Below are 461,373 nucleotides of genomic sequence, written 5' to 3'. Positions count from 1 at the left end.
TGCATCAGGAGATACCATCAAAGTGCTCAGCCTCCTGTCTGCGGATGCTTCCCTTTTAACAGACGGCGGCGGAAAAGTAAAAGCAGCCATCTTCCCGATCCTTGGCGCGGAACGCATCACCCGTTTTTACATGGGCATTCTATCAAAACTCCCGCAGGACATGACCTATTCCATCACTTCCGTAAACGGGGAGCCAGGCCTCATTCTATACGCCGGGAAGCAAGTATATGCGGTCCTCTCCCTACACATCGAGGACAACAAAATCCAAACGATTTACTCCGTCATGAACCCGGAGAAGCTCACTCATATCACTTAATAAAAGAGCAGTCACTTGGCTGCTCTCCATTGTTTTATAGCGTTAGCGAACTGGGGGGCCTGGCACTTATTTTTCTGATTCAATTTCATCGACTCCCGTTCTTTTTGTTCAAGTTAATTATCTAATGACTTCATAGACTGTTCGATTACTTTTCTTAAGTTTGCTTCATTAAAATTCTTAATATTGATCCACCCTCTTTTATCTACTGAATAAGAGTGGACATCTGAAAAATACTTTCCACATACATAACCATTTCCAGTTTCAGTAGAAAATTGAGTGATGACAGTTTTCTGACGTTTTTTTGCATTTGGATGTTTATATGAGATCCTGATGTTATCTTTGTGTTTTCTTTCAATTAGTGATGAATAACTTTTAAAGATTGATAGTTTTTCTGAGACTGAAAGCATAAAAAACTCCTTTCATTTCTGATTAATACAAACCTCTTTTTTAATAATAACTGGAAATTACTTAAGAAAGTTGATTTTAAATAAATTTAAACCGTCCAAAAGTGAGGACGGTTGAACCTTAAATACTATTTTAAAACCTTACTATCCTTCCTCTCAAAATACCCATGCAAACGATACTCACAAATTTCCTTTGTCCATTTATACAATTGCAATGCCTCATTTTCATTCACTGAAAGATTAAAAGAGAATTCACCTTCATTAATCATAACCAGCCCATTTGAACTCCCGCTCCATTTAGTCATCGGCATATCTCTTATGAGTTTGGCTACTTTATTCAAATCTCCGTTTCACATTTCCATAGCTGCTTTTCCTGAAAAATCAATGTTTATTCTATACTCTTTTTCGGTCAGATAGTTAAAGAAAAATGGCGCCACCTCTTCCGGTGTAACTGGCTTCAGCCAGTTCTCAGGACCTTTGTTGAGCATATAGAGAAGCACGATCATTTAATAGCTCTGATTTACCAGTCTCATTAATTACTACTTTTAATTTTATATATTGTAAATTATATTAGGCTCCCAAAATTCATTTATTCCATTGTATATAGAAAAATCGTATAAGGTTATCAACTTATGATTATCGTAATTAAAAAAATAATTGTTAAGGTCATCTCTTTGAATATTATCCATAATTTCGCTATTTCTCTCTAATATATTACCTAAATATTTATTGATAGCTAATTTGTTGTTTTTTCGAACATTACATTTTGGGCATGATAAGACTAAATTCCACAGATTATCTGTTTGTATGAAACTCCATGGTATGAAATGATCAATATGTACATTAGATCTTTTAATAAGATTTTGATTGCAGTAGAAACAAACCTTTGCGTCATGTTTGATTAAAATATTATAGTATTCACTTAAAGATGTTCTTTTAGAAATATTTTCAACCCTATTTATTAAGTAATTTATATGTGGAACGTTATTAAATTTCTCAAGAAATTTTGCGAGATGATAGTTTATTAAATAAGTTAGTGTTCTTTGATGTCTTTGAAGGAAATTGTAGACTTGTGGATTAAATCTTAAATATTCAGATCTTAAATTAAATTCATAAAATATTCCATTTGTGTCTCCGTAAAACGCTCCAATAACATATCTCTTTCCCTTCTTTTTAACTTCTTTGACAATTTCTAATTGAAGTGAGGGATTTATTTTGTCAAATTTCAAATCACATGGAATAGCAAATTGGTTGGAGTATTTATATAAAATTTTATGTATGCTTGAACTTTGATTTTTATTGTTCGATTGTAACAATCCATGATGAATTGTTAGGTTCCAATATATTTTGGTGAAAGAAGTAAATATATATTGATAGCTTAATTCTAGATTTTCATTTACGTTATAAAGATTCTCTATTAATGATTTAAAGAAACCATATTTATATGTCATTGTTACCCTAGAACTATAAAAAAATTTATTTAAAGCTATCCAAATTTCCGAGTCAGTTACATATTCTTGCTGCAACTCACCAATCTTCAAATCCCATCCCATCATCCATCACCTTCGTTTAATTTCTTAAGTTTAAAAGCATTAAGTAAATAGAAATATTTCCCTTGTAAAGATATTGTAACATTATTAGTTTTTTATGGTAATATTTTAGAAGACTCTATATACTAAAAAGTTACTAATAAAAGGTGATTAAATGAAAGAAATTAAAAGAAGAGAATTAGAACTTTTAGCAAAATTATGTAAACAAGATAATCTCCCATTAAAATTAGCAATGGAACTAATCCGTTCTGCTGAGAAGCATGCTTATGAGAATAATAGTCAAGGGGCAAGAATGGATGAATATCATAAACTAATAAAACACTATACAAAAGACATATCACAAGGTGATAAATAATGTTACTAAAAAAATTAGTATTTGATAATTATAAAACTTACTATGGGTATCAAGAAATTGATTTGTATATACCTAAAGAAGTAAGAGAAGAAAAAGGAAAAAATATAATCCTTCTCGGTGGCTTAAATGGGGCCGGAAAAACAACTATTCTAAAATCAATACTCTATGTTTTATTTGGTAAAAGAGGAATGATTGATTCAGAATATAAACGCTTATTTGCAAACATTATAAATAATACCTTTTTTGATGAGGGTGGAAGAGAGTGCTCTGTTTCTCTATCTATTGAGACCGACTCTGGGGAAGAATGGAATCTTAAAGTAAAATGGTATTTTGATCAATTAAAAAGAATGACTCACGAAGAAAGAGATCTTACTGTAAAAAAACCAGGATCTAGCATAGTGAAAAATGCCAGAATAGAAAATATTGAGGTTTTTAACAAATTTATTGATAAAATCATTCCATATCACGCTGCTCCATTTTTTATATTTGATGGAGAAGAAATAAAAGATATCATATTGAGACAAAACAGTCATGAGATGAAAGAAGCTATACATAAAATTGCTGGAATGGAAACATATAAACAATTATTATGTGACCTTCGCGCTTTAAAGATCTCTCTTGAAAATAAACTAGCTAAATCTGTAAGTCAAATTAAGTTATCTAATATTCAATCTGACCTTTCTGAAGTAGAAGGAACCATTAAGACTCTTGAAATTAAAAAAAATAACTTCAATAATGAAAAGCTGAAATATGAAACATTAATAAATGAAACTAAGCAAAAGCGCAATTTAAAAATGGCTCAAAACTCAAAATCCAGAGAAATTATTGTTAAACAACAAACAAGAGTAGCAACAGAACTTGATTTAACAACAAATGATCTGAACTTGTTCCTTGAACAAAATATGATTAGCATCATATTAAAAGAGAAAATACAAACTTTAAAAAAGAGTCTTAAAATGGAAAATGATATTATTCAAAAGAAGTTATTGCAAAATGCTTCATTGACACCTTATAGAAATTTTATGAATCAATTATTAGATAAAACAATATCTCCCCCACTCACTTCCGAACAATTAAGACAAATTAAGTTGCTTGGCGAAGAAGTTTGGATTAAAGAAAATGATATTAATAATACGATCCCAGATGATTTTAAAGAATTACATGATATTTCAAACAGAGATTATAACTCCTTAATTAACTACTCTATTAATGACAAAATAAGAGTCACTGAGTATATAAATAAGATTGAAAAACTGCAGCAAGAATTAAACAAATTAGAGTCCGAAATAAGAAATGCTCCAGAATCAGTTAATATTGATGATGAAAATAAATCTATTGATATGTTAGTTAGAACTGTTGGTGAGATTGATTTAAAACTAAAAGTTTTAAATAAAAAGCTTAGAACTGCTATAGAAGAAAAAGCTAATCTTATTAATAAATTGACAAGATTTTCAGGACAAGGTGAAAATTTAGAATCCTTACAAACCCAAAATAATCAAGTCGGAATGACTATTAAGGTTATTGAAAAGTATGTTTCAGAAATAACTACTATGAAAGCGACATATATCAAAGAAGAGTTTTCAAAGATGCTTAAGAAATTATTTAGAAAAGAAAATGAATTCGGTAAAATTGAGTTTGATATTAACAGTTTCTCCATACGTTTATTTAATGACCGTATGCAAGAAATGAGTATTCAAGATCGTTCAGCCGGCGAAATGCAAATGATTTCTTCTGCTTTGATATGGGCATTAACAAAAGTCTCTGATTTGGCATTGCCAATGGTAATAGACACTCCCCTAGGAAGACTTGATAGCTACCATAGAAACCATTTAATTAATTTTTATTATAAAGAACTAAGCGAACAAGTAATTATTCTTTCAACTGATACTGAAATTACAAAAGAATATGTCAACCTAATGAAGGGGAATTCTTACAAACAATATATGTTAGACTATAATGAAAGAAAAAAATATACAATAATAAGAGATGGGTACTTTGAATTTATCAAAGGGTGATTTAAAATGTCTAATCGAAGAATGTTATTATCTGAAGAAGGTAAACAAATTTTAGATAATGTCGTAAATATATTAGAAGTAGAGAGACCGATGGGAGTTAAATTAGCTCTCGCAAAAGGCTTATCAATATCTAATGGTCCAGTGGATATAGATTTTTCAGGTAAAAATAAGTGGACGATTCCAGATAATATTATTAAAGATAGAGAATTCCTCTTATTTAAGCATTTAATAGTAAATGAAGTAAATTCCTCATTAAATGATGAAGAATTGCATCAATATATGATAGCATATATTGAGATTGGAGTAAGGGAGCTCGAACAGAATTTGAATGGTAAAAGCTCCATGGAAGATTTCAGACTTTGCATTCTATAGAAAATCCCACCGAATAATTAATTCGGTGGGATTTTTTTAAATTCTTTCTGATAAAGGAATAATATTAACGATGGTTACTGTTGGATTAGACAATTCTTCGTTTTCTTTCTTTATAGGTCCGTGAACAATACATTGTCCCTTTCTCAATGAACCTAATTTGCTTTCCCAATATTTTTTCTCTTGAGAATCCTTTGTCAAGCTTGCAGCAATATTCGATAACTCTTGCTCTGGAGGGGAAAAATAAACCTTTTGAGAAGAGTTTTGCAATCTTGCTAATTCATCTGTATCTAATTGAGATTTAAGGAATTGAGTTGCATACCATGCCGACCATCCAAATTTTCTACCTTCAGTCAGAATTCTTGCAGAAGGGGATTTCTCTGTATGATCTAAATTCTGTGCTTCATCCATTATAACTGGCATTGGTTTATTTTTATTTCCAAACCTTACTGAATAATTCCATAAATCCCATAATATAAACTCAGTAATTATTAGCTGAACATCCCTTGGAAAACCAGTAAGTTGAATAATATATACTTCCCCATTACTCTCCACAACTTCTTTCCAGTCAAAAGAATTATTATTACTAAATGGGTTTCGATCTATTAGTGGCCTGATTTGGGATAATGCTGTCTTAGCATAGCTTGAACCATCTTCTTCAAGCATCTCTTTTAACCAAAGTAAATTCATTTGGTCTTCATGACGTTCTAAACCATTTAAGACTGCTTCATAAATTGCATTCTGCTGTTGAATACCTAATGATTTATAAACAGCTGCAAACACACTTTTTATTCGTTCCGCTACGTCTGTATTAGATTCAGGTAATTGTATGCCACCAATATCACGTACATTTTTAAGAAATGGATTAATTGGAAGTTTATCACTAAATACTATTTTTTGCTTCAATTTCCCACCTAAAAACTCGACAAATTCAGGTTCAAGCTGATTAGGTAAAAATCCTTCTGTATAATCAATAACTATACTTGGAATTCCGAGCTTCGATTTTTCTAACAATAGACACTGCATAAAATAGGTTTTTCCTTGTCCTGACTTACCAGAAATCAATAAATGCCTGTTAGCAAGCCCTTTATTACCATACTCCCAAAATATTTCTCGATTCGAATTTTCAGCTACCCCTATTTTTATTCTTAATTCCTCTAAAGGCAATTTTTGAAAAGATTCTGTTGGCTCTATTTCAGGTTTAGGATGAAATATGGGTTTAATTAATGAAGGTTCCGAAATATTCTTTTCATTTATAAAAGTATCACTTTTATCATTCTTTACATCCTCTGAATCTAATACACTATCTTCCTTAGTATTTGTGACGGATTCAGTAAGATCATCAATATTTTTATTACTATATTCCTCTTTCTCTTCACCAGTTACTAGGGTTTCAATAGGATAATCTATTTTATCTCCTTTATACTGATAAGAAAGCATCTTTTCTTTTATAAAATCATTCGGTTCTTCTTGAATCCAATGTCTCATCTCTTCAATTGGAATTACCAGACCTTGATACCCATCTTTCTCTGTAAGATTTATTAATAAAACGTCACTTTCTAAATCTGCACTACGATAGAAAGCATCTTTTTGAAAAGACAAAATAGCTCCTTGACCAATATAAGGATTTAATTGATTTGAAATTACATAATCATCTTTTAAAAGCTTCTCAATTATTATATCGTTTAGATGATAGTCTTTATCCTTCCAAAAATTACTTTCTGATAGTTTTTTTGCATTTGAGATGATTAACTGAGCAAAAAAGTTGCGATAAAATTTACCTGTAAATGTTTTACCAACTTCACCTGTTAAAGCATCGTAAATAAGTTCTTTTGTTTTCTGAACTTGTCTTCTCGCTTTATCTATTACTTCATTTTTATTTATACCAATTTTCACTTCTATAGGATAGAAATGAAGGAATACTTTCTCTTCCCTACCTTCTAGGCCTATTAATAATAAATCATCACTATGGCTTCCTTTTACACCAAGATTCTTTGCAGTAAAAACACCATCTGTTTTATTTAAACTCACTGCCCCTGCAACCCGTAATATTTCTTCAAGAGAAATAGGAATCCATAATATGTCCTTATGATCTAAATAGGACACAGAATATTTTATAGCAGATATAATACTTAGTTTTTCTCTATCATAGTGTCCCTTGCTTCCAATAATTCGAAGCAGCCATTCTCCATTGAACGTATTGAAAGCTTTAATTGTATTAATAACATTTTCTTCTTTTCCTGCTACATCTTTCCGTTCAAGAAATTCTTTAATAACTGAATAATATTGTTGTGATTTATCTGTTACCGTTATCGCGTCAAAACGACTTGATGAAGAATATTGGTCACTATAATGAATCACAACTAAGTTTCCATTATATTTATTGAAAAATTCTAAATCTATCGAAGGATCTACAAATGTTACCCAATAAGAAGAGTTAAATACTTTTTCTAAAACAACCTCATCTGCTGTTGTAGTTCTTGATAGTATAGCTTCTCCTTTTCTATAGCTATCGTTTCCACTATTACGCAAATTAGCTGCTAATTCATTCACGTAATAAGCTGTACTTGTTAAATAATTTCTATCTTCTATTGTGTAAGACTTAATACCAAACCCAGTCTTATAATTTTCTTCATCCTTCATTGATGGCACGCTAGAGTTTAGGCCATCAATAGAAATTCCCGAAGTCATATCTCTCACAGGTTGAACAGCATGGTGCTCTTGGGCATGCATTTTATAGAAAGAAATATGAGCATATCTAAACTCTTCAGTTGTATCTTGTTTATAAAAGAAAAGCTTTCCTCTAATTGTTCTCAAGGTATCTTCGGCGTCCGTATCCTTTAATTTAAGTTTCAAATCAAAGAGATCCTCAAATTGCGAAACTGATTCAGTAGTTGCATATTGATCAAAACAGCTTTCGGAATTTTCTTCCTTGTATAGAGTGACCTCAACAGGCTTTAAATTTTCTATACTTGATTTTTCGATTTCTTTTAGCATCCATAGTAATATTCCACGAATAACCTCTTTGTCATTAGCAATATTGATAACATTTATTTGTAAAGGAGCTTGAGACTTTTGAATAAATAAATAAGCAAAATGTTCTTTGAATTGGGATATTTTATCACTTACAACCTTAGCTAAATACTGGTTAGCATCTGAGACTGATACTTTATTAACCGGTTTAAATATGAGCCATTCCATAGCTGCTTGTTGATGGTCTGGCTTAAATAAAATCTGTTTATCGTTATATAAATAAGGGATAAGAGCATCAGGGTTTAATCTATTTAGAATGCTATTTTCGATTTCCTCTGATTGTAACTGTTCATATAATTTTAGTTTAAAAGCAACCATGATAGGATGGAAAGGAGTAAAATAAACTTCACCATTAGAATGAATTGTTCCTAATTTAAATAAATCTATTCCTTTTCTACCTGCAGGTGATCCATTATTGAATTTCTTTATCTCATTTTGATATTCTTTTACATATTCAATCGATCGCTCTTTTAAATCATCTGACACTGCACACAAACTTGGAATTGAATTCCTAATTTTAAAATAAGTGATAAAACGGCTATACGCTTCTTTTAAGTCATCACTAATCTTTAATTCTTCCTTTATTAGTTGATCTGAAACATGCTTAGCACACTTTATCCCATCTTCAATCCATTTATTTTCCCATTCAAAAAACTCTCTATATTCAGAGTGAAAATAGAACTCTCTATTTTCTAAAATTAATCGATTATTCTCTTTGATCCATTGTATATCTTTACCGGTTTCTCTTATTAGTTTCCAAATACGCTGACCTGAAATTGGCATAGATTCAGGTAGCTCATTCTTTAATAGAACAGGAATTGTAACTTGATCAAATTGAATCTTAATTTTCAATTCATCATTATCATTAAATGCTTCTGATAATGTGGTAATCTCTAATTTTTCATCCTGATTAACTGATACAATCTGATTTTCCTCTTTTATTTCTATTTTCTTTAGATCTATACCTGTGCCAAATTTCAGAATATCTCCTTCAGGCCGAAGCTCAACTAATTCATTTAAGGGATCCACCGAATATTTAGATTTATAACCATCCAAATACAATGGGTCAATGGGTAGAACTGCTATAAAGAATTCTGCCCCCAATGTAGCTTTATTATCGTGTTTATATGAGAAACGTAAAAAGGTTGCTTGTTTTTTCTTCGTCTTTATTTTTGCTATTAAATTGGTAGATTTCACTTTAACATCCACATCTTTTGTAAAAGAGTTTGGAATTTTAATGTATTGAGCGTTAAGATTTTTTACGTTATTACTCAATGTGAAATTCACCTGTAACTCAACTATTTCATTTTCATCCGAATTAAAAATCACTAAATATCTTTTCCTTTGTCCAGCAGGAGATTCTTTATGCGGTTTATCCCAAAATTTGATTTTATCCGCCACTATTAAAGAGTTTAAATCAACTTTTTTCTTTTTATTAGAATCAATGATTTCCTTATGATAATTATAAACTTTAGGAAAGAGAACATCTTTCCACTCTTCACTTTTTAATTCTTTTGCTCCCATAGGAGAAAACTTTTTTTGTAGTTCTTCTTCATCTAAACCAAAATCATGTACTTTTCTAACATAATCAAACAATTCTCTGTTTTCCTTTAAACGCTCTTTTAAATCTTTACCGTTAAAAGTGGGTAGATCTGGGTCTTTAAAAAGTCCAAATTTATGATATTCATTATCCTCAATCAATCCTTTTTTTAACGTTGTAAAAATGTCTTCAAATTCAAAAAAAGTTATTTGTTGATATGTTTGTTCTTTTAATAAATTTTCCAGGTTGTCCAACAATATAATCTGATCGACTTTTTCTAGTTCACTATTCTCTATTTGGTATTTCAAATTGGCAAATAGCGATGTAGGATGTAAGGGTAAGCCTTCTTTTTGTAAATCACTGCTTCCCCCTTGAATGGAATCTAACTGTTCGTGAACAATACTTAAAAGAGCAGTTTCCCTCCAAACCTCTTTTTGTTCTCCTACCAAGTTTCTTAATGTTACAAGAAAATCAGGTTTTACTTGATGTGAAGTATTTGCCACCACTAAATTAATGGAACCAAAGGGAATTGAAAAAGTTTTATACTCTTCTCCCAGTTCATGTTTATAATGAAAAGAGTGTGTATTCTCTGTATTCTTTAAAGCTTGAATCAAGTGCATTACATCTGATTGATTATCTAATTGTAAATAGAATCGATCTCCTTGTTTGATACCTACATGGTTAAAGTAATCTATTAATAATACAGATATATAATTATAAAATTGGTTTGACATAATGAGCATCACCACTATCACTTTTTTTATCTAAAATATTATGATTGTCGAGCAGAGAAATAACTTCCTTTTTAGAATACCTGTCGAAAGCAACTCCTCTTTTTTCGAACTCAACAAATAAGTCATTTAGAGGTAAACGTTTATCCTTAACACAAACAGCCGTCAACAGAAGTAGGAAATCATGTTTAATATTAAGTATCTGGCCTAAATTTCCTCGATTTTTAATAAAATGACTCGATCCTAAATCTTCAATATTACCGCCGTATTTTTCACACACCCCAGTACTCATACCTTCTTTTAAACAATTAAAAAGCACTCTAAATGCTTCAGGTATATTGGTTGATTCATCATTAATTTCAATCTTTCTAATTAAACAATAATCTTTTATCCATTGTTTTATTTCATTTAGAAAGTCTTTTTCGAACACTTCACCTTTTTCTTGAATTAATTTATATAGTGAACTATAAGGGATAATTTGAACATAATCATTTTCTAAAAGTGAATCATTATTGAAAGAATTATGGCTTAATTGAGATATGGTATGAATATGTGGGAATAGATTTATTGCTTTCCCTTTTACATATCTAAAACCTTCTATTTCATCTGCTGCCTTTCTCCGCTTACTAATAGATTCCCATTCTAGAGCAAAATATAATGGCTGAACATGATCATAATCAGCTTCAGTGAATTGCTCAAACTTTAATAGAATTTGGCAAGCGTACATAAACACATAGTAATGCGTTAGTAGTGGAAATGATGTTAAGAAATAATCTTTATATCTACTTAAGTAAATAAGATCTTCTTGATAAAGATTCACAAAAGCGGTTAAAAGTGGTTGATATTGTTGATTATTATTAACACTAGCTTTTTGATCATTTTTATTAAGTAAATCCATTTTACTTAATATTAGTTCAGTGAGAATATCCTCAGAATCTTTATTATTAAACAAGTTATTTATTTCGAGGTTATCATTGACTAATACTTCATACATGAACTGTGCATATTTTCCTAATTCATTCTTGAAATTTTTATCTATTTTAATATAGTTAAATAAATAAGGATGAATGGGCTTAATATCTTCTTGATTAAATAAATATTGATTGAGAAACCTAATAAAATCATACTTGTCATCTTCATTTTGGAAATCAATTTCATTAGCTATATATTCACTTAATACGTTTTCTTCCGAACCTATATAGAAGTCTTTACTTTTAAGTGATTTCTCGTCTATTTTTACACCAGTTATATTTCTAATATATTCTCCAAGAGCCTTATTAAAATGCTCTCTTATAACCTTTGGCCTTTTTGATAAAAAAGGAAGTACATCCAAGGCCTTACCTGTATCATGCTTTCCTTTTTCTTTTAAAAGGTTACCTAAATACTCTCTTTTTAAAGTTTCGTTCATTTACTATTACTCCCTTTCAAAAACAAAAGCACCAAAATCGTCTCGTTTAATCATGTAAAATCTATTATCTCTAGGGAAACAAACGATTATTTCTTTCTTCTTCTCTCCAAATTTCATTAGCTTATCTATAAATTCCACAAAATTAATTGCGTCTTCTTCATCTTTTTTGTTCGGTCTATATCCCTCTTTAACTTTCATAAGTAACTTATATAGTGGAAAATCAATTTCTAGGTATATTTTATTGTTGGAATTTCCATCATGATATGCTAACACGATTGCTGATCTAAAAGTATTTAGAACATCAGCTTTAATTGGAGTAAGGTGTTCTATTGTAGGCCTAATATTTAATTTTTGAGCTAAACGATATTTTTCAATAGGTTTATTCAAAAATACATACTCTTTTTTAGGGCTACCTTTCCATTTAAAAATGGATGTCTTTACTTCTTCATAAAACAATTTGATTTTTGCATTATTCCCAGAATTAAAATAGTAAAGATTTTTTGTATATGATTCATAACTAACATCAGATATATTGGAAGCGAATTTTTTATTAGTTAAAAAAGTAATTCTTATAAAAGATTCAAAGAAAATATTAAATGACGAGTTTGTCAAATTACTTTTTGAAGCAAAAGGTTTCAGCCATTTTTCAGCTATTTCATCATTAATATAAACTTCAGTAACATTTTTCCAATCATTCAATGTATTTAACTCTACTATTAGTTGATCAATAAATACTGATCTTCGATGAATTGGATCTAGTTCGCTTAAAGCTTGCAAAATAATAGATCTTTCTTTTCTATTGAATAAAAGATTTGGCAAACAATACTCTAAAACGTCAAATTCATTTATATCATTTAGATTTTGTATATCATCAGGTATTAAGATGTCTGCTATGAAGTTTAAAAAAGCCCGAGCAGAAATAACTAATTTCTTTTTAACTACGGTTTGAATAATTAAATTCACAATTTGATCCTGTACAAACTTATTTTGCATAAATTTGTAATTCTTATGAATCATTGTTTCAAGATTTTTATTCTCATCTTCTTTCAAAGCAAGATAAAAAGGGTTATCATTTGAAGAATTAAAAATTTTCTCTAATAATGAGGAGTAAAATGAAGATTTTGGACCCGTTTCTGTAAGCTCAAATGAATGATAATCGCTAAAGCTTAGTAAATCGAACTTATCATTACCGAAGTAAGTCGTTATTTTCTGAGAAAACAAGTCACTATCTTCAATAAATTTTTTCAAATGATTGTAAGAATAGTTACTATGTCTCGTATTAATAAAATTATGCAATACTCCCAGATTAATGGCTAAAATCACTTTATCATTGGATAAGTTAATTTTTCCATCCGAAAAATTGTGTAACACTTCTTCAAGCGTTTCCATTGCATTCTTGTCAGGAGAGAAACTTTCTGTCGCATCGTTAAAAATTGTGTACTCACTAATAAGCTCTGGTTTATTTTCGGTTAAATAAGCTAGAAGATGAGATTTACCATCTCCTACACTACCACATAATAAAATTAAGTTACTTTCTTGACGGTCATGGTTTTTTATAAGTATTTCTTCTATATCTAATTGAATTTTACGATCAACATGCAAGTAGTTTTTAAATGCACTAAATTGACTTGCGTTCTCTATTGCCTCTTGAGAGGAATCTTTTAATCTTGATAATTCTCTTAAAAGATAACTTTCATCTTTTTTAAGGTCTTTATTTAAAACTGAAAACCGTTCTTCAACAATAGTAGTTTCTTTCTGAAAAGAAGTCATATTATCATCTTTAAAACCTTTATATATATCAAGTTCATTGAGTTTACTAGAGCCTAAAAATTCTAAAATTTGTTTTCTTACAATATCCTCAATGGCATCATTTCTTGGAGGTTTTGGGGGATCATACTGAGGGATTGACAATTGATCCAATGAGTAGACCTCATAGAACCAAACACCTACCTTATACATTTCTTTATGTAACTTAAATGCTTCTGTTATATCATTGAAGTTTCCATCATGTGCAGCTTTATTTCCGGACATTCTTATAATATCTAATGATTGCTGAATCTCTCTTTTTATATATCCTTCTTTTGACAGAAATGATATTTTCTCGAAGAGGGTAGACAAATAAGGTGATTCAATATTGTCTTGCTCTTGCTTAAATACTTCATTTAAAATTCCCTCTGCAAAAAGTCTAGCCTTGATAATAGCACTACTTGGGTCTTCAAAAATCAGATCTTCCATTTTCTGTGCATTAATTGCAGCTGTTGGATTTATTTTATTTAAGAAATGTAAAAAATGGTTAGCTTCATTACTCATTTCTGTTCAACTCCGAATGCATAATCTTTTTCTATATCATATCATAAAAGTTTTGTAAATTTTTTTATTGTCTACATAATATTTTACAATATTAATTAAGACAAATAAAAAACCGAATAAAAGTTCGGCAAATTCCTTGAACAATTCTTTTAAAAAGAATATAATAACCCCATAATATTACGTACGTAATTTGGAGGTTTGATCATGGATACTACATTTAGTTATAACTTCCCTGCTATTAGAGGAATACAGGCAGGCAAAGAATATTTTGTTGCCATGTGTCCACTTAGAATTATCCCTAAAATATTTCTATTTGATGAAGAAGAAATTCCACCTGAACATCGTTCTCAAAGAATCTTAAATAAATCTAGAATCCCTGAAATGACAAATTATATTATTGAAAATCAAAACGACTATGTATTCTCATCTATTACTGCTTCAATAGACGGTGAAATTAACTTTCTACCATTTTCTGATAACCCTTCATCAAATGATTTAGGTCAATTGAGAATATCCTTAGATGCGCGATTTTTAATTAACGATGGACAACATAGAAGAGCCGCAATTGAAGAGGCATTAAAGATATCTCCTGAACTAGGAAATGAAACTATATCTGTAGTTTTCTTCTATGATGAAGGGTTAACTAACTCACAACAAATCTTCTCAGATTTAAATAGACATGCAGTTAATACAACTTCTTCTATTGGTATTCTTTATGACCATAGAGATCGTTTGGCCATGATAACAAAGGAACTAATCTCTGCAATTCCAATACTAAGTAGGTATACAGATAAAGAAAGAGTTTCTCTTTCAAAGAATTCCCCCAAAATTTTAGCACTTAATCATATCTTTAATACAAATCTAAAGTTGCTTGGAAAAACTAAAGGGGATGAAATATCTTTATCTGAAGAGCAGTATTTAAAAGATTTTTGGGAAATATTAACAGATTCAATCCTTGAATGGAACGCAGTCTTTAAAAAAGAATTAACTCCACGAGAACTTAGAGCTAATTATATCGTTGGTCATGGCGTCTTAATTGAAGCCATGGGACTAGTTGGCAATTATCTTCTGAAGTATCATGAAAACGATTGGAAGAATTATATACAAAAGCTCTCAAAAATCGATTGGAGTAGAAGTAATACAGATGACTGGTTAGGAAGAGCTTTTAGTAATAACGGTCGAATCCAAAAGACATCATATACTATTCAGCTTACAGCAAATAAGATTAAGCAATTAATTGATTTACCACTAACAGAAAACGAACAGGCTTTAGAAGATAAATACTTTCAAGGAGTAGTTTAATATGGAAAACGGAATTATTAGCAACCTTTTATCTAAACAAATGCCTTATGTTGATGAAGCAAAAGAGCATATTAAACAAGCATATAAAGAAGATGAACATCCTTGGGTAGTTGGATACAGTGGTGGTAAAGATTCGACTGTTGTTGTCCAATTAGTGTTTGAAGCACTTAGTGAAATGCCAAAAGAAGAGTTACATAAAAAAGTATATGTGATTTCATCTGACACATTAGTTGAAACACCATTAATTATTAACTCTATCAATCAAACATTAAGAAGAATTCAAGATGAAGCTTTGAGAAGAGACCTACCGATTGAAACTCATAAAGTCAAACCACTCATTAAACAATCATTCTGGGTAAATATTATTGGTAAAGGCTATCCTTCTCCTAATCAACAGTTTAGATGGTGTACAGATCGATTAAAAATTGATCCTGCCAATCAATTTATTATGGACAAGGTGTCTTCTTTCGGGGAAGTAATTATGGTATTGGGTGTTCGTGAAGATGAAAGTGCAACACGTGGGAATGTTATTCGATCTCATACTGTTGAAGGGAAAACATTTATGAGACATTCTACTTTATCCAATGCATATGTCTATGCTCCAATTAGAAGCTTCTCACTAGATGATGTTTGGAATTACTTATTAAATCAACCTTCACCTTGGGGCGATGATAATCATGACTTACACAGATTATATCAAGATTCAAGTAGTGGCGAATGTCCCCTTGTTGTAGATAAAACAATAAAAGATACTGCAGGATCATGTGGAAACAGTCGCTTTGGATGTTGGGTTTGTACAGTAGTAAGCGAAGACAAAGCTCTGAGCGGATTTATTCAAAGTGGACATGACTGGATGAAACCGTTATTGGATTTTAGAAATTGGCTTTCACAAATAAGAGATGACAGAACTAGAAGAATGAAGTACAGAATGAATGGCCAAGTATATTTCAAAGATGTAAGAATAGAAGAGATAAATGGGGAAAAACATGTGTTGATCCCGAAAAAATCTGGTAGAGCAAAACAGTTAATTCCTTTTAACGAATATGCAATTACGACCAAACAAGATTTAAAATCTTATATAACCGAAAACAATATAGATCTAAGTGCACCGGAAGATCATCGATTGCTAGTGACATATGAAGAAGAAACTTTAGACGGAAAACTTATAACTAAATACGCTCAACTAGGATTAGGTCCATATACAATGGAATCCCGTAAAGAGATTCTTATTAAACTATTGAAGGTTCAGAAAGAACTGATTCATCCGGAGGATCCTCATTACGTATTAATTACTGATGAAGAAATTAAGGAAATCCGCAAAATATGGTTTAAAAATGGTGATTGGGAAGACGAAATTCCTGAAATTTTTGAAGGCATTATGGGTTATTCCTTAGATTGGGAAATAGATGATCGCCCATTATTCGATAAAGAACAAATATCTGATTTAGAATTACTTAGTGATCAATTTAAAGTTGATATTAAAGTAATTAAAAAATTGATTTCTATTGAGAAAGATTTTTCAGGATACAAAGTTAGAAGAGGATTAATGGATGAAATAAGCAAAGCGTTGAAGCAAGATTATCTACATTTATAATAGTAGAAAATGAGGTTCTATAATGATTATTAACGAAGTTCAATTGACTAATATTGGTGCTTATAAAGGAGTTAATTCTTTTGACTTTCGCCCCAGTGAGGAAAACAATGTGATATTGATTGGTGGCGAAAATGGAGCAGGTAAAACTACTTTATTAAATGCCATAAAACTTGGTTTATTTGGTTCTTACGGATTTGGTTTTAAAACAGAAAATGCAGAATACTATAAGAAAGTTCAGAGCATATTAAATCACGAAGCTAAAAGGACTAATGAAAATAATTATAAAATAAAAATGGATTTTGCATTAATAGATAATTTCGAAAAAACCAATTATGTATTATTGCGTACGTGGTTTTTTAAAAATAATAGTTTAAAAGAAGCCTTTGAGTTAATTGCAAATGGTAAGCATCTAACTGACTATGAAACTGAAATTTTTCAGTCTAAGTTAAAAGAAGTTATGCCTCCTCAATTACTTGACTTATGTCTGTTTGATGGAGAAGAAATAGCTAGAATTGTAAATGAAAATCTTCTTTCAGATTATTTAAAAAACCTTTCAAGAGTTGTTTTTAATCTTGATTTATTTGAAACGCTAGAAGATGATCTAGAGAATTATTCAAATCAAACATTGGATATAAAAAAAATGGAGGGTTTCGAGCAAGAATTGTACGACTATAATCTAGAGGAAAAAGAGTTAAGATTAAAAATTGTATCTAATTTATCAAGAATTAATGAACTAACCAACAAAAAAAATGAGCTTAGCGATGAATATCAACGTTTGAAATATGATTTTGAAAAATACGGTGGTCTTGTTAAATCTGAAAGAGATGACATCCTTAAACAAATGAGTAACATTGAAATGTTACGGAAACAAAAGAGTGAAAAAATAAGAAGTTTTGTAACTAATTTACTTCCTTTTTATTTATCTCGGGAGTTACTTATAAATACTAGACTTCAAATTCAAAATGAAGAATCCTATCAATTATCTAAACAATTAGATGAAAGGCTTACAGAAGAAAAGCTCCTTAACATACTACAAATTACTCCAGGAGAATTCAGCTCTGACACTAGTAAGATATTAAAAGAACAAATAGTTAATTTAATGAAGCCTGAGAAAGAATTAAGACATATTCATGGAGCTTCTTTTTCTGAAAGTAGCTTAATTGAAAATATTTTCTTGATGATTTCAGTTCAATCTGAATCAGAATATTTAGAATTAATTAAAGATAATAGAATAAAACTTGAAGAACTTAGCGACCTGAGAAATAAATTAAGATCTAACGATGATGCTAATGAGTTTAGCGAAATGATTGAGAAAATGGAGAAAATACAACAATCGATTCTAAGCTTAAACGAAGAGATGAATTCAGTTAATACTCAATTAGAGGAAAATAAACATAAACTAGAGATTATAAACACTTCTATTGATAAGCTTCAAAACACCTTAAAGGACAATGATAAAACCAAAAGTTCATTTCTTGAATCACAAAAAATAATTGCTTTGAGTAGACGTTTTAGAGAAATTCAATTGAAGAAAAAACTACAACAAGTACAAATTGAATCTTCCTTTATGTTAAAAAGAATATTCCGAAAGCAAAATTATATTTCTTCAATTATCATTGATCATGAAACTTATGACGTTAAATTAATTGGTTCTCAAAAAGACCTTATAGAAAAATCCACATTATCAGCAGGAGAAAAAGAAATTCTTTTAATTTCTATCATATGGGCTATCTTTAAATGCTCCGGCAGAAAAGTACCATTTATTTTTGACACTCTTCTAGGCAGATTGGATAAAACCCATAAAGCAGCAGTTTTAAAAGAATTTATCCCTAATTGTGGTCGTCAAGCTATTATCCTGGCAACTGATACTGAAATTGATGAAATTCACTATAATATTTTAAAGCCAAATATTGCGAAAGAATACATGTTAGAGTTTAACGTAGAAAGTAAAGAAACGAGTATTATTAACCAATATTTCCCCTTTAAACAAATGGAGATGAGTTTATGAATTTCCGATTAAAAACTTCTAAAGAGACAGGTGAAAGATTAGTTACCATGCAAGCATCTACTGGATTAACTTGGAACATTATATCAAGGCTTGCACTTGCCCTTTCTTTAAAAATTCCAGAAATTCCACAACTAGTAGAAAATAAATCTGGAGTAGAAATCCATCGTAACGCTATGACTGGGGAAAATGATTATATTTATAAGGCGTTGATTCGCCAACATGCTCAAAGAAATATTAAAGACGAAGAGTATTTCCCAGACCTTTTTAATGCCCATTTAGAAAGAGGTATAATATTACTTGAAAATGAATATAAGCATGCAGGGAATTATGAAAAACTTCTTCAAAACCTATTAAGAATGGAAAACTAGGTGATAGAATGCTGTATTTAGATAATAGTGCAACAACACAAGTACATCCCGAAGTAAAAGATGCTATGCTGCCGTATTTACTTGAAGAATTCGGTAATCCTTCAAGTAAATACTATTCTAAAGCTGAAAATGCTAATAATGCGGTTAAAGATGCAAGACGATCTCTTGCATCTCTTATAGGTTGTAATGACTCTGAAATTATCTTTACTAGTGGCTCTACAGAAAGCAATAATATGCTCCTTAAAGGAGTAGCTGATTATTATAAGGATAAAGGTAACCATATTATCACTTCTAAAGTAGAGCATCCATCAGTTCTAGAGACTTGTAAACATCTAGAGCTGACAGGATTCGACGTTACTTATCTAGATGTAGATAAATATGGAAGAATTGATATAAATGCTCTTAAGAACCATATAAATGAAAAGACTATTCTAGTTAGTATTATATGGGGTAATAATGAATTAGGATCTTTAAATGACATGGGAGAAATTTCTAAAGTTTGCGAAGACCACGATGTTTTTCTCCACTCTGATGCTACTCAAATTGTAGGTAAAGTTAAGATAAACTTATCTGATTATCCTGGATTAACCTTTCTTTCTTGTTCCGCACATAAATTTCATGGCCCTAAGGGAATAGGAGCTGCTTATATTAGAAAAGATAGGTATGGTATTCTTACTAAGATTACCCCTCTTTTCCATGGTGGTGGACAGGAACAAGGATTGAGAAGCGGTACCCTCGCTGTTCACAATATAGTTGGTATGGGTAAAGCTGCTGAAATTGCTAATAAAAATATTGCATATAATATCAATAAATTACTTGAATTAGAAACATATCTTTCTAAAATATTAACAGACAAATTCCAGGAAAGTATTTGTTTTAATCATGATAAACACAATAAAATCCCGGGTATTTTGAGTGTTCTATTTAAAGGTGTTAATAATGAATTACTCGTTAAAAACTTAGCTCCAGTAATGGCAGTGTCGACAGGATCAGCTTGTAGTTCAAGTAAACCTTCCCATGTACTTACTGCAATAGGCCTATCAATTGAAGATGTTAGATCTACTCTTAGATTTTCTTTATCTAGTTTTATAGAAGTGGATGAATTGAATGTTTTCAAAAACTTGTAGGGAAAATCCTTACAAGTTTTTTTAAAGATTAACTACTTTTTACCAGCTACCTTTTTGATTATTAGTATTTAGTTTTTTGTTTCCTTTAAAATCCCTTAAACGATTTTCAATTATGATATTATTTATTTAATGTATAAATATTTACGAGGAGGATTCCACCTTGAAAAAATCACTAAAAGTCGTCGCAGCAATCATCGAAAACGATCAAAATGAAATCCTCTGCGCGTTAAGATCTCCAGAGATGGCCATTCCGAACATGTGGGAGTTTCCTGGCGGGAAGGTAGAGAAGGATGAAGATATCTATTCTGCTTTGATTCGCGAGATTGATGAGGAATTAGGATGTATGATTGAGACTGATTATTTATTTCACGAACATACTCATGAATATGAAACCTTTATCATTACTCTTTTATGCATTAAAGCTCGTATCACTGAAGGATCGCCTGAGCCGAGTGAGCATTCTAAATTGATTTGGTTGAAGCGTGAAAATCTTGCTTCATTGAATTGGGCACCAGCTGACATTCCAGCGGTTGAAGCTTTAATAAACGAAAAAATAGTCTTCTCACATTGAGAAGACTATACTATTACAACGAATTCTGTATAAAGAGATGCAGGAAGTTTGTGTTCTAATTGAATTTGAACGGTTATTGGTTTTTCTCCCTCGTATTCAAAAACATCTCCCTTCCCTATATAAATATAGGGTTCCACTTTTCCATCGATTTCTTTATATTTTCTCAAGAACAAGTGAAGGTTAATGCCCCTCGATGCGTTGAAGATGATATTCTTTCCACGTTCAGAGCTTTGGCTCGTACTGTTTGGGGTCTGCCATTGGAATGTGTTTTCGTTGATAAGTTTGTCCTGATAATTGATGCTTTCCTTGATATTCTCTTCTTTGTGCAAGTCGATAAAGAGAAAATAATCGTTTCCGTTTGTCAGTAGCCCTGAGCCCCTAAATGAGCTATGGATTTTTCGATAGTTGGATAGGAGGGCTGCATCAATCATTTGATATTGTTCATAGAGCTTAAAGTGCGGTACACCGTAATCCAAGTTTTTGAAGTCCTTTTCATAGCGGAAAATGCCATAATTCACGATATCCTCTATAAATCTTCTAAACTCAGGATTATTCAATACAGTTGAAAAACCTGCTGTTTTACGAAGAATTCCACTTTTCAAGTCGACCAGTTTCAATTTACTTTTCTTTTGAACGCTGTCAAAGTAGTCATGATTTAAGCATTCAAATGCGTGATAAATACTATCTTCATGAACTTCAGCTACATACTTCAATAACTCTTCCTTCGCAGAATCCACAGAAATCATTTCATTTTCCATTAAATATTTTATCATCACAAATTCGTAAATTCTTTTTAATGGAAGCAGATCCGATAGTTCTTTTAATGCACGTTCAAATGCTTCATTGCTCAGCATTCCCTTAATATAATCATCTTTCTCCACTTTGCTCAGGAACTTTAAATAGGTTTTTTCCTTCTGAATGAACTTAATAGGATCCGGTGCTCCATCAAACATTAAATAATCGAGTAATAAGTATGGAATATGACCTTGATTCATTTTTTTAAACTCGAAGTACTCTTCTTTCAGATATTTCATCGAATTAAAGTTCTCGTTATCGATCTGTTCTAAAATGCGTTCCTGTGAAATCCGGTCCATTTGAATATGAGTACATCCAGGAATATTCGCAAAATCTGTTGCAATGGCAACTTTTAAACTTTCTTTGTCATAGTACCGGCTTCCATTTAAGGCAAGAGCAATTAAAAAGGCTTTATTGTGGTTACCAATAAAATCGAGCACGGTTAGAAAGCTCTTGCTTTCGTGTTTACGAAGTCCCCTCCCCAGCTGCTGGATAAAAACAATTGGAGAGTTTGTAGGCCGTAGCATTAACACGGAATTAACAGATGGGATATCGACACCCTCGTTAAAAATATCCACGGTAAAAATAACCTCTAACTCATCTTCGTCGTTTTCTAATCGATTCATGAAATAGGAGCGTTGTTCCACGGAACTCTCTCCGGATAAAGCTACACTGCTATACCCTCTTTTCTTAAATTCGTCCGCCATGTAATGTGCATGATCTACACTTGCACAGAAGCCCAAACACTTTCTCTTTTTCCCATCGTGACCGTAGAAATTCATCTTTTCAATAATAAAGTCTACTCGTTCATTTACTTTTAAGCGCTTCGTCACCTCAGCAATATTGTCAATATCAACATCACTTAGATCGATTCCATCAATATCTGTTATGCCAAAGTAATGAAAGGGAATAATGAGCTCATCATCTAACGCCTCATGTAATCGCACTTCGATTGCTACATTATTATCAAATAATGCAAAAACATTATGATTGTCGCTCCGTTCAGGTGTAGCCGTCATTCCTAATGTAAACGCTGGTTCGAAATAATTTAGGACTGAACCATAGCTTGGACTTGTTGCATGATGGGCTTCATCAAAAATAATGTAATCGAATTCATCTTTACTAAATTCGTGATAGCATCTAGACAATGTCTGTATGGTTGTAAACACATAATCTGCATGCTTCTGTTTATGATTACCCGTTAACAAACCAAACGTTTTTGCTTCATTTACGATCAGTTTTTCAAACGTTTCCTTCGCTTTTTTCAAAATTTCTTCTCTATGTACGATAAAAAGGAGCCTGCGTGGTTTGAAATTTTTCACATCGAAAGCCGACATATAAGTTTTCCCTGTACCTGTTGCCGCAATAACTAAAGCTTTACTTTCTCCAAACGATCGTAACCGTTCGAGGTTTTCCATTGCTCGTTTCTGCATTCTATTTGGAATGATGTAGTCGGTATTTTCATAAATAAGATTCTGTTTCGTTGTAATAGCAGTCAGTTTGCTGAGAAATTCTTCATATCTTTTAAGAAAAGCTTCATCTGCCTCCGTACTTCTCTCCCAAAGCTGATTGTATTCACTTAACACCTCTTTAATAAAATGAGTATCCTCTTTGGTCATGATTTTTACATTCCACTCAATGTTACTTTTCAACGCGCTTTGCGTTAAGTTGGAAGAACCGATGAAAACCTTGTAGTGATCCAAATATTCAAAGATGTAAGCCTTCGTATGGAACCCGATTTCCTTGTCTGTTACAAAAACCTTTAAATCGATCTGTTCAAAGTCCTTTATTTTCCGAAGGGCCTTTGCTTCTGTAAAATTGAGATAGGTAGAGGTAATGATCTTCCCTTTAATGCCGCGCTTTTCTGCTTCTTTAAACGAATCTAGTAAAAGCTGCAGGCCGCTAAAATTGATAAATGCTACACTGAAATAAAATCGTTCACACTCTAGAATGGAACGTGATAGTTCATTTAATAAATTTCCTTTATCGGAATTTACGATCAGTTTTTCTTCAACGATCATATTAAGTCTCCTGACGAACTGATATAGTAGGTTGTAAGTAAAATTCTACTATATTAGGAAGAAAATAAATATAGACGCAACAATTTAAGTTCACTCACTTTATTTACTTCGTATTAGAGTGCAAAAAAGGGAGATGGTGAAGAGATGGGAAATGTTAAACAAAGCATTGTAGAGGCAATACAAAATTATAAAACCATCATCATCCACCGCCACATCCACCCCGATCTCGACGCCATCGGATCCCAGGCAGGCTTGCTGAGAACGCTTAAACATTCTTTCCCAGACAAAAATGTATACGCCGCCGGCAGCGATGAAAAAAGTCTTCTTTTCATCAATAAAATGGACGTTATCCCGGATGAAGCATACAAAGAAGCTCTAGTCATTGTCTGTGACACTGCAGATACCTCTCGTATTTGCGACCAGCGATTTACTAATGGAGCCATGCTGATAAAAATCGACCATCATCCTGATCATGAACCATACGGCGATCTCTCATGGGTCGACCCTTCGTACAGCTCAGCTAGTGAGATGCTGGTTGATTTGTTTTTGGAGTATCCCGAGGTTTTTCGGATGAATAAAGGTGCAGCCGGGGCTTTGTATGCCGGAATTATTGGGGATACTGGACGTATGCTGAACGGGACTGTTTCGCCGCGTACTTTGAGGGTTGTTAAGGCATTGCGGAAGTTTCCTTTTCAGCCTGAACGGATTCATAATGAGCTGAATAAGAAAAGCAGCGGTGTTGCTCGGTTACGCGAGGCGATTTTAAGGACGTTTAAGGTGACGGAGCAAGGAGTTGCCTATATTTATTTAACGGAGGAGAAACTGGCTGCTTACGGGGTGGACCATGCGGAGGCGGCAAATCTTGTGAATGTCCTGTCTTCGATGGCACGCGTTAGAATCTGGGTCTTCTTTATTGAATATCCGAATGAGATTCGCATTAGGATTCGTTCAAGGAATATTCCGATAGATGACATCGCCCGGAGGTTTGGCGGCGGAGGGCACGCTTTTGCGGCAGGCGCCTCGATTGGATCATGGAAAAAAGCAGATGAAGTGATTGAAGCTTTGAATCGTAAAACTTAAACCGAATATTGGAACTATTTTTGGTTTTCACATAGAAGCGGATGTTTGTGGTAGTGTAGTAATAATACGCTTAAAATAAACACGCTGCAATTCAGCGTTCAATTATAATGGAGTGATCGTATGGGTAAAGCTAAAGCAAAAACAAAGAGCAGTAAAGGCGGGACAGGCGGCGGAACAGGCAAAAAGGGCTGGAACCGCTGGCAGGCTGGTGCCAATAAAAAGAAGAGTTTTAAGCCTTATACAAGTAAGGGAACGAAACAGCAAAACGATGAAAAAAGCTCAAAAGAATAAAATGAATGATTGCGTATGGATCCTTTTTGGGTCTTTTTTTATTTTTCGCTAAAAAAAAGGACGTTATCTTAAACAATATTTAATCCGATTAATTATAACCTGAAAGCTTACTCATGAAGAGATATGAATAATAATAAAAGGCAGATCCATTAAAGATAATCTGCCTTTTCACCGGTAACTGCTCCCCTTCACAATCAAAACTAAAATCACTGCAAGCAATAACCCGCCAATGATAAACGGACCAAGACCCGAGCTGTAAACAAGGTAGACTTTCACATGTTTAATTGTATTGACTATTACATAAACGAAAAAAATCAGACTCAATCCTGCAATCAGCGGAACATAGGGATTTCGCTTCAAGTTGATCAGCCCTTTTCAGAAGCTTTTACTTATCCTTATGCTTGCGACAATTTGTATCATTCAATTAAGAAAAGCGGAATCGTCTGATTAGCTCTGAAAGACAGAAAAGCAAACCCTCTTTGAGTTACATCCCTCTTCCCTCATGATGTGCTTTTTTGGGGAATATGGTGTAGCTGAAGCTGATAAGAAAATCAAGTCCAAGGACAAGAGTCCAAAGCTGAAGCGTTTTAAACAGCTGTTCTGTTTGCTGTCCGTTGTTGATGTAGAGAATAATGGCCCCGAGAAAAGAAGCTCCAATGATCCAGGCAAGGAGATGGCGGAACCATCCTTCTCTTTCACGTCGTGCATGCTCGGTTCCATATTTGATTTTTTTCGGCGGTTTCATTCCACTTGCAAACCGATAGGCAAAATACTGATCTGCCCATTTGATCATTCCATGACCGAAAGCAATGCTTATCCCGATATAGATGGCTGCGATTCCATGTACCATTGTCGCTGTTGCCCCGTTTTTTAAATCGAGTACGGTTGCCGCAAGCAGCACTAAATCCACAACAGGTGTACAAATCAGCAGAAACGCTCCAAGTTTTTTCTTTTTGAATATATATCTTGCGACTAAACCTGCTAGAACAAAGACCCAAAATCCGATTTCACATCCTATAATTAACCAGCCAATCACTTCGGAAACCCCCTTATTTAATACAACTGTACTATTTCATACTAGCAAAATGTTTTAAATAATACAACTGTGTTATAATAAAAACATGCCAAAAGTTATTGATCATGAGAAACGTAAAATCCAGCTTGCTGAATCAACTTGGAAGATCATTGCCGAGGAAGGTATTGAGCAGGCAACTGTAAGGAAAATTGCCAGTGCTGCCGGGCTTTCGGTTGGAGCTTTAAGACACTACTTTTCCACACAGTCTGAGCTGCTTTCCTATTCCATGGAACTTGTGTCAGAACGGGTGAGGCAGCGTGCCTTAGCTAAAACTTATAAAGGGAACCCGCTTGATATTGTAAAAGAATCGATTTCTGAGCTGCTTCCTGGAGATGACGAGAGAAGAATTGAAATGGAGGTGTGGCTGGTTTTTTCCGTAAAAACGCTCGTCGATACTAAACTCCGGCCTTTAAGTGAAAATGTGTACCAAGAAATGCATGATGGTTTGGGACAGGTCCTGCAGCTGCTGGGCAAACTGGGGATGTTAAAGGATGAACTGGAGATGGAAGCTGAAATAAACCGTCTTCATTCACTAGTAGACGGACTAGCCCTGCATCATCTTCTTCATCCATCTGTCTTTACGTATGAGAAGATGATGAAAACCCTGGACTATCATTTGAGGTCAATTTGTCTTCCAGAAAGCAAAAACAAAGAACAGTGAGATATTCGCTGTTCTTTGTTTTCTATATTGTTATCAATCAGCTTAAAACCGCTTTCCCTCTCCTATTCGTAAAAAACAGAGGGCACACTTATAAGGCTGCACCTCTGTGTTCATTACTCCTTATACCCCAACATCCTCTGCAACATCTTTTTTCTTCTTCCGTCTTCTCCCCATTTTCGCAAGCAATTCATACATAACCGGTACAACTACAAGTGTAAGCGCAGTTGAAACAATTAAGCCCCCAATTACGACTACTGCTAAGCTTCTTGAGACCATGCTTGCGGCTTCTGTAGCGCTGAAAACCATTGGTGTTAAGGCTACGATGGTTGTTACGGCTGTCATGATAATCGGACGAAGGCGCGTGGATCCTGCTTCCAGCAGAGCTTCTCTAGCGTCGAGTCCTTTTTCACGGTTTTGCTGGACACGTTCGATTAGGACGATCGCGTTTGTAACGACGATTCCGATCAGCATTAAGGCTCCGAGCAAGGCATTGATGTCAACCGGAGTCTGCGAGATGACGAGTCCCAGTATGCCTCCCACTGCAGCAAGCGGCAGCGAGAAGAGAATCGCAAATGGCGCTCTTGCCTGGCCGAAGGTGATGACCATGATGAGGTAGACGACTAATACGGCGATGCCCATCATTTTAAAGAGGTCGGCGAAATCGTCCTGCATCGATTCAGTTGCGCCCGAGATGGAGACAGCTGCACCTTCCGGGAGATCGATTTCTTTTGTCATTTGATCGATTTTCATTCCTGCCGTTTTTAAGTCCTCAGCACTGATTTCACCTGAAATTTGAATCGTTTCTTTTCCATCCTGATGATAGACCTGAGTTTTGATGTCCCGTTCTTCAATCTTAGCCACTTGTTTTAGTTGGACAGGTCCCGCTACTGGAGACGTGACATAAGTATTCAGTACTTGTTTTGTTGTGGAGAAGTCGGCATCCTCGTATTCGATGACGGCTTGCAGCTGCTCTTCGCCGACTTTGATTTGGCCAAGCGGCGTTTTATTCAGCATGGCGCGGATCTGCTGGCCGATTTGTACGGGACTTAAGCCAAGTGCCCCCGCTTTTTCCTGATCCACATTGACAATCCATTCGTTTTTCAAGTCTTCGTAATTGCTTTTTACTTTTTCAATTCCTTCGATTTTCTCAAGTTCTTCTGCTGCAAGCTTTCCTGCTTCTGCAAGGTCTTCTTCATTTGAAGCAGTCACATTCAGCTGAATGCCATTTCCTCCGCCAAAGCTTCCAAATGAGAATTGAGACCCTTCAATTTTCCCAGGGGCATACTCTTCATTTTTTTCCTTGAGCATGTCGAGGAATGCTTCAACATCTTTTCCTTTATCAAAAATCACCGAGTAATTCGCTTGTTTTTCAGATAACACCTGCCCGTATTTCGCATCTTCTGCTGTAGAGCCCATCTGGTAAAACAAATCCTTGAGCTTATCTTCTTTTAATAATTCCTGCTCCAATTCCCCTGCTTTTTCCTTGGCATCTTCTAGATCATAATCTGCCGGAAACGTTAATGAGACGTTGACGAACGATTCAGACTGACTGTTTACACTTGCCTGCGGAATTGCATTGAAGGTGAATATGGAACCCACAAATATGAGCAGTGCGGCGACCAATACAATCCATTTATGATTGAGCGACCATTTCAAAATCGATAAATACTTGGCAGACGGCTGATGCTCCTTCTGCTTTACCTTCTTCAAAAGAACGAAGCTTAACAGCGGTACTACCGTTAATGCGACAAGCAAGGATGCAAGAATTGAATAGACAACTGATAAAATCAGCGGTGTCATGATTTCTCCAATCGAACCTCCTACAAGGCCAATTGGCAGGAAGACCGCGATTGTCGTGAGCGTTGAAGACGTAATCGCAGTGGACACCTCTTTCGTCCCGCTCAGAATGACTTCTTTTGACAAGCCTTCCGTCTGTATTCGGCGGTAAATATTTTCAATGACCACGATGCTGTCATCAACTAAACGTCCGACCGCAACCGCTAGACCTCCAAGGGTTAAAATATTTAACGTAATATTGGATTGATCAAGTAAAAACAAGGTCATTAAAATCGAAAGCGGTATACTGACTACCGCGATCAAGGTCGTTCGGATGTTCCTTAAAAACAGCAGAATGATGAGCGTTGCAGCGATTGCCCCAATGACCACTTCCTTTGCCATGCCAAGCACGGCGCCTTCAACATCCTCTGCTGTATTTTGAACCGTGCGGATCGAAAAGTCATCTTTATAAATAGCATGTAATTCTTCCGCTTTCCGGTCCACTTCTTTTCCAATTTCAACGGCATTTTTGCTTGCTTCTTTGAAAATAACTAAGACAAGTGCTTCTTTTCCATTTAATCTTGCATCTGCTTCATAAAACTGGCGAATGGAAACATCCGCAATGTCTTTTATTTTCGTATCCGGTGCGAGTATGGCATTTTCAATTTGCGTTTCGTCTGTTACTTCACCTAGCACCCGGATGGCATTTGCTTTTCCATCGACAGCAATTTCCCCTGCAGGGACAGATGCATTCTGAGATTGCAGAGCCATCATCAGCTGATCGGCGGACACTTTCTTTTCTTTCATTTTTTCGGGATCGATTTTCACAGACAGCTCTGAAATGGACTTTCCGTAAAACGTGACGCTTGATACACCATCTATGTCTTCAAATTTCGTTTTTATTTCTTCTTCAATCCGATCTTCATCGGCTTTTGAAAACCCATTTTCAGATTCAAGCGCCACCTGGGCAAGCGGAATCATGGAGAAGTTAAGCTGGGACACTACAGGCTTTCCTGTGTTTTGCGGCAGCTGCACTTGATTGATCAGCTTTTCAGCCTCAGAAGCAGCTTCTTTCATGTCAGCTTCTGATGTGTAATTCAGCGTAATCATGGAGATACCTTCACTTGTTGATGAAGTCATGCTGTCTAAATACGTACCATTTTTCAATTGACGTTCGAGTGGTTCCGTTATCTCTTCGGTTACCGTCTCGGCATCCATTCCTTCACCAAACGTGGTGACCGTGATCATAGGTGCATCCACGCTCGGAAGCAGCTCCATCGGCAAGCGTGAACCTGAGTATACGCCGAGTACTGTCACCAAAAACACCATAATGACAATGGCTGCCCGATTTTTCAGCGAGAACTTCGTTAAAATAGACATTTGCTTATCCCCCAGAGAAATGAAATAGACATACTCCATAAATATACAACAATATTTGGAAATTAGGTGTAAATTTTTGTTAACAATTGGTTAAAATTTCACACTCAATCCTGTTACTATCTGTCTATATCAGAAGAAAGAAATGCTTTCCAGAAAAATAAACCAAAATTATTTTTAAATTAGGGGTAGACGGTTTGATTAAACTTGTTATAATAGGTGAAAGTTAAAGATCATTATGAAAAAAAAGGCGGGACAAAATGAAAAATAATTCGTGCAGATATGTCATTAACGCGAGCGGAAAAGGCGGAGAAACGTACATGACCCACTGCCAGGATAAGCATGAATTAAATCAATGGATTGCTGAACGAAAAGACAAACTTTTGATGAATGAAATCAAAATAACCGACAAGAAAAACCCGTTTTTTAAGTGGTTTTCTTTTATGAAATAAACGCGATTCCTTGTGAATGGCGTTTTTATTTCCTTTATAAATGGAATGACGGACTGCCAAGTGTCCTTATCCTGCGCTGACTTGCAGTAAAGCAAGGTACGGCTATTATAATTTAGATTTTTCCACCAAAATCTCATATAATATAGGAAAGAGATAGAACAAAGGGGTGTGATTACATGAAAAGCAAAATGCACCAGTTGTTTGAGGACAAAAAGAGTGTTCATGTGCTGTATGCCTATAATGGCATGAAGAATTACATAGAACAGGCTGTGAGTTTTACCCAACATGGCATTGAGACGGGAGATTATGTGATTCTCATTGAAAATGAGCGTATTTACCGCATGATTCACAAAGAACTGTGCTCCCGTTTAACGAAAGATCAAATGAAGTTTGTTCACTTCGTAAACAATTTCGATTTCTATTATTCAAGCGGCAGTTATCATCCTCCGGCAATTTTTGATTATTTTAATAAAACGGTTACTCCATTCGTTGAAAATAAACTCCCTTTCAGGTCATGGGCTCATGTAGAGTGGGCCACTATGGAAGATCCTCTGCATTTGATAAAAGATCTTGAAAAAACAGTAGATGAAGCGGTAAACCTGCTGTCGTTTCCATTAATTTGTGCCTATGATGGAGAAAGAATGCCGGATCACCTTAGAACCATATTGCTCGAAACACATCCTTATATTTTAACGGAAGATGATTTCATCGTCTCGGAACAATACCCGTCATTGAATGATGTTATATAAATTGAAAAAATGAAAAACGGACGCCATTCACCGCATGTGAATGGCGTCCGTTTTTCTACTATTCCTCCTTTAGTTTCATAAAGTTATCCGGCTAGTTGTTGACTATCCCTATTCTGATCCATGCGTTCTAAAGCACGGCTCCATCCCGTAAGAATAACGGCGCCAAGGACCATGAATCCGCCGATCCAGGCAGTATGGATTAGACCGATTGAGTCTGTAATGATTCCTCCAAGGAATGCCCCGATTGCAATTCCTGCATTAAACGCAGCAATATTGATGGCAGATGCTACATCTACTGCACTTGGGACGAAGCGTTCAGCAAGCATCACGACGTATACCTGCAAACCAGGCACGTTCATGAATGCGAATAATCCCATCAATAAAATGGTGAGTAAACCTGCAATTTTGAATGGAGCGGTAAAGGTTAATACAAAAAGTACAATGGCCTGAACAATAAACATATAGAATAAGGCTTTGATCGGATTTTGGTTCGAAAGCTTTCCGCCAATCATATTTCCGATGGCGATGGCAATTCCGTAAACAAGTAAGATGATAGCTACTGTTCCTTCTTTAAAGCCCGTTACATTTTGAAGCAGCGGTGATAGATACGTAAAGACAACGAATGTTCCGCCGTAACCAAGTGCCGTAATCATAAAGACAAGCAGCAGACGGCCGTTTTTTACAAGCTTAAGCTGATCGCCAAACGTTGTACGGTTTCCTTTTTTCAAATCAGACGGTACAAGAATACTATTTGCAATAAGAGCAATCAGTCCAATAATAATAATGACAATAAAAGCTAGTCTCCAGCCAAATTGCTGGCCGATAAATGTTCCAAATGGAACTCCTGTTACCGTTGCGACAGTCAGACCGGTGAACATGATCGAAATCGCACTTGCACGGCGGTTCTCAGGCACAAGATCCGCAGCAATTGTTGAACCGATTGACATAAACACACCATGTGAAAGAGCTGCAATAATACGTCCGGCTAATAATACCCCAATGCTGGTAGCTCCTGCAGAAAGACTATTTCCGATAAGGAAAACAATCATAATCCAAAGCAATAACGTTTTGCGGGACATATTAGATGTGAGAGATGTCAAAATCGGCGCTCCGAACATGACCCCCACTGCATATAAAGAAACGGTTAATCCTGCAGTTGTAACTGGAATAGCTAAATCCTCAGCAATCATCGGCAGCAGGCCAACGCTGATAAATTCTGTTGTACCTATGGCAAAAGCACTGACTGCTAACGCGAGCAGCGCAAGTGTACTTCTTTTTTTATCTAAAGTCATCTTTTCTCCTCCTAAAAAATTGAATATTTATCAAAATAAATTGTATGGTAAAGATCAGCCGGCAAATGTTATTATGAAACATATCGGATATAATGAAAAGTACGTACTTTAAAGTGCTGTAGGCACTTTTTGGTGCCTATCAGTTAGGAGGACTTATATGGAGAAGAAATACAATATCCCTGTTGAAGCAACGCTTGAGATCATTGGCGGCAAGTGGAAATGCGTCATTCTCTGCCACTTGACTCACGGCAAAAAGCGCACAAACGAACTGAAGCGCCTGATGCCAAACATCACGCAAAAAATGCTCACTCAGCAATTGCGGGAGCTTGAAGATGATGGCGTGATTAACCGGATCGTCCATCAGCAGATTCCTCCCAAAGTTGAATACGAACTCAGTGAATACGGCTGGAGCCTGCAGACAATTTTAGATTCGCTCTGTGCCTGGGGAGAAGGACACATTACGAAGGTCTATGGGGATAAATCAGCGGTGCTTGAAGAGAGTATCCTGAATAAATAACTAAAAACATCGAAATGCAATCAATGGATTTCGATGTTTTTTATGTTCAAAAATAATGTTCAAAATGGGAATCTGAAGGTGATATACTTAATAAGTTGTCATCATATATACAATGAGAGAGGAGGAATTACACATGCAATGGTACCTACATGTATTAAAGAATTATGCTGTTTTTCAAGGACGTGCAAGACGGAAGGAATATTGGATGTTTTTTCTGTTCAACTTGATTATCAGCATTATTTTAACCGTGGTAGAATCAATGACTGATCTGTCTCAAATCTTAACCGGAATTTATTCTCTTATCGTTCTCATCCCTTCCCTTGCTGTTGGCGCCCGCAGACTCCATGATACCGGCAGAACTGGATGGTGGCTGTTACTTAACCTGATTCCGATTATCGGAGCAATTGTCATCCTTGTGTTCACTTGTCAGGACAGTGAGCCGGGAGCAAATAAATATGGACCGAACCCTAAAATGTAATAAGCAACACTCTAAAACGCCAATTTCCTTTGTAATTGGCGTTTTTTTATGGAAATGCAGCAATTGATGCATCCCCTCTCATGGACAGTTAAAATGAATAATAGCAACAGCGACTGCATAAAATGAGGTATCTATTATAAGGTGGATGAACACTTATGACTAAAGAAGAGTGGAAACGTGCTTTCTTAGAAGAAATTAGGATGGGAATAGAAGATCCTGATGGGTCCAGTATAAAAAAAATCGCCTATCCAACAACGAAAGACGTGATCCTGAAACTTATACCCGTTCCTAGCCTGTTAAAAAGACTGTGATGACTACATATCCTTCATTCAAAAAATAAAAGGAAACCGGTATTCCCTAACTGGTTCGATTGCGGGGTGCAAACTTATTATTGGCAATTTAAATAGCACTAAAAAAGTATACCAATTAGCATAGCTACTGGTATACTTTTTATTCCTTTGTTCCTCTAAAGTATGATCATTCACATAAAAAAAGTGCACAATTAAACTGAAGAATTGCGCCCGATTGCTAAAGATCCATTGGAGTATATACACTTCAATAATTTTCCAGAAAAGCCTCCTATAATGGAACATAGATTAATTATATTCAATGATATTTAGCCATTGACCATCGTGACCTATGGTTATGTGGGGAATCCTATTCAATTCAAATATTTTATAAATATCTTTGTTTTTCTTGTTTATCGTTTGTAAATGCTCAGATACATCTGCTTCGGAAAAAACGATGTAATCCATTGTCGTTGACCGTAAATAAAATTCATATAAAAATTGTTTTTGACTGTCCTTTATATAACCTAAATGTCCTGTATCCCAAGTGAAAATACGGGATAACGGAATGGATTTAACTGCAATGAATTTTGTAGAAAGTTCTTTCAGCAGCTCTTTTTCATATTCTGGAATAATCGCATATATGTAACATTCTTTCTGATAAATACGTGAAATTCGGTCAACAAATTCCTGTTCATCAATTTCTTCATCAAGCAATATCTCTGTTTTCTTCGAAAGACTATCCATCTCTTAACTCTCCTAATTTTGTAGGTTACATTATTTTTATCTTCCACAATCCTGACCAATTCCTCAATAAGAAAAGGCGATCACACTGTACAGCAATCTCCACCTTTAATGGAATAACTACAATATGGCCACAGTCCTAAAATTGCTCAAATCACAATTCATCTTTAACTAACGCACTCTATAGTTTAAGTACATTATTACACAACCTTTCTTAAGGAATAAAAAAAGGGACCTTCATCTTAAAAAGTGATCATAAAAAATTTAATGTTGAAGCCAGAAACTGACCTGTTAGCCAACCCTTCTGCACTTCATAGCACCACAGATAATGAAAGACTTTCGTTCTTTCATGGGAGTCGAAGAATTCACCATAACAATCGCTTTAGGAATTAATGTACTAAAAAAGGCTACTTAACGCAGCCTTTTTTAATACAATTATTTTCTATTTATTTTTGACTTTGAGGGCCTTAATTACTTCTTTTGTTGCCTCAGCAATAAGCTCATCTTTATAATCAGCATCTTTTTTATCACGACTTGAAAGTACAGCAAGAACAATAGGATCTCCTTTTGGTGGCCAAATGATCGCAATGTCATTTCTCGTACCATATGATCCTGCTCCAGTCTTATCAGCCACTTCCCAACCTTTCGGCACTCCAGCACGAATTAACGCATCTCCAGTAGTATTTCTTTTCATCCAATCTATTAAAAGTTCACGTTTCTCAGTTGGGAGTGCATCTCCCAATGTAAAAGCCTGAAGACTAGTAGAAAGTGCTCTTGGTGTACTCGTATCATGAGTTTCACCTGGATTAACTTCGTTTAACTCTGGCTCATATCGCTCAGGGTTGGTAACACTATCACCAATTTCCTCCAGTGCTTTCTTAAATCCAGTCGGTCCCCCCAGTTGCTTAAGTATGAGGTTCGCCGCAGTATTGTCACTGTATCTAATAGAAGCATCTGAAAGCTCCTTAAGAGTCATCCCCGTATCAACATGCTTTTCTGTAATCGGATTATAATTAACAAGATCCTCACGTGTATAGGTAATTCTTTGATTAAGGTCTTCTATTGATTTCTGTTGTAAAAGTGCTCCTACAGCTAGAGCCTTATGAGTAGATGCATAAGCAAAACGCTCATCTGGATGATAGGTTACTGTTTGGTTTGTACCAGTATCCAACGCAAAGACACCAAGTTTAGCATCAAATTTTTCTTCAAGCTTATCAAAATCATGATTATTGGCAGTTTCTTGTTTTTGGGGTTTAGTTAATTCAGCATGAACGTTATTGTTTGAACAACCTACAAGCGTTGCACATGAAAGAAATAGTACAGGCACAATTTTTCTGAATGTAGAAGTACTAAAAATGTTGCTCAATGATTTCATTAAAATTCAACCTCTTTCTAAAAAATATTTATTGTATTCTCCTGGGATAGCAGCCGGATCTTTAACTCTTGCACCCTATCTTTTGTTCATAATGTAGACCTCCTAATTATTTGATTAGACTCTTATGTACGAATTGAAAAAACAGCCTCATGCAAGAAATTTCGATGGATTACATTTGTAGTCTTACTACATCTGTAGTACAGTATTACATATGTAATCAAGTAAAGTCAATTCTTTATTTTTTTACCAACAAACCACTATAAATATGCTATCTACCTGTTTTTTTAAATTTTAAAATCAAGAGAGGTGGTTTTGAAGGACATGTTTTTAACTCATTTTATAATAGGTCTATTGGTGTCTTCATTTTCCGTTACTGTTATTCTCCTTATACGAAAATGGTTTGGAAGACAATTAACAGCAAAATGGTCCTATCATTTGTGGATGTTTCTTTTTATGGCTTTAGCACTTCCATTCATACCTACTGATTTATATAATTTTAATTCTCTCTTTAGCAGTGGGGATACATATCAGACTAATGCACCCAGCTCCAATATAGAAACAACTGGAACAGATATGATGCAGGGCCTGCACCTAGTACAAGACTTTTCTGTATCGGTCAATCGGCTGAACCTGTCCTTACTTAATATTGGAGTGATGGGTTTATGGATGTCAGGGATGCTTTTATTTACCTTTACTATGGTTCGTGGATTGATCACACTTAGAAGGATAAAGAATGATTCTTCTGCGTATTCCAATCAAGAAGTTCTCGTGCTTTTCGAAGAATGCAAGAAAAGACTACAGATTAAAAAATCAATAAAGATTGTTATTTCGAAAAGAGTCCAATCTCCAATGATATTCGGACTTTTTCAAACATATATCGTCTTACCTTCTCAGCATGAAAACTGGCTTAGCTTGAAAAATTACGAGTATATCTTTCTTCATGAACTGAACCACTATAAAAACAAGGATTTGCTGACAAATTACGTTATATTGTTCTATCAAATCATTTATTGGTTTAATCCCCTTGTCTGGCTTGCTTTTAGAGAAATGAGATTGGATCGGGAAATCGCATGTGATACATCTGTTTTACAGTTACTAGATGTTAATTCATTTAGTGAATATGGAAATACAATAATAAATTTTTTGGATCTTTCAAAACGGTCAAATATGCTACAGTTAGTGACACAATTAAAAGGTTCGAAGCTTCAAATCAAAAAAAGAATTGAACACATTTCTACCTATAAGCATTCCGTAAAAAAATCCATTAGAAAAAGCGTCTTTATTTATGTGTTGGCCAGTTTCATTTTGACAATCCAATTACCTTTCGTTTCCGCATTTGCGACGGAAAACGAACGATACAATTATAATAATGACGGAGTAGTTTATGAGGATTTACATCAATTCTTTAAAGGGTATGAAGGAAGCTTTGTTTTATATGATCATAACGCACAGCAATATCGCATTTATAATGAAGAGAAAAGTACGTTGCGGGTATCACCTGATTCCACATACAAAATCTATAGTGCCTTATTTGCACTAGAATCAAATGTGATATCACCCGAAGAATCCATCCTTTCATGGGATGGGAAGGAGCAACCCTATGAAGCTTGGAATATGGATCAGGATGTCTCATCTGCTTTACAAAAATCTGTAAACTGGTATTTCCAAGAATTAGATCGTAGAACAGGATTTGAAACAATACAATCCAATCTACAAGAGATAAACTATGGAAATTCCGATGTATCTGGGGAATTTGGTGAATTCTGGCTCGAATCCTCATTAAAAATTTCTCCAGTCGAGCAAGTCCAACTGCTGCAAGCCTTTTATTACAATCAATTTGGATATAAGGAAATGAATATCCAAGCTGTGAAGGAAGCACTACTCTTAGAAAAGAATGAAGAAGCTCGCCTATCAGGAAAAACAGGTACAGGAGCAGTGAATGGAAAAAACATCAATGGTTGGTTTATCGGGTATGTAGAGGCGAAGAACAATACTTATTTCTTTGCTACTAATTTACAAAATGAAGATGATGCATCTGGAAGCAAGGCAAGAGAAATTACTTTATCAATTTTAAAAGATTTAGGAATCTTTAAAGAAAATGGAGGGGAGAAATATGGAGAAAAACATTCCTAATATATCAGAATCAGAATGGGAAATCATGAACGTGCTTTGGGATAAAGCCCCTCAAACAGCGAATGACATCATATTTTCCTTACAGGAGAGTACCGATTGGAAACCGAAAACCATACGCACTCTTCTCGATCGATTGGTTCAAAAAGATGTAGTAGGTGTCAATAAAAATCTAAGAGTTTACACATTTTATCCACTCTATACACAGGAAGAGTGCCAGCGTGCCGAGACCGAATCATTTATCAACCGTATCTATGGAGGTACCCTGAAATCCATGCTTGTCCAATTCATTCAGGAAGATACCCTATCTGATGATGATATCAATGAACTACGCTTTATATTAAATAAGAAACCTAAAAAGTAATAATATTAAAAAAGTCGATTTGGACTTTTTCCAAATCGCTTTTTTCCGTTGAAATCGAAATAGGGACATATTTCTCATGTAATTATCCCTTTCTTGCTCAGATTAAAAAAGAGTCGCTTTCTTCTCTGTAAATACTACGCCCGTTAGTCATAAACTAAAAAACAAGTGTAGAGCTACACACGAAAGGAGCCATTAACTATGAAGGATGTATTTATTAAACTAAACTCCCTCTATAAAGAAAGGAATAACTCTGGATTTCTAGCTTTTTCTTAAGATTTCATCTAGATTTTTTTTAATTAGACATCAAAGCTATGGATTTAAGTTGAAAATAAGGATATTTTTGGAGTGTTAGAGAAAAAAAGTCCTTACCTGCCTAACCACTCCTATCCAAAAAGTGGTTACCTAGTAAAAGTATGGTCGCACTGGTGGATGTCCACATGTCTCATGGAGGTCAACCCTCCCATGTCTCACAGAGTCTACGCTCCAAAATTCCTTCGTCCAACCTTTCCATGAGGTGGATGTCAGTGATGCTGCCCGACAGGATCAAAGTCCGTACTTTAATTGTTTTACTGACTAATCCGTGCTTCAAATGTCTAAATAATAATCCTAAATAAAACCTATTGAATATTAACTAATGAACCCTAAGCTGCTTTCAGTAATGGTGCCATATGGGGAATATCTTTCAACATTCTATCTTCACTAAATTCACATTGTTTTGTACCAATCGTAAAAAGAATTCGTATCAGCTTATTACATATCGCTATAAGAGACTGCATTTTCTTTAGAGGATTCGTTTTACGTGTTGTAAAATACTCATGTAAAGCTTTAAAAGCAGTGTTCTTAGCTACCAAAGGCATTGCTACTCGGAAGAGGAGAGCCCTTAGTGTCTTCCTGCCTCTCTTTGTAATCTTCGTTTGTCCTTTGTGCTTTCCAGAGGTATTCTCCTTTAAACTCAACCCAGCTAACTTGATGATTTGTCGAGGATGAGAATAGTAACTTAAATTCCCTACTTCCGAAAAGAAGCCAGCTACAGTGTCCTTGCCGATTCCTGTGATGGCCAACATTTGTTGAACACCTGGTATCCGTTCAAGGAGTCCATCAATATCAGATTCTAGTTCTTCGAACTTTTCATTTATTAACTCATACTTGTCTAGTAAAGTGCGAAGCTCTAATTTAGCCATCCTTGAACCTTCACGAATACCGATAGAGTCTTTGGCTACTCGTTTAAGTTCTTGAATTTTACTGAGTCCAACCGCACGCTTTACAGCTTTTCTGAGGTGAATGAGGATCTCTTGTTCCGAGACTATCTCTAACTCATGTGGTAATACGTTTAATTTTAATAATTGTAATGCTGCTTTTCCTTCCCAATCCTTAAACACTGTAAGGAATTCAGGAAAATATCGATCTAACCAGTTATGAATTTGCCCCTGCACAGCTTGTAAGTCAACAAATAAGAGATCGCGTATTTTCCTTGCCACACGAAGTTCTGCATAAACTCCTTGTGGAATATTCGGTTCGGCATATCTTCCATCTTTGACTAGCTGTGCAATGACTTTAGCGTCCTTTACATCATTTTTGGTTGGAGAATTATCATCTAATTCTTTAGATTTCTTCACATGCATAGGATTTACAACGACAAACTTAATCTCCTCTTCTTTCAGAAAATGAGCGAGGTTGAGCCAATAATGACCTGTCGGCTCCATTCCAATAATCACCTTATCCATGCCGTGTTGTTCCATTAAATATTTTATCCAGCCTAAGAAAAGATCAAAATGTGATTTGGTATTTTCAAAGTGACAAGGTGCACCAAACTCTAGGCCTCTAAAGTCTTGAGCACGAGCTACATGCTTGTACTTCGCAATATCTACACCTACAATTAGTGTTTGAGAAGTAATTTGAGCAATCTTTTCATTTTGGTTATAATTCATATTGAAGGCCTCCTGGTATATATGTTTTGTCCTTTTCGCTGGCCAGCTTCAGGACACTCATATCATACCAAGAGGTTATTTTTTTGTTCAAACCTCATTTTTCTTCATTACAGGAATGCTGCCCAATTCCTCAATAAGAAAAGGCGATCACTTTGTTAAGCAATCGCCCCCGATTGTTGAATATCATTTATGTTGTCTTATCGAAGAATAGCGCCCTATTCTTGAAGAACTTCGCTTAAATCCTATTCAAGATAAGCACTAAGTAGTGCCATTAGATTTTATGTCCAGCCACATTTTTAGTAAATGCTTCGTATTGGTTATAGTTTGTGACTATTTGGATTATAAACCAGTCCTTTTCCCCTTTTCCATAGTTTCGGATCAGGTCGAAATCTCTAAAGATCGCGTACGTTCCAAACTATCTCGCCGCGCTCGTCTTCCCACGTGCTGTGGTGCCGCTTAAATCCTATCTTTTCTAGCACTCGGAAGGAAGCAACATTCCAAGCTCCTACAGTCGACCAAAGCCTGTGGCGCCCGGTAGCAATCGCAGCGTCCAGGATCACGGATGCTGCCTCAGTCGCATAGCCATTACCATGTACTCTTCGGCACAACTCGTATGCAATCTCCGGCTCTTCCAGCGAAGAACGACCAATAATTAATCCGCAGTATCCGATATAATCGCCTTCATCTCGACGACGAATGGTGAGTAAAGCGATACCGCTCTCCAATGCTCGATCACGTAAAATGATGACATCTTCACGGGCAGCACTGAGAGTTGGCATATCCCTGCCCCGTTCGGCAACCAGTTCCCTATACCAGGATGCATCTGATTCCCTCCACATACTCAGTGACAGTCGATCGGTTTCCATCTCAAACTCCATAGGTTCAAAATTAGCTGTCAACGCAAAAACACGCTCCTCGTCTCATCGTTTTTCAATTTCACTTTTCTAAGCTCCGTACATCATTCATGCCTCACATTTTGCATTTTATTTTATACCATTAGGAGTTACATAGTTAATTCATTACAACAATTTTTATTTTTCCTATTGAAACAAAGTAAAATCTCTTATTTAACAATCCTGCCCAATTGCTTAATACCAGTTATTTCAAAACTAAACATTTTACACAATACTTGATAACATTAAATAAGGCGCTATCCTTGTTTTGAATAAGCGCCCGTTTGTTTGTTATGAATTAGGCTAACAGTGAAAGTGTTGGAAATTCATGAATTAAGAAAACTTTTTACGGCAGCTAAGAAGGCTGGTAAACTAGCATCATGCACAAAGTGCCCGGCATCTTCTATCGTCACCAGTTCGCAATTCGGTATAAGCTCAGAAACTTCCTGCAATTTGTTTTGAGGAATATGGCTGGACCCACCGCCTATAATAAGAGTCGGCATGATAATGTCCGAAAGACGCTCCCACCATTCGGGATTGGGTTCATTAAGTTGCCGTAGAATCGAAGGCACAACCAGCCAATCAAACGGTAGGGGATCAGAAGGTTTGGTAGGAACTTCGAACGTCTTATCTGGAACAGGAGGAGGAGTGTCTTCAACAATTAACCTTTCTATTCTTGACGGATATGTTTCCGCGAAAAGATAGGATACTGTTCCTCCCATGGAATGACCAATCAGCGTAAACCGTTCCAAATTCATAGCATTCGCAAAATGAAGCAAGTCATCGGACATCAGTTCAAAAGTGTATTTACTAGTTCTCGCACTGCCACCGTGCCCCCGTTGATCTAAAGCTAAAACTCGGTATTTATCTCCTAATACAGCAGCAACTTGATCCCATGTTTCTGCACTTGTCCCCAGCGCGTGAAGTGCAACAAGTGGTGGGGCAGAAGGTTCTCCACTCTCGCGATATTGAAAAGTGAGTCCATTCAGTTCAATTTGATTCACCCGTGTTTCCATCTCCGATCATCTCCTAGGGTAGGTATCATTATATCAAACCCGATTTATTTAATGTCCGTACCTATATATTCAGCGAATGTGTGAATATTCCTTTTTATACTTTTCTTCCCTTTAGTTAAATATTGTCTGCTCATCTTCAACTATATGGCCCTAAATTAAACTAGACGCATTTCTTATTAGAGAAATGCGCCCGATTGCAGAAGATACACCATATTTATACTAATTCATTAATTTTTTTAGTTCCCTTAAAATAAAGTTTTCTCGGTGTATCCATACGTTCTGCTCAGATTGATTTATAATGGTTTGGTTTTGTTTAATTGCATCATCAAGCTTTACCCATTTAGGTGTATATTCTTGATCAGACTCGTAATCATCTAATTGTTGAGCAACTACCTCACCGGTTAATTCACAGAGATAATAATGTGAAGTCATTTGAAAGACAGCTCCCTTATCATAGTCATCTATATGTCTTTCAATGACAACGCCCATTTTGTCTCCAACTAAACTGTTCAGATAGCCTGTCTCTTCTGCTACCTCACGCATTAGGCCTTCTGCATGACTTTCATTATTTTCGACTCCACCACCGGGAAATTTAAAGTCTCCAATGTTTGAATGAACCATAAGAATTTTATTGTTTTGAATAATTATAGCCCTGACCGCTTCTCTGTAGTTTATCTTAATTTTGTTTTCATCAATATCCGAAATTCCTAACAATTCATTAAAAATTATAATCCCTCCATTCTGAGCTAATTACTTTCAACTACCACCTTTATCTCCTTAATTGATCTACAAATTTTTTTTATGTTTGTTTCCACAAATCCTTTGTTATTCCCTTAAAGAGACGTATTCCTTATTAGAGAAATGCGTTCGTTTGTTGAATATCTTACATTTTCATTTTCCAATCATTATAAACCTCAACATCCGGATCAAATACACTTTCAAACTGATGAGGATTATTTATATCGCCACGGACTTTTTTAACCAAATAATAAGCTGCAATGTGGTGGACAAGTTCACACTCATTCCAAGCCCAAGGGAACATAAAATCAGCAATACCCAAGTTCTTTTCTATTTTCACTTCAATACCAGTCTCTTCAAGAAATTCTCGTTTTAAAGCTGCTGTCAGACTTTCACCGTCTTCTAAACTTCCTCCTGGAAGATCATAACGATTTATGTAAGGTCCTCTCTTCTTATTGATTACTAGTATTTTATTGCCGTCGGTGTAAATGCCGTAAACTCCAAAAGCTCGGTGAATCTTTTTATCAGTAATCATTATTTTCTCCTCGCTATATTCTTAACGTCAAAGGGTGAAAACCGATATTACACAATAGCGCCCGAATGTTGAATAAGATTTTGTATTGTTGACACCTTAATATTAGAGGTGTATGGAATGAAAAAGGTTATTATTTCTTTGTTTATATTCATTTTGCTGAGTGCATGTTCACAAATTCCCAATCCTATAAAAGAATTAAGAAAAGATGACATTTTAAAATACGGGATTTCATATGAGACTGAAAGATTGATTCAATTAGGGATTGAAGGAATAATCATTGATAAAGAAGGAACAATTCACTTTTATGTTCAAAATATAACTCCCCATACCAAATCAGAAATTGAGAAAGGCTTAATTGACATCTTTGGTCAGACATAAACCTGATAAACTAAATTAAAAATTGTTCTGGTACATACTCATAGCTATTCTCCTTCTTGAAGAATAGCCCCCGATTGTGGAAGATTAAACTCTTTCAATCCCTTCTCCAGAAACAACAAAATGAGGGCTTTTTTCTTTTGGGTTAAAGAACCTCCAAAACTCACTATCCTCATCGTCTTCTGAACTGTCTGGAAAGGTTTCTAACTTATAACCATTTGATAAAATGGCCGCGAATCCCCCGAAATCATCTGCTTTAATTTCTTCTACTATTAATTGTTCATTATCGTTAAAAAAAGATTTTATCCGCTCATCAAATCGATTGTTACCTTGAATATCCCATTCAAAATCCTCATCAAGGTCGTCCCACTTCGAGTTTGGAGAATAGAAATCGAGAGAAGCTATAACAATTTTGTTTTCTAATGTAATCCTCCACGAACATTGTATATGTAATGCATATTCTGCTGTTTCTTCTGTTTGGCCACTTCTAATAATTTGAACCATTTCTCCAAATCCCAGCCAAAATAGGTTAGAGGCTCTTCCTGCATACTGTAATTTCAAACCTTTTATTTTACCTAATTCAATTTCAATTGCTGCTCTCATTACTAGTCTCCTTGTTCTAAAACAATGATTATTCCTTTTAAATTGCCCAATTCTTATCTAAAGGGTGTTCACTATCTGCTGCTATCGCCCCCGATTGTTTAATAGTAATACTTATTTGGCAAAGTATTATCTTATCTACGGTTCTTGAAAAAGTTTCCTCTGTTTCATATAATCAACAGCCTTTGTTTTATTCTTTTGTTTCAAAATATGTTCTTCTTCGTTTTTTTCTCTATAGTAGGCATAGAATTTATCTTTAGAAAGGACACCTTCCGATATAGCTTTTTTAACTGCACAATGTGGCTCTTTGGTATGAGTGCAATTAGTAAATTTACACATTCTAGATAAATCTATAATGTCTTCAAATACAAAATCCAATTCATTTTCATTCATTTTTTAAACCTCACTCTATCTAATTAAGTAATGTCTTCTCTTATTCCATAATTCTGCCCGTTTCTTGAATAAAAGCTGTATATCTCCAAATCTACCCGCCAGTTATTTTTTGGGTTTCGCCCAAATCAGATGGAAAACATCGAACCAATGGTGTTCTGCTTTCTGTATTTCAATAGGAGAAAGACTAATTAGTTCCATGATGTTTCGGTTTTGATGACACCCAATCATTCTCACAAACATAGGATCTAAGATCTTCTGTAACTTTGAGAATATAAAATGGGAGCTGATCCCATGCTCCAATAACAATATTTGTCCCGTTGGTTTACACCACTTACTTAGGTTCTCTAATGTTTTTAATGGTTGAGGATAACCACAAAAAGAAAGCGTCGACACAATGGTATCGAACTGATTCTCCGCAAACTCCAATTGATCAATGTCACTTTCAATTATTTCAACTGGAAGATGATACTGATGAGTCGAGCCCTTGCTTTCTCCAGCATTTTAGGACTAAAATCCACCGCTGTAATTTTCCCAATCTCCTCTGGGTTGTAATACGGAAAGTTTCCTCCAGCTCCGACTGCTACTTCAAGTACGGATCCTTTGGCCTCTTTAATTAATTTTTCTCTCCATTTCCTTTGGATTTCTTTTTCTCTTATTCGATCGTAAGTATTGGCTTGTTTATCAAACTTTTTAATCAGCTTATTATTGTTCATGCCTGGCTTCTACCTTCTTAACAATTAAATTTACAGTTTAAAACACAAGAAATCTGCCGTTTATTTTCCTTTTATATCCTTCCTGCGTTTTAAGGTTATTATAGATTCACTTTTATTATCTATAATCAAAAAAATCACACAAAAGATTACGATAACGCATCCCTTGTGTGATTTGATAAATTTACATTTGCGAATTGCCTCGCGGATTGATATGCGATTTCTAATGACATTTCTTCTTGTGCTCCTCTGAACCGAACCCGTTATTTAGCGCTGCCCGCCGTCAGGAACGCATGAATGTTTTTCAAAACCGGATCATTTTTAGAGACATGGACTTTGTTAATTTGAACATCCGACATGCTGCTGGTTTTAATGGTTTCTAAAAAGTGAGATTTATATGTTTCTTTTATAGATCGTTCAGAATCCTGACTGTTCTTTGAATTTTCTTCTGCAGAGCTGTAAATACGCATATGTGAATTTTGACTTTCCATTAAATTCACTCCCTTTCTTCTATTGTATAACCAAACCACTATTTAAGTAAACACTCAGGGGCGGCAGTTACGGGATCAGAAGGGTTGTATGACAAATGTTTTTTCCATATTCAAAAATGCTGGTAACGACTTCTTTATCGTAGTCTGTAAATGTGTGCTCTCTGCTTTCTATGAGCACAATAACCTTTTTCCCAAACTCTTCTCTGACGGCCATTAACATATTGGTGTCTCCAGATACCTTATTCTTTATCAAAATTTGTTTGTCAGACGCTGTTTCAAGAACCAGCCTCTCCATTAAATTTGTGTAATATGGATTTGAAAAGGGTGAAGTACCCGCTTGATATTCCCAAACTTGCGCCTGAATATTGATGACTAATTCACTTTGAAAAAATTCTTCGTATTTTGCTAAGATTTCTTGAATGGTCTTTTCATAAGGTACTGCGGGATAGGAGGACACTCTACCGATGAAGTAGGTATTCAGCTTCAGAACAGACGAAATAAAATGAAATTGGTTTAATTGTTTTTCTTGCTGTTTAGCAATTTCTGCAAACTCGACTTCAAATTGCATCACTTTAATTCTCTTTAAAGGGGTGGCAATGACGATCATAGCAACGAAAATCCCTAAAAGCACAACTACGATGAATCTCAGAATGGCTAATATGAACGGTGAGAAGATTCTGCCCATAAGATCGTTTCCATCTTTTACAGCCTGTAAAGATTGATGATGGAAATATCCTTTTACTCCGTATATAACTGCCAGTATAAAGAAAATCAAGATGATGCTGTAATAAATCTTGTCTTTATTTTCTTGCAGAAACTTTATTAGCTTTTTCCACATCCATCCGTTTCTCCTTCTTTTTCTCAAAATATGGTTAGATTTAGAGTTCTACAAAATGTAGATAACTCCTTTATTCAACTGCTCTCTTCCAATAAAAAAGGCTGTGTTCGCATAGATTGTTGGTTTCAATTATGAATGTTGTCCGTTCCTTGCAGCGAGAGGAACTTGCTTTCCGCGGGGAGCATGGGAGCCTCCTCGGCTTTGCCTGTGGGGTCTCCCATTTTGCTCTATTTCCCGCAGGAGTCAAGTTCCTTCCGCTGCAATCCACTTATAGCCGTTTAATATATCTAGTCTAATAACAACAAAGTTTACAAAAGAGCTAAAAAAACACACCATCTTTCATGGCATGCTGATTGAAACGTCTCTCTTCATTTTAAATCTTCTGCTCCCCATTCACACCATTAATCGAATACCCCACTGAAATTTCCGCGTTCAATGATTGTGAGACCGAACAATATTTGTCCTTCGAAAGCTGAATCGCTCTGATTACTTTGTCTTCCGGCAGCTCTCCTTCTAAAGCATAATGAATGTGGATCGCCGTGAAGCGTTTTGGATGATCTTCAGCTCGTGTTCCGCTTACTTCCATGTGAAAAGACGAAGGACTGAGCCTCATTTTTTGCAGGATGGATATGATATCAATGCCTGTGCAGCCGGCAATGGCATTTAAAAGCAGCTCCGTCGGTCTTGCGCCTGTATTTTCTCCGCCAAAGTCTTCTGCAGCATCTATTTTCACTTCATGGCCTGATGGCGTTGTGCCTGAGAAACTCATTTTTCCGTTCCATTTGATTGATGTGTTCACTATTCCCAGCCCCTTTTGACTTGATATGGTTAGCTATTCCCTGATTTGTCCATTTCCATATATAAAGTGTTTGCTTGAAGTGAGAGCAGGCAGCCCCATCGGTCCCCTTGCATGCAATTTTTGCGTGCTGATGCCGATCTCTGCTCCATATCCGAACTCAAAGCCATCTGTAAACCGGGTTGACGCATTATGATAAACAGCTGCTGCGTCTACCCTTGTTTGAAACTGAGCTGCGTTTGCAGCGTCTTTCGTAATGATGGCCTCAGAATGTTTCGTTCCGTATTGATTGATATGCTGAATGGCTTCTTCTACATTCTTTACTGCTTTGATGCTTACGCTAAGCGCCAAGTATTCCGTGCTCCAGTCTTCTTCAGCAGCTGGTTTTGCTATTGGAAAAATAGATCGTATTTGCTCATCTCCAAAAATTTCAACAGAGTGCTCATGAAGCTGCTTCAATAGATTTTCTCCATTGGTTTGAAGCCAGTTTTCATGGATTAAAATCGTTTCGATCGCATTGCACACAGATGGACGCTGTGTTTTGCCATTCAGAACAATTCGTTCAGCCATGAGCGGATCTGCTGATTCATCAATGTAAATATGACAGTTGCCAGCGCCTGTTTCAAGGACCGGAACCGTTGATTCTCTAACGACTGTATCGATTAATTTTTTTCCGCCGCGGGGGATTAATACATCCAGGTATTCATTAAGAGTGAAAAGCTCTTTCGCTGTTTCGCGGCTGGTGTCTTCGATTAACTGAACAGCATCCTGCGGAATGCCGGTTTGTTTGAGAGCGCGATGGATGACAGCTACCAGCGCTTTATTTGAATGGATGGAGGATGAACTCCCTCTTAAAATGACGGCATTTCCTGTTTTTAATGATAGAGTTGCGGCATCAATGGTGACGTTTGGCCTCGCTTCGTAAATCATGCCGATCACCCCAAGCGGAACACGCTTTTTCTGGATGTGAAGTCCGTTTTCCTTTTCGATTGTTTCAAGGATCTCTCCAATTGGGTCTTGGAGTTCGATCAAGAGACGGATGGCGTGTGCCATGTCTTCAATGCGCTTTTTATTCAGCAGCATGCGGTCCAGGATAGAGTCAGATACGCCATTTGCTTTTCCAAACTGGAGATCCTTTTGATTTTCGACGATGAGATAGTCTTGCTCGTTTTCTAATTGCTGGGCAATTTTTTCTAATGCGGTGTTTTTCTCTTCCGTCGTTTTTTCGATTAATTGATAGCTGACAGCTTTGGCTGCCTTGCCTTTTCTTAGTACTTCACTCATGTTTTTTCCCCCTCTGTTTCAGGCTTTGACCCAGCGGTCGCGGTGAATTACTTCTATAGAGATATTTTCGTCTGTTAATTCGTGGCTTCTTTTCCCCATTATTTGTTTCAGGCTTTCTGACGAAAATAGCACTTCTCCTTTTCCAAGCAGACCGTTTGTTCCGAAAACTTCTACGACGTCACCTGCTTCAAATGTTCCGGTAATGTCGTAAATGCCCGCAGGCAAAAGACTTCTGCCGTTTGCGGTCAATGCAATCTCGGCTCCTTGATCCACATAGATTGTTCCTCTGACGAGTGAGTGCAGAGCAATCCATTGCTTGCTGCTGTTTATGAAGGAACGGCTGTCTCCGCCTATGTAAGTTCCATCGCCTTTTCCTTCAAGAATGTCAATGAATTTTCCTGCTCCCATTCCTACTCCGATAAAAATGTTCACGCCTAAAGTCAGCGCCGTTTTTGAAGCAATCAGCTTTGATTTCATGCCGCCTGTTCCAACGAGTGATCCGGCACCTTCCGCTCCCTGCATCATTTCATCTGTGATTTCCTGAAGCTGATCGTATTTTTTGGCTTGGGGATTCTCACGAGGATTGGAGTCATATAATCCGTTAATGTCCGTTAAAATAATCAGCTGATCTGCTTGGACAAGACCGCTGACAAGAGCGGATAACATGTCATTGTCTCCAAACGTTAATTCTTCTACTGAGACAGTGTCGTTTTCATTGATGATCGGCAGAATGCCTCGGTCCAGAAGCTCGCGAATGGTGGCATAGGCATTTTTATAGCGGTCCTTTTTTGAAAAATCGTTGCGGGTGAGCAGAATTTGCGCAGGGATGATGCCATAACTGCCAAGCTGCTCCATGTATGATTGAATCAGGAGACTTTGTCCAACCGCAGCCGCTGCCTGCTTTCCTTTTAAGGTGACCGGTCTTGCCGGATAGCCCAGTTTTCTGAAGCCTGCAGCTACTGCTCCCGATGAGACGAGCAGCACTTCATGGTCTTCTTTTCTTAAGGCAGCGATTGCCGCAATATGATCGGTAAACTTCTCCTGATCAATTTCTCCTTTGCGGTTTGTTAAGGAGCTGCTGCCGATTTTGACGACAATACGTTTTTTCATGGAAAGGACCTCCTAATTTGACTTGCTTCCTGTATTTTCTTATTTGCAAAAACTCGCTTTTTTCCAGACGATTTTGAGGATAAAACAGCCATCCTTTAACCAAACCATTTAAACCGATAAACACAAAAAAGCCCTTCTCGTCCTTATAGAAAGGACGAAAAGGGCTTGGCTTTTCCGTGGTACCACCTTAGTTGGATGCACGCAGCATCCCGCTTTGCCTGATAACGCCAGGTTGATGGCGCCTATGTTTTTGGCATAGGACTCTGAGGGCAGGTTCTGCGGCTTTGCTGCGGCAGGGTCTTCCAGCTGATAAACCCCGCTCTCTGTCACATAAAGACCCGCATACTAGTCCCTCTTCAACGTTCATTGATTTTTATATATTATGCGGAGAAAATGTCTTTATGTCAAGAACTTCCTCTGTTATTTTTTCCACTCAAAACCGTGCGAAACGCAGCCGATGCTGAGAATTAAGACCAGAACATACAGCGTGTTGTTCAGCCATTTTGGCATGATGCATCATCCTTTATTTTATTTTTGCTTCTTCGTAATACTTTGCAAGCTCAATGATCATGGCACCCATTCTCTCAAGATCAGGTGCAAGCGGATTTTGTACGCCTTCTTCCGTTAAAGCTTCTGCCGTAATTTTTCCAACTGCAACGGGGAGTACATTAGTATTAAATGCATGAAGAATTTCCTGCAGACAATCATTTTTTTTCACATAGGTAAAAAATTCGCGCACCTGTATCGCCGCTGTAAAACAAACAGCATCTACTTGACGGCTCTGCATTTCATCACACAACAGACTGACTGCCTCCTCGTCAGGAGATATATGCTGATAAGGCAGAACCTGCAGAACAGAGGCTCCTTTATCTTCAAGAAAGCTGATCAATGCTGGTGCTGTTTCACCGTGCAGCTGAACCATTACCTTTTTTCCATGAAAGTCTTCGTTTGCCAGAGCACGCACGAGACCTCTAGTTGTCCCGTCATCATCTTTTGCAGTGGGTGCTAAATCAAGTTTTTTCAGAGAAGCAAACGTTTTGTAACCTCTGGATGCGATTTTCGCCTGATGAATTCTTTTCAAATAAGCTTCTTCTTCCCCAAGTTTCCGGGCAAGATTTAAAAGCGTTTCCGTTCCTATACCCGTTGTAAAGATAACCCAATCTGCACCCTCTTGAATAAATTTTCTGAGATCGGGTTCAACCTGTTCCTCTGCCAAGAAGACGGTTCCTTGCAGAGAACGCACTAACGGAATTCCGCCCTGCTTTTCAATTAACGTGCTGATTTCATCTGTTTTGCGGGAGCCTGCGATGACAATCCGTTTTCCTTCTAAACCTTTTCCCATGTTCTATCCCCATTTCCACTGACTATATTAAAGAAAAGCCCAATTCCGATTTTTCTTATAACTAAAGGTATCATTCTACAATCAATGTATCAATCTTATCTTATTAACCTCTCAATGTGTTTTTTTTCACAAAGTGTTCAAACTTTATGTAATCGCTTTCACAATCTTGTAGTATAATAGGAATATACTCACAGAAATCCAATTTTACAGACTAATTAACTTTAAATATAACAACATGTGAAAGGAGAAATCATCATGATCTTAAAAGCATTGAGACGAAACAAATTAGTAACGGTGAACTACTACATCGACGGTGCGATTCAAACATTAAAGGGCCGCGTCCATAACCTGGACCTGAGCGATCAGACGCTTTCTCTTGAAGACGAGAACAAGAATATTTTCTCGATCAGGCTTGCGGGGATTAAAGAGATTTATTGACACAGGAAAGAGCATCATGCGTAATGATGCTCTTTTTAATTTCCGTATAAACCGCCTAATTCTTTCAAAACAGTTTTTCTCTCAACTATTCTCTAAAACTCTGCAGAACCGTTCCCTTTCCATTCTCCACCGTCACTTCCGCGTAAGCCCCGTTAATCAACGTGATTTGCGGAGGCTGATGACCGCAATCGATGTCATAAATGACCGGAATGTTCAGTTCCTCAGTCAAATCTTTGTATACATCCAATACTGTATACTGATCGACTGGATGATTTGCCGCACTTCTTCCGAACAAAATGCCTGAGCAGTTTTCAAACCATCCTGAAAGTTTCATCTGGACAAGTGATCTGCGCAAATCGACTGTTGAAAGTTCGCAGTTCTCGAAGTACCAGAGAATGGGTTCGTTCGGGATATGCCGTTCTCTGAACGATTTGACATCTCCAAACGGTGTTCCGGCCAGTTGTTTGATCGCATCGATGCATCCTCCGAGCAGCCTGCCTTCGGCTTTTTCTGACCGGCCAGACACTGTCTTCCATTCTGTAACCTGAGTTAAATGAAAAATGTGCGGTGTCGGGTTGTTGTGCTGCCACTCTTTTTGGTAATGGCTTGAGGAGGACTGAAGAATGGATTCCCCGCAATTTGTCTTAAGAACGTTCTCCCACATGGCTGTAGTTGGATCAGATTTCTCGCCTCTTAAATCTACAAGATTCGTTCCATGAGCCGTCGCCATTCCTGTCTTTAATGTAAGTGCAAACAACAGCAGACTGATATCTGAGTATCCAAGCACCCATTTCTGTTTGATTGATTCATAGTCAATATGTTCAATCATTTCAATCAAAAGCTCGCCGCCCCATGGAGGGATGATTAGATCGATTTCATCGTCCTGCATCATTCGGTTAAATTCTTCAGCCCTTGTTTTGGCAGGAGCTGATTTAGCTTTTTCCTGCGTCCAGGCTGTTTCTCCGCAGATTACTTTATAGCCTTTCGATTCCATGCGGCTGCAGGCTTGGGTAAGAATATCGTGCAGTTCAGATGGTACTCCCGATGATGGTGCGGTTACTCCGATTGTTGCATCATTTTTTAAGATAGGATAGGTAATCATAGATTTCCTCCTGAACGTTTTAGGTGATTTTATCTGAGAAAAGAGAATCCTTCAAGATTTTTTTGATCATACTTTACAATTTCATAATTTACTGTCCGATCGATCTGATTTACTGTCCGATTCAGCAAAATTACTTTCTAAAATGAATCATTTACTAGCTATTTTCCATCCCGCTCCCAACCTCGCGGACCTGCTCTCTAAACTCCTTCGGTGAAATCCCTTCTATTTCACGAAACACACGCGCAAATTGTTTAGGGTTTTTGTAGCCGACCTTTTCGCTGATTTCAAATACTTTCAGATCTGATTCACGGAGCCATTTTTTGCTGTTATGAATGCGGACCTGTTTCAGGTAATCAACAAAGTTTTGACCTGTGCTTTCTTTAAAAATATGGCTGAAATAAGAGTAATTCAAAGAAATGTGATTGGATACGACAGCCAGGTTTAAATCTTTATAATAGTTTTCCTGTATAAACTGCATGGCCTGATCCAGGTGGTTTTGCTCAGAAGAGATGGATTTTGTTTGTTTCATATATTCGTGCAGCCTCATGAGCAAATTCTGCGTTTCGTGCAGGTAGTGATAAAAATCACGGAAGCTGTAAAGACAGCCTGTTTTTGACATGCGTTTAAACGTTTCCGCAGATTCCTCTCCAAATCTTGCAAAGAAACTGTCAAAAATCAGCCTGTTCATTTCTTTGTTGACCGCTTCAAGGTAGCTGATTGAAAAAGTGGTGATTTTTTCATAATCTAATATTTTCAATAGGAGAGATTTGATTTCCTGCTCCCGAACAGTGCCAAGCATGTTCTTTATTTTTTTGATTTCCTCAATCGGAGGCAGCACATTTTCTTCTCTGTATTGAATATCCTTATAATCAATCAGCTGGTTTCTTGGATAGAGAAATCCATATTTCACCGCTTCAGCCGCTTCCAGGTATGAGGCCTTTAAGTGCCTGAAGCCGGTTTTCCCCTCACTGAACCCGATTGACACCGAGCCTAGCTGTTCTTTTAAAAATGGGAAGATGTTTTTGTCTTCTGAAAGAATAACGGCCCGCTCTTTTTGATCCAAAAAGCAATAAGACTTCATACCGCTTTTTTCTAGATGTTTTTTAACGGATTCGATTCCATTTTTACTGTCAATCACTCCCGTATAGTAGCTTTCAGAAGAAAGATCGAGCTGGATTTTGCTGCATATGTCTTTTATTTGTTCTTCCGTAATCAGCGGATTCAGCAGGATGTATTGCAGCTGGCTGCTTTGCACCTCTTCCAGTTCACGCTGTGTAATCGTCTCTGTTTTCTTAAAATCATCGAGTGTGCTGCGGATCGTTTGATAAAGCTCCTCTCGATTTACAGGCTTCAGCAAATAATCTTTTACCCTGCATTTGATGGCAGCTTTCGTATATTCAAAATCATCATAACCGCTCAAAATGATGAGAACGGGGATCTGATCCTTTTCCTGAAGAGATTGAATCAGCTCCACGCCATTCATACGCGGCATTTTGATATCCGTTACTAAAATATCAATCTTTTCATTATTTAATCGTTCAGATGCTTCCAATCCGTCTCCTGCAAGCATAGTTTCAATTTCACCTGAAAACTCCCGCTCGATCATGGCCTGAATTCCGCGCCTGATATTGCTTTCATCGTCAGCGATTAAGAGCTTGTACAACTTGCTTCTCCTCCTTTGCAATGAAACTTGGCACGTGAAAGGCCACTTTCGTGTATTCGCCTTCTTTGCTTTGTACCTCAAGTCCGTATTCTTCTCCATAAAGGAGCTGCATTCTCTCGTTCACATTAACTAATCCGATTCCCATTCCTCTATTCGATTCGGCATCCAAACCTGCTCTGATTTTTTCATTGAGGTTTTTAACGTCTTCAGAGGACATGCCGGTGCCATTGTCGAAAATTTCAATCACAATATCCGTTTCATTCCGGTACGCATGAAGCCTGATCTCTCCCTGCTTTTCATAGAGAACAGGGGTCAGCCCATGCTTTACCGCATTTTCAACAATCGGCTGCAGCGACATTTTCAGCACTTCGGTCGCCATCAGCTCATCCGGAACATCAATCATAAGCGTCAAACGGCCATCAAGACGCAAATTCATAATATCCACATAGTTTTTTATATGCGATAGCTCTTCCTGCAAAAGAACAAAGTCATTTTTCCATCTTAGATTGTATCTCATCATCGAACCAAGGGAAGTGACAGCATCCGACGTTTCGTAATCTCCCTTGATTTCAGCCATCATTTTGATATTTTCAAGGGTGTTAAAAAGAAAATGAGAATCGATTTGCGTTTTTAAGGCTCTGAGCTCAGCTTCTTTTGTCACGGCGTTTTTGTTGACTGCATCTGCAATTAATCGGTTAATTTTAGACAGCATGCTTTTAAAATGATAGGCAAGCTGACCGATTTCACTGTAGCCGTTTACGTCAACTTTCACACCAAAATCTCCGCTTTCCGCCTCTTTCATCGTATTCATCAGCTTATACATTTCTTTCAGCAGATAAGAGATGATCCGATATGTGAGATAAGAAAGGATCAGCACAAGAAAAATAATGCCGCCAAGCACAAGGTTCCTCGTACTCTCAGTCTCAGCAAAAATCGTTTCCAGAGAAACAATGTTCAGCATATAAGAATCAATGCCTTCCAAATAGATCGCCCCGACTAAAATCGGGGTTTCATTGTTCATATACTGAAAGGAAAAAGTCCCTTTTTTCTTCTTGTTCTCAAATTGTTTGGTCAGGCTTTTCATATCAATCTGATTGTTTTTGAGAAAGCTGTTTTCCGGGTTGATGATGTAATTATTGTTTTTGTCGACAACCACCATTGAAGAATCAACCGAATCAACAGTACTGAACATTTTCGGGAAAAAGTTTTTCTGCAGCATGCTGATTTCAATGATGCCCAGGTGTTCATCCTTAGGATAATCAAGCTCCCTCAGCACGGAAATTTTAGCGTTTGCACGGTACGGATAGCGTCCCAAAATATCATAATCCTGCTGTTCAAACCACCAGAACTCCATGCCGTTTCGGGCAATCGTCTCCTGTTTCCATGGCTTGTCTTTGATCCTGTCCTCGCTGAAGAGAATGGGCCACATTTCATTCACGTAAGGATTATTCGTATAAAGATGAATGTTTTCGATCGTCGGGTTATTCACTTGAAGACGTGAGACATTTGAGAACGCATTCATTTTAAAATTCAGCAAATCATTCACATTCGTTTCATCTCTAGTTTTGACAAAATCGATAAACTCGTTGTCAGATACAACCATCTGTGCGGTTCGCCGCATGGATTCAATGTTATTTTCAATATGAACCTTCTCAATTTCAAGCAAGTATTCATTTTTATTGGTAATATCCTTGATGGCACTGTCATCGACTTGCCTTGTATAAATGAGCGTGAAGGTGATGACGGGAATCATAATTATGAAAATATATAAAGCTATGAATTTTTTTTGCAAAGAGAGTCTGAGGAAATACTCATATATAGAGGTTTTAATTTTATTATATGAAAACATGTACGCACCTGCTGTCTGTATGTAGTCATTTCAGTATAAACCATACATCTTTACTGTGGCAGGTCCAATATAGGGAAAAAGGCTGCCGGAAGCAGCCCTTTTCTTAATTATTATTCTCCAGCACTTAGCTTTTTCTTATTTTCTTTGTACATTTTCTCTTGGTATTTCTGCACTTTTTCATAGCCAAGGTCTTCGCGTTTTTCTAAGAATCCCTTCATAATCTTGTCAAATTCCTTATCGGATTTGGCAAGCAGGAGTTTAGGAAGCGTTTTTCCCCATTCCTGGCTGATTTTCGTGCTTGAAATCGCTTCAGAAGATGTGCCTGTTGGATTCAAGCCATCAAATTCTGCAAAGCTCTTTGTTTTTCCTTTTGTCCAATCTTCCATTTGCTTAAACGGTTCAGCCGTAGGCGGGTTCCATGGAAGACTCATGTTTGTATCCATCAGCATCCAGTGCTTGTATGATGCTCCGTATTGCTGATCAAAGGCTGTGCGGTCTGAGCTTAGAAGCTTTAACACTTCAGGTTTAAATTCAGGTTTTCCGTCTTTTTCTTCATACGTTACGCCTTTTTCTCCAAAGAAGAAATCTTTTTGTCCTTCTTCACTGATCAAGTAGCTTAAGAATGCAATCGCACGCTCTTTATCTTTTACATCTTTAGAAATCAATGTTACTGTCCATCCAGAAATACTGTCTCCTGCAAGTGTTGGCTGATCTCCAGCAGAGTTCGCAGGACCATCAACAGCAATGTATACGGAATTTGGATCTTTTGCAAAAAGAGCCTGCTGCTGTGCAGCCATGTCACTGCGCTGATACAGCATCGCGAAATAACGGCCCTGTGCAATTTTTTCTTCCATTTGCGGACGTTTGTCTACGAAAATATCTTTTGCCAGAAGTCCTTCTTCATTTGCTTCTCTGAACGTTTTAAGCCATTTTACGTATTCAGGATCTTCTGTACGGTCATACAGCTTTCCGTCTTTCTCCATTGGAATCGCAAGGAAGTTTTGAAGATATCCTTCAAGTGATCCGTTTCCAACGTCGGTAAACTCATTAAATCCGATTGGAATCAATGGAGCGCCATTTACTTCAGGGAATTTTTCCTGAGCTGCTTTAAGAGTGGAAACAAATCCTTCAGGCGTGCTCATATCCGGGCTTCCTAATGCTTCATACATATCTTTTCTTACTAAAAATGTTTGATTAGAAGGCTTTAAATCTTTGTATTTTTCAAAGTCTTTAGGTGAAGAGGAAGCATTTGGATAACCATACACATTTCCATTTTCCTGCTTATACCATTCAAGCTTTGCATTGTCCGCCACTTTAAAGAAGTATGGATCATATTCTTCTGCCAGCTCATTTAATGGAAGAACAAGCTCGCCTTCTTGCATTTTCTTTACAGCATCTTCCCACCAGCCAAGCGTGATAAAGTCAGGAAGCTTGCCTGATGCGATCATTGTATTCATTTTTTCTGCTTCATTTCCCGCTGGAGAAATGTAGTTGATTGAAACACCTGTTTTATCTGTTACATATTTAGATACAGCGTCTTCACCCCATTTAGAAGCGAACCACGAAAAGTTCATGTACCAGTCAAACGTGATTGGAGAAGTATCTGCTTTCCATGCAGGCTCATCTGCTGAAACAGGCTTCTTGTTTTCTTTCTCGTCTGAGGAAGCGGTTTCATTGTTGCATGCAGCGAGCATGGAAATAAGGAGGATCGAAATCAGGAAAATCGAAAAGCTTTTTAACTTTTTCATAGTAAACCCCTCTCTAGTACTTGATTATAATAGACTTTCTTTCTCTATGCATCAGCCTTTTACAGAACCGATTAACATACCTTTGACAAAATACTTTTGCAGGAATGGATAGACAAGCACAATTGGCAGCGTTGTAATAACCATTGTTGCGAGTTTGATAGACTGGGATGTGACGGTTTTCGTCGTAATGCTTCCCGGTGCGTTCATCATCATCTGATTGGAGCTGGATTCTGCGACTACTTTATAAAGATAAGTCTGAATCGGCTGCAGATCTGGATTGTTGACGAAAATAACCCCTGCAAAGTAGTCATTCCACTGATACACTCCCTGAAATAATGCGATTGTCGCAATAACAGGCATCGATAAAGGAACAATAATCTTAATGAAAATAGCGAAATCATTTGCTCCATCAATCTTTGCTGCCTCTTCAAGCGCTGGCGGCAGCTCCCGGAAAAAGGAGACAAAGATAATCAGATGGAAAAAGTTAAACATTGTTGGAATGATATACACAAGAAAGTTATCAAACAAGCCAAGGTCTCTGATTAAGAGGAAGTAAGGAATCAATCCTCCGCTGAAAAACATCGTCACGATTCCGATCATCATGTACAGCTTTCTGCCATATAAATCTCTGCGTGAAATCGCATAAGCGACCATTGCCGTGAAAAAGACATGAGTAATCGTTCCAATGACGGTTTTGGCAATCGTTACTCCAAAGGAAGTCAAAATACCTGAATTCGCGAATACCGCTTCATAGTTTTGCAGGGTAAACTCGCGCGGCCAGAAGTAGATTCCGCCATTCATGGCATCGGCACCTTCATTTAAGGAGTTGACGATCACATACCAAATGGGATAAAGCGTAATCGCACAGATGATAAACATGACGACAACATTGATATTGTCAAAAATGTATTCACTTTTCGTTCTGCGATTGAGTTTGAACAGTTTCAGCACGTTTCCTTCGCCTCCTTAAAATAAAGATGTTCCATCTAATTTTTTCGTGATTTTATTTGCAGTATACAGCAGGATAAAGGCAATAATCGCTTTTAACAAACCAACTGCAGTTGCATAAGAGTATCTAGCATTCTGCACACCCATTTGATAGACATAAATATCGATCACGTTGCTAGCGCTTTCATTTAAAGCATTACGCAGCACAAGAATTTGATCAAAGTTAGAATTCAGTACACCGCTGACTGCAAGAATGAATAAAATCGTGATCGTTGGACGAATGGAAGGCAGTGTTACGTGCCACATTTTCTGAAAGCGATTCGCTCCGTCAATCGTTGATGATTCGTAAAGTTCTGTTGATACTCCGGCAATCGCTGCGAGATAAATAATCGCGGACCAGCCGATTTCTTTCCAAATATCTGAAATAATCACAATTCCCCAGAAATACTGCGGTTCAGCAAGAAAGCTGATGCGTTTATCAATCACGCCAAGATTTAATAAAATTTCATTTATAATGCCAATATCTGAAAGCCATGTTGTCAGGATTCCTCCTAAAACAACCCAAGAAAGAAAATGAGGCAAATACGTAATCGTCTGCACCGTCTTTTTGAACTTCAGAGATGTCAGTTCATTCAGCAAAAGAGCAAAAATAATCGGCAGCGGAAACCCGATGATGAGCTTGATCAAGCTGATCCCAAGCGTATTTTTGAGAACCGTGATAAAATTCTCATCCTGCAGAAATTCCTTGAACTGCATCAAGCCGACCCAAGGCGCCTCCCTGATCGTGCTGATAATACTGAATTCCTTAAACGCAATAATCAGCCCGTACATCGGCACATAGTTAAAAATAAACATCCAAACCATACCAAGCAGCGCCATGATCTGCAAATACTTCTGAGAATTCATTCTTCTCAAATTGCGCTGCATTTTCTCTTTGCGTGTACTGGCCGCGATCACTTTCTCCTGCGCCTGTACAATCTTCGCTTCCATTTCTTCACCACCCCAATTTCATGATGTTCTCTATCTGTCTTCATTGTAAGAAAACATGACCCTGAAGATAAGTTAGGAAATTTCATTTATGGTATCAGAATTTTGGATTTGGATTGAGGAGGGGGATTTAATCTAATAAAGATCACTTATTTAGAGGGTCCAAAGATGAGAAGCAGCAAGTTAAGCGATGGAAGCATCGGGAATCAAATAAATAAGGGAAAACAGTCTCTCCTGACCGTTTTCCCTTATCAGAACTGATGTATTTGTGTTTCAGCCGGGGTAACGGAAGAAATTCTTGCGGTCTCCTTTTTATCGGCAGCCTCAATAATGAATTCAGTTGCCCAATGTTCGCTTGAAAAATGATCGGCAAAGACAGCAAACCATTTAAACTTCCCTTCACCATCCAGAAAACAATTCAACAGAAAATCGGCAGCTTCATCTGACCTATCACCTTTGAATATCGTCATATTCACATCAGCTTCCACTTTAAAAGCTCCTAATTCTTTCAACTCATTGATTACTTGCCTTTCATCATTCCAGCAATGAATTTCAATCAGCCTGGATTGTTTTAGATAATGTGCAGCTAATGGAGGCCAATAATTATAATCTTCCGGCATAGGAAAAGTTGGATCGCTTTCTATATTTGAAGCAGCGGGTATGTGAATGTGCAGGTTCATTTTTCTTCCTCCCTCTTATCTATTTTTTAAAAAAATTAAAGCACCTGTTAGCTAGGCACAGTTTATAACGGTAGGTTCATGGTATAATTATGATAGAAAACCGCTTACAAAAACAACAAACTTGAAGATTAAATCTCTTAAGGGGCAGATGAAAGTTGACAATTGATAGTAAAGAATTAACTATTTTCAATCACATTGGAAATAAGATCATAACAGAAGATAGAGAAATTAAGATAATTGCCAGATTAGAAGAACCGTTAATTGTCATTTTAGGAAATGTTTTGAGTGACGAAGAATGCGACGAACTGATCAGTTTGTCAAAAGACAAATTGCATCGTTCTAAAATTGGAGTTACGCACGAAATAAATCAGATAAGAACAAGCAGCAGCATGTTTTTTCAAGAAAATGAAAATGACACCATTTCCAAAATTGAAAAAAGACTATCAGCTATAATGAACATACCCATTGAACATGGGGATGGTATTCAAATTCTTAAATATAGCCCTGGTCAAGAGTATAAACCTCATTTTGATTTTTTCACATCTTCAAGTAAAGTCATAAAAAATAATAGAATCAGCACACTGGTCATGTACTTAAATGATGTAGAGGATGGAGGAGAAACGTTTTTTCCTAAATTGAATTTTTCTGTATCTCCACAAAAAGGGATGGCGGTGTATTTCGAATATTTCTATAACGATCAAAACGTAAATGAACTGACTTTACATGGCGGAGCACCTGTTACAGCCGGAGAAAAATGGGTTGCAACACAATGGATGAGAAGGCAAAAACAGTCTGAATTTTGACGGATGTTACATGTTAAAAACGATAGATTAGAAGATTTAATAATGTCATTAACCCTATTCGAGAATATTTCTTTCAACAAAAAACCACATCAGCCGTTAAATGATGTGGTTTTTCTATTAAACTTTTTTGCACCATGGAACCGTACCGCCTAACGAAAAAGCAGATTTTATCAAACTCCCGAATAAGCTGAAAATCCTCCATCCACTGGAATCACCGTTCCCGTCACAAACCTGGAAGCTTCATTGCTCACAAGCCAGAGCAGGGTGCCATTTAAATCCTCAGGATCTCCAAATCTCTCAAGCGGTGTCTGGTTAAGAATTTTTTTCGCCCGATCGGTGTAGCTGCCGTCACTGTTCGTTAGTAAGTTTCGATTTTGCTCTGTTAAGAAAAAGCCTGGTGCAATAGCATTTACTCTTATACCTGCTTTCGACATATGGACAGCCAGCCATTGAGTAAAGTTGCTGACCGCCGCTTTTGCCCCGCTGTATGCAGGGATTTTGGTAAGTGGGGTGTAAGCGTTCATTGAAGAGACATTAATGATGACGTCTCCTTCGCCCATCACTCTGCCAAAAACTTGAGTGGTCTGAAGGGTTCCGAGAAAGTTCAAATCAAAGACTGACCGCACTCCTTCTGAATCCAAATCAAAAAACGTATTGATTTCAGAGTTGTTCAAGTCCTCATTAAAGTAGTATTCTTTATCCGTATTCCCTTTTGGATGATTGCCGCCTGCTCCATTAATAAGAATACTGCATGGACCAAGTTTTTCATTCACTTCTGCTTTTGCCCTCTCAAGGCTTGTTTTATCAAGCACATCAGCAGATATGGCTATGGCCTTCCCGCCTTCTGCACGGATTTCTTCAGCCACTCGTTCTACAGATTCCTGCCGCCTGCTGATGACAGCGACTTTTGCTCCGCATGCAGCAAGTGCTTTGGCAAATTGGCTGCACAGAACACCGCTTCCGCCAGTAACGACAGCAACTTTTCCGTCTAAATTAATTTGAAAAGGAATCTTCATATTTATTCCCCTTTTCCGCTTGTCTGTCTTTTTCTTTTGTTGCCGCTTCCCACAAGCCATTTAGATAGGTAGCACCCAAAGCACGGTCATACAAACCATAACCTGGTTTCCCCGTTTCTCCCCAGATCATTCTGCCATGATCCGGTCTGGCCGGTCCTGAAAAATCCACTTCTCTTAAGGCGCGGACAATTTCGTACATATCCAATGATCCATCCGTTGAAAGATGGGCAGATTCCTGAAACGATTTATCCCCGGTCCATTTTATATTTCTTAAATGAACGAAATTGATTTTCTCTTTCCTGCCAAAATAACGGACAAATTCAGGGAAATCATGCTCGGGATTTGCCCCAAGCGAACCGCTGCATAAACAAAGTCCGTTGTATGGACTATCGTATAAATTAACGAATCTGTCTAAGTTCTCTTTACTGTTAATGATTCTCGGCAATCCGAAGATGGACCAAGGCGGATCGTCCGGATGAATGGCCATTTTAACTTCTTCTTCCTCTGCAACGGGGATGATTTCTTTAATGAAATAGGACAGGTTCGTCCACAGTTTTTCTTCAGATACAGTTTGATAGTGGTTCATCAGACTTTTTAATTGCTCAGGTTCATAGCTTGTATCCCAGCCCGGAAGCTTTAAATCTCCGTTTATAGGATTCATCTGCTTCACTTTCTCTTCCTCATAGATTAAGGCAGTCGAACCGTCCGGCAATTTATAATCAAGGGATGAACGTGTCCAGTCAAAGACAGGCATAAAGTTATAGCAAACAATTTTTATTCCGGCCCTGGATAAATTCCGAATCGTCGTTTTGTAGTTTTCTATATACCGATCTCTTGATGGAAGACCAAGCTTTATGTCCTCGTGTACTGGGACGCTCTCTATTACACTTAACTGTAATCCGCTCTCTTCAACCTTCTTTTTGAGCCCGATAATTTTATCGTAAGTCCAGGCTTCTCCGACCGGGATATCGTAAATAGCTGATACAATTCCAGTCATACCGGGAATCTGGCGAATATTTTGTAAGGTAACAGGATCATTGTCCCCATACCAGCGAAATGTCATTTGCATAAACGTTTTCCCTCCATTTGATTATCTAGTAATCTCAAAATAGTTTTTGGCATTGTTATAGCAGATATCCTGGACCATTTGTCCGAGTAATTCATAATCATCTGGTGCTTCCCCTTTGTGGACCCAGCCGCCGATTAAGTTACATAGAATGCGGCGGAAGTATTCATGTCTTGTATAGGAAAGAAAACTGCGGGAATCTGTCACCATGCCTACAAAATTGCTGATCAGTCCTATGCTTGCAAGGTCAGTCATTTGGCGGATCATCCCGTCTTTTTGATCGTTAAACCACCAGCCTGTTCCAAATTGAATTTTCCCTTTTGCTTCTTCATTTTGAAAGTTCCCTGCGGCTGAAGCAATGATCGGATTATGTGCAGGATTAAGGTTATAGAGAATCGTCTTTGGCAGCTCATTCTCTTTATCAAGGTGATTCAAAAACTGATTCAGCGGTTTTGCCAGTTCAAAATCGTTCATCGAATCAAATCCTGCATCAGGACCTATTTTCTTAAACATTTTCGTATTGTTATTGCGAGTCGCTCCAATGTGAAGCTGCATCACCCAGCCATGAGAATGATACAATTTCCCAAGATGAAGCAGCGTAAAGGTCTTATACTTGTTTTCTTCAGATAAAGTGATGGATTGACCGTGAATAGCCTTATAAAAAATCGCTGAAACTTCTGAGAGCGTTGCCTCTTCATAGAAAAGATGTTCGAAACCATGGTCTGAGACTCTGCACCCAGCTTCATGGAAGTAAGCAACACGATGTTCAAAAGTTGCTAATAAATCCTGATAGCTGGTTATTTCGATGTTTGCTGCTTTAGACAGAGTTTCTACATACTCCTTAAAACCATGCTGTGCAATTTCAATGGCTTTATCTGGACGGAAAGCAGGCAGCACAGCTGTCTCTATGCTTTCATTTGCTTGAATTTCCTTATGATAAGCGAGCGAATCTGCCGGATCATCTGTTGTACAAATCACATGAACATTCGATTTTTTTATAATCTCCCGGGCAGAAAAATCCTCCTGCTGAAGCAGCTGATTGCAGCGTTCCCAGATTTCGTCACCCGTTTTTTCACTCAGCGGCAAATCAATGTTGAAATAGCGCTTCAGCTCCAAGTGAGTCCAATGATAAAGAGGATTGCCGATACAGGAAGGCATTGTTTTTGCCCAGGCATCAAACTTCTCCTTATCACTTGCACGGCCTGTAATCAACTCTTCACTGATGCCGTTTGCACGCATAGCCCGCCATTTGTAGTGATCACCATTCAGCCAGATTTCCGTCAAGTTTCGAAACTGCTTATTTCCTGCAATTTCTTCAGGGCTCAAATGGCAGTGGTAATCATAAATCGGCATATCTTTTGCATACTCGTGGTACAGAATTTTAGAGCTTTCGTAATCTAATAGAAAATCGTCATCCATAAATTTTTTCACTTCAGATTTCCTCCTTTTTCAAATAGATTTGATCTCCGCTTTTATATTCTGCACCGTCTATAATCAGCTTTCTTTTTTCACCCTGCGGCAAAATAAATGCTGCTGTGTTATATGGAAGAGTGAAATTCCCCTCTATTTCAGCGTTTATATGAATCTCTGTTTCTGTTGTATTCATTTTGACTGCCACATAAGCGAAGTCTTCTTTGTATTGAGTGGTCACGCCGTCATCTTCATATAATCTGTACAGGGATTCACTGCTGCCCTTTTCAGGGAATAACAGAAATCCTCTTTCATCTTTATGTTTATCAGCAAAAGAAACGTCCGCCAGATTAACAGGAAGGATGCTTCCGCCTTTTACAAGCAGCGGAACATAATGAAGAGGTGCGGGAATGGCAACCGTCTGTCCGCCTTCAAACCATGTCCCTTCATGGAAGTCGTACCAGCCTCCGTGGTGCTGCGGCAAATAGACGTCCCGCTGTTGTTTCCCTTTTTCTACAACAGATGCGACTAACAGGTTCTCTCCGAGCATAAAATCATCGTTTTCTTCAAATGTCGTTTCATCATGCTCAAATTCATAAAAAGTTGGACGGATAATCGGCTTATAGTTGGCATGCGCTTCGTACAGCGCTGTGTATAGATATGGCGCAAGTTTTGTTCTGAATTTAATTAGGTCTCTGACTGCAGGCAGCACCTCGGGGTACATCCATGGTTCGTTGACCGTTTGATCGTCATTCCAAGAGTGAATCGTAAATCTCGGATGCATGATTCCATTTTGAATCCATCTTACGAACAGCTCAGGTTCTGGTGCAGGACCAGAAAATCCGCCGACATCGTGCCCAAAATTATAAAGGCCGGACAAGCTCATTCCAATTCCCATCTTGATGTTGAACTTCAGTGTTTTCCAGCTTGTCCGGTTGTCCCCTGTCCATGTTTGAACATAACGATGCATACCCGGACTGCCGGATCTGAAATTAAATAAGGACGAAGCTCTGGATTGTATTCCCGCTGTGCTTCATACGAAGCTTTCATCATGAGCAGAGGATGCAATGCACGAATCGCTTCAAAGCTGATTTTTTCTCCAAATCCATGACATTCCGCTTCTTTGCTCCATATCTCAAACTCGTTGTTGTCATTCCAGGTTGAATCAATCCCGTAATCAAGCAGCTTTTCTTTTACTTGTGATTTCCACCAGCTGTAGGTTTCCTTGTTTGTAAAATCCAGATAAGCCCCTGTCTCATCCCAGAACTGGGCCATCTCTGCATCCTTGGTTTCACGGTTTTCAATAAACATTTTTTTCTCTGCCAGTTCATGGAATAAGGGATGATCTTTTAACAGGCAAGGCTTGATATTTGCACACAGTTTAAGACCATCTTCATGGTAGTCGTTCACCAATTCCTTAGGATTTGGAAACTTGTCTTCATTCCAGGTGAAGACATATCGCTTATCGCCAATGGACGTATATCCGGATGAAAGCTGAAACGAGTCACACAATATATCGTGTTCGCGGCAAAGTTCCAGAAACTGCTTCAGCTGATTCTGCGCATCAGGTGCATCTGTATAGCTCATGGTCGAACCGGAATAGCCAAGGCTCCATTTTGGCGGAAGGATCGTTTTACCCGTCATCCATGCAAATGTTTCAGTTACATCCTGAACTTTTGGACCTGCTATCACGTAGTAATCAAGATCTCCGTCCTCCGCCTGAAAATAGCGGTACAAACCGTGATAGTTATCAAGCTCAGAGCCCATTTCAAAAACAGAGCTTGATAGATTGTCATAAAATAAGCCAAAGGATACACCCGTTTTTTTATTTCTTGTTATGTAAAACGGCATGTGCTTGTAAAGAGGATCCGTGTACTCTGCATCATAGCCCATGGCATCAATCGTCTGCATGCGGTACCGCTTTCCATGCTTATTAACTGCTCCGGTTTTTTCTCCAAAACCGAAATACTGCTCTTCTAAGTCACGCTGCAGATAATGGGCAGGTCCGCCGCCTGATGTATACTCAAATTGATAGGCCTGTGTCGTCCGGTCTTTCGCCATTTGGATCCAGCTATTTTCAATTCTTGTATACCAGGTCACTTTAAACCCGTTCAGCTGAATGTCCATCTTCAATGCATCTGTCTGGATGCATACTGTGTCTTCATCCTGCTTAATTTGATAGCCGGGCAATGAAAATCCCGCCGTCTCAAATCTGTTTCTTCCTTCAAAAGGAACGTCTTCCATTCCGGGAGCGATACTCCATGTTTGCTTTAGTTTCAGCGAATTTCCTTCCGAAAAAAGCACGCGTACAATGTTCGTTTCAAGAACGAACACATAAGCTTTTACCTTTCCGTTTTCAAGCTGAAATTCAACGATATTGTTTTCTTCTTTTATTAATGTGAATGAATATTTTTCTTTAATGCTCATGAATGAAACCCTTCTCTCTGCTGTATTTTATAAGCCAAACAGTTTTGGCAGGCTGAGGCTGATTTCCGGAATAAACGTAACCGCCAGAAGCACCACGATAATGGCTCCGTAAAATGGCAGCAGCGGTTTAATGACCTGCTCCATTTTCACTTTTCCAATGCTGCAGCCTACAAACAGAGCACTGCCGACAGGAGGTGTAATGTTCCCGATGCACAGGTTAAAGGCCATCATGATGCCGAAGTGAACCGGATCCATGCCAAACGCTGTAACAACCGGAAGAAAGATTGGTGTAAAGATTAATACGGCAGGTGTAATGTCCATAAATGTACCGATAATCAATAGAATCACGTTCATAAGCAGCAGGATGATAATTGGACTGTCCGTTAAACTGAGCAGACCGCTGCTGATTGCCTCAGGAATACCAGTGAAAGACATGACCAAAGATAAAATCGTGGAAGTGCCTATCAATAACATAATAACGGCTGTCATCTCCACCGTTTCCAGCAGCATTTTCGGCAGCTTCTTAAAGCTGAACGTTCGATAAATCATGGACAGAATCAGTGAGTAAGCAACGGCAATGGCTGCGCCTTCAGTTGCTGTAAAGACCCCTGCTATGATTCCGCCGAGGACAACCACAATCAGCAGAAGACTTGGAATGGCATCAAGGAATACCTTCAGTCCCTGGCTAAACGGAATCCGGGGTGCAATTGGATAGTTCTTCTTTTTAGCAATGAAGTAAGCAACAAGCATTGTAGCAAGCCCCCATAAAATGCCTGGAACATATCCGGCAATAAACAAGGCAGCGACAGACGTTCCCCCGCTGACAAGCGAGTAAATAATAAGCAGACCGCTTGGAGGAATCAGGAGACCTGTCGGTGCAGAAGCAATGTTGACTGCTGCTGAATAGGTCCGTTCATACCCTTCTTTATCCTGAAGCGGAGACATGACTCCTCCGATTGCCGCAGCAGAAGCGACAGAGGATCCTGAAATCGATCCGAAAAGCATATTTCCGAGCACGTTTGTGTGAGCTAAAGAACCCGGCATGCGGCCAGCCAGCAGTTTTGCAAGGTTAATCAATCGGATGGCAATTCCGCCGTTATTCATAATGATTCCTGACAGCACGAAAAATGGAACGGCCAGAAGAGCAAAGCTGTCGAGGCCTGTAACCATTTTCTGAGCAGAGGTAAATACCGCAACATCAAACGGAAACAAAATCAGCATGGTAGCGATGGATGCACCTGCAATACTGATGGCAATCGGCACTCCCACTATTAAAAGGACAAAAAACACACTCAGTAAGATGAGTCCTGCAGTTAAGGTCAATTTCAATCACTCCTTTGTTTTAGCCTTCAATCCTAGTTTTTGAGACGGCTTCCAAATCATCTGAATATAACTCTACTTTTCTCTTAACAACAGCTTCATAGATGCTCATCAGACTATATCCGATGATAAGAATGCCGCTTACCGGCAGGGATAAATAGATGTATCCCATCGGAACGCCAAGTGCCGCTGAAGACTGGGCCATCGTAATCGCTACCGTTCTGGATCCCCCAATCACCATAACGAGAACAGCAAATGAAAGAACAAGCACTTCAATGACGACGCTGACAGGAAGAGCTTTGTTTTTAGGCAGCTTTTCTGCAAGCAGTTCAATCGCAATATGCTTTTTCTGTCCAAATGCATAAGCTGCCCCAAGCATGGATACCCAAATCAGTGAATATCTTAAAATTTCTTCAGATACAGTGCTTGGCGAGTTCAGTACGTACCTTGTGAAAACCTGCCATACGGCCACAAGCACCATAAAGGCAAGCATCGTACATGTAATAAACGCTATGGTCTGATCGGCTGTTTTTCTTATTTTCTGCATCACAGTTCCTCCCCCTGTTTATTCCTTATCAGCAGCTTCACGGATCTCTTTGTAGTACTCAGCTGTAGACTCTTTTTCGGCAAATTCTTTATGGAGCGGCCGAACCGCCTTTTGAAATGGTTCCTTATCAGGTGTACTGAAAGTCACGCCTTTTTCCTTGGCATCTTTTATCGATTTTTCAATCGCTTCTTCCCAAACAACTTTATGAAAAGCAGACGATTCACGGGCAGCCTCATTGATGGCCTGTTTCTGTTCTGCATTCAATTCGTCCCACTTCGCCTGGTTCATAATCAGAATGTCCGGAACCATGGCATGCTCGCTGTAGGAATATTCCTTTGCCACCTCTCCATGGTTGTTATCCGTTAAAGCGGTTTCATTATTTTCAGAACCATCAATTACTCCCTGCTGCAGAGCGGTGTAGACTTCGCCGAAAGACATCGGAGTAGGAGAACCGCCCATCAGCTCAATCATCCTGATGGCTGTTGCACTTGGCTGTACCCGTATTTTCATCCCATTCAGATCGTCCGGATGCATGATCGGTTTATTTTTCGTATAAAAGTTCCTTGAACCCCCGTCATAGAACGTAAGCCCTCTAAACCCGATCTCTTCCGTAGATTCGTAGATGCCATTAACCGTGCTGCTGTTCATCACTTTGTAATAATGATCTCGTCCGTCAAACAAATATGGCAGACTGAAAAGAGAGTAGACTTCTGAAAAACTCTCCAGAGCACTTGCACTGACCTTTGATAGATCTACAGCTCCGGTCTGTGTCAGTTCAATGACTTCCCGCTCTGCCCCAAGCTGTCCATTCGGATAAAGCTGGATCTTTACTCCTCCGTTTGTCTTCTCATCTGTCAATCTCGCAAACTCCGTCAGCGATTTATGCACAGGGTGCGTTTCGCTTTGGTTATGTGCGAGCCTCATCGTAATCGTCCCATCACTTGATGCCTGTGTGCCGCATGCAGACAAAACGCCGGCTGCAAGCAGGCAGATCATCATAAATGCCATCCATTTTTTCAATTCCCATCCCTCCTGAAAGTATACTGCCCCTTTGATAACGGTTACATTTTTAATTAACAACGTTGTTATTTTCATTCGTAAAATAACAACGTTGTTATTTTTTATCAAAAAGCATGTTATTCTTCAGCTTTTTATACTATACTACAAGTAACAACGTTGTTATTTCTCAGTATAATATGTATTCCGAAAATTTTCAACATTTCCTTTTGGAGGATTTAAAATGAGTGTGACGATAAAAGATATCGCAAGGGAGTCAGGAGTCAGTTATTCAACCGTCTCAAAGGCGCTTAATAATAGCCCGCTTGTTAAGCCTGAAACGAAGAAAAAAGTCCTTGAAACAGCAAGCATGCTTGGATATACACCTAACTTTGCCGCTAAAAACCTTGTCTCTAAAAAAAGCAGAACGATTGGGCTTGTGTGGCCGGCAATTGACCGGATTGCCCTAACAGCCCTTGTTTCAAAGATAAATGAACTTGTAACAGCTGAAAATTATTTTATGATTCTCTCAGTGGATGAAGCAGACAAAGCCATTGGGATGTTCAAAGGATTCCAAGTGGACGGCGTCATGATATTTGAAGAAGGCAGAGAAACCATGCTCCATTCAGATGTCTTCTCTTCGATCCCGATCCTTTCATACGGAGTCTCTGGTGATCATGTTTACCCAATCATTGACGTAAATCATAAAAAAGCCATTCATCTGGCAGTCAGCCACTTGATAGAATTGGGACATACGAGCCTTTCCTATATCGGGGATGCCACTCCGGGAGATAAGCGGCAAACCGAGAAGCTGAATGGGTTCTATGAAGCTATGGAAAATGCCGGTCTGACTGTTCATGAAAATAGCATCGGCAATACTAAAGGACTGAGCTGGTATGATGGGTATCTTGCAGCAAAAGAATTGCTTAAAACAAGCAAGCCAACAGCCCTGATCAGCGGAAGCTATGATATCAGCGTCGGGGTGCTGCGTGCTGCAAAAGAACGGAAGATCAGAATTCCTGAAGATCTTTCCGTCATCTCCTATGACAATATTCCGCAGATGGCGAGCCTTGAAACAGAGCTTACAAGTGTTGGTGTCCCAATCGAACAACTAGCTGAGAAAATGGTCACATCCTTGCTTTCTCTAATTGAACATCCAGATTCCGTCAGTCTTACTCAGATGATGGAGCCAAAGCTCGCACTTAGGAAATCAGCAATATCTCTGCAAAAACACCTCTGATTAAATATTAAGGGGTTCCGTTTTTGGAAGGAAAACCTGAAAATACACGGTATTTAGCACCGTGAATAGCATTAGAATTAGCACGCTAATTCTCACCGCTTTTAGCGGTGCTTTTTTGCATAATAAAACTCATTTCTTTATTGATCTGAGTTAATAGGTTATTCCATTAAAGCTAACCGTTAGCTTAATAAAAATAGTTTAATCTTTATTTACTACGTAACCTTGTCTTTCTATAAAAGATAAATCTAATTTCCAATCTTCAATTCTACTTCTTCTAAAGTAGTCGTTTTTAGCACGTTCAATTTCCATTTCGACCTCAAAAAAGTCAATGCAGTCATTAACTTTCATAAATTGTTCTATTGCTTCCTGTTCTTTTCCTATCATTTGAGCTCGTCCGAAATGTATTGTGTTATGACATAGTTTACATACTCCTATAATTTCAACAAGTTTTTGGATATGATTTGTTTCGTCAAACTCCCAAATTTCATGAGCGTCAAGTACTTCACATTTTTCTCCACAAATATTACAATGCATATTTTCTTTAGCATAGACAGATTTTCTAATTTTGTCCCAATCTCTTAGTGGTTTTAGTTTAGTTCTTAAATTTTTACTCCAAGCAGACCTTGGTATCATTTCAATTTGAAGTTTCATAATGCCCCCTCTTCCCGAGCTAAACTGCTGCGTTAGTTGAATAAGAAAAAAAGCTGCCAAAGCAACTAGATAATCTTTAACTAAAGCCCCTTTACTTTAAGTACAGGACTTCACAATCTTTTTTTACACCTCATTAAACTCAATCCCTAAATGTGTTGTACATGCAAAAAGACGCCTTCTTATTTAAGAAAAGCGCCCGACTGTTGAACAATGAAATATGCGAAAGATCGCTCTGCAATAGTTCTAATTTATTTGACTAACACACCCGTTTAGCCATAAAATCAACCGCTTCACCAGAGAGAATGAAAAGGGCTTCACACCGTCAATACTGCTTCTAGCTGGGCGAGGAAGGTCGCTGAATTATGGTCTTTAGGACCAATCAACCCCACCCCAAGAGGATTGCAACTTTCGCAACAGAACAATTTGGCCGAGATGATATGAATCGTGCATCATGACATTGTTGAGTAAACGCTCAATAGAGTACCTGTTAGCTGCATACGGAGCTTTTAACTTTTCATCGTCCAGGTCTGCAATGACCGTTTTTAATTTATTCATGACTTCATTAAGGCGCTGGAATGTCTGGGTCCACCCAATTTCGTCTTCTGGATCCCCCGGTTTCCCAAAGGTTTCTTCATTGGTTTCTGGCTTATGAGGATTCTCTGTGCCCTTAATTCTATGGATCACGTCTTCATTCCAAAATATCAAGTGGTTGACAATCTGCCAAATTGAATTGCTGCCCGGACTTGTCCATGCTGCCTCAGCTGCGATGACTCCATGAAGCGCCTGATCCATGGATACAAACCACTCATTCTCATTGCAATGCATGTCGAGTTGTTCTAAAAACATTTTGGTTACAACTTGCATACTACCAATCTCCTCACTGTTTAGTGTAATCTTTCAAAGTTAAAAGACAAGAAAAAATCTGACTATAGTATAAATTAATCGGTCCTAAAAGGTAAAAACCAAATCCAAGTGGTCCCTTCCATATTGGACATACTTTTCTTTCCAGCTTCTAATCCTCTCCAACATGGCAGGGTAATCCGAAATTTCCGGGTGACGATAACAATAATCCTCAATCAATTTCAAAAAAGCCATTCATACGCATAAAATAACTTTCATTTTCGACTGTCGGCCATATAACGAAAAAATATTCTCAATGAAATTCTCCATTCTTTTATATTGAGAATACAACAAAACCTTGAATACTATGACTTATTCGGCTCATCCAGCTTTTATTCCTTCATCATGACAAATAAAGTACCCTATAGGGCAGACCTTTTTAAGTGTCTACTCTATCCGCTTACTCCGTTAAACTGCCCTTCAGTAGAATATCCATTATTTATAATTACATCATAAAAACCCCATATATTTGTGATGTTCAATAGTCCTACCGCAATAAAATCTGGAGCCTATTAGCACCATAATTCGCACTCTAATTTTATTATGGACAATAGCTATTGTCCTTGAGCTAAATAGGCTGTTAATTAGATAACTATTTCTGCTCAGAAATGGTTGTAAACCCTGTAATAACAACAAAAATAGCAGGTAAAATTCATATGCGAATTAGCCTGCTATTTAATGTGCTATTTACAGTTTTCCCTCTACAAACGGAACCCCTTAATCAAATCTCAGAGGTGTCATTTTTCATATTAAGCAACCTATACACATCAAAATCATGTTCACCAATCTTCTTCAAAGCATACTTCATTGAAAGCCTTAAGTCTTTGACCTCTGCATTCAACTCGCGGAGAGGCTCATCCTGATCGTCATCCCCATCTCCAAGTCCTTGTTTTGACAGCTTGTACAGCTGCTCTTCCACTTTATCAAGCCTCACGTCCACCTGTTTTTCAAGCGCGTCAAAACGTTTGTCAATGCTTGCCTTCAATTCCGTGATGGCAAGCAGGAGTTCCTTGTTTTCCATGACTATCCCCTCGCTAATGAATGATGGAATGCTAATCACCTTTATTATATTTCTATCGGCTGGAAGAAAGCCAGCAGCAGCCTTCCAGAAAAAAAGAAAAGGCTGTTTTTGATTACCCTCTATAAATTTGGCTATTGTGCAGCAAAGTGGAATCAAAGCACGCTATGATTCCACAAACTTGGTTAATGCGCAGAATAGTGGAATCAAATGCACGCTATGATTCCACAATTTAAGTTTTTGCACCGAATAGTGGAATCAACCACTTGCTATGATTCCACAATTTAAGTTTTTGCACCGAAAAGTGGAATCAACCTCATGCATGATTCCACAATTTAAGTTTTTGCACCGAAAAGTGGAATCAACCTCATGCTATGTTTCCACAATTTTAGTTTTCGCACCGAAAAGTGGAATCAACCTCATGCTATGTTTCCACGATTTAGGTTTTTGCACCGAAAAGCGGAATCAACCTCATGCTATGTTTCCACGATTTAGGTTTTTGCACCGAAAAGCGGAATCAACCTCATGCTTTGATTCCACAATTTTAGTTTTTGCACCGAAAAGTGGAATCAACCTCATGCTATGATTCCACAATTTTAGTTTTTGCACCGAATAGTGGAATCAACCTCATGCTATGATTCCACAATTTATGTTTTTGCACTGAAAAGTGGAATCAACCGCACGCTATGAGGACAAAATTCCAGAAAGGCAGCTGTATAATGGAAACAACCAATTCCCTCTATTCTCCAGAAGAAGTCAAGTTCCTTCTACTATGCCACTTATGGTATTAACTTCAAGCCTAAAAGCAACAATCCTTACGAAAAGAGCCAAAAGAAAAGACAAACGCTGACCGTTTGCCTTTTCTGTAAATCTATTAAAATTGATATTTTTTATAAATTTTACCTATCTTCTATTTCATTCCTATTTTCAATTATTATTAATTCTTCAATCGTCTTCCTTGCCTCCTCTAAAATCTCTTCCCATATATCTGTCAGCATGTCGCTATGACCTATATGAAAATCAATTTGATAAGGTTCCACACCTATTAGAAATCCCTTGATCGTTTTTCTTTGCTGATACAGCACTTCAAATAAATGAAGGTTGTGCGGAGAAATATCAAGGGTCCGGTGTTCATGTAATGCTGCCAGGGGATAGATTGATAATTGCCCGGCTTGTTTGCCCGAGGATACAGCATCGAGAATAATCACAAATGATGCTCCGTCAATCAGTTCGATACAATAATCAATATCTGATTCACCTATCCTATAATCGATGCTTGGATCATGATCAAGCTTCGCCAGTTCTTCTGTAAGATAGATTCCAGCTCCATCGTCCATCATTAATTGATTTCCAATTCCCAATACGATGATTTTTCCCATTAAAACACCTTAATAGTTTTAACTTGTTTTCCAGGAATGTATACATGTGTCGCACAAGACATACATGGATCAAAGGAACGAAGGATTCTTCCGATCTCAGCTGGATTATCAAGATTCTCAATTGGTGTGCCGATTAACGCTTCTTCTGCAACGCCTCTGTATCCGTTTTTATCTCTGGGAGAAAAATCCCATGTTGATGGGGTGATAACTTGATAGAATGATAATTTTCTATCAGCTATTTTAAGCCAATGCCCTAAAGCGCCTCTTGTTGTATCGACAAGCCCTCTTCCTGATGCAGTCTGCGGAAGCTCATATTTTTTTTGAACATCTACATCAGGGATAAGCTCTTTTAATAATGTTTTCATAATTTCCGTGATTTTTTTCGCTTCAAGTGCCCTGGCAATTGTCCGGTCCATGGCTGAAATTCCATTGCTGTAAGAACCGCTTAAAATTAATCTTGCCAGCGGGCCAACTTCAAAGGGAAGATTATTGTACCTTGGCGCTTTTACCCAGGAATATGCTTTCTCTTTATCCATGTCAGGTTCTGGCACCTCTGCATCAGGCCCGTATGTGCTTTCTTTTGCTGTGTAATAGGAGTAATCAATTTTTTCCGTGATTTTGTTCTCATTAAAAGCTTCTACATTGCCGTTAACAGATACCAGAGGATTGACATACAGCGTTCCCAGCTCTTTATAATCATTAAAGGCACCATAGGTCAAAAGATTGCCGTATCCTCTGCCTAATCGATAGTACTCCGGATAATACCTGGCAATCTCATATACATCAGGAAGCATTTTTTCATCTATAAATAAGATGATCTCTTCAAGAATGGAATCAAGATGAACGACTTTTTCTGCTGTTGCCTGCGCCGTAATCCCTCCAATAAATACGCCATGATTATGGGGAGCCTTCCCCCCTAATACCGCCAGCATTTGGTGTGCTGACCGGCTTATCGCGAGTGAATCGAAGTAATGCTTTGAAATCCTGTCATTTATTGCTTTGGGCAGTCTAAAATCGCCATGGTCTGATAGAAAAAGAGAATTTTGTTCAATTTTCACATAATCCGGAACCGTATATTGATAAAAATGGCGAATGTGATTCTGCAGAAACTCACAGCAATGAATGATATCTCTAAGATACCGTCCTTGTTCCATCGGTTCTATGTTTAATGCATCTTCTAATGCCAATGATGAGGCCATCGAATGGGCTGCTGAGCAAATTCCGCATATTCGCTGTGTGAAATAAACCGCATCAAACGGATTTCTCCCTACTAACATTTGCTCAAATCCCCGAAATAAATTCCCTTTTGTTTTGGCATCTGCCACCTGGTTATTTTCCACGAGAACATCAATTTCCATAAAACCGCTTATACGCGTCAAAGGATTAATCACAATTCTTTTACTCATCTTCCACCACCCTTGTCGTGTCAAAGCTTATGAATGGAGCCATGGCATCCGGAAACCCAAACTGTGCGCAGCCTATGCATGGCGTGTTATCACCGATCGGCCAGTTCACATGTCCGTTCCATTGTCTCGTTGGACAATCTACCCTTGTTACAGGACCTCTGCATCCGAGCTTAAAAAGACATGTTTTATCCCCTAATTTTTCTGCGAAAATACCGCGGTCAAAAAATGGCCGTCTTGGGCAGCGGTCATGGATAAGCGTGCTGTAAAACATCAGCGGACGACCTAGCTTATCTGTATCAGGTTCGCCGTATAAAAGGAGATGTGCTAATGTTCCCAAAAACCAGTCTGGATGAACGGGGCACCCCGGCAGTTTGATCATTTTTGCATCAGGAAGGACGTTTTGAAGACCGACAGATTCAGATGGATTTGGTTTAGCAGCAGAGACACCGCCGTGTGTGGCGCATGCGCCGACTGCTAAAATATGTGATGCCTTCGCTCCAAGCATGGTTGCTGCCTGAAGACCGGTGAGCGGTTTTCCCTGCCAGCTTCCGATGATATTGTATAAGCCATTGTTTTTTAAAGCGACAGCGCCTTCAACGGCAAGGATATAGTCTCCCTCATCCAGTGCCTTCATCAGTTTCTCAACAGCCCGCTCCCCTTCTGATGCCATTAAACTATTACTGTAGCGAAGGTTAACCATTGAATTTAAGGTATACTCAAAATCTGGATTTTGTCCGTTCAGCAGCGAAATGATATTTCCCGAACACCCATTCAGCTCTAAATAAACTAGATTTTTCTTCTTGATTAGCCCCTTATTGATGCTGTTCATTGCTGAATTGGTTAATCTTGCGGCTATGGCTTCGTTCGTTAATGGCTCCGGCGGCAATATGTGCTGATTCATGATGATAACCTCCCCACGGCTGGAAGCGTGCTTAATATTGCTTCTTGCCCGGCATGACAAGAGGCAAATTCTGCTGAATATTCCTTACCTGCAGTTAAAGCAAAGTGAGTGGCAGCTGCCCATGCCCTGTTGTTCGTGACATCATAAACGGTGCCATTAACGGCGACATAGGCAGGCTTGCCGTTTTTCCCATCATTGACTGCTAATTCTTCAATTGTAAAAGTACGCTGCCGTGATTTTGAGATGGATGGATGAAGGGAAGGTGACTGATTTGACATTAGAAAGCGATAATTCGTCATACATTGATTTGCCATCTGATTACTGTGGAAGGAAATCATTGAAAGTGTATGCCATAATCGCTGAAGATGTTGATGATTTGCTGTTGGATTCCGCAAGTTCGACATGGTATAGATGTCATAACGCGCCTGAGCAATAAGGTCATTCAGCTGCATTCTGAGCAGTTCGATGTTTTGCATGATGTTCTCTCCTTAAGGCACATTTTCATCCTCTCTAATGCATATGATTCAGCTTCCCTAACATATTCTAGGTAAAATCATGCCCGCGAGCCGGTGCAGGCGTCTTGTTGTGCCTATAGGGGTTTTCAGGAGTAATTTACCACCTTGATTCTGACAGGATGTGACCTGGCCAATCACATATGCATTTTGACCATTTTCATGGTTCTTTAAAATCGTCAGTACTTTTTGCTTCTGATTTTCATCAACTATTATCACGACTTTCCCCTCATTTGCTAGATATAGAGGATCAAAACCCAAAATATCACATGCACCTCTAACATCTTTGCGAATCGGAACTGCCATTTCATCTAACTCAACCGTAAAGTGAAAGTCTTCACACAGTTCTACTAGAGTTGTCGCCAATCCTCCGCGGGTAGGATCCCGCATGATCCGAATGCCGTCGATTTCCCTCATGAGTTCATGTATAAGCTGATTTAATGAGGTGCAATCACTTTTCACGTCTGTCAACAACCCAAGTTCTTGGCGTGCACTGAGGATAGAGATCCCGTGATCCCCAATGGTCCCATTGATGATCACACAATCTCCCTCACGGATCTTTTCAGATTTTAGCCGATGATCACGTACCTCCCCGATTCCAGCTGTATTTATGAATAAACCATCTGCACTTCCCTTTTCAACTACTTTCGTATCGCCTGCAACAATTTTCACTCCGGCTTTTAGAGCTTCTGTCGCCATACTCTTTACGATCTCTTTTAAGTCATTGAGAGGAAAGCCTTCTTCAATAATAAAACCCGCTGTCATAAAAAGAGGTATTGCCCCTGAAACAGCTAAGTCGTTCACTGTTCCTGTTACGGCTAACCTACCTATATTTCCTCCGGGAAAAAATAGAGGCTTTACTACAAAGCTATCCGTTGTGACTGCGATTGTTTGCGCGGGAAAGGCAAGGACTGCAGCATCAAGCTGTGTTTGCGCTGAATGGCCGAATGATTGAATAAATACATCTTGTATGAGGTGATGAGTCAGTTCCCCGCCTTCTCCATGAGCCAAACTGATTCGCTGAACCATGTCTATTCCTCCCTCATGTATTGGTAATGTGCAGCGCAGGTTCCTTCTGCAGATACCATGCAAGGTCCAATTGGATTGGATGGTGAGCAGCTTTTCCCAAAAAGCACGCACTCTTCCGGTGTGATTAATCCCCGAATGATTTCACCGCAGCGGCATTTTGTTTTTCTTGGTTCCCCTGTTGAAACCGCAAATTTCTTTTTCGCATCAAATTGGGCATATTTTTCTTTAAGCACTAATCCGCTTTTTGGTATCGCGCTCATCCCCCGCCATATTTCATCAAAGGGTTCCAAATACTTCTCCATTAATCGCTGAGCTGCAGGATTGCCCTGATCTTTTACCAAGTAGGTGTAATCATTCAGTATATCGGTCTTATTCTCAAGCAAAAGCTGCAGCAATTTATAGATGCCGCTGAGTAATTGAACAGGTTCAAATCCAGTAATCACGCCTGAAATATTATACTCTTCTGATAAATAACTGTAGTTCTGCTTTCCTAAAACGACGGAAACATGCCCAGGCAAAACAAACCCGTCCAATTTCACATCACCAGAATCAAGGAGCGCTCTCAATACAGGTTCAACTAGCTTGGTTGTCATCCACATGGAGTAATTCTTCAGCTTTTTCAGCTCTGCCTCGCGAATGGCAAGAGCGAGAATCGGAATCGTCGTTTCAAAACCTATTCCTAAAAAGATGACTTCTTTATCGGGATTTTCTTCCGCAATTTTCACACTATCAAGCGGAGAGTATACAACCCTGATATCCTTGCCTTCTGTTTTTGCTTTCATCAGGGTAAATTTAGACCCGGGCACGCGCATCATATCCCCAAAGGTGCATAGTATTCTCCCGGTTCCTTCAGATAGCTGAATCATGGCATCGATCGATTTTTGATCTGTCACACATACCGGACAGCCTGGACCGGCAATCAGCTTTACATAGTCTTTCAATCCGGTTTTGATTCCTGTCTTGGCGAATGCCATCGTATGTGATCCGCATACTTCCATAAAGACCGGCATTCTTCCTGTTTCTTCTTTAAACTTTCCTGCTAACTCTTTAACAGCTTCAAGCGAATGACGAGTCAAGAGCGGATCAGAAAAGATGTCCATGGTTTCCATCTAATACATTCCTCCATTCCTCAATACTTTCTTTGGCATACTTCTCATCAACAATTGTCATTGCCTGCCCTGCATGCAGCAGAACATAATCATCTTCCTTGACCTCGGGAACAAATAAGATTCCAACATGCATTCTGGACCCCATAACATCTACCAGCGCTGACTCATCTCTTATTTGGATGACTTTTGCAGGTACTCCTATACACATATGAATTCACCGCCTTTGATTTCTTTCAGCTGCTGAAGCGATTATCAATTGTCCTAAAGCTAAACCGCCATCGTGGCATGGAACTTTACGATGGGAATAAACATGAAAGCTTTCCTTTTGAAGACAACTGGTTATTTCTTTAACTAGAAACCTATTTTGAAATGAACCTCCCGAGAGAACCACACTTCTATTTAATTCCGGTCTCTTTTTTGCAAGTGTGAGAACCATTTGGACACAGCTATTAACAATCGTTTGATGAAAGATTTGGATGATTTTTTCAAGCGGGACAGCATTTTGCCGGTCTTGAATGATTTTTTTGATCATGGGTGATAAATCAAGCTGAAGCAGGTTTTCCTTGTTTGCCTCAAGATGAAAAGGATACGATTCGTCCGTCTTTTCCATTAGAGGTTCATTCATATAATCCGATAATTTAATGGCTGCTTCACCTTCATATGTGGATGTTAGACAGATGCCGAGGATGGCACTCACTGCATCAAAAATCCGGCCGCACGTTCCTGCCATTGGCGTATTGATTTGTCTTTTAATCATCTGTTCGATGATGGCAATTTCGTTTGACTTGCCCGGGAATAGATTCACTGCTAATTCTTTGCCTTCTTCCGGCCAGTAATAAAGCAGTATTCCTGCAGCATTTCTCCATGGTTCTTTAACAGCTTTTTCTCCTCCTGGCAGCGGGGTATAGTGCAAATGAGCCAGACGTTCAAAAGAATCTGCATTTCCATACAGGCACTCGAACCCCCAAATCTGACCATCTTCTCCGTAACCTGTTCCGTCCAAAATCAGGCCAAAGCATGGCGCAACAAGTTCGTTATCTTCCATACAGGACACATGATGAGCATGATGATGCTGGACAGGCACCAATTGACCTTTTAGTTTGTCAGCCATTCGATGAGCTGCATAATGAGGGTGTTTATCAACAGCTATATACCTCTCTTTTATGCCAAGCCAATCTTTAAAATGATCAAGCTGTGTTTCAAAGAAGTGAATCATTTCTTCATTATCTAAATCGCCTATATGCGGACTCAATAAAATATGATTTTGCTTTCCCTGAGCAAACGTATTTTTTTGATTTCCGCCGAGGGCAATGATTCCATCAACGTTCGAATTCGTTTTAAGGGGATCAGGAACAAATCCTCTGGCACGCCGTAAATACATCGGCTTTTCCCCATCACATTGAACAACAGAATCATCGATTGGAAGATAGATTTGTCTATTATGTGTTAATAAATAATCACACATCTCCTCTAAACAATTTAATGAACTTTCTCTATAAATTATGGGAAGACCTGATGGATTAGCACTTGTCATGACAAGACATTCCAGCCTGTTTTTTTCAAACAGCAGATGATGTATTGGCGTGTAAGGCAGCATGATTCCTAAAGTAGATAAACCAGGTGAAAGATTTTCGGGTAATATGCACGTTTTTTTCTTCTGCAGGACTACAATTGGCATTGCTGGATCTGTAAGCAATTCTGCTTCTCGGCTTGAGATATGACACAGATCTCTTGCTGCCTCGATAGACTTTACCATGATGGCAAGCGGACGCTGTGGCCTTTTTTTTCTAAGCCTAATTTGATTAATGGCCCCCTCTTGAGATGCATCACATGCTAAATGGTAGCCGCCAATTCCTTTTATACCAATGATCGATCCGCCTTTTAAAAGATCGATTGTTTGACTGACTGCGAGCTGGTTTTCAGCCAGAGTATCCCTCTGTTGATTTTGCAAAATAAGCGCAGGTCCACACTCTGAACAGCAAATCGGCTGTGCATGATGACGCCGATTTAAAGGATTTTCGTATTCTATCCGGCATTCCTCGCACATTTTAAATGTTCTCATCGTAGTTTTGGGACGGTCATAGGGCAAGTCCTTAATAATCGTGTATCGCGGCCCACATTGAGTACAATTGATAAAAGGATACTGAAACCGGCGATTAGACGGCTCTTTCATTTCTTCTAAACACTGTCTGCAAATACCCGCATCCGCTGCTATCCATGGGAGAGCAGAATGGCTGTTTATTTGACTTGCAGCTATCGTAAATTTTTTATACTCAGAATGGGGAACTTGTTGAATCGACATCTCTTTCACTCTAGATAATGGAGGCGGAGACATTTTCAAATCGTCTACCGCTTTTTTTAATGAAATTTCTTGTCCTTGAAAAATAATGATGACATGATCAACGTTGTTTTGGACGCTTCCTGTAAGCTGATACTTTTTAGATAGTGAATAGATGAAGGGGCGGAAGCCGACCCCTTGTACCCTCCCCTTAACAATGATCTTTATTGTTTGATGCATTGGAAATGAGCGTCCTTTATCCAATTTATCCAGTCATCCATACCTTCTCCAGACTTTGCGGAAACCGCTTTAAACAGCGCCTGGGGATTGATTGCTTCTAAATCCTGTCTTGCTTCTTCAAGGTTGAAAGATACATAGGGCAGGAGGTCCACTTTATTAATGATAGTGAGATCTGTCCGCCTGAACATCACTGGATACTTTGGGATTTTATCATTGCCTTCTGGAACACTCAGGACAACTACCTTATAATGCTGCCCTAAATCATAACCTGACGGGCAAACAAGGTTGCCGATATTTTCAATAAAGAGGAGATCAAACTGATCGAGCCCCTCTAATTCCGGCAGCGATTTAGCAATCATTCTTGCATCAAGGTGACACCCGCCCACAGTATTGATTTGAACCGTTTTGATTCCAAGCAGCCGCAAGCGCTCTGCATCCCGGTCTGTGGCTAAATCGCCTTCAATCACTGCAATAGAATAGTCATCTTTTAATGCTTTAACCGTTTCTTCAAGTAAAGTCGTTTTGCCGGCACCAGGGGAGCTCATTATGTTTATTACAAGCGTTTTGCTCTTTTCAAAGAGTTCCCTATTAAATTCAGCTGCTGTATGTTGATCTTTCAGCACATCTTCTCCAATCTTAATTTTCATGCTCCTCACTCCCTTCATAAGCATCAACCCTGAACGTTTCACCAGAAATGAGCAGACAATCTGGAATGCCGCACCTTTGGCATCGTGCTAATTGATAGTCTGGTTCAAACTCAAGATGACAGGTCTGACATTTTGACAGCGCAGGTTCTCGTATAATATGTAATTCGGTCTTTTCATTAATAGGAAAGCTGACAGGATCTTTCCTCAGATGAAAAAACGCAAGCTCAAGAGCGTCCGGAAGCACATTCGATAAATCTCCGACTATGACTTCTATTTGCGTCACTTGGCAGAACCCATGTAAAACAGCATCTTGGGAAACAATCTTTATAATTTCTGACATGAGCGACATCTCATGCATGGAAAACACCTGCCATTATTAAGCGTTAATAAAGTTTATGCTTGGATTTATTAATGAGACCTGATGAAAATTTATGAATCAAAGATTTGTCGTTGAAAATAGGTTATTCGATGATGATTGGAGTTTTGTTCCTATTTAAGTATTGTAAATATTTCTCATGATTCTATTTCAGACGTTCCAAAACTATCAGAAACGAACAAAAAAGAGTCTGGGCCGTAACGATCATCTCCTGAATGAAAGCCGAACATTGAATACTGCGAAAACCATTAAAAGAAAGGGCTATTTTCGCATAGATTGTTGTTTTTCATGATAAATAATGTCCGTTCCTTTCCGCTCCAGGAACTTGCTTTCCGCGGGGAGCATGGGAGCCTCCTCGGCGCTGCCTGTGGGGTCTCCCATTTTGCTCTATTTCCCGCAGGAGTCAAGTTCCTTCCGCTGCAATCCACTTAAGGTTTCTAACATTTAGTCCTGCAGCAACAATATTTATGAAAAGAGCCAAAGAAAAAATCCGAACTAAAACGAAATTCAAGTTGGAATTTCACATAATAGTTCGGATTATTCTTTGGCTGTAAACCTTTTGTCCCAACCTCTTTTTATTTGTAATAGTCATGTTACGATTTTTCTGATCGCTTTTATTTGAAGGGGATCGATAGGATTACTATAATTTGATTCATAACGGATTCCCGAACCAAAGTGAACTTCTCTCACGTTCACTTTTTCTAAGAATGCAGATAAGTTTTGAGGGGTTAACCCTGATCCTGCCATAATGGAAAGACCCGTTCCGGCTGATAGATCTGCTAGCTGACTCAGCTCTTCTATTGCTTCTGTAGCTTTATCTTTGCTGCCTGATGTAAGTACTCTAGTTATCTCAGGATACTTCTGAAGCACGCCTAAAGCAGTGACCTGATGATTAACCTCGTCAAACGCACGGTGAAAGGTAATATCTAACCCCTTCGAAGCGTGAATTAATTTAGTAAGCATTTCCTCATGTATTTCCTTCTCGATGGTAAGAGCACCAAATACAACTCCAGCTGCACCTAATTTCCTGCAGATCTCAATATCTTCTAACATAATATTCAAATCTTCATCCGAATAGCAAAAACTCCGGCTATGCGGGCGAATCATCACATTAACGGGAATCTTTACTCCGCTGCAGACACTTCTGATTAATCCATAGCTGGGCGTAAGCCCGCCTTCCAATAATCCAGTGACTAATTCTATCCGATCGGCACCAGCAGTTTGTGCGGTTATTGCATCCTCAAGTGAATCTGCGATGGCTTCGATAATCATGATTTGTCCTCCTAACTAAAATTAGCATCTAAGATAACCCTCATTTTACTCGTAAAATAAAAGACAAACCTGCCAGAAAAGAATCGTCAGCAGGTTGTCTCTTTTTCTTTTACAGCAGCTTTCATTCTAAGTAAAGCTTCCGTTAAGACCTCACGGGGACATGCAATATTTATTCGTTCAAACCCATACCCGCCTTTACCGAATTTCATTCCTTCATCAAGGCGGACTCTTGCATGTTTTAAAAAGAAATGATGCAACTCTTCGTGGGGAATGCCAAGATCACGGCAATCCAGCCAAATCAAATGGGTCGCTTCAGGTTTCACCACTTTAATGGACGGTATATTCCGTTCTAAAAAGGAACATACATACTGGAGATTACATTCTAAATAACTTCTTACATCTTGAAGCCATGGCAAACCTTTATAGTAAGCGGCAATCGTTCCTTCCACTGCAAAAGCATTTGGACGCATTAATCCGTATCCCATTAAAAGCTTTTCATATTTTTCTTTCACTGCTTTATTCGGAATAATGAAGATAGAGCTTTGCATTCCTGCAATATTAAATGTTTTGCTGGGAGCAGCACATGTAATCGAAAACTTTAAATGGCCGGGATGAACAGTTGCAAACGGTGTATGTTTATAACCAGAGTAAGTTAAATCTCCATGCATTTCATCTGAAATAACATAAACACCATGTTTCTCGCAAATTTCTCCAATCTTTCGCAATTCCTCCTTGGTCCAAACTCTTCCAACCGGATTGTGAGGACTGCACAATATAAATATTTTCGTATTGGGGCGGGATGCTTTTTCCTCAAAATCTTCAAAATTCATTGCATATGTACCATTAGAATAGATAAGAGAATTACTTAATAATGTACAACCTTGTGTTTCTATCGTTGAAAAGAAAGGATAGTATACTGGATCCTGCACGATCACAGCATCACCTGGCTGTGTTAAAGCTTGTAATAATAAATTTATTCCAGGAATAATACCCGGGCTAAAAGAAATCCACTCGCGTTTTAACTCCCAATCATACTGTGTTTTCCACCAATATTGAACAGCATCATAATATCGTTCACAAAATGTACTATACCCATATATTCCGTGCACTGCTTTTTGACTTATAGCATTGACTATTTCTTCTGAAACTTGAAAATCCATATCTGCAATGCATAATGGAATCATATCTTGATCCTCTATGTACCATTTAACAGAATGTGTTTTTCTTCGGTCAATCAATTTTTCTAACGGCATATCTTTTTCTCCTAACTTTCAACTCCTAATGATATTTCATCCATATTATACAAGAATTAAAGAGCTTTTATCCTTTTTAAAGTGTTGCAGTTTCAGTCGATCGATTTCATCCACTATAATTAATTGAATCTCTTCGCTGTACAAGTTATAAATTTAATATTTAATGTTATAGAGCATTTCTTTGAATGAGGAATGCTTTTCATTTTTGATTAAAACAAAAAACTACAATAAAAATATTATTCAAATGAATAAAAAATTTATTGTAAAACGATAAAATATATATTAAAATCAAAATCAGAATAAATAAGTGAGGTGCTTTTTATGGAAAAAGTAACAACGATGTTTTTAAAAATAGCTGTTATTCTTTTAGGAGTCCCAGTTCTTGCTCTGTGCACCTTTTTGGTGCCTGAGATGGCGAATCTTGCAGCAAAATTGCTTCCAGAGTTTGCTTTTATAAAATATCTCGTTTTCATCGCTTTTGATGCATCAGCGATACCTTTTTACTTTGCTTTGTATCAAGCTTTCAAACTCTTACGCTATATTGACAAAAATAAAGCTTTCTCCGATTTATCTGTAAAAGCTTTAAAGAAAATCAAATACTGTGCCATCACAATCAGTATTTTGCATGTGCTGGTTTGGCCGCTCTTCTATATCTTTGCGGAAGTAGACGACGCACCAGGAGTTATCTTTGTCGGATTGGTTGTTCCTTTTGCTTCGATGGTTATCGCAGTCTTTGCGGCTGTTCTCCAAAAACTTTTACAAGAAGCAATTAATATCAAATCAGAAAATGATTTAACGGTCTGAGGTGAATAACAATGGCAATTATAATCAATATTGATGTGATGTTAGCAAAAAGGAAAATGAGCGTAACAGAACTTTCGGAGAAGGTTGGAATAACAATGGCGAACCTTTCTATATTGAAAAATGGAAAAGCAAAAGCGATTCGATTATCCACTTTAGAGGCAATTTGTAAGGCTTTAGAATGTCAGCCTGGAGATATTTTAGAATACAAAAGTGACGAAGACAGTTAAACATATTGAGGAAACTTAATATAACAATTATTAGGGGAGGTATAACTATGGCCATTAACAATTTGATTATTGAAAATATTGCTAACCCTCATGAGCTGGAGAGAATGTATAGAAAAGACCCGAAAGCTTTTAAAAAGTCATTCTCACACGCATGGGAACAAAATCCTGATTCTCAGGTTCTTGGCGTTTGGTATGAAAGATTGCATTTCAAGGAGACGGCAAATACAGAAAAATCTTTCTTGCTTCAAAAAGGTTTCTTATTCATGGGTATTTTAGCCATTCTGGCCGGGATAAGCACCAGGATCATTTTCCATTTTGTCGAACAGGAAGCAATTGCTCCAATTAACCTGGCTTTTGGAATAATTCCCTTTATTGCTGCCTATTTTGTTTACAATAATACTCCGAAAAAAAGTGTTATTTATTCCCTTGCAGCGTTGTTCCTAATTTCCGGGTTTTATCTTAATATGCTGCCATTAAATGATAAAGACAGTATTATCCTTGCTTATTTACACCTTCCCATATTCTTATGGGTATTGGCAGGGCTTGCATTTACAGGAAATGAATATTCAAAAGGCAGTACAAGATTAGCCTATATTAAATTTAATTTGGAATATTGTATTCTCTATGCTAGCATGGCAGTTAGCGGAATGGTACTAGCAGCATTAACCATGCAGTTATTTAGCTTTGTTGGCTTGGATATAGAAGACTTCTATTTTAGTAATGTCGTTTTATTTGGTGCTGCCGCTCTCGCTATTGTGGCTGCATACCTGGTATCAATGAATCTTAAACTTGCTAAGAATATTACACCATATATAGCTAAAATTTTTAGTCCTCTTGTCCTGGTCACATTGTTGGTCTATCTAATAACGGTTATATGGGTGGGAAAAAATCCATTCTTGGACCGCAATTTCCTGATAGCCTTCAACGGAATACTCCTTGGTGTATTGGCCGTTACCATATTTTCCATTACCGAGAGCGACTCAGACGAGAAAAAGAACATTTCAGATTATATAAATTTTGCCTTAATTGTTCTTGCGCTTATCATAGACAGTGTGGCTTTGTCGGCCATCGTGTTCAGACTTTCTTCTTATGGGATTACGCCTAATAGACTTGCTGTTTTAGGAGTAAACATACTTATCTGGGCAAATCTAATTTGGATTATGCTCTCCTATATGCGTTTTCTACAAAACAAATCCGGACCTTCAACTATCCAAGATGCCGTTACTAAGTATTTGCCGGTCTACGGATTTTGGGCAGCATTCGTTACATTTACTTTTCCTATCATTTTTAATTAGAAAGGCTCTGTTAATGTAACGAAAAGCTAATATTCAATAACGTATAAAATCCTTAGAGCCGATATTATGCAGCTTTTTATACAGAGTTGCATAGTGTTGGCTTATTTTTCTGCCAGACCTATTTTTTTATATTCCTGGATCAATTTTCTCTTGCTTCCGTGCGTCCTGTACGTTGTCATATTAACCACAAATCGAAAAGTAACTTTCTAGATTCATCAGTTTTACATGCACCTTATTCATTCTGAGAAAATGTGTGAGTTATTTTTTCTTTTTAAGTGATATCCTCTTTTTAAAATAGAAGCTTTTAATTTTCGATGCCAATTTACCGCCAATTCCTCTGTTTTACTTCAAATTAAATATCCTGTTATAGACAAAAAACCTTGATAACACAAAGGTTACCAAGGTTTTGTTATAATGACCTGTGAGGGATTCGAACCCCCGACCCCTTCCCTGTCAAGGAAGTGCTCTCCCACTGAGCTAACAAGTCGCAGTATGTAGGTATTGCTGACAAACTCTATTATATGAGGCTGCTTGCGTAAAGTCAACAAAATTCTTCAGGCTCACGTTCATACAAAACCTAAGTCTCCCCTAACTCCATTTTTCAGTTGTTTTAAGAACTCACACTGGTTCTATGATTTCTCTTTTTCTAAAAAAACTATATGTTTATAAAATTAATAAAATGGGTAAACTACTTATACCCCCTTTATTTAAATAAATTATTTGCAAGTCCAAATCCTTCTTCAGAAGGATTTTTTTATTTTCACAAGATTTTACGATTTCACAATAGAATAGCGTTTTATAGTAGATGATTGCGATATTTCGATTCTAATGGAATTGAAGTTGGAGCCTAGTTAATTCCTGTATTAAATAGTTCATCAATTATTTATATAGTTCAGATTTAAAAGCAAAAAAGCTAAGAAATGTATGATCTTAGCTTTTTCGACCGTTATGTCAATTCCAGCGTAGGATGTGACACAATAAATCGTGCATCACCTTTCAAAGAAAAGGATTTAACTGAAGAAGGAACAATAAAGTGATCTCCTTTTTTAAATTGAGAAGCACTCTGTTTCATCCTCAATTCCCCTTCCCCATCCAGCACACTGACTAATTGATAGGAAGGATTCTCTACTATAGAAACAGATCCCGACAAATTCCAGTGGTAAACAGTAAAATAAGTCTCCTTAATCAGTTTTTTCATTCTCATATCTTCATTTACTGACAATACAGAATCGAAATCAGCATCAAGATGTGGAATCCTCGCGACTTCAATGGATTTTCCAAGATGAAGTTCACGTGTATTCCCATCTTCATCGCGGCGGCCGTAGTCATAAACGCGGTACGTAACATCTGAACTTTGCTGTGTTTCAAGAATTATCGTACCTGCACCTATCGCGTGAATTGTTCCGTTAGGTACATATAGGAAATCTCCTGGCTTGATCGGTACCTTACGAAGAAGTTCGTCCCACCGGTTTTCAGAAACCATCTGTTCGAACTGAAGCTTGGAGCCGGCCTGATGGCCGTAAACTAGTTCTGCTCCTCTCTCACAATCAATCACGTACCAGCATTCTGTTTTTCCGAAAGCTTCTCCTTCAACATCACGCGCATAGGAATCATCTGGATGAACCTGCACAGAGAGATTGGTCTTTGCATCTAGTATTTTTACTAGTAACGGAAAGTCATCACCTTCTTGGCCAGCAAACAGATCGCGGTACTTGTGCCATACTTGGTCCAGCGTCATTCCTTTTAACGGGCCGTTAATAACTTCATTTGGTCCGTGCGGATGAGCAGAGATTCCCCAGCACTCACCAGTTGTATCAGTTGGAATATCGTAGCCGAACTGGTCACGAAGATTTGTGCCTCCCCAGATTCGGTCTTTAAACACAGGTTTTAAGAAAATGGGTTCTTTATACACAACATTACAATCTCCCTTAGGGTATTTTTATTCACATTTTAAGAGTTTGTTTAATTGCTATCATTGAATGCACTTTTCTTCTTTTAAAAAATGAAACAATGCACCTATTAAGTTCGCATCATTGCCAAATTGACATGCTTCTACTTCAATGTCTAAGGTTGCTGTTTCATTTTTCAGCTGTTTTAATTCTTTATTAATGCCATCTATCACTTCTGGCCTCTTGCTAATTCCCCCACCTATTAAAATCTTAGAAGGATCAAGCGAGTATTTAAGATTAAAGATTCCTGCTGCTAATTTTTTATATAGATTTGTTATACATTCCTGTATTGTTAAATCTCCATCTTCGGCGAGTTGGAAAACTTTTTCTCCATTTAATGTGCCTGCCAATAAACCTTTCTTTTTTTCCACTTCTCTTACAAGTGCATTAGTGGACGATGTAAGGCTCCACGTCTTTTGAAGTGGATACTCAAGCGGGTTTCCGATGATCATGCAGCCAAATTCTCCTCCGTGAAGGGTTGCTCCTTTTAGAATAGATCGATTGAGAACAATGCTTCCCCCAATTCCAGTACCAACCACAACACAAATATAATAATCTGTATTTTTCGCTGCACCTAACCAGCCTTCTGCTAATGCTGCACAATTCGCATCATTTTCAATTGAAACCTTTAAACCTGTTCGCTGTTCAAGTAACTCAATCATGTTCATTCTGTGGATATAAGAAATGGCACTGGTCCCTCCGATAAACCCAGTTTCAGAGTTTACTGCACCAGGAGAACTGACAGCTATACCGGAAAAAGTATACATATTCTCATATTCCTTCACGACTGCATCTATTTTTTGTAATAATTCTTCAATGCCTTCGACAGGAGTAGGTATCCTGCCGCTCTCTAACATATTTGCTTTTTCATCCATTACAGCAAATTTCAAATAGGTTCCACCTAGATCAAACACCATGTACTTGTTCATTTTCATCATCCCCGTACTGCCGCATTAAATTGCTTGGTTAACAATGCAGCACCAATCACACCCGCTTTTGTTCCTAATGACGCACACTTAATCTTTACTTGATCACGAAGCTGAGGATATAAAAAATGATTAATTTTTTTATAAAGGATTGGCATGATGTATTCTTTTGACTGCATAACGCCTCCACCAAGTACAATCATATGCGGATCAACCGTATGAACAATGTTGGCAATGCCTTTTGCTAAATGATTCAGCATGTTGTCAACAATAACAATTGCTTCATTATGGCCATCCATGGCTAACAAAAATAATTCGCCTGCATGGCCTTCTAAGCCTAGCTTGTCTCTTCCAGCAGCTTTTAAGGCTGTTCCGCTAGCCAACGATTCCAAAGAGCCAATATTAAGCTTAGCGTGTACGGGTCCTTCGCGATCAATTATCATGTTGCCGATTTCTCCTGCACAAGAATGTGCACCTTGAATAATTTGTTTCTGATAAATATAACCGCCGCCGATTCCAGTGCTAACAGTCATATAAAAAATAGATTCCTCATCTTTTCCAATGCCTATCATCGCTTCTGCAAGGCCAGCTGCGTTAGCATCATTATCAAGTACTACTTTTTTGTTTAATAATTTTTCTAAAACCATGACTAATGGAATCTCATCCCAGCCAGGCAAATTTGGTGGACTTAAAATTAAACCTTGTTTTGAGTCCAAAGGGCCTGGAGCTCCAATTCCAATAGCTTCAATTTGGTTTAAATGCATGAAATTCTTACAAAGATTGGCCATGACCTGAATGATATGATACGGTCCTTTTTCTGTTTCCGTTGGAACAATATGTTCTTCTAGAATCTCACCGCCAGCTGTAACAAGTGCTACTCTTAGATTTGTTCCGCCTAAATCAATGCCAAGAAGATGTCTTCCCATGTCTCGCACCCTTTTCCTCTTTATTAAAAGCCGTTATTTTCAGATAACCCTTTGAACCATCGGCCCGATTTTTTGATGGTCCGCTGAAATTCTTGGTTAATTTCTACTTCAACAAGGCCATATCTATTTTTATAAGCGTTTGTCCATGACCAATTATCCATAAATGTCCATAGGTGATACCCTAAACAATTAGCTCCTTCTTCAAGGCCTTTATGCACCCACTTTAAGTGTTCTTGAATAAATTCAATGCGATAATTGTCTTCAATATATCCCTCATGGTTCCTGAACTTTTCTTCTCCCTCTACCCCCATGCCGTTTTCAGAAATAAAAAACGGAATGTTGCTGTAGTTGTCACGGATGTCGATCATAATGTCATAAATAACTTCTTCACAGATCTCCCATCCGCGGTGAGGGTTAATTTTTCGATCAGGCTTTATATAAGGATCGTATAGATGTTCAGGCATAAACGGTTTCCCGGGCAGGACTTTTTCTTCCTTCGCTTTGACCCTTCTTGGCTGATAGTAATTTACACCCAACAGATCAATGATGTTGGTACGGATGGCCTCCATATCGCCTTTTTGAATAGCCGGGATTACATCATGCTCTTTTAAAATTTCTATTAATTCTTTTGGATAGTGACCTTTTGTGACCGGATCTAAGAAGCTTCTGTTAAAAAACAGATCGGAAATATGGGCAGCTTTAACATCTCTTTCATCATCACTTCTTGGGTAAGAAGGTGTTAAATTTAAAATAATACCTATCTTTCCATCCAGTTTTAACTTCTTATATGCCTCTACAGCTTTCGAATGAGCCACAATCGTATTATGCGCCACTTGTGCACCGCGTTTAAAATCAATGATGTTCGGATAATGAAGGTTATATAAATAACCCGCTTCTACTGGTACGATCGGTTCGTTGAAAGTAAACCAGTATTTCACGCGGTCACCGAATAGTCTAAAACAAGTCTCGGCATAGCGAACGTACGCCTCGACCACTTCAATGGATTCCCATCCGCCCTTTTCTTGCATGCACATCGGCATATCAAAATGATATAAATTGATAAAGGGCTCAATACCATTTGCGAGTAATTCGTCAATTACCTCATTATAGAAGCGGACTGCCAACTCATTAGTGTCTCCATGTCCATCTGGAATAAGACGAGACCATTGAATGGAAGTACGAAAGGAATTGTGACCGGTCTTTTTCATAAGCTGGATATCTTCTTTAAACAGGTAGTAAAAGTTAGATGTATGCTCTGGACCTACTTGATTATGAAAAGAATGGGGCTGTTTGGAGTACCAGTAATCCCAAATACTTTGTTTTCTACCATCTTCTTGCGCAGCTCCTTCTGTTTGCGGCCCTGATGCAGCACTTCCCCACCAGAAGCCTGAAGGGAATTGGTATTTTTGTATAGTCTTTTTCATTTCATATCACCATCAATTAATAGATTTGTTGAATAGAAAAGTAACCAAGTCACAATGAACTTGGCTACTTTTTTCATTTATTGTTTCTTCTTCCACTCTTCATATTGTTTGTTCATTTCATCTAATGCTTTGTCCAATCCGGCTTCTTTCAATTTTTTGTTGAACTTTGGCAAGTATTCATCCGGATTAACAGAGCCTGTTAAAAGGGCTTGTGAAAATTCACTTGTAACGTTAGAGATAGCAGCAATCTCTGTTCGCACTGGTTTTGGATCAAAGTAGAAACCTAGTGTAGGAGCAGCTGAAGACTGGTTGTTAAACTCTTCAAACTTTTCCCACTTATCATCTGAATCTTCTTCATACAGATCTAAGATAAACTGATTGCCTAACGCAAAGCTTGGCATTGAATAATTTTTACGAGCTGGAAGGTCTTTAATGCGTCCATTATCAAGTTTCTCGTAATGCTCTCCTTCAATTCCCTTATCAATCAGGTTGCGCAAATATTCATCTGTATTTAATAGATTTAAGAACTCCATTGACTTTTCTGGATTTTTTGAAGTAGCCGAAATTGCCTGCATAGAACCTGTTACTGAGTTGTTAAAGGTGATTGGGGATTCATGCATTGGCTGTACCACCAATTCATACCCAGCATTACGGCTCCAGATGTTTTCTGCATATGGCTGATAAAGTTCTTTACGTACAAACCAGTTTTCAACATCAAGTGCCCAAGGCTCTTTTGATGTGGCTGCATCAGATTTGATGTATCCAGTCTTATAATATTTATGAAGTGTATCCAGTGTTTGTTCCATTTCTTTTGTTTCATAAACGTTAATGATTTTATTTTCGCCAGACAAAGGAACCGCAAATGGCATCTTATCATCGAGAATATAGTCAAATGGCACATAAGGTGTAAAGGTTGTCATTGGCTGAATGCCAGATTCTTTTTCTTTAATGGTTTGAAGCATTGGCTCCATATCTTCAAAACTCTTAATATTTTTTATATCAAACTTGTATTTATCTACTAAGCGTTTATTGAAAACGTATACACTTTGTTGTCCAACTTCTTTATTTGTTGGAATCGCATAAAGCTTTCCATCAATCTTTGCTCCTTCAAGGAAAGCAGGATCTAATGCACTCTTAAGTTCCTTTCCATGTTCGTCCATCAGCTGATCTAATTCCTTAAAAGCTCCTTTACGTGCATTTAATACGTAATTGTTTGCCCAGGAAGCAGTGAATGCAATGTCAAATGGTTCTCCTGAAGCGATTACGACTTGCATCTTTTTGTCATAATCTCCCCAATCAATCATTTTCAGATCAATGGTCGTGTTGATTTCTTTCTTCGTATACTTGTTTATTTGGTCAACTACTTTATTCAAATCCTTCTGTGGCGTTCCAACCATATACCACGTAAGTTTAACTGTCTCCCCATTCTTAGCGTCTGCATCGCTTTTGTTCGAACTGCAGCCGGCCAGTACACCGGCAGTTAAAAGCAAACAGGAAAACAATACAAGAAATACTTTTTTCATTTTATTTCCTCCTATTATTGTGGATTTGCTTATTCCTTTACTCCGCCGATCGTTAACCCTTGGATAAAATATTTTTGAAAGAATGGGTACGAAACAGCGATTGGTAAGGTTGCAATAACAACCATAGCCATCTTAGCTGCATCTTTTGGAACAGACTGCAGGATTCCTTTTACAGAACCTGTTAACAATGTGTTCTGGCGAATGAATTCAATGGTATTCTCAATCTTCATCAAAAGAGATTGAAGTGGTACGAGAGCTGGATTATCAATGAATAATAATGCGTTAAACCAGTCGTTCCAATAACCAAGTGTACTAAACAAAGCAATTGTAGCTAACCCGGGAAGGGATAACGGCAAAACAATTTTAAAGTAGATACGCAGTTCACTAGCTCCGTCAATACGAGCAGATTCTAATATGGATTCAGGTACTGAACGCTGAAAAAATGTTCTCATAATTAAGATGTAAAAAGCATTGACTGCCATCGGAAGAATGAGCGCCCAGATTGTATCGCGCAGATGCAAGACTTGAGTAGCCACGATATAAAAGGGAACAAGTCCTCCGTTAAATAACATTGTAAAGAAAGCAAAAAAGGTGAACTGTTTACGATATTTGAACTGCGGGCGTGAGATGGCGTACGCATAAAAAGAAATGGTGAACACACTAATGATGGTACCCAGCACTGTTACTAAAATCGTAATCATATAAGACTGAAGCAATTGACCTTTTATGGCCCATAAGAATTGATAAGCTTCAAAACTCCATGTCTCTGGAAGTAAGCTGAAGCCATTCTTATCTAAAACGCTTTCATCTGTCAGTGAAATAATAATGACATAAATAAAAGGAAACACACATGAGAATGCGAAAACGGCAAGAATCGTGTTTAAAATCACATTCGCTTTTTTTCCTAATTCATGAGGATTGTAGTTCTTTTTTTTCACTATTTTTGGTTCATTCTTCAATTGAGCCAGTGGCTTCGGCAAATCAGATTCTACTATGGATTTACTCATGCAAGAGTCGCTTTAGGTGCGACTTCCCCCCTTTCTAAGATTGAGTTTTAAGAGACGAGGGCTGTTTTTTAAAAAAGTGCATAATCATTATTGATTCTTTTTACAATGTAATTCGTTAAGATAACCAGGATAAAACCAACAACGGATTGATATAACCCTGCTGCTGTACTCATACTGACCTCACCCATCGTCATTAATCCACGATACACATACGTATCAATGACGTTTGTAACCGGATACAAAGATCCGCTGTCCAAGGGAACTTGATAGAACAATCCAAAGTCAGAGTTAAAGATCTTACCTATGTTTAAAATCGTTAAAATGACGATTAATGGAGTGATCATCGGAATGGTGATATGCCTGATTTGCTGCCACTTTGATGCACCGTCGATCATAGCAGCTTCATAAAAATTCCGGTCTATTCCTACAATAGCAGCTAAATAAACGATGCTGCCGTATCCAATCCCTTTCCACATGCTCATGAACACAAGGATGAATGGCCAATATTCCGGCTCACTGTACCAAGAAACTTTCTCAACGCCAAACCATTGCAGAATATTGTTCATCATTCCTCGATCTACGCTCAAAAAGGTAAAAACAAAATAACTGACAATGACCCAAGATAAAAAATGAGGAAACAGCATACCTGTCTGATACACTTTTGCCATTTTCTTATTTGTAATCTCGTTTAAAATAATTGCTGTTGCTACCGCTAGTATGAGTCCAAGGATGATGAATACCAAATTGTATAGTATGGTGTTTCTCGTAATAATGAATGCATCATTAGTACTAAAGAGAAACTCAAAGTTTTCAAACCACACCCATTCACTATTGATGACGCTTGCAAAAAATCCGTCGGGATGAAATTGAAAGTTTTTGAACGCGATTACGGTCCCAAACATTGGTAAATAAGAAAACAGCAAAAACCATATGACACCTGGAAGAACCATCAAGATCCATGTTTTATTTTTATAAACATCTTGAAAGAACCTCTTTACTCTAGTCATTTCTCTCCCCCCCTTGTTCTATAGTTGATTCTATATACTAATTTTACAAAAGGTAGATTCATTAGAGTAGTTAACAAAATTTAGTTTTACTGTACTATCTTTGTTTTATATACAAATTTAAGGTTCACCGGACGAATGTATATAAAAGGAACATGGGTTAATCCATGTTCCTTTACGACAAATGTAATCAAGGAGAAGAGTAGCCGTATACTTCAAATTCATAAATTCTTGCTGCCTGATCACTTCCTTGGGTCGGTTTATCGATCCATAATCGGACATATCGTGCATCGGTAAGCGGAATGGTATGTTCGGATACGGCTTCAGTATTGTCTGTTACTTGTACAGAATTAGACCAATTTACCCCATCAGTGCTTAGTTCAATTTTGAAGGCTTGCGTATTAAATGCTTGAGCCTCTCCTCCTGCTTGTGCATGATGTACAACAAACTTTGAAACAGAATGGTTTTCTCCCAAGTCAACTTTTAACCAATGAGGAGCCGTACCAAGTGCGCACCATTTGCTGTTATCTGTAACTTTACCGTCTAAGGCGTAGGATGGCCCTTCAGACGAAGCACACGCTCCGCTTGCCTCTGCCTTCTTCCCTAATGCTACATTCGTAATATTTTGGGCATCTTTAGAGATGGTGATCCAAGCTTCTTTTTTGAGCACATCTTCTCCTTCACTATTTCTTGCTGTTAACGTAACAGAATAAACGCCTTCATTTTCATAGCTAACAACAGGATTTAATTCTTTGCTTACAGATGGTGTGCCACCTTCAAACTGCCAGTTTACTTCTTCTGTAACTTCAGATGATGTATTTGTGAATTGAATTTCCTCTCCAGGCGCTGCTATCGTTTTATTTGCACTGAAGTTAGCCACAGGCTTAGGGTAAGGCGGCCATTCAAATTGAATGCTCGCTGGTTTGCTTCGTTTAAATTCATTGTTTACTGCCACAATGTCTAAAATTGTATGTTCTTCTTTATCATATCTCTTTAGTTCAGATAAGAAATAGACATGATTAGGCGTTGCTCCAACCCATTCTTTTTCACCATTTGGCAACGTTCGGTATATTTCATAATGACTAATGTTTGACTCAAACGGAATCCATGAGAGTGATGCATCAGCATAAATTCCATTATCAAATTCTACGTCACTTACCTCAGCTCCATTAGGACGAACCTTTTCAATATGTTTATCTTGTTTATTGAAAACCTTGATTTCACCTACATTTAGTTCATAGTTTGCGACTTCTTGTTGGCCCTCAACAAAAAGAGAAATGGCAGCTAGCTTTTTACCATTATATTTTTTTAACTTAAACGAACTTGTTGCCCATTTATTATCACTTTTCGCTTTAGTATCTAAGTAAATGAATTTTTCTGGATTGTCTGAGAAACTCAAGCCAACCTTTATTTTTGATTGCTTGGAATTGGCTTTATACGTCACGGACAATTCCGAATCCTTTTGTAATAAAAGATCTGTTTTATATAGTTTAAGATGAGCTGGATCTGACGGATTTAATGTGCCTGAAAGCTTTAAAGAACTGCCGCCTTCATATGCTTGTTCCCAATCAAAAGCAACTTCTAGGTTTTGCCCGCCTTCTTTGAGCCAGCGCCATGTCGGAAGAATGTCTTGAAGACTTCGGTTGTTCCAAGACTCCTTGCTTGCAACCTTCCCTTTCACAGAGAATGACTTTCCGCTGCCCGTGTTAAAGTGTGTCACAAATGGCAAATCACGAATAGGAGTTTTGGCGGTAAAGTAGTGAGCCATTCCTTTCCAGCTCCCATTACCATCAGTATTGGAAGGATCTCCGTTTTTACCAACCCAAAACTCTTGTTCCTTTTGATAGAACTCTTCCATGTTCTCTGAGGTTTTATATGCCCAGTCTGGCCGGTAGATGCCTAAAGAGGTATATGGAGTTTTCCCTGTTGGAAAGATGCCTTCCCATGGAATAGAAGTACTTGTCCCCCGCGCTTCCACATCAATACCTGTATATAAATCATATGCACTTCTATTAATCTGCTGCGCCTTTATAGAGGATGATTGTTGATCCCGCCACCAGAAGTTTAAAAACATGCTGTCTGATACACGTTCTTCACCATCTTGCAAAAACATACTGTTTTTATCCGTAAGAGCGTTTTGCCAGTTAATTCTTCCATCGTTTGTCATGGAATCATACCACATCACTTGAGAGCCTTCTGGCTTATGTTCCTGCAGGTAAATTAAAAACTGCTGCATTTTCTCAGCTGTTTGTGGATTTCCTCCTTCCGTTTCCTGATTGATAAACCATCCGTCAAATCCGTAATACTCCGATACTTCAAGCAGCTTGTCGGCTGCAGGAAAAGACCCGTCTTCCCGCTGCGCCAGCATTTGATCTACCCATTCTTTCTTTCCGCCGTAAACAGTTGGAGGGAAAAATACATTGCCTAAAATAGGTACACCATTTTTGTGAGAAGCATCAATAACATCAGCACTTGGCGGAACAATAATCCCTTCTCCAGACGAACCTGCCCAATACACCATTAAATCTGCATATTGCCAATAGCTGAATGTATTAGCAAAAAACTCTTTTCCGCCTTGAGATGGTACACCACTTGTATTTGGATTTAATGCAGACAAAGCAACGAGCTTTGCATCTGACTGTGAATTCTCATTCACTTTGTATAATACGTCTCGTTTTGCCAATGGAATATGACTGCGATTAAACTTTGCATTTGGGTCATTTTCTGGAGACCAATTTAATAGCTGTTCCGGAAACCAATGCGAAGACTGAGGCTGTTCTGCAAAACTGCTGTGAGGCCAAAACATTAATAATAACAAGCACATTCCTAGGAAACTACTGATTTCACATACTTTCTTTTTCAAGTGATTCAAATTCCATCCTCTCCTCTTTCAAATTTATAATGAAGCAATTAAGCAAGCTCCTTTTCTTAGTCTGTTACATGCACTATCAGCGAAAGCGCTGTCAAAAGTATAATTGATACAACACCATCTTCCTTTATGTAGTTATATCCTGGGCCCTGCAAACCGTCAATCCACTCTAATGAAGTGATAAGTTTTTTTCACTATAACTAAAATATGTCCATTAAAAAATCCCGTATCACGAATGTGTACGGGATGACGACTCATGAATTAGCACCTTGAGATAATGCTCTATACTCTGTAGGAGTCAAACCAATCTTCTTTTTAAACTGTTTATAAAAATAGGTAGAATCTGAATAACCCACTTGTTCTCCTATTTCACCAGCACGAAGATGAGTGGTTTGCAGAAGGTCTTTCGCTTTTAGAATGCGAAGTTCATTCACATAATCTGAAAAAACAACGTTCATTTCCTTTTGAAAAAGCTGACCTAGATAGACCGTGTTAATGTGGAACTGATGGCTTAAACTTTTTAAAGAAAGATCTTCATGAAGGTTTCTTTTTATATAATTCACCAAGCTTTTAATAATAGGGCTAATATGATTATTTCTCTCTTGCAGCCCTTCCATGACTTTTAAACAATATTGATAGAGTATTCGTTCTAATTCAAACATGTTCGCAGATTGTAAAATCTCCTGCATAATCCGGGCTGTCTCCAAATAGTTTACTTGAATTGAGATTGAGTTTTTTATAATAGAAATAGTATCAATGGCAAGTCCCCGCAGCACGATTACATGCTGCTGCTCTTCTAAGGAGCAGCCTTGCTGCAAGAAAGACTGTATCCATTTCTTAAGGCTTTCCTCGTCATATCTTAATATGATTTGCACAAGTTCTTGCCCATTTAGTGATGCAGGATGAGAAGGAACTCTAAATTTTCTGGCCAATTCTTCTGTAATCACATGTGTATCTTCTGTCAAAACAACTTTAAATTCAGCCAATTGTTTTACCTGTTTGAAATGTACAGAAATAGGATCCATCATTGAAGTTGATTCACTCTTTGTAATCCAAAAGTGTCTTATCCAATCTTCTTTCTTAAGCATGATTACTATGGTTTCTATTTCTCTCTCTACTATGTCAATCTCTTTATTCATCCAAAGTACGATGATTTCGCCTCCAGGCTCCATCACAAAAAGGGCATCCATTGAGTCTTCCAATTGCTTTTTTAGTGCTATTCGTTTTTTCAATGTATGTTCTTCAGTCGAATCTAGCTTTAAGTATGAAAGGTATAACTGTTGTTTTGAAAACGGAATATGATACATTTTAAGCCGTTGTTTTAGCTCTGCTTCTTCGATCTCTTCATTTAGCCAGCGCCAAATCACATTATCACGCAAGATTTGACTTTCTTCCACAGACTGCTCTTGCTGGTTTAATTTCTCAACTGCGTTACGGATCGTGGCATTGAGTTCTTCTTCATCTACGGGCTTTAACAAGTAGTTTTCAATGCCTAACTCAATTCCTTTTTTCACATAGTTAAACTCTTGATAACCTGTAAGCACCACACATTTAGTATGAGGATGAATAGCCTTTACTTCCTCAATTAATTGAAGACCTGTCATATTTGGCATCATAATATCTGTAATGAGTAAATCACACGGGCTTTCCCTTATTTGCAGAAGAGCTTTTTCTCCATCATTCGCCTCGCCGGTAACCTCCAGTCCATTACCTTCCCAATCAATCAAGTATTTTAACCCTTCAACAATAATAGGTTCATCATCTACGATAAAAACCTTATACATCTTCGTTTCCTCCTTTAAGAATAGGAAGAGTGAGAATCACACATGTTCCTTGTTTTAGAATGCTTTCAATATGCAGACCAAATTGTTTTCCGTATTTCATCTGAATCCGCTGATGGACATTATGAAGACCAATAGACTCCCCCATCGTTTCCTTTTTTAAATTCTCAAGGACTTCTTTTAACCGCTCTTTTTCAATGCCTTCGCCATTATCAATAATAGTAATGATGAATTTATTTTTTGATTTTTTTACGACCATTTTTAATAAATTGTTGTCATGTTGTTTCTTAAATCCATGAATCATGTAGTTTTCTACAAGCGGCTGTAAGGTAAATCGCATCATTGGCAGATCATAGCAATCCTCAGGAATGTCAAACTCGACTTTTAATCGATTTGCATATCTGATTTGAAACATGTTCAAATACTGTTTGATGTGATTTACTTCATCTTCAACGGTTACAATCTGTTTATGCTCAAGTGAATAGCGAAACAATTTACCTAAATAAACAATCATATCACTCGTTGTGCGTGAACCTTCACTTAGGGCTTTCATTCTGATCGTTTCAAGAGAATTATAAAGAAAGTGAGGGTTTATATTCGATTGAAGCGCTTTCACTTCTGCTTCTTTCTGCTTTATTTCACTTATATAGACCTGATTGATATACTCTTTTAATCTTTCTAACATTTGATTAAACGTAACCGTAATGGTTGAAAGCTCGTCTTTATGATTAGAAACAGGAACACGTACATCTAAATTTCCTTCTTGTACTTGTTTCATGGAATGTTCAATAGCATAAATACGTTTTGAATAAGAGCGCATAATGAAATAAGTAGCTGAGATCGCAATGAAAACCAGCATCACGGTGAATAAAATCATGGTCCATAAAACAATTGAAAGCTGCTGGAGTTCACTCTTTGGAAGATAACTGACAAACATTAGCTCTAGCTGATCATCTGCAAGAGTACTGACAATATAATCTTCCCCTTTTATGCTCTTCTCCTCTTGTATTGTCTTAAAAGCAGGCAGGGATAAATCATCGGGAAAAACTTTACGATTTGACGAATAAAATACGTCTCCGTCCTTATTCAATACATATAAATTGCCTTTATATCTTTCCTTGTTGGTAAGCAAAAATTGATTGAGAGAGTCAAAACTAAAATACAAATAGAAATTTCCAAGTTTTTCTAAAGATCGGGGGTCTTTTAGGTCACGTTTTATGGTATATGTATCTTTCAACTCTCTTTGATAGGAACGTTTTAATTCAGGAATCTTTTCATTCTGCGGCATCAGGTAATCATATTGCTTTAAAGAAGCAGGATCATTCTTAATAATTGATTGAGTCCAGCGAAAGTGATTAAAGATAAATAAATATTCATATTTCTCCTCTTCACTTGCAAAGCTAATGGCATTTATATCCTCTTCATCACTGAAATAGGTTTGTACGAAAGTTTCCATATTATTAGGCACGAAAGAAGGGCTTTCGCTATATTTATTCAGTTTATACGACAGATAACTAGAATAATTATTCTGTAAAGAATAGCTTATATCATAGATGATATCATCTTTTGTATACATCTCCCGTACCACTTGATTCACAAAGTCGTCCTTTTGATCAAAGTAAGAGGACACTTCATTTAAAATTCTCATATTTTCATCCTGTTCTCGCTGCACTACTACATCGGTATAATAATTCCAAAGGGCGCTTAAAAGCAGAAACATGACTAAAATCAAAATAATAGAGTACACCATTAGAATTTTATTAAACACTTTTTGTTTCATTTGATTAACTAACTTGTTGATAATCATGTCTATGCTCCTTGTACGAGTAAGTAAAGTACGTTTAATAGTTTAATAGACATTCTCCATGGCGTAAGAGAAAAGCGCACCACTCCAAAAAGTGCTGCGCTTTTTCTCATTATTGAAATTTAATAAAAACGGTTTTAATTTCATAGGGAGAAACATCAAGAGTAATGGCGCTGCTTTTCATTTTATCAGAAATTGGCTGTTCCATTAAGTCCATTTCACTCCAATATTCGATGTTATAATCTGAAAAAAGGGCAACTTTCCCTTTCCTTCCTTCAAATTCATGGAATCGCACGATAACTCCGTCTGCATCTTCTGATTTCTTTACGGCATCCACATGAATATTGAAATTATCCGACGAGAGAAGTGATTGGCCACTATTTGCAGCAACACCACTAAAAACCTGCACTGGTGCATTTAGGACCCACGCTTCCTGATGGGTTCCGGCATCACGCCAATCTCCGCAATGAGGATATAACGAATAAGTAAAATTGTGTTCACCTTGATCCGCTTCCGTATCCGGGTAAATAGAAGATTTTAATAATGAGAGACGAAGTACGTTCTCTTTTATATCATATCCATATTTACAGTCATTGAGCAGGCTGACTCCATAACCCGTTTCAGATAAATCCGCCCATTGGTGGCCTACTGTTTCGAATTTCGCCATTTCCCATGATGTATTCCAGTGCGTAGGACGTTTGACATTTCCATATTGGATGTCAAACGTGGCTTCTGTGGAACGAATGTCAACTGGAAATGCTGTTTTTAGAAGTTTCCTTCTCTCATGCCAGTCAACATGTGTTTCAAAATCAATGCGTTTCGTATTTGAAAAGAAAACTGCATGTTGTGTAATCGTTGACAAATGATATTTCCACTTCATTCTCACCGAAAACCTTACTGGGCCATTTTCTGTTACTTCTATGAGTTCAAGATGCTCTACTTCCTTAGATTTCTCTTGATAAAATAAGTCAATGTCCCATGCGTCATGAGCTAATGGCTTATCTTCAAAAATCTGAAGAATGTTTCCTTTAGATCCATCTGCTAAAACATTTCTGTTCATTTCTTTATCATACAAGTAAATGATCTGTCCGCTTTCATTCCATTTCACTTCATAAAAAGGGGTGGATAATGATTGGTTCTTATATAAAAAAGGTGTTTTGCCGATTTCATCCGATTGATCTTTTTTCGAAAATATAAGACTCGTGCCTGCAAAAGAAGGCAGTTTCTCAGGGAGTACCCACCAGCCGATTTTCCCTTTTTGTGCAGTTAGCGTATTTCCCTTTTCATCCTTAAAACAGCCATCTCCTTGATTTGCATCATCATAAGGAATCATCACAGCCTGCTTATGATTCCAAAGAGTCGGATTAAATAGCGTGTAAGTGCCTTTTTGTTTTTCCATTAATGCATCTTCGGATTTTTTCATATGGAATTGATAGAGGCTGTGAGCTTCTTCATATTCAACTTGGGCATCTTCATATACTTCCCGTATCGATGATCCTGGAATAATATCGTGGAACTGGTTGCGAAGCAGAATTTTCCATGCGTAAAGGAGCTCTTTTGCAGGATAACTGCTCCATCCATTTTTTAAAGACTCAAGAACGCTATAGAATTCCCATTGTCTAAAAGCAAGTTCCAGCTTGCGGTTATTTCGTTTCATGAATGCCTGACTTGTGTATGTGCCGCGGTGATACTCTAAATACAATTCACCGTCCCATAGGTGAACATATTGATCTGTATTCTCCACTGTATGAAGAAGCTCTTTAAAGTAATCCCCTGCTTTTCCCGGCTTTACGTGCGGAATGCCAGGCATTTCGTCTAAATGGCGGCGGAGCTCCAGCATTTCTCTGTTAACTCCGCCTCCTCCGTCCCCATAACCATACGACAGAAGAAGATTTTTGTTCACATTTTTATTTCGGTATCCTTTCCACGCACCATTTACTGTTTTAGCAGTCACATGCCCGTTATAGGTATAAAACCAGGAATCATCTTCGTTCCAAGTTTCTGGTGTGGTAATGAAGTGGGTAAGAATCTGGGTTCCATCAATACCTTTCCAATAAAACGTATCATGGGGCATCCGGTTGTATTGATTCCAGCTAATCTTCGTTGTCATAAAAGAATCAATACCTGATTTCTTTAATATTTGAGGCAATGCCCAGCTGTAGCCAAATACATCAGGCAGCCACAGGACCGAACAATCCACACCAAATTCATTCTTTAGAAATTGCTTTCCAATGAGAATCTGGCGCACTAGTGATTCACCGCTTGGAATATTGCAATCCGCCTCCAGCCACATACTGCCTTCCGCTTCCCAGCGTCCTTCGCTGATTCGGTCTTTCATCTTCTCATAAATATCAGGATAATCATTTTTGATATATTCATAGATCTGCGGCTGTGACTGCAGGAATAAATATTCTGGGTACTCTTCCATTAAACGAAGCACCGTTGAAAAAGAGCGAGCTGCTTTTTCTCTCGTATGCTTCAAACGCCACAGCCAAGCTACGTCAATATGGGTATGCCCTACACAATGAACCGTGACGGGATGATTTTTATCCAGTTTGCTTAGTTCCCCTTTGATGAAATCATTTGCTCGATAACAAGAATCGTAAAAGAAAGCGTCACCTGGAGCTGTCCAGTCCACCAGCAAAAATGTCTGGTTCAAAAGAGTAATCAGCATGGAACGAATAGGGTCTGCTTCAGGAAGTTCCATAACTGTTTGATACATGGCTAATGCGGTAAAGTACAGATCATCTAGTTTCTCATCAAGCCAGCTTAATTCTGCCCGATCCAAGCGGTAATGCTGAATTTGGGGAGGTCCCCCGCCTTCTAAACCAGTCCACATACGAAATGATAACGATACCTCTTCTCCAGCAAAGGACTCTTTGAAGATTACCTCTTCGTGATTCGAGTCCACACCTTGATAAGGCTCATTATTTACAAAGAGCAGGGATTCAAATCCGGAGTTATTGCCTCCCCCTGTTCTTCCAAACTGAAAGATCCCTGCGATCTTTTTTCCCGCCCAATCTTTAGGAATCAAAACCGTTGTTTGCAGCCACTTATAAACATCACGGCCTTCCCAGCGTTCCCCTGCTCCTATCTCCTGATGTTCATTCCCAATCTCAGGAGGATATAGACCAATTTCACCATTATCTTCTATCGTCAGAAAAGACGTTATAGGTTTGGTGTCACGGTATCTAAGAGGAGATAACTCCTGAATCCGCGCTTCTAATTTTCGTTCTGTTAAAAACATGCCTTTTTCACCAACTCGTAAATTTTAATAGTTTAATGGTTGTACAATTTTCTTTCTAGCTGTTCAAACCGTTTCAGGCAAACCTTCATCATCCAAAAAACCGGGAAGACAGCAGATACAAAAGGAATTAATCCGGGCAATTGGTAAATCAAGTAACCGATAAAAAAGATTCCTGCCCCGATCCACAATGCTGTTGATTGGCTTGATATGGCAAAAAGAAATGATTGTTTTATATATTCTGTGTTTGAAAACTCGTAATGCACATAGATGGCAAAAAAATAGGCAAGGGCCATAAGCAGTATAAAAGCAAGCACCCATAAAAGAGCCAACAGGAACATAGAGAGGATACCTGGCATGGACTCTACCACCCTAATATCCACATAAAGAAAAGCTGCTATTCCGTAAAAAATAAAACCTATCTGATTACTTCTTTTCCATTCTTTAATATACACACGCTTAAATGTTTTCCAAATCGGAATATCCTGCTCATTTTTCAACCATTTCCGAACGACTGTAAATAAAGCCACTGTTGAAGGAAAAAAACCAAAAAACCCCAGACCAAGAAGTGTGAAAATTATCCAGCATACATTCGCAAGTATAAGACGCCACAGCCAATCGCTTACTTCGACCATCCATTCCGTCCACTTCATGCCATCGCCTTCCTTTCTTACAAGTCAGCCAACCCTTTTAATTTCTGGATTTACCTGCAGCTTCATGCAACGGGCTTCCTTTTACTACTTTTCCTGTAAGACTTAGAACAAATTCACTGAACATGGAATTTGCCCAAGCAAACCAATCGCGCGTAAACTCTTCTGGTTGATCTGCATTGAATCCTTCATGCATATAATCTGTTCCGCCATCTGTCTGTAAGAAGGCCGTTAGGATTTGTTTCTTTTCTTCTTCGTTTTTTGTTGTCATGCCTTGAATAGCTAGTGCTATATGCCATATATAATGATCCGGTGTATGCGGACTGCCGATTCCGCTTGCATGTTTTCCTTCGTAATAATAAGGGTTATCACGGCTTAATAAGAATGAGCGAGTATTTAGATAGGTCGGATCATCCAATGAGACATAGCCTAAATATGGACTTGCGAGTAAACTCGGTACATTTGCATCGTCCATTAAATTGACTCTGCCTTCTCCGTCTGTTTCATATATATACATCTCTCCGTGGATTGGATGATCTAACTTTGCAAATTGCTCAATACCACCCTGGATCTCTTGGCGAAGGGAGAGGCATTCCTCTTTCAATGCAAAATTATTCAGCACATCACCGCATATTTCAGCAGCATAACCTAAGACCACAACAGCGAACATATTAGCTGGCACAAGATAACCATATGTGCATGCATCGTCACTGGGACGGAACGCACTCCAGGTCATACCAGTCGGAACGACACGGCCGCCCTTTCCGTCACGCATCAATGTATCAGATTGCCGGCAATCTGAGCGTTCAAACAGATAAGAAGAACGGTTTTCATGATCTTGTTCTGTTCGCCATACTTCAATAATCATTTCAATGACGTTTTGAAACGTTTCATCAAGGTGAGAAGTACGCCCCGTTGATTTCCAGAACAAATAAGCAAGTTGGATCGGATAACAAAGTGAATCAATCTCATATTTACGTTCCCAAATTCGGGGAGTCATTGTCGTGCGGTCCAGTTGATGCCCCCTTTGATTAGCCGTTTCATTAAATGCATTCGCATAAGGGTCATGCAAGATAAAGTCAAATTGTTGACGAACGACTCCTTCTAGCAGGTCAGCAATTTCTTCATCCTCTTCTGCAGCCAAAAGATAAGGCCTTACTTGTGCAGCAGAATCCCTCAACCACATCGCCGGAATATCTCCTGTAATGACAAATGTTTTCCCGTCTTTTTGTTTCTTCATTGTAGTTTCATAGGTGTTTACGAAACACTTTTCAAACATGCGCTGCAGCTTCTCATCATAAGGAAAGAACTCTTTTACATGTGTAATCAGTTTTTGTATGGAATCAGGAATAGATTGTGTCATTTGTTATTTTCTCCTCTTTGGCTCTATACCTAGTGTTATAATTTCATTGCTTTTCACTTCATGAGTAATTTTTGAGTCACGCGTTTTCTCTTCAAGGATGTTACTTCGATACGATGGATGTTCATCATGTATGGCAGCCGCCACACTTACATTCCTATCAGAGGGATTAAACCAGCGAATCATCACATCCTCATGCTGTTCCGCCACTTTCATAGAGGTCCACACTAGGCCCTCGTTCTTTGTCTTCACGAACTGGTGGGCAGGTGGAAGTGTTCCTCTGTGACGATCGGTTTGTATCGTTATTAGAGGCACTTTATATTGATAAGCTTCTATATAAGCTTTTGATTCAATTACATCTTTGCTGTGAGGAATGACAAACCACTCAGCGGTCTGCTCACCGATACATTGGGCTTCAGGTGTTGGGAAGTATCCCCAGTCTCCCAATTCTGCAACCGAGCGAAGAACTGTAACCGCGATGGTTGTGTCAGGCTCCACGATTTCATATTCCTGAAGCCCATCTGTCACAACTGTAAGCCCATTTTCTCCGTCTGATACGCTCGCGAAACGTTGCTGGTGTTGACAAAAGCTTGGATTATCCCACTCTCTTTCTGGAGTATTCGGACGAGTCACCACTTCAAAAATGCTATCAGCTTGATGAGTATCTGTATGTAAACCTGATGGGAACAGTACACGCAGTCTATGATCTTTTGCCTGATTGTTCATATACAGCTTAAACTGTGGACCTTTCATTCCTTTTTCAAGCGTAACAATGGTTCTGAGAGACATTGTCGTTGTGTAGTCCGATCTCCCAGCTTTGCGTTCTTTATGCCAAATGAGTCTGTGTCGTTCCTTCTCTAACTCATCATCAGCAGAGACCGGAATGGTCAACGAATGTTCAATTTCAACAACGGTGCAAAGGTCGTTTCTTTCCTTAACCGTAAACTGAGCTTTTGTTCCTTTAGTTGTAATCGTTTTATGTCCTTGAGCTTCTTTAAACATATATTCGTTCCCAATGTCCCCGGTGTCTTCGTATATACCTAACTGATAAAAGGTTTGGCCGGTTTTCTTTTCTGTAAGGTCATACGTGCCATCCCCATGGAAAATCAAATGTACATGTTCATTTTCTAATTCTATTGGGTTAACAGACGATACCGTTTGTTTTTCCTTGACTGGGTCTTCATGTTGCGGCACTAAATAGAAGGTTTTATAGCCAAAGGAATGAATGTTTTCTGCGAAGAAGGATATATTCACTTTTTTTGCAAAATAAGGCTGTCTGAATCGGTCATCCGGCAGATCATAGCCAAACTCAATTGATGGAGGTCCAATCAAACAAGGAAATCCTATGCCCTGTTCGTCTACAAGCTTGTAAGATATCGTGTCTTTTTCATTTAGATGTGCTGGAATGTCTTCAAAATGCATCTGTGAAAAATAGATTTTTTCTATATCCACCATTGTTTTTACAACTTCATTTTTAGTCATTCCAGTTGTGTTTATTACTACAAGAGGAATGGCACCGTCTGGCGTATGTGAAGTATTTATGGACTGAACAAGTGCTGATGCATGTTCTTTAACGAACACTTCTCCCATATGGTTAACTTTTTCAAACCGTGTCACCATTTCGCGATGTACTTCATCTACACTGCAGCCGCAGATGCTGTCATGAGGATGATTCTTCATGAGGGATTTCCACATAAAGCGTATATATTCGCGGGGGTAAGATCCATGTATGAGATACGTCATAGCTGCCATAGGTTCTGCAATCTTTTCTAAAAGTGTTTGACATCGATGATTCCATTGCTTCAGATAAATACGGGCAGAAGCCGTGTTTACCAAGGTGGACCAGCCATCTGTCCGCTGGTTTCTGAGCTCGCCTTGAATCGTTTGCAACTCTTTTGGAAGTGCCTCTTTTAAAGCTCGGATATATTCTTCAAAGCTTGAATGATTAAAGGCGTACTCCGGATAAAGTGCCGCTGCTGTTTCTATGGCCTGTGGTATGTCTTGTTGCAGTGGCTGATGGTCGCATCCGTTCATAAATAACAACTGACTTGTCGATGCGTACTTCTCAGCATCCTGAAGCTTTTGGTCCCAGAACGTTTGCGCACTCTCTTTATCAACCGGAATCTCGTTTCCATTTGAGTACCAGTTAGCAAACAGTACGCCCAGTACACTGGATCCATCAGGCGATTTCCAAATCATTTCTGAAAATGGAGATTCAAACTCAGCCGCGTCTGAAACAGTATTGTTAAATCCTGTTGGTTTCACACCCCGTCCGAATGCCGCTGTTTCAATGCCAGCTTGCCTTAATAGCTGGGGCGCTTGACCATATACACCAAACGTATCTGGAAAATAGCCGATTTTAGAAACATGGCCATAGTTCTTTGCATCATTCATGCCAATCAATAAATTGCGCACGTTCGCTTCTGAGCTTGTTAGAAACGCATCCTGCAATACATACCATGGACCGATATAAAGCTTTTGGTTCACAATCATTTCTTTTATTATCGGGCGGTTTTCAGGATGTATTTCCAGATAGTCTTCAAGCAGTACCGTCTGACCATCTAGATGAAAAGATTTAAACTGATTGCCTTCCTTTTGAAATTGTTCAATCAAAGTATTCATAAGCTTAACGAAATAGTAACGGTGCGTTTCAAAAGGCAAATACCATTCTCTGTCCCAATGGGAATGAGATATTATATGAGCAGTCTTTTTCACGAGTCATTCTCCCCTTTGTTTAAACTAAAAGAAAACGCTATCATTTGTGTATAAACGTATATTATCTAATGCTAACAATAAGAAATACCAATCCTGCCCGCAATAGAATTAAGAGAAGTCATAAAGTTATTTCAGTGTATCTAAGAATAGTCCAATGATTAAATGGTCCATATGTATTTATGACTTTATTAAACAAGTAATAATCATATGTGTAACGTTTAACGGAACAACAAAATATTTAGAAACGCTCTAACATAGTATAATTCTGCTCATATGAATACATTGATTGAGGAAATTCCCAGAGGAAGAAATGATCATAAGCGAGTATTCTTTTCGTTCGTTATGTCTACGTTAAACCGCCGCATAACAATTTAAACGTATGATAAGTCGGGGTTAGTCACCCCCTGCTACTTTTTTCTTTAAAGGAGATTGGAAGACATGGAATGCAGAAAATGCGATGAGAATCTTAGAGTAAGAGACCGATCTCAGTACAAGAAACGCAATGGACTATGCAAAAACTGACATATGGATCCAACAAGGGATGAAGTTCGCCATCCCTCTAAGAGAAAACCAAAATAAAAAAGCCACCTTAATTGATGACTTATTAAACGACTTGCTGTTTATCTCCTAAGATGATGTTAATGGAATAAACCTTGTATAAACTATGAGCTTATAGTGAGAAAAGCCAGTACTAATTTGTATGACAATTAATTTCATAAGTAGTGGTTTAGGAAGTCTTCCTCTTATGTTTACTAGGGCAATGCCTATTAATAAATGAATGACTAAAAGAAGAAAGTAATTCATTAGATTCAGCCCTTTCTATTCAATTCCTCAAGATGATTCTGGATAAATTCTATTAACTCTTCTTTAATCATTTCTGCAGATTCATCAAGAAGTTCACCAACTAACCTGCTTCCTGCAATCTTTGATGAAACCTGTAAACCCAGGAAACGGCAGCCGCATTCCCAAATCGGCACTGTATGTAAATTGACTATTTCTCCATTTTCATCAATGATTCCAACAGATATTGCAGAACGATAACCCGGTTTAAAAGGATGAGTACCCTCATGCTCAAAATCCCCGTCAATCTTAAGGGTATTTTTAAAAATAGGCTTATATTCTTTCATCAAGTCTTCTATGTGTTTTTTCAATTTCTGCTCAATAGAAGTAATCCTGTTTAATAGATTGTCGTTAAAGTCTTTTTGAGTATACTTCATTGGGTGTCCTCCAACCGAATGCCGCAGCTTCCGAAATACCTGAGAGTCTTAGCTTAGGCATCTTTTTCATATCCATATCCCTTCGCATCATTAATTTGCTTTTTTTCTGACATCCGCTTGTGACCCTTTTGGATTTATGGAATATCTTTCCACAAAACAATAACCATCCCATTCGACTCATTTCCCGGACAATAATCGACGATTTCAAAAGCACTATTTTTATTTTTACACGATTATATTAAGAAAGCATGAAAATCAATTGATTGATTTTCATGCTCTTTTTAATACATTATGCCTGCTGTGCTACATTTTGATCTTTATCTTTTTTCATAAATAGCTGGATTGCGAATAAGCCTGCAAAAAGAATTAAGCCGATCGTATCCGAAATTCCCTCTGGATAGATAAGCAGCAAGCCTGCTGCGATGGCTAGAAGCCGTTCAATCCAGTGCAGCTTTCTCATCCAGAAACCAATCATTCCCGCTCCGATAGCGATCATACCGGAAACTGCCGTGAAGACAACCCAGGCGATTTCGGGCAGCGTTGTATCGATTAACAGCATTTGAGGCTGCAGAACGAATATATACGGAATAATAAAGGCTGCAATGGCGAGCTTTGCAGAGATAACTCCTGTTTTGATTGGTTCTCCGCCAGACACCCCGGCCGCAGCAATCGCTGCAAGAGCAACAGGAGGTGTGATGTCGGCTATTATTCCAAAATAGAATACGAATAAATGAGCCGCCAAATCCGGATAGCCAAGGAAAATAATAGCGGGTGCAGCTATTGTTGAAGTAATAACATAGTTTGCTGTGGTCGGTGAACCCATCCCCAGTATGAGAGCGGCAATCATAGTAAGGAACAAGGTTGGTATAATTGCTCCTCCCGCCAAATCGATTAAACCATTTGCAAGAGTTAAACCGAGACCTGTTTTTGTGACAATCCCTACAATTATTCCAGCTGCAGCTGTTGCAGCTGCAACGGACAGTGCTGATCTCGCACCATCAACAAGTGCCAAAACAATCGCTTTTGGCCCCATGCGTGTTTCTTTATTAATAAAGCCTGCTCCTATGGCAATTAAAATAGAATACAGCGCTGCATGCATAACAGGTACTCCTGTCATCAACAACACTACGATTGCAACAATCGGAAGCAGCAGATAGATTTTCTTTAAAACTTCCTTGCGATTTGGCATTTCTTCTTCTTTTAGACCCCGAAGACCCAATCTCTTTGCTTCAAAGTGAGTCATGATCCAGATACCCGTAAAATACAGAACTGCCGGAATCGCTGCAGCTTTGGCAATATCCCAATATGTGATGCCGTTTCCGATAAATTCAACCATCAGGAATGCTGCGGCGCCCATGATTGGGGGCATCAGCTGTCCGCCTGTAGATGCTGCCGCTTCAACTGCGCCTGCAAATTCACGCTTATATCCTAATTTTTTCATCATCGGAATAGTAAAAGCACCTGACGTAACAACGTTGGCAACGGAACTTCCGCTGATTGTTCCTTGCAGGGCGCTTGAGAAGATCGCGACTTTAGCAGGTCCCCCTACTCGTTTTCCTGCAATCGCAGCAGAAAGATCGTTAAAGTATTGCCCAACTCCCGTTTGAATTAGAAACGATCCAAAAAGCAAGAACAAGAAGATAAACGTTGCAGATACCCCGAGAGGAGTTCCAAGAATTCCTTCAGTAGTAAAGAACATAGTTTGAACAAGGCGCTCTAAGCTCAGTCCCCCATGCTGCAAAAATCCCGGCATGGATTGTCCAAATAACCCATATAGCATGAAAACTACTGCAATAATGGTAATCGGCAGTCCCACTGCACGTCTTGTTGCTTCTAATACTAATAAAATCGCAATTAATCCGATAGCAAAATCAGTTGTTGTTAAAATACCGACCCTCATGGCGATATCTTCCATGAACAGCGGCCAGTAAGCTCCTACAGCTATACTGAGCAGGGCAAGGACGATATCCAGCGGGCTGACCTGCCATTTCCCGGTTTTCTTCTTATTTTTTGTTATCGGGAATAAGAGAAAAATGAGAGATAAAGCGAAACCTAAGTGAACAGAACGCTGAATTTGTGCAGTAAATACGGAGACGATGGCAGTGTATAGCTGAAAGAGTGAAAAAGCAAGCAAGCCAAAAAAGACAATCCAGGCGAAAACACCTGTCAGTTTCCTTGTTGCGGATTCAGGGTCATATTTTTCGAGAATGGCTTGCTGTTCTTCTGCTGATAACGTTTTGTTCTCTTCACTCATTGATTTTCACTCCTTTCAAAAGCTGAAAAAGATTCATGGTTTCATAGCTGACTCTGACCCATGTACCGGGTTTTATGTATTTTTTCAATTCATATTCTTTTCCTTTGTAAACGACTCTGTGATTGGCAACTACCTGTCCTGTGCTGAGGTCAAAAAAAGGAAATGTCCGATTCATATTTGAAATGATATAACGGCCATCCTTTCTTTCAAAAATCTCTTCCCCCTCAGGTCCAGAGGGCATGCCAACTGCAAACGTCTCATATGAAAGCTCAATTTGTTTGATCTGTTTGTTCGAAAGTTCATATGTTTCAATCACATCTGTCAGATGAATGGAATGAGTATACTTTATTTGAAAAGTATCCCTTTCTTGAACAGAAATGAAAGCCAATAGCCTGTTTGTGTCTTCAAAATGAAAAGCTGCGGTTTTTTTAAACGGGATAAAAAAAATGAGAATGACCAAGATGAAAAGCACGAGAACGTATAATAGCTTTTTCTTCATCCCTGTTTCCTCCAAAATCAAGCGATAGACCGCAGTTTCTCTGCGGCCTATCTCTCAAACCATTATTTCAGTACGCCTTTTTCTTTGAAGTATTTTTCTGCACCAGGATGCAGCTTCAAGTCACCGATTCCTTCTAGTGCCGTTTCTGCTTTGATTAGTTTTCCTTTTGCATGAGCAATTTTGTCTGTATTTTCAAAGATTGATTTTGTGATGTCGTATACGAAATCTTCATCAAGTTCATCCTGAACCACAAGCATCGCTTTAACAGCAACTGTGTTCACGTCTTCACCAATCTTATATGTGCCGCTTGGAACAACATCCTCAGAGTAGAAAGGATATTTTTCGATAAGCTCTTTCACTTTGTCAGCTTCAAGAGGAACGACTACTACTTTGTTTTGAGCTGAAAGAGTTTCAACTGCAGCTGTCGGAGTTCCTGCTGTAACGAATGCTGCATCAATGCTGCCGCCTTGAATTCCTTCAGTTGATTCATCAAAGGAAAGGTTTTGAGCCTGAATATCATCCACTGTTAAACCGTGTACTTCCAGAACCTGTGTAGCATTTAAGTAAGCTCCCGAACCGATTGCCCCAACGGAAACTTTCTTGCCTTTTAAATCTTCAACTGATTTAATGCCGCTCTTGTCAGTTGTGATTAGCTGAACCGTTTCGTTATATAACGTACCAAGGCCCAGTACATTATCAATCTTGTTATCTTTAAACATACTCTCTCCGCTTAATGCATAAGTCGCGATATCGGTTTGAGAAAAAGCAATCTCAGCATCTCCGCTTTTTAATGTCTGCATGTTTTCAACAGATGCACCTGAAGACTGTACAGTTGCCTTATAATCAGTGCTATCAGAAATGATATCGCCGAATGATCCGCCAAGAGGGTAATATGTACCACCCGTGCCGCCTGTTAGAATTCTAAGTGTTTTCGGCTTAGAATCTCCTGAACCGCCGGAACCCGATGTCTTTTCATTTCCGCCGCAGGCCGAAATGATCATCACAACAGCAAGAAGCATGACCATAAATAAACTTTTACGCATTTTCACTAGTAAATTTCCCCCTCTTTGTAATTTAATTGTAACAATACCACATTTTTATATTACCATATGTTTGAAGAAAATTGTCAATCTATTCTTTAAATTCAAATATTGATCATTTTCCCTCTAACATAAACTATCTTTCTATTAAGTTGTATTCTCATTGATTTGTTGGTTTGCTTCTATAACGAGGACCTGGAGAATTTCGTTTTATTAATCTTTTATAAATTTTCATTTTCTCTAACCTTATTGCTTCAAATTCAAAATTTAATTTAGTATAATTTTAAATTGATAATGATTATTTTATATTGAATTATCACAATCATTAGTATATTCATCTTTTTTCACAAAACAAGCAAATAGGAGGGGAATTGAAAATGAACGATAACAATAGCCAAGATCAAAAAAGCCATACAGCAGCTGGTGCAGGTCAGTGCCCTATAACTGGTGCAGGAGGAGGTCACAAAGACAGCGCCATCACGACTTCCAAAAAGCCTGGAGGCACAACAAACAAAGACTGGTGGCCGAACATGCTGAATCTTGGCATTCTGCGCCAGCATGATAAAAAATCAAATCCGTTTGGAGAAGACTTTCACTATAAAGAAGAGTTCTCAAAACTGGACTATGATGCATTGAAAAACGATCTTCGCAACCTGATGACAGACAGCCAAGACTGGTGGCCGGCAGATTACGGTCATTACGGTCCCTTCTTCATTCGCATGTCATGGCACGCAGCCGGTACATACCGTACAGCTGACGGACGCGGAGGAGGTGCCTTTGGCTCTCAGCGTTTCGCACCGCTGAACAGCTGGCCTGATAATGTAAACTTAGATAAAGCACGCCGTTTACTGTGGCCAATCAAGCAAAAATACGGAAACAAAATCTCCTGGGCAGACTTACTTGTTCTAACTGGTAATGTAGCGCTTGAGTCTATGGGTCTGAAAACATTCGGATTCGGTGCAGGACGTGAAGACATCTGGCACCCGGAAGAAGACGTCTACTGGGGAAATGAGAAAGAATGGCTGGCCGACAACCGTTATTCAGGAGACCGTGAACTTGAAAACCCTCTTGCAGCGGTTCAAATGGGGCTTATCTATGTTAACCCGGAAGGACCAAACGGCAAGCCGGACCCTCAGGGAAGCGCTCGTGACATCCGCGATACGTTCTACCGAATGGGAATGAATGATGAAGAAACCGTTGCTCTGATTGCCGGCGGACATACTTTTGGAAAAGCACACGGTGCAGGCGACCCGTCTCTTGTGGGTGATGATCCGGAAGCAGCAACACTGGAAACTCAAGGCTTTGGTTGGCTTAGCGAGCACGGAAAAGGAAAAGGCCGTGACACGATCTCAAGCGGAGTCGAAGGTGCCTGGACAGCAAACCCGACGAAATGGGACAACGGCTACTTCGAACAGTTATTAGGCTATGAGTGGGAACTGACAAAGAGCCCGGCCGGTGCATACCAGTGGCAGGCAGTTGACCTTCCGGAAGATCACATGGCGCCGGACGCTGAGGATGCATCCATCAAAGTGAAAACAATGATGACAACGGCAGATATGGCATTGCGCACTGACCCGGCGTACGAGAAAATCTCCCGCCGCTTCTTTGAAAACCCGGAAGAGTTTGAAGATGCGTTCGCGCGTGCATGGTTCAAACTTCTTCACCGCGACATGGGGCCGAAAGTGCGCTACTGGGGTCCGGAAGTGCCGCAGGAAGAACTGGTTTGGCAGGATCCAATTCCAGCAGTGGATTACACATTATCAGACGCTGAAGTCGCAGACTTAAAAGAAAAAATCCTAAACTCTGGTCTGACAGTAAGTGAGCTTGTTAAAACAGCCTGGGCATCTGCAAGCACATACCGCGGTTCTGATATGCGCGGCGGTGCAAACGGTGCACGAGTGCGTTTAGCTCCTCAAAAAGACTGGGAAGCAAATGAGCCTGCTGAACTTGCAAGAGCTCTGGATGCTTATGAAAGTATTCAAAGCCAGCTTGACAAAAAAGTCAGCCTTGCTGATTTGATCGTACTTGGAGGAAGTGCTGCAATTGAAAAAGCTGCGAAAGACGCAGGTTTTGAGGTAACCGTTCCATTCACACCGGGCCGCGGTGACGCAACAGCAGAACAGACAGATGTTGAGGGCTTTGAAGTATTAGAGCCGGTATCTGACGGATTCCGCAACTACCAAAAAGCTGAATACTCCATCAGCCCTGAAGAAATGCTCGTCGATAAAGCCCAGCTGCTGGGATTGACAGCTCCGGAGATGACGGTTCTTCTTGGCGGAATGCGTGTCCTTGGGACAAACCATGGCGGCACAAAACATGGTGTGTTCACAGACCGCGCCGGCCAATTGACGAATGATTTCTTCGTAAATCTTTTAGATATGGGCATTGAGTGGAAACCTGCTGGCTTCAACCACTACGAAGGCCGTGACCGAAAAACAGGTGAAGTGGTGCGCACTGCATCCCGCTTCGACTTAGTCTTCGGCTCCAACTCGATCCTTCGCGCACTTGCGGAAGTGTACGCACAAGATGACAACAAAGAAAAGTTTGTGCGTGATTTCGCGGCTGCATGGGTGAAAGTAATGGATGCTGACCGTTTTGATGTAAAACAATAAGTGAAGGGACTAAGCCGCTCTGTGTAAGGGCGGCTTTATTCATAGAGTAAGCTGATCCTGATTCATGCCACATTTCTTCTCCTCAAAATGCCGCCAATCTCCTCCTCCTCCAAAAGTCTCATTTTTCCATTTCCCCCATTATTTATAGTTCAAAAGGGTATAACAAAACTATCACATTTTAGGAGGCTGTAAAGATGAAAGCTGTGACGTTTCAAGGCACAAAGGAAATGGAAGTAAAAGAGGTCCCGGATGCGGTGCTTCAAAAAAAAGACGATATCATTGTCCGCATCACCTCAACCGCTATATGCGGCTCTGACCTTCACATCTACCAGGGAGCACTGCCTGCTGAGAAAGATTATGTGGTCGGTCATGAACCGATGGGAATTGTCGAGGAAGTCGGCCCAGAGGTAACAAAGGTAAAAAAAGGCGACAGAGTGGTTATCCCCTTCAACATTTCGTGCGGAAGCTGCTACTATTGTAAACACGACCTTGAAAGCCAGTGTGATAACTCAAATCCCAATCCTGAAATTGATACTGGCGGCTACTTTGGATTTACAGAACGGTACGGAAATCATCCGGGCGGACAGGCTGAATATTTAAGAGTGCCATTTGGAAACTTTATGCCGTTTGTGATTCCGGAATCCGTCGAGCTTGAAGATGAAGCCCTGCTGTTTATGTCAGATGTCCTGCCTACTGCGTATTGGAGCATTGAAAATGCCGGTGTGAAAAGTGATGATACCGTAGTAGTTCTTGGCTGCGGACCAGTTGGTCTTATGGCTCAGAAGTTCGCGTGGATGAAGGGCGCAAAACGGGTCATTGCCGTAGATAACCTGCCTTACAGATTAGAACGGGCAAAAAGAATGAACAACGTTGAAATCATTAATTTTGATGACTTTAAAGATACAGGCTCACACATTAAAGAACTGACTAGCGGCGGAGCAGATGCCGTCATCGATTGTGTTGGGATGGACGGGAAAAAGTCACCACTTGAAGAAATCGGGCAAAAACTGAAGCTGCAAGGCGGAACCCTCAGCCCGTTTGAAATTGCGATGAACTCTGTCAGAAAGTTTGGTACGATTCAGCTGACTGGTGTTTATGGATCAAAATACAACATGTTCCCGCTCGGAAATATTTTTGAACGAAACATCAACCTGAAAATGGGACAGGCTCCGGTCATTCATTATATGCCAATGCTGTTCGATATGATTACCTCAGGGAAGTTGGATCCAACAGAAATCGTCTCGCATAAAGTGCCTTTAAGCAAGGCAAGCGAAGCGTACAAAATCTTTAATGATCATGAAGATGAGTGTGTGAAGGTTGTATTAAAGCCATAAATTTATATAGAAAAAGCATGCGCTGTGCTGCCGCATGCTTTTTTGTATTTCCGCTATTATCTGATATCTCTGCGATCTCTATCTTTTCTTCTAAGCCCAAGCAGCCCTGCTAATCCTAATAAACCAATCCAGCCAATATCCATATCATCGTCATCATCAGCTGCTGCCGCAGTTTCGGTATTCACATTTCTTGTGCTGATGTTATCGTCTCTGTCATTGTAATTATTTTCTGCTTGAACGTTTACACCAGACATCATAACGGCAAGAACCATTGTACATAGGATCATCATTATATTCTTCTTCAAAAAAATCCCTCCATTTTTATGATTAGTACGTTAGTTATAATCCTCAAACAGCAATTTATTATTCGTTATGTTTTTTTAAAAAACAGTATCAATTAAATCTTCTGGTGCAAAATAGAATGTGTCTTTTAAAAATATGAAATGGAGTGATCAATTTGGGTATTCTCAGCGGAAATCCGACAGATGAACCAATGCATTATGGAGAGGTATTTGGAGTTTGGAGTGCATTATCAGTTGCTAAAGCATCTCACGCAGCTTATCAAGTTTATTACAATCACACTGGTGATGCCGATTTGAAAAAATTAATTGATCAAATCATTAAAAATAATATTTTGCCTTCTATTGAAGAACTTGAAGCGCTATTAAAAAAGAATGAGGTCGGCTTGCCGCCAACACCTCCTGAAAGACCAAATGCCCGACTAGAAGAAATTCCTGCGGGTGCCCGCATTTCAGATCCGGAAGTGGCCATGAGCATCTCTAAAGACCTTGCTCAAGGATTAGTGGCTGACAGCACGATGATCGGACAATGTATTCGAGAAGATATTGCGCTGCTGTTTACTCAGCATCATGCTAAAAAAGTGCAATACGGTGGTAAAATCCTTCAATTAAATAAAGAAAAAGGCTGGTTAGTTCCCCCTCCTCTGCATTTAGATAAATAAAAAACAGCCAGCAGTTCTATCTGCTGCAAATTAGGAGACTGATCATGTATTTTTACAAAGAAGATTTAATCAATATGATTGTTCCGGACAAGCCGGATCCTGCTGCTGCCAAAGTTTTGCAGGAAGCACTCGGCGGTCAGTTCGGTGAAATGCGCACGATGATGCAATACTCCTTTCAAAGTGCCAACTTCAGAGGAAAAGATAAACAATACCGCGATTTAATCAGAGGCGTTTTCCTTGAAGAAATCAGTCATGTAGAACTTGTTCAAACTACTATTAATCAGCTGTTAAATGGCTCAGGCGAAGTGAATGAAGCGGGGAATTCCGGACCAAGTCAAGCACCGCTTGAAGAGCCGGTCATGCACGGGAATCCTCACCACTACATTATTGGAGCTCAAGCTTCACTTCCTGTTGATGCAGGAGGAAATCCATGGAACGGCTCATGGGTATACAGCCACGGAAATCTAATCAGCGATTTGCTTAATAACGTAATCCTTGAATCAACAGGCGTTCTGCAAAAATCTAGAATTTATGAAATGAGCTCTAATAAAACGTTTAGAGAAACCATTGCGTTTTTAATTGTTAGGGACAATGCCCATCAAAATGCATTTGCCAAAGCACTTGAAACATTAGGAGTCAACTGGGGCAAGGTTTTCCCGATTCCAAATTATGATATTAACAAATATCCTGAATGCAGAAAGTATGTTGAAATGGGTTATGACAATGCCCAATTTAACTTCCGATTAGATTCAACTCGTATTGGTGAAATTTTCACAGGTGAATCCCCAAGCAGAAACAGCGGAGATTTACAGGTCACTGATCCGCCTAAAGGATTTCCGGTTCCAGATCTTCCCGAGATGCCGAATGAACACAGTCCCGGCTTAAATGATATGAATCAATAAATACGAAAACAGCCTTTAATAAAGGCTGTTTTTCTTTTCTCTCATTTTAAGCAGACTTTTGGAAACAATAAGAAGAACGATTTTTTATGAGGTGACTTATGACAAGGGCTATCGAATCCATTTCAGCTATTATTAAAAACTTTATTGATAAAGATCCTAAACCTCCGCTGCATGTGGGGGAAGTGATGGATTTATGGACAATTTTCACTGCATTTCATGAAGCACATTCCCTTTACCAAGTAGCACTGAACTCAACAATCGATCCCGATTTGCAGCATGTTGTTCAGAATGCCTTAGAAGGCAGTAAAAAAGATACTCAGGATATTGAAGATTTTTTGTTAAGGGAAGGCGTGCCTCTGCCGCTGGTCAATCCTAAAAAACCCCTTTCAAATGCAGCTGCAGTTCCAGAAGGTATTAAACTGTCTGATGATGAAATTGCGAATTTAATTGCTGTCAAAATAGCATCCTCCATCACGTTTTGCGCGCAGGCAATGTCCAAAACGGTTCGAACAGATGTAGGTATTCTGTTTTTTGAAATACAGGTTGAACTGATGAAATTTGCTGCTCCGCTTAAAAACCTGATGAAAGAAAGAGGGTGGCTTCGTGTGCCGCCAAAATACAGCCCGCCGGGTAGACCTGAGTAGGGTAAATCCAGCAGATTGGAGCAAACATACAGATGGGGAAAAAATTCGAAAAAAAGGTATTAAGATTCTTACTTTCATTTGGGATATTAGCACTTATCGTCTTGCTTAAAAAACCGCCTGTTAAAGACTGGCTGATCATTTTTCTAGTTAAAAGTTATTTTTCATCCTTAGTAGATAATTTCTTAGTTAAAATGGGGTATATTTCGTATCCTGCCAACTTATTTAAAAAATACTTTAATATAAGTGTTATATTTGATTATCTAATCTTCCCGATTACCTGTGTTTTTTATAATCAATTGACAGTCAATTCATCATTCAGAGGTATTTCTGCTAAAGTTCTTTTATTCAGTGTTCCAATGACACTAGTCGAGGATTGGCTTGAAAAAAACACACAATTAATTAAGTATCATAAAGGCTGGAATTCGAAAATCAGTTTTCTTTCAATCACTTTCACCTTTTTATTTGCTCGATTCTTTATTGGGTTCATACGGAAAATTTCAAATCAATCCGTTTTAGAAAAAGGGTCGCATTAACCGTTTTAGGTCTAAATCAATTTCAAACAAAAAAGACCTCTCCAGCGCGAGAGGTCTTTTTTGTTACTTCGATCAATTAGGGAGATTTTTCGATTGAGCGGGAGCATAAGAATTAACCATCTGCTGCATGTCACCTGCTGGCAGCTGCGGCACCTGATAATAATGATGCTTATTTTGATAGATCGAAATCTCATAAGCCATTTCAATGCAATTTGGAATCGTATCAGCCAAAACCCGTCTGACAACCGGGTTTGAAACTTCTGTGGTTGCCATACCCTTTAAAGAAGCATTTGATTTTACAGATCCAAGCATCAAGTCTGAAATAACCTGATCATTTATTTCCTCCGGCATCATCAATGGCTTCATCGGCGGCATTTGTTTCAGGCCGAACACAAAGTCATTTCCTTGCTTCATGTTATAAACTTCCGTTGATACCGAAGGCTTCATTCCGGTTTGGAAACACTCAACAATCGTATTGTATTCGGTTATCATAAATTGCTCCTGGCGGTTCATCATATCCAGAAGTTCAGGATCCTTAGCGTGCGGTTTTAAAATCGTGTATAAATTCAATGCATTGATAGCTCCAGATAAAATTTCGGATACATCAAACATTTCATGTCCGCCATGACTTAATTGGGGAGGCACAGCTCCAGTCTGCATATTTTCAGACCCTGCATTGTTCACTGATTGATCCACATTTACCATTCCTCTCTCATTCATTAAAGACATACATACCTATTCTGCATCATAGTGCGGAATCTATTCGTCTTATTCTCATTCCATAATCCCGGCCTGAATCAGATGAACATTAGCCTCTACCTCAAAATGAACAGATCCATACTGCTTTTTCCAATCTTTATAGCCTTCCTGTCTTAGCTCTTCCTTAATGCCAAGTGGATCGACATTTAATTTCTGCAGTTTTTCAAGCAAAGCTAAAGCTTCTTTTTCAAGCATTTCCTCTGTTTTCTTTTCTATTTTTTCGATATTCTTTTTTTGTGTAAGATCTAAACCTCCGCCTTCCATAACTCTTCCATCCATCTTTATGCTGACATTAAACTTATAGCCGTTTCCTGTTTTTTCAGGTTTGAACTTTGAGTTGGAAGAAAGATTTTGAATGCTGATTTGCTTGTCTTCTTTTAAATCGATTTCAATGATGCCTTTTCGGATTTTTTCATATAGAACTTTTAATATATATCCTTCTTTCAGATCGATGGTCTCGACTAAATGATTCCCCTTAAAAAGAGCTACACCTGAGACTTGAATGAGATCCCCCTTTTTCTCAATTAGAGGCAAAAATGGATCAAACCCCTGGGAGTGGGAATGAAACAAAAAATGATGCAGATTGATGCTTGGAATTGTCCTCTCCATATTTTGTGTGACGATATCAATGATAAATTGTGAAACCGATTCATGCTGTTCGGATTCTGCTGAAAGGATTTCATTTGATTTTCCTTTTGATACAACTAAACTGATGTCTCTCCCTATATTTGGGTCTCTTTGAAGATTGTCAACGAGATCATCGATTCCGTTTCTAGCCAGTTCCTCATCAAACAAAATTACTCCCACCCTGCCTATTTCAATTGGTCTTGGAGACTGCGCCTGAATTTCCTGCCTTATATGTTTACTTGTCCGGCCTACAGCGGTTAATGCTACATTTTGCGGTTTGGATTGAATGCCAGGCGGTGTATAAGTAGCACCGGCAGTCACTTGAAATTCTTGATCATTTACATAATCATAGCCAATTGCCTGAATCAGCTGAACATCTTCCAGTACTTTTGAAACAGGAATACAGCCGCCTAAGAAACACATGCATAGCAGGAGTGCAAAAATTTTATAAGCATTCATGTTTTATTCCTCACCTTCATGATGATAAGCTGCAGGATAAACAGCATAGGAATATAGCCATAAATCGTATAAAAACCTATCTCTGACATTTTTTGATTCAGCAGATCAATTTGTTCTCTGTCTTTCAAAAAGACAGCAGCGATAAAAATCATCAAGCATAGGATTCGCAGCGCATTTCTTTGAGTCATGGAAAAAAGACGGTGCATTCCCCTGCTTGAGCTCCATAGTCCAATACACATATTAGGCAATACCACAAAGAACCATAAAGAAATACCTACATATTCAAAGCGTTCAATAATGGTCAAATCTACAATTTTCCAGAGAGTGAGCGTTGCCCAAATGGTTGTTTTCAGCTGATTCTGATCAAAGTAAGCAAACGAAACCAATGCAGTCAGCAAATATAAAAACATACTGAATAACACAGCATAATGAGCCCACTTCTGAGACTTAGGCGGATCTTTTATAAACGGATAAAACATAAACAGAACTTCAAATCCCAGGTAATTCAGCGTCATTCCTTTTGAAGCCGACAAGAGCTCCTTAAACGAGAGATCAAAAACAGGAAGAAGGCTGCCTAAATAAGATTCCCTTATCGGAAAATATTTGACAAATAATAACGGCAATCCATAGATGACTCCAAGAAAAGCAATTCCGGTGACAATTCTGAATCCTCCTGTGACATATGAATAACAAATTAAAATAATAATGGCGATGAATACCCAATGGTAGACATCCGGAAAAACCCATACCTGAATGACCTCTACATACGTACGAATCAGAACAAGGACAAACATCGCGTAATAAATAATAAAATAAAAACTGAAAATCCCTCCAATCCATTTTCCAAAAATCTGGTGATGGATGGCTACGATATCATTTTTTCCTCTATTTAATATTAGATACGATAACCAGATCAAAACAAGAATGGTCATGGCAGAAGTAATAATAGCGATCCAGGAGCTGTGGCCCGCAGACTTCGCAATATACCTCTCAAATCCTAAGATCCCCACACCGATTTGCATGGTATGTATCAAATAAAAAACAAAATAATTGGATACTTTTTTATCATCTTTAGGCAATGGGAACATGAGAACACCTCCTTTACTCCTCAATATCCCGCTTCACTTTTTTATGAGCTTTTGGCTGAAAACGATCAGGCGCAGGTGATCTCAATTGAAGAGGTCTTTTATTTTGCATGTACATCGGCAGCCTGAAAATGGAATCCTTTAAATCTTTCAGCCTTAGAGGATATACTGGTGCAAGATATGGACGGCCTAAGGAGGACAGCTTAAGCAAATGCCCAAGAAAATAAGCAAAACAAAAAGCAATCCCTATTAGACCAAAAAGCTGTGCAGCAAAGATAAAAGGAAAACGGATTAAACGGATGACGTTGCCCATTTGATAAACGGGAGTAGTAAAGGATGCGAGTGCAGCAAGGGCCACAATGATCAGCAGTACATTGCTCGTAAGTCCGGCTTGAACAGCCGCTGTTCCAATTACAATTCCGCCTACGATACCAATTGTCTGGCCAATCTTAGTCGGCAATCTGGCTCCTGCTTCTCTCAGGAGCTCAATTGTCAGTTCAAGAATAATCGCCTCTAATATCGGCGGAAAAGGAACACCGCTTCTGGATGCTACCAGCGGATTCAGAAGGTTTTGCGGAATCATTTCGTAATGATAGGTAAGAACGCCAACATACATGGCGGTAGATATAACGGAAAAGAAAACGGCAAATAACCGGACCAGCCTGAAAATGGAGGCAATCGGCCAAGATAAAAAATAATCCTCAAAAGCAGAGAAAAATTCAACCAGCGTTGTCGGACCAGTCAGCGCATGAGGAGAACCGTCAACCAAAACCGTGATTTTCCCTTCTGACAAAACACCCGCTACCCTGTCAGGCCGTTCTGTATCAATCATTTGGGGAAATGGGGAATTGTTATTATCTGATATAATCTGTGCAATCATTGAACTATCCAAAATTGAGTCATAATCGATGTCTTTAATTCTCTGTACAACGGTATTGATGTTGTCTTCATTCGCAATACCTTTAATATATAAAACAGCTATTCTTGTCTTAGAAAGCCTTCCTGCCCTCATCTCTACAACAACAAGTTCAGGAATAGGAAGTCTTTTTCGAATTAAGTTCAGATTTGCATCCAGAGATTCAACAAAGGCTTCTTTAGGTCCGACAACACTGTATTCAACCTCAGGCAGGCTGACCGCTCTTTTTTCAAGGGAAACAGCTGACAGCAAGAGGACTTCATTTAAATTCGTTTCACATTGAACGGCAATGTAACCAGACATTAGCCTTTCCTGAATTTTGAGCACATTGCTGATGATTTCTGTATTATCAATCGGCAGGATTTCCTGCAGTTCAAATAAACTCGTATTGCTCTGTCCTTCGGTTAGGAAAGGCAGAATATGCTTATGTAAAACATTTACATCTACTAAAGTTTTATAGTAATGAATATAATAAGGACTGCTTTGTGAATAACGATACGAGGTAAAATCAGCTGACAGCTTGCATTGCTTCAGGAGATCCTCAAGGTTAGGGACATCGTTATCTGCATCTGTTTTTTTCAGTTGTGTAAAAGATGGATTTTTCTTAAAAAAAGAAAACATACTCTCCCCTCCTGTTGTTGAGGATGTTTCGTGCAAAAAAACAAGACATTCTTAACATGCCTTGTTTGCTGTAAAAATATGAATGATTTTACAAATAGACCTTTAGCTGTCTTTTTTTCTTATCAGCTGTTCTTTATCAATTGTGCCGGGAGGCTGCTCAAGCCATCCATTGCCTATTACAAGATCTGCTCCATCCTTTGCATATTGGGCAATTTCGAGTGAAAGGCGCTCATAATTCATAATGAGATCACTCCTTTGGCTTGCTGCCGCCGCAGATGCATAGTTTCCTGTTCCAGCTGCACTTAACAATGACATATGAAATAGCGTAAGCTTATCTGAGAAAGGAGATGCTGTGGAATCCGTAATACATATATCAGAAGATATCGGAGGCTGAATGTGATTATCAAAAAGTGTTCTGCTGAAAATTTGAATATGCTTTTGGGAAATTTCACTCCCTCTTAACATCCATTTTTGAATGTTTTCCCGCGGTGAAATTTGTGCAAAGCTTAGTGCCAGCTTGCTTCCGATTAGATTTGTCTGGATATTCATAAATAAATGAGAAATTTCAATTGTATTCAAAGGTCTTTTTTTGCTGAACAGCGAAAACCCGCTTAAATATTTTTTGCTGTCAATAAAATCTTTGCTCTTTGGATAGGAAATGTAAGGCGCTCTAACAAATACCCCTTTTGATAAGGCAACCTCAGAACTCATATCAAATAACCTTGCTGTCTCATTTAGCCCCTCTATATAAAGTGTGCGGATATCTTTCCTTGCACTCATTGAAATAAGACCGCCGTAAGCAAGCATACCTACTTTCGCCATGTGATTAATATAGGTTAGCATGAAAAGATCTGTATACAGCCGTGGTGCATTAAGGTTTACATCCTCACTTGTAAAGCCTGAGGGAACCGGAATATCCTCTTCTTCAAAAATGGCCTTTAGCTTATCCAGATGAGCAACGGTAAGATTATAGGAAAACTCAATAACGGGTCGAATATCCTTATCCTCTGCATGCTTTAAAAAGAACGAAAGAATACAATTTGACATACTGTCATTCATGTAACTTGTCCATATGCATGCAATTTCAGATGAGGTTAACTTCGGACGATTTCCTTCTTGCATGAAAAATTCCTCCAAATTTAGTTTTTTCTATTATTTGTTGAAGGAGTTATATTTATGAAACAATAAAATCGAAGTCATTTATTTATATAAAGGGGGGAATTCTTTAATTTCATCGGTTACAACTCTGAAGCTTTATTAATCGATCCACAAAAAAGAGCAAGAAACCTTTTCAGGATTCTTGCTCCCTTTCTTATTTTCCGCCAAAACTCATATGTTCATAGCGTCCGCGAATCACTTCATAAATGCCGTAAAGCATCAGACCTGCAGCTGCAATTCCAAGCAGCCACTGTCCGTAAGGCTTTGAAGCGAGTTCTGCAAGTGCTCCGTCAATGCCTTTTGATTGTTCAGGGTTAGCCGTAATAGCTGTCTGAATAAAGAAATAACCGATCATAGCAAGAACTGCTCCTCGAGCTATCAGCCCCATTTTCCCTGATTTTCTGGCAATCTTTTTCTCATGCTGATTCATTTCACTGACTCTGAATTTATTCATAAATCGTTCAGTGTAACCATTATACAGTTCATAAACTCCGTAGCCGATTATGATCATACCTACAAGTCCGATGATCCATTGTCCAAAAGGCTGTGCCAATAACTTGGCAGAGATCGTTTTTTCCGATCCGCCTCCGCCTCCTGAACTTGCATGCATGGCGATTGAGATGGCTTTAAACGCGATACCTCCATATATAATTGCACTTACTCCGTAGCCAACTCTAGTCAATAAACCTTTAGCATCCGTTCCTTTATTTTCCGGATCGAGGATTGCCTTAATCACTTCCCAAATCACATATCCGATTAAGCCAATTCCGATCGCCCAAAGAAGAATTTCTCCAAAAGGCTTCCCTGCTACCGTCTCAAGCATCCCGCTTGTTCCTGTCATTTTGCCTCCAAGGCCAAGTGCCGCCATCAAAGCAAGAAGCCCGATTAAGAAATAAACGGTACCTTTTGCCATATATCCAAATCTGCCCAAACGCCTGATCCAGGGCTTCGTTTCATTTCCTGCCTGATTTGTTTTTTGCTTAGCACCTGCTTTTGCAGAATACTCCATACCAATCGCTCCCTTAAATATAATGCCTGCTGAGTGTTAATTTCCCATTGTTAAGAGAAAAGAAACCTGTTGGAAAATGTTTCTTGAGACAAAAACCATTGAGTAAACTAATGAAAGGAATACAGCTCTCTAAATCAGACTTTTGCACAACCATTAGATAAAGCAGGTGGTTTTTAAAGAACCCATAGGCGAGGGAGAAATCATTATTGAAAATTAAAGTCTCCAAAAAGAGACATCTCAAAGTCCCATTCACTCTGAGATTTTTACCATTTCCTGTACAAAAACCGGTCCTTTCTCGTATAATGATAGAAATACATGACAAGGAGTGTTAAAGCATGAGTCAATCTAAAGCAAAAAAACAGCGATTGAAGAAAATGCGCGAAGGAGAAAGGAATCCGGAAGCAGGAAGAAGCCCATTTGTCTTTCAGGACTTGCGTACAAGACAAACAAAAACAAAAAAAGAGCAGCTGTATAAGCAAAAGTACAAGAACCATTTCCAGGGAGAAGGAAAAGATGGTTCTTTTTATTTTGCCTCTTAGCGGCTCTTCACATAATAATTGGTAATGGCCAAATATTCTCTAGTATAGGATTTTAGAACGGCTACTGCTGGCGTTTTGGCTGCCAGTCCTTTTGCATCGAGACCAAGATCTTGTGCAATCATACATGAACGGTAGATGTGAAAATCGTTTGTTACAATAAGACCTTTTTTCGCACTTGGCGGCAGCAATGCTTTCGAGAAGGTCAGATTTTCAATTGTACTTGTAGACTTTGATTCTTTTATGATCCGGGATTCCTCTATCCCATGATCCTGCAGAATCCTGCTTATAGCCTCCGCTTCCGTTATTTCTTCGCCGGGACCCTGCCCTCCTGAGGCAACCGCAATCGTATTTGGATTGACTTTTAAATACTCTGCTGCTGCATCCGCCCTGTATTGCAGGGCAAGCGAAGGAACCGTTCCATTCACCTTCGCCCCGAGTACGATTATGTAATCAGCGTCTGCTATCGCTTTTTCTGAGCTGTATTGGTGGATGTTGTAATGCAAAAAGCCTGTATAGCTTAAGCCTATAGCTAAAAGTGTGGTTATAATTATCATGATTCTTTTTTTCATCGAAGTACTTCCGTTTCATGTTTATTAGTTTATATATTTAATATAAATTATAATATATGGGTAAACTAGTATTTTTTAGAAATCCATATATGCAAAAAAACGATATCTCCCCTGCCAGCTTCCCAGCAAAAAAAGATACCGTTTTAATTTTATGCATTCTTTCCTTCAATTACAGGTGTTTCTTCCTTTTTCTCTTTGGATAAAAACCAGCCCGCTAATGCGATTCCAACAAGAACGACATAGAATGTGATTTTCCATGCAGGAGACTTAGCAAATCCTTCTGACAATATGGCGAGCTCCGGGTGTGACAGCGTGTAGACCGAGAGCTTCACACCTACCCATCCAACAATCGCGAATGCGGCAATTTCAAGACCAGGTCTTTTATGAAGCAAGTCAACAAAAAAGTTAGCCGCAAACCGCATGATCACAAGTCCGATGATTCCTCCAGCAAAAATGACGAGAAACTTGCCGCCATCCAAGCCTCCAATTTGAGGAAGACTTGTATTTGGCAACGTAACAGCAAGCGCTACGGCTGCAAGAATCGAATCAACCGCAAACGCAATATCCGCAAGCTCAATTTTAAGCACCGTTGGCCAGAATCCTGACTTTTTCTTTTCATCCTGCTTTTCTTCTTCTTTTTTCTTAAACACTAGCTTTCTTAAAATATGATTAGCTGCAATGAACAACAAGTAGAGAGCACCGATTGCCTGAACCTGCCATACATCAACGAGATAAGAAATCGCAAACAGGGAGCCAAAGCGGAAAACAAACGCGCCGGCCAGACCGTAAAATAAGGCTTTCTTCCTCTGCTCTTCAGGAAGATGCTTCACCATGATGGCCAGCACAAGAGCATTATCTGCTGCGAGCAGCCCTTCGATTGCAATTAACAGGAGCAGAACCCATCCATATTCCATTAACATCGTCATTTCCATTTAATTAGTCCCCCTTTACCGTAATAAAATCCTGATCTTTGCTGATCACACCTTCATTAAACACAAGTCTTGTATTAAAGTAATACGACCTCTCCTCTGTTGAATCCGCTAAATCCTCAGGCAAGCTGAATCTAAAATCGATCCTGTTCTGCTCCTCTGACTGAATTTGTTTAGATGTTAAAATATTGGCTGTTTCGATGACCTTTTCTGTTCCTGATGACAAATCAGCCATGACTAAATCACAATCAATCCGCTTCAGCTGCTGCTCAATGACACCGCCTTTGATTAAGAAATAACCTTTGATGCAGTCACCTGGCTGAAATTCTTCCTTAGGCAAAATTAGATCAATCTGCGCTGAACCGATTCCTAAAATCGACATATATTTTCTGAGTATCATTATACATTCCTCCTGTTATGAATTTCCTTTTGAATATTTATCGTCAATGCGTTTTTCAATTTTTTCGAGCTGGCGTTTATCCTTCAGCAGCTCCTCTTTGTTTTCTCTAATAAGCTTTTCAATTGAACCTCTGACTTTTTTCATTTTTCATCTCACCTTTCAGGACATTTTTCGAATAAAAAAAACCTCTGCCTGTGATCCGGCAAAGGTTTTTTATCTGAAAAAATATAAAGACCTTTACCGTTATAGGTAAAGGTCTTGCTAACAACGTAATGGTTGCCAATAGGGCCGGAAGCAAATGCTTCGAAATGACGACTCTATTGTAAAAGCTACTCCCCTTTAGGAGAAACTATTCGATTTGTATACTCTTATCATAAAGGCAATCCTATTCTGTGTCAACATAAAATCATAAGAATTTTGAAAATTAGGCCAAGATCACACATTCATAAAAGCAGGCGGATACTTCACAACTCCAGCTGCTTCATCTAGCGAACCTGACTTTAACTCAATCAGCATAAACACATCATCCGGAACTTTAAATGGCGGTTTAATTCCTTTGCTGCTTGCTGGAACAAAACCAAACTTTGGGTAAAACTCAGGATGTCCAAGGACAAGGACTGAATCATAACCGTGTTCTCTGCAGCGTTTCAGCCCTTCATGAACAAGCTGTGATCCAATTCCCTCTTTCTGAAATTCCGGCTTAACCGCCATAGGCGCTAGAGCGAGTGAAGGAACCTCACTGCCGTTTTCCGTTTCGATTGTTATTTTACTGAACAAAATATGTCCGACAATTTCTTCGTTTTCGGCAACTAGAGAAAGTTCTGGCACAAAGGACGGAGATTTTCTGATTGTATGAATTAAATTTGCCTCATTTTCCTGACCGAATGCTGCATCATTTACTTTTTTTATGGCTGAGATATCTGAAGGGGCTTCTTGTCTGATTTTTATCATTTATTTATTCCTTTCGCTGCGTGACTTCATTAAGAACAGTTTACCTCAACTGACCATAAAATTTCTATCGATTAAATATAGGAATGTACGGTCCCGGAAAAACATAAAGTGAAAGTAAAAAGGAGTGAAGAAATGCTTATTAAATTAAGTGTAGCAGGAGCATCAGGCGCATTTATTTTTCTTGCTGTCAATCTGGTCGGGACGTTGAAAAAAGGGATGGTCACACTTGATGAAACAAACAAGACACTTGCTGAGGTCAGAAACGCAGTCAACGGCCTGACAGAAGAAGCAGAACAGCTGATACATACAGCGAATCAGATTACCGTTGACGTAAAAGGAAAAATCAAAACGGTCGATCCGCTGCTTGAATCCGCACAGGATGTGGGAGAAATGATTCATAATGTCACAAGCTCGATTAAACAGGTAGGTGCGGTCTTCGGCGGAAAACGCCCTCCACGCACCGAAATTTCAGTAAATGAACCGCCTGTCCGGATCAAGGGGCCTGTTCATATTAATGTGAAGTGAAAAAAGAGCGATTTGCTGCCGGCAAATCGTTCTTTTTGTATTTATTTTCCATCAGGATGGATTTACTATCTCATATGCGGCTTGAAAATCAACAAAAATTTTACAATCCACAGGTTTCACTTTAGGTAAATTATGGTATGATATCTAAGTCATTACTTACATAACTTTAATATCAGGGAGGTCATAACTATGCAAAAATACAGAAGAAGAAATACGCCGGCATTCACCTTTTTAGCCTATTTCACATTTTTTGCAGGTGTCGCATTATTTTGTATCGGTCTTTACAACGCAGACAATCTTCAGCTGAATGAAAAAGGATACTACATTGCCGTTATGATGCTGGTTGCAGTCGGAGCCATTCTTACTCAGAAAGTAACAAGAGATAACGCCGAAGATGATGAATTAATCGCTGAGCAGGAACGCAAGCAGAATATCGGAAAATCGATGGATTAATAGACTGATAACTTGGAAGGTGCAGGTGTGTGCCTTCTTTTTTATGCGATTATAAGTATAAGTTCTTCCGTTCTTATTAAATAATCTTATTTTGCTTAAAATCTAAAATTTGTTCTTTACTATACCCTAATTGCTGCAGAATTTCGTCCGTATGTTCCCCATATAATGGAGGGTATTTATTCATAGTTACCGGAGTTTTAGATAGTTTTAGAGGAGATCCTGTTAATTTAAGATCTTCAATGAGAGGATGGTTCATTTTTACCACCATCTCCCTGGCTTTCATTTGAGGATCCTCAAACATTTCTTTTACTGAATTGATTGGTCCGTTTGGTATTCCGCTGCTATCAAACAGGTCTTTCCATTCTTTTCTTGTTTTTCTCTTTAAAATATCCTCACATATCGTGATTAAACGATCCTTATTTTGAATTCTTGCTTCATTCGTACGAAACTCTTTCATGTCTGCTAAATCAGGCACTCCCAATTGATTTGTAAATCTTCGAAATTGATCATTGTTTCCAACGGCAACGACGAAATCCCCATCTAACGCTGAGAACACTTGATAAGGGACAATGTTTGGATGCTGATTTCCGAGTCTGACAGGTTCAACCCCGCTGCATAAAAAATTACTGGCCACATTGATTAATGAAGCAACTTGACAGTCCATTAATGAAATATCAATTTCCTGACCCTCTCCAGTTCTTTCCCGGTGATACAAAGCTGTCATAATTCCAATGCACGTGTATAAACCTGTTAAAACGTCTGCAATCGCAACCCCGACTTTCACAGGTTCTTCTTCTGGCTCACCTGTGATGCTCATTAATCCGCTCATTGCCTGAATGATATAATCGTAGCCAGGTAAGTTTTTATATGGTCCATTTAAGCCAAACCCTGTAATCGAAGCCATGATCAGTGATGGATTGCTCTCTTTTAATTGTTCGTAGCCTAAATCCATTTTTCCCAATGTACCTGTTTTAAAATTTTGAACCACAACATCTCCAGAAGATACAAGCTGATGAAAAATCTCTTTACCTTTTTCTGATTTAAGATTAAGAGTGATGCTTTGTTTATTCCTGTTTGCGCACAAATAATAGGCACTTTCTCCATTAATGAACGGCGGTCCCCAGGCTCTTGTTTCATCACCAGATTCGTGATGCTCAACTTTAATAATCTCTGCCCCTAAATCGCCAAGAACCATGGTGCAAAAAGGACCGGCTAACACACGGGATAAATCTATTATTTTTACTCCTTCTAATGCTCTTCCCATTTTATCTGCCTCTTTTCTTTAAATTCCAAATAAAAAAGAGCCAGTAAAACAGGCAATGTGCGAACATTGCCGTTTCACTGGCTCTTAACTCAAGGCTCGTCTTCCTGTAAAAGAAGATCAAATGAATAAGGTGCCATTTTTATTTAGTATTCATGCTATCCATTATTCCGGCTATGCAGCAAGGCTTTTGCTGTCATCGGATTGGTATTGCCATTATATCTGAATGTTCTGAATTTATCAATCTAATATTTATTTATAAGTTACAACTCCTCAGACAAAATACTGTCGGTATATAGGAAAAAGAAAGCAATTATTAATTCCAGCTTAAATGATTGGAAGAACAGAAAAATGGAAGATATAATAGAAACCATAATCATCCATAAGGAGGCTGTTCAATGAGGATCTTACTAATAGGTGCAAGCGGAACAATCGGAAATGCGATTGTAAAAGAATTTGGCACAGATCATGAAATCATTCGTGCAGGCCGTAACGGCACTGATGTAGAAGTAGATTTCACTTCTCCCGAAAGCATAAAAAAGATGTATGAAGCTGTGGGCAAAGTAGACGCAGTTGTCAGCGCTGCCGGAAGAGCACAATTTGCCCCCCTTGAAGAGCTTACGCCTGAATTAAATGAAACAGGAATCATGAGCAAACTAAAAGGTCAGGTCAACCTCGTCTTACTCGGCATTCCTTTTGTAAACGACGGAGGCAGCTTTACTCTCACCAGCGGAGTCATGATGGATGATCCGATTCTTAAAGGAGCTTCCGCAGCCATGGCGAACGGCGGAATTCAGGCGTTTGTCAGAGCATCAGCCATTGAAATGCCGCGCGGAATCAGAATTAATAACGTAAGTCCCAATGTCCTGATTGAATCCATGGATAAGTATGCTGAATTTTTTCAGGGTTTTAAACCGGTTGCTGCAGCGGATGCAGCACTTGCTTATAAAAAAAGTGTCCTTGGTGCTCAAACGGGGCAAACGTATAAAGTGTATTAAAAAGAAAACGGCAGCTCACAGGCTGCCGTTCTTGTTAAAAGCTCGATATCCCGCTCCACTCCTGAAAGCGGTAAAGCAAACGAAGGCAAAACGAATCATCTGCAAACACCTCGTAATCTTCAGTGTAGGTGCCTGACTCGTTATTCCAGATCGTGTGAAAATAATCTTCGATTTCCTTCATCATTCCAGTGTCAGCTGGACCCGTTATTTTCAAATCCGTTTCAAGGTTAAAATCACCCAGGTTCCGTTTTGTAAAATTGGCAGAGCCGCCAATCACTGTGTCCTCTTGATTTCTCTCAAAAAAGACAAGCTTCGTATGATACTGTTCCCCATTCGTTTTGTACCAGCGGACTTGAATCTTTTGATCCGAATCCGTTACCAGTTCATGAGCGACAGGTCTGTTTGGAACACCATTTTTCTCGCGTCCGAATGCATCTTTGTTGGCATCAAGAATCAGCTTGATCTCAGCTCCTCTTTTAGAAGCTGCAAGCAATTCTTTGACAATATCCCGGTCTGATAGATAAAACGCTCCTACTGTCACTTTTTCTTGTTCCTTCGTTTTTTCAAGTTCATCAAGCAGATGCTTTTTTATTTTACCTTCTGTCAAAAGCTGAACATCGTATTCGCCAGATTCGGCCTGCTTAAAGACAGACTCACTTTCGTTGATCTTTACATCTGCTCCTGACAAATCGGCAACAGCCTTTTCTGTTTGAACAAGTTCTCTCAATATCTCTCCTTTGACAACAAAGGCAATGTTGGAATGCAGAGAGCTGCCATCGTGCGGATTGGCGGAAGTAACAAGACCCTCTTTCTCATTGACCACTACTTTGCGGTGGTTGGCTTTAAAGTTCAGAAGATCGAGATAGGATCTAAGCGTTACGTCAGGAGAGTCGGGACTGAAGGCATTCGGAATCCAACCGCTGCCTGACGTTCCGAACCACTGAAGAAACGTTCTATGTCCTCCTGAATAAAAAGGATTCGAATCTCTAAGAGGTTTTAGATCTGTAAACACAACCTTTATCCCTTCTTCTTTGAGTTCTTCAGCAATTTCAGACGGATATGAACCATAAAAGGTATTGATGCGGTCTGTAATAACGGTTATGTCCACTTCTTGGTCCTGCTGTTTTTTCTCAATTAAAGCTTCCATCAAAGTCTTTGATAAAGCAGGATAGCTCGCTGACCGGTCATATTCATCGTTAAACAGGAACATATCCATCAGGATAAAATCGTCAGCTTCGTCAATCATGGTCTCAATTTGATCAAAAATAACCTGATTATGAGTGACGTTTCCTTCGTTTTCAAACGTTAGATCATATAAAAACTCAACCTGACCGGAAGAATGAATGTCTCCTTCGTGCGAGATGCCTTCAGGAAGCGGTTTTAAATAATGATAAACAGCAGCACTTGCAGACAGCAGCATGAGCAGCAAAATGGCACCAAGAATCACTTTTCTCTTTTGTTTTTTACGGACAACGGACTGCTCATTTATGACTGGTTTGGGCATGTTGACTCTCCTTACCTTAGGTGGATAAATGAATATTTTCTTTTAAAAGCAGCAGAATCATCTTCCATTTTCATACATTTTTATTCTTTCACTATATAACACTCAAAAGTAAGTTTCACATAACTTATATACGCTAATTCTAACTGAAAAGTTTCAAATGAAAGACATAACAAAATGGAAATCACTTGCTTTTTTCTTCAGCCAGCACAAAAAGAGACTGGGACCTAACGATCATCTCCTGAATGAAAGCCCAACATTGAATAGTGCGAAAACCTTTAAAAGAAAGGGCTATTTTCGCATAGATTGTTGTTTTTCATGATAAATGATGTCCGTTCCTTGCAGCGAGAGGAACTTGCTTTCCGCGGGGAGCATGGGAGCCTCCTCGGCGTTGCCTGTGGGGTCTCCCAATTTGCTCTATATCCCGCAGGAGTCAAGTTCCTTCCGCTGCAATCCACTTAAGGTTTCTACCATTTAGTCTGGCATCAACAATATTTATGAAAAGAGCCAAAGAAAAAATCCGAACTAAAACGAAATTCAAGTTGGAATTTCACATAATAGTTCGGATTTTCTTTGGCTAAAAACCATTTTTTCCAGCCTCTAATAATATGTTTATTTTACGGCTGCGATGTCAGAAGGCTCTGATTCCTGCCCGTAAGCATCAATGGCGGTTACATAATAGGTGTGTTTTTCGGCGTTTTCATCGGTAAAGCTCTTTCTTTCATGGGCTGAGACGCTTCCCGCTTTTTCGAAGCTGACCCCATTTTTGTCACCTCTGTAGATTCTGTACCCCACGATGTTTTCATTTCTTACAGCGTGCCATGTTACAAACGTGCCATTTATCTCTACACTTTCAGGTGAAGCAGGTGGTGCTTCCTTTTGGATTTCCTTTTCTTTTTTCAGTTCAGCAAACACGACGAGTCTTTCTTCATGTGTACCAGCTGATCGGTTGAATGTGCCTGAGCATGTAATCAGGTTTAGATTTTGTCCTTCTGAGGTCTGAAAGATTTCATCGATAGGAGCTGATCCCCGGGGATAGCTCTCTTGTTTTTTCACAAGAAAAGTCAAGGCCTTTCCTGTTTTATCTGTCACAATAATTTCATCACCTTGCTTTAAGTCTTTTAAATTAAAGAAGATGGCAGGTCCTGTTTTGCTGTCCACGTGTCCGGCAAGAACAGCGCTGCCTCTGCTTCCTGGTTTTACCCCCGGTTCAAACCAGCCTACATCATTGATTTTCTGAGGGACTCCCATCTGTCCGTTATCTAAAATACCTACCTGTTCAATGTTCGCTTCTACTTTTATTGAAGGGATCTCTACTTTAACAGGCATTATGCCTTTCATTTGAGCCGATTGTCTTGCTTGTGCTTCTGTCAGCTTTCTAACTTCGGATTTTAATAGAGTAAACTCATTGGATAATGGGCTTTCCGCGTTTTCAGATTCAGCGGTTACATTCTCCGTCTGAACTTCCGTTTGCTCTGCTGTTTTTGGGGACTGTTTTTGGGAGGATTGCTGATTTGGAAAAATACCATAATTGTAGCCTGCGAGGATAAAACAGATAAGACTGCTGATAGAAAGAATCATAATTTTTTTCATGGGACCGTTACACCTCTTTTTATTGAAGGAGAAGAGAGGTCTCCCTCTCTTCATCCATTTATTTATTGTTGATTAGCTGATTTTCTGCGGAACAAGAACAATGCTGTAAGTGCAAGGAGTGATCCAAGACCCGCAAATGTCATAGCAGAAAGAGAAGTTGTTTCACTTGCTCCGCCCATACCTGTTTTCGGCATATCTTCAGGCATTTCAGAAGCTGCAAATTTGTCAGGCATTTGCGTTACAATTGCATTTCCCAATGTTTGGCCTACACCAAACATAAATTTGTAGCCTTCTCGGAAGGATTTGTAAGAAGCATCATAGTCTCCTGCAGCATATTGATCAAATGTTTGAGTGACAAGTGCTTCATGCGCTTTAACTGCACCTTCTGCATCCTTTGCAGGCAAGTTTTCAGCAGTAGCTGCACCAAGGAATGCACCAAAATCCATTGCAAACTGATCAAGCTTAGCTTTTGCTTCGTTTACTTTTGCTTCGTCGCCTTCAAGAGTGGCTGCTACAATTTCAGCCTGCGCATTGATATGGTTGCCCTGCCATACTTTTTCAAACTGTGCTGCGCCTTCCTCTCCGTAGATAGAACCGATTGCCGCTTTGAAGTCTGCCGTGTTTGCATCTTCAGACCAGCTGACGAAGTCGTAATCTTCTTTTTGATCAACACCTTTTTGCATGCCTGTGGCTGCTAAAGCGAAATGTTCAGCTGCAAGACTGTTTAACGTAGAACGAAGATCTGCTGCAGGAGTATCTGATTTTGTGTTTTCAAATTTCTCAGGCATTTGCGTCGTGATTGCTCCTGCTAGTGCATCACTGATGACATACATATGCTTGTACCCTTCACGGAACGTTTCATTCGCTTCTTTATAGTCGCCTTCAACGTAGTTATCAAATACTTCAAGAACTTGTGCTTCGTGAACTTTTACCGCTTCTTCAGCTGCTTCTTTTGGAAGCTTGCCTTCAGTTGCTGTTCCTAAGAAAGCAGAGAATTCTTCTACAAATTCAGCAACTTCTTTTTCAGCTTCTGCACGTGCATTTTCATCTTTGTCTTTTGCTGCGTTTACTAGATCTGCTGTGTAATCATTGTGGCCTCTGAAGATTCTCTCAAATTCAGCTGCGCCTTCTTCTCCATATACCGAAGCAATTGCCGGCGTCATGTCAGCTGCGTTTTGATCAAGTGCTTTATTTGCGGCTTCTGCATCTTTTGCACCATCATACGATTTTGTCATGGCCGATACGGCTAAAACGAAGTGTTCAGATAAGAGATAGTCTAAATCTGCTCTAAGTTGAGCGGCCGGCGTATTAACTGTCGGCTTCATTTCTTCTGCATTGGCTGTTCCAAAAGCTGGGACGAGTAACGATAAGCTAAGTGCTGGAACTAATAACTTCTTAATTTTCATGATTCCACTCTCCTCCTGAAAAATTTGAGTCCTTTTTGAACTTCTTGTTAAGATAACGAGCGGGTTTTCCATATGGATCACTTTTTTGTTTATTTTCTTTTTTTCCTATAAAATGACTTGAGAGAATTAATTTTGAAAGATTAATACAGCGGGGGAACTCAGTGTGAATGAACCGACGATCTTGATAATAGACGATGAAGAACCGATGAGGTCATTGATTAAGACCTTTTTATTTAAAGATGGCTACGCCGTACTGGAAGCTTCTAATGGGCTGGAAGCTCTCGAACTGATTTCAAAGAAAGAACCTGATCTTATCCTAGCAGATGTGATGATGCCCTTTATGGATGGATTTGCTTTTGCGGAAGAATTAAAGAAGTCTTATCACATTCCGCTTATTTTTTTATCTGCAAAAGGAGAGGAATGGGATAAAATTCATGGCCTTAAGCTTGGCGGAGACGATTACATTGTCAAGCCATTCCATCCGGGAGAGCTTCTGGCGCGAATTGAATCCGTTTTAAGAAGAGCCAATTATCAAACCAGGCAAAGCACAGAACTATCAATCGGCCCGCTCGTTCTGGATTCCATGGCGTACCGTGCATACATAAATGGTAAGCCGCTTTCCTTAACCCTTAAAGAATTTGACATGCTGTCCCTCCTTGCTAAAAATAAAGGAACCGTTTTTTCACGCGATCAGCTGCTTCAGGCTGTATGGGGAGACGATTACAAAGGCACCGGCAGAACAGTCGATACCCATATCAAAACCCTGCGGCTGAAATTAAAGGAAGAGGCACAACTGATTCAGACTGTGTGGAGTGTGGGGTATAAGTTTGAAGTGGAGAATTGAGCAGCAGAAAAAAGCAAACTACCGATTGATATAACGGAAAAAACTCCTACTTCAGTTTTTTGGGTATCATAGTGGGCGGTTGAATACTCGGATCTCGCTTACTAAAAGTTGGGGAATCCTTGGAGGCGACTGATTCTTATATACGGTTCTCCTCACCTGTTTAATCAAAGGATTTCTATGCAATGCAAAGGTAGAAAACAAAAAAGGTGATACAGATACTTGTATCACCATTAAAAAAAGTGCACGAACCCTTATGTTATAAGAGATTTATCATGTCTTTCCTAAAACAGCCATTAGATAATACGTGCTGTGACAATGCCTTCAATCAATCATTGTATAGGCATATTACCCACCACTTCTGTTCACATATCTGAGATGTTTAAATCATAGCTTGAGATGGATGAGGTAATCTTTCCAACCATGCCAGGAACGGTTCGATGAAATTTATTTGTTAATCCACCAATTGCTGCGCTTCTATATAAAGCGATTGAATGAATTTTTTCATGTTGATTCGGCTTTGATTGGTGCTTCGTTCACTTTTATCTTCAAGCTCCAACATTTTCTTTCGGACTTCCGAGAAATCGAAAAATGTTGATGAATACGCTTCGAATTTTGGATTCGTGTAATCTGTTAATCCTAAAGAGGCAATATAGTTGAGCGCCTGGTAAATAGCTCTGCGAACCCGTTGTTCGGAGGCTTTCATTTCTTTTTGTACTTCCGCCTCGGCAGCATGTTCTCCAAACTTTATTTGGGCATTCTCATAAAATATTTCCTTTAGAGGCGGAAAGATGTAGGAGGATCCGTTCTTTTGTTTTTCATCCTGCAGGAATTCTAAAATTTTCATCAAGTCTTCACTGCCGCTTTCTCCGATCATCCCTAAATCCGAAATCAATGAACGGCCTGCTTCGATTATATTTTTTGTATGAGGAGAGCTGGATGGCGGCGACTGATGACCTGTAAATAATGTTAACGATTCTTGTATGCCCCGAATTGATTTTTCCAAAATCACCCGCTCGTTTACCTTTTTTAACACTCCTGCTATTTCAAGGCGGTTTAACGGCTTTGTGATGTAGTATTCTGCTCCTAAACTATATGCTTCCCCTATGAGCTCCTTTGCCTCCATTTGAGAAATCATCACGAATTTTCCCTGGAATTCTGAAGAAAGAACTCGAATTGTTTCAATTCCGTCCCTCTTTGGCATCAGTAAATCCATAAGCACCACGTCTACTTTTTTGAGCGCAAGCTTCCCATTGTCCACCAATGATCCGTCCTCTGCTTCACCCACCACTTTGCCTAAATCCTCATCCTCAATCATGTCTGTTAGCATCGCTCTAATAGCTGGATCATCGTCTATAATGAAGTAATTCATTTGACCTGTCCTTTCTGTATCATCGCATCAATCGGAAGCCCGATGATAAATATGGTTTCTTTATGTCTATCTATTAGCTTAATATGTCCGCCAAGCTTGTCAACGGTTTGTTTCACATACGAAAGTCCAATGCCTGTAGAAGGATTGCCGCAGGCATCATACTTCGTTGTAAACCCCTCTTTAAAAATGACTTCTTTCAGCTTTTGCTCAATGCCTGGTCCATTATCACAGACCTGAAATTCTACCATCCGGTCCCTTCGAATGACATACAACGATACATGTCCCTCTTGTTCAATGGCTTCTAACGCATTTCCGATCAAGTTATTTATCAATGATAACACCATGTTTACTTGATATGGCGGATGTTCTCCTTCCACATGCAGAGAAAACGAAACTTGTTTATTCAATAACTCCGCATACCTTCTATTGGAAACAAACATAATGTTACTCAGCTGCTCAATGCTCATGTAGTCCTCTAGCTTTTCAGAGGTCATCAACTTTGATAATCCAGCATAAATTCGCTGATTATCTTTTTTCATTTCATGCACGAGACCTGCAATTTGCAATGCTGTTTGAGCCTCATGACCATGGGAATCTCCCGATTTCAACCTGCGATAAAAATCATAACATTTATGGGTGATTTCTTCTGCATTTTGCATCGTTTTCTTAAGCTGAACAGATTCCTCATACAAATTCGAAATGAACAGCAGCATTTGCTCGTTTTGTCTGCGCTGCTCTTCCTCTGCTAATTTTGCTTCTCTCAGTTTAATAATGTTAAAAAAACCAAGTACAAAAAAACTTCGGATAAACGCGATAAAGATAATCTGTTTGATTGCGTGAAATGAAATGATCTGATCCGCTAACGAGGATCGAATCGCCATTTCCGACAAGCTTGCACAAAATTCAATGACCACGCCTAGTAATCCAATCATAAACGGCTTGTTATGCTGCTCATTCAGCTTTGTAATATGAAAAATGAAAGCGTACATGGCGTAATAAAGCAATACCGGAAGATGACGGTAGATTGCCTCTTCAACCGGTATGTCACTGATAATGACCGCCAGCAAAAACCGAAACACAAACACACTCGTCCCAGTCAAAACCCCTGCAATATAGGGGTGAATGCCCCTGTTCCATAACAAAAACAAGAAAAATGCCGGTGTCCCCAGGCTGACGCGGAATGCATCATTGAACGGATAGAATTTAAACTCTCCAGCGAGCGGTACGGCAATCATCATCAATAAAACGGCTAAAATTCGTTCCTTCAGTTCGGACACCTCCATACCAAATAATGTACAAACATTACACATTGTACTCAAACCTTTGGAAAGTTGAAACAGTTATGAGAAAGTTTTTTTATTTTTTTATAAGTATTTGTAGGTTTTCGTATGATTCAGTAGGTTATTGTAGGTAACCGCTTACACTCATATTGGTAATAGACTTGAAGGGGTGGATGGGATGAAAAAACTAAAACTTGGCTTAGCTTGGCAGATTGTAATTGGTCTCATTTTAGGAATCGCGGTTGGAGCTGCCTTTTATGGAAATCCAAATATTGAAGGATTCCTCCAGCCGATTGGAGATATTTTTATTCGCTTAATTAAAATGATTGTCGTGCCGATTGTCGTCGCAACATTAATTGTCGGTGTTGCCGGCGTGGGTGATATAAAAAAGCTTGGAAAACTTGGCGGCAAAACAATTCTATACTTTGAAGTCATCACAACCATTGCGATTATCGTCGGGTTGCTGGCTGCAAACATTGTACAGCCTGGTGCAGGCATTCAAATGGATGAGTTAGGTACGACCAGCATCGATCAATATGTCGATTCAGCTGACGAACAAAATAGTCATGGAATTGCCGATACTTTCGTTAACATCGTACCTACGAACATATTTGAGTCCTTAATGAAGGGCGATATGCTTGCGATTATTTTCTTTTCAGTATTGTTTGGTCTTGGGGTAGCATCACTCGGTGAAAGAGGGAAGCCCGTTTTGACCTTCTTTGAGGGTGTTGCCGAGTCCATGTTTTGGGTGACAAACCAAGTAATGAAGTTTGCACCGTTTGGGGTATTTGCCTTAATCGGAGTCACGGTTTCAAAATTTGGACTTGCGTCCCTTATTCCGCTTGGCAAGCTTGTAATAGTGGTATACGGTGCCATGATCTTCTTCGTATTGATTGTACTAGGATTAATTGCAAGATGGTGCGGCACCCATATCTTTACGATCATGAAAATCTTGAAAGATGAAATGGTACTCGCTTTTTCTACCGCAAGTTCAGAGGCTGTGCTGCCAAAACTAATGGAAAAAATGGAGCGCTTCGGTTGTCCAAAAGCTATAACGTCTTTTGTCATTCCGACAGGGTATTCTTTTAATCTGGACGGCTCGACGATTTATCAAGCGATTGGAGCTTTATTTATCGCACAAATGTATGGAATTGACATGTCTATTCCAGAACAGCTGACCCTTGTGTTAGTTCTGATGGTAACTTCAAAGGGAATGGCTGGCGTACCTGGTGCCTCATTTGTCGTGCTCTTGGCTACGCTCGGCGCAATGGGACTGCCGATGGAAGGATTAGCTTTTATCGCAGGTGTGGATCGTGTATTAGATATGGCACGAACAGTGGTCAATGTGATAGGAAACTCTCTTGCGACCATTGTCATGTCTAAATGGGAAGGTCAATTCAATGAACAAAAAGCACAAGATTATATCAAATCACTTGAAGCCAGTAATCAAACAAATGCAGCATAATCTTTCTTAACATCATAAGTGAGCAAGATATAGATGGGGGAGTTCAACTTGAAAAACGAACATGTACGAAAAGAAAAAGATTTTTTGGGTGAAAGAGAATTGCCTATTAATGCCTATTACGGTGTGCAAACATTAAGGGCTGTGGAAAACTTTCCGATTACAGGCTATCGCATTCACGAGGATTTAATTCGAGCATTGGCAATCGTCAAAAAAGCGGCTGCGCTAGCGAATATGGATGTGAAACGTTTATATAAAGGCCTTGGAGATGCGATTGTTCAGGCAGCAGACGAAATCATTGAAGGAAAATGGCATGACCAGTTTATCGTAGATCCGATCCAAGGCGGTGCCGGTACATCCATGAATATGAATGCAAACGAAGTTATTACGAACCGTGCACTTGAGCTGCTCAGCAAAGAAAAAGGGGCATATGTTGAGTTGAGCCCAAACAGCCATGTCAATATGTCACAATCAACGAATGATGTGTTTCCAACCGCAATTCATATTGCAACACTTAATTTAGTTGGAAAGTTATTAGACACAATGCAATATATGCGGGAAGTGTTTAAAAAAAAGGCGAAGCAATTCGATCATGTCATTAAAATGGGCCGTACACACCTCCAAGACGCGGTACCGATCCGACTTGGCCAAGAGTTTGAAGCTTACAGCCGTGTATTAGAGCGCGATATCAAACGCATTCAACAATCACGCCAGCATCTGTATGAAGTAAATATGGGGGCAACAGCCGTTGGTACAGGATTAAATGCAGACCCTCGCTATATCAAAAATGTGGTCAAGCATTTAGCGGACATCAGCGGTCTTCCTCTCGTAGGTGCCGAGCATCTTGTTGATGCAACACAAAATACGGATGCCTACACAGAAGTCTCTGCCGCCCTAAAAGTATGTATGATGAACATGTCGAAAATTGCCAACGACCTGCGTTTAATGGCATCAGGCCCTCGTGCGGGATTTGGGGAGATATTCTTGCCGGCTCGACAGCCAGGCTCATCGATTATGCCGGGAAAAGTAAATCCGGTTATGCCGGAAATGATTAACCAAGTTGCATTCCAGGTAATTGGCAACGACCATACAATCTGTTTGGCTTCTGAAGCAGGTCAGCTTGAACTAAACGTGATGGAACCTGTGCTTGTATTCAACTTACTCCAATCAATCAGTATAATGAACAATGCATTTCGTTCATTCACCGATTTTTGCCTTGCAGGCATTGAAGCAAACGAAGACCGGTTAAAAGAATATGTAGAAAAAAGCGCAGGAATTATTACAGCTGTAAATCCGCATATTGGATACGAAGTGGCAGCACGCATCGCACGAGAAGCCATTTTAAATGGAAAATCTGTACGCGAGCTATGCCTTCAATATGATGTATTAACAGCAGAAGAGCTTGATCTCATTTTAAATCCTTACGAGATGACAAACCCGGGAATTGCAGGTGCTGCCCTTTTTGAAAGAGAGTAACCCGCTGTTTAAATCCGCATAAATCATTGGACATGGATTAAAACATCTATGTCAATGATTTCGTATTAGCGGATGCCAATCTCCCTTGAGGGTTCTTGTTAGTGCTTTTATGAAAACTTTTATGAGCTAATACAAGAAGTAAGAACAGAAAAGCCTAAATGCGATAAAAAACAATTATGATCATACAAAATTAAGAGGGATATAGAAGGCTGAAGAAATACCCTTTCTTCAGCCTTCCCCCCTTTTTAACCAATATGCGAGAGGAGAAACAAAAAGATGAACAGTCTACGTGAAAAAGCGCTGCAGATGCATAAAGAAAATAAAGGAAAACTTGGTGTTCATTCGAAAGTTCCGGTGCGTGATGCCTATGATTTAAGTCTTGCTTACTCCCCTGGCGTTGCAGAACCGTGCATGGAGATACATCATGATGAATCAAAAGTATATGACTATACCATGAAAGGCAATCTTGTGGCGGTCGTATCAGACGGCACCGCTGTGCTTGGGTTAGGAAACATCGGACCGCGTGCTGCAATGCCTGTAATGGAAGGAAAAGCCCTTCTATTTAAATCATTTGCCGATGTTGATGCCTTCCCTCTTTGCCTCAATACGACTGATCCTAAAAAAATAGTGGAATTAGTTAAATTGATAGAGCCTACCTTTGGAGGCGTTAACTTGGAGGATATTGCAGCACCGCAATGCTTTGAGATTGAAGAACAATTACGAAAAGCTTGCAACATCCCTATATTTCATGACGACCAGCATGGAACAGCGATTGTAACAGCAGCTGGGTTGATTAACGCCCTTAAGCTTGTAGGTAAGAAGTTGGAAGAAATTTGTGTTGTTGTCAATGGAGCAGGTGCAGCCGGTGTAGCGATTGTGAAGCTTTTACTGCAAATGGGTGTAAAAGATGTGATTTTATGTGACACAAAAGGAATTATCTATAAAGGTCGCCCTCTCGGCATGAATCCTTTTAAAGAAGAAATGGCACTTATCACGAATTTAGAGCAGAAACAAGGAACATTAATAGATGCGATGGCTGGATCCGATGTCTTTGTAGGTGTATCGGCTGCCGGTGCTATCAATGAAGAAATGGTTCAGTCCATGAATCATGATCCAATCATTTTTGCTCTCGCTAATCCAATCCCGGAAATTATGCCTCAAGAAGCAAAAGATTTGGGTGCTAAAGTAGTCGGTACAGGTCGGTCCGACTTTCCGAACCAGGTCAACAATGTTCTTGCCTTCCCTGGTATTTTCCGCGGTGCGCTGGACGTAAACGCAACAGAAATCAATGAAAAAATGAAGTTAGCAGCAGTTTACGCTATTGCCGAACTCATTCCAGATCAAGAGCTTCATTCAGACTATGTCATTCCAGATCCATTTGATCGCAGAGTTGCGGCTCACGTTGCAGCAGCTGTAGCACAGGCGGCAATAGACAGTGGAGTGGCTCAAACAACCATCAACCCAGAAGACATTAAAAAACACTTATTATCCCTAAATGAATAATACACTCTTATTATATTTAAACGGAAATTAGATAACTTGCAGTATATTATATTGAAAGAACAAATATTAAAATAACAAAAAACGGGTACTAAATTGCTGTGCACTTTAGTACCCGTTTTCTTCTGCATTTTTCTTCTTTCTGCCTTTATTAACCTAAATCCACATTATGATAAACCTGCTGAACATCTTCTAAATCTTCCAGCGCATCAATCATTTTTTCGAATTGTGCCTGTGCATCTTCAGGAAGCTCCATGTCATTTTGTGCAAGCATTGTCAGCTCTGCAACTGAAAATTCAGTAATGCCGGCATCTTTAAATGCTTTTTGTACGGCATGGAACTGATCAGGTTCTGCGTAAACAATGACTGAATCCTCTTCTTCCATAATATCGCGCACATCAAGGTCTGCTTCCATTAACAGCTCAAGGACGTCATCTGCTGTTTTGCCTTCGATGCCGATAACAGCTGTTGCATCAAACATATAGGCAACAGATCCGTTCACTCCCATGTTGCCGCCGTTTTTGCCGAATGCTGCACGAACGTCGGATGCTGTACGGTTTACGTTGTTCGTTAAGGCATCCACGATGACCATTGATCCATTTGGTCCAAATCCTTCGTAACGAAGTTCATCATAGCTTTCTTCTGAACCGCCTTTTGCTTTTTCGATCGCGCGGTCGATAATCGCTTTTGGAACGCTGTATGTTTTTGCACGCTCAAGGACTACTTTCAAAGCCTGATTTGATTCTGGATCCGGCTCGCCCTGCTTTGCTGCTACATAAATCTCACGTCCGAACTTGGCATAAATACGGCTTGTGTTTGCATCTTTTGACGCTTTTTTCTCTTTAATATTATTCCACTTGCGACCCATATTCTTTCACTCTCTTTCCATTCATATAAAAGGCAGTTTCAGGTGCCTATAAAAAGTTGGCTGCACGTTTAAAAACTAGTTATTTACTTCATTCAATCTATTATATCAAATTCACCCGATTTTTCACGAGTTACTTACCGAAAAAAGAAGTGCCGCAGCTCTTGGAAAGAATCTGCCAAAACATTCTCTTGTTTACCCAGTTAATAGAGCGGGTATTTCTAACCTATGGAGGCGATACAAATGAAACCAAAATTCAAAGTATTCCACGATGACGAACAATTAAGCAAATCGATTGATACGCTAAGACATGATGGAATCAGAGATGACGACATCTATATTCTGTCACATGACAATGACCATGTGAGACGTGACCGCAAAGAAACAGATGCCAACAAAATTGGCGTAGGCGTAACCGGAGTCGGAACTGCCATAAAAAATGTGTTCCGAAGCAAAGGCGATAAACTCCGCGTGAAAATGGAAGAAATCGGCTTTGATAAAGAAATGGCTGAAAAGCTTGAAGAAGAATTGGATAAAGGAAAAACGCTTCTCGTTGTAAGGAATCAGGATGAAGTGACGTTTTGATTTTATTTATTAATAAGTTGAACGATTTTAAAGTGCTCTAGCAAAAAATTTGCTAGAGCATTTTTGTTTTTTTTAAGAGTGTTTTAGCCAATGATTTATATTTTTATTCTGTAATCAAATGTTCATAAACACATAATATCCCCTTTACTTTAGCTTAATAACAATTTTGTAAAGTGAAGTAGTCACAACACTAAGGGAGGAAATGATGAAGAAACCACTTTTTCAATCTCAGAAAAAAGGAATAATAAGGATTTCTCAAATAACTTTCACAGCAGTATTGTTACTTTCAACTCCATCTCTTATCGATACTTACAATCCACAAACGAAAACTGTGAAAGCAGAAACTCAATCCCCATTTACAAAGTATGAAACAAAAGAATCACAAAAATTACAGGACGGCGCAACATTTTCTAAACTTGTTTACGGAAAAGCAAATCAGGAAGATGCTTTTATGGTAGATGTGGATTTTCTTACTTCAAATAATGAAGCAAAAAAACTAAAAGAAAAGTTGGCTTCAGAAGGCTATGATTCATTTATTCATACAATCAATGAAAGAGCACAAGACGATCAGAAACGAGAACCGCTTGGATATCTAGTGAGAATCGGCCCATACCAAGCAGAGTCTCAAGCAAAGATATTAAAAGAGGAACTGGCAACAAAAGGTTACAGCGATTCTAAGGTTGTTTTTACTGGAGAAGACGGAGATGAAACCACAGGACCATGGGTTGTTCGTGTTCTTGAGATAAACCCAAAAACGTTTAAAGGCCATATATCGCCTGTTTTAGCGAATGACCAAGTTCCTGGTAAAGAAAAACTGACTAGTATGTCAAAGAGGCTTAATGCAATAGGCGGCATTAACGGTGGATATTTTGTAATGGGCCCTAAAGATGGAACTGAAGGTGACCTTGCAGGTATTTCTATGGTAGATGGAAAGCTGATCAGCGAAGCTGTAAATGGCAGAACAAGCCTCATTTTAAACGAGAAAAATCAAGGATCTGTCTCTGGGGTTCATACAAAACTCAGTATACAAACATCTAAAGGTGACAGAAAGGTAATAGATGGCCTAAACCGGGTCCCTGGACTTATTCGGGGATGCGGCGGTGCAGGTGATAAAGAGACTAATCAAGCAAAACACGACTATACGTGTACAGATTCAAGCGAATTAATCCAGTATTCTTCACACTTTGGAACAAATACTCCTTCTGGAAACGGTGCTGAAGCCGTCATTAACAGCAAAGGGATCGTGACAGAAATCAGAGATGTACGCGGAGGCAAAATTCCTGAAGGAAGTACCGTTTTATCAGGAACGGCGGAAAATGCACAGTGGATTCAAGCTCATCTGCAAGATGGAGAAAAAGTGAAGATCGAGAAAAAGATGGTTACAGAAGAAGGCTCCATTCCTTCAAGAGAAGGAATTGGAATCATCAATGGCGGGCCAAGGCTCTTACAAGATAAAAAGATAGACATTCCTGCAACTGCAGAAGGATTTCATCAGCCCGATAACCCAGAGTTCTTTTATCAGTTCGGAGAGAGACGACATCCCCGAACCGCTGCTGGAATTAAAGCGGATGGTACGATTCTTTTAGTAGCCATTGATGGAAGAAAACCAGGTTATAGTGTTGGAGCAAACTTTAAAGAAAGTGCACAACTTCTAAAATCTTTAGGTGCGGTAAACGCCCTGAATCTTGACGGCGGCGGCTCCACAGCCATGACAATTAATCAGAAGCTGGTAAGTACACCTTCTGATGCTTCTGGTGAACGTCCAGTCGGTGATGGCATCTTACTTTTACCTCGTTAACTTATAAAATATCAGACCGCTTAGGGGGATGAAATAATGAAAAAATTGTTACTTACACTATCTGCTGCATTAACGATCGTTTCAGTTACTGCGGCGTTTGCAAATCCAGACGTTCTAGAACCACGGAAAGAAGGAGAACAACTGGCGGACAAGTTCCAAAAACTCTCCCGTGATACAGCCTGGGAACAGAAAGAAAAAGTGGATTTGCAGTTTAACACTTATCATCCACAAGGAATGACGAAAATTGGTGATTTATACTATATGTCTTCTGTCGAAATCATTGAAAAACCGGTAAAATACACTCAGCCTCATGACGGCTACGACCGTACACCCGGGAAAGGTATCGGCCACCTTTTTGTTTTTAATCAACAAGGGAAGCTTTTAAAAGATATAAAGCTTGGTGAAGGAGATATGTACCACCCTGGCGGAATAGCCTTTGATGGTGAATCAATTTGGGTATCGGTTGCCGAATACGGCCAAATAGTGAATCCATTATCTATAAATTGGATCAGAAAAAACTTGAGCCCAAAGAAATGTTTAGAACGAATGACCATATCGGAGGAATCTTGCGGGATGGAAATAAAGGAAAGCTAAAAGCTGTAAGCTGGGGTTCTAGAACATTTTACGAGTTTGATCAAAAAGGGAACATCCTAAGCAAAACAAACAATCCAAGTCACTTTATTGATTATCAGGACTGTGAGAGTGCAGGTAAAGAAACAATGATTTGCAGCGGAGTTACAGAGCTGCCACAGCAAGATAGTAATACAGCTAAATATGAATTAGGCGGATTAGCGTTACTAAATATGAAAACGATGGGAACCAAACACGAACTGCCAATCATTCAGTTTTCACCTCAAGGGCACAATATAACACGCAACCCCGTATATCTTGAAAATACGGATCATGGAATGAAATTATATGCTGTTCCTGATGATGATAACTCTTCTATGCTTGTATATGAAACAAATACAAAATAAACGTTAAATTTATGAAAACACCCAAGCGCACAACGAAAAGAATATTACAGGATTAAAAAAATCCCAATTTCTCAATGTAATAAATGAGAAATTGGGATTTATATTATTCATCAATTGCGCCCCATTACACAAGAAGAAAATTTGATCTACTTTTATTTATTGACAATAACCTAATTAATTGAATGTTCTTTTACTACTTTCTTTCCGGCTTCAATTAATACTTTGTTTCTTCCTAAAAAGATTGCAAGGATTAAAATGAGTAACCCTGTTCCAATAAGCAGCCATTCAATTTTCAAGAAATCTGCGAGTGGACCGAAAATAAGCATCCCAAGCGGCATCATCGACGTCGATATCATCCCAAATACACCAAAAATTCTCCCTAGATAATTTTCATCGACTCTCTCCTGTAATAAAACCATAGTTGGCGTATTAAAAATTGGAATTGCAACTCCAAATACAGCCATACAAATTAAATAAATCCAAAAGACAGGAACAATCCCGAGAGCAAATGTACAAACTCCCATTAAAATACTTGCAAATGTCATCGTATAAACTTTGTTTTGAAAGCCTCCCCATGAAGCAATAATTCCTCCGCCCGCCATCATCCCAATTGAAAAAGCGATTTCGATGGCTGTTAACCTCCACACACCGTCGCCGAAACTGCGAGTAACTTGCAATGGAGTTAAAAATGCAGCAGGTGCCATTAAGACAAAGAAAAACGCGAAAAACAGAAAGAATTTCTTAAGGAAATCGTGATTATTTATATACGTTAATCCTTTTTTAAAATCATCGAAGTAGCTCGTAGTTTGTTTTTCGGATGCTTTCTCATGCACCGGAATATTAAAAAATGCAAGTAAAGTCAGAATCGCAATAGCTGCAGTGATGACATCGATCATAAAAATCATTTCGATGGATGCCATTGTTAACAGAGCTGCACTAACGATTGGAGACACAAACATAATAATTGCTTGAAGACTTCCGTTTGTACCATTCACTTTCGTCAGCTTATCCTTTGGAACGATTTGAGGCAAAATGGCTCCGACTGCCGGGGTTTGAATGCCTGTCCCGATTGCACGAACTGCAGCCATAACAAAGAGCAGCCAAATCGCATCATACCCCATAAAAAATACAATTGCGAGGATAAGTGTTGAAATCGCAATCAGTCCATCTGATAAAATAATCAGCATTTTCCGATTGTAGCGGTCCGCCCATACACCCGCAATGGGAGATAAAATAAAAGTAGGGATGAATCCGCAAATGATAAACAGCGTCATCATTAGACCTGATTCCGTTGTAAGTGTGATATACCACATAATCGCATATTGAACTAAAGACGAACCGAAAAGTGATATCGTCTGACTGCTTAAAAAGAGAATAATATTTTTTTTCCAATCTTTCATTAAATGTTCATTTGCTGAGTTCACCTTAATCACGACCTTCTCTATTCTTGCATATATCATTTTTCATAAAGAAAGAGCACAATAATAACTTCTTATTGCTCTCATTATCTTATCAATGTTAACTAAAAATTTCCAGATGCTAGTATTCCTTTTTTTCTTTGTAAATAACTCGATTAGCAGGGCAAGCCGTCCTCATCAAGAGAACGGCTTGTTTGTTATCCTATTCAGTTCGAAACCCTCTTAAATGGCCACCAATTCCCCTGCCCAAAACTCTTCACCATTACTGGAATAAACAGCGGCAGAATCACTAGCGCATATAAGAACAATCCTATTAATATGATTGATGCAATCTGCAGCAATGACAGCATTCCCGAAGGCATCATCGCCGCAAAGGTTCCGCCAAGAATAACCGCAGCTGAAATAATGACAGTTCCCATTTTCTTCATAGCCATCAGCATCGCTTCTCCTACTGAGAGATCGCGGTATTCGTTAAATCTATCCATAAGGAAAATACTGTAATCAACTCCAAGAGCGACTAAAATGACAAATCCAAAGAATGGCACTGCCCAGCTGATGCCGGCATACTGCAGGATGTCTACAAAGATTACTTCATTAATAGCCATAGATGTAAAATAAGCTAAGACCAAGGATCCGATAATATAGATTGGCATAATAATAGACCTGAACATGAAGATAAGAATAATTGAGATTCCGACAAGCATCAGGACAACCGTTCTGGAATAATCCTGTGCCGAAACGGTACTTAAGTCTGCATTCGTGCTGGTAATTCCGCCGACTGCGACTACTGCGTTTTCAAGTTTTGTATCTTTTACAGCTCTGTCAACTGCCTCTTTAATTTCAGGAACTTGTTCAATTGCTTCATTTGAATATGGACTAGCCTCCATGACAACATCAAGAGTCATTGTTTTGCGGTCCTCTGACATGTAGGCATCCAGCGCCTGTTCAAATTCTTTGCTCTCTAACACTTCCTGAGGCAAGTAAAAACCATTTGTATCTGATGTCTTTGATAAGCCTGAAAGGTAATCCTGAGCGGATCCAAGTCCGTCTGAAACTTGATTGAGGCCATCTGCACTCTGATTCAGACCATCTGTCAGCTCTCCTAATTGACCTCCAAGATCTCCAAATCCGTCAAGCAGCTGTTTTTGTCCGGAATTGATTCCGCTAAGTCCATCCGTAAACTTCGGCATGTTATCTATAATTTGTCCTTGACCGTCAGCGAGCTGATCCAGTCCTGATAGCTGCTGATCGATGCCTTTTATGAGTGCATCAAGACCTCCGGAAATTCCAGCCTGGCCTGCATTCGCTTCAGCAAAGCCTGTGTTCGCCTGGCCCATGCCTGCGGTCAATTGAGATAAACCGGAGTTCAGCTCTGTTAATCCTGCTGAAAGCTTAGGCAGCTCCTGCTGAGCAGCGCCCACTGTTCCCTTTATTTTTTGATACTGAGCTTCATTTTCGATACCTGCGTATTTCGATTCAATATAGGCAAAATCCTCCTGCTGGATTTGAGCCATAGCTTCATTTAAAGCCGCGAGGCCGTTTTGAACCTGTGTATATTGAGAACTCAAGGTTTTTAAATTACCTTCAATATCTTCGTACCCTTTCAAAAGTTCCTTATATCCTGCAAGCAATTCCTCACTGCCAGCTTTAGCCTGCTCCAATCCTTTCTTAATTTCTCCTGATCCTGCTGATCCCTGACGAATTCCATTTTCGATTTTTGCTAAATTCGCCTGAACTTCAGTCAGTCCAGATTGAAGCTCAGAAGTACCGGAAATTAAGCCGTTTATGCCTTCTGCTGCATCATTCAGCTCCGGCTCAGACTTAGAAAGCTCGCTGCCTGCTTCATTAAGACCTTTGCTGATCTCATCGAGTCCTTCTTTCCCATCTCCAATTCCCTCTCCAAGGCTTTCCGCCTGTTTGGCGACAAAGAAATCTTCGATTGGTTCTCCTGCTGGACGGGTAACAGAGCGAACGTTATCGACCAGGTCCACTTTTTCGAGCTCCTGGCTGATTTTCTCTGCAAGTGCCGCATATTCTGCAGAATCCATTTTTTCATCATTTTTCATGACAATCTGAGTCGGCATGGATTCTCCCGGACCAAAGCTGTCTGCGATCGCATTGAATGCTTTAATCGACTCTACATCCCCGCTGACCTCTTCAAGTGAATCAAAAGATAATTCTCCGTCATAGACTGCTAGAAATGGCACACATATCGCAGCTACTATTAAAAGCGAGAGAAAAGGACGTGCAAGCGAAAACCTTCCTAATACTGCCCAAAGCTTGCTTTCCCCATGCTCTGCTTTGCTTTTGGACGGCCAGAAAATCTTCCCGCCTAAAACCGCCATGAAAAAAGGAACAATTGTAAACAAAGCCACTAGTAAAATAGCAACCCCTACCGCAACCGCTGAAGCAGATTGATAGAGTTTAAACTGTGAAAAACCGATTGCCGCAAAGCCGATCATAACGGCAACACCGCTGAAAAACACGGTGCGTCCTGCATTTCGGTAAGTTGCCACAATAGCTTCCGGCACAGTTTCATGAGCAGATAATTCTTCTTTAAACCTGCTTAAAATTAAAATACAGTAGTCCGTTCCGATTCCAAACAGGACCGCAACTAAAAAGATTTGCGTATAATTTGAAATTGGAAAATGAAATGAATCGACTAAAAATGACACAATCGACTGCGAAGCCAAATAACTGAATCCAACTGCCAGCAGCGGAATAAGCGGGGCGACAATCGATCTGAAAACCAAGAGCAAAACGCCTAAAATAAAGACAACTGTAATGCCTTCTGTCTTTTTCAGGCCCTCTTCTGAGCTTTTCATCAAATCTTCATTAATCATCCAGTTTCCCGTATAATCGTGATCAACTTTTACATCTTCGATCGCACCGTATAAGGCTTCTCTGACCTCACTCGGCTCTCTGTCATTCCAGGCCACATTAACGGATGCCAAAATCGCTTTTCCATCCTTCGATACAAGCTGCTCTTTTAAGCTTTCTTCGTTAAAATGTGTGAGAATTTCAGTAATACCAAGTTTATCTTCCTTGTTCTCAAGCAGCCTGATCGCTTTTTCAGCTTCGGCAATTTCTGTTTTCGTCAGTTTTTTTTCACTGTAAAAAACAAGTGCCACGCTGCTTTCATCTCCGCCGCCTTCATCCTTCTGCACTTCGTCTAAAATCTCAGAGGCATATGATGAAGAATATCCTTCTGGCACATCAATCTGTCCTTTTTCCCGGACTAAATCCGCCATATTCGGGGCCGCAAACAATAACCCTGCCACAACAGCAATCCAGGCAATCAGAACCAGCCATTTGCTTTTAATAATTGTCTTCATGGTTTTCCCCCAGTTATTCTTCTTTGCTTTCGATTAAAACTTGATTGAGTTTTTCATATGTTTCTATGAATTGTTTAATTTCCATTGGATCGAACTTATTAATGAATGATTCCACAAGCTTATGAATGCGGTCTTCCGCTTTTTCATATAGTTCATTCCCTTTATCAGTCAGCGTCAAATAAACGACGCGGCGGTCATTTTCATCACGCGTCCGCTCTATCAGTCCTTTTTCAAACATTCTTGTGATAATCGCGGTTATCGCGCTTTTTTTCACATTAAACACTTCTGCCAGCTCAGAAGATGTACATGAGTTTGCCTGATTGATATATCTGAGCATATAGTGCTGGTCATTTGTCAGATCGCTTCCAATCTGCTCTTTGACCAAAGTCTCGGCGATGCTTGTAACCGAAAAAGAAACCGTTATGTACCGATCGACCAGTTCTTTTATGTTTTCTCCTGACATTTCTTCACCCCATTTCATAGATTGTTCCATTGTTTAATTGTTCACCTGTTTAACTATTAACAGATTTAACTATATGATGAAGCATTGGAAAAGTCAATATGGGGAAATTGAAGAATGAATTTTGGTCTATTATGCAAACTAATGATGGAACATTTTACAAAAAACAATAAGGAGATGATCTGTGTGAAAAAACATTTACTAACTGCCGGCCTGGTAATAATGACGTTAGCTTTTACCCTCTCGCCTGCAGCACCAGATGCAAAAGCAGAATCCAGGGAACAATCGGAGTGCATAACTAAAGAGGCTCTTGCTTTAAAAGAGGGAATGAGAAGGCTCTGGATCGATCATGCGATTTGGACAAAAAGCTATATAGTCAGCTCTATTAATGGACTTGAAAATCAAAAAGAACTGCTTGCAAGACTTCTGAAAAATCAGGATGACATCGGCAATGCCATTAAGCCTTACTACGGGGAAGAAGCAGGAAACAAACTTGCGGAACTATTAAGAGATCACATTCTGATTGCAGGAAAATTAACGGCAGCTGCAAAAAGCGGCAATCAATCAGACTTTAAGAAGTTTCATGCCGAATGGTATAAGAATGCCGATGACATTGCGAAGTTCTTGAGCAGCGCCAACCCGAATTGGTCTGAAAAAGAGCTGAAGGAAGCATTATATATGCATCTGCAATTCATTACAGATGATGTAACGGCAAGACTTAAGAAGGATTGGAATGCCAGTATACTGGCATTCGATAAAGGGTTAGACCATCTGCTGATGATGGCCGATGTTCTTTCTGCAGGAATCATGAAGCAGTTTCCGGATAAGTTTTAGAGGCACGATCGAAGGCTTATCAATGTATTCTATCAGTGGAACTCGCGTTTTATCAGAATAATTCTACTTTCAGTCAGTATTAAGGGAAGACCCGCAATGGATCTTCCCTTTTTAACCATATCACTCAATATTTTTTAATTTCCTCAGAGAACGCAATACTTGCTTTTCTTCTCGCTTTCCTGATCAGAGAGCGCTCCTCTGCTGATTCGAATAAATATTTCTCCTCATCCGTTTCAGGGTAAACTCCTGGAACTTCTTTTGGCTTTCCCTGCTCATTCAGTGAAACAAACGTGATAAAGCTTGTCGCTGCGACTCTTGATTCACCGCTCACTAAATCTTCTGCCGTAACTTTCACAAATATCTCCATTGATGATCTTCCTGTGTATGTGACAAAAGATTCAAGGTGCACCGCATCAGTCGGGCGGATCGGATGCAGAAAATCAACCGAATCCATTGATGCCGTGACGCATTCTGAACGGCAATGCTTAGCAGCTGAGATAGAGGCTACAACGTCTATTGAAGCCATTAATTTCCCTCCGAACAACGTGTGATGATTGTTCGTGTCAGGCGGCAGTACACGGTTTGTTTGAAAAACTCTTGATTCTGAACAAGGTTTGCTGTTTTGTGTCTGTGTCATGGTAATCTCCTTTTTTCAACTAGCATCTATTTCTTCTGAATAATCCCAAACCCAATTCCAGTCGGATCAGTTAAATAAGCTAGATAAAAGTCATCAAACTCCATCTTATCCCTCACGATAACAGCTCCATTTGCTTTGGCAGAAGCAAGTGCATCGTCAATGGAATCTACTTCGATTTGAATCCTTGTTCCGTGAGGGTAATCCTCTGGCCCTTTACTGATTCCGCCGTTTATGCCAGCAGCAGACTCTTTTCCTGTGGTTACACCCCTATAATCCCATAGAGGTTCACTCACCGTCCAGCCAAAAACGGCTGCGTAAAAAGCTGATGATTTTTCAGGCTCAGCGCTGTTTAATTCAAAACCAACCACTCTTCCCATTTTTTATCCCGCCTCTCTTTCAGATACCCATATTCTAACATATTTCCCTCTTGCCATTTACTGATTTTAAACGTTTCAATCCTGTTACAATTCTTCAGATCGGCCGCATAAGGTTTCTTTTTCACTGAATTTCCTTTATAATGCGCACTAGATGATTTTTTTTCAAAAGAAAAATTATACTTCTAGCTTGAAGGAAGGAGATCGATTATGAAAAAAGTAATGTTACCATTAATAACCGGTCTAATGACCGTTGTTTTAGCAGCATGCGGAGGAAATGAAGAAAGCAAAGAAGCGAAAAATGATGATAAAGCAAAAACAGCAGAAACTGATCAGCAGAAAGATCAGCAAAAGCAAATGGAAGAAATGCAAAAGAAATTAGAGAAACAGCAAGTAGATGAAAAGAAAACTGTTGCTCTTGTAAATGACGAAAAAATCCTTGGCAGTGACTATAACAGCGTCCTTCAATCAACTCAGGGCCAAATGCAGCAAATGGGACAAGACCCTACTTCTAAAGAAGCTGCAGAGCAAGTGAAAAAACAAACACTGGACAGCTTAGTCGGGCAAACCCTGCTTCTTCAAGAGGCAGATAAAAAAGGCTATAAAGCATCTGATGAAGACGTAAAAAAACAGCTGGATGAAACGAAAAAACAGTTTAAAACAGAAAAAGAATTCGAAGCCGCTCTTAAAAAATCAGGCATGGACATGAAAACACTTGAAGCTCAAATTGCTGATGATATTAAATTCAGACAGTATATTGAAAAAGAAGTGCCTGCAGGCGAGATCTCAGATGAAGAAATTCAAAAAACGTATGATCAATACGCTGAACAAGGAAAAAGCAGCGGACAGGAAGTTCCAAAGCTTGAAGAAGTAAAACCTCAGATTGAACAATCTCTTCAGCAGCAAAAACAGCAGGAGAAGCTTGCTCAAAAAGTAGAAGAACTTAAGAAAAGCGCGAAGATTGACCTTAAGATTTAATAAAATGACCCCCGCTGCCGTTTGGCTGCGGGGGTTTTTTCATATAGCTCTGTTTAGCTGCTTTGTAATTTAATGTTACAAACCCTTAGTGGATTGCAGCAGAAACAATGGTTGATTCCACTTTGAAGCTGCTATTCCGGATTTTTGTCCTCATACGGTGTGGTTGATTCCACCCTGCAGCTGACATTCCGGTTTTTTGTACTCATACGATGCGGTTAATCCCACCTTGCAGCTGCTATTCTGTTTTTTTGTCCTCATACACCAAGTACGAAAGCCGAGAACATCTCCGGCAAGATCGCTGACAATATTTATAATCAAGGCTCTTTTCGTAAATATTGTTGCTATTAGACTAGATTCTTTCAACTCTAAGTGGATTGCAGTGGAAAGGAACGGGCAACATTTATAATTGAAAACAACAATCTATGCCGAAAACAACATTCATTTTAAAAACAGCTTCAATGAATCTGCTTTTCAAACAGCACATACCGATCATTATACTTCGTGATTCTCTGCAGCAAAATGGCGTTCACAATCAGAATACCGAGCGCAATTAGCATCGTAATTTGCGAGCCCACCAAAAACAACCCGCTTGCCTGCCCTGCCATCATTCCCACAACAGGCAGAATAATCAGCCCTCCAATGTTCTGTGCTTCCTGATACGTTTTGACACGCGAGGAGATAAAAACGTTCAGCAAGACCGTCATGAGAGACACCATCGGTGAAAGACACAAGATCAGCGCAAGCCAATTGGCTGACGGAAAAATCATTTGCCCAAACAGCTGATGCCCAAGTACATTAATGATCACACCGCTAAGCAAAAAGCTCAGCCAAGAAACAAGCAGGGAGGGAATAAAAGATCCAAGAATTTTGCTCACAAAGAGGGTTTTAATCGGAACAGGAGAAAAAAGCAGACTCTCAAGTGTACGCCGTTCCTTCTCCCCTACAAAACTATTGGCGGCAACAACACTGGCCGTAATAATCGGCACCAGCAAAAATAAAGACGGAAGCATATAGTTGATAAATAAAAAAACAAATTGCTGTTCGGTCGTTTCAAGAGCAAGGTCTTCACTTTTCAGCTGAGTCAGGAAACTGCTGATCATCTTCTGTGCATCATTGCCCGCAAGCTCTTCGATATCTAAAAAGAGAGCACTGCCAAGAATAGCTGCGGGTATGACCGCTGAAAATAGAATCGGAATGATAATTAGCGTAGCAAATAAGTTTTTACTGCGAAAAATATCCCATAAATCTTTTTTTATGATTGCTTTCATCATGGTCCTATTCATTATGCTTCTCCCTTACTTTAAAATAAATGGATTCCAGATCATTATTTATTATCTCAGCGGAATAGACATGATGGTTTTCTAAAATCCCCTTCAGCAAGAACGGAATATCTTCTTTTCCAGGCAGAGTGAAAATCATTTCTCCTTCTCCCCATTGTTCACAAGGAAACGCCATATATTCTTTTCCGTGAAGTTTCAGATTCGTGTTTACTTTTATCTTTATTTCTTTTAAATACTTTTTTTCAAGTTCAGCTTTTGTTCCTTGTTCAACAATGGTTTGATTCTCAATAAAAGCGAAGGAATCACAAACCGGTTCCAGCTGATGCAATACGTGAGAACAGATGATCATCGTTGTGCCGGTTTCCTCGTTGTATTTTTTCAAATAAGCGAGCACCATTTTGATGCCGTCCGGATCGAGGCCATTGGTCGGCTCATCCAGAAACAGCAATTTTGGACTGTGCAAAAGCGCCTTTGCGAGAGCAAGTCTCTTTTTCATGCCTGTACTGTAAGTTCCGGCAGGTTTATCTTTATGATCAGCCAAATCAAACAGCCGAAGCAGCTGACGAATTCTGGTTTTATCCTTGACCCCATATAGATCCGCAAAAAATGCTAAGTTTTCCTCACCGCTCAATTGATGATACAAACCTGCCCCTTCTGTAACAATGCCTGATATTTTTCTGATCTCATCTCCATTTTTCACAGGATCATGATTCAGGATCGAAATCACTCCGCTGTCCGCTTTTATAACCCCATTTAATATGCGGATAAATGTTGTTTTTCCAGCTCCATTCGGTCCTAGCAGTCCTACAATCTTCCCTTGTTCAGCTTTAAAATTCACGTTCTTCAGCACCATCTGGCTTCCGAACGTTTTTGAAACCCCCGCGACTTCAATCATCTGTTCTCAAGCTCCCTTTTTAATAGAATAATGGAATAAACAGCAGCTGCATGGAAATATGGGCAAACATGTGCGAAACAATGGCATACTCAAATCCTTTTTTCCAGTAGAGCCAGCCGAAAAAGATAGCTCCAATCCCGTTCAGCAAAAAGCAGCGGAAAATAATCAGCCCTGTAAGTTCGCCAAAAAGCAGGTTTGTAAAAGGCAAATGGGCGCCGGCAAATAAAAGTGCTGCGATGAGGATCGCTGCCCAGTAAAAGGAGCTGGTCTCTCTTTTAAAAATTTTGATAAATACCCACACGAGCAGACTGACAAAGAATAAACGCAGTATGGTTTCTTCAAAGACGCCGCCGTATAGAGCACCTGCAAATTACCCGATCCAAGAAAACTCCGGATTCATTGCTTCAATTTGAGGAATGTGCTTTTCAAAATAAAATCGATCGCCGCCGGCAATGATAAATCCGGTCACTGTACCAAGAAGGACAGCAAGAAGCAGAGGCTTTGCACGGAACCATTTCTTTGGTCCTTTCTGAACGAGTGACTGAAGAATGTCAAAAGAAAAGCCCGTTTTGCGCGCAAGTCTAAAACCAATCCATGAAAGAATAAAACTTGTAATAAATAGTTGAATCGATGTCATCAGTGAGAGAAATCCGACCGATATTTCACCAGTCATCTTCTCCAATTCACTCGATGGCAGTACAGATGTCAACGCATTCATTTGATACGGCACCAGGAGGAATCCTGCTCCGAAACAGATCACTCCAATGAGCAGTGCCAATTTCAAATCCGTTTGTTTCATACCTTTTCCCCCTATGGCTTTTTATCAGGAATCACAATCGTTGCGATGTTTCTTCCGGTCCGTTCAGGGGAAGGTTCATTTAGCATGGCGTTTTGGAGCAGTTCACCGATCCCCTTTACCAGGTCCATAAATTCTGAATCTGATAAATGAACGTTTGCTACAGCGTAACTTACTCCATCTTTTACCAAATCCGCTTCCCCATTTTGCAAATAACTCTCATACATTCCCATCAGCTGTGTTGTAAAATTCATAAAAAGTTCTAAATGTTCTTCCCTTGTTAAGTTTAAGAAGTCTTCCTGCGACTGAACGGATGGTTCATTGAGCGCATATACCTTTTCAATTGTGCCTCTAATCTGGTTTTCTTTTACCACATGAATAATCTTGGCTTCAAGAAGTTTATTAAGATGTCTGTAAAGTGTCGCCTGTGGAACATCTTTCGTCCGCTCCCCTAATTGCTGAACGGTCATCTCTTTGCCGTTCAGCAGAGATTGAACAATCTTCATTCTCACAGGATGCAAGATCAGGTTCATCTTTGATTTATTCAAATCATTTTCCTCCATTATATTCATTACTATGTTTTATTATCACTTATGATAATAATATATATTTTGATAATAATCAACTGTTTTTTTCCAAATTTTATCTTTTATTCGTCCTCTAAAACCCTTATTCTTTATAGAGGAGGAGGATGTGTTATGAACCAGATTTTCCAGCAGAGTTATGAAGACAACCCGTTTGTTGCCTTTTCAGCCGTTCACTTGTTAAGTATATTCCTGCTGTTCCTGACTTTATTGGTCCTTTTCTTATTCCGAAAAAAGCTGCTGAATGAAAGTAGAAATAGAGCAGCAAGATGGTTTCTGGCAGGGACCGGTTTAGTTTCCGAGCTCTCCTATCACCTATGGCTGACTTTAAACGGAACGTGGAATGCTGCCTACACGCTTCCGCTGGAATTGTGCAGCATCAGTCTAATCTTATGTATTGTTTTGCTGCTCACAAAAAGCAGGCGGGTATTTGAAGTTGTGTATTTTATCGGCCTTGCCGGAGCTTTCTTCGCCTTACTCACGCCTGAACTGAACTATAACTTTCCGCACCTGCGTTTTCTTCACTTTTTTATGACGCATTCGGTCATCATCTTAACCTGCTTCTTCTTTGTATGGGTTGAAAAGTACAAAGTAACCTTTAGATCTGTATTAAAAACGATGGGATATCTGAATGCAGCAGCTGCTATGATTTTCTTCATCAATCAAACGGCCGGCGGTAATTATATGTTTTTATCACGTAAACCAGTGAATCCGACTCCGCTTGATTTTTTAGGGCCTTATCCTTGGTATATCCTTTCCTTGGAAATAGCCGCTTTCTTGCTCTTTCTGCTTTTGTATATTCCTTTTTCATCAACGAAAAAGAAAACAGGCATAAGTAAGGGCGTTTAAAAAAAAGGCTGTGTTCGCATTGATTGTTGTTTTCGATTATGAATGTTGTCCGTTCCTTTCCGCTCCACTTATAGTTTTAAAGATATCTAGTCTAACAGCAAAAAAGTTCACGAACAGAAAAACAGGAAGCGCACACTATACGCTTCCTCACTTCTTTAAACATGAACATGATGTTTTATTATTGTTCCTTCCACCTTTTTCTCCATTTCTTTTTTCACAAGCAGCAGAACCGGCAGCCCGCTTAATGTGATTAGCATCAGACAGCCGAATAAGATGGACGGATCACTGACACCGTAAGAATCCAATAGCAGCCCGCCAATCCATGGACCGAGAACGTTCCCGAGCTGGGTAAAGCCCATTGCGCCAAAATATGTTCCCTTCATATCAGGATTGGAAATGGCATCGATTAGAACATCCATCATTGAAAAGAGCAGGACCTCCCCAACCGTAAAGAAGATAACAACAAGGCCGATCATCCAAATGCTTTCCACAAAAGCAAAGCTGAAAAGACTGCTGCCAACAAACAGATTTCCAAGCATAATCGATTTAATCGGAGAATAGTTTTTTGCTATTCGGACGACCGGGTACTGAATGATAAGAACAACTACCGCATTAAGCGACAGCAGAATGGAAAACGTTTTGGCCCCGTCTTTTATTTGAGGAGACATGGCGAAGTATTGCGGCAATGTAGAAGTAAGCTGTGAAAATCCTGTAATGCAAAGGATAATCCCGACTAAAGTTAACAGAAGCAGCTTATCTTTTCTCGTGACTTGAAAAGCCTCCCGAAAGGCAATACGCGCTGTTTCTACTGCTTCTCCTGCAAGTTCAGATTTCATAAATGTCAGCAGCAGCGAGATGCCATAAAGGGTATAAATTGCAGCTGCAATATAAAAGGGAAACGTCGTTTTGGCTGACCCGAAAAAGATGCCAAGTATTGGTCCGAATACAACCCCGACATTAATGGCCGCATACCTCAAATTAAAAATCAGCAGCTTATTTTTCTGATCGGTAATATCCGACAGGAGCGCTCTCGAGGTTGGTTCAAAAACCGATCTGCACACTCCGTTCAGCGCATTCATGATAAAAAATGAAAGCACACTGTCTGCCACCCCAAAACCGATAAACACAAGCACCCAAAGAAAGATGGATGTCAGCAGCACTTTTTTTCTTCCAAGTTTGTCAGATAAATAGCCGCCATAAAAGCTTGATAAGATGCCGGCGAGTGAGCTGACGGCAATAATCGTTCCTGTCATGGACGCTGAGACACTTTTTACTTGAGTTAAATAAATCGCCAGAAATGGAATGCTCATCGATGTTGCCATTCTGCCGAAAATGGTGCCGATTAAGATGTTCCACCCCAGCGGATGAATCTGTTTAAGCTGTTTCATGAATGCACCCTCCACTTAGTGATAAAAAAAAGTTTACCACAATTTCTCATTTTCCGAATCCTAAAAAGGGTGGATGAATCTCAACCTTTAGTAGGAGATTCCAGGTCTCATAGCGAATGGTAAAACGTTGAGGTTTTTAAATAATCGGCAGGAGGTTTTGTTAATGTCAGAAAGATATCCGGTAGTCGAAGGAGCAGAACCCTTTTATTTTGAAGGGAATTCAGTTGGTATCCTTGTATCACACGGATTCACAGGCTCAACGCAAAGCATGCGTCCGCTTGGTGAAGCCTACGCAAAAGCGGGGTACACAGTGTGCGGACCGCGGCTTAAAGGCCACGGAACTCACTATGAGGAAATGGAAGGAACCACTTATGAGGATTGGGCTGCTTCGGTTGAAGAAGGGTACCAATGGCTTGCAGAGCGCTGCAGGACCATTTTTGTTACAGGACTCTCAATGGGCGGCACGCTGACTCTCTATCTCGCCCAGAATCATCCTGAAATAAAAGCGATCATCCCAATAAATGCAGCGATTGATATCCCGACAATGGCAGGCGCCCAGCAAATTCAGGCAAGATATCTCGACGCGATTGGATCTGACATCAAAAACCCCGCAGTAACCGAGCTTGCCTATGAAAAAACGCCGGTTCAATCATTAAAAGAGATTAATAAACTTATGGCCATAGTGAAAACCAAGCTGGACGAGATCACATGTCCTGCGCTTATTTTTGTATCGTCAGTGGACAACGTTGTGCCGCCGGATAACTCACGGGTCATTTATGAAGAGATTTCTTCGAAGGATAAAAACCTGATCACGCTTGAAAACAGTTACCATGTCGCCACACTTGACCATGACCAGCAGCTGATCATTGACAAGACCCTGGAATTCATTGAAAAAGTACTGAATCAGACAGCAGTTTAAGCTGAAATATAACAAATGAACAATTTAAGAGCATGAAATCTCATAGATTTCATGCTCTATTTATTGCTCTTGAAGATTGCCAATCTGGAAGAACAGCAGGTAAAATTTAAAAGTACATAGAAACTGCTGCTAAAAGCGGAAAAGGAGGTTACCCTTGGCAGAAAGCAGCCTGTATTATTTGATAGAAATTTTCATCGCTGTATATTTGTTTATTAAAGCACCGCTTTATAACAAAAATAAATGGCTATGGGCCATTTTAGGGTTTTTCTTTGGAATTATCACACTATGCATCTTCTTTATTAGAACAGACCGGAAAAAGCTCGGTTGGATTCTCCTCATTGTCATCCTGGTTTCAGGATTAATAGGAATATTATTGATAGTTGGCTTCTTTTATTTTTTCGCCATGTTAAAAGGATAGGAGTTCAGATGCTAGCATTGTCTGAGCTTTTTTCTTCTCTACAATCCGCCTTTGTTTACCATCACTTTAAATGTTACGCCGCCTTTATCAAACCTCGCAGCCTCCACAAACCCTGCTTTCTGATAAACGCGTGCAGCCCTTTTGTTAAAAGAAGCAACGGTCAAACGAAGCGGCATGTTCGGAAATCCGATCCGGACATGATAAACAATATAGGAAAAGAATTCACTACCCGCTCCTTTACCCGTCAAATGAGGATTCATTCCCAGTCCAATATCAATCATATCTTCTAAATAGACTTCCTGCATGGGCCCATCTGGAACTTGAGCCGGTTTTCCCAGACAAAAAAAGCCCATCAATCTCCCCTTATCATCGACGACCGCATAATAAGAGTTTGAAAGCATTCCAATTATATTTCCTTCTGTAAGCACCATGTTATAAAAATCATAGGGCGGCTCATAGGTCCACTTCAGAATGTCAGCAGCCATTTTTCTATTCATCTTTTTTATTAATAAGTGCATACGCTAAAGTTTCCTTTTCTTCAACTCTTCTCTTATATCCTTTAAGACTTCATTTCTTTCTTTTGTTAATTTAAGAAAATAGATGATTGCAAAGATTCCAAGGAAAATAGTTCCTGCATAAAGCAAAAGCGGCACTAGCATCAGCAGGGCAGAGTCCATTCAATCAGCTCCTTTCATTCTATCCGCATACAGTTTTAAAGTTTAACTGTGTTCAAACAGGGAAAACCGTCCTTTATAAACAGAAATACCTGTTAATCATTCTTATCAAAGCGAGGTTATGAAAATGTCTAACATTGAAAATAAAGTTGTGATTTTAACAGGAGCTTCAAGCGGAATCGGGGAAGCTACTGCAAAAGAGCTTTCTGCCAAAGGAGCCAAGCTTGTTCTTGCTGCAAGACGCGAAGACCGTCTTCAGAGTCTTCAGGAAGAACTGCAGGCAAATGGCGGAAAAGCCATCTATAAAGTAACGGACGTAACATCTCATTCTGAAATGGAGGAGCTTGCTCAATATGCCCATGCAGAATTCGGTCAAATAGATGTGATCATCAACAACGCCGGCATTATGCCGCTGTCACTCTTAAACAACCGAAAAGTCGATGAATGGGATAAAATGATCGACGTCAATATTAAAGGTGTTCTTTATGGCATCTCGGCCGTTCTCCCATATATGAGAGAACGAAAGCAAGGCCATGTCATCAACATTTCTTCTGTTGCAGGACATGCCATTGCACCAGGCAGCTCCGTCTACAGCTCAACAAAATTTGCCGTGCGCGCCATCACAGAAGGACTGAGAATGGAAGAATCAACAAACAGCAACATCCGCGCTACCATCATTTCACCTGGGGCGGTAACATCAGAATTAACAGAATCCATTACTGATCAGGATGTAAAATCAGGAATTGAAGATGTCTACAAAGGCGCCATCAGCGCAGACAGCATCGCACGCACCATTAGTTTTGCTATCGAACAGCCGGAAGACGTAGCGATAAACGAGATAATAGTGAGGCCTACTTCTCAGGAATGGTGATAAGAAAAGTAGAATCGCCCGTTTAGCTCCGACAGACAGATAAGGATCCGACAGTGAAGGCGCTTTTTGCCTTTGCTGTCGGATCCGTTCTGGCCGAGGAGCTGGGTGATGGAGCTGGACACCAAGAAAAGCGGAACCGACTGTTCAGACCCGACAGACAGATAAGGGTCCGGCTGAAAAGGCGCTTTTTGCCTTTACAGATGGAGCCGTTCTGGCCGAGGGGCTAGGAGGTGGAGCTAGACACCAAGAAAAGCGGAACCGACTGTTCAGACCTGACAGACAGGTAGGTATTTAGCCAAAAAGCCACTGTCTGAAACAGTAAAGGCTACCCTGAAAAAGCTGTGTCCACACGTGACACAGCTTTTTTTAGTTTCATATATATGTACCTTCATTCCGCTTTTATCGAATACTAGTTCGCTGGTTAGACTAGAGCTGAAAATTCCTTCGCTTCCAAATAGCGTTCTTTAAGGATTTTTCGGTGATGAAGCTCATGACCGGCAATGATGCATGCTATTGCACGTACTGTTACATCCACTTGATTTGCCGTTCCACGTCTTAGCCAGTCTTTTTCTTTTAAGCTCTTAAGCAAGAGCAGTGTCCCCTCCCGGACAACGAACAGATTCTGAAGGAGGTCTTCCATCTTCTCCCCATTAAAATCCGCCTGATTTACATATGTATTTTCATCAAAGCCTGGCAGCTGCACTTCATCTCCCCTTGCAATAGATAAAAGACGGTATGCCATAATTCTTTCCGTATCCACAACATGGCCGATTACTTCTTTTATGCTCCATTTTCCTTCTGCGTACTTGAATTCTCCTTGTGTCTCGGAAAGATCGTTAAGCAAATGGAGAGTATCCTTCACTTGCTCCTTTAATATTTGTTCAAGATTGCCTTCAGGTATCATGCTGATATAACCTTCATAATACGGTGCATATTCATTTTGTTCCGGGCGTTTGTTCATGCTCCTCATCCTTTATTGAATATTTTCTCTCTTTAAACTCTTAATTTACGTCCAGTTACCGTCCAACAGCCTTTCTTTCAAATAGATTAAAAGGCTAAAAACTTTTTGATCTATCATGCCTATTTGTTCAGAAAAATCCCATAAGATAATCTTTGATGTTTCCTTATTCACTTTAAATGGCATTAATTCCTCCGCATCAGCGAAAAAAATCGGATTGTATTTTACTTTTCCTGTACTCTTTTTTCTCTTTTTCAGCAATCCAGCAAATTCCAGCTGCGGTACATATTGTCCTGTTTCCTCAAATAACTCTCTTATCGCGCATTCTTTCGGAGATTCTCCGCTCTTCCTTCTCCCGCCGGGAAGCTCCCACTGCTTTCTCTTTTTACTGAAACAAAGCAGGAATTTACCCCTGCATCTTAAAATAACAAAAGATCCTGTCAATGGCTGAAATGAAACCAGCTCAGATTCATCTACGATTAAAAAATCCACAATTTCCGATCCGCTTCTGATGGTCCTTTCCTCCCTGCATTCTGTAAACAGAATCATGCTTGGTCATTTGATATGAGTATGCTCTGCTTTTCATATCTGACACCATTCATCTATAAAATGATGAAAAGTACCTAAAGGCAAACAGGCGTCATCAAATGAAATGATAACGCCCTCCGGGAAGAAATGCTCTTATTTATTTCTGCAGCACATAATAATCCTGCACATGAAACGACCTGAATCCGCATGATTCATATAGTTTAAGAGCATGAGCATTTTTTGCCTCAACCTCAAGGAAGATCGGATACCCTGCTTCATTTTCCTTAGCAATGACTTTCTGCAAAGCATTTCTGCCGATTCCTCTGCCCTGATAATCAGGCAGTACCGCAAAGCCGTAGATCCAGGCTTCCCCGCCCGTATGAGAAACACGCATTTTCCCGACTGCTTTGTTTTCAAATTCAATGATGATAAACTCCTGATCATCTTCCCTTTTCAAGGAATGATTGTAATCGGATGCATCTTGTTCCAAATAGCCAAAGCAGCTTACATCCAGCTGAATTTCAAGTTCACGATCAGCAGGTTCAGATTTTCTTAGAGTAACTCGGCGGTCCTCACCTGGAGACTCGTTTTCGGTCCATTTCATTTGGTATTCAGAGAAACCATATTCACACGAGATGGTTTTTAGAAAATCCTTTGCAGCAGGAGACTTTGCAGGAGCATTTAAAAGAACTTCCCTGAACTGTCTTTCTATGCAAGCTGACAAAACCTGCTTTATAAGCTTAGTGAAAATTCCTTTTCTTCTGTACTCTGGTTTGACCATACCGCACAGTTCTGCTTTTTTTCCAAAGCTGTATATTCCCAAAAATGCCGCAAGCTTTCCATCTTCATAATGAAGAAAATCATTCTTTTCATTTTCAGAACGATTTTTAAGCATATCCCAGTTCAGTTTTAATTGTATTTGATCGAACGCTTCGCATTCATGCTGAAGCACCTCAATCTCGTTTAGCTTTATCTCAGTTAACATCTTGTTCCTCCAGAACCTATAAAGTTTGAAGCATCAAAGTATTATTCTTTAAGACAAATCGAAAATCCTTTTAAAAATACAAAATAGAAGGAAAACGGGGTATTGAAACGAATAAACCTTGTAAAGGAGTGATTTTTTCATGGAACAAACTATTATGCAGCACATGGAGATTGTGAGAGGTATTACAGAAAACACACTCAGCAGAATACCTGAGGAAAGAGCGGACCTCATTCCTGCAGGTTACAACAATAACATCCGCTGGAACTTTGGCCATATTGCCTACATACAGGAAAAGCTTGTATTCGAACTCTCTGGCGCGGAATCAGGAGTTCCGGGGAATTATAAGGAGCTGTTCAGCGCTGGCACTAAACCTTCTGATTGGAAGGGCACACCGCCCTCATTTGCTGAGATTTCAGAAGTGCTGAATCATCAAAAGGATAGATTAAAAGAATACATTCCCGGACACTTTCATCAAAAGCTAAAAGAACCATTTACCAACCGGGCAGGCATCACGTTTCACACTGTAGGAGAGACATTTTTATTCAGCTTTTATCATGAAGCCATGCATATTGAAACAATTAAGCGGATCTACCGGGCGGTAAAATCATGATAAAGAAGGGCTTTTCAATAAAGCTCTAATATGAAGCATATAAAAGAATGATTTTTTCTGCCTGTTTTTTCTGTGAAATATTTCATGCTGTCAGTCCCAGTAGTACTGCCATTTTTGACGGTTCAAAGCTTAAAAAGTGGCGTCAATTCCAATAGTGCTGCCACTTTTGACGATTCAAATTTTAAAAAGTGGCGTCAGTCCCAATAGTGCTGCCACTTTTGACGATTGAAAGCTTTAAAAGTGGCGTCAATTCCAATAGTGCTGCCACTTTTGACGATTCAAAGCTTAAAAAGTGGCGTCAATCCCAATAGTGCTTCAACTTTTGATGGGTCAAGGCCCCAAAAGAAGAGGCTGGGACGTAACGATCATCTCCTCAATGAAAGCCGAACATTGAATAGTGCGAAAACCATTAAAAGAAAGGGCTATTTCCGCATAGATTGTTGTTTTTCATGATAAATGTTGTCCGTTCCTTTACGCTCCAGGAACTTGCTTTCCGCGGGGAGCATGGGAGCCTCCTCGGCGTTGCCTGTGGGGTCTCCCAATTTGCTCTATTTCCCGCAGGAGTCAAGTTCCTTCCGCTGCAATCCACTTTAAGGTTTCTAACATTTAGTCCTGTAGCAACAAAATTTATGAAGAGAGCCAAAGAAAAAATCCGAACTAAAACGAAATTCAAGTTGGAATTTCACATAATAGTTCGGATTATTCTTTGAATAAAAACCTTTTGTCCCAGCCTCTTTTTCGCACTTACGAACTTCACATCGTTTCGTCTGCCCATTTTTTGCCCCACACTTGCATGGCATGGAGGACTTTTTGGAAGTCCGCTCCCTTTTCGGAAAGGGAATATTCCACCGTAACAGGGACGGTAGCAAAAACTTCCCTCGTGAGCATTCCGTTGTGTTCAAGGCTTCTCAATGTATCTGTAAGAGCCTTTGAACTTACGTTTGGAAGTGACTTTTGCAGTTCAGAGAATCGTTTCTTCTTATGAACCCACAGCTGAGTCAATACTAAAAATGACCATTTCCCTCCAATTATGCTTATGGTATTTTCAATAATCGGGATACATGAACCTTCTGCTGCCGATTTGATCTCTTCATTCTCCATGGATTTGACCGCCTTAAGTAAAAGTAAGCAGGTTACTTACAGGTAACCTGCTTTATTCTAATTGGTTATCTAATAAAAAAGTGCCTTCTTCTTATTTTATTTTAGCAGGAGTATAATAGCAATTATCGTTCACATCATAGAAAAAAGGCGGGATATTATGAAAATTTTAAATGACTACTTTTATTTGTTCGATCAAGCAGGACAAGACCCTAAAGCGATGGACGAGCTGCTGAGCTTATTTTCACCGAAAGTCGAAATCGTCTTAAATGGAGCAAAACAAATTGGCTTTGAAAACTTCATTAAGGCTTTCTATTCAAACAACGCGGAAGTCAAACACATGTTTGATAAATGGGTGCTCAATGATCAGAGCGGATATTACGAAACGAACTGGGCTGTCTATGGAAAAACGATTCAAGGGAAAGTCTATGCCTTATCCGGCATTGATCGTGCCAAACTGAATGAGGAAGGGAAAATTGTCTACCTGGAAAATATCCCATCAGATAAAACCATTTTTAACAAGTACTCCTAATCAAGCTGGCAATTGCCGGCTTTTTTGCAATTATAATTTCAAAAAAAAGACTTTTCCAGCCAAAACAAAAAACCTCAATCCAGTGTTCTCCACTTTATCAAGGTTTGCAGCGATTTATTTGAACCATCCCTTTTCCTTCGATTGGGAAATGGCCTCTATTCGGTTTTTTACTTCGAGCTTTTCAAAAATGGTTGAGATGTAGTTCCGGACGGTTCCAGCTTTTATGCTAAGTTCTTCGGCTATTTCTTTTGTGTTCATGCCGTCTGCGACGAGCTCCAGCACTTCTTTTTCCCGTTCCGTTAAGGGATTTTCTTCACTGTACACATCATCCATGAGTTCCGGTGCATAGATTCGTCTGCCTTCCATTACGCTGCGGATAGAGCTTGCAAGCTCCTCGCTCGGGCTGTCTTTTAATAAGTAGGCACTTACGCCGGCTTTTACCGCACGCTGAAAGTATCCAGAACGTGAGAACGTTGTTAAGATAATCACTTTACAGCCTTCTGCTTTTAGCTGTTCGGCTGCTTCGAGTCCATTCATGCCAGGCATTTCAATGTCAGTGATGCATACATCCGGTTTGAATTTTTTCACAAGGGCAACAGCTTCTTCCCCGTTATGAGCCTTCCCTACAACTTCCATATCATCTTCCAAATTCAGCAGTGATCCTAATGCGCCCAAAAGCATTTGCTGATCCTCTGCAATCACGATTCGGATCATATGAGATCCTCCTTATCTTTTTGTTTTACATCATTCGGTACTTTTATGATGAGCGTGGTTCCTTTTTCCGACCTGATCTCGAGACTTCCATTTACAAACTCCAGGCGTTCTTTCATGCCGTTCAGCCCGTTGCCTTTTGTAAAATCACCCTCAGTAATACTGCCGATTCCATTATCACGGACCGTCATCACGATTCCGTCCCAAGTCTGTTCAACCCGGAAATAACAGGTTTTTGCCTTGCTGTGCCTCACAACATTGTTTACCGCTTCTTTTAAACACATGCTCAATATATTTTCAGTAAGCAAGGAAACATTAGAAAGTGCCGCATCCTGCTCAAGGACAAACTCGATTTCCGCTGCTTTTAAAATCTGTCTGACGCGGACCATTTCTTCTTTAAGCCTGATGCCCCGCATTTGCGAGACCATTTTTCTCACTTCGTTTAAGGCTGTTCTTGCTGTAGCCTGAACATCCTTTAATTCCTCGCGTGCTTTTTCAGGATCTTTATAAATTAATTTTCTGGCCAAATCACTTTTCAGACCAATCAGCGATAACTTTTGTCCTAACGTATCATGCAGATCACGGGCAATTCTCTGACGCTCTTCAAGCTTTACAAACTCCGAGATTTTCTTGTTGGCATCTTCAAGCTTTTCTTCAAGCTGTCCCCTCTCCTTCTTATTATAGATATTAAAGGGAAGAAGAATGACACTGATGCACGTGATAATAATAAATGGGAGCTGCTCTAAAAAAGATGCTTCCTGAAAAATGATACTGAAATTAATAGCAGCCGTGGTCACGACTAAATGGATGACATAAAGGGTAAGAAAAGCGATCCGGTCCCTCACATTTCCAATCAGGTATGCAATATAAAACGCAAAGTAGATATAAGTGTATAAATACATCGATGTAAAGGAAATACCGATTAACAGACACGTCCATAAATAGACCGGCCATCCCTTTGAAATAAAAGCAAACCTGAAAATAATGAAAAATAAAATCGTTAAAGATATTCCAATAATGATTTCAGCCGTTGAGGAGGATTGAAGAATAAAATAAAATGGCAGAATGCTGAGTACGGCCCATATATAAGGAGAAATTCCGTTATTAAAATATCGTTTAAACATGATGGAAACTCCTTTTTTACTAACTATTTTATCATAATAAAACACATGCAGCCTATTAAGACTGCATGTATTTTCCAATTATTCTTATACTTGATGGCTGCTTCTCATTTTAGAAAGAGCTCTTATTTCTTTATAACCCACAAACTTTTTGCTTCTTTCATCCCATAGACGGAATTTCAGCGACTGCAAGCTAGTTGCAAGTGTAATCGTCGGAATGTTTTGAAGAGGCGCTGTGTTATTGTGTGCTTCTTCCAGACGGTAGTTCGGCACCCTCGGGCTCAAGTGATGAACATGATGATAGCCGATATTGCCTGTAAGCCATTGAAGCGGCTTTGGAAGTTTATAGAATGAACTTCCTTCTACAGCTGCTTTTACATAATCCCAGTTTTCATCTTCTTCAAAATAAGAATCCTCAAATGTATGCTGTACATAGAAAAGCCATACACCCATAGATCCGGAGATTAAGAAAATTGGGGCCTGTACTAAAAGAAACGCTTCCCATCCAATTGTGAGACACAGAGCAGCCGCTGCTGCAGCAATTAATGCATTCGTAAGGTAAGTGTTCATTTTCTCGCCTTTTTTTGCACCTTTTTTATTAAAACGGTTCTTGAAAAGAAAAACGTAGGTTGGTCCAATTCCGAACATCACAAGCGGATTGCGGTATAAACGGTACGCAATTCTGCGCCACATCGGCTCTGCCAAATATTCATCAACTGTCAGAACCCAAATATCGCCTGTTCCGCGTTTATCTAAATTACTGCTTGTTGCATGATGGATTGAGTGATCATGCTGCCATTGGCTGTAAGGAAACAGGGTTAAAACACCTGTTATTGTACCAATGATTTTATTTGCTTTTCGGTTCTTAAAGAATGAGTGATGACAGCAATCATGAAAAATAATGAAAATTCTTGTTAAAAATCCGGCAGCAAGGACAGCGAATCCAAGCGTCAGGAAGTATGAAATCGACAGACTCTGATACGCAAGCGCCCAAAGGATAAAGAAGGGCCCTAAGGTATTGACTATCTGCATAATGCTTGCTTTCGTATTTGCTTTTTCATATGGAGCTACTTGTTTTCGTAAGTTTCTTTGCAATTCTTTGCTCATAGTTTTTGATTCCCTTCGTAATAAGGTAATTCAAATTATAGACGCTTTCCATTCCGCTGTGCAGACATAGGTGTCATGTTAGATACATGATAAATGTCATATAGGGAATGGAGATGATTTCCACATTCATTTTCTGCAGGTTGAAAATATTCTATACGTGTTTTTTCAGATTAAAAAAATCGTTTCTATTTTAAGAAGGAAATGAGGTTTATATGGAGAATTGAATAAATGAACAGTACGTATGTTCTTGTAAATTAAAATCGGATGGGAGCTAATCACATGTATTTAACTGTACAAAGCTTTATCAGCGACTACAAAAATGAAGCAGCTGTCACACAAAAATTGCTGAATTCATTAACAGATGCTTCATTAAAGCAAGAAATTGCACCCGGGCACCGCTCTCTTGGTGAACTGGCATGGCATTTAGTGCCTACTGGAGGTATGCTTGAACCAATGGGTGTTAAGATTCAGGCTCCTGCAAACAATGAAGTCCCTGCTGCAGCAGCAGAAATTGCGGAGCAGTACCGCGTCACGGTTCAATCGCTTCTGGATGGCATAAGTGATTGGGATGATGAGAAAATGCAGGAAACAAAAGAAGTGTTTGGTTTTCAGTGGAAAAACGGGATGACATTATCTCTTTTCGTTAAACATGAAATCCACCATCGCGGACAGCTGACTGTATTAATGCGTCAGGCAGGACTTCCAGTAACCGGCGCTTATGGACCTTCAAAAGAAGAATGGTCTGATATGGGAGCTCCGACGTCTTAAGAACAAAGCGCAGGCGCCACGACCCGCTCCGACAGGCAGATAAGAATCCGACAGAAAAGTCCGGTTAAGACTTTTTTGTCGGATTTGTTCTGACCGAGGATCTAGGCGCTGGAGCTGGACGTAGATAACCTAATTTTATTATCCGCAACGTATTTCCTTTTATAATTTCCTTTACAATTTGAAAGTGCAAGCGACTTGGTCAGCTTTTTAAGGCAGATAAGGATCCGCCAGTAAAGGCGCTTTTTGCCAATACTTTCGGATCCGTTCTGACCTAGGTGTCAGGCGCTGAAGCTGGACAGAAATACAAGAAATTATATCCTATGTCTAATGAGCTGCTGCATGATGCTGTTTCATTTTTTTCAGCCCTTGATTTCGATTAAAATATTTTTTGATATATGGTATGACAAAGCGGTCAGCCCCGTAAAACCAAGTTACCGCACCGGCTGCCATCAAAAGCATAGCGGCAGTATAGAGAATGGGATTCGTGCTTGTTGTCCCTGCCAGCATAAAGTTCAGATTCATAAATGCACCTGCTAAAAGAGCCGGCAGTGTTGCAAGTCCAACGATTAATGCGATTCCGACAAGTGCTTCACCCCATGGAACTAGAACATTAATCAGCTCAGCATTAGGTAATGCTGCATGTTTCAGAAAAGCCGCATACCAGCCTTGGACGGCAGGATGATCTCCGCCCGCTTTCGCAATTGCTCCCTGCAGATACCCTGTTGCATCAAAACCGCCTGTAATTTTACCAATGCCTGCTTCAAACCATTGTATACCAAGCCAGATCCGCAGAACCGTCCAAACAACTGCCATCTTTGTTCCTCTAAACCATGCCATCTTAAACATCTCCTCTTTGTGAATCTTTTCACATAATTAGTTAAAAAAAGGAAAATAATTTGACAAGCCAGCTTATGTCAAGAAAGTTTGTGAATATTTTCACTAACTTTCTATACCCTTACTATACTCCGATTTATTAAGGAAAACAATCGCTTTCACAAAATGTTCATGGAATTTTTTTCTATGCTGTTTGGCATAAAAAAACAGCCTTACTGGCATCGCCAATAAGACTGCATCATGTATTCAAATTTTTATGACAATCCGGTTCCCAGATGGATCTGCCGTAATAAAGTCAGCGTTTACTTTCGTAACCTCTGCACCTAATTCTTTTACTTGCTGAATAGCTTTATTTCTAGCTTCTTCATCAGCATAGACGAGTGTAAACCATTTTAATCCGACGCTGTTTTCGGACGGAGCCGGTGCCCCTTCTCCTGCCCAGGTATTTAAACCGATATGGTGATGATAGCCCCCTGTTGACATGAAGAGAGCCTGTCTGCCATAACGGGTGACAACTTCAAATCCCAAGCCTTTGCCATAAAACTCTTCTGTATCCTTCAAATGTGAAACGTGCAGATGGATATGTCCCATTACCGTCTTTTCAGGAAGAACAGTCCATGGTTCACCTTTCCCTTCAGCTAAGACACTTTGTGCGTCAAGCGGTTCAGTCGCCATTGACACTTGACCCTCTTGCCATGTCCACTCAGTTGCTGGCCGGTCTGCATAAATTTCAATGCCATTGCCGTCAGGATCATTTAAATAAAGAGCTTCACTTACATAATGATCGGATGCGCCAATCGGATAGTTGATCTGAACCAGATGCTGCAGCACTCTTCCTAAGTCTGAGCGCTTTGGAAGCAGCAAAGCAAAATGATAAAGCCCCGTTGTATGTGGCTGTTTAGCTGAAACATTTTCCGGCTGCTCAAGTGACAGAAGAACCGTCTTGCCGTCAGCTGTCAAATTGGCATGCTGTTCAGTTTGATCAAGGATCTTAAAACCGATCACATCCTGATAAAACGCTAATGCCCTTTTTAAATCCTGAACTTTCATGCTGACTTGGCCAACATAGGTATGCGGATGCTGATGAAACTCCATAAATGAATCCCCCTTTATGATCACTTTCATTAACTTACTTTATGTAAGTAATTATATTTTCGTAACTAACTTAAGTCAAGCAATATTTTACATTGACCGATAAATAAATCACTTAATTTTATAGACTTCCCAAATTATCTCCATCATACTTAATAGAAAAACTGAATGTTTTTTAACTGAGGTGTTCTTATGAAGCATCTAATAAATCTTTTTCACTTTGGATACCAGCAAGCCATGTCATGCCTTTTTCCGGTAATTATTTTTCTAACACTTGCATTAACAAAATACATAGAAGTTCCATTCATTGCCCGCTACGATCTCATTTTGCTGATTTGTCTTTCAGCTCAGATTCTAATGATTCTTTTCAAGTACGAAACAGCGGATGAAGTGAAAGTCATTTTTGTATTTCATATTATTGGACTTGCTCTTGAACTTTATAAGGTGCAGATGGGTTCGTGGGCTTATCCGGAAGATGCGGTAAGCAAAGTATTCGGAGTACCGTTGTACAGCGGATTTATGTATGCGAGCGTGGCAAGCTATATGTGCCAGGCGTGGAGGAGAATGGATTTGCGGATCAGCAGCTGGCCGGCATCTTGGATTGTCGTGATACTCGGAGCTGCTATCTACTTTAACTTTTACACTCATCATTACATCTATGATGTGCGATGGATTTTGAAACTTCTAATCTTGCTTGTTTTTCTAAAAACGTTTGTCTCTTTCACTGTAAACAAAACAACCTATTTCATGCCTCTTCCTTTATCTTTTTTTCTAATCGGATTTTTCATTTGGATTGCAGAAAATATTGCGACATACTTTGGGGCATGGGCGTATCCAAACCAGCAGGCGCAATGGGAAATTGTCCACATCGGCAAAATCAGCTCATGGCTGCTCCTTGTGATTGTCAGTTTTATGATTGTGGCTCAGTTGAAGCATGTCAAAGAGAGCAGAAATCATGTTGAAACTGTAACTGCTGATCAATGATTGTGCAAAACTACAGCTAACGCGCTCGATTGTGATGACATATAAATCAGAAAAATCCAATCTTCCGATACCGATCCTCAATTACTATATGATTACATTAAACAAAGCTAGTTAACATAATCAAAGTTATCAGAAGAAAATGGCTGTAGAAGAACACACTGACTTTTCCCAAACGGGAATAATTCGGTGTGTTTTTGTTGGAATTTAAAACCGAAATTAGAGAGATATGAAAAAGATATCAATTGCCCCTGTTGATTTTTGGTGTCTTGTTGGTGAAAAACCCTTGTCCAAAAGGAGATTGACTAGGCTCCTTCTTTTTCGTGATCACCAGAAGACCTCATCCTATCAACATAGGATTGTAGGATGAGGTCTTCTGGTACTTAAGGTTGTCGCTGGATGAGCAGTAACGGTTATAGGGTAGAGATAGAAGTTTTATGAGGAAAGATATACGGAAATATGGAGAGGGATCAATAAATAGAAGAATAGGAAGAATGGTTTCTATAATGGCTAAGTTATGTATGACGATGAAAGTAGCGTTTTGATAGTAAATTGTTTGTACAATTCATATAGTTTTAGTTAAATTTGCTCTGTAATTATTTTCAATTTTTAGTATTTTTTCAACACTTTACCTGTTAAAATGAAATATGAAAATATTGTATAATTTGTTAATTTAAAGAATGAAGGGTGTAGTAACGTTTTGGAATTTCTGAAACTGTCAGGGGTATTATTAATTAAAATCGAGAAAATGCAAATGGAGGATATATATGTTAACTAAAAAAAATAGTTTTTTCATAGTCTTAGCATTTGTTTTATTGTTTAGTAGTTTTTCAAATGTTTATGCTTCAGGTATCTCATCTAGTGAAGTTGACTTAAATGAGAAAATCGTAACATACAAATTAAATATGATAGAGGATACTTTAAAAAGTGGAACAAATGAAATTACATATCATTGGACAGACATAGATGGGGTTAGCCAAAGCATAGACTTAGTTGTTATTGTAAATGAGGAAGGTGCTATTTCTTCTGTAAAGGAAAAGAGTATCTCAACAGTAAAGGAAGATGGTATTTCTCCAGCAGTTGAAAAAAATATTTCTTCAACTACAGAGATAAATGATATAAAGGCTTCTATTGAAGGAGAATCCTTAGTTGATATTCTTGCGGTTTATCCTGATGTACCCTTTAAGTTAAATGGGGGATCCACTAGCTCGCAATTTGTGAATACTCATGCTTTTGAAAGACATAAATATGACAAGAGCGTTACTAGTACTTCTTGTAGTAGAACTCGATATGCTAGTGATGTTGGTGTAAGTTCTTTAAGAAGTTCAACAGTCGCAAAACCTGATGAAAAGTTTTCCACACGTGTGGATGGAACATTTACAACAGTATATCTAAAGAGATTTCAAGGTAGACCTATGAATATAATGATATCTGGTTATGGTCTTACATATTGGCATCGTGTGATAACTAATCATACTGATTCTAGTTCAAGTACTCATTACCCCTATTGCAAATAAAATGAAGGAGGAGATTAATAAATGCGTATACAAAACCAAATGATTATTGAATGGACAATTGGCAATAATTATGACGACTTTTCATTTGAAAAACGGCTGGAAGAAGCTATAAAAATGCAAACGGAACTCCACCCTCTAAAAGAAGGAGAAGCATTGGAGATTCATCAAGTCTTTTATGTCGGTGAATTCAATACAGATAAAGTGTATATAATTATTTTAAATATCATACCAGAAAAAAAGTGAATGATTGTGAGCTAAGTAAGTGTTCAAAATATAAATGGGATTTATCTATTGTAGTACATGAATACGTTATACAAAACCAGTTAACATAATGAAACCTAGAGGCAGGTGCAAAAAACAAAACCCCTTATAATTCAAGGGGTTTTTTGACGGTCATTTTTATCGGCTATGCAGGATTTTATACAAGCCTGTTAAATCAACCTTTCCAGCTGTCGGAGAAGCCGAATGGCTGCATAATAAACCGATCGTTTATGCAGAAGTTCTTTGTTTCGATAAAGGGTCCTTTAGTGAACTATTAATATCCTGATCCATCATGGCTCCCATTGGAATTGATGCCATTTTGATTGATAACTTCTCCTAGCTTTTCATCTTGGATATTTTCATCAGGCGGAGTGCTTCCAGATTTTTTTTCAAGATAAATAGCAATACCGCCTAGAATAACGACAGGAGTCAATAAATATAACCAAATCATCCGATCACTCTCCAATAACATTAAGGTTATTTGTTTAAAAGGTTTATAATGCTGCTGCCAGTTAACACACCCATTCTAATAATGGGTGTGTTATACGAGGTTTTATATATTATGTGTTTTTATGTTTTGCACCTCTGAACCGAACCCGCTAAGTCAACCCCAAGCATTCTACCATTCCATCGGCACTTCTCCATATTTTCCCCACAGCTTTGGAAATCTTTTTTGCAGTTCTTCTTCGTCATCTTCTTCCCAGTCCAATTCAATTTCAGGCTGCATCTCAAATCCTTCAAGTTTGTCAAACAGCTCGTAATAATCGTCTTCATCGCGGCCTGTTTTTTCTTCAAAAGCCATGCATGCTGCTGATAAAAGCTCTTCTAGCTGAGGGAATTCCCCCTCTTCTTCCATCTTCTCAAGGAGTGGTATCAGCACTTCTGGATTGGATATGGCTGCTTCGCAGGTCTCTTTCCCCTGGAAAATAAGCCATGCTCTAAAGTAATCAAAACAATCATCTGAGCATCCTCCCATAATAATATAGGCGGCAGCCCATAAATTTGAAGAGTATGATTCGTTCATATACTTCTGAAGGATGTAATCGAAACGCACAAGATCCTTATTAGGCATTTTTGATAACGTATAGGTCAGCACCTCAATTTGTTCCTCACTGTCGGCTGCCTTCCTCTTGGCTGTTTGAAATAAATTCCAGAATGCATGCTCAGTCATAGAGCTTTCTTTCATAATTCCTTCTTTTTTTTCAGCTGGGAGATAGCCTTTTTTCATTTTTGCTTTGATCAGCTTTTCTGCTTCCTTCCTGCATTCTTCCTCGGATTCGAATACTTTTGTCTTGACCGCTCCGCTTGTCCCTATTTTTCCGTATGTAATCGTAAAAGAGGTATGATCCGTCTTTACTTTCCAAAATTTATTCGATGATCCATCTTTGTAAACCAAAAGTGTTTCCATCTCTTTCACCCTCCCTTTCTATCTATTTTACTTTGAATGAACTCCCTTTAATAAGTAAAAAATAGAAAAAAGCAAAACAAAAAGCATCACCGATTAAAGTCATGCCATCCATTTTCCCGCTATTCAGATATTTATCTCTATACCAGGCTGTAATCCCGCATCTCCATATATCTCTCGAGTTTTCTCTTTACCCGCTGGAGTGCATTGTCTATTGATTTAACGTGCTTATTCAGCTCTTCAGAGATTTCAACGTAGGATTGTCCGTCCATGTAAAGGGCCAATACTTTTCTTTCAAGATCACTCAGCATTTCTGCCATTTTCATTTCAATGTCCAGCGCTTTTTCCTGGTTGATGATCAAAGTGGCCGGATCCATTGTTTTTGTTCCGGGAATCACATCGAGCAGCGTGTGGTTATCATCTTCAAAAAGAGGCTTGTACAAAGAGACATAGGAATTAAGAGGGGTGTGCTTTTGACGGGTAGCTGTTTTAATGGCCGTAATAATCTGTCTGGTAATGCATAATTCTGCAAACGCCTTGAATGAAGCCTGCTTGTCCACTTTGAAGTCACGAATGGCTTTATAAAGCCCAATCATTCCTTCTTGTACGATATCTTCCCGTTCTCCGCCAATGAGAAAATATCTGCTTGCTTTGGCCCGGACAAAATTGCGATATTTGCTGATTAAAAAGTCGGTCGATTCTGAATCTCCATTTTGAACGAGTTCAAGCAAAACCTCATCTGTCAAATCAGCATAACTTGTTATCTTCCTCACTTCTAATGTAACACTCATACAGATCCCTCCGCAGATTTCATGATGATGATGGTCCCTCTCCAAAAACTAGCAACTAGGAAGTATGTTTATATTACCTCAGATAGTACCTGAAAGATATTTAAAAATATCGACTCTTGTTTACAGCGGAAGCCATAAAATAAGAAAAGATTGCAAGAATAGATAGGAAATTTGTCGAATATTGAGGATTTTTTGTTTATTCTGTCAGTATTTTGTTTAAAAAATAGGTTTTAAATGCAGGAAATGTGAATATCGGAGAAGAAAGGATTTTTCCTTCTTTATCAAGAAGAAATAGAGAAATGTATTTTAATGAGGTGATGCTGTGCTCGGATATTCGCTGCTTCTGCTTGGCCCCTCGATCATGATTGCTTTTGGACTGTACGCTATGAACAGTGTCCCCCTGACTTTTAGTCTGTTTTACGGCTGGCTTCTGCTGTTCTCAGCTTCAAGCATCCGACAAAGCCTTCAATTTGTTAGAAACAATGTACTCTTAAATAAAGGGGTCTTAACAGGTTTCGGTACTGGAATCCTCTTTTTATTCCTGATCTTCGGTACCGTTTCAGCTTTCCCTGACTCTTTTTTTGATGCAGGAAAGCTTCAGCAGCAGTTAATAGACTGGAACTTTACTGGCGGGCATCTAATCTGGCTTATTCTGATCCTGCTGATCGTCAATCCTTTATTGGAAGAATATTATTGGCGGGAATTTATGTACGCTAAGCTGATGCAAAAACTGAGTGTTATAAATACAATCCTGATTACATCCTTTTTCTACAGCCTTTATCACCTGCTGTCACTTATCTTCCTGTTTAACTGGCCAATCAATCTTTTTGCAGTCATCCCTGTCTTCCTGGCGGGAATGATTTGGGGATATTTTCGTCACCGATTCCGCTCACTGGTCCCTGCCATTCTGTGTCACATGCTTTCAGATTTAGGAATCATGCTTATTTACTTTAAATTTTTACACGTCTAATGCTTCACCTATTCTTCCTGGCCTTCTTATATGACATTGTCCTGCTCTTCCTGACTTTTGCAGGCGCAGCGGGTTTTCGATGAGGAAAAAAGAGCCAATAGAGATGCTTTGAAATTGCGTTTATCCCGTGATAAACAAGGCCTCCCAACAGGACAGAAAGAATGAAAATGGAAAGAGCAATAAAATCCTCTCCAGCTCCCCCATCAAAGTTGTTTTTCTCCATAAGCATGCCAAAAAAATACATGCAAAATACAAGCATTACTATGTATATGGCCACATCACGATATACACCGCCCATAATGGAATCATAAATCATAAAACCAGAAAAAATGATGCCTGCAAGGAGGACGAATAGAAAGATCAGCTGTGCCAAACCGAGAAAAAAACGGCTTACTTTTTTCAATGATAAAACTCCTTATCTCTTAAAATTGACTTTTGTTCAGCTGGAATAGGTCTTGCAGACAAATAGACCCCCGCTATGACAGATATTCCCCCTGCAAGCTGATACCACATTAAGGATTCACCTATAAATAAAACAGCAAAGATGACGGCAAAGACAGGAATCAAGTTCAGGAAAATTCCCGCTTTATTTGCACCAACTTTAACAACAGCCGTATTCCAGGAGATAAATGCAACTATCGATGCAAAAACCCCAGTATAAAAAATGGTGAAAATCGCTGAACTTGACCAAACAACTGGGATTTTTAAAATGAAAGTCTCATAAAAGGCCAGCGGAGACAGAACGAGAATTCCGACAGCCATACAAACGAGAAATGTGCTGTATCCGGGCAAAATCCCTGTATACCGCTTTATTAAAATCGAATAAATACTCCAGCAGACAACAGCTGCTAGTACAATAAAATCACCAGAATTAAACGAGAAATTGACAAGAACAGCAAGAGATCCTTTTGAAAGAATAAAAAGTAGCCCTGCAAGTGAAAGAATGGTTCCGATCCACTGATTTCTGTTCAAGCTCTCTTTTAGAATGAAAAAGGAGAGAATATAAATCATGATTGGAGTTGACGTATTCACTAACGAAGCATTAATGGATGTAGTATAATGCAGCGCAAGATAAAGAAGGCTGTTAAAACCCGCAATACCTGTTATAGACATCAAAATCAGGATGCGCCAGTTCTTTTTTAACAGGGAATGCTCTTTTTTCAGGTGTGGCCACGCAAATGGCAGAAAGATAATGAAAGCTGTACACCACCTGAGCACGGAGAGGGTAAATGGCGGCATGCTGTCCGTTGCCGCACGTCCGATGACAAAATTCCCTCCCCACAAAACCGTCGCAAGAACTAGAAGAAAATAAGGGTTGCGTTTATTCAAAGCTCTTCATTCCTTATCTGGATTTTACTTAAGCTTTTAGACTTCTGTGATAAGGTCTGACTTTCCTTCTTTTATAGAAAGAATTATTTGGGTCTATTGAAAGCTACTGCCGCATTATAGGCTGATTATGAAGTTTCAGAAAACAATAGATTATTTTTGCCTTATTTTCTCTTCATCTTCCCTTCAATCAATTCTAAAACTCTCTCATAATAAGCATCTTCATGAGGTACGAATCTCGTTTTATCTACTTCCGTTTGAATTGTTCTTCTAGTCTCATCCTGGTCCACCTCAAAACCTTCCACAAAAAGACTGCTTCTACTGCCTGAAATAAGCTCACTAAATGAATGCAAGTCTGCCCGAACCATTCCGGATACTTCTTCTTTTTGCAAGGTGAATGCCTCAAATGCCAGATTGAATGGATAGAAATAAACATGGGCTATTTCATTATCGATCAGGTCTGTTTGAGACACACAATACTTCAGGACATCCAGAAGAACCAGCTCTGAGAAGGAAACACGAATGCCGATTTCTTCTTCTACTTCGCGTGTTCCATCCTCAATCGTTTCATGGGCCAGGATGTGGCCTGCAGCCGTAATATCAAATAGATTTGGATAATCTTTTTTCTCTTTGCTCCGCAGCTGAAAATAGAGATACACCCTGTCGTTTTCTATTCCTGCAAACCAGCAGTGAAATGTTTCATGCCAGTTACCTATCTTATGTACATCGGCGCGGGATGCCTTTCCAATTGGATTGTAATTTTCATCAAAAATACGCAGTAATTCTTGTTCCACTTTAATGACCTCTCAGTTCTGTTCTTTCAATGCTTCATTTAACTTCCCATATCTTTATAAATAATCAGCGTTTCTAAGAGAAAATCTCTATCATAAGCTGTTTTAAGGTGAATACGATCAGCCCATTCTTCTATGGTCTCTGCATCCGGATCGTCGAACAATCCAATTTGGGTGCTTAAGAAGCTTTTCCAATTATAAAATTCCCAATGAGCTGTTTCTTCTCCATGTTGAACTCTTTTTTCTAAAAGCGGCTCCCGCTTGATTGTATTTTGTGAGAGTTCGGCAGCAGCCAGAAATTGTGTTCTTTCAATCGGAGCAGTTTGATAGATTTGTTCGGACGACTTTCCATTCGGACGATAGTACGTAATTTTTACATCATCTCCTCTAGGTTCCACTCTTATTTCTGCTCCAGGGAAAAAATTCTTTAGTTTTTCCGAAGTGAAATCCTCTGCATTAGTGTCTATCAATATCGGATTCAGCCACTGATCCCCTAAATCGCACAAATATCTTCTGCCGCTTTCATCCAGCGCGATGACTGCTCCGTGATCTTCTCCAATCGGGTAAGCATCGATTCCTGCATGTGCAAACTCATCCAGCAGCCAGATGGATAAATCAAAACAGTTGCCTGTTATGCCATACTGTTCCTTGTGTTCCTTCATTAAAAAAACATCTCTCTGCTTTTTTGAACCAGATCTCCTGAAATACCATGCCTTAGTGAGGGTTTCCATCGGAAATTCATCGAACTTTCTCCAGACTGACAAGATTTCCTCTGTTGCTTTCAATTTTCATCACCTTCCTATTCACTTCAAATAGACCAGGTTTCCCTGGTCTGTTGCTCTCAGCTTTTTCAGTTTACAAACTTCTCTTTTTCCTTCCAGAATTCCTTCCGCAGATGAACTTTTTGAATTTTGCCTGAAGCCGTTTTAGGCAGCTCATCTGTAAAGATCACTTTCGTCGGCGCTTTAAAATGAGCAAGCTTGCTGCGCGCGAAGGCGATCAGTTCTTCTTCGCTTGTCAGCATTCCGTCTTTTATGACAACTATAGCCTGCGGCGTTTCTCCCCATTTTTCATGCGGGACTGAAATAACAGCTGCCTCCTGCACGGCAGGGTGATCATACAGTACGCCTTCCACTTCAATTGAAGAGATGTTTTCTCCTCCGCTGATGATAATATCTTTTTTCCGATCAGCAATTTCAATGTTTCCGTCCTCATCTACAACAGCCATGTCCCCTGTATAGTACCAGCCGCCGCGAATGACTTCATCTGTACCTTCCTGGTTGTTCCAATAGCCTTCCATTACGCCGTTTCCGCGTACCGCAATTTCTCCGATTTCCTGACTGTTGTGCTTAACTTCCTCTCCAAGTTCATTAAAGACTCTTACGTCGCTTCCAATGAACTGATAGCCGGCTTTTGCTTTTAAACGGTATTTTTCCTCTGGCTTGAGATGCTGCTGTGTATCACGGATGATGGAAGTTGTAATGAGCGGAGATGCTTCTGTCATGCCATAGACTTGGATAAACTCCCACTTCAATTCCTCTTCCACCCGCTTTACAAATGCAGGAGGCGGGGCAGAGCCAGCAATTACAATTCGAATATCCTGCGGCTGCTTCGAATAGCCGTTCACTTCTGCGTATTGAAGAAGACTGTTTAAAACGGTTGGAGCCATGTGCATAACAGTCACGCCATAGTCATTGATCTTTCTGAAAATATCAGCCGGCTGCACTTTACGAAGACAGACCTGTGTTGCGCCATTTGCGGTGTAATAAAATGGAGAACCCCATCCATTCACATGGAACATCGGCAGCACGTGAAGGAGAATATCACGGTCTGAAACCCGAAGATGATGCATGGATGCTAGCGCATGCAAATAGTTGCTCCGGTGGGTCAGCATAACCCCTTTAGGCTTGCCTGTCGTTCCGCTCGTATAAAGGAGAGTGGCCAGATCATCCTCCTCCATTTCAGGTCGTCCGATTTCATCTTTTTCATATTGACTCAGCCATTGCTCATAAGCGATCGGACCATCTCCGCTGATTTCAAGACCGTGAACAATGATTGTTTTAACCGTTTTCAATTGATCTGCGACAGGCTCAATTTGTGCATAAAGCTCATGATCAACAAATAATACTTTCGTTTCACTGTGATTTAAAATATAAACATAATCTTCCGGTATCAGCCTCGTATTCAGCGGAACGATAACCGCTCCAAGCTGAAGAACGCCGTAAAATCCCTCGTACATTTCAGATGAGTTTGGTGCAAGATAAGCAACACGGTCCCCTTTTACAATCCCTAAATCCGTCAGCCCCCGTGAAAGCTGATTGACTCTTTCATTCACTTGTGCGTATGTAAATTCTTTTAACTCATCAATCACAGCTGTTTTCTCCCCGTACAGCTTAACAGCCCGATCTAAAAATTGCGGCAGCAGCAAAGGCACCTTCATTTCTCCATCCCCTTTTCCGTCGAAATATTCAATTATCTTCAAAGTCATTATAGCATATTTGGGAGAATGTGTTATATAACAAGTATTGCGGAAGCTTTAACACATCGAGATTTGGCTGCATAATTACAAGATCAAGAAGCCGACGCAGTCACTCCCTGCATCGACTTCTTCTTACTGTCTATCAACTTTAGTTAAAACCCTCAAATCCAGGCGTCTTAAAAAGGCAAACACAGCCGAACCGAGGAGAATCAAGGCGGAAACGGCAAAAACAGTCTGCACATTTGTCTGCTCTGTCAAATAGCCAAAGAGCAGGGATGCGAGTCCGAATGTTAAAGAAAGCATGGCACCCTGTGCTGCATAAACCTTTGGAAGCTGATCAGCTGATGCATTGTTTTGCAGCAGGGTCTGCATAGCTATGGACTTCAGCTGTTCCAGCACTCCGAAGGCAAAGGAGATGAAAAGAGCAAGCATTGGTATGGTCGTGAACCCAAACAGAAAAGTACAAAGGCTCAACCCAAATCCTGCAGCCATAATGATGGTGCTGAGTTTTCCACGTATAAAAGCAGATGCTTTTAAACCAATGAATCCGCCGAGGATCAACCCAATAAAAAAGCTTGCATTGATATAGCCCCACCATTCCTCTTCCATCTGCAGCTGTTCTTTTACATAGATATAGATAATCGCTGCAATCCAGACGACAAAGGCAATGGATTCAATAAAAGCAATAATAGTGAGCGTTTTTAAGGATGGATTTTTCCATATGAAGAGCCAGCCTTCTTTTAAGGAGTTCCATTTCTTTTTTGCAGGTTCAGTGTGGTCTGCAGCAGAATACTGATCTTTAATTTGCACCATCATGATGGTTGAGATGACGAATAATGCACATGTCATCCAGATAACATTGCTCCCCCCAATTGAAGCAGCCAGTATTCCTCCTATTGCCCAGCCCCCAAGCTGAACAGACTGATCCAAAATAGAAACGAGGCTGTTTGCTTTCACAAGTTCATTTGATGGAACCAATCTCGGGAGCATTGCGCTTACAGCTGGAGCTGCCCACCCATCCAGAAAAGAGATGACAAATACGAAAATAAAAAGCAGATATACTGGCCCTGATTGTCCAGTGAACTCATTAAACAGCGCCAGCATAAAGAGGATTCCCGTCTTCCCCGCCTGCGAAATAACCAGCAATGTTTTAAGCGAATATTTATCAATCAGGATAGGGGCTAAAAATCCGCTGATAAAACGGCCGATTGTGACAGTAAAAGGAACAGCCGCTATTAAGACGGCAGAACCTGTATAAAAGTAAAGCAGCGTAATCAGACCTACTATATAAAAAACATCTCCGCCCCCGGCTATTGATTGACCGAGCCAAAGAAAGCGAAACGATTTATTTTTCATGTAAACTACCCCTCTTTCTTTATATATAGGGCAGATTCTTACATTGGACTTCCCCTCCACGATAAATTTCAGGCTATGCCGCTGAGAATGTTAAGTAATTTGTACGCTATCCGATAATTAGAAAGGATGCCTTTTTACCATTCTCTTACTCTTATCCTACTTTAACGGCCAAGATTTTTGAATGTTTTTTTAAAATCCGCTTTCAAGAGGTTATTTCATTGTAATTTTTGGGTACATCTACTATGTTGCACACCAATTTAATAGAGGAGCCACATCATGTTCATCAGAATTCTTAAATCATACGACTATTCGTTAATAGCAGCCATTTTCTTATTAAGCACATTCGGGCTTCTAATGGTCTACAGCTCAAGCATGATCACATCCATTTTAAGATATGATGTGACGAGCAGCTATTTTTTCAAAAAGCAGAGTATTTCCCTGCTAATAGGTTTCATTATGTTTGCCGCACTTTCATTTTTCCCATATAAAATTTTTCTTCAGAAAAAAATGATCAAGCTCTTATTTTACATATCGATTGGCTCTTTATTGTTTGTCATGATTTTTGGGCACACAGCCGGAAACGCTCAAAGCTGGGTAAAATTAGGCGGAGCAGCGATTCAGCCCGCAGAGTTTGCGAAGATGTGGGTCATAATTTATTTATCAGCACTGCTTGCAAAAAAACAGAGATATATGGATGATTTCTACAATGCCATTCTGCCGCCAGTTATATTTGTTGTTGTGATTTTCATTTTAATTTTGCTGCAGCCCGACTTTGGGACAGCACTCATTATTTTATTGAATGCAGCAATCATTATTCTTTGTTCAGGAATTACGCTTAAAAGCTTTATCAAATTATCAGCTTTTACAGCGATGGCCATTTCAATCGGGCTTATGCTTTTATTTATTACAAATAAATTAGCTGACGTCTTCTCATCCGAGAGAATTTCAAGATTTACAGGTTTTTTGGATCCCTTTGAAAATATCGCCGATTCAGGCTATCAGCTTGTCAGCTCTTATTATGCAATTAACAGCGGCGGCATGCTCGGGCTTGGCCTTGGAAACAGCATTCAAAAATATGGCTACTTGCCGGAAAGCCATACGGATTTTATTATGGCGGTCATCAGTGAAGAGCTTGGACTGTTCGGAGTGCTCTTTGTCATCGGGCTGATTGCGTTTATCGTGTTAAAAGGCTTTGCCATCAGCAAAGCTTGTCCGGATCCATTCGGCTCACTCCTTGCCATTGGCATTTCATCCATGATTGGAATTCAGGCCATCGTCAATCTTGGTGCGGTAGCCGGTCTCCTTCCAATTACGGGTGTTACCCTTCCATTTGTAAGCTACGGAGGGTCATCACTGATTCTGCTCTGCATCTCTGCCGGAATGCTTGTGAATATTTCGATGATGAATACCTTTAAGCAGACCTACAGCAAGCCACAGGCTGCATAAAAAATACCCAATCTATTCAGATTGGGTATTTTTTCATCCTATTAATGTGTACTCTTCGTTTGCCTTTTTCGAATAAACCAGATAATAAACACAACTGCTGCTGCTCCAAGTACTGCATAAATGACCGATGAATACACGCCGACATACTCATTGATTTTAGGCCAGGCTTCACCAAGTGATGCCCCCAGCATAACAAGTGCAATGTTCCAGATCAGGGTTCCAAAGGTAGTAAATAGAACAAATTTCAGGAAATTCATATTGGACATGCCCGCCGGAATCGAGATGAGGCTGCGGAGCAGAGGCACCATACGGCAGAAAAAGACGGTCCAAATGCCGTATTTATCAAACCATGCATCTGCACGGTGTACATCTTTCTTTTTAACTCTCAGGATATGGCCCCATTTATCAATGATTTTTTCGAGCCGTTCAACATCCAGCTGCAGGCCGATCCAGAATAAAACGATCGCGCCGACAACAGATCCTGCGGTAGCTGCGAGTATGACCCCAATCACATTCATGTCTGAATTGGTCGTCATGAATCCTCCGAATGGCAGCACAACTTCTGAAGGAATAGGAGGGAATATGTTTTCCAAGGCAATCATCAGAAAGATGCCAAAGTACCCGTATTGTTCCATAAAATCCGTAATCCAGTTCTCCAAAGACCTCACTCCTTCACTGCGTCCTTTTCTTTCTAAAAATCATTTCCCTATGCGGAAACTTTTAAAACGCAAGAACCCCTTTTAAAAACACGGCATCTCCTAAAAGAGATACCGCGTAAGGTTATACTAAATTCTTTTGTTCAAATCCAATAAATTTCAAGGCAAGGTGCAGACTTGAAAATGATTTGGTCTCTTTAAAATCAAGTCCAAGGCTAATCATGGTCTGTGCAATTTCAGGGCGTATTCCGCTCAACTTTGTTTCTACGCCCAGAAGCTGCAGAGCATCAAGCACTTTGAAAATTTGGTTTGCTACCATTGTGTCAATGACAGGTACGCCTGATAAGTCAATGATTAAATACTCATATGCACTTTCTGCACTTTTTGTTAAAGCAACGTCCATTAATATTTGTGCACGCTGTGTATCAAGGTCCCCGATTAAAGGAAGAACCCCAATTTTTTCTGAAACATTCACAATTGGCACAGATAGCTCATCAACAGCATTTTTGGCAGACTGAATGTTAGTCGAGTATTTTTTCATATAAAAAACACTGATCAAATGGATAGCGTGATCTACAACATGATCAAAAGATGAAAGAAGCTCATAAAACTCATCCAGGGATAAGCTGTCAGCCTTTGCCTGTTCTTTAATGATGTCACCAATCACATCACGGTAAAATTTGATTTCCTCAATGGCCAGGTCAAGCGGAAATTGAATGGCAATCAGCAAATCTGCCGTTTCTCTTCCCCAGTTGTTCAGAAGAACAATCGATTCCTCCTTCTTGAGCAAAATAGCTTCAGCATAAACGTTCACTAATTTTTCTCTCCAATTAGAAAGCTCCTGGCTGTTTGACTGGATCAGGTTCGGGTATTTTATGGTCTTTTCTACTTTTATAGTTTGGATCAATTCTTGTTTTTGATCTATAATCACTTCATTAATTTTTTTGAGGGTTGTGTGTAAATTGTTTTTAGTCTGCATGGTTCTCCTTTCCAAAACGATGTTCTATCTATAAGGATAGTACTATACATTTAGAATCTCAAACCCTTTTTGTGATAGTTGGCAAAAAAAATTTTCCATTTGGTATTTCGAACAATCGGATTTTCTTCTTTTTTCAGCCTGAATTAGTTTAATAAACAGGAATGTAAATTTTCATCTTCATTTTTTCCGGATAGCTTGATCCCAGTACATCCGTGACCTCAAAATCAGGTCTTCTCTCCGTGGATCCACTCTTCAATCTTCTTATAATAATACTCACTTAAAGCCTCATGCAGGAGCAATTCCTTTTTTCCAGTTTCATTCAAGGAATACGTCCCCCTTTTCACCCTCTTAAACCATCCGTAGTAATTCTTGTTAAGAATCGAGAGCGTTTTATCACCGGTTCCCATGGCACGGAGCATTTTAGGACTGAGCGGTCCATTCCTTTCGAGACAGCAGGCAATATGAATGCATCTTTCCTTATAAGCTGTCATGATTTTCGTTTTGTTCACGCCGCCAATATTATGATCCCCGCTTCGCCCGGCCATTTCAGCCAGTATTCTTTCTCTTCTTTTCTTGCTCTGCTTCATGCTTTTGACGCGATCAAATGAAGATGGGTCCAGCTTGATTTCAGCTTGAGCCCTTCCTTGCCGAAAAGACACGATAATCAAACCAAGTTCCAGCCGCTTCACCAAGTAGCAAAGATCCTTCCATTTTTTCGAGCGCAGGCTGTATGAGGGCTTGGGGATGGCAATATACACACGTTCTGTATAACGCTGTCTTTTTGCCGCCTGAATCAGCAGTTCAACGTTCAGCCTGAGCTTCAGTTCAACGATAATCAGCTCTTCCCCCTTAACCGCAGCCAGATCACAGTCATTTACTTCTCCGTACACTTCAAAGCCTTGTTTGAGAAAATATCGTTGTATCGGCAAATATAAATCCTTTTCTAAAATCTTGTCCTGTTTCATTTTTAATACCCCGCGTTTTCCATTATTCTTCACCCTATCATAAACTTTTTCAGAAAAAAAAGGTGAATGTTAGTGTAAAAGAATATAATTCGAATCAATCACCTGACATGAGAATCTGACAAGTTATGAGACAAGCAGGGGCTGTCCAGAAAGTATTTTTTTGCATAAATTATTGTTTTCGATAATAAATATTGTCCGTTCCTTCCGCTGCAATCCACTCAAGATTATTAACATGTAGTCTAAAAACAACAAAGTTTGAAAAGAGCCTACAGAAAAAAGCAGACAGGAAATTTCCTGCCTGCTCCATTTTAAAGACCTATTGGACAATCCCTTGTGCTGTAGATCTTTAAACTTTAACAGGAATCCAAATCTCAGAATAATAGTCTGAACTATATGGATCATCATTTGTATACACTTCTAAATCAGGTGTGCCGGCATGCTCATATCCGCTCGTCGGGAACCATTCGGAGATAATTTGCTTCCATGCATTTTGCATCGCATGAGGCATTGGGCCATGAACTTCAAACACAACCCATTTTGATGCTGGTATCGTGAGTTTTGAGAAACCTTCAGGCAGTTTGCCATTATATTCTGCAGCTACCCAATAATCCATCATTTTGCTGCTGCCTGCTACGCATATTCCCATCACGCCTTTAATTTCCCCGTTGTTCAGTTTCATCAGCAAATCATTGGTCCCATCCTGATTGACTTCATTCCAGAGCTTTGGAATACCAATAAGATTTTCCTCATTCTCACATGAAAACTCACGTTTAATTCCGACTGCTTCAAACCCTTTACGTTCCACCACATTGTAATTCATCGGATCTGCCCCTTTCAAACTCACCTGAATGGCCAGGCGGCTGTAGAATTTCAGTTTACAAGTGCTTTTCCTCGCTTCACTAGGCGATATCCCGTGCTGCCTTCTGAAAGCCTTTGTAAACGATTCGGGAGTGTCATAGCCATACTTATAGGCAAGATCGATCACTTTGCTGCGGCTGTTTGCGAGCTCCTGGGCGGCTAAAGTTAAACGTCTGCGCCGAAGATATTCTCCAACTGAAATGTCTGTTAAGATCGTAAATGTCCGCTGAAAATGATAACTTGAAGCATTTGCCTCTTTTGCAATCTGTTCAATCGAAATATCTTCAAGCAAATGTTCTTCCATATAGTCGATTGCCTTCTGTATTGACTCTATCCATGACATATCACTCACTCCCAGGTCCAATCTTACCAATGTAGCTTCTATAAATCCTGTCATTTAATGCTTTGTGGTGACTGCTTTTACAAATGACTTGTACAATTATACAAGTCGCACTCCCATCCCTTTTCTCCTTTTACAATTGTCGAGATTGACGTATTTCTCAGTCCATCCTTCATTTCTAAAGTAGGGACCACCTGTCTTAAAAAATGTGAGATGAACATTCCGTGGCTGACTATTAAGATGTTTTTTTCAGGGTGCTCCTTGATTAATTCATCGAAAAACAACTGACCTCTTTTGATAACGGCCTCAGTCTTTTCAATTCCAAGATCGAGCTCCCGCCACTGATCTCCCCATTTCTTTAATCTTTCTGCTTCAGTCGTTCCTTCAATTTGTCCGCCATCCACTTCTTTAAGTCTTTCATCAAATTGAATAGGAAGATTCCCAAGCTTTGCTGCTATGTATTCGGCTGTCTGTTTTGCCCTGGCTAATGGACTTGCATAAATCATATCCCAGTCCTCAGAACTTAACCTTTCCGCAAGCTTCACCGCTTCGATGATTCCATTCTCATCAAGTGGAATATCTGAGCTCCCCTGTGCTCTTCTCTCTACATTCCAGGCAGTACGCCCATGGCGGATAATCCCTATTTTCGTCATATTCAGAACCATTCCTTTCAATTAATTTCTATCATTCTCTAATTCTTCCATCTAAGATTATGATACTCTAAAAGAGGGGTGAATACGATGAAAAGAAAACCAATTTATGTTGAAATTTTGGTCAGATCAGACATGGAAAAACTGTGGAGTGCAACACAAACTCCAGACTTGCATTCGAGCTGGGATCTCCGTTTTTCAGCCATTACCTATCTTCCGAAAAAAGAAAACGAACCTCAGCACTTTTTATATAAAACAAATATTGGCTTCGGCCAAAGCATACAGGGATGGGGAAAAAGCGTCGGAACCTTTCACGCTGAGGATGGATCCAGAACATCATCTCTTCATTTCGGAACAGATCAAAAAATATCCCTAATCAAAGAAGGCAAGGGATACTGGAAGTACATACAAAACCAGGACGCACTCACTTTTCTGACACAATACGATTATAAAGTGAACTTTGGCAGGTTGGGTGCGTTCTTTGATGCCATCATATTCAGGCCATTAATCGGCTGGGCAACTGCTTTAAGTTTTGATGTCCTGAAAAGATGGCTTGAAAAGGGAGAAGCCCCGGCCTCCCAGTATTTGCGCTTTTTTAGTACATGGCTTATTTCCTTTCTTTTCTTTTTTATATGGACTTATCACGGCGCAGTGCCGAAATTAATTTTCCATCATCCAGAAGAAGTATCTATGACGAAAAACTTGATGCCTATTTCGATGAATCAAGCTTCCTCCATTGTTACTGCTGTTGGCATAGCAGAGATTCTATTCGGACTGCTGTGGCTATTGCCGTTTAATAAAAGAAGGTTATTTGGCCTGCAGATTATCGTGTTCCCGCTTCTTTCCCTATCAGCTGTTCTGGCAGAGCCTGCTAACCTGATTCATCCCTTCAGTCCCATTACCTTTAATGCCGCTTTATTCATTCTTTCGATCATAGGATTCTTCCACAGCAGGGACCTGCCGACAGCGGGCAGCTGCAAAAGAAAGAGATAAGGAGATTCAGATGTCTATTTATAGAAGTGTATTAGGTGATCAATTTCAGCGTCTCCATCCAAAGCTTCAAAAAAGGTACGAGTTTCCCTTTACAGCTAAAGGAGTGATGAAAACAATAAACGGCGGACCAAAATGGCTGTACCCCTTCTTTTTAGCAGGAGTCCGCTTTAAACTCCTATTTCCGGAGTATGGGAAAGAGATTCCGTTTGTTATCAGAAATACTCCGCGCACTGGCGCTGACGGAGAAGAACAGGTTCACTGGGAACGGATCTTTTATTTTAAAAAGAAAAAAAGGTATTTCAATGCCTTAATGAGTCTGGATTCTAAAAGGAACTTGATTAAAGATTACCTGGGTGAGCCGAAATTGTTCTATTCCGATTTGTCCTTTCATGTGAATGACAGCGGGCAACTAAAAATAGAGTCCAGAAGTCAGCGGCTTGTTCTTGGAAAGCTTGAGATACCTGTGCCGGGATTGTTTCAGGGACTGGCTTTTGTAACAGAATCCTACGACGAGGACAGGGACGTTTTTTTAATAGAAGTAAAAGTAGTAAACCGTGTCATCGGCACCGTTTTCTCATATGAAGGAGCGTTTACAGCAGATGAAATTTAGCAGCTTTGTCATCATTCACAGCATCATCTTTCTTCTTTCCATACTTTTAAATGAGGGGCCATGGTACTTTTTATTGCTTACGGCAGCACAGCTTGTCTATGTTCCGCTCGTATTGCAGCTCATCATGAAAAAAGGGGATTGGTTTTATAAGCTTTATCCCTATGTTTCCATTCCTGCTTATACATCTGTATTTCTCCTGCAAGTAACAGGAGAATCCTCATTTGATGTCATTTTTGCAGGTGTCTACTTGTTCTTTACGGTTCTTGTCGCTGCTTATGGATGCTCACGTTTTTTAAGCCGGGGTTTTATTCAATTTGAAGAATTTGCAGTGGATATCGGTCTATTATCGTTAATGATCGGCGGGGCATGGTTTTTTGCACATATAGGTGATATTGAAACTGGTTTTCCCCCTATTATCACGTGGCTGACTGGCATTCACTTTCACTACTCTTCCTTTTTGCTGCCGATTTTTGCAGGATTCTTAGGGAGAATTTCGAAACCTCCATTTTACCGGCTGTCGACTTCTATCCTGGTCGTATCGCCGTTTATTGTAGCACTGGGGATTGCCTATTCAGTCTGGCTTGAACTGTTATCCATCCTTTTTTATATTGCGGGGATTTATAGTTTGATCTATCTCTCATTTAAAGTGCCGCTTCAACAGGCGAAATGGCTGATCAGACTGTCCTTTTCAGCACTTGGGATCACGATTCTTTTTTCTTTGGCTTATGCCCTGGGAAATGGTTGGGGAGTTTTCACCGTATCCATTGACTTTATGCTGAAATTTCATGGCATCCTGAATTGCGTCTTATTTGCTTTATTGGGTGTGATTGGCTGGTCTATTTTCACCCCTTCTTCTGCAGACGGCCCGGCCTTTCCCATCAGTAAAGTCAGGGGAAAACGGGCAATTGGCGAGAAAATACTGGATGAGATCGCAGACAGAAACGCTGAATACCAGGGACTAGTAGATCATATGGGCATCTATGAACCTGATATTTCGTTGAAAAACCTGTCTAAAGAGATTATCAGCTTTTATGAAAATACCAATCAATACCGCCTGTTTGCAGAAGTAAATTGGCACAGGTGGTTCAAACCATTCGCCTTCGTCTACCGATTGTTCAGCAGACAAGTGAAACAAATCAACCTTCCGCTTTCAAGCAAGCAGGCTGAAATGACCGGAAGGATCTATCCGGTAAAAAAAGAAAACGATGACAGAGAGTCTGTCCGTGCATGGGTGCGGAAGGTTAATGGAGAAACTGCTTTTGTTGCCCTCTACTCTTATCATAGGACTAATGAAAAAACCTACATGAATATTGCCCTTCCTCTTCCCCGCTCAGTCATGATTGGGATATTGGAACTTAAGCAGAATGGTCAAGACCTTCAGCTTTCAAGTAAAAGAGAGGGTCAGGATTCAGATGCCGGTGTTTATCTGGCTTTCGGGCAAAACTTGTTCAAACTTCCGATTGAAGAAGTTTTTCATGTCGGGGAAGCACCTGAGGGAAGGCTGTCCGCGAAGCATAAAATGTGGATTTTTCGGATTCCTTTTTTAACGATTCATTATTCTATTGTGAAAAGACAAAAAAACTCTTTCTAATGAAGGAGTTTTTTGAATGGAATGATATTGAAGTATGAGCAATAAAAAGAAGACCTGATTCGGTCTTCTTTTTCATTCATCAAGCAATCTCAGATTCTTTCGAGTGCACTTTTCTCATAAAGTCGTTTACGTCAGAAGGAACTTTGCGGTCAAGCTTCGAGACGATGTAAACAGACAGGAATCCGATTGGGACGGTTATCAGTCCTGGTACTCTGAACTGAAGGAATTCAGGTAAAGTCGCCGGCAGGAAAATCATGTACATGGAGGAAAGGAGCCCAAGGACAAGTCCCGCAATTGCCCCTTTTTCAGTCATGCCTCTCCACCAGATTCCAAGAATGAAGATAGGTGTAAATGTACTTGCTGCCACCGTAAAGGCGAGTGCAACAAGGTGGCCGATTGATGCTTCTTTTACAAGAAGACCAAGCGCTCCATAGAGGACACCTAAAACCAGAATCGAGACTTTACCGGCGATAACACGTTCTTTTTGAGTGATATTTTTCCGTAAGAAAGTTGCATAAAGATCATGTGCCAAAGCACCGGAACTTGCGATAAATAAACCGGACAAGTTCGAGAAGACTGCTGCAAATGCACCTGCGATGACAAGTCCAAGCAGCCATTCTCCGCCAAGAGCCTGTGCAGTAGAAGGAATAACCATATTATTTCCTCCCGCTACAAGATCCTTCATAACCTGTGGATCCGCTGAGCCGCTTAAGAAAATAGATCTTCCGACTGCTCCAAGGTAAACAGCGAAGAAAAAGAAAACGCTTGCAATTAAGATTGCCATAAGAGCTGATTTACGTGCGGCCTTTGCACTTGGGTTTGTGTAAAAGCGAAGCAGAATATGCGGAAGACCGATCGTACCCAGCGCAAGCCCGATTGTCATTGAAATGGTCTGCCAGAAGGACGGGAAGTAGTTTCCTGTGCCAATCCAGGTTTGACCATCATGAACAACGTCTTTTCCATCAGGTGCAAACGTTGCTGTTCCGGCAATGCTTCCTGTAAATTCAGTGACAGAAGCAAGGATTCTTTCATAATATAAACCGCCGTAAATCGCCGCTACTACCATTAAAATAAATGCGCCGAGACGAATCCATAATTCCAGCGCCTGATTTAGCGTAGTCCCTTTCATTCCGCCGATTCCAACGTAGAAAATCATAACACTGCACGTAAAAATAATGCCAAATTCATAACTTGTCCCAAAGAACATACTTAAGATTTGTGCTGCTCCCAATAGTTGCGGTGCTGCATAGAAACCTGAAATCGCGAGTACGACAGCAACCGCTGCAAGTCTTGCCCGTTTACTGTGAAAACGGTAGCCAAGAAAATCTGCAACTGTATAAGCGCCAAATCTGCGAAGCGGTCCCGCTACAAAGATTGCAAGGAGAGTCAGTCCGATTGAGAAACAAAAGGCGTAATAAGCTCCATCATAGCCAAGCTGAAAAGTCAGTCCTGCTATCCCGAGGAAGGTGGCAGCACTCAAGTAATCTCCGCCGATGGCCGATCCATTCGTAAACCAGCCAAAGCTCCGGCCGCCTACAAAAAAGTCAGATGCCGTTGCATTCCGTTTTGATAGATACGTAATGTAGACGATCGTTCCCATCAGGAAAATCGTGAGCAGCATTTTAGGTTCAAACAAAGCAGCCATCAGTTGACACTCCTTCCATTAGAAGGACGAACGGAGCTGTCTGTCATCCGGCTCTTTTTCAATCTCTTCTCATATAACGCAGTATGAATATAAGCAATAATAAAGGCCATTCCCATTGCAACAATCCCTGTAAAGAACCAGGCATACGTCATTCCGCCGTAAAAATTTGAAAACATAAACTCGGGTGCAAACCAATTCAGGATCGGCATCGCAAAAATAAAGGCAAAATAAAACAATGTCAGTTTCGAGCCTGTACTAAATTCACTTTTCATCAAATGGCGTGTCTGCTGATCAAGCGGTTCCAGCTCTCGGACGTCAACCGTCCCTGCCTCTACATAATCATATTCTTTAAACTCAGCGGCCAAAATCCGTTCCCCCTTTGTTTTTATCTATTTCACTGCATGCTTGTATTTTACAATAGAAGGAAACGGCATACCTTACAATAAATTATCAGAAATGTATAAATATTTAATATATTATCCATTTCATGTATACTAGTACTAGAGACATACTGTAAAGGAACGGGGAATTTAAGCGTGTACAACGTTACATTCATAGTGGAAGAAACAGCTGAAAAAGAAAAAATGACAACATGGATACATGAAGAACTAGAGGATACCCCGCACGTTGATGAGGGAACCATAAACACCTCACTAAAAATAGCTGTCGTAGAAATCAGAAAGTTATTTGACTGGGTCAAAATTCACCGTCTGCAAAAAAAGCACCATGACTGCATCATCTTCCCGCTTCTAGATCCATCTATGCTGAAAACTTCTCCCATTGCTATTGAACTGCAGCTGCAGACCATGCTTGTGAAGCCCGTCAAAAAACATACCTTCATTAAAAGTTTAAGAAAAGTCATGACGTCAAATAAAAATGAAAGCGCAGTCATCACAAACTATGGTTCAATGGTTCAGCAGCTGGAACAAGACCGAGGGACAGACGCACGCCTTCTTCCTTTTCAAGAAGCTTTTTTGCGGAGACTGCTCCGTGCCGAAGTGAAATCAGAAGAAGAGCTGTTTGCAGCACGTTCCTATCTTTCTGATGAAACAGTTCCAAACGCGGTTTGCTTCATACAGGGATTTATTCACAATCAAAGCAGGGAAAAAGCAGAATCGGCGCCTCTTCTCATTCAGACAGTCTTTAAACAGCTCTTCTCACAAGTGAACCAGCAGCCGTCTTTTCTCGCTTACAAAAAACATTTGCTCATGCTTATCCAGGTTCCGCACGGCTTATCATCCATTAGGAATTGGCATGAAGGCGAAAGCAAACTGCTTCAGGCGATTGAGGTTCTGAAAAATAAACATGGCATTCATTTATACATAGGAGTCGGTTCCATTTACAGAGAACCCCTGCTTTTATCCCATTCTTACCGGGAAGCACGCAAAGCAAGGCGCACCCCTCATTACAATCGGCTCTCGCTTCGATATTTTGAAGAAATAACCACTAATCCGCAAATCAATACGTGCACAAGCTATATTGCTCTTAACTGCCATAAAGAACTGACGACTAAAATCGTCGCTGATCAAATCAACATCAGCGTTCCGTATTTCTGCAAACTCTTCAAAAAAGAAACCGGCCGAAGCTTTGTTGAATATGTCACCTTCGTCAGACTTCAGCGCGCCGTCTGGATGCTCCGGCATACGGATCAAACAATTGAGCAAATTGCAGATGAACTCGGCTTTAATACCCCAAACTATTTCAGCACTACCTTCAAAAAATACGTAAGCATTACCCCGAGCGAATATCGGTTGACGGATGAGATTCTATTTGTATAGAGAAAAGCGGAGCCGACTGTTTAGACCCGAAAGACAAATAAGGATCCGGCTGAAAAGGCGCTTTTTGCCTTTACAGACGGATCCGTTTTGGCCGAGGGGCTAGGAGGCGGAGCTGGACAATACGAAAAGCGGAGACGACTGTTTATCCCAGGCATGGCAGATAAGAATCCGGCAGAAAAGGCGCTTTTTGCCTTTACTGCCGGATCCGTTCTGGCCGAGGGGAAATCAAACTAGACATCATATCTAATCATGAAGCAACGATTGCATGAGCTGAGCGGATAACTTCAATACCGGCAAGTAACAAAATTGTCTGTATTGAAATGAATTGATGGGGTTTCCAATTTAATTGGAGGGGTTTTCGAATTAATTGGAGGGGTTTCCGAAATAATTGGAGATTTTGTTCCGGCCGAGTACGGCCAGTGATCCCATTATTTATTTTTTAAAAAAGCAGGCAGGAAAACAATCGTTTTTCCTGCCTGCTTCATTTTAAAGATTAATTGGGGACACCCTTTTTTCAAGCATTCACATAAATATTCTGTACAAATTCCCCATACTTACTGCTGCTTTTAAGCTTGAGTTTGATCTCAGGATTCCTAGTCTTAAACAGCGGGATGCCGTCGCCTAAAATAATCGGGGCAGTCGTGATGATGTACTCATCGACCAAGTTCTTTTTCATAAAACTGTCCAATAACTCAGCTCCCCCAACAAGCCAGATATCCCTGCCGTGCTGTGATTTTAATTTTTCAGCAAGCGCTGCAGGGTCTTCCGTTGTGAAATGAAGATCTGAACTCGTGCCGATTTCTTTTCTTGTAAATACATAGCTTGTTTTTCCTTCATACGGATACTGATTATTTGTTAAAAGAAGAACATGGTCATACGTTTTTTTTCCCATCACGACCGTATCGATGGATTCAATAAATTCACTATAACCATTGTCCCCAGCACCCTCGACCTCATCAAGCCAGCTGATATCCCCATCCAGACGGGCTATATATCCATCAAGGCTAATTGCAATAAATAAAACGATCTTTCTGCTCATATTCAGGTCTCCTTTTTAGAAATGATTGACTTAGGCTTTTATGTTGACAGATAATGACGACAGAATTAGTCATGATCAGGAAGGAAAAAACATGTCAAAATTTCAGCGATTATTCAGTATTCTGTTTTATATCAACCGGAACAGAAAAGTAACGGCAGGCGAATTGTCTAATGAGTTTGGAGTATCTATACGAACGATCCAGCGTGATTTAGCAGAGCTTGAAGAATGGGGCTTGCCTCTATATAGTGATCAGGGACCTCACGGGGGATACACTGTTTTGAAAAATAATATCCTTCCTCCGCTCTTCTTCACTGAAGACGAGGGACTTGCCCTGTATTTTTCATACGAGTACCTTATGCACTACCAGACCCTGCCCTTTCAAACGGAGATTAAGGCCGCATCCGATAAACTTTATTTATCATTTAATGAAACAATCAAAAAGAAAATAGATGAAATAAAAAATCACATTTCCTTTTTAGCGCCGCCCCAGAAAATTCATGCCCCTTTTTTAAATAACATTCTCGAAAGCGCAGTCAGCCAGTCGCAAATCGAGATAGAGTATGAAGGAAAGAAAGGGAAAGCTATTCGCAGCATTTTTCCTTATGGCATTTATGCATCTAATGGATTATGGTATTGTCCAGCCTACGACTACAGCTCTCAGGATCACCGATTATTCAGAGTCGACCGAATCTGCAGCGTGAAGGTAATAGGTGCAGAAGAATCTATAAAAACGAACCTATATGGATGGTTTTCTAAAATGGAACAACGGGATCAGATTCCTTTAAAAGTCCAATTGACGAAAAATGGAGTGAGGGAATGCAAGAGCCTGCCATACCTTGCAGATTATCTAACTCATCATCATGATGGCACAGGGACAATTTCCGCCAAAATTCCAATTGATGAAATCAGCTTTATGGCCAGGCACTTTTATTTGCTTGGAGGAGACGCTATCGTCGAAGAACCGCAGGAACTGATTGAGATTATCTTATCGCATGCCAAAGCTATTCAGGAACAGTATAAGAACTAAAAAAATTCCCCTATGCGGGGAATTTTCATTTCAGCTTAATCTTCACTTCGCGGTTTGGCGCCTTCTCGTTTTTCACCGGCGGAAGTCCATAACCATACCCTGTTGCCGCCTGTTTTACGGTGTTCGTCACACTGTGAATGACCTCGCCCATATCCTGAGCAGATTCTAGCAATGGTTCTACCGTTTTCATTTTGCTTTTTACATCAACAGTGATTTGATTGGCAGAGTGAATCAGATCCTCAGCCTCTCCCGACAAATCATGAACAGCCTTTCTTACTTCAACAAGGGTCTCATTTGTTTCTTCCAGGGTAACCATTCCGCGCCTTAGCGTTTGGATCAAATACCCGACAAGACAAATAAAGGCTAATGCAGCTCCGACAGCACTTAGTTCGATTAACATGTTCCACCTCCGCGGCCGATTATGTACAAGACAGGCTGTACATTGGTAAATTATATGATTCGGCCGCGAAGAGTAGAAGCTTATAGTTTCAGCATTTCATCTTTTCGGAGCAGCGGTGCTTCAGCACGAACTGTTTCCGGATATTTAATTCCCTGCCCTGTATTCAGACAGACCACGGTTTCATCTTCCTTAATCCAGTTTCTTTCTCTTAAAAGACGGGCTGCTGCAAAAGTCGCCGCCCCCTCCGGACAAATAAAACAGCCCTCTAATTTGGCGACTTGTGACTGCTCTGCATGAATCTCTTTTTCAGAAACAGCAATGGCACAGCCATTCGTATCATAAATCCCCTGAAGAACAAGAAAATCACCGATCGCTTTCGGCACATTGATGCCAAACGCATCCGTCTGTGAGTTTTCCCAGAACTCTGATTCCATTTTTCCTTCTTCAAATGCTTTTACAATCGGTGCGCACCCTTCCGCCTGAACAGCAACCAGGCGGGGAAGCTTGTCCTTGCTGATCCAGCCAAGCTCCTGCAATTCCAGAAGAGCTTTATAGATTCCGATAATGCCCACACCCCCGCCAGTCGGGTACAAAATGACATCAGGCACGGTCCAGTTCAGCTGCTCCGCAATTTCATACCCCATCGTCTTTTTCCCTTCAATGCGGTATGGCTCTTTTAGCGTGGAAGCATCATAAAAACCTTCTTCGCTGACAAGCTGCGCTACAACTTTTCCGGCATCACTGATCAACCCATCAATCAAATGCAAATTCGCACCGGAAATTGCCGTTTCTTTTCTAGTAATAAGAGGCGCGTCCAATGGCATGATTATATACGGCTCCATTCCCGCTCTTGCTGCATAAAGTGACCACGCGGCACCTGCATTGCCGTTTGTCGGCATCGCAAATGTTTTCACACCCAGCTCTTTCGCTTTCGAAATGCCTACAGCAGCGCCCCGCGCTTTAAAAGAACCCGTTGGAATCAGCCCTTCATCTTTCATAAGAAGATGCCCAATACCTAATTTCCTGCCAATTCTGTCCATCTTAAGCAGCGGTGTCATGCCCTCTCCCATTGATACAATATTGTCCGGATTTTCTACCGGAAGCAGCTCATGATATTTCCAAAGGCTGTTTTCTCTGTTACTTACCTCTTCTTTCGTCAGCACAGATTTAACTTCATCCAAATGATAGTTTACCAGCAAAGGCGACCCGCACGTGCAAAGCTGCTGAATCGTCTCCGCTGAATACTCCGTCCCGCATTTCGGACAGCTTAAATGTGATAGATAACTATAGTTCATGAACAAATCCCTCCATAATAGAAAAGACCCCTAACAAATAAACGTTAAGAGCCTTCGGTTTTTCCGATCAGCTTATGTATAGAAAGATAGCGTATCTTTTTTGAATAGTCAAACTAAAAGGAGGATAACACTATTCCCTCTGATACTGAATTCGAACGGTTTTGGAGGCTATCAGAAAGCAGACTGTAGGCTGCTATTTTCTTTTTGAACCGTTTTACTACATAAACGCGATCTTTGTAACTGTATATAAAGATTCTAACATCCTTTTTTCCTCTCTTAGTATCAATGATAATTGGAGTCCCGCCGTTCTCCGGATGTAAAAATAAATTCTCGCTCCCAGGATAAATATAATATTTTTTTAAAAAAACAGCTTCGTTAAAATCATTAATTACTTGTATTTTGCCTTCACCTTTCAAGGATTTCCCATCAATGGTTACTGTAGAATTTGAGTCACTGAGTTTTGAATGAATCTCAAATTTGCTGATAAGCCAATCGACACTAAAAGTTGGAAGACAGGTCATTACTATTTTTATAGCACTCATTAGAATTAAAGAAATTAAAACTGCCAAAGTCATATTTTCATCACCTTTACTTTAATAACTTATCTATTCCATCCTAGGGGTCCGACAATATTATACAATTAAGAACACATGTAATAACCGTCCAATTTGGAATAATTTTGACCATCCATTTCATAGTTGTCTTTAGAAATGAATCCCCTACACACAAAAAAAAACGACCCCACAAAGGAATCGTCCTAAACTCTATCAAGCTCTCAACTTATTATGCGCATGCGCAGGCAGCTTCCCCAATGCCTGCTCAAAGTCTTTGATCAAGTCGTCAGCGTCTTCAAGGCCGACGCTGATGCGCAGCAGTCCATCCGTGATCCCGCGCCGCTCCCGCTCTTCTTTTGGCATAGCGGCATGCGACATTCTTGCCGGGTATGAAAGAATGGATTCCACAGCGCCGAGGCTGACTGCGAATACTGGGAGCTCCACATTTTTGACAAGTGTGCGGACCGCATCTTCATCAGCCAGTGTGAACGATAGCACGGCACCCGGTCCGTCCGCCTGGTAGCGCTGAATGGAGTGGCCAGGATGGAACGTTAGTCCAGGATAATACACGTGACGGACAGCTTTATGCTTCGACAAGTATTCTGCGAGCTTCCGGGCAGATGCGGAAGATTGCTGAAGTCTGACGTTCAGTGTTTTGATTCCGCGTAGGACAAGCCAGCTGTCCTGCACGCCGAGTACCGCACCGAACGCATTTTGCAGTTTCCCAACCTGTGCAGCGAGCTCTGCGTCCTTTACTACTGCAAGACCGGCAAGGACATCACTGTGTCCGGCCAAAAACTTGGTTGCGCTGTGAAGCACGATATCGACTCCGAGCTCGAGCGGACGCTGCAGAACAGGTGTTAAAAATGTATTGTCTAAAAAGGTTAAACAGTTATTTGCTTTTGCAAGTTTCGTAATGCCCTGGATGTCGGTAATTTTCAAAAGCGGATTAGACGGTGTCTCCACGTAGATTACTTTTGTATTCGGCTTGATGTGCGATGCCACTTCGTGCAAATCAGTCATGTCGACAAAGCTGTATTCAATCCCGAATCTGCTCAATACATCTGTAATGATCCGGTATGTTCCGCCGTATACATCTTCCGTTATTAAAACGTGGTCGCCTTTAGACAACAATAAAAAACAGGTTGAAATGGCCGCCATTCCAGAAGCGAAGGCAAATCCTTTTGTGCCGCCTTCAAGTTCAGCAATGGTTTCTTCTAATGCCTCGCGCGTCGGGTTTCCGGATCTGCTGTAATCAAATTTGCCGTAGTCATCAAAGTCAAATTGGTGAAAAGTAGAGGAATGATGGATCGGCACGCTTACCGCTCCTGTTTCTTTTTGCACCTTTTGACGATTGTGGAGCAGTTTCGTCTCGAATTTCCAATCACCGTTGCTCAACTTTCTCCGCCTCCTTCATCAGTTCAAATGCCTGTGTTAAGTCAAGTTCCAAATCTCCTGCGTATTCAATGCCGACAGAAAATCGCAAAAGCCTGTTGCACACGCCGTTTGCAGCGCGAATCTCTTCAGGAATATCCATATGTGTCTGTGTTGCGGGATATGTGATAAAGCTTTCCACTCCGCCTAAGCTTTCAGCAAATGTAATCGTCTTTAAGGCCTTTAAAAATGGATTGACCCATTCTTCCTTCTGCAGCCTAAATGAAAGCATTCCGCCTTTGCCCGGATAAAGCACATCTGTCACCTCAGACTGATTTTCAAGAAAAGATGCGAGCTGGCCCGCATTTCTCTCATGCTGGTTCATCCGCAGAGCCAAGGTTTTCATGCCGCGGATCAAGAGCCAGGAATCAAAAGGAGAAAGCACCCCGCCGATTGCGTTGTGATGCTGGGCAAGCTCTTCGCACAGCTCCGTTCCCTTCGCAACAACCAAACCGGCAAGCACATCATTGTGACCGCCCAAATATTTAGTGGCACTATGGATCACGATGTCAGCTCCGTCTAAAATCGGTGTTTGCAGAATCGGCGTATAGAACGTGTTGTCGACAATCAGCAGCAAATTGTTTTCACGGGCTATTTTCGCAATCTTGCTGACCTCTGTTTCCTGCATCAAAGGATTTGTCGGGGTCTCAAGAAAAATGGCCTTTGTGCGTTCATTGATCAGCTGCTGCGTACAGTCCCCGTCTTTAAAATCTGCGTAGTGAAAAACAAGGCCATATTTTCTCCATTCCCGTTCGAATAATCGGTAAGTACCTCCATACAAATCAGAGGATACAATGAGCTCGTCTCCGCTTTTAAACAATGCCATAAGCGTCTGAATCGCTGCCATCCCTGAACTGAATGCATAACCCTGATCTCCGTGCTCAAGCTCTGCAATGGCCTTTTCAAGAATCTGCCGCGTCGGGTTTCCGGTGCGGACGTAATCAAATCCTGTTGATTCCCCAATACCATTGTGCCTGTAGGCTGTAGAAAAATAGACGGGCGGATTCACGGTTCCCGTTGCGTTTTCACTTCGATTTCCAATTTGAGCTAAGATTGTTTCAATGCGTTCTGACATTTCCAACACCGTCCCATAATAGTTTCTGCAAGTTTTTCTCCATTTGTGTGTTTAAACCTAAAGACTGCCATTCCATCTAATCCGGCAAAAAGACTGCATCCCAATAATATAAAAATAAAAAACGTCTTCCTCATTTAAGAAGAAGACGTTAATATCGAATGATTGCTTCTCCTTATCTCCCAAGCTTATTACCTGCGCTTGCTGGATTTAGCACCTTGGTTCGAACAGAAAGATTCCCCGTTCTTTTCCGGTTGCTGAGATTTCACAGGGCCAGAACCCTCCATCTCTCTGGATAAGAATAAATAGTATGAACTTTTTGAATTGATTGTTTTTATAACCTTATCTCATTATCAAATATTTTGCAAGGCTTTTATGAATATTTACGGTTTACCATCATCACCCCGGCAATAATCAGAAGACCTCCGGCCACGCTTGCCTTCAAAATCGGTTCATGCAGCAATATCACTGCTGCAATCACAGTTGCAAGGGGTTCAAAGTACAGAAAAGATGACACTTTAGTTGCCTCCATGACTTCGAGCGCTTTGCCCCAAAACCAGTATGCGACTGCGGAGACAAAAATTCCGAGAAACAGCAAATGAGTCCAATTTTCCTTTGTCAGATAAGCCATCTGAACCAAGCCATTATTTCTTAAAAAGAAAGGAAGAGTCATGATAAAGCCGAAGGAGCATGTATAAAAAGTAACTGTCAGCGCGGGATATGGGATCTTCAGTTTTTTTATCAAAATCGAATAAACCGCCCAATTCAATGTACTTAAAATCATCAGCAAGTAACCGATGTTAGCGTGAAAAGGTAAAGACCCGCCTTGTCCATATGAAGTTATTAAAAGAACGCCGAGTACAGCAATTGTCATGCCCGCTGCTTTAAAAAGCGTAAATGTTTCTTTCAAAAAGAGAGTGGCCAGAACAGCTGTGAAAATCGGGGAAAAAGAGATGATCCATCCCGCTTGCGATGCCTGAATAGACTGTAAGGCTGCTGCTTGAAACACTTGATGAACAAAGATGCCAAGCACAGAAAGGATAAAAATGGACGGAAGATGAGCCACCTTCATTTTGAATGGCTGACGAAGGAGCAAAAGCAGGAAAAATAAAAAGACAGCTGCAATACAAAAGCGCAAAGCAAGCAATGTAAAAGGTTCTAGCTGACTTAAAACAGCTTTCGTTGAAACAAAGGATATTCCCCAGAAAGAAATTGAAACGGCTGCATAGATACTTGCTGTCACATGAACAGATTTCCTCATTTTCAGGCATTTTCCTCCCTTGCACCGGGCTTGTCTTTATATAAGGAATATGTGCTGAAGAATGGAATTATGCCGCGTCCTGAATCTGTCAAAAACCGTTCAAATCAACTGTCTTTTTTTTACATATTTTCATGATATATTTATCCTATAAGTGAAAGGTGGCGATACGAATGACACATTCATTAACAAAGCCAAAATGGGGTCTTTTTGCAGCATTGGTTCTTCTCATTGCCGGATCAAATGCCGCAATCTACCGTTTTCCATTCATGCAGCCTGTTCCGCAGGGAGCAGCTCTAGGTTCTCTGCTTGATTTTCTGGTTGTGATACCGCTTTTAACCTACTTGTTTATCTTAAGAAAAAGGTACTCCCTTACCTATCTGGTTCCTGTCATCCTTGCCGGTTATGGATTTGCCCGCTTTCTCATCCCCGTTCAGCAAATGAAGGCTTTCTCCTTTATACCGTGGCTGCTTTTTGCTTGTGAAGCTCTTGTTTTACTCGCGGAGATTTTTATCCTTATTCTCTTTTTTAAGAAACTTCCGCGAATCATTGGAGATTACAAGTTGAATACTGATCTCCCATTCTTTTTTCCAAAAGCGAAAGCCGCTTTTGAAAATCATGTTCCTTCAAACCGCTTGATGGATATCCTTTTTACGGAGATTTCCATTTTCTACTTTGCTTTCTTCAATTGGCGGAAAAAAGCCCCTCAGCATGGAGGTGTTTATTTCACCGCTCATCATCAAACAAGTGTTATTGCCCTAAACATCATGCTGATTCATGCCATTGTCCTTGAAACAGCTGGATTTCATTTTCTTCTTCATTCGTTTAGTCCCGTTCTTTCATGGGTATTGCTTATTTTAAACAGCTATGGAGTCCTCTTTATTCTGGCAGATCTTCAAGCTATAAGACTGACTCCGTACAGACTGACGGAACATAGCTTATACCTTCAGGCTGGAATCTCTAAACGGGTCACCATTCCCATTCACCTAATAAAGGAGATCAAGGAAAACGATTTCCCTGAAAAATTAACAAGAGAACAAGAAAAAAACGTTCTGGATTTGAGTCTGCCTGATTTCATAAAAGAAAAACCGGCCATTAAAATCGTTTTAAAAGAAGCTGTATCCGCAGAGCTCATGTATGGGATCAAAAAGAAAGCAGATATCATTCTTTTAAATGCCGATGAAGCCGGCCGCTTTATGTCAGACGTTTCTGCAAAAATCAATCGCGCGTGAAGCAAGAATTTTGCCGCAATTCATGCTAAAATGAATGGAAGCGTTTTTAATAATGGATGTGACAGCGTCCATCATCTTTGGGGGTATCGTGATGACAGCGAAAGCAGGAATTGTAAAAGAGACGCTGCTTTATTCAAAGGAATTAGAAGAAGAAGTAACGCTCCTGATTTATTTGCCGAAGAATTATTCGCCTCTTTATAAGTACAGCCTGATTATTGCACAGGACGGTCAGGATTACTTCAGGCTCGGGCGCATCCCAAGGCAGACAGAGGAGCTGTTAAGCAGGAAAGAAATTGAAAATGTGATCATCGTCGGAATTCCGTATCGTGACGTGCAAGACCGCCGTGATAAATATCATCCGGAAGGGCCAAAGCAAAAAGCCTATATTCGCTTTTTGGCTCATGAAGTTGTTCCCTTTTTGGACAAGGAGTTTCCAACCTATCAAATGGGTGCCGGACGGGCTCTGATTGGAGATTCACTTGCTGGAACTGTATCTTTTATGACTGCTCTTACTTATCCGAATACGTTTGGTAAAGTCATGATGCAATCACCTTATTCAGATGAAGCCGTTCTGCAGATGGTGAAGGATTTTTCTTCCCCTGCCTTATTATCTATTTATCACCAAATCGGCACGAAAGAAACAGAAGTAAAAACGACAGATGGCGCCGTATTGGACTTCCTGACTCCAAACAGGGAACTGCACACTGCCATTGAAGCTAAAGGAATTCCATCTGTTTATGAAGAATTTGAAGGCGATCATAAATGGACATACTGGCAGCCGTCTCTGAAAAAGATTTTAAAAACAATGTTCTAATGGTCTCATATGCTTCAATCCTTAAATTTTGATATACTATGAATACATATTTATACATGGGAGGGAACCCTTATGAAGTACGGAATTGCCATTTTTCCATCAAAAAAACTGCAGGATTCAGCTAACTCTTACCGAAAGCGCTATGATCCCAATTATGCATTGATTCCGCCTCACTTGACGCTTAAACAGCCATTTGAAGCGACAGATGAGCAAGTAAGGGACATTTCAAGAGAGCTGCGCCAGATTGCACAAAAAATGCAGCCGCTCTCACTCTCAATTAGAAAATTCAGCTCCTTTTCACCAGTAAACAATGTCATTTATCTTAAAGTGGAGCCTACAGAAGAAATCTTGAATCTGTATGATGCGCTGCACGGCGAATATTTCTCAAATATTGAGCCAGAATATGCCTTTGTTCCGCATATAACGATTGGTCAAAAGCTGTCTGACGATGAACATTCAGATGTGCTTGGCCGCCTGAAAATGACAGATTTTCAGCACGAAGAAACCGTTGACCGCTTTCATCTCCTTTATCAGCTGGAAAATGGATCTTGGACGGTTTATGAAACATTTCTGCTTGGAAAGGAAGGACTGTAAGTGATCGCAAGAATTGTAAAGTCAGATGAAGAATTGCAGGACGCCTATGATGTCCGCACAAAAGTGTTTGTAGAAGAACAGCAAGTTCCTGAAGAAGAGGAAATCGATCAATTTGAAAGAGAAGCTTCTCACGTTGTTTTATATGACGGCGACAAGCCCGTCGGCGCAGGACGTTTCCGCATCCTAAACGGCATCGGCAAAATTGAACGCATTTGCGTGCTTCCTGATTACCGGTCTAAAGGTGCAGGAAAAATCATCATGGAAAAACTTGAAGAGATCGCTGCTTCAAAAGAAATGCAGACGTTAAAACTGAATGCACAAACACATGCAGAGCCTTTCTATGAGAAGCTTGGCTATAACACCATTTCAAAAGAAACATTTTTAGATGCAGGCATTCCTCATGTAACGATGGTAAAAGAAATGAAATCTTAAAAACTGCTCTAACGGTTTCAATTACTGAGTGAAAACAGCAAAATACAGAAGAAAACGGGTACTGCATTGCACTGCAATCAGTATCCGTTTTTTGTTATTGTGATTTAATGTTTGGTTCTAGGCGGGACTATACAATACATATGAGTACCCAAAATCGTGGAGTTGACTCTTTGGAGGAATATTCATTTAAGACCGATGTTTAAAGTATTCTTCTTCAATAAAAACAGGCCAACCTGCACATGCTAAATGCATCTAACATGAGACAAGGTGACGCAATGGAATTTGTACATATTGGCATTGATTTAGTGGTAGGCTTTTTTGGATTGTTTTTCTTAACGCGCATCTTAGGGAAAACGCAAATTACCCAAATTACAACGTTTGACTTCATCTCTGCCCTTGTTCTTGGAGAGCTTGTTGGGAATGCGGTATTTGATGATAATAATGGAATTACCAAAATTTTGTTTGCCATCTCAGTATGGGGCGCGCTTATTTTCCTTCTGGAAATCATCACACAAAAGTGGAAAAAAACAAGGGCATTTTTAGAGGGAAGACCGACCATTGTCATACATAATGGAGAAATTAACCGTGAAAATCTGAGAAAAAGCAAGCTGGACATTAATCAGCTGCAGCACCTGGTAAGAGCGAAAGGAGCTTTTTCACTAAGAGAAGTAGCTTTTGCTGTTTTGGAAACAGACGGGACAGTAAACATCTTAAAGAAGCCAAAATTTGAGACGCCGACACGAAGTGAGTTTAACATGCCTCCTTCAAGAGCGATTCTGCCTTTTTCCATGATTCTGGATGGGGAAGTCTTGCTTGATAATGTGAAAGAAGCAGGATTTTCTGAAGAATGGCTTCAGACAGAGCTCAGGAAACAAAATATAAAGACCTACAGAGAGGTCTTATACGCTGAATGGCTTGAAGGAGATGGGCTTTTTCTGCAAAAAATGAATTAGCACTTTAAATACAAAATGGCATCCTCGATTACTAATTGAGCTTTTTGATCTTTTACAAGCTTGGTGGCGTATGCCGTGATTGCTGTCCGAAACAGCAGCCAGGTTGAAAGCGACGAAGGATTTACATCAAATTGGCGGCACATTTTCTGAATGATCTGTTCATGTGTATGAGAATCACTCAAAAGCATGTCATTAAGCACAGAGAGTACATGCTGATGATACTCTATATTTTGCTTGACCGTTTCCTGAAAGGCTTCTTCATAGGTTCCATGTCCGGGAACCGCTCCAAGACATTTGATGGTTAACAGTTTTTCTAAAGATTGAAGCGTATCTTCCGCATCTATTATGTAGGGAATCTTATGTTTTTTCAGCTGAGCTGTCCCAAAATAGGCGTCTGCAGCGAATAAAATGCCGTCCGCCTTTACACCAAGCTGCATAAGACTGTGACCTGGGAATGCGATGCATTCAAATAAAACATCGCCAAATTGGAGCTCTCCTTCCGCTGCCTCTTCATCGATCATAATAGGAGCACCTTCCAGGAACTTATTCCGAAGCTCAGGCAATGGCTTATTGCCCTGAAATAAGTAAAGCGGTTCCAATATCGGATTCGTTAAAATGGCTGCCTCTTCTTTTGAAGCGAATGTATAAACGTGATGCTTTTCTTGAATATATGCTGCACCGCCGTAATGGTCTGCATGAGCATGGGTGATAAATAAATGGGTTAAAGGAAAGCTCTGGTCTGTTAATTGTCTGCAGACTTTTTTTGCTGTTTGATCATCCAGGCCTGCATCAATAAGCATTCCAAACTTGCCGCTCCTGATATATCCGATATTGACGGCACCCTGAAAATAAAAGCACTTTTCCGTTAGTTGGATCATTTTCATGACATACCTCTTTCAAATAGGCTTTTTTCGCATAGATTGTTGTTTTCAAACATAAATGTTGTCCGTTACTTTCCGCTCCAGGAACTTGCTTTCCGCGGGGAGCGTGGGAGCCTTCTCGGCCAGCCTACGGGGTCTCCCATTTCGCTCTAATTCCCGCAGGAGTCAAGTTCCTTCCGCTACAATCCACTTATGGTTTTATATATCTAGTTTAAAAGCAATAATGTTTACGAAAAGAGTCTTCAAATAATCTTCTTAAACAGATTCGTTAAGCAGATGTCCATTCCCTGTCATTCTTTTCAAATAAATCTCTCTGATCTGTTTTGTTCGTTTTTCCTGATCAAGCATACTGGCAAATTTCTTTTCTTCTTCAGCTGATCTGGTGTTAAGCTGGGTTCTCGTGACACTTGATAATTCTGCATAATCCTGCTTGTGCCTTACCATCCGGTTGGCATACTGCACATATTGATCTAACTGAATTGGTGCTACGTAACTCATCTTCATCACCCCTGTCAGAATCTATTCCCATTATTTCGTGCTCTAAAACGAATCTTCCTTCCCCTTTTTTGTTTTGCTTCCTTTTGATAAGATAGAGTTTGTGTCTTTATCCATAAAGATACGCATTTTACTGTGAAATTATGGGAGGACTTTCGTTGATTTGCGGAAAATTTAAAGATGAATTTATACAGCTCCCTTATTTGGCCAGAGAACGGTTTCAGCAAATCTATGAAGCAAGCCTTCATGGAAAAGTGACATGCGCATGCTGCAATCAGCCATTAAAGCTATACTTGGGCATCAAACAAAAACCTTATTTTTATCATGCTGATCATGCGGTACATGAGCAATGTGAACAATACAGCGAAACAATCCAGCAGGCGGCTGCCTCAAAGGAAATTGTTCATAAAGAAACGAACGGTTTTCGTATGCCGTCACAAAGAGCCATTGGAGAAGATCAGCCTAAAAAAGAATCGGCCTGGAAGCCATATCAGCTTGCAAAACTTGGGGCTGTTCCGCTTCGTGCAAAGGAAAAAACGGCTGCAAAAAGCATTTTGGAAGTAAAACTTGATGATACACAGCTTGAAGCTGTTACTACGATTGACGGTCCGCTTCTAGTTCTCGCGGGCGCCGGGAGCGGCAAGACACGTGTTTTAACAACACGCGCTCTTTATATGATGGAAGAACAGCAAATAAATCCCGGCTCCATCATGCTTGTCACCTTCACTTCAAAGGCAGCTCAGGAAATGAAGCACCGCCTGAATGAATATTCGACTTCACAAGCTTCAGGCAGACTTGTGTGCGGAACATTTCACAGCATTTTTTATAAAATTCTGCTGCACAGCGATCAGGAAAGGTGGAACGGGCAGCACTTGATTAAATGGGACTGGCAGAAAGAGCAGTACATAAAATCAGCGGGACGCGAGCTGGGTCTGGATGAAAAGGAGTTTCCATACGATCAGGCCCTGCAGCAGATCAGCTTCTGGAAAAATACATTTCTTTCTAAGCGCGACATAAAGCCTGAAACAGAATGGGAAGAACAAGCCTTATTTCTTTACGAAAAATATGAAGAAATGAAGAGCGCTCAGAATCAGTTTGATTTTGATGATATGCTGATTAAATGCTACGAACTATTACTCGAAAATCCCGATCTGCTTGCCCAATATCAAAAGCGGTTCCGCTATTTTCTCGTAGATGAATTCCAGGATATTAATCCCGTTCAGTATGAGCTTTTAAAAATGCTGTCATCCCACACCAATCAGCTTTGTGTTGTCGGTGATGATGATCAATCTATTTACGCATTCAGGGGCAGTGATCCTTCTTTTATTCTGAATTTTAAAAGTGATTTTCCTGACGCGAAAATTGTGACACTTGCAGAGAATTACCGGTCAAGCCACGAAATTGTTTCAAGCGCCAATTCGGTTATTTCTAAAAATAAACAGCGCCATCAAAAAGCCATGAACGCACAATATCAAAACGAAGCACCTCCCCTCTTCTTTTTTCCTCATGATGAAGAAGAGGAAGCCACGCTTGTTGTGAATGACATGAAGGAAAAGCTTGAAAACGGAGCAAAACCGGGTGAGTTTGCCGTTCTGTACCGGACTCATACGGCAGGCCGTGCCATTTTCGAACGGCTCGCTCAATCGAGCATCCCCTTTACGATTGAACAGGAAGGACTCTCTTTTTACGAAAGAAGAATGGTTAAGGGGCTGCTTGCATACTTAAGACTCGGCATGAACCCGGACGATTCTGCTGCCATCGTCCATGTGATGAGCGCTCTTTTTATAAAACAGAGTGCACTGAACGACTTGAAGGCTTTTTCGATTACACATGATTGCACATTCGTTGAGGCGCTGACCAAACTTGAGTCCCTTCAGCCGTTTCAAAAGGCAAAAATCAAGCGGATTGTGCCGATGTTTGCAAAACTGAAAACACTAAAGCCTGCAGCTGCCATTGATATGATTGAAAAAGATATGGGGTTCTCCGACTTTTTGAAAAAGCGGGGCAATGAAGGGAACGCCATTGAAAAAGGCTCGGACGATCTGAAGGATTTAAGAGTGCTTGCCAATAAATTTGATACGGTCGCAGAACTTCTGGAGCATGTCGAGCATATGACAGCCAAATCGAAGGAATGGAAACAAAAGCGGGACCCGCATGCCGTTCAGCTGATGACTGTTCACCGGGCGAAGGGTTTAGAATATGAACATGTCTATATTTTAGGAGCAGTAGACGGAGGCTTGCCGCATGATTTCGCACTGGATTCCTTCCGAAAAGGCGATGAAAAGCCAATCGAAGAAGAACGCCGCTTAATGTATGTCGCTATGACACGTGCGAAATCTTCTCTATCTGTATCTGTTCCTCAGTACAGACGGGGACGAAAAGCCATTCCGTCACGCTTTATCAGAGGATTGATGGTTTGAGGCTTATAAGGAATCAGTCAAATCAGTCAACCCCAATAAATGGCCTCTCCAGATCTGGAGAGGCCATTTTCTTATTTCTTGTTAATCATCTTAGAAATGGTTCCAAAGTCGAGCTTCTCTTTTCCATTCACAATGCTGTTTACGATTTTGTCTTCCATTTCTTTATTAACGGGCTTATTGGCAATTTGAGAGACGCGGCGAATGACTCCGCGGACGGTTTGTTCATCTTTGAAATTGGCATTTTGAAGGGAGTTTGCAAGATCTAATACTTCCTTCATATTTACGCCAGTTTTCTTTTCAAGATTTTTAAAGAAGTGATTATCCATGTTTGTTGCCTCCTTTATGATGATATATCCTATGAAGCTCCGGATCTGTTGTGCCTATCTTTTTTTAAAAAAGAGCTTAAAAAAAGGAAAGTACGGACAATAATGCCCGTACTTCCTATTCATTCGATTTCGTTATGCTTAGTTATAGAAAGAAGCACCTACGATGATCAATAAGATGAACAATACAACGATTAATACGAATGTTGAACCGTAGTAGCCGCCGCCGCCGTAACCGCCGCCATATCCACAATATCCGTAACCCATATCTTAGCCACCTCCTTCTGCCTTTCGTCTATACATCTTATGTCAGATGTACCTGTTTGTTTGGACAGATTGAGTAGGTAAAGTGCGGAAATTTAAGATTTTAGATGTTTTTCCTGTGCTGTCATCCATCTCTCCGCTTCATTTGCCATCTGCTCCATCCGTCCTTCAAATTTGCCTGCTGAGATGTCCAGTGAATCTAAGTCCTTCTCTTTTTGGTTCATCCATTTCGAATGCTTTACCTGGATCTCATCATGGCGGCCATAAAGCCCATCAAGAAACTTTTCGAATTCCCCGCTAAGCTTTCCCAAGTCACTCACCTCTCCAAATAACTTATTCAATAAGAAAGCATTTTGCTTATAGCTGGAAAAACAAAAAATCCACTGTGAAAACAGAGGATTTTTTCATGTATTTAATGTATAACCCTATTCTTTAACAATCTTCTTTTTCTTGCCGCATCCGCAGCCCGCCTTCAGTGTATTGCCGGATAACTGCTTATATTGGGAAGAGCCAAACACCACGACTGAATTTGAACTGGCGGATTTTGCCGATTTTTTATATTGCATACTAATCCTCCCTTTCTGTTATTACTCATACAGTATGTTTATAACCAAAGCTTTGACTTCAGCGAAAGAACTATTTACAAAAGCGGAGGTGCCTGGTTAGCTCCGACAGACAGATAAGGATCCGGCAGTAAAGGCGCTTTTTGCCTTTGCTGACGGATCCGTTCTGGCCGAGGAGTTAGGCGCCGCAGCTGGACACCAAGAAAAGCGGAATCGCCCGTTTAGCTCCGACAGACAGATAAGGATCCGGCAGTAAAGGCGCTTTTTGCCTTTGCTGACGGAGCCGTTCTGGCCGAGGAGTTGGGCGATGGAGCTGGACACCAAGAAAAGTGGAATCGCCCGTTTAGCGCAGGCAGACAGATAAGTCTCAGCCAGTAAAGGCGCTTTTTGCCTTTGCTGACGGAGCCGTTCTGACCGAGGAGTTGGGCGATGGAGCTGGACACCAATAAAAATGGATTCAGCGGTTAAGGTTCCGCTCTGACGAAGATCGAAGCCGAAAATTAAATCTACATATAATACAAAACAAAGAAAACAGTAGTTACTCCTTCTGCCTTCCATTATCTTTTGAAGCTTGACTTTTCAAGTTGCTCATAAACCATGAGTCAAACTTCTCTGCTGTTTCGTGATCAGCTTTATCTTTTACAGTGTTGTTTTTCGTGAGCAATTCAAATAGAACGAGATTTTCCCCTTCTAGACTCTTAAGCTTTTCTTTGAGAATGTTATTTTCTTTTCTAAGTTCATTGAACGTACCATTCTCCTCATAATCGAGCAGCTGTGCTTTTGTATGCGAAAGCTCCCGCTGTAAATACGCCATTCTCGCTTTAAGAGTCTTTAGGCTTTCAGTTTGCTGATTTGTCACTCTTTTCCTCTCCCTCCATATACTTAAATTATTCCCTTACTAATAAGAAATTCAGACTTCCGTGCATTTATGCAGGAAACTGACATTCACCTAAAATTCCGCTCTTATCACGGCACACAAATTGGGAAAAAACATACTATACATTAGTCCCGACACCTAATGTATCTGTTCATTAAAATGGACGGGAGAAATTAAGATAGGAGGAAAACAACAGTGAGTCATCATTCTCGTAAAGAAAAAGTTTGTATTAAGACGCGTAAAGTGTACGACTGGGTTACTCGTCCGGTAGATCTGCCATTAATCAGCGTTAATGACAAAGAATTAGATAAATTATTTGACTGCGGAGAGAAACATGATAAACATGATGATCTTTGTAAATTCTTAAAACACAAGGTGAGATCAGGTGATTTAACAGTCAATTGTTTCCTGAGTGATAAGGATGGACGTAAAATTGATCCTAATTCAGACAGCAGATCTTTCCTTTGCCAGGAAATTTCGCCTTCTGACAAACGCACAGATGTAAAAGTGAATCTTCCAAACGGCGATGAAGTTACATTGCAAAAAGTGAAAGTTCTTGTAAAAGGCTTCGTAACAGTTGAAGTTCTAGATGCAAATGACAACGTTCTATGTGAATCAAAACCGATTCCATTCGCTACAGCACAAACATTTATTCTTTGTGCACCAGAAGGCACTGAGCTGGATTGCCATATTAACTTCTTTGAATGCGATGCAACTTTAGTCTGCACAGACGTGTTCTCACAATTAGATGTATCCATTACATTCTGCTTAGATGTTCAAATGGAAGCTAATGTGAAACTTGAAGTGGAAGCTAAAATCTGCAGACCGCGTGATGAGTTAACAGAAGCAATCAATGCATGTGACAATAACCATTTCCCGCCTCAATGCCCGGATATCTTCCCAGTACACTAATACCATTAAGAGGCTGCTGCATCCAGCAGCCTCTTATTTTTTGTTTTTTATAAAAACCATTTGAAATGATTTTCTGTTGTTTCTCATACATATGCTTTAGGGAGTTCAGGAAGGAGCGGCAAAAGATGAAAAAACAAGAAGGTCCTCATTCTGCAGAACGTTTCATACAGCTTCAGCAGCAGATTCTGCATTACCGTTCTGAACTAAGCCGCATGCAGAAGCTAGTAAGTGATGCAGAAAATCAGGTAAAAAAAGAAATCATCCGCAACCAGTATTTGCAGGAAAAACTAAATGAAGCTCTTCATACTCATACTGAACAATACGAAAAAGAAGTTTTTCAGCTTGAAAAAAAAGTACTTAAACTTGAAGTGGCTCTTGAAGAAGAAAAAAGAAGAACAGCTGATATCCGAAAAAAAATGCTGATGCAGGAAGAACAAGCAAAGCCAGTTGTAGTTGAACCTGTTTTTCAAGTTCATTCATATTTCCAGGCATCTATTTTTCTTCCTCAATCAGAAGATGACAATCTATCTGTATTTGGAGATTTCATTATAAGAAATACGGGCAATCAGCCACTTCATCAGCCGATTATCTGCATTCAGATTTCCCCGCTTCAATTCGGATCATTAAGCGGAAAAATCATTATGCAGCGTAAAATGGATGACACCAAAATCTATGAGGATGCCCCAAGCAATCATTGGAAGCATGTTCATGAAAACTGGAGAGAGCGAATTCGCAGCGAAAATCAATACTGGCTTCAGCCAATAACCGAAACTCAAATCAATCCAAATGATGATCTTATTTTTTCAGGTTTCGAAATTTCATTCCCTATACCCGACAAACGTCCAATATCGGTAAAAGGATTTGTTTATACGAAGGAACTTCCTAAGGGTGTTTCCTCACTCAATCATCTTTCCATCCAATAACATTCAGAAAGAAATGCTGAAGTGCTTTGAGTATAAGACTGCTCAAAAAAAGAGTCTAGCAATAGACTCTTTTAAAATGTTAATTTTTCAATGATAGACTCCAGGATCGCCGCACATCCTGCAATAGCCAATATGAGTATGAGAGGAGCTGCCTGATCTGTCATATATATAAAGATAAAATACAAAAAGGCAGATGTCCAAATTCCCGTGCACCAGTAACAGCTGAGCAATTCACCAATCCATTTCTGCAGCCCTGTCCCCTTTATTTCAATGTAGGAAAGTTTACTTCCATCCGGCAATACTTCTTCCGCTTCCCTATGGAAGGGCCTTCTAATAAATGCGGTTATTCTATCATAAACAAGCAATCTGGTAAGGCGGAAGCTCGCTAAAAACAGCAGGATAAAATCGATCCATCCAATCATATAGGTCTCCTTCTTTGCCTGAGATAATGATACATTTTATGAAAGCATTCAGCGTTTATGACCGAAGTTAACGTTTACTGGTTAAATATCCATACTTTCTGGGGAGATGCAACATATACTGGTTAGTAAATCAAATTGAAGGAGGATCTTATGAGTAAATTACAATTTTCTGGTGAAGGCGGATCCACGCAGCCCGTCCAAGAGATACTGATCCAATTAACAGAAGGCACAGAAGTCAATGTACATGCCGGTGAGAAGATTTATTATGAAGCCTCTTTAATTTCTATAGATATTGAAGGTGAATGCGCCCACTTTATGATTGACCGTTTTTACGAGCATGGCGGAACACAAAAGTCTTTTTCTTTCAATGAAATTACGGGACTGGATCTGCCTCTATCTGAAAAGAACATTGAAGGGGAAGATGAATAAATAGCGGACGTTTAAAAGCTTTTTCTGGATGACAGGGGGAATGGATGCTTGTCAAAAAAAGAAATCGTGCCAGTTCAATATTTAAGGACATTAGAAGGCAATTATGCTCATCTGTTTTTATTCAGTGATAATCAGAAGTATGTTGTAAAATTTCATCATGTTCGAAAATACCGCAAACGCGAAGTTGTAAATGAATGGCTTGCTGTTAAGCTTGCACAGCTTCTTGGTCTGCCTGTATTAAACATGAAAATCGTTGACATGCCAATAGATTCTCTTGCAGATATACCTGCTTACCGTCACGCATCCTATAAATCAGGAAAACACCTTGCAATCCCGTTTCTTGAACATGCTGCCTCTTACGCTGAACTCAGTGAACTTCCGCATAAAGAAAATCTGGTAAACTGTAATAACCTCACAGGTATGCTCGTGTTCGATCAGTGGATAAACAACAATGACCGAAGCCGGACAAATCTCCTGTTCGAAAAAAATGATTGCGATAGGTATCATTTCTGGATGATTGACCATGGCAGATGCTTCCCGGGAATGTATGAATGGAACGAAGAAACACTCATTCAGGATCCATTGTACCGGGTTAAAATGCCTGTATATAAATGGGCAAGTTCACTTGTTCGAGATCCCTCTCTGCTGTTTGCTTTCAGTGAAAAAATCATGAACATTAAGCAAGATCATATTTGGAATGTTCTCAAAGAATTACCTTATGAATGGGATGTATCTGAGATGGAAAAAGAAAAGTTGTATGCCTTCTTAAATAGAGAACAGCTGCATGAGCTGCCAAAACTGGTTATTGATGCAAACAGCGAGTATTTCAGCACCTAATGAGGTGTTTTTTTGTTGTGCTTTTTGTAAACTTCACTGGTTTCATGCCTTCCCTGCAGCAAAATAAAAAAAACGCAGCCATCACACTGCGTTTCAATACTCTATTTCTATATGTTTTTTTACAAATCTTTCATACACCTCATGCTGCTTTCTCAGCTGCTTTTTTAATTCGAATCTTTCCTCTATAACGCATCGTGCAGCCTTTGAGTATTCACTCCAAGCTTCCGGTGAACGTATAAATGATTCAATGCCGTCAACAAGCTGCTGAATATTCCGTTCTTCAATTAAATAACCTGTGCGCAGATGAGTAATCAGCTCAGGTATACCTGCATGTCTAGTTGATATGACCGGAAGCCCGATGGCCATCGCTTCTTTTAAAGCATTCGGAATTCCCTCAACATCTCCATTTGGTGCCGTTTCGCTTGGCAAGCAAAAGAGATGTGCTTTTTGAAGCTCCGCAGCTATTTCAAACAAGCTCATTTTCCCTAATAAAGAAACGGATTGTGTTAACTCCAGTTCTTCAATCAGCTTTTGAAGAACTGGCCTCTCTTTGCCGCCTCCGATAATTTTCAGCTTGATTTCCGGATGATTTTTTTGAACAGTTTTAAATGCATGAATAAGGGTTTCATGCCCTTTTTTTTGAACAAGCCTGCCGACTGAAATCATGACGAATTCCCCATCACCCGGTTTGCGGCGTTCTTGGAAAGGAAACAGATCAAGGTCAATGCCCCCGTATAGGACATTTATCTTGTCACTCGGAACCCCAAGCTTCAGCAGCTCATTTCCAAGATACTCACAGACCGGAACGAACAAGCTGTCATAATTTACAATCGACCGGTAACGGGAAAAATTTTTATTATAAAGCACTTCGCTTTGTGCTGAACCATCAGAACCGCGGATGCTCACTATAAAAGGAAGATTATGCTGCATGGCAAGCGGAAAAACATCAACGGCATGTTTTCCGTGATGTGCATGGATGGCGACTACCTTTTGTTCCTTAAAAAACGCATCCAGATCTGAAATCTCATTTATATTATAAAAGGATTCAAATGGAAAATCAGTGTCATGTTTTCTTGGAAAAGGACCGATTACAATTGACCGATACAGCCCTTGATAAACCATTTGATTATATATAAAGCGCTGATTGATTTTCACGTCTTCCATTAAATAATGGGCAATTGTTTCCATCTGAGAAGATTCACTCCTCTGCTCATGGTAAAGATAAGGATTCTTATCCCTCCACTCGCTCTTCATTTTTTATGTTCTAGCCTATTCAAAAGCTGCAGGTAAGGCAATTTGTCCTTGTAAAAAGCTTCTTTTATGAGTTTTTTCACAGATGCTGTAACCTTTCAGGCTTGTTTCATAATAGGCTATGGGAGATGGTGTTTAGAAAGGGGTTTCCACTATGAATGTTTGCGTGATTGGCGCTGGTTATGTTGGCTTAACAACTGCAGCAGTTCTCTCAGATATTGGTCATCACGTTACATGCATCGATCATGACACTAAAAAGATTGCATCGTTGCAGAACGGCTCTATTCCAATTTTTGAACCTGATTTAGAAGATTGCGTCCAGAAAAATAAAAGCAGGCTCCGCTTTACTGACGATCTTCCCTCATGCATAAACCATGCAGAAATCATTATTATGGCAGTCGGTACACCGTCCCTCCCGGATGGCAGCACAAATTTAAGCTTTCTATATAAAGCGATGATTGATGTCATGGAACATCTTGATTCCTATAAAATAATCATGATAAAAAGTACGGTTCCCCCTGGGACTAATGCAGCTATCCTGCAGCTTCTGAAAGATAAGGGGTATCAGCCGGATCTTTTTGATCTTGTATCAAATCCAGAATTTTTAAGAGAAGGATCGGCACTTCATGATATGAGGTTTCCTGATCGGATTGTTTATGGCTTAGCAAAAGAAAACGAAGATTTGCTTGGTCAATTGAAAGAACTATACCGCGGAATGGAAGCTCCCGTTATTGTCACGAATTATGCTGGAGCAGAATTAATCAAATATGCTTCTAATGCTTTTCTGGCTGCTAAAATCAGTTTTATAAATGAAATCGCCCGGATTTGTGAACAATTTGGCGCCGATGTGACGCATGTTGCTAAAGGTATTGGCTTGGATGCGCGCATTGGCCGCTCATTTTTGCAGGCAGGCATTGGCTACGGCGGTTCCTGTTTTCCAAAAGACTTAAAATCTTTAAGTTTTACTGCTAAAGATAACGGACTTCAGCCTCTCTTATTGGATGCTGTTCAATCTGTAAACGCTTCTCAAATTAACATCTATTTTGAGAAAATAAAAGCTATGTATCAGGATCTGTCCTCTATGAAAATTGCCGTACTTGGTATTGCCTTTAAACCGAATACAGATGATATCCGCGAATCTCCCGCTGTTGCATTCATCAAAAAACTGCATGAGTATGGGTGTACAGTTTCTGCATATGATCCCAAAGCATCTCTGCCGGAAGAACTAAGAATGATTGTGCAGACTGAGACTCCTGAAGATGCCATGCTAGACGCAGATCTGACTGTTGTGGCAACAGATTGGAAACAGTTTATTGGCCTCGATTGGAAGCAGGCACGGAGTAAAATGAAAGGCAGATCAGTAATTGATGCAAGAAATTGCCTGGATCCTGACATCATCAGGGCAGCTGATTTAGATTATATTGGAGTTGGCCGCATATGAGAATTATTGTAACAGGCTGTGCTGGTTTTATTGGCTCTCACTTATGCGAAAAGCTTTTGGAGCAGGAAGAAAACACAATTATCGGCATCGATTGCTTTATCGGTCCGACACCCTTTTCTTTAAAAGATTTAAATATAGATAGTTTGCTGCAGCATCCGCGCTTTCTGCTGATTAAAGACTCAATCATGAATGTTGATTGTGAGGAGCTTATGCAAAAAGCAGATGTTGTCTATCATCTGGCAGGCATTCCAGGGGTAAGAGCAAGCTGGGGCAAGGACTTTTTTCCATATACAGAGAATAATATCCTCGCCACCCAGCGTTTATTGGAGGCCGCTAAATCTGTCAATCTGAAAAAGTTCATCTATGCTTCCACCTCGTCTATTTATGGATACAAACACGGAATGGTGCCTGAGGATGCCATGCCCGAACCGCTATCGCCTTACGGGGTAACAAAGCTTGCAGGCGAGCACTTATGCTCTGTTTATCATCAGAACTTTGATGTTCCTGTTACGATTTTGCGTTATTTTACCGTGTATGGGCCAAGACAGCGGCCAGATATGGCTTTTCACCGTTTTTTCAAACAAATTCTAACGGATCAGCCCCTCACATTATTCGGAGACGGCACTCAATCCCGTGATTTTACTTACATTGATGATTGCGTAAAAGGAACAGCGGCTGTGATGAATGCAGAGAATACGATCGGAAAAATCTTTAACATCGGCGGAAAAGAAAGAGCTGCCATTAATGAAATTATTAATGAAATGGAAACAATCACAGGCAAAAAGGCTGTGATCCGCTACTTAGATGCAGCGACCGGCGAACCTAAACACACCCATGCAGATATCTCCCACGCATCCAAGGAATTAGGCTATTCACCTGATATTTCTTTGCGCGAAGGACTGATCAAAGAATATGAATATATGAAAGTCATCCTAAAAGGAGAATCAACATGAATCTCGCTTTTATCTGCACAGAAAAACTGCCTGCACCTGCTATTAAAGGAGGGGCCATTCAGCTTATGCTTGATGGAATCTCTCCTTATTTCAGCAAGAATTATAGTGTAACGGTTTATTCTATTACCGATCCGCTTTTGCCGGAGAGAAATACTGAGAACGGAATAACCTATATCCGCTTTCCCAGACTTGGATTTTCAGAGAATGTCGCATTGGATTTAAAAGAAAAATCATTCACTCACATCCATATTTTTAATCGTCCAAGTGAAGTTTGCAGATATAAAGCAGCTTCACCCGACAGCAAAATCATTTTAAGTCTTCATAATGATATGTTTACGACGAGAAAGCTGAGCCGCGAGGAAGCCTGTGAAGTAATTGTTCACTGCGACAGCATCACAACAGTAAGTGAATACATTAAACGCACCGTCACCGTCCGGTATCCTCAAGCTGAACCAAAAACTCATGTAGTATATTCTGGAGTTGATATCACAAAATTCCACCCGGTCTGGTCGGTAAAGGGACAGGAAATAAGAGCTGAGTGGAAGAAAAAATATGGCTTGGAGCAGCATCATAAAGTCATTCTTTTCATAGGCAGGTTAAGCAAAACGAAAGGTCCTGACCTGCTTATTAAATCCATGTACGAGATTATCAGACACGAACCAGATGCCGTTCTTGCCATCGTCGGCGGAAAATGGTTCAGTGAAAACGGACTGAACGATTATGTCAGACACCTGCACGAAATAGCTGAGCCTATTAAACATAAGGTACTATTCACAAAATATATACCAGCACCTGAAATTCCAAACATCCTCCTGATGGGGGACCTCTTTGTTTGCAGTTCGCAATGGCACGAGCCTCTTGCCAGAATTCATTACGAAGCAATGGCGGCTGGTCTGCCCATACTTACGACCGATCGGGGAGGCAATGCTGAAGTCATATTTAATGATGTAAATGGCTATGTTATCAGAGAATATGATCAGAAAGAGGCGTTCATTTCATTTATTACACGCCTTTTACAAAACAACAGTCTTTCTGAATATATCGCGAAAAACGGAAGAAGGATGGTCGAAGCGAAATTCTCGTTTATAAATACAGCCAAAAAGCTGGAGAAAATCTATTTAAACTCTTAAAAGAACCAGCCTTATGGCTGGTTCTTCCATCTTTATTAAGCTGCTTTTGTGATCGCCCAGGTAAATCCAAGCATCCCATGCTGCAGCTATGATTAGATAAAAATAACACGATTCGTTCTTCGGGATGAATAGGTTTTTGATTTTCTCTTGCCGATTCCAATAAAAATACCTTCGTCAATGCTGTAAAAATCAGGTTCTTCATCAATCAAATGCTCCATTAATTGATCGTAATTGTAGGTATGTTGATCATCCTGAACCGCTTCCATGATTGCAGGCTCAAAGACATCCGTTTTGACTGGAACAGCTGATGTGGCTATCTTTTCCTTAGAAACAGCTTCCTTTTTTACAGAAGCGAATGCAGTTTGATTCATTGCAGAATTCCGCCGGTTTCTTACAGGAAGCTCTACAAGCATGATGTTCTCATGCTGAGGTTCAGGATGCTTTATTTTATACTGGGACAAAAACAGTTCAGGATCTGCAAGCATGCTTTCATACTCTGCAGAGCTCCAGCCCATTGGACCAGGCGGGGAAAAGGAAAAATCACCTAATTTTACTATTGGTATTTCATTGTGATCTTTTTTTGCCTCACTCATCTTATATCCCCTCCTTTATGCTTTTATTTTGGAATAAAACTCATCAAAATCTGATAGAAATTTTTGTTTTGATTGTTCAACAGCGATAATGTTCTGAATAGCCCAAATGTATTTTTCATCTGACCAAGACGTTTTTTGGCCCAAAAAATATTTGTGGACAATGGAACAGTATAAATGCGGAAATTTCAAATCTGTCCATAACACTCGGTATTGATCTTTTGTGAGGGGATTCGTTTTGTCATACGTTCTTAAGAGTTCGATGACAAGATCATGATCCCACACTGACATTTTTTTCATGACTTTATTTAAAATAACTCTTAGATCCCTGGATGGCAGATCAGCTGTAATGGAATGAAGCTCTTTCATGGCAAGCCCCTCATCCAGCTCAATAAAACGGGCAAGAGTAAAGTCCTGCTGGCAAAACATTCTGGATTCCAGGCATTGCAGCGACCACTTCTCATAATGGCCCTCATCGAGTTCTGCCAATGCCTGTTTTCCGCGAAGGATCATTTCATCTATTGATTCAATCACCATTTTTGAAAATTGATCATTCATCCACGTTTGTTCCATTTCAGGATCAATTACAGCTGGTGCCGGAAGGTTATTTTCCAGGTCTGATTTTATGGCAAGCATTTTATTTCCTTCCAGTTCCTGCAGCTTCCAGCGGAATAACTTGTGCCATTTGCCAAGACGGCTTCTTTTTTTACTGGTTTCATGCGGCATGTATCCGGCTGATGCTTGATGAAACTTCCCTATAAACTCCATGATTTGCAGCATTTGGCGTTTGTCATAATATAGTACTTCTTTTCCTTCTTGCAGATCATAAAGGACGTATGCTGAGTTTTCGGCGCCTACGCAGATAGCTCCAGCTTTGGTGCGGTGTATGGCTGCAATTTGGAGGCCATTTTCCTGTAAATGCTCATGTCCTTCTGCGATCAGCAGCATTCTCGAAGGCTTCATCACAACTCTTTTTAATATTTTAGTCCCTTGCTCAGTTTCCACCCGCCAAGTCGTTCTTCCGCTTTTATTCGTTAATAGGGTTATTGACTGCACATCAAAAGGGTACAAGCTTAATATATTCATTTGAAGTTCATGACGGCTTAGTTCTGTATCCACGATGTTCCACCCTTTCTATCTTCCATTTTCATAAACTCTCAATAAGTTTCCTGAAACCGTGTTCCAGCTGAATTCACGCTCTGCTTTAGATCTGCCGTACCTGCCCATTTCTTCTCTTTTTCCCGAGCTGTCAAGCATTGAGTTGATGGCCTCCGCATATGCCATTGGATCTTCAAAATTTTTGATGACCCTTCCGTTTCTGCCCTCATCAATAACCTCCGGATTTCCGCCTCGATTGCTTGTGATGATCGGAAGTCCGCAAGCCATTGCTTCGTAATGAACACGTGCAAGCGGTTCTTGCCATTGCGATGAACAGACGAAAATGTCGGACATGGCATAGAGCGTTGGAATATTTTTCGGCTGAACAAATTGAATGAACTGAACGTTTTCAGGATACATTGCGCCGAGAGTGTATAAATGTCTGACGTAGTTGTTGACTTCATTGTCGCCAAACCATTTTGAGCCAATAAAAACCATGACCGTATCGGGATGCCTTTTGATAATTTCAGGCATTGCCTGTAAGAGGATGTGAGGTCCTTTTACTTTGCTTAATCTCCCTACAAACAAAATAACCTTCTGATTTCTCAACTTCAGTTCAGAACGCACCCGTTCTTTTAGCCTCCTGCCTTCAGACGTCCAGTCAGGAAAATAGGTTTGAAGGTCAACACCTGAATAAACAGTTCTCACCTTGCCTTTTGCCTCAGGAAATCTGTCTGTAATCGTCCTTCCGATATAATCGCTTACCGTTACAATCTGGGCGACAGCAGCAATGCAAGCCCTGCCTTCTTCATCCGTCATTTTATCATTGGCGAACATCTCATTGTGAACACTTAAAATCCACCTTGAACTTGGTGACTCTGTATACAGGAGCGGAATCCATGCAGGCCTGTTGCAGAGGTGAATCACATCATACTTCGTATTTTTTACATGCTCAGCAAGCAGAGAAAGATAATCGCTTTCTGCAAACCGAATATAATGAACAGCATTTCGCGTTTCAGTCTCAGGAAGGTCTGGATGCTGAATCGAGAGGATCGTCACATCATGCTTCTGTGCAATAAGAGGAGCAATAGAATCAAGATAGATTTGGATCGCCCCTCCTTTAATTGCGGGAACAGGCAGTTTTTCTGTTGCTATTAATGCAATCTTCATACGTTACCTCCATTCGTCTATAAAACCCTTATCTTAAAATACGGAAATAAGCGGAATGGTGTGCTTTCCCCAAAGAAACTATTTTAAAAAAAGGCGAATTCATCACTTTTCAGCGGAATAATGTGTGTTATCAACCTGTGCGGAGAATACTGCTGTAAAAATCAAAACAACAATTAAACTTTACAAAAAGAGCCTAGGACAAAAAACACACTATTTTCATAACCTATGAAGTAAAAGGATGGGATGGTGACGATATTGGCCGGAAAAATACTCTTTAATTACTTCGATTATGAAGAAGAGATGGAATCAGAACTTACAAAATCACCTGCGCGTGCGGATAAAAAAACAGCGAATAAATATGATTTTCCAAAAGAGAAAAAGGAAAAGAAAGAAGAGAAAGAGGAAGCAGAAGAGATTGGGTTTGTCCTGACACCTGAAGAAGAAGCTAAGCTTGTAAAGCTTGCTGAATATATTATTGGAAGCTGGGATATCTCTGTTGACCGGATTGAGGTCATTCAAGGAGGGCAAATGGCACTCGTATGGAAAATCCACACGAGCAGCGGACCAGTCTGTTTAAAGCGGATACACCGCCCTGAAAAGAAAGCATTATTCTCCATTAATGCTCAAAATTACTTAGCAGAAAAAGGCGCAAGAGTACCAGGAATAATCCGGAACAAACAAAATCAATTATTTACTAAACAAGGGCCATATTTATTCGTTCTCTATGATTGGATTGAAGGTGGCGTTTTCGATTTAGCCGTTGATCCTGATCTGGAATTTGTCATGAAAGGACTGGCTGAATTCCACCTGTGGTCAGAGGGATACCATCCGCCGGAAGGCATTCCAGTGTTTAAAAAACTTGGACGCTGGCCGAATCACTACATCAAAAGGTGTCAGCAGATGGAATCATGGAAGCATATAGCCAGAACCATGCCCGATAACCCGTTTTCCCAATTGTATTTACAGGAGATCGATTATTTTATTGATCAAGGAAGACAGACTCTTGACCGCCTGATGAATTCTAAGTATGTCCCTTGGATTACAGAACAAGCAGCAAATCCTACACTTTGCCACCAGGATTACGGCGCTGGAAATACCGTACTCGGAAATGACGGCAAGATCTGGGTCATCGACTTAGACACGGTCTCATACGACCTGCCAATCCGCGACCTCCGGAAGATGATCATTCCATTGCTGGATACAACAGGCGAGTGGGATGAAGCAAGATTCCAATTAATGATGAATGCTTATGAAAGCGTCAATCCGTTAACGTCTGAACAAAAAGAAGTAATGTATATTGACATGCTTTTCCCTTATGAAATGTACGATATCGCACGGGAAAAGTTCGTCAGAAAAACAGATATGCTTCCAGAAGAGCTGGCTCAGGCATTCGAATATGAAAGAATCAAAGAAGCACATTTAAATTCAATGATTAAATTGAATTAAATGTCGTGAAAACTCATACTTTGTGTATGAGTTTTTTTTTTGTTCCGCTGCTGGATGACCTGCAGTTAATCAAGGGGGATACCCGTTCATTGGCGTGCTATTAATTTAATTCGCGGGCTTTTCAATTTAATTCACGGGCTTTCCAAATTAATTCGCGCGCATTGAGATTTAATTCGACGTAAATGTGAACATAATCAGATTGCTTAAAAAGAACTGGTATATCCTCAACTGCAACCGAGTTATCATGAACGAAACTAGCTCCTTACTCGTAACATCGTAGGTTAATTTGGTTAGAATGTTTACTGGAAAAACATACCAAATCAGAGCTACATTACGGAAGGAGCTAGTTATTATGAAGGATGCCATGAAATACGTAGGTTTAGACGTATCAAAATAAAAAATTGCGGTTGCGATTGCAGATGAGGGTCGCGAAGCACCTCGATATTGGGGAATGATTGACCATACTCCAGAGGCCATAAAAAAGGTCATGAAAAAGGTGGGAAAGCCGGAGTATCTTCGAGTATGTTATGAAGCTGGCCCGACAGGTTATGCCTTATACAGGCTGTTATCGGATATGGGAATTCATTGTGAAGTGATTGCCCCATCCCTTATCCCTCAAAAGCCCGGAGAACGCATTAAAACGGATCGCCGGGATGCCATTCGATTGGCTCAATTATATCGTGCAGCCGAGTTAACTTCCATTTATATTCCAACCCCGGATGATGAAGCATTAAGAGACCTTGTCCGTTGTAGAGAAGACGCAAAAGAAGACGAGTTAAGGGCCAAACACCGATTAAGTAAATTTCTACTTCGGAATGATCTGAAACCTCCTGCTGGAGTAAATAAATGGACAGTAAAATATTTTAATTGGCTGGATAAGCTGAAATTTGAGAATGTTCATTTGCGAGTGGTCTTTCAAGAATACTATCATCAGTTCAAAGAACTGAAACAGCGCCTCCTGCGATTAGAAGAAGAAATTAATATTCACGCAAAAGAAGGGATACATGCCGAAAAAGTTCAAGCTCTTCAATCATTAAGAGGAATAGCGCTTATTACGGCGACAAGTATTGTAGCTGAAATTGGTTCTTTTAAGCGTTTCTCAACCCCACGACAATTTATGGCTTACGTTGGATTGATTCCTAGCGAATATTCAAGCGGAGAAAAACGAAAACAAGGAAACATTACGAAAACAGGGAATCGACATGTTCGGCGCTTACTTGTTGAATCGGCGTGGAGTTATCGTTACCAGCCAGCTGTAAAGGGAGAACTTAAGAAGCGTATAAACGGTCAATCACCATCCATTCAATCCATCTCATGGAAAGCGCAAAATCGTCTTCACAAGAAATATTACAGGCTATTGTCCAAAGGGAAAAACGGGGGTAAGGCTGTAACGGCAGTTGCGAGAGAATTAGCCGGCTTTATCTGGGCGGTGATGCATGAAGTAGAAGAGTTACCTAACACAAATTCATGATCGTATCTCACAGTTCATAATGTATTGTACAGAAAAATTGAAGAATGAGAATAGGGCTCGAAGGCAAAGAGAAAAACCGGAAAGGAAAACCCACGTGCCTCCTCTGTGCTAAGTCGAAAGAGATGAATGCACGCGCCGAGTTAGTGGACCAGTCCTTTATACGGAAAGATAAAATGTGAAAACCCACGAATATCAGAGTGCTAACCGCAGTTGAAATTTTTGCCTTCGTGCCGTGTTCTTACCTTCAATCTTATTCTAAGAAAAGGAGGAAGAGTTCACGCTTCTTTAGCTGAAAAAGTGTCTCACCCTCAGATTAGGTGTCAAGGAAAGCGCTTGACACCTAATCTGAGGGTGAGGAGTGGTAGGTAGGCTAAAGAAGGAGATTATCTAGCCAGAATGGCTTTAAGAAAAGAAGCTTAAAACGCTTCTCTTCTTAAAGATGTCCAAAAAGAGGTGTGCGGGAGGAGCCTTGACAGTTTCGTTCATATCAGGAGGCTGTATTTATTCAAACGAAATACAAAAAAAGTGCCCATTCAAGGACACTTCTCATAAACCTTTTAAATTAATATCCTGTATTTCTTCCAGCGGAACTTTTTCACCGTTTATCGTCACACAGTTATCCTTGTATTCTGTTACTTTGCCTATGTGGGTTTTTACGTTCGTTGAGATGCTGCAGTTCAGGCTTGAAAGACGGTCAGGCAAATGAAGAAGCAGCTGAATTTTATCCGGGATCGACAAGTCATTGAAGGAATGCAGAGGCTTTGTCAATTTGCCTTCTTTTTGGACTGCCGCCTCAGGCTTCACTTCTTCGCTTAAAACAGCTTCCTCAGGTGCAGCTGCTGTTTCGGCCGGCAGCTCTCTTTTTACGACATATGTTTTTTGCATAGATGTTAACACAGGTTCAAATTCCGGCTGAACGATATACAGCAGCGGAGGATTCTTAACAGATTGATGCTTTTTCACAGACGTCCCTCCTCATGTTCGTGTTCTACAAAGAAGTATATGCGGAGAGATTTGTTTTATGATGAGAGAGTGTTAAAGAGAAATTTTCATAAATTTGCTGACGTCTTTGAACCCCATTTGTTCGTATAGCTTCATCGCTTTCTGGTTATGAGCATACACATTCAGCCTTACATCACTGTACCCGTTTTGTTTGAATTCCTTTAATGCTTCCTCCATCAATAGCTTGGAGTAGCCCTTGCCTCTGTATGATACTTTTACATATAAATCATTAATCCAGCCGATTTCATCCCCTGTCAGGAAATCGAATGCTTTATCAATCATAATCCAGCCAATCAATGTGCTCCCCTCCATCAGGCACACAAAATAAGCCTGATATTTAGCGGAGTGTTCATAGGCTTCAATCATTTTTTCCTTATTATCGTCTGAAATGTGATTTGTTGCTTCCCTGCGGTTTTCTCCTGCTAATTCATATATTTCTTCTAATTCGTCTGATTCAGCTAGTTTAAATGTTAATCCCATCATTTGTCACTGTCCTTTTTTATCATCTGCACCCTTAGCTTCCAAAACTTTTTTCAAATGCTGAAGATGATCTCCGTCTTCTTTTTTCATAATCTTCACAAATACCGGCTTTATAAGCTTCATTGTGAATTTTTTCGCTTTGATTTCACATTCGAAACGGATTGTCGTATGATTGCCTGATGATGAAAACGTGTAATGATAAATGGCTTCCATCCCGTTCATTTCACTTTTAACGGAGTACTTTGCGCTCGGAACAAATTCTATAATCTCAATTACCGCTGAAGCTTCTCTTCCCCTTATTTCACGGGTTTCCCTGTATTTCGTGCCTGCTTGGACAGGGCCGTCCGTCAACTTTTCGACTTTCGTCACATTTTGCATAAACAAAGGGGCATTTTCAACGTCTGCCGCAAATTTAAATACTTGGTCAAGCGGTGCATCGACAGTCACTTGATCTTGAAATTCACTCATGCAAAAACCAATCCTCCTTATGATTAGGATTTCATTCCTTATCCATATTTTATCAGAATAGGAGTGGTCACATGGACAAGCAGCAAACTTATTTTTTTCAGGAATCAAAACGTCTCATTTAAAGAGACTTTGGAGGGCAGTTGATTCTTTGGAATACGCTTTATTCTGAAGTTGAGGAATCATACAGGGGTTTTGATTCCACTTTTCATTCTCTTTCATGAAATTGAGGAATCATACAGTGGCTTTGATTCCACTATTCATTCTTTTTCATGAAATTGAGGAATCATACAGGGGCTTTGAGTACACTTTTCACGCTCTTTCATGAAATTGAGGAATCACACAGGGGCTTTGAGTACACTTTTCACGATCCTTCATGAAATTGAGGAATCATACAGGGCTTTTGAGTACACTATTCACGCTCCTTCACGAAATTGAGGAATCATACAGGACCTTTGATTCCACTATTCATGCCCTTTCATGAAATAGAGGAATCATACAGGGCTTTTGATTCCCCTATTCACGATCCTTCACGAAATAGAGGAATCATACAGGGCTTTTGATTCCACTTTTCACGCTCTTTCATGAAATGGTGGAATCATGCAGGGGTTTTGATTCCACTATTCACGCTCTTTCATGAAATTGTGGAATCATACAGGGCTTTTAATTCCACTTTTCACGCTCTTTCATGAAATGGTGGAATCATACAGGGATCTTTGATTCCACTATTCACGCTCTTTCATGAAATTGTGGAATCATACAGGGGCTTTGAGTACACTATTCACGCTCATTCATGAAATTGAGGAATCATACATGGCTTTTGATTCCACTTTTCACGCTCCTTCACGAAATTGAGGAATCATACGGGACCTTTGAGTCTTCTAAACGCCCTCAATCATATAGGCAGGGAATCATAGCTTAGCCAATACTCACCCCTAACAACAAAAAAAACGGGCACAAATTGCTCTGCAATTCATTACCCGTTTTCTTCTGTATTTTTATGCCCAGGTTTAGATTAACCTAAAATATGATAGCCTGAGTCAACATGAAGATTTTCGCCAGTCATGCCTCTTGCAAGGTCACTTAATAAGAATAGAGCTGTATCTCCAACTTCTTCTGGTGTTGTTGTGCGGCGCAGCGGCGCGCGTTCTTCGATATCTTTTAGGATGGAGTTGAAATCGCTGATTCCTTTTGCAGAAAGCGTACGGATTGGGCCGGCAGAAATGGAATTCACGCGGATGCCGTCTTTTCCTAAATCGCTTGCCAGGTATCTCACACTTGCATCAAGTGATGCCTTTGCCACTCCCATCACGTTGTAGTTAGGAAGGACTCTTTCTCCGCCGAGATATGTGAGTGTCACGATGCTTCCGCCCTCTGTCATTAAGCCTCTTGCAGCTTTTGCGACAGCTGTAAGAGAATAAGAGCTGATATTATGAGCAAGCAAAAATCCTTCGCGCGTTGTATTCATGTACTCTCCGCTCAGTTCTTCCTTATGCGCAAACGCGATGCAATGGGCGATTCCGTGAATAACGCCGACTTCCTTTTTAATCGCTTCAAAACATGTGTCAATTTCAGCATCATTCGTTACATCACATGGGAGAACAATCGAATCATTACGGTCAAGCGTCTCAACTAGATCACGCACTGATTTTTCAAGGCGTTCACCTGCATATGTAAAGATAAGACGCGCTCCCGCCGAGTGAAGAGAACGGGCAATTCCCCAGGCAATGCTTCGTTTGTTTGCGACGCCCATTACGACTACATTGCGTCCAGCTAATGATAAATTCATTTGGAATCCTCCTAATTAATACATGTTATTAGTACCTGGTTATAATTATATCATGCTATTTGCTTATTTTCTAGACCACTGCTGGATTTCATGGACGAACCTGAATCATTTCAGCTAATTAAAAGAGCATTTTTAGTCCCGTTAAAACAATTCCGATGAAAAATCCGCACACTGCACCGTTCACCCGAATCCACTGTAAATCTTTCCCGACATTATTTTCAATCATATCAATTAATGTCTCATCATCAAGCTTGTTTAAATTCTCTTCGACCAGTTTGCCGATTTTTGAATGGTTTTTTTCTATAAAAAGAGTGATTTGTTCTTGGATTTTGCTCTCGATAGCATCTATTTTTTCTTTATCTGCACTGATTTTTCCGATTAATTGATCAGCAAAAGGCATAAGATGATCGTCCATAAATGAACCTTCTTCAATAAAGGCTATCGTTTTTGATTGTGTTTTCTTTAAGATTGTCATCAGTTTTTCAGAAGGGTCCCACTCAGAAATCACCCGGTCAATTTCCTCCAGCAAAGCATGGTTTTCCTGAATGCCGAGCAATTCTTTTCGAACGCGATCAAGGATGGCCTGCCGGTATTCACTTTCAGGATTCCGCAAACCGCCAATTACATTCAGAATAATATCCTGGAGAATTTTTCCGAGTTTTTCTTCGTTTACAATATTCCGGAAGGATTTTATGGCAAATTGCAAAAAACCATCGGCCTGTCCATTATCAATGGCCCTCATCGCAAATCTTCCAAACTCCTCACGCTGATCGCGTCTTGACGCCCACTCCTCAGATTTCATAAGGAAATAATCCAGGCTCTTTTCATCATATTTCCGTTCAAGCACCTGATGAATGAGAGCTTTAAGGAGGTTCAATACTTCATCAGATGTTAAATATCCTTTCAGCTGCTTCTGGATAAGGGGAGCAAGCTTTTCGAGATCCACACTTTCAATCATTTGGATCATAAGCGATTTCATTGTTTTTTTGAAAGAATCCGAATGAAACTCTTTCTCAAGGATAGGCAGCAGCTTTTCTGTGAGATTTATTTGGGATAATTTTGTTTGAATGCTGTCCTTTGACAGCCAGTCATTTTCAATTGTGTTTACAAGTCCCCTGATCATCCTGTGGCGATTCTTCGGCAGTAATGCGGTGTGAGGGATAGGCAAGCCGAATGGGTGTCTGAATAACGCTGTAACAGCAAACCAGTCTGCTAACCCGCCGACAAGACCGGCTTCAAATCCTCCCTGAAGAAATTCTCCAGCAACTGATCCCTGAAAAGGGATTGTTGCGGCAAACCCCGCTCCCATGACAGCAAGTGATATTCCAGCTAAATTCTTAGATTTATTAGACATGTTCTACCTTCAATCTTTATAAAATATTGGTTAAGTCCATGCTAGTCTAAATTAAGAAAGAAATCCAATAAATCTATGTCATAATACAGAAAAAACTGGCCAGCATAGGCCAGTTTTGTTTCATGAATTCTTATAAACTTGTTATCCTAAATAGCGCTGATAAATTTTCCTTGCTTCCGCTAGATCTTTTGTTCCATGAATCAGTGCACGGCCGTCACGGAAGACGACGATTCTGTGATGCTCCGTCTGAAATGAGAGCAAATACGGATTTGCCGTGATTTCTGCTTCAGCTCTGCCAAGTGTTTTTGACAGCTCCTTAAAGTTCATTTCTTTAGAGACTGAAGGTCTTATTTGAACCGTATCTCTGCCGCATAGAACCGACATTTTCACACTATTATTGCGTGATAAAAATGGATAAATGGGAGATTTGCCGCATGATGGACAAGCTGAATCTTTCAGTGCATGGACTTTTATTTGCGAAAATTGATTTCTCCAAACATCAAACGACAGCAATTCTTTTCTCACCTGATCGGCTGCGCCTGTTAACAATTTCAGCACTTCCCCTGTTTGATAAGAGGCAACCATTTGGACAGCAGGACTGATAATCCCCACTGTATCACACGTTTGTCCTTCCATTGGAATTTTCTTCAAAAGGCAGTTCAGACAAGGCGAAAGCCCGGGCAAGATCGTATAAGTCAGGCCATAGCTTCCGACACAAGCCCCGTAGATCCAAGGAATGCCCTGCTTAAGAGCTGCATCATTGATCACAAGCCGCGTTTCAAAATTATCAGTTGCATCAACAATAACATCTGCATCCTGACTAAATTCAAAAATATTTTCAGCCGTCACATCTTCAATGACCGCCCTGACTTCTACTTCATGATTAATCTGGGATAGTCTTTGTTTTGAAGCAGCTGCTTTAGGAAGACGCAAATCCGCATCTTCTTCTGTATAGAGCTGCTGCCTCTGCAAGTTGCTCCATTCAACGTAGTCACGGTCCACAATCGTCAGTGTGCCGACACCTGCACGTACAAGCATTTCTGCATTTGCCGTCCCAAGAGCCCCAGCACCGATAATGAGCACATGACCATTTCGAATGTTTTTCTGCCCTGCTTCTCCTATTGGAGAAAATAAGATTTGCCTAGAGTATCGTTCCATTTAGGATGTCATCATTCCTTCGATCGGGCTGCTTGCAGATGCATAGGTTTTTACCGGTATTCTGCCTGCTTCAAAGCTTAATCTTCCTGCTTCAATGGCAAGCTTCATAGCCGCTGCCATTTTGACCGGATTGCCTGCAGCAGAAACGGCGGTGTTTAACAAAACGCCATCCGCTCCAAGCTCCATCGCTTTTGCTGCATCAGCAGCTGATCCAATACCTGCATCCACAATAACCGGCAGATTCGTTTGTTCAATTATAAAAGATAGATTCAGAGGGTTGATAATGCCCTGACCTGAACCAATTGGGGACGCGCCTGGCATAATGGCATGAACACCTGTTTCTTCAAGCCTTCTTGCAAGCACGACATCATCAGACGTGTAAGGAAGCACCATAAACCCTTCCTTGACAAGCTCCTCACTTGCTTTTAAGGTTTCTACAGGATCGGGCAGCAGTGTCTTCGCACACCCGATGACTTCTACTTTTATCATATCACATAACCCTGATGCCTTAGCGAGCTTGGCAATTCTGACTGCTTCTTCCGCCGTTTTCGCACCAGCTGTGTTCGGCAGCAGCGTGTAGCGTGAAAGATCAAGCTGTTCCAGAAAATTAGGCTGAGACGGTTCAAAAAGATTCATTCTTCTTACTGCAAACGTTAAAATATCAGCTTCAGCCGCTTGTACTGCTTCTTTTTGAATGTCAAAAGACGGATACTTTCCGGTTCCAAGCAGCAATCTCGATTGAAACGTTTTTCCTGCGATTGTCAGCATCAATTATCCTCCTCCTACAAAATGAACAATTTCAAGAACATCCCCATCATTGATAACCGTTTTTGCGTATTCTTCTTTGGCTATGATTTCTGAATTATGTTCAACGATGACGATTTTATTACTTACCTCATAAAAAGCCAGCAAATCTTGAACCGTGCGTACAGAAGACTGCAGATCGATCATGCTCCCATTCACTTTTAAGGTCATAATCTCACCTCTAGTGCACGGTCCATTCTAAATGCATGAACGTATTCTTCATTTACATTTCTATTTAAAAATAAATCTCGGATCATTTCACCAGTTTTCGGAGCAAGCAGGATGCCATTCCGGAAATGACCTGTTGCTACAAAGAGGTTAGGTATACCCTGATGCTTAAAAATATATGGCTTTCCGTCTGCTGTTCCAGGTCTTAAGCCAGCCCATGCGTGATGAAAACTGGCCTTTTCAATTGCAGGCATCATTTTAACCGCTTTATTCATGAGAGCAGCAATTCCTTGTACGGAAGGCTCTGTATTCCAGGTATCTTCTTTCATCGTTGCGCCAATAACAATTCTACCGTCAAGCTTTGGCACAAGATAACAGCTTTCATGAAAAACAGTAGATGATAGTTTCCCCTCTTTCAATGTCACAGACAAACACTCGCCCTTAACGGGATAAACAGATATATTCCGGACGAAATCCTTAATGTATCTGCTGCTCCATGTACCGTTTGCAAGAATAAGAGCTTCGCAAAAAAAGAGATCTTGAGGCGTTTCGATTTCATAATGGGAGTGTTCAATCCTGTTGGTTTTATAGACTGGTGTGTTTTCAAAAATCTTTCCATTCATGAGTTGAATGGCTTTTGTAAAGGCTTTACAAAGAGCAGCAGGATTAACCTGGCCATCCTTTTCAATTTTAAGAGCCCCGTAAATGGCTTCTGATATGCCTTCCTCATTCCTTAGAACTTTTTCTTTAGAATGCCATTCAACATCCCCTTCTGTTTCTGCTCTTTTTTTCAAAGCATCTGCTTCTTCTGCTGATATTGCCAGTTTGTACATTCCATTGTACTGCAGCTGTATGTCGATTCCGCTCTCCAGCAATAAATCATGAGCTAATCCCGGATAAAGCGTCTGGCTTTCTTTCGCAAACCTGAAAAAAGCATCATCCTTTTCCGTTTCAGTATGGGCGCCAAGCATTCCGGCCGCAGCACTTGATGCGCCGCTGCCTGTTTTCCCGCTTTCAAACACCGCAACGCGGATACCTGCTTTCGCTAAAAAATAGGCAGAGGCAAGCCCGATGACGCCTCCGCCGATAATACCGGCATCAAAAAAAGGTTTCAATCGCCCATTCCCCCTTTTAATTGTTCTGCAATCTCACATGCAGCATGATAAGGATGATTTGATGAAAAAACGTAGGACATCACGGCTGCTCCTTCAATCTTTAAATCTCTTATTTCCGGAATGACAGCGGGAATGATTCCTCCAATTGCAATGACAGGAATGCTGACAGATTCCGCTATTTCTTTTAATGCGCCAATCCCTCTTGCTTTTAGACCTTCTTTGGATGATGTCTGAAATACATGGCCGAATAGGAGCCGGTCTGCCCCATTTTCAGCACAATATATTGCTTCAGCAGCAGTGTGGACAGAACAGCCTGCGACAAGGTGCGGAAACCTCTGTTTCACCATTTTCACATCAAAGCTGTGCGATGGGAGCTGAACCTGATGCAAACCAGAAAGAACAGCGGCGTCCACCCGGTCATTCATGACAAGCTTTGATTTCGGCACCCCATTTTGATGGAGAGCTTCAACCAGCTCTATCAGTTCCCCGGCCGATTTATTCTTTTCTCTAATATGAATGGCATCTGCAGCTGTATGTATGTCTGTGATGATTTTTATGAGCTCTGATATATTGCGACGGCCGTCTGTCACAAGATGTAATTTCACTTTTGCATCAGCACGGTTTCTGACTCATCCCACACTTCCATTTTTTCCGCCATGTCCCAGAAGCGATATTCATATATTGAACTGATGAGGAAGTTTTCTTTCATCATTTGTCTCTCGTGATCGCTTGCATGCAGAGCAAGCTCGTCAAATCGTGCAATCTGTTCAAGAACCAGCTCTTTAAACCATTCACCGTGATAAGTCGCGATCCATTTTTCATAAACATCATCACCTGGTTTGCAATCTTTCAGATGCTCCCCGACTTCATAATAGAGCCAGTAACAAGGAAGTAATGCGGCGATGATTTCTCCAAGATTTCCCGTCGCAACGGAACGGTACATATGGGAGGTGTAAGCATACGCAGTTGGAGATGGCTTAAATTCTTCCCTTTCCCTGTCTGTAATGCCAAGCAGGACAGAAAATTGCTGATGCAGAGAGAGCTCTGCCTCGTACGTTCCCTGGGAATGAACGGACATCCGGTAAGTAGTATGCAAATCAGGCGCCATCGCCCCTGCAAAAGCCTGCACTTTTGCAAAATGCGTTAAGTAATATGAATCCTGCATCACATAATATTTAAATTTATCTTTTGAAAGGGTGCCATCGCCAATTCCTTTTACGAAAGGATGTTCAAAGCTTCCTTCCCACCATTTATTTGCATACTCCCGGCATTCTTTTGAAAATGACATGTTTTGTTCCTCCTCATTTTTTAGGTGCGAAAACAGCAAAAAACCACTTTTCGCATAGAAAAGTGGTGTATGAATAGACCTTTACACCACTTCCCTACGCTGGTTTTAGCCAGATCAGGTTCTGAGGGTCTTGAAGGCAAACTTCAATCTCAGCCCTTCTAACAGGGCTCCCCTAGCGGTAGTTCATATATGATTTTAGAAATATTTACATGTACATCATATCATGCTGAAAGAAACTTTCAAGTCAAAACTTTCAGCTTTTATGGAATTCAAGTTCTTGTCTGAGCTCATCCACATATTCAGCTGATCCAGTCAGAATCAGCAGATCTCCGCGTTTCAGCTCTGTATCTCCATGCGGCACAATCGATTCATTTTCCCTGAAAATACGGACAAAAATAACGTCGCCTGTAAAGGGAAAGCTGCGAAGCACCATGCCATCGTAGCGTCTGTTGTTCATTTTTATCTGGTACAGCGCCGAATCATTATGAGTCAGAATTTTCATGATGCCAGGAGCTTCAATAAGAGCTCTGAGCAGAGTTTTTGTAGATAACAGGACAGAGAAGACATCGATTCCCTTTGCTCTAAGCTGTTCATCCAATAATGGTGACGAAATGCTTGCTATCACCCGGTCAACTTCAAGCTCTTTCGCAAATAAGGAGATTTCCGCATTCGCATCTTCATCTCCTGTAGCGGCAATCAGGATATCTGCACTGAAAACACCTTTTGACTGAAGCGTTTCAATCGAATAATCTTCAAGGTCTTCAATCTGAAAAAGTGATTCAGCGATCTGCTGTTCATTTTTATCGATATGAGTATGATACACCGTTGTATCATACATCTTCGGGTTTAACTCGCGCGTTACTGGAAGTGTCATCTGATTGGCCCCAATGAAAGCTACCTTCAGCTTCTTTTTCTCAGACAGCTGTACAGGGAAAAGCTTCTTAAACCCGATCGGAGTAAATATACTCGTCAGAACCGCTGTTAAAATGAGCGCCCCTGACATTTGTGCATCAATCACATTAACTCTTTCTCCAATAGTAGCTGCCGCAATAACAAGGGACAGTGTTGACGTCAGTAAAAAGCCTGATGCCAGAGTTGTCTTTGTGTCATACCATCTCTTCAGTAAATAGATCGGCACAATTTTAGAGATCAGCAGAGCGATAAACAGCAAGGGAATCAGCATTAGTATCTTAGAATCTTTAAACAGCGACCATATGTCAAGTTCGACGCCAACCATGACAAAGAAAATCGGGATCAAAAAGCCGTATCCGAAGGAATCCATTTTTTGAACCATTTCTTTGTTCGGTGAAAGCAGGGAGACAAGAACCCCCGCTAAGAAAGCACCTAATATATTTTCAGCCCCGATTGTTTCTGATAGAGCAACAAGGACAACAATCAGGGTGAAAATCGCTCTTGTCCCAATTTGAATCGTGCCTTTAGACAGAGTTTCAATAAACGACCTGCTTTGAAAGGTTTTGCCGAGGAAATATAAAGCAATTCCAGCGCCAAATAACACTAATAGCAGCCACGTATTCGTATTTTCTCCGCCATAAATCGATGCAAAGACGGCAAGCAGTATCATCGTCACTAAATCGGCGATGACTGCAACAAGCAAAATAATTTGTCCAATGTTGGATTTCATAATGCCCGCATCCTTCAGTGTAGGAACGACCACACCGAGCGATATCGTAGAAATAATCAGCGTCATCAAGAAGGCATTTTCGATAAAACCAAGGAAAACAAACAGATACGATAAGAGCAGAGACAAAATAAAGATGCCGACAAAAACAAGGAAAGAAACGGCAAACGTATTTGGCGCTTCTTTTCCGCTAGGCAGCTTTTCTTTTTTTCGGCCTCCGATAAAAGCGGTGAAATCAATTTCAAGTCCGCTCAAAAACATAAGAAAAATAAATCCGAGCATAGATAGTGTTTCGAGCCACATATCCTCCTGAACCAGATTGAATCCGCTTTGACCGATAATAATCCCCATGATAATCTCGGCCACTACAACAGGCATGACTTTAATTTTAAAGCGATGCAGCAGGAGCGGGGTAATAAAAGCGGCTAATAGTACGATAACTAGTGATGAAAAGGAAGCTCCATGCACAGTATTTCCCTCCTAACCTGAATCTAGATTAAATATTGCATGAACAAAGTTGCCATGCCAAAATAAATAAGAATGGAAATAATATCATTAATCGTTGTAATAAAAGGGCCCGATGCCACCGCAGGGTCAACCTTCAGCCGGTGCATCACAAGCGGGACAAACGCCCCGGCGATTGTCGCAACAGTCAAGGTTGCTAGAATGGAGATGCCTACCAGAAGTCCTAAAAAGAAATCATGCTTCCAAAAATATACGACTCCAGTCACAAGAATTCCGCACACGGCACCATTGATAATTCCTGTACCAGCTTCTCTGGCAATAATTTTATAATTGCCGCCCTCTTCAAGATCTCCCATTGCAATTCTTCTGACAGCAACCGCAAGTGCCTGAGTTCCAGTATTCCCTGCCATCCCCGCAATCAGCGGAATAAATACAGCTAGAATGGCTACTTTATCAAGCGTTTCTTCAAACTGGCCTATTAAATTTGCGGTTAACATTCCTAGAAATAATAGAATGACCAGCCAAGGCAATCTTTTTTTAGCCGCTGACAGCGGCCCCCTGTCTATAGAATCCACATCTGATACCGCTGCAAGCTTTGAATAGTCGTCAGATGCTTCTTCATCGATAACATCGACGATATCATCAACCGTTATGATTCCCAAAAGATGATTCTGAAAATCAACTACAGGCAGAGCAAGGAAATTATAGTCTCTCATTTTTCTTGCTACATCTTCTTGATCTTCGCCGACGGATACAGAAAATACCCGTTCACTCATAATTTCGCCAATCATGAGATCATCGTCGCTGACGATTAAATCCCGCAGTGAGATTACGCCTACAAGATGTTTATCTTCATCGACGACATAAAGATAGTAAATGGTTTCTGCATCAGGAGCTTCATGCTTTAAAATATGCATGGCAGATTTAACGGTTTGATTGGCAATAATGGCAATGAATTCCGTCGTCATGATACTTCCTGCAGTGAATTCTTCGTAATGCAGGAGTTCACGGATTTCCTGTGCAGCTTCATCATCCATTATGGTCAGATAGCTTGCCACCTGATCTTTATTTAATTCATTAAGTACATCTACCGCATCATCCGCGTACATGTGCTCAAGCATCTGGGATGCAAAGCGCGGATCCATTTCGGATAGGTACATTTCGTAATTGTACTCTTCGTCTTCTATATTCTCAAAAAGAGCAGCCATTTCTTCAGGAGACAGGTAATGATAAAGCTTCGTCCGCTCCTCCTGCTCAAGCTTTACAAAAATTTTCGCCTGATCATATGGATGCTGCTCCAAAAACATGGAGCGAAACCCTTCAAAGTCTTCATTCTCCAAAGCTGTTACTAATTTCGCAGCTTCAATCTCCAGTTTTTCTCTTTCATCTGACATCAAGAGTCTCCTCCTTCCCCAACACGTTTCTATATTAAAGCCAAGACATCAAAATGTCATCAAATTGTGATACATTTTATGTACCTGCATAAAACATGCACGGCACTAGCGTTTGCGCTCTGTACAGACGTTTTTTCCTTGTGATAAGGTAGCATGTTTTGCGATGTTTTACAAATGAATCCTTTGCAAATTCATCAATTTTCGCTAAGATTGATAAAGTAAAACTTCAATCAGAGAAAGTTTATTCTCCGCTGTTTGTTTATTCAGAGTTGAAAAATTGATTTAATTCCATTATTAGTTTTTTTATAGAAAGGGATCCATTATGAACACAGATAAATCCCCACAGCAGCAGTTAGACTACACACTTATTTTTATCATGTTTTTAATGGCGCTGACCAGTGCCATTGCGATAAGCAGCGCCCAACCTACTCTACCCGAAAAATTGCAGAATATAAACTTTGCCTTTCTTCAGCTTAGATGGTACATCATCGGTATTATCGCAGTCATTGGAACAATGGTCATTGATTTTGACCGGTTCAAACAGCTCTCATGGTATTTATATGGATTTGGGATGGTTTTGCTATTAGGGCTTGAAGTCCTGCCGCCGCCGCTTGTAGAGCCGATTAAAGGCGCAACAAGCTGGTACACTCTCCCTGGTATAGGTAATTTCCAGCCTTCAGAACTTATGAAAATATTTATGATTATTGTCCTGAGCAAAATTATCACAGATCATCGCGAAAAATACGCCGCCAACACGGTCAGAGATGACTTGCTCCTGTTAGGTAAAGTATTTGCAGCAGCGGCACCTCCCATACTTCTGCTGATGAGACAGCCGGATACAGGGATGACAATGGTCTTTTGCGCCATTATCGGATCGTTAATTATTGTTTCAGGTGTTAAATGGAAACTCATTTTCAGTTTTATTTTATCCGGTGCCGGAATTGCCGCTATAGGCGTATTCATTTTTTTCACCTTTCCGGATTTCTTCAACAAGTACATTTTAGACACCAATTCTTACAAACTGGATCGTATTTATGGCTGGCTTAATCCATATGAATATTCAAGCGACATCGGATTTCAGCTGATCAAATCCCTTCTTGCCATCGGATCGGGTGAGCTTTACGGAAAAGGCTATCAGCAGCTTGAGGTTTATTTGCCTGAAGGTCACACAGATTTCATTTTCGCGATTATTTCTGAACAATTCGGATTTATCGGCGGCAGCATTGTGATTTCTCTTTTCTTCCTTCTCATCTACCGGATGATTCACATTGCACTTGAGAGCAACGATCCATTCGGAAGCTTCCTGTGCACAGGAGTCATTGGCATGATTACGTTTCAAGTGTTTCAAAACGTCGGCATGACTGTCGGCCTCCTGCCGATTACAGGACTGCCGCTTCCTTTTATCAGCTATGGGGGAAGTTCACTTGCAACCTATATGATTGCCATTGGCATTGTGTTAAATGTCAGATCTCGGACGAGAAAGTATATGTTTGATTAAGAAAAGCGGAACCTCATGGCCGAGGGGCCAGGAGGTGTTAGCTACACAGCAAAGGACAATCTCCATATTTACCATCATCTTAATGAAACCCGTTTATAAAAACGGGTTTTTTCTATTATCCTGAATTCTTTTCTTTCATTATTGGCACGATGAAAGTATATGATATTTTTGATTCTTTAAAGATATCTGCTATCATCTTAGAAAAAGAGACAAATGAGGACGGGTATAGATGAAAATTGATATTATCGGTGACATTCATGGCTGTTTTGATGAGTTTTACGAACTTACGGAAAAGCTCGGATATGCTTGGAAAAACGGGTATCCTGTGCACAGCAGCAGAAAACTTGCTTTCGTAGGAGATCTTGCAGACCGGGGACCACAATCTATAAAAGTAATTGAGACCGTTATTAAAATTACAGAAAATCAGGCAGGATACTACGTGCCTGGCAACCACTGCAATAAACTCTACCGCTACATGCTCGGAAACAAAGTCCAGGTTGCACATGGTTTAGAAACAACTGCCGCAGAACTTGAAGCGCTGGAAGAAGATGAGCGTAAACATATCTATCAAAGCTTCATGAAGCTCTATGATCAATCCCCTCTCTATCAGGTCCTAGACGCAGGCAGACTTGTCATTGCCCATGCAGGAATCCGGGCAGACTACATAGGTAAAACGCACAAAAAGGTAAAAGAATTTGTCCTGTACGGGGACATAACAGGCCAGACAAACCCTGACGGCACTCCTGTAAGAAGAGACTGGGCAAAGCTGTACAAAGGAAAACCGTTTATTGTCTACGGTCATACACCTGTGCGCGAAGCAAGATTTGTCGGCGATACAGTGAACATTGATACTGGAGCGGTATTTGGAGGCTATTTAACAGCACTCAGGTATCCTGAAAAAGAGGTTGTCTCAGTAAAATCATCCTTGCCTTATGACGAATCCAGGTTCCGCGAGATGGATGGAGGAGCATAATTTTTAGGACGAGAGTCAATCTATTTACGAAATCATCGATTTCTTTGAGGAAAATTCACTTGCGAAAAACACCGGATTTTTTCGCGAAAATCTAATTTGTTTGCGGAGCTGCCGATTTCTCTATGAGTACATAAAAACAGGGTTTTTCCCTTTTTTTGGCTGTCATTCGGACTAAAGCCTCTGTATGATTCTTCTATTTCATGAAAAAGTGTAATTAGAGGAATCAAAGTTCCTGTATGATTCCTCTTTTCCATGAAAGAGCGTGATTTGTGGAATCAAAATTCCTGTATGATTCCTCTTTTCCATGAAAAAGCGGGATTTGTGGAATCAAAACCACTGTTTGATTCCTCTTTTCCATGAAAGAGGGTGATTAGAGGAATCAAAACCACTCTATGATTCCTCTTTTCCATGAAAGAGCGTGACTAGTGGAATCAAAACCACTCTATGATTCCTCTTTTCCATGAAAGAGCGTGACTAGTGGAATCAAAACCACTCTATGATTCCTCTTTTCCATGAAAAAGCATAATTAGTGGAATCAAAGACCTTTTATGATTCCTCATTTCCATGAAACAGCGAAAATAGTGGAATCTTTGAGTACCTTAAACATGGATTTTACCCCTCTATACCCTACCGCCTGAATTTCGTTTCATTAACGTACTTTTTCTTTTTCATGGAGTACTCCAAATCTTGGTCAGTCCTCATACACAAACTAGTTTATACCATCATTTCTTTGCGAAAATCCCTTATATTCATATAGAAAAAAACTCATGCTGTAATCAGCATGAGTTTTTTCTGTTGATTACCGACTGGATATCATCCGGCAAGTCAATCTTGAAAGTCATTTCTTTTTCTAAAAAAGGATGAAAGAATGAGAGCTCGGCACTGTGCAACGCCTGCCTTGGAATAAGTAGATGACTGCCACCATATAGGCTGTCGCCGCATAGCGGATGGCCGATGTGCGCCATATGAACTCTTATTTGATGAGTTCTTCCCGTTTCAAGCTTCAAAGAAACGAGAGTGTTGCATTCCGAATACGCAATAACCTGGTAATGGGTTACAGCATGCTGGCCATCATCTCTCACGGTCCGTTCAATAATGCTGTCCTCTTTCCTGCCGATCGGAGCAGAAATGGTGCCCTGTTTCTCCTTCACTTCTCCTTCAACCAATGCAAAATAGGTCCGTTTGATTCCCCCCCGCTTTTGCTGGGATGAAAACAGGGAATGGGCAAAACGGTGCTTAGCAACAAGCATTAGCCCTGAAGTATCCTTATCAAGCCGGTTGACTATATGAATCGTTGCAGCGATCTCTTTTTCCCTGTAATAAAAAAGCAGCCCATTTGCGAGCGTCCCTCCAGGATGCTCGCGCGACGGAATGGCAGGAAGGTAAGGCGGCTTATTGATGACAAGACACCATTCATCTTCGTACACAATCTCAAAATCAACTTTTTCAGGAAGCAGACCTGCACTTGGCTTTTCTAAAGGAAAAATAACCTTGAGGACATCCCCTGCCCTAAGCTCGAAACGGACGGTTGCATGTTCATCATTGACTAAAATGCTTCCGCCTCCGAACTTGATATCTGTTAAAGCGCGCTTTGAAATATTCTTTTCCTTAAGATAATCCCGTATGAGCATGCCTGCTTCAGCAGCAGGGATTGTCCATGTTAATTGAAACGCGTTCACCACGATCTTCCTTTCAGAATCCTATTCGGAAATAAAAGAGTCTCGGACTCTCTTCCAGAATGGAAACGGCCTGAATCTCGCAAACCTGATTTTTTCATTGGCAACGCGGCATTGAATCGATTTTACATCCTTATGCAGAAGCGTCAAATGATCAATCGTGATTTGAAAATCAACATCATTTACAGGCTTTAGTAAACAAGTATGATGGTCCGGCAAAATTAGAGGCGATCCGACCGTTCTGAATACCCGGTTATTGATTGAGGCCATCTCGGCGACTTGAATAGCAGGAATGGATGGGTGCAAAATAGCTCCGCCAAGAGCCTTATTATATGCTGTACTGCCTGATGGTGTAGACATGCAGAGACCGTCGCCGCGGAAGGTTTCAAAAATCTGGCCCTTGATTTCAACATCCATGACAAGTGAGCCTTCAATCGCTTTCACAGTACATTCATTTAAGGCAAGGTAGCGGGCTTCCCGTCCGCCGTCATTATGTCTGATGATGACTTCAAGCAGCGGATATTCAACAACCTGATAAGGTGTTTTCGCAATCGCAATGACAAGCTTCTCAATTTCATCCGGAACCCAGTCGGCATAAAAACCGAGATGACCAGTATGCACTCCTACAAATGCCGTTTTATCAAGCCTGCTGCGGTAACGGTGAAAAGCATATAAAAGCGTGCCGTCTCCTCCGACTGAAATCACAATATCAGGTTTGTCCTCATCGTATTCAAGATGAAAATCCATTAAATAGGCTTTCATTTTATGCATTAGTGTATTTGAAACGGTATCTCCTTTAGATGTGACCGCAAATTTCATAACAGCATGCCCCTTTATTCATCATTTATCTTTCGTTTCTGTTTTCCGTGAAAAAATGACTTGTGCATCTCTTATTTCTCCGCGAATCTTTGACATCTCTTCATCTAAAAGAAAAGCTGCTTCCGCTGATCTTTTCAGCCTGATTTTAATGTCTTCGGGGAAATTCCCGCTGTATTTGTAGTTAAGAGAATGTTCAACGGTTGCCCAAAAATTCATCGCAAGCGTTCTGATTTGAATCTCCACCAGAATACTTTTTTCACCTGATACCGTTTGAACAGGATATTTGGCAACTACATGATAGGAGCGGTATCCGCTTGCTTTTTTCTGTGAAATATAATCACGTTCCTCAATGATTTCAAAATCATTCCGCTGTCTGAGCATGTCGACGACAAGTTTTATATCATCTACAAACTGGCACATCATACGGATGCCCGCTATGTCCTGCATTTCAGTCTCAAGAGCATCTAAGGAAATATCTTTGCGCCTTGCTTTATCAAGAATACTTGCAATCGGCTTTACTCTTCCTGTTACAAATTCAATCGGAGAATGGCTTCCTTCTAGTTCATATTGCGATCTTGTCCCTCTGAGCTTCACTTTCAGCTCATCAACCGCCTGGTGATACGGTGCTAAAAAAACTTCCCATTTTCTGCCGATCATAGCCTTCCCCCTCGTCATAAGAAAAGCGCAAGCGCCCGTTCAGCTCCTAGGAATCCTGCAAAAAGTCCGTGTTTGATTTATTGCGGATTTGTTCTTGCCTGGGAGTCGGGCAGCTCCGCTTGCCATCAATACTCAAACTTTTTTTATAAATAAACAACATGCTTTTTTATGTATTAGTCATTTAAGCCAAATGTCTCAACGACTTTCTTTTCCATTTCTTCGCCATAGTTTGCATTATCTTTGATATTTTCTAGCAGATAGGATAGTTCTTCATGGATATCTGTCAGTTCAATCGTTATACCATTTACATTAAGATCTATAAGAATTTCGCTGTCTAATGCCGTTTTCAGCTGCGGCCAAACCGCTTCCGGCAAATTGGTATAGATAAAGTCTTCATGATGATCCATTATGTAAATAAACGCTAATTGATCGGAGTCAACCAGCACTTGGCCCGTTGCAGTCAAACCGCTTAAATCATCCTTTTCAAAGGGCTGCGCTTTTAGTATCATTCTTTCTTGATCAAGTACTGCTTCATTCACTTCAATTCTTTGTTTCATAAAAATCTCCTTCCAAATCAATTCCACGTCTATTTTATCATATTCCCCCTATGCATGATAAACATTGAAAACCGGATTTTTAATTGTAATAATAGAAGAGAAAAGCGGAATCGCCCCGTTTAGATCCGACAGACAGATAAGGATCCGGCAGAAAAGGCGCTTTTTGCCTTTGCTGGCGGATCCGTTCTGGCCGAGGATCTGGGCGATGGAGCTAGACAATGTGTGAAGCTGAAATCCCCCATCAGCTCCGACAGACAGATAAGAATCCGGCAGAATATTGGACGATGGAGCTGAACATAAATCACGCAATCATTTGTACTTTTTATCTGATAACCGAAAGGAATTCCATAACATGACCCAGGAAATTGAAATTGAATATAAGAATCTGCTTACGAAAGAAGAGTTTTCCCGGCTGGCTAATTTTTTTCATATCGCTGATCATGACTTCAAACACCAGGACAATCACTATTTTGATACGCCTGAATTTGATCTTAAAGAGCGCGGAGCTGCCCTTCGCATTCGCTTTAAAAACGGCAGGTACGTCCTTACATTAAAAGAACCTGCACCTGTCGGCCTGCTTGAAACTCACCAGGAAATCACGGCAGAGCAAGCGTCAGAGCTTATTTCATCAGCTTCTTCACTTCCAAAAGGCAAAGTTTTAGAACAGATTCACTCACTCGGAATTCATTCTGAAAACATTTCCTTCTTTGGAACTTTATCCACAAATCGAGCAGAGAAAACCTATAAAAATGGGTTAATTGTTCTTGATCACAGCCGATATATAAATAAAGAGGATTATGAAATTGAATATGAAGTCTTGGATGCAGAAGAAGGCCTGCTTGCTTTCCGCGAGCTGCTCGCTTCCCTGCAGATTCCTCTGCGCAAAACACCAAACAAAATTAAACGTTTTTATGATCATAAACGTGAGATCGATAATGAGAAGGAGCTTTAAGAGTGGAAATTAATCATATGAAAGCAATGATGCAGCTTCAGGCTTTACGCAGCCTGTCCCAAACGGATACAGATGATGCTGCTGAGTCCTCTTCTGTCTCCATGTTCAAAGAGATTTTCCAGTCTTATGTTGATGGACAGACAGATGATGTCCTGCCCCAAGTTAAGCAAGCAGCCGTCCCTTTGACAATGACGCCGTCAAATGTAAATGTTCGAATTGCCTCTTCTGGAGTGCGAGACAGCAAGGAAATTGACAGCATCATTTCTAATATGGCAGCTAAATACAGCGTGGATGAAAAACTGATAAGAGCTGTCATTTCCCAAGAGTCCAGCTTTAACCCTAATGCAAGGAGTGCAGCAGGGGCTGCGGGACTTATGCAGCTGATGCCAAAAACGGCTCAGTCCCTTGGTGTCATGGATTCTTTTGATCCCGCTCAGAATATAGAAGGCGGAACAAAGTATTTAAAGCAGATGCTCACGAAATACAACGGCGAAATACCACTTGCACTTGCAGCCTATAACGCAGGGCCGGGAAACGTAGATAAGTACGGCGGCATTCCTCCGTTTAAAGAAACCCAAAACTATGTACAGAAAATTACTGCTTCTTATTTTGCTTAAAAAAAGAGCCGATTCAAAAGCGGTTAACGCTTTGAATCGGTTCTTTTTTCATTTCATAGAACACATGTCAGGACATATACTAAGAAAAGCGCAAGCGCACATTTAGCGCAGGCATGACAGATCAGGATCCGTCAGTAAAGGCGATTTTTGCCAATACTTTCGGATCCGTTCTGGCCGAGGGAGCCAGACATCGAAGCGCAACATTTTATCCTTTCTTATCTTATAAAAAAGCACCTATCGCCTAAATTCATTTTGGCTTATATAATAAGAACATACTAATACAACTTATCTTTGAAAGCAGTTTGTTTGAGCAATGGCAGGTCAATTGTTACAATAAGCTTATCAATCAATAAAGGAGATCACAGGCATGGCTGATCAATTTGCAACACCATATGAAGCGATTGGGGAAGATGCACTTTCGCAGCTGGTTGATGCCTTCTATCATAGAGTGCACAAGCATCCTCTGCTCTCTCCGATTTTTCCTGATGATTTGTCGGAAACAGCTAGAAAACAAAAACAATTTTTAACTCAATACTTAGGCGGACCGTCTTTATATACAGAAGAACATGGACATCCTATGCTTCGGGCAAGACATTTGCCCTTTCAAATTACGCAAGCAAGAGCCGAGGCGTGGCTATCCTGCATGGATGAAGCGATGGATGAATTAGAGATTGATGAACGATTTCGGGTATGGTTTTTTGAACGGCTGGAACTGACAGCCCAGCACATGGTGAACACCCCAGATGAAAAACATAATTCTGAGGGAGCTTCGCAATGATGATTCAGCACAGTGAGAATCAAAAATCCGCTCCATTTTTCTCTCACTGTCAAGGCAATTCAAAAAAACCGCTCGAAATCTATATGTTCATCGATCCTCTCTGCCCTGACTGCTGGGCACTTGAACCGATCATCAAAAAACTGCTGATTGAATATGGAAGATTTTTCACCTTAAAACCTATCATCAGCGGACGAATTAAAACGCTCAACCAGATGAAACGGAAAAATCCGGCTAATCTTGCTCAGGCGTGGGAAAAAACAGCCAGTTTAACAGGGATGTCCTGTGATGGAATTCTCAAGTCTGAAAGTTCAATTTCATCTCCATTTGCAGCTTCGCTTGCGATAAAATCGGCAGAGCTGCAAGGACGAAAAGCAGGAATACGCTATTTGCGCAAGCTTCAGGAAGTCTTATTTCTTCAAACAAAGAATATTACAGAAGAAAAAGTTCTTGTCGAAATAGCAAAAGAAGTCGGTCTTGATACGGAGGAGTTTGTAAAGGACCTTCATTCCGCCAGTGCCGCTAAAGCGCTGCAATGCGATTTGAAAATTTCTGCTGAAATGGACGTTCAGGAAAATCCTACACTCACCTTCTTTAATCAGAATGTCGACCAGGAAGGGCTGAAAATCAGCGGATATTATCCGTATGAAATGTATGTAGGCATCTTATCCGAAATGCTTGGCGACGTTCCAAAGCCATCGCAGGCTCCGCCGCTTGAAATCTTTTTAAGCTACTTTCAATTTGTTGCTACAGCAGAGATTGCATCCGTTTATAATTTGACGGCAGAAGATGCGGAAAAAGAAATGAAAAAGTATTTGCTTGCTCAAAAGGTTGAGCGCGTACCGGTGAAGCATGGTACGTTCTGGAGATACATTGGATAAAAGAAAGAGATCCGGTACAGGGAATTGTACCGGATCTCTTTCTTTTTCAATTGAAAACGTTTACTTTCTTATTCTTAAAAAGACTCCGCACGGGTAATACGGAGTCTTCTGTATGTCTTAACGACAACAAAGGGGATGGGAGAAATTTTTCACGGTCAAACAAAGGGGTAAATGTTTGTTTGTGATTAATTTCACATCTATAATATATCAGATATTGTCGACTTATGACAACCCATAGGATTTCATTTCACAAATTTGTCACAAACATAAATACAGGATGTCTTTCATATTTTTTAGAAAGGACAAACAAGGAGGATCTCATATTGAAAAGCAGCCTTCCCCTGATTATCAGTACCGTTCTGCTGATTATTAGTTTCTTTCTTAATATACTCGGATTAATGGAGATGTTTCCATTGCTGATATCTTCTCCGCTTTTGTTTATAGCGATTTTCGTGACACTTTATTTAGTGAATCACCGGAAAACATTTAAGGGGTTTTGAAGCTGGTTTAACAACAGCATAGCAGTGTCTAAACTTTTGATCAGCTCTTTCCAGCAAATTTTTTGTTGTTATTAGCTCTCGCAGACGCACCCGCTTTTCTCCTTTGAAGAAACAAAAAAAAGAATGCAGCCCCGCACGGCTGCATTCTTCTTATTTACTCTGACAAAAGCTGTTCCATCTCATTCAGCTTCTCTTCAAATACCTTCAATGCTTCTTCGATCGGCTGGGGTGATGTCATATCCACGCCGGCTTTTTTCAATACTTCAATCGGATAATCCGAGCTTCCTGATTTCAGGAACTCCAGATAGCGGTCGACCGCAGGCTTTCCTTCTTCAAGGATCTGCTTGCTGAGTGCAGTTGCCGCACTGAAACCAGTAGCATACTGGTACACGTAATAGTTGTAGTAGAAGTGAGGAATTCTTGCCCATTCCAGGCCAATTTCCTCATCGACTGCCAAGTGTTCTCCGAAGTATTTTTTGTTCAGATCATAATATAGCTTCGTTAATAGATCCGGCGTCAGCGGTTCGCCTTCCTGCGCTTTTTTATGAATGGTATGTTCGTATTCAGCAAACATTGTTTGACGGAACACTGTGCCTCTGAATCCTTCTAGATAATGATTCAATAGATACAGCTGTTTTTTCTTATCATCGATCGTTTTCAGCAAATAGTCATTCAGCAATGCTTCATTGCATGTAGAAGCTACCTCTGCTACGAAGATTGAATAATGGCCATATTGATAAGGCTGAGATTTTCTTGTGTAATAACTGTGCACTGAGTGGCCGAATTCGTGAGCCAGTGTAAAGAGATTATTCACATTATCCTGCCAGTTCATGAGGATATAAGGGTTTGTGCCGTATGTTCCTGATGAATAGGCACCGCTTCTTTTTCCTTTGTTTTCATGAACATCGACCCAGCGGTTTTCAAAGCCTTCATTTAAGATTGCCAAGTAATCTTCACCAAGCGGAGCAAGCCCTTTAAGCAAATAGTCTTTTGCATCAGCATATGGGATTTTCATTTTCACGTCTTTCACTAGCGGTGTGAAAAGATCGTACATATGGAGTTCATCAAGGCCGAGCACTTTTTTGCGGAGCTCAATGTACTTATGAAGCAGGTGGAGATTATCGTTGACCGTTTTAACGAGATTCTCATAGACTTCTTCAGGAATATTATTATTGCTGAGAGCAGCTTCGCGTGCTGATTGATAATTTCTTACCGTTGCGTAGAAGTTATCTTTTTTAACCGCTCCGCTAAGAGTGCTTGCAAATGTGTTCTTGTATTTATCATACGTGCTGTATACAGCTTTAAACGCATCCTGTCTTACTCTGCGGTCTTCGCTTTCTAAAAAGCGGATATAGCGGCCGTGGGTTACTTCTACCTCTTCGCCGTCCTCATCTTTTATAGAAGGAAATTCAAGATCTGCATTATTCAGCATGCCAAATGTATTGCTTGATGATCCCAATACATCTGAAGCCTGCGCCAGCAGGGCTTCCTGCTCTGCAGATAATACGTGCGGGCGCTGGCGGTTAATTTCATCCAGCGTATGACCGTATACCTTAAGCTCTTCTTTTTCATTTAAGAAGCTTTTGATTTTTGTTTCGTCCATGGATAAAATCTCTGGAATGATGTAGGATGAAACACTGCTTGCCTGTGTGTACAGATTTGAAGCACGGTCATTTAAACCCTGGTAGTGGGAATCTCCTGTGTCCTGGTCATATCTCATGTGGGCATATGTATAAAGCTTTCCTAACCTTTCCATGACAGCATCCTGATATGTAAGTGCTTCTAGAAAAGCATCTGCTGATTCTCCAAGCTTGCCCTTGAATTCACCAATTTTAGGCAAGGCAGCTTTCACATCTTTAAACTCTGCTTCCCAGGCTTCATCATTTTTAAAAATATCCTCTAGTCTCCATGTATCTTCAACAGCGATATCACTTCGTTTAGGCAATGTTTTTACGGCTGTTTGTTCTGCCATAATTATCTAAATCCCCCTTTAAACATGATTACCCCAATAATATTCTATATTTTCTTGCAAATCAATCTAAGAGTCTTGCTATTTTCCCTGCATATCAGACAAGTCCTGACGGCTGTCGACATCCTTCTCTACATTTTCGCGCATCGACTTCGTCATCAGCCATGCAATGGCTCCTGTGCTGACAGCTGTCAAAGTATAATCAAACAGATTGCTTTTCCTTCTTTTTTTATAAAACATCTTCATTCCTCCATTCGTAATCTCTCTTCCATAGGTTGCTTCGTCCTTCCGCTGTTCATTCAAATCATTTAGATTGAGCAAATAGCTCTATAACCATCTCATCTTTTTTTAATAAATCAGCAGATGAACTCTGCCATGTGATTTCTCTCTGTTTGACATATTTGTTTTTATGAACACGCTGAAGCATACCCATGTGTGATAATGTCTCTAAATATTCATGGATTGGTGCACTAATTGGAAGCTTTTTTAAATGAGAAAGTTCACGTACTTTAATGGATGAGTCCTTCCTTATTTCCCTGGTCACTTCTTCAAGAGTAAAAACCGTATATTTCTGAACTTGATCTATGAACAATAGAATCTTGGTTTGCCAGAAGTAGATGCGGGAATCAAACAGATAGCCCGTATTCATTGGAAGAAAAGCTTCAGGAGGAAGGTGGGATAGTGGAATATGCTTCTTTTCATAAAGTTCTTTCTGAAGCAAAATCAGCTCAGGCGGAAGATGGATGGCCGGTTTTAATCGGTGTGATTTGATGAGATGAATCCATTTTGATAGATGAGGTTTAATGGAGTTTGATTTTGGACATTGAAGATCAGAAATAGACGTTTGATTTAGAGGCACATATCTTGGAATGGCGAAGAAGATTTGTTTTGAAAAAGGAATGAGATGTTCCAGTATGAGGAATACCTGCATTTCAGAGCAGTAAGTGAAGATACATGGCGGATCAAGCGGAGTTTCGCCTGTTCTTGTAAACAGCCATTGAAACGGAGAGATGCGAAAGGTGTGACTGCTTAATCTTGCAGTTTTTTTAGCGCCTAATATCCACATAGCCTCAATACCGGCTTGTTTATAGCGGCTGGTTCGTTTTGATATAAGAGCAGCAGGAATGACTGAACATTGATATTCAATAGCTGTGTACCTATTTCTATCCTTAAAGAGAACATCGGGACGCTGCGAGATACTTGGCAGGTACTGTTCAAGCTTGGCACTTAGTACACCTTGTCCCCGCAGCCATTTAAACAGCTGGAGCTTTCCATTGAGGTGGTACTCGCTTTCAGGCTCTGTTTCTATTGTGCACGCTTTATTTTTTTGATGTGCAAAATGAGGAACTTTAATGCTGCCAATCTTTAAATCAAGCGGATTTTCACACACAGGACAGTAGAATGTTTCTTCCCTTCTTACTTGCATGAGAATCGTTGCATCCCATTGCTTGTCCCAAAGATTCATCATCGTTCCTTTGCCGTTTTTGGCAATTAACATAGCTTTGCATCAGCTCCTATCTTATAATTGTCTTCTTCATTATATAAAAGTTTTCCTTATTAAGGAATAAAAAAAGACACGCCGCGTACTCTCATCGGCATGTCTTTTCTTATTAAAGCAGAGGTGAAAGCAGTCTGGACATTGATTCATAAAGCTTATGCCTGAAAGGACGCTTATTAAATTCATCCATGATAATTTCATGAGATACTTTAAGATCACGCTCATACTCATCGACAAGCTTTTGTGTGCTTCTTGTCCGGTAAAGAAAGGCATTTACTTCAAAATTCAAATGGAAGCTTCTCATATCCATATTTGCTGTTCCTATAGATGCAAGTTCATAATCAACAATCACGATTTTGCTGTGCATAAAGCCTTCTTCATACTCGTAAATTTTCACACCCGCTTCAAGCAGTTCCAGGAAATATGACCTTGAGGCATAAAAGACGATCTTTTTATCAGGCCGCTTTGGCACAAGCAGCCTCACATCCACACCGCTTAATGCAGCTACCTTTAAGGCTGAAAGAATATCTTCATCAGGCACAAAATAAGGCGAGGCAATCCAGATGGAATCTTTGGCAGAAGTAATCATCGAGAAGAACAGATTCTTAATGACTTCCCATTTATTATCAGGTCCTCCGGCGATTATCTGTACACCGCCTTCATGCTCTTCAAGCTGAACAGATGGAGTCATATATTCCTTCTTAACAATATTTTCGCCGGTCATGTAATACCAATCCTGAAGAAAAATCATTTGCAGCGTGCGGACAGCTTCGCCCCACACCATTAAATGAGTGTCACGCCAAAATCCGAAATATTCATCCTTGCCCAAGTATTCATCACCGACATTGAGGCCTCCGACAAACCCGACTGTTCCATCGATGACGATGATTTTTCTATGATTGCGGAAATTGACTTTGTTATTCAAAAAGGGCATTTTCACTGGTAAGAATGAAACAACATCAATGCCTGCCTGCTGCATTTCTTTAATGTACGTCTTTGATAATTTCCAGCTTCCGACCGAATCATATAAAAAGCGAACCTCTACGCCTTCTTTTGCTTTCTTAATCAAAGCATCTTTTAATTTGCTGCCAACTTCATCGTGTCTGACTATATAATATTCAAGGTGAATGTGATGCTTGGCCTTCTCTATTTCACCGAAAATATGACCAAATGTCTCATTTCCATTCGTCAATGCTTTCGTTCTTGTAGCGAAAGAGATAGGGGTATGTCCAAGGCGGTGGGCAAGATTAAAAAGCATTTGCTGATGGTCGCCCATTAAATCAATTCTGTCCTCATAAGTCGATTGATTGCCTTCAATTTCAAACATGATTTTTTCATCAACCAGCGCTTTTCGGTCAAATAGCTTCTTTTTTCTCACATTGCGGCCAAATACAAGGTAAAACAAAAAGCCGATCAGCGGAAAACTTCCAAGGACAACAAGCCATGTAATGGTTTGAGACGGTTTGCGGTTTTCAAGGAATATGACAAATCCAATAAAAATAATTGAAAAAGTAAAAAGAACAGTTGTAGCAGTAATCATCCATTCACTTGAAATACTGCCCGTAAAATTTTGAATGATGTAGATGAAAAAACCAATAATAATGGCAAATAAGAGCACTCGAACCGTATTTTTCATGTTTTACCCCTGACTTTTATAATGGTTCTATTATAATATTAATGCTTAAAAAAGCCGACTTCACCTGCATGAAATCGGCATTTTTTCCTGTTTAGCTAAAATGTTTCTTAACAACGTCAAGAGCTTCATCCGCAATAATTTCCTTGCCGTATTCTGTGACGCGGTGAATCGTCATGCGCGATTCTTGTCCATACTCGAGTATGATACTAAGCATATTCTCAATGTCTTCATCTGAGTGCTGCTCATCAAACTCTACAAACAGATAGTAGTTTTTATCCAGTGAGTACAGTGAATTGACAAAGCCGCTCACAGGAACATGGGCTAAAGCAATAATATGTTCAAAATCATTAAATTTTATCAAGAATTGCAGCTGCTGTTCTTCTTCCTCAGCGGAACCGTCCGATTTGTCATCAAGATCATCATTAAAGTGCTGATCAAGAATAGACTCGATGTTTTCATCGACCGGCAGCTCCTTCATTTTATCCTCTGACAATGGAAGCTCAATCTTCTGACCGTCTTTTGAAAGCTGAGCTCTTGTGACAATGACTTCTAACCCCTTATCAAGAGCCTGAACCTGAATCCACAGCGGTCCTTCCACCATGAAGTCTTCCTCATCGTGGACTTCATCCATCATTTCCCAAAAAAGCTCTTCACTTCTTTCGCGGTTGTACCAGATTTCATCTCTGTCAAAACCGCGTTCTTCTATATCAAGATATGAAATATAAAACTTTACGGTATATTCATTAATACGTTCTATCTCCATCTTTACAACCTTCCCTTCTATATATGATGTTGAAGGGACAACTAAACCCCTAAATAAGTTGCACTTTTCTACACTTTACCCAAATCAGCAGCTATTTAATCGTCAGCGCAACGCATCATTAGCTTATAAAACTTGTCTTGAAAATAAGACTTGCCTTTCAAGATTCTTGTACTCCTATTTTATGATAAAACAGCTCCGAATGAAATAAAAAAACCTTGATTTTACAAAAACAGTTATTTACCTATATAGAATGGCTCATAAATCAAAGTTCTCTTCATATATATGGTACGAGCAGTCTATAACAGGGAAAGAGGTACTTAAATGGAACAGGAATTTCTCATGTCTTTGATTATGATTATCGGCATTGATTTGCTCCTTGGAGGAGATAACGCGATCGTTATTGCAATGGCAAGCCGAAATCTTCCTCCTAAACAGCGGAAAAAAGCAGTTATTTTAGGAACGGTCTTCGCAATCGGGGTTCGCATCATACTTACGTCCGTAGCCGTCTACTTGTTCCAGATTCCTTTTGTACAGCTGATTGGCGGAATCCTGCTCCTCTACATCGCGTATCATTTAATTGTAGGAACGCAGGAAAAGGAAGGAGAAATTAAGAGTCATCATTCATTGAGAAAAGCCGTTCAGACTATTGTACTTGCTGATATGCTGATGGGAATGGATAATGTCATTGCAGTTGCGGGGGCGGCTAACGGCCAGACCTTTCTCGTCGTCATTGGCCTGCTAATCTCAATTCCGATTATGATTTGGGGCAGCAATCTTATTCTTAAAATTTTAGACAAATATCCTGCCCTCATTTATATCGGAGGAGGAATGCTTGCTTATACTGCAGGGAAAATGATCATACATGAACACAAGCTCGCACCAATCTTCCATACTCATCCAAGCATGGGTGTTATGCTCCCTTATTTGCTCATTTTATTTTTAATCCTGGCAGGCATGATTTATCAGCGCATCGAAAAAAACGAAAACCTTCCTTAATTGATAAGGAAGGTTTTCTATGGGTTATGATTCATTAACTGAAATTCACTAAACGCTGTGCTTCACGCAGCTGATATGTGCGAACTTTTCTAGGCAAGAATCGTCTGATTTCGTCTTCATTGTACCCGACCTGCAAGCGCTTTTCATCAATGATGATAGGGCGTCTGAGTAAGCCTGGGTGCTCCTGAATCAGATCATAAAGATCTTGAAGCGGCATTGTTTCAACGTTCACGTTCAATTTTTGAAAAATATTCGAACGGGTTGAAATAATTTCATCCGTTCCATCTTCAGTCATGCGCAAGATTTCTTTAATCTCATCAACTGACAATGGCTCAGAAAAAATGTTGCGTTCTGTATATGCTATTTCATGTTCTTCTAACCATGCTTTCGCTTTACGACAAGAAGTACAGCTTGGTGATGTATATAACGTTACCATAAACCTTTCACTCCTTTTTGTGTAAAATGAGCAGACTGCTTATATTAGTAAGTATTACTTTGTGTTTAAATTGAAATGACTACAATTAAGTAATATCTATAACGAATTATACTATAGAAAAGTAAGTAAGTATATACTTTTTAAATACAAATGTTTGACAAAACAGTTACAATTCCGTAAAAAATCGACGGATATTATTTACTATTTAATCAAACATGCTCTAAAATCCTGTTCTTTCAGGTTCATTCATCCTTTAAGATGAGGTCATCTGATTCTCAATTAATCCAGGCTATCGAAAATATCCTTCTGCTTATCCTGATCCTGCATGGATAATACTTCCTGGACATCCTGATATTCTTTTCCATAAATTTCTTTATCTTTGTAAGTATGAATCATTAAGTATGTTTTTTTCATGGCTTCATATATTAATTCTTCAGAAGCATCCTCAGGGGACCAATAAAGAATTTCCATTGCATTCACTTCGTTTGTAGCAAGCGACTTTCTTCTGTATCCAATTGATTTTGCATGCTGAAACCCTTCTCGCTGATAGAACTTTAAGCGCTTGCCCGTATCAAGAATATCTTCATCCACGGGTTCCACCTCTAAAATAATCGGTTTTCCGATCTCTTTTAAATTTGAAATCAGCTTATGGCCAAGGCCTTGCCCTCTTGCTTTTTTCGATACAAACAAGTAGTCAATAAAGATGAAATCTTCTAATTCAGCATACATAAGAACATGATGTTCTCCTTCATCTTTATGATAAATATCACCCCGCTCTTTCAAGAGAGTTTCGATATGTTCTTTAGACTTCATTTCCTCAATAGGAAAATATTGATTTAACTTCTCATACCAGTTCATTGACCCGCTCCTTGCACATTTTTAACGTTCATTTCTCTCTAAATTAGATATACCCTCTTTCCTTAGTGTTAAACATAAGCTACTATAAAATTATAAGTAAATAATGGGATGGTGAAGATTTTGTTTGAATATGCGTTCGATTTTCTGCTTGTTGCTGCTTTGGTCATTGGAATAACAGCTTTAATGGGAGTCATAACGAATGGAATCGGCGAGACCATCTTCAGCGGAAAAAAGAAAAATGAGAACGTTGAACATACTTTAAAAACGCAGGCAGGTTGGAGAAAAGTCGGCGGCAGGCGGAGATAGTATTTTAATGAAGGAAACCGGTCTTGATGACCGGTTTTTTTGTTTTGAATTTCATGTGAAACAATTTTAATCGTCTATTTTAAGGGATATTATAGTGCAATTGATTCTGAAGAGGCTGCGCTGGTTCTGAGGGAAACATTAAGGCTTTTGTTTCTGCAAAATAGAACAGATATTGAGGTTTGGGGAATCATAGACTTTCTTTGAGGACACTTTTCTTGCTGAATCACGGTTTTGTGGAATCATAGACAGCCTTTGAGGACACTTTTCATGTTGAATCACGGTTTTGTGGAATCATACACACCCTTTGAAGACACTTTTCAAGTTGAATCTCGGTTTTGTGGAATCATACACACCCTTTGAGGACATTTTTCAAGTTGAATCACGGTTTTGTGGAATCATACACACCCTTTGAGGACACTTTTCAAGTTGAATCACGGTTTTGTGGAATCATAGAAAAGGGGATGTCCAGAAAGTCTGTTTTCGCATAATTATTGTTTGGAATATTAATGTTGTCCGTTCCTTGCAGCGAGAGGAACTTGCTTTCCGCGGGGAGCATGGGAGCCTCCTCGGCGTTGCCTGTGGGGTCTCCCATTTTGATCTATTTCCCGCAGGATTCAAGTTTATCCGCCACAATCCACTTATTGTTTGTAACATAGAGTCTAAAATAACAAAGTTATGAAAAGATCCTATAAAAAAAGCAGGAAGGAAATAACATTAGTTTTTCCTTCCTGCTCCATATTAGAGACTTATTGGACAATCCCTTCTTTTTATACCAGAACCACTCACTTACAGCAGTCAGGCTCTTAAATCAAGGCGTGTAATCTACGCCTTTTGTATAGTTATTTCCGGCATTCCAAAGAAGGTACTCTTCTATCCCCTGATCATTCAACGCCTTGATTTGGGCTTCTACATCTTCTTTTCCGTACTTTTTGTAGTTACCGCTGCCAAGCCATGAAGCAGTGAAATCCTGAAGCCATGGCCGTGATACGGGTCTTGTTTTCAGTTCATCAAGCTTTTTATTTTCAAGCTTTGCATATTCAGTAATGAGTTCGTAAGGTTTTAAATCGGGCTTCGCAATGCCGAAATAGGCCGTCCAATGGCTTGGATAAATCATGGATGAGATGACATCAACATGGTCTGAGATCTTGGTGAAGTTTTGTCCGATTCCTGGTGCTTCAGGCAATGTCGCTGTATATCCAAAGATATCAACGGACGTTTTAACGCCATACGGCTTCAATTTTTCTCTTGCGTATTCAACAAAATCCGTTACAGCTGTTACGCGTTTTTGAACATTATCTTGTTTTGAATCTGTATAATCCCCGTTGCTGTATTTTAGCGTGGCATCTTTATTTTCAAACCCTTCAGGGAAACGGACGTAATCAAATTGAATTTCCTGAAAACCGAGCTTTGCAGCTTCAATAGCAATCTGAACATTGTAATCCCATACGTCTTTTACAAATGGGTTTACAAATGATTCTCCGCGCCCGTTCTTCCAGACGCTGTTTCCGTCTTTATATGACCATTCCGGTTTTTTATTTGCAAGAACCGAATCCTTAAAAACAACAACTCTCGCAATCGGATAGATTTTCTTTTTCTCAAGCTCTTTCAGCATGGCCCGCGGATCTTTTATGTATTGTTGACTAATATCGTAATAAGGAGAAGCGGGGTCAGGGCGATAAGTCAAATTCCCGTAATCATCTTTCACATCGATGACCATTGCGTTTAAATCCGTTGTATCCATCAGCTTTGTCAGCTGTTCAAACTTGCTTCCTCCTGCAGAATGGCCTGTTACATAGATTCCTCTGATTGCGTCTGGATACTCAAACTTCAATCCTGAATCAAATACAAAACGGGGCATCGAATCCGGCAATTCTTTCTTTTGATACACAAGTTCTTTACTGTCGTGTGCAGCGGCAACTAAGCCTGTGTCTGCCTGCGCCTGATAGCCTGCTCCAGCTGCGGCAATAGAGCCTGCTATCAGGCATGCAGGTACAATCTTTTGAAAAAAAGCCACGTTTAACACCCTCCATTTGTTGATCTCTCCTCATTATAAATGAAAAATCAGGATGTTCATACATGTATTGGGACTTATTTTGACAATTTTCTACAGCTTTCCGCTTTCATTCCTCATTCTTTTTACACATAAAAAAAGTGATCTCAGTCAATGAGATCACTTTGCATTACTTCGCATATAAAGTTTTGTACTGCCTGTATTCAGCTTCTGAACACATAACGAAATGGCCTGGTTTTACTTCACGGAACTGCGGCTCATCTCCTTCTGTATACTGATGCTGGGCCGGGTCGTATTTCTTTCTGACACGAGTGCGCTCATAATCAGGATCTGGAAGAGGAATAGCAGAAAGCAATGCTTGTGTATAAGGATGAATCGGATTGTTGTATAGCTCTTCTGCATCTGCAAGTTCAACCAGCTTGCCGAAATACATAACACCGATGCGGTCGCTGATGTATTTTACCATTGAAAGGTCATGGGCAATAAATAGATACGTAAGGCCTTTTTCTTTTTGAAGTTTCTTCATTAAGTTTACTACCTGTGCCTGAATCGACACATCAAGTGCAGAGATTGGCTCATCTGCAATAATGAAGTCAGGATCTACTGCAAGTGCACGCGCGATTCCGATACGCTGGCGCTGTCCGCCGCTGAATTCATGCGGAAAACGGTTAGCATGCTCCCGGTTCAGACCTACTGTTTCAAGAAGCTCGTACACTCTTTCCATCCGCTCTTTATCTGATTTTGCCAAACCATGAATATCAATGCCTTCGGCAATAACGTCCGATACTTTCATGCGCGGGTTTAAGGAAGCGTATGGATCCTGGAAAATCATCTGCATTTTACGGTTAAAGATTTTCAGCTCGCTTTTTGATTTCTTGCCGTGAACGTTTACGCCATTAAATTTCACTTCACCGTCTGTAGCATCATATAAACGGATAATTGAACGGCCGGTTGTAGACTTTCCGCAGCCTGACTCCCCAACAAGTCCAAGGGTTTCACCTTTATAGATATCAAATGAAATATTATCAACTGCTTTTACTTCATTTGCTTTTCCTACATTAAAATGCTGTTTTAAATTTTTGACCTCAAGAAGTTTTTCTCTTTCCATCACTTACTTTCCCTCCTTCATTTCAGGGAACTTGCGCTGACGAAGCTTTACCGCTGCAGGCGGTTCAACTTTTGGTGCATCAGGATGAAGCAGCCATGTAGCAGCGTAATGTGTATCCGAAACTTTGAACATTGGCGGCTGCTGTTCTAAATCAATTTGCATGGCATATTCGTTACGCGGTGCAAAAGCATCGCCTTTTGGAGGATGCAATAAATTTGGAGGCGTTCCAGGTATTGCATACAGCTCCTGATCTTGCGAATCAAGGCTAGGCATTGAACTGATAAGGCCCCAAGTATACGGATGCTGCGGATTGTAGAAAATCTCATCTACCGTTCCAATTTCAATGATTTTTCCTCCGTACATAACCGCTACACGATCAGCAACATTTGCTACTACTCCAAGATCATGTGTAATGAAAATGATCGACGTGTCAATTTTCTTTTGCAGATCCTTCATCAGTTCAAGAATCTGAGCTTGAATCGTAACATCAAGAGCGGTAGTAGGCTCGTCCGCAATTAATACTTTCGGATTGCAAGCAAGCGCGATGGCAATAACAACCCTCTGTCTCATACCGCCGGAGAACTGATGAGGGTATTGCTTGAAGCGCAGCTCAGGTTTTGGAATTCCAACAAGACGCAATAGGTCAATCGCTCTTTCCTTTGCCTGTGCTTTGCTCATATTCTGATGCTTTACGATCGGCTCCATGATTTGCTTTCCAACAATCATTGTCGGATTCAATGAAGTCATTGGATCCTGAAAAATCATAGAGATATCTTTACCGCGGATTTTCTGCATTTGTTTATCAGACAGTTCCGCCAAGTTCTTTCCATTAAAGAGAATTTCACCTTGTTTGATTTCAGAGTTGCTCTCAGGCAATAATCTCATGATGGATTTTGTTGTAACAGATTTACCGGAGCCTGATTCTCCTACAATCGCCAGTGTTTCCCCTTTTTTTAAGTCAAAGTCCACACCGCGAATGGCTTGTACTTCTCCTGCAAACGTGTGGAACGAAATATGCAAATCTTTTACTTCTAATATTTTTTCCATCTTAGGTCACCTGCCTTTTTCTAGTCTCTCATCTTAGGATCCAGCGCATCGCGCAGTCCGTCTGCAATCATGTTAAATGCAATCATAATGACACTGATTACGATCGCCGGGTAAATCATTTGATAAGGGAATGCTCTCATTGATTTAAACCCTTCATCAATTAACGTTCCTAGAGAGGCAAGAGGATCCTGTAATCCAAGTCCGATGAAGCTTAAGAACGCCTCGAAGAAAATAGCATTCGGGATGGTAAACATTGTATTAATGATAATAACCCCAACTAAGTTAGGAATCATATGCTTAAAGATAATTTTTGCATGACTTGCACCAAGTGTTCTCGATGCCAAAACAAATTCCTGATTCTTCATTTTAAGTACCTGTGCGCGAACAACCCTTGCCATTCCAACCCATCCAGTGATTGTTAACGCAACTGTAATTGAAATAATACCAGGCTTTAATATCAGAATCATTAAGATAACGACAACTAAGTTTGGTATACCCATCAGCACTTCAATGATACGCTGCATGACATTGTCAAGGCGTCCGCCGAAATATCCGGAAATTGCACCGTAAGCAACACCGATCACCATGTCGATGAATGCTGCTAAAAATGCGATGTATAGTGAGATTTGTGTCCCTTTCCAGATGCGGGTAAACTGATCACGGCCCAGGTTATCTGTTCCAAGCCAGTAGTATTCTTTAATTTGTTTTTGCTCATAAACCTTTACTTCTTCTCCATTATTAAGAGTTCTTGTTCCATCAAAAGGAAGCCATTCGATGTTTTCAAGTCCTTGAATACGCGGAGGCAAGTTTGCATGTGTTGCTTTTTGGCGGGCTGAATCGTATCCGCTGACAGCAGGACCGATAAAAGCTAATAGTGCTAGCAGAACAATAACAACCATGCTGAACACGGCAGCTTTATTTTTCTTAACCCGCAGCCAAGCATCCTGCCAATAATTCAGACTCGGCTTATTGATTTCCTCACTTTTTGCAGAATCTAACTTAGCGGGTTGGAATAATTCTTTGCTGATTTCTTTTTGTGCCATTATTTTTTACCTCCCGCTAAACGAATTCGTGGGTCGATGATGCCGTATAAAATGTCGACAACAAGAATAATTAAAACAAATAGGAAAGCAAATAAAAGGGTTGTACCCATGATGACAGGGTAGTCGTTTACTGTAATTGATTTAACGAACTGCTCTCCAATTCCAGGTACGGAGAAAATTTTCTCAATAACAAGGGATCCGGTCATAAGTCCAACAGCAAGCGGTCCTAAAACCGTTACAACTGGAATTAAAGCATTACGCAGTGCATGTTTAAAGGCGATTTCAAAGTAGCTTGCGCCTTTGGCTTTTGCTAGTGTAATGTAATCTGAATTTAAAACATCAATCATTTCTGTTCTCATAAAACGTGCAGCAATCGCAATTGGGAACATAGCAAGAGCTATTGTAGGCAAAATGCTGTATTCTGGTCCGCGCCAGAAGGCAACCGGAAGCCATCCGAGCTTTACACCGATGTAATATTGCATTAATCCGGCAAAAACAAACGATGGAATGGATTTACCGATAACAGCAAAGAATGTTGCACCGTAATCCACCCATGTATTCTGACGCAGTGCTCCGAGAATACCAAGAAATATTCCTAATATCGTTCCTACAAACATTGCCTGAAATCCGAGGATGGCAGATGGGGCTATACGAGCAGCAAGAGCTCAGTTACCGGAGTGTTGTTAAATTGGAAAGATACTCCCAAGTCACCTTTAGCAAGGTTTGTCATATAGGTAAAGTACTGAACAGGTACAGGCTCATCTAATCCATATTTTTCTTTCATGATCTCTACCTGTGCATCTGACAGCTTGTTGTTTTTAAATGGAGTACCGGGGATCACTTTCATAAGGAAAAATGTAAATGAAGCAATTAATATAAGTGTGATAAGCATGTAAATCATACGTTGGCCTAAATATTTAACCATGTGTGCACCTCCTAGAACTATATGAAAAATTCAGAATCATCTACATATTTCGACAATTCTTTAGCAGGTAAAAAGAGAGTATATAGCATATACTCTCTTTTTATTCTTTTTGATTATAATCATTCGACTTGCATTCGTAAATAAGTATTACTCAGCGTCAGTGATTTTAATCCACTTGTAGCTGTATTCAGGACCAACAAGGTGATATGTGAATCCTTCAACTTTTTTGTTGATTAATAGGTTAGATGCACGTTGGTAAATTGGTGCGATACCAGCATCTTCTTCTAATACAACTTTCTCAGCTTCTTGCAGAGCTTCGAAACGTTTAGCAGGATCGTTAGCTAAAGTTGTTTGAGCGTCTTTTAATAACTTGTCATACTTTTCATTTGAGTATGCCATTTTATTGTTTCCGCCATCTGTAATCCATAGATCAGAGAAAGAAATCGGATCTAGGTAGTCAGGACCCCAGCCAGCAGCCTGGATGTCATAATCCATTGTTTTGTCGCGATCTAAACGAACGCTGAAAGGAACACTTTGTACATCGATTGTTAAACCTTCAAGATTGTTTTGAAGCTGATCTTTCATGTAAGAATCGATTGTTTTTGACGTCTCAGTGTCTCCGCCAAGGTATACTAATTTCACTTCTTTTTGGCCGATTTCTTCTAAGCCTTTAGCCCAAAGCTTTTTAGCTTCTTCTACGTTGTAAGTTAATAGATCTCCATTAGCTTCGCGGAAGTCTTCGCCAGTTTCTGGGTTTGTAACGAATTCTTTAGGTACAGCATAGTTAGCAGGAATAGATCCATTGTTTAAGATTTCGTTTGTTAAATCTTCTTTATTAAATGCCATCGCGATTGCTTTACGGATGTTTACGTTAGCAAGAGCTTCGTTCTTCTGGTTTAATTTAAGCCAGAAAATTGTAGGCTCTAACCATCTTAACAAACGGTCATCACCTTCATATTGAGCGATAACAGCCGGCGTTGAAAGTTTAGGAGTAACATCTGCTTCTCCAGCTTCAAATGCATTTGCTGCAGCTTGAGGATCTTTTGAAACGTTGAATGTAATTTTATCAAGGCTTACATTTTTTGCATCCCAGTATTCCGCATTTTTCTCTAAAGTCCACTCAGTATCAGCTGGTCCTTCCCATCCTTGGATCGTGAAAGGTCCGTTGAACACTAAATTTTCTGATTTTTTACCGAAGTTTGCAGCTTGTTCTTCAACAAACTTTTGGTTTTGAGGATAGAAAGTCGGGAAAGCCATTAATGATTTAAAGAAAGCAATTGGTTTATCAAGTGTAACAACCAATGTTTTTTCATCTTTAGCTTTAACACCTAATTCTTCTGGTTTCACTTCACCATTGAAAAGTGCTTCAGCATTTTTGATTTTACCCATCATCATGTATGGACCATATTCAGACCCTGTATCAGGGTTAAGAGCGCGCTGCCAAGCAAAAACGAAGTCGTTAGCAGTAACAGGCTCGCCGTTAGACCATTTTGCATCTTCTTTTAATTTGATCGTATATTCTGTGCCGTCTTCATTAGCTTCAGGCTCGCCTTCAGCCATAGCTGGCACTGGCTCTTGGTTTTCATCAATACGGTATAAACCTTCATTCGTATTGTTTAATTGAGTTAAGCTGATTGTATCAGTTGCTAATACAGAGTCCATTGAAGGAATCTCAGATGATTCTAAAACTTTAAGCTCCTGTGCCACATTTGTTTCTTCTTTAGAGTCTTTCTCTTTGTCTCCTCCGTCAGAAGAACTTGAATTGCCTCCGCCGTAACAAGCCGTTAAGAAAACGCTTAATACAAGCGAAAGAACTAAAAGCAATGAAAATTTTGACTTTTTCATTAATAACCCTCCCTTTTATTTTTAAAAAATTCTTACAAACACTATTATACAAGCTTTCGAATTTTTGTACATTCATTTTTTTAATAAAATTTACACAAATGCAATAAAATTAAGACTATTTTTAACGAAAAATAGTTCTTTATACCTACAAATTATGCTGTATTCTGTCCTGATATTTCAGTTAATTTACACAGGAAATACCAAATGCTTAGTCTTTGTAAAGAATTTAAATAGTGTGTAAAATATAAAATGTATACAATATACAACAATAGTTAATAAACTATTTTGCGGGCATAATGAAAAGATTCTGACTAGTTTTACTTTTCGTGCTATAATATCTTTCGTATATTTCGATACAAAATTACTATTTGAACGGATTACTTTTTAGTATAATTAGTTAAAAAAAGAGGGTATTTATGAAACGAAAATTATTTTTATCAACGTTTTCCGTGTCGTTTGTTCTAGTCTTTATGCTCTCCCTTCTATTCTATGGAGAGATCACGCTTCTTCACTATATCAATATTTCTTTTTACATATCTGGAATTCTGCTCTTCATTTCGCTGTTCCTGCTTGTAGCGGAAGGTGGATTTTTTGATGGAATTACACAAGGATTTAGAAGAACCTTTCAATCAAAAGGCAGAGATTTAGAAAAGGAAGAAGTCGAGGAAATGAGGCTGTTTTCTGAGCTGCTGAGCATTGAATACATGCCATTTTTATTAGCAGGCCTGCTCCTTGCCGCCACTATGCTTGCCGGGTTAATGCTCTATTACCTGTAAAGCAGTTGATTATCTGCTCATAAGCTTTTATAATGAAAAAAAATACTTATTTAAGAAGCGATGATAAAGAGTAGTACATAGTGACTTCATTTTTAGAGAGCCTGCTGCTGCTGGAATGCAGGCAATGAAAGCTATGGAATGGACTTTTGAGCAGCTGGCCGAACAATAGTAGGATCAGCCGTTTCGTCTTGCGTTAAAAGACGTTAAGTGATTTCTTTTAGAAATAATTAGGGTGGCACCGCGGTCCATTCGTCCCTGTTCAGCAGGACACGAATGGGCTTTTTTGTATGTAAAACAATACAGGAGTGATAAAATGAAAACTATTTTTTCGGGCATACAGCCCACAGGATCTGTTACACTCGGTAATTATATCGGGGCAATGAAACAATTTGTAGATCTTCAGCATGATTACGATTGCTACTTTTGCATCGTTGATCAGCACGCAATCACCGTCCCGCAGGATCGTCTTCAGCTGCGCAAAAGTATTCGCAGTCTTGCAGCCCTTTACCTTGCGATCGGCATCGATCCTGAAAAAGCAACATTATTTGTTCAGTCTGAAGTTCCTGCGCATGCCCAGGCAGGATGGATGCTTCAATGTGTCGCCTATATCGGAGAGCTTGAAAGAATGACGCAATTTAAGGATAAATCTACTGGAAAAGAAGCTGTTTCTGCGGGGTTATTAACCTATCCGCCACTAATGGCAGCCGACATTCTACTATATAAAACAGACATCGTTCCTGTCGGTGAAGATCAAAAGCAGCATTTAGAGCTGACACGTGATCTGGCAGAGCGCTTTAACAAAAAGTATAACGACATCTTTACAATCCCTGAGGTCCGCATTCCAAAAGTCGGCGCAAGAGTCATGTCACTTGCAGATCCTCTTAAAAAGATGAGCAAATCAGATCCAAATTTAAAATCGTTTATTACTCTATTAGACGAACCGAAGACGATCGAAAAGAAAATCAAGAGCGCAGTAACGGATTCAGAAGGAATCGTAAAATTTGATAAAGAAAACAAACCAGGTGTCTCTAATCTGCTCTCTATCTACTCCATCCTGTCTGGTGAGTCCATTGATGATTTAGAGAAAAAATATGAAGGCAAAGGATACGGTGATTTTAAAAACGATACCGCGGCTTCCGTGATTGAAGTGCTGAAGCCAATTCAAGATAAGTACCATGCTTTACTCGAGTCAGAAGAATTGGATCATATTTTAGACCGCGGTGCAGAAAGAGCAAATGCTGCGGCGAACAAAATGATTAAAAAAATGGAAAACGCCATGGGTCTTGGCAGAAAAAGAAGATAATGAATCATATAAAAAGAGAGCATCGCATCCGATGCTCTCTTTATATTTGCTGTTCAAACTCCATTCCCTTTTGACTCATTAAATATTGAAGGGCCGTTCTGAATGTCAAAAACGACTGAATTTCATTAAAGTTTGTCAGACCGGAAGTGACAAGGAGCTGGGTTAAAGCAGGTCCAAAGCCTACATATAGAATCTGAATGCCCATCAGCCTGATTGCTGACGTCATATTATGAATATAAGAACCAAACAAATCGAGTTCCCATATTTCTTTTTCTGAGATCGCTGAAAAATCAACAATAACAGTAGAAATTTCATCTGTATGAGAAACTTCTAAAATTTTAGAGATAATTTGATCAAATCTTTCAGACGAAAGTCTTCCGGTAATCGGCACAAGAATGGTATCAGGAATAATGGACGGGATAATCGGAACAGAAATTTCCTTAATAATCTCAGCACTTGCTGCTAATTGCTTTTTAAGTTCAAGAATTTCCGCCTGTAATTCTTCAATTTGTTCTTTTTCGCTGCTCATATGAACCCTCGCTAATCGTTTATAATTGCATACCGCTCTATTTTACCATTCATTTTCAATTCATACCGTTTTTTCACCATAAAAAAGAAACCATATTCTGTGAATTGGTTTCTTTTATTTGAGCTTGTCCTAGTTCACTTTTGATTCATGTTCCATTTCCCACAGCTTCTCAAAGAAAGGCTGTCCTTTTATCAGATGTTCACATAGCGTCATATGCTTAGGACTCCAGCCATTTATCGTTTCATCGTAAAGCTTTCTCCATACATCTTCAAAGCTCATATCCTGAATCAATTCATACATCGTTGGATTCCATTCGGTGTACCAATACTTAACCTCAGCCGCATTTTTTGTTGACTGCAGCTGATCAAGGGCCATGAAAAGCAGCTGCTTTAATTGCCGTTCTTTTCTAGTCAAACCGCTCATATGTGACGGACTTGGCGACAGGATGTGAAATTCCTTTTCCATGGATTCTGTTTCAAACAAATACTCTTCTGCTTCCACATCTTTAATCATTTCATAAACCAGCTGTTCCTGGCGCGGAATTAACCGGCTTTTGCGGACTGGAATGCTGTAGCCGATCGTATCGACTGCCAGTATCCCCTGCCCGTCTGTGACGACGAAACAGTAATCAAGCTGAATTCGCTCGTGATTTTTGCGAATGTATGCTTTTTGGAAGGCATCTTTTAACAGTCCCTGCGGCAGCTCCGACAAATCATTCTCAATATAATGGTATAAGACCGAGTTAACTTTAAATAGCGGAACCTGGTCCAGAAGCTCAACACTGTCATCTTTTCTCCATTCATGAAAATGACACACATTGTACCCGTTTTCTTCTCCTTCAAACCAGTTCACCCATACATCATGAAGAAACAACATTTATTACCCCTCACTTCCGATGCTTTTGTCTTTCAGTATAGGCAGGGAGAAGAAAATATATTCCAATTCGTTCATTTTATGGATGTTTTCTTTCGACAATTTTTGAACACGTTCTGTTAGGCATTGTTTATACGTATTTGAAGTTTTGAGATTAATCAGTAAGAATTGTCATTCTATCGGCGGGAATTTGTGTTTTATCAATGTAAAATGCCATTCTATCGGCGGAATTTTAATTTTATCAGTATAAATCCGCAATCTATCATTATCATTCTAACTCACCCGCCCATAAAAAATAGCCAAGAATAAATTCTTGACTACGATGTCTTATTCATTCACTTTTGGATCGAGTGCGTCGCGCAGCCCGTCTCCAACAAAGTTAAAGGCAAGAACAGTAAAGAGAATCAATAAGCCTGGGAACAGCGGGTACCATGGTGCAGTCAGCAGGATGGTAAAGTTCTGTGCATCCTGAAGCATGTTGCCCCAGCTTGCTACAGGAGGCTGAATGCCAAGACCCAAATAACTTAAAGTTGATTCTGCAAGGATGACTCCGCCTACAGATAATGTTGCGGAAACAATGATCGGTCCAATCGCATTCGGAAGAATATGCGAGAAAATAATCTTAAAGCTTTTCGTTCCGATCGTTTTAGAAGCTAACACAAACTCCCGTGTACGAAGAGACAAAAACTCTCCGCGCACAAGACGTGCTGTTGTTGTCCATCCAAGGACAGCAAAGATAATAATAAGCTTGTCTACACCTGGTTTGAAGATAGTTACAAGAGTGATCAGCAAGAAAATTTGCGGAATTGATAAGACAATATCAACAAAGCGCATTAAAATTGCATCAATGATTCCGCCAAAGTAGCCTGCGATTGCTCCAATGATCGTTCCGATTGTAATTGATCCAAGAACAGATGCAAATCCAACCAGAAGAGAGACTTGAGCGCCATACAATAAACGGGTAAGCAGATCCCGACCGAAACGGTCTGTTCCGAGAATATTCTCACCGCCCGGCGGCACCAATTTTTTCATTAAATCCTGGCTCTCAGGAGAATATGGTGCAATGACAGGTGCGAAAATAGCAGCCGTAATGACCAGGAAAAGAAAAATTGCTCCAATGACGGCCAGCTTATTTTTATAAAATTTCCTGAAAAATATTTTCGTTAACGTATCAGGGTTCGCTTTTAAATTCCCATGAACTGCCAGCTGATTAGAAGTTTCCGGTGATAGGTTTGTTTGTGCCATTTTGCTCCCCCTTCCTAATACTCAATTCTCGGATCAAAAATTGCATAAAGAATGTCTGCAATTAAGTTTCCGATAACTACAAATACAGCAGAGATTACGGTTAAAGCCATAATGACAGGATAATCGCGCTGGAATGCTGAATCGATGAACAACAGTCCGATGCCAGGCCATGAGAAAATTTTCTCAACGACAACAGCTCCGCCAATGAATGAAGGAATCATTAATCCGAAAATCGTAATGATCGGGATTAACCCGTTGCGGACACCATGTTTGATAATTACTTTTGATTCACGGAATCCTTTTGCACGCGCTGTTCTCATGTAATCCTGTTTAAGAACGTCAAACATACTTGACCTTGAATACCTGGTCAGCCCGGCCATATCGGCTGAGGCCAGCACAAATGCAGGCAGCATGAGATGGTGAATCCTGTCCCATATGCTGAATTCGGCATTCAAGGTGGAGGTCCCTCCTGTCGGGAACCAATTAAGCTGAACGGAAAATACCATTATTAAAATTAAACCGAGCCAGAAGTTAGGCGTGGCAAGCCCTAAAAAGGAAGTGACAGAAACGGTATAGTCAACTTTTGTGTATGGTCTTGCAGCTGAAATGATTCCAAACGGAATGGCGACCGCCAATGCAAGGACTGTAGATACGACCATTAAAAGAAGTGTGTTTGGCAAACGGTTCATAATCATTTCACTTACAGGTACACCTTTACGAATTAATGATGTTCCAAAATCACCCTGAACCATGCTTCCTAGCCATTTTAAATACTGGATATGTACAGGATCATTTAATCCGTATTTCTCCATAAACTTCGCTTTATCAGCAGGACTTATTGATGGATCCATTAATAATGTTGTAGGATCTCCAGGAGCTAAGCGTATGATCGCAAAAGAGATAATGGTGATGCCTAATAATAAGGGAATAGCCATTAACGTACGGCGGATGATATAAGTAAGCACAGCTAGTTCTCCCCTTTCCTTCTCATTTTTCTATAAATAAAAACATGTCCAGAATTCTCAGCAGACTCGTTCAATTTTCAAATTCATAAAAATGAGGGAAGGGAGTATTCCCTTCCCTCTGCAAGTTTCCCTGAAGTGTTGCAGCAATCAATGAATGATTACTGTTTTAACCACCATTTGTGGATGTTGTAGAATTCGCTCTTAGCGTTGAACTCATAGCCTTGTAAGTTCTCAGGCATTACGCGGTGAACGTTAGGGTAGTACAAGAATGTGTATGGCTGGTCTTCAGTAATAATTTTGTAGATGTCAGCGTGTTTTGCAGCATACTCATCTTGATCAAGAATTTGTTTCGCTTCTTCCATTAACTTATCTGCTTCTTCGTTTTTATAATCAATCATGTTTAAGCCTTCAGCAATTTGGCTTGAGTGGAAAATGTCATATTGATCAGGGAATGTAGACAAGCTCCATCCTAAGATCATTGCATCAAAATCCCAGTTTGGTGCAGAAACTTGCTCGATGAAAGCAGAGAATTCAATGATCTCAGGCTTTACTTCGATGCCGATTTCTTTTAATTGCTGCTGAACAACTACAGCGATGTCCTCACGGATTTTGTTGCCTTGGTTCGTTTTTAAAGAGAATGAGAATTTTTTGCCGTCTTTGTCTAAGATTTTGTCGCCGTCAGTATCTTCCCAGCCAGCTTCTTTTAATAGAGATTTAGCTTTTTCTGCGTCATAAGAGAACTTTGTAACATCGTCGCTGTAAGCGAAAGAAAGCGGGCTTTCAGGTACGTGTGCAACTTCTCCGTCGCCGTTCATTACAGAAGAAACCATTGATTCTCTGTCAAGTGCCATTGTTAAAGCTTGACGCACTTTCACGTCTTTAAATAGGTCGTTCTTTTGGTTCCAGCCGATGTAAGTGTAAGAAAGACCAAGGCCAGACTCCACTTTCACGCCGCTGAATGTGCTTTTTACAGTTTCAATGTCAGTTCCTGGAACTTCAGTGAAATCAACATCGCCAGCTTGAAGCTGTGCCAATAATGCATCCTGGTCAGGAACGATTTTGTAAGTGATTGAATCTAAGTATGGCTCGCCCAAGAAATAATCAGGGTTTTTCTCTACTTTTACATACTCTCCATCTTTCCACTCAACAAATTTGAAAGGACCAGAACCGATTGGAGATTTTGTATTGAATTCGTTTTCGCCAAGCTCACCAACTGGAACTTTTCCAAGGATGTGCTCAGGAAGGATTCCGTAGCTAAGAGCTACAGGATAGAAAGAAGCATCTTTCTTAGAAAGCTTGAATTCTACTTCATAGTCGCCTTTTTTCGTTACTGACTCTAAAGATTCAAAAGAAGAACCGCGCTCACCTACATAGTCAGGGCTCTTAGGGATGCCGTATGTAAATACTACGTCATCAGCATTTAATTCTTCACCATCGTGGAATTTAACGCCTTCTTTAATTTTAACTGTGTACGTTAATCCGTCTTCAGACGTTTGGATATCTTCTGCCAAGTGTAATGTCGGGTTGAACTCTGTGTCAGAGCTTACAAGACCGTCAAAGATGAAACCTTCGATATCAGAGCTTGAAGCATCTGTTGAATACATTGGGTTAAACAATGTTGGTCCGCCAATCGTTCCAACAACTAAATCTCCGCCCATTTGCGGTTCGCCTGCATCTTCAGCCGGTTTATCTTCTTTACCGCCAGAACCTGAAGCAGGTGTTTTTTCGCCTGCACCGCTGTTACAAGCAGCTAAGAACAAAGAGAAAACTAACAATAAGCTAAGTAATGTTAATAAACTTTTACGTTGTTTCACTTCGTATTTCCCCCTTAAAAATTTGAATTTTTAGTTTTCTTAACATGCATATTATTGTTGGTCCATCTCCTCCCTTCAAGGTCTTGATTATATGCTGATCCTGCCATCAGTATAGATGGCAGGCAACAAAATGATTTTTCTTTACTTCTTTAAATTGAGGCACAGCTTCGCGGCAGACGCTTGTCGCAGCAGGGCATCTAGTGTGGAAAACACAGCCCTGAGGCGGATTGGCCGGACTTGGCAGCTCTCCTTTTAATACAATGCGCTCTCTTCTTGCCTGACCTGCTTTTCTTGGAACAGGCACAGCGGATAAAAGAGCTTGAGTATAAGGATGAAGCGGCTCTGCGTAGAGACTGTGCTTATCAGCAAGCTCCATCATTTTTCCAAGGTACATAACGCCCACGCGGTCGCTTATATGACGGACTACACTTAAATCATGCGAGATGAACATATAAGTTAAGTTAAACTCGTCCTGAAGATCTTCAAGCAGGTTAATGATTTGAGCCTGAATCGAAACATCAAGCGCAGAAACCGCTTCATCAGCAATAACCATTTGCGGATTCAGCGCGATGGCTCTGGCTATTCCAATTCTCTGCCGCTGTCCTCCGGAAAACTCATGCGGATAGCGGTTAATGAAGGAGGCGTTTAACCCTACTTTTTCAAGGAGCTCTTCTACTCGTTCTGTTCGCTCTCTTCCTCTATATAAACTATGTGTATCCATTGGTTCTTTAATAATGGAACCGAGTGTTTTCCGGGGATTCAGCGATGCAAATGGATCCTGAAATACCATCTGAATATTTTTCCGGACGGTTTTGCGGAGTTCACTTTCGGGTAAATGTGAAATATCCTGCCCGTCAAAAATAATCTTGCCTCCGGTCGGTTCATATAAGCGGATAATGGTTCGTCCTGCTGTAGACTTTCCGCAGCCTGATTCTCCTACTATACCGATGGTTTCACCTTTTTTTACGGTTAAATTAATGCCGTCTACTGCTTTTACATGTCCTGCAGTCCGCTGCAGAATACCTGATTTGATTGGAAAGTGCTTCTGGACATCTATCAGCTGAAGGATTGTATCGTCCTGTTTCAGCAGCGGTGATTTTACTTCTGCGTCTACTACTTTCATTGAACAGCGGCCTCCTCATCATCGTATAAAAAGCAGCGGACAGAGCGATGAGCTGATTTTTCCGTGAGCGCGGGAAGTGAACTGAAACATTTATCAAATGCTTTCGGACATCTCGGTGCAAACCTGCAGCCTGCCGGGAGATTATCGGGAGTCGGAACGTTCCCGGGAATTGAATTAAGCTTCTCTATATCTCCATCGATTGAAGGAATAGACTCCATTAATCCTTGTGTATATGGATGAAGCGGCTCATTGAACAAGTCATCCACAGAAGCTTCTTCTACCACCTGACCGCAGTACATAACAACAACCCGCTCTGCAATTTCAGATACAACACCAAGATCATGAGTTATTAATAGAATGCTAGTGTCAAATTTTTGACTGACATCCTTCATCAAATCTAGAATTTGCGCCTGAATCGTTACATCCAGTGCTGTTGTAGGCTCATCTGCTATCAGCAGTTTCGGATTGCAGCTCATGGCAATGGCAATCATGACACGCTGGCGCATACCGCCTGATAATCTATGGGGATAATCATTGATGATTTCATCAGCACGGGAGAAACCTACTAATCTAAGTAACTCAATTGCTTTTTTAACAGCTTGATTTTTTGGAAGCTTTTGATGATACATCAGCACTTCTGTAATCTGGTCTCCGATTGTAAGCACCGGATTTAAAGATGTCATCGGCTCCTGAAAGATCATCGATATGTCGTTTCCGCGGACTTTACACAAATCTTTTTCAGGTAACTTCACCAAATCTTTGCCGTTTAATAAGATCTCTCCATCAACAATTTTGCCGCCCGGGCTAGGAACAAGTCCCATAATCGATAAAGAAGTGATACTTTTACCTGAACCAGATTCTCCTACTAGTGCAACCGTCTCGCCTTTATGTATCTTTAAGTCAACACCGTCCACAGCCGGAACAGCCTGCTTCTTTTTGTAGAAATAGGTTTTTAGATTTTTAACTTCCAACAGTACTGACAATACCCTTCACCGCCCTATGATGTAAAAGATAAACCGCTTGATATACTCAATTTTATAAATCATCTTAACTTTCTCTATAAATAGAATAGTCAGAAAATATATATTTGTATAGTATTACAAAAGTTTTACAAAATCAAGCTAATTTTTAAAATAATGTAACTTTATATTAAAAATACAATCATTATTAGGAAAAAATACCAATAAAAAAACCCTTAATTGGGTTTTATCGATGACTTTTTCACTATTTCTTCTGAAGAAACGGAGAATAATTCTTTTATATTCGCTTTTGTCATCTCCATGTAACATTTCACTATGTGATAACCCGCTGCATAGCCAAGCATTTTGGGATAAAAGCCGGTTCCAAACATCAGTTGAGAGAACTTGCGCGAGTCTCTTTTTATATTCTGATTAGGCTCAATGATTGTCTGATAGAATTGAGTCAGCTGCTCTTTTGAATAATATTTTGTCCATGAACCCGTAAATTCCGCACCCATTCGCTCACGTACGGCATTCTCGGCGAGTCCTTCGAGAATCACAGCGTCAATCAGCGTGTAGTCTTTTTCTTTTTTAGGATCTTTTGCAAGTCTGCAAACATGATGATACTCATGTGTAAGAATAGTCTGAATCTCTTTTTTGCTGTTATTCGATAAAAACAAGAAAAGTTTATCGTGGAAAGCAAGGCCTGATTTCCCTCCATATTCATTTCTCATTTTCCGATTCCCTGCATCTGCAGGCAAAATGAAAATCGGCACGTCCGGTCCGCCCCACTCTTTTTTCAATGCAGCTTCATCCGTTTTTACAAATTCCCAAACACTGTTCTTCTTTAAATCCTTATAAAGGCTCTCACCAGTCTGCTCTCCTTTGAACATCCCAAATGAATGAAGATATTTGCTGATTTCCTCAGGATTGCTTTTATGAAAGTAAGGTTTCAGACGCTCGCAAATTTTTATATGATCTGCAGAGTGTTCAAGCCACTCATTTGTTTTGATGACAGTCATGGAATCTCCACTCCCTCCTGCCGTATCTTATGAAGGTGTGTTTGAGGAAGTGAAAAGATCCATCAACTAAGAAAAGCGCAAGCACCAGTTTAGCACTGGCAGAGGAGCTGGGGCGCTAGCGCTAGACATTAATGCGCAAAGTTTTTATACATTCTAAAACTAAAAAAAAAGCCAGCTAAGCTGACTTTTCGTTTTACTGCTCGTATTTTTTAAAGATAATCGTTGCGTTGTGTCCGCCAAATCCGAGTGAATTGCTGAGTGCCACATTCACTTCGGCTTTTCTCGCTTCATTCGGCACATAGTCCAAATCGCACTCCGGATCTTTTTCGCTGTAGTTAATCGTTGGAGGGATGATGCCTTCTTTGATTGCAAGAATCGAAAGAATCGCTTCAACTCCGCCTGCAGCACCGAGCAAATGGCCCGTCATTGATTTCGTAGATGAAACAGCAAGCTTATAAGCATGCTCTCCAAATACTTCCTTGATAGCTAGCGTCTCAAACTTATCGTTGTATGATGTGCTTGTTCCGTGTGCATTCACATAATCTACGTCTTCAGGTGACAGTCCGCCGTTTTCCATCGCCATTCTCATCGCACGAACACCGCCTTCGCCGCCTGGTGCGGGAGCTGTAATGTGATGGGCATCGCCTGTTGCGCCGTACCCCACGATTTCTGCATAAATTTCTGCACCGCGGGCAAGTGCATGCTCAAGTTCTTCAAGAACTAAAATGCCTGCTCCTTCTCCCATAACAAATCCATCGCGATTTGCATCGAATGGTCTGCTTGCTGTAGCAGGATCGGGATTCGTAGACAGTGCCTTGCTTGCACAGAAGCCCGCAAATGCCATCCTTGTAATCGGCGCCTCTGTTCCTCCGGAAATCATGACATCTGCATCTCCCCGCTCAATAACTTTAAAAGCATCCCCAATGGAGTTTGTGCCGGTTGCACATGCTGTCACTGTACAGGAATTAAAACCTTTCGCGCCCAAAGCGATGGAAACCTGGCCTGCTGCCATATCAGGAATCATCATTGGGACGAAAAATGGGCTTACACGTCTTGCGCCCTTTGTAAGAAGTGTTTCAAACTGATTTTCAAACGTTTCCATTCCGCCGATTCCAGAACCGATCCACACACCTGTGCGGGGAGCGATTTCATCTGTAATTTCAAGGTTCGCATCGCGAACTGCCATAAAAGATGCAGCAACCGCATACTGAGTGAAGCGGTCCATTTTTCTTGCTTCCTTCTTATCCATGTATGTCTCGACATCAAAATCTTTTATTTCAGCAGCTACCTTAGCCGGATAATCATTTGAATCAATACGGGTAAGCGGACCGACACCGGACTTTCCATTTACTGCGCTTTCCCATGTTGATGCAACATCATTTCCAATTGGAGTAATTGCTCCCATACCCGTAATGACAACTCGCCTCTTGCTCATATAAAAACACCATACCTTTCACTAGCTGTAATATTTATTATCTGCCCCATCTCATGGCAATGGCTCCCCAGGTTAACCCTCCGCCAAAACCAACCATTACAAGAAGGTCTCCGTCTTTTATCGTTCCTGCTTCCAGTTCTTCTACAAGAGAAATCGGAATCGATGCCGCAGAAGTATTGCCATACTTGTGAACCGTTTTTGACATTTTTTCCACCGGCAGCTCTAAACGTTCTCTGGCGGCTTCCATGATCCGGATGTTGGCCTGATGCGGGATTAAGTAATCAACATCTTCCTTTTTAAGTCCTGCCTTTTCAATCACATTTACGCTTGATTCACCCATTTGTCTGACTGCAAATTTAAAGACTTCGCGGCCATTCATTACAAGCTTTTCGCTCTGATATAGGTGCTTTCCGCCAGAACCGTCCGAACCAAGTTCAAACGCAAGGAATCCTTTTCCAGGTGTTACTGAACTGACAACTGCCGCACCAGCTCCGTCTCCAAAAAGAACAGCTGTATTCCGGTCATCCCAGTCTGTGATTTTTGAAAGTTTTTCTACACCTACAACAAGAACATTTTTATAGGCGCCTGTTTCAATAAATTGCTGCGCTGTAATCAATCCGTACATGAAGCCCGCGCATGCAGCACTTAAATCCATGGCAGCCACTTTCTTTGCACCCAGTTTCTCCTGAAGCATACACGCTACAGATGGGAAAGGCTGATCAGGCGTGACCGTTGCCACCAAAATCATATCTATATCTTCAGCAGTCAGGCCTGCATTCTCAATCGCTTTTTGGGCGGCATAATAGGCCATATCAGAAGTATCTGTTTCATCGTCTGCAAGTCTTCGCTCTTCAATCCCAGTCCGTGTGCGTATCCACTCATCTGACGTATCCATTATTTTCTCCAAATCCGCATTTGTTACAACACGATCTGGATTATACCGTCCGATTCCAATTATCCCTGCACTCATATACGCAGCTCCTTTTATCCTATATTTAGAATCAATTATTATTACCTGGTACTAATTTTATCCTATCTTTTTTAAAATTTCAATCAAAAATCTGTGCAAATGCCCCGTACAAGTTATAAAAGAAAACATACAGTACTAATAAAGAAGGAGAAGCGAGGTGTTTATGTTGAGCGAAAAAAGACAATATGAAGAGTCCGGAGATTTCTTCTCATCCTTCATGTTTGGAGATAAAAGAGAGCGCAGCATAGAGCAGAAGGAAGCAGAAAGAACCCCCGCTCCAGATGAGCAGGAACCTCAGTCAGAGACAGATTTTTTTCAGCTTTTCATGCAGATTGATAATATTATGGACTCTTTAAAAGAATTAAAGCCAGTAGTAAAAGAATTTTCTCCGATTTTGGACTATTTCAAACAAAAGTTAAAATAGGCTGAAGTTCGATGAGATAGAATATTTTATTTATGAGAAATGACCAAGATTTGGAGAATTCCATGGAAGAGAATAATGTACGTGTATGACTCCTTTAATCTGGAAAGTTACGGGAGTTCTCATAAATAAAGGCTCTTTTCGTAAATATTGTTGCTGCCAGACTAAATGTTAATAACACTAAGTGGATAGCAGCGGATAAACTTGCCTCCTGCGGGAAAAAGAGCAAAATGGAAGACTCCACAGGCAAAGCCGAGGAGGCTTCCATGCTCCCCGCGGAAAGCAAGTTCCTGGAGCGGAAAGCTATGCGAAAACAGCCTAAATAAAAAATCCACAGTTTCATGTAAACTGTGGACTTTTCAGGTTTATTTGCCTGCTTCATTTTTTCCTAATTCATAAGCATCATTCATTACTTTTGTAAGCAGCTCCATCATAGGCTGAAGATGATCAGCCGTAATTTCTATGCCTGCTTCATCCAGCTTCGCTTTTGCTTCTGGAAGATATTTCATGGCGATTTGCATAAATTCTAACGTTTTCGGTTCATGGCTCATATGTATTCCCCTTTTATATTTGATTAGGCAGCTTATCTGTCTGCCTGTATGTTTCAATATGTTCCTGTATTTTGTTTTGAAAGGCTTTATCCACACTCGGACTGTATTTGCCGAGTTCAATGACATCGTCCTGAAAATCAAAATACAAATTTCCGCTTTCCAGTTCACCATCTGAATATTTTTCGGCAACAAGCTCATATAAACGGTCTACATGCTGAATGGTGCTTGTGAGAACAGTTGTTTCGCCAAGATCTGACTGATCGGAAACAAACCCAATTGCGTACAGACCATTTTCTTTTACGCGTTCAATGACAGGTACATTATACCCATCGCCTGCAGGATATACAACATCTATGCCTTCTGCGATCATCTCATCTGTATAATTAAGGGCGGTTTTTACATCATCCCAGCTTTGCACATACTGAATATCAACTTCGACATCAGGATTCTGATAGTTCGCACCTTCATAAAAGCCGTCAATTTCTGGCTGCCATTCATATGCTGCCACTATCCCGATTTTATTTGTCTTTGTCATTTCACCGGCAATCATTCCCCCGAAAAAACCCATGGCATTCGAGTCAAAGTTAAGGCTCGTCATATTGTCCCCATCAGCCTCGCCATTAAAAAAAACAAAATGGATATCTTTATATTCTTCATTCAATTCTTCAAAAAACACTTCATATTCACTGCCGTGGCCGAAAATCAGATTGACGCCTTTTCCCGAAAACTCTTTTACTGCTTCTCTGACTACTTCCTGATTATTCATGCCTTCTTTATAAAAAACATCAACACCGTACCGTGATTGTATTTTCAATAATCCTTTGTATCCCTTTGTGCCCCATACTTGATCACTGATTGTATCCGGGACAAGCAAACCCACTTTTTCAAGTTCATTCTGCCTGGGTTGTCCGCATCCTGTCAGAAAAAAAAGGCACATGGCGAATAGAATACTTTTCTTCAGCATTCCAAGCAACTCCTTTTAGCTTGTGCAAGTCATGATTCCTCCTATATTTTAGACTGTAACCAATTCATCGCACAAGGATATATTTCCCAATAACGATTAAAACTTGAATTTTATCTAAAATTATTGGTAAATATACAGGTTTTGCTTGATCCATTCTGTTTGGATCTGTATGCCCTTTTCTAAAGAAATACTGGTTTCAACAGGACAGATGAGTTCCTTCGATACCTTATAAGAAAGATTCCGGTCTGCCTTTTCCGAAAATAGTTGAGCGATTTTGCTCCACTGGCCTTCTTTCATAGACGAGAGATGAACAACAGATTCTTTATAAGGATGTGCCTCTGCAATTTCCAATAGAGTGCTGACTGCATCATCAATAAAGAGAATATCTCTTTTCTCTTCTTTTGCTTCAAAATCAGATTTTTTTCCCGTCAAGTCTGAAATAATACAATGATGAATGAAGCTTGTTTGCGGCTGCCAAGGTCCAAAAAGGCCGGGAAATCTGACAATCTTATACAGCTCTGATTCTCCAAACAGCTCGCGGATTTCTAACTCCTGCTGCAGATGGGCCTTGCCGTTTTCTGTTGAAGGATGGGGAACCGTATCCTTTTCGATCTTCTCTTGAGCTTCACTGAAAACTTCAGCAGATGATATGAGAACAAATGGAATTTTTTGTTTTATAGAAAGATCAGCACAATCACTTAATAAAGTTGAATCATGTCTATTCTCCTTATCAGTTGGATCCTGAATGCAATAAAAAATCACATCATTTTCTTTAGCTTCTGTGATTGAAGAGATTTTTTCAAACAAAGCATTTCTGCCAATCAGCATCATTTTTTCATCGGCAATTTTTTGTTCCTGATCATCTCTATAGGTATTCATATATCCGTCAACCCCGATGCCATCTTCAAGCAGGCGGCTGCATAGAGCAAAACCGACAAATTGGCCAAAGCCTGCGATCAATGCTTTTCTCATCATTCATTTCCTCCTTTTAGGAAGCGTTATAGTATGGTATGCAGCATTTGAGCACAAAAGAATCGTCCCGGGTACCATCAGGACGATTCCGCTTATAAATTTTTTTCGTTTTCTTTAAAGAATTTCACTACGGAATGATTCAGCCTGTATTGGTTGTCTGCCAGATGAAAGGTTAAGTCGATAGGGGAGCCTTCTTTGCTTCTGTAGTCTTCATAGATTTTACTGTGATCCTGATAAGGGTAAGTGATGCTGTTCATTCTTTGCCATATATGAACAGGAATGCTGGTGCGGTCAAAACTTGTTTGAAAATGATGGTCTTTTACTTTCTTTGAATCCATTTCATATGCATGCGCAATTTCTTTTGTCAGCCTTTTATAAAAAAACATGTTTTCTCTTTCTTTTGCAAGGTGGGCTTGAAGGTTCAGGCATGGATTAAACATTGCGACAGAGCGGATTTTTTCATTAGAAAGCTTCATAAATTCTTTGGCAATCAGCGCCCCCATCCCTTCACAAAGAATATGAACCCGCTCATTCAGTATTTCTTTTTTCATGATTATATGATAAATCTTCTGTGCAAGACTCAGTGCTTTCGGACTTCCCCAGTTTGCACCGTAAAGGTTAGAAGTGAAAACGGTATAACCTGCGTCAAGCAAAATTGAAAGCAGCTGGTTTCTGCCATAGTGCTGCTGCCAAAAGCTCGTTTCCCCATCGACGAAATGTGTTTTGTCACCAAAGATAAAGACACCGAATCCATTTGGTTTATAAGGATAATGGATGATGTTCCATTCTGATTCCAGCTGAAATAAACGTTTTGTAATTCCCATCATTTGCCCACCACCTTTCTTTCGTACTTTGAGCACTTTATATAAGATATGTTCGTTCATGTGAAAGCGAATGGATATTCGCCTAATTATTCAGCAATGAACGTTCATGAAATAGTCAACTTTCATGGTAAATAAAGCTTTTATTCCACAATCTATGTATGATAATATGGACATAGAATTGTTTGAAGAATGAGGTGAACAGATTGCGCTATTTTTGGACATTTTTTTGGACGTTTTTATTAATGCAAATGATGGCTTACGTCGTTTCTTCAATGACAGGTGTTGCATATAACTTTGTTACTGCTTCTATTCTTGCTGTTGTTGCAACCGTTCTCATCCTGATCCTCGGGGAAGTTGTGCCTGACCGATCTGCAGAGGGACATCATTAATACCTAATTTTCGACTCTGCACACAAAAAACCCTACTATAAATAGTAGGGTTTTTTTTCGGGTGTCACGATTATGGTTTTCTTTGATACGTCCAGTGGCGGTCATCATTTGACGTTTCAGGGAAATGATCTCCTGCCTGAAGCTTTATTTTCTGAGGATTTTTGACCATTGAGCCTGTTTCCCCAACTTCTACGTAGATGCCATTATTAGGTGCTTTTTGACCTGATTTAAAGCGATGCTGCTGCCCCAAAATAAGATCCCTCCTTAAAGTTCCTTCATTCTGTAGTATGGCAAATCTCTTTGAAATACATGTAAAGCGGATTAGAAATTTATCCTTTACACGTTTTCTTCGCTATAGTTTAATGGTAATGACCTCAGAAGGATCGGAGGAAAAAGATGGACGAAGTTTATTTAATTTTAAAATATTTACTGCTCGGTTTATTTCAGGGGTTCACAGTGCCAATCCCTGTTTCCTCAAGCGGACATCTTGTATTCGCCCAGCACTTTTTGGGTGTCAAGATTGAGGGATTAAGCTTTGAACTCCTTGTGAATGCGGCCTCTCTGATTGCCGTACTTTTAATTTACCGTGAAGATTTAATTCGCTTAGCGGTTAACGGAGCGAATTATGCAGTGAAAAAGGACCCCTCAGCAAAAAAAGACTTTATGTTTATTGTTTATTTAATCATTGCTACGATCCCTGCAGCTGTGCTTGGAATCTTATTTAAAGATGTTCTTTCAAGCAAAAATGTTCAGCTTGCCGCAGGTTCCCTTATCGTAACAGGTATTGCACTGTACCTTATCCGAAATCTTCGAGGCAGCAAAAAAGATGGGGATTTAACGGTTAAGGATGCGCTTATTATTGGTTTTGCCCAAGCAGTCGCCCTAATTCCCGGCATCAGCCGTTCAGGAGCTACGATTGTTGCTGCAATGGCGCTTGGAACAAAGCAGGAAACAGCTTTGAGATTTTCTTTCCTATTATTTATTCCAGTCAGTGCAGGAGGAATGGTTCTTGGCATAAGCGATCTGATTTCCGATGAACATTTCAGCGAGCTTTTATTGCATTATACAGCAGGGTTTATCGGTTCCTTGATCATGTCTTACTTCTCGCTAAAATGGTTTATGGGCATTATGGAAAAAGGGAATTTGAAGTACTTTGCTTTTTATTGCTTCATTGCCGGACCGCTTGTTTTATTTTTTGCTTAGAAAAAGCATGGATCTTTTATTGGATCCATGCTTTATTTTATATGCTTTTAAAGTTTTCTAATATGTGATTTTATCCAACCAGAAGTTCCTTCAGCAGGGCTTTCTGAACGTGGAGACGGTTTTCCGCCTGCTGAAAAACAGCTGATTGATTTCCGTCAATGACTTCTGCTGTTACTTCCTCACCGCGATGTGCCGGCAGACAATGAAGAAAATGACTGTCTTTTTTTGCACCGCTCATTAGCTCTTCGTTAATTTGATAAGCGTTAAACGCAGCAAGGCGGATTTCGTTTTCTTTTTCCTGTCCCATACTCGTCCATACATCAGAATACACAATATCTGCCTGATGAACAGCTTCTTGCGGATTCGTTGTGGCAGAGATGACAGCTCCTGTCTGTTTGCAGATCTCATCGATTTTCCCCATTACGGACGGATCTGGACCGTACCCTTCCGGATGAGCGATGACCGCATCCATTCCAACCTTTGCACACGCAATTAATAAAGAGTGCGCAACATTATTTCCATCGCCGACGTATGCAACCTTTGTGCCCTTAAACGTTTTTTTCAGCTGGAAGATCGTCATTAAATCTGCAAGTGCCTGGCACGGATGGAATGTGTCCGTCAGTCCATTAATAACTGGAATGGAAGCATGAAGCGCAAGCTCCTCTACTTTTTTATGCTCAAACGTCCGGATCATAATAGCATCTACATACCCTGAAAGGACTTTGGCTGTATCACCAATGCTTTCCCCGCGGCCTAATTGAAGATCCTGACTGCTTAAAAAGAGCGCGCTCCCTCCAAGCTGCTGCATTCCCGCTTCAAACGATACACGTGTCCGAGTTGACGATTTTTCAAAAATCATTGCCAATATTTTTCCGGACAAAACCGATTGAATCGGAAATTTCTTCATATGGATTCCTTCTTCAACAAGATGCAGGATTTCCTCAGTCGTATAATCCAGCAGGGTCAAACAATCTTTTCCTAATAATGCGGATGATTTAGTCTGTGCCAATTTTATCGAACTCATATCATGTTCACTCCTGTTCTTGTTAGTTCTCTAATTGAATAAACCTCATAGTCAGGTGCCGCTTTTAAATAAGCCATAAAAGATGCGGAATCTGAAAAAACTTTGATTCCTTTTTCGGCAGCAAGCAGCCGCTTTTCTTTCGATTCTTCATTTTTCAAACTGACAAACACGCCGTTCTCTGCCGTTTCAGCCCATTTCAGAAAACATTCCGTTTCAGTTTTCAGTCCAACCGCCTCTGCTTTTTGGATCAGGGCATAATCGATTTCATCCATAAAAACACTGACGCTGCTCTTATCGTGATCTTCATCAAATACCTTGCCAAGCGCTTCCTTTAATGTAGGTGCAAGGCACATGCCTTCCCCTGTTGATCTCATTTCAGGACTTAGCTTAAGGTCTACATTTTGAAGGGCGTGACTAGAAAAAACGGGATATTTCACAGCCGTATATGGTCTATCTTCTTCTATATAATGATGAGTGAGTTTTTCTCCATTCAGCATTCCTGCCGCAAGTTCAATCATCGGGACATCCATGACTTTGCTGACAATCGGAGCCGTCCGGCTTGCCCGCGGATTGACTTCCAGAACGTACAGCGTTTCGTTTTGAATCAGAAACTGGATGTTCATGATTCCTTTAAAATTGAGCTGCTTCACGATTTTCTGAGCCGCCTGGTGCATGTCTTGCTTCAGCTTGTCACTAATATTCTTGGAAGGAATAATCGCCATGCTGTCTCCTGAATGCACACCAGCTGGCTCAATGTGCTCCATCACCGCAGGAATGAGGATGCTTTCGCCGTCTGCAACGAGATCAATTTCAGCTTCCTGGCCTGTGACATAGCGATCAATTAGGATTGGAAAGACCTGAGTGCCGGCTTTTTGAACCTGCATCTCCAGCTGCTCTTTATTTTCAAGCACAATCATCCCTTTTCCCCCAATGACGTAAGACGGTCTGATTAAAACAGGATAGCCGATATTTTCTGCTTCCTTGATGGCTTCCTCTGCGTTATGAGCGGTTGTGCCGGGAAGATGAGCGACTTCTATTTCATCTAATAGGTGATAAAATTTCTCTCGTTCCTCAAGGATATCAAGGGTTTTTGAATCTGTTCCGAGAAGGAGTGCTCCGTTTTCTTCAAGTGCGGCTGCAAGATTGATGGCGGTTTGGCCGCCAAATTGCACAATCGTTACATCTATCTGTTCAGCTTCAATGACATTCAGAACATGTTCGGCTGTGAGCGGTTCGAAGTACAGACGGTCTCCTGTTTCAAAATCCGTGCTGACTGTTTCAGGATTATTATTGATCATAATCGCTTCATACCCTAGTTTCTGCAAGGCCTGTATTCCCTGCACAGCGCTGTAGTCGAACTCAACTCCCTGTCCGATGCGGATGGGGCCTGATCCAAGTACCAGCGCTTTTTTTCTTGGATTTGCCGCTTTTTCTAGCTCACACTCTCCGAAATAAGTTGAATAATAGTAGTTGGTTCTCGCTTCAAATTCCGCTGCACATGTATCAACCAGCTTATATTTAGCTGTGATGCCGAGTGATTTTCTCAGTGTTCTTACAGCAGATTCATCTTCATCTAAACAATGTGCGATGTACAGATCAGAACATCCTTTTTCCTTTGCATAGGATAGGAAGTCTTTAGTGATTTCGTGCAAGGTTAGGGATTTAAGCTCTTTTTCCAATGTGACAAGTGAGAGAAAGCTGTTTAGAAAATAATAATCAATCCCTGTTTCCTCATGGATCACATTTATGCTTTCCCCTCTTCTTAACAGCTCAATAATGGCAAAAAAACGCTGATCTGTAGCTTTTTTTATGATGTTTAAGAGTTGAAGATCTGACAGCAGTGATATTTCTTCAAAATAAATTCCGATATTTCCGAGTTCAAGTGATGATACTGCTTTTTGGATGGCGGCTTCGAGATTTCTTTCAATCGCCATCACTTCACCGGTTGCCTTCATTTTAGTACCAAGCGTGCGGTCGGCGTCCTTGAATTTATCAAATGGCCATCTTGGGAACTTCACGACAACATAATCAAGAGCAGGCTCAAAGCTTGCAAAGGTTGACTGTGTCAAAGGGTTTTTCAGTTCGCTTAATGTGTAGCCGACTGCAAGCTTTGCAGCGATTTTGGCAATTGGATAGCCCGTCGCTTTCGATGCAAGAGCTGAAGAACGGCTGACACGCGGATTGACCTCTATAACGTAATATTGCTTGCTTACCGGATCAAGAGCAAACTGGATGTTGCAGCCGCCAACCACATTCAAAGCTGAAATGATGGTTAACGAAGCACTCCGGAGCATTTGATATTCATGATCAGTCAACGTTTGTGAAGGTGCTACTACGATTGAATCCCCTGTATGAATCCCGACAGGATCGATGTTTTCCATATTGCAAACAGTGATACACGTATTGGCTGCATCCCTCATAACCTCATATTCAACCTCTTTAAATCCGGCAATGCTTTTTTCAACAAGGCATTGATGAATCGGGCTTGCACTTAATCCGCTTTTCATCAAGTCAATTAATGACTTTTCATCATCAGCAATCCCGCCTCCCTTACCGCCTAGTGTGTAAGCTGGGCGGACGATGATCGGGTAGCCGATTTCCTGTGCAAATGCCAGTGCTTCATCTGCACCCGTTACAATTTCGCTGTCAGGTACAGGCTGCTTCAGGTCATACATCAGCTTTCTGAACTTTTCTCTGTCTTCTCCCATTTGAATCGACTGAACAGATGTACCCAGAACTTGCACATTATGTTTTTTCAGAACTCCGGCCTCATGAAGTTTCACAGCCAAATTGAGTCCGGTTTGACCGCCAAGAGTTGCAAGAAGACCATCCGGTTTTTCTTTTTCAATAATTTTCGTGAGGCTTTTTACCGTCAGCGGTTCAAAGTAGACCTCATCTGCGTATTGATGATCCGTCATTATCGTTGCCGGATTGTTGTTCACAAGAATGACCTTGTATCCTTCTTCTTTCAAGGCAATGCAGCCCTGAGTCCCGGAATAATCAAATTCTGCAGCCTGGCCAATGATAATTGGGCCAGATCCGATTACTAAGATGCTTTTAATATCATGACGTTTAGGCATAAACCATTTCTCTCCTTGTGTTTAGAACCATTTCCAGAAATTCATCGAAGATATATTCACTTTCTGCAGGTCCTGGATGGGCTTCTGGATGAAATTGTACGGACAGAATCGGAAGTGTCTGATGAAACATCCCCTCAACCGACTGATCATTCACATTGGTGAATCTGACGCCAAACTCTTTATGATGCGCTGACGTCACCACATAGCTGTGATTTTGAGAAGTCATAAAGACCTTTCCTTTTTTCTGGTCCACGACAGGATGATTCGCTCCTCTATGTCCAAACGGCAGCTTCATCGTATCTCCTCCATAAGCCAGGGCAATAAGCTGATGCCCAAGACAAATGCCGAGCGTTGGATAGCTGTCAGCAATCTTTTTTATAGCCGGCAAATAGGTTTCAAGTTCTTTTGGATCGCCAGGCCCGTTTGATAGAACAACTGCATCAGGCTGAATATGCGCAAGCTGATTCAGTTCTGTATATGGAATAATCGTTACTTTGCAGTTTCTTTTCAGAAACGATTGCAAAATTGATTTTTTGAATCCGAAATCAATCAAGGCAATGTGGATAGATCCTTCTCCAAGAGCAGTGATCCCCCTTTGGGTTTCAGGCAATTTTTTTGTTATACTTTTACTTTGTTTTATTTGATTACAATCAGCCGACAGCTTCGCCTTCATCGTTCCATTTTTACGGATCTGCTTGACGATGGACCTTGTATCAACATGACTGATATATGGAATGTTCCATTTGCCCAAGTATTCTTTGACACTATAAGCGGCCTCATAATGAGAGAAATGTTCACAGCATTCATAAAAAACGGCACCTTTTACTTGCGGTCTCTCACTTTCAAAGTCAACTGCATTTATGCCGTAATTTCCGATCAAAGGATAAGTAAACACGATGATCTGATTCTGATACGATGGGTCTGTCAGCACCTCTTGATAGCCTGTCATGCCCGTGTAAAAGACGATCTCTCCTTCACTGTCTTCGCCGTTCAAATTTCCTTTGTAGCTGGTGCCATCCTCAAGAATCAGGTAACCGCTCATTTTCATTCACCTCGTAATGAATTTTTATTTATATTTAAGTATATTTATACATTTAGATTTAAAAAAATTTATGTTACTTGCTGACTGTCACCGCTGCGTGTTTGATCGTTTTTTCTATGATCTTAACCGCTTCATTTATTTCATCCGCTGTTACAGTGAGCGGAGGAAGCAGACGGATGACGTCTGGACCTGCAGGGAGTGTTAATAATCCATTGCTTCGCAGTTCCGTTATAATTGGTGCTGCTTCATGATTTAATTGAATGCCGATCATGAAACCTTTACCTCTAATCTCTGTTACAGCTGGTGCATCAAGCAATGCAGATTTAAGCATATCAGCCATTTTCCCTGATTTCTGAGTGACTTCCTGTAAGAATTGGGGCTGAAAGATTTTTGTGAGCGTTGCTTTAGCTGCTGCCATCGCCAGCGGATTCCCTCCAAATGTCGTTCCATGTGAACCCGGCTGAAAGGATGCAATCAGCTCTTTTTTTCCAATCATCGCTCCAACAGGAAATCCGCTGCCGAGCCCTTTGGCTGCTGTTATAATATCAGGCTCTACTTGAAAGTGCTGATAAGCAAATGGCAGACCTGTCCTTCCAATGCCTGTTTGTACTTCATCAATAATCAGCAGTGAGCCGAGCCGTTCACATGTTTCTTTTACCTTTTCTAAAAATGCAGCTTCTGCAGGTACGACTCCGCCCTCTCCCTGAATCACTTCAAGCATAATAGCAGCATAGCCATCTCCGTCTAATTGGGAAAGAGACTCTGTATCATTGAATGGCAAGTATTCAAATTGCGGCAATAATGGCCCAAAGCCATCATGAATTTTCGCCTGGCCAGTTGCAGACATCGTTGCAAATGTTCTTCCATGAAACGATTGCTTAAAAGTAACAATCTTCGTTTTGCCCGTGTGCTTTTTCGCAAGCTTTATCGCAGCTTCATTTGCTTCTGCCCCGCTGTTGCAAAAAAACACCGCATCGCCGCAGCTGTTTTCTGTAAGAATTTCAGCTGCTTCCTCCTGGAGTGGATGCTGAAAAAGATTCGAAACGTGCCAGACTTTATCAAGCTGATCTTGAACCGCCTTCTTCACATCCTTGTCTCCGTGGCCTAAATTACAAACCGCAATTCCTGAAATAAAATCAAGATAAGTTTTGCCGTTTTGATCGGTGGCGACCGAACCGTTTGCTTCCTTTATCTCCAAATCCCAGCGTGCATATGTAGGAAATACATGACTCATTTAAATGCAGCCTCCTTTTTCATGGTAATTTTTGTTCCCAAGATGGATTGTTCTGCAACAAACATTGACTGACCGCTGACAATCATCACTTCTTTTAAAGATTGAGACAATGACTTGATCGCAGCCTGCACTTTCGGAATCATCCCGCCGTTAATGATTCCTGCGCCAATCATCTCTTCAATTTCATCGGGCGTTGTATGATTGATCACTTGTTTTTCCTTTAAAATACCTGGTACATCTGTGACAAACAGCAGTTTTTTGGCACCAAGTGCACTTGCTATAGCTGCTGCTGCTGTATCTGCGTTGACATTAAGAGTTTGATGATTCACTGTTCTCGCAATTGGAGCAATGACAGGTATGTAATCACCATCAAGCAGTGTTTTAATCAGGTGAATTTGGACGTTTGAAATTTGTCCTACATAACCAAGTTCTTTTTCATTTAAAAACTCAGCTGTCAGCATTCCGCCATCAGAACCTGCAATTCCAGCAGAAGTGAGGTTATTTTGTTCCAGAGCTCTTACAATTTGTTTATTGATTTGGCCTGCGAGCACCATTTCAGCGATATCCAGGACCTGCTTTGTTGTCTTTCTCTGCCCGTTAATAAACTGCGTCTGAACGTTCATGCTTTGGAGAACGCTATTAATTGCAGGACCGCCGCCGTGGACAATGACGACTTTATATCCTTGTTTTTTCAGCTCTTGCAGGCTTCCGAAAAATGGCTCTGACAGTTCATCAACTATACTTCCTCCGCATTTCAACACGACAACTTCGCTCATGGTCCTCTCCTTACGTTCTGTAGCTTGCGTTAATTTTGACATAATCGTATGTCAGGTCGCAGCCCCAGGCTTTTCCCTCTCCGTTTCCGATCCGGAGGTCGATATGAATATTCACTGTGTTATTTTCCAGGACTTCTTTTGCCTTATCTTCAGAGAAATTCTGAGGCTGCCCATTATGATACAGGCATTGATCACCTAAAAAGATGCCGATTTTATCAGGATTCACCTCTGCGCTGCTGTGGCCGATTGCACCGATAATTCTTCCCCAGTTGGCATCAGCTCCATAAACGGCTGTTTTGACAAGGCTTGATCCGACCACTTTTTTTGCCGTAATTCTTGCTTCCTCATCAGTTGCTGCTCCTTCGACTGTCACTTCGATCAGCTTCGTAGCGCCTTCACCGTCTCGTGCAATGCTCTTTGCAAGATCTTCGCATACAAGCTTTAGGCCCTGCTTGAAGATATCCCAATCATCATGCTGGGAAGTCAGAGGTTCATTATTCGCCAATCCATTTGCCATCACTAAAACCATATCGTTCGTTGAGGTTTCGCCGTCAACTGTAATTTGATTAAAGGAAACATCCGTCAATTCGCTGAGCGCCTGCTGCAGAACATTGCTTTCGACAGCGGCATCGGTTGTAACGAATGCAAGCATTGTCGCCATGTTTGGATGGATCATCCCGGACCCTTTTGCGCAGCCGCCGATCGTTACTTTTTTTCCGTCAATCATCATTTCATAGCATGTTTTCTTCGTCACAGTATCCGTCGTTAATATCGCTTCTTGGAAGGCCGGTGACCCGTCTTTTGAAGGAGAAATATCCCCCACACCATTCCGGATGCAGTCCATTTTTAAATATTCACCGATAACACCTGTCGAAGCTACTGCCACATGCTCTTCTTTCAATCCAAAAGAATTCGCGCACAATGCTCTCATCTCATAGGCATCTTTTAATCCCTGCTCGCCTGTACACGCATTTGCAATCGCACTGTTCACTATTAGCGCCTGCAGCTTGTGATCCATTTCAATACTTTCTTGAGTTATTTTCAGCGGAGCTGCCTGAAAATGACTTTGGGTGTAAACGGCCGCACAGCTTGCCGGAACTTCACTTATTAAAACGCCTAAATCTTTTTTTGCATATCGCAGTCCGGTATGTACCCCATCTGCTGTAAATCCAGCCGGTGATGTAACCGATCCTTCATCTATTTTGCAAAGCCCGATGGACTCTTTTACTTTCAGCATAATTCAGCCTCCTATGGATATAGCGGTGTGAGCTCTAATCCCATTGTTTCTTCAAATCCATTCATCATATTAAAGTTTTGCACGGCCTGACCTGCAGCGCCCTTCATTAAGTTATCAATCACCGAAACGATCGTGACTCTTCCTGTCCGCTCGTCATAAGAAAGGCCGATGTCACAAAAATTCGAACCGTATACCTCTTTCGTCGATGGAAATTCTCCAAGCGGCCTGACTCTGACAAAATAGGAATCTCTGTAAAAAGCTTGATAGCATGCAAGTAATTCCTCTGAACTCATTTCTCCTTTTGCATCCGCGTAGATGGTTGCCATAATTCCCCTTGTCATTGGAACCAAATGTGTTTGAAAGGTAATGGCCGAAATATTTTCATTCATCAGGTGAAGCGCTTGTTCAATTTCAGGAATATGCTGATGACCATTCACTTTGTAGATTTTCAGATTTTCATTTACTTCTGAGTAATGAACACCGATGCCGGCTTTTCGCCCTGCACCCGAAACTCCTGTTTTTGCATCAATAATAATGGAAGATTCATTGATCAGATCATTAGAGACAGACGGCGCAAGGCCAAGAATTGAAGCTGTCGGAAAGCAGCCTGGATTTGAAAGAATGGATGCCTTCATAATGGATGGTTTATTCAGTTCAGAAAGACCATATACCGCTGCTTCAACAATCTTCTGGTCTGCAGCCTTTCGTTTATACCATTTTTCATATAAAGCAGAATCTTTTAATCTCAAATCTCCTGACAGATCAATCACCTTTACTTGTTCTAAGTTGATTTGCGGCAAAATCTCTGCCGCAGCTCCAGGCGGTGAGGCCATAAACAGGACATCAACCTCTTTGTCGATTGAGGCGCTGTCTATGCGGACCAGTAATTCATCGCTTATGCCGGTTAAATGAGGATAAGATTCCCTGTATGCCTTTCCGTCTTCAGAAGATGTATATAAAATACATTTATCCACTTTTGGATGTTTTGTTAGAAGGCGGTATAACTCATTGCCCCCATAGCCCGTTGCACCTATAATACCTACATTCAATTGGATCACCCTTTAATTTATATCGTTCTTTTATTTGAATTAGTACCCATTATAATACTGCATAAAAATAAAATCAATTGTATATTTAAAAATTTTATAGATTAATTGATTGTTTGCGGCTGCTCGGTGCGAGCTGATAGAGTTTACCGTATTTGATCAGAGTGGCGACTTTATTAAAATTATATTTGTACCTCTTTCATGACTTGGGGTGGGTGTACTCTTTGGGGACACTTTTTCTGGTTTTGGCCGCGATTGTGGAATCATAGCATGCGGTTGATTCCTCTTCTCGCGCTCATTTCATCGATTGTGGAATCATAGTACGCTTTTAATTCCTCTTTTCGCGCTCTTTCCATAAATTGTGGAATCATAGTATGCTTTTGATTCCTCTTTTCGCGCTCATTTCATCGATTGTGGAATCATAGTACGCTTTTGATTCCTCTTCTCGCGCTCTTTTCATCGATTGTGGAATCATAGTATGCTTTCAATTCCTCTTTTCGCGCTCTTCCCATAAATTGTGGAATCATAGCATGCGGTTGATTCCTCTTTTCGCGTTCATTTCATCGATTGTGGAATCATAGTATGCTTTTGATTCCTCTTTTCGCGCTCATTTCATCGATTGTGGAATCATAGCATGGGGTTGATTCCTCTTCTCGCGCTCATTTCATTGATTGTGGAATCATAGTACGCTTTTGATTCCTCTTTTCGCGCTCTTTCCATAAATTGTGGAATCCTAGCATGCGATTAATTCCTCTTCTCGCGCTCATTACATCGATTGTGGAATCATCGTATGCTTTTGATTCCTCTTTTCGCGCTCATTTCATCGATTGTGGAATCATAGCATGCGGTTGATTCCTCTTCTCGCGCTCATTTCATCGATTGTGGAATCATAGTATGCGGTTGATTCCTCTTTTCGCGCTCATTTCATCGATTGTGGAATGATAGTACGCTTTTGATTCCTCTTCTTCGTGCTCTTTCCATTGAATGTGGAATCATTCGGACACTCCATCATAAACTGACTCTCCGGTTTGGACGATTACAGGTATTCCTTCAATATTTTGAGTCATCTAGCAGTTTTTACTGAAGTTATCCTATAAACGCTCACAAAAAAAATCCCGGTTCCTTTAAGAACCGGGATCTCCCTATTTCACTGTACACCTAATGCAATTTTTGCAATTCGGCTCATTCGGTCTTTTGTCCATGGCGGATTCCAGACGATATTTACTTCTGTTTCTTTAATTTCGGGAATATCACGCAAGGCTGTTTTTACTTGATCGATGATTGTGCCTGCAAGCGGGCAGCCCATTGAAGTCAGTGTCATTGTCACAAGCGCTGTGCCGTTCTCGTCAAGCTCCACATCATAAACAAGTCCCAGATTCACAATGTCAACACCAAGCTCAGGGTCAATGACAAGCTCAAGCGCTCCATAAATATTTTCTTTAAGTGCTTCATCCATAATAATCACTCCTCACAGCAAAGTATATCGAAACAAAGCAGCAACCTGAAATTATTTGCTTTCAGTCAAAAAATCGGCAAACCAGTCGACGGCAGCAATCAGCCCTTCGCGTGAAACCTTATGATCTGCATTGGTATCCGCAATAAATTTCAGATATTCAGGCTTTTCCTCATAGGACGATTTGATTTCCTCAAAGAACGTGTAGGTCGGATCAAAAGGTACAACCTGATCCTTTTTTCCGTGCCAGAATAATAATGGACGGGCTGCGAGCTTTTCTGTATGTATACTCAAATCATAAGCCTGCAGACTTAAGAAGTGCTTTTCAAGCTCTTCATCCGTGAGCGGAACTTTAATGCCCATCTTTTGTATATATTGTATTTGCTGACGGGAAAACTGTTCATAATAAGGACTTCCCATTAAGCTTGCAGCTGCTTTGATCCATTCGTATTGCGTCAACGCTCCAAGTGTCACAATTCCGCCCATGGAAGTTCCAGCTACACCGATTTGACCTGGGTCAATCAGCTCTTCTTTTTCAAAATAATCCTTAATCGTCTGCAATTCATTGATTTCATTTATTACAATGCTCCAAAATTGCATATTTAACTCAAGTCCTGCAAGATTTTCGTTTCTTTCTCCGTGATGCAGGGCGTCCGGCAGCACAACACGAATACCTTTTTCAGCAAGCAGGTAGGCATAGTGCAGGTTATGTTCCTTCGCGCTTGTAAATCCGTGGACAAAAATAACAAATGGTGTTTTATCATTTTTGACAGAATCCTTTACTACATGAAGCAAAGGAATACCGGCTGCATTCATTTTTTCAACAGCGATCATGTTTTATGCCTCCCTCTTTTTCATTATCTTAAGTGTAACATGTAGACAATAATCTTGGAAAAAAGATACACTGATAGTGGGACTTGTTTTTTAATTCAAAGAATAAAGGAGCTTCTATGACAACAAAACCTTATTTAATTGCACTTGATTTAGATGGTACTTTATTAAAAGATGATAAAACGATTTCTGCCTATTCAAAAGAAATCATTAAAAAAGCAAAAGATGCAGGACATATTGTCTGCATTTCAACAGGGCGCCCGTATCGTGCAAGCTCGATGTATTATGAGGAGCTTGAGCTCGATACGCCGATTGTCAACTTCAACGGAGCATTTGTCCATCATCCAAAAGATGATCAGTGGGGAGCGTATCACACGACTCTATCTGTTGATGTTGTAAAGCAAATCGTTGAAGTGTGCGAAAAACACAACGTTAATAACATACTTGCGGAAGTAATGGATCATGTTTATTTCCATTATCACGATGAAAAGCTTCTTGATATTTTCACAATGAACTCCTCAGACATCACGATTGGAGATTTGCGGAAAAATCTTGGAGATGATGTAACAAGTATTCTTATCCATGCTTCTGAGGAAGAAGTGGACAATATCCGCAAGTACTTATCCGATGTTCATGCTGAGCTTGTTGATCACAGACGCTGGGCTGCACCTTGGCACGTGATCGAAATCATTAAGCAAGGAATGAATAAAGCGGTGGGATTAAAGAAAATTGCTGATTCGTACAACATTCCCGCTGAAAGAATCATTGCATTCGGCGATGAAGACAATGATCTTGAGATGCTGAAATACGCAGGGCAAGGTGTAGCGATGGGAAATGCGATTCCTGAACTCAAGGAAGCTGCGAACAGAGAAACGAAAACAAATGAAGAGGATGGCATTGCCATTTACTTAAAGGACGCCTTATCACTATAAGGGCGTCTTTTTTAGTGAAGATTACCATCCATAGAACCATGAGAGTTGAGACAAAATAGTAAGGACGCATCAGCAGCGTCAGCAAACATTCATTTAGGGGGAATTTCGCATGAGCAGTAATAAATCTAAACGCTTTGTACAGCAAGGTAAAGATTCCGTTTCGAAACATGATGAACGTTTCCCTTATCACACAACAATGGCTGAGTCAGAAGAGCGCAAAGCTCAAATGGCAGACAAATCCTCTTTAGGAGGCTTTTAGGATGGGCAATCAACTATTTCAGGCAGCAAGAAAAGCAGTTGAAAAAGCAGGCGAGGTTTTAAGCGGCAAGATGAATGACGATCATAACAAACACGATCATCATCAGCAAAACCAATTTAGCCAGCACGATGACAGTCAGCAAACTCAGTATTCAAGCCAGCATCAGGACCAAAATGGCGCACAGCACAGCCGCCAAGGCGCAGATGCAGACGCAAAAGCAAAAGCAGAAGGTGCACTCATGTCCGCCTTTGCAAATGCTTCTCCTGAAGAACAAAAGCAGCTTAGCGAGCTTCAGGACGAACTGAAGAATATGTAGCAAAAGTGAAATCGAAATCCCCGAAAATTCTTTTTCGGGGATTTTATTTTATTAGTAAGTGGAAATAAATTGGTTTGACCGCTTAATACAGGTTATCCGTGGCATTCTTACCCTCACATACCGTTATTCGGTTTTGCGGGGTACGATTCAGCCGTTTCCTTACCCTCCATTAACGTTTTTTGGTTTTGCTGGGCGTTTCCACTTGCCATTGAAGCATAACAAATATGAATTCTGATACTATAAAAAAAACCGCGGTTTTACCCGCAGCTTTTTCCGCTATTCAGATACTGAGAATTTCTGCTTTTGCTCAAGCGGCTTAACGCCCTCTGCTTTTCCGGCAAACATAACTGTTACTGTGTATTCACCTGCTTCAAGCTTTGTCCCAGCGCTTTTCATATCCCACGTTTCCTGGTAGGTTTGACTCTCGCCTGGGGGCAGGGTCATATATTGCAGAGCTTGTGTAAACATTCTGCCTTTGGAATACTTGTATACTTCTGCGCCATTTGGATCTGTAATGATGATTTCATACTTTTGGCCAGATGAGAATTCGAAGTTTTTTTCTTCATCTGTGTGATTTTTCACCGTCATGTTAATCTGGACAATTCCAGCATCCTCTTTTGCCTCTACAGATAACTGTACACCTTTTGTCTCCACGTCACCGGACACCTCTTCCGCTTCATCCTTTTTTTCAGCAGTTTGACCGCAGCCGACAAGAAATAATAAGCCCAGCATAATAAATACAAGCTTTTTCATATCCTGCACGTCTCCTATTCTTTGCGGAAGAAACCAAAGATTCCTGTTGTTTGAATGATATTTGTAAATGCCTTTGGATCAACTTCCTTAATGATTTTTTCTAAATCATAAAGCTCATAGCGCGTGATCACAATCATCAGCATGTCCTTTTGCTCATTTGTAAAAGCTCCTTTAGCAGGAACCATTGTAATACCTCTTACCATTTTAGCATGAATCGCCTCTTTTAAATCATCCGCTTTTTTTGTAATGATCATGGCTGTCAATTTTTCATGGCGGGTATGGATGGCATCAATAACCCTTGTTGATGCGTACAGAGTTACAAGGGTATAAAGCGCTTTTTCCCAGCCATAAAGCAATCCGGCTGTAAAAATGATAATTCCGTTTAATATAAAGAAATAAGTGCCGACCGGTTTATCCTTCATTCTTGAAAGGATCATCGCTACAATATCAAGTCCGCCTGTTGATGCACCGTACTTCAGCGTAATACCTACACCAATAGCAACGATGACGCCTCCAAAAACGGCATTGAGCAATATATCCTCAGATAATGGATATAAAGGGACAATCGATAAAAATAATGTGGTCGCTGCTACACTAAGTACACTGTACAGAGTGAACGACTTCCCGACTTTCTGCCATCCCAGAATTGCTACTGGAATGTTAAGCAAGAGCAGCAGGACCCCAGTTGATATGTATAAAGGAGTATATTCTTTAATTACACTTGATAAGAGCTGGGCGATTCCGGTAAAACCGCTCGCATAAACATCAGCAGGAATCATGAATAAATTCAGGCCGACAGCATTCAGCAGCGCTCCAAAAATAACGACTACCGCTTTTTTTACTTCTTCATAAACCATTTGCAGAAAATCCTCCCGGGCTATAAGATAATGATAGTATTTCTGATTTACCCCTATTTCTTGCAGATCAATACAAATATTGTCTTTTTAGGGCAAACTAACTTTCTTTACTTCTTTTTGACTAAGTGCTAATTTAGAACTATATGTGAGGCTAAAATCCCTTATTACGGGTAAAACCAGATGAATTGAGGTGTAAAAATGACTGTACATATCGTCGCCGACAGCGCAAGCGATCTGCCGCTTGAATTTTATAAGGAACACGGCGTAACGCTACTCCCTCTAGGTGTCCATATAGAGGAAAACGACTATCGCGATTTAGTCACAATTTCCCCTAAAGAAGTATACGACGCGATGCGTGAAGGGAAAATAGCTAAAACGACTCAAATCTCTCCTCTTGATGTAAAAGAGACATTTACTGAACTTGCGAAAAAACAAATACCTGCATTATATGTTGCTTTTTCATCCGAACTCTCCGGAACCTATCAGACTGCTGTCATGATCGGGAATGAAGTCAAAGAGGAATATCCTGACTTTGAGCTTTCCATTGTTGATTCCAAATGCGCTTCCCTTGGGCTTGGACTTGCAGTTAAACATGCAGTTGAGCTTGCCAGTAAAGGAAACACTCTACATGAAATTGAAGCGTCTGTAAAGGATTTTTGTGAGCATACAGAACACATTTTCACTGTCGATAACCTTGAATATTTAGCAAGAGGCGGAAGAATCAGCAAAGCATCTGCATTCGTAGGCGGTCTTCTCAACATTAAACCACTGCTTCATGTTGAAGATGGCAAGCTGATTCCTCTTGAAAAATTAAGAGGCAAGAAAAAAGTTTACCGCCGGGTAATTGAACTTATGAAAGAACGAGGCTCAGATCTTGAAAACCAGACAATCGCCATCAGTCACGGTGATGATATGGGCGCTGCGAGCGAAATAAAAGCAATGATTGAATCGGAATTTCACCCGAAAGAAGTATATATCAACACTGTCGGCTGTTCAGTTGGCGCGCATTCAGGACCTGGCACAATCGCCATTTTCTTTTTAAACAAACCGATCTCATAATATTATTCTTACAGGGCAACATAAACTTATCTTTAAATAAGGGAGTTTTTATGATGCCGCATACGAGCGATAACGACAAAAAAGCAAAAGACAATAATGCCAAAGAACACGAAAGAAACATGATGCGCGAGAAAAACCGCCAAAAAGGCGAAAGACAATATTCTAAAAAGACAGATCATTTATAAAAAACAGCAGCGAAAATCGCTGCTGTTTTCGTTTTATTGAAGCTTAAACTTTGAAAGCGTCTGATTTAAATCATCTGTAAGCTGTCTTAGTTCAACCACTTTTTCAACCATTTTTTCAAAGGCCAGGAGCTGCTCAGTTGTCGAAGCAGATATTTCCTCGCTTCCAGCTGCTGTCTCTTCTACTACGGCACTGATGCTTTCTACATTTTGCAGCACTTGCTCTCCAAGTGCCTTTGAATTCAACATTCCTGTTTTTAACTCATTTAATTCTGATGTAATTCCTTTAACTTTAAGATCGATATCTTCAAAAGCACTTGTTGTATGATCCATTCCGTTCTGCTGCTTTTGAGCAATCGAAACCCCATTTACGACAGATTCTGAAATACTGGATATGCCAGATTGAATTAAACTTACCATTTCAAATATTTGGGATGTTGCACCCGTTGATTCTTCTGCAAGCTTTCTCACTTCAGCTGCAACAACAGCAAAGCCTTTGCCTGCCTCGCCGGCACGTGCAGCTTCAATGGCAGCATTTAATGCAAGCAAGTTCGTCTGATTGGCAATATTTGAAACAACCTTAGCCATATCTTCTATTTTGGTCATATATCCAATAAATGTTTTTGTTGATTCTTCAATTTGCTTAGTTGTATTCATGTTTTCGGTAATGAGCAGCCGCTGAGCTTTAATGGCGTTCTGCCCTGATGCAATGGCGTTTACCGTTTCTTTTCCGTATTGAACGGATTGCTCAGACCGGTTTACATTTTCACTGAAATCAAAATCCATTCTCTCAATCAAAGTTACCGCATCTTGAAGGTCTGTAGAAATCGATTGTGATCCTGCCGATAATTCATCTGTAGATACAGCTACCTGATTGCTGATTTCAGTTAATACCCTGTTCTCTCCCTCAAGCTCTTTTGCAAAACCCTCTACTTCTTTACTTACGCTGTCGATTGAGAATAGAAGTCCTTTAAGCTGATGAGTCATTGCAGTGAAAGAATCATTCAGTGCAGCTATTTCATCTTTTCCTTTGTAAGTGATCATTTTCACTGCCAGATTGCCATTTGCAATTTCATTTGCCTGATGAGAAAGGCCTTTTAGCGGCTTTGTAATAGCATTGGTCATGCGAATGACAATATATGAAGATAGTGAAATTAAAAGAACTGTTCCAATTATTGCAGATAAAATAACGAATTCGATTTGTTTTTTCAAATTCCCCTGGAGCATCTCATATCGTTCATTCGCATAAATGTTCATTAAGTGCACATCATTTGAAATTCCATCAACCCGGACAGACTGGCGCTTGGCTTCTGCCTGATTTTTTTCATTTAGAGCCTGTCCTGTTTCATCTTTTAAAGCTGTAAATTTATTTGAAGCCTTTTGCAGAGCTTGTTTCGTATTTTTATCCTTCACGATTTGATTTAATTCTTCTAAAAGCTTTTCATTTCTCTGCAGTGCTTGAAGGGTTTCTTCTTTTTGGGCATCTGTCAATGAAAAGGCAAAGTTGTTGAGGCTTTGCTTTGTTACAGTAAGCTCTCCCTGCAATTTTTCAATATTTAAAAGGACTGGAACTTCATTTTGATTAGATGATTGAATGGACAGCATATTTACAATAATAAAGCCAATCATCAAGGTAGCCATAATTATGATGCTGAGTGAATTCAGCAAAAGCTTTTTCTTAAGTGACACAAGTCTTCCCCCTAGTTGCCTTCTGCTAATTTTTTCTGCCATTCATCAAGGGTTTTCTGCTGATCTTCCGTAAGCGAAATAACACGGATTGGCGCCAGCTGAACGCCATTGTCTTTTAAACCTAATTCAATATGACCATCAGGTACTTCTTTTTCCCTTACATACTCTTTAAGCAGCTTGTAGATTCCCACGTCTACATTTTTGAGCATAGAAGTTATCACTGATTTTTCTGCGTAAAAATACTGATCACTGTCAACCCCTATTGCGTAAACACCGTTATCTTGAGCTGCTTTTAGTGCACCTACTCCAGTAAAACCAGCGGCAGCATATAAAACATCAGCCTGATTGCCAATCATTTTTTCCCCTATTTCACTTCCAAGTTTATCGTCGCCGAAATCATTGGCATATTCCGTTATTATTTTTATATCCGGGTTAATTGCCTTTGCTCCTTCTGAAAATCCATCGGCAAACTTATTGATAAGCGGAACATCTGCTCCGCCAATGAATCCGACTGTATTGGATTTCGATGTCATGGCAGCAGCAGCTCCTGCTAAGAAGCTGCCCTCTTTCTCTTTAAACGTAATCGACGTGATGTTATCCATCTCTGAAACAGCATCAATTAAGATGAATTTCTGTTCAGGATATTTTTTTGCTGTTTTCTCAAGATCCTCCTGAACCATAAAACCAAGTCCGATAACTAAGTCATTGCCTTCTTTAACTAATTCAGTTAATCCCTTTTCATAGGTCCCGGTATCTTTAATTTCTCTGTAATCGAATAAAATTCCAAGCTCATCACGTGATTTCATTAGTCCTGCAAATGCTGAATCACTAAATGACTGATCGCCAAGTCCGACATCAGACAACATAATGCCCACCTTTATCTTATCTTCTGACTTACTAACAGATTCGGATTTTCCGCAGCCTGAAAGCAGCATCATGAGGCAAAACGAAAGCACGATCGCTCTATGATTTCTTTTCATTGATGGTTTCTCTCCCTTTAAAAGTATCTCCTCATGTCATATCGACTGATTTTCGAAAATCTTTATTATTTATTATTGGAAGGGTTTTGTGTGCAATATTTTTATGGGATGACAGAACCTCAGAATACTATCAGCCAATTTTTGATTTTATCCGCCGCCACCTGAGTTTTCATCTACCAAACTTGTAATTGTCCAAAAAAAAAGCTGTTTTCGTATAGATTGTTGTTATTCATTATAAATGTTGCCCGCTCCTTGCAGCGAGAGGAACTTGCTTTCCGCGGGGAGCATGGGGCTCTATTTCCCGCAGGAGTCAAGTTTATCCGCTGCCATCCACTAAGGGTTTTTAACATTTCGTCTAATAGCAACAATGTTTACAAAGAGCAAAAAAAACAGCAAGCGATCAACTCGCTTACTGTTCCTTTTTGAAATATGTCCAGCCGTCTTCCTGATAAACTTTCCCGGCTTTCATTAATGATCCGATTGCACGCTTGAACGCGCCTTTGCTCATGTTAAAGCGTTCTTTAATATCTTCAGGATCGCTTTTATCGAAGAATGGCATCGCTCCGCCTCTTGATTCCATGTAATCATAAAGCTGCTGAGCGTCTGCATCCAATGCTTCATGCTTTCTTGGAAGAAGGGATACGTTGATTGTTCCATCTTCTTTAACATCAATTACGCGTCCTGTTACAAGTTCCCCTAGACGAGGCTCTCTTTTACGCTGCGAAGAGTGAATGAATCCTTTGTAGCCTTCTTCGGTGATTATGTATGAGCCGGCAATAATCATTCTGTACACTCTGCCTGTCACGGTTTGGTTGTTGGCAGCACCTTCCGCTGAGACAATATTCTCCTGCATGACATCTTCCGTTGCAAGCTTCGTGAAAAACCTGCCATTTTTCGTTACCTTCAAAGAACAATAAAGCATGTCCCCCTCTTCAGGCCAGACCTCAATAAATGCGGGAAGAATATCATTTGCCACCAGCGCATCCTTGGATAAGCCGATGTCAACAAATGCTCCCATATCTTCTCTTACACTTACAACCTCAACCCAGTCATAATGATCCTCAGTAATTTTCGGTTTTTTCATTGTTGCAGCAAGACGATCCTCATGATCGACAATAATATAAACCTCAATCTCTTCTTTGCCTTCGATTGGCTCCGTGATTTCGGTTTTGTGAAGCAGCACACGGCTTTCTCCGTCTGTCAAATAGTATCCATAATCTAATTTTTCATCTATTGAAAGCGTCATAAACGTTCCTGGATTCATCAGTGATTTTCGTTCCTTTCTTTTGCAGGTTGCATTTGCTGTTATTGTTAAACTGATTAGGTGGGCAGACTTTGGATTTTGTCTTATCCGGCTCCAGCTCCCAACCCCTCGGTCAGAACGGCTCCGCACTTCGGTTTGTCCGGCTCCATCGCCTAACTCCTCGGCCAGAACGGCTCCGCCAGGAAAAGCAAAAAGCGCCTTTCCTGGCGGAGCCTTATCTGTCTGTCGGAGCTAAACAGGCGATTCCGCACTTCATGTGTTGTTATCCCAAGTCCATTCTACTATAATCTAAGAATAATACAAAGTTCTTGGAGGGATTCTTATGGCGAAGGATAGTTCGTTTGATATTGTGTCGAAAGTGGATATGCCTGAGGTGACGAATGCGATTACGATGACAATGAAGGAAATCGGCACGCGCTATGATTTTAAAGGGAGCAAAAGCAGCATTTCTCTTGAAAAAGAAGAGATTGTTCTAGTCTCAGATGATGAGTTTAAAATGGATCAGTTAAAGGATGTTTTTGTTTCCAAACTGATTAAGCGCAATGTGGCGACCAGGAATATTGATTACGGCAAGATTGAAGGCGCATCCGGCGGTACGATTCGCCAGCGTGCTAAGCTGATTCAGGGTATTGATAAGGATAATGCGAAAAAGATTAATGCCATTATTAAAAATTCTGGTTTAAAAGTAAAAACACAGGTTCAGGATGATCAGGTCCGCGTAACCGGCAAAAATAAGGACGACCTTCAGCAGGTAATTGCAGCCGTTCGCGGTGCAGACTTGCCGATTGACGTCCAGTTTCTTAATTTCAGATAAAGTGAACGAACACCCGGGCTCTTCTCAGCCGGGTGTTTGTTTAGCTGTTCGGCAGGTTTTCCTTTTGATCTATCCTCAATAAATTCCCCGTCTATTCAGAAAACTTTTACTTTTGTATTGAATCTATCCGAAAAAACATGTAAATTAGATATAATATCTTTTTGCTAATTTCATATTTCACCATTCTTATCTAGAGAAGCTGAGGGACTGGCCCTTTGAAGCTTCAGCAACCTGGCATAATGAAACCATCTGTATTCAGCAGAGCTTTCATTCCAAGGTGCTAATTCCAGCGATGCATCCATCGAACGATAAGAAGAAGTCCTGAACGTTCAAAAGTCTTCTTCTTGGAAGGCTTTTTTTGTTTTCTTTACTTGCATGAAGGAGGTTTGGAGTTTGACACTTTTAAACGATTTACAGAACAAGATCCTGATTGGCGACGGAGCAATGGGAACACTGCTTTATTCTCACGGAGTGGACCGATGTTTCGAAGAATTGAATTTATCAAAGCCTGATGAAATCTTAAATGTCCATAAGGCTTATATTGCAGCCGGTGCGGATGTTATTCAGACAAATACGTACGGCGCCAATTATATTAAGCTTTCAAGATACGGATTAGAAGATGAAGTGAGAGCGATCAACCGTACTGCTGTGCAGATTGCCAAAAAAGCAGCAGCCGGCAATGACACTTATGTTCTCGGCACAATTGGAGGCATCCGTGCTTTCAAAAAAAACGCCTATTCTCTTGAAGACATTAAAAGAAATTTCAGGGAACAGCTTTACCTTTTGCTCAGTGAAGAGGTCGACGGCCTTCTGCTTGAAACCTATTATGATCTCGAGGAAATAAAAACAGTATTAGAGATAGCGAGAAAAGAAACGAATATCCCGATTATTACAAACATCTCCCTGCACGAAATCGGGGTGCTGCAGGACGGAACACCTCTGCATGAAGGCCTTTCTCAGCTTGAAGCACTTGGTGCGGATGTTGTCGGGCTGAATTGCAGACTGGGACCTTACCATATGCTTTCTTCACTTGAAGAAATTCCGCTGCCTGATAAAGCGTACTTATCTGTTTATCCAAACAGCAGCTTGCCTACTCTTGAAGAAGGCAGACTTGTGTATGGCTCAGGAGAAAAATATTTTGCAGAAAGTGCTCTTGCCTTCAGAAATCAGGGAGCAAGACTGATCGGCGGGTGCTGCGGCACAACGCCATTGCACATTGAAGCAATGGCAGCAGCGCTTAAAGGCCTGGCTCCAGTTACAGAGAAGAAAGTGAAAATCAGAAAAGAAGAGATTTCTGTCACGTCAGCAGCGGAAAGAAAGTACCCTCCCCTGCAGGAAATAGTGAGCGAGAAACGTTCTCTGATTGTAGAACTTGATCCTCCTAAAAAACTTGGAATAGACAAATTTTTAAAAGGAGCAAAAGCTCTGCAGGCTGCTGGAATCGATGCCTTAACTCTTGCAGATAACTCGCTTGCGTCACCGCGGATTAGCAATGTTGCTGTTGGGTCCATCGTTCAGCAAACACTTGGGCTCAGGTCTTTAATTCATATTACATGCCGCGACCGCAATTTAATTGGCCTTCAATCTCATTTGATGGGTCTTCATACACTTGGACTTACAGATGTCTTAGCAATCACAGGCGATCCATCAAAAATCGGGGATTTTCCGGGAGCAACATCGGTTTATGATCTTTCATCATTTGATTTGATCAGCTTAATCAAGCAATTTAACGACGGCCTTTCTTATTCAGGTAAACCGCTTGGAGAAAAAACCAATTTCTCAGTAGCTGCCGCGTTTAACCCTAATGTCAAATATCTTGATAAAGCGGTAAAAAGGCTTGAGAAAAAAATTGCCTGCGGGGCAGATTATTTCATCTCACAGCCCATTTACTCAGAAAAACAGCTGATTGATGTATATGAAGAAACAAAGCATTTAACCGTGCCAATCTATATCGGCATTATGCCGCTCACAAGCAGCCGCAACGCAGAGTTTATTCATAACGAAATTCCTGGCATTACTCTTTCTGACAGTATCCGGGAAAGAATGGCTCAGGCAGGCGATAATCGTGAGAAAGCCTATCAGGAAGGATTGGCTATCGCTAAAAGATTGATTGATGCTGCCTTTGACTTATTTAATGGAATCTACCTAATTACACCATTTTTAAACTATGAATTAACCGTTGAACTGACAAACTACATTCATAAGAAACAAACTGAGGTCAATGAAAGGAAGATTACGCATGTCTGATATAAAAAAACAGCTTGAGAAAAAAATCCTCGTTCTCGACGGAGCGATGGGCACCATGATTCAGGATGCAAATCTTTCAGCAGCTGATTTCGGCGGAGAAGAATACGAGGGCTGCAACGAATATTTAACGATTACTGCACCAGAAGTCATCGAATCCATTCATGATGCTTACTTGAGGGCAAAAGCAGATATTATAGAAACCAACACATTTGGCGCTACTAAAATAGTCCTTGATGAATATAATCTTGGTCACCTCGCTTTTGAATTAAATAAAAAAGCGGCGGAGATTGCAAAGAAGGCAGCTGAAAAGGTTTCAACTCCTGAATGGCCCCGTTATGTTGCAGGCTCAATGGGCCCTACGACAAAAACACTGTCAGTCACAGGCGGAGCAACGTTTGATGAGCTTATTCAAAATTATGAGGAGCAAACACTTGGCCTGCTCGCTGGCGGCACTGATTTGCTCCTGCTTGAAACGAGCCAGGATTTATTAAATGTGAAAGCAGGCTTTCTTGGCATTAAACGCGCCTTTGAACAAGCAGGAAAAGAAATTCCGCTGATGATTTCAGGAACGATTGAACCTATGGGAACGACGCTTGCAGGCCAGGATATTGAAGCCTTTTTCATCTCGCTTGAACACATGAAGCCTTTATCTGTGGGGCTTAACTGTGCAACAGGACCTGAATTTATGACCGACCATATCCGAACACTGTCAGGAATGGCTCATACGGCTGTCAGCTGCTATCCTAATGCGGGATTACCTGATGAGGAAGGGAATTATCATGAATCACCCCGTTCTCTTGCTCAAAAAGTGAAGGGATTTGCAGAGCAGGGCTGGCTGAACATTGTCGGCGGCTGCTGCGGAACGACACCTGCACATATTACTGCCATTGCTGACGCTGTAGGTGAACTCAGGCCCCGCCAAGTTCCGGGACGTGATCCAGCCCATACAGTATCAGGCATCGATCCGCTGATTTATGATGATTCGATGAGGCCGCTATTCGTAGGAGAACGGACTAATGTCATTGGCTCCAGAAAATTTAAACGATTAATCGCGGAGGGGAAATTTGAAGAAGCAGCTGAAATTGCCCGTGCGCAAGTGAAAAATGGCGCACACGTTATTGATATCTGTCTTGCTGATCCAGACCGCGAGGAATTAGAAGATATGGAAGCATTTATGCAGGAAATCACAAAAAAAGTAAAAGCACCGCTTGTCATCGATTCAACCGATGAGAAAGTGATTGAAAAAGCACTCTCCTATTCTCAAGGGAAGGTGATCATCAATTCAATCAACCTAGAAGACGGTGAAGAGAGATTTGACGCTGTCGTACCTCTCATTCACAAATATGGTGCAGCTGTCGTCGTCGGAACGATTGATGAAAAAGGAATGGCGCTTACGGCTGAGCAAAAGCTTGATATCGCTGTTCGTTCATTCGAACTTCTGACGGAGAAACACGGACTAAATCCTTCAGATATCATTTTTGATCCACTCGTTTTTCCTGTAGGAACGGGAGATGAGCAATATATCGGCTCAGCTGAAGAAACGATAAAGGGCATACGTTTAATAAAAGAGCGATTGCCGCAATGCCTGACTATCCTTGGCGTAAGCAATGTATCATTCGGTCTCCCTCCTGTTGGACGCGAAGTGCTGAATGCGGTCTATTTGTATCACTGTACACAGGCAGGACTGGACTACGCAATCGTCAATACAGAGAAACTTGAACGATTTGCGTCCATCCCAAAAGAGGAAATTGAAATGGCAGAAACTCTGCTTTTCAACACAAATGACGAAACATTGGCTGTCTTCACAAACCATTATAGAGGGAAAAAGAAAACGGCAAAAAAACCGGTTCAGTCTCTTCCTCTGGAGGAACGTCTTGCTCAATATGTGGTCGAAGGCACGAAAGAAGGACTTCTTGCAGATCTTGAGATTGCATTAAAAGAGTACGAAGCACCGCTGGATATTATCAATGGCCCTCTAATGAAAGGCATGGCTGAGGTTGGAGAGCTGTTTAATACAAACCAGCTGATTGTTGCTGAAGTACTGCAAAGCGCAGAGGTCATGAAAGCATCTGTCTCCTTTTTAGAGCCTCACATGGAAAAAAAGGATGACAGCGGAAAAGGCAAAATTTTGCTTGCAACTGTCAAAGGTGACGTACATGACATCGGGAAAAATTTAGTCGATATCATCTTAAGCAACAATGGCTACAAGGTTGTGGATTTAGGCATAAAAGTAACTCCCCAGGACTTGATTCTTGCGGTCAAAAAAGAAAATCCTGATATTGTAGGACTATCAGGACTTCTCGTAAAGTCTGCGCAGCAAATGGTTTTGACTGCACAGGATTTAAAAGAAGCTGACATCTCCGTGCCAATCATGGTTGGCGGCGCAGCTTTATCCAGAAAATTTGCAGACGGAAAAATTGCACCTCAATACAGCGGTCCTGTCATTTATGCCAAGGACGCTATGGATGGACTGTCCCTTGCAAACAGGATCAGGGTAGATCCAACGCAATTCAAGAAAAAAGAAGCCATTCTAGAGAAATCTGCAGATAAGAAAGCAACTCCGGCTGTAACTGAATTGCTGGAGAAAAGAGCAGAGCTCACTCCATCTCCGTATTTTCAGCCCGAAGACTGCAAACGGCACATTATTAAAGATATTGAACTGTCACATCTGATTCCCTACATTAACATGCAGATGCTGATCGGCCATCATCTTGGCCTAAAAGGAAAAGTAAAGGAAATGCTTAAAAATAAAGATCCAAAAGCGGTTGCCCTAAAAGAAACAATAGATGAACTTCTAAAACAGGGCTACGAGGAAAAATGGTTTCAGCCTGCAGCTGTCTATCAATTTTTCCCGGCAGAATCTGATGGCAACAATCTGCACATTCTTGATCCTGAAACGGAAAAAAGGCTGCAGACCTTTGAATTCCCAAGGCAATCAAAGCTGCCGCACCGCTGTATATCCGATTATATCCGTCCTAGAAAAGATGATAAACAAAGAGATTATGTCTCCTTCTTTGCCGTAACAGCAGGGAAAAAAGTGAGGGAAATTGCCAACCGCTTTAAAGAGCAGGGTGATTACCTGAAAAGCCATGTAGTACAGGCACTGGCACTTGAGCTTGCTGAAGGTTTGGCAGAACGGACTCACCAGCTGATCCGCGATCAATGGGGTTTTCCAGATCCTCCTGATTTCACTATGGACCAGCGCTTTTCTGCCAAATATCAAGGGCAGCGTTTTTCCTTCGGATACCCTGCCTGTCCGAATCTGGATGACCAGGGGAAATTATTCGACCTCATTGCTCCTGAAGATATAGGCGTTAACTTGACGGAAGGCTTTATGATGGAGCCGGAAGCTTCCGTAACGGCAATTGTTGTCGCTCATCCTGAAGCAAGATATTTCAATGTATTGAACTAAAACTTCGGTTTTAGTTCTTTTTTTAGACTCTTTTCATAAAATTTGCTGCTTTTAAACTAGAAATATAAAACCATGAGTGGATTGCAGCGGAAGGAACTTGACTCCTGCGGGACAGTAGAAGGAAATGGTAGACCCCGGAGGCAGAGCCGAGGAGGCTCCCAGCCGGACCGCGGAAAGCAAGTTCCTTGAGCGGAAAGGAATGGACAAGATTTAACATCAAAAACAACGATCTATGCGAAAACAGCCTTTTTTTATAGAAGATTTCACGTTTCATCTCATTCAATCAGGGAATATATTCTAAATAACAGCTACATATTCAACAACCTTTTCACCATACTAATCAAGATTAAACCTTGGAGGGATTTGAATGAGTCAAGATAGTCAAAACAAAAAAACGATGCCGGCACAGCATCAGGATGTTCAGCCGGGACATGAGAACTTAATGAACCCGCAGCCTGAGTTTGATGCACTTCAATATAAGGGCAGTGAGAAGCTTCTTGATAAGGTGGCTATTATTACAGGCGGAGATTCAGGTATTGGACGGGCCGTTGCTGTCCATTATGCAAAGGAAGGCGCTGATGTCGTCATTTCATATTTGGACGAGCATGAGGATGCTAATGAAACAAAACAGCTTGTTGAACAGGAAGGCCGCAAATGCATTCTGATGCCGGGAGATATTGGAGAAGAATCATTCTGCGCACAAATCGTATCTGAAACCGTGGGTCAGCTTGGAAAAATTGATATTCTTGTTAATAACGCAGCAGAACAGCATCCCCAGGCAGGTATTGAGGAAATCTCAAAAGAACAGCTTGAACGGACGTTTAAAACAAACATATTCTCTTTCTTTTATATGACAAAAGCTGCCCTTCCGCATATGAAACAAGGCAGCAGCATTATCAATACATCTTCTATTACAGCCTATGCAGGAAACGACCAGCTGATCGATTATTCGTCAACAAAAGGCGCTATTACAGCCTTTACCCGATCTCTTTCTGCGTCTCTTGTTAAAAAAGGCATTCGGGTAAACGGAGTTGCTCCAGGTCCAATCTGGACTCCGCTGATTCCATCTACCTTCGATGCAGAGAAAGTTTCAGAATTTGGAGCGGACACGCCTATGGGACGTCCCGGTCAGCCTGACGAACTTGCTCCAAGCTACGTTTTCCTGGCAAGCAATGATTCAACCTATATTACAGGACAAATGATTCATGTAAATGGCGGAAAAATCATTAACGGATAAATCGATTTCAAAGCGCCTGAATTTTCTAATTCAGGCGTTTTTTTGTTTGAAATTTTATTTATCCCCTTAATAAAATGTGTGTATGACCACTACTTTTTTGAAAGCGTTTACATATAATGTACTAGGAAGGGGGGAAAATCATGGATCGATTAATCTTCTTATTCTTAGCTGCAATTCTTGCCGGCTTTGCTTTAGTTGAATTGCCGCTGGCAGGTACATTCTTGGCAAGCTTGGAGCCTTTCACATCAGTCGTTGGCGTTTTAGCAATTTTAGTTTTTTCTTTCGTTTTAATCTTTTATGGTGTTAAAAGTTTATTCAAAAAGTAGTCATGTTCTTGGCCGGCAGTTTAGATTGCCGGTCTTTTTTGTATTGCACACGACCTTACATTTTGACTGGATTCTCTTTTAACCCATAAATAGGCTAACATAATTCCTCCTCCGGCATACCTTAACTTTGAGACATGAAAATGCTCATCAACAAGATTTAACAATAGGAGGAATTTTTAATGGGTAAAGACGGAGGAAATTGCGGCGGCGGCTATAATAGCGGTTTCGCATTAATTATCGTATTGTTTATTTTATTGATTATCATCGGTGCTTCTTTTGTAGGCGGCGCTGGATACGGCGGACACGGTTACTGCTAATGACAAATGAACGGCTTGCCTCATAGGTAAGCCGTTTCTAGATACATAAAAAACGCATGAACTCATTAGAGTCCATGCGTTTCAGCTTAAACTTGTGTACTTGTCAAAATGTCCGTAATAACAGGAACGATTTGTTTTTTGCGGGAAACTACGCCTTTTAAAACAGCCGTGTTGTCCACAAGTTTCACATCATATGCCTGTTCTACAGCACGTGTTTCGCGACCAAGGGCCAATGCTACGGAATCATTGATTAAAATATCCGTTACGACAAAAATGAATAAATCTAATTCTTTTTCAGCGATAACAGCGGAAATCAAGGCTTCAATCTCTTCTTTATGAACGAGTACATCGTTTGGATCTACTGCATTTACTTGCGCAATTTCTACTTTATAGTTGCCCATAGAAAATTCCTTTGCATCAAGGGAAATCAGCTCTGCCACTGTTTTGTCGCTTAAATCTGCACCTGCTTTAAGCATATCAAGGCCGTAGACCTCGGGATCAACTCCAGCAATTTCAGCTAATTCGCGCGCAGCTGCTACATCTTGATCTGTGCATGTAGGAGATTTAAATAATAGTGAATCTGAAATAATCGCAGAAAGCATCAATCCAGCAATTTCTTTAGGAATGCTGACACCATTTTCTTTGTACAATTTGTTTAAGATAGTAGCTGTGCAGCCTACTGGCTCTGCACGATAATACAATGGATCGCTTGTTTCAAAATTGGCAATGCGATGATGATCAATCACTTCAAGTACTCGAACATCGTCAATATCACTCACACTTTGCTGGCGCTCGTTATGGTCGACTAAAATAACCTGGCTGACTTCATTAGCCACTGTTTCTACAAAGCGGGGAGTTTCGATCCCAAAAGCAGTTAAAGCGAACTGAGTTTCACCGTTGATTTCGCCTAAGCGCACAGGCTCAGCAATTAAACCAAGCTTTGTTTTAAGATCAGCATACGCAATGGCAGAGCATATTGTATCTGTATCGGGATTTTTATGACCAAAGATTAAAACTTTTTCCATCTAAAAAAACTCCTTTGCTGTAAATACTCTAGAATTTTGCCGCATCAATGGGCGTATATTTTCTTATTTTAACAGAAAATTGTGCCGTTAACTGTCTGATTTTTAAAAGTTTATTAAAGATACACCTTATTATTAACCGTTTTGCTTACTTTTTCAAGTACGACCTTATGATTGCAAGCAGCTTTTGCTTTTCATGAGTCGGAATGGATTCTGAAAGTCTGGCTGCAGCTAATGGCAGCTCCCACTTATAAAGCTCTTCTGCAGAGAACGAACGATGTTTTTTGTACTCGCGAATATACAGCCTGCACATCCATTTGCGGATGAACCCCATAAATGCATCATTTGTCTTCAATCCGCCATACCTCAAAATTAGAATGGTCCGGGCAAGGTCAGCCTCAGGCTGCCCGCACACCGCATCAGCCCAATCAATCACTGTAGGATTACCGGCAGAGATTAAAATATTATCAGGGTGAAAATCCCCGTGACACAGCTGTTTTCCTGAGGAAAGACAGGCTAAATGGTCTAATACCGCTGCCTTTTCTGTACCTGAAAGACTTGAAGCATGGATTTTCATTTCAATAGAACTCTTCTGTTTTTTTAGAGATTCTGCCGGTTTTTCATGGATGCCAGTATGAAGCCTTGCCATCATCTTTATACTTCGAATGGCAGCTGAAGGACTTTTCATCATTTCAGCTGTTAACGGATTGCCTGCTGCTTTTTCAAAGACAATCCCTTCTTTACCGTCAATGGTCACAATCTCATAAGCTTTTGGAACGCTGATTCCGCATTCAGTCAAGTATCTATTCACTTCAAATTCGTAATGAATAGTTGCTGAATCATATCTATACATTTTAACAGCCTTATCTTTTCCGTAAGAATACGTAATGGCTGTCGAGCCTTCGCCGATCATATCCATCTCATTCAACATTATCGTTTCAGCAGCGGATTCATCGGAAAATATCCCGCTTCTTTCAATGATTCTAAATCTTCGTCATCCTCTGCCATCTCAGTGAAAACAAATTCTTCATCAAGCTTATAAAGAGCTTCGAGCTGCCCGGCAGATTCTTTGTATCTGCCCAAAGTTGAAAGATAACAAGCTCTGTTATACAAACTGATTAAATCCTCGGGCTCTATTGAGATAGCTTTCTCAACTGCTTCAAGTGCTTGTTTTAGTTTATTTTGATGTCGGTAAATCAGTCCGAGCTGATTATAATTGTCATGATCATCCGGATTTACAGTGATTGCATGCTGGATCGCATTTTCTGCTTTGCTGTACTGTTCTATAGCTTCATAGACTCTGGCCAAGTGGAAGTATCCTTTTTCAACAGCAGTCTCAATTTTCACTGCACGCATGAGAACTTGTTCTGATTCTTCAAATTCTTCAAGTTCAAGCAAGGCCATTCCAAGAACAACGAGATAATCGGGATCCTCGTTTTCTTCAAGCAGTGTTTCAATAAGGCTGCATGCTCCTGACAAGTACTTAACAGCTTTTTTCTCTGGGACATTTCCGAATTCATTTATATAAAGAACAGCCAGCCTATAGGCAACGTCAGGCTCCCACTGATAGCGGAGCCACTGCTCCAGAATTTTAATCGCATCTTCCGCCAATCCTGCATCCAAATGAAATTCGGCATACCACATAACAGCTGTAACATTCTCCCGGTCATGTTTCAATGCCTCTTCATACAGGCCAATCAGTGTTCCAAATTTCAGGCTCATCTTCGAAAAATTCGTGAACCGCTTCAGCCATCCTTTTTGTTCTTCCATCTCTTCGTATGCATCACGCATGGATTGCATTTGCCGTTCATACGCAGCTGCTGCATTCATGAAAATAATGCTTTTTTCTTCAGCTGTAAGCTTCATTTTTTTTATTTCATTTTCAAGTTTATGCATGGACTTTGTGCCAAGCATTACTTCAATCCACGTTTCATAGAGAAACTTATTTTCTTGATTTTCCATAATCAGTGTGAGGAGCTGGGATTTTGCTTGTTTCATTTTTCCCTGCTTCATCCAGAGCTTGACTTGATGATGAAGAATTTGAAATTGAGCTGGCGCAAGTTCAAATGCTTTGTTCAAATTTTCTTCTTCTTCTTTCAGATTTCCAAGCTTTCCATGAATATGGGCAAGGGCATCATAGAGGAAAGCCTTCTCAACATTTGCACTCATTAGAAGTTCTTTAAATGCTTCAATTTCCGTCTGGAATTCAAGAACCTCGAGCAGAGCTTCGACAGAAACACAATAAGGGTCCACTCTAAATGCAGACAGCAGGTATTTCTTCTCTGATTTCCTGTCCTCTCTGGCATTTGCGACACCCGCAAGGTCAAGCATTGCCTGTTCATGTGCAGGATCAAGCTCAAGCACCCGTTTATACTGTTTTTCTGCCTCGCCATAATCTTCTTGTTTAAAGGCAATCTCCCCAAGCCGGTAAAACGGAAGAATATCATCCTTCTTTAAGGCAATGGCCTGTTTTAAATACTGCTTGGCCTTATCCAATAGACCCTGGGACTCATATAAACAGCCGATATAGCTGATCAGAAGAAATTCGTCTATTTTTCCTTCTCTTATGCTTTCTAAAAATTCAAGTCCGCGGCGTGAGTATGGCGTTTCAGATACGAGATCAACATAGATCTCAATCGCTTCCCCAATATTGGCATCCGCATATAAAATCCCTTTTTCTACATAAGAAAGTGCGAGATCCATATGTGAGTCTTTTTCTTTCATTTCTGAACTTGCGGCGAACATCAGCTTTCCTGCGTTGATAAGAAATTCACTGTCTTCTTGGAATTGTTCGAAATAGCGGTGAATTACTTTGAAAAATTGATCTGTTTTTCCTTCCTCTTTATAAAGAGCGGCAAGGGAAATACGTGCATATACATCTTTCGGATCGAGCTCTTCAGCCTGCATATAAAATTGCCTTGCTTGTTCAAGTTCCCCAGCACGTTCAGATAGATCTCCCGCTTCATGGAGGAGCATCTGTTTGTCTTCGGCAGCTGCAATCCCCTTTTCAAGAATCTCCTTCGCTTTAGGAACATCATCGTAAACGATTTCGTAAAGTCCTGAAAGCTCTTTATATGCAAGCGGCACTTCCGGTTCGAGTGCTATTGCAGTCTGAAACCCTCTTCTTGCAAGCTTATATCTTCCTAATTCTTTATCGCACCTTGCCCGCTGAAACCATACATACCCGTCTTCCTTCTCAATTTTCAAGAATGAGTGGAACAGATTTCTGGCTTTTTCATACTCGTTCATTTCCATTAAAATAATTCCATGGTTAATCAGTGAAAAAGCATCATCTTCATTGATATCCATCGCAATCTCTGAATATCTCAAAGCTTCCTGAACACGGTCACGATTGAGTTCAGTCAGAGCGAGGTATCCCCATAGAATATGATCATCCGGTTCCGATTTCAAGGCTTCCGCAAAAGCCACAAATGCACCGTCATATTCATCCTTGTTATAGCTTAATCTCCCTTTCGCATACCAATAAGTCGCCAAATACTGTTTAAAAGGAAGCTGCGTCAAGTACTCCAGGGCGCGTTCATTGTTTTTTACGCTGAAATAAGCCATGGCAGCTGAAAGACTGCGGTATTCAGATTCCTTAGAATGCTCAAAAACATACATGGCAGCTGCATCAAGAATTTCTTCTGCCACTATTCCGGGAAGATATTTAATGACGTAGGCTGAGACAGCCATAAGGTGAAGATTTTCTTTTAGAAAGGCTTGTTCAGCATCACTCAGCTGCTTGTTCGATGCCTCTGTCATAGAAAAAAGCTTAACTGCTAGTTCGTGTTCATTTATAGATAATACATTCAATTTTTCAGCTTCTTTTTCAGGAAGAACCGCTAAAGATAAGACTCCATTGTTCCCATATTCCTGCTCAAAGTCTTCATACATGACTTCATGGGTGGTTCTGAGATTTGGATCCTGAACGTGGAAAACATTCAAATTGTCATCATAGCCCGCAAGCAATTGAACATGGGAGGTTGTTGGATAATCGATATTGATCATAACGGCCGCATCCAGATCAATCAGCGTTTTTAAAATGTCGGGATTCCCCAAAAAGTACCTGCTTGTAAACTCTTTTTCTTCGAAGTACTCAATTATTTTAGATAACTTTGAACCTGAAACATGAAAGACTGATTCTGCAATTTCATCTTGTTTATACGTCTTGCCGAACATACTGAAAATCATTTCTGCACATGCAGGAACACAATAATTATATTTTTGCACGACCGGCTTAAAGGTCACCATTTTAGAAGCTTGGTCTGCCCGGCCAGTAAAATTTTTATAATGGGATTCTTTCTTAAATTCAGTGTGCTCTGCTAAAAACGATTCAAGCTTCCCGAATTCTTTCTGCTCATATAAGGAATCAGCCGTGTAATACTCGGCCATTCTCTTATATTCATGAAAAGGGGTAAGTGAATGCAGGTCTGAAATCGCTTTTTCCATATCCGTCCAGCGCTTCTGTTTATAGCACAGCCTAATCTTTTCAACGATTAGTTTTGGAAAATCCGGATAAAGGGTTAAACCTTCTTCTAAAATGATTCCGGCTTGTTCCGCATCCCCCTGAAGCGCATGATGCTGAACAAGCAGCACATAGGCGGTCAAACCGTCTTTTTCATCCTTCTTACTGTCGTCTAAGCACTGCAAAGCCCTGTCCCATTCTCCGCTTTGCAAATAGTAATAAGCCCAGCGCGTCTTCACGGGATCACTGGAAGCTTCTTCGCATTTTTGCATATATTGAAACGCTGCCTTTAATCGCCGCATCCCAATAAGTGCACTTGCCATTGTGAAATAAAGCTTTTCTCTCCATTCATCAGTGAGTTCCTGCTTTTCTATTTCTTTTAAAAGTTCTTCAGCTTCAATCAGCTTGTTCTCATCAATAAGCTGCTGGCAATACCAAAGAGCCGTCAGAGGAGATTTTAATCTCCTGTAGCTGTCTCTTATGAAGATTCCGCCAAGCTGGTCCATTAATGATGCATCTAGAACCTGAAGCAAATATTTCAGTTGGCTTTCATCTGTGTACGATCGAATAAACCTGCGAAAACGTGAAAGCTTATTCTCCTCCGCCACTTCCTTGTACTCTTCTAAAAAGTGCTTCATTGCTCCTGAATAGTCATGTTTTTTCAGCGTTTCTTCTATGTATGATAGATTCATATTTACCCCTCGCCGGATTATTCAAAATATTTATTTCTTCTTTTTTAAATATACTTTGTTTTATGTGATTTGTAAGCCATTTTCTAACAGAAAACCTGCACGTTTATATGCAGGTTTTCAAACTTTGATTATCGGAGAGGTGAAGACATTACTTTAATAAAATCAGCAAGGAAGTCCTGATACTGAAAATGAAGGGCAATGGTGTGCCTTGCACCTGGCTGCATTTGATTATTGCGAAAATCGGCATAGCTCAGTCCTCTTGCGTCATCTAAGACCGAAACCTCGACATTTTTGGTAACAGAATAGATTTTGTCTTTGTTTAACATATAGTACAAAGTAAAAACATCGTGTATGGATGCTCCTCTTCCTCCCGGCCTGAGCTTAGCATAAGCATCAGAATAGTACTTCGTAATGGCAGGAATAAGCTCCTTATAGGGATTTGAAGAGATAGAGTATATATATCCTGCAATTTCACTGGTGATAATGGCACTGTTGGTCACATTCAGAGGGGTTATATATACTTTTTTCGCATACTTAAGCACAACGTTTACTGCTATTGGATCACCATGGAAGTTAGCCTCTGCGAGCGGAGTTACATTGCCCGGGACAAAAAAAGCTCCTCCCATTAAATAAATTTCAGGAACCCCCTGCATGACTTCAAGGTTAAAATTAAAAGCATTTGCAAGGGAGGTCATTCTGCCCGTATCAACAATAACAAGTTCATCTCCGTGTTCTTGAATCAATGTGAAAATATGACTGAATGGCTTAATATTTAATTCTATATTCTCTGGAGGCCTTATCGGCCCAAGCCCTTCCTCCCCATGAATTTCAGGATAATAGACCGAAACCTCGCCGTTTAACGGAAATGTCGCCCCCTCTATAACAGGAATGTCCTCTCTGCCTGCAAGCTTGAGCAAATAGGCTGCATTTTCTGTTGCCTGCTGTTTAGACACATTCCCATAGCTTGTAACAATACCTAAAAGCTCAATATCGGGATTTAATAAAGCGTAGATAATGGCCAGGGAATCATCGATTCCGGGATCTGCAAACAGTAAAATTTTTTTCATTGTTAATCCACCTATTTTCTAATGTCAGATGGTTATATATATGGAATTGGAAAAGATTGAATGCTACGTTTTTCTCCTCGCGTCTTGAATGGGAAAATAGTCATTTCCTTTTTATTTTTTTCGTACACAGGATTTTCCTGAACTGAGTGTAATATATTCCTTAACTGAAAGATGGAGTGTGAGGATCATGGAAGCTAAGGCAGAACGCAGATTAGTACCCCGGAGACGGAGAAGTCTATGGATTGGAGCTTTCGCCATTCTCTTTCTTCTAATCGGAGTATTCATTTATGTAAACCTTTTCACCGAGAAAAGTCTTCCCCAATTAAATGGAGAAGTAATCGTCAGAGGAATGACCGATGCAGCCCAAGTAACGAGGGATAAAAACGGGGTACCTCATATTAGGGCAAAATCAGACAAAGATTTATACATCGCACAAGGATATGTACAGGCTCAGGATCGCCTCTTCCAAATGGATTTAAGCAGAAGACAGGCATCCGGAATGCTGAGTGAAGTGGTCGGCGCGGCAACTGTTGATAAGGACAAATTTTTTAGAACGCTCGGTTTGAGAAGAGCCGCTGAAGTGTCTTATCCAGAGTATAATCAATCTTCAAAAGATGCCATGCAGTGGTTTGCAGATGGTGTAAATGCCTTTATGAAAGACGCAAAAGAACATGGGACACTGCCTCTTGAATTCAGCCTGCTGAAATACGAGCCGGCAGAATGGACACCAATCGATTCCCTCACCATCGGCAAATACATGGCTTTTGATTTAGGAGGCCATTGGTCAGGGCAGGCGTTCCGTTACTGGGCGCTTGATACGTTTCCAAAAGAGAAAGCATATGACTTATTTCCTTCCTTTCCAAAGGATGCCCCAGAAATTCTGTCTGCTTATGATGAAGTGAAAATGAACATGGAGAAAAGCTTTGCAAGTGCCATCATTCCACCCGAATTTAATGGAAGCAACAACTGGGTTGTGAGCGGTGAAAAAAGCGAAAGCGGGAAACCTCTGCTTGCAGACGATCCCCACCTCTCACTTGCCACACCATCAATCTGGTATCAAATGCATCTGCAAAGTGACAGCATGAATGTCAGCGGCGTTATTTTTGCCGGGGTCCCTGGAATCATTCTTGGACACAATGATTATATTGCCTGGGGTGTAACGAATACGGGGCCAGATGTACAGGATTTATACATTGAAAAACGCAATCCTGATAATCCGCGGCAATTTTTATACAACGATAAATGGGAAGATGCAAAGGTGTTTAAAGAGCCTATCGCGGTGAAGGATGAAAGGACCATCGATTATGAGGTGATCGAAACAAGGCACGGCCCGCTCATGTCCGAATTTGCATTTGATAAAAAGCAGGATACAGCTCTTGCTATGAAATGGACAGCTCTTATGCCTTCAACCGAATTCCAGGCAGTGCTCTCAATGAACAAAGCGAAAGACTGGAACGAATTCGAACAGGCTCTTGAAGATTTTCACGTCCCAACCCAAAATTTTGTTTTTGCCGGGGCGGATGGAACAATTGCCTATAAGGCAAACGGAAAAATTCCAATCCGGAAAAAAGGTGACGGCATGATTCCTATACCTGGCTGGACTGATGAATATGAATGGGAAGGATTTATTCCTTATGATGAGCTTCCCCGCACGGTCAACCCTGAGGAAGGTTTTGTTGCTACCGCAAACAATAAGGTGATTGATGATTCGTACCCTTACCATATTAGTCATCATTGGGCGCAGCCTTATCGGTATATGAGAATTAAAGAGGTTTTAGAGACAGACGATAAGCTCACATTAAATGATATGAAAAAACTGCAGATGGATCAGCGAAATTTATATGCTGAGGAATTTTTGCCCGCTATTATTAACAGAATCAGCGAGGGTGATTTAAATGAGACTGAAAAAGCTTCTGCCAAATTGCTTGTAAAATGGAACATGGAAGATGATAAAGATATGGGAGCTCCGCTTCTCTTTCACTTGCTGATGAAAGAAATTCCCGTCACTCTTTTTAAAGACGCTGTTCCAAAAGAAATGGATGACTTATTTGAAGGAAAACAGGGAATCGTTGATGAACTGCTCAGACGCGCTTTTAACGGGGATGAGTCTGAATGGATTTCAGATAAAGGTGGCCTTGATAAAGTTTTGCTCACATCATTCGGGAATGTCGTCGCCTCTCTTCAAGAAGAATACGGCGATAACCCGGAGGATTGGAAATGGGGCGATTACCATCAGCTTTATTTTGGACACCCTCTTTCTTCTGCCTCACCTGTTCTAAAATGGCTGTTTAATAACGAGAAACCTCAGCCTGTCGGCGGCAGTCAAATTACAGTCGCCGCCGCAAACTATAATTCTGAAGGAATCGTCAATCACGGTGCTTCCTGGCGCTTTGTCATCGATGCGGCTGAAATGACAAAAGGACACCATATTGTTGGACCTGGCCAATCCGGCCATGTGAAAAGCGAATGGTATCAAGATCAGATTGATGATTGGATGAACGGAACCTATCATCTGACTGATCTAAACGCGAAGCAGAAGGAAGAAAGCTTAACTTTATTGCCGGAGAAATGACCGGCCGAAATGAACGAGGCTGGGACGTAACGATCATCTCCTGAATGAAAGCCGAACATTGAATAGTGCGAAAACCATTAAAAGAAAGAGCTATTTTCGCCATAAATTGTTGTTTTTCATGATAAATAATGTCCGTTCCTTTCCGCTCCAGGAACTTGCTTTCCGCGGGGAGCATGGGAGCCTCCTCGGCGTTGCCTGTGGGGTCTCCCATTTTGCTCTATTTCCCGCAGGAGTCAAGTTCCTTCCGCTGCAATCCACTTAAAGTTTTAAACATTTAGTCCTGTAGCAACAATATTTATGAAAAGAGCTAAGAAAAAAATCCGAACTAAAACGAAATTCAAGTTGGAATTTCACATAATAGTTCGGACTTTTCTTTGGCTGAAAACCATTTGTCCCAGCCACGTTTTTTTGTCATAGAGTTGGTTAGCCAGGAATTAGTTGATGCAGCCCTATTTAAGAATTAAATAAAACAATATAAAAAGCCGCCCTGATTCTTCCGGGCAGCTTATTTTTGCATCATGCGTGATGCAGCTTTTCTTCTTGTATATATCCCTTGCATGACTGCCTTTTCATAAGCTTATGCGGGATAATGATCCGTTTAATTGGATCGTTAGGATCTTCCACCAGCTGAATCACATGCTTGGCAGCTTCATAGCCTAATTGAAAAATATTAATATCCACAGTAGTAAGCGGCGGTCGTGAAACTTCTGACAGCATCACATTATTAAACGATACAACTGATACGTCATTAGGTACATTTATGCCCATATCATCAAGCATATTCAGAACTCCGAGCGCCATTAAATCATCGGCTACGACAAGCGCAGTCGGCGGCTCATTCAATTTGAACAATTCCTGAACAGCTGCCTGCCCGCCTTCTTTTAGAAATTGAGCATGCACAATGTAGTCATCGCGGTATTCAAGTCCTGCATTTCGAATCGCTTTCTCATACCCTAAAAGGCGTTCAACTGTTACCACAAGTTTAAGATTACCACCAATAAAAGCAACGCGGTCGTGTCCAAGCTCAATCAAATGTTCTGTTACTTCTTTTGCTGCCCGGTAATTATCGTTGTCTACGTGAGTAATTAACTCGACATCCTTAAATGGTTTTCCAACGATTACAAACGGGAAGTTTTTCATAAGCAGGTATTTTGTCAGTTTATCATCTACTTGTGAATACAAGAGAATAATGCCGTCGACCCGTTTTCCTTCAACCATCTGAACGACGCCTTCCATAATTTCAGCATCCGTTTCACCCGTTGACATATGCAGGGCATAATGTTTTTGGTGAGCTCCTTTACTGATGCCGCGGATCACTTCCGGAAAGAATGGGTTTAAAAAGGCTTTGTCAGCAGAACCCGGAATTACGATTCCAATTGCCTGAGTCGATTGATTTGCAAGACTTCTGGCTATGAAATTCGGATGATACCCAAGCTCAGTCATGGCTTCTCTTACTCTCTCTTTTGTTTTCTCACTTATACGCGGGTTATTAGCAATCACTCTCGATACGGTTGATGGAGCTACATTTGCTAACCTTGCGACATCTTTTATTGTTGCCACAATCCCATCCCTCTCTTACTTTCATCATGTTTGGAGCAGTTTTTTCTCTCCAAATTGAAAAGTCTAATTTAACATACTCTTTTTTAAATAACCACTTTGTAAACGCATTCACTTTGAATCCTTTATAACCAAAGAGAAATCATCTCATTTCTCTTTGGTTCACTGGCATTAAGATGTCTGCTTCTTTCTTCTGTTCATGTATAAGAATCCTGCAAATACTGCCGGAACTGCCACGAACACACTGATTAACGGCAAGTTTGGGCCAGTTTTTTCCCCAACCTCAAAGATCTCAGCTGTTTCACGGTCGAGAATAAATTCATACTCTCCGTTCTTTTCTTCGGTCATATCACCTGTCAGCAATCCGTGCAATTCTTTATTTTCTTCAAGCGCTTTAGCCGGTATAACGGCGTTTCTTGATTCAGCGGAATTATTTAACGCAATAACGGTCATTTCATTCTTATATGTTCTTTTAAGAATGGTCATTCCTTTTTCATCATATAAAACGTCCATTTCTCCGCGTCTTAAAGAAGGAAATTCAGAGCGGATCTTCCCAAGCTTTGACACATACTTGATGAGATCTTCATTGGCACGGAAGTTCATCATCCGGCGATTGTCCGGATCATTGCCGCCGTCCATCGCAATCTCTGTGCCATAGTACACGATTGGCATGCCAGGTGCAGAATACATGTAGGCAAGAGCCATCTTCAGCCGGGTAACCGGATTTTGATTATTCGCAATGGCTTTCCGTGTAAAACGTTCATTATCATGATTATCTATAAAATTGCCTAAAACATAAGGATCTTTATAAAGAATTTGATTGCGTTTAAACACGTTGGCAAGCATCCCCGGCGATCCACCTGCATCCGAAAACACTTTGGATGCATCATCATAAAAAGGATAATCAACGACAGAATCAAGGCCAGCTTCCGTATAACCCGATACGTAGCGAGGATCTTTATCCCAAACTTCGCCCATCAAGAAGAAATCTTTCTTCACTGATTTTACTTCTTTTGAAAATTCCTCCCAAAAGGCTTTAGGAACGTGGCGAACAGTATCCAGTCTATAACCGTCGATGTCTGTTTCCGTAATCCACCATTTGGCAGCATCCATTAAATAGGCTTTCGTTTCAGGATTTTCGGTGTTTAAATCCGGCAGGCCAAACAGCCAGCCATTTTCTACTTCCTCTTGATTTTGCCAGTTGGCAATATCCTTCTTTTCATGAAACCAGTCTTTCTTTTCAGGATCATTCAGCCATGGATGCTTATAGCCCGTATGATTGACTACAAAATCAAGCATGACCTTCATATCCCGTTTGTGCGCTTCTTTTACAAGCGTTTTAAAGTCCTCAAGTGTTCCAAAGTTTTCATCCACGTTTTTAAAATCACGAATCCAATACCCGTGATAGCCGCCTTCTTCATTATCAAAGACCGGAGTCAGCCAAATAGATGTAAACCCCATTTCCTGAATGTAATCCAGTTTATCAATAATCCCTTGAAGATCTCCGCCGTGATATGCCTTCGGATTTTTGGGATTTGCTTCAAAATCGTTGCTTGTATCGCCATTATTGAAGCGGTCAATCATAATAAAATACATGCTTTCATCTTGCCACGATCGTTCTTCCTTCTCTTCTGCCCGAACAGCGTTCAATGAAAAACCTGAGAGAAGGAAAAAAGGGATGATCAGTACTTGTAGTATACGTTTATCCATCCCTCTGCCCCCCTTACTGCGTAATAGCTGTCCCGTCTCCATATAAGCGGATTCGAGACAGCTTTACGTATAAGACTATTAAACTATGTTTATTAATTCAATATGAAATCGATTTCCGAATCTTACCCTTTATTCGCTCCAGCCGTTAATCCTTCAACAATATACTTTTGGAAAAGCAAGAATAGAATGGTGATTGGCACTGCTACTAGAACCGCTCCGGCTGCGAACGTGGTAAATTGAGTGCTCGTTCTGCCTGTTACGAATTCAAATAGACCAACTGCAAGTGTCTTGTTATCGTTTGAACGAAGGATCAGACGGGCGAAAATGAAGTCCATCCAAGGTCCGATAAAGTTATTTACAGCAATAAATACTAAGATAGGCTTTGACAAAGGCATCATGATTTTAAAGAAAATCGTAGTATGACTGGCACCGTCCATTTTTGCTGCTTCTTCTAAGCTTCTTGGAAGACCATCAAAGTATCCTTTAACAAGCCATGCTCCAAACGGAATCGATCCGCCTGCATACACTAAGATAAGGCCCCAGTGATTGTCCAATAATCCGATTTGAAGAAGTAAAATGTAGATCGCAATCATTCCCATGAAGCTTGGGAACATTTGCAGGACAAGCATCGCCATTAACCCCTGTTTGCGGCCCGGAAAACGGAAGCGTGAAAACGCATATGCCGCTGTAACAACAAGGAATGTTGAAATAATCATGTTGAAGAATGCAATTTTAAACGTGTTTTTATACCATGTTAAATATTTTGTTTCCTCAAAAAGATAACGGTAGTGATCAAGACTTAATGCTTCTGGTATAAGCTTTGTTGCAAACAGTGAATCCCCTGGATTTAATGATCCGATCAGGATGAAATAGACAGGATACAGGACAAGAATCGCTGTTATGATCAATATGGCGTATATAAAGCCAACGACGAGTTTATCAGTTAATTTTTTATTCATCATGACATCATATCCTCTTCCTTGAATGCTTTTGTTTTTCTGAAGTTCCAGATAGAAAGAGTTGCTACTACGATAAAGATTAAGATCGATACGACAGAAGCTGTAGCAAATTGACTTTGTTCAAGCGTCATTTTATAAATCCAGCTGATCAGGATATCCGTTGATCCGGCATAGCTGTAATTCACGTTAACAGGATTACCTTGAGTTAATAGATAGATAATATTGAAGTTATTGAAGTTCCCTGCAAAGCTCATGATAAGAAGCGGAGCGGTTGAGAACATAACGATCGGCATAGTAATCTTCCAGAACTTGCTCCAAGGCGTTGCTCCGTCAACATCTGCCGCTTCAAACATTTCTTTATCAATTGTCGTCATAACACCGCTCATAAGAACCATCCAGAACGGGAATCCAAACCACATATTTACTGTTACAAGCGTAACTTTTGCCCACATTGGATCTGACAGCCAAGGAATAGCTTCAAGACCAAGTGCTTTAATATATTGATTCAGCGGCCCAAATTCTCCGTTGAAAATATTTCTGAAAATCAAGATGCTGACAAATTGCGGAATCGCCCATGGCAGAATGTAAATGCTGCGCCATAAACGCTTAAGTTTAATGCCTTTATGATTGATCAGAACAGCAAAGATCAAACCAAGGAAGAACGTAGTCGCTGTTGATAAAATCGCCCATAGGACCGTCCAGCCAAAAACTCCGTAGAACGTTGTGCTCCATGTTTTTAATTGGAAAAGATTTAAGAATGTATCAAATCCTACCCAATCCACCAAAGCCTTTGGCGGCAGATGATTTGGACCTGAATAGTTTGTAAATGCAATCATAACTCCAAATAACAGAGGAAGAATCGTTAAAAACATTGTAAATAGAATAGATGGTGTTAAAAGGATGTAAGGGAACCCATTTTCCCATACATTTATCAGGGTTTGTTTTGCTGTATTAGGCTTGATGCCGCGCTCGCGCATTTTGCCTACTTTGTATGCATCACGAACGTTTAAGTAGTAAACCCAGATGAAAAGCAGGAAGGAGATTAAGAAAATGATCCCTTCGATCATTAAGAATATGGAGTGATCGCCTTGCACGACTGTAAATCCATTTCTTGTCTGCGGGGTGTCGCCTAATGTTGTTAAGCCCCACATTGCATATCTGAACGGCAAAGACCAGAATACCAGAAGGTAAACTTCTAAAAGAATAAATAAAATTCCTTTAAGATATTGACGGTGGTAGATCTGTCCAAGCCCCATTAGTAAAAACGATAGTAATGCACCTATTCTAGCTGGTCCGCGCATTATGCCAGGCCTCCTCACGTTGATTGAAAGTTGTGTCTGCTTGAGAAATTTCTTCTTGCTTATTACCCCATTGTCCCTTTGCTGTCCCCATTTACGGGCAGTTAGCCTGCACCTCTGTCCCATGCATTCTATCCGCATAGAGGTAGAGGCTGCTGCCTGCCAATAAAGGATAAAAGTTGAGCCAATACCAAAGGTATCGGCTCAGACTGACTATTACTTCGTTTGTGAAGAGATAGCATCCTCAATTTGCTGAAGTGCTGCGTCAAGTGCCTTTTTAGGTTCAGTTCCGTCGTTCCACATTGTTGTATAAGCAGTTTCCATTGGTCCCCATACAGATTGCATTTCAGGGATGTTTGGCATTGGAAGTGCTGATTCAGCCTGTTCAAGGAATGCAGAAGCAACTTCGTCGTTTTGGATCGCATCGCTTTCAATCAATTCTGTTTGAGGAGGAAGCTGTCCAGTCATTTCAAAACGTTTTTCAAGCATTTCTGTGCTTGTAGCGAATTGTGCTAATAGAGTAGCAGCTTTAGGATACTTAGAGTAAGAGTTTACATAGTAAGCTTTGATTCCAGAGAAACTTTTTGGAGTTTCGCCGTTATCTAATTTAGGAAGCGGAGCAATACCGAAGTTGATGCCTGCTTCTTCATGGTTTTTGATATCCCATGGACCAGAGATGCGGTACATTAATTTGTTATCGTTAAAGAAAGAACTGATCAAGTCACCAGTAATATCTTCTTTTTTCAATGGAAGAAGTTCTTTGTTCATGCGCTGCATGAATTCACCAGAAGCAACAGCGCCTTCATTGTTAATGCCTAGATCAGATGCATCTGTGTTGTCATTTCCGAAGATGTAACCGCCGTATCCAGCGAAGAATGCATGTGCAAAGTAGAAGTTTGCAGGCTCCATCATGAAGCCGTATTTGCCGTCTCCAGCAAATCCTTTAGATTGCTCAAAAATTTCGTCAAACGTTTCTGCAGGCTTGTCTACTAAATCTTTGTTGTAATAAAGTGCGTATGTTTCAATTGCCATCGGGAATCCGTAAAGAGTAGATTCGCCGCCTTCTTCAGTGTAAGAAGTACCGCTGATTGCAGCTGGCAGGAATTTTTCTTTATACTCGTCAGCTAAAACGTTTTCATAAATAAGACCAGCTTTTACCATGTTTCCTACGTGGTCATGAGGTGCGTGGAATACGTCAGCTCCAAGCCCAGCAGGTCCGTCAACTTCTAGCTTTCCAGCAGCGTCAACGTGGTTTACTTCTTGTACTTCAACTGGGATATCGTATTTCTTTGTGAATTCTTCTGCTACATAAGATGCCCATTCAGCTTCTGAATCCGCGTTATCCCAAAGAACTAATTTTGCGCCTTCTTCAGGTTCTAAATCTACTGATTCTTCTGTCTTTTTACCGCCCTCTTTGTCGCCGCCTTCTGTTTTTGCCGGCTCTGAGCTGCTAGGCTTGCTGCATGCAACCATAACAAACATCAGTAATGCAATGAGAGATAAAGATAAAATCTTTCTCATAATTTCCCCACCTTTTATTTTGTTGTAATCTATTTCATTGTACTTAGTGCCCAGAGGCAATCCGCACAACTGAAACCAAAGTCTCATAGTTTAAAAGTGAAAACGCTTCCTATCATTCTCAAAAAAAAGGGTGAGTGATGTGTGAGAACAATTGTGCAAACGTTTTCCCTATTAACTAATTTTTATTTTAAGTTTGCCAGAATTAAAAGTCAATATATTTTTATAAATAAATGCAAACGTTTTCCCAATGTTTTATAATGAGTTCATATTCTATAATTTGGCGATTTAAGGTGATTAATAGAATAGGATGATAGTCACACCCCCTGTATCAGCTTTTGTCCTGCCGATTTTGCCGCCATACACAATTTAACTTATGAAAGAGAGTGAACAACTTGTTAAAAGAAGCAATCTATCACCGCCCAAAAAATCAATTTGCCTATGCTTATGATGAAAAAACCATGCACCTGAGGCTTCGCACAAAAAAGAACGATGCTGACGCTGTCAGTCTGATTCATGGCGATCCATATGAATGGAGCGAAAAAGGCTGGCACTTCAAACTTGAGCCGATGCATAAAAGCGGTTCGGATGAGCTGTTTGATTACTGGTTTGCAGCTGTCGAACCAAAATACCGCCGGATGCGTTACGGATTTGAGCTGTCTTCCGGAGACGAAAAGCTTATCTTTACGGAAAAAGGGTTTATGAATGAAATCACAACTGATGACACCGCCCCCTATTTTGCGTTTCCTTTTTTGAACAAGGCCGATGTTTTTAAAGCACCTGAATGGGTTAAGGATACAGTCTGGTATCAAATTTTCCCTGAACGATTTGCAAACGGCGATTCTTCCATTAATCCAGAAGGCACATTGGACTGGGGCAGCACGGAGCCGACGAGCGGTAATTTCTTTGGCGGGGATTTTGAAGGGGTAATCAAAAATATCGATTATCTGAAAGAATTAGGAGTAAGCGGTCTTTATTTCACACCCGTTTTTAAAGCGTACTCCAATCACAAATATGACACGATCGATTACATGGAGCTCGATCCTCAATTTGGCGATAAAGAGACGTTTAAACGACTTGTGCAAACGTGTCATGAAAACGGAATTAAAATCATGCTTGATGCGGTATTCAATCACAGCGGCTATTACTTCCCCCAATTTCAGGATGTACTCGAACATGGAATGGATTCCAAGTATAAAGACTGGTTCCATATTCATCAGTTTCCTCTTAAAAATGAAGATGATACATTAAACTATGATGCATTCGCTTTCGTCGAGAGCATGCCGAAACTGAATACGGAGCATCCTGAAGTAAAGGAGTACTTGCTTGAAGTAGGCCGTTACTGGGTTCGCGAGTTTGACATTGACGGATGGAGACTGGATGTTGCAAATGAAGTAGATCATCAATTCTGGCGTGAATTCAGACAGGCTGTCCGCGCAGAAAAAGAAGATGTTTATATCCTAGGCGAAATCTGGCATGATTCGATGCCATGGCTTATGGGAGATCAGTTTGATGCCGTTATGAACTATCCGTTTACAACAGGGACAATGAATTTTATTGCTGGTGATAAGGTAAGGGCTCAGGAATTCGTGAATATTATGGAAAGCGTACTCCACTCTTATCCGAAAAACGTCAATGAAGTGGCCTTCAATTTACTCGGAAGCCATGATACACCGCGCATCTTAAATACAGCGAATCACTCCAAGGCAAAACTGAAGCTGCTGTTTGCCTACCAGTTAAGCTTTATCGGCTCGCCCTGCATTTATTATGGAGATGAAATCGGCATGAACGGAGAACAGGATCCAGGCTGCCGCAAATGCATGATCTGGGATGAGGACAAGCAGGACCGCGAGCTTTTCAATTATGTGAAAAAGCTGATTGGCCTCCGCAAGCAGTATCCTGTATTCGGAAACGGCGGAGATATTACATTTGTTGAAGCGGACGATGAAACCAATCATGTTATTTTTACAAAACAAAACGAAACTCAAAAAATGATTGCTGTCCTCAACAATTCCGAAAGCGAATTAAGTGCAGCTCTCCCATTTGAATTAGAAGATACAAAATTAATTGATTTGCTCACAGGAAAAGAATATGCCGCCCACGCTAAGAATCTTACTGTAACAGTGAAGCCATTTGAGATGGCATTCTATTTAATTGAAAAATAAGCGATTGAAAAACAGCCCCGGAATGATCTCCAGGGCTGTTTTTTTCACTCTTCAGGGCGCGGACCCGCTTCAATGCCCCTGCTTTCGACTGTCATAATCGGCCTGCAGGTGATGTCGCCATTCACTCTGATTTGGCAAGATAACCGCAAATGGTCCTCCACACCTTTTTCAGCAAAAGCATTTTTCTCTGCATTTGTAACATCTTCAAAATCACCTTCGAGGATTTCGACCCTGCAGGATGTGCATTTTGCTTTTCCCCCGCAGCGGTGCAGAATATCAATTCCGTTATCCTCAAGTGCAAGTACCAGTTTTCTTCCCATTTCGGCCTCAAACGACCCTTTTCCCGGAACGTGTATTGTCGGCATTTCGATCTCCTCCATTTAATTGTAGTATCATCTTGACCTATTACCCGCTATTCTAATCCACTCTTTATTTCTTTCTTGATACTATCTTTCGATACTCAAGCGGCGATACCCCCTCCAAACGTTTAAAAACTTTTGTAAAGTAAGCAGCATCAAAAATTCCGACTTCTTTTGCAATGGATGAAATTTTGTGGTCAGCCGTAGAGAGCAGCCGCTTAGCCTGCTCCATCCGGTATTGATTTAAGTACTGAACAGGTGTCACTCCCATCGTTTTCTGCATGCACCTGGTAATGTAATCGGGGTGAAAGTGCAGTTCTCTCGCGAAGTCCTCCATTTTTATTTCTTCTTTGTAATGCTTTCTTAAAAACCTGAGTGTTTCTTCCACTACCTTTTCTGCAGCGCTTGGAATCTGCAGCGACTCTTTTTGCAAATGAAGAATCAATTCTTCAAAGTAAATCTGCTGTCTTAACGGATAATCAGGAGTCTGGTGATTCATACTGACCAGATTATCAAAGATCTTTTCGACAAAATCCTTATGTATGCATTCCCCAAAAGCAGGAATTTTAAAATGGAATCTGGACGGCTCTACGAAATCTCCATCAACAGTCTGCACCTCGGACCAGTTTTCGTTTCCTTGATCATGAAGGGAAAAAGCTCCTGCCATTTTAAAATGAGTCCAGAAAACCCTTGTATCTTTCCCGCAGCTTTTATGGCCATAATGCTCAAAACCAGGGATTAAAATCAGATATTGTCCCTCTCTAATCGTAAATGAACGTTCATGCTCAGTCATATAAAGCTCTCCTGACTGAACATAGATAAGGTCAAACACAGTGAAAACCCGTTTGAAATGTTTGGTTCCTTTTTTAAAAATGGCATCCCCTCCTTTAATAAAAACAGGAAATGGAGGAATATCAAAACCGATGTAAGTCATACTGTCCTCCTTTTTTCAGGTCGTATATTTACAAAAATGATCGTAATCATCTCTTTTTATTATATAAGATCCTCTGTAAACTAGTAATGATTTTATATGTGTTTTACAGAAGGGAATGTCCGGTTTGACTCAAAAATTAAAAGATCGAAAATTGACATTATTTGCTCTTACATGGCCGATTTTCATAGAATTATTTTTACATATGCTGATGGGAAATGCCGATACCCTTATGCTCAGCCAATATTCCGATGAATCTGTAGCAGCAGTAGGCGTTGCCAATCAGATATTGAATGTGCTGATTGTGATGTTCGGCTTTATTGCAACCGGAACAATTGTGCTGATCACACAAAATGTCGGGGCAGGCAACCGCAAGAGCGCGCTTGAGATTTCTCAAGTATCCATTGCAGCCAATCTGATCCTCGGGATTGTCATCGGCTTGCTTGTCATTGTGTTCAGCGAAGCCATGCTGAATATGATGAACCTTCCAGCCTCACTCCTTCCGGAAGCGGATTTTTACCTTCGTTTAGTAGGCGGATTATGTTTTATCCAAGCTTTGATCATGACAATCGGAGCGATCTTAAAAAGCTACGGCTTCACAAAAGATACGATGTACATCACGATTGGGATGAATATACTGAATGTCATAGGCAACTACATTTTTATCTTTGGTCCATTCGGATTGCCGGTACTGGGCGTCGAAGGTGTTGCCATCTCTACTGTTACATCCAGGTTCATCGGACTGATCGCCATTTCATATTTGCTCATAAAAAGGATTTCTTTTGAAACAAAATTGCAGGATGTATTTAAACTGCCGGCTGCACATCTTAAAAACCTGCTGAAAATCGGTGTTCCCTCAGCTGGAGAACATTTATCCTACAATGGATCTCAAATCGTCATCACAGTCTTCATTACAATGCTTGGCGCAGAAGCACTGACAACAAAAGTGTACGCTCAAAACTTGATGATGTTCATCTTCCTCTTCAGTTTAGCCATCAGCCAGGGAAATCAAATCCTTGTCGGACAAATGGCAGGTGCAAGAGAATACAGCAAAGCCTATGAACGCTGCATGAAATCTTTATACTGGGGAATTGGAATGTCAGCTGTTATCGCAATCATATTCAGCATTTTCACAGATAGCTTGTTTGGCATTTTCACAGACAATCAGGAAATTCTGCAAATCGGTGCATCCCTGATGCTGCTGACGATTATTCTTGAACCCGGCAGAGCTTTTAACCTGATTATCATAAGCGCTCTGAGAGCAGCCGGAGATGTTAAGTTCCCAGTCTATATGGGTATTTTATCCATGTGGGGCATCAGCGTCCCGCTCGCTTATCTATTAGGCATCCACTTTGAACTTGGTCTTGCAGGAATTTGGATCGCTTTTATCGCAGATGAGTGGCTCAGGGGAGTGCTGATGCTGATCCGCTGGAAGTCAAAAGTGTGGGTGAACAAAGGATTTATTTTACAATCAAATGCTGTTTCATAAACCTGGCTTATACAGTCAGGTTTTTTTATGTAAGATAAATTAACACAAATAAGAAAGCGCTTCATTTATTTGTAGTCAATTAGTCCTTAAATTTTTATTTAAATTTTCAGAAAAATACTTGATTTCTGCATATTCATGCCATATGATAATAAACATAACAACAAGTGTTATATTACCTAACATCGTTTTTAGATCTTCTCTCTGTCTTTGGTCTTATTTATTGCTTATTCGCCAACTAAAAAGAAGGAGCGTGTTTTTATGGATGCTGTAGTGTTAATGGACAATTTGTGGGTCATTATTGCAGGTATACTGGTATTGCTTATGCAAGGAGGCTTTATACTACTTGAAGCCGGTTCTACCCGAATGAAAAATGCAGGACACATCGCCGGCAAGACAATCTTTACAATCGGAATTGCTTCTCTTGTCTTCTGGGCTGTGGGCTATGGATTTATTTATGGAGATGGAAATAAATTTATCGGCCTCTCAAATTTCTTTTATGGTGACGCATCACCCGCTGACGGCGGATTAACGACATCCGTTGATTTCTTTTTCCAGCTGGCATTTGCAGCCATTGCATTGACCATTGCCTTTGGTGGCTTTGCAGAACGTGCTAAATTGTCTGCCTACGTCATCTTTGCCGTTTTATTTTCAGCTCTTGTTTATCCTGTTGTCGCACACTGGATCTGGGGAGCCGGCTGGCTGAAGGATTTGGGCAAGCAGGACTTTGCAGGCTCGACTGTTGTTCATTTAACTGGCGCTATGGCAGCTCTTGCAGCAACGATTGTCTTAAAACCAAGGCTCGGAAAATACGGGAAAGACGGAACCATGAATCAATTATCCGGTCACAACCAAGTGTTTACAGCATTAGGCGTGCTCATTCTCTGGGTTGGATGGTTTGGTTTTAATGCAGGAAGCACATTCGGCGTGTCAGACGGGTTCTTTGGGTATGTAGCTTTAAACACTCAGCTTGCGGCTGCTGCAGGTGCAGTTTCTGCAATGATTGTGGTTCGCATGATGACAGGAAAAGCAGATATCCCAACAACCTTGAATGGTGCACTTGCAGGTCTTGTAGCCATTACAGCGTCTTGTGCGTTTGTTGCTCCGTGGGCAGCAGTTGTTATTGGATTAGTCGGAGGAATCATTGTCTACTTCAGCATGAAACTATTTGATAAAGCCAAAATTGATGATCCGATTTTTGCCCTGTCTGTTCATGGTGCTGCTGGAGTCTGGGGAACATTATCAACCGGATTCTTCGCAACTCCAGAGCTTGCAGAACGAAACGGCGGTTTAGCCGGATTATTCTACGGCGGAGGCTTAACTCAGCTTGGGGTTCAAGCAATTGGCATCCTATCATGCGCTGCTTACGCGTTTGTCATCTCCTACATTATCTTGAAAGTAATGAAGCAAGTGATGGGCACAATCCGTGTAACGGAAGAAGAAGAAATGATCGGACTGGATATGAGTGAGCACGGAAGCTACGGCTATCCTGAATCATTCGCAGCTGCACAAGAAAGCAGTTCATATAAGAAAAGCGCAAGCGCCCGTTAAGCTCCGACAGACAGATAAGGATCCGCCAGTAAAGGCGCTTTTTGCCTTTATTGGCTGATCCGTTCTGGCCGAGGAGTTGGGCGATGGAGCTAGACATCGAAGCGCAAAACTTACAATATTCTCTTTATAAGAAAACTACAGCCTAATAGGTAAATCAGATGGTTCGTTTTGAGAGAACAGTCTAAATGGAAGCAGGCAATAAAGTCCGGTTGTGACTTTATTGCCTGTTTCTTATTGTTTAAATTAATAGACAGCGCATGTATTCTTGTGAATCACACCCCTGTCTCCTATAATCAAGGTAGAGAGAGGTGCGAAAAATGAAACTCGATCAATCCATCTATTATTTTTTTCTATTTTGGTATGCATGCGGGGTTATTTTGCTTAGCTTTGATATTCTTCCTCCTGCCCTTGAATGGGCCAATGTCGTCTTTTTGATTGCAGCGGGGATCATCGGCGGCATTTATTTTATCCGCTCCTACGGCCGGACGAAAGGACTCGCCATATCGTCACTAATCGTGTTTTTTTCCATTTTTGCTGAACATCTTGGGGTAGAATACGGAATTCTTTTTGGAGATTACTATTATACTCAGGATTTTGGTCCGAAGCTGATTGGCGTACCAATTGCGATCGGATTTGCATGGCTGATGGTTATTGCTTCTTCGCATGCGCTGGCAAAAGTCATTGCTTACAATCAAAATGTCATCCTATACGTGCTGACCGGCTCATTTCTTGCAGTCCTAATGGATTTAATCATTGATCCAGTCGCTTATGAAGTGAAAGAATATTGGGTCTGGCATGCCGAAAGCTTCTATTACAATATTCCATTTTCAAATTTTGCAGGCTGGTTTATCGTGGCATTCATTCTTCACTTTGCCATCTACTTTATCGTACATAAAGAAATTTCAACCTATAATCTTTGGCACAGCAGAATGATCCTTGTTTTCGGATTGATTCAGGCTATGTTTATCCTGCTTGCGCTGATTAATCAGCTTTGGCTTGCCGTCATTATGACATCTTTGCTTACAGCCATTGCTTTGGCAGGCTATTATCTTTCACTGAAGAGGTTTACACATGATCGAAGCCGCTAAAAAACCATATTTTGAAAAACTCTTTTTCATCTATAATCGTATGCTGTTTAAACGGCATTTTAATGGCATCTATACGGACAGCTGCGCAAATATTCCGGAACAGGCCGTCATTTGCATGAACCACAGCACATGGTGGGACGGATTGCTGCTTTTCCATTGCAATCAAGCTAAGCTTAAACACGACATTTATATTATGATGCATGAAAAGGGACTCATCCTGTTCCCATTCTTTAAAAAATTGGGTGCTTTCTCAGTAAACCGCGATAAACCTAAAGACATTGTGCTTTCTCTTCAGTATGCAAAAACCAAGCTCGGTGAAAACAAGTCTGTCTGTCTGTTTCCGCAGGGCGATGAATTGCACCTTGAGAAAAGGCCGCTTGGATTTTTGCCTGGCGCGATTTCCCTGCTTGAGAAAAATAAAAAGGTCCCCATCTTGCCTATGCTGTTTTACTACTCTTTCGGCAATCAAAAAAAACAGGATATTTTCGTCCGGATCTTACCTCCTCTCTTTTATGATCAGCTTGAAGGAAACACACGCAAGGAAAAAAATGAACATTTCGAATGCTTCTTTACAAAAGAACTGGATGTTTTAAAACAGCAGGTCATGGATCAAGATACAAAGAACTTCGTTAATATTTTATAGCTTTCAGTGTAAGAAAGGACGTTACGAATGAAAAAAGCGGTTGTTATAGGAGCCGGATTAGGCGGATTATCTGCTGCAATCACACTTGCAAGCCGAGGGTTCACGGTGGATGTATTTGAGAAAAACAGTCACGCCGGCGGAAAATTGATGCCGGTAGATCTGGGCGACTATCATTTTGATTTCGGCCCAAATACGATTACAATGCCGCAAGTGTTTGAGCGTGTTTTTTCAATTGCCGGCGAAAAGATGCAGGACTATATTGAAATGAAAAAACTTGATGTTCATACAAGGAATCTGTTCGAAAACGGTGCCGTATTTGATTTTACAAGCCGGGCGGGAGCCATGAAAAACCAGCTTGAAACGGCAGATCCATTTGCTTCAGAACGCTATGATTCGTTTTTAGAAGAGATTACAAGACTCTACAAATTGTCAGAAACCTATTTTTTTCCTAAGCTGTTCGAATCCTTTACAGACTATTTGTCTCCTTCTCTTGGAACTGCTCTTCTCAAGGTAAGACCGCTTGAATCCATGCACCATTTTTTCAGCCGCTATTTTAAGAATCCTGACATTATAAAAGCATTTGACCGTTATGCGACTTACATTGGCTCCTCACCCTATATTTCACCTGCCACATTCGCTATGATTGCCTATTTGGAGCTTGTACAGGGCGTTTATTATGTTAAAGGAGGCAATGTGAAAATTGCTGAAGCTTACCTGGAAATAGCAGAAAAGCTGGGGGTTCAGTTTCATTTTGGCAGTGAAGCTGTCAAAATAACTGTTGAAAAAAAGCGCGCGAGGTCTGTACTGCTTTCAGACGGACAGCAATTTGAGGCAGATGAATTTGTTATGAATGCCGACTTGCTTGAAGCTTATCCAAACCTCGTCCGCGAACAGGATCGGCCAAAATTCACCACAGCTAAACGCGACCGTTACCAGCCGTCCATCTCAGCATTCGTCATACTGGCAGGATTAACGATTCGCAATCCGCAATTGCTCCACCATAATGTCTTTTTTTCAGAAGACTATGAAACAGAGTTCCGTGAATTGTTTTCAGATCATCAATACAGCGAAACTCCTACCATCTATATTAGTAATTCTTCCTATAGTGACCGGACTGTTTCCCCGCATGGAGACAACCTGTTTATCCTTGTCAATGCTCCTGCGCTGACTAAAGAAGGCACGCTCGTTATTAACGAAGAAGAGTATAAAGAACGGATTTACGATTTATTAGAAAAAAAAGGCGTGCAAATTCGCGGCCATCTTGCCTGTGAGCGCATCATCACTCCGCTTGAGATATCAAAAACGTTTGGGGCCTACCGCGGGGCATTATATGGCATATCCGCCAACAGAAAAATAGATGCTTTTCTCCGTCCAAGCAACTTTGCAAAGGATATTAAAAATCTCTCCTTCGTCGGCGGAAGCACGCATCCAGGCGGAGGTTCGCCAATGGTTACGTTAAGCGGCATCCATGTAGGAGAGGCTTTAGCAAAAAGATATTGAACGGCTTCATGAAAGAGGGGCTGTCCAAAAAGTCATTTTTTACTGACTTATTGGACAGCCCCTTCTTTTGGGACATTGCCCCATCAAAAGTTTCAGTATTAAAGAGAATGACGCCACTTTTTAAGCTTTGAATCGTTAAAAATGGCAGCACTACTCGGAATGATGCCATTTTTTAAGCTTTGTATCGATAAAAATGGCAGCACTACTGGGAATGACGCCACTTTTTAAGCCTTGAATCGTTAAAAATGGCAGCGCTACTGGGAATGAGGCCACTTTTTAAGCTTTGAATCGTTAAAAATGGCGGCACTACTGGGAATGACGCCACTTTTTAAGCTTTGAATCGTTAAAAATGGCAGCACTACTGGGAATGACGCCACTTTTTAAGCTTTGTATCGATAAAAACGGCAGCACTACTGGGAATGATGCCACTTGTTAAGCTTTGTATCGATAAAAATGGCAGCACTACTGGGAATGACGCCACTTTTTAAGCTTTGAATCGTTAAAAATGGCGGCACTTCTGGGAATGATGCCACTTTTTAGCTTTGTATCGTCAAAAGTGGTAGTACTGCGGGTAGCTCCTTTCTCTCTATTGCTTCTGTTCCATCCATTCAGGCTTTCCAAAACCTGCAAAATCTTTATCAATCGCTTTTTCAAACCCTTCAGATTGAACAACTTCCTTAATATCTTCAGCAATCTCTGAATCTGCATCTTTCGTATTCATCACGACACGATTGCGGTGCACATCATTCATATCCTCAAGCTTAACTGCGTCTGCAAGATTCATTTTCGCAGCTAAAGCAAAATTCCCCGGTACTGCAGACAAATCTGTATCCTCCACTGCTCTTGGCAATTGGGCAGCTTCTACAGGAACGAATGTTAGTTTTTTAGGATTTTTGATCACATCTTTTTCAGATACTTGGATCGGACTCACATCTTCATTCAGCTCGACTAATCCTCCATCTTTCAAAATCTGGAGAGCGCGCGCTGCGTTGGTTGGATCATTTGGAATCGCCACAGTCGCGCCCTCCTTCACTTCACTGAGGGATTTGATTTTGTCAGAATAAATTCCCATAGGTGCAGTAGGCACAGTAATCACTTCGGATAAATCCAATTTGCTTTGTTTTGCGAAGGTTTCCATATAGATTTTATGCTGAAACAGATTAGCATCAAGCTCATCATTGCCGAGCGCCTGATTTGGCTGAATGTAATCATTGAATTGAACAACCTCAACTTCGTAGCCTTTTTCCTCAAGTCCCGGTTTTATAGCCAGCTCAACCATATCTGTGTAAGGACCTGCTGAAGCTCCAATCTTAATACTCTTCTTTTCTCCATCTGCTCCTTCTGCACCGCAAGCAGATAAGACTCCCATAACAAGTACAATAAGAGCTAAAACTAATTTTTTCATTCTTTCTCCTCCTATTTTTCCACACAAAAAAATTCCCCTTTCATTCAGAAAGAGGAATCGTATGTATGACGACTTATCTTCCAGAATGAACAATCATTCTGCAGGATTTAGCACCGTTCCATTTAAGGAGGTTGCCGGACTTCGCAGGGCCTGTTCCCTCAGTCTCTCTTGATAAGCAAGCTATTAAATTTGAATAACGTAATTTTATCCTGTATATTCCAATCTGTCAATCACTATTTTAGAATAATCAAAATAGTGAGATTAAAAACCGACAAAAAGCACCGTCCCGATGAAGACGGTGGTTCAGCTATCAGGTCAGGTCAGCTGCTTTTACTGCACTTTACCTTTGCTACTTGACCAAGTTAATGCTGCTAAACTGCTTTTACTACACTTTATCCTTTATACCTGACCAAGTTTATGCTGCTAAACTGCTTTTACTGCACTTTACACTTTATACCTGACCAAGTTTGTGCTGCTAAACAGCTTTTACTGCACTTTACCTTTTATACCCGACCAAGTTTATACTGCTGCCCGCGTAAACCTCACCAGCCTCATAAATTCTGGCTGCCGCAGAGCCAATTCAGAATCAGATCTGCGACAGTATAGCATGTTTTTCTTCATTCGAAACAAAGTTCCGCTCACCGAACACATCGTAGTCATTCAAACGGATTTTATTGAGTATAGCTCTGTAAAAGTGTCCGGCAGCTTTTACAGGTGCTCGGGCATGAAGAGGATACTCATTCATCGTCAGCATCGCCGTGTCATACTGTTTCTCCGCTTCAGCGGCAAGATGCTCCCATACTCTGATGAATTCTGGAGTAACGTTCTGCTGCTGAAGATCCCGCTCTGTCAGCTGATGTTTTCGCATAATGTCTTTAGGGACATAAATCCGGTCACGTTCGAGATCCTCACCGATATCACGCAAAATATTTGTCAGCTGCATCCCAAGTCCAAGTGCAATGGCTCCCTCTCTAAGAACCGTCTTCTTTTTAGGTGCCAGAATGGGCAGAAGCATCAGACCGACTGTACTTGCAACATGATAGGAATAATTCAGCACTTCCTCCATAGTCTCATAGCGGATTTTCACAAGATCCATACCCTGTCCTTTTATCATATCCCAAAAGGCCGGAACATCCATTTCATACTGCCGGAAGGTGTCGTGAAGGGCAACCCACATAAAGTTTTCATGAGAAAAACTGCCTTTTAGAAAGTCCTCAAACTCCGTCTGAAATTGTCTGAGCTCTTCTTTCGGATTCTCCCCTTCGTCAACGATATCATCTACGATTCTGCAAAAAGCGTATACTGCCCAGACAGCTTTCCTCTTTTTAGAAGGAAGGAGAGAAAAAGCTTTATAGAAAGTTTTAGAATGATGCTGAATGACTTCTTCACATTGTTTATAGGCAAGGTTTAAATCAACCACTCAAACTCACTCCTTCACTCTCTTTGTTCTTATGATCTGACAAGATGGCTGATACCATCAATTTCGCACCCTGCATCACAATCGGTATCCCGCCTCCCGGATGAATGGATGCTCCCGCTGCATATACATTTGACAGCTTCGAAGGCTTTACCTGAGGTCTGAAGACGCCTGATTGGAATAAGGAAGGCGCAATGCCGAAGCTGCCTCCCTGAAAAAGACCTTCCATCTCTTTATCTTCAGGTGTACGGACCTTCATCCACTGAATGGATTCTCTGAGTCCAGGGAATCCCCGCTCCTCAAGCTGATCGATCATTTTCTCGATAAAGCCATTTTGCTCCTTCCAATTGATTCTGCTTCCGGAAGGCACAGGAATTAATGCATAGAGCACCCCATGCTCCTCAGGCGCAAGCGAAGAATCGATTACAGAAGGATGAAAAGCATAAAAGGACGGATCTGTAGGAACTTCTTTAGTAACAAAAATTTCTTTCATATGCTGATTAAAATCTGAACCCATAAAAAATTGATGAACAAGTGCATCCTTGTATACTTTGTTTAAGCCGAAATAAAGCATGACGCAGCTTGATGACGGCGTATAGGTTCGGGGCGGCATCGATTCTTGTGAAATCAGCTTGGATGCTCCTGGAAAATCTCCATTTAAAACAAAGGAATCTGCTTTTATCACATTGCCGTTAACAATCAGTCCCTCTGCTTTTTCGCCGTCTGATAAAACTCTTTCAACATTCGCGTTCTTTACAACTTCTACACCATGTTTTAAAAGTTCTTTTTCTAAAACGGTGACAAGACTTGCATAACCGCCTTTTAAATAATAGATTCCATGCTGATGCTCGCTGAATGAGATGAGTGAGTACAGAGCGGGAGAATCAAGAGGATTGCCGCCTATATACAGCGTCTGCAGAGAGTATGCCTGCCTGATCTTTTCATCCTGAAAATAAGCTTTGAGTGAGTTATTCACAGATTTATAAGCCTTCAGCTGCATAAGTGTCTGCAGGTTATGCCGCGTCCAGAACGTGCGCTTGTCGTGAAATGACTTCTCAAGAAATTTTGACTTTCCAAGCTGAAACCGAATCTCCATATCTTTCATAAACGTTCGGAACCCGTCTTCATTTCCGGGAAAATTTTCGCTTATTTCCTGGAGCTGGCGTTCTATAGAATTATATTTTGTATAAGACACACCATCTTTAAACTGCAGTTTATACAATGGGTTAATATTGATTAATTCGTACTGATCACTTGATACCCCTGCCTCTTGCAGAATCTCTGTCAGCATTTCAGGCAAAAGGACAATCGTCGGTCCTTCATCAATCCTGTATCCTTGTTCCTCTACAAAAGCCAACCTGCCGCCAAGCTTGTTCCTTTTTTCAAAGATTGTGACATCATATCCGTGTTTCCTGAGCATCAGCGCTGATATCAGACCGCCGATCCCGCCGCCCGCAATCGCTATTTTCATAGTGCATTCCCCAATTTCTTTTCAGATTTTAAAGGTACAGGATGACTTGTTTCCTTCATGAGGGCATTGGTTGTGATCCGTGCTGATTCCAATATGGTGGGAAGCCCGCTGCCGGGATGCGTCCCTCCCCCCACCAGCCAGCAATGATTCAGCTCTTCAAACTTGTTGTGCGGTCTGAGAACCATCATTTGCGTCAGCTGATGTCCTAAATTAAACGTTGCACCTTTGTATACGAGAATGTCTTCCTCCCAATTTTTCGGAGTTATGATTTTTTCCGTTTCAATATGAGCTCTCAAGTTTTTAAATTGCGTCTTTTTCTCAATCGTTTCAAACACCAAATCTCTGAACGAATTCTGATGTTTTTCCCAGTCAATTCCGCTGAAATTATTAGGAACCGGGGCAAGTATGTAAAGGGCAGACTTGCCTTCAGGTGCGAGTGTGTCATCTGTCACGCTGGCATTTTGAATGTAGATGGAAGGATCCCCTGACATCTTCAGCGTTTTTGTAATTTCTTCCACATTATTCTTATAGTCTTCTGAAAAAATAATGGAATGGTGAGGAAGATCATATTTCTTATCAAGTCCAAGATAGATCATGAAAGTCGAGCAGGAATATTTTTTCTTTTCCAGTTTCTCTTTGGAGAATTTCCTCAAAATGCCTGGGTCCACTAAATTTGACATTACGTGGGCAAAATCACCATTAATGACGACTTCGTCTGCATGGACTTTCGTTCCGTCCTCTAAAATTATTCCTTTTACATCCTTTTTCTCGACCCATAGTTTTTTGACTCCTTTGCCGAGATGAAGCCTCCCGCCGTATTCTTCAAGCACCTTTCCCATCGCTTTTGACAGCTGATTGACTCCGCCTCTTGGATGGAATATTCCGTATTCATGCTCCATGAAGGATAGAATTGAAAAGGCTCCCGGGCAGTCCCACGGCGACATGCCAAGGTACTTCGACTGAAAGGTAAACGCGTATTTGACTCTTTCATCCTGAAAATAATTGGAGAGTACATCGTATAAAGATTTCGTAACCGTAAGCTGTGGAAGCGCCTTAATGACCTTCCAGCTCATATAGTGGTGAAAACGGTCCATCTTGCTTTGAAGAATCGGTGTCAGGGCAGCCATTTTTTTCCGTGTATCATTCATGAATTTGAAGTAGCCCTTCCCGTCTCCTGGTGAAAACTCTTCTAATCTCTTGACCATTTCATCTGAATTTCCCGTCATTTTTAAAGATCGATCGTCAAAGATCAATTCGTACATTTCTTCTAGTTCAATCATGTCCATATAATCATGAAGGTTTCTGCCTGCTGACGCAAAAATCTCTTCGGCAATATGAATCATGCTCAGAAAGGTTGGCCCCATATCAAATGTGAATCCGTCCATTTCAATAGAGGCGTTGCGTCCTCCCACATATGGCTGTTTTTCATAAACGTCTACTTGGTACCCCTGACTGGCCAAGTTCATGGCAGCTGCCAAGCCGCCAGGTCCTGCACCGATGACTATGATTTTTTTAGCCATGTTTTACTCCTCCTAAATACTATACAATACTTATACAAACATTATACAACTCGATTTATTAAAACACAATTAATATGGTGTTCTAAGTAGTAAATATCTTTCCCAAAAGAAAACGAACTCAATAGCTTTTCAGATCAATTGATTTTAAAATATGGCGAAAGACGAAACATCCTGAAGCCATAAAAAAAAGACCGGCTCAATTCGCCGGACTTGCGTCAATCATTTTGACTGCAGCCTCAAACTGCAAAATTTCGTTTTCCCAGATTGCATTCCCTTTGATCACCTGATCTTTAAGGCCATCCGGAATGACAAATGTCCCGTTGACAGATTCAAGCTGTTTGACCTGTTCTCCGTCAAGATAATAAATTTCATATTCAGGATCTTCTATTCTGTTAGACGCACTCAGCCTGAACGTGTTTGCGTAATAAATGTCGATAGTCTCACCTTTTAAGTCGTTTATGTAATATGGCTCTTTATCTTTGGTACAGTCTTTTCTTTTAAATTCGCAGTATTCAGGTTTAATGCGGCTAAGTGTTGTCTCATTCCATTCAACCGAAATTACCGGCGGCTTACTGAGATCGACTGTTTCCACCGCCTCCGGGCTGTCATTAGCGGAAATGAGATAAATCGGAGCTGCCGCACAGGCAATAATACCTGCAGCAGCTGCGGCCTCCCAGACTCTGAACCTTCCCCTTTTCAGACCCTTCCTGTACAAAAAACATTCATCCCCAAGAAAAAACAGAAAGCCCGAGAGAACAGTTATCATAACCAGCGGATATATTTCGCGAAAAAATATCAGGCCTGCAGCTGATGATGACAGCATATGAATGGAAAAATTCAATGCTCTTCTGCTTTCGCCCTTATTTCGGACAATGTAATAGGCAAGAATACTGACAGGAGTACCAATAGCGAAGATAAATGAACTAATATAAAACAGTAAGAAAGCAATGTCCTCCAGACTTGGTCCAGAGGTGAAATCTCCTGTTATAAACCCTGTGATAAGCGCAGTTAAATAGATAAGAAAATTGACACCAATGGATGCCGCTGCAGCAATTCCAATTTTTTTATAAATCACACCTGTCACCTCAAATCCAATTTTAACATAAATAGGAAGATCAAAAGGAGACAATTTGACGGCGTTTTTCTATGCAAAAAAACCGGCATAGCCGGCTTTTAAGATTCATAAATATCAATTCTGTACTTTTCAAACCATACGTGAATTTGTGCCAGATGGGCGAGCAGCTGCGGACCTGTCATCAGCTGTCCGTACCATGGTACTTGGAATGCATTGCCTTCTGATTCAATAATATCGTTCAGCGCTTTTTTATCAAAGAAGACGTGAAGGGCTGAGTCCTTATTTTGAGTTAACGACTGAAGCCACGTTTTAACAGCTTTTGTGTAATGAGGATTATGTGTTTTGGGATACGGGCTTTTTTTGCGGTAAAGCACTTCATCTGGAAGCACGCCTTCTAATGCTTTGCGGAGAATGCCTTTTTCCCTGTCTCCATGCATTTTCATATCCCACGGAATGTTCCACACATATTCAACAAGACGATGATCAGCAAACGGAACGCGGACCTCGAGACTTGCTCCCATGCTCATGCGGTCTTTCCGGTCGAGCAAGGTCGTCATAAACCAAAGAATATTGAGATAAAACAGCTGTCTGCGCTTAGATTCTGTTTCAGACTCTCCATCAAGAAGAGGTGTCTCCTTCAATGTTTCCTGACATCTTGTTTTTACGTATTCTTTTAAGTTCAGTTTGCTTTGCCAATCTGTCCGAAGCAGATTCATCCTTGCATCCGTTGATCTCATCCATGGAAATGCATCTTCGGATAAATCCTGCGGGCGGTGGAACCACGGATATCCCCCGAATATTTCATCTGCACATTCTCCTGAGAGGCCTACAACAAAATCTTTCTTAATTTCTTTGCAGAACCATAAAAGAGAAGAATCAATATCCGCCATACCAGGAAGGTCCCTCACTTCAACAGCTTCCGTTAAGTAATCAACAAGCTGCTGCTGTGTGATGATTGACCGGTGGTGAACGGTTTGAAAAGTCTCTGTCATTTTATCGATCCAAGGAGCGTCTGAGTTCGGCTGATATTCATTTGCTTTAAAAAACTTATCATTATCCTCGTAATCTATCGAAAACGTGTGCAAAGGACCCTTGCCTTCTTTTTCAAACGCTTTTGCAGCAATTGCGGTAATCGCACTTGAATCAAGTCCTCCTGAAAGAAATGTGCACACAGGAACATCGGACACAAGCTGGCGTGTCACGGCATCATTGACTAAAAATCCAACCCGGCTGACCGTTTCGTCAAATGAATCAAGATGCTTTCTGCTTTGTACATTCCAGTATCTCCAAACCTTCAGTCCTTCTTTTGAGAACGTCATAGCGTGAGCTGGACGGAGCTCTTTTACACCTTTAAAGACACCGATTCCAGGTGTTCTGGAAGGCCCGAGTCCAAATACCTCACTTAACCCTTCCCTGTCAAGAACGGCCTTTTGATCAGGATGGGCAAGAATCGCCTTCAGTTCTGAGCCAAAGATAATCGATGCATTCTGTTCAGAATAAAAAAGCGGTTTTACCCCCAATCTGTCTCTGGCAATGAAAAGTTTTTCATTATTTGAGTCCCAGACCGCAAAGGCAAAAATACCATTTAAATGATGCACACATTCTTCCTTCCACTCCATGTACGCGCTGAGAAGGACTTCAGTGTCAGAATGGCCTGCAAATGTATACCCCCGCTTCAGTAATTCAACGCGGATATCTTCTGTATTATAAAGCTCGCCATTGTAGCAAATCGTAAATGTATTTTCTTCTTTTTTGCGGGTCATCGGCTGTCTTCCGCCTTCAGGATCAACAACTACAAGACGTTTATGGCCAAAAAGAATGTGCTGCTCTCCCCACACATTCGTATCATCCGGTCCTCTTTTTGATAAGCATTCCGCCATATTTGTCATGACATTTTTATGCTGCTGCAGGTTTTTCTGATAATGAGCCCACCCTGTTATTCCACACATCTGCCTACCATCTCCCCCATTTAAACAGCCTGAATTTCACTCAGACATTAAAAGATGTACCTATCCTATGCTTAACTTATGAAGTGTTGATTTGTCCGTATCACGTTTTTCTTTGTAATGGATGCTTTTGTTAAGTTTAGCTGAATGTTGCGATAAATAAATTAGGCTCTATTCGTAAACTTTTTTGCCTTTAGACTAGATGTTTAAAGCGATAAGTGGATATACGCTGCAGGAACTTGACTCCTGAGGGAAAATAGAGCGAAATGGAAGACCCCGCAGGCTCGCCGAGGAGGCTTCCACGCTCCCCTCGGAAAGAAATGGACAACATTCATCAACAAAAACAACAATCTATGCGAAAACAGCAATAAATTAAAACCGCCTTGCTTTAAAATGAATAAAGCTTCCTCTAAATGGAAAAAACGAACGATAACGAGTCTATTTAAGGGAGGTTCATTCATTGCTTTCTAAACAGAAACACCGCCTGCTCGAACAGCAGGAACGGGCACACGTAACAGGTTCTATTGAAATCGGCGAAGATCAGGAATTCTTATTTTACGATGATGTGAACGAAGAAGTCTCCATCCTGCAATTTAAACCGGACGAAACAATCGAGATTTTGCTGAATGACTGCTGGTATACGGGCACCTATTTAACAGATGGACAGCTTTCTGTACCGATGGGCATCCATCAATTAAAAACAAACGATATGCTGCGCATTCAAAAAAAGGTGCCTTTCGCATTAGAATATATGCTCAAGGAATTCAGCGATGATTCTTTTCTTGCATTCACAGCTAAGCTGAACGCGTTATCTTTCTCCATCCATGATTGTATCTACAGCTATAATCATATGGTCTTTCAGGAAGGTAAAAACGGTAAACAAGGGGTTTCTTTCTTTCAATTTGACAACGAGGAAGCCATTTGCGGAGTGCAGCATCATTTTTCAAGAGGCAGCAAGAACGAAGATCGGTTTGAATTTACAACCTGTACGGGGAAAAGAGCACTAGTAACACAGATGCAGCATTAAAAAAGAACCTCTGCTTCCTGCAGAGGTTCTTTGCATTAAAAGAATTTCAAACCGATCGGCAAACGTAAGCCAAGCAGAATCACGACAATCAGCACGATGACAAACTGAATCCAGAAAACGCGTGTCGGCTTTTTCTTTTTAGCGCGCACAAGAATCATTTCCATCATCGCAATAACATAGACGCCAAGAATTGCTTTTCCAATATATTCTCCGCTGATGGAAGCAAGGCTTAACAGCAGCTGAAGTCCTGAACCGATGATCAGCAAATAGAAAAGTCTTAAAGTCATGTGGACAATTTTAAATGGTTTTTCTTTCCCCGACTTAAAGAGTGAGTTCGCGACAAAAAATAGAATAAGTGCGACAACCCAAGTCGTGATATGTAAGTGTGTAGTCAATGTAAATCCTCCTCTTTTTCATAACTTCCCATCCATATAGTATCATGAATGCCTATAAAAAATGAAATGTAAGCGCATCGACTCTCCTATTGTTTTCTTAAAAAAGGTAGGATATTGTAGTACTTGAGGGAATGCCAGATTCATGTGTTTCCAGACTTAATCGTACTCGGAGGGGATATTGTGTCAAAATCAGTACAAATCATCGACCTGACTGAAAAATATGGAGCAAACAATTATCATCCGCTGCCAATCGTGATCTCAAAGGCAGAAGGAGTTTGGGTAGAAGATCCTGAAGGAAACAAATATATGGATATGCTCAGTGCCTATTCTGCTGTAAATCAAGGTCACCGTCATCCAAAAATCATTGCCGCACTGAAGGAACAGGCAGATAAAATCACTTTAACATCAAGAGCCTTCCACAATGACCAGCTGGGCCCTTGGTATGAAAAGGTTTCTAATCTTACAGGAAAAGAAATGGTTTTGCCAATGAATACAGGCGCAGAAGCAGTCGAAACGGCCGTTAAAACCGTACGCCGCTGGGCTTATGATGTAAAGGGCGTTCCGGCAGATCAAGCAGAAATTATTGTGTGTGAGGAGAATTTCCACGGCCGTACAATGACAGCGGTCTCAATGAGCTCAAGCGAAGAATACAAACGCGGTTTCGGACCTATGCTGCCTGGCATCAAAGTGATTCCATTCGGCAATTTAGATGCCCTGAAACAGGCTATTACACCAAATACAGCCGCTTTCATCTTTGAACCAATTCAAGGTGAAGCGGGCATTCACATTCCTGAAGATGGATTCCTGAAGGCTGCATATGACATCTGTAAAGAAAACAATGTGCTTTATGTGGCAGACGAAATCCAGGCAGGGCTTGGCCGATCAGGAAAATTGTTTGCCTGTGACTGGGAAGACGTCAAACCGGATATGTACATTCTTGGAAAAGCGCTTGGCGGAGGTGTTTTCCCAATCTCATGTGTAGCTGCAGATAAAGATGTCCTTGGTGTATTTGAGCCTGGCTCACACGGTTCAACATTCGGCGGAAACCCGCTTGCATGTGCCGTTTCCATTGCAGCCTTGGATGTGCTTGTTGACGAAAACCTGTCTGACCGCTCGTTGGAGCTTGGAAGCTACATGCAGGACCGCCTGCGTGAAATCGACAATCCGATTATTAAAGAAGTGCGCGGCAAGGGTTTATTTATCGGTTTAGAACTGACAGAATCAGCCCGCCCGTATTGCGAAAAGCTTAAAGAAGAAGGACTTCTCTGCAAAGAAACGCATGAAACCGTCATTCGCTTTGCACCGCCGCTCGTCATTTCGAAAGAAGATCTTGACTGGGCGATTGAGAAAGTAAAAAAAGTCCTCTCTTAAAATACAGTCTTAAAAAGTGTTAATCCTTTGCGGATTAACACTTTTTTTGTTTTCAGTTTAACTCTTGAAAAAATTTTACAAAACAAGGAATTAACAATACATTTTTTTCTATTTTTATAATACTATTATCTTATGAATATTTTAGGAGGAAAGCACGATGAGTTTTTATGGAATCATTGTTTTTATTCATATTATCGCTGCAGTTTGCGGACTTGGAGCTACATTCGCTCTCCCTGTTTTAATGAGCAGCCAAAGACGGTTTCTCATGCTCTGTTTGCATTCACCGTTAATAAGGGAATTGAAAAGCTCGCCAAGATAGGAAGCCTCACCCTGCTCGCAACAGGGCTTGCATTGGGTGCACTGAATCCCGGATTATTTTCTCAAATCTGGTACATAGCTTCAATCATTATCTACATAGCTGTTCAGCCTGTCGTAGCTGTTATCCTTCCGCGAAAACTGGCAGAACAAAAACAAATCCTCGAAAATCACAATGGGGATGAACTGCCGGAATCTTATCATCTGATCAATAAAAAAATGGCGCCATATAACAATTTCACTTATGCAGCTGCTGTTGTCCTGATCGCTTTAATGGTCTTGAAGCCATACTGAAAAAATCAAACCCAGCTCTATTGCCGGGTTTAATCCCTTTCTATCTCAGGCACGGCCATACTTACTATCTTAACTGCCCATTCCTGATCCGTATCAGCCCCTGCCTTTTCACCTAATTTAAGGTGAAGTCTAGTAAACTCAGGTATCATCTTTTTCATTGCGGAATAAATCTCTCCAGGGTTTCTCCCGCAATGAAAGCTATCCAGCAAATCAAGCTGCTCTTTTTCCAATTGGCTCCGCGGTCCCTCTATCTTAGCCCAGTCCCCAAATGAATTGGGCTGTATTCCGCGCTCCATATACCACCCGGCAGCTAACGATTGCCTCATGCTGTCGATGCAGTGAATCGCATAATAAAGTTCTCCGCGCATCATTCTTCTATAAGCTTCGTGAAAATAGGCAAAAAATTTCGTTCTCCAAAACTCAAATTCCGGCTTAATAATTTTATAGGAAAGCTTATCAGATTCATTTTTTATTGCAGTCATAAATCCATTGTCATCGCGGACAATCTGAATGTTTTTCAGCCATACAGAAGGAGTGATATTCTCTCTTCTGTAATAGAAGACATCCGTCTTAATGAATGAATCGTAGTGGGCAATGGTGTAGCTTGCACCAGGAAAGTCTTCGTAAAATAAAACGTTCCCCCATTTACCGGGCCTGATTTTCTTATTCAAAATGAAATCTTCCCATTTATCTGGATTCACCACAATTCTTAAGTCTATATCGGAATACAAATCTGTATTCCCGTTGCCGATTGAACCGCCATAGAAAAAAGCCTCTATGTGGTGATCATGCAGAAGGTCGCTTTCAATCGCAGTCAATAACTCCTGCCGCTTCTCAGGAATTCCTTCGTCTCTCACTCTATGATTCCATTCAAATCCCGCACATACTGGATTCCCCCTGCTAAAAACACACCAGCTGTTTCACTGGTGTGCTTGAATTATTCCCCAATTGTATTGCTGAGCGTTCCTATCCCGTCAATCGTAATTTCTACAACATCACCAGGCATTAAGTACTTAGCAGGCTTAAACCCTTTTCCAACTCCTGCAGGTGTTCCCGTAGCAATGATGTCTCCCGGCTCAAGTGTTGTTCCCTGTGAGATCGTTGCGATCACCTTTTCAATTGAAAAAATCATATCTTTCGTATGTCCATCCTGCCTTACTTCCCCGTTCACCGTTGTCACCACATTCAGCTCATATGGATCCGGCACAGCAGACTTATGTACAATGTAAGGACCCATCGGACATGATGTATCAAGGCTTTTTCCCAGCAAAAATTGTTTATGCTTTGATTGCAGGTCTCTCGCTGTTATATCATTAATAATGGTATAGCCATACACATAATCCATGGCTTCCTCTTCAGTGATGCGTTTTCCTTTTTTCCCGATAATGACCGCAAGTTCCCCTTCATAATCGAGTTCCTTTGTGAGATGCAAATGCGGATCAACCGCTTCTTCATGCCCAATCACGGTCGTTGGTGCTTTAGAAAAAAGCATCACGTGTTCAGGAATATCCGCTTCGCTTCCAAGCTCCACCGCATGTTCACGGTAGTTCTTTCCGACGCAAAAAATATTCTTGCGGGGATTCAGGATAGGTGCGAGCCATTTAACTTCCGAAAAGGAGTATAAGTAAGACTCGGTTTCGTCTGACTTTTTCACCCAAGTTTCAAGCTGTTTTATGTGGTTGAAGAATTTTTCTCCCATTTCAATGCATTCGATTACCGTCTGCGGGGCTGAAGACATATCAAACAATTTTTTCTCTGCCCTCCCAATATCGAGGATTTTATTTTCTTCCATAATCAATCCGATGAATGTTCGACCGTGTAGCTGTGCAGTAGCCAGTTTCATAGTTTTCCCCCATTTTGCCTTTGATAGAACATTTAATGATCCCTTGGCCTTCTCTTATGTAAAATATTCGCTAAACAATGACATATTTCCTCTATAAAAACGGATGAAGTTTCAATTCCAAAAGAAGTTTTCTCTTAGAAATCAGCAGATTCAAGAGTGAAATCAATCGCTCTCAGCCATCCGCAAACAGCCGCTGTTTGTAGAAATCTGTAATGTTTTTTGTTATTTTAGCGAATCTAAACCATTTTGTACAACCCTGTGTATAATAAGCTTATTACCTATGCAGAGATGCTTTTTCAGGAATCAATTTCACAATTTCAATACACTTTCCGCCTGAAACCAAGACATATTAAACCATGAAAGTTGGAGAATAGATCATGGCACTGAACGAAATTGAAAACTACAGACAAAAGCTTTTCGAAGCTGCAAAAGAATACGGCATGAACTCATCAGAGACCGTTCGCCGCAGCCAGGAACTTGATTTATTGATTATTGAACAAATTAAACAGCAGCTTAAACAGCAGAGACCCCTTCAGTCTGCCGTCAATTAAGGCCGCAGCGACAAGTAAATCCACTTCCGCAGCAGCCATTCAGCCGGCCCAAATCCAAAGCGCTTAAACCACAGGTGACTTAAAAATACCTGCATCCCGTAAATTATAAAAACTAGCATGAACCCCGTCCATTCAGAAATTTCACCATAGAATCCAAGACCATAAGAATAAAAGATAAACGTGCATACAATCGATTGCAGAAGATAATTGCTCAGTGATCCCCTTCCCACAGCTCTTATTGGCTCAAGCCTGAACATGAATTTATTTAAAAACATCAGGACAAGTGATACATAACAGAGGGTTAGAGCAGGCCCTCCAAGTGATAATTGCAAATGCTGGGTCAGGATACTTTCATCCCAATAGTATGGCATGCCTTTTAAAACGGCAGCCGCAGCACCTGAAATGATTGCCGTGCGTTTCCATTCTTTTGTCATCGGCTGATGAAACCAGCCTCTTTTATAAGCCGCCGCGCCAAGCATAAACAGCGGAAGAATGGATAAGATCAGAAAAATGGCATTCTCCGCATTGTTTACATACGCCCAATCCGTCAGGCGCTGCTGGGTGATTTCCATAAAACTTCCTGTCGAATAGACATCCAATGATTGCTGGATGGCTTCCTGTGATCCATATTTGTCAGGATCAAGACTTGGTTCTCCTGAATATGCCGCCATCAAAGCAAGCGTAATCAGGAGATTCGGCAGGGTCAGAATCCACAGTGCCCACTTCATGAGGCGCCCCGCACTCCATTTAAGAAAAATCATAAAGATGAACCCGATCATCGCGTAATTTGTCAGGATGTCTCCGTGCCAAATCAATGCGGCATGAAGCATACCGATAATAAAAAGCCCAAGCAGCCTCTTTGTATAATAGCGCGCAAACGAATGCCCTTTTTTCTTTGCCCTCTCATAAAAAATCACACTTCCCGCACCGAAAAGAAATGAAAAAAGCGGATAAAAACTCGCTTGTGCGAACAAATTGATGAATTGTTCAATCAGCCTGTCCGGTGCTGCCGTGCTGCTGACAAAACTACTATTGTACAATGCGGGCTCATGGAACGATTTCATATTCACCAATAGAATCCCAAGCAGAGATAGACCCCTTAAAATATCAAGTGAATGAAGCCTGTCATTTTTATGTATCGCGTGTAATGATTCCATCATATCCTCCAATTTCTTCTAGTTAAGAAATATAATATCACATTGCTTAACCTCTCTTTCCTTATTCATCCGCTTTTTTCCCTTCAAAGTTAATCATGACTTTTTCTTTTCGACAATTTCTGTACAGAATCAGGAGAAAGCTCTTTAATAGGATTTTTTACATATGAAAAAATCGATAAATCTGCTGCTATTTTCATAAAAAACGCCGCTAAATTTGTTTACCCCTCCTTTTTTCTCAGTCAATACTGTCAAAACAACAGGTCTATCCTTTTATTAACAATGAAAACGTTTAAAGATAGCATATAAGTATAAATATTTCGTATAACGAATTATTTATCAATCAAACCTTTGGAGGATGTCTATGAATCTTAAAAAGAAAGTATTGTCTGTTTCTCTATCCAGTCTTATGGCAATTAGTGCTATTTCCGTTGTTTCTTCACCAGTAAGTGCAGTCGGTAATGGACCTGGCGCAGGGAATGGGTCAATCCAAACATCCATTCTTCATACCTATGAAAGTATGGTGGACTATTTAAAAACACAAGATGCCAAGCAGGAGGCCATGCAGCTTGAAATCATCGGCCAAACGGTAAAAGGCCGGGATATTTACTTAACAAAATACATATCCAACCCGGACAACCCTACTATTCTCTTTTTAACGCAGCAGCACGGCAACGAGCAGCTGACAACAGAAGGAGCCCTTGAATTTATCAAACACTTAGGCACCAATAAAACAAAAGGTGTACTGGAGAACGTAAATATTCTGGTCATTCCAATGCTGAATGCTGATGGAGCCATGGGTGATGTGAATTTTTCACTGGATAACTATTTAGCTGATGGTGACCGCCGTTTAACCCGGTATAATGCAAATGAAATTGATTTAAACCGTGAGCATGATAAACCGATTGAAAGCATGCAGGCAGAAGCTAAAGCTCTCTATAAAAATGTGTTTGAAAAGTACAAGATTGATTACATGATCGACCTGCATCACCAAGGCACACTTAGTGAAACAGAGGGTGAGCTTGTTTCTGGTTCAATCCTGCATCCAACTAATAATGCTGTTGAAGCTGATGTGCTTGAGCGTTCTAAAAAACTGGGGTCTGTTGTTTATCATTCTATTGAAAACACCGGATGGGGCCATATCGGAAAATACAATGGCGGCAGCGGTCAAAATATCGGACGCAACGGCGCAGCTGTCCGTTATGGCATATCTACTCTTCTGTTTGAAATGCGCGGAATGTCTGATCACTATATCGAATCCTATGCGCTTGGACAAAAGAGCAATGGCTACCTGATTAGACAAACAATTACAACGCTTGACTCTACAGTCAGAGCTATTGCAGACGGATCAATCGAGAACGCGGATGTGAGCTTTTGGGATACACTTCCGACTCAAACAAGCCGATCCGGCGAAGAATCAGACGAATAAAAGAAGTTGAAATGAAAGAAAAAACGCTCAGGAATCTCCCTAAGCGTTTTTCTTTCATGCAAAACTCATCTGATTTTTTCCGGAAGTCTTCGAAACATAAAGTGCTTGATCGGCAAGCTTAAGAATATCTTCTGGATTGACTCCGTCCTGCGGCCAAATCGCACAGCCAATGCTGCAGCCGACTTTCACTTCATTCTTCGCCAATTGAATCGGCTGATTAATGATGCTGATCATCTCATTTGCATAAAGCTTGCCAAATGCCTCAGGATCGTTTTTTGAAGGGATGATGCACACAAATTCATCTCCCCCATATCTCGAAACAAAGCTCGGTTCAGCCACGGTGTTCATCAGCCTTTTCCCAATCTCAATTAAAACAGAATCCCCAACATGATGCCCGAAGCTGTCATTAATCTCTTTAAAACCATCTAAATCAAGAAATAGAATGACAAACGACTCTTCTCCCGCCTTCGCATTTTTCATTGCTTTTTCCATATTCAAATACAGAGAGAAGCGGTTAGGCAAACCCGTAAGACCATCATAATACGCCAGGTCTTCCATTCTGCCGAGTTCATCTTCTGTCTTTTGCAGGTCGGCAATCAAATCTCTCAAAGAATCTGAGAGCACTTCGATATCTTTGATCCCTTTATAATCTGGTATTCTTACGTTCTTCCCTTTTTTCAGGGAATGGGCTGCTGCAGAAATCGCTCCCAGAGGCTCAGCAATTCGGCCAGCTGCAAACCAGCCGATGACGGCGAAAATCAATGCAGATGTGATGCCGAGAAGCATGATAAATTGCTGCAGCTCAGATGCAGAAGCAAAGGCCGCATCCTCTGCCTGCCTTGCTATAACAGTCCATCCAAGGCCTGAATAGTCTTTGTAGCCGCTGCTTCTTGCATATCCTGTTACATATGACTTTCCATCCGGCCAGGTTTCAATCTGCCAATCATTTTCTTTTTCTTTGGCTTTTTTTATGCTGTCTAAAGGTAAAGATTTCCCCACCATGCTGTCCGGTCCAAGGAGAACGGTCTGATCTTTTGCACTGACAATGAAAATCTCAATGTTCTCTCTTTTTCCTTTTAACGGCTTCAGCACAGTTTCTTTTATTTCGTTCGACCATTCCCAGCTAAGGTGAGCTGCAAGAACCCCTTTAAACTCTGAATTTGAGCCTTTCACAGGTGTACTGATATCCACAAACTGAAGCGGCTCATCCCCTGGATTCGGAAGAATTTTAGAAAGCAGAACCGCATCGTGAACATCCCCGATAAACGGTCCGGTCAGAGCGTGTTTAAACACTGGCCGATCTGAGATATCTGTCCCTATCAGCAGTTTATCCGTTGCCGCCGTTACAATTCCATCTTCATCTGTCAAACCAACCCATGAAAAAGAAGGAATACTTTTATGAAGCTGATCAAGCATATTTTGAGTGTAGACAAGATTTTCAGTCTCCCTGACCGTTTCAAGTTCGCTCAGCACTTCTATTTCTGTATATCTGGACCACATAAATGAATCCAGCTTATCTGACATTTGAAAAGCCATTTCTGATAATGAATTCCCAGACTGATTTTTCACTTCATGAACAGATTTGCTGCTGATCGTGAAGCTTAAAAAAGCAGTAAGTAAAAAAATAAGAATCCCAAAGCTTAGCGCAACATACGTTTTTAAATTCAGTGACACATTCCAACCCCATTTTACCCAGTTCATATTCTCTCTCTTATATCGGACAAAAGTCCCGGAATTTGAATGGAGAATTTAAGAGAACGAAAATTCTATTTTTCCTTCTTTCAGAACAAGGCTTGCATCAAACGGTTTCTTGCCTTTAAAACCTTTCAGCTTATTCGTTTTCCCTTTAAGACACAGCTGTTTAATTTGCGCCGCTGAAATCGATTTGCCCAAAAGCTTTTTCGGAAACGTCTGCTTGCAGCCTGTTTTGTAATCTGTGCATCCGTAAAAAGTCTTGCGGTCCATGATGCTGCCCTTTTTACATGCAGGGCAAACACAAATGGCTTCTCTTGTATCTGCAGCCTGAGGTGCAGACACTTCTAACTTCTCCATGCTCACACTAGCCTGATCAAGCAATGTGAAACAGAATTTTTTGGCTGTATCAATGAAAACGTCTTTTGACTTTTCCCCGCTGCCGATCCCCTTCAGATAAACTTCCCATTTGGCTGTCATTTCCGGCTTTGAAAGGAGTGTGCCCTCAACAGCTTCACAGAGAATTTCCCCTTTGCCTGTAACGAATACCTCGTTCTTTTTGACTTCAATGAATTTTCTCATCAGCAATGTATCAATAATTCCTGAACGTGTTGCCTCTGTCCCAAGTCCCTCGGTACTGTTCAGGGCTTCTCTCATTTCTTTGTCTTCAACATGCTTGCCTGCCGTTTTCATAAGGGTAATCAGCTGGCCCTGAGTGTACGGTTTAGGCGGCTGCGTCATGCCATCCTTTACTTTTACAGAAGCATCAGCTGCTTCCCCATTTGTAACTTTCGGAAGCATTTGATCTTCTTTTTTTTCATCCGCTTCCACGGGGTCTTTTTGATACAGTGACTTCCACCCCGGATTCTTCAACGTTTTGCCTTTACTGATGAAATCATTTTTTCCAATAGAAGTCACAATGGTTGTTTCATCGTACACATAGTCCTCCATAAACATTCCAAGTGCTGTTTTTATGACCTCTTCATAAACGGATTTTTGTTCATAGCTAAAAGAGTTGAAAACAGCAGAACTGACCTTCTTTTCAGTCGGTACGATAGCATAGTGATCACTGACGCGCTTAGGATCTACGTATCTCTTTGATGGATTCAGGCGAACGGGGTTAAAAGACAGGGAAAGTGCCTGCTGATACTGGCTGATGTTTGCTTTAATGTAACTGAACTCTTCATCTGTAATATATTGCGAATCTGTCCGCGGATAGGAGATGTATCCTTTTTCATATAATGATTGAGCCGTTTTCAGGACCTGGCTCGGACTCATTTTCCTTTGTTTATTCAGCTTTGCCTGCAGAGTGGATAAGCTGTGAAGCTTTGGTGAAGGCACGCGTTTTTCAGCAACTTCTGTCCTTTTAACTCTTGCATTATACGTTTTCTGATCAGCCGTAATATCAGGTCCTACTGCTGCAAACAATTCTTCAGATGTTTTAAATCGGCCTTTCAGCTTGCCTGTATACTCCCCGTTCTCGACCTTGAAGGCTGCCTGCATCTCGAAGAAAGGTTCTGGTTTGAAATTTTCGATCTCTTTTTGCCGGTCATAAATTAATTTTAATACAGGGGTTTGAACTCGGCCCACGCTGAACACATCGCGGATCCCCTTTTTTTGCAGATGCAGGGTATAGAGCCTGCTTGCATTTAATCCGACAAGCCAGTCCGATATTTGCCGTGCTTGAGCTTCGTGAAACAAATGAATCGTTTTGCTGCCGTCATACAGCTCATTAAAGCCTTTTATGATTGCATTCTCCGTCAAAGAAGAGGTCCAGAGCCGTTTTATCGGCTTTTGGTTTGCTCCAGCCATCATGATCAGCAGGCGCGCAATGTTTTCTCCTTCACGGGCCGGATCTGTTCCGATAATAATTTCATCCGCTTCTTTTAATAGCTCTTTAACAATCTTAAATTGCTTCGCTTTTCCTTTACTCACTTTATACAAAAACTGGTCTGGAATAATCGGCAGCGTCTCAAGCCTCCACTTTTTCCATTCATCTTTATATTCATCAGGATTTTTAAGCTCAACTAAATGGCCGATTGCCCAGGTGACCTTCGCGCCATTTGGAAAGATAGGGCACGCCCCGATCTCCAAGTATCCCTCTCTTTTTACAAAAGGAAACGGAGCAGCGAGTTTACGCCCCTGATCAGGTTTTTCTGCCAGTATAAGAACTCTCGACATACTTTTTTGAACCTCTTTTCAAACATGTAATTAAGAGAAGCTATGGATCTGCTGTCCTCTCATTCTATCTACAGTATGAAACATCTTCTCTGAAAAAGAAATACATGACACAGTAGGCTCAATACTAAAAATAGATTTTCTATTAAAATCCAGGCTCTTACATGCTCCAAATTCCAATTTTAGACTAGACAAACAAAAGACGGGAATGGAATAAATCCTCACAGATTCCTTCCACTACCGTCTTATATTTCTTCAATCCTCTTACGCTTTCTTTTCTCCAATCGATTCGCCTTCTACCAAGGTCACATAAATCCGTTCATTTTCTGCAGGCACATCTTTGATCAGCTTCAATAATTGTTCAGCAGCGACCGCACCCCACCTGCGTTTTGAATAGTCAATCGTAGATAGCCGCGGCTTGGTGTGATGTGAAACCTCCAGGTTGTCAAATCCGATGATGTGAACGTGCTCTCCTGCATTGTACTCTGTATTAGCCAAGTAATTGTACATGCCAATCGCCATTTCATCATTTAAGCAAAAGGCAGCAGCAATTTGATCATATTCATCAATGATTTGCTCTGCGGCCCGCTCTCCCGCTTCTTTAGTAAAATCCCCTGGAATTTCTGTATATTCAATATGAGAATACCTTTGTACGGCCTGTCTTACTGCGTTTAATCTCTGCATCGAATCGAATGAATCTTCCGGACCTGTCACCACATACAGTTTTGTATGTCCTTTCTCAACAATATGATCTATGGCAAGTGTGGCACCCGCTTTATTATCCAATAAAACCTGATTAATATTTGGATGTTCGATTTGCCGGTCGAGTATCACTATTTTATGTCCCCGCTCTGCATACATCAAAAGTTCGTTGCTTGAAAACGTCGAATCGAGAATAATTGCACCATCAATCATGCGCTCAGGCAAATACCGGTGAGAATGCTCCCCGCTGCAGACAATCAGTCCATAGTCATTTCTGCTGAGATATTCCAATATCCCCTGAAGCAATTGGCCATAAAATGCTCCGCTGAAATCAGTCAAATAGACACCGATCACTTTCGTCTCTCTCTTTTTAAGGTTACGGGCAGCTGCATTAGGAATATAATTTAATTCTTTGGCAATGGCTAAAATTTTCGCAGAGGTTTCTTCTGTTACTTTAGGGCTGCCGTTTAGTGCGTAGGATACCGTTGAAATGGAAACTCCTGCTTTTTTAGCGATATCTTTAATACTGACCAAGAAACTCTCTCCTATCTCTTCCCTTAACATTACAGCTATTATACAATACGGCGGTCAATCATGACCGCCTGCTGTTCATTACATAAAAATTTCAATCTCAGCTGTTTGGTGTTCAACCCTTTTTTCCAGTTCAGCTCTTGGAATGCGAATGCCGCTCTCACGGTATTGATTTTTCAGGATTTCCCCTTCAATCTCATTCCCGTTAATTAGAACATGGCTTAGTTTTTCACCTTTTATGCGGTAAGTAAACGTAATTTGCTGTCCCATATACTCAAATTGAAATTTAAGGCCATCTAATCGTTGAGGAACCACGGGATCGATGACTAAGTCACCTTGAACTTGCCTGATTCCGAGACAATTGGAAATCAATTGATTCATATAAATGCCAGGACCGCTTGAATAGATTCTCCATCCCCCTTTAACAGGGACTGTGCCATCGCGCAATTCGTTAAATCTTTCCTGTGCCGCGTAGCGGTTATTGAATTTCCCGTCCGAGCTGCTGAAGTAAGCATTGCTTTGGCGGCGTTCAGCGTTTGGAACGGTCTGACTAATGCCAACTGGATTAATTATGGAAAGCCCGTCCCAAACCTCATCCACTTTTCCGAGCTTAGCCATTGCTTCTACATAACGGATATGTGCATGAACATATTGAAGTCCTACCTCACGGCCAAAATTGGCTGCTTGTTCCGCCCGTTTAAAATGAGTGCTTACCCCTCCTGCGTACATTGCAGGACGGTTCATTAAGCGGACTCCATCCGGGCAATAAAGTTCCTGTTTAATCAGCTGATAATGTGATTCAGCCTGTTCAGGCGTAAGCAGTTCGCTGATCATGCTCCGTGTCATCGGCAATAGACGATAGCTGATGCCTGTCTTTGTATCTTCCGGGTGAAGCATAAGCTCTTCCTCGCCCATTTTTTCCATGTAAATAAATCCAGGTATCACATCTGTCTGAAGCATGTATTTATTGAAATCAGCTTTAATTCCTGCAGCAAGTTTTTCGAGACTGTCAGCCTCTTTTTCATCCACTTCCCCAAGAACTTGTGAAAACTGGCTGATCACCTGATATGTCAAGGCTACTGTCCAGCTGCTGACCATATATTTTTTCAGGCTGGCATTTGCAGGCTGCAGAGTATCGTCCCAATCTCCGTCACCATAGGAAGACAGATAAGTGTCATGCAGAAAATGCTGTTTAATATAGTCAATTTCCTTGTTTGCATGATCTAAAATTGTTTTTTCCACGTCCGTATATTGAAAGGATCCGCGGATGGTATAAGGTACTTTTTCAGTTAAAATACTGTAGTCCTTTGTAACAGCAAGATAATCACCCAGTATTTTAAGCGGCCAGACGATAATGTCGCCGTGGCTTTCACCATGCTGGATTTTAGAATAGTTGTCAAACATAAACCATTGCGGCCAGTTTCCATCATCCTCATATTGGTGGGAGTATACGGTCTTGATAATTTCGCGGACGGAATCATATTTTTGTGTCGCCATGAAATATTCAGCTGGCCCCTGGCACACATCCCTTGTACCCCATGCAGCCCCTCCGTATTGTTCAAGACCGTGGGGAACGGAATAATGGACAAGCATATTGTGTGTGTACCACCAGGCAAGGTCGTTCACTTTTTCAACTTCTTCGGATTTCCCGTCAGGCAATGACAAATGGAAACCATTCATGACCTCTTGATAAAATTCACGGTAACGTTCGATTTCCTGTTCTGCATCAAGAAATGACGCTGACCTTTCTTCCCCGTGAAGATGTCCTGTGAAGACTATGTTCCATTCACTCGATGCAGATAACTCCATCACAACTAAGGAAGCAGAAAGCGGCTCAGCATTTTCGGCAAGCGCCCGCTCATCTTTGAGTACCGGATCTGCGCCTTCTACCTGAAGACGATACATTAATTCCGGATAAACACCAGCACTGTCTGATGCAGCATCTGCATGAAAAGTGAGGGTTTGACCAGTTTTCTCCATTTTGAACGAGGTTTCATATTCATTATTGTTCATTGAAACTTGGTTCGTCACAAGATAGCGATAAGCTCTTCCATTTAAAGAACGCACATGCAAATGAACTTCAGGCGAATCAACTGTTGTGAAATTCGTAATTATCAGCATATCTTTTTCAAACTTGTAATACCACCGGGCATAATTGAATCCCATTTCAAACATAGACGGCATCGTTAAAAGCTGATAAACTCCATCTATTTCCGCATATATGCGCTGTCCTGACGTTTTCATTACATTCAGCGCATTTCGGGTGTTAGTCAGCATTTTATTAAAGGAAGTATTTCCGATCACAAGCTGCGAATTGAACACACCATACATAAAGGACGACGTCGTAATAATTTGATCAGAGAGTTTGTCATTGTTCCCTGTCATCAGAATATGACCATGAGAACGTTCGACAAGCATTTCCTTTTCCTTTAAAACGATATGCTCATGTGTATTTGTAAAGAAGGAAAGCAGGGTATCTCCTTCCCATTCTTCCTGATGTCTGTCCGGAAAGTACTGATCCACTTCTTCTAAGGTCATAGAAAGTGTCTGCAGAGGCGTTCCTATCTCAGAAGATGGTGAAATCTTTCCAATAGATTGAAAGTCTTTCTTGCTTTCTGTCTTGTATTCATTCCATGCATCCTCTGCCTCATTTGCATATTCCAGTGCAGCAACGGCTTCAGGATGATTTTCTTTGAATAGGCCATAAAAAACAACCTGTGCTTTCCCCGCTAATTTCACTCGTTCCGATTGAAGAGCTGTATAGGCAAATTCATATTGGTACACTTCATTTGCCAGATTTTCTTTAGTTAATGCTTCTGGAATGTTTGTTTCTTTATAAGATAAGCCATAAAACTGATATCCGTCCGTTGAATAGCCGGCAGCTTTTGTCAGGGCACCCTGCTGAATATAAGGAAATCCAGCGCTCTGAGGCTGATTTTGGCGGGAGCACACCACATAGCCAAAACGCTCATGTTCAAAAACCCGATGATCAATATATTGGGAAAGGTATGCTTCGTTTGTACGGACTGCCCCTTTGTTTGCAATTCCCAGATCTTGCCCGTAAATGACGTCTGCAATCACGTCATGACCTTCTAGCTCAATATTCCAATACCAAATGCCTCTTTCTGTTAATTGAAACGTCACTTGATAGGATACTTGTTCAGCTTTTCCTTCCCAAATAACCTCAGAATCTGTAAAGGATACTGTGCTGTCAGACTGTACACCAATCAAAGGAAAAAACTGAATCTCACTATCTTTATGCAAGCGCAAATACAGATTATTTAATGATCCGTCTATCGGATTTGAGATCCACTGATTAATCATTGTATCTTTATGGGCGGCTAGTCTCAGATCCCCGCTGTTTAAAAAGCTGAAGCAAATATCTCCTGCTTTGATTTCAATTGTTGAACCAGTCATTGTAGTCATGTTTTTATCCCTCATTTTCTTTCAATAATTCAAATGGCAGAGCAATAACATCCGTACTGTTTGAACCTATATAAATATGAAACTTGCCCGGATCACTTTTATATGTCAGATCTGAATGATGATAACGAAGCTTTGCTTCGGATAATTCAAACGTCACTTCTTTTGTTTCCCCAGGATGCAGAAGAATTTTCCGGAAATCTTTCAGTTCTTTTAAAGGACGGACAACTTCTCCTGCCAGATCTTGAACGTATAATTGAACGGTTTCTTCTCCGGATGCTTCACCTGTGTTTGTCACCTTCACAGATACTTGCAAAGTCTCTTTTTCTGTAATGGCATCCCCAGAGAGGCTTGCTTCGCTATAAGCAAAACTTGTGTAGCTTAGACCGAATCCAAACGGAAGAAGCGGTTCATTAGGGATATCCAGATATTTTGAAACATATTCATCCTGTTGTGCGTGTTCAGGCGGGCGGCCGGTGTTAAAGCAATTGTAGTAGACCGGCACTTGTCCGACAGAGTGTGGAAATGACATGGATAAACGGCCTGATGGATTAACATCTCCATATAATAAATCTGCTATGGCTGCACCTCCCTCTGTCCCTGGGTACCACGCTTCAAGTAAAGCATCCGATTGATCGATCACACCGTGCAAATCCAGAGGACGTCCATTAAAGAGAACTGTTACAATCGGTTTATTCAGCTGTTTCAACGCCTTGATTAATTCAACTTGTATTTCAGGAAGACGGATATTTGACCTGCTTTTTGCTTCCCCGCTCATACCAGAATGCTCTCCTAAAGCAAGAACGATCACATCCGCTTTTTCTGCAGCACTTAGAGCTTCTTCAATCTGACCAGTATTCCCCTCTTCAATCTCACAGCCTCTGGCTATATGGAGCTTTGAAGAATCCAGTTTCATTCTAAACCCGTCTGCGAGCTTTACAGCTTCATCTTGTGAACCGAGCCATGACCATGGCCCTAAAAGATCGCCGCTTTCAGCAAACGGTCCAATAAGAGCTATATTCATGTTTGTGTTTAAAGGAAGAACGCTTTCATTTTTTAATAGAACACAAGATTTTGCTGCAAGTTCTCTCGCTGTCTGGCGGTGTTCCGCGCTAAGAACAACTTCTTTTTCAAGCTGCACATCTGCCCCCCGATACGGGTTATCGAATAATCCTAATTTTTGCTTCAGCTCCAAAATCCTTAAGACTGCTTCATCAACAAGCTTTTCATCAAGCAAATCCGCTTCTATTAAGCTCTTTAAATGGTTGACGTAACAGGCAGTCATCATTTCAATATCAACTCCTGCCTGGAAAGCTTTAAGTGCTGCTTCTGATTCATCAGCGGCGACGCCATGGGGAATCATCTCTTTGACTGCTCCCCAATCAGAAATAAGAATACCGTCAAATCCCCATTCCTCTCTCAGTACATCCCGCATCAGCTTCTTATTTCCGCTTGCAGGAATGCCATCAACTGTATTAAAAGCCGTCATAACCATTTCACAGCCTGCATCAAGCGCTGCCTTATAAGAAGGAAGATAATATTCACGCAGCGCACGCTCTGACACATCAACGGTATTGTAATCACGTCCGCCTTCAGCAGCACCGTATGCAGCAAAATGCTTCACACATGCCGCAACCCGATTCAGATCAGATGTTAAATTTGTCCCTTGAAAACCGCGGACAAATGCTTCTGAAAATCGGCTATTAAGATATGGATCTTCTCCCGTTGATTCCATCACTCTTCCCCATCTCGGATCACGCACTAAATCAACCATAGGTGCAAACGTAACATGCACACCGGACACAGCAGATTCTTTAGCAGCAATCTCCGCACTTTTTTCAGCTAATTCAGTGTCCCATGAGCATCCGATTGCAAGCGGCACTGGAAAAATAGTCTTATATCCGTGAACCACATCAGCCATGAATAAAAGCGGAATTCCTAATCGGTTTTCTTTCATATGAGCAGTTTGAATATCCATGGTTTCTTGTGCTCCTGATGCACCTAAAACAGATCCGCTATTTTGAATAACATCCTTTGTGATTCCCATTTCTGCCATAGGGCCTGTTATTTGCCCTTCACTGCTGGCTCCTTTATAAAAAGGAGTTGCCAGCTGCATAAACTGAGCAATCTTTTCATCTAGTGTCATCTTCTTGATCATAGAGTTCAGTTTCTGTTTCACTATTTTTCATCCCCCATATATTAATAACTTTTAAAAAAGTATGTAATAAAAACGTTTCGATTTACTATTTAATTGGATTATAAACGCTTTCATTTTATGAGTCAAACAATATCGAAACGTTTTTAACGCTGTTAAATCTCTTCATTTCCTATTTATTAGCGAATAAATAATAGAAATCTGTTGCGAAAATGATAAAAATCCAAAATTTTTATGTTGAAAACGATTACACACTCCATTATAATAGCCCTATCGAAACGTTTCTACGATTTGTTTTATTCCTTGCTTTGATCATAATAAGGAGTAAAGCCGCTGGATTCAGTCAATCTCTATTTTTTTCTTCTTAATAGAAACGTTTCACTGAAGGAGGATGGGTTAAATCTTTCAATCTTACACCTTTCTATACTTTCTTAATGCTAAGCGTTTACACCATTGATTCTTATCAATGAATTACATGAACTGGGGGAAATAAAATGAAGAAATCTGCAAGATTTAAGAGCAAAAAATGGATAAGTGCTGCAGTATTAGGAACATTGCTTGTTTCTGGAGTGATGGCAGGCTGCTCAAGTAATTCAGCATCATCCGATAAAACGGTCATCACTGTCTGGGGCATGGGCGAGGAAGCTAAATCCCTTCCAAAAATTGCTGATGAATTCGAGAAAGATAACCCGAAAATTGAAGTGAAGGTTCAGGCAATTCCCTGGGATACAGCGCATGATAAATTATTAACCGCTGTTGCTTCAAAAAAAGGCCCGGATGTTCTGCAGATGGGAACAACCTGGATTCCTGAATTTGCTTCTGCAAATGCATTAATGGACTTAACACCTCACATAAAAGATTATCCGGAGCTTGATCCTGCCAAGTATTATGAAGGATCCGTAGAAACGACTAAATTTGAAGATAAAACAGTAGGAGTGCCTTGGTACATTGATACGCGAGTTCTCTATTATCGTACAGATTTGCTGAAAGAAGCAGGCTATAATGAAGCTCCAAAGACATGGGATGAACTTCAGGACGCTGCAAAAAAATTATCTGAACGCGGAAAAGGCAAGTATGGAATAAGCCTTGATACCAAAGAACAAAGCTTGGCATTCATGTTTGCAAGACAAAATGGCTCAACCCTGCTTGATGACCAAAATAAGCCACTGTTCAACGAACCGGAATTTACTGAAGCTGTTGAGTACATAAACGGATTTTTCAAGAATGGTTCAGCCCCTAAAGATGAACTGGGAATTGATATCATCCAAGGCTTCCGGGATGACGGAATTCTTCCAATGTTCATCAGCGGTCCATGGATGATTAAACTTATTAATGACCAGGCTCCAGAGCTTGAAGGGAAATGGGCTACTGCTGTTCTTCCCGCAAAAGAAAATAACATCTCGGCACTTGGCGGATCCAATCTATCGATCTTTGAACATACAAAAAATAAAGATGCATCTCTAAAATTCTTAGCATACATGAATAAACCTGAAACGCAGCTGAAGTGGATGGAAATGACAAATTCACTGCCATCAACAAAAGCAGCTTGGGAAGATGAATCCTTAAAAGAAAACCCGCTTTACAAAACGTTTGGAGAGCAAATGGAGCACTCACAATCAATGCCTGTAATGAAAGAATGGGAAAAAATTGCCCAAACTTACTTAAGCACCTTTGAAAAGATTTACCGCGGCGGTGCAGATGTAGAAAAAGAATTAGATCAATTCAACAAGAAGTCCGAAGAAATTTTAAACAAATAAAAGTGACAGTATTGAGCTGACAGGCAGAGTCCTCTGTCTGTCAGCCATCATTAATTATTGGCTAACGTGAAAGAAGGGATTCCCTTGAAAAGCATCATTAACAACAAAACACCATATTTCTTCATAGCCCCTGCGATTATCTTGTTGTTCTTGTTTTCATTGCTGCCAATCTTTGTGGCTCTGATTATCAGTTTCACAGATATTGATTTAGCAGGCTTAGCAGATTGGTCAACCATAAACTTTATTGGATTGCAGAATTATACGGATGTTTTAAGCGATGAGATCTTCATTAAATCTATCCTAAACACCCTTTTTTACGTAATCTTTGGGGTTCCGCTTGTCATTATCTGTTCCCTTGGAATCGCTCTGCTTATTAACTATGGAAAAGCACGTATTTTCAAAGCCTTCAGAGCTGTATTTTATATGCCTTCAATCACTAATGTTGTAGCAGTTGCCGTTGTATGGAGTTATTTATATAACCCTCAATTCGGTTTGTTCAACTACATATTGGAGCTGCTGCACATCTCTCCCGTCCCTTGGCTGCAGCACCCTGTAATGGCAAAGGTATCTTTAATTGCTTTAGCTTTATGGCGTGCAATCGGGATCAATATGATTATTTTTTTAGCAGCACTTCAGGGTATTCCAAAAACGTATTACGAGGCGGCTCAGCTTGACGGTGCAAGTGATTGGAAACAGTTAACAAAAATCACCATTCCTCTGCTCCGCTATGCGATTTTCTTTGTCTCCATTACTACGATGATCGGCTGGCTGCAATTTTTCGAGGAGCCATTTATTATGACAAAGGGCGGACCGCTTGACAGCACAACCTCTGTCGCATTATTTATCTACCGCAATGGATTTCAGCTCAGCAACTTCGGCTATGCTGCTGCTGGCTCGTTTATCTTGTTTATCGCCATCATCATTGTGACAATGATTCAATTCAGATTACAGAAAAAAGATGTTGTTTATTGAGGATGAAGAGGTGAGTACGATGAAAACAAAGACAATGAAACAGCCGGTGTATTTAACTGAAAAAGAGCGTTATAAACAGTGGACACTTGGCATCATTTTAACAATTGGCGGCTTTCTTATCTCCATCCCATTCATATGGATGATTCTCTCGGCTTTTAAAACTGAGAGTGAAGTCATGCAAATCCCGCCAACCCTATGGCCAAGTGAGTTTACCCTTGAAAATTTTGTTAATCTTTTCGTCAACATGAATTTTGCCGTTTATTTAAAGAACACCATTATCGTCGTGCTTTTTTCTTTTGCTGGATTGTTTCTAAATGCGATGGCGGGATATGCCTTTGCAAAATTCAATTTTAAAGGAAGAGAAAAGATTTTTTATATGGTGCTTGCTACTATGATGATTCCCGGACAAGTCACGATGATTCCTGTTTATTTAATTCTAAACCAATTGCAGCTGACAAATACAATGGCTGGAATTGTCTTGCCTGGTCTTGTTGGAGCCTTCAGCATTTTTCTGTTCAGGCAATTTATGTCCACTATACCGGATGAATTACTTGAGGCGGCAAGACTGGATGGGGCAAGTGAATTTCGCGTCTTCATGCAAATCGTCCTGCCGATCTCAAAGCCAATTCTTGCTGTTCAGGGAATCCTTACCTTTATTGCAGGATGGAACAGCTTCCTATGGCCATTAATTATCGCAAATGACGAGGCACTGTATACTCTCTCAGTTGGTTTGTCTTTATTAAAAGGCCAGTATGGAGGAAACTTTGCCCTGCAAATGGCAGGATCAACCTTTATGGTCGTTCCGATCATCATCATTTTCATCTTATTTCAGAAACACATTATTGAAGGATATACGATATCGGGAATGAAGTAACATGAAAAGGAAAACTGCTGTTGAGGGGGCCTGCAATTTATGCGGGTCCTTTTTTTTGGCTGTGTTCGCATAGATATTTGTTTTCGATTATTATTGTTGTCCGTTCCTTTCCGCTGCAATCCACCTAAGGTTTTTACCAGTTAGTCTAAAAGCATCAAAGTTTACGAAAAGAACCTTTTATAACAGCTTTTATCTCACTTGCTTATATCCGCTAAATCACTCCGCACTTATCACAAGTTTGCCTATTTTTCATACGATATTTTACAGGTGCAATACTTTACCTCAAAGCAAAGGATGTCGGAATATGCCAGCCATAGTTGGAGCATTTAAAGTAAATGCCGTTGGTACGAGCAGCATTGTTCATATCGGGGATGTAATTACCATCTCGCCATACAGCGAAGTCAAAACCTTTGCAGGGGCTGGATCTTTCAATACGGGAGACGGTTTGAGCATTAACAATCAAAATAGTGTTACGAATGCTTACGATAATGACACGATTGACCAGCCAATAGCGGGAAATGCATAGTGTCATATGATTCCTCAATTGAGCAAACTCCCGGGTTTTGTGGAATCAAAGGAGGCGTATGTTTCCTGGATTGAACAAACTCCCGGGTTTTGTGGAATCAAAGGATGCGTATGTTTCCTCAATTGAGCAAGCTCCCGGGTTTTGTGGAATCAAAGGGGGCGTATGTTTCCTCAATTGGTCAATGAAACCTCCAACAGTAGAGGTTTTCCTTATCCACCACTGTTGGTTAGTTGAACCAATCGGGCTTTTACGGGCAGTTTACCTGCCTGGCCCATCTCTACTTCCCCTCTCAAGTCTTGAGTAAAGGTATTACTGCCCGTTAATGCGGGATAAAAGAGGTGAAAACATGAATTTTTACATTAACCAGACGATCCAAATTAATTACTTGAAAGTTGATGCCGTCAGCAACTCTTCTGTTCTTCAAATTGGCAGTGCAGGTATTATTAAACCGCTCGCGAACCTTTATAATACTGGAGCATTTACTGCCCCTGCCCCTGCTGCTGTACCTCCTGGAGGCCAGACTCAAACGGAAGGCCCTTTCGTTCCGCTCGCCCCGAGTTAATCCGGAGTAGGCATTCACCCATTTCAGCACCCTGCATATAAATGAATCTAGGGTACATTGGTACGTGATTTATAAGCGGGGTGAATGAAAGTGTACTATGATCAATCCATGATGCAGTATGTACAGAATTTATATGGAATCGTTCAGGCTCAGGATGAGAAAATTAAAAAACTTGAATCCGCTGTTTCCGCCATGATGGGCGAAATAGAAGAATTAAAAAAACGCCCCAGTACAACAATTGAAAAAATAGAATATAAATTTGATCAATTAAAAGTTGAAACACTTGAGGGAACATTGAACATCGGTCTCAACCCAACCGTCCCTGATCAGATTGATAACTTTGAGGTGGATCAGAAGGGACTTCAAGTAAACCAGGGAAACAGCCCGAATCGCGAGGAAGAAATATTTGAAGCTGTTCAGGCTCGGCTGTTCGCTTTTCTGAACGAGGACTGCGTCAAATACATTGAACAGCTCGCTGCACAAAATAACTACGAGCTTGATGATGCTCATAAGGAATTTATCATTGAAGATATCCGCAAGCAAATTGACAGCAGGATCAGGTTCTACTTAAAACAGGGAACCTATAATGAATCCGTGCCTGTCAGCGCGCAGATTGAAGATATTACATCTAAAGTAAAGCAGGATGTGGAGCGTTCCATTACGTACTTTATCCAAGCCCTGCCAGAAGAAGGAGCTGACAGCAACTCATGAATTTCAGCGTTGTGAATAAAGAGCTTTCTGTTGGAGCCATTCGGGTGACCGCTGTTGCAAGTTCCAGCGTCTTCCTTATTGGCGATGCGAACTGCATTACACTGTCATCTGTTTTCGATACGCCGCCTGAATCACTGATTATCGGTCCATTCGTCCCTCTTGCACCGACGTAAGCTGCGATGATCAATCGATTATCGATCGTTAACAAGGCGTATGTTGACTCGATCGGACTCAGTTCAATTTTTCAAATCGGGGACAGTGTGGATATCGTTCCCCGAGTTAAGGTATACGCAGTGCAAAGGGAAGCAGAAATCGAACTCGGCAGCGAGGGTGACTTGAAACAATACAATATTTATTCAGAGCTTTTGCCAAATCCTCTGATTACAGAGGATATTCAGACAGCATTTTTTCATGAAAATCCAACCATCAAAGTTGGGGCTGTGAAAGTAACATCTATTTCTTCATCTGGAATCGTTCATTTCGGTTCCACGAACACCATCTCAGCTGAATCACGCGTGAAGCACATCAGACAATTGCTAAGCCGGAATGAACGGAAACAGCCTTAATGCATAGACTGTGAATATGACAGAAAGCCAAAGGATGTTCATTGATGCCAGCTATTATAGGTCCAATCTGCATTAACTCTGTTGGAGGCGGTGTTGTAAACTTCGGTGACTCATTTTATCTTTCGCCTAAGAGTTCATCAAAGACAGCATCCGGTTCCGGCGGGGGAAATACCGGGGACTTTATCATTGTCAACAATATTGTAAGTGCTACAAATTCAATCGATCCTGATGTAAATGATCAAAATATTGTTGGAAATAATTAAAATGACGTGCCTGTGAGACAGCACGTCATTTTAATGTCAGGTTATTTTCTTTTCTTCCGCTCATTTGATTTTTTTGTCCGGACAAGTCTGGAAGAAGGCTGCTTGCGGATCCACTTTACATAGCCTGCAATTTTAGGATCATTCCTCAGTTCTGTTATCGTATTCAGCCGGATGGCAAGCTCATCATTTGTATACAAAGCATGAATTTGCTTGTGGCAAGGTATGCAGAGCTGTGCTGTCGGCAAAAAGGTCCCGCCTTTTTCTTTTGGAGTTAAATGGTGCTCCGTCGTTTCTACTTCCTGCCGTCTGCATAGCTCGCACGTTCCCAACCCTTTTTTCGCCATTAACATCCATCCTTTTTTATACCTACATCAATTCAAGCAATACGCTCGTTCCATTTCCTGTCGGCTCCGCAGGCATGACAATAAGCTTCCTCGGCAATCTGGCACGAAGCTCCTGAACATGGCTGATGACGCCTACAGCAAGATTGTCAGACTGCAGTTTTTCAAGGGCTGAAATAACTGTTTCAAGCAGCTCCCCATCAAGCGTCCCGAATCCTTCATCCAAGAAGAAGAACTGAAGCGGATATTCCCCTCTCAGCTGAATTTGCGAGGATAAAGACAGGGCCAGGGCCAGGGAAGTCAAGAACGTTTCTCCGCCGGATAAGCTTGAGACAGGTCGCCTCACTCCCCCATTTGCATCATCTCTCATGATAAATCCGCCGCCGGAATCTACTTCAATCGCATAACGCTGCCTCGTCAATTGTCCTAAACGTTCGGAGGCATCCTCTGCGACCAGATGCAGCTGTTCTTCTGCCAAAAATTCCACAAAGCCGTTGCCCTTAAAGACAGATTGAAGTTTTTCAAGACGCGCAGCAAGGCTGTCAAGTTCCACTCGCTTTTCTTCAATTTCCATAAATCGTTTATGCTTCTCCGAAAGTAGCTGCAATGCTTTCGAAGCAGCTCCTTTTTCTTGCGCTGCAAGGTCAATCAGCGCCTTGCTTTCAGACTTAAGCTGCTTAATATCTGACCATTTTTCAAGGCTGACAAATCTGTTATTCAATTTTGCCTCTACACGTTTTAAGTCTGCCAACACTTGTTTCTTTTTATCCTGATAGGCATCAATTTCTTCTTTCATTTTCTGCTTATCAGCCGGTGCTGCGATGGCTGTTACCGCAGCTTCAAGATCTGCAAACAGGGTCTCTTGCTTGACCTGCTCCCATTTTGTTTCGGCTTGTTTCAGACGCGCTTCTGCCTGTTCATAAGCCTTCTCTGCTGCATGGCTCCTGCTTTCAGCCTTTTGAACATCCTGCAGGGCAGTCTGCCACTCGTTGTACAGACTCTTCTCCGTTTGAACAAGCTCTGCTAATTTTCTGTCCGTTTCCCTGAGCAAAGAGGCAATGTCACTGCCAACTGTCTCTTGACCCAGCCTTTTCTGTTTCTCGTCAGCTGCCTGCTGTTTATTTTGAAGCGAAGCAGCAAGCTCAATCTGAGTGTTTTTGATGAGCTGAGCTTCATGCTCCAGCTGCTTGATTTGTTTCTCTTTTTCTTCAATAAATTGAACACTTATTTGCACTCTTGTTTTCAGCTCTTCAAGAACAGCATCTTTTTCGCTGATCTGCCGCTGCATTTCTTCTGCCTGTTCAAAGGAAATCCCGCCAAAATCATGGTTCCACTTTTCTAGTCCAGCAAGATATTCCGACTGGGTTTGATCATGCTTTTCATAAATTTCTTTTAGATCTTCTTCACTGTTCTTTTGAGTATAAAGGTGCTGATTGATTTTCTCCTGCCATTCTCTTTCGCTCACTTGAAGCTTTTGGAATCGTTCTTTCGTTTGCAGAAAATCCTGATTCAGCGCTTTATACTCTGTACGGGAATCCATTTCCTCTTTTTCCTCTTCATTCAATGAAACAACCAGTTCCGATAAAAAGGGATAGGCCGAGACCATTTCTCTTGAGAGTTCTTCCCATTTTTCTTTTAAGTGCTGAAGATGTGCACTGATTGCTGCATCTTCAGCTGTTTTCTCTTCAAGATCCTCAATCAGTGAGCCTGATATTTCTAAAGCACCCGTCTCCTTAGCAGGCTCTGGATGATGAGCCGATCCGCATACTGGACAGGGATCATCTTGTGAAAGGTGTTTTGCAAGCTGGACTGCCATTTTGTGCTCGCGCTGTTTCTCGGCTTTGTTCTTTTCATCCAATAGGCGCAGCTTGCGGGTTTCAGTCTGCTGCTGATGATCGTTAAGCAGCTCGCAGCTTCTATGATAAAATTGCTGAACACCGCTGAAGGATTCCTTAATTTTCTCGCCGACCGCCTCGTGCTTCTGTCTTGTGTCCTTCAGCTGATCTTCTGCACGCTTTAAAAAAACCTCTTTTTTATCCGCTGTTTTCTTCCACTCAGCTAAGGATGCTTCATAATTGGCGAGGTGAAACCTATGCTCAGACGCCTTCCGTATTTGCTCTCTCTCTTGAACAGTTACAGTGTTCTGATCCATTTGCTCTTTTAGTGCCTTTTGCTTTTCAAGCGCTTTTTTCAATAATTGATTGGCCCGCTCTGCTGCTTCTTGCCGCTGACTCAGATCTTCCGCTGCCTCATTAGCCTTTTCCGTCAATTCCCTTATAACAGTTAACTCTTCTTTAAGAACTTTCTCCAATTCCCTAAGCTGCAATAGCTGTTCTTTTTTCGTCACTAAAACGGGTTCTTCTGCAGCTTTCTTTTCACGTATCTGCTCATAAGCGCTGACGGTTTGGGCGTAACGCTCTTTATGCTGCTTGAGGACTTGCTGCAGCTCTTTCATTTGCAGGCTGCTGCTGTTTTTTTCTTTTTCAGCTGATTGAAGCGCCTCTGCATAAGGCTTGACGTAGTCCGCTTTCTCCGCAACTTCCAGACGTTCCGAAAGCGCGGCCATGTGATCTTTTTGCTGCTCAAGGCGCGACTGCAGGTTTTCATACTCGCCTTTTTCAAGCTGAAGCTGCCACACTTCTTCGTACTCATCATATTGTCTGACGGTTTGATCGTATTCTTTTTGTCTTTTTTCAAAGAGCAGATTGGCCCCTTCAAGCTCTTGTTCAGCAAGCTTAACCGCTTCACTTGAAGCATTTCCGAGCCCTGCCTGTTCTGCTGTCAGTTCGTTTTGTTTTCCCTTGGCATGCAGCAGTCTTTTTCTGAGCTTTTTAACGAGCTCATCTCCATACTGCTCTAAATGGAACAAACGCTGAAGCATCTGCCTTCTTTCCGCTCCTTTTAAGGATAGGAATTCAGCAAATTTCCCTTGAGGAAGAACGACTGCTCTTGTGAAATCATCTATTGTCAGACCGAGGAGAGCATACACTTTTTCATTTACTTCTGCTGCTTTGTCAGCGAGAACTACGGTCTCTTCAGTATGCTCCATGATGCGGCAAAGCGACGTTTTAACGCGCTGCTCATCTGTGCGCTTAAACATTCGTTCTACGGAATACCGTTTGGAGCTGTTTGCATTCTCAAGTTCAAACGTAAATGAGACGTGAAGGACATTCTCTGCATGATTTAATATTCCCTGTGTGTTATTGGCTGCCCGCTCTACTTTTCCGTACAAAGCTAGAGTCATCGCATCAAGAATAGAGGATTTTCCGCTTCCTGTCGGGCCAAATATGCCAAATACTCCGCCTTCGCAAAGAGAACTGAAGTCAATAACCTGCTTTTCTCTGAAACTATGCAATCCTGAAATGGTAAGGGATATTGGCTTCATTCCTTGTCCTCCTCTTCTTCCGGCTCGTCGTGAATCATATCCATAAAGAGCTTCATTGTTTCCTGATCAGGCTGCGCCCCGCCGGTCTGCTGCTCATAAAATTTGGCGAAAAGCTCATCTATCGGAAGATTTGCTCTGCTTTCGCGGGTTTGTTCATTTATGCTTTTTTCAAAGACAGGACGGATATGCACAAAGCCTGGATGAGAATTTCGCAGTCTATGAATCTCTTCAAGGGAAAGGGTATCTTTTAAATGGACCTCTAAATCAATCCAGGCATTTTGGTCTTTCCCATTGTCCAGCCACTGATGAACCTGCTGCAATCCTTCTTGGGCTCTCCATTTTACTAATGGCTTTCCGCTTGAGAGCAAGACTTCAGAAACTTGAGCCTGTCCACCTGGCTCAATATCAACAATGGAAACTGATTTTGCGTAGCCTGATTCTGAAAAACTGTAGGCAAGAGGCGAACCCGAGTATCTTGCCATTGTGCCGGCCCGCTTCAAAGTCTGCGGGCGATGAAGATGCCCAAGCGCCACATACTGCGCTTTTTCAGGAAGACTGGAAGCTGCTACCGTATATGCGCCTCCTACTTCTATTGGACGTTCAGAATCAGTGGAGCTTCCCCCGGCTACATAAATATGGCTCATTGCAAGATTAACCGTGTCATCTCTGAACTGCTCTGCCATATAGGCAAATAAATCCCTAATTCGTTCATCATAAGAATTGCGCAAAAGAATTTCATCATGACTGTCTGAGAGCACTTCTTTTAATCTTGCTTCTGAAGGGTAAGCAAGCGCCGCCATCATCATTGATTGATCGGCAGCCGGCACATCTACAGTTAAAATACCTGATGAAGGGTATCCAATCAGGTGAATGCCCTGTGTGTCTGCAAGCGGTGAAGCGGCCTGCAGGCGTTCAGGGTTGTCATGGTTTCCCGCTATCACAATAACAGGACGGCGGCCTTTATCAGAAAGCCTCGAGATGCTTTCATAAAAGAGCTGTTCCGCTGCTGCCGGAGGATTCACCGTATCAAAAGCATCGCCTGCCATTATAACAGCATCCGCTTTTTCATCAATGACAATCTGCGAAAGCTCGTCTAAAAATTGAGCCTGCTCAAGAAGACGGCTTCTCCCTTCAAGCGTTCGGCCTAAATGCCAGTCTGCTGTGTGTAGAATCCGCATAGAGATTTCCCCAACCTTTCTTCTAAAAAAAGAAGAAGTAAATACTTCTTCTCATGTCTTACACTTCTAGTACATGTCCTCCATCAAAGAAATAAAGAACTTTTGATGAAAGAGGTTTCTTTGTTATTTTTTCAATCGCTTTTCCGTAAAGATCAAGCTGAACACTGTAGCGTTTCGCTAAAACAGGACGTGCCTGCTGAAATCCTCCCGGAAACTTCCCTTCAATGGCATCTGTTTTATAATCAAGCAAAACGACACCTTCTTTGTCTTCAAATAAACAGTCGATGACACCTTGAATCAGTACATGTTCACCCTTTGCTTCTTCGTAAAGTTCATCGGCGGGCAAGGCATAACTGAAGGGAACCTCCCTCTCAATTCGGTCGGCTTTCTGAAGTCTTTTCCCGATATCCGTCTGGAAAAAGCGAGCAATGGAGTCAATGTCAATGCTGTCCGCCTGCTCTTTCGTCAGGATTTCTTTTGTGATAAGCTCTTGTACTTTTCTGCGGGTATTTTCGGCCGTTACCGCTTCGCTCAGATTAAGCTGCTGCATAACTGCATGCATAGCTGTCCCTTTTTCTGCAGCTGTGAGCGATTTTTTCTGCATGAATTTTGGACGGTCATACATAAAGGTGTCTTTCTGAGTGCGCAGAATGGTTTCATCACTATATTCATCTCTGAATTCCTGCTGCCTTTTCACTTCCGATACAGATTGCTTTGAACGGAATATGGTGGCAAACTGATGCTCATACGTCCATGATAACCGGGCTTTTATTTGCTCCTGATAATCTGACTGCTCAGCTACTGGTTCTAGGTTCTTCAAAGCACTGAGCATTTCCTGATCGTACTTTTTCTCCTCTTTTTGACTGTCATACAGTTCCTCTTCATTCATTACGTTAATTTCCCACCGCGATGGATGATGAAGAATAGATGGACTTGTTTCTTCGCTATTTTCTCTGAGTCTTTCCGCATTCTCGTGGCGGATTAATGCAGGACCGATCCAGTCAAGATAGGATTTAGCCTGTGCCCGTTCAAAATCCGGGAGCAGCCACTCCTCCTGAGTCATTGAATTTTGCCAGTCAGACAGTGTTTTTCCGGCGTCTTTCAATGTTCCGACCAAGAAAAGTTTCTCTTTTGCGCGAGTTAACGCTACATACAGAACGCGGAGCTCTTCTGACAGCAATTCAATTTTCATCTTTTTCTTCATGGCTGCAAGCGGCAAGGTTGGATAGCTGATTCGAAGAGACGGCTGAATCAGCTTCGTAGCGAATCCGAGCTCCTTATCAAGCAAGTATTTTTTATTCATATCCATCATATTAAACTGTCGTGCAAGACCGGCAGCGAATACGACCGGAAACTCCAGCCCTTTGCTGCTGTGAATGGTCATCAGCCGCACCACATCTTCCTGCTCGCCGAGGGCTCTTGCAGCACCAAGGTCATCTCCGCGTTCCTGCATGCGCTCTATGAAGCGAAGGAAACGGAAAAGTCCTCTGAAGGTTGTGGCCTCATACTGGCGTGCTCTGTCATAGAGCGCCCTCAAATTGGCCTGCCGCTGCTTGCCGCCTGGCATTCCGCCGACATAATTGAAAAATTTCGTATCCCGGTACAGCTGCCAGATTAATTCTGAAACGGAGCCCATGCGAGCAAGTTCTCTCCATGTTTGCAGCTGATCATAAAACGATTGCAGTCTTCTGCTGAGGGCTGCATCTTCCAGGGATGCTTCTGATAAGAAAACTTTTAACGCTTCAAAGTACGTGCCTTTTTTTGAATATGTCCGGATGATGGCCAGCTCATTTGTATTCAGTCCGACAACAGGCGACCTTAGAACGGATGCTAGCGGGACATCCTGGTACGGGTTATCAATCACTTTGAGAAGCGACATCATAATGGCGACTTCCGTTGCTTCAAAATAACCGCCTGAGAGGTTTGCATACACAGGAATGCCCTCTTGTTTAAACTCCTCAATAATTTGCGGCGCCCATGGCATAGAGCGCAGCAGAATGACTACATCTCTGTATGTGATATTCCGGGTCCCACCGATTTTACGGTCATAAACCTGAAATTTATCCTGAATCATCCCGCGGATTTTCTTAGCCATGACTCTTGCTTCAAGCTGAACAGTCTGAAGTTCTTCAGGATGGAATGAAGCTTCTTCCAAAGAACCGTCCTCTTCCTCATCCTTTCCGCGATTTACAAGCAGGAGTTCAGCCCGCATCTGTTCGGAGTCCGGATAAGCTGCCCCAAGCTTCAGCTCAGCATCAAGGTCATAGGCAACTTCCCCCACCTTCTCTCCCATCAGCTGCTTGAAGAGAAAGTTCGTGCCGTCGATGACTTCTGAACGGCTTCTGAAGTTTTTCGATAAATCGATGCGGAGGCCGCTGTGCTGCCCTTCTTTTGAGAAGGTTTTATATTTGCTTAAAAATAAAAACGGTTCAGCAAGACGGAATCTGTAGATCGATTGTTTTACATCGCCTACCATAAACAAGTTTCCCCGTCCGCTTTTTGTTACCAGCTTGAGAATGGTTTCCTGTACAAGGTTTGTATCCTGATACTCATCGACAAGAACTTCTTCAAACTGATTTTGATAATCAACAGCTGCTTCACTTGCATGCAAGTGTCCATGCTCATCGGCTGTTCCCAAAATTTGAAGGCAGAAGTGCTCAAGGTCGGAGAAATCTACAATTCCTTTTTGCTTTTTCATTTCATCAAAACGTTCCCCAAACAGTTTCACAAGTCCTGTAAGTGTTTCGATCACAGGTTTTAAATCCCGTAAATCCTGCAGATGGCTTTCATAAGATCGTGCAAACAGCTCTTCCTGAAGCTGTTCGATTTGTTTTTTGGCTGAATTGCGCAGCGCCGTAGTCTGTTCAAGCAATTCCTTGCTGTATTCAGACCCCCTGCATGCTTTAGCCCGCGTAAATGACGTCAGTGCCATTTTTTCCGCAAGTTCCTGCCACGAATCCTTCGCTTTAATCAACTCCTGAACCTGCCTGATATCATCTGTCAGATTTTCCGCACGCGGAGCTGGCCCCCCCGGTTTTTCAGTCAATGCAAGTGCACGCTGCAATTTTTCAAGACTGCTTGTGAGCTGCATGGAAATATCTGCAGCAAGATATGGAAAAAACGGCAAGTTTTCAAGCCGCTCTTCTTCGCCATACATGCCGGCAAGCTCATCAAGCCACTTAGAAGGGTTCGGATGCGAACGGGAAAATTGATAGAGCGCACGGATCAGTGTCTGCAGGTCTGTATCACTTCTATCTGTTGTATAGCGGTCTACTAGATCAAAAAAAGCATCATTATCTGCCAGGCTGTATTGTTCTTCAAAGATATCATCGAGCACCTCATCGATCAGGAGCTGCCCCTCAGTTTCATCTGCAATCCGGAAACCCGGATCTAAATCGATTAAGTAATAATACTTCCTCATCACATTCAAGCAGAAGGAATGAAGCGTAGAAATGGCTGCCCGATTTAATAGGGACAGCTGTCTTCTCAAATGAAGGGAAGAGGGGTTTTCCTTCAATGCTTTTTCAAGCGCTTCGCCGATCCGGTTTCTCATTTCTGCTGCTGATGCATTGGTGAATGTTGCGACTAATAACCGGTCCACATCGACCGGATTTTCTTTTGAAATGATTTTGCGGATAATTCTCTCAACGAGCACCGCTGTTTTTCCTGATCCAGCGGCGGCTGCCACAAGAATATCCTGTCCGCCTGAGACGATCGCTTTCCATTGATCATCCGTCCACTGGCTGTCACTCGGTTTCTGTATCATTCTCTTCCCTCCCTGCTTCGTTCCGCAATCTTGAGAGAATGACATCATTTTTGTCATCCTTCAGCATGCGGTATTGATTTTCTGCCAATGATTGATCAAATTGACAGACTGACTTAAAGGAGCAAAACGTGCATGGAACTTTTTCCTTCATTTTGTAAGGAGCGATATCGACAACTCCGTTTGTAATATCCGTGCCTATGCTTTGGAAAATCGAACGCACATGACCGCGGAGCAAATCAAACTCCCCTTCGCTTGCAATCGCAGAATCCGACCTGAAGCCGCCATCCTTTTTAAGGCCGGCAGATACAATTTTCGAAAGGCCGCTGTCTAAAGTCTGATCCATTAGACGCACAGCTTCCTCATCTCCAAGCAGTAACCCCTTCATTTTAAACTTCTTGAAAATTTCCTCTTCAATTTTATCCTGCGGAATCTGTGAGGCTGTCTGAATCATCGGATCGTGCACATGGAAATAAAGCACGCCTGCAGGAGTCGCCTCCACTCCAAGCCAGCTTTTTGAATGAGTGATAATCACATCTAAATAAGTCAGCATCTGCAGGGCGAGTCCGTAATACACCTCGGATAAATTAAGAGCTTTATCACTTGATTTAAAATCAACGATTCGGAGGAGAACTCCTTTAGAGCTTTCCGCCTTATCCACGCGGTCAATCCGTCCGATCAATTCCATCGTGCAGCCATTATCCAGCTGAAAACGGATAGGAGGCAGCGGACCGCCTTTGCCGAATCCAAGCTCAAGGCCGGCAGGAGCAAACCCGCTTGCCCTGGCATGCTCGCTTAAAATAGACGAAGCTCTCGTGATAATGCTGACAAGCTTTCTTTTTAAATAGTGATGACGGTTTGAGCTTAATAGAATTTCCCGCTGAAGTCTTGGAGCCAGCGTTTCAACTGCATCATTGGAAAGACGGGCGCATTGATCCTTCGATAAATCCTTCCAATCAAGCTTTAATTGCTGCATTCGATCTGCTATCAGCTTTAAAGCAGAGTGAAACATCTGGCCGATATCCGGTGCCTCCAAGCGGAAATATTGCCGTTCCTTAAGTTTTAATCCGTGTGTTGCATAATGGGAAAACGCACAGGCCTTAAACATTTCCATCCGCGAAACACTGCCTTGAATGTGCTCGCCGTAAAGTTCTCGGCTGATGTCTGACTGCAGTGTTTCTGCTTCGTTTCGATAAAAAAGGCTCCCGACAACTTTTGATAACGTCTCCTTTTGGTCCTGCTGGGTAAAGTACGTGTACGTATCCCACCAAATGGAACTGATTGGATAGCTCCGCTTCCAGGCCTGCAGCTGAGAAGTAAGATAGGAAATGGTAACATCTTCATTCACAATAAAGGACAGCTGTTCCTCTTCAGGCAGCTCCTCAGGCTCATTTATAAAAATTTCCGTTCGAATGGCTGGGAATAAGTCCTTCAGCCGCTTAATGATCATGGACGGAAGCAAAGCTTTCCCTTCCTCGTCTGCAAGCGGATAGGAGATATACAGCTCATGAGATGCGCCTGCAAGTGCTAAATAAATGATAAAACTTTCATCTAAAAGCTGCTCTCTCGCAGTTGGCGCAAGTTCAATCCCCTGATGGTGCAGAGACATCCGGTCTTCCTCTGTCAGCACCCCTTTTTCCATCGGCCTTGCAGGAAGAACACCATCATTGGCGCCAACCACAAATGAAATCTTGACGTTAAGCAGTCTTGATCGTTCCAGGCTTGCAATGACAACCTGATCAATTGCAGGCGGAACGAGCGCAAACTTCATCGCCTCAAGACCCGTTTCGATCATTTCGGAAAATAGCTTGCGGGAAATGGCATGCTCATTCATCATCTCAGCAAACTCATCAAGCATTCCTGTTACAGCACTCCATACTTGAGCATGTTCTCTAGCCTCGATCAGTCTTCCCGCTTCCTCGGCATTCACTCGCAGCTGCTCAAGCTTAAGCGGAATATCCAGCTCTTCAAGAAACAGGTACAGAGCCTCGGCCATGCCGATGCTGCTTTTAGCCCTTTTCATTCTCTCAGCAAGTCCGCTCAGCGGCCGGACAACGAGATCTCTGAGCTGATTGATCATTTCTTCCATTTCATTTTCTTCATCTGTTCTGACATACTCATCGTCCAATGAATAGTATCTGCGATAGACAAAGCGTTCTTCCTTTGTCCATTTGCTTCCCTGAATCCCATATGAAAGCACGTAGTTTTCAAACTGATCCATTTTTTCCCGCATTTCCTGCTTGTCGGCGTCAAGAGGCAGAAGAAGCTCTGTTTTGATGCAGCGGAACACCGCTTCATAGCGCCAGTTGCCGTTTAAGACTTCAAGGGCTGATCTGATCAGTTCAATCACAGGGTGATTCAGCATCGAACGCTTTTGATCGATGAAAAAAGGAATCTCATAATCTCTGAACACTTGTTCAATCAAATCCTGATAATCTCCAATATTCCGAATTAAAACGGCAAGATCCTTGTAGCGGTAATCTTCATCCATGACAAAGCCGCGGATTTTTCTGGCAATCCCTTCTATTTCTGAGCGGCGGGACGAGGCCTGGGCAATCACCGCGTTTGTTTCTCCTTGGTACGGCTTTACAGGCCTTGATTCAAGATATCTCTCTAAATGGGCAAGTGACGGACGTTCTATGAATCTCGGCATTTCATTTAATACGAGGACCTCATCCACTTCCATCCTTGATTCTTCTGCAATCATTGAGAGCTTATGATAAGTCATTCCAGTCATTCTGAATAAATGCAGTTCATGCGGCAGATGCTCATGAAACGGCTTGTCCGCTGTAAGCGCAATGGTTACGCTTTTTGCATAATTCATGAATGCTGCGATGACTTCATACTCCTGGGGCGTAAAGCTGTGAAATCCATCTATATAAATATCCGCATTTTGAATATATGATGATTCTGCAATTTTCTCTGCCAAGAGCTTAAGATAATCCTCTGAATCAACGTACGTTCCGCTAAGTTCAATCTCGAGCTGTTTATAGAGCAGGACAACATCATGAAGCTTATCAGCCAGCGCCTTTTCCTGACGGGTAGCATTTACTGACATCTTCTCGAGCTTTTCTTCCATATCCTGGGGCGTGAGACAATATCGCTTCAGCTCTGTAATCATCGTTTCTATATGTTCGATAAATCCGCTTTTGCTGCTTGCTTTTGCAAAGATTTTAAACTCCTGCTTATGCTGTTCAACAAGCTTCCGAAGCATCATTTGAATCCCTGTTCCGGATATATGATAGCGGCTGATTCCTCCTGTTTCCTGCAGGATCCTCCATGCCAGACGGCTGAAGCTGAATGTTTGCGCACGCATCATCCCGCCTAAATCAGGCGTTTTAATCAGCTCATATTCAATGCCAAACGTCATTTGATCAGGCACCAAATAAACGATTGGGTCTCCTTCCGGCTGTTCAAAAAGATCCATGCGGATTTCATTTAACAGCCGGTGTGTTTTCCCGCTTCCAGATCTCCCTAACACAAACTTTACTCCCACATTCAGGACCCCTTTCTAAAAAAAAGCGCAAGCACATTGATACGCACAGGCAGCTTACTGTCTATAAGATTCTAAATTAATTTCTTATCGTCAATGAATAAAAAGGCATACCAATATGCCTTTTTCATTCTTTAAGCTATCTATTCTTTCATTTGTAATCTCTACATCTATTTTACTTGAAAAAACAGGGGAATACCATTCCCGCACCCTTTCCAAGTTTTGCAGAATCATGGGAGAACGGCCTGATAAGATGATGCATAGGCTATAAGAAAAGTGAAAGCGGCAAGGTTTTGACAGAGCCATTCTGAGAGAGAATCCGGGTACTTGCGCTGGACATAGATGCTGGATGCTATCTGAATTTTGATATGAATGAAAAGGAGGCAGGAAAATGAATAAAATTAATCTGCTCTCATTCTTTTTTTTAATCACGGCAATCATGGTCGCAAGCAGCATCTATATTCTTATTCCGATTTATCATGAAGCAGCAGAAGGCATTGGAATTTCATTTGATGAAGCTGTACTCGGAAGCACTTTTTTCACCTTCTTCTATGCAGCCGGGCTACTTGTATTTGGGCCGCTTACAGAGATGGCCGGGAAGAAAAAAATTCTCATTGCCGGATTTGGCTGCTCCATCATTGCCACGGTTCTCTTAGCCTTTGCGGCACCTTCAACCTTTCTCCCGCTGCGCTCCTTACAAGGATTTTTTTTGGGCTGCTTCGCGCCTGTCGCTTATGCCTATTGCTTTGAAGCCTTTGATGAGAAAATAAGGACACGGCTGATTTCCCTCATCAATATGGGGTTTTTGATGTCGGGCATCATGGGTCAGCTGATCAGCTCAGCGATTGCAGCTGCATTCAATTGGGCTGCGGTGTTTTATTTTTTTGCATGTATGTATGCTTTTGTAATGGCTGGGATGGTCTTTTTAATTGAGGAAAAAAGGACGGGAACTGTACGGAAAAATTTCTTCTCTTCTTTAAGCTCTATTCTTAAAAACAAAAAATTGATGTTGTGTTATCTTCTTGCTTTTGCGATGCTAATGTCTTTTGTTGCTTACTATGAAGGTTTTCACAGAGAATACGGGGGAACGGTTTCGAATGAGGCTTTGTTCTGGGCCAAAGCTGCGGGATTAACGGGGGTATTTTTCTCACTGATGAGTGTGAAGTGGATTATAAGGTATGGTAAGCTGACTGCCGTCAGATATGCCCTGATTGGAATAATCCTTTCATTTCTTCTATCATTTTTAAGCACCAATCTTTACATGTCAGCAGGATTTTCTGTGTTATACACAGCATCGCTCTCCATTTGCATACCCGCGGTCATTTCGCTTATCGGCGAATACGGAGGACGTGACAGGGCAACTGCAGTGTCCCTATATTCATTCCTGCTTTTAGCCGGAGCAAGTATAGGCCCTTTAATAGCCGGCATCTTTTCCTTTCATGGAATTCTGTTTTTGTTCTCAGTGTTTTACAGCATAGCTGTTCTTTTTACAATCAGAAAATAGATTCATTCTTTCACTTTTCCGATCACTTCATCCTGACTGATCAAGCCAAATTGCCGGCTGTCACGGCTTACGAGACGATTATCCCCTAAAACAAATAGATATCCCTCTGGAATCGTATTTCTTCCGGTGATTTCTTTTAAGGTAAAGCTGCCTGTTACTCTTCCGAAAGGAGTCCCTTTTTTCAGCGTTTTCAAATAAGGTTCTTCCATTGCCTTGCCATTTACAAACAGTTTATCATTTTTATATTCGAGTTCATCCCCCGGCAAACCGATCACTCTTTTGATGTAAGCATCTTCTCCGCCCGGTGCTTTAAACACAACGATCTCAAAGCGTTTGAAATCAAACAGGCGGTGATTGACCTTATTTATGGACAGCAGATGTCCGGCTGTCAGAGTGGGCTGCATGGAAACACCCTCAACCTTGTAATCAACGAAAATGAGATTTTTTATGGTAATAATGAGCAAGAATGTGATGACAGTTGAAAAAAACCAGTATCTTTTTCTCATCTTAACTCCCCCGTAAATTTAATGATCTCTTTTCTTTTCAAGCATTTTGACATTGAGCCGCTTTTCGAGCTGCTTGCCGATGAACCACAATAAAAAAATAACAGCCACGGCAATGACCGTTCTTGAAGGCTGCGTAATCAAAGCACGCAAATCATATCCGATGAAACTGACTAAAAAGATCATCACAAACTTTCCGGACAGCACAGCCAAACTGAATTGCCAGATACTCACCTTGGACAGCCCCGCCACGATATTAACGGCTGCAGATGGCGTAAACGGAAAGCAAAGCAGCAAAAACAAAGGACCAAACCCGTGCCTCTCAAGCCACCCCATCATTCTCTGCACAGTCGCATTCCGGCTGAAAACCCTGAAGAACCTCTCCTGTCCGTACTTTCGAACGATCAGAAACAGAATTAGGGCACCAAGACAGCTTCCGATCCAGGAATAAATAAAACCGAACCACAGGCCAAACGAATTGGCATTCGCTACAAGAAAAACGACTAACGGCAAAAATGGCAGAAACGCTTCAAGCAAAGGAAGCCCTATGCCCAGCAGCGGACCAAACGAACGGTAATCTTTAAAAAATTCCATCATTCTTTCAATAGTAAAATAATCCAAAAACGCCTCGAGTTCCATGCGGTAAGCTCCTTACATCTTTATCTATGCTATTATTTTACACGTTTGTGTAAAGACTTTAAACATAGAGGGTAGTTTCCTGTGCGGAGCATGCATAAAACAGACTTGCATTTCATAAGCTGATAAAGTAAAATAAAATCGAACATACGTTCTTTTCATAATGTTGAAGCGAGGTTTTTTTGATGACGAGAATTCCCTCAGACCTTCGAGATGCAATTGAAATGTCCATATACCTTCCGATGACCATTTCCATATTCAACCGGGACTTATCCATCATTGAGCAAAGTCCATTCAAGCTTAAACAGCCCTACCTGAACATCATCGAAGAATCACTCAAACTTGCACAAAAGGATCTGACAGTCGTACGCCATGAACTGAAAAAAAACAGCATAAAGGTCAGCCAGGTGCAAAGAGATGAAGCATTTACGATGTATTCATTCATCTTTAAAGGCTACGAGGAGCAGCACAATTATTTTAATCCCCGAATACGCAATAAAGTATGCGAACTCATGGAAGAATATTTATTTAAAGTGATAAAAAAGTAATTAATGCTTGTTCAGCTCGCGAATGATTTGTTCGTAAATGAGATTTGTCTGCTTTTCCTTTGGAAACAGCACCAAGTTCATCTTGCGGTGCTCTTCTTCAATTCGTGCTGTTATGATCGTGCGCAGCTGAGCCGTCCGGAATAATTGGTTCTCAAAAGACGTTGAAGAGACTGAAATTGTTACACTGCCCCCATTTGTAAAGAAAATGTCTGTATTATCAAAATCAGCAGCTGCATATTGAAGAATGTGTGCATGCGAAATCCATGCGCATTGCCTTCTTGATGAAGAAGACGTTGGAAAGAAATACATATGATTTCCCGGATCAATGACAATCGGAGGTTTGTGTGTAATCCCCATTAAATCCCTTGTGGCGGCTTTGCGTCCTTCGTAGCTGGACCCGAAATAAGAACAGCTTCGGTTTATAATATCCTGAGGAGTGAGCTTCACAAAAACCTCTTGCTCTGCCTCAATGACTCTAGAAAACAGACTTCCTCTGTGCACCTCAGGCAAGATTGCCATCGTAAATCGATTTGCTACGTAATGATCTAAATACTCTGCTTGCTCGTTTTCCAAAATTTTCACCTCTAATTATATAGGAGTATAGAACTAGTTTTAATCTAGCATATCCATTTCTCTTTTTCTACAATTTTACAATATTTTAACATTGAGATGATAAGTTAGAGAAAGTGCTGCAGACAACTCTCTTATACAAAATTCAAGCCTCTAATACACGGCATCCGGCAGAATCCAATCAACTTTCATGTCCTGCTCTGCGTTCCATTTATCTTTGCACTTCCATGTTTTCCTGACTTTTAACCACATGCAGAAATTGGAGAAATAAGTTTTCTAAAAATTATAAATATTTAGTTGATTTCTGTGCCTATTATCCATATAATTAAAAAAAGGCATCAGGGGTGATCTTTCGTGAAAAACAGGAAAACGTATACCGAGATCATGAAGTCCCGTAACACATTCAAGATGGAAAAGAAACAGGAAACCGTACTTGATATTTACATTCAAATGGTGTTGGATGAAGCTGTGTTAACCCGGAAACTGTCCCTCCTTTCGGAAAAGATCGATGAGTCCTTGGACCTCAATGACAAACCGCTATTTTTAAAGTTAGCCAAAGAATATGCAGAGCTGCGATTAATCATTTAAAAGCAAGCCCCGAAGCGGGGCTTGCTTTTATGTTGTTGGTGGAGAATGTGCTGGGCGGCATACAGCTCCTATGGGTACCTTCGCAAAAAAACTTCTCGATTCAAAGGCATCATACAACATCTTAGATCTCAAAAAAGCAACAAAATTAAATCCAGTACACAAAAAGAAAAGCTGCCGCACCAAAATGATGCGGCAGCTTTTTCTGTCCTGCTTAAGATTGATTAGCTGTGAACTGCTCTGCTTCTGTTGAACCTTTTAACGCAGTTGTAGAAGAAGTTCCGCCTGTGATGGTTTGTGATACTTCATCAAAGTAGCCTGTTCCGACTTCGCGCTGATGTCTTGTTGCTGTATAGCCGTATTGCTCGCTTGCAAATTCAGCCTGCTGAAGCTCAGAGTAAGCAGCCATGCCGTGATCACGGTATTTTCTTGCAAGTTCAAACATGCCGTAATTTAGAGCATGGAAACCGGCAAGCGTAACAAATTGGAATTTGTAGCCCATTTTAGCAATTTCTTTTTGGAACTTGGCAATTGTCTCTTCGTCTAATTTTTTCTTCCAGTTGAAAGATGGCGAACAGTTGTAGGCAAGCAGCTTGCCTGGGAATTTTGCATGAATGGCGTCAGCGAACTTCTGCGCCTGCTCTAAGTTCGGCTCAGACGTTTCGCACCAGACTAAGTCAGCATACGGAGCATAAGCAAGTCCGCGTGCGATTGCCTGATCAATGCCTGCAGCTGTGCGGAAGAAGCCTTCCGGTGTGCGCTCACCTGTAATAAACGCCTGATCTTCAGGATCTACATCACTTGTGATTAAGTCAGCTGCATCTGCATCTGTTCTTGCAATAATTAATGTCGGAACGCCCATAACGTCAGCTGCAAGACGAGCTGAAATTAAATTCTTTACAGCTGTTTGTGTCGGCAGCAATACTTTTCCGCCAAGGTGACCGCATTTTTTCTCAGATGATAATTGATCTTCGAAATGAACCGCAGCAGCTCCAGCTTCAATCATTCCTTTCATTAATTCAAATACATTCAGCTGTCCGCCGAAACCGGCTTCTGCATCTGCAATAATCGGAGCGAACCAGTCGATGTTTCCTTCTCCCTCAAGATGCTGAATTTGATCGGCACGCTGAAGGGCCTGATTGATGCGTTTTACAACAGACGGCACACTGTTTGCCGGATATAAACTTTGATCCGGATACATGTGTCCTGAAAGATTTGCATCAGCCGCTACCTGCCAGCCGCTTAAATAAATCGCTTTCAATCCTGCTTTTACTTGCTGAACTGCCTGATTTCCTGTTAGTGCGCCCAGTGCATGTACATAATCTTCCGTCTGCAGCAGGTTCCAGAACTTTTCAGCTCCCCTGCGTGCAAGTGTATGTTCAATATCAATCGATCCGCGAAGGCGAATAACCTCTTCAGCTGTATATGGTCGTTCTACCCCATTCCATCTTGCATCCATTGCCCAGTTTTCCTGTAATTTCTGTGCTCTTTCGTTTGTCATTTCCTGATCCCTCCAATAGGTTGTTTGTATTGTTATAATACAGTTATTATTTTATAGTATTAATATATAACAGATTAATTGGAAATGGAATCTTTTTCTTTAAAATTTTTTGAATTTTTTATTTTCTGAGATTGAATGCTTGATAGGATGGGGTTTTCAAGGGGTAAAAGACAATGATTTCAGGTAAAAAATAAAAACAGAGGCTGGGACAAAAGGTTTTCAGCCAAAGAAAAATCCGAACTATTATGCGAAATTCCAACTTGAATTTCGTTTTAGTTCGGATTTTTTTCTTATTGTTGCCGCAGACTAAATGATAGAAACCTTAAGTGGATTGCAGCGGAAGGAACTTGACTCCTGCGGGAAATAGAGCAAAGTGGGAGACCCCACAGGCAACGCCGAGGAGGCTCCCATGCTCCCCGCGGAAAGCAAGTTCCTGGAGCGGAAAGTAACGGACATTATTTATCATGAAAACAACAACCTATGCGAAAATAACCTTTTCACACTATTCAATGTTCGGCTTTAATTCGGGAGATGATCGTTACGTCCCAGCCTCTGCTGCTATTTTTATTTATCAGGATTACCGTTGCCCCATTCCTCAAGATACGTAATCCGCTCAAGTATCGTAGGATGGCTGTATCTGAAAATTTTCACCAGGCCGGGCGGATTAACCTGGCTCAAGCCGGCTTTCGTCAACTCCTGGAACGTATTGACGGCTGCTTCCGGATTTTCAGTCATTTCAATGGCGTATAAATCAGCATCTTTTTCCTGATGGCGTGAAATGATGTTGGAAAATGGATCTGAGGCAAAAGTAAGCATCCCCATAAGCATCAGAAATAACGGCAATGAAGCAAGCTGCTGTTTTTCGGTGATATTGAGAATATGCCCGAACCGCCTGATCGAAAAATTCATTAACCGGTTGATCAAATATAAACCGATCAGTGTCAAAACAAGGTAGCCGGCAATTCCGACGTAAATATGCTTCATGACGTAATGTCCCATTTCGTGTGCCATGATAAACAGAATTTCTTCCTCACTCAGTTTGTTTAAAGTAGTATCCCAGAGCACAATTCGCGAATTGTCCCCAATTCCGGTTACATATGCGTTTAACGCATTTGTTTTCTCCGACATATTCACTTCAAACACATGCTCTGCCGGGATATCCGCTTTTTCCGCTATAGCAAGGATTTTCGTTTCAAGCTCTTTGTTTTTAAGCGGGGTAAAATCATTGTAGAGCGGATCAATTAGAACGGGCTGGATAAACATTAAAAACAGACTGAACGGAATCGACAGCACCCATGCAAAAAGCCACCACTTCCTGGAAAACTTGCGGATAAGCCCGTACAGCACAGCAACAATTAAAATCATAAACGCATAATTCACCCAGAAATCAATCAATTGATCTTTCATCCATCCAGCAAAGGATTGAGTTGTAATGTGATAAGAAAGCGAGATTTTATAGCGCATCCATTCGATTGGAAACGCACAAAGCGTCACGATAAAAGAAAGCCAGAACACATATACCGCTGTCTGAATCACAAAGAAACGTGAAATCCCTTCAGACCAATGCTGAATTTTCCTTGAAAACCCAATAACTAGAATAACGAAAAAGATAAACCATTCAAATGGCGCTGTTATGAAATAGAGAAAATCCCTAAGCCTGGAATATTCGCCTGACAGGACCAGTTCGCGGCTGTTCATAAACGTATTCGGATCAGCTGAACCTCCCTGAAACTGGGTTGGCAGGGCGGAATCTGCACCCATATAGATATACCAATAAACAAACAGGCCATACAAGAAGTAAATCAGGACTGATACAGTCAGCCATTTGCGCATGATGACGCCCCCTCGAACAAGCTCTTTGTATTAGTGTAGTTCACGACAAAGAGAGTTAGAACTTAAAATTCGGGTTAAAACACGAGGCCGTATACAATCAGCGTCAGGATGGAGCTCATCACAACGACGATGACATTAACACCCAGATAAGCAACGGCAAAAGCTGCAATCGCCCCAGTAATTCCAAACCAGATATCCTCTTGAATAAGAAAAACACCAGGAACAATCAATGCTCCGAGGGTTGCATAAGGAACGTTTCTTAATACATTCTGAACAAAAGGAGGCAGCTCGATACCGCTTAGAGCTACCAGAGGAATCATCCTCGGCAAATAGGTCACAACTGCCATGCCGAAAATCATCATCATGACATTACTGATCATTTTGCCTCTCCTCCTTTTGAATAGATTAGCTCAATTAGAACAGCTGAAAGCAGCGTAGACACGACAATAGCCCATCCAGTTGAAAGGAGCCCTGTCAGGTAAATGAACGAATGAATAACTGCAGCAGTTAATGCTAGAAATACAACTTTCCTCTGCTTTTTCATAGAAGGTACTAAAAGACCGATAAACATCGCGTATAGCGCAACCGACATGCTCTCCTGCAGCGTTTCCGGCAAGTTGGCACCTATCAGATGCCCAACACCTGAAAACACTACCCAGCTTGAATAGGAAATGAAAATAAGCCCAAACATATAACCGGCTGAAACATGCCCTTCTTTCACAGAAGCAACCGAAAACGTTTCGTCTGTAATCCCAAATGAATACAGCGCTTTTTTCCACAAGCTGTCTTCCTCAACCTTTTCATTCAAAGAAGCTGACATCAAAAAATGCCTGATATTCACAATAAAAGTAGTAAAAATAATTTCAAATACTCCGGTGCCGGCTGCAATCAGGCTCAGTGATATGTATTGTGCAGCTCCCGCAAAAACGAAAATACTCATTAAAACGGTTTCGGATAGAGTAAGTCCTATATCACTTGCAAGCAGTCCGAATGTTATAGCAACAGGCATATAGCCAATTGCAATGCTGAGGCCGGCTGTTATTCCTTCAGAAAAATGTGACTGTTTTCTTAAAAATGCTGTTGTTGCCATTGATCTCCCTCTCTCCTTTACGGATAATAAATCAGCAGAAAACAGTTTGCGGCCACATCTGCCTTATTTTCATAAACATGCTCTCGGTTAGCGGTGAATTTAATGGAGTCTCCTTTTTTCAGCTCAAAATGTGCCTCTCCAATAGAAACGGACATTTCTCCTTCACTTACAAACAGATACTCTTCAACTCCGCTTAAATGCTGCTCTGATACATGCTTGCATCCCGGCAGCAGCTCAAGCAGAAAAATTTCAAACTTCTTCTGCTGATCATAAGGAAAATAGGAAAAGACATTGTATAATTCATTCAAATCCTGAACGGCTGTTTTATCCGCCCTGCGTACAACCGCAACACTCGTCTGTTCTTCTTCTACCAGAGACGAAAAAGATACACCAAGTCCGTTCGCAATTTTCCAGAGCGTATTAACGGTCGGACTTGACTGGCCCTTTTCAATCTGTGCAAGCATTCCTTTGCTCACACCAGTAACGGCTGAAAGCTGATCCAAACTGTACTGCCGCATTTTGCGCACATTCTTTAAGTTGATTCCAATTTGTTCCTGCAGTGATTTCATAAGTTCTCCCTTTTAATTTGTTTTATATAGTATACATTCGTATTATATTTTGAACAATATAGAAATAGTAATATTCTGATTTTTGAGACTAAAGTCCATGAAAAGGAATTAGAAAAATTTCGGATTATAAATGTTGTCCGTTCCTTGCAGCGAGAGGAACTTGCTTTCCGCGGGGAGCGTGTGAGCCTCCTCGGCGTGCCTGCGGGGTCTCCCATTTCGCTCTATTTCCCGCAGGAGTCAAGTTCCTTCCGCTGCAATCCACTTAAGGTTTTACCATGTAATCTTAAAGCAAGAATGTTTACGAAAAGACCATAGAAAAAAGACCATAGAAAAAGCGGCCAATCACATGGCCGCTTCCTTCTTATTTCCCTTTAAAAACGGGTTTTCTCTTTTCGCTGAAAGCCGCTAAAGCTTCAATGCGGTCTTCGGTAGGAATCGTTATTTCATAAGCCTTGCGCTCAATATGCAAGCCTGTCTGAAGATCTGCATTCATCCCCTGTTTAATGGCAAATTTAGCCTGCTGCAGAGCAATAGGTCCATTCTTGAGCATTTCTTCTGCAAGCTCGATTGCCGCAGCCATGACATCTGGAGCTGTTTTTGAAACAAGACCATACTCCAGTGCTTGCACTGACGTAATTTTGCGCGCAGTTAAAATAAGCTCAAGCGCTTTAGCCTCGCCGATAATACGCGGAAGGCGCTGCGTTCCCCCTGCACCGGGAATGATGCCAAGGCCTGTTTCGGTCAGCCCGACAGACGTGCCTTCTGCTATCAGTCTGAAATCACATGACAGGGCAAGCTCCATTCCCCCGCCGAATGCATAACCGTTGATGGCTGCAATTGTTGGCTGTGGAAGGGCATCAACCTTTGTGAATACCTCGCCAATTTTATATAGATTCCGTTTTACCTGCTGATCTGTCAGAGTCTTTCTCTCTTTCAGATCGGCGCCTGCACAAAATGCCTTTTCCCCTGCACCTGTAAAAATCACAGCTCTGACTTCAGGATTCGTGCGGATATCTTCAACTGCCGCCTCAAGCTCAAGCAGTGTTTCATAGTTGAAGCAGTTGAATACCTCCGGGCGATTTAACATGACTACGGCCAGGTGCTTTTCTACTGTGTATAAAATGTTGGTCAAAACAGACTTCCTCCTGACTATTTTTGCAGAACTTGATTTTTAAGCGCCCTGCGCAAAATTTTCCCTGTTGTATTTTTAGGAAGTTCTTCTAAAAACTCAATGGAACTTGGAACCTTATACTTAGCTAAATGTTCGCGGCAGTATGCTTTTAATCCTTCTTCTGTCAGTGACTGATCTTTTAAAACAACAAAGCATTTCACAGCTTCTCCCTGGTTTGGATCCGGAACACCGACAACGGCTACTTCCACTACACCAGAATGATTGTAAAGCACTTCCTCAACCTCTCGCGGATAAACATTATATCCGCCGACTATCACCATATCTTTTTTGCGGTCGACAATGGTAAAGTAGCCTTCTTCATCCATTGTGGCAAGATCACCTGTATAAAGCCAGCCATTCCGAATCGTATGGGCTGTTTCTTCAGGCATTTTATAGTACCCCTTCATCACGTTTGGACCTTTAACAATCAGCTCTCCAACTTGTCCATGAGGCACTTCTTCTCCTAATTCATTGACTACTTTATTTTCGACATTCAGAATGTTCGTGCCGATTGATCCTGCTTTTCGCGGACGGTCAAGCGGATTAAAGCACGTAACTGGAGAAGCCTCAGATAATCCATAGCCTTCAGAAATCACGACCTTAAACTTCTGCTCAAATCCTTTTAATAGCGCAACCGGCATAGACGCCCCGCCTGAAATGCAGAGTCTGAGAGACTGCAGATCGTCTGCATCCCCCGCCGCGTGCTGCAAAAGGAAATTATACATTGTCGGCACACCTGCAAAAACAGTAGCTTCATAGGTTTTAATCAGCTTGAACATTTCAGCAGGACTGAAGCGCGGCACAATTAACAGTGTTGCCCCGCTGATTAACGGCGCATTGAGTGATACCGTCAAACAGAAAACGTGGAACATAGGTAAAGTTGCAACCACCTTGTCACCATCATTCATTTTCAAATAAGAACCTACATCTTTTGCATTGCTGTAAAGGTTCTTGTGAGTGAGCATTGCCCCCTTAGGCTTCCCAGTGGTACCTGATGTATATAAAATGACGGCAACATCTTCTTCTGAGAGAATGACCTCTTCCGGCTCTGAAACAGACGAAGCAATTAAACTTGTAAACGATTTCAATTTCGTGCTGATTGAAAGTGCTGAAACATCCAATCCTGATTTTGCATCAGTTGGAGGAATTTCGCATGAAATGATATTCTCAATCATTGGCAAAACAGGATTCATTTTTTCAAATAAAGGCAGCAGAACATCAAGAGTAACAATTGTTTTCACATCACCATTGTTTAAAATATACCCGATTTCATCTGGTGTGTAGATTGGATTGATTGGAATGACTGTAGCGCCAGCCCTCATTGCTCCATATAGCGATATAACAAAATATGGTGAATTTCCAAGCACTAGAGCGAGATGATCCCCTTTTTTCACTCCGAGCTTCTGCAGGCCATCTGCAAATTTGCTGATTAAAACATCCAGTTCCCCATAGGATGTTTCCTTTCCCTCAAAGATAAATGCCGGCTTGTCTCTATACGTTTTTGCGGATAAAGACAGCTGTGATGATAAATTCATTCTCCCACCCCTTGTAAAAATGAATGAATAACCATTCATTTTCTAAAAATTTAAAACTATAAGTCTATTATATTTTATGGAAGAGAAATACTCAACAAACGGCTTGTTTAAATTATTTCAAGAACAAAAGCGCAAGCGCCAAGGCCCGCTCCGACAGGCAGATAAGAATCCGAAAGAAAAGTCCGGGTTTGACTTTTTTGGCGGATTTGTTCTGACCGAGGATCTAGGCGCTTGCGCTTACCGTAGATAACATTATTTAATTATCCAAAACCTTTTACATTTTATAATTTCCTAAGCAAAAAAGATGCCCGATTTACGGACATCCCTTACATGTATTAATACAGCAGATCGATAAACTGATCTTTCTCCACGTTTCCAAAATAGTGTTTGATATCAACGTCCCTGAGAGCAAGTTCAATTGAGGAACGATCATATTGCAGACCTTTTAAACGGTTTTCAATTTCTTCAACATCTCCCACTCCGAAGAAATCGCCAAAAATTTTGCAGTTTTCAATTTGGCCTTTTTTCACTTCCAAACGAACATCGATCTGACCGATTGGAAAACGGTGTGAGTGCTGAAGATTAAAGGTTGGCGATTTGCCGTAATTCCAGTTCCAATTCTGATAACGTTCTTTTGAGAGTTCATTGATTTTTTCCCAGTCTGTTTCTGTCAGTTTGTATTGCGGAATTTCGCCATCTGTATCAAAGATATAACGGAGAATGATCTCTCTGAATTGTTCAATCGTGATCTTTTCTTCCAGAAATTCACTGATGTTTGCTACCCGGCTGCGAATCGATTTTATGCCCTTTGACTCAATCTTGTCTTTTTTTACCACTAGCGCGGAAACAACATTCTCCATCTCTGAATCAAACAGGAGAGTGCCATGGCTGAACATTCTGCCTCTAGTTGAGAACTGTGCATTGCCTGAAATTTTTCTGCCTTCAGCTAAAATATCATTTCTGCCGCTTAGCTCAGCATCTACGCCCAGACGCTTCAACGCACGTGTCACAGGTTCAGTGAATTTCTTGAAATTGTGAAAGCTGTCTCCATCATCTTTCGTGATAAAGCTGAAATTCAAGTTTCCAAGATCGTGGTATACCGCTCCGCCGCCTGATAATCTGCGGACTACATGCAGCCCTTGATCTTCTACATATTTCGTATTAATTTCTTCTATTGTATTTTGATTCTTCCCGATGATGATGGAAGGTTCATTGATATAGAAAAGCAGATAAGTTTGTTCAGGATCTAAGTTTTTCAGGCAATACTCCTCTATGGCCAGATTTATTCTTGGATCCGTAATCCCCTGATTATCGATAAATAGCATGTTTTGTTCCTCCTAATTTTCGTGTGTCCATTTTAAGCCGGCAGCGGCAAGGCGGACAGGACCTTGATAGATGGTCTGAGCTTCTGAGATTAACTCCTGATGATTCCCGAAATGCGGCAAATGAGTAAGCATTAATTCCTTTACGGAAGCGCGATTTGCCAGTTTTGCTGCATCGTAACTATTCATATGGCCTGCACCTGACCCATCCATCTCTCCGTAAAAATTACACTCGCAAAGAAGCAGATCTGCTAGTTTTGAAAAGGGAATAAATTCTTCGATGAAGCTTGAGTCAGCTGTATAAACAACTTCTGCAGCACCGTCAGAAATCCTCATTGCAAAGCAGTCTACCGGGTGCTTCGTTTTTAAGAAACAAATGGTAAAAGGTCCGATTTGAATCTGTTCATTTGGATTATAGGCCTTCCCTATAGTCACGTCTTTATATGTAAGTCTTGCAAATTCCAGCTGATCAGCGGCATGTCCATAAATCGGCAGTGCCCTGCTGTTCTTGTTTAAGTACTTTGCAATCAGTCTTGCAAATTGCAGCGGTCCAACATCTGAAATATGGTCATGGTGATAATGGGAAAGGATGACCGCATCAAGCTCTTCAGGCTTCACATAATTCTGCAGCTGTGATAATACAGCACTTCCGCAGTCTACAAGGAGCCGAAATCCGTCAGATTCAAAAAGATATCCCGATGATGCCTCATTTACAGCTGGATACCCGCCCCAAAAACCAACTACTGTTACCTTCATGACAATCCTCCTTTATTTTTATTCCTACCTCTCAATATACCCATTTTTATAAAAAATTGCATGTTTTATGATATTGTTACAAAACAGATGTTGACATACCACCATCTGTTATAATACAATGACATTAACAACAACTTGGAGGGGATACCAATGTTAGTTAAAATGACTGAATTTTTCAAAAACCTGCCTGCTAAGAAGTGCTTGGAGTGCGGGGATAAAATTGAAGAACAGCATGAGTGTTACGGCAATACATGCGATAAATGCATGAAAATCAACCACATTTAACCTTCGTTCATCCTAACAATACCTATATTTTGGAGAAAGAATGTTACGTTCTTTCTCTTTTTTTATGCAATAAAAAAAGACACTGAGAAATCAGTGCCTTTTCTTCTTCTATTAAACTTCTCTGTCCCAATGACGATGCTCGGCTGCTGCTGCAATAAATGCATCAGAGAAAGTCGCCGCTTTTTCTGCTTCTTCAGCAACTACTACGCCAGAACCATTGCTGATTCCGGCTGATTCAAGAATTTCAGCCGCTTCATAAGCTGCTCCGATTGCTTTAAAATGGCTGAAGCCTTCTTTCAAGAAAGCAGCAGCTTCTTTCTTCTGAAGCAAGAGATCCCGGCTTTTCGTTCCTCCTGCAACGTAAATCGCGTCAAATAAGACGGAATCACTAGTAAGGAAAGTATGGTCCACTTCAAGTTGATGGCCGTCATCACTTTTAAGCGGGCTCAGTGTATGACTGACCACCTCTGGCGTCATGCCTGCTTCTTCCAAAGAACTTAGGAATGGATTTAGCTGAGCTGCATTGTACCCGTCCTCAGCGAGAACAGCTACTTTACGTGTATCAGGCACTTTGATTGTTTTTTCCTGACTGAGTGCAGGAGACGAGTTCGTTACACCTGACTCTGCTGTCTCCTTATTGACCGATGCCCCAATGCCTGCTGCCACTTCTTCTGCAAGCTTCATGTCTATGGCACTGATCATGTCAACAACCTGCTGCTGAACATCTTTGCTTTTTACTTTACCAAGTTCAAAGCGGAAAGCTGTAGTGATATGCTGCTTTTCAATTTCTGTCATGCTGTTCCAGAACAGTTTAGCCTGTGAAAAATGATCCTTAAAGCTTTCACTGCGCTGTCGGATCTTACTTCCCTCTACCTTTTCCTGATAATGAACATAGCCGCCTTCTTCCTCAGTTGCCGGACGAGGGTCATTTTGAGCAAGTGAGTTTTTATGATAAGCGGTCTGACCGCGATTAATCGTCATCCGGTGCATGCCGTCTCTTTGATTGTTATGGAACGGACAGACGGGACGATTGATCGGAAGCTCATGAAAGTTTGGACCGCCAAGTCTCGAGAGCTGAGTATCTGTATATGAAAATAAACGGCCCTGAAGTAATGGATCATTTGAAAAATCAATGCCTGGCACTACACTTCCAGGATGGAACGCAACCTGCTCAGTTTCTGCAAATACATTATCCTGATTGCGGTCCAGCGTCATTTTTCCAATCAATTTTACAGGAACGATTTCCTCCGGCCATAGTTTTGTCGGATCGAGAACGTCAAAGTCGAAGTTAAACTCATCCGCTTCTTCTATGATTTGAACGCCTAGCTCATACTCTGGATAATCTCCATTTTCAATCGCTTCATAGAGATCTCTTCTATGAAAATCCGGATCTTTTCCCGCAAGCTTTTGAGCTTCATCCCACACAAGAGAATGAACGCCAAGCTTCGGCTTCCAGTGGAATTTCACAAAACGGCCCTTTCCTTCCTCATTTACAAATCTGAAGGTATGGACGCCAAATCCTTCCATCATCCGGTAGCTTCTCGGGATCGCCCTGTCTGACATTGCCCACATAATCATATGTGCTGATTCCTGATTGTTTGCAATAAAATCCCAAAACGTATCATGAGCGGAAGAAGCCTGAGGCATTTCATTATGCGGTTCTGGTTTTAAAGCATGAACCAGATCCGGAAACTTGATTGCATCCTGAATGAAGAAAACCGGAATATTATTTCCTACTAGATCATAATTTCCTTCCTCTGTATAAAACTTCGTTGCAAATCCCCTGGCATCCCTTACCGTATCACCTGAACCCCTTGAACCCGCAACCGTTGAAAACCGGACAAATACAGGCGTTTTAACAGAGGGATCCTGAAGAAATTTAGCCTTTGTGAATTCTTTCATCGGCTCGTAGACCTGAAAATAACCATGAGCCCCATAGCCCATAGCATGCACAATACGCTCAGGAATGCGCTCGTGATCAAAATGAGTCATCTTTTCCCTGAAATGAAAATCTTCCATCAAAGTAGGTCCACGTACACCCGCTTTTAAAGAATGCTCATCATCTGAAACACGCAGACCCTGATTCGTGGTCATTTTCTTTCCCGTATCATCTACCCGGTACGCTTCTAACTGTTCATCCTTGCTGTTTTTAGAATGCTTGTCCAATTGATTCATTCCTTCCGTCCTATTATATGTACTCTATTGAATTACCACATAATTCCGGCAATGAAACCCGAATTTCTTAGATTCCTTGCATCAAAAAAGACACTGCCATTAAAACAGTGTCCTTAGCTCTCTATTCTTTGACTAATTTCTCATCTAAACTTTCACAATCTCCCTGCTCACAGTCGAATCCCTCACAATAAGTTTCAGAGGAAACTGGTAAATTTCAAGGGAATGATAGATTTTCCTGTTAATTTTATCAATCATCACATCCATTGCTTTTTTAGCCATTTCGCAGACAGGCTGGTGAACGGTTGTAATCATTGGATCAAGCAATTCCGTAATCGCCTGGTTATCAAAGCCCACGACGGCAAGCTCATCCGGCACGTTCCAGCCATGCTTTCTTGCTTCAGAGATGATTCCTGCTGCTACTTCATCAGCACCAGTAAAAACAGCTGTTGGTTTCTCGTGCAGCTCTTTTAATTCGCGGAAAACTCTCTTTCCATCTTCAATATTAAATGCGTCCCTGAACGCGGCATTTTCGTCAAAAGGCAGTCCTGCTTCTGCTAAGGCTTGTTTAAATCCTCTCTCCCGCTCTTTGGCAACATTGCTTCTGTGCCCTCCGCAGCAATAGGCGATATGTTTGTGGCCTTGCTCAATCAAGTGCTTTGTCGCTATGTAGCCTCCAAATGCCTGATCTAGCCTGATCATAGGAACTTTTGCATTTTCCTCGAACTCATTGCACAATACGATTGGACCATACTCCATATACGGTTCGATTTTGCTCCAGTCATTTTCAAGGGATGCAAGGATAACGCCATCAACCTGCTTTGTTTTAAGCAGGTTTAAATATTTTAGTTCTTTGGTTTTAGAATATTGTGTCTGGCAAACAATCAGCTGGTAGTTTCTCTCAGACGAAGCAATCTCCAATGACTCAATGAACTGGCTGAAAAAAGGATTGAGAACTCTTGGAATGAACACTGCTATAATTTCTGTTTTTTGATTGCGGAGACTTCTGGCGGATGAATTAGGTACATAACCCAGTTCTTCCATTGCTTCTAATACAACCCTTTTTTTAGATTCAGATACATACGGATGGTTGTTGATGACTCGTGATACCGTGGTTCTGGACAGTCCTGCAAGTCTGGCAACATCCTCAATTGTAGACACTTGCTTTCCCCCTCATCTTGCGAACGAATGGTGTCTCTATACAAATGAAATCGTTCTCATTTTCCATTATATTTCAAAATGTAAGGGCTTTCAATATATAAAACTATTGAATCTTATCTCTGCCGGTTCACTCCTGGATCATTCATAATAAAAAAACGCCTAAAGCATTCGCTTTAGACGTTTTTCCTTTATACAGCTAATTCTTTTGCTACTTCTCTTTTATTCTTTCTTAAAGCGAAGAAGAAATAAGCAATTGTGCCAATCATCATAGCAGCGATAAAGATCGCCAAAATGCCTGCCTGCTGCCACATGAAGGCAAAATCACCAGATGAGATGACTGCTTTAAAGCCAGAGACTGAATAAGTCATAGGCAGCCATGCATTAAAGATCTGCAGCGCATTTGGAATCAGTTCAAGCGGGAATGTTCCTGCGCTTGTTGTAAGCTGTAAAATCAGGATGATGATCGCAACAAATCTGCCCGGATCGCCTAATGTTGTCACTAAGAATTGTACCAGTGTAATGAAAGTCAGACTCGTAATGATGCTGAATAAAATGAAATATGGAACACTTTGTACTTCAATGTTTAATCCATATAATAAGACTGCATCTGCAAGCAATGCCTGAATGACGCCAATGACTGCGAGAATGCCGAACTTGCTCATAAACCAGCCGATTGCACTTTTAGGAACGCCAGCCGCCTGTCTCAATGGGAAGACAATTGAAAGCAGCAATGCCCCAACAAATAAACCAAGTGACAAGAAGTAAGGTGCAAAGCCCGTTCCATAGTTAGGAACCGCATTGACTTTTTCATCTTTTACTTTAACAGGTTCGGAAATCATGTCGTATGTCTTATCTGAACCGCCTGTGTCTTTTGTTTCTTCTGCGGCTTCTCCAAGTTTAGAAGAAAGTTCCCCAGTTCCATCTGAAAGTTTGCCTACACCTTCATCTACTTTTCCAGCACCGTCAGCAAGCTGATTTGTACCGTCTTGAAGAGCAGATGAACCGTCTGCAAGCTTAGAAATTCCTGAATTGAGTTCACCGCTGCCGGCTGAAAGTTTTGCAGATCCAGCTTTTGCTTCAGCGAATTTCTGATTATATGTTTCTAATCCGTTTGTAAGCTTCTGCTGACCGGTTAAAAGCTTGCCTGAACCGTCGTATAAAGCTTCTTGGCCTGCAACAAGCTGATCTAAAGCAGTTTCAACTTGTTTTTGACCGGCTGCAAGCTGGCCGGATTTTTCAGATAGGGCAGCAGCGCCAGCTTGAAGTTTGTTTGCTCCTGCTGATAGCTCGCCGGATTTTTCAGATAGTGTTGCAACACCTGTTTGAAGCTTGTTTGCTCCTGCTGATAGCTGACCGGATTTTTCAGATAGTGCTGCCGCACCTGATTGAAGCTTGTTTGCTCCTGCTGATAGCTCTCCAAGACTGCTTTCAAGCTTCTTGCTTCCTTGGGATAATTGATTGACACCTTTGGCTGCCTCAATTAACTTTTGTTTCTCTGCTTCCGGCAATGGCATTTTTTCAATTTGAGGAATCATAGCAGCCATCTGATCATTTAATGAAGATAATCCTGCAGATAACTCCGCAGCCCCTGCTTGTGCAGCCTGATTACCATCAGAAAGACGATTTAAGCCTCCTGAAAGTTCTCCTGCACCGGCTGATAATGCTTTACTGCCGTCAGTAAGCTGATTTAAACCGCTTGATAATTCTCCTGCACCGGCTGATAATGCTTTATTGCCTTCAGCCAGCTGATTTAAACCGCCTGAAAGCTCTCCCGCACCTGCACTGAGCTTAGCTGAACCGTCTGTTAACTGCGGAGCTGATTCCTGCAGCTTTTCCATTCCTGCAAGAGATGTACCCAATCCTTCGTTCAGCTTAACGGTCCCTGCTTCTGCTTCAGAAGAACCGCTCTGAAGCTGCTTTCCGCCGTCCTGCAGCTGACCAAGCCCGCTGTCCAAGCTTTTAATGCCGTTTGACAATTCCTTAGAACCGGCAGATGCACTATTCAATCCATCTTTGAAGGTGATTGATTTCTCAGCCAAAAGTTGAAGATTTTCCTTCAGTTTGCCAGATCCGTCTTTCAATTCGCCAACACCGTTATTTATCTCGCTGGCACCGTCACTTGCCTGGCCGATGCCGTCTGCAAGCTTATCAATGTTTTCGAAAATACTTTCTGCATAGGTTTTCGTAATCGTATTTGAGACTTCTTCTTTTATTTGAGCAACAGCCGTTCCGCCAATCTGCCCTGATAAAAAGTTAAAGCCTTCATTCGGAACGTATTTTAATTCCAAAGACTGAGGATCTTCATCCATTAGAGTTGTTGCATTCTCGGAAAAGTCCTCAGGAATTTCAATCATCATATAATATTGTTCATTTTCAAGGCCTCTTACCGCTTCATCCTTTGAGACAAAATCCCATTTGAACTTTGGATTATCCCTTAAATTATCAACCAGATCTGATCCAATCTTCAAATCGGTTCCCTCGTAATCCGCCCCGGTGTCTTCATTAACTACTGCAACCGGCAGCTGATCTAATTGTTCATATGGATCCCAAAACGCCCATAGAAACATTCCGGCGTACATTAGCGGAATAAATAAAACAGCGAGTACTGGAATAAGAACTTTTTTGTTGGAAACTAATGCTTTCCATTCTTTCGCTATTAAGCTCATTCAAAAATCTCCTCCTATAAAAATACATATTGACCAATTTGTTCATTTAGTCAATTCAGTTTAAAAAAATAGAGGACCATCTATTTTGACAATCCTTTTAATAAGTAAAGCTGAAAAAGATCTGCTATTTCCGCCTTTTCAAGCGGCTGATGATGTTTTTCCCAATCAAAAATAAGGGAAATGTAAAGCTTCACCATCACAAATGCCGTTACTTCAGGATTGCATTCCCGAAGCTCGCCTTTTGAAACGGCAGCTTCAATTTTTGAAGCAATAAACTGCAGTATCATTTTCTCAAGGCGCTGCACAACTTCCTGCACAGCCGGAGTGCCAACATCTGTGCTTTCCTGAAAGATTTTGATTGTGAACTGATGTTTTTTCCGAAATTCAAGCAGACTGTATAGAGCACGATGTACATTTTCGAAAAAAGGCAGATCATCATCCATTGCTTTTTCTGCTTCCATTTTCATTTCAGCAAGAAGCGTGGATACAATCTCATCAAAGAGTTCTTCCTTGTTTTTAAAAAAAGTGTAGATGGTCCCTTTGCCAACGTTGGCAAGCTTCGCAACAGAGTCCATTGTTGTAGCTTTATAGCCAAACTGTGTAAACGACCTCTTTGCAGCCTCCACAATTAAATGTTTTCGATCAATGCTCAATCGGCTAACCTCCATCGAAATGACCAAATGACAAATATGGTCAATTAGTACAGAATTTAATATATCACAGGAATTTCCCTTAATCAAGATTAAACATTTAGAAAAGCGGAAGCGCCTTGGTCAGATCCGACAGGCAGATAAGGATCCGACAGAAAAGTCCGGGTTTGACTTTTTTGTCGGATCCGTTCTGACCGAGGATCTAGGCGCTGGAGCTAGACATAGACCCAAAAGACTATATAAATTCTGATACTAAAAAAACAACTCTCTTTTAAAGAGTTGCCTTTTTGAGATACTCCAATGCATTATCAACAGCCATTTTTCCCTGATCAATACAATCAGGAATGCCTACGCCGGAATAGGAAGCGCCTGCTAAAAACACACCAGGATAAGAATTCATAATTTTTGTTTTCACCTCAAGAATTTCTTCCTGATGACCGACATTATATTGCGGCATCGCTTCTTTCCATCTTGAAACGACAGTGAATTCAGGTTTCTTATCTATTTTCATGATTTTGTTTAAATCCTCTAAAACAGCACTGATAATTTCATGATCAGGCTGTTCCACAATTGCCTGATCACCTGCTTTGCCTACATATGCCCGGATCAGAGCTTTTCCTGCCGGAACGGTATGAGGCCATTTCCGATGCGTCCATGTGCAGGCAGTAATCGTGTAATCGCCATTTCTGGAAATGACAAATCCTGTTCCATTGCCTTCAATATCAACGGCTTCTTCCGGAAAAGCCATAGCGACAGTCGCAACTGATGTTGAAGGCATTTCCTGCATATACTGATAATTTTCTTTGTCAGGCAGCATGTTCGCTGTCTGCTGATGTGGGGTTGTGAGAATAACAGAATCTGCTTCGACCATTTCCCCATTGCTCAGCATTAGAAGATATCCAGCAGATTTTTTCACTATGCTCTCCACTTTGACGCCTTTTAATATCTTCGTATCGTCAAGCTTGCTTTCCGCGGCATCCACCAAACTCTGCAGTCCGCCTTTTACCGTTTGAAAAATACCTTTTTTACGTGCAGGTTCATGTTTCTGGTTCAATGCGGGCAGTCCTTTTTTCATCCCAAGTATCAAACTGCGGTGATCCTGCTCTACTTTATGAAATTGAGGAAACGTCGACATTAAACTCAGCTTGTCTATATCTCCTGCATAAATCCCTGAAAGAAGAGGCTCAATCAGATTTTCGACAACTTCATTCCCAAGACGCCTTCTGAAAAAATGACCAAGTGATTGATCACCTGTCTCTCTTTTCGCAGGAAGGATAAAATCACCGGCAGCTCTTGCTTTCCCCAAAATGGAAAATAACCCTGTTGTAACAAAAGGAAGGATTTGTGTAGGGATTCCCATTACAGCACCTGCCGGAATCGGATGAAGCCGATCTCCTACAAGGACATATGATCTTCCTGTTGCATTGTTTACGAGCTCTGACGCAAGTCCAACATCTTTGACAAACTGCGGTGCACTCGCTTTTCTTTCAAGAAAAGAATCAGGTCCGCGTTCTATGATAAATCCATCCTTATGGACAGTCTGGATCTTCCCCCCAAGTCTCGGACTTGCTTCGATCAAGATTGACTCTGCCTGCAGGTTGTTTTCCTGTATTTCTTTTTGCAAGTAAAATGCCGCGGATAATCCAGTTATCCCTCCGCCAATGATGACAACTTTCTTTTTCTTGTCAGTCATTGTTTATCGCCTTCTTTATTGTTTACTTTTTCAAAGATAATTCTTTTAAGACAACTGTTGACAGACAGTCGATGAATTCATCCTTGGCATTCGGCATTTCCGGTCTGTAATACTTCGCGCCAAGTTCGTCTGTAACAACTTTACATTCATAATCATTATCAAATAAAACCTCTAGATGATCTGCAACGAAGCCGACTGGAATATAGACAAACGTACGGTATCCTTTTTGTTCATATAGATCTCTGGTTAAATCCTGTACATCTGGTCCAAGCCACGGTTCAGGCGTATTGCCTGCACTCTGCCAGCCGATCTCATAGTTTTCAATGCCGGCAGCTCCTGCGATCAGATCTGCTGTTTCCTGAAGCTGGTTAGGATACGGATCACCCGCTGCTATAATCTTTTCAGGCAGGCTGTGGGCAGATACGATTAAGACAGCCTTTTCCCGTTCTTCTGAAGTCATCGATGAATAAGTTTCTTTCACTTTTTTCGTCCAGTAATCAATAAATTTAGGCTCTTTATACCAGCTCTCAACCGATGTAATCGTCAGTCCGCCAAGATTTGCTGCTTCCTGCTTTGCCCGTCCGTTATATGATTTGACGCTGAAAGTGGAGAAATGAGGAGCAAGCACGATGCTGACAGCTTCTTCAATGCCGTCTTCCTTCATCTGCTTTACTGCATCTTCTACGAAAGGCTCAATATGTTTGAGTCCCAGATACATTTTAAATTCCACTTCATCCTGAACAGCATTTAAATGTTCTTCAAGGGATTTGGCTTGATCCAATGTAATTTTAGCTAGAGGAGAAATGCCGCCAATTGCTTCGTAGCGGTCCTTTAAATCCTGAAGCATTTCAGGAGCAGGCGGACGGCCGTGTCTAATATGTGTGTAATAGCGTTCAATGTCTTCCTCTTTATATGGAGTTCCGTATGCCATAACGAGCAGACCCATTGTTTTCTTTGTCATTTTCCTACACCTCTTTGGTTAGTTATAAGATCTAGTCTTATTTTGCCATTACTCAGGGCAAGATTCCAAATCAGATGCTCTTCGCACGCTTGGCAGTTTTTGTATAATCATGAATGAAACCTGTTAATTTTCTGAGAACATCCGGATTAACAGAAGGGAATACACCATGTCCAAGGTTGAAAATATAACCGTCCTGCTTCATTCCCTGATCAAGAATGTTTTTAGCCCGCTCCTCAATCACTTCCCAAGGGGCTAGAAGGATCGCAGGATCAAGATTTCCCATTAATGTTTTTGTAAGTCCCATGGAGCGTGCCTGATCTACTTGCAGTCTCCAATCAAGTCCGACTACATCAAGCGGCAGGTCATGCCATTCATGTGCAAGGTGGCTTGCTCCCACGCCGAACATAATCATCGGAACATTTTCTTCCTTCATCGAGGTAAAAATGCGCTCCATGACAGGTTTAATAAAGTAGCGATAATCTGATTCATTTAACGCGCCGACCCATGAATCAAAAATTTGAATCGCTTTTGCCCCTGCTTTAATTTGAGCCTTCAAGTAAATAATGGTCATGTCTGCAAGCTTGTCCATAAGCGTAAACCACGCTTTCGGCTCAGCGTACATAAATGCCTTTGTTTTGTTGTAGTTTTTAGACGGTCCGCCTTCAATCATGTAGCTTGCCATCGTAAATGGAGCTCCGGCAAATCCGATTAAAGGAACATTCAATTGCTCTGTTGTCAGCAATTTAATCGTATCAAGCACATATGGAATGTCGCTTTCAGGGTCGATTTCGCCAAGCTTTTCAACGTCTGACAGCGACCTGATTGGATTATCAATAACAGGGCCAATACCTGACTTGATTTCAACATCTACCCCAATAGATGGAAGCGGTGTCATGATATCCTTATATAAAATAGCCGCGTCCACACCATACTGCTCTACCGGCAGTCTTGTGACATATGCACACAGCTCGGGCTGATGCGTAATCTCAAACAGACTGTATTTTTCTTTAATAGCACGGTACTCCGGCTGCGACCTTCCTGCCTGCCTCATATACCATACAGGAACATGATCTGTTTTTTCACCTCTGCACGCCCTAAGGAATGTATCATTAAACTGCTTTGTATCCGTCATAAATCCTCAAATCCACCTTTCTATGTAAAACAAACACGCTATCCTATGTTTTTGCTCCTTACACTATAACTGTTTCACCCCTGCTTGTATAGATTTCACAAATAAATGTCAATAAATTGACACTGAAACCCAGAAAAGCGGAACCGACTGTTCAGATCCGACAGACAGATAAGGATCCGGCTGAAAAGGCGCTTTTTGCCTTTACAGACGGAGCCGTTCTGGCCGAGGAGCTAGGAGGTGGAGCTGGACACCACGAAAAGCGGAACCGACTGTTCAGATCCGACAGACAGATAAGAATTCACCCGAAAAGTCCGGTTTTGACTTTTTGGGGGAATTTGTTCTGGCCGAGGGACTAGGAGGCGGAGCTAGACATCACCGAAAAGCGGAATCGCCCGTTTAGCGCAGGCAGACAGATAAGGATCCGACAGAAAAGGCGCTTTTTGCCAATACTTGCGGATCCGTTCTGGCCGAGGAGCTGGGCGATGGAGCTAGACACCACCGAAAAGCGGAGCCGACTGTTCAGGCTCAGGCAGACAGAAAAGGATCCGGCAGAAAAGTCCCGTTTTGACTTAACTGCCAGATCCGTCCTGATCAATAGGAAAGCTGCCAGAACCAGCTAGTAAGGAGTCGATGAAAATAGTTTTGGTTTAACAGGGTTTGAGCCTTTGCCTTCTTGATCCGTTTGCTCATTATAAGGAACAACTTTATAAGAGGCTTCTGAGAACAGGTTAGAATAAGGAATTTCATAGGAATCCTTTCCTTTAACATAACCGACAAGCTTGTCCCCGCTTCCGCTAGTTTCATATATTCTGTAGATGACACGGTCATCCTTCTGAGCTTTCCAGTTCAGTGTGACGGTAAATAAACCGAGCGGCTTGAATGTATACTTTGCATCAACCGCACCAAGATTTTTAAGCCTGATCGGTTCTTCCAGATCCTCTACCCCTTTTGGAAGACTGAACGCAACATTCTGATCAAGCGAAGTATTTCTTAAAATATCTTTAAATAGTCTTGTTGGATAGGAACTGCCATGAGTCAGATGCTGCTCACTGTTCGTTTTATCGTAGCCCATCCATAGTGCTCCTGATACTTTAGGCGTGTAGCCTACAAACCATGCATCTTTTACAGCGCCTTTTTTATCGACATATGAAGTTGTGCCTGTTTTTCCGGCAAGTTCCCCGCCGTATGTTCCTGTCTGCCCTGTCCCGTCTTCAACTACCTCTTGAAGCATCCTTGTCATGTTCCATGCAGTCTGAGACGAAAAAATCCGCTTCTTCTCTTGGTTCACTTCGCCAATTTTTTTTGACTCACGGTCCTCTATCTTTTGGATAACGAACGGCTCACTATAAACGCCATACTGGGCAAATGATCTGTAGGCATTTGCAAGCTGCAATGGGGATACGCCATCCTTTAGTCCGCCGAGCGCGATTGAAAGACCGTTATCTTCTATAGAAAGACCCGACTTCTCAAGGTACTTCTTGCTCTTAGAAATGCCGATTTCATTCAATGCCCACACAGCAGGTGCATTTTTAGAAGCTGCAATTGCGTCATACATGGTTACTTCTTCATCGTACTGCTGATCATTATTTCTGGGCTGATACCCGTTATATGAAACAGGTTTGTCTTCGAGCAGTGAATAAGGGCCGAATTCATTTTCCTCCATTGCCGGTCCATATACGGCAAGCGGTTTAAAAGTTGAACCAGGCTGCCTCTTTGTATTGACGCGGTTAAACCCTTTTTGTGTATAATTTCTTCCGCCAATCGCGGCTAGTACGCCCCCGGTTTTATTATCAAGCAGGACAAATGCTCCTTCTGCATGCTGATTTGTTCCCGGAAAGTATTCTTCTTTTTTGAACAGCTGATAGGCTGTTTCCTGCATTTCCGCATCTATAGGAACTGTTACGGTATAGCCTCCCCGCATTAATTCCTCATTAGATAATGCATAACGATCTTTTGCTTCATCCATCACCATATCAATATAAGTTGTAAGCCAAGGTGTTTCCGATTCTTCAGAGATGTTTAAACCGAGCGTTTTCCCTTGCGAGCGGACCACTTCTTCAGGTGTGAGATAATCTTGATCGCCCATAAGACTCAGAATAGTATCACGGCGCTCTTTGCTTCTTTCAGGATGAAGAACCGGCGAATAATTGGAAGGTGCTTTTGGGAGTCCGGCAAGCATCGCTCCTTCTTCGACCGTCAGATCCCTTGCATCTTTATTGAAATAGTAAAGAGCAGCGCTTTGAATGCCGTACGCCCCATGACCGAAATATACTTGATTCAAATACATTTCAAGCAATTTATTTTTACTGTATTTGTTTTCGAGGCTCATCGCGATGGCAGCTTCTTTTGTTTTTCTTAGAAGAGACTTTTCAGTAGAGAGAAACGTATTTTTGGCAAGCTGCTGGGTGATTGTGCTTCCGCCCTCCACTTTCTGGCCGGCAAGCAGATCTTTATACAAAGCCCTCGTTATGGCCTTCATATCGATCCCATTGTGTTCATAAAACCGTTTATCTTCTACAGCAATAAATGCATTGCGGACATGCTCCGGAATTTCTTTAATCGTTACGGGCTCGCGGTTCTGCAAATACAGCTCAGAAACCGTATTGCCTTTTAAATCCACTAAAGTGGTAGTCGAATCCATGACAAGCTTTTTCTCATCTATAGAATAATCGCCAATCACTAAAATGAGCAGGTAGACTGCAAAAGCTATTACAGCTGTCGATAGTGCAACACTGGCAGAGAGGATGATTTTTTTCCGCATGTCATCACCTACAATTCCTTAAATTTATATACCCTTATTATTGTTAAATAAAGGAATGAATATGTACACTGGAGACTGAAAATAGCAATAATTATGGAATCATTGTTATAATGAAACAAAAAGAGGTGAATGTAAAATGAATTTTTATGTCACATTTGGAACTGCAGACTATTTAGCTAAAACAGCATCTGAAAATCAGAATGAAAAAATGCTTCTTATGCAAAATGAAGATAAAGCCATTCTCTTACATGAAAGCGATGCCCATTCCCTTTTTAAGGAGCCCAAAAAATATGAGGTTCTTGATGGTGTGGGTGATTTCCAGAAAGGAAGCTATGCTGTCCTGAACAATATTCCTGTATCTGATGAAGGAAAGCCTCTCTTTGAACAGCGCTTTAAAGAACGGGCACGAATGATTGAAGGCGAGCCCGGATTTGTCGCGATTCGCGTGCTTAGACCTGTAAATGATGATACTTATGTCATTCTTACTCTGTGGGAAGATGAATCGTCCTTTAAAAACTGGCAGCAGTCAAAATCGTATGAACAGGCTCATAAAAAAAGAGGGACAAGCGAAGGTGTAGACCAAAAACCGATTTTCCCAAGACCTTCTTACGTAACAACCTATCATGCTGTAACCGAATAAAAGAATGAAAGAACTGAACCTTCGCATTTTGCGGAGGTTTTTTTCATTTGTGCCTGTCGGAGCACTTATGAACAACCGGTTTCGCTTTTCGTTTTGTCCAGCTCCATCACCCAACTTCTCGGCCAGAACTGGTGATTTCGCTTTTCAGTGGTGTCTAGCTCCGCCTCCTAGTCCCTCGGCCAGAACAAATCCCCCCAAAAAGGCGGGAACCGGACTTTCCGGGTGAATTCTTATCTGTCTGTAGGGCCTAAACAGCCGGCTCCGCTTTTCGGTGATGTCTAGCTCCATCGCCCAGCTCCTCGGCCAGAACGGATCCGCCAGTAAAGGCAAAAAGCGCCTTTACTGACGGACCCTTATCTGTCTGTCGGAGCTAAACGGGCGATTCCGCTTTTCGGGATACGGTGACAATATTTCCTTGGAAATGACAGCATTCTACTAAAATAGTACCCCCTATTCCGTTAAAAATAACAATCACAACCTAGTATGCCGGACATAACCTGTATTACAGGAATTTAGGCATATATACAGGAGCGGAGTGATCATTATGGGGGCTGAGTTAACTCTCATACACTGGTTTTATGTGTTTTTCATTATAAGTATTATAGGATTCATGCTTTTTAGACGGGATACAACCGTTGTCAGTATTATTGGGATCATTGTCATTTCTTTTGTTGCGAGCCATTCTTTAAGTCATTCAATTACAAGTGTTTTCAACAGCTTTATATTTGCTATCACTGAGCTGCTGCCGACGATCCTTGTGATTTCCATCATTGTTTCAATGAGCAAGATTTTAGAAGTAACCGGAATAAATGAATCAATGGTTTCGCCATTCACAAAAATCATTCGCAATCCAACACTTGCTTTCTGGACAATCGGGCTATTAATGATGACCATTTCCTGGTTTTTCTGGCCTTCACCCGCTGTTGCGCTGATTGGCGCTGTTCTGCTGCCAGTTGCCATAAAAGCAGGTCTCCCCGCACTAGGGGCAGCAATGGCCATGAACTTATTCGGTCATGGAATTGCGCTTTCAGGCGACTTTGTCATTCAGGCTGCTCCAAAACTTACGTCAGATGCAGCTGGTCTTCCGATTGGCGATGTAATCAGTGCATCCATTCCGCTCGTTATTGTGATGGGGACTGTTACAACCATAACAGCTTATTTCCTCTTAATGAGAGATATTAAGCTGGGTAAGTCATTCCCGTCTCTTACAATGCCAATCTCAGCTGAGAAAAAAACGCAGCTGCTGACTGGCAGGATGAAACTGTTCATGGCCCTGTTTATTCCAATATTATTTGTGATTGATATTCTGCTGATGGTTAAGCTTAACTTGCAGGGCGGAGATGCAACAGCTTTAATCGGAGGAACTGCACTTGTCATTCTGCTTGCTGTTTGTCTGCTCGCTCACAGAAATGCGAGTTTTGAAAAAACAACAGGATACATGATTGAGGGGTTTCAATTTGGCTTTAAGGTGTTTGGTCCTGTTATTCCGATTGCAGCTTTCTTTTATCTGGGAGATGCCGGATTTGTTAAAATTATCGGTGATTTTTTACCAAAAACTTCACAGGGAATTGTAAACGACCTTGGAGTCGCCCTCGCATCTGTTGTTCCTTTAACTAAAGAAATCGCAGCTATTACACTGACTGGTGTCGGCGTGCTTACCGGTCTTGATGGCTCAGGATTTTCAGGGATATCACTTGCAGGCTCAATTGCCAGCTTATTTTCCACAGCTATAGGTACAGGCGCTGCCACATTAACAGCCTTAGGCCAAATCACAGCCATCTGGGTAGGCGGAGGGACTATCATTCCATGGGCGCTAATTCCTGCTGCTGCCATATGCGGAGTCGATCCATTTGAACTTGCAAGACGAAATATCCTCCCTGTGACAATTGGTTTGATTGTGACTACGATTGTGGCTATGTTTTTAATGTAAAGAGAATGGAAAAAACGGCCCCTGTAACAATCCAGCGTTTTTATCCACCAAAGTAACCTCCTAAGAAACAAAAACAGGCACTCGTATAAGAAGTGCCTGTTTTATTTAGTCTATGAGAAGTCAAACAGAAACGCCGCTCTTTTTGCTTCTTGCGGCAGCAAGAACTTCATTCACTTTGTCATAGACCGCAATCACAAGGATTAAACAAATCAGACCAATGAGATATCCTCCAGCCACATCAGATAAAAAATGAGCATTCGTGGCAACTCTGTTCATGCCAATCAGAAGCATCAGCATGCACACAGCAGCGTAAAGCCATCTTCTTACAGCTGCTGACGCTATTTTCCCAGCCAGCAAATAGATTAAAAATCCATAAAAAAGAACACCGACCATCGCATGCCCGCTTGGAAAACTAAAGCCTTCTTCAATATGCAGCGGTTCAAGAGGCCTTTCACGCCCAAAAAAGTTTTTTAGAGCTTTGTTCAGAAGATCTCCAAAATATACAGCCAGTACAATCATAAGCGGCTGAAGAATATGTTTATATAAAAGTCCGAGTAAGATAATGGCAAGAGCCAGTAAGCTTATGATCCCTGTTTTAGAAGCCAGGAAACCTATCCCATCCACAATAGCCAGCAACAAATCTGAATGGTGAACCCATGATACTGCCTCTCGCGCAGCTGCATCTGCCCGCTTTGTAAATTCAGAATTCATCGACAAGATAATTCCTATTGTGAGAATTAGAAAACAAGCTAGCAAAAACCCTTTTTTCATCTTTTGTCCCCTTTCCAACTTTATTCTTGTAATTTTCAAACAATTTCTCTAGAATTTATTGTAATATCTGCATTTATTTTATCTTATTAATGATTTGGTGAATAGAAGCCTAAAAAAAAGAAAGGATGAAAAATTTTGTATACTGACATATGTTCAGATTTAGATGCGAGTTTTGAAGAAATGGTGGAGATCAGACGCTACCTTCATATGCATCCGGAGGTTTCATTCCAGGAATTCAAAACGGCTGCCTACATCGCCGAGTTTTATCATAAGCTTGGCATCGAAGCAAAAACAGGTGTCGGCGGTAACGGGGTCGTTGCTGTTATTAAAGGAGATTTGCCCGGAAAGACCATTGCTCTCCGCGCCGATTTTGACGCATTGCCTATCGGGGATGAAAAGGATGTTCCTTATAAATCGACTGTTCCGGGTGTGGCTCATGCCTGCGGCCACGATGGTCACACTGCCACATTACTTGTATTGGCCAAGGTATTACATAAACATCGCCGCACGCTTGAAGGCAGCGTAGTATTTATTCACCAGCATGCTGAAGAATATGCACCGGGGGGAGCGGTTTCAATGATTGAAGATGGCTGCTTAGACGGTGTTGATGTCATATTCGGTACTCATTTATGGGCAAGCGAACCAGCAGGAAAAATTCAGTACCGGGTCGGCCCAATCATGGCTGCTGCCGACCGATTCCAGATTACTATTAATGGAAAGGGCGGACATGGTGCACAGCCTCACAAAACGAAAGATGCCGTCGTCATCGGCTCCCAGCTTGTCATGAACCTGCAGCAGATTGTGAGCAGAAAAGTAGATCCTGTTCATTCAGCAGTCGTATCTGTAGGGTCTTTTGTGGCTGAAAATCCGTTTAATGTCATTGCAGATTCAGCTGTGCTGATTGGAACGGTCCGGACATTTGATGAAGAGGTGCGCACTTTGATTGAGGAAGAAATTGAACGTGTGGTCAAGGCTTCCTGTGCCCTTTATGACGCTGACTACGACTATCAGTTCGAAAGAGGCTACCCGGCTGTTGTTAATCACCGCGAGGAAACAGAGCAGCTTGCTGAGCTTGCTTCAAAAGTTCCAGGTGTCCAAATTGTTGAAGAAAGTCCAATGCAAATGGGGGGCGAAGACTTTGCCTATTATCTGCAGCATGTAAAAGGCACGTTCTTTTTCACAGGAGCAAAGCCTGCTTACTCTGAAACAGCTTATCCTCACCATCATCCTAAATTCGATATCGATGAAAAAGCGATGCTGATTGCAGCAAAAACATTCAGTTTGGCATTACTGACCTATCAGTCTGAACACAATGCTGTTGCAGTTGAGAAATAAGGATAAGGACCGAAAAAGAGTGCGATTCTAAAAAATCGCACTCTTTTTATTTATTCATAATCCGAAGCCGGTAACAATTCATTGCCGTTTCCCCTAAATGCCGGACAAGGTGAAAGTTAGCTACACCGCCGACAACTGCACCGATTCCCGGCATGATCTGCAGCAGTTTGACAAGGTCAATGTGATCTCTGTATTCCTGCTGAAAGGTTTGCCAGTCAATTTCTTTAAGATCATCTTTTCTAAGTTCCCAGTTTTCAATCCGTTCGAACGTATTTCTTCGATGTTCGTCACTGGAATAAGCTAATTGAAAGACATAGAGCAAAAACAGTCTCTCCTCATATTGCTTAGGATCAAATCCGTATAAAGTTGCAATTTCAAATAAACATTTCATTTTGATGCCCAGGAGCAAAGGAAAGTCAGCAGCCGAACCGAAAATCCCTCCGGCACCTGTTCCTGCTCCTTCTACGGCAGCAGTTTTTTGGAAGGTGCCGATCGTTTGCCTGACTTTCTTTTCTTTTTCTTCAAGTGTCAGTCCAGCAAGCTTCTTTTCGCTTGTTGTGAGATTTGACCCCGCAAGTGTCGCCTGCACCATTTTTTTAATACTTTCTGTAATGATTGCATGAACTTTTGCTGGAATGCGCTCGTTAATCTTCGTTTGTGTTTTTTTAGAAACACGTTCTAACTTAGAGGATTTTCTCAGCAATTTCTTTTTCCACTGAAAAAGATCTTCTTCCAGCTGTTTTTCATAAATCATTTGTATCAGCTGCCTTTATCTTAGAATACGCTGGCATCCATTTTAACCAGCCTTGATTTCACGTAGAGATAAACAAACACATAGGCAAAAATAAATCCTGCTGCAAAAAGAATCAATGCCGGAACGATATTTCCAGATAGCAGAGCAATCAGAGTTAATATGATATGCTGGCTTAAAATAATGATAAACAGCAGTTTAAGGAATTTCGCTTTTTTATACTTTGGCTGAACCGGATATAAGTCAGGCAGAGCAAGCATGTCGTAATGCTTATAAAGCCCGATCATTTGAATTCCAGTTAAATAAAGAACCAGAATAGCGATTGCGAGCACACTTAACTGATTAGTTGGGATAATATAGAGAACAATTCCTCCTATGATTGTCAGCCGCAAAAAGATGCCCAGATAATCATTTGATCTAAAAAATGCTCTTGTATACAAATAACTGTAGATGCTTTCCTGTCTGTACTTAACAAACGCAAGGAATCCATCTAAATACTTTCTGCGCTTTGCTTTTTTCTTCAGCTTTGGGACATCTGTAAAGAGGTTTGCAATCCTGTAGAAGGATTGTTTTTTCTCAAGCTCCAGGTCAATCAGCTTCTCCCACTTAACTCCTTTTGCCTTTGTGGCTTTTTGAAAATAGATGTAAAGCACCGCCATCACACCGTACATTATAAATACATATACATAGGCTTTTGACAGCAAGAAGAAAATGGTTAACGTATTTATAGCAAGGCGGACAATGAAATCATAGATCTTCGCTGAAGGCTCAGTATAGAAAGATATTCTGAAATTCAGCATTAAATTCCATCCTTTTACAAGAAGGATTTGAATACAGATTACCAGGTAGTCTGTTCCAGTCAAGTTCTCAGCCCTGAACAGCATAGGGGCGAGTACTAATGCTGCAATCAAAAACACATACAGTTGACTGAAGAAACTGTATACAAGGGCTTTTTGAAAGTAGCCGGCCATTTTTTCTTCCAGCGGCAAAAGAAAAACCAAATCAGGTTCTTTTAAAAGTGTCCGAACACTCGATGCCGTAATGATAAGCGCAAATACAGCCGTTAAGATCGCCAGTGCAGGAAAGTCATCAGGCATTGTTTTCAGCCATTCCTGGTAAGATAAAGCACCGCCTGCTCCCAAAAATACAAGAACAAAAATTAAATGGTCATTGAACATATATTTTGTATAAGACTGCACTTCTTTTATGTGAGCCTCTAACCGGGTTTTCCAAATTTGATCAATGCTGCTCATTTTGATCTTCCTTCGTCAGCTGAATATACAAATCATCAAGTGTTGCGTCCATCATTCCAAACTCCGAACGCAGCTCCGCAAGCGTCCCTTTTGCTCTGATTTTTCCGTTATGTAAAATAATAAACGCATCACAGTAGCGTTCTGCTGTTGCTAAAATATGCGTTGACATTAAAATTCCCGCTCCGTCTTTCTTTGCTTTGTTCATCATTTCAAGCAGCGCATTAATTGCCAATGGATCTAACCCCACAAATGGCTCGTCAATGATGTAGAGCTCAGGCTCAACTAAAAAAGCACACATAATCATGACTTTTTGCTTCATGCCTTTTGAAAAATGACTTGGGAACCATTTCAGCCTTTTTTCCATTCTGAATTCAGACAGCAATGGCTGAAGACGCTGTTTAAATGTTTCCTTATTTAGTCCATACGCCATCGCCGTAAGCTCCAAGTGTTCATAAAGCGTTAATTCCTCATAAAGAATCGGTGTTTCAGGTATAAATGAAAATTGGCTGCGGTATTCAGTCGGCTGCTCCTGAAAGGAAATGCCGTTAATGGCAATTTCGCCTTTATGCGGCTCCATTAACCCGATCACATGGCGGATCGTTGTGCTTTTTCCCGCGCCATTTAAACCAATCAGACCGACAATTTGGTGCTTTTCAATTTCAAACGATATATCTTTTAAGACGGGATTACGCGTGTATCCGCCAGTCAGGTGATTTACTTTTAATAAGCTCATGTTTACGTCCCTTCACCGTTTTCTTTTATTTTAACAAATCATTTGATACTTTTGCTAATTTGCGATGCATAATCAATTCTTTTCCGGACATCATAATGAGTGTAGAGGAAAGCAGCTGTCACAGACATTCAGTTCAAATGAGGTGTGTGTCAAAGACAGTTTATGTTAAGGAATCCATGAGTAAGTTAACATTGAAAAAATGATGATCCATTACCATTTCGAGATGAGGTGTCTACGGGCCGTTACTTTTTGTAATAGATGCTCCTATATAAATTCATTTTTGAATGAGGTGTTCGTCAAAGACCGTTTACTGATTTGTTAAGAGTTTATCCATTATGTGATTTTCTTAACTAGGAGATGGTTGCTTTGTACAATGTTAGTCAATTCACTCTTTTTTAACCTTCATTTCCAAGCAAATGAGGGAGATGACAAAGAGTTTTGCGAGCCTTATCTTTAAGCTGCGCCAGTTTGCTTTCCTCTTCGGGACAGGATGATCCTTGTGATCATCCTGTTTCTTTTTGGCTGTTTTTGTTCCTTTCCGCTCCAGGAACTTGCTTTCCGCGGGGAGCATGGGAGCCTCCTATTTCCCGCAGGAGTCAAGTTCCTTCCGCTGCAATCCACTTAAGTTTTTTCACATTTAGTCAAACAGGAAAAATATTTACGAAAAGAACCGCCCATTGATGTCTTGCTACGGCAATTTAATCCTCCGTTTATTTATGGTAAAATACGGTTAAGATTCAGTTTATATTGAGAAAGGGATGAAACATGATGAGCGGATGTATTTTCTGTAAAATTGTGAACGGAGAGATTCCAAGCGCTAAGGTTTTTGAAAACGAACATGTGGTAGCTTTTCTGGATATCAGTCAAGTGACAAAAGGACATACACTGGTTATTCCGAAAGTACATAAAGAAAATATTTACGAACTTACACCTGACATTGCCCGCAATGTGTTTGAAGTTGTTCCAAAAATCGCAAATTCGATAAAAAAACAATTCGAGCCAATCGGCATGAATATCCTTAATAATAACGGCGAAAAAGCCGGTCAATCAGTGTTTCATTATCATATTCACCTGATTCCGCGCTACGGAAAAGGCGATGGATTTGGCGCTGTATGGAAAACACATACGGAAGAATATACACCTGAAGACTTAAAGCAAATCGCATCATCCATTCAAGAAGGCTTGCTCTAATCCCGCATTTTGCGGGTTTTTTTGTTGTTATTACTATTTTTCAAAAATTCCGACTCTAACTCTCTTTTTCATGTTAGGATAATGAAATAGAAATTTAATCATTCAGGCGTAACAAAGTAAGGAGTGTTAATTTCCCATGAAAAGAACGTATAACTTTAACGCAGGACCAGCAGCAATACCTCTTTCCGTTTTGGAGAAAGCGCAAAGCGAATTAGTTCATTTTAACGGAACAGGCATGTCAGTCATGGAGCTCAGCCACAGAAGCAAACCTTACGAAGAAGTTCACAGCCGCGCAGCTTCTTTATTGAAAGAGCTGATGGATATTCCAGAAGAGTATGAAGTCCTGTTCCTTCAAGGCGGTGCAAGCCTGCAGTTTGCCATGATTCCAATGAATTTTTTAAAAAGCGATTCTCCTGCCCATTTCATAATGAGCGGAGTATGGTCTGAAAAAGCACAATCAGAAGCAGGAAAAATAGGCAAGACGGCAATTATTGCATCAAGTAAAGAAGATCGTTATACATATATTCCGAAAAGCTTTGAAGATCCGGCAGAAGGAAGCTATGTACACTTAACGTCAAATAATACAATTTACGGGACGCAGTGGAAAACTTTCCCTTCAACAAAACTGCCGTTAATTGCCGACATGTCAAGCGACATCATGAGCAGGGAAATTGACGTCAGCCGTTTCTCGCTTATTTATGCAGGAGCGCAAAAAAACCTCGGTCCTTCAGGTGTAACGGTTGTAATCGTCAAAAAAGAAATGCTTGAGAATGCAAATGATGGAATTCCTGCTATTTTAAAATACAGCACACATTCAAAACAGAATTCTCTATACAATACACCTCCTACATTTGCGATTTACATGCTTTCCCTTGTACTGGAATGGATCAAAGAAACTGGCGGTTTAAAAGCAATGGAAGAACTGAATGAGAAGAAAGCGAGCCTGCTTTATTCTTGCATCGATGGAAGCGGCGGATTTTATAAAGGGCATGCTGAAAAGGATAGCCGATCAGCAATGAATGTAACCTTTACGCTTAAAGATGAAGAATTAACAAAAGCTTTCCTCAAAGAATCCATTGAAAAAGGCTTTTCAGGTCTCGCCGGACACCGGTCAATCGGCGGCTGCAGAGCTTCCATCTATAATGCAGTGCCGCTTGAGGCCTGTGAGGCATTAGCTGAATTTATGACTGAATTTCAGAAAAAGCATGCATAATCTTTTTTACAAGGTCAGAAATACCTGTTATACTATTTTGTAAGTTCTCCCGCAATAAGACATAGGTCATTATTGGGGAGTTCCAAAAAAAGAGCTTAGTCTGAGGAGAGTTGAGAAATGAATACAAAAGTATTAGTTGTTTTATCTTTGTTTGTCGCAATGGGGCTTGCTTTACACGGAATTATCCCGCCATTCTTTAATGGAATGAAGCCGGATATGATGCTCACAATGATGTTCTTAGGCATCCTGCTGTTCCCTCACATTCGCAATGTATTTTTACTTGGAGCGGTTACGGGCGTGCTGTCAGGATTAACTACCAGTTTTCCAGGCGGTCTTCTGCCGAATGTCATTGATAAATTTGTGACTGCATTTGTTTTTTATCTTTTAGTCATTGTGATTAAGAAATTTGCTGCATCAACTGCAGGAGCAGGTATCCTGACAGCGGTCGGCACACTGTTTTCCGGTACTGTTTTTCTGACAGCCGCACTATTCATAGTCGGACTTCCAGGCGGTGCAGGATTTACGGCGTTATTCATAGCAGTTGTTTTGCCGGCAACAGCCCTTAATACCATCGCAATGGTTTTCATTTATCCGATCGTACAGACAATCATGAAGCGTTCAAATATAGTTGCTCAATAACATAGAAAAAACCCGATCCTAGCCGGTCGGGTTTTTTGTGAAAATCTATGAAAATGAAGCCTATTGGAAAGAATAGAATAAAATGCCGATCAGCAGTGCAAGCGTTCCGCCTCCAGCAAGCACAGCAGCTTTTTGGTGAACAACATGCTTAGGCGGATAGGATGCTGATTGCTGCGCTAGTTTGAGGTAATGAAAAGCACCTATAAAAAAAAGCAAGCTTATGATAAAAAATAGAAAGATGACGCCAGCCAAGCTCCTCCCCCCTTTTACTCATATCTATGCAAAGGCATCATAAGCTATGAATAAAACAGCGTTTATCTATCCTCACAGGGGGTACTTATATAAGAAGGACTTTCCTATTCATTGCTTGAAAAAGTACATATAATTATTCTCAAATGGAGTGATACCTATGGCAAAAGGAAAATCATTAATGACTGGTCTTTTAGTCGGGAGCGTTATTGGAGGTATAGCAACAATCCTCTCCACCCCGTCTTCCGGAAAAGATTTGCGCAGCCAGTTAAAACAAAATAAACAAAAATTAGAAGATATTTTAGTTCAGCTGAAAGATGACAGTGTCTCACTTAAAGATCAAGTGGTTAAAACCGCTCAAGAAAGTGCTGTAGTTTTAAAAGATGTAACATCAGATCTTCAAAAATCCATTCAGACCTGGCAGGAAGAAATTGAGCCTCATAAAAATGAGCTTCAAAAAGAAATTAGTGAAATCGAACAGAAAATCAAAGAATTAGAACAAACTCTAAACAAATAGAATATTTTTGTAGACAAAGCAATTCACTTGTACGAGCGGCAGATTATCTCACATGCCGCTCTTTTTTTTTATCCAAAAAATCAACGCTTTTCCTACGCTTTTAAGATTTATTTAAAAATTTTGTAAATTTAATCTTTATTAATCTTTATTTTATTGGCATAATAGAATATAAGAGCAAAAGAGAAAAAGTAGGTGACTGGGGATGAAACGTAACGAACAGGATTATTCTATAAAAGAAGCGCTTTTATTCAGCCAGAGAATCGCGCAGCTCAGCAAAGCTTTGTGGAAATCCATCGAAAAAGACTGGCAGCAATGGATTAAGCCCTATGATTTGAATATCAATGAGCATCACATCTTATGGATTGCTTATCATTTAAAGGGTGCTTCGATTTCAGAGATTGCTAAATTTGGAGTGATGCACGTATCAACTGCATTCAACTTTTCAAAGAAGCTTGAAGAGAGAGGATATCTTGAGTTTTCGAAAAAGCAGAATGACAAACGCAATACGTACATTCAGCTGACGGAACAGGGCGAAGAAATTTTGCTGAAGCTTTTAGAAGACTATGATCCAAGCAGAAACGCTGTGTTTAAAGGCGCTCTGCCGCTTCAAAATTTGTATGGGAAATTCCCTGAAATTATGGAAATGATGTGTATCATACGAAACATATACGGAGATGACTTTATGGAGATCTTCGAACATTCCTTTACGAATATTGAGAAGGAATTTGTTGAGGAAAACCGGAAACTAAAAAAACGGGAAGACCCTGCTGCTGAAACCGCTTCAGCTATTTCCGAATAATTTTTTTGAATTCTGTCATCAGCGGCACATACATTCCCTGCTTATGCAAAGCAAGAATCGTATCATTAACTGGAAGCTTATGGTTCAGCTGTCCGGCGAAAAGAGTAAGGAGACTCATGTAATCGAGGAGTCCTTGCTCTTTTTGTTCTGCAAGCATTTTCTCAAGCTCCGAGCAAATGCGGTGAATGTCCTCAATTTCTTCAGCAGATAAACCTGTATTCATGACAGACAGATAAAAAGGGTATTGATCAGCGTCGACCATCTTAACAAGCAACCTCTGGTAGTACTCCAAATTTGCTATTCGTTTTTCCAAGGATTCCACTAAGGTTCACTTCTTTCATTCTTCTTCGTTTATTTATTTTAAATCATTCTTCCCTTTTTCGAAAGTTTCTTATTTTGTAAAACTTTACTTATTTTCATTTTAACCGTTTACATGGGAAATTTCATATTGCTTTTTCCAACTGAACATCGTAAAGTATGTAAGGACTTGACCAATCATGCATCTGCATGAACATTTATAACTTTCGGACGGTGATTGAAATGAATTGCTGGAAAACCATTAATCTTTCAAAAGATTATGGATTCCATAGACTTTTTATAGTCTCTGTATTAACGATGATGATTACCTTTATTAGCATATATTTACCGCTTGTGGTCGTATTTCCTTCTATCCATTTGAAAGAAGATCATTTTTTATTATTGCTTCTGTTTATCATATGCATCGTGCCATGTCACAAACTGCTTCACGCTATGCCTTTATGGATGTACGGTTACCGCGTATCCCTTAAACTGAAGTTCCAGTCATACATTCCGATTCTCTTTTTGAAAACAAACTGCAATGTAAGCAAAGCCAATATGACGCTTTCGCTTCTTACACCTTTTATAATTGTCACGGCGGTTATGACCGCAGGACTGATGCATTTTCCTGCATATTTACACTACTTTTGCCTGGGAATCGCCTTTCATACCGGCTTGTGTGTGACTGATTTTATTTTTTTGAGCCAGCTTTCCAAAGCGCCGAAAGAATGTTTCATCGAAGAAGCTGATGAAAGCTTTGAAATTCTGTTTCAAAAGTATTAAAAAAAATACTGTGCATATTGCATCGCTGCTGATTCATAAAGAATATGATATGCTACTATAAATAAGAAAAGCGCAAGCGACCGGTTAGCGCAGGCATGACAGATAGGATCCGCCAGTAAAGGCGCTTTTTGCCAATACTTTCGGATCCGTTCTGGCCGAGGAGCCTAAGCGATTCCGCTCGTCATCGAAGCGCAAAATTTTATACTTTCTTTTCTTTTAAGAAAAGCCTCTCATTCAGGAGAAGCTTTTCTTTTGCTATTTATTAGGAGTCATTGCTATCTTTTTCATCATTTTTTTGGTAATGTAATATGTATCAGTGAGGAGAGGGGGAATCTCATATGATAGCTTTTTTCATTTTGTTTGCCGTGTTCATTTTATTCTATATAAATAAATTGACCAATACGCTGTGCCTGGTCCGAGAGATTCCTGAAGACCGTCAAACAAAAGTATTCCGGACAATCAACGTCCTGATTACCATTTTATTAGTTTCTTCATACATAGAAATCTTATTTACGTAGATTTCACCATTATAAAAGCTGCGTGCCAACATCCGCACACAGCTTATACAATCATAGCTGACAGGTTATCTGTCAGCTATGTTTATTTTGGCTTATAGCCAAGCAGCACCAACAATGATCAATAAGATGAACAAAACAACGATTAACGCGAAGCCTCCAGCGTATCCTCCCATAATGACACCTCCTTTATGCGTCGGTAAGTTATTGTATGCACGATCATCATGTAACGAATAGGCATTTATCATTTGTCTTAAGCAATCTTTTTAAAATCTTAGCCCTTATTGCTTCCTAACAAATGTAAGAAGCACCAATAATGATCAACAAAATAAACAATACAACTAGTAATGCAAAACCGTTTGAGTATCCTCCACTCATGTTAAAACCTCCCTTATCGGCGTTCAATACATCATATGGACGCTTTCTCATTTTGACCTAGACGAATGCCCTGATTACCCTAGTCCTATTGCAAAACTTTTTAGTTCATGGCACAATGTGGTATAGTGTTCCAATTATTAGGCAGTCTTTAAATTAAACAGAAGTAGGAGTTGTATCAGATGAAAAGATTTGCTCTTGCATTAGCAGCAGCATCAAGTGTTTTGGCGCTAGGCGCATGCAGTAATAATGACAGCGGTTCCGAGGTCATTGCTGAAACGAAAGCAGGCAATGTAACAAAAGACGAATTTTATGAAGCAATGAAAGACCGCTTCGGAAAAGATGTTTTAACAGAGCTTGTACATGAAAGGGTTTTAAGCAAAGAGTACAAAGTTTCTGACGAAGAAGTTAACAAAGAAATTGACAACTTAACTCAACAATACGGCCCTCAATTTGAAGCAGTCATTCAGCAGCAAGGTGAAAAGACTGTTAAAGATATGGTAAAAGTCGATCTGCTTCGCAAAAAAGCAGCTGAAAAAGAAGTGAAAGTTACAGAAGAAGATACAAAACAATACTACGAAAGCCTAAAAGGCAAAGTACAGGCAAGCCACATCCTTGTTGAAGATGAAAAAACAGCAAAAGAAATTAAAGCCCGACTTGATAAAGGTGAAAAATTTGAGGATTTAGCGAAGGAAGCTTCTAAAGATCCATCAGGACAAAACGGCGGAGATTTAGGCTGGTTCGGCGAAGGACAAATGGTTCCTGAATTCGAAAAAGCAGCATTTTCTCTTAAAGAAGGCGAAGTAAGCGAGCCTGTAAAATCTGAATTCGGCTATCACATCATTAAAGTGACAAAAACAGTGAAGCCGTATGAAGAAATGAAAAAAGAACTTGAAGCAGATGTTAAAAAACAAAAGACAAGCCAGCCTGATGCTGTTCAGGGAGCATTGGACAAAGCTCTTAAAGAAGCAGATGTAAAGGTGAAAGACAAAGAATTAGAAGATACTTTCAAAGCGCCAGCAGCTCCTGCAGCTCCTGCTGAAGGACAATAACAGCAAAACTCCCCCATTTTATTTAAATGGGGGAGTTTTTTACATTTCATCATCTTGATTTTTTCTGCGGATCTCACGTTCTTTAAGCATTCTTTCAATATAAACATTGCCCTCTTTTTCTATATACGCCTCCTCAACAATCTTCTCTTTCCTTGTTGTTGAAAAAGCCATGTAACCGCTGTATAAAATCCCAAGTATGCAGAGGTAAACCCACCACGGCAGCAAGATCATTCCCGCTTCCCCCTTTTCATTGACAAGCCCTTTACTGCACTATATGAGGTTGTTTAATAATTTATACATCTAATTTTGAGATCTTAATCTGTCAATTTAAGCATTTTACTATATGGCTCTTTTTATACTGTTTGTTGCTTTTGGAATGTATAACCAAAAACAACAATCAGTATAAAAAGAGCCTGCACTAAAGAAAAAAGAGGCTGGGACGTAACGATCATCCCCTGAATGAAAGCCGAACATTGAATAGTGCGAAAACCTTTAAAAGAAAGGGCTATTTTCGCATAGATTGTTGTTTTTCATGATTAATAATGTCCGTTCCTTGCAGCGAGAGGAACTTGCTTTCCGCGGAGAGCATGGGAGCCTCCTCGGCGTTGCCTGTGGGGTCTCCCACTTTGCTCTATTTCCCGCAGGAGTCAAGTTCCTTCCGCTGCAATCCACTTAAGGTTTCTACCATTTAGTCAAAAAAAAAAAAATCCGAACTAAAACGAAATTCAAGTTGGAATTTCACATAATAGTTCGGATTTTTCTTTGGCTGAAAACCTTTTGTCCCAGCCTCTTCAATATTATTGATGAAACGAAGGTTTATAAAATGAACGATTATCCAGTGCAAAAACACGTTCCGTATACTCGCCAGGCTTCACTCGCTCTAGAGCACGGTCAAGCATGTTCATTTTCGCATCGAGATTATCAATATAGTGAAGAATTTCGGCTTCTTTGATCAGCGGAGGCTTAGGGCTTCCCCACTCTGCTTTTCCATGATGACTGAGGACTAGGTGCTGAAGAATTACGATTTCTTCACCCTCAATGCCTAAATGTTCGGCTGCTTTGGCAATTTCATTTACCATAATGGAAATATGGCCGATCAGGTTTCCTTCTACTGTATAAGTAGTGCCGATCGGACCTGAGAGTTCAGTTACCTTCCCAAGGTCATGCAGAATGACTCCTGCATAAAGCAAATCCGTATCAAGACTTGGATATAAAGCTGCAATGGACTTTGCTAAATCAAGCATGGAAACAACATGATAAGCTAATCCGGAAACAAATTCGTGATGATTTTTTGTTGCAGCCGGATATTCAAGGAATTCACTTTGATGCTTTTTCATGAGATACCTTGTTACGCGCTGAATGTTAGGGTTTTTCATTTCGAAAATATATTGTGTGACTTTTTCCATCATTTCTTCTTGTCCGATCGGAGCTGTTTCAAGAAAATCAGAAATTTTCACGTTATCTGTGCTTGAGGCAGTTCGGATATTGCGGATCTTAAGCTGATTACGTCCGCGGTAGTGATGAATATCACCATATATCTTAACAATGCTTTGTGAACTGTAGGATACCTCATCTTCTGGACCCGCATCCCATAGTTTTGCTTCAATCTCACCTGATTGATCCTGAAGAATTAATGTTAAAAATGGTTTTCCGTTACTGGCTATTCCCTTTGTCGATGATTTCACCAGCAGAAAAACATCTGCTTGCTCGCCTACCTCGTAATGATTAATTCCTTTTGTCATCATTAAAACGGTCCCTCCCAAATTGCCTCACTATCCTGAGTATAGCATAATTTCCATCTATATTTCCTGACTCCAGCTATGCTGACAAATCTGCATAGTGTCTTCTTGAAATCCACACCTTCGTTGAAATCAGTGCAGCAAGCATGACCGCTGCACCAATATAATATGGAAGGTTGATTTGATATTCAAAAACGAATCCCGCCAAAATGGGGCCTGCTACATTTCCAAGACTCATAAAAGAATTATTAAGCCCCATCACCATACCTTGCTTGCTTCCTGCTAATTTTGAGATAAACGTATTTAAAGAAGGTCTCAAAATGGAATTTCCCAAAAAGAAGATAGAGGTTGTCAATAAAACGGTGGTGAAAGAATTTGCAAATGTCATGATGACAAATCCAAATGCACTCAGCAAAAGAGCAGAGGTCACAACCCGTTCATCCCCGAATTTAGCTACAAGTCTTCCAACGACAGCTCCTTGTGTAATCGTTCCTACAATCCCTGTTATAAGAATAATCAGGCCGACTTCCTGCGGTCCGTAACCAAAACGCTCTAACGCATAGAAACCAAAGATCGCCTGAAAAATCGTCAGGGCAAAACTCATCATAAAGACAAGGATCAGCAAAAAGCCAACAGGACTTTGAAGAGCTTTTTTGATTAAGACAAATTGATTTTCACGTTTTTCATTTTCAGCGATGGTTTGCTCCATCGCTTCTTTTGACAAGGACTCCGGCAAAACGAAGACCGATACAATTCCGGCTAGTGTTGCTGCAATACCCGCAAATAGAAATGGAAAAGAAAGACTGAATTCAGCCAGCCAGCCGCCGATTCCCGGGCCAACTACAATGCCGAGCCCCATTGCGGCGCCTAAATACCCCATACCCTGCCCGCGTTTTTCAGGTGTGGTTACATCAGAAACGTATGCCATTGCGCTCGGCATGATTGCAGCACCGAATATACCTGCAATCATCCTTGATAAAAACAGCATCCATAAATCCGTTGCAAAAGCGAAAATAAATTCAGCTATCGCAAACCCAAACAACCCTAGTGTTATCAGCGGTTTCCTGCCAATTCTGTCAGATAACCGCCCCCATATGGGAGCGAAAAAAAACTGCATGAATGCAAATACAGCTACCAGAAATCCGAGTGTTGCTGCATCTGCTCCAAACTTTTCAACATAAAACGGCAGAATCGGGATGACTAAACCGATACCCACCATAATAATAAACAAGTTAAAGCTCAGTAAAAAGAGCGGTTTGCCAAGAGGCTTTTTCTCATGTGTAGTTTGCTGCATGACTTACTTCCTTTCAGGTACCTTACGTCAGTTCATTTTACAATAATCTCTGTCCAATAGATACTTGTTTTGCAGCTTGCTCTTTAGCTTTTAAATCAAGAATCTGTTCTTCTTTAAACAGCGGCAGAAGGTGCTCCTGGCAAGTAAAGAAAATAATCTGATGCTGCTTTGAAAATTCCTCAAGCAATGACAGCACTTGTTTCGTGCGGTCAAAATCGAAATTCACAAAACCATCATCAATAATAATCGGCAGACCCTGCCCAGTGCTCAAATGACGGGCAAGAGACAGCCTCAGTGAAATATATAATTGTTCTGCTGTTGCCTGAGAAAGCTCATTTGCTGCAAATCGGTTTCCATCAGCTTTTTCTACAAGTAATGTTTGTTCTGATTCAGGCAGAAAGATTTTTCTGTATTGGTGATTCGTCATAATAGAAAAAAAGTGCTCTGCCCCTTCCAATACTTTTGGAAGTCTCACCGCGCGGTTAAATTCCACCGTTTTATTCAGCATGTTTTTCGCGGCTGCGAGCACGGCCCACTTGTGCGCAAGCTGCTTTACTGCACCTTTTTCAAGCTCATACTTCTGTTTTAGTTCAGAGAATAGTCCAGATCCCTCAATATTTTGAAGTGCAGCCGCAAGCTCTGAAAGCCTCTTTTGCATGCTGCTTTCCTGTTCAATTTCCGCTTTAAGCTCTTTATCACATAAAAGCTTTTCTTCTTTATAATCAATCAGAAAATCCAGCTTTCCATCTTTGAGCAAATGCTTTTTAGCCTGGAGCTGCTGCTGAATCCATTTTAACTTTTGCTCTAATGATCTTCTGTTGTCCGCTTCCTCAGCCTTTTTACGGAATTCTTCGGCATCAGCTGAATTGGATAAATGGAAAAGCTCTTTTTTCTTCTCAGAAAGAAGGCTGAGATCTGCTTCAATTTTTGCTAATCGATGTTCGGCATCGGCTATTTTTTCTAAAAACATAAGCTGTCTGCTCTTCTTTTCCATTGAATCTTGGAGAGCAGCAGACAAGTTCCGCATTCCTTCATTCAAATCAGTCTTTTGGTCAAATCCGCATTTTTCACATACACCTTCCAGCTGATTTTCATAAGCAGAAAGTGCCGATGTCAGCTCTGCAAGTTTCGTTTCAATTTGAGAGCACTCCCGAATATCTTTCTGGAGCTGAAACAATGTTTGCAGAAGATCAGGCAGGGCGAGAGGCGAGAATTCACTGCTCATCCTAAAATCACTGTATGCTTTTTTGGCTTTTCGGTTTAATTGATAAAGGTCCTCTTCCCATTCATCAAAACCGCTGACTGTGCGGTGATACGCTCTTTCATTCTGTGCAAATGTCACTTGCTCAAGCTCATGAGATCTCCTCAGCTGTTCATCCTTCCACAGGATGCCCCTGAGCTCTTCTGTATCTGTATAACCTTGACCCCTTAACTGTTCAAGCTGACGTTTTAATTCCTCCTGTTTGTCGCGTAAATGATTCAGAAATGCGTCTTCCCCTTTATCATTTTGGAAAATAAAAAAGAAAACGAGACCAATCAAGCCTAATAAAAACGGCAAGATGAGCCATTGCTGCTCATAGATAATCCAACCGGAACACAAAATAAGCAGCACAGCCGCAGCTGCTTTCAGTATGTTCATTTGATTCTTTTTTGATTGGTTTGTCTTGCTTTGTTCATTTATTTTCTTTTCATTGCTCCGATATTCATCTTCTGCTCTTTTTTCATCCAGCACATGCTGCTGTATGGCTTCCTGCTGTTTTACCTTTTCTTCTAGAAGCTTTCTTTCTTCTGCACCAAGCAGCCCTTTTGCGTAATCTGTTAATCTGTTTTCGCTTTCCTCCAGATTTTCTTTCGCCCGTTCAAACTGCTGATCGAGGAGCTGCTTTCTTTGCTGCAGCTGCTGATAGTCAGACACGATTTCTCTTATTTCTTCTTTGGCTGTTATAGAAGTGTTTATTGAAAGGACAGATTCATCATCTAAATCTTCCGCAAAAAGCCGCTCTTTTTCTTCTGAAATTTTTCTTGATAGTGCCCCGTACTTCAAACTGTACTGCTGATGCTGATCTTTTTTCGCATGATAGGCGGAGTTTGTCTCCCTGAGATGTTCGATTTCAGCTTGATGCGAAAGAGTCGATTCGTTGATACTCATTTGATGTATGGCTTGCTGGTGATCTTCTATCGATCTTACTAGAGACCGCTTTTCAGACAGCAATGGCTCTTCCTTTGCTTCAACCTCATCCATGCGCTTTAATCCATCTGCAGGAAACGACTGATTTATTTTTGTTAATTCAGTAAGGATCGACTCTTCTTCAATCCATAATGGAAGAGCATCGATGATTTCAGCAAGCCTTCTTGATTTTGCTTCAAGCATAAACTTGCTTTCTGCTTTTGCCATAAGCTGACGTTCAATCATTTCTTTTTCCTTCATAAGTTCCTCGTAAGGCTGAATCTGTTCTTTTGCTTTCAGCATGTCAGAATGAAGGGTCTTCAGTCTGCTTAATGCTGCATTGATTTCTGGTTTTTTGCCGTTAGGCTTATACAGCAGTTCTTGTTTTTTCAAAAGTTGATTTTCCGTCTGCAAGAGAGCATCTGTCCCAAGCAATCCCGATGACAATAAAAACTTTCCGAGTTCATCAGCACTTACTTTGCTTACCTGCTGTATGCCGTGGATATCAAATGAAAAAATAGACTTATACATCGACTTATCAAAGTGTGACAGCATTTGATCAAGAATTTCCCCGCTGCCTGTTTCTCCATTTTCAAAGTAAAGCGTAACTTCACCTGCTGCTTTTCCCGGCAATCTCTCAATTTTGACCTTTCCATATTGTTCGGTATCAACAATCAGAGCTCCGCCGTATGTTTTCACTTGCTTTGGTTCATACCTGTTTTCATTTTGAATTTTTGAAGGAAATCCAAATAAGATACTTTGAATGAATGACATGATCGTAGATTTCCCTGCTTCATTTTTTCCGTAAATCACTTGAATGGCATGGGGATTAAGAGTAAAATTCATGTGATTAAATTGTCCATATCCATAAATATTCAGTTCATTGATTTTCATTTTTTCACCTCACAATCTTCTATGCTTCAAAAGTTCCTGAAACAGCAGGTATTCAGCTTCTCTTTCTATCTGCTGCTGTTCAGCTGCATCAAATGCCGGTATGTGTTTCCTGTATAATGCGTTCTGCTTCAGGGGCAAAACGGTGCCCTCAAAATCATCAAAGCTTTTGATAATTTCTGTTAAATCCGCTAAAAAATGAGAATCAAGCTGCAGTGATTCCTTGTTGATTCTCAGGCATTGATTCATTGATGATTGAGGTGATCCATACAAAATTCTCACGCCCTGTCTCATCTTCATTCCATTGATCTATTATGTCTTCAAGCACATTTTCCTCCTGAAGCGAATCATACAGTTCATTTGTACCGTTTATACGAATTGTAACTACACGCGGCTCGTCACCTCTAAGATGCTGAAGCTGCAGGTGCAGGCTGTCAATCCATTCCTCAAAACTTCCTTTAATCTCTATTAAAAGTTCTTCCCATTTCACATCATGGAGAGGCTTAAACGTGTAAGACACGATGCTTTCAGACATGGAAACGAGATAGCATCCTTTATCTCCCGTTTCTTTTCTGTTCCTGCCCTGAATATTGCCTGAATACAGAATCGGCGGCTCACTTTCATGAAGATGCATCCGTTTATGTATATGGCCAAGCGCCCAATAGTCAAACTGTTTTTCAAGCAGGTCGCTGATCAGGAAAGGAGAATAGGCATCATGGTCGGTATTGCCCGCAATCGACCCATGAAGCAGTCCAATGTTAAAATCCGCCTCTCCCTGTTTGTTATAGAAAGGTGTCATATTCTCTATAACAGCTCGCTTCGGATAGCTGTATCCATATAAATTGACGGATGTCATTCCGTTTTTCCAGAAAGTTTTACACTCTACTTCTTTGTCTGAAAAAATATGAACATTTTGCGGCCAGCTTAGATCCAGCCATTTCCCGCTCATGTGATCATGATTACCGTGTATGACATAAACCTGAATTCTGTGCAGCTCAAGCTGTTCAAATGCTTTTTTTAACTTCAGCTGAGCCTTTAAGCTCCTGTCCTCTCCATCGAATAAATCCCCCGCTATCAATATGAAATCAACCTGTTCGCTGATAGCAAGCTTGATCAAATTGTCCAGAGCAGAAAATGTGCTTTCCTTCAGCCTTTCAAAAATCGGTTCCGGCAGCTGCTGCATTCCGGCAAACGGGCTGTCTATATGCAGATCGGCTGCATGAATAAATCGAATAGGTTCCATCCTTATTTCCTTCCTTTACTTCTCTCTTATTCTATATTGTACCACCTCGGAAATGCGAATGCACGTTCTACCCAGAAAAGCGGAACCGACTGTTCAGCTCCGACAGGCAGATAAGGATCAGCCAGAAAAGGCGCTTTTTGCCTTTGCCGGCGGAGCCCTTCTGACCGAAGAGTTAGGAGGTGGAGCTGGACAATGAGAAATGCGGAATCGCCCGTTTAGCTCCGACAGACAGATAAGGATCCGACGGAAAAGGCGCTTTTTGCCTTTGCCGGCGGAGCCGTTCTGGCCGAGGGTCTAGGAGGCGGAGCTAGACACAAGAAAAGCGGAATCGCCCGATTAGCTCCGACAGACAGATAAGGATCAGCCAGTGAAGGCGCTTTTTGCCTTTGCTGGCTGATCCGTTCTGGTCGAGGAGTTGGGCGATGGAGCTGGACAGCACAAAATACCAAATCGCCAGCCAGAATTATATAGAATAACAGTTTTTCCACCTTTTATTTATTTGCTCATTCCGCCATTTCCTTTTCTATCCGCTGAAATCATCCTTTTTCAGCCGAAAACATCATACAAAATATGATGCAAATCTACATTCATAACAAAAGGCAGTTTTCGCATAAATTGTTGTTTTTGATGATAAATGTTGTCCGTTCCTTTCCGCTGCTGTACTAAGTTTTTAATGTTTTTACTGATATATGCAAAGTTAGCAGTACAACTAATAAAGTAATAAGGTTTACTTCAGTAAAATAAGGTATATTATATTTGTTGAATAGATTCTCTTTAAAGACAAGAAAAGTAGGTGAACAAAGTGGGAAAATATCAATTGGATACCAAAGGTCAGGTAGCTGTGACAAAGTTTCATGAAAAACAGACGCCTGCCAAATTTGATAAAAAGCAGCAACTTGAAAAAATACGTGCGGAGTATTTGAAAAAGAAGCAAAAACAAACAGATAAATAATATGAATAAAAACATAGGAAGACTAAAATCTCCCTATGTTTTTCTTATTCAAAGTTCTTTTTTAAATTGATGATAGAGTTTATTATTCCCATAAATTTCAGATTCGGTGACAAAAAACTCGTCATCAGATATCCATTCCTCACTAAAAATTTCAGTAGCAGAATCAATAGACCAGCCGTTATTTTTGATACACCAGTAATCTCCAGCAGAAATTTTTAAAACATTTGGATACTCACTCGGCTTAGGTAGCTGAATAAAAAGATAAGTCTCGATCTTTTCAGCAAGATACTTTCTTAACACCCCACACTCAAAGAAAGTCAGGGAATACTTGCTTTACATCAATAAGGGAGGTTGTTGAAAGAACCTTTTCTTAATGAACTAACGGGGGCATTAATTGAAGAAGGATAAATGCTTTTTTTGTTGAAATTCAACAAAATAGAAAATGAGTAAGAGACATCAGGAGGAAAATGCTTTGAGTAATAAGGAAAAGGTTAAAATAATTTTTGTTTTTGCACTATTTAGTTCTGTTGGTACTTTTATAGTAGGTGAATTTGGTCTTTTCTTCGGATTATTATAGGGACTCTGTATATGATACTTATTGAGCTATCTAGGATTTCTTCTTATTTAAAGGAACTATCTTCTAAAGATTTATAGAATATTACCTTGGAATATAAATCAAATTCTTATTACACAATCTGGGGCTATAATGGAATAAGAAAGGGAACTCCAATTTAATGCCGGAGTTCCTTTTTTATTGTGCTGTAATACCGGGTAATTAATGGGGATGTAAATAGCACCTCAATTAGCAGGACTTTGTTGAGTAGCAAAGTCCTGCTAATTCCTATGTAATTTGATATGTTAAATTTGAACAGGAATTACAAGTAAACCCTTATATATCAACAAAAAAAACATACCAATTCTTATACGAATTAGTATGTGAATTGATATGTTATTTACGTGTTATTTAGCGGTTTTCACCATTCAACCGAACCCGTTACGCACCGGCTCTGCTTCCTTCTTCTTATTAATCCTTTGACATTTGCAAGGCTTTCTTGACATCCTTAAATGATGAGGATTTGCCGTACATGAGCACCCCGCCTTTATAGACTTTAGCACCTAAGACCGCAAGAGCGATTATAGTTATAACTAAGATGCTGATTGATAATCCAATTTCCCACGCCGGAACACTCAGCATACCGACTCTCAAGAACATAATCATTGGAGAGAAAAACGGGATATAGGATGTAACCGTGATGAACGTCGCTTCAGGACTTCCAAGACCGAACATCGCGATAATGAATGCCCCCACAATAATATACGTCATTGGTGCAATCATCTGCTGAACATCTTCAATTCTGCTGACAAGCGATCCTAAAAACGCAGCAAGAGTGGCAAAAATAAAGTACCCGAGAATAAAGAAAACCACTGCATAAACTAAGGTTGCAACAGGCACTTCTGAAAAACTGAAGAAACCGTCACCCATCAATGCTGTATTTTCCATATTTCCTTTAATTGAGCTGTATCCGACCAATACTATGAGGCCGAACTGCGTTAAGCTCACTAGTCCAATCCCGAGCAGCTTTGCAAACATTTGCTTGATGGGAGAAACGGAACTGATCAGAATTTCCATCACCCGTGATGATTTTTCTACCGCCACTTCCATCGCAATCATACTTGCATATAAGATCACCGAAAAATAAATAATGAACAGAAGAACGTAGACCAGCCCTCTTGCCTGATTTAGCTCTTCTTCTGATTTTGCATTTTCTAACAGGGCTGTTTTCTTAAGTTCTGAAGGTGTAAACAACTGACTCAGCTGCTCGCTTTTTAAGCCAAGATTTGCGGTACCTGCTGCTATTTTCGTTTGCTGTATAGCCTGCTCAATTGTCCCGGAAACACTTGAGTTTGCAATGGACCTTGCATAATAGGAGCCCTGCGGCAAGCCATCTTGATCAAGACTCAAGATTAAATATCCTTCCATTTTTTCATCAATGACATCCTTTTTCAGCTGTTCCTCTGACTTCTCTGCGCGTTTCAGCTGCAGTTTCTTATCCATAGCTGAAGCATTCTGCTCAAAAATAGGATAAATTGTTTCATTTTCCGTTTTATCAATAACTGCCACCTTCGCAGCATCTTTATCCCCATCATTAAAAAAATCAATCACATTTTGCAGGTTTGTCAGCCCAAAGATCAGCAGCAGTGTTATGCCGGTTGTAATCAAAAATGATTTTGTCTTTAATTTGCTTGTATATGTATGCCAAAAGATGATCCAAAATTTATTCATACGCGGCACCAACCTTTTCAATGAAAATATCATTCAAAGAGGGCTCTGCGAGTTCAAATTTCCGCACAAATCCTTTGCCCTGCAAAGAAGCCATGATTTTCTGAGAGACCTCTTCACCTGTAACCTGCAGGTCCATTCCTTCAAACGTTTTCTTAGATTTAGTAACACCTTCAAAGTTCTGTAAATAGTCCAAGTTAAAATCAGCATGAACAATCACATTCTTTCTTCCAAAGGAACGCTTAATATCCTTTAATGCCCCATGAACGACAGGCTTTCCTTTATGCATGATGCACAAATGCTGACACAGCTCTTCTACATGCTCCATTCTGTGGCTTGAAAAGACAATCGATGTTCCGCGGTTTTTCAAATCCAAAACGGCAGCTTTTAGCAGCTCTACATTTACAGGGTCAAGACCGCTGAACGGTTCATCGAGAATCAGCAGCTTCGGACGATGAAGAACTGATGTAATGAATTGGATCTTTTGCTGATTTCCTTTTGAAAGTTCCTCTACTTTCTTGTTTGCATATTCCGGAATCTTAAAGCGTTCAAGCCATTCATTCATTTCTTCCAGTGCCGTCTGCTTTTTCATCCCTTTTAAACGCCCCAAATAAACAAGCTGATCACGCACTTTCATCTTAGGATAAAGCCCTCTTTCCTCTGGAAGATAGCCAATTTCATCACTCGCATCATATCCAATTGGCTTGCCGTCCCAAGAAATTTGCCCTGCTGATGGATTTAATAAGCCTAAAATCATCCTGAAAGTTGTTGTTTTTCCAGCGCCGTTAGCCCCAAGCAAGCCAAACATTTCACTCTCCGGAATCATTAAGGAAAGCTGATCTACGGCTGTGTGTGACCCAAATCGTTTCGTAATTCCATCCAATTTTAATGTCATCCTGATTCCTCCTGTCTATCTTATGTACGAAACTCATCAAGCAAATGTTTCAATTATTGCAGGAAAAAGAGAAAATGATGAGAATTATAGTTATAAGCCTATAAAAAATTTTAAACTTCATATGCAAAGGGGGCTATTAAATGGGCATGTATTACTTAACGGCATTTAATAAAGACGGGGAAAAATTAATGGATGAAAGCTTTGAAGCGGCCAATGACCAGGAAGCAAAAAAAGTCGGCGAACAAAAGCTTGAAGAAAAAAACTATCTAAAAAAAACGCACCGCTGCACTTCGGCAAGCGGTAAATTGATTTTATTTGAAAGGTGACTAGAAAAGCGGAAACGCCCGTTTAGCTCCGACAGACAGATAAGGATCCGCCAGTGAAGGCGCTTTTTGCCTTTGCTGGCGGAGCCGTTCTGGCCGAGGAGTTGGGCGCTCCGACTAGACACTTCGAAAAGCGGAAACGACTGGTCAGATCCGACAGGCAGATAAGAATCCGACAGAAAAGTCCGGGTCCCGCCTTTTTTGGCGGATTCGTTCTGACCGAGGATCTAGGCGCCGGAGCTGGACGGAGATAACTTAATTTCATTATCCACAACCTATTTCCTTTTATAATTTCCTAAACGATAAGAAAAGCGGAACCGACTGGTCAGACTAAGGCAGACAGATAAGGATCCGGCTGAAAAGGCGCTTTTTGCCTTTACAGACGGAGCCGTTCTGGCCGAGGGCCTAGGAGGTGGAGCTAGACACCAATGCGCAAATATTTATACGTTCTTCTCTTTTCAAAAAGGACATCCATTTAAGGACGTCCTTTTTAATATTGAAGCGGTTACAAAACGGTAACCGCTTTTTCTTTATTTACCGGTAAACTGAGGTTTTCTTTTTTCTAAAAACGCATTAATGCCTTCTTGATGATCCTGAGATTGTCTCATGTTATATTGTGTTTCTTTTTCAAGTGAAAGGATGTGTTCGAGCTCTGGTTTCTTTACAGCAGAATAAATATTTTTGCTCGCAATCATCGCTTTTACAGGTTTCTGCAGCCATTCGCTGACAAGAGATTGTACGGCATCTTTTAAGTCAACGTCGCATACTAAATCAACTAAACCAAGTTTGTATGCCTCATCTGCACTTAACTTTTCCCCGCTCCAGATCAATTGCTTGGCCTTCGCTTCGCCTAAGCGTTTTTCCATGAAGTAATGTCCGCCTCCGTCAGGTACAAGCCCGATGCCGATAAAATTCATCGCAAGAACTGAGCTTGAATGTGCGACAACATAGTCTGCTGCTAAAGCAAGACTGAATCCTAAACCTGCAGCCGGTCCGTGAATGGCGCTTACCGTTACCTTAGGCAGTGTATATAGCGTTGTGATGACCTCTGAGATTAAATCCATTACCCCTGAAAAACCCGAATTATCCATTGAATTCAGCATCGTTTTAATATCCCCGCCAGCTGAGAATCCCCGTCCGCTTCCGGAAAGCACCACAATATCAGCTTCACTTTCTCCAGCAAGCTTCAATGCCTGAAGAAGCTCTCTCAGCATTTGTTCATTCATGGCATTTAAAACATCAGGCCTGTTCATTTCAATCGTTGCATATCTTCCATGTACCGCATATGTAACAGTTTCCATACCCATCCCCCTAAATTGAATTTCCATCCTCATTAATTATTATAGCCCGTTCTGAAATTAATTGATATTATTTTCAGATAATTTAAACTCTCTCAACGATTGTCGCTGTCGCCATTCCGTGTCCAATGCAGATAGTCAGCAGCCCGTAGCGTGCATTCCTGCGTTCTAGTTCATTTACGAGGCTCGTCATCAGCTTTGCTCCAGTAGCACCCAGTGGATGACCGAGAGCAATGGCCCCGCCGTTTACATTCACTTTTTCAGGATCAGCGCCAATCGTTTTCTGCCAGGCAAGGACAACGGGAGCGAATGCTTCATTGATTTCGAAAAGATCAATATCGTTTACAGTCAGCCCGCTTTTCTCCAGTACCTTCTGAGTTGCAGGTATGACTCCTTCAAGCATATAAGTCGGGTCAGAGCCTACAACGGCTTGTCCCACAATTCTTGCCTTTGGTTTGAGTCCGAGTTCCCGTGCTTTGGAGCCTTCCATTAACAGGACTGCAGCCGCCCCGTCGCTCATTTGACTTGCGTTTCCTGCCGTTACAACGCCATCTTCTTTGAACACCGTTTTTAACTTTGCCAGAGCTTCAAGAGAGGTATCAGCGCGCGGGCCCTCATCCTGTTCAAAAACAATTTCTTCTCCTTCTTTATTCAGCCCTTTCATCGGCAGAATTTCAGATTGGCAGATTCCTTTTTGAATGGCTTCTAATGCCCGTTTATGGCTTCGAAGCGAGTATTCATCAAGCTCCTGTCTTGTAATCTGATGTTTTTCTGCAATCATTTCGGCTGAAATGCCCTGATGAACAAAGTTATATTTTTCATGCAGGCTTGCAGGGATCGTTTCGTCGTTTCCATCGCTTAAAATAGGAACCTTTGTCATGCTCTCTACACCCGCTGCAATGACAATGTCCATATCACCGGACCTGATTTCCTGACAGGCAAAATGAATGGCCTGCTGGCCTGACCCGCACATGCGGTTTATTTGAACGGCAGGCACGCTTACAGGAAATCCTGCTTCAAGAACGGCCAGTCTTCCAATGTTAAAGCCTTGTTCTGCAATTGGGGATACGCAGCCCATAACCACATCCTCAACCTGCTCTTTCGGCAGACCTGCCCTTGTGACAACCTCATCTAAAACCGCAGCTGCAAGATGAACCGGATGTGTTTCTCTAAAGGCACCCTTCCTTTTTCCAACAGCCGTTCTTACCGCTTCAACAATTACTACTTCCCGTGTCATTTTCTCTCTCCTTCGTATGTGTAAAATCCTTTACCTGTTTTTCGTCCGTGATGTCCTGCTTCAACCAATTTTCTCAACAGCTGCGGAGGCAAAAAGCGGTCACCATATGCTTCCGCCATCCCATTGCTTACAAACAGCATCGTATCAAGACCGACTAAGTCTGCAAGCTCAAGGGGGCCCATCGGATAATTCAGTCCAAGTTTGACCGCTTTGTCGATATCTTCTGCACTTGCAATCCCTTCTTCGTAAATCCGGATGCATTCAAGCATATGAGCAGACAGTGCTCTTGTTGTGACAAAGCCCTGTGCATCTTTCACTAATACTGTTTCTTTCCCGATTTCCTCTGATAATTTCCTGATCGCTTCTATTGTCTGATCAGATGTATCAATTCCCTTTACAATTTCAATCAGCTTCATAACTGGGGCCGGATTAAACCAGTGCATGCCAATGACCTGATCCGGTCTTTTTGTTGCAGCCGCAATGGCTGTAACACTTAGTTCTGACGTATTTGTAGCCAGGATGACCCCTTTTTCTGTTAATTCATCAAGTTCTTTGAAGATCGCTTTTTTAAGCTCCAGATTTTCGGGAACTGCTTCAACAACCAGCTCTGCAGCATTTACTGCATCTGCAAGCACGGTAAAAGAACAGATCTTTTCTAATGCTGCTGACTTATCAGATTCTGAAAGATTTCCTGCTTTAACGAACCTTGATAAGCTTTTATCAATTCCAGATCGTGCTTTTTCCAGCGCTTTTTCTGAAACATCATATAAATAAACTGTTTTTCCTGCTGCCGCAAAGGATTGGGCAATCCCGCTCCCCATTAATCCTGATCCGATAACAGCTATTTTCTGTATACTCATGGAAGTGTGTCCCCCTTGATTTTTTCCTGAATGGTTTAAGCAAGATCTAAATTTTTCACGATGATGGTTTTCATGATTTCATTTGTGCCTGCGTAAATGGCTGAAACAGGTATATCACGATATCGTCTGGCAATCTCGTATTCTTCCATATAACCGTATCCGCCATGAAGCTGCATGACCTCTGACGCCACTTTTTTAGCCATATCCGTAATCCAGTACTTAGCCATGGAAACACGGGTAACCGCATTTTTCCCTGCCAGATGTTCTTCAATGACAGAATCTAAAAAGGTACGGCCAATTTCAATTTCTGTTGCCATTTCTGCCAGCCGAAACTGAACAGTCTGAAAATCGCTGATTGATTTTCCAAACGCTTTTCTTTGCTTCGTATACTGCTTGGCAATAGCAAGCATTCTCTCAGCAGAAGTCTGCGCTCCGATTGCTACAAGGAGACGCTCCTGCTGCAGCTTATCCATTAAATAATAGAACCCTTTGCCTTCCTCACCCAAAAGATTTGCGGCAGGCACTTTTACATCCTCAAAAATGAGTTCTGCAGTATCCTGTGCGTGCAAGCCTACTTTTTCAAGCTTTCTGCCTCTTTTAAAGCCAGGTGTGTCTCTTTCAACGATCAGCAGGCTTATGCCTTTGTGAGCAGGCACCGCCTTTGGGTCCGTTTTGCAGACAACAACAATTAAATCCGCACAGATTCCATTTGTAATGAATGTCTTCTCCCCATTTAATACATAGTAGTCTCCTTGTTTAATAGCTGTCGTTTTTACAGCTGAGAGATCAGAACCTGCGCCTGGCTCTGTCATCGCAATCGCCGTAATGGTTTCTCCCGTCACACAAGTCGGCAGGAACCTTTGCTTCAGCTCTTCCGTTCCGTAAGAATCAAAATACGGCACGACGATATCGTTATGAAGACTGATGCCAATCATGCTGGACCCCACTTTTTCCAGCTCTTCGTTTATAATGACGGAATAGGCAAAATCTACTCCGGATCCTCCGTACTTCTCATCCGTCCAGGGACACAAAAAACCCTGCTCTCCCATTTTGATCCAAAGTTCACGCGGGACCATTCCTTCTTTTTCCCACTTATTGTAGTAGGGCACTGCTTCTTTTTGAAGGAATTTTCTTAGTGCTTCCCGGAATATTTGATGCTCTTTTTGCAAGTAGGCTGCCGGCATTTCATTCATTCCCCCTGTTTTATGCGCTTGGCTGTTCTGCGAGCTTCTCCCTTAAAAGAAACTTTTGGATTTTTCCGCTTGCGTTTCTAGGCAGCGCCTCTACAAAGTGATATTTCCGCGGTCTTTTATAAGGCGCAAGCTTATCGCTCGATTTGCAGAATTCATCAAGCTCTTGTTCTGTTAGATTCATATCTTTTCTGACAATAAAGGCTGTCACACATTCTCCCCATTTCTCGTGCGGCTCTCCTAAAACAGCTGCATCGAGTACGCCTTTATGCTCAAATAAAACATCCTCAACTTCTCGCGGATACACATTTTCCCCGCCGCTTATAATCATGTCGTCTACTCGGTCAGCCACATATAAAAACCCGTCACGATCCAAATATCCTAAATCGCCTGAATGATACCAGCCCTTATACAGCGCTTTTTCTGATGCTTCTTGCATATTGAAATAACCTGCCATCATACAAGGTCCCTTTACAATGATTTCACCAACCTGTCCCGGCTGAAGAATATCTTCAGGTTCTGATGGTCCATTCTCATTCGGCTTTACAATCCGCAATTCATGTCCGAAGCAGACTTTTCCCGCAGAGCCTACTTTAGTCAGCTGCTCATCTTCTGACAAGAAAGTGACTGCAGGTCCCATCTCTGTCATGCCATAAGCCTGAATAAGATCGGTGCCGAGCTTTTCCTTGCATAGCTTGACTAGAGCCGGTGCCATCGGGGCTGCCCCGTACAAGCCAAGTCGCAGGGAAGTCAGATTGTACGTTTCAATTTTCTCCTGAAGCATCATGTTCCACATTGTCGGCGCTCCAAAAAAGACGGTGATTTTCTCTTCTTCAATCAGCTGAAGCACAAGCTCAGGCTCAAAATGGTGCAAAATCACGTTGCTTCCGCCAACTTGTACGCGCGGGAGGAAACAGCAGTGGAGCTCCGCACAGTGAAACATCGGTGCAGCCACTAATCCGCGGTCATCCTTTGTCAGCCTTTTCGCAGCAATACAAACATGATTCTGCTCAATCATATCCCGGTGACGATGAAGAACTCCTTTCGGGCGCCCAGTCGTCCCGCTCGTATACATGATGGCATACAGATCATTTTCAGTCATTTCCATGTCAATGAGCCTGTCGCTTGTATGCTTAACTTTCTCATAATAGCTTGAAGCATATGATGGCGGTTCACCGTCGATGAACCAGAAGGAGATCTCGTCAAACTGCGATTGAATGTCGCTGATTTGCTGCTCAAGTGCCCGTTCAAACAGAACTAAGGACGGCTTTGCATCGTTTAAGATGTAGGCCACCTCCTGAGCTTTTAGCCTGAAGTTGATCGGATTGATGACGGCACCGATTTTGGCACTGGCAAAATAAGCCGTTGCAAGCTCAATCGTATTGAATAAATAAGTCGAGATCCGGTCACCTTTCTTAACGCCTGCCTCCAAAAACGCATTTGCAAGCTTATTCACTTCTTTTTGCCACTCGGCATACGTCCACCTGATGCCTCTCCGGACATCATAAATGGCTTCCTTTGCAGGGTACTTCTCAGCAGTCAAATCAAATACTCGTCCAATCGTTGAATACATAGAAACTCCTCCTTTAGATAGAAAGCGTTTACAAAAAGGGCGGCAATGCTTCATAATTTAATCCCTTTATTAACATTCATCTTTTTTCAGAAAATTCCTTCATTCTATATGAAATCTTTCATTTGAAGGTTTTATATCTATGAAATCCGTTCTTATTTAAAGGAATAAATCATATGCAAATAAAAAAGGCTCGGGAAATTTATTCCGAACCCTAAGCCGCCATACGCTGACAGCTGGTATTAAACATTGGATTGATAAACTTGAATTGGTAAATAAATCTCTACCTCTTCCTCACCATTTTCCATTGGATGATAGGTCTCAACAATATGAGATTCTAAGTCTCTTATATAACTCTGATCATCTGCCCATTGTACTAAATTGTGATGCAGGCTGCCGATATTATTCATTTGTCCTCTAATCGTGACATAGTTATGAGACAATTCGATATAATCCATCCCTTCTGGAACGGCTTCAAGAGACTCATTAACAATTAATCCTGCATAATAATGACCTCTCAAATGGTCAACACCCCTTTTGGGTTCAAAAAGAGCGACTTCAGTACCCGAACAGTTTTCTATTTCATCTAAACGAGTTAGAAATTGCCGGGCAAGACTTGGAACATCGATGCCAAAATTGTCAAAAGCTCCACTGCCCTTGATGCCTACCACTTTAAAAGTTCTCTTAACCTTCTTACAATCCATTAATATCCCGCCCGTCACTTGTTTTACCACTATATTACAATTTATTTATACACAATTGAATTCCTTCCAATTAAAAAAATAACCAGCCCATTTTTTATATGGACTGGTTATTTTGTACTTTATTTCTTTTAGAAAGAAGTCATGAATTTAGTACTCTTTTTCAAGGGTAACACCGTGCTCTTCTGCCAGCGTTTCTAACTCAGCACTGAATTCTCGGATCATTTTTCGTGCTGTCGCCAGCTTATCATTCGCCTCGATAATTTTTCCCCGGTCCTGTTCTTCAAGCCCTGAAATGATCAAAATAAAAGCACTATGCTGAATATTGGCTGCTTCAATGTAATTTTCATGCAGTGCCTTTATTTTTTCCGATTGTACCTGAACTTCTTCTAAATCAGCAATAAAGGAATTGTACGTTGGCGAAACTTCATCTACCATCACTGAATACATGACTTCATCACTAGTGTAATTGTCGCCGGACACACTGTCATATGCGCTGATGGCAGCCGTTTCTTTTTCCGTAACCTCAGGCAGGATTTCATTCACATAGGTCAGCAATTCCTCCTGAACAGGATCCTCCGAACATCCCGAAAGCAAAAACAGGAACATAAACAGACAGGCGCCCAGTAGTTTTTTCATTTCTCCCACCTCCTCACTCCCCTAGGCTATTCAGCCATGAGCTGTCTCATGTTGGGGGATGCTTGGATTATTTATGTGGTTGAATAGCTCAGGGAGACATTTGAGGGTAATTCTAAGAATGATCCCTTTTTTCTATAAAAAAGAAGCTCCCCCTTTTATGGGAAAGCCTCTCTGACCAATATCACACAAACATTTCTTCCAGAATTTTAATTTTCGCTTCTGTATAATGCTCAAAGCTGTCGTTATAAGATTTTGGATCCTTTGGATTCGCAAATTGCGTAATCTTCCCTGTTTCAGGATGTATGAATTTGCTGGCAGCGCCGCATCCGATGCCAATGATGGATTGCTGCTCCTCCATGATCATGATGTTATAAATGCTGTCCTGGCCCTCAAGCGCGTAGCCTACATTTTCAAGATTTCCAAGGATATTTTTTTGACGGTACAAGTAGTATGGCGTGTAGCCGTGTTCATCTGTCCATTTGACTGCATGTTCCATCATTTCTTCGATTTCTTCGCGTCCTGCCACTTTGTATTTTTGTTTATTCCTTGTCATCTCTGATGCACGTTTAAAGGACAGTGTATGAACCGTTAAGGATTCAGGCATCAGTTTTTCTGTTTCAGATAATGTATAATCAAATTCTTTTACTCCTTCACCCGGCAATCCTATAATCAAGTCCATATTAATATTGTTCATGCCCATGGAGCGTGCTAAATGGAATTTATCAATGGTCTCCTGCACGGAATGATGACGGCCGATGGCTTTTAATGTTTCATCAATATAAGATTGAGGGTTGATGCTGATTCGGTCGATATTCCATTTTTTCAACACGTTCAGTTTGTCCTCTGTAATCGTATCCGGACGGCCAGCTTCTACTGTAAGCTCGCGGATTTTATCTACACCCGGGAATGCTGCGTTCATTTCCTCGTACAGCATATCCATTTCTTCTGCAGTAATGCTTGTAGGAGTACCACCGCCGTAATAAACAGTCGTGATTTTTATGTTTTTCTCTTTCAGCCATTTTCCCATCTCACGGATTTCATAGTGCAGCCCGCCGAGGAACGAATCAACAGATCCCTGTCTTCCGCCAATTGCATAGGCAGGGAATGTGCAGTACGCACATTTAGTCGGACAGAACGGGATGCCAATATAAATGCTCACTTCTTTTGAAAGATCATACAGATCGGGAACCACGCTCAGCTGCCTGTCGACGATCCGCTGCATCAGCTGAATTTTTTCGTCTGAAATTAAATATTCTTCCTTCAGCATTTGATGCGCTTCTTCTTTTGACATGCCTTCACGCAATTTTTTATGAAGAAGCTTTGTCGGACGTATGCCTGTTAAGATCCCCCACTGCTGAATCATGCCCGTGTAATCCTGAAGCAGGTTCAAATGCACGTATACGAGTGTATGTTTAACCGCTTTAAATACTTCTTTTTCACTCATCTCATCTGAAATATCTTTTTCGTGCGCAGCCGACTTCTCATATCCTTTTTGATCAGACAAAGTTCCGCGGACACTTATAGATCCATTTATTTCTTCTATTTGAAAAACGATGCTGATGTCCGCCTCGGTTTCTTCAAACATCAGCTTTGTTTCTTCGTAAAACAAATTTGAAATTAACTGCAGCGGACGATAAAATCGTTCATCGTTTATGCCATTTATAGTAAAACGCAAGATTCTCACCTTATCTTCTTTTAGATTCAAAACTTCCTTAAGTGTACAAAACCTAGAGCATATGGTCAATTTAGAAAAGTGGAGACGGTCGGTCAGTTCAGGGAGACAGATTCGTTATCTGAAACCTGAAAGTAGTGGTGAGTCTGTCTAAATCGCGGTAAGCAGCAGCATGCCATTTAGTGAAAATGACGATTTTATTAACCAGTCTTCCAACTCTCAACAGCCGATTTTTCCAAAAAAAAATATAAAAACAGATGGCGAAAACGCCATCTGCTCCTAAATTACAATACATATTTTTTAATTGCTTCAGCAACCCCGTCTTCATCATTGGACAAAGTGACCCAGTCAGCTGCTTCTTTGACGATGTCCTGTGCATTCCCCATTGCTACACCAATTCCGGCTTCTTTAATCATCGCCAGGTCATTCATGCTGTCGCCGCAGGCCAGCACGTTTTCCATTGTAATGCCGAGCAGTCCGCATACCTTCTCAATGCCTTTGGCTTTATTAATTCCAATTGCATTCACCTCAAGGTTTGTAGGACTTGAATTCGTGATTTCAAATTCTCCTCTGCTGCGGAGCTCATTTAAAATGGTTTCACGGGCTTTATCATCTTCAATTTCAAATCCGAACTTCAGCCACTGAAACGTGCTTAAATCCTCCGGCATTTCATTAAAGAAGACTCTTTCTGTGCTTGTTGCCCAGTAACCTGTTTTATGTGTTTTAGATAAATCATACATCCAAGTCATTAAATCATTATGGACAATATTTCTATCCACGAGCTCACCTTGCTCGTCCCAGATTTCGCTGCCATTTACAGTGACCAAATAAGAAGATAAGCTCAGTGATTTAGCAGATCCCGCAGGGTTGCCATGCTTCTGCCAGTGCTGATGACGACGTGAATGCCCCGGGCTTCAGCGTCTCTGATTGCTTTTCTGTTTGCTTCTGAAATTTCTTTTTTTTCGTTCAGAAGTGTACCATCCATATCTAGTGCAATTAGTTTAATTTCCATGTAAAAATCCTCCTATACCTTCTCGGCTCTTTACCTAGGATATCATTTTACAGGCTGATAAACCAAATGGATGCCTCATGCTTTAAACATTCATCGATTCCATTGCAAAGTACTCTTTAATCGAATAGCTGAATAA

Annotated in this window: 424 protein-coding genes, 1 tRNA gene, 5 pseudogenes, 4 riboswitches and 2 other annotated features (2 of these 436 only partly in view); of the genes and pseudogenes, 141 read left to right on the top strand and 289 right to left on the bottom strand. The window is 40.6% G+C overall.

Annotation, left to right across the window (positions count from 1 at the left end):
* Positions 1-316, top strand: partial view of an RNA polymerase sigma-70 factor gene (locus AC3ISE_RS06480; RefSeq protein ID WP_489224279.1) — the 3' portion only. It extends 548 nt beyond the left edge of the window; the window shows 316 of its 864 coding nt (coding positions 549-864); its start codon lies off the left edge, out of view; its stop codon occupies positions 314-316.
* Positions 317-429: 113 nt separating this feature from the next.
* On the opposite strand, the gene AC3ISE_RS06475 is transcribed toward AC3ISE_RS06480, so the two are convergent.
* The 4 genes from AC3ISE_RS06475 to AC3ISE_RS06460 form a co-directional block, all read right to left on the bottom strand.
* On the bottom strand, positions 430-723 hold the full coding sequence (locus tag AC3ISE_RS06475; RefSeq protein ID WP_430005037.1) for a hypothetical protein: 294 nt from the start codon (positions 721-723) through the stop codon (positions 430-432).
* Between the two features lie 125 nt (positions 724-848).
* Positions 849-1,061 carry a hypothetical protein gene (locus AC3ISE_RS06470; RefSeq protein ID WP_489223528.1) on the bottom strand — a complete coding sequence of 71 codons (213 nt, stop codon included), beginning with the start codon at positions 1,059-1,061 and terminating at the stop codon, positions 849-851.
* Between the two features lie 9 nt (positions 1,062-1,070).
* On the bottom strand, positions 1,071-1,226 hold the full coding sequence (locus AC3ISE_RS06465; RefSeq protein ID WP_489223527.1) for a hypothetical protein: 156 nt from the start codon (positions 1,224-1,226) through the stop codon (positions 1,071-1,073).
* A 45-nt stretch (positions 1,227-1,271) separates the two neighbouring features.
* The gene (locus tag AC3ISE_RS06460) at positions 1,272-2,276 is read right to left on the bottom strand and encodes an HNH endonuclease (RefSeq protein WP_489223526.1); all 1,005 of its coding nucleotides are present in this window, start codon (positions 2,274-2,276) and stop codon (positions 1,272-1,274) included.
* 148 nt (positions 2,277-2,424) lie between these two features.
* On the opposite strand from AC3ISE_RS06460, the gene AC3ISE_RS06455 reads away from it, so the two are divergent.
* The 3 genes from AC3ISE_RS06455 to AC3ISE_RS06445 are packed head-to-tail and all read left to right on the top strand — an operon-like array spanning position 2,425 to position 5,012.
* The gene (locus tag AC3ISE_RS06455; protein WP_489223525.1) at positions 2,425-2,625 is read left to right on the top strand and encodes a DNA modification system-associated small protein; all 201 of its coding nucleotides are present in this window, start codon (positions 2,425-2,427) and stop codon (positions 2,623-2,625) included.
* The gene (gene dndD / locus AC3ISE_RS06450) at positions 2,625-4,640 is read left to right on the top strand and encodes a DNA sulfur modification protein DndD (RefSeq protein ID WP_489223524.1); all 2,016 of its coding nucleotides are present in this window, start codon (positions 2,625-2,627) and stop codon (positions 4,638-4,640) included. The genes AC3ISE_RS06455 and dndD (AC3ISE_RS06450) overlap by 1 nt, the downstream gene beginning before the upstream one ends.
* A gap of 6 nt (positions 4,641-4,646) precedes the next feature.
* The gene (locus AC3ISE_RS06445; protein ID WP_489223523.1) at positions 4,647-5,012 is read left to right on the top strand and encodes a hypothetical protein; all 366 of its coding nucleotides are present in this window, start codon (positions 4,647-4,649) and stop codon (positions 5,010-5,012) included.
* Positions 5,013-5,048: 36 nt separating this feature from the next.
* Here the strand turns inward: AC3ISE_RS06445 and dptH are convergent, their stop codons facing one another.
* From dptH to dptF, 3 genes are read right to left on the bottom strand one after another with little or no spacing between them, the layout of a single operon-like run.
* Positions 5,049-10,316 (bottom strand): DNA phosphorothioation-dependent restriction protein DptH, encoded by a 5,268-nt coding sequence (dptH, locus tag AC3ISE_RS06440; RefSeq protein WP_489223522.1) that lies wholly within the window; start codon positions 10,314-10,316, stop codon positions 5,049-5,051.
* A complete protein-coding gene (dptG, locus tag AC3ISE_RS06435; RefSeq protein ID WP_489223521.1) occupies positions 10,297-11,721 on the bottom strand; it encodes a DNA phosphorothioation-dependent restriction protein DptG in 1,425 nt (474 codons plus the stop codon). The genes dptH and dptG overlap by 20 nt, the downstream gene beginning before the upstream one ends.
* Positions 11,722-11,727: 6 nt before the next feature.
* On the bottom strand, positions 11,728-14,031 hold the full coding sequence (gene dptF, locus AC3ISE_RS06430) for a DNA phosphorothioation-dependent restriction protein DptF (RefSeq protein ID WP_489223520.1): 2,304 nt from the start codon (positions 14,029-14,031) through the stop codon (positions 11,728-11,730).
* Between the two features lie 204 nt (positions 14,032-14,235).
* On the opposite strand from dptF, the gene dndB reads away from it, so the two are divergent.
* The 6 genes from dndB (at position 14,236) to AC3ISE_RS06400 (ending at position 21,001) form a co-directional block, all read left to right on the top strand.
* On the top strand, positions 14,236-15,333 hold the full coding sequence (gene dndB / locus AC3ISE_RS06425) for a DNA sulfur modification protein DndB (protein WP_489223519.1): 1,098 nt from the start codon (positions 14,236-14,238) through the stop codon (positions 15,331-15,333).
* A gap of 1 nt (position 15,334) precedes the next feature.
* Entirely contained in the window at positions 15,335-16,927 is a 1,593-nt protein-coding gene (gene dndC / locus AC3ISE_RS06420; protein ID WP_489223518.1) for a DNA phosphorothioation system sulfurtransferase DndC, read from the top strand.
* A 22-nt stretch (positions 16,928-16,949) separates the two neighbouring features.
* Complete coding sequence (gene dndD, locus AC3ISE_RS06415) at positions 16,950-18,935, top strand: DNA sulfur modification protein DndD (RefSeq protein ID WP_489223517.1); 1,986 nt, start codon at positions 16,950-16,952, stop codon at positions 18,933-18,935.
* On the top strand, positions 18,932-19,303 hold the full coding sequence (gene dndE / locus AC3ISE_RS06410) for a DNA sulfur modification protein DndE (RefSeq protein WP_342824931.1): 372 nt from the start codon (positions 18,932-18,934) through the stop codon (positions 19,301-19,303). Before dndD (AC3ISE_RS06415) ends, dndE begins: the two co-directional genes overlap by 4 nt.
* An 8-nt stretch (positions 19,304-19,311) precedes the next feature.
* Positions 19,312-20,430 (top strand): cysteine desulfurase family protein, encoded by a 1,119-nt coding sequence (locus AC3ISE_RS06405; RefSeq protein WP_489223516.1) that lies wholly within the window; start codon positions 19,312-19,314, stop codon positions 20,428-20,430.
* Positions 20,431-20,590: 160 nt separating this feature from the next.
* Positions 20,591-21,001: a (deoxy)nucleoside triphosphate pyrophosphohydrolase gene (locus AC3ISE_RS06400; RefSeq protein WP_489223515.1), complete on the top strand. Its 411-nt coding sequence runs from the start codon at positions 20,591-20,593 to the stop codon at positions 20,999-21,001.
* 5 nt (positions 21,002-21,006) lie between these two features.
* Here AC3ISE_RS06400 and AC3ISE_RS06395 read toward each other — a convergent pair whose 3' ends face one another.
* Positions 21,007-23,817 (bottom strand): DEAD/DEAH box helicase, encoded by a 2,811-nt coding sequence (locus tag AC3ISE_RS06395; RefSeq protein ID WP_489223514.1) that lies wholly within the window; start codon positions 23,815-23,817, stop codon positions 21,007-21,009.
* Between the two features lie 144 nt (positions 23,818-23,961).
* On the opposite strand from AC3ISE_RS06395, the gene AC3ISE_RS06390 reads away from it, so the two are divergent.
* Positions 23,962-24,897 (top strand): DHH family phosphoesterase, encoded by a 936-nt coding sequence (locus tag AC3ISE_RS06390; protein ID WP_489223513.1) that lies wholly within the window; start codon positions 23,962-23,964, stop codon positions 24,895-24,897.
* Between the two features lie 120 nt (positions 24,898-25,017).
* Positions 25,018-25,188: a DUF3934 family protein gene (locus AC3ISE_RS06385; RefSeq protein WP_489223512.1), complete on the top strand. Its 171-nt coding sequence runs from the start codon at positions 25,018-25,020 to the stop codon at positions 25,186-25,188.
* Positions 25,189-25,356: 168 nt separating this feature from the next.
* On the opposite strand, the gene AC3ISE_RS06380 is transcribed toward AC3ISE_RS06385, so the two are convergent.
* A complete protein-coding gene (locus tag AC3ISE_RS06380; protein WP_489223511.1) occupies positions 25,357-25,548 on the bottom strand; it encodes a hypothetical protein in 192 nt (63 codons plus the stop codon).
* Positions 25,549-25,672: 124 nt separating this feature from the next.
* Positions 25,673-26,224 (bottom strand): hypothetical protein, encoded by a 552-nt coding sequence (locus AC3ISE_RS06375; RefSeq protein WP_489223510.1) that lies wholly within the window; start codon positions 26,222-26,224, stop codon positions 25,673-25,675.
* Between the two features lie 85 nt (positions 26,225-26,309).
* Here AC3ISE_RS06375 and AC3ISE_RS06370 point away from each other — a divergent pair, with 85 nt between their 5' ends.
* Positions 26,310-26,924: a TetR/AcrR family transcriptional regulator gene (locus AC3ISE_RS06370; protein WP_489223509.1), complete on the top strand. Its 615-nt coding sequence runs from the start codon at positions 26,310-26,312 to the stop codon at positions 26,922-26,924.
* 120 nt (positions 26,925-27,044) lie between these two features.
* Here AC3ISE_RS06370 and AC3ISE_RS06365 read toward each other — a convergent pair whose 3' ends face one another.
* Positions 27,045-30,080, bottom strand: coding sequence for an efflux RND transporter permease subunit (locus AC3ISE_RS06365; protein ID WP_489223508.1), 3,036 nt, complete (start codon positions 30,078-30,080; stop codon positions 27,045-27,047).
* Between the two features lie 257 nt (positions 30,081-30,337).
* Between AC3ISE_RS06365 and AC3ISE_RS06360 the strand changes: the two genes are divergently transcribed.
* Positions 30,338-30,529, top strand: a complete 192-nt coding sequence (locus AC3ISE_RS06360; protein ID WP_070876888.1) for a hypothetical protein — start codon at positions 30,338-30,340, stop codon at positions 30,527-30,529.
* Between the two features lie 176 nt (positions 30,530-30,705).
* Positions 30,706-31,278: an MEDS domain-containing protein gene (locus AC3ISE_RS06355; protein ID WP_489223507.1), complete on the top strand. Its 573-nt coding sequence runs from the start codon at positions 30,706-30,708 to the stop codon at positions 31,276-31,278.
* A gap of 83 nt (positions 31,279-31,361) precedes the next feature.
* Here AC3ISE_RS06355 and AC3ISE_RS06350 read toward each other — a convergent pair whose 3' ends face one another.
* Positions 31,362-32,570 carry an MFS transporter gene (locus AC3ISE_RS06350; RefSeq protein ID WP_489223506.1) on the bottom strand — a complete coding sequence of 403 codons (1,209 nt, stop codon included), beginning with the start codon at positions 32,568-32,570 and terminating at the stop codon, positions 31,362-31,364.
* A gap of 157 nt (positions 32,571-32,727) precedes the next feature.
* Between AC3ISE_RS06350 and AC3ISE_RS06345 the strand changes: the two genes are divergently transcribed.
* The 3 genes from AC3ISE_RS06345 (at position 32,728) to AC3ISE_RS06335 (ending at position 33,876) form a co-directional block, all read left to right on the top strand.
* Positions 32,728-33,087, top strand: a complete 360-nt coding sequence (locus AC3ISE_RS06345; RefSeq protein ID WP_309190951.1) for a winged helix-turn-helix transcriptional regulator — start codon at positions 32,728-32,730, stop codon at positions 33,085-33,087.
* A 133-nt stretch (positions 33,088-33,220) separates the two neighbouring features.
* Positions 33,221-33,565 (top strand): DUF805 domain-containing protein, encoded by a 345-nt coding sequence (locus AC3ISE_RS06340; protein ID WP_489223505.1) that lies wholly within the window; start codon positions 33,221-33,223, stop codon positions 33,563-33,565.
* 155 nt (positions 33,566-33,720) lie between these two features.
* Entirely contained in the window at positions 33,721-33,876 is a 156-nt protein-coding gene (locus AC3ISE_RS06335) for a hypothetical protein (protein ID WP_489223504.1), read from the top strand.
* Positions 33,877-34,161: 285 nt separating this feature from the next.
* Here the strand turns inward: AC3ISE_RS06335 and AC3ISE_RS06330 are convergent, their stop codons facing one another.
* Both AC3ISE_RS06330 and bla read right to left on the bottom strand, forming a co-directional pair.
* Positions 34,162-34,599, bottom strand: a complete 438-nt coding sequence (locus AC3ISE_RS06330) for a hypothetical protein (RefSeq protein ID WP_489223503.1) — start codon at positions 34,597-34,599, stop codon at positions 34,162-34,164.
* 439 nt (positions 34,600-35,038) lie between these two features.
* Complete coding sequence (gene bla, locus AC3ISE_RS06325) at positions 35,039-35,971, bottom strand: class A beta-lactamase (protein WP_489223502.1); 933 nt, start codon at positions 35,969-35,971, stop codon at positions 35,039-35,041.
* Between the two features lie 321 nt (positions 35,972-36,292).
* On the opposite strand from bla, the gene AC3ISE_RS06320 reads away from it, so the two are divergent.
* On the top strand, positions 36,293-38,104 hold the full coding sequence (locus AC3ISE_RS06320) for a BlaR1 family beta-lactam sensor/signal transducer (protein WP_489223501.1): 1,812 nt from the start codon (positions 36,293-36,295) through the stop codon (positions 38,102-38,104).
* A complete protein-coding gene (gene blaI / locus AC3ISE_RS06315; protein WP_489223500.1) occupies positions 38,085-38,465 on the top strand; it encodes a penicillinase repressor BlaI in 381 nt (126 codons plus the stop codon). The genes AC3ISE_RS06320 and blaI overlap by 20 nt, the downstream gene beginning before the upstream one ends.
* Positions 38,466-39,106: 641 nt before the next feature.
* On the opposite strand, the gene AC3ISE_RS06310 is transcribed toward blaI, so the two are convergent.
* The 5 genes from AC3ISE_RS06310 to AC3ISE_RS06290 all read right to left on the bottom strand — a co-directional run bounded on the left by AC3ISE_RS06310 (position 39,107) and on the right by AC3ISE_RS06290 (position 43,575).
* A complete protein-coding gene (locus AC3ISE_RS06310; RefSeq protein WP_489223499.1) occupies positions 39,107-40,393 on the bottom strand; it encodes an IS110 family RNA-guided transposase in 1,287 nt (428 codons plus the stop codon).
* Between the two features lie 392 nt (positions 40,394-40,785).
* Positions 40,786-41,292, bottom strand: a complete 507-nt coding sequence (locus AC3ISE_RS06305; protein ID WP_489223498.1) for a GNAT family N-acetyltransferase — start codon at positions 41,290-41,292, stop codon at positions 40,786-40,788.
* A 320-nt stretch (positions 41,293-41,612) separates the two neighbouring features.
* Positions 41,613-42,302: an alpha/beta fold hydrolase gene (locus AC3ISE_RS06300; protein WP_489223497.1), complete on the bottom strand. Its 690-nt coding sequence runs from the start codon at positions 42,300-42,302 to the stop codon at positions 41,613-41,615.
* A 219-nt stretch (positions 42,303-42,521) separates the two neighbouring features.
* A complete protein-coding gene (locus AC3ISE_RS06295) occupies positions 42,522-43,016 on the bottom strand; it encodes an NUDIX hydrolase (RefSeq protein WP_489223496.1) in 495 nt (164 codons plus the stop codon).
* A 169-nt stretch (positions 43,017-43,185) separates the two neighbouring features.
* Positions 43,186-43,575, bottom strand: coding sequence for an NUDIX hydrolase (locus AC3ISE_RS06290; RefSeq protein ID WP_489223495.1), 390 nt, complete (start codon positions 43,573-43,575; stop codon positions 43,186-43,188).
* Positions 43,576-43,692: 117 nt separating this feature from the next.
* Between AC3ISE_RS06290 and AC3ISE_RS06285 the strand changes: the two genes are divergently transcribed.
* Positions 43,693-43,953, top strand: a complete 261-nt coding sequence (locus AC3ISE_RS06285) for a hypothetical protein (protein ID WP_489223494.1) — start codon at positions 43,693-43,695, stop codon at positions 43,951-43,953.
* Between the two features lie 84 nt (positions 43,954-44,037).
* On the opposite strand, the gene AC3ISE_RS06280 is transcribed toward AC3ISE_RS06285, so the two are convergent.
* The 10 genes from AC3ISE_RS06280 to AC3ISE_RS06235 form a co-directional block, all read right to left on the bottom strand.
* Positions 44,038-44,553 carry a hypothetical protein gene (locus AC3ISE_RS06280; protein ID WP_489223493.1) on the bottom strand — a complete coding sequence of 172 codons (516 nt, stop codon included), beginning with the start codon at positions 44,551-44,553 and terminating at the stop codon, positions 44,038-44,040.
* Between the two features lie 135 nt (positions 44,554-44,688).
* Complete coding sequence (locus tag AC3ISE_RS06275; protein WP_419887832.1) at positions 44,689-44,943, bottom strand: hypothetical protein; 255 nt, start codon at positions 44,941-44,943, stop codon at positions 44,689-44,691.
* A 102-nt stretch (positions 44,944-45,045) separates the two neighbouring features.
* Positions 45,046-45,369 carry a methyltransferase domain-containing protein gene (locus AC3ISE_RS06270; RefSeq protein WP_489223492.1) on the bottom strand — a complete coding sequence of 108 codons (324 nt, stop codon included), beginning with the start codon at positions 45,367-45,369 and terminating at the stop codon, positions 45,046-45,048.
* A gap of 20 nt (positions 45,370-45,389) precedes the next feature.
* The gene (locus AC3ISE_RS06265) at positions 45,390-45,656 is read right to left on the bottom strand and encodes a class I SAM-dependent methyltransferase (RefSeq protein WP_489223491.1); all 267 of its coding nucleotides are present in this window, start codon (positions 45,654-45,656) and stop codon (positions 45,390-45,392) included.
* A gap of 260 nt (positions 45,657-45,916) precedes the next feature.
* Positions 45,917-46,144, bottom strand: coding sequence for a hypothetical protein (locus AC3ISE_RS06260; RefSeq protein WP_489223490.1), 228 nt, complete (start codon positions 46,142-46,144; stop codon positions 45,917-45,919).
* Between the two features lie 67 nt (positions 46,145-46,211).
* Positions 46,212-46,982, bottom strand: a complete 771-nt coding sequence (locus AC3ISE_RS06255; protein ID WP_489223489.1) for a hypothetical protein — start codon at positions 46,980-46,982, stop codon at positions 46,212-46,214.
* Between the two features lie 373 nt (positions 46,983-47,355).
* The gene (locus AC3ISE_RS06250) at positions 47,356-47,751 is read right to left on the bottom strand and encodes an OsmC family protein (RefSeq protein ID WP_489224278.1); all 396 of its coding nucleotides are present in this window, start codon (positions 47,749-47,751) and stop codon (positions 47,356-47,358) included.
* Between the two features lie 63 nt (positions 47,752-47,814).
* Positions 47,815-49,062, bottom strand: coding sequence for a glutamate-5-semialdehyde dehydrogenase (locus AC3ISE_RS06245; protein ID WP_489223488.1), 1,248 nt, complete (start codon positions 49,060-49,062; stop codon positions 47,815-47,817).
* Between the two features lie 18 nt (positions 49,063-49,080).
* Positions 49,081-50,172: a glutamate 5-kinase gene (proB, locus tag AC3ISE_RS06240; protein ID WP_489223487.1), complete on the bottom strand. Its 1,092-nt coding sequence runs from the start codon at positions 50,170-50,172 to the stop codon at positions 49,081-49,083.
* A 147-nt stretch (positions 50,173-50,319) separates the two neighbouring features.
* Positions 50,320-50,541 (bottom strand) — a binding site (T-box leader).
* A gap of 154 nt (positions 50,542-50,695) precedes the next feature.
* A complete protein-coding gene (locus AC3ISE_RS06235) occupies positions 50,696-51,514 on the bottom strand; it encodes a uroporphyrinogen-III synthase (protein WP_489223486.1) in 819 nt (272 codons plus the stop codon).
* Between the two features lie 255 nt (positions 51,515-51,769).
* On the opposite strand from AC3ISE_RS06235, the gene AC3ISE_RS06230 reads away from it, so the two are divergent.
* Complete coding sequence (locus tag AC3ISE_RS06230) at positions 51,770-51,952, top strand: YolD-like family protein (RefSeq protein WP_133311741.1); 183 nt, start codon at positions 51,770-51,772, stop codon at positions 51,950-51,952.
* Between the two features lie 85 nt (positions 51,953-52,037).
* Here AC3ISE_RS06230 and AC3ISE_RS06225 read toward each other — a convergent pair whose 3' ends face one another.
* The 7 genes from AC3ISE_RS06225 to AC3ISE_RS06195 form a co-directional block, all read right to left on the bottom strand.
* Positions 52,038-53,054 (bottom strand): S66 family peptidase, encoded by a 1,017-nt coding sequence (locus AC3ISE_RS06225; RefSeq protein WP_489223485.1) that lies wholly within the window; start codon positions 53,052-53,054, stop codon positions 52,038-52,040.
* A 154-nt stretch (positions 53,055-53,208) separates the two neighbouring features.
* Positions 53,209-54,717, bottom strand: a complete 1,509-nt coding sequence (locus tag AC3ISE_RS06220) for a response regulator transcription factor (RefSeq protein ID WP_489223484.1) — start codon at positions 54,715-54,717, stop codon at positions 53,209-53,211.
* Positions 54,695-56,566 (bottom strand): sensor histidine kinase, encoded by a 1,872-nt coding sequence (locus tag AC3ISE_RS06215; protein WP_489223483.1) that lies wholly within the window; start codon positions 56,564-56,566, stop codon positions 54,695-54,697. Before AC3ISE_RS06215 ends, AC3ISE_RS06220 begins: the two co-directional genes overlap by 23 nt.
* Positions 56,567-56,676: 110 nt before the next feature.
* Entirely contained in the window at positions 56,677-58,314 is a 1,638-nt protein-coding gene (locus AC3ISE_RS06210) for a type 2 periplasmic-binding domain-containing protein (RefSeq protein WP_489223482.1), read from the bottom strand.
* 51 nt (positions 58,315-58,365) lie between these two features.
* Complete coding sequence (locus AC3ISE_RS06205; protein ID WP_489224277.1) at positions 58,366-59,256, bottom strand: carbohydrate ABC transporter permease; 891 nt, start codon at positions 59,254-59,256, stop codon at positions 58,366-58,368.
* Positions 59,257-59,280: 24 nt separating this feature from the next.
* On the bottom strand, positions 59,281-60,189 hold the full coding sequence (locus AC3ISE_RS06200) for an ABC transporter permease (protein ID WP_489224276.1): 909 nt from the start codon (positions 60,187-60,189) through the stop codon (positions 59,281-59,283).
* Between the two features lie 311 nt (positions 60,190-60,500).
* Positions 60,501-60,929: a hypothetical protein gene (locus tag AC3ISE_RS06195; RefSeq protein ID WP_489223481.1), complete on the bottom strand. Its 429-nt coding sequence runs from the start codon at positions 60,927-60,929 to the stop codon at positions 60,501-60,503.
* A gap of 155 nt (positions 60,930-61,084) precedes the next feature.
* Here AC3ISE_RS06195 and AC3ISE_RS06190 point away from each other — a divergent pair, with 155 nt between their 5' ends.
* The gene (locus AC3ISE_RS06190; protein ID WP_489223480.1) at positions 61,085-61,732 is read left to right on the top strand and encodes a 2OG-Fe(II) oxygenase; all 648 of its coding nucleotides are present in this window, start codon (positions 61,085-61,087) and stop codon (positions 61,730-61,732) included.
* Positions 61,733-61,902: 170 nt separating this feature from the next.
* Here the strand turns inward: AC3ISE_RS06190 and AC3ISE_RS06185 are convergent, their stop codons facing one another.
* The 7 genes and pseudogenes from AC3ISE_RS06185 to AC3ISE_RS06155 form a co-directional block, all read right to left on the bottom strand.
* Entirely contained in the window at positions 61,903-62,748 is an 846-nt protein-coding gene (locus AC3ISE_RS06185) for an SDR family oxidoreductase (protein ID WP_489223479.1), read from the bottom strand.
* Positions 62,726-63,817, bottom strand: coding sequence for a mannonate dehydratase (gene uxuA / locus AC3ISE_RS06180; protein WP_489223478.1), 1,092 nt, complete (start codon positions 63,815-63,817; stop codon positions 62,726-62,728). Before uxuA ends, AC3ISE_RS06185 begins: the two co-directional genes overlap by 23 nt.
* Positions 63,818-63,838: 21 nt before the next feature.
* Positions 63,839-65,245: a glucuronate isomerase gene (gene uxaC / locus AC3ISE_RS06175; RefSeq protein WP_489223477.1), complete on the bottom strand. Its 1,407-nt coding sequence runs from the start codon at positions 65,243-65,245 to the stop codon at positions 63,839-63,841.
* Position 65,246: 1 nt separating this feature from the next.
* Positions 65,247-67,651: pseudogene (locus AC3ISE_RS06170) on the bottom strand (glycoside hydrolase family 31 protein).
* Between the two features lie 27 nt (positions 67,652-67,678).
* The gene (locus tag AC3ISE_RS06165) at positions 67,679-68,974 is read right to left on the bottom strand and encodes a TRAP transporter large permease (protein ID WP_489223476.1); all 1,296 of its coding nucleotides are present in this window, start codon (positions 68,972-68,974) and stop codon (positions 67,679-67,681) included.
* Positions 68,975-68,993: 19 nt separating this feature from the next.
* Entirely contained in the window at positions 68,994-69,518 is a 525-nt protein-coding gene (locus tag AC3ISE_RS06160) for a TRAP transporter small permease (protein ID WP_489223475.1), read from the bottom strand.
* An 18-nt stretch (positions 69,519-69,536) separates the two neighbouring features.
* Positions 69,537-70,538 carry a TRAP transporter substrate-binding protein gene (locus AC3ISE_RS06155; protein ID WP_489223474.1) on the bottom strand — a complete coding sequence of 334 codons (1,002 nt, stop codon included), beginning with the start codon at positions 70,536-70,538 and terminating at the stop codon, positions 69,537-69,539.
* A 220-nt stretch (positions 70,539-70,758) separates the two neighbouring features.
* Here AC3ISE_RS06155 and AC3ISE_RS06150 point away from each other — a divergent pair, with 220 nt between their 5' ends.
* Positions 70,759-71,754 (top strand): LacI family DNA-binding transcriptional regulator, encoded by a 996-nt coding sequence (locus AC3ISE_RS06150; protein WP_489223473.1) that lies wholly within the window; start codon positions 70,759-70,761, stop codon positions 71,752-71,754.
* A 198-nt stretch (positions 71,755-71,952) separates the two neighbouring features.
* Here AC3ISE_RS06150 and AC3ISE_RS06145 read toward each other — a convergent pair whose 3' ends face one another.
* The 15 genes from AC3ISE_RS06145 to AC3ISE_RS06075 all read right to left on the bottom strand — a co-directional run bounded on the left by AC3ISE_RS06145 (position 71,953) and on the right by AC3ISE_RS06075 (position 86,725).
* Positions 71,953-72,405: a hypothetical protein gene (locus tag AC3ISE_RS06145; RefSeq protein ID WP_489223472.1), complete on the bottom strand. Its 453-nt coding sequence runs from the start codon at positions 72,403-72,405 to the stop codon at positions 71,953-71,955.
* 369 nt (positions 72,406-72,774) lie between these two features.
* Positions 72,775-73,269, bottom strand: coding sequence for a DinB family protein (locus AC3ISE_RS06140; RefSeq protein ID WP_489223471.1), 495 nt, complete (start codon positions 73,267-73,269; stop codon positions 72,775-72,777).
* Between the two features lie 757 nt (positions 73,270-74,026).
* The gene (locus AC3ISE_RS06135) at positions 74,027-74,326 is read right to left on the bottom strand and encodes a hypothetical protein (RefSeq protein WP_489223470.1); all 300 of its coding nucleotides are present in this window, start codon (positions 74,324-74,326) and stop codon (positions 74,027-74,029) included.
* Between the two features lie 896 nt (positions 74,327-75,222).
* The gene (locus tag AC3ISE_RS06130; protein ID WP_489223469.1) at positions 75,223-75,702 is read right to left on the bottom strand and encodes a hydrogenase maturation protease; all 480 of its coding nucleotides are present in this window, start codon (positions 75,700-75,702) and stop codon (positions 75,223-75,225) included.
* The gene (locus AC3ISE_RS06125; protein ID WP_489223468.1) at positions 75,702-77,108 is read right to left on the bottom strand and encodes a nickel-dependent hydrogenase large subunit; all 1,407 of its coding nucleotides are present in this window, start codon (positions 77,106-77,108) and stop codon (positions 75,702-75,704) included. Before AC3ISE_RS06125 ends, AC3ISE_RS06130 begins: the two co-directional genes overlap by 1 nt.
* Positions 77,101-78,009 carry a hydrogenase small subunit gene (locus AC3ISE_RS06120; RefSeq protein ID WP_489223467.1) on the bottom strand — a complete coding sequence of 303 codons (909 nt, stop codon included), beginning with the start codon at positions 78,007-78,009 and terminating at the stop codon, positions 77,101-77,103. Before AC3ISE_RS06120 ends, AC3ISE_RS06125 begins: the two co-directional genes overlap by 8 nt.
* Positions 78,006-78,485, bottom strand: coding sequence for a cytochrome b5 domain-containing protein (locus tag AC3ISE_RS06115; protein ID WP_489223466.1), 480 nt, complete (start codon positions 78,483-78,485; stop codon positions 78,006-78,008). The genes AC3ISE_RS06120 and AC3ISE_RS06115 overlap by 4 nt, the downstream gene beginning before the upstream one ends.
* A 57-nt stretch (positions 78,486-78,542) precedes the next feature.
* Positions 78,543-79,550, bottom strand: a complete 1,008-nt coding sequence (gene hypE, locus AC3ISE_RS06110) for a hydrogenase expression/formation protein HypE (protein WP_489223465.1) — start codon at positions 79,548-79,550, stop codon at positions 78,543-78,545.
* A gap of 2 nt (positions 79,551-79,552) precedes the next feature.
* Positions 79,553-80,659 (bottom strand): hydrogenase formation protein HypD, encoded by a 1,107-nt coding sequence (gene hypD, locus AC3ISE_RS06105; RefSeq protein ID WP_489223464.1) that lies wholly within the window; start codon positions 80,657-80,659, stop codon positions 79,553-79,555.
* A complete protein-coding gene (locus tag AC3ISE_RS06100) occupies positions 80,634-80,867 on the bottom strand; it encodes a HypC/HybG/HupF family hydrogenase formation chaperone (RefSeq protein ID WP_489223463.1) in 234 nt (77 codons plus the stop codon). Before AC3ISE_RS06100 ends, hypD begins: the two co-directional genes overlap by 26 nt.
* A 6-nt stretch (positions 80,868-80,873) precedes the next feature.
* On the bottom strand, positions 80,874-83,177 hold the full coding sequence (gene hypF, locus AC3ISE_RS06095) for a carbamoyltransferase HypF (RefSeq protein WP_489223462.1): 2,304 nt from the start codon (positions 83,175-83,177) through the stop codon (positions 80,874-80,876).
* Positions 83,162-83,824 (bottom strand): hydrogenase nickel incorporation protein HypB, encoded by a 663-nt coding sequence (gene hypB, locus AC3ISE_RS06090; RefSeq protein WP_489223461.1) that lies wholly within the window; start codon positions 83,822-83,824, stop codon positions 83,162-83,164. Before hypB ends, hypF begins: the two co-directional genes overlap by 16 nt.
* The gene (locus AC3ISE_RS06085) at positions 83,814-84,164 is read right to left on the bottom strand and encodes a hydrogenase maturation nickel metallochaperone HypA/HybF (protein WP_489223460.1); all 351 of its coding nucleotides are present in this window, start codon (positions 84,162-84,164) and stop codon (positions 83,814-83,816) included. Before AC3ISE_RS06085 ends, hypB begins: the two co-directional genes overlap by 11 nt.
* 624 nt (positions 84,165-84,788) lie before the next feature.
* Positions 84,789-85,472: a copper homeostasis protein CutC gene (locus AC3ISE_RS06080; RefSeq protein WP_489223459.1), complete on the bottom strand. Its 684-nt coding sequence runs from the start codon at positions 85,470-85,472 to the stop codon at positions 84,789-84,791.
* 86 nt (positions 85,473-85,558) lie between these two features.
* On the bottom strand, positions 85,559-86,725 hold the full coding sequence (locus AC3ISE_RS06075) for a MalY/PatB family protein (RefSeq protein WP_489223458.1): 1,167 nt from the start codon (positions 86,723-86,725) through the stop codon (positions 85,559-85,561).
* A gap of 321 nt (positions 86,726-87,046) precedes the next feature.
* Between AC3ISE_RS06075 and AC3ISE_RS06070 the strand changes: the two genes are divergently transcribed.
* From AC3ISE_RS06070 to AC3ISE_RS06060, 3 genes are read left to right on the top strand one after another with little or no spacing between them, the layout of a single operon-like run.
* Positions 87,047-87,529 carry a DUF2975 domain-containing protein gene (locus AC3ISE_RS06070; protein WP_489223457.1) on the top strand — a complete coding sequence of 161 codons (483 nt, stop codon included), beginning with the start codon at positions 87,047-87,049 and terminating at the stop codon, positions 87,527-87,529.
* Between the two features lie 11 nt (positions 87,530-87,540).
* Positions 87,541-87,756, top strand: coding sequence for a helix-turn-helix domain-containing protein (locus AC3ISE_RS06065; RefSeq protein ID WP_017153334.1), 216 nt, complete (start codon positions 87,541-87,543; stop codon positions 87,754-87,756).
* A gap of 47 nt (positions 87,757-87,803) precedes the next feature.
* On the top strand, positions 87,804-89,051 hold the full coding sequence (locus tag AC3ISE_RS06060; protein WP_489223456.1) for a DUF4153 domain-containing protein: 1,248 nt from the start codon (positions 87,804-87,806) through the stop codon (positions 89,049-89,051).
* 415 nt (positions 89,052-89,466) lie between these two features.
* On the opposite strand, the gene AC3ISE_RS06055 is transcribed toward AC3ISE_RS06060, so the two are convergent.
* The 19 genes from AC3ISE_RS06055 to AC3ISE_RS05965 all read right to left on the bottom strand — a co-directional run bounded on the left by AC3ISE_RS06055 (position 89,467) and on the right by AC3ISE_RS05965 (position 117,252).
* Positions 89,467-89,538 (bottom strand) — tRNA-Val (locus AC3ISE_RS06055).
* A gap of 459 nt (positions 89,539-89,997) precedes the next feature.
* Entirely contained in the window at positions 89,998-90,963 is a 966-nt protein-coding gene (gene manA / locus AC3ISE_RS06050) for a mannose-6-phosphate isomerase, class I (RefSeq protein WP_489223455.1), read from the bottom strand.
* Positions 90,964-91,023: 60 nt separating this feature from the next.
* Positions 91,024-91,917 carry an ROK family protein gene (locus AC3ISE_RS06045; protein WP_489224275.1) on the bottom strand — a complete coding sequence of 298 codons (894 nt, stop codon included), beginning with the start codon at positions 91,915-91,917 and terminating at the stop codon, positions 91,024-91,026.
* Positions 91,918-91,934: 17 nt separating this feature from the next.
* Positions 91,935-92,852, bottom strand: a complete 918-nt coding sequence (locus tag AC3ISE_RS06040) for an ROK family protein (RefSeq protein ID WP_489223454.1) — start codon at positions 92,850-92,852, stop codon at positions 91,935-91,937.
* 23 nt (positions 92,853-92,875) lie between these two features.
* Positions 92,876-94,276 carry a glycoside hydrolase family 1 protein gene (locus AC3ISE_RS06035; protein WP_489223453.1) on the bottom strand — a complete coding sequence of 467 codons (1,401 nt, stop codon included), beginning with the start codon at positions 94,274-94,276 and terminating at the stop codon, positions 92,876-92,878.
* A gap of 77 nt (positions 94,277-94,353) precedes the next feature.
* The gene (locus AC3ISE_RS06030) at positions 94,354-95,799 is read right to left on the bottom strand and encodes an ABC transporter substrate-binding protein (RefSeq protein ID WP_489223452.1); all 1,446 of its coding nucleotides are present in this window, start codon (positions 95,797-95,799) and stop codon (positions 94,354-94,356) included.
* Positions 95,800-95,828: 29 nt separating this feature from the next.
* A complete protein-coding gene (locus tag AC3ISE_RS06025; protein WP_489223451.1) occupies positions 95,829-96,806 on the bottom strand; it encodes a carbohydrate ABC transporter permease in 978 nt (325 codons plus the stop codon).
* Positions 96,807-96,874: 68 nt separating this feature from the next.
* Positions 96,875-97,813, bottom strand: a complete 939-nt coding sequence (locus AC3ISE_RS06020; RefSeq protein ID WP_489223450.1) for an ABC transporter permease — start codon at positions 97,811-97,813, stop codon at positions 96,875-96,877.
* A gap of 187 nt (positions 97,814-98,000) precedes the next feature.
* Positions 98,001-100,682 carry an endo-beta-N-acetylglucosaminidase gene (locus AC3ISE_RS06015; RefSeq protein ID WP_489223449.1) on the bottom strand — a complete coding sequence of 894 codons (2,682 nt, stop codon included), beginning with the start codon at positions 100,680-100,682 and terminating at the stop codon, positions 98,001-98,003.
* Between the two features lie 251 nt (positions 100,683-100,933).
* Entirely contained in the window at positions 100,934-102,463 is a 1,530-nt protein-coding gene (locus AC3ISE_RS06010; RefSeq protein ID WP_489223448.1) for a response regulator transcription factor, read from the bottom strand.
* Entirely contained in the window at positions 102,456-104,267 is a 1,812-nt protein-coding gene (locus tag AC3ISE_RS06005; protein WP_489223447.1) for a sensor histidine kinase, read from the bottom strand. The genes AC3ISE_RS06010 and AC3ISE_RS06005 overlap by 8 nt, the downstream gene beginning before the upstream one ends.
* A 109-nt stretch (positions 104,268-104,376) precedes the next feature.
* Positions 104,377-107,511, bottom strand: coding sequence for an alpha-mannosidase (locus AC3ISE_RS06000; RefSeq protein ID WP_489223446.1), 3,135 nt, complete (start codon positions 107,509-107,511; stop codon positions 104,377-104,379).
* A gap of 32 nt (positions 107,512-107,543) precedes the next feature.
* Positions 107,544-108,161 carry a YesL family protein gene (locus AC3ISE_RS05995; RefSeq protein WP_489223445.1) on the bottom strand — a complete coding sequence of 206 codons (618 nt, stop codon included), beginning with the start codon at positions 108,159-108,161 and terminating at the stop codon, positions 107,544-107,546.
* Positions 108,162-108,198: 37 nt separating this feature from the next.
* On the bottom strand, positions 108,199-109,521 hold the full coding sequence (locus tag AC3ISE_RS05990) for a glycoside hydrolase family 125 protein (protein WP_489223444.1): 1,323 nt from the start codon (positions 109,519-109,521) through the stop codon (positions 108,199-108,201).
* A gap of 3 nt (positions 109,522-109,524) precedes the next feature.
* Positions 109,525-112,233 (bottom strand): alpha-mannosidase, encoded by a 2,709-nt coding sequence (locus AC3ISE_RS05985; protein ID WP_489223443.1) that lies wholly within the window; start codon positions 112,231-112,233, stop codon positions 109,525-109,527.
* Between the two features lie 809 nt (positions 112,234-113,042).
* Complete coding sequence (locus tag AC3ISE_RS05980) at positions 113,043-113,450, bottom strand: hypothetical protein (RefSeq protein ID WP_489223442.1); 408 nt, start codon at positions 113,448-113,450, stop codon at positions 113,043-113,045.
* 289 nt (positions 113,451-113,739) lie between these two features.
* On the bottom strand, positions 113,740-115,704 hold the full coding sequence (locus AC3ISE_RS05975) for a TRAP transporter permease (protein WP_489223441.1): 1,965 nt from the start codon (positions 115,702-115,704) through the stop codon (positions 113,740-113,742).
* Positions 115,697-116,203, bottom strand: coding sequence for a DUF1850 domain-containing protein (locus AC3ISE_RS05970; RefSeq protein WP_489223440.1), 507 nt, complete (start codon positions 116,201-116,203; stop codon positions 115,697-115,699). The genes AC3ISE_RS05975 and AC3ISE_RS05970 overlap by 8 nt, the downstream gene beginning before the upstream one ends.
* A gap of 62 nt (positions 116,204-116,265) precedes the next feature.
* Positions 116,266-117,252: a TAXI family TRAP transporter solute-binding subunit gene (locus AC3ISE_RS05965; protein ID WP_489223439.1), complete on the bottom strand. Its 987-nt coding sequence runs from the start codon at positions 117,250-117,252 to the stop codon at positions 116,266-116,268.
* Positions 117,253-117,620: 368 nt separating this feature from the next.
* Here AC3ISE_RS05965 and katG point away from each other — a divergent pair, with 368 nt between their 5' ends.
* A complete protein-coding gene (gene katG, locus AC3ISE_RS05960; RefSeq protein WP_489223438.1) occupies positions 117,621-119,855 on the top strand; it encodes a catalase/peroxidase HPI in 2,235 nt (744 codons plus the stop codon).
* A gap of 194 nt (positions 119,856-120,049) precedes the next feature.
* Positions 120,050-121,189 (top strand): zinc-dependent alcohol dehydrogenase, encoded by a 1,140-nt coding sequence (locus tag AC3ISE_RS05955; protein ID WP_489223437.1) that lies wholly within the window; start codon positions 120,050-120,052, stop codon positions 121,187-121,189.
* 56 nt (positions 121,190-121,245) lie between these two features.
* Here AC3ISE_RS05955 and AC3ISE_RS05950 read toward each other — a convergent pair whose 3' ends face one another.
* Positions 121,246-121,494: a WGxxGxxG family protein gene (locus AC3ISE_RS05950; RefSeq protein WP_309190896.1), complete on the bottom strand. Its 249-nt coding sequence runs from the start codon at positions 121,492-121,494 to the stop codon at positions 121,246-121,248.
* Positions 121,495-121,646: 152 nt separating this feature from the next.
* Between AC3ISE_RS05950 and AC3ISE_RS05945 the strand changes: the two genes are divergently transcribed.
* The 4 genes from AC3ISE_RS05945 (at position 121,647) to AC3ISE_RS05930 (ending at position 124,229) form a co-directional block, all read left to right on the top strand.
* Positions 121,647-122,150 carry a DUF3231 family protein gene (locus AC3ISE_RS05945; RefSeq protein ID WP_489223436.1) on the top strand — a complete coding sequence of 168 codons (504 nt, stop codon included), beginning with the start codon at positions 121,647-121,649 and terminating at the stop codon, positions 122,148-122,150.
* Positions 122,151-122,194: 44 nt separating this feature from the next.
* The gene (locus tag AC3ISE_RS05940; RefSeq protein ID WP_489223435.1) at positions 122,195-123,052 is read left to right on the top strand and encodes a manganese catalase family protein; all 858 of its coding nucleotides are present in this window, start codon (positions 122,195-122,197) and stop codon (positions 123,050-123,052) included.
* 98 nt (positions 123,053-123,150) lie between these two features.
* Positions 123,151-123,696, top strand: coding sequence for a DUF3231 family protein (locus tag AC3ISE_RS05935; protein WP_489223434.1), 546 nt, complete (start codon positions 123,151-123,153; stop codon positions 123,694-123,696).
* Between the two features lie 32 nt (positions 123,697-123,728).
* The gene (locus AC3ISE_RS05930; protein ID WP_489223433.1) at positions 123,729-124,229 is read left to right on the top strand and encodes a CBO0543 family protein; all 501 of its coding nucleotides are present in this window, start codon (positions 123,729-123,731) and stop codon (positions 124,227-124,229) included.
* Between the two features lie 72 nt (positions 124,230-124,301).
* On the opposite strand, the gene AC3ISE_RS05925 is transcribed toward AC3ISE_RS05930, so the two are convergent.
* From AC3ISE_RS05925 to AC3ISE_RS05900, 6 genes are all read right to left on the bottom strand, one after another.
* A complete protein-coding gene (locus tag AC3ISE_RS05925) occupies positions 124,302-124,949 on the bottom strand; it encodes a spore coat protein (protein ID WP_489224274.1) in 648 nt (215 codons plus the stop codon).
* Between the two features lie 54 nt (positions 124,950-125,003).
* Positions 125,004-126,074: a Ger(x)C family spore germination protein gene (locus tag AC3ISE_RS05920; protein WP_489223432.1), complete on the bottom strand. Its 1,071-nt coding sequence runs from the start codon at positions 126,072-126,074 to the stop codon at positions 125,004-125,006.
* Positions 126,071-127,162: a GerAB/ArcD/ProY family transporter gene (locus AC3ISE_RS05915; RefSeq protein WP_489223431.1), complete on the bottom strand. Its 1,092-nt coding sequence runs from the start codon at positions 127,160-127,162 to the stop codon at positions 126,071-126,073. The genes AC3ISE_RS05920 and AC3ISE_RS05915 overlap by 4 nt, the downstream gene beginning before the upstream one ends.
* Before the next feature lie 13 nt (positions 127,163-127,175).
* Positions 127,176-128,696, bottom strand: a complete 1,521-nt coding sequence (locus tag AC3ISE_RS05910) for a spore germination protein (RefSeq protein ID WP_489223430.1) — start codon at positions 128,694-128,696, stop codon at positions 127,176-127,178.
* Between the two features lie 102 nt (positions 128,697-128,798).
* The gene (locus AC3ISE_RS05905; RefSeq protein ID WP_489223429.1) at positions 128,799-129,818 is read right to left on the bottom strand and encodes a DUF3231 family protein; all 1,020 of its coding nucleotides are present in this window, start codon (positions 129,816-129,818) and stop codon (positions 128,799-128,801) included.
* 190 nt (positions 129,819-130,008) lie between these two features.
* On the bottom strand, positions 130,009-130,863 hold the full coding sequence (locus AC3ISE_RS05900; protein ID WP_489223428.1) for a DUF1206 domain-containing protein: 855 nt from the start codon (positions 130,861-130,863) through the stop codon (positions 130,009-130,011).
* Positions 130,864-131,198: 335 nt separating this feature from the next.
* Here AC3ISE_RS05900 and AC3ISE_RS05895 point away from each other — a divergent pair, with 335 nt between their 5' ends.
* The gene (locus AC3ISE_RS05895; protein WP_133311774.1) at positions 131,199-131,402 is read left to right on the top strand and encodes a hypothetical protein; all 204 of its coding nucleotides are present in this window, start codon (positions 131,199-131,201) and stop codon (positions 131,400-131,402) included.
* On the opposite strand, the gene AC3ISE_RS05890 is transcribed toward AC3ISE_RS05895, so the two are convergent.
* The 5 genes from AC3ISE_RS05890 to AC3ISE_RS05870 form a co-directional block, all read right to left on the bottom strand.
* A complete protein-coding gene (locus AC3ISE_RS05890) occupies positions 131,399-131,971 on the bottom strand; it encodes a YdcF family protein (protein WP_489223427.1) in 573 nt (190 codons plus the stop codon). The two genes, AC3ISE_RS05895 and AC3ISE_RS05890, sit on opposite strands and share 4 nt — an antisense overlap.
* 149 nt (positions 131,972-132,120) lie before the next feature.
* Positions 132,121-132,903, bottom strand: coding sequence for a TerC family protein (locus AC3ISE_RS05885; RefSeq protein ID WP_489223426.1), 783 nt, complete (start codon positions 132,901-132,903; stop codon positions 132,121-132,123).
* Between the two features lie 4 nt (positions 132,904-132,907).
* The gene (locus tag AC3ISE_RS05880; protein ID WP_489223425.1) at positions 132,908-133,300 is read right to left on the bottom strand and encodes a sporulation protein; all 393 of its coding nucleotides are present in this window, start codon (positions 133,298-133,300) and stop codon (positions 132,908-132,910) included.
* Between the two features lie 15 nt (positions 133,301-133,315).
* Positions 133,316-133,444, bottom strand: coding sequence for an FbpB family small basic protein (locus AC3ISE_RS05875; protein WP_307437867.1), 129 nt, complete (start codon positions 133,442-133,444; stop codon positions 133,316-133,318).
* 291 nt (positions 133,445-133,735) lie between these two features.
* On the bottom strand, positions 133,736-134,251 hold the full coding sequence (locus tag AC3ISE_RS05870; protein ID WP_489223424.1) for a GNAT family N-acetyltransferase: 516 nt from the start codon (positions 134,249-134,251) through the stop codon (positions 133,736-133,738).
* Between the two features lie 132 nt (positions 134,252-134,383).
* On the opposite strand from AC3ISE_RS05870, the gene AC3ISE_RS05865 reads away from it, so the two are divergent.
* Together AC3ISE_RS05865 and AC3ISE_RS05860 are read left to right on the top strand one after the other, a co-directional pair.
* Positions 134,384-134,776 carry a DUF948 domain-containing protein gene (locus AC3ISE_RS05865; RefSeq protein WP_252204200.1) on the top strand — a complete coding sequence of 131 codons (393 nt, stop codon included), beginning with the start codon at positions 134,384-134,386 and terminating at the stop codon, positions 134,774-134,776.
* Between the two features lie 189 nt (positions 134,777-134,965).
* Positions 134,966-135,229 (top strand): YiaA/YiaB family inner membrane protein, encoded by a 264-nt coding sequence (locus tag AC3ISE_RS05860; protein ID WP_133311781.1) that lies wholly within the window; start codon positions 134,966-134,968, stop codon positions 135,227-135,229.
* 76 nt (positions 135,230-135,305) lie between these two features.
* Here the strand turns inward: AC3ISE_RS05860 and AC3ISE_RS05855 are convergent, their stop codons facing one another.
* Positions 135,306-136,493, bottom strand: coding sequence for a CaiB/BaiF CoA transferase family protein (locus AC3ISE_RS05855; RefSeq protein WP_489223423.1), 1,188 nt, complete (start codon positions 136,491-136,493; stop codon positions 135,306-135,308).
* Positions 136,494-136,888: 395 nt separating this feature from the next.
* Between AC3ISE_RS05855 and AC3ISE_RS05850 the strand changes: the two genes are divergently transcribed.
* Positions 136,889-137,488 carry a short chain dehydrogenase gene (locus AC3ISE_RS05850; RefSeq protein ID WP_489223422.1) on the top strand — a complete coding sequence of 200 codons (600 nt, stop codon included), beginning with the start codon at positions 136,889-136,891 and terminating at the stop codon, positions 137,486-137,488.
* A gap of 34 nt (positions 137,489-137,522) precedes the next feature.
* Here AC3ISE_RS05850 and AC3ISE_RS05845 read toward each other — a convergent pair whose 3' ends face one another.
* The 3 genes from AC3ISE_RS05845 to AC3ISE_RS05835 all read right to left on the bottom strand — a co-directional run bounded on the left by AC3ISE_RS05845 (position 137,523) and on the right by AC3ISE_RS05835 (position 141,988).
* Positions 137,523-138,992, bottom strand: a complete 1,470-nt coding sequence (locus AC3ISE_RS05845) for a phospholipase D family protein (protein ID WP_489223421.1) — start codon at positions 138,990-138,992, stop codon at positions 137,523-137,525.
* Between the two features lie 609 nt (positions 138,993-139,601).
* Positions 139,602-140,582, bottom strand: coding sequence for a class F sortase (locus AC3ISE_RS05840; RefSeq protein WP_489223420.1), 981 nt, complete (start codon positions 140,580-140,582; stop codon positions 139,602-139,604).
* Between the two features lie 62 nt (positions 140,583-140,644).
* The gene (locus AC3ISE_RS05835) at positions 140,645-141,988 is read right to left on the bottom strand and encodes a copper amine oxidase (RefSeq protein WP_489223419.1); all 1,344 of its coding nucleotides are present in this window, start codon (positions 141,986-141,988) and stop codon (positions 140,645-140,647) included.
* A gap of 163 nt (positions 141,989-142,151) precedes the next feature.
* On the opposite strand from AC3ISE_RS05835, the gene AC3ISE_RS05830 reads away from it, so the two are divergent.
* Positions 142,152-142,832 carry a response regulator transcription factor gene (locus AC3ISE_RS05830; protein WP_489223418.1) on the top strand — a complete coding sequence of 227 codons (681 nt, stop codon included), beginning with the start codon at positions 142,152-142,154 and terminating at the stop codon, positions 142,830-142,832.
* Positions 142,833-143,283: 451 nt separating this feature from the next.
* Here the strand turns inward: AC3ISE_RS05830 and AC3ISE_RS05825 are convergent, their stop codons facing one another.
* Both AC3ISE_RS05825 and AC3ISE_RS05820 read right to left on the bottom strand, forming a co-directional pair.
* On the bottom strand, positions 143,284-144,201 hold the full coding sequence (locus AC3ISE_RS05825) for a response regulator (protein WP_489223417.1): 918 nt from the start codon (positions 144,199-144,201) through the stop codon (positions 143,284-143,286).
* Complete coding sequence (locus AC3ISE_RS05820) at positions 144,198-145,511, bottom strand: ATP-binding protein (RefSeq protein ID WP_489223416.1); 1,314 nt, start codon at positions 145,509-145,511, stop codon at positions 144,198-144,200. The genes AC3ISE_RS05825 and AC3ISE_RS05820 overlap by 4 nt, the downstream gene beginning before the upstream one ends.
* A 148-nt stretch (positions 145,512-145,659) precedes the next feature.
* On the opposite strand from AC3ISE_RS05820, the gene AC3ISE_RS05815 reads away from it, so the two are divergent.
* The 3 genes from AC3ISE_RS05815 (at position 145,660) to ystJ (ending at position 149,922) form a co-directional block, all read left to right on the top strand.
* Complete coding sequence (locus AC3ISE_RS05815) at positions 145,660-146,946, top strand: cation:dicarboxylate symporter family transporter (RefSeq protein WP_489223415.1); 1,287 nt, start codon at positions 145,660-145,662, stop codon at positions 146,944-146,946.
* 48 nt (positions 146,947-146,994) lie between these two features.
* On the top strand, positions 146,995-148,419 hold the full coding sequence (aspA, locus tag AC3ISE_RS05810) for an aspartate ammonia-lyase (RefSeq protein ID WP_489223414.1): 1,425 nt from the start codon (positions 146,995-146,997) through the stop codon (positions 148,417-148,419).
* 276 nt (positions 148,420-148,695) lie between these two features.
* The gene (gene ystJ / locus AC3ISE_RS05805) at positions 148,696-149,922 is read left to right on the top strand and encodes an NADP-dependent malic enzyme (RefSeq protein WP_489223413.1); all 1,227 of its coding nucleotides are present in this window, start codon (positions 148,696-148,698) and stop codon (positions 149,920-149,922) included.
* Positions 149,923-150,070: 148 nt separating this feature from the next.
* Here the strand turns inward: ystJ and AC3ISE_RS05800 are convergent, their stop codons facing one another.
* Positions 150,071-150,787, bottom strand: coding sequence for a YebC/PmpR family DNA-binding transcriptional regulator (locus AC3ISE_RS05800; protein ID WP_133311787.1), 717 nt, complete (start codon positions 150,785-150,787; stop codon positions 150,071-150,073).
* A gap of 240 nt (positions 150,788-151,027) precedes the next feature.
* On the opposite strand from AC3ISE_RS05800, the gene AC3ISE_RS05795 reads away from it, so the two are divergent.
* The 3 genes and pseudogenes from AC3ISE_RS05795 (at position 151,028) to AC3ISE_RS05785 (ending at position 154,144) form a co-directional block, all read left to right on the top strand.
* Positions 151,028-151,369: a YflT domain-containing protein gene (locus AC3ISE_RS05795; protein ID WP_133311788.1), complete on the top strand. Its 342-nt coding sequence runs from the start codon at positions 151,028-151,030 to the stop codon at positions 151,367-151,369.
* A 202-nt stretch (positions 151,370-151,571) separates the two neighbouring features.
* Positions 151,572-153,167 carry a phosphodiester glycosidase family protein gene (locus AC3ISE_RS05790; RefSeq protein WP_489223412.1) on the top strand — a complete coding sequence of 532 codons (1,596 nt, stop codon included), beginning with the start codon at positions 151,572-151,574 and terminating at the stop codon, positions 153,165-153,167.
* 36 nt (positions 153,168-153,203) lie between these two features.
* Positions 153,204-154,144, top strand: a pseudogene (locus AC3ISE_RS05785) (DUF6454 family protein).
* 170 nt (positions 154,145-154,314) lie between these two features.
* On the opposite strand, the gene AC3ISE_RS05780 reads toward AC3ISE_RS05785, so the two are convergent.
* The 3 genes from AC3ISE_RS05780 to AC3ISE_RS05770 all read right to left on the bottom strand — a co-directional run bounded on the left by AC3ISE_RS05780 (position 154,315) and on the right by AC3ISE_RS05770 (position 159,360).
* Positions 154,315-155,544, bottom strand: coding sequence for an MFS transporter (locus tag AC3ISE_RS05780; RefSeq protein WP_489224273.1), 1,230 nt, complete (start codon positions 155,542-155,544; stop codon positions 154,315-154,317).
* 224 nt (positions 155,545-155,768) lie between these two features.
* Positions 155,769-158,897 carry an MMPL/RND family transporter gene (locus tag AC3ISE_RS05775; protein WP_489223411.1) on the bottom strand — a complete coding sequence of 1,043 codons (3,129 nt, stop codon included), beginning with the start codon at positions 158,895-158,897 and terminating at the stop codon, positions 155,769-155,771.
* Positions 158,898-158,910: 13 nt separating this feature from the next.
* Positions 158,911-159,360, bottom strand: a complete 450-nt coding sequence (locus AC3ISE_RS05770) for a MarR family winged helix-turn-helix transcriptional regulator (protein WP_489224272.1) — start codon at positions 159,358-159,360, stop codon at positions 158,911-158,913.
* Positions 159,361-159,543: 183 nt separating this feature from the next.
* Here AC3ISE_RS05770 and AC3ISE_RS05765 point away from each other — a divergent pair, with 183 nt between their 5' ends.
* Positions 159,544-160,191 (top strand): glycosyltransferase, encoded by a 648-nt coding sequence (locus tag AC3ISE_RS05765; protein ID WP_489223410.1) that lies wholly within the window; start codon positions 159,544-159,546, stop codon positions 160,189-160,191.
* Between the two features lie 124 nt (positions 160,192-160,315).
* On the opposite strand, the gene AC3ISE_RS05760 is transcribed toward AC3ISE_RS05765, so the two are convergent.
* Together AC3ISE_RS05760 and AC3ISE_RS05755 are read right to left on the bottom strand one after the other, a co-directional pair.
* The gene (locus AC3ISE_RS05760; protein ID WP_489223409.1) at positions 160,316-160,828 is read right to left on the bottom strand and encodes an acyl-CoA thioesterase; all 513 of its coding nucleotides are present in this window, start codon (positions 160,826-160,828) and stop codon (positions 160,316-160,318) included.
* A 26-nt stretch (positions 160,829-160,854) separates the two neighbouring features.
* A complete protein-coding gene (locus AC3ISE_RS05755; protein ID WP_489223408.1) occupies positions 160,855-161,205 on the bottom strand; it encodes a VOC family protein in 351 nt (116 codons plus the stop codon).
* 207 nt (positions 161,206-161,412) lie between these two features.
* On the opposite strand from AC3ISE_RS05755, the gene AC3ISE_RS05750 reads away from it, so the two are divergent.
* Positions 161,413-162,180 (top strand): SurA N-terminal domain-containing protein, encoded by a 768-nt coding sequence (locus AC3ISE_RS05750; RefSeq protein WP_489223407.1) that lies wholly within the window; start codon positions 161,413-161,415, stop codon positions 162,178-162,180.
* A gap of 455 nt (positions 162,181-162,635) precedes the next feature.
* Here AC3ISE_RS05750 and AC3ISE_RS05745 read toward each other — a convergent pair whose 3' ends face one another.
* The 5 genes and pseudogenes from AC3ISE_RS05745 to AC3ISE_RS05725 all read right to left on the bottom strand — a co-directional run bounded on the left by AC3ISE_RS05745 (position 162,636) and on the right by AC3ISE_RS05725 (position 165,699).
* Complete coding sequence (locus AC3ISE_RS05745) at positions 162,636-163,463, bottom strand: ABC transporter permease subunit (protein ID WP_489223406.1); 828 nt, start codon at positions 163,461-163,463, stop codon at positions 162,636-162,638.
* Entirely contained in the window at positions 163,456-164,355 is a 900-nt protein-coding gene (locus AC3ISE_RS05740) for an ABC transporter ATP-binding protein (protein WP_489223405.1), read from the bottom strand. The genes AC3ISE_RS05745 and AC3ISE_RS05740 overlap by 8 nt, the downstream gene beginning before the upstream one ends.
* A gap of 19 nt (positions 164,356-164,374) precedes the next feature.
* A pseudogene (locus AC3ISE_RS05735) lies at positions 164,375-164,707 on the bottom strand (CPBP family glutamic-type intramembrane protease); the annotation flags it as partial.
* A gap of 18 nt (positions 164,708-164,725) precedes the next feature.
* Complete coding sequence (locus AC3ISE_RS05730; protein ID WP_489223404.1) at positions 164,726-165,154, bottom strand: hypothetical protein; 429 nt, start codon at positions 165,152-165,154, stop codon at positions 164,726-164,728.
* Positions 165,155-165,165: 11 nt separating this feature from the next.
* Positions 165,166-165,699: a helix-turn-helix domain-containing protein gene (locus tag AC3ISE_RS05725; protein WP_489223403.1), complete on the bottom strand. Its 534-nt coding sequence runs from the start codon at positions 165,697-165,699 to the stop codon at positions 165,166-165,168.
* 150 nt (positions 165,700-165,849) lie between these two features.
* On the opposite strand from AC3ISE_RS05725, the gene AC3ISE_RS05720 reads away from it, so the two are divergent.
* Positions 165,850-166,584, top strand: a complete 735-nt coding sequence (locus AC3ISE_RS05720) for a YwaF family protein (RefSeq protein WP_489223402.1) — start codon at positions 165,850-165,852, stop codon at positions 166,582-166,584.
* Positions 166,585-166,739: 155 nt separating this feature from the next.
* Here AC3ISE_RS05720 and AC3ISE_RS05715 read toward each other — a convergent pair whose 3' ends face one another.
* On the bottom strand, positions 166,740-167,972 hold the full coding sequence (locus AC3ISE_RS05715; protein WP_489223401.1) for an MDR family MFS transporter: 1,233 nt from the start codon (positions 167,970-167,972) through the stop codon (positions 166,740-166,742).
* Between the two features lie 163 nt (positions 167,973-168,135).
* Here AC3ISE_RS05715 and AC3ISE_RS05710 point away from each other — a divergent pair, with 163 nt between their 5' ends.
* On the top strand, positions 168,136-168,891 hold the full coding sequence (locus AC3ISE_RS05710; RefSeq protein WP_489223400.1) for an alpha/beta hydrolase: 756 nt from the start codon (positions 168,136-168,138) through the stop codon (positions 168,889-168,891).
* A 154-nt stretch (positions 168,892-169,045) separates the two neighbouring features.
* Positions 169,046-169,309 (top strand): hypothetical protein, encoded by a 264-nt coding sequence (locus AC3ISE_RS05705; RefSeq protein ID WP_489223399.1) that lies wholly within the window; start codon positions 169,046-169,048, stop codon positions 169,307-169,309.
* A gap of 38 nt (positions 169,310-169,347) precedes the next feature.
* On the opposite strand, the gene AC3ISE_RS05700 is transcribed toward AC3ISE_RS05705, so the two are convergent.
* Positions 169,348-169,827 (bottom strand): GNAT family N-acetyltransferase, encoded by a 480-nt coding sequence (locus tag AC3ISE_RS05700; protein ID WP_489223398.1) that lies wholly within the window; start codon positions 169,825-169,827, stop codon positions 169,348-169,350.
* 3 nt (positions 169,828-169,830) lie between these two features.
* Positions 169,831-169,986 (bottom strand): hypothetical protein, encoded by a 156-nt coding sequence (locus AC3ISE_RS05695; protein ID WP_165970924.1) that lies wholly within the window; start codon positions 169,984-169,986, stop codon positions 169,831-169,833.
* Between the two features lie 124 nt (positions 169,987-170,110).
* On the opposite strand from AC3ISE_RS05695, the gene AC3ISE_RS05690 reads away from it, so the two are divergent.
* Positions 170,111-170,854 (top strand): SDR family oxidoreductase, encoded by a 744-nt coding sequence (locus tag AC3ISE_RS05690; RefSeq protein ID WP_489223397.1) that lies wholly within the window; start codon positions 170,111-170,113, stop codon positions 170,852-170,854.
* A gap of 421 nt (positions 170,855-171,275) precedes the next feature.
* Here the strand turns inward: AC3ISE_RS05690 and AC3ISE_RS05685 are convergent, their stop codons facing one another.
* The 3 genes from AC3ISE_RS05685 to AC3ISE_RS05675 all read right to left on the bottom strand — a co-directional run bounded on the left by AC3ISE_RS05685 (position 171,276) and on the right by AC3ISE_RS05675 (position 173,325).
* Complete coding sequence (locus tag AC3ISE_RS05685; protein WP_489223396.1) at positions 171,276-171,815, bottom strand: DinB family protein; 540 nt, start codon at positions 171,813-171,815, stop codon at positions 171,276-171,278.
* 45 nt (positions 171,816-171,860) lie between these two features.
* Positions 171,861-172,304 (bottom strand): NUDIX domain-containing protein, encoded by a 444-nt coding sequence (locus tag AC3ISE_RS05680; RefSeq protein ID WP_489223395.1) that lies wholly within the window; start codon positions 172,302-172,304, stop codon positions 171,861-171,863.
* A 193-nt stretch (positions 172,305-172,497) separates the two neighbouring features.
* Positions 172,498-173,325 (bottom strand): GNAT family N-acetyltransferase, encoded by an 828-nt coding sequence (locus AC3ISE_RS05675; protein ID WP_489223394.1) that lies wholly within the window; start codon positions 173,323-173,325, stop codon positions 172,498-172,500.
* A 139-nt stretch (positions 173,326-173,464) separates the two neighbouring features.
* Between AC3ISE_RS05675 and AC3ISE_RS05670 the strand changes: the two genes are divergently transcribed.
* Positions 173,465-173,935: a DinB family protein gene (locus AC3ISE_RS05670; protein WP_489223393.1), complete on the top strand. Its 471-nt coding sequence runs from the start codon at positions 173,465-173,467 to the stop codon at positions 173,933-173,935.
* A gap of 753 nt (positions 173,936-174,688) precedes the next feature.
* On the opposite strand, the gene AC3ISE_RS05665 is transcribed toward AC3ISE_RS05670, so the two are convergent.
* Positions 174,689-175,036 (bottom strand): winged helix-turn-helix transcriptional regulator, encoded by a 348-nt coding sequence (locus AC3ISE_RS05665; RefSeq protein ID WP_489223392.1) that lies wholly within the window; start codon positions 175,034-175,036, stop codon positions 174,689-174,691.
* A gap of 157 nt (positions 175,037-175,193) precedes the next feature.
* On the opposite strand from AC3ISE_RS05665, the gene AC3ISE_RS05660 reads away from it, so the two are divergent.
* A complete protein-coding gene (locus AC3ISE_RS05660) occupies positions 175,194-175,565 on the top strand; it encodes a nuclear transport factor 2 family protein (RefSeq protein WP_489223391.1) in 372 nt (123 codons plus the stop codon).
* 114 nt (positions 175,566-175,679) lie between these two features.
* Here AC3ISE_RS05660 and AC3ISE_RS05655 read toward each other — a convergent pair whose 3' ends face one another.
* From AC3ISE_RS05655 to desA, 3 genes are all read right to left on the bottom strand, one after another.
* Positions 175,680-176,279 (bottom strand): response regulator transcription factor, encoded by a 600-nt coding sequence (locus AC3ISE_RS05655; protein WP_489223390.1) that lies wholly within the window; start codon positions 176,277-176,279, stop codon positions 175,680-175,682.
* Positions 176,276-177,400, bottom strand: a complete 1,125-nt coding sequence (locus AC3ISE_RS05650; protein ID WP_489223389.1) for a sensor histidine kinase — start codon at positions 177,398-177,400, stop codon at positions 176,276-176,278. Before AC3ISE_RS05650 ends, AC3ISE_RS05655 begins: the two co-directional genes overlap by 4 nt.
* Before the next feature lie 84 nt (positions 177,401-177,484).
* Positions 177,485-178,504: a Delta(5) desaturase DesA gene (desA, locus tag AC3ISE_RS05645; RefSeq protein ID WP_070874982.1), complete on the bottom strand. Its 1,020-nt coding sequence runs from the start codon at positions 178,502-178,504 to the stop codon at positions 177,485-177,487.
* Between the two features lie 279 nt (positions 178,505-178,783).
* Here desA and AC3ISE_RS05640 point away from each other — a divergent pair, with 279 nt between their 5' ends.
* Positions 178,784-179,272, top strand: coding sequence for a DinB family protein (locus tag AC3ISE_RS05640; RefSeq protein WP_489223388.1), 489 nt, complete (start codon positions 178,784-178,786; stop codon positions 179,270-179,272).
* 324 nt (positions 179,273-179,596) lie between these two features.
* On the opposite strand, the gene AC3ISE_RS05635 is transcribed toward AC3ISE_RS05640, so the two are convergent.
* Both AC3ISE_RS05635 and AC3ISE_RS05630 read right to left on the bottom strand, forming a co-directional pair.
* Complete coding sequence (locus AC3ISE_RS05635) at positions 179,597-180,109, bottom strand: DoxX family protein (RefSeq protein ID WP_489223387.1); 513 nt, start codon at positions 180,107-180,109, stop codon at positions 179,597-179,599.
* 243 nt (positions 180,110-180,352) lie between these two features.
* Positions 180,353-181,201 (bottom strand): VOC family protein, encoded by an 849-nt coding sequence (locus tag AC3ISE_RS05630; protein ID WP_489223386.1) that lies wholly within the window; start codon positions 181,199-181,201, stop codon positions 180,353-180,355.
* A 189-nt stretch (positions 181,202-181,390) separates the two neighbouring features.
* Between AC3ISE_RS05630 and AC3ISE_RS05625 the strand changes: the two genes are divergently transcribed.
* The 3 genes from AC3ISE_RS05625 to AC3ISE_RS05615 all read left to right on the top strand — a co-directional run bounded on the left by AC3ISE_RS05625 (position 181,391) and on the right by AC3ISE_RS05615 (position 183,939).
* Positions 181,391-182,182 (top strand): DUF817 domain-containing protein, encoded by a 792-nt coding sequence (locus tag AC3ISE_RS05625; RefSeq protein ID WP_489223385.1) that lies wholly within the window; start codon positions 181,391-181,393, stop codon positions 182,180-182,182.
* Between the two features lie 764 nt (positions 182,183-182,946).
* A complete protein-coding gene (locus AC3ISE_RS05620; protein WP_489223384.1) occupies positions 182,947-183,696 on the top strand; it encodes a hypothetical protein in 750 nt (249 codons plus the stop codon).
* A 21-nt stretch (positions 183,697-183,717) separates the two neighbouring features.
* Positions 183,718-183,939: a hypothetical protein gene (locus tag AC3ISE_RS05615; protein WP_489223383.1), complete on the top strand. Its 222-nt coding sequence runs from the start codon at positions 183,718-183,720 to the stop codon at positions 183,937-183,939.
* A gap of 292 nt (positions 183,940-184,231) precedes the next feature.
* On the opposite strand, the gene AC3ISE_RS05610 is transcribed toward AC3ISE_RS05615, so the two are convergent.
* The 3 genes from AC3ISE_RS05610 to sigH form a co-directional block, all read right to left on the bottom strand.
* Positions 184,232-184,408: a hypothetical protein gene (locus AC3ISE_RS05610; protein ID WP_489223382.1), complete on the bottom strand. Its 177-nt coding sequence runs from the start codon at positions 184,406-184,408 to the stop codon at positions 184,232-184,234.
* A gap of 168 nt (positions 184,409-184,576) precedes the next feature.
* Positions 184,577-185,365, bottom strand: coding sequence for a DUF4240 domain-containing protein (locus tag AC3ISE_RS05605; protein ID WP_489223381.1), 789 nt, complete (start codon positions 185,363-185,365; stop codon positions 184,577-184,579).
* Between the two features lie 137 nt (positions 185,366-185,502).
* Positions 185,503-186,153 (bottom strand): RNA polymerase sporulation sigma factor SigH, encoded by a 651-nt coding sequence (gene sigH / locus AC3ISE_RS05600; protein ID WP_133311822.1) that lies wholly within the window; start codon positions 186,151-186,153, stop codon positions 185,503-185,505.
* A 322-nt stretch (positions 186,154-186,475) separates the two neighbouring features.
* Between sigH and AC3ISE_RS05595 the strand changes: the two genes are divergently transcribed.
* Positions 186,476-187,123: a CPBP family intramembrane glutamic endopeptidase gene (locus tag AC3ISE_RS05595; protein ID WP_489223380.1), complete on the top strand. Its 648-nt coding sequence runs from the start codon at positions 186,476-186,478 to the stop codon at positions 187,121-187,123.
* 4 nt (positions 187,124-187,127) lie between these two features.
* Here AC3ISE_RS05595 and AC3ISE_RS05590 read toward each other — a convergent pair whose 3' ends face one another.
* The 6 genes from AC3ISE_RS05590 to AC3ISE_RS05565 all read right to left on the bottom strand — a co-directional run bounded on the left by AC3ISE_RS05590 (position 187,128) and on the right by AC3ISE_RS05565 (position 193,075).
* Positions 187,128-187,526: a hypothetical protein gene (locus AC3ISE_RS05590; protein ID WP_489223379.1), complete on the bottom strand. Its 399-nt coding sequence runs from the start codon at positions 187,524-187,526 to the stop codon at positions 187,128-187,130.
* On the bottom strand, positions 187,523-188,452 hold the full coding sequence (locus tag AC3ISE_RS05585) for a DMT family transporter (protein ID WP_489223378.1): 930 nt from the start codon (positions 188,450-188,452) through the stop codon (positions 187,523-187,525). The genes AC3ISE_RS05590 and AC3ISE_RS05585 overlap by 4 nt, the downstream gene beginning before the upstream one ends.
* Positions 188,453-188,613: 161 nt before the next feature.
* Positions 188,614-189,243: an NUDIX hydrolase gene (locus tag AC3ISE_RS05580; RefSeq protein WP_489223377.1), complete on the bottom strand. Its 630-nt coding sequence runs from the start codon at positions 189,241-189,243 to the stop codon at positions 188,614-188,616.
* Positions 189,244-189,281: 38 nt separating this feature from the next.
* Positions 189,282-190,025: a hypothetical protein gene (locus tag AC3ISE_RS05575; RefSeq protein WP_489223376.1), complete on the bottom strand. Its 744-nt coding sequence runs from the start codon at positions 190,023-190,025 to the stop codon at positions 189,282-189,284.
* Between the two features lie 65 nt (positions 190,026-190,090).
* Positions 190,091-191,680, bottom strand: coding sequence for a long-chain-fatty-acid--CoA ligase (locus AC3ISE_RS05570; protein ID WP_489223375.1), 1,590 nt, complete (start codon positions 191,678-191,680; stop codon positions 190,091-190,093).
* Positions 191,681-191,851: 171 nt separating this feature from the next.
* Positions 191,852-193,075: an MFS transporter gene (locus tag AC3ISE_RS05565; protein WP_489223374.1), complete on the bottom strand. Its 1,224-nt coding sequence runs from the start codon at positions 193,073-193,075 to the stop codon at positions 191,852-191,854.
* A 276-nt stretch (positions 193,076-193,351) separates the two neighbouring features.
* Between AC3ISE_RS05565 and AC3ISE_RS05560 the strand changes: the two genes are divergently transcribed.
* Positions 193,352-194,521, top strand: coding sequence for an FtsW/RodA/SpoVE family cell cycle protein (locus tag AC3ISE_RS05560; protein ID WP_489223373.1), 1,170 nt, complete (start codon positions 193,352-193,354; stop codon positions 194,519-194,521).
* A 41-nt stretch (positions 194,522-194,562) separates the two neighbouring features.
* Here the strand turns inward: AC3ISE_RS05560 and AC3ISE_RS05555 are convergent, their stop codons facing one another.
* The 5 genes from AC3ISE_RS05555 to AC3ISE_RS05535 form a co-directional block, all read right to left on the bottom strand.
* Positions 194,563-195,180: a DedA family protein gene (locus tag AC3ISE_RS05555; RefSeq protein WP_489223372.1), complete on the bottom strand. Its 618-nt coding sequence runs from the start codon at positions 195,178-195,180 to the stop codon at positions 194,563-194,565.
* Positions 195,181-195,301: 121 nt separating this feature from the next.
* On the bottom strand, positions 195,302-196,156 hold the full coding sequence (locus AC3ISE_RS05550) for an STAS domain-containing protein (protein ID WP_489223371.1): 855 nt from the start codon (positions 196,154-196,156) through the stop codon (positions 195,302-195,304).
* A gap of 224 nt (positions 196,157-196,380) precedes the next feature.
* On the bottom strand, positions 196,381-197,121 hold the full coding sequence (locus AC3ISE_RS05545; RefSeq protein ID WP_489223370.1) for a DUF2161 domain-containing phosphodiesterase: 741 nt from the start codon (positions 197,119-197,121) through the stop codon (positions 196,381-196,383).
* 346 nt (positions 197,122-197,467) lie between these two features.
* A complete protein-coding gene (locus AC3ISE_RS05540; protein ID WP_489223369.1) occupies positions 197,468-198,322 on the bottom strand; it encodes an AraC family transcriptional regulator in 855 nt (284 codons plus the stop codon).
* Between the two features lie 77 nt (positions 198,323-198,399).
* Positions 198,400-198,972: a histidine phosphatase family protein gene (locus AC3ISE_RS05535; protein ID WP_489223368.1), complete on the bottom strand. Its 573-nt coding sequence runs from the start codon at positions 198,970-198,972 to the stop codon at positions 198,400-198,402.
* 87 nt (positions 198,973-199,059) lie between these two features.
* Here AC3ISE_RS05535 and AC3ISE_RS05530 point away from each other — a divergent pair, with 87 nt between their 5' ends.
* The 3 genes from AC3ISE_RS05530 to AC3ISE_RS05520 are packed head-to-tail and all read left to right on the top strand — an operon-like array spanning position 199,060 to position 202,163.
* The gene (locus AC3ISE_RS05530; protein WP_489223367.1) at positions 199,060-199,962 is read left to right on the top strand and encodes a DoxX-like family protein; all 903 of its coding nucleotides are present in this window, start codon (positions 199,060-199,062) and stop codon (positions 199,960-199,962) included.
* 10 nt (positions 199,963-199,972) lie between these two features.
* A complete protein-coding gene (locus AC3ISE_RS05525; RefSeq protein ID WP_489223366.1) occupies positions 199,973-200,572 on the top strand; it encodes a DUF4166 domain-containing protein in 600 nt (199 codons plus the stop codon).
* Positions 200,562-202,163, top strand: a complete 1,602-nt coding sequence (locus tag AC3ISE_RS05520) for a YndJ family protein (protein ID WP_489223365.1) — start codon at positions 200,562-200,564, stop codon at positions 202,161-202,163. The genes AC3ISE_RS05525 and AC3ISE_RS05520 overlap by 11 nt, the downstream gene beginning before the upstream one ends.
* A 79-nt stretch (positions 202,164-202,242) precedes the next feature.
* On the opposite strand, the gene AC3ISE_RS05515 is transcribed toward AC3ISE_RS05520, so the two are convergent.
* Both AC3ISE_RS05515 and AC3ISE_RS05510 read right to left on the bottom strand, forming a co-directional pair.
* Complete coding sequence (locus AC3ISE_RS05515) at positions 202,243-203,811, bottom strand: sodium/solute symporter (RefSeq protein WP_070874917.1); 1,569 nt, start codon at positions 203,809-203,811, stop codon at positions 202,243-202,245.
* A complete protein-coding gene (locus AC3ISE_RS05510) occupies positions 203,808-204,173 on the bottom strand; it encodes a DUF485 domain-containing protein (RefSeq protein WP_489223364.1) in 366 nt (121 codons plus the stop codon). Before AC3ISE_RS05510 ends, AC3ISE_RS05515 begins: the two co-directional genes overlap by 4 nt.
* A 171-nt stretch (positions 204,174-204,344) precedes the next feature.
* Here AC3ISE_RS05510 and AC3ISE_RS05505 point away from each other — a divergent pair, with 171 nt between their 5' ends.
* Positions 204,345-205,586, top strand: coding sequence for a helix-turn-helix domain-containing protein (locus AC3ISE_RS05505; RefSeq protein WP_489223363.1), 1,242 nt, complete (start codon positions 204,345-204,347; stop codon positions 205,584-205,586).
* A gap of 514 nt (positions 205,587-206,100) precedes the next feature.
* On the opposite strand, the gene AC3ISE_RS05500 is transcribed toward AC3ISE_RS05505, so the two are convergent.
* Positions 206,101-206,625, bottom strand: a complete 525-nt coding sequence (locus AC3ISE_RS05500; RefSeq protein WP_489223362.1) for a dihydrofolate reductase family protein — start codon at positions 206,623-206,625, stop codon at positions 206,101-206,103.
* A 91-nt stretch (positions 206,626-206,716) separates the two neighbouring features.
* On the opposite strand from AC3ISE_RS05500, the gene AC3ISE_RS05495 reads away from it, so the two are divergent.
* Positions 206,717-207,652, top strand: a complete 936-nt coding sequence (locus AC3ISE_RS05495) for a helix-turn-helix transcriptional regulator (protein ID WP_489223361.1) — start codon at positions 206,717-206,719, stop codon at positions 207,650-207,652.
* A 25-nt stretch (positions 207,653-207,677) separates the two neighbouring features.
* Here AC3ISE_RS05495 and AC3ISE_RS05490 read toward each other — a convergent pair whose 3' ends face one another.
* The 6 genes from AC3ISE_RS05490 to AC3ISE_RS05465 all read right to left on the bottom strand — a co-directional run bounded on the left by AC3ISE_RS05490 (position 207,678) and on the right by AC3ISE_RS05465 (position 213,668).
* Positions 207,678-208,052: a DUF948 domain-containing protein gene (locus AC3ISE_RS05490; RefSeq protein WP_070878355.1), complete on the bottom strand. Its 375-nt coding sequence runs from the start codon at positions 208,050-208,052 to the stop codon at positions 207,678-207,680.
* Positions 208,053-208,132: 80 nt separating this feature from the next.
* Positions 208,133-209,347 (bottom strand): threonine synthase, encoded by a 1,215-nt coding sequence (locus AC3ISE_RS05485; protein ID WP_489223360.1) that lies wholly within the window; start codon positions 209,345-209,347, stop codon positions 208,133-208,135.
* A gap of 113 nt (positions 209,348-209,460) precedes the next feature.
* Positions 209,461-209,922 carry a YfmQ family protein gene (locus AC3ISE_RS05480; protein ID WP_489223359.1) on the bottom strand — a complete coding sequence of 154 codons (462 nt, stop codon included), beginning with the start codon at positions 209,920-209,922 and terminating at the stop codon, positions 209,461-209,463.
* A 192-nt stretch (positions 209,923-210,114) separates the two neighbouring features.
* Positions 210,115-211,299: a cystathionine beta-lyase gene (metC, locus tag AC3ISE_RS05475; RefSeq protein ID WP_489223358.1), complete on the bottom strand. Its 1,185-nt coding sequence runs from the start codon at positions 211,297-211,299 to the stop codon at positions 210,115-210,117.
* Positions 211,286-212,410, bottom strand: a complete 1,125-nt coding sequence (locus AC3ISE_RS05470) for a methionine biosynthesis PLP-dependent protein (protein ID WP_489223357.1) — start codon at positions 212,408-212,410, stop codon at positions 211,286-211,288. The genes metC and AC3ISE_RS05470 overlap by 14 nt, the downstream gene beginning before the upstream one ends.
* A 169-nt stretch (positions 212,411-212,579) precedes the next feature.
* Positions 212,580-212,709: riboswitch (SAM riboswitch) on the bottom strand.
* Between the two features lie 71 nt (positions 212,710-212,780).
* Positions 212,781-213,668 (bottom strand): DMT family transporter, encoded by an 888-nt coding sequence (locus AC3ISE_RS05465; RefSeq protein ID WP_489223356.1) that lies wholly within the window; start codon positions 213,666-213,668, stop codon positions 212,781-212,783.
* A 170-nt stretch (positions 213,669-213,838) separates the two neighbouring features.
* Here AC3ISE_RS05465 and AC3ISE_RS05460 point away from each other — a divergent pair, with 170 nt between their 5' ends.
* From AC3ISE_RS05460 to AC3ISE_RS05440, 5 genes are all read left to right on the top strand, one after another.
* Entirely contained in the window at positions 213,839-214,897 is a 1,059-nt protein-coding gene (locus AC3ISE_RS05460; RefSeq protein ID WP_489223355.1) for a hypothetical protein, read from the top strand.
* Positions 214,898-214,988: 91 nt separating this feature from the next.
* Positions 214,989-215,711 carry an alpha/beta hydrolase gene (locus AC3ISE_RS05455; protein WP_489223354.1) on the top strand — a complete coding sequence of 241 codons (723 nt, stop codon included), beginning with the start codon at positions 214,989-214,991 and terminating at the stop codon, positions 215,709-215,711.
* Between the two features lie 72 nt (positions 215,712-215,783).
* Positions 215,784-216,305, top strand: coding sequence for a YjcG family protein (locus AC3ISE_RS05450; protein ID WP_489223353.1), 522 nt, complete (start codon positions 215,784-215,786; stop codon positions 216,303-216,305).
* Positions 216,306-216,737, top strand: coding sequence for a GNAT family N-acetyltransferase (locus tag AC3ISE_RS05445; protein WP_309190808.1), 432 nt, complete (start codon positions 216,306-216,308; stop codon positions 216,735-216,737).
* Between the two features lie 275 nt (positions 216,738-217,012).
* Positions 217,013-217,690 carry a DUF421 domain-containing protein gene (locus AC3ISE_RS05440; protein WP_489223352.1) on the top strand — a complete coding sequence of 226 codons (678 nt, stop codon included), beginning with the start codon at positions 217,013-217,015 and terminating at the stop codon, positions 217,688-217,690.
* On the opposite strand, the gene AC3ISE_RS05435 is transcribed toward AC3ISE_RS05440, so the two are convergent.
* Positions 217,687-218,574 carry an MBL fold metallo-hydrolase gene (locus AC3ISE_RS05435; protein WP_489223351.1) on the bottom strand — a complete coding sequence of 296 codons (888 nt, stop codon included), beginning with the start codon at positions 218,572-218,574 and terminating at the stop codon, positions 217,687-217,689. The two genes, AC3ISE_RS05440 and AC3ISE_RS05435, sit on opposite strands and share 4 nt — an antisense overlap.
* A gap of 252 nt (positions 218,575-218,826) precedes the next feature.
* A complete protein-coding gene (locus AC3ISE_RS05430; protein WP_489223350.1) occupies positions 218,827-219,069 on the bottom strand; it encodes a hypothetical protein in 243 nt (80 codons plus the stop codon).
* Positions 219,070-219,224: 155 nt separating this feature from the next.
* Here AC3ISE_RS05430 and AC3ISE_RS05425 point away from each other — a divergent pair, with 155 nt between their 5' ends.
* Positions 219,225-221,486 (top strand): ATP-dependent helicase, encoded by a 2,262-nt coding sequence (locus AC3ISE_RS05425; protein ID WP_489223349.1) that lies wholly within the window; start codon positions 219,225-219,227, stop codon positions 221,484-221,486.
* A 71-nt stretch (positions 221,487-221,557) separates the two neighbouring features.
* Here the strand turns inward: AC3ISE_RS05425 and spoVIF are convergent, their stop codons facing one another.
* From spoVIF to AC3ISE_RS05400, 5 genes are all read right to left on the bottom strand, one after another.
* A complete protein-coding gene (gene spoVIF, locus AC3ISE_RS05420; protein WP_070878328.1) occupies positions 221,558-221,812 on the bottom strand; it encodes a sporulation-specific transcription regulator SpoVIF in 255 nt (84 codons plus the stop codon).
* A 138-nt stretch (positions 221,813-221,950) separates the two neighbouring features.
* A complete protein-coding gene (locus AC3ISE_RS05415) occupies positions 221,951-222,076 on the bottom strand; it encodes a YjcZ family sporulation protein (RefSeq protein WP_489223348.1) in 126 nt (41 codons plus the stop codon).
* A gap of 92 nt (positions 222,077-222,168) precedes the next feature.
* Positions 222,169-222,384, bottom strand: a complete 216-nt coding sequence (locus tag AC3ISE_RS05410) for a hypothetical protein (RefSeq protein WP_489223347.1) — start codon at positions 222,382-222,384, stop codon at positions 222,169-222,171.
* 114 nt (positions 222,385-222,498) lie between these two features.
* Positions 222,499-222,639, bottom strand: a complete 141-nt coding sequence (locus AC3ISE_RS05405) for a hypothetical protein (protein ID WP_489223346.1) — start codon at positions 222,637-222,639, stop codon at positions 222,499-222,501.
* A 535-nt stretch (positions 222,640-223,174) separates the two neighbouring features.
* Positions 223,175-223,495 (bottom strand): hypothetical protein, encoded by a 321-nt coding sequence (locus AC3ISE_RS05400; protein WP_489223345.1) that lies wholly within the window; start codon positions 223,493-223,495, stop codon positions 223,175-223,177.
* Positions 223,496-223,708: 213 nt separating this feature from the next.
* Between AC3ISE_RS05400 and AC3ISE_RS05395 the strand changes: the two genes are divergently transcribed.
* Complete coding sequence (locus AC3ISE_RS05395) at positions 223,709-224,425, top strand: BMQ_0737 family morphogenetic spore coat protein (protein ID WP_489223344.1); 717 nt, start codon at positions 223,709-223,711, stop codon at positions 224,423-224,425.
* Between the two features lie 125 nt (positions 224,426-224,550).
* Positions 224,551-225,348 (top strand): hypothetical protein, encoded by a 798-nt coding sequence (locus AC3ISE_RS05390; RefSeq protein WP_489223343.1) that lies wholly within the window; start codon positions 224,551-224,553, stop codon positions 225,346-225,348.
* A 71-nt stretch (positions 225,349-225,419) separates the two neighbouring features.
* On the opposite strand, the gene AC3ISE_RS05385 is transcribed toward AC3ISE_RS05390, so the two are convergent.
* Positions 225,420-225,770 (bottom strand): DUF1360 domain-containing protein, encoded by a 351-nt coding sequence (locus AC3ISE_RS05385; RefSeq protein WP_070878317.1) that lies wholly within the window; start codon positions 225,768-225,770, stop codon positions 225,420-225,422.
* Positions 225,771-225,920: 150 nt separating this feature from the next.
* Between AC3ISE_RS05385 and AC3ISE_RS05380 the strand changes: the two genes are divergently transcribed.
* Together AC3ISE_RS05380 and AC3ISE_RS05375 are read left to right on the top strand one after the other, a co-directional pair.
* Positions 225,921-226,199 carry a hypothetical protein gene (locus tag AC3ISE_RS05380; RefSeq protein WP_489223342.1) on the top strand — a complete coding sequence of 93 codons (279 nt, stop codon included), beginning with the start codon at positions 225,921-225,923 and terminating at the stop codon, positions 226,197-226,199.
* Positions 226,200-226,247: 48 nt separating this feature from the next.
* The gene (locus tag AC3ISE_RS05375; RefSeq protein WP_489223341.1) at positions 226,248-227,036 is read left to right on the top strand and encodes a HipA family kinase; all 789 of its coding nucleotides are present in this window, start codon (positions 226,248-226,250) and stop codon (positions 227,034-227,036) included.
* Positions 227,037-227,129: 93 nt separating this feature from the next.
* On the opposite strand, the gene AC3ISE_RS05370 is transcribed toward AC3ISE_RS05375, so the two are convergent.
* Positions 227,130-228,224: a glycosyltransferase gene (locus tag AC3ISE_RS05370; RefSeq protein WP_489223340.1), complete on the bottom strand. Its 1,095-nt coding sequence runs from the start codon at positions 228,222-228,224 to the stop codon at positions 227,130-227,132.
* 217 nt (positions 228,225-228,441) lie between these two features.
* Here AC3ISE_RS05370 and AC3ISE_RS05365 point away from each other — a divergent pair, with 217 nt between their 5' ends.
* Genes AC3ISE_RS05365 through AC3ISE_RS05355 form a run of 3 tightly spaced genes read left to right on the top strand, consistent with a single transcriptional unit; the run spans position 228,442 to position 231,811 of the window.
* Positions 228,442-229,728: a UDP-glucose dehydrogenase family protein gene (locus AC3ISE_RS05365; protein WP_489223339.1), complete on the top strand. Its 1,287-nt coding sequence runs from the start codon at positions 228,442-228,444 to the stop codon at positions 229,726-229,728.
* A complete protein-coding gene (locus AC3ISE_RS05360; protein ID WP_489223338.1) occupies positions 229,725-230,681 on the top strand; it encodes an NAD-dependent epimerase/dehydratase family protein in 957 nt (318 codons plus the stop codon). The genes AC3ISE_RS05365 and AC3ISE_RS05360 overlap by 4 nt, the downstream gene beginning before the upstream one ends.
* Positions 230,678-231,811, top strand: a complete 1,134-nt coding sequence (locus tag AC3ISE_RS05355; RefSeq protein WP_489223337.1) for a glycosyltransferase family 4 protein — start codon at positions 230,678-230,680, stop codon at positions 231,809-231,811. The genes AC3ISE_RS05360 and AC3ISE_RS05355 overlap by 4 nt, the downstream gene beginning before the upstream one ends.
* A gap of 92 nt (positions 231,812-231,903) precedes the next feature.
* On the opposite strand, the gene AC3ISE_RS05350 is transcribed toward AC3ISE_RS05355, so the two are convergent.
* Genes AC3ISE_RS05350 through AC3ISE_RS05340 form a run of 3 tightly spaced genes read right to left on the bottom strand, consistent with a single transcriptional unit; the run spans position 231,904 to position 234,669 of the window.
* Positions 231,904-232,404: a hypothetical protein gene (locus AC3ISE_RS05350; protein WP_489223336.1), complete on the bottom strand. Its 501-nt coding sequence runs from the start codon at positions 232,402-232,404 to the stop codon at positions 231,904-231,906.
* 15 nt (positions 232,405-232,419) lie between these two features.
* Complete coding sequence (locus tag AC3ISE_RS05345) at positions 232,420-233,487, bottom strand: protein kinase family protein (RefSeq protein ID WP_489224271.1); 1,068 nt, start codon at positions 233,485-233,487, stop codon at positions 232,420-232,422.
* Between the two features lie 48 nt (positions 233,488-233,535).
* Complete coding sequence (locus AC3ISE_RS05340) at positions 233,536-234,669, bottom strand: glycosyltransferase family 4 protein (protein ID WP_489223335.1); 1,134 nt, start codon at positions 234,667-234,669, stop codon at positions 233,536-233,538.
* Between the two features lie 243 nt (positions 234,670-234,912).
* Here AC3ISE_RS05340 and cotI point away from each other — a divergent pair, with 243 nt between their 5' ends.
* Together cotI and AC3ISE_RS05330 are read left to right on the top strand one after the other, a co-directional pair.
* Positions 234,913-236,115 carry a spore coat kinase CotI gene (cotI, locus tag AC3ISE_RS05335; RefSeq protein ID WP_489223334.1) on the top strand — a complete coding sequence of 401 codons (1,203 nt, stop codon included), beginning with the start codon at positions 234,913-234,915 and terminating at the stop codon, positions 236,113-236,115.
* Between the two features lie 400 nt (positions 236,116-236,515).
* Positions 236,516-237,586, top strand: coding sequence for an IS110 family RNA-guided transposase (locus AC3ISE_RS05330; RefSeq protein WP_489224270.1), 1,071 nt, complete (start codon positions 236,516-236,518; stop codon positions 237,584-237,586).
* Positions 237,587-238,132: 546 nt separating this feature from the next.
* Here AC3ISE_RS05330 and AC3ISE_RS05325 read toward each other — a convergent pair.
* The 13 genes from AC3ISE_RS05325 to mgtE all read right to left on the bottom strand — a co-directional run bounded on the left by AC3ISE_RS05325 (position 238,133) and on the right by mgtE (position 250,707).
* On the bottom strand, positions 238,133-238,549 hold the full coding sequence (locus AC3ISE_RS05325) for a CotO family spore coat protein (protein WP_489223333.1): 417 nt from the start codon (positions 238,547-238,549) through the stop codon (positions 238,133-238,135).
* Positions 238,550-238,621: 72 nt separating this feature from the next.
* Positions 238,622-239,071, bottom strand: a complete 450-nt coding sequence (locus AC3ISE_RS05320) for a GNAT family N-acetyltransferase (RefSeq protein ID WP_489223332.1) — start codon at positions 239,069-239,071, stop codon at positions 238,622-238,624.
* Between the two features lie 3 nt (positions 239,072-239,074).
* Entirely contained in the window at positions 239,075-239,536 is a 462-nt protein-coding gene (locus AC3ISE_RS05315) for an SRPBCC family protein (RefSeq protein WP_489223331.1), read from the bottom strand.
* A 1,012-nt stretch (positions 239,537-240,548) separates the two neighbouring features.
* Complete coding sequence (gene fabI, locus AC3ISE_RS05310) at positions 240,549-241,322, bottom strand: enoyl-ACP reductase FabI (RefSeq protein WP_489223330.1); 774 nt, start codon at positions 241,320-241,322, stop codon at positions 240,549-240,551.
* 118 nt (positions 241,323-241,440) lie between these two features.
* Positions 241,441-242,676 carry a DUF445 domain-containing protein gene (locus AC3ISE_RS05305; protein WP_489223329.1) on the bottom strand — a complete coding sequence of 412 codons (1,236 nt, stop codon included), beginning with the start codon at positions 242,674-242,676 and terminating at the stop codon, positions 241,441-241,443.
* A gap of 141 nt (positions 242,677-242,817) precedes the next feature.
* Complete coding sequence (locus AC3ISE_RS05300; protein ID WP_489223328.1) at positions 242,818-243,834, bottom strand: thiazole biosynthesis adenylyltransferase ThiF; 1,017 nt, start codon at positions 243,832-243,834, stop codon at positions 242,818-242,820.
* Positions 243,835-244,602, bottom strand: a complete 768-nt coding sequence (locus tag AC3ISE_RS05295) for a thiazole synthase (protein WP_489223327.1) — start codon at positions 244,600-244,602, stop codon at positions 243,835-243,837.
* 3 nt (positions 244,603-244,605) lie between these two features.
* Complete coding sequence (thiS, locus tag AC3ISE_RS05290) at positions 244,606-244,809, bottom strand: sulfur carrier protein ThiS (RefSeq protein ID WP_070878290.1); 204 nt, start codon at positions 244,807-244,809, stop codon at positions 244,606-244,608.
* A complete protein-coding gene (thiO, locus tag AC3ISE_RS05285; RefSeq protein WP_489223326.1) occupies positions 244,806-245,921 on the bottom strand; it encodes a glycine oxidase ThiO in 1,116 nt (371 codons plus the stop codon). The genes thiS and thiO overlap by 4 nt, the downstream gene beginning before the upstream one ends.
* Positions 245,918-246,526, bottom strand: coding sequence for a thiazole tautomerase TenI (gene tenI / locus AC3ISE_RS05280; protein WP_489223325.1), 609 nt, complete (start codon positions 246,524-246,526; stop codon positions 245,918-245,920). The genes thiO and tenI overlap by 4 nt, the downstream gene beginning before the upstream one ends.
* Positions 246,523-247,209, bottom strand: a complete 687-nt coding sequence (tenA, locus tag AC3ISE_RS05275; protein WP_489223324.1) for a thiaminase II — start codon at positions 247,207-247,209, stop codon at positions 246,523-246,525. The genes tenI and tenA overlap by 4 nt, the downstream gene beginning before the upstream one ends.
* A gap of 74 nt (positions 247,210-247,283) precedes the next feature.
* Positions 247,284-247,393: riboswitch (TPP riboswitch) on the bottom strand.
* A 69-nt stretch (positions 247,394-247,462) separates the two neighbouring features.
* Positions 247,463-249,316: a monovalent cation:proton antiporter family protein gene (locus AC3ISE_RS05270; RefSeq protein ID WP_489223323.1), complete on the bottom strand. Its 1,854-nt coding sequence runs from the start codon at positions 249,314-249,316 to the stop codon at positions 247,463-247,465.
* 23 nt (positions 249,317-249,339) lie between these two features.
* Positions 249,340-250,707, bottom strand: a complete 1,368-nt coding sequence (gene mgtE, locus AC3ISE_RS05265; protein WP_489223322.1) for a magnesium transporter — start codon at positions 250,705-250,707, stop codon at positions 249,340-249,342.
* Positions 250,708-251,029: 322 nt separating this feature from the next.
* On the opposite strand from mgtE, the gene AC3ISE_RS05260 reads away from it, so the two are divergent.
* Together AC3ISE_RS05260 and prpE are read left to right on the top strand one after the other, a co-directional pair.
* Positions 251,030-252,205 carry an FtsW/RodA/SpoVE family cell cycle protein gene (locus AC3ISE_RS05260; RefSeq protein ID WP_489223321.1) on the top strand — a complete coding sequence of 392 codons (1,176 nt, stop codon included), beginning with the start codon at positions 251,030-251,032 and terminating at the stop codon, positions 252,203-252,205.
* A 229-nt stretch (positions 252,206-252,434) separates the two neighbouring features.
* Positions 252,435-253,178: a bis(5'-nucleosyl)-tetraphosphatase PrpE gene (gene prpE, locus AC3ISE_RS05255; RefSeq protein ID WP_489223320.1), complete on the top strand. Its 744-nt coding sequence runs from the start codon at positions 252,435-252,437 to the stop codon at positions 253,176-253,178.
* 776 nt (positions 253,179-253,954) lie between these two features.
* Here the strand turns inward: prpE and AC3ISE_RS05250 are convergent.
* From AC3ISE_RS05250 to AC3ISE_RS05235, 4 genes are all read right to left on the bottom strand, one after another.
* The gene (locus AC3ISE_RS05250) at positions 253,955-254,857 is read right to left on the bottom strand and encodes an RluA family pseudouridine synthase (RefSeq protein ID WP_489223319.1); all 903 of its coding nucleotides are present in this window, start codon (positions 254,855-254,857) and stop codon (positions 253,955-253,957) included.
* A gap of 21 nt (positions 254,858-254,878) precedes the next feature.
* A complete protein-coding gene (locus AC3ISE_RS05245) occupies positions 254,879-255,673 on the bottom strand; it encodes an NAD kinase (RefSeq protein WP_070879169.1) in 795 nt (264 codons plus the stop codon).
* A gap of 21 nt (positions 255,674-255,694) precedes the next feature.
* Positions 255,695-256,330, bottom strand: coding sequence for a GTP diphosphokinase (yjbM, locus tag AC3ISE_RS05240; protein ID WP_165970963.1), 636 nt, complete (start codon positions 256,328-256,330; stop codon positions 255,695-255,697).
* 173 nt (positions 256,331-256,503) lie between these two features.
* Positions 256,504-256,887 carry a UPF0738 family protein gene (locus AC3ISE_RS05235; RefSeq protein ID WP_489223318.1) on the bottom strand — a complete coding sequence of 128 codons (384 nt, stop codon included), beginning with the start codon at positions 256,885-256,887 and terminating at the stop codon, positions 256,504-256,506.
* 352 nt (positions 256,888-257,239) lie between these two features.
* Between AC3ISE_RS05235 and AC3ISE_RS05230 the strand changes: the two genes are divergently transcribed.
* From AC3ISE_RS05230 to AC3ISE_RS05210, 5 genes are all read left to right on the top strand, one after another.
* Positions 257,240-257,839 carry a CYTH domain-containing protein gene (locus AC3ISE_RS05230; protein ID WP_489223317.1) on the top strand — a complete coding sequence of 200 codons (600 nt, stop codon included), beginning with the start codon at positions 257,240-257,242 and terminating at the stop codon, positions 257,837-257,839.
* Between the two features lie 2 nt (positions 257,840-257,841).
* On the top strand, positions 257,842-258,456 hold the full coding sequence (locus AC3ISE_RS05225) for a lytic transglycosylase domain-containing protein (RefSeq protein WP_489223316.1): 615 nt from the start codon (positions 257,842-257,844) through the stop codon (positions 258,454-258,456).
* Positions 258,457-258,823: 367 nt separating this feature from the next.
* A complete protein-coding gene (locus AC3ISE_RS05220; protein WP_489223315.1) occupies positions 258,824-259,234 on the top strand; it encodes a globin domain-containing protein in 411 nt (136 codons plus the stop codon).
* On the top strand, positions 259,231-260,112 hold the full coding sequence (locus AC3ISE_RS05215) for a ClpXP adapter SpxH family protein (protein WP_309190773.1): 882 nt from the start codon (positions 259,231-259,233) through the stop codon (positions 260,110-260,112). Before AC3ISE_RS05220 ends, AC3ISE_RS05215 begins: the two co-directional genes overlap by 4 nt.
* Before the next feature lie 341 nt (positions 260,113-260,453).
* Positions 260,454-260,612: a hypothetical protein gene (locus tag AC3ISE_RS05210; protein WP_489224269.1), complete on the top strand. Its 159-nt coding sequence runs from the start codon at positions 260,454-260,456 to the stop codon at positions 260,610-260,612.
* 154 nt (positions 260,613-260,766) lie between these two features.
* Here the strand turns inward: AC3ISE_RS05210 and pepF are convergent, their stop codons facing one another.
* From pepF to mecA, 5 genes are all read right to left on the bottom strand, one after another.
* Positions 260,767-262,584 (bottom strand): oligoendopeptidase F, encoded by a 1,818-nt coding sequence (gene pepF / locus AC3ISE_RS05205; RefSeq protein ID WP_489223314.1) that lies wholly within the window; start codon positions 262,582-262,584, stop codon positions 260,767-260,769.
* A gap of 78 nt (positions 262,585-262,662) precedes the next feature.
* The gene (locus AC3ISE_RS05200) at positions 262,663-262,821 is read right to left on the bottom strand and encodes a hypothetical protein (RefSeq protein WP_489223313.1); all 159 of its coding nucleotides are present in this window, start codon (positions 262,819-262,821) and stop codon (positions 262,663-262,665) included.
* Between the two features lie 64 nt (positions 262,822-262,885).
* Complete coding sequence (locus tag AC3ISE_RS05195; RefSeq protein ID WP_489223312.1) at positions 262,886-264,079, bottom strand: competence protein CoiA; 1,194 nt, start codon at positions 264,077-264,079, stop codon at positions 262,886-262,888.
* Between the two features lie 112 nt (positions 264,080-264,191).
* Entirely contained in the window at positions 264,192-265,715 is a 1,524-nt protein-coding gene (gene cls, locus AC3ISE_RS05190; RefSeq protein WP_489223311.1) for a cardiolipin synthase, read from the bottom strand.
* Between the two features lie 91 nt (positions 265,716-265,806).
* Positions 265,807-266,478 (bottom strand): adaptor protein MecA, encoded by a 672-nt coding sequence (gene mecA, locus AC3ISE_RS05185; protein WP_489223310.1) that lies wholly within the window; start codon positions 266,476-266,478, stop codon positions 265,807-265,809.
* A gap of 321 nt (positions 266,479-266,799) precedes the next feature.
* Here mecA and AC3ISE_RS05180 point away from each other — a divergent pair, with 321 nt between their 5' ends.
* The gene (locus tag AC3ISE_RS05180) at positions 266,800-267,474 is read left to right on the top strand and encodes a TerC family protein (RefSeq protein WP_489223309.1); all 675 of its coding nucleotides are present in this window, start codon (positions 266,800-266,802) and stop codon (positions 267,472-267,474) included.
* Between the two features lie 34 nt (positions 267,475-267,508).
* Here AC3ISE_RS05180 and spxA read toward each other — a convergent pair whose 3' ends face one another.
* Positions 267,509-267,910, bottom strand: coding sequence for a transcriptional regulator SpxA (spxA, locus tag AC3ISE_RS05175; protein WP_489223308.1), 402 nt, complete (start codon positions 267,908-267,910; stop codon positions 267,509-267,511).
* A gap of 279 nt (positions 267,911-268,189) precedes the next feature.
* Complete coding sequence (locus AC3ISE_RS05170) at positions 268,190-268,768, bottom strand: GNAT family N-acetyltransferase (RefSeq protein WP_070879182.1); 579 nt, start codon at positions 268,766-268,768, stop codon at positions 268,190-268,192.
* 120 nt (positions 268,769-268,888) lie between these two features.
* Here AC3ISE_RS05170 and AC3ISE_RS05165 point away from each other — a divergent pair, with 120 nt between their 5' ends.
* Positions 268,889-269,074 (top strand): hypothetical protein, encoded by a 186-nt coding sequence (locus AC3ISE_RS05165; protein ID WP_375142483.1) that lies wholly within the window; start codon positions 268,889-268,891, stop codon positions 269,072-269,074.
* An 808-nt stretch (positions 269,075-269,882) separates the two neighbouring features.
* On the opposite strand, the gene AC3ISE_RS05160 is transcribed toward AC3ISE_RS05165, so the two are convergent.
* The 6 genes and pseudogenes from AC3ISE_RS05160 to AC3ISE_RS05135 form a co-directional block, all read right to left on the bottom strand.
* Positions 269,883-271,088 (bottom strand): putative glycoside hydrolase, encoded by a 1,206-nt coding sequence (locus AC3ISE_RS05160; RefSeq protein WP_489223307.1) that lies wholly within the window; start codon positions 271,086-271,088, stop codon positions 269,883-269,885.
* A gap of 166 nt (positions 271,089-271,254) precedes the next feature.
* Entirely contained in the window at positions 271,255-272,193 is a 939-nt protein-coding gene (locus AC3ISE_RS05155; RefSeq protein WP_489224268.1) for an ABC transporter ATP-binding protein, read from the bottom strand.
* A 3-nt stretch (positions 272,194-272,196) separates the two neighbouring features.
* Positions 272,197-273,240 carry an ABC transporter ATP-binding protein gene (locus tag AC3ISE_RS05150; RefSeq protein WP_070879184.1) on the bottom strand — a complete coding sequence of 348 codons (1,044 nt, stop codon included), beginning with the start codon at positions 273,238-273,240 and terminating at the stop codon, positions 272,197-272,199.
* Positions 273,241-273,260: 20 nt separating this feature from the next.
* Complete coding sequence (gene opp3C / locus AC3ISE_RS05145) at positions 273,261-274,283, bottom strand: oligopeptide ABC transporter permease (protein ID WP_489223306.1); 1,023 nt, start codon at positions 274,281-274,283, stop codon at positions 273,261-273,263.
* A pseudogene (gene opp3b, locus AC3ISE_RS05140) lies at positions 274,283-275,208 on the bottom strand (oligopeptide ABC transporter permease). Before opp3b ends, opp3C begins: the two are co-directional and overlap by 1 nt.
* Before the next feature lie 147 nt (positions 275,209-275,355).
* Entirely contained in the window at positions 275,356-277,053 is a 1,698-nt protein-coding gene (locus AC3ISE_RS05135; protein WP_489223305.1) for a peptide ABC transporter substrate-binding protein, read from the bottom strand.
* Positions 277,054-277,469: 416 nt separating this feature from the next.
* Here AC3ISE_RS05135 and AC3ISE_RS05130 point away from each other — a divergent pair, with 416 nt between their 5' ends.
* Both AC3ISE_RS05130 and trpS read left to right on the top strand, forming a co-directional pair.
* The gene (locus tag AC3ISE_RS05130; RefSeq protein WP_489223304.1) at positions 277,470-277,829 is read left to right on the top strand and encodes a DUF3899 domain-containing protein; all 360 of its coding nucleotides are present in this window, start codon (positions 277,470-277,472) and stop codon (positions 277,827-277,829) included.
* A gap of 51 nt (positions 277,830-277,880) precedes the next feature.
* Positions 277,881-278,089, top strand: a binding site (T-box leader).
* A gap of 53 nt (positions 278,090-278,142) precedes the next feature.
* A complete protein-coding gene (trpS, locus tag AC3ISE_RS05125; RefSeq protein WP_489223303.1) occupies positions 278,143-279,132 on the top strand; it encodes a tryptophan--tRNA ligase in 990 nt (329 codons plus the stop codon).
* Positions 279,133-279,172: 40 nt separating this feature from the next.
* On the opposite strand, the gene AC3ISE_RS05120 is transcribed toward trpS, so the two are convergent.
* The 10 genes from AC3ISE_RS05120 to AC3ISE_RS05075 form a co-directional block, all read right to left on the bottom strand.
* Entirely contained in the window at positions 279,173-279,661 is a 489-nt protein-coding gene (locus AC3ISE_RS05120; protein WP_489223302.1) for an STAS domain-containing protein, read from the bottom strand.
* A 129-nt stretch (positions 279,662-279,790) separates the two neighbouring features.
* The gene (locus AC3ISE_RS05115; protein WP_489223301.1) at positions 279,791-280,537 is read right to left on the bottom strand and encodes a YjbA family protein; all 747 of its coding nucleotides are present in this window, start codon (positions 280,535-280,537) and stop codon (positions 279,791-279,793) included.
* Between the two features lie 324 nt (positions 280,538-280,861).
* Positions 280,862-281,779, bottom strand: a complete 918-nt coding sequence (gene opp4C, locus AC3ISE_RS05110) for an oligopeptide ABC transporter permease (RefSeq protein ID WP_489223300.1) — start codon at positions 281,777-281,779, stop codon at positions 280,862-280,864.
* 14 nt (positions 281,780-281,793) lie between these two features.
* On the bottom strand, positions 281,794-282,744 hold the full coding sequence (locus AC3ISE_RS05105; RefSeq protein WP_489223299.1) for an ABC transporter permease: 951 nt from the start codon (positions 282,742-282,744) through the stop codon (positions 281,794-281,796).
* 158 nt (positions 282,745-282,902) lie between these two features.
* Positions 282,903-284,558 (bottom strand): peptide-binding protein, encoded by a 1,656-nt coding sequence (locus tag AC3ISE_RS05100; protein WP_489223298.1) that lies wholly within the window; start codon positions 284,556-284,558, stop codon positions 282,903-282,905.
* 106 nt (positions 284,559-284,664) lie between these two features.
* On the bottom strand, positions 284,665-285,681 hold the full coding sequence (locus AC3ISE_RS05095) for an ABC transporter ATP-binding protein (RefSeq protein ID WP_489223297.1): 1,017 nt from the start codon (positions 285,679-285,681) through the stop codon (positions 284,665-284,667).
* On the bottom strand, positions 285,678-286,664 hold the full coding sequence (locus AC3ISE_RS05090) for an ABC transporter ATP-binding protein (protein ID WP_070879196.1): 987 nt from the start codon (positions 286,662-286,664) through the stop codon (positions 285,678-285,680). Before AC3ISE_RS05090 ends, AC3ISE_RS05095 begins: the two co-directional genes overlap by 4 nt.
* A gap of 212 nt (positions 286,665-286,876) precedes the next feature.
* A complete protein-coding gene (locus tag AC3ISE_RS05085) occupies positions 286,877-287,662 on the bottom strand; it encodes a DUF2268 domain-containing putative Zn-dependent protease (RefSeq protein WP_489223296.1) in 786 nt (261 codons plus the stop codon).
* 193 nt (positions 287,663-287,855) lie between these two features.
* The gene (fabF, locus tag AC3ISE_RS05080; protein WP_489223295.1) at positions 287,856-289,097 is read right to left on the bottom strand and encodes a beta-ketoacyl-ACP synthase II; all 1,242 of its coding nucleotides are present in this window, start codon (positions 289,095-289,097) and stop codon (positions 287,856-287,858) included.
* Positions 289,098-289,134: 37 nt separating this feature from the next.
* Entirely contained in the window at positions 289,135-290,067 is a 933-nt protein-coding gene (locus AC3ISE_RS05075) for a beta-ketoacyl-ACP synthase III (RefSeq protein ID WP_489223294.1), read from the bottom strand.
* A gap of 163 nt (positions 290,068-290,230) precedes the next feature.
* Between AC3ISE_RS05075 and AC3ISE_RS05070 the strand changes: the two genes are divergently transcribed.
* Positions 290,231-290,491: a hypothetical protein gene (locus tag AC3ISE_RS05070; protein ID WP_070879313.1), complete on the top strand. Its 261-nt coding sequence runs from the start codon at positions 290,231-290,233 to the stop codon at positions 290,489-290,491.
* A gap of 362 nt (positions 290,492-290,853) precedes the next feature.
* On the opposite strand, the gene AC3ISE_RS05065 is transcribed toward AC3ISE_RS05070, so the two are convergent.
* The 4 genes from AC3ISE_RS05065 to AC3ISE_RS05050 form a co-directional block, all read right to left on the bottom strand.
* A complete protein-coding gene (locus AC3ISE_RS05065; protein WP_070879200.1) occupies positions 290,854-291,039 on the bottom strand; it encodes a ComZ family protein in 186 nt (61 codons plus the stop codon).
* A 13-nt stretch (positions 291,040-291,052) separates the two neighbouring features.
* Complete coding sequence (locus AC3ISE_RS05060) at positions 291,053-292,003, bottom strand: BMP family ABC transporter substrate-binding protein (RefSeq protein WP_489223293.1); 951 nt, start codon at positions 292,001-292,003, stop codon at positions 291,053-291,055.
* Positions 292,004-292,123: 120 nt separating this feature from the next.
* Entirely contained in the window at positions 292,124-292,978 is an 855-nt protein-coding gene (locus AC3ISE_RS05055; protein WP_489223292.1) for an NAD-dependent epimerase/dehydratase family protein, read from the bottom strand.
* Positions 292,979-293,067: 89 nt separating this feature from the next.
* A complete protein-coding gene (locus tag AC3ISE_RS05050) occupies positions 293,068-293,799 on the bottom strand; it encodes a hypothetical protein (protein WP_489224267.1) in 732 nt (243 codons plus the stop codon).
* Between the two features lie 203 nt (positions 293,800-294,002).
* Here AC3ISE_RS05050 and AC3ISE_RS05045 point away from each other — a divergent pair, with 203 nt between their 5' ends.
* Entirely contained in the window at positions 294,003-294,188 is a 186-nt protein-coding gene (locus tag AC3ISE_RS05045) for a YjzD family protein (RefSeq protein ID WP_070879203.1), read from the top strand.
* A gap of 70 nt (positions 294,189-294,258) precedes the next feature.
* Here the strand turns inward: AC3ISE_RS05045 and AC3ISE_RS05040 are convergent, their stop codons facing one another.
* Positions 294,259-294,438 carry a YjzC family protein gene (locus AC3ISE_RS05040; protein WP_070879204.1) on the bottom strand — a complete coding sequence of 60 codons (180 nt, stop codon included), beginning with the start codon at positions 294,436-294,438 and terminating at the stop codon, positions 294,259-294,261.
* A gap of 146 nt (positions 294,439-294,584) precedes the next feature.
* On the opposite strand from AC3ISE_RS05040, the gene AC3ISE_RS05035 reads away from it, so the two are divergent.
* A complete protein-coding gene (locus tag AC3ISE_RS05035) occupies positions 294,585-295,391 on the top strand; it encodes an undecaprenyl-diphosphate phosphatase (RefSeq protein WP_489223291.1) in 807 nt (268 codons plus the stop codon).
* 70 nt (positions 295,392-295,461) lie between these two features.
* Here AC3ISE_RS05035 and argF read toward each other — a convergent pair whose 3' ends face one another.
* From argF to AC3ISE_RS04990, 9 genes are all read right to left on the bottom strand, one after another.
* Complete coding sequence (gene argF / locus AC3ISE_RS05030) at positions 295,462-296,415, bottom strand: ornithine carbamoyltransferase (RefSeq protein ID WP_489223290.1); 954 nt, start codon at positions 296,413-296,415, stop codon at positions 295,462-295,464.
* Positions 296,412-299,495 carry a carbamoyl-phosphate synthase (glutamine-hydrolyzing) large subunit gene (gene carB, locus AC3ISE_RS05025; protein WP_489223289.1) on the bottom strand — a complete coding sequence of 1,028 codons (3,084 nt, stop codon included), beginning with the start codon at positions 299,493-299,495 and terminating at the stop codon, positions 296,412-296,414. The genes argF and carB overlap by 4 nt, the downstream gene beginning before the upstream one ends.
* Positions 299,488-300,537 carry a carbamoyl phosphate synthase small subunit gene (locus AC3ISE_RS05020; RefSeq protein WP_489223288.1) on the bottom strand — a complete coding sequence of 350 codons (1,050 nt, stop codon included), beginning with the start codon at positions 300,535-300,537 and terminating at the stop codon, positions 299,488-299,490. The genes carB and AC3ISE_RS05020 overlap by 8 nt, the downstream gene beginning before the upstream one ends.
* A 73-nt stretch (positions 300,538-300,610) precedes the next feature.
* Positions 300,611-301,771: an acetylornithine transaminase gene (argD, locus tag AC3ISE_RS05015; protein WP_489223287.1), complete on the bottom strand. Its 1,161-nt coding sequence runs from the start codon at positions 301,769-301,771 to the stop codon at positions 300,611-300,613.
* Positions 301,768-302,547, bottom strand: coding sequence for an acetylglutamate kinase (argB, locus tag AC3ISE_RS05010; protein WP_489223286.1), 780 nt, complete (start codon positions 302,545-302,547; stop codon positions 301,768-301,770). The genes argD and argB overlap by 4 nt, the downstream gene beginning before the upstream one ends.
* 10 nt (positions 302,548-302,557) lie before the next feature.
* Positions 302,558-303,784, bottom strand: a complete 1,227-nt coding sequence (gene argJ / locus AC3ISE_RS05005) for a bifunctional ornithine acetyltransferase/N-acetylglutamate synthase (RefSeq protein ID WP_489223285.1) — start codon at positions 303,782-303,784, stop codon at positions 302,558-302,560.
* 11 nt (positions 303,785-303,795) lie between these two features.
* Entirely contained in the window at positions 303,796-304,833 is a 1,038-nt protein-coding gene (gene argC, locus AC3ISE_RS05000) for an N-acetyl-gamma-glutamyl-phosphate reductase (protein WP_489223284.1), read from the bottom strand.
* Between the two features lie 1,144 nt (positions 304,834-305,977).
* Entirely contained in the window at positions 305,978-306,286 is a 309-nt protein-coding gene (locus tag AC3ISE_RS04995; RefSeq protein ID WP_309190734.1) for a metal-sulfur cluster assembly factor, read from the bottom strand.
* Between the two features lie 51 nt (positions 306,287-306,337).
* Entirely contained in the window at positions 306,338-307,117 is a 780-nt protein-coding gene (locus AC3ISE_RS04990) for an alpha/beta fold hydrolase (protein ID WP_489223283.1), read from the bottom strand.
* Positions 307,118-307,233: 116 nt separating this feature from the next.
* Between AC3ISE_RS04990 and AC3ISE_RS04985 the strand changes: the two genes are divergently transcribed.
* From AC3ISE_RS04985 to AC3ISE_RS04975, 3 genes are all read left to right on the top strand, one after another.
* Positions 307,234-308,046, top strand: a complete 813-nt coding sequence (locus AC3ISE_RS04985; RefSeq protein WP_489223282.1) for a Cof-type HAD-IIB family hydrolase — start codon at positions 307,234-307,236, stop codon at positions 308,044-308,046.
* A 109-nt stretch (positions 308,047-308,155) separates the two neighbouring features.
* A complete protein-coding gene (locus AC3ISE_RS04980; protein ID WP_165970965.1) occupies positions 308,156-308,305 on the top strand; it encodes a hypothetical protein in 150 nt (49 codons plus the stop codon).
* 1 nt (position 308,306) lies between these two features.
* Positions 308,307-308,621 carry a DUF3813 family protein gene (locus AC3ISE_RS04975; protein WP_489223281.1) on the top strand — a complete coding sequence of 105 codons (315 nt, stop codon included), beginning with the start codon at positions 308,307-308,309 and terminating at the stop codon, positions 308,619-308,621.
* 276 nt (positions 308,622-308,897) lie between these two features.
* Here the strand turns inward: AC3ISE_RS04975 and AC3ISE_RS04970 are convergent, their stop codons facing one another.
* Entirely contained in the window at positions 308,898-309,374 is a 477-nt protein-coding gene (locus AC3ISE_RS04970; RefSeq protein ID WP_489223280.1) for a BsuPI-related putative proteinase inhibitor, read from the bottom strand.
* Between the two features lie 14 nt (positions 309,375-309,388).
* Positions 309,389-310,231 (bottom strand): YitT family protein, encoded by an 843-nt coding sequence (locus AC3ISE_RS04965; protein ID WP_489223279.1) that lies wholly within the window; start codon positions 310,229-310,231, stop codon positions 309,389-309,391.
* A gap of 198 nt (positions 310,232-310,429) precedes the next feature.
* Between AC3ISE_RS04965 and AC3ISE_RS04960 the strand changes: the two genes are divergently transcribed.
* Both AC3ISE_RS04960 and AC3ISE_RS04955 read left to right on the top strand, forming a co-directional pair.
* Positions 310,430-311,290, top strand: coding sequence for a DegV family protein (locus AC3ISE_RS04960; protein WP_489223278.1), 861 nt, complete (start codon positions 310,430-310,432; stop codon positions 311,288-311,290).
* A 53-nt stretch (positions 311,291-311,343) separates the two neighbouring features.
* Positions 311,344-311,475 carry a DUF3941 domain-containing protein gene (locus tag AC3ISE_RS04955; RefSeq protein WP_083328367.1) on the top strand — a complete coding sequence of 44 codons (132 nt, stop codon included), beginning with the start codon at positions 311,344-311,346 and terminating at the stop codon, positions 311,473-311,475.
* A 33-nt stretch (positions 311,476-311,508) separates the two neighbouring features.
* On the opposite strand, the gene AC3ISE_RS04950 is transcribed toward AC3ISE_RS04955, so the two are convergent.
* The 3 genes from AC3ISE_RS04950 to AC3ISE_RS04940 form a co-directional block, all read right to left on the bottom strand.
* On the bottom strand, positions 311,509-313,161 hold the full coding sequence (locus tag AC3ISE_RS04950; RefSeq protein ID WP_489223277.1) for a methyl-accepting chemotaxis protein: 1,653 nt from the start codon (positions 313,159-313,161) through the stop codon (positions 311,509-311,511).
* An 11-nt stretch (positions 313,162-313,172) separates the two neighbouring features.
* Entirely contained in the window at positions 313,173-314,141 is a 969-nt protein-coding gene (locus tag AC3ISE_RS04945; protein ID WP_489223276.1) for a BMP family lipoprotein, read from the bottom strand.
* Positions 314,142-314,550: 409 nt separating this feature from the next.
* Complete coding sequence (locus tag AC3ISE_RS04940) at positions 314,551-315,405, bottom strand: CvfB family protein (RefSeq protein WP_489223275.1); 855 nt, start codon at positions 315,403-315,405, stop codon at positions 314,551-314,553.
* 322 nt (positions 315,406-315,727) lie between these two features.
* On the opposite strand from AC3ISE_RS04940, the gene AC3ISE_RS04935 reads away from it, so the two are divergent.
* From AC3ISE_RS04935 to AC3ISE_RS04910, 6 genes are all read left to right on the top strand, one after another.
* Positions 315,728-316,219, top strand: coding sequence for a YajQ family cyclic di-GMP-binding protein (locus AC3ISE_RS04935; RefSeq protein WP_489223274.1), 492 nt, complete (start codon positions 315,728-315,730; stop codon positions 316,217-316,219).
* Positions 316,220-316,402: 183 nt separating this feature from the next.
* Positions 316,403-316,534, top strand: a riboswitch (SAM riboswitch).
* Between the two features lie 78 nt (positions 316,535-316,612).
* The gene (locus AC3ISE_RS04930; protein ID WP_489223273.1) at positions 316,613-318,466 is read left to right on the top strand and encodes a bifunctional homocysteine S-methyltransferase/methylenetetrahydrofolate reductase; all 1,854 of its coding nucleotides are present in this window, start codon (positions 316,613-316,615) and stop codon (positions 318,464-318,466) included.
* Positions 318,459-321,878 carry a methionine synthase gene (gene metH / locus AC3ISE_RS04925; RefSeq protein WP_489223272.1) on the top strand — a complete coding sequence of 1,140 codons (3,420 nt, stop codon included), beginning with the start codon at positions 318,459-318,461 and terminating at the stop codon, positions 321,876-321,878. Before AC3ISE_RS04930 ends, metH begins: the two co-directional genes overlap by 8 nt.
* Before the next feature lie 367 nt (positions 321,879-322,245).
* Positions 322,246-323,115, top strand: a complete 870-nt coding sequence (locus AC3ISE_RS04920) for an SDR family oxidoreductase (protein ID WP_489223271.1) — start codon at positions 322,246-322,248, stop codon at positions 323,113-323,115.
* A gap of 140 nt (positions 323,116-323,255) precedes the next feature.
* Complete coding sequence (locus AC3ISE_RS04915) at positions 323,256-323,441, top strand: hypothetical protein (protein WP_489223270.1); 186 nt, start codon at positions 323,256-323,258, stop codon at positions 323,439-323,441.
* A 179-nt stretch (positions 323,442-323,620) separates the two neighbouring features.
* A complete protein-coding gene (locus AC3ISE_RS04910; protein WP_083328368.1) occupies positions 323,621-323,758 on the top strand; it encodes a YjcZ family sporulation protein in 138 nt (45 codons plus the stop codon).
* An 86-nt stretch (positions 323,759-323,844) separates the two neighbouring features.
* Here the strand turns inward: AC3ISE_RS04910 and AC3ISE_RS04905 are convergent, their stop codons facing one another.
* From AC3ISE_RS04905 to AC3ISE_RS04890, 4 genes are all read right to left on the bottom strand, one after another.
* Entirely contained in the window at positions 323,845-324,783 is a 939-nt protein-coding gene (locus AC3ISE_RS04905; RefSeq protein ID WP_489223269.1) for a manganese-dependent inorganic pyrophosphatase, read from the bottom strand.
* Positions 324,784-324,928: 145 nt separating this feature from the next.
* Positions 324,929-325,711, bottom strand: coding sequence for an aminoglycoside phosphotransferase family protein (locus tag AC3ISE_RS04900; RefSeq protein WP_489223268.1), 783 nt, complete (start codon positions 325,709-325,711; stop codon positions 324,929-324,931).
* On the bottom strand, positions 325,711-329,937 hold the full coding sequence (locus tag AC3ISE_RS04895) for a tetratricopeptide repeat protein (RefSeq protein WP_489223267.1): 4,227 nt from the start codon (positions 329,935-329,937) through the stop codon (positions 325,711-325,713). Before AC3ISE_RS04895 ends, AC3ISE_RS04900 begins: the two co-directional genes overlap by 1 nt.
* Positions 329,938-330,065: 128 nt before the next feature.
* A complete protein-coding gene (locus AC3ISE_RS04890) occupies positions 330,066-331,004 on the bottom strand; it encodes a nucleoside hydrolase (protein WP_489223266.1) in 939 nt (312 codons plus the stop codon).
* Positions 331,005-331,191: 187 nt separating this feature from the next.
* On the opposite strand from AC3ISE_RS04890, the gene AC3ISE_RS04885 reads away from it, so the two are divergent.
* Positions 331,192-333,576: a penicillin acylase family protein gene (locus AC3ISE_RS04885; RefSeq protein WP_489223265.1), complete on the top strand. Its 2,385-nt coding sequence runs from the start codon at positions 331,192-331,194 to the stop codon at positions 333,574-333,576.
* 516 nt (positions 333,577-334,092) lie between these two features.
* On the opposite strand, the gene AC3ISE_RS04880 is transcribed toward AC3ISE_RS04885, so the two are convergent.
* The 5 genes from AC3ISE_RS04880 to AC3ISE_RS04860 form a co-directional block, all read right to left on the bottom strand.
* Entirely contained in the window at positions 334,093-335,139 is a 1,047-nt protein-coding gene (locus tag AC3ISE_RS04880; protein ID WP_133311942.1) for a LacI family DNA-binding transcriptional regulator, read from the bottom strand.
* A 165-nt stretch (positions 335,140-335,304) separates the two neighbouring features.
* Positions 335,305-336,843, bottom strand: a complete 1,539-nt coding sequence (locus tag AC3ISE_RS04875; protein ID WP_489223264.1) for an alpha-amylase family glycosyl hydrolase — start codon at positions 336,841-336,843, stop codon at positions 335,305-335,307.
* Positions 336,844-336,965: 122 nt separating this feature from the next.
* A complete protein-coding gene (locus tag AC3ISE_RS04870) occupies positions 336,966-337,802 on the bottom strand; it encodes a sugar ABC transporter permease (protein WP_489224266.1) in 837 nt (278 codons plus the stop codon).
* On the bottom strand, positions 337,802-339,103 hold the full coding sequence (locus AC3ISE_RS04865; RefSeq protein WP_070879231.1) for a carbohydrate ABC transporter permease: 1,302 nt from the start codon (positions 339,101-339,103) through the stop codon (positions 337,802-337,804). The genes AC3ISE_RS04870 and AC3ISE_RS04865 overlap by 1 nt, the downstream gene beginning before the upstream one ends.
* A gap of 213 nt (positions 339,104-339,316) precedes the next feature.
* A complete protein-coding gene (locus tag AC3ISE_RS04860; RefSeq protein ID WP_489223263.1) occupies positions 339,317-340,621 on the bottom strand; it encodes a sugar ABC transporter substrate-binding protein in 1,305 nt (434 codons plus the stop codon).
* Positions 340,622-341,013: 392 nt separating this feature from the next.
* Here AC3ISE_RS04860 and AC3ISE_RS04855 point away from each other — a divergent pair, with 392 nt between their 5' ends.
* The gene (locus tag AC3ISE_RS04855) at positions 341,014-342,783 is read left to right on the top strand and encodes a glycoside hydrolase family 13 protein (protein ID WP_489223262.1); all 1,770 of its coding nucleotides are present in this window, start codon (positions 341,014-341,016) and stop codon (positions 342,781-342,783) included.
* A gap of 44 nt (positions 342,784-342,827) precedes the next feature.
* Here the strand turns inward: AC3ISE_RS04855 and AC3ISE_RS04850 are convergent, their stop codons facing one another.
* Complete coding sequence (locus AC3ISE_RS04850; RefSeq protein WP_489223261.1) at positions 342,828-343,148, bottom strand: 2Fe-2S iron-sulfur cluster-binding protein; 321 nt, start codon at positions 343,146-343,148, stop codon at positions 342,828-342,830.
* Between the two features lie 64 nt (positions 343,149-343,212).
* Complete coding sequence (locus tag AC3ISE_RS04845; protein WP_489223260.1) at positions 343,213-344,076, bottom strand: helix-turn-helix transcriptional regulator; 864 nt, start codon at positions 344,074-344,076, stop codon at positions 343,213-343,215.
* Positions 344,077-344,200: 124 nt separating this feature from the next.
* On the opposite strand from AC3ISE_RS04845, the gene AC3ISE_RS04840 reads away from it, so the two are divergent.
* From AC3ISE_RS04840 to AC3ISE_RS04820, 5 genes are all read left to right on the top strand, one after another.
* A complete protein-coding gene (locus tag AC3ISE_RS04840; protein WP_489223259.1) occupies positions 344,201-345,562 on the top strand; it encodes an MATE family efflux transporter in 1,362 nt (453 codons plus the stop codon).
* Between the two features lie 258 nt (positions 345,563-345,820).
* The gene (locus tag AC3ISE_RS04835) at positions 345,821-347,110 is read left to right on the top strand and encodes an ammonium transporter (protein ID WP_489223258.1); all 1,290 of its coding nucleotides are present in this window, start codon (positions 345,821-345,823) and stop codon (positions 347,108-347,110) included.
* A gap of 317 nt (positions 347,111-347,427) precedes the next feature.
* On the top strand, positions 347,428-348,198 hold the full coding sequence (locus tag AC3ISE_RS04830) for a carotenoid biosynthesis protein (protein ID WP_489223257.1): 771 nt from the start codon (positions 347,428-347,430) through the stop codon (positions 348,196-348,198).
* Positions 348,182-348,841 carry a lysophospholipid acyltransferase family protein gene (locus tag AC3ISE_RS04825; RefSeq protein WP_489223256.1) on the top strand — a complete coding sequence of 220 codons (660 nt, stop codon included), beginning with the start codon at positions 348,182-348,184 and terminating at the stop codon, positions 348,839-348,841. The genes AC3ISE_RS04830 and AC3ISE_RS04825 overlap by 17 nt, the downstream gene beginning before the upstream one ends.
* 27 nt (positions 348,842-348,868) lie before the next feature.
* Positions 348,869-350,341, top strand: a complete 1,473-nt coding sequence (locus tag AC3ISE_RS04820) for a phytoene desaturase family protein (RefSeq protein ID WP_489223255.1) — start codon at positions 348,869-348,871, stop codon at positions 350,339-350,341.
* A gap of 586 nt (positions 350,342-350,927) precedes the next feature.
* Here the strand turns inward: AC3ISE_RS04820 and AC3ISE_RS04815 are convergent.
* The 6 genes from AC3ISE_RS04815 to asnB all read right to left on the bottom strand — a co-directional run bounded on the left by AC3ISE_RS04815 (position 350,928) and on the right by asnB (position 359,178).
* Entirely contained in the window at positions 350,928-351,746 is an 819-nt protein-coding gene (locus AC3ISE_RS04815; RefSeq protein WP_489223254.1) for a MetQ/NlpA family ABC transporter substrate-binding protein, read from the bottom strand.
* 70 nt (positions 351,747-351,816) lie between these two features.
* Positions 351,817-351,924: riboswitch (SAM riboswitch) on the bottom strand.
* A gap of 408 nt (positions 351,925-352,332) precedes the next feature.
* Positions 352,333-353,166 (bottom strand): phytoene/squalene synthase family protein, encoded by an 834-nt coding sequence (locus AC3ISE_RS04810; RefSeq protein ID WP_489223253.1) that lies wholly within the window; start codon positions 353,164-353,166, stop codon positions 352,333-352,335.
* Positions 353,159-354,634, bottom strand: a complete 1,476-nt coding sequence (locus AC3ISE_RS04805) for a phytoene desaturase family protein (RefSeq protein WP_489223252.1) — start codon at positions 354,632-354,634, stop codon at positions 353,159-353,161. The genes AC3ISE_RS04810 and AC3ISE_RS04805 overlap by 8 nt, the downstream gene beginning before the upstream one ends.
* On the bottom strand, positions 354,631-356,154 hold the full coding sequence (locus AC3ISE_RS04800; RefSeq protein WP_489223251.1) for a phytoene desaturase family protein: 1,524 nt from the start codon (positions 356,152-356,154) through the stop codon (positions 354,631-354,633). Before AC3ISE_RS04800 ends, AC3ISE_RS04805 begins: the two co-directional genes overlap by 4 nt.
* A gap of 196 nt (positions 356,155-356,350) precedes the next feature.
* Positions 356,351-357,229, bottom strand: a complete 879-nt coding sequence (locus AC3ISE_RS04795; protein WP_489223250.1) for a hypothetical protein — start codon at positions 357,227-357,229, stop codon at positions 356,351-356,353.
* A 98-nt stretch (positions 357,230-357,327) separates the two neighbouring features.
* The gene (gene asnB, locus AC3ISE_RS04790) at positions 357,328-359,178 is read right to left on the bottom strand and encodes an asparagine synthase (glutamine-hydrolyzing) (protein WP_489223249.1); all 1,851 of its coding nucleotides are present in this window, start codon (positions 359,176-359,178) and stop codon (positions 357,328-357,330) included.
* A 457-nt stretch (positions 359,179-359,635) separates the two neighbouring features.
* Between asnB and AC3ISE_RS04785 the strand changes: the two genes are divergently transcribed.
* Positions 359,636-360,202, top strand: a complete 567-nt coding sequence (locus AC3ISE_RS04785) for a DUF2777 family protein (RefSeq protein ID WP_489223248.1) — start codon at positions 359,636-359,638, stop codon at positions 360,200-360,202.
* A gap of 35 nt (positions 360,203-360,237) precedes the next feature.
* On the opposite strand, the gene AC3ISE_RS04780 is transcribed toward AC3ISE_RS04785, so the two are convergent.
* Positions 360,238-360,597: a YisL family protein gene (locus AC3ISE_RS04780; protein WP_489223247.1), complete on the bottom strand. Its 360-nt coding sequence runs from the start codon at positions 360,595-360,597 to the stop codon at positions 360,238-360,240.
* A 180-nt stretch (positions 360,598-360,777) separates the two neighbouring features.
* Between AC3ISE_RS04780 and AC3ISE_RS04775 the strand changes: the two genes are divergently transcribed.
* The gene (locus AC3ISE_RS04775; protein WP_489223246.1) at positions 360,778-361,968 is read left to right on the top strand and encodes an ornithine--oxo-acid transaminase; all 1,191 of its coding nucleotides are present in this window, start codon (positions 360,778-360,780) and stop codon (positions 361,966-361,968) included.
* 132 nt (positions 361,969-362,100) lie between these two features.
* Complete coding sequence (locus AC3ISE_RS04770; protein ID WP_489223245.1) at positions 362,101-362,577, top strand: DUF2269 family protein; 477 nt, start codon at positions 362,101-362,103, stop codon at positions 362,575-362,577.
* A 29-nt stretch (positions 362,578-362,606) separates the two neighbouring features.
* On the opposite strand, the gene AC3ISE_RS04765 is transcribed toward AC3ISE_RS04770, so the two are convergent.
* On the bottom strand, positions 362,607-363,434 hold the full coding sequence (locus AC3ISE_RS04765; RefSeq protein WP_489223244.1) for a hypothetical protein: 828 nt from the start codon (positions 363,432-363,434) through the stop codon (positions 362,607-362,609).
* Positions 363,435-363,514: 80 nt separating this feature from the next.
* A complete protein-coding gene (locus AC3ISE_RS04760) occupies positions 363,515-364,420 on the bottom strand; it encodes a fumarylacetoacetate hydrolase family protein (protein ID WP_489223243.1) in 906 nt (301 codons plus the stop codon).
* A gap of 377 nt (positions 364,421-364,797) precedes the next feature.
* On the opposite strand from AC3ISE_RS04760, the gene AC3ISE_RS04755 reads away from it, so the two are divergent.
* Positions 364,798-364,971, top strand: coding sequence for an aspartyl-phosphate phosphatase Spo0E family protein (locus AC3ISE_RS04755; RefSeq protein ID WP_133311965.1), 174 nt, complete (start codon positions 364,798-364,800; stop codon positions 364,969-364,971).
* Here AC3ISE_RS04755 and AC3ISE_RS04750 read toward each other — a convergent pair.
* Positions 364,968-366,131 (bottom strand): DUF418 domain-containing protein, encoded by a 1,164-nt coding sequence (locus AC3ISE_RS04750; RefSeq protein WP_489223242.1) that lies wholly within the window; start codon positions 366,129-366,131, stop codon positions 364,968-364,970. The two genes, AC3ISE_RS04755 and AC3ISE_RS04750, sit on opposite strands and share 4 nt — an antisense overlap.
* A 358-nt stretch (positions 366,132-366,489) precedes the next feature.
* Between AC3ISE_RS04750 and AC3ISE_RS04745 the strand changes: the two genes are divergently transcribed.
* Positions 366,490-367,554, top strand: a complete 1,065-nt coding sequence (locus AC3ISE_RS04745) for a M14 family zinc carboxypeptidase (protein ID WP_489223241.1) — start codon at positions 366,490-366,492, stop codon at positions 367,552-367,554.
* Positions 367,555-367,608: 54 nt separating this feature from the next.
* On the opposite strand, the gene AC3ISE_RS04740 is transcribed toward AC3ISE_RS04745, so the two are convergent.
* The 5 genes from AC3ISE_RS04740 to AC3ISE_RS04720 form a co-directional block, all read right to left on the bottom strand.
* A complete protein-coding gene (locus AC3ISE_RS04740; RefSeq protein WP_489223240.1) occupies positions 367,609-369,255 on the bottom strand; it encodes a sensor domain-containing diguanylate cyclase in 1,647 nt (548 codons plus the stop codon).
* 48 nt (positions 369,256-369,303) lie between these two features.
* Positions 369,304-371,427, bottom strand: a complete 2,124-nt coding sequence (locus tag AC3ISE_RS04735) for a type IA DNA topoisomerase (protein ID WP_489223239.1) — start codon at positions 371,425-371,427, stop codon at positions 369,304-369,306.
* Positions 371,428-371,688: 261 nt separating this feature from the next.
* The gene (locus tag AC3ISE_RS04730; protein ID WP_489223238.1) at positions 371,689-372,660 is read right to left on the bottom strand and encodes a LacI family DNA-binding transcriptional regulator; all 972 of its coding nucleotides are present in this window, start codon (positions 372,658-372,660) and stop codon (positions 371,689-371,691) included.
* Positions 372,661-372,738: 78 nt separating this feature from the next.
* On the bottom strand, positions 372,739-376,083 hold the full coding sequence (locus tag AC3ISE_RS04725; RefSeq protein ID WP_489223237.1) for a GH36-type glycosyl hydrolase domain-containing protein: 3,345 nt from the start codon (positions 376,081-376,083) through the stop codon (positions 372,739-372,741).
* Positions 376,084-376,087: 4 nt separating this feature from the next.
* The gene (locus AC3ISE_RS04720) at positions 376,088-378,259 is read right to left on the bottom strand and encodes a glycoside hydrolase family 3 N-terminal domain-containing protein (RefSeq protein WP_489223236.1); all 2,172 of its coding nucleotides are present in this window, start codon (positions 378,257-378,259) and stop codon (positions 376,088-376,090) included.
* Positions 378,260-378,729: 470 nt separating this feature from the next.
* On the opposite strand from AC3ISE_RS04720, the gene AC3ISE_RS04715 reads away from it, so the two are divergent.
* The 9 genes from AC3ISE_RS04715 to AC3ISE_RS04675 all read left to right on the top strand — a co-directional run bounded on the left by AC3ISE_RS04715 (position 378,730) and on the right by AC3ISE_RS04675 (position 384,466).
* Positions 378,730-379,992 (top strand): sugar ABC transporter substrate-binding protein, encoded by a 1,263-nt coding sequence (locus tag AC3ISE_RS04715; protein WP_489223235.1) that lies wholly within the window; start codon positions 378,730-378,732, stop codon positions 379,990-379,992.
* An 84-nt stretch (positions 379,993-380,076) separates the two neighbouring features.
* Positions 380,077-380,964, top strand: coding sequence for a carbohydrate ABC transporter permease (locus AC3ISE_RS04710; RefSeq protein ID WP_489223234.1), 888 nt, complete (start codon positions 380,077-380,079; stop codon positions 380,962-380,964).
* 19 nt (positions 380,965-380,983) lie between these two features.
* Positions 380,984-381,838: a carbohydrate ABC transporter permease gene (locus AC3ISE_RS04705; protein ID WP_489223233.1), complete on the top strand. Its 855-nt coding sequence runs from the start codon at positions 380,984-380,986 to the stop codon at positions 381,836-381,838.
* 304 nt (positions 381,839-382,142) lie between these two features.
* Positions 382,143-382,364, top strand: a complete 222-nt coding sequence (locus AC3ISE_RS04700) for a spore germination protein (RefSeq protein ID WP_154317879.1) — start codon at positions 382,143-382,145, stop codon at positions 382,362-382,364.
* A 346-nt stretch (positions 382,365-382,710) separates the two neighbouring features.
* The gene (locus tag AC3ISE_RS04695) at positions 382,711-382,926 is read left to right on the top strand and encodes a spore germination protein GerPB (RefSeq protein WP_489223232.1); all 216 of its coding nucleotides are present in this window, start codon (positions 382,711-382,713) and stop codon (positions 382,924-382,926) included.
* Positions 382,927-383,010: 84 nt separating this feature from the next.
* Positions 383,011-383,637, top strand: coding sequence for a spore germination protein GerPC (gerPC, locus tag AC3ISE_RS04690; protein ID WP_489223231.1), 627 nt, complete (start codon positions 383,011-383,013; stop codon positions 383,635-383,637).
* On the top strand, positions 383,634-383,810 hold the full coding sequence (locus AC3ISE_RS04685) for a spore gernimation protein GerPD (RefSeq protein WP_070879263.1): 177 nt from the start codon (positions 383,634-383,636) through the stop codon (positions 383,808-383,810). Before gerPC ends, AC3ISE_RS04685 begins: the two co-directional genes overlap by 4 nt.
* Before the next feature lie 6 nt (positions 383,811-383,816).
* Positions 383,817-384,203 (top strand): spore germination protein GerPE, encoded by a 387-nt coding sequence (locus AC3ISE_RS04680; RefSeq protein ID WP_489223230.1) that lies wholly within the window; start codon positions 383,817-383,819, stop codon positions 384,201-384,203.
* Between the two features lie 44 nt (positions 384,204-384,247).
* Positions 384,248-384,466, top strand: a complete 219-nt coding sequence (locus tag AC3ISE_RS04675; RefSeq protein ID WP_133311980.1) for a spore germination protein — start codon at positions 384,248-384,250, stop codon at positions 384,464-384,466.
* Between the two features lie 41 nt (positions 384,467-384,507).
* Here the strand turns inward: AC3ISE_RS04675 and hlpB are convergent, their stop codons facing one another.
* From hlpB to addB, 5 genes are read right to left on the bottom strand one after another with little or no spacing between them, the layout of a single operon-like run.
* Positions 384,508-384,810, bottom strand: a complete 303-nt coding sequence (gene hlpB, locus AC3ISE_RS04670) for an HNH nuclease-like protein HlpB (protein WP_489223229.1) — start codon at positions 384,808-384,810, stop codon at positions 384,508-384,510.
* Between the two features lie 22 nt (positions 384,811-384,832).
* A complete protein-coding gene (locus tag AC3ISE_RS04665; protein ID WP_489223228.1) occupies positions 384,833-388,192 on the bottom strand; it encodes an SbcC/MukB-like Walker B domain-containing protein in 3,360 nt (1,119 codons plus the stop codon).
* Positions 388,189-389,370: an exonuclease SbcCD subunit D gene (locus AC3ISE_RS04660; RefSeq protein ID WP_489223227.1), complete on the bottom strand. Its 1,182-nt coding sequence runs from the start codon at positions 389,368-389,370 to the stop codon at positions 388,189-388,191. Before AC3ISE_RS04660 ends, AC3ISE_RS04665 begins: the two co-directional genes overlap by 4 nt.
* Positions 389,371-389,428: 58 nt before the next feature.
* Positions 389,429-393,136 carry a helicase-exonuclease AddAB subunit AddA gene (addA, locus tag AC3ISE_RS04655; RefSeq protein WP_489223226.1) on the bottom strand — a complete coding sequence of 1,236 codons (3,708 nt, stop codon included), beginning with the start codon at positions 393,134-393,136 and terminating at the stop codon, positions 389,429-389,431.
* Entirely contained in the window at positions 393,117-396,629 is a 3,513-nt protein-coding gene (addB, locus tag AC3ISE_RS04650) for a helicase-exonuclease AddAB subunit AddB (RefSeq protein WP_489223225.1), read from the bottom strand. Before addB ends, addA begins: the two co-directional genes overlap by 20 nt.
* A 388-nt stretch (positions 396,630-397,017) precedes the next feature.
* Between addB and AC3ISE_RS04645 the strand changes: the two genes are divergently transcribed.
* A complete protein-coding gene (locus AC3ISE_RS04645) occupies positions 397,018-398,130 on the top strand; it encodes an MFS transporter (protein ID WP_489223224.1) in 1,113 nt (370 codons plus the stop codon).
* A gap of 2 nt (positions 398,131-398,132) precedes the next feature.
* Here the strand turns inward: AC3ISE_RS04645 and lepB are convergent, their stop codons facing one another.
* Both lepB and AC3ISE_RS04635 read right to left on the bottom strand, forming a co-directional pair.
* Positions 398,133-398,636: a signal peptidase I gene (lepB, locus tag AC3ISE_RS04640; RefSeq protein ID WP_489223223.1), complete on the bottom strand. Its 504-nt coding sequence runs from the start codon at positions 398,634-398,636 to the stop codon at positions 398,133-398,135.
* 18 nt (positions 398,637-398,654) lie between these two features.
* On the bottom strand, positions 398,655-399,272 hold the full coding sequence (locus AC3ISE_RS04635; RefSeq protein WP_133311988.1) for a TVP38/TMEM64 family protein: 618 nt from the start codon (positions 399,270-399,272) through the stop codon (positions 398,655-398,657).
* Between the two features lie 182 nt (positions 399,273-399,454).
* On the opposite strand from AC3ISE_RS04635, the gene AC3ISE_RS04630 reads away from it, so the two are divergent.
* Positions 399,455-399,817 (top strand): YhjD family protein, encoded by a 363-nt coding sequence (locus tag AC3ISE_RS04630; protein WP_133311989.1) that lies wholly within the window; start codon positions 399,455-399,457, stop codon positions 399,815-399,817.
* On the opposite strand, the gene AC3ISE_RS04625 is transcribed toward AC3ISE_RS04630, so the two are convergent.
* Entirely contained in the window at positions 399,818-400,390 is a 573-nt protein-coding gene (locus AC3ISE_RS04625; protein WP_489223222.1) for a competence protein ComK, read from the bottom strand.
* Between the two features lie 351 nt (positions 400,391-400,741).
* Between AC3ISE_RS04625 and AC3ISE_RS04620 the strand changes: the two genes are divergently transcribed.
* Positions 400,742-400,975: an IDEAL domain-containing protein gene (locus AC3ISE_RS04620; protein ID WP_489223221.1), complete on the top strand. Its 234-nt coding sequence runs from the start codon at positions 400,742-400,744 to the stop codon at positions 400,973-400,975.
* Between the two features lie 211 nt (positions 400,976-401,186).
* On the opposite strand, the gene aceA is transcribed toward AC3ISE_RS04620, so the two are convergent.
* The 9 genes from aceA to AC3ISE_RS04575 form a co-directional block, all read right to left on the bottom strand.
* Complete coding sequence (gene aceA, locus AC3ISE_RS04615; RefSeq protein WP_489223220.1) at positions 401,187-402,473, bottom strand: isocitrate lyase; 1,287 nt, start codon at positions 402,471-402,473, stop codon at positions 401,187-401,189.
* A 564-nt stretch (positions 402,474-403,037) separates the two neighbouring features.
* Positions 403,038-404,306 (bottom strand): M48 family metallopeptidase, encoded by a 1,269-nt coding sequence (locus tag AC3ISE_RS04610; protein WP_489223219.1) that lies wholly within the window; start codon positions 404,304-404,306, stop codon positions 403,038-403,040.
* Positions 404,307-404,380: 74 nt separating this feature from the next.
* Entirely contained in the window at positions 404,381-404,686 is a 306-nt protein-coding gene (locus AC3ISE_RS04605; RefSeq protein ID WP_489223218.1) for an AzlD domain-containing protein, read from the bottom strand.
* A complete protein-coding gene (locus AC3ISE_RS04600) occupies positions 404,683-405,396 on the bottom strand; it encodes an AzlC family ABC transporter permease (protein WP_489223217.1) in 714 nt (237 codons plus the stop codon). The genes AC3ISE_RS04605 and AC3ISE_RS04600 overlap by 4 nt, the downstream gene beginning before the upstream one ends.
* 17 nt (positions 405,397-405,413) lie before the next feature.
* Positions 405,414-405,965, bottom strand: coding sequence for a helix-turn-helix domain-containing protein (locus tag AC3ISE_RS04595; protein ID WP_489223216.1), 552 nt, complete (start codon positions 405,963-405,965; stop codon positions 405,414-405,416).
* Positions 405,966-406,326: 361 nt separating this feature from the next.
* Positions 406,327-407,097 carry an enoyl-CoA hydratase-related protein gene (locus AC3ISE_RS04590; RefSeq protein WP_489223215.1) on the bottom strand — a complete coding sequence of 257 codons (771 nt, stop codon included), beginning with the start codon at positions 407,095-407,097 and terminating at the stop codon, positions 406,327-406,329.
* 17 nt (positions 407,098-407,114) lie between these two features.
* The gene (locus AC3ISE_RS04585) at positions 407,115-408,671 is read right to left on the bottom strand and encodes a fatty acid--CoA ligase family protein (protein WP_489223214.1); all 1,557 of its coding nucleotides are present in this window, start codon (positions 408,669-408,671) and stop codon (positions 407,115-407,117) included.
* 335 nt (positions 408,672-409,006) lie between these two features.
* A complete protein-coding gene (gene lplA, locus AC3ISE_RS04580; protein ID WP_489223213.1) occupies positions 409,007-409,996 on the bottom strand; it encodes a lipoate--protein ligase in 990 nt (329 codons plus the stop codon).
* A gap of 12 nt (positions 409,997-410,008) precedes the next feature.
* On the bottom strand, positions 410,009-410,749 hold the full coding sequence (locus AC3ISE_RS04575) for an MBL fold metallo-hydrolase (protein ID WP_489223212.1): 741 nt from the start codon (positions 410,747-410,749) through the stop codon (positions 410,009-410,011).
* A gap of 150 nt (positions 410,750-410,899) precedes the next feature.
* Between AC3ISE_RS04575 and yhfH the strand changes: the two genes are divergently transcribed.
* Positions 410,900-411,034 (top strand): protein YhfH, encoded by a 135-nt coding sequence (gene yhfH, locus AC3ISE_RS04570; RefSeq protein WP_070879296.1) that lies wholly within the window; start codon positions 410,900-410,902, stop codon positions 411,032-411,034.
* Positions 411,035-411,145: 111 nt separating this feature from the next.
* On the opposite strand, the gene AC3ISE_RS04565 is transcribed toward yhfH, so the two are convergent.
* From AC3ISE_RS04565 to AC3ISE_RS04530, 8 genes are all read right to left on the bottom strand, one after another.
* Positions 411,146-413,209 (bottom strand): catalase, encoded by a 2,064-nt coding sequence (locus AC3ISE_RS04565; RefSeq protein WP_489223211.1) that lies wholly within the window; start codon positions 413,207-413,209, stop codon positions 411,146-411,148.
* A gap of 144 nt (positions 413,210-413,353) precedes the next feature.
* Positions 413,354-414,367 carry a LacI family DNA-binding transcriptional regulator gene (locus AC3ISE_RS04560; protein WP_489223210.1) on the bottom strand — a complete coding sequence of 338 codons (1,014 nt, stop codon included), beginning with the start codon at positions 414,365-414,367 and terminating at the stop codon, positions 413,354-413,356.
* A gap of 188 nt (positions 414,368-414,555) precedes the next feature.
* A complete protein-coding gene (locus tag AC3ISE_RS04555) occupies positions 414,556-417,033 on the bottom strand; it encodes a YhgE/Pip family protein (RefSeq protein ID WP_489223209.1) in 2,478 nt (825 codons plus the stop codon).
* Between the two features lie 80 nt (positions 417,034-417,113).
* On the bottom strand, positions 417,114-417,686 hold the full coding sequence (locus AC3ISE_RS04550) for a TetR/AcrR family transcriptional regulator (protein ID WP_489223208.1): 573 nt from the start codon (positions 417,684-417,686) through the stop codon (positions 417,114-417,116).
* 268 nt (positions 417,687-417,954) lie between these two features.
* Positions 417,955-419,376 carry a protoporphyrinogen oxidase gene (hemY, locus tag AC3ISE_RS04545; protein ID WP_489223207.1) on the bottom strand — a complete coding sequence of 474 codons (1,422 nt, stop codon included), beginning with the start codon at positions 419,374-419,376 and terminating at the stop codon, positions 417,955-417,957.
* A gap of 22 nt (positions 419,377-419,398) precedes the next feature.
* Positions 419,399-420,337 (bottom strand): ferrochelatase, encoded by a 939-nt coding sequence (hemH, locus tag AC3ISE_RS04540; RefSeq protein ID WP_489223206.1) that lies wholly within the window; start codon positions 420,335-420,337, stop codon positions 419,399-419,401.
* A 70-nt stretch (positions 420,338-420,407) separates the two neighbouring features.
* Entirely contained in the window at positions 420,408-421,469 is a 1,062-nt protein-coding gene (hemE, locus tag AC3ISE_RS04535; RefSeq protein WP_191556195.1) for a uroporphyrinogen decarboxylase, read from the bottom strand.
* Positions 421,470-422,085: 616 nt separating this feature from the next.
* The gene (locus AC3ISE_RS04530) at positions 422,086-424,230 is read right to left on the bottom strand and encodes a transglycosylase domain-containing protein (RefSeq protein ID WP_489223205.1); all 2,145 of its coding nucleotides are present in this window, start codon (positions 424,228-424,230) and stop codon (positions 422,086-422,088) included.
* Between the two features lie 136 nt (positions 424,231-424,366).
* Here AC3ISE_RS04530 and AC3ISE_RS04525 point away from each other — a divergent pair, with 136 nt between their 5' ends.
* Both AC3ISE_RS04525 and AC3ISE_RS04520 read left to right on the top strand, forming a co-directional pair.
* Positions 424,367-424,870 carry an antibiotic biosynthesis monooxygenase family protein gene (locus AC3ISE_RS04525; RefSeq protein WP_489223204.1) on the top strand — a complete coding sequence of 168 codons (504 nt, stop codon included), beginning with the start codon at positions 424,367-424,369 and terminating at the stop codon, positions 424,868-424,870.
* Positions 424,871-425,414: 544 nt separating this feature from the next.
* Entirely contained in the window at positions 425,415-426,800 is a 1,386-nt protein-coding gene (locus tag AC3ISE_RS04520) for a hypothetical protein (protein ID WP_489223203.1), read from the top strand.
* A gap of 120 nt (positions 426,801-426,920) precedes the next feature.
* Here AC3ISE_RS04520 and AC3ISE_RS04515 read toward each other — a convergent pair whose 3' ends face one another.
* Positions 426,921-427,571, bottom strand: a complete 651-nt coding sequence (locus tag AC3ISE_RS04515; RefSeq protein WP_489223202.1) for a phosphatase PAP2 family protein — start codon at positions 427,569-427,571, stop codon at positions 426,921-426,923.
* Positions 427,572-427,751: 180 nt separating this feature from the next.
* Here AC3ISE_RS04515 and AC3ISE_RS04510 point away from each other — a divergent pair, with 180 nt between their 5' ends.
* Positions 427,752-428,906: an amidohydrolase gene (locus AC3ISE_RS04510; RefSeq protein ID WP_489224265.1), complete on the top strand. Its 1,155-nt coding sequence runs from the start codon at positions 427,752-427,754 to the stop codon at positions 428,904-428,906.
* A gap of 46 nt (positions 428,907-428,952) precedes the next feature.
* Here AC3ISE_RS04510 and AC3ISE_RS04505 read toward each other — a convergent pair whose 3' ends face one another.
* Genes AC3ISE_RS04505 through AC3ISE_RS04495 form a run of 3 tightly spaced genes read right to left on the bottom strand, consistent with a single transcriptional unit; the run spans position 428,953 to position 431,643 of the window.
* Positions 428,953-429,657 (bottom strand): EcsC family protein, encoded by a 705-nt coding sequence (locus AC3ISE_RS04505; protein WP_489224264.1) that lies wholly within the window; start codon positions 429,655-429,657, stop codon positions 428,953-428,955.
* A gap of 23 nt (positions 429,658-429,680) precedes the next feature.
* A complete protein-coding gene (locus AC3ISE_RS04500) occupies positions 429,681-430,910 on the bottom strand; it encodes an ABC transporter permease (protein WP_489223201.1) in 1,230 nt (409 codons plus the stop codon).
* Positions 430,897-431,643 carry an ABC transporter ATP-binding protein gene (locus AC3ISE_RS04495; RefSeq protein WP_489223200.1) on the bottom strand — a complete coding sequence of 249 codons (747 nt, stop codon included), beginning with the start codon at positions 431,641-431,643 and terminating at the stop codon, positions 430,897-430,899. Before AC3ISE_RS04495 ends, AC3ISE_RS04500 begins: the two co-directional genes overlap by 14 nt.
* A 768-nt stretch (positions 431,644-432,411) precedes the next feature.
* On the opposite strand from AC3ISE_RS04495, the gene AC3ISE_RS04490 reads away from it, so the two are divergent.
* From AC3ISE_RS04490 to AC3ISE_RS04480, 3 genes are all read left to right on the top strand, one after another.
* Entirely contained in the window at positions 432,412-432,834 is a 423-nt protein-coding gene (locus tag AC3ISE_RS04490) for an HIT family protein (protein ID WP_307438514.1), read from the top strand.
* A gap of 136 nt (positions 432,835-432,970) precedes the next feature.
* Complete coding sequence (gene serC / locus AC3ISE_RS04485) at positions 432,971-434,047, top strand: 3-phosphoserine/phosphohydroxythreonine transaminase (RefSeq protein WP_489223199.1); 1,077 nt, start codon at positions 432,971-432,973, stop codon at positions 434,045-434,047.
* A 117-nt stretch (positions 434,048-434,164) separates the two neighbouring features.
* Positions 434,165-434,686 (top strand): tryptophan transporter, encoded by a 522-nt coding sequence (locus AC3ISE_RS04480; RefSeq protein WP_489223198.1) that lies wholly within the window; start codon positions 434,165-434,167, stop codon positions 434,684-434,686.
* Positions 434,687-434,746: 60 nt separating this feature from the next.
* Here AC3ISE_RS04480 and yhzF read toward each other — a convergent pair whose 3' ends face one another.
* Positions 434,747-434,938 (bottom strand): membrane protein YhzF, encoded by a 192-nt coding sequence (yhzF, locus tag AC3ISE_RS04475; protein ID WP_070879402.1) that lies wholly within the window; start codon positions 434,936-434,938, stop codon positions 434,747-434,749.
* A gap of 157 nt (positions 434,939-435,095) precedes the next feature.
* Here yhzF and AC3ISE_RS04470 point away from each other — a divergent pair, with 157 nt between their 5' ends.
* Together AC3ISE_RS04470 and AC3ISE_RS04465 are read left to right on the top strand one after the other, a co-directional pair.
* Positions 435,096-435,452, top strand: a complete 357-nt coding sequence (locus tag AC3ISE_RS04470) for a YtxH domain-containing protein (protein ID WP_489223197.1) — start codon at positions 435,096-435,098, stop codon at positions 435,450-435,452.
* Positions 435,453-435,654: 202 nt separating this feature from the next.
* Positions 435,655-436,251: an HTH-type transcriptional regulator Hpr gene (locus AC3ISE_RS04465; protein WP_252203834.1), complete on the top strand. Its 597-nt coding sequence runs from the start codon at positions 435,655-435,657 to the stop codon at positions 436,249-436,251.
* Here AC3ISE_RS04465 and AC3ISE_RS04460 read toward each other — a convergent pair.
* Complete coding sequence (locus AC3ISE_RS04460) at positions 436,238-436,525, bottom strand: DUF1878 family protein (protein WP_489223196.1); 288 nt, start codon at positions 436,523-436,525, stop codon at positions 436,238-436,240. The two genes, AC3ISE_RS04465 and AC3ISE_RS04460, sit on opposite strands and share 14 nt — an antisense overlap.
* A gap of 266 nt (positions 436,526-436,791) precedes the next feature.
* Here AC3ISE_RS04460 and AC3ISE_RS04455 point away from each other — a divergent pair, with 266 nt between their 5' ends.
* Together AC3ISE_RS04455 and AC3ISE_RS04450 are read left to right on the top strand one after the other, a co-directional pair.
* A complete protein-coding gene (locus AC3ISE_RS04455; protein WP_489223195.1) occupies positions 436,792-437,331 on the top strand; it encodes a DUF3267 domain-containing protein in 540 nt (179 codons plus the stop codon).
* Between the two features lie 338 nt (positions 437,332-437,669).
* On the top strand, positions 437,670-437,849 hold the full coding sequence (locus tag AC3ISE_RS04450; RefSeq protein ID WP_070879396.1) for a hypothetical protein: 180 nt from the start codon (positions 437,670-437,672) through the stop codon (positions 437,847-437,849).
* Positions 437,850-437,941: 92 nt separating this feature from the next.
* On the opposite strand, the gene AC3ISE_RS04445 is transcribed toward AC3ISE_RS04450, so the two are convergent.
* Positions 437,942-438,022 (bottom strand): YjcZ family sporulation protein, encoded by an 81-nt coding sequence (locus tag AC3ISE_RS04445; RefSeq protein ID WP_101567585.1) that lies wholly within the window; start codon positions 438,020-438,022, stop codon positions 437,942-437,944.
* Positions 438,023-438,137: 115 nt separating this feature from the next.
* On the bottom strand, positions 438,138-438,224 hold the full coding sequence (locus tag AC3ISE_RS04440) for a YjcZ family sporulation protein (protein WP_083328378.1): 87 nt from the start codon (positions 438,222-438,224) through the stop codon (positions 438,138-438,140).
* 179 nt (positions 438,225-438,403) lie between these two features.
* Here AC3ISE_RS04440 and AC3ISE_RS04435 point away from each other — a divergent pair, with 179 nt between their 5' ends.
* Entirely contained in the window at positions 438,404-439,273 is an 870-nt protein-coding gene (locus AC3ISE_RS04435) for a peptidylprolyl isomerase (protein WP_489223194.1), read from the top strand.
* A 39-nt stretch (positions 439,274-439,312) separates the two neighbouring features.
* Here the strand turns inward: AC3ISE_RS04435 and AC3ISE_RS04430 are convergent, their stop codons facing one another.
* The 5 genes from AC3ISE_RS04430 to AC3ISE_RS04410 form a co-directional block, all read right to left on the bottom strand.
* Positions 439,313-439,504, bottom strand: coding sequence for a sporulation YhaL family protein (locus tag AC3ISE_RS04430; RefSeq protein WP_070879394.1), 192 nt, complete (start codon positions 439,502-439,504; stop codon positions 439,313-439,315).
* 566 nt (positions 439,505-440,070) lie between these two features.
* A complete protein-coding gene (gene yhaM / locus AC3ISE_RS04425) occupies positions 440,071-441,015 on the bottom strand; it encodes a 3'-5' exoribonuclease YhaM (protein ID WP_489224263.1) in 945 nt (314 codons plus the stop codon).
* Positions 441,016-441,091: 76 nt separating this feature from the next.
* Positions 441,092-442,306, bottom strand: coding sequence for an MFS transporter (locus tag AC3ISE_RS04420; RefSeq protein WP_489223193.1), 1,215 nt, complete (start codon positions 442,304-442,306; stop codon positions 441,092-441,094).
* A gap of 37 nt (positions 442,307-442,343) precedes the next feature.
* Positions 442,344-445,367, bottom strand: a complete 3,024-nt coding sequence (locus tag AC3ISE_RS04415; protein ID WP_489223192.1) for an ATP-binding protein — start codon at positions 445,365-445,367, stop codon at positions 442,344-442,346.
* A gap of 202 nt (positions 445,368-445,569) precedes the next feature.
* Positions 445,570-446,607 (bottom strand): metallophosphoesterase family protein, encoded by a 1,038-nt coding sequence (locus AC3ISE_RS04410; protein WP_489223191.1) that lies wholly within the window; start codon positions 446,605-446,607, stop codon positions 445,570-445,572.
* Between the two features lie 802 nt (positions 446,608-447,409).
* On the opposite strand from AC3ISE_RS04410, the gene AC3ISE_RS04405 reads away from it, so the two are divergent.
* Positions 447,410-447,559 (top strand): hypothetical protein, encoded by a 150-nt coding sequence (locus AC3ISE_RS04405; RefSeq protein WP_091007346.1) that lies wholly within the window; start codon positions 447,410-447,412, stop codon positions 447,557-447,559.
* A 48-nt stretch (positions 447,560-447,607) separates the two neighbouring features.
* On the opposite strand, the gene AC3ISE_RS04400 is transcribed toward AC3ISE_RS04405, so the two are convergent.
* The 3 genes from AC3ISE_RS04400 to AC3ISE_RS04390 all read right to left on the bottom strand — a co-directional run bounded on the left by AC3ISE_RS04400 (position 447,608) and on the right by AC3ISE_RS04390 (position 450,735).
* Complete coding sequence (locus tag AC3ISE_RS04400; protein ID WP_489223190.1) at positions 447,608-447,859, bottom strand: hypothetical protein; 252 nt, start codon at positions 447,857-447,859, stop codon at positions 447,608-447,610.
* Between the two features lie 724 nt (positions 447,860-448,583).
* Complete coding sequence (locus AC3ISE_RS04395) at positions 448,584-449,843, bottom strand: ABC transporter permease (protein ID WP_489223189.1); 1,260 nt, start codon at positions 449,841-449,843, stop codon at positions 448,584-448,586.
* Positions 449,836-450,735, bottom strand: a complete 900-nt coding sequence (locus tag AC3ISE_RS04390) for an ABC transporter ATP-binding protein (RefSeq protein WP_489223188.1) — start codon at positions 450,733-450,735, stop codon at positions 449,836-449,838. Before AC3ISE_RS04390 ends, AC3ISE_RS04395 begins: the two co-directional genes overlap by 8 nt.
* A gap of 140 nt (positions 450,736-450,875) precedes the next feature.
* Here AC3ISE_RS04390 and AC3ISE_RS04385 point away from each other — a divergent pair, with 140 nt between their 5' ends.
* Positions 450,876-451,061: a YhzD family protein gene (locus AC3ISE_RS04385; RefSeq protein ID WP_252203809.1), complete on the top strand. Its 186-nt coding sequence runs from the start codon at positions 450,876-450,878 to the stop codon at positions 451,059-451,061.
* Between the two features lie 527 nt (positions 451,062-451,588).
* On the opposite strand, the gene AC3ISE_RS04380 is transcribed toward AC3ISE_RS04385, so the two are convergent.
* From AC3ISE_RS04380 to AC3ISE_RS04335, 10 genes and pseudogenes are all read right to left on the bottom strand, one after another.
* Complete coding sequence (locus tag AC3ISE_RS04380; RefSeq protein ID WP_133312025.1) at positions 451,589-452,365, bottom strand: enoyl-CoA hydratase; 777 nt, start codon at positions 452,363-452,365, stop codon at positions 451,589-451,591.
* A 76-nt stretch (positions 452,366-452,441) separates the two neighbouring features.
* A complete protein-coding gene (locus AC3ISE_RS04375; protein WP_489223187.1) occupies positions 452,442-453,593 on the bottom strand; it encodes a thiolase family protein in 1,152 nt (383 codons plus the stop codon).
* A complete protein-coding gene (locus AC3ISE_RS04370; protein WP_489223186.1) occupies positions 453,590-454,453 on the bottom strand; it encodes a 3-hydroxyacyl-CoA dehydrogenase family protein in 864 nt (287 codons plus the stop codon). The genes AC3ISE_RS04375 and AC3ISE_RS04370 overlap by 4 nt, the downstream gene beginning before the upstream one ends.
* 35 nt (positions 454,454-454,488) lie before the next feature.
* The gene (locus tag AC3ISE_RS04365) at positions 454,489-455,637 is read right to left on the bottom strand and encodes an acyl-CoA dehydrogenase family protein (RefSeq protein WP_489224262.1); all 1,149 of its coding nucleotides are present in this window, start codon (positions 455,635-455,637) and stop codon (positions 454,489-454,491) included.
* A gap of 19 nt (positions 455,638-455,656) precedes the next feature.
* The gene (locus AC3ISE_RS04360) at positions 455,657-457,216 is read right to left on the bottom strand and encodes a fatty acid--CoA ligase (protein ID WP_489223185.1); all 1,560 of its coding nucleotides are present in this window, start codon (positions 457,214-457,216) and stop codon (positions 455,657-455,659) included.
* A 239-nt stretch (positions 457,217-457,455) separates the two neighbouring features.
* Positions 457,456-457,917 carry a GyrI-like domain-containing protein gene (locus AC3ISE_RS04355; RefSeq protein WP_489223184.1) on the bottom strand — a complete coding sequence of 154 codons (462 nt, stop codon included), beginning with the start codon at positions 457,915-457,917 and terminating at the stop codon, positions 457,456-457,458.
* A gap of 147 nt (positions 457,918-458,064) precedes the next feature.
* Complete coding sequence (locus AC3ISE_RS04350) at positions 458,065-458,553, bottom strand: hypothetical protein (protein ID WP_489223183.1); 489 nt, start codon at positions 458,551-458,553, stop codon at positions 458,065-458,067.
* A gap of 181 nt (positions 458,554-458,734) precedes the next feature.
* Positions 458,735-460,228 (bottom strand): coproporphyrinogen III oxidase, encoded by a 1,494-nt coding sequence (locus tag AC3ISE_RS04345; protein ID WP_489223182.1) that lies wholly within the window; start codon positions 460,226-460,228, stop codon positions 458,735-458,737.
* 281 nt (positions 460,229-460,509) lie between these two features.
* A pseudogene (locus AC3ISE_RS04340) lies at positions 460,510-461,237 on the bottom strand (Cof-type HAD-IIB family hydrolase).
* A gap of 82 nt (positions 461,238-461,319) precedes the next feature.
* Positions 461,320-461,373, bottom strand: the 3' portion of a protein-coding gene (locus tag AC3ISE_RS04335) for a hypothetical protein (RefSeq protein ID WP_489223181.1). The gene runs 426 nt beyond the window's last position; the window shows 54 of its 480 coding nt (coding positions 427-480); its start codon lies beyond the right edge, outside the window — the gene reads right to left on this strand; it ends in the stop codon at positions 461,320-461,322.

The sequence above is a fragment of the Metabacillus sp. KH_069 genome, assembly GCF_057838075.1.
The sequence above is the reverse complement of the archived record's forward strand: the minus strand, read 5'-3'. Positions and strand labels throughout refer to the sequence as shown.

What these genes read in the sequence shown, in the direction of transcription:
- AC3ISE_RS06385 (WP_489223512.1), top strand. Translation starts at nt 25,018, where the DNA reads ATGGGTAAAGCTAAAGCAAAAACAAAGAGCAGTAAAGGCGGGACAGGC.
- AC3ISE_RS05650 (WP_489223389.1), bottom strand. Translation starts at nt 177,400, where the DNA reads ATGTTTAAACGATATTTTAATAACGGAATTTCTCCTTATATATGGGCC.
- AC3ISE_RS06060 (WP_489223456.1), top strand. Translation starts at nt 87,804, where the DNA reads ATGGCCATTAACAATTTGATTATTGAAAATATTGCTAACCCTCATGAG.
- AC3ISE_RS05710 (WP_489223400.1), top strand. Translation starts at nt 168,136, where the DNA reads ATGTCAGAAAGATATCCGGTAGTCGAAGGAGCAGAACCCTTTTATTTT.
- AC3ISE_RS05050 (WP_489224267.1), bottom strand. Translation starts at nt 293,799, where the DNA reads ATGGGAATTACAAAACGTTTATTTCAGCTGGAATCAGAATGGAACATC.
- AC3ISE_RS05390 (WP_489223343.1), top strand. Translation starts at nt 224,551, where the DNA reads ATGAAAAAACAAGAAGGTCCTCATTCTGCAGAACGTTTCATACAGCTT.
- AC3ISE_RS06035 (WP_489223453.1), bottom strand. Translation starts at nt 94,276, where the DNA reads ATGAAAAAGACTATACAAAAATACCAATTCCCTTCAGGCTTCTGGTGG.
- AC3ISE_RS06245 (WP_489223488.1), bottom strand. Translation starts at nt 49,062, where the DNA reads ATGAGTGAAGTACTAAGAAAAGGCAAGGCAGCCAAAGCTGTCAGCTAT.
- AC3ISE_RS04440 (WP_083328378.1), bottom strand. Translation starts at nt 438,224, where the DNA reads ATGAGTGGAGGATACTCAAACGGTTTTGCATTACTAGTTGTATTGTTT.
- AC3ISE_RS04700 (WP_154317879.1), top strand. Translation starts at nt 382,143, where the DNA reads ATGCCAGCCATAGTTGGAGCATTTAAAGTAAATGCCGTTGGTACGAGC.
- AC3ISE_RS05780 (WP_489224273.1), bottom strand. Translation starts at nt 155,544, where the DNA reads ATGAAAGATTGGAAAAAAAATATTATTCTCTTTTTAAGCAGTCAGACG.
- AC3ISE_RS05540 (WP_489223369.1), bottom strand. Translation starts at nt 198,322, where the DNA reads ATGTCATGGATAGAGTCAATACAGAAGGCAATCGACTATATGGAAGAA.
- AC3ISE_RS05135 (WP_489223305.1), bottom strand. Translation starts at nt 277,053, where the DNA reads ATGAAAAAGTCAAAATTTTCATTGCTTTTAGTTCTTTCGCTTGTATTA.
- AC3ISE_RS06075 (WP_489223458.1), bottom strand. Translation starts at nt 86,725, where the DNA reads ATGCCGTTAGAAAAATTGATTGACCGAAGAAAAACACATTCTGTTAAA.
- hemH (WP_489223206.1), bottom strand. Translation starts at nt 420,337, where the DNA reads ATGACAAAGAAAACAATGGGTCTGCTCGTTATGGCATACGGAACTCCA.
- AC3ISE_RS05775 (WP_489223411.1), bottom strand. Translation starts at nt 158,897, where the DNA reads ATGAAGACAATTATTAAAAGCAAATGGCTGGTTCTGATTGCCTGGATT.
- AC3ISE_RS05365 (WP_489223339.1), top strand. Translation starts at nt 228,442, where the DNA reads ATGAATGTTTGCGTGATTGGCGCTGGTTATGTTGGCTTAACAACTGCA.
- AC3ISE_RS05320 (WP_489223332.1), bottom strand. Translation starts at nt 239,071, where the DNA reads ATGATGGGATTAACATTTAAACTAGCTGAATCAGACGAATTAGAAGAA.
- hypF (WP_489223462.1), bottom strand. Translation starts at nt 83,177, where the DNA reads ATGCATCAAACAATAAAGATCATTGTTAAGGGGAGGGTACAAGGGGTC.
- AC3ISE_RS04865 (WP_070879231.1), bottom strand. Translation starts at nt 339,103, where the DNA reads ATGCGCGGACCAGCTAGAATAGGTGCATTACTATCGTTTTTACTAATG.
- AC3ISE_RS06000 (WP_489223446.1), bottom strand. Translation starts at nt 107,511, where the DNA reads ATGTTTTTAACAGAACGAAAATTAGAAGCGCGGATTCAGGAGTTATCT.
- AC3ISE_RS05200 (WP_489223313.1), bottom strand. Translation starts at nt 262,821, where the DNA reads ATGTTTTATAAAAAAAGAAGGAAAAGCAATCTGTTTGATTATACTTTG.
- AC3ISE_RS04860 (WP_489223263.1), bottom strand. Translation starts at nt 340,621, where the DNA reads ATGAGAAAGATTTTATCTTTATCTCTCATTGCATTACTGATGTTTGTT.
- AC3ISE_RS05690 (WP_489223397.1), top strand. Translation starts at nt 170,111, where the DNA reads ATGTCTAACATTGAAAATAAAGTTGTGATTTTAACAGGAGCTTCAAGC.
- AC3ISE_RS05380 (WP_489223342.1), top strand. Translation starts at nt 225,921, where the DNA reads ATGAGTAAATTACAATTTTCTGGTGAAGGCGGATCCACGCAGCCCGTC.
- AC3ISE_RS04975 (WP_489223281.1), top strand. Translation starts at nt 308,307, where the DNA reads ATGGGCAATCAACTATTTCAGGCAGCAAGAAAAGCAGTTGAAAAAGCA.
- carB (WP_489223289.1), bottom strand. Translation starts at nt 299,495, where the DNA reads ATGCCTAAACGTCATGATATTAAAAGCATCTTAGTAATCGGATCTGGC.
- AC3ISE_RS05665 (WP_489223392.1), bottom strand. Translation starts at nt 175,036, where the DNA reads ATGGAGAATGAAGAGATCAAATCGGCAGCAGAAGGTTCATGTATCCCG.
- AC3ISE_RS04770 (WP_489223245.1), top strand. Translation starts at nt 362,101, where the DNA reads ATGAATATTTTAGGAGGAAAGCACGATGAGTTTTTATGGAATCATTGT.
- spoVIF (WP_070878328.1), bottom strand. Translation starts at nt 221,812, where the DNA reads ATGGATAATCACTTCTTTAAAAATCTTGAAAAGAAAACTGGCGTAAAT.
- AC3ISE_RS06080 (WP_489223459.1), bottom strand. Translation starts at nt 85,472, where the DNA reads ATGATTATCGAAGCCATCGCAGATTCACTTGAGGATGCAATAACCGCA.
- blaI (WP_489223500.1), top strand. Translation starts at nt 38,085, where the DNA reads ATGGAGAAAAACATTCCTAATATATCAGAATCAGAATGGGAAATCATG.
- AC3ISE_RS05485 (WP_489223360.1), bottom strand. Translation starts at nt 209,347, where the DNA reads ATGAACTATAGTTATCTATCACATTTAAGCTGTCCGAAATGCGGGACG.
- AC3ISE_RS05605 (WP_489223381.1), bottom strand. Translation starts at nt 185,365, where the DNA reads ATGGAAACACTTTTGGTTTACAAAGATGGATCATCGAATAAATTTTGG.
- AC3ISE_RS04585 (WP_489223214.1), bottom strand. Translation starts at nt 408,671, where the DNA reads ATGAATTTATCATCACAGCTGTCTTTATCCGCAAAAACGTATAGAGAC.
- AC3ISE_RS04960 (WP_489223278.1), top strand. Translation starts at nt 310,430, where the DNA reads ATGACTGTACATATCGTCGCCGACAGCGCAAGCGATCTGCCGCTTGAA.
- AC3ISE_RS04365 (WP_489224262.1), bottom strand. Translation starts at nt 455,637, where the DNA reads ATGCCGGCAGCCTACTTGCAAAAAGAGCATCAAATATTCCGGGAAGCA.
- AC3ISE_RS05885 (WP_489223426.1), bottom strand. Translation starts at nt 132,903, where the DNA reads ATGGAAATGACGATGTTAATGGAATATGGATGGGTTCTGCTCCTGTTA.
- AC3ISE_RS06285 (WP_489223494.1), top strand. Translation starts at nt 43,693, where the DNA reads ATGAAAAAGGTTATTATTTCTTTGTTTATATTCATTTTGCTGAGTGCA.
- AC3ISE_RS05800 (WP_133311787.1), bottom strand. Translation starts at nt 150,787, where the DNA reads ATGGGTCGCAAGTGGAATAATATTAAAGAGAAAAAAGCGTCAAAAGAT.
- AC3ISE_RS06230 (WP_133311741.1), top strand. Translation starts at nt 51,770, where the DNA reads ATGATCTTAAAAGCATTGAGACGAAACAAATTAGTAACGGTGAACTAC.
- AC3ISE_RS04945 (WP_489223276.1), bottom strand. Translation starts at nt 314,141, where the DNA reads ATGAAAAGAAATCATAGAGCGATCGTGCTTTCGTTTTGCCTCATGATG.
- AC3ISE_RS05560 (WP_489223373.1), top strand. Translation starts at nt 193,352, where the DNA reads ATGTTCATCAGAATTCTTAAATCATACGACTATTCGTTAATAGCAGCC.
- AC3ISE_RS05970 (WP_489223440.1), bottom strand. Translation starts at nt 116,203, where the DNA reads ATGAAGAAAAAGCTATTATACGTTCTCGTGCTTTTCATCTTGGTCATT.
- AC3ISE_RS04725 (WP_489223237.1), bottom strand. Translation starts at nt 376,083, where the DNA reads ATGACTACAATGACTGGTTCAACAATTGAAATCAAAGCAGGAGATATT.
- AC3ISE_RS05860 (WP_133311781.1), top strand. Translation starts at nt 134,966, where the DNA reads ATGCAAAAATACAGAAGAAGAAATACGCCGGCATTCACCTTTTTAGCC.
- AC3ISE_RS06300 (WP_489223497.1), bottom strand. Translation starts at nt 42,302, where the DNA reads ATGGAAACACGGGTGAATCAAATTGAACTGAATGGACTCACTTTTCAA.
- AC3ISE_RS05235 (WP_489223318.1), bottom strand. Translation starts at nt 256,887, where the DNA reads ATGAAACAAAGAATTGAAGTGAATGAAGCAGTACTTGATCAAGAAAGA.
- AC3ISE_RS04920 (WP_489223271.1), top strand. Translation starts at nt 322,246, where the DNA reads ATGAGTCAAGATAGTCAAAACAAAAAAACGATGCCGGCACAGCATCAG.
- AC3ISE_RS05695 (WP_165970924.1), bottom strand. Translation starts at nt 169,986, where the DNA reads ATGGACTCTGCCCTGCTGATGCTAGTGCCGCTTTTGCTTTATGCAGGA.
- AC3ISE_RS06070 (WP_489223457.1), top strand. Translation starts at nt 87,047, where the DNA reads ATGGAAAAAGTAACAACGATGTTTTTAAAAATAGCTGTTATTCTTTTA.
- AC3ISE_RS04595 (WP_489223216.1), bottom strand. Translation starts at nt 405,965, where the DNA reads ATGAAATCACTGCAGGAACAAATTGGAATCAACTTAAAGAATGTGCGC.
- trpS (WP_489223303.1), top strand. Translation starts at nt 278,143, where the DNA reads ATGAAAACTATTTTTTCGGGCATACAGCCCACAGGATCTGTTACACTC.
- AC3ISE_RS04430 (WP_070879394.1), bottom strand. Translation starts at nt 439,504, where the DNA reads ATGATCTTGCTGCCGTGGTGGGTTTACCTCTGCATACTTGGGATTTTA.
- AC3ISE_RS06355 (WP_489223507.1), top strand. Translation starts at nt 30,706, where the DNA reads ATGAAAAGCAAAATGCACCAGTTGTTTGAGGACAAAAAGAGTGTTCAT.
- AC3ISE_RS04380 (WP_133312025.1), bottom strand. Translation starts at nt 452,365, where the DNA reads ATGGGTATGGAAACTGTTACATATGCGGTACATGGAAGATATGCAACG.
- AC3ISE_RS04360 (WP_489223185.1), bottom strand. Translation starts at nt 457,216, where the DNA reads ATGTATTCAACGATTGGACGAGTATTTGATTTGACTGCTGAGAAGTAC.
- AC3ISE_RS04530 (WP_489223205.1), bottom strand. Translation starts at nt 424,230, where the DNA reads ATGCGGAAAAAAATCATCCTCTCTGCCAGTGTTGCACTATCGACAGCT.
- AC3ISE_RS05260 (WP_489223321.1), top strand. Translation starts at nt 251,030, where the DNA reads ATGAACACAGATAAATCCCCACAGCAGCAGTTAGACTACACACTTATT.
- AC3ISE_RS05530 (WP_489223367.1), top strand. Translation starts at nt 199,060, where the DNA reads ATGAAAAGAAAACCAATTTATGTTGAAATTTTGGTCAGATCAGACATG.
- AC3ISE_RS04610 (WP_489223219.1), bottom strand. Translation starts at nt 404,306, where the DNA reads ATGCGCAAATGGCTGACTGTATCAGTCCTGATTTACTTCTTGTATGGC.
- AC3ISE_RS05920 (WP_489223432.1), bottom strand. Translation starts at nt 126,074, where the DNA reads ATGAATGCTTATAAAATTTTTGCACTCCTGCTATGCATGTGTTTCTTA.
- AC3ISE_RS05035 (WP_489223291.1), top strand. Translation starts at nt 294,585, where the DNA reads ATGGACGAAGTTTATTTAATTTTAAAATATTTACTGCTCGGTTTATTT.
- dndD (WP_489223524.1), top strand. Translation starts at nt 2,625, where the DNA reads ATGTTACTAAAAAAATTAGTATTTGATAATTATAAAACTTACTATGGG.
- AC3ISE_RS05300 (WP_489223328.1), bottom strand. Translation starts at nt 243,834, where the DNA reads ATGGAACGATACTCTAGGCAAATCTTATTTTCTCCAATAGGAGAAGCA.
- AC3ISE_RS04605 (WP_489223218.1), bottom strand. Translation starts at nt 404,686, where the DNA reads ATGATCAGTAATGTCATGATGATGATTTTCGGCATGGCAGTTGTGACC.
- AC3ISE_RS04685 (WP_070879263.1), top strand. Translation starts at nt 383,634, where the DNA reads ATGAATTTCAGCGTTGTGAATAAAGAGCTTTCTGTTGGAGCCATTCGG.
- AC3ISE_RS05790 (WP_489223412.1), top strand. Translation starts at nt 151,572, where the DNA reads ATGATGAAGAAACCACTTTTTCAATCTCAGAAAAAAGGAATAATAAGG.
- yjbM (WP_165970963.1), bottom strand. Translation starts at nt 256,330, where the DNA reads ATGATCGGCAGAAAATGGGAAGTTTTTTTAGCACCGTATCACCAGGCG.
- dndC (WP_489223518.1), top strand. Translation starts at nt 15,335, where the DNA reads ATGGAAAACGGAATTATTAGCAACCTTTTATCTAAACAAATGCCTTAT.
- AC3ISE_RS05020 (WP_489223288.1), bottom strand. Translation starts at nt 300,537, where the DNA reads ATGAGCGGTTACCTGATTCTTGAGGATGGCACCAGCTACAAAGGAAAT.
- AC3ISE_RS06475 (WP_430005037.1), bottom strand. Translation starts at nt 723, where the DNA reads ATGCTTTCAGTCTCAGAAAAACTATCAATCTTTAAAAGTTATTCATCA.
- AC3ISE_RS05815 (WP_489223415.1), top strand. Translation starts at nt 145,660, where the DNA reads ATGAAAAAACTAAAACTTGGCTTAGCTTGGCAGATTGTAATTGGTCTC.
- AC3ISE_RS05565 (WP_489223374.1), bottom strand. Translation starts at nt 193,075, where the DNA reads ATGAAAAATAAATCGTTTCGCTTTCTTTGGCTCGGTCAATCAATAGCC.
- AC3ISE_RS04635 (WP_133311988.1), bottom strand. Translation starts at nt 399,272, where the DNA reads ATGGAACTCGAGGCGTTTTTGGATTATTTTACTATTGAAAGAATGATG.
- AC3ISE_RS05655 (WP_489223390.1), bottom strand. Translation starts at nt 176,279, where the DNA reads ATGATCCGAATCGTGATTGCAGAGGATCAGCAAATGCTTTTGGGCGCA.
- AC3ISE_RS05470 (WP_489223357.1), bottom strand. Translation starts at nt 212,410, where the DNA reads ATGTCAGAACGCATTGAAACAATCTTAGCTCAAATTGGAAATCGAAGT.
- AC3ISE_RS06360 (WP_070876888.1), top strand. Translation starts at nt 30,338, where the DNA reads ATGAAAAATAATTCGTGCAGATATGTCATTAACGCGAGCGGAAAAGGC.
- AC3ISE_RS05450 (WP_489223353.1), top strand. Translation starts at nt 215,784, where the DNA reads ATGAAGTACGGAATTGCCATTTTTCCATCAAAAAAACTGCAGGATTCA.
- AC3ISE_RS05615 (WP_489223383.1), top strand. Translation starts at nt 183,718, where the DNA reads ATGCGTATACAAAACCAAATGATTATTGAATGGACAATTGGCAATAAT.
- AC3ISE_RS06045 (WP_489224275.1), bottom strand. Translation starts at nt 91,917, where the DNA reads ATGGTGTTTGATCTAGGTGGAACCTATTTGAAATTTGCTGTAATGGAT.
- AC3ISE_RS05385 (WP_070878317.1), bottom strand. Translation starts at nt 225,770, where the DNA reads ATGATTGGATGGATCGATTTTATCCTGCTGTTTTTAGCGAGCTTCCGC.
- AC3ISE_RS05820 (WP_489223416.1), bottom strand. Translation starts at nt 145,511, where the DNA reads ATGTGTAATGTTTGTACATTATTTGGTATGGAGGTGTCCGAACTGAAG.
- AC3ISE_RS04835 (WP_489223258.1), top strand. Translation starts at nt 345,821, where the DNA reads ATGGATGCTGTAGTGTTAATGGACAATTTGTGGGTCATTATTGCAGGT.
- dptH (WP_489223522.1), bottom strand. Translation starts at nt 10,316, where the DNA reads ATGTCAAACCAATTTTATAATTATATATCTGTATTATTAATAGATTAC.
- AC3ISE_RS04385 (WP_252203809.1), top strand. Translation starts at nt 450,876, where the DNA reads ATGGGCATGTATTACTTAACGGCATTTAATAAAGACGGGGAAAAATTA.
- AC3ISE_RS05435 (WP_489223351.1), bottom strand. Translation starts at nt 218,574, where the DNA reads ATGAAAATGATCCAACTAACGGAAAAGTGCTTTTATTTTCAGGGTGCC.
- AC3ISE_RS05360 (WP_489223338.1), top strand. Translation starts at nt 229,725, where the DNA reads ATGAGAATTATTGTAACAGGCTGTGCTGGTTTTATTGGCTCTCACTTA.
- AC3ISE_RS06390 (WP_489223513.1), top strand. Translation starts at nt 23,962, where the DNA reads ATGGGAAATGTTAAACAAAGCATTGTAGAGGCAATACAAAATTATAAA.
- AC3ISE_RS04390 (WP_489223188.1), bottom strand. Translation starts at nt 450,735, where the DNA reads ATGACATTAAAATTGGATGGAATTACGAAACGATTTGGGTCACACACA.
- AC3ISE_RS04805 (WP_489223252.1), bottom strand. Translation starts at nt 354,634, where the DNA reads ATGAAAATAGCGATTGCGGGCGGCGGGATCGGCGGTCTGATATCAGCG.
- dndE (WP_342824931.1), top strand. Translation starts at nt 18,932, where the DNA reads ATGAATTTCCGATTAAAAACTTCTAAAGAGACAGGTGAAAGATTAGTT.
- bla (WP_489223502.1), bottom strand. Translation starts at nt 35,971, where the DNA reads ATGAAATCATTGAGCAACATTTTTAGTACTTCTACATTCAGAAAAATT.
- AC3ISE_RS04715 (WP_489223235.1), top strand. Translation starts at nt 378,730, where the DNA reads ATGAAGAAATCTGCAAGATTTAAGAGCAAAAAATGGATAAGTGCTGCA.
- argB (WP_489223286.1), bottom strand. Translation starts at nt 302,547, where the DNA reads ATGAGCGAAGTTGTCGTGTTGAAATGCGGAGGAAGTATAGTTGATGAA.
- uxuA (WP_489223478.1), bottom strand. Translation starts at nt 63,817, where the DNA reads ATGCAAATGACATTTCGCTGGTATGGGGACAATGATCCTGTTACCTTA.
- AC3ISE_RS06465 (WP_489223527.1), bottom strand. Translation starts at nt 1,226, where the DNA reads ATGATCGTGCTTCTCTATATGCTCAACAAAGGTCCTGAGAACTGGCTG.
- AC3ISE_RS04910 (WP_083328368.1), top strand. Translation starts at nt 323,621, where the DNA reads ATGGGTAAAGACGGAGGAAATTGCGGCGGCGGCTATAATAGCGGTTTC.
- opp3C (WP_489223306.1), bottom strand. Translation starts at nt 274,283, where the DNA reads ATGGCACAAAAAGAAATCAGCAAAGAATTATTCCAACCCGCTAAGTTA.
- AC3ISE_RS04445 (WP_101567585.1), bottom strand. Translation starts at nt 438,022, where the DNA reads ATGGGAGGATACGCTGGAGGCTTCGCGTTAATCGTTGTTTTGTTCATC.
- hemY (WP_489223207.1), bottom strand. Translation starts at nt 419,376, where the DNA reads ATGACTGACAAGAAAAAGAAAGTTGTCATCATTGGCGGAGGGATAACT.
- AC3ISE_RS05670 (WP_489223393.1), top strand. Translation starts at nt 173,465, where the DNA reads ATGGAACAAACTATTATGCAGCACATGGAGATTGTGAGAGGTATTACA.
- AC3ISE_RS04525 (WP_489223204.1), top strand. Translation starts at nt 424,367, where the DNA reads ATGAATTTTTATGTCACATTTGGAACTGCAGACTATTTAGCTAAAACA.
- AC3ISE_RS06455 (WP_489223525.1), top strand. Translation starts at nt 2,425, where the DNA reads ATGAAAGAAATTAAAAGAAGAGAATTAGAACTTTTAGCAAAATTATGT.
- AC3ISE_RS05745 (WP_489223406.1), bottom strand. Translation starts at nt 163,463, where the DNA reads ATGAATAGGACCATGATGAAAGCAATCATAAAAAAAGATTTATGGGAT.
- AC3ISE_RS04755 (WP_133311965.1), top strand. Translation starts at nt 364,798, where the DNA reads ATGGCACTGAACGAAATTGAAAACTACAGACAAAAGCTTTTCGAAGCT.
- AC3ISE_RS06115 (WP_489223466.1), bottom strand. Translation starts at nt 78,485, where the DNA reads ATGCAAAACATCGAACTGCTCAGAATGCAGCTGAATGACCTTATTGCT.
- AC3ISE_RS05865 (WP_252204200.1), top strand. Translation starts at nt 134,384, where the DNA reads ATGCTTATTAAATTAAGTGTAGCAGGAGCATCAGGCGCATTTATTTTT.
- AC3ISE_RS06335 (WP_489223504.1), top strand. Translation starts at nt 33,721, where the DNA reads ATGACTAAAGAAGAGTGGAAACGTGCTTTCTTAGAAGAAATTAGGATG.
- AC3ISE_RS04415 (WP_489223192.1), bottom strand. Translation starts at nt 445,367, where the DNA reads ATGAAAATCAATGAACTGAATATTTATGGATATGGACAATTTAATCAC.
- dptF (WP_489223520.1), bottom strand. Translation starts at nt 14,031, where the DNA reads ATGAGTAATGAAGCTAACCATTTTTTACATTTCTTAAATAAAATAAAT.
- AC3ISE_RS05855 (WP_489223423.1), bottom strand. Translation starts at nt 136,493, where the DNA reads ATGGGAAGAGCATTAGAAGGAGTAAAAATAATAGATTTATCCCGTGTG.
- AC3ISE_RS04845 (WP_489223260.1), bottom strand. Translation starts at nt 344,076, where the DNA reads ATGACTTACATCGGTTTTGATATTCCTCCATTTCCTGTTTTTATTAAA.
- AC3ISE_RS05630 (WP_489223386.1), bottom strand. Translation starts at nt 181,201, where the DNA reads ATGGAGTTTCATCAGCATCCGCATACCTATGTTGGCCAAGTCAGCATG.
- AC3ISE_RS05875 (WP_307437867.1), bottom strand. Translation starts at nt 133,444, where the DNA reads ATGAAAAAAGTCAGAGGTTCAATTGAAAAGCTTATTAGAGAAAACAAA.
- asnB (WP_489223249.1), bottom strand. Translation starts at nt 359,178, where the DNA reads ATGTGTGGAATAACAGGGTGGGCTCATTATCAGAAAAACCTGCAGCAG.
- AC3ISE_RS05915 (WP_489223431.1), bottom strand. Translation starts at nt 127,162, where the DNA reads ATGTTCCCATTGCCTAAAGATGATAAAAAAGTATCCAATTATTTTGTT.
- AC3ISE_RS04435 (WP_489223194.1), top strand. Translation starts at nt 438,404, where the DNA reads ATGAAAAGATTTGCTCTTGCATTAGCAGCAGCATCAAGTGTTTTGGCG.
- AC3ISE_RS06010 (WP_489223448.1), bottom strand. Translation starts at nt 102,463, where the DNA reads ATGTATAAGGTTTTTATCGTAGATGATGAACCTATTATTGTTGAAGGG.
- AC3ISE_RS04970 (WP_489223280.1), bottom strand. Translation starts at nt 309,374, where the DNA reads ATGAAAAAGCTTGTATTTATTATGCTGGGCTTATTATTTCTTGTCGGC.
- AC3ISE_RS04695 (WP_489223232.1), top strand. Translation starts at nt 382,711, where the DNA reads ATGAATTTTTACATTAACCAGACGATCCAAATTAATTACTTGAAAGTT.
- AC3ISE_RS05180 (WP_489223309.1), top strand. Translation starts at nt 266,800, where the DNA reads ATGGAACAGGAATTTCTCATGTCTTTGATTATGATTATCGGCATTGAT.
- AC3ISE_RS05115 (WP_489223301.1), bottom strand. Translation starts at nt 280,537, where the DNA reads ATGTTGTTTCTTCATGATGTATGGGTGAACTGGTTTGAAGGAGAAGAA.
- AC3ISE_RS05925 (WP_489224274.1), bottom strand. Translation starts at nt 124,949, where the DNA reads ATGAATGAGAGAGGAATGGTAAATGTGGATCAATCAGTGAACAATGCA.
- AC3ISE_RS05905 (WP_489223429.1), bottom strand. Translation starts at nt 129,818, where the DNA reads ATGCAAGAAGGAAATCGTCCGAAGTTAACCTCATCTGAAATTGCATGC.
- AC3ISE_RS04370 (WP_489223186.1), bottom strand. Translation starts at nt 454,453, where the DNA reads ATGAGTATACAGAAAATAGCTGTTATCGGATCAGGATTAATGGGGAGC.
- AC3ISE_RS06340 (WP_489223505.1), top strand. Translation starts at nt 33,221, where the DNA reads ATGCAATGGTACCTACATGTATTAAAGAATTATGCTGTTTTTCAAGGA.
- AC3ISE_RS05660 (WP_489223391.1), top strand. Translation starts at nt 175,194, where the DNA reads ATGAAAATTTTAAATGACTACTTTTATTTGTTCGATCAAGCAGGACAA.
- yhaM (WP_489224263.1), bottom strand. Translation starts at nt 441,015, where the DNA reads ATGACAAAAGGAATTAATCATTACGAGGTAGGCGAGCAAGCAGATGTT.
- AC3ISE_RS05825 (WP_489223417.1), bottom strand. Translation starts at nt 144,201, where the DNA reads ATGAATTACTTCATTATAGACGATGATCCAGCTATTAGAGCGATGCTA.
- AC3ISE_RS05405 (WP_489223346.1), bottom strand. Translation starts at nt 222,639, where the DNA reads ATGCAATATAAAAAATCGGCAAAATCCGCCAGTTCAAATTCAGTCGTG.
- AC3ISE_RS05545 (WP_489223370.1), bottom strand. Translation starts at nt 197,121, where the DNA reads ATGAAACAGGACAAGATTTTAGAAAAGGATTTATATTTGCCGATACAA.
- AC3ISE_RS06125 (WP_489223468.1), bottom strand. Translation starts at nt 77,108, where the DNA reads ATGAGTAAAAGAATTGTGATTAATCCTTTGACGCGTATAAGCGGTTTT.
- AC3ISE_RS05750 (WP_489223407.1), top strand. Translation starts at nt 161,413, where the DNA reads ATGAAAAAAGTAATGTTACCATTAATAACCGGTCTAATGACCGTTGTT.
- yhfH (WP_070879296.1), top strand. Translation starts at nt 410,900, where the DNA reads ATGTTAGTTAAAATGACTGAATTTTTCAAAAACCTGCCTGCTAAGAAG.
- AC3ISE_RS05230 (WP_489223317.1), top strand. Translation starts at nt 257,240, where the DNA reads ATGACCCAGGAAATTGAAATTGAATATAAGAATCTGCTTACGAAAGAA.
- AC3ISE_RS05455 (WP_489223354.1), top strand. Translation starts at nt 214,989, where the DNA reads ATGACAGCGAAAGCAGGAATTGTAAAAGAGACGCTGCTTTATTCAAAG.
- AC3ISE_RS05610 (WP_489223382.1), bottom strand. Translation starts at nt 184,408, where the DNA reads ATGATTTGGTTATATTTATTGACTCCTGTCGTTATTCTAGGCGGTATT.
- AC3ISE_RS04760 (WP_489223243.1), bottom strand. Translation starts at nt 364,420, where the DNA reads ATGAAACTGGCTACTGCACAGCTACACGGTCGAACATTCATCGGATTG.
- AC3ISE_RS06160 (WP_489223475.1), bottom strand. Translation starts at nt 69,518, where the DNA reads ATGCAGAAAATAAGAAAAACAGCCGATCAGACCATAGCGTTTATTACA.
- AC3ISE_RS04600 (WP_489223217.1), bottom strand. Translation starts at nt 405,396, where the DNA reads ATGGCAACAACAGCATTTTTAAGAAAACAGTCACATTTTTCTGAAGGA.
- AC3ISE_RS05640 (WP_489223388.1), top strand. Translation starts at nt 178,784, where the DNA reads ATGTATTTAACTGTACAAAGCTTTATCAGCGACTACAAAAATGAAGCA.
- AC3ISE_RS04470 (WP_489223197.1), top strand. Translation starts at nt 435,096, where the DNA reads ATGGCAAAAGGAAAATCATTAATGACTGGTCTTTTAGTCGGGAGCGTT.
- AC3ISE_RS06235 (WP_489223486.1), bottom strand. Translation starts at nt 51,514, where the DNA reads ATGGGAAAAGGTTTAGAAGGAAAACGGATTGTCATCGCAGGCTCCCGC.
- AC3ISE_RS05870 (WP_489223424.1), bottom strand. Translation starts at nt 134,251, where the DNA reads ATGATAAAAATCAGACAAGAAGCCCCTTCAGATATCTCAGCCATAAAA.
- fabF (WP_489223295.1), bottom strand. Translation starts at nt 289,097, where the DNA reads ATGAGCAAGAGGCGAGTTGTCATTACGGGTATGGGAGCAATTACTCCA.
- AC3ISE_RS05755 (WP_489223408.1), bottom strand. Translation starts at nt 161,205, where the DNA reads ATGGGAAGAGTGGTTGGTTTTGAATTAAACAGCGCTGAGCCTGAAAAA.
- AC3ISE_RS04940 (WP_489223275.1), bottom strand. Translation starts at nt 315,405, where the DNA reads ATGAATCCAGGAACGTTTATGACGCTTTCAATAGATGAAAAATTAGAT.
- ystJ (WP_489223413.1), top strand. Translation starts at nt 148,696, where the DNA reads ATGAACAGTCTACGTGAAAAAGCGCTGCAGATGCATAAAGAAAATAAA.
- AC3ISE_RS05215 (WP_309190773.1), top strand. Translation starts at nt 259,231, where the DNA reads ATGATGATTCAGCACAGTGAGAATCAAAAATCCGCTCCATTTTTCTCT.
- AC3ISE_RS04455 (WP_489223195.1), top strand. Translation starts at nt 436,792, where the DNA reads ATGAATTGCTGGAAAACCATTAATCTTTCAAAAGATTATGGATTCCAT.
- thiS (WP_070878290.1), bottom strand. Translation starts at nt 244,809, where the DNA reads ATGACCTTAAAAGTGAATGGGAGCATGATCGATCTGCAGTCTTCTGTA.
- AC3ISE_RS05535 (WP_489223368.1), bottom strand. Translation starts at nt 198,972, where the DNA reads ATGACGAAAATAGGGATTATCCGCCATGGGCGTACTGCCTGGAATGTA.
- AC3ISE_RS06200 (WP_489224276.1), bottom strand. Translation starts at nt 60,189, where the DNA reads ATGCAGCGCAATTTGAGAAGAATGAATTCTCAGAAGTATTTGCAGATC.
- AC3ISE_RS05835 (WP_489223419.1), bottom strand. Translation starts at nt 141,988, where the DNA reads ATGAAAATTAAGAAGTTATTAGTTCCAGCACTTAGCTTATCGTTACTC.
- AC3ISE_RS05570 (WP_489223375.1), bottom strand. Translation starts at nt 191,680, where the DNA reads ATGAAGGTGCCTTTGCTGCTGCCGCAATTTTTAGATCGGGCTGTTAAG.
- AC3ISE_RS06040 (WP_489223454.1), bottom strand. Translation starts at nt 92,852, where the DNA reads ATGGGAAGACATCTTCTTGGCATTGATTTAGGCGGAACAAATCTAAGA.
- AC3ISE_RS05675 (WP_489223394.1), bottom strand. Translation starts at nt 173,325, where the DNA reads ATGTTAACTGAGATAAAGCTAAACGAGATTGAGGTGCTTCAGCATGAA.
- AC3ISE_RS05120 (WP_489223302.1), bottom strand. Translation starts at nt 279,661, where the DNA reads ATGAGCAGCGAAAAAGAACAAATTGAAGAATTACAGGCGGAAATTCTT.
- AC3ISE_RS04465 (WP_252203834.1), top strand. Translation starts at nt 435,655, where the DNA reads ATGAAACGTAACGAACAGGATTATTCTATAAAAGAAGCGCTTTTATTC.
- AC3ISE_RS06275 (WP_419887832.1), bottom strand. Translation starts at nt 44,943, where the DNA reads ATGAATGAAAATGAATTGGATTTTGTATTTGAAGACATTATAGATTTA.
- AC3ISE_RS05060 (WP_489223293.1), bottom strand. Translation starts at nt 292,003, where the DNA reads ATGCTGAAGAAAAGTATTCTATTCGCCATGTGCCTTTTTTTTCTGACA.
- AC3ISE_RS05085 (WP_489223296.1), bottom strand. Translation starts at nt 287,662, where the DNA reads ATGACTGTCATCAAAACAAATGAGTGGCTTGAACACTCTGCAGATCAT.
- mgtE (WP_489223322.1), bottom strand. Translation starts at nt 250,707, where the DNA reads ATGTCAGATGAAAGAGAAAAACTGGAGATTGAAGCTGCGAAATTAGTA.
- AC3ISE_RS05070 (WP_070879313.1), top strand. Translation starts at nt 290,231, where the DNA reads ATGTTGAGCGAAAAAAGACAATATGAAGAGTCCGGAGATTTCTTCTCA.
- AC3ISE_RS06195 (WP_489223481.1), bottom strand. Translation starts at nt 60,929, where the DNA reads ATGAACCTGCACATTCACATACCCGCTGCTTCAAATATAGAAAGCGAT.
- AC3ISE_RS05685 (WP_489223396.1), bottom strand. Translation starts at nt 171,815, where the DNA reads ATGAACAAACGCCCGGAACAAAATGAATATGCACCGTATTATGAAGGT.
- AC3ISE_RS05415 (WP_489223348.1), bottom strand. Translation starts at nt 222,076, where the DNA reads ATGGGTTACGGATATTGTGGATATGGCGGCGGTTACGGCGGCGGCGGC.
- tenA (WP_489223324.1), bottom strand. Translation starts at nt 247,209, where the DNA reads ATGTCATTTTCAAAAGAATGCCGGGAGTATGCAAATAAATGGTGGGAA.
- AC3ISE_RS06210 (WP_489223482.1), bottom strand. Translation starts at nt 58,314, where the DNA reads ATGAAAAAGTTAAAAAGCTTTTCGATTTTCCTGATTTCGATCCTCCTT.
- AC3ISE_RS04735 (WP_489223239.1), bottom strand. Translation starts at nt 371,427, where the DNA reads ATGTCGAGAGTTCTTATACTGGCAGAAAAACCTGATCAGGGGCGTAAA.
- AC3ISE_RS05440 (WP_489223352.1), top strand. Translation starts at nt 217,013, where the DNA reads ATGGAATTTGTACATATTGGCATTGATTTAGTGGTAGGCTTTTTTGGA.
- AC3ISE_RS06135 (WP_489223470.1), bottom strand. Translation starts at nt 74,326, where the DNA reads ATGGAAAACAAGGAACTCCTGCTTGCCATCACGGAATTGAAGGCAAGC.
- aceA (WP_489223220.1), bottom strand. Translation starts at nt 402,473, where the DNA reads ATGACAAACGAAAGAGCACAGAAATTACAGGAAAACTGGGCAATGGAT.
- AC3ISE_RS06185 (WP_489223479.1), bottom strand. Translation starts at nt 62,748, where the DNA reads ATGAAGATTCCTTTTCAAATTAATTTAGACGGAAAAGTTGCTGTCGTT.
- AC3ISE_RS04675 (WP_133311980.1), top strand. Translation starts at nt 384,248, where the DNA reads ATGCCAGCTATTATAGGTCCAATCTGCATTAACTCTGTTGGAGGCGGT.
- AC3ISE_RS04565 (WP_489223211.1), bottom strand. Translation starts at nt 413,209, where the DNA reads ATGAATCAATTGGACAAGCATTCTAAAAACAGCAAGGATGAACAGTTA.
- AC3ISE_RS04665 (WP_489223228.1), bottom strand. Translation starts at nt 388,192, where the DNA reads ATGAAGCCAATATCCCTTACCATTTCAGGATTGCATAGTTTCAGAGAA.
- AC3ISE_RS04820 (WP_489223255.1), top strand. Translation starts at nt 348,869, where the DNA reads ATGAAAAAAGCGGTTGTTATAGGAGCCGGATTAGGCGGATTATCTGCT.
- AC3ISE_RS05845 (WP_489223421.1), bottom strand. Translation starts at nt 138,992, where the DNA reads ATGCCCAAACCAGTCATAAATGAGCAGTCCGTTGTCCGTAAAAAACAA.
- AC3ISE_RS05170 (WP_070879182.1), bottom strand. Translation starts at nt 268,768, where the DNA reads ATGAACTGGTATGAGAAGTTAAATCAATATTTTCCTATTGAGGAAATG.
- argD (WP_489223287.1), bottom strand. Translation starts at nt 301,771, where the DNA reads ATGAGTCATGTATTTCCTACATATGCACGCTGGGATTTGGAGATAAAG.
- prpE (WP_489223320.1), top strand. Translation starts at nt 252,435, where the DNA reads ATGAAAATTGATATTATCGGTGACATTCATGGCTGTTTTGATGAGTTT.
- AC3ISE_RS04915 (WP_489223270.1), top strand. Translation starts at nt 323,256, where the DNA reads ATGGATCGATTAATCTTCTTATTCTTAGCTGCAATTCTTGCCGGCTTT.
- hlpB (WP_489223229.1), bottom strand. Translation starts at nt 384,810, where the DNA reads ATGGCGAAAAAAGGGTTGGGAACGTGCGAGCTATGCAGACGGCAGGAA.
- AC3ISE_RS04395 (WP_489223189.1), bottom strand. Translation starts at nt 449,843, where the DNA reads ATGAATAAATTTTGGATCATCTTTTGGCATACATATACAAGCAAATTA.
- AC3ISE_RS06100 (WP_489223463.1), bottom strand. Translation starts at nt 80,867, where the DNA reads ATGTGTATAGGAGTACCTGCAAAAGTCATCCAAATAAGAGATGAGTCA.
- AC3ISE_RS06085 (WP_489223460.1), bottom strand. Translation starts at nt 84,164, where the DNA reads ATGTCAGAAATTATAAAGATTGTTTCCCAAGATGCTGTTTTACATGGG.
- serC (WP_489223199.1), top strand. Translation starts at nt 432,971, where the DNA reads ATGAAAAGAACGTATAACTTTAACGCAGGACCAGCAGCAATACCTCTT.
- hypB (WP_489223461.1), bottom strand. Translation starts at nt 83,824, where the DNA reads ATGAAAATTAAGATTGGAGAAGATGTGCTGAAAGATCAACATACAGCA.
- AC3ISE_RS04420 (WP_489223193.1), bottom strand. Translation starts at nt 442,306, where the DNA reads ATGCAGCAAACTACACATGAGAAAAAGCCTCTTGGCAAACCGCTCTTT.
- AC3ISE_RS05490 (WP_070878355.1), bottom strand. Translation starts at nt 208,052, where the DNA reads ATGTTAATCGAACTAAGTGCTGTCGGAGCTGCATTAGCCTTTATTTGT.
- AC3ISE_RS05940 (WP_489223435.1), top strand. Translation starts at nt 122,195, where the DNA reads ATGTATTTTTACAAAGAAGATTTAATCAATATGATTGTTCCGGACAAG.
- AC3ISE_RS05550 (WP_489223371.1), bottom strand. Translation starts at nt 196,156, where the DNA reads ATGCAGACTAAAAACAATTTACACACAACCCTCAAAAAAATTAATGAA.
- AC3ISE_RS05095 (WP_489223297.1), bottom strand. Translation starts at nt 285,681, where the DNA reads ATGAAAGTAGTAGACGCAGAAGTAAAATCACCGCTGCTGAAACAGGAC.
- AC3ISE_RS06025 (WP_489223451.1), bottom strand. Translation starts at nt 96,806, where the DNA reads ATGAGTAAATCCATAGTAGAATCTGATTTGCCGAAGCCACTGGCTCAA.
- proB (WP_489223487.1), bottom strand. Translation starts at nt 50,172, where the DNA reads ATGAAAAAACGTATTGTCGTCAAAATCGGCAGCAGCTCCTTAACAAAC.
- AC3ISE_RS04890 (WP_489223266.1), bottom strand. Translation starts at nt 331,004, where the DNA reads ATGAAAAAAATTTTACTGTTTGCAGATCCCGGAATCGATGATTCCCTG.
- AC3ISE_RS06145 (WP_489223472.1), bottom strand. Translation starts at nt 72,405, where the DNA reads ATGAAACTTCAAATTGAAATGATACCAAGGTCTGCTTGGAGTAAAAAT.
- AC3ISE_RS05730 (WP_489223404.1), bottom strand. Translation starts at nt 165,154, where the DNA reads ATGAAACAAACGGATTTGAAATTGGCACTGCTCATTGGAGTGATCTGT.
- AC3ISE_RS04990 (WP_489223283.1), bottom strand. Translation starts at nt 307,117, where the DNA reads ATGATCGCTGTTGAAAAAATGAATGCAGCCGGTATTCCTTTGCTTCAT.
- AC3ISE_RS04745 (WP_489223241.1), top strand. Translation starts at nt 366,490, where the DNA reads ATGAATCTTAAAAAGAAAGTATTGTCTGTTTCTCTATCCAGTCTTATG.
- AC3ISE_RS05155 (WP_489224268.1), bottom strand. Translation starts at nt 272,193, where the DNA reads ATGGAAAGAGAAAAACTTCTTGAGGTCAAAAATTTAAAACAGCATTTT.
- AC3ISE_RS05995 (WP_489223445.1), bottom strand. Translation starts at nt 108,161, where the DNA reads ATGAAGTGGACGGAATGGATGGTCGAAGTAAGCGATTGGCTGTGGCGT.
- AC3ISE_RS05770 (WP_489224272.1), bottom strand. Translation starts at nt 159,360, where the DNA reads ATGTCAGGAGAAAACATAAAAGAACTGGTCGATCGGTACATAACGGTT.
- AC3ISE_RS04850 (WP_489223261.1), bottom strand. Translation starts at nt 343,148, where the DNA reads ATGCCGACAATACACGTTCCGGGAAAAGGGTCGTTTGAGGCCGAAATG.
- AC3ISE_RS06330 (WP_489223503.1), bottom strand. Translation starts at nt 34,599, where the DNA reads ATGGATAGTCTTTCGAAGAAAACAGAGATATTGCTTGATGAAGAAATT.
- AC3ISE_RS05480 (WP_489223359.1), bottom strand. Translation starts at nt 209,922, where the DNA reads ATGACTTTGGCAGTTTTAATTTCTTTAATTCTAATGAGTGCTATAAAA.
- AC3ISE_RS04375 (WP_489223187.1), bottom strand. Translation starts at nt 453,593, where the DNA reads ATGACACGGGAAGTAGTAATTGTTGAAGCGGTAAGAACGGCTGTTGGA.
- AC3ISE_RS04825 (WP_489223256.1), top strand. Translation starts at nt 348,182, where the DNA reads ATGATCGAAGCCGCTAAAAAACCATATTTTGAAAAACTCTTTTTCATC.
- AC3ISE_RS06005 (WP_489223447.1), bottom strand. Translation starts at nt 104,267, where the DNA reads ATGATTATCAACAAGTTAGTTAATCAAATGAAACAAAAAGTGTTTAAT.
- gerPC (WP_489223231.1), top strand. Translation starts at nt 383,011, where the DNA reads ATGAAAGTGTACTATGATCAATCCATGATGCAGTATGTACAGAATTTA.
- AC3ISE_RS05935 (WP_489223434.1), top strand. Translation starts at nt 123,151, where the DNA reads ATGACAAGGGCTATCGAATCCATTTCAGCTATTATTAAAAACTTTATT.
- AC3ISE_RS04705 (WP_489223233.1), top strand. Translation starts at nt 380,984, where the DNA reads ATGAAAACAAAGACAATGAAACAGCCGGTGTATTTAACTGAAAAAGAG.
- AC3ISE_RS05720 (WP_489223402.1), top strand. Translation starts at nt 165,850, where the DNA reads ATGAACCAGATTTTCCAGCAGAGTTATGAAGACAACCCGTTTGTTGCC.
- dndD (WP_489223517.1), top strand. Translation starts at nt 16,950, where the DNA reads ATGATTATTAACGAAGTTCAATTGACTAATATTGGTGCTTATAAAGGA.
- AC3ISE_RS04480 (WP_489223198.1), top strand. Translation starts at nt 434,165, where the DNA reads ATGAATACAAAAGTATTAGTTGTTTTATCTTTGTTTGTCGCAATGGGG.
- AC3ISE_RS05700 (WP_489223398.1), bottom strand. Translation starts at nt 169,827, where the DNA reads ATGCACTTATTAATAAAAAAGATGAATAGAAAAATGGCTGCTGACATT.
- AC3ISE_RS05880 (WP_489223425.1), bottom strand. Translation starts at nt 133,300, where the DNA reads ATGATACTCAGAAAATATATGTCGATTTTAGGAATCGGTTCAGCGCAG.
- AC3ISE_RS06140 (WP_489223471.1), bottom strand. Translation starts at nt 73,269, where the DNA reads ATGCAAGTTGTAACCAAAATGTTTTTAGAACAACTCGACATGCATTGC.
- AC3ISE_RS06130 (WP_489223469.1), bottom strand. Translation starts at nt 75,702, where the DNA reads ATGGGAAAAATCATCGTATTGGGAATTGGAAATCAATTAATGATGGAC.
- AC3ISE_RS06445 (WP_489223523.1), top strand. Translation starts at nt 4,647, where the DNA reads ATGTCTAATCGAAGAATGTTATTATCTGAAGAAGGTAAACAAATTTTA.
- AC3ISE_RS05220 (WP_489223315.1), top strand. Translation starts at nt 258,824, where the DNA reads ATGGCTGATCAATTTGCAACACCATATGAAGCGATTGGGGAAGATGCA.
- AC3ISE_RS05625 (WP_489223385.1), top strand. Translation starts at nt 181,391, where the DNA reads ATGAAGCATCTAATAAATCTTTTTCACTTTGGATACCAGCAAGCCATG.
- AC3ISE_RS04495 (WP_489223200.1), bottom strand. Translation starts at nt 431,643, where the DNA reads ATGAGCTTATTAAAAGTAAATCACCTGACTGGCGGATACACGCGTAAT.
- AC3ISE_RS06395 (WP_489223514.1), bottom strand. Translation starts at nt 23,817, where the DNA reads ATGATCGTTGAAGAAAAACTGATCGTAAATTCCGATAAAGGAAATTTA.
- argJ (WP_489223285.1), bottom strand. Translation starts at nt 303,784, where the DNA reads ATGCTGAAAGTAAAAGAGTCCATCGGGCTTTGCAAAATAGATGAAGGA.
- hemE (WP_191556195.1), bottom strand. Translation starts at nt 421,469, where the DNA reads ATGACGGATACAAAGCAGTTTAATGATACATTCCTTAGGGCGTGCAGA.
- AC3ISE_RS04645 (WP_489223224.1), top strand. Translation starts at nt 397,018, where the DNA reads ATGAATAAAATTAATCTGCTCTCATTCTTTTTTTTAATCACGGCAATC.
- AC3ISE_RS05990 (WP_489223444.1), bottom strand. Translation starts at nt 109,521, where the DNA reads ATGACACAATCTATTCCTGATTCCATACAAAAACTGATTACACATGTA.
- AC3ISE_RS06255 (WP_489223489.1), bottom strand. Translation starts at nt 46,982, where the DNA reads ATGTGGAAAAAGCTAATAAAGTTTCTGCAAGAAAATAAAGACAAGATT.
- AC3ISE_RS05635 (WP_489223387.1), bottom strand. Translation starts at nt 180,109, where the DNA reads ATGGCATGGTTTAGAGGAACAAAGATGGCAGTTGTTTGGACGGTTCTG.
- AC3ISE_RS04515 (WP_489223202.1), bottom strand. Translation starts at nt 427,571, where the DNA reads ATGAAAAAAGGGTTTTTGCTAGCTTGTTTTCTAATTCTCACAATAGGA.
- pepF (WP_489223314.1), bottom strand. Translation starts at nt 262,584, where the DNA reads ATGGCAGAACAAACAGCCGTAAAAACATTGCCTAAACGAAGTGATATC.
- AC3ISE_RS05195 (WP_489223312.1), bottom strand. Translation starts at nt 264,079, where the DNA reads ATGTTAATTGCCAAAAACGGCAAAGGAACGATGATGAATCTTTGGGAC.
- AC3ISE_RS05065 (WP_070879200.1), bottom strand. Translation starts at nt 291,039, where the DNA reads ATGAGCCATGAACCGAAAACGTTAGAATTTATGCAAATCGCCATGAAA.
- AC3ISE_RS04995 (WP_309190734.1), bottom strand. Translation starts at nt 306,286, where the DNA reads ATGGATGAAGCACTTAAAGAAAATATTTATGGAGCGCTTGAGCTTGTC.
- AC3ISE_RS06350 (WP_489223506.1), bottom strand. Translation starts at nt 32,570, where the DNA reads ATGACTTTAGATAAAAAAAGAAGTACACTTGCGCTGCTCGCGTTAGCA.
- AC3ISE_RS05895 (WP_133311774.1), top strand. Translation starts at nt 131,199, where the DNA reads ATGAGTCAATCTAAAGCAAAAAAACAGCGATTGAAGAAAATGCGCGAA.
- cotI (WP_489223334.1), top strand. Translation starts at nt 234,913, where the DNA reads ATGGTGACGATATTGGCCGGAAAAATACTCTTTAATTACTTCGATTAT.
- AC3ISE_RS04985 (WP_489223282.1), top strand. Translation starts at nt 307,234, where the DNA reads ATGACAACAAAACCTTATTTAATTGCACTTGATTTAGATGGTACTTTA.
- AC3ISE_RS04630 (WP_133311989.1), top strand. Translation starts at nt 399,455, where the DNA reads ATGACGAGAATTCCCTCAGACCTTCGAGATGCAATTGAAATGTCCATA.
- mecA (WP_489223310.1), bottom strand. Translation starts at nt 266,478, where the DNA reads ATGGAGATAGAACGTATTAATGAATATACCGTAAAGTTTTATATTTCA.
- AC3ISE_RS06310 (WP_489223499.1), bottom strand. Translation starts at nt 40,393, where the DNA reads ATGAATTATAACCAAAATGAAAAGATTGCTCAAATTACTTCTCAAACA.
- AC3ISE_RS04750 (WP_489223242.1), bottom strand. Translation starts at nt 366,131, where the DNA reads ATGATGGAATCATTACACGCGATACATAAAAATGACAGGCTTCATTCA.
- AC3ISE_RS05910 (WP_489223430.1), bottom strand. Translation starts at nt 128,696, where the DNA reads ATGTTTTCTTTTTTTAAGAAAAATCCATCTTTTACACAACTGAAAAAA.
- AC3ISE_RS05930 (WP_489223433.1), top strand. Translation starts at nt 123,729, where the DNA reads ATGGGGAAAAAATTCGAAAAAAAGGTATTAAGATTCTTACTTTCATTT.
- katG (WP_489223438.1), top strand. Translation starts at nt 117,621, where the DNA reads ATGAACGATAACAATAGCCAAGATCAAAAAAGCCATACAGCAGCTGGT.
- AC3ISE_RS04660 (WP_489223227.1), bottom strand. Translation starts at nt 389,370, where the DNA reads ATGCGGATTCTACACACAGCAGACTGGCATTTAGGCCGAACGCTTGAA.
- AC3ISE_RS04965 (WP_489223279.1), bottom strand. Translation starts at nt 310,231, where the DNA reads ATGGTTTATGAAGAAGTAAAAAAAGCGGTAGTCGTTATTTTTGGAGCG.
- AC3ISE_RS04830 (WP_489223257.1), top strand. Translation starts at nt 347,428, where the DNA reads ATGAAACTCGATCAATCCATCTATTATTTTTTTCTATTTTGGTATGCA.
- AC3ISE_RS06020 (WP_489223450.1), bottom strand. Translation starts at nt 97,813, where the DNA reads ATGACTAGAGTAAAGAGGTTCTTTCAAGATGTTTATAAAAATAAAACA.
- lplA (WP_489223213.1), bottom strand. Translation starts at nt 409,996, where the DNA reads ATGCTATTTATCGATAATCAGGGGATTACGGATCCAAGAATAAATCTG.
- addA (WP_489223226.1), bottom strand. Translation starts at nt 393,136, where the DNA reads ATGATACAGAAACCGAGTGACAGCCAGTGGACGGATGATCAATGGAAA.
- AC3ISE_RS06345 (WP_309190951.1), top strand. Translation starts at nt 32,728, where the DNA reads ATGGAGAAGAAATACAATATCCCTGTTGAAGCAACGCTTGAGATCATT.
- AC3ISE_RS05345 (WP_489224271.1), bottom strand. Translation starts at nt 233,487, where the DNA reads ATGAATATATTAAGCTTGTACCCTTTTGATGTGCAGTCAATAACCCTA.
- AC3ISE_RS06260 (WP_489223490.1), bottom strand. Translation starts at nt 46,144, where the DNA reads ATGGAAAGTCAAAATTCACATATGCGTATTTACAGCTCTGCAGAAGAA.
- AC3ISE_RS05460 (WP_489223355.1), top strand. Translation starts at nt 213,839, where the DNA reads ATGACACATTCATTAACAAAGCCAAAATGGGGTCTTTTTGCAGCATTG.
- AC3ISE_RS05715 (WP_489223401.1), bottom strand. Translation starts at nt 167,972, where the DNA reads ATGAAACAGCTTAAACAGATTCATCCGCTGGGGTGGAACATCTTAATC.
- AC3ISE_RS05245 (WP_070879169.1), bottom strand. Translation starts at nt 255,673, where the DNA reads ATGAAATTTGCGGTCACATCTAAAGGAGATACCGTTTCAAATACACTA.
- AC3ISE_RS04740 (WP_489223240.1), bottom strand. Translation starts at nt 369,255, where the DNA reads ATGAACTGGGTAAAATGGGGTTGGAATGTGTCACTGAATTTAAAAACG.
- AC3ISE_RS04510 (WP_489224265.1), top strand. Translation starts at nt 427,752, where the DNA reads ATGGTGGAGATCAGACGCTACCTTCATATGCATCCGGAGGTTTCATTC.
- AC3ISE_RS04955 (WP_083328367.1), top strand. Translation starts at nt 311,344, where the DNA reads ATGCCGCATACGAGCGATAACGACAAAAAAGCAAAAGACAATAATGCC.
- dndB (WP_489223519.1), top strand. Translation starts at nt 14,236, where the DNA reads ATGGATACTACATTTAGTTATAACTTCCCTGCTATTAGAGGAATACAG.
- argF (WP_489223290.1), bottom strand. Translation starts at nt 296,415, where the DNA reads ATGAGTTCGATAAAATTGGCACAGACTAAATCATCCGCATTATTAGGA.
- dptG (WP_489223521.1), bottom strand. Translation starts at nt 11,721, where the DNA reads ATGAACGAAACTTTAAAAAGAGAGTATTTAGGTAACCTTTTAAAAGAA.
- AC3ISE_RS05465 (WP_489223356.1), bottom strand. Translation starts at nt 213,668, where the DNA reads ATGAGGAAATCTGTTCATGTGACAGCAAGTATCTATGCAGCCGTTTCA.
- AC3ISE_RS04680 (WP_489223230.1), top strand. Translation starts at nt 383,817, where the DNA reads ATGATCAATCGATTATCGATCGTTAACAAGGCGTATGTTGACTCGATC.
- AC3ISE_RS05900 (WP_489223428.1), bottom strand. Translation starts at nt 130,863, where the DNA reads ATGGAGTATTCTGCAAAAGCAGGTGCTAAGCAAAAAACAAATCAGGCA.
- AC3ISE_RS04520 (WP_489223203.1), top strand. Translation starts at nt 425,415, where the DNA reads ATGGGGGCTGAGTTAACTCTCATACACTGGTTTTATGTGTTTTTCATT.
- desA (WP_070874982.1), bottom strand. Translation starts at nt 178,504, where the DNA reads ATGAGCAAAGAATTGCAAAGAAACTTACGAAAACAAGTAGCTCCATAT.
- AC3ISE_RS05055 (WP_489223292.1), bottom strand. Translation starts at nt 292,978, where the DNA reads ATGATGAGAAAAGCATTGATCGCAGGCTTTGGCCAATTTGTCGGTTTT.
- sigH (WP_133311822.1), bottom strand. Translation starts at nt 186,153, where the DNA reads ATGAGTGTTACATTAGAAGTGAGGAAGATAACAAGTTATGCTGATTTG.
- AC3ISE_RS04905 (WP_489223269.1), bottom strand. Translation starts at nt 324,783, where the DNA reads ATGGAAAAAGTTTTAATCTTTGGTCATAAAAATCCCGATACAGATACA.
- AC3ISE_RS04450 (WP_070879396.1), top strand. Translation starts at nt 437,670, where the DNA reads ATGATAGCTTTTTTCATTTTGTTTGCCGTGTTCATTTTATTCTATATA.
- AC3ISE_RS05525 (WP_489223366.1), top strand. Translation starts at nt 199,973, where the DNA reads ATGTCTATTTATAGAAGTGTATTAGGTGATCAATTTCAGCGTCTCCAT.
- AC3ISE_RS04885 (WP_489223265.1), top strand. Translation starts at nt 331,192, where the DNA reads ATGGAAGCTAAGGCAGAACGCAGATTAGTACCCCGGAGACGGAGAAGT.
- AC3ISE_RS04555 (WP_489223209.1), bottom strand. Translation starts at nt 417,033, where the DNA reads ATGAGCTTAATAGCGAAAGAATGGAAAGCATTAGTTTCCAACAAAAAA.
- hypD (WP_489223464.1), bottom strand. Translation starts at nt 80,659, where the DNA reads ATGGAAACCATGGACATCTTTTCTGATCCGCTCTTGACTCGTCATTCG.
- AC3ISE_RS06250 (WP_489224278.1), bottom strand. Translation starts at nt 47,751, where the DNA reads ATGAGTTTCTCAGGCACAACGCCATCAGGCCATGAAGTGAAAATAGAT.
- AC3ISE_RS05305 (WP_489223329.1), bottom strand. Translation starts at nt 242,676, where the DNA reads ATGTCTAATAAATCTAAGAATTTAGCTGGAATATCACTTGCTGTCATG.
- AC3ISE_RS06265 (WP_489223491.1), bottom strand. Translation starts at nt 45,656, where the DNA reads ATGAACAATAATAAGCTGATTAAAAAGTTTGATAAACAAGCCAATACT.
- AC3ISE_RS04500 (WP_489223201.1), bottom strand. Translation starts at nt 430,910, where the DNA reads ATGAGCAGCATTGATCAAATTTGGAAAACCCGGTTAGAGGCTCACATA.
- AC3ISE_RS04900 (WP_489223268.1), bottom strand. Translation starts at nt 325,711, where the DNA reads ATGTTGAATGAGATGGATATGATCGGCGAAGGCTCGACAGCCATTACG.
- AC3ISE_RS05130 (WP_489223304.1), top strand. Translation starts at nt 277,470, where the DNA reads ATGAAACGAAAATTATTTTTATCAACGTTTTCCGTGTCGTTTGTTCTA.
- AC3ISE_RS04980 (WP_165970965.1), top strand. Translation starts at nt 308,156, where the DNA reads ATGAGCAGTAATAAATCTAAACGCTTTGTACAGCAAGGTAAAGATTCC.
- AC3ISE_RS06370 (WP_489223509.1), top strand. Translation starts at nt 26,310, where the DNA reads ATGCCAAAAGTTATTGATCATGAGAAACGTAAAATCCAGCTTGCTGAA.
- hypE (WP_489223465.1), bottom strand. Translation starts at nt 79,550, where the DNA reads ATGGTTCAGCGAATCAGTTTGGCTCATGGAGAAGGCGGGGAACTGACT.
- AC3ISE_RS05760 (WP_489223409.1), bottom strand. Translation starts at nt 160,828, where the DNA reads ATGACACAGACACAAAACAGCAAACCTTGTTCAGAATCAAGAGTTTTT.
- fabI (WP_489223330.1), bottom strand. Translation starts at nt 241,322, where the DNA reads ATGAATTTATCATTAGCTGGACGCAATGTAGTCGTAATGGGCGTCGCA.
- lepB (WP_489223223.1), bottom strand. Translation starts at nt 398,636, where the DNA reads ATGAGAAAAAGATACTGGTTTTTTTCAACTGTCATCACATTCTTGCTC.
- AC3ISE_RS05350 (WP_489223336.1), bottom strand. Translation starts at nt 232,404, where the DNA reads ATGAGTGAGGCAAAAAAAGATCACAATGAAATACCAATAGTAAAATTA.
- AC3ISE_RS05150 (WP_070879184.1), bottom strand. Translation starts at nt 273,240, where the DNA reads ATGGAAAAAATATTAGAAGTAAAAGATTTGCATATTTCGTTCCACACG.
- metH (WP_489223272.1), top strand. Translation starts at nt 318,459, where the DNA reads ATGTCTGATATAAAAAAACAGCTTGAGAAAAAAATCCTCGTTCTCGAC.
- AC3ISE_RS04870 (WP_489224266.1), bottom strand. Translation starts at nt 337,802, where the DNA reads ATGAATAAAAAATTAACTGATAAACTCGTCGTTGGCTTTATATACGCC.
- AC3ISE_RS05340 (WP_489223335.1), bottom strand. Translation starts at nt 234,669, where the DNA reads ATGAAGATTGCATTAATAGCAACAGAAAAACTGCCTGTTCCCGCAATT.
- AC3ISE_RS06290 (WP_489223495.1), bottom strand. Translation starts at nt 43,575, where the DNA reads ATGATTACTGATAAAAAGATTCACCGAGCTTTTGGAGTTTACGGCATT.
- AC3ISE_RS05980 (WP_489223442.1), bottom strand. Translation starts at nt 113,450, where the DNA reads ATGAAGTATACTCAAAAAGACTTTAACGACAATCTATTAAACAGGATT.
- AC3ISE_RS06280 (WP_489223493.1), bottom strand. Translation starts at nt 44,553, where the DNA reads ATGAGAGCAGCAATTGAAATTGAATTAGGTAAAATAAAAGGTTTGAAA.
- AC3ISE_RS06320 (WP_489223501.1), top strand. Translation starts at nt 36,293, where the DNA reads ATGTTTTTAACTCATTTTATAATAGGTCTATTGGTGTCTTCATTTTCC.
- AC3ISE_RS06215 (WP_489223483.1), bottom strand. Translation starts at nt 56,566, where the DNA reads ATGTTTTCATATAATAAAATTAAAACCTCTATATATGAGTATTTCCTC.
- AC3ISE_RS05075 (WP_489223294.1), bottom strand. Translation starts at nt 290,067, where the DNA reads ATGAGTGCAGGGATAATTGGAATCGGACGGTATAATCCAGATCGTGTT.
- AC3ISE_RS05955 (WP_489223437.1), top strand. Translation starts at nt 120,050, where the DNA reads ATGAAAGCTGTGACGTTTCAAGGCACAAAGGAAATGGAAGTAAAAGAG.
- AC3ISE_RS06365 (WP_489223508.1), bottom strand. Translation starts at nt 30,080, where the DNA reads ATGTCTATTTTAACGAAGTTCTCGCTGAAAAATCGGGCAGCCATTGTC.
- AC3ISE_RS06225 (WP_489223485.1), bottom strand. Translation starts at nt 53,054, where the DNA reads ATGATTACCTATCCTATCTTAAAAAATGATGCAACAATCGGAGTAACC.
- AC3ISE_RS06405 (WP_489223516.1), top strand. Translation starts at nt 19,312, where the DNA reads ATGCTGTATTTAGATAATAGTGCAACAACACAAGTACATCCCGAAGTA.
- AC3ISE_RS06460 (WP_489223526.1), bottom strand. Translation starts at nt 2,276, where the DNA reads ATGATGGGATGGGATTTGAAGATTGGTGAGTTGCAGCAAGAATATGTA.
- spxA (WP_489223308.1), bottom strand. Translation starts at nt 267,910, where the DNA reads ATGGTAACGTTATATACATCACCAAGCTGTACTTCTTGTCGTAAAGCG.
- AC3ISE_RS05295 (WP_489223327.1), bottom strand. Translation starts at nt 244,602, where the DNA reads ATGCTGACAATCGCAGGAAAAACGTTTCAATCGAGATTGCTGCTTGGA.
- opp4C (WP_489223300.1), bottom strand. Translation starts at nt 281,779, where the DNA reads ATGGCACAAACAAACCTATCACCGGAAACTTCTAATCAGCTGGCAGTT.
- AC3ISE_RS05740 (WP_489223405.1), bottom strand. Translation starts at nt 164,355, where the DNA reads ATGATTGAAGTCGCGGGGGTTTCAAAAACGTTCGGAAGCCAGATGGTG.
- AC3ISE_RS05495 (WP_489223361.1), top strand. Translation starts at nt 206,717, where the DNA reads ATGTCAAAATTTCAGCGATTATTCAGTATTCTGTTTTATATCAACCGG.
- AC3ISE_RS04875 (WP_489223264.1), bottom strand. Translation starts at nt 336,843, where the DNA reads ATGGATAAACGTATACTACAAGTACTGATCATCCCTTTTTTCCTTCTC.
- AC3ISE_RS05355 (WP_489223337.1), top strand. Translation starts at nt 230,678, where the DNA reads ATGAATCTCGCTTTTATCTGCACAGAAAAACTGCCTGCACCTGCTATT.
- AC3ISE_RS04815 (WP_489223254.1), bottom strand. Translation starts at nt 351,746, where the DNA reads ATGAAAAAATTAGTTTTAGCTCTTATTGTACTTGTTATGGGAGTCTTA.
- AC3ISE_RS05850 (WP_489223422.1), top strand. Translation starts at nt 136,889, where the DNA reads ATGAGGATCTTACTAATAGGTGCAAGCGGAACAATCGGAAATGCGATT.
- AC3ISE_RS05430 (WP_489223350.1), bottom strand. Translation starts at nt 219,069, where the DNA reads ATGAGTTACGTAGCACCAATTCAGTTAGATCAATATGTGCAGTATGCC.
- AC3ISE_RS04490 (WP_307438514.1), top strand. Translation starts at nt 432,412, where the DNA reads ATGAGCGGATGTATTTTCTGTAAAATTGTGAACGGAGAGATTCCAAGC.
- AC3ISE_RS05840 (WP_489223420.1), bottom strand. Translation starts at nt 140,582, where the DNA reads ATGAAAAAAATTATGATTCTTTCTATCAGCAGTCTTATCTGTTTTATC.
- AC3ISE_RS05890 (WP_489223427.1), bottom strand. Translation starts at nt 131,971, where the DNA reads ATGAAAAAAAGAATCATGATAATTATAACCACACTTTTAGCTATAGGC.
- AC3ISE_RS04935 (WP_489223274.1), top strand. Translation starts at nt 315,728, where the DNA reads ATGGCGAAGGATAGTTCGTTTGATATTGTGTCGAAAGTGGATATGCCT.
- AC3ISE_RS04355 (WP_489223184.1), bottom strand. Translation starts at nt 457,917, where the DNA reads ATGGATTGTAAGAAGGTTAAGAGAACTTTTAAAGTGGTAGGCATCAAG.
- AC3ISE_RS06120 (WP_489223467.1), bottom strand. Translation starts at nt 78,009, where the DNA reads ATGAATCAGCACATATTGCCGCCGGAGCCATTAACGAACGAAGCCATA.
- cls (WP_489223311.1), bottom strand. Translation starts at nt 265,715, where the DNA reads ATGAAAAATACGGTTCGAGTGCTCTTATTTGCCATTATTATTGGTTTT.
- AC3ISE_RS05315 (WP_489223331.1), bottom strand. Translation starts at nt 239,536, where the DNA reads ATGAGTGAATTTCAAGATCAAGTGACTGTCGATGCACCGCTTGACCAA.
- AC3ISE_RS04575 (WP_489223212.1), bottom strand. Translation starts at nt 410,749, where the DNA reads ATGAAGGTAACAGTAGTTGGTTTTTGGGGCGGGTATCCAGCTGTAAAT.
- AC3ISE_RS05500 (WP_489223362.1), bottom strand. Translation starts at nt 206,625, where the DNA reads ATGAGCAGAAAGATCGTTTTATTTATTGCAATTAGCCTTGATGGATAT.
- AC3ISE_RS04410 (WP_489223191.1), bottom strand. Translation starts at nt 446,607, where the DNA reads ATGGAACCTATTCGATTTATTCATGCAGCCGATCTGCATATAGACAGC.
- AC3ISE_RS06065 (WP_017153334.1), top strand. Translation starts at nt 87,541, where the DNA reads ATGGCAATTATAATCAATATTGATGTGATGTTAGCAAAAAGGAAAATG.
- AC3ISE_RS04895 (WP_489223267.1), bottom strand. Translation starts at nt 329,937, where the DNA reads ATGAATCTATCATACATAGAAGAAACGCTGAAAAAACATGACTATTCA.
- AC3ISE_RS04350 (WP_489223183.1), bottom strand. Translation starts at nt 458,553, where the DNA reads ATGAAAAAACTACTGGGCGCCTGTCTGTTTATGTTCCTGTTTTTGCTT.
- AC3ISE_RS05620 (WP_489223384.1), top strand. Translation starts at nt 182,947, where the DNA reads ATGTTAACTAAAAAAAATAGTTTTTTCATAGTCTTAGCATTTGTTTTA.
- AC3ISE_RS05370 (WP_489223340.1), bottom strand. Translation starts at nt 228,224, where the DNA reads ATGGAAACAATTGCCCATTATTTAATGGAAGACGTGAAAATCAATCAG.
- AC3ISE_RS05520 (WP_489223365.1), top strand. Translation starts at nt 200,562, where the DNA reads ATGAAATTTAGCAGCTTTGTCATCATTCACAGCATCATCTTTCTTCTT.
- AC3ISE_RS04800 (WP_489223251.1), bottom strand. Translation starts at nt 356,154, where the DNA reads ATGGCTAAAAAAATCATAGTCATCGGTGCAGGACCTGGCGGCTTGGCA.
- AC3ISE_RS06030 (WP_489223452.1), bottom strand. Translation starts at nt 95,799, where the DNA reads ATGAAAAAAGTATTTCTTGTATTGTTTTCCTGTTTGCTTTTAACTGCC.
- AC3ISE_RS05795 (WP_133311788.1), top strand. Translation starts at nt 151,028, where the DNA reads ATGAAACCAAAATTCAAAGTATTCCACGATGACGAACAATTAAGCAAA.
- AC3ISE_RS06150 (WP_489223473.1), top strand. Translation starts at nt 70,759, where the DNA reads ATGAGTGTGACGATAAAAGATATCGCAAGGGAGTCAGGAGTCAGTTAT.
- AC3ISE_RS05975 (WP_489223441.1), bottom strand. Translation starts at nt 115,704, where the DNA reads ATGAGTGAAGAGAACAAAACGTTATCAGCAGAAGAACAGCAAGCCATT.